Consider the following 450,566-nt stretch of genomic DNA (forward strand, 5'->3'; position numbering starts at 1 on the left):
CGTCCTCGCCGACGGGGCGACGGTCGGGGTCGACCGCGAACGGGACCTCGCCCGCGGGTTCACGGTCACGGAATCGGGGATCACGGTCGTCGGCAAGGGCGTGTTCATCGAGCGCTGAGGCGTCGAGCGGTGCCGAGCCCCGGACTCCGGTCGCTAGGCTCGATGGCGTGACCACCGCGCGATTCCTCGTCGTCCTCGATGCCGATTCCACGCTCATCCGGAACGAGGTGATCGAGCTCCTCGCGGAGGAAGCGGGTCGCCGCGCCGAGGTGCAGGCCGCCACCGAAGCCGCGATGCGCGGTGAGATCGACTTCGCGACCAGTCTCCGCTCCCGAGTGGCGGCTCTCGCGGGCGTACCCGTCGAGGCGTTCGCCCGGGTCCGCGCCCGCGTCGAGCCCACCCCCGGTGTCCGCGAGCTCACCGCCGCCGTCCACGCCCGGGGCGGGGTGGTCGGCGTGGTCTCGGGCGGGTTCCACGAGATCCTCGACGACGTCGCACCGGGGCTCGGTGTCGACCGCTGGCGTGCCAACCGTCTGTCGGTGGCCGACGGTGCATTGACGGGCGAGGTGGACGGCGACATCGTCGACGGGGCGGCCAAGGCCTTCTGGCTGCGCACCTGGGCGGAGGAGCTCGGCGTGGCACGGCACGCGACCATCGCGATCGGCGATGGGGCGAACGACCTCCCGATGATGGCGGTCGCCGGCCTGGGGCTCGCGTTCAACGCCAAGCCCGCCGTCCGGGAATCGGCGAGCCTGGTCATCGGCCCTGTCGACCTCGGAACGGTCATCCCTCTGCTCCCCTGACCCTCGACGATGTCCGTGGCCGGGTCTACCGTCGGGTCATGGACATCATCCTCATCCCCGGTCTCTGGCTCGACGCATCGAGCTGGGACGACGTCGTGCCCGCTCTCGAGAAGGCGGGACACCGCGCTCACCCGCTGACCATGCCCGGACTCGACGCCACCGCGGAGGCGGCAGCAGGCATCGGGATCGATGACTGGGTGGCGTCCGCGGTCGCCGCCGTGGACGCCGCGGAGGGCGACGTCGTGGTCGTCGGACACAGTGGCGGAGGCAATGTCGCCTGGGGCGTCGCCGACGCACGCCCGGACCGCGTGGCACGGGTCGTCTTCGTCGACACCGTCCCGCCGCCCCCGGGCTCCGGCATCAGCGAGTTCCCGGTGCAGGACGGCGTCGTCGCCTTCCCCGGGTGGGGCTTCTTCCCCGACGAGGACGTGCATGATCTGGACGACGAGACCAGGGCGCGGACGAGCGCCCTCACACACAGCATCCCCGCTCGGGTCCCGACCGACGAACTCGCGCTGCGCACGCCGCGCGACATGGGGTCCCGGTCTCCCTGCTGATGGGAGGGCTGGACCAGCCGTCGTTCGACGAGGTGATCAGTCAGTGGGGCCCGTACGCGACGGAGTACCGGGCGATCGACGATGCCGAGGTCGTCCGGATCGGGTCCGGCCACTGGCCGCAGTTCTCCGCGCCGGAACGTCTCGGCGAGCTCCTCGTGCGCGCGATCGACCGCTGACCGCGACGGCCGGGGTCAGTGCCCCATGCCGAGACCGCCGTCGACCGGGATGACGGCGCCGGAGATGTAGCCGGCGTCGTCGCTCGCCAGCCAGGTCACGACGCCCGCGACCTCGTCCGGCGTCGCGAACCGGCCGGCAGGGATGTTCGCCTTGTACTGCTTCTGTGTCTCCTCGGGGAGCTCCGCAGTCATGTCGGTCTCGATGAAGCCGGGGGCCACGACGTTGGCCGTGATTCCGCGTCCGCCGAGCTCGCGCGTGAGGGATCGGGCGAAGCCGACCAGCGCGCTCTTCGAAGCGGCATAGTTCGTCTGCCCCGCGGAACCGTAGAGGCCCACGACGCTGGAGATGAGGATCACGCGTCCGAACCGCGCACGCAGCATTCCCTTCGACGCACGCTTGACGACCCGGAACGTGCCGCCGAGGTTGGTCGCGATGACGCTGTCGAAGTCGTCCTCGCTCATGCGCATGAGCAGGGTGTCCTTGGTGATGCCGGCGTTGGCGACGACGATCTCCACCGGGCCGAGCTGCTGCTCCACCTCGGTGAAAGCCGCGTCGAGTGCGGCGGCGTCCGTGACATCCGCGCGCACCGTGAGGGTGCCCTCCGGACCCTCGCCGCTCCGGGCGGTGACCGCCACCCGGTATCCCTCCCTCACGAAGCGCTCGGCGATGGCGCGGCCGATGCCGCGGTTTCCTCCGGTGACGAGGACGACGCGCTCCGCGCTCATGGGACACTCCTGGGTCTGAGGTCGAGGCTCGGGATTCCGAGCCGTCATCGATCCTAGCGACGTTGCCGTGCCGGGTTCACGACGGCCGTTTGACAGACGCAGACCGTCCTGGAAGCCTGAGGGCGACGAAAGGCAGCAGCGTGAGCGATCCCCGTATCCCCGGTCCGTCGGGTGAGCCGCCGGCCATCCCGCCGGCTCCCGGCTCCTCCCCTGCGTATCCGGGATTCCCGCCGGCACCGCCGACCAACGTCGCACCGCAGCAGTACTCGCCGCCTCAGCAGTACTCGGCCCCGCAGCAGTTCACCACCCCGCAGCCGTACGGGGCCCCGCCCGCACGGCCGTCCAGCGGGCTCGCGATCACGTCGCTCGTCTGCGGCATCGCCGGTGTCGTGCTGTTCTGGGCGATCGTGCCGATGCTCGCCTCGATCGCGGCCGTGATCACCGGGCACATGGCACTCGGGCAGATCCGGCGCACTCCCGGTCTCGGCGGACGCGGCATGGCGATCGCCGGACTCATCCTCGGCTACCTGATGATCGGCGTGCTCGTCTTCACGATCGTCTCGACGCTCATCAGCCTCGTGGTGTTCGGCGCCTTCACCCTGCCCTTCGTCTTCGCGAACTGAGGCTCCTCGCGGGCATGCCGATGTCGCTGTGGCGGCGTAGGCTGGAACCATCGTGAAGAACGCACGTCGAGTACCGGCCGTCACCTCACTGCCGCAGTCCCCGCGGGATGAGGGTGACCACCGTGTGCGTCGATACGCCCTGACGATGACGATCCGCATCGTGTGCTTCGGGCTGATGTTCTTCGCGCAGCCGTTCGGCTGGTGGACATGGGTGTTCGCGCTCGCCGCCGCGGTCCTGCCTTACATCGCCGTGGTCTTCGCCAACGCCGGCAGCGACAGCACGGAGACGGCAGCCGAGTCGCCGATGCGCGAGATCGACGCACCGGCGCCCGCTCCGGCGCCCGCTCCGGAGATCGCCCCTGACGTCATCACCATCCGCGAAGGCCGCACGGAACGATGAGCGAACTCATCTGCTCGCGCGCCGGATGCCGGAGCGCGGCCACGAGGCAGGTCGTCTGGCGCAATCCGCGCATCCACACCGCCGACCGCGAGAAGATCTGGCTGGCGTGCGATGAGCACGTCGACTTCCTCCATGACTACCTGGCCGCGCGGGACTTCCCGGTTACGGTGCGAGACGGGGTGCCCTCATGAGCAACCGCCTGACCCGCTGGGGTGTGTACGTCCTCATCGCCATCGGCTTCGCGATCGCGTGCGTCTTCCTGTCGAACTGGCAGTTCGAGCGGAACGAGTCCCGGGCCGAGCAGATCGCGCTCGTGGAGCAGAACTACGATGCGCCCGCCGTCCCGCTCGCGGACGTCGTCGCCGAGGACGACCTCGACCCCGCAGACGAATGGCGGCCGGTCACGCTGCAGGGCGAGTACCTCGCCGACGAGCAGCTCCTGGTCCGCAACCGTCCGCACGGAGGCACGAGTGCGTTCGAGGTTCTGGTCCCATTCCGGGACGCGGACGGCCGTGTGCTCGTCGTCGACCGCGGCTGGGTGCCCCCGGGCGAGGGCGAGCTCCCGGACACGGTTCCCTCTCCGCCTTCTGGTGAGGTCACGGTGACCGTCCGGCTCCGCCCGGGCGAGCCGCTTCCCGCATCCGGGCGAGGGGCTCCGGAGGGCCAGGTGCCCACCATCCACCTCCCCTCCATCGGGGACCTCGTCGGAGACGACGTCATCACCGGCGCCTACGGGCGCCTGGTCGAGGAGCAGCCCGCCGCGGATGCGGCGCTGGGCGGTTTCGAGTCCCCGACCGACGACCCGGGGCCGCACCTGTCCTATGCGATCCAGTGGATCCTGTTCGCCATCATGGGCTTCATCTTCATCGGGTACATCATCCGGACCGAGATCGTGAAGCACCGCGAAGACGTCGAGGGGAAACCGGCACCGGTGAAGGTCACGAAGCGGCGCGACCGCGACGCAGACGTTGAAGACGAGCTGCTCGACGCCCGCTGACCTCGCCTGCGTTGTCAGCCCCGATGCCTCCGGCGCCGGGCCGTCATCGCCACGATCCCCGTGGCGACCAGGAGGGCCCCGAGGAGCAACGTGCCCCATGGGTCCCCTCCGGTGCGGGGAAGATGACCGCCACCAGGCTCCGTTCCGGAGCCGTTCGGAGGCGGCGTCGGCGCTGGCGGCGCGGGGGCATCCTCCCAGACGGCGTAGAGGACGAGGTCGCCGGTGAGCGCCGAGATGCTGAGCCGGTCGAACGCCGGATCGGCGACCGTCGCGTCCGCGGACGTCGACCATCCGAGGAACGTGGTCCCGGGCCCTCTGAAGAGCAAGTCGAATGCTCCGGGATAGGTGATCGACGCCTCCGGAGGCCCTTCCCAGGTGACGGTGCCGTCGTCCCCGCCGTTCTCACGGAAGGTCACGGCGAACGAGGGAGACGGATCGGCGTACACGGCGGTGAGCGTGATGTCCCGTCCGGCGAAGCGCACCGTGCGTCCGGCCTGGAAGAGTCCGTCGGCCGCTACGGGGCTCGTGATGATGCGCGCCACCGCGATCGTCGCGATGCGCCAGCCGACGAAGACCTCGTCGTCCCGGGTCAGTCCCGCTCCGTCCACGACGATCGCACTCGATCCGGCGTCGTAGCCGAGAGGATCCGTCGGTACGGTGCCGCCGGTGTTGCCGTCCCCGTCGTAGCGGAGGGTGAAGGGAGCGGCCTCCGGCTGCTGCCACCGGGCGTAGAGATCGAGGTCGGCGCCGACCGGCGTGTCGAAGTCATACGGTACGAAGAAGCCTGCTGTCGTCCGCTGATACCAGCCGAGGAACGTCTGGCCGTCCGGTTGCGGCGGCAACGGATCCGGAGTGGTCGCCATCCCCTGGTCCTCCACCGTCTGCGTCAGATCGTCGATGGGCTCCGGGCTGGACGGGTGGTCGTAGAACCGGACGGTGTGCGGATCCGTCAGCCACCGCGCGTAGAGCACGAGGTTGCTGGCGGGCATCGTCGCTCCGTCGAACGTGAACGGCACGTTGAACTGGGAGTCGGTGTACCAGCCGAGGAAGACGTCCCGCCCCCGCGTTGGATCGGCCGGCGCCGACGACCCCAGTGCGGTCTCGAACGGGATACCCGCGACGGCGGGGATCGTCGTGCCGCCGCCCGTCACGAAGCTGAGCGTGTAGGTGTTGCGGCTGTAGAACTGGTAGCGGTACCGGTCGTTGACGTTCCCGCTGTTGTTGAGCTGATACAGATGACCCGACGCCTGGTCGAGCTGGAAGTAGTTGCCCTGCGTGTTCGTCCCCGCGCCATAGCCCACGTACGACGTGAAGCCGTCGATGACGCTGGTGACCTGCCGATCGCCGTTCGAGGCCCAGTACCACGCGCTGCGGTACTGACCGAAGACCTGGTGACCGGCGGGGACGGACGCACGGACAGCGGTCTTGTTGTTGGCGTACAGCGTCTCCACCCGCAACGGATCGTTCGGTACGCCGTCCGGCCCGAGCACGGCGTCCGGAGCGGGCTGCCCCTGGTCCAGCTCTTCCGCGTACTCGAATCGTTGCGTGAGGTTCTGGGTGCGCGCGGCAGCCATCTTCCCGGTCATCGTCGTCGTGCGGTTCGCGAGATCGACGGAACCGGTGTCCGCCCCGGCACCGGTGTAGACCGCGGTGAAGATCAGAGGGGTGAACTGCTGCGGCCCCCAGCCGCGGAGGACGCAGCTCTGGTTCTCGGTCCCGGCGTCGTAGACGGTGATCAGGCCGGAGCCGTCCGTCTGCGACAACGGGACCGGCGCGACCCCCGCCGCCTGCATGTCGAAGCCGATCTTCTCCCGGACCGAGAACGTGCCGAGGAGCTGCGCGCCACCGGACACCGTCGAGGCGAAGTACGTGGCGCCGCCGACGTCCATGGTGATGTCGTAGGTGCCTGCCGCGGCGCACGCCGCGGGCACGTTCGCCGAGCTTCCCGGGGCGATGAGTCGGAAGTCCGTCCGCCACAGCGACCGCGTCAGGTAGACGTTCACCACCGTCGATCCGTCTCCCTGCACAGTGACATCCTGTTGGCTCACCGCCAGGTCGGCGAATGTCAGCGGATCCGACTGCACGACGGCGGGGTCGAGCTGCGCGCGCACGAGCTCCTTGATGGGCGTCGGGAGGTCGTCCTTCACCGTGGGGCCCCCGACGGCAGAACCCGCGGTCGCGGTCGACGCGATGTCGTCGAGGAAGAGGAAGTTCGCCGGATCCGCCAACTGCGCGTCGCTGAGCCTCCCGTCCGCGTCGGTCCACGCGGGCGGCGTCGCTCCCGCGGCCGTGAACACCGGCGCCGGGTAGGACTCCGGGACCACGTTCGGCTTCTCGAGCCAGTAGCTGACGTGGTACTCGACGTCCTGCCCCTGCCAGCCGGCATAGAGCGTCGCGGTATCCGTCAGCGGGAGATCGACGGGTTGCGTGCGCGCCGCATCCGCCCACCACTGGGTGAACGTGTACCCGGTCCTCGTCGGCGGCGGGATGGCCGCGAGATCCGCAGCTGTGAAGGCGGTGTCGGGCTCGACGACGAACTCGGGGGACACGGCAGTGCCGTCGGTCACGAACGACACCGCGAAGCCGGAGACGAGGATCGGCACCAGCCGGAAGTTCTCCGTGACAGGAGCAGCGAAATCGTAGGGCGTCCGGGTCGGGTCGTCCTCCCGGTACCACTCCCCCGTGAACACCTGCCCGTCCGGGACCTCGGCGACATCCGGTGCGATCTCCCCCAACGGCTCGCCGTCTCGCACCTCGTCGGCATCGATGATGCGGTCGGCGTCCTCTCCCGCGGGACCGGCGAGGAACTGCACGATCCGCGTGTCGGCGAACGTCGCCCGGACGACGAGGTCCGTCGTGATGACGGTGCTCTCGAACCGGAACGGCTCCTCGGCGCCGGGAGGTCCCGTGACCCAGCCGTCGAACGGTCCCTCCTCGGAGGTGGGCGCCGGCTGCCGAGGCGCCAGTCCTCCGGAGACGACGGCGACCTCAGCCACGGTGCTGCCGAGGGACTCGAATGTGACGGTGTGATACCCCCAGATGCCCGGGGTCGTCGGCCCGCCGACCGGGGCGGCCGCGAGAGCCGGAGCCGCCGTGACGACGGCGCCCCCGACTCCGAGGAGGACTGCCAGCGTGGCCGCGAGAGCCCGTCGTCGTGCCATGCGCATGTGTCGTCCCCCTCCGACGAGCAGATCGCTACAGTGTGCCACTCCGTTCCGCCCGGTTCCAGCCCCTCTCACCCCCGCCCTCACCCCGCCCTCTCACCCCGCCCCCTCTCCCCCGGCGAAGCTCGAAACCGCTCCTCCCCCCACGTTTCCAGGCACCTTTCCGATCCCGCACGGGTGTCCCCCGCTGCTACGGGATCGAAAACGGGCGTTCGTAAGCAACCGGAGGCGCGTTTTCGATCCCGCGCGAGACGACGGTGCGGGATCGAAAACGTGCCGTCCGAGTGATGGGGCGGAGCGTTATCGATCGCTGGAGCTGGGATCGGCGCCGGTGGCGGTGTGCTGCCATCGGCCCTCGACGCGACGGTAGACGATCCGGGTGTGGTTTCGATCCGGGGAGCCCTGCCAGAACTCGACTCGCGTCGGCACGACACGCCACAGCACCCAGTCCCCCGGCTGGAGACCGGCGCGTGCGTCCTCGGAGCGGGCAGCGAGGTCGGCGTCGCTCTCCGCCGGGGACGCCTCCTCCACGGTTCCCCGCACCCGCACCGCGCGTCGCTGCGGCTGCCACCAGAGATTCAGGGCCGCGGCCGGACGCGCCTCGAGCTGCGTGGCCTTCCGTGAGGACCGTGCTCCGGCGAACGCCCAGCCACGCGCGTCCACATCCTTGAGGATCAGCGTGCGCGCGTCCGGCAGGCCGTCCGCGTCGACGGTCGCGAGGGTCGCGGCGTGCGGTTCCGGAACGCCGTCTGCGGCCGCCGTGCGGAGCCAGTCGCGGAAGAGCGGCACCGGATCGTCGGGGAGGTCAGCGAGGCGCAGCGGTGGAGCCGTGCCGGTGAGGGCCGGCTGCGCGCGCAACCATACCGCGAGCTCCGAGGGAGGAAGGATCGACTGCTCGGCCATGCTCCGACTATGCCACGACCGGCTACGCGAGCTCGATGAGGTCCTGGTACTCCTGGCTCCAGATGTCCTCGACGCCGTCGGGCAGGATGAGGACCCGCTCCGGGTTCAGCGACTGCACCGCGCCGGGGTCGTGCGACACGAGCACCACGGCACCCTCGTAGTGGGCCAGAGCCCCGAGGATCTCCTCGCGCGAGGCCGGGTCGAGGTTGTTCGTGGGCTCGTCGAGCAGCAACAGGTTCGCGGACGACACGACGAGGGTCGCCAACGACAGTCGCGTCTTCTCACCGCCGGAGAGCACGCCGGCCGGCTTGAGGACGTCGTCGCCGGTGAACAGGAACGAGCCGAGGACCTTGCGCGCCTCGGTCTCGGTGATGTGCGGGGCCGCCGACACCATGTTCTCCAGCACCGAGCGGCTGACGTCGAGGTTCTCGTGCTCCTGCGCGTAGTACCCGACCTTGAGGCCGTGGCCGGGCTCGAGCTGGCCGGTGTCCGGCTGGTCGACGCCCGCGAGCATGCGCAGCAACGTCGTCTTTCCCGCACCGTTGAGTCCGAGCACGACGACCTTGGAGCCACGGTCGATCGCGAGGTCGACGTCGGTGAAGATCTCCAGCGAGCCGTACGACTTCGACAGTCCGGACGCCATGAGCGGGGTCTTGCCACAGGGCGCCGGCTTCGGGAACCGCAGCTTCGCGACGCGGTCCTCCTGACGCACGTCTTCCAGGCCCGACAGGAGCTTCTCCGCGCGGGCGAGCATCTGGTGCGCGGCCGCCGCCTTGGACGCCTTGGCTCCGAAGCGCGCCGCCTGCTGCTGGAGAGTGGTCGCCTTCTTCTCCGCGTTGGCCCGTTCCTTCTTGCGGCGCTCCTCATCCGCGGCGCGCTGGCGCAGGTAGTTCTTCCAGTTCATGTTGTAGATGTCGATGACCTGGCGGTTGGCGTCGAGGTAGAAGACGCGGTTGACGGTCTCGCCGACGAGCTCGACGTCGTGGCTGATGACGATCAACCCGCCCTTGTAGTTCTTGAGGAACTCGCGCAGCCACACGACGCTGTCCGCGTCGAGGTGGTTGGTCGGCTCGTCGAGGATCATCGTCTGGGCGTCGGAGAAGAGGATGCGCGCGAGCTCGATACGACGGCGCTGTCCACCGGAGAGGGTCGATAGCGGCTGGTCGAGGATGCGGTCCGGCAGCGAGAGGTTGTGCGCGATCGACGCCGCCTCGGCCTCGGCCGCGTAACCGCCCTGCGCCTCGAACTTCTCGGTGAGCGCCCCGTAGCGCTTCATCGCCTTCGCCGCGACCGCGGGGTCGTCCGAGCCCATCGCGAGCGAGGCCTCGGTCATGCCGAGGTTGAGTTGGCCGAGGCCGCGGGCGTCGAGGATGCGGGTACGGGCGAGGTCCTCCGGGTTGCCCGAACGCGGGTCCTGCGGCAGGTAGCCGAGTTCGCCGGAGCGGGTGACGGTACCACCGGAGGGCAGCACGTCGCCGGCGAGCACCTTGGTGAGTGTCGTCTTGCCCGCACCGTTGCGTCCGACGAGGCCGATCTTGTCGCCGTCGGACACACGGAACGAGACGTTCTCCATCAGCAGGCGCGCGCCAACGCGGATCTCGAGGTCGTGCACGGCAAGCACAGCGGACGTCCGTTCGTTCGGGAGGAGGGTGATGGCCGAGCGGCCAGCCTCCCAGTATATGCCGCTGCGACGGCGCTGATCGCCGACAAGATCCCTCTGCAGGGTGACCGAGGCGATACCGGGGAGTGATGACCCGCCTCGCACCCGCTGCCTACGGTGCTGGAGTGGACATCCTCAACGACCTCATCCTGCAGGCGATCGCCTCCCCGTGGCTGTACGCGGTGCTCTTCGCGGTGACCGTGATCGACGGGTTCTTCCCTCCGGTCCCGAGCGAGACGGTCCTCGTCGCCGCGGCGGCGGTCGCCGCGTCCACCGGCGACGGCAACATCCTGCTGCTCGGGGCGGTCGCCGCCCTGGGCGCCGCGATCGGCGACAACATCGCGTTCCTCATCGGTCGCCGGCTCGGCACCACGAGGTTCGCGTGGATGCGCCGCCCTCGCGTCGCCGCCGCGTTCGCCTACGCGCAGCGTGCTCTCGACCGCCGCAGCGCGACGCTGATCCTCGGCGCGCGATACATCCCGATCGGCCGGGTGGCCGTGAACATGTCCGCCGGAGCACTCGGGTTCCCGTGGCGGCGGTTCCTCCCGCTGAGCCTCATCGCCGGTGTCAGCTGGAGCGTGTTCAGCCTCGCGATCGGGTTGCTCGCCGGTGCCTGGCTGCACGACCAGCCCGTGCTCAGCGCCGCCATCGGCGTCGTCATCGCCCTGATCGTCGGCATCGTCATCGACCGGATCGCCGCGCTCCGCCGCCGCCGTACGGCGGTCCCGCACCTGGCAGGATGAGACGCATGGCACGCCGCCGAGAGCGCACCCCGCGCCCGTCACGGATCAGCCGTCGCACCGGCGCCCTCGTGGCGCTGACCGCGGCGGTCGTCGTGCTGTACGCGCTCCTCGTCCCGCTCCAGACGGTGCTCTCGGGCACGCCGCTGCCGCTGTCTTTCCTGCTCGGTGCCGCCGTGTGCGGGCCTCCCCTGCTCGTCCCCTCCCGTCCGCGGACCGCGATCGTCGTGTTCGCCGCCGGCGCCTTCCTGCTCCCTCTCCTCGTCGAGCCGGCGCGGGCGATCCAGTCCCCGTGGCCGTGGTCGGTACCGGCACTGCTCGCGTTCGTCCTCTTCGTGGGCGTGATGTCCTTCGTGGAGGGAGCCCGACTCGGCGCCCTCACCCTCGTGATCGGCGCACTCACCTCCCTGACGGCGCCCCTGCTGCGGCCGGACATGGTCGCGACGCCGGCGAGCTCCGGGAGCGTCACCGCCAACCTGATCGTGACGACCTCGGTCGCCGCCGCGATGTTCCTCATCGCCGTCCTCGTCGCCGGCCGCGTGCGGGTGGCGGCCGAGCTGACCAGGGAGAAGGAGCACAGCGCCCTGGAGGAGTCGCGGCGCGCCCTCGTGGAGGAGCGCACCCGTATCGCCAGGGAGCTGCACGACGTCGTGGCGCACAGCATGTCGGTGATCCAGGTGCAGGCGTCGACCGCGCGCTACCGGATCGCAGACCTCGATGCCGACGCGGCGGCCGAGTTCGACGACATCGCCGCCACCGCTCGCTCCTCGCTCACCGAGATGCGGCGCATGCTGGGGGTGCTCCGCACGGAGGACCAGCATGCCGAGCTCGCACCGCAGCAGGGACTGGACGACGTGCCGGCCCTCGTCGACACCATCCGACGCGCCGGCGTGGGGGTCGGTCTCGTGCTGGAGGGGATCGAGGCGGCCTCGGCCGCCGGACCCGGTGTGCAGATCGCCGCCTTCCGCATCGTGCAGGAGGCACTGAGCAACGCCGTCCGCCATGCCCCCGGAGCACGGGTCACCGTCCGCCTTCACGCCGATGCCGGCAGCCTGCACATCCGGGTGCGCAACGCGGCGCCGCCGCAGCCGGTCGAGAACCCCACCGGGGGTTACGGCCTCCGGGGAATGCGCGAGCGCGCAGAACTGCTGGGCGGGAGCCTCGCGGCCGGCCCGTCCGACGACGGGGGCTGGACGGTCGACGCCACCCTGCCCCTGTCCCCCGCAGCATCAGCCGCCGCCCCGACCGCCTCGGCGGAAGACAAGGAGAACTCGTGACGATCAGCGTGCTCATCGCCGACGATCAGGCGATGGTCCGCGCCGGCTTCGCCGCCCTGCTGGACGCCCATGAGGGCATCCGCGTGGTGGGCCAGGCCGCGGACGGCGCCGAAGCCGTCACGCTCGCCGCGCGAGTCGACCCCGACGTCATCCTCATGGACGTCCGCATGCCGGAACTCGACGGCATCGAGGCCACCCGGCGCATCCTGGGCCCGTCGTACCCGGCCGCGCACGTGCCACGGATCCTCATGCTCACCACGTTCGACATCGACGACTACGTCTACGACGCCCTCGCCGCCGGCGCCAGCGGCTTCCTCCTCAAGGACGCTCTCCCGGAGGAGCTCGTGCATGCCGTCCGCGTGGTGGCGGGGGGCGATGCGCTCCTCGCCCCGAGCGTGACGCGGCGGATGATCGAACAGTTCGCCGGACGGCGGCCGGCATCACGCAGGTCGGCGACCGCCCTCGCCGATCTCACCGACCGGGAGCGCGAGGTGCTCGTCCTCATCGGCAAGGGCCGCTCCAACACGGAGATCGCGGGCGACCTGTTCATCGCCGAGCAGACCGTGAAGACCCACGTCGGCAAAGTGCTCGCGAAGCTCGGTCTCCGCGACCGCGTGCACGCCGTCATCCTCGCCTACGACACCGGTCTGGTCGAACCCTCCGCCTGAGTCACCCCTGCGTAGGGGTCAGGACGGCACCACGGGGTGATGTCGTGCCGACCACCGCGTCCATAGCCTCCGAGGACACCGTTCCCAGGAGGACTCATGGTCATCGCCGCGGCTCCACGCCTCAGCACCCCCGCCCCCGCCGTATCCGCCCCCACCGGCCACCGTGACACCGGCATCGACGTCGTCCGGGCACTGTGCGTGCTCGGCGTCGTCCTGCTGCACGCCGTCATGGTGGGGGTCACGGTGTCCGAGTCCGGGCCGGTGTTCGAGAACGCGAGCGACGGCACGGGCTGGATCGCGCCGCTGAGCTGGCTGCTGCAGGTGATGCCGCTCTTCTTCGTGATCGGAGGGTTCTCCGGACTCCTCGCCTACCGCCGCCTCCGCGACCGCGGCGGGAGCGCCACCGCCTTCGTGGCCGGTCGGGTGCACCGGCTCCTGCGCCCGGCCCTGTTCACCATCGCCGCGGTCGGCATCGCTCTCGCCGTGCTCACCGTCGTCGGGGTCTCCCCGGATCTCATCGCGGTCGCGGGTTTCCGGTACGGGCAGCCCCTGTGGTTCCTCGGGGTCTTCCTGCTGTGCCAGGCCCTCCTCCCCGCCTTCGTCGCGCTGCACGACCGCGCGCCGCTGCGGACCATCGGTCTCCTCGCCGCTGCGGCCGTCGCGGTCGACGTGCTGCGCGCCACGACCGGGAACGACGCCCTGGGTTTCCTCAACCTCGCCTTCGTCTGGCTGACGATGCAGCAGCTCGGGTTCTTCCTCGCCGACGGACGCGTGGATGCACTGCGGCCCGGAGTCCGCGTGGCGATCGGCACCGGCTCTCTCGGGCTCCTCGTCGCACTCTTCCTCGGGGGCGTGTACTCCCCCGACCTCATCGCCAACATCAACCCGCCGACAGCCGCCCTCCTGCTGGTCGGGCTCTTCCACACGACCCTGTTCTCCCTGTACCGCGACCGGATCGGACGCTTCAGTCGGCACACCCCGGTGGCCGCGTTCACCGCGTTCGTGACCCGGCGCACGATGACCATCTACCTCTGGCACATGCCGGTGCTGTTGGTGATGGCCGGAGCGACAGCGCTGGCCGCGATCGTCGGGGGGCTCAGCCTGCCCGCACTCGACAGCGTGGAGTGGTGGGCAGCCCGCCCGCTGTGGCTGGTGACGGCACTCGTCCTCACCGCCCTGGTCGCCGTGCGCGTCGATCGCTTCGAGAACCACCCCTCGCCGAAGGCGACGGACTCGCGCCGCCGCCTGGTGCTGGGGACCGCCGTGGGACTCACGGCGGTGGTGCTGCTCCTCGTCCTCGGTACGACGGTCTCCACTGCGGCGCTCGCCGTGCTGCTGCTCGTGGCTGCGCTGCGGCTCGCCGGCCGCTCCGGCAGCGCCGTCCCCGCCCCCGCCGTCGTGGCGTGACCGTCAGCCGACCCCGCGGGCGGCGAGGGCATCACCGACCTGGTCCGCGTGGCGGAGCGTCATGACGAGCAGGGGCACCACGCCACGCACACCCAGTCGCACACCGCGGGCGCGCTCCGCATCGCGCACCCGCTGTGCGAAGCCCGCGACGACGGGCACCATCGTCAGGGTGAGCGACACCGCCATCGACACCGCCTCGGGGTCCACCCCGACACGGCGCAGCGGCCGCAGGGAGCGCTGCAGCACCTCCAGGAGGTCGGACATGCGGGTGGTCAGGGTGAGGAGCGCGGCGAGCAGCAGTAATGCAGAGACCCGCCCGGTGCTCACCCAGGCGGCCACGGGAGACACGAAGACGGCGAGGGTGATCGCGAGAACGAGCAGGACGGCGCGCAACCGCCACAGCTCGATCACGGCGGCGGAGAGCGGCACACCTCCGATCGGGTAGAGCGCGAGCACGGCCGCGAGGCAGACGGCGATGCTGACCGGCCCGTGCGGGAACAGGGTCATCGCGAGCGCAACGATGGCGAGGCCCGCCAGCTTCGGTCCGGCTGGCGCCCGGGACAGGAGCCCCGGCACGGGCGGCCGCGGCGGGATCACGCGCACAACCGGCGGTAGCGCGCGATGACCGTCTCGGGATCTCCCTGATCGACGACGCGCCCGCCGTCGAAGAGGACGGCCGTGTCGCAGCGCGCGGCGAGCTCGAGATCGTGGGTGACGATGAGCACCTGCGCGTCCTGCGCCAGGAGGAGGTCTCCGATCCGCCGCGCGTTGCGCAGATCGAGGAGCGTGGTGGGCTCGTCCGCCACGATCAGCGCCGGTTCTGCGAGAAGCACCGTGGCGAGGGCCAGCATCTGCTTCTGGCCTCCCGAGAGCGACGACGCCGGGATGTCGGCGTGGGCGCCGAGACCGTGCCGATCCAGCGTCTCCTGTACGCGGCGGGCGATCTCGTCACGGGGCCGCCCTCGGAGGGACAGCGCGAGGTCCTCGGCCGGGGTCGGCATCAGGATCTGCGCATCCGGATCGGTGAAGACGAAGCCCACGCGGCGGCGGACGGCGGTCCGCTCTCGCAGCACGTCGAGGCCGTGGATGCTGACCGTGCCCTCCGTCGGCGTCATGAGACCGTTCAGCAGCCGGGCGAACGTCGACTTCCCGGAGCCGTTCGCACCGATCACGGCGATGCGCGGCGCGGTGAGTTCCAGCGTCACGTCGTCGAGCAGAACGCGGCCGTCGACCGTCACGCCCACGCCGTCGAGACGTACCGTTCCCGGCTCCGCGAGCGTCGCGGCCGTCCCCGGCTTCCGCCTGCGCATTCATCCTCCTGAACACCGTTCACCTGAACGCCGTTCACTATAGTGGGGGCATGAGTCCCGAGACGAATCCCGCCCGTCACGACCGGGACAGCGTCTCGCGGACGGCCCTGGCCCTCCTCGACGAGGTGGGGCTGGCCGACCTCTCCATGCGCCGCATCGCGGCCCGGCTCGACGTGCAGCCCAGCGCTCTCTACTGGCACGTGGCGAACAAGCAGGAGCTCCTCGCCGACCTCGCCGACCGGATCACCGCCGGGGTTCCCGCCGGAGACGGCGGGGTCCTCGCGACTGCCCGCGCGCTCCGCGACGCGCTCTTCGCCTACCGGGACGGCGCGGAGCTGGTGCTCAGCACATACGCACTCCAGCTCGGCTCGGCCCACGCCCGCGAGGCTCTGGTCGCGGCTCTCCGCGCGGAGGGCGCTCAGGAGCCCGAGGACCGCGGGGCCGCGATCCTGCACTTCGTGCTCGGTCATGCGACCCTCGTCCAGCAGCGGATGCACGCCGACAGTCACGGCGCCCTCCCGTCCTCCAGCGAGGTCGACGTCACGGCGGGTCTGGACCGGGTGTTCGACCTCGGTGTGATCGCCCTGGCCGGTGAGCTCAGCGCACCGAAGACTCCGCGGCGTGCCCGAGCCTGAGCCCGGGGATCACCGCGAGCAGCACCAGCCCGACGCCGAGGACGAACACGACCGCGAACGCATCCGCCCGGCCACCCAGAGTGGCTACGGCGAGCCCCGCCAGCGCGATCGCGACCGCCGAACCCGTCGCGTCCGAGATCGAGAGCGCCGAGGAGTTGAATCCCTGGTTCGTCTCATCCGAGTAGGCGAGGGTCAGCACGGTGAGCCGCGGGTACAGCAGCCCCATGCCGCCCCCGGCGAACGCCCACCCGACGATCACGAAGATCGGGGAGGCGTCGAACGCCGCGGCGGCCAGCACGCAGAGCATCGCCACGAGCAACGCTCCCAGGCTGAGAGCCGTGATGCGGTGGTTGCCCAGCCGCTCACCGTAGCGACCCTGCGCGGCGGACGCACCGGCCCACGCGAAGGCGGCCAGCATGAGGGCGACCCCGGCCCAGGTGGCGGAGAAGTCGAACTTCCGCATGAGCAGGTACGGGATGTAGGCCTCCGCGGCGAAGAACGCGCCGGCCGCCACGCCGCGCATGAGCACGACGCTGGGAAGGCCGGCGCCGGCGCGCAGCGTGCGTCGCGGCAGAAGGGGCAGCACGGCGACACCGATCGCGAGCACGGCTCCCAGCGCGACCGGCCAGCCGATCGCCGGATCGAGCTCGGCGGACAGTCCGATCACCACCGCGAGCACCGCGACGACGACGGCGAGCGAGAGGCGCGTGAGCAGCGCCCGCCGGTCCTGCGGCTCCCCGCGGCCGAGGTCGACACCGCGCAAGCGGATCGCGATCATGGAGAACGCGATCGCGGTCAGCACCGCCACGCCCAGGAACGCCCATCGCCAATCGAGGTACTCCGCCACCGCTCCCGCGAGGAAGGGCCCGATCATCGACGGCACCACCCAGGCGGCCGCGAATGCCGCGAACACCCGCCCGTGCAGGTGCGGCGGATACAGCCGCGCGACGACGACGTACAGAGCGACGGTCTGGCCACCGGCACCGAGCCCCTGCACCAGTCGTCCGATCAGGAACTGGGGCATCGTCGCCGCGAACCCGGAGATCAGCAGGCCGAGGATGAAGAGGGTGACGGCGGCGTACAGCGCGCCGCGCGGACCGCGCGCGTCCGACCAGGAACCGGCCGCGACCATCCCGATCACGCTGGTCGCGAGCGTGCCCGCGAAGGCGACGGCGTACAGCGACTGGCCGTCCAGGGCATCGCTGACGATCGGCATGACCGTCGTCACCGCGAGGGCCTCGATCGCGGCGAGGAAGATCAGAGCGACAGCGCCCAGAGTCACCCAGACCCGGCTGCGGTCCCAGATCGTGGCGGTCGGCTCCGCAGCCGTCATCGCTCGACGAGCGCGGCGATGCGTTCGATCGCCTCGGTGAGGATCTCGGGGCTGGTGCCGAAGTTGAGCCGCACGTGTCCGGCCCCTTCCTCCCCGAAGGCCGGGCCGAAGTGCAGCGCGACCTTCGCCTCGCGGAGGATCTGCCGGGCGGGATTGTCGCCCCAGCCGAGTGCCGAGAGGTCGATCCACGCGAGGTACCCCGCGTCCGGAATGCGGTAGCGGGCGGCGGGCAGGTGGCGGGCGAGGAGATCTTCCAGCAGCACGCGGTTCTCGTCGAGGGTGCGCAGGAGGCCGTCGAGCCAGGCGTCGCTCTCCTCGGAGAATGCGGCGACGGCCGCGAGCAGACCGAACTGTCCCGTCCGCCACTCCACCTCGACCGGCAGGTCGCGAACGACCGCGGACGTCTCTTCCGCGGCGGTCACCATGAGCGCGCACTTCAGTCCCGCGAGATTGAACGCCTTGCTCGCGCTGACGACGGCATAGCCGACCCGGGCTGCCGCGTCGCTCGTGGCGAGGAAGGGCGTGAAGCCCGCGCCGGGCTGCGCGAGCGGTGCATGGATCTCGTCCGAGACGACCGTCGCGCCGAACTCCTCGGCCAGGTCAGCCAGCGCGGCCAGCGTCTCCCGATCGTGCACGGTACCCGTCGGGTTGTGCGGGTTGCAGAGGAGGATGGCCGTCGCGCCGTCCTCGAACGCGGCGCGGATCCCGTCGAGGTCGAGCTCCCACCGCGTCCCCGTGTCGCGCAGCGGCACCCGCTGCACCTCGGCTCCCGCCTCGGCGACGAGGTCGTAGAAGGGCGGGTAGACCGGAGGCGTCACGACGACGCGCTCCCCCGGCTGCGTGACGCGGCGGAGGATCTCGACGATGCCCATGCTCACGTCCGCCGTGCTGCGCATCCGTGCGGGGTCGGGACGCCAGCCGAAGCGGCGCTCCGCGAAACCCGCGTAGGCCTCCGCGAGCGGTGTCCGCGAGGCGATGTACCCGGTGTCCCCGAGGTCCAGCGCCCGCTGCAGAGCGGCGGTGATGGGCGGAGCGAGCGGGAAGTCCATCTCCGCGACGAAGAGGGGCAGCACGTCCTCGGGATACTCCCGCCACTTCTCGCTGGTGCGCTCGCGCAGCTCCGACAGCGGCAGGGCCTTGACCGACAGCATTCGTCCTCCGATTTCTCTCCGCGCCGATGCGGAGACGTCGAAGCGGGCGTGCCCGGCACGCCCGCTTCGTCTGGTGGTCAGGTGACCGGAACGCTCAGATCGCGAAGCCGAGCGCACGCATCATGTCGCGTCCGTCGTCCGTGATCCGCTCGGGTCCCCACGGCGGCATCCACACCCAGTTGATGCGGAAGCGGTCCACGACGTTGTCCAGGGCCTGCGCCGTCTGGTCTTCGAGGACATCCGTGAGCGGGCAGCCCGCACTGGTCAGCGTCATGTGGATGACGAGAGCGTCGTTCTCGTCATCCCAGGCGAGGTCGTAGATGAGCCCGAGGTCGACGACGTTGATCCCGAGCTCAGGATCCATCACGTCCTTGAGGGCCTCGGTGACCGCGTCGTACTTCTCGTCCGTCAGGGTCGCTGTCATGCGATCAGCCTACGCCTCGATGGGAGCGGAGGGGTCGAGGAACCGGTCGTAGCCCTCGTTCTCCAGACGGTCGGCGAGCTCGGGTCCGCCCTCCTCGACGATCTTGCCCGCGACGACCACGTGGACGTAGTCCGGGCGGATGTAGCGGAGGATCCGGGTGTAGTGCGTGATGAGCAGCACACCGAGACCGGTGGACTCCTTCGCGCGGTTGACACCCTCGGAGACGATCTTCAGCGCGTCCACGTCGAGGCCGGAGTCGGTCTCGTCGAGCACGGCGAACTTCGGCTTGAGCACCTCGAGCTGGAGGATCTCGTGGCGCTTCTTCTCGCCACCCGAGAAGCCCTCGTTGACGTTGCGCTGCGCGAACTTCGGGTCCATGCGGAGGTTGGCCATGGACTCCTTGACGTCCTTGGTCCACTGCCGGATCGAGGGCGCCTCGCCGTCGAGCGCGGTCTTCGCGGTGCGCAGGAAGTTCGTCACGGTCACGCCGGGGATCTCGACCGGGTACTGCATGGCCAGGAACAGGCCGGCGCGGGCGCGCTCGTCGACGCTCATCGCCAGGACGTCCTCACCGTCGAAGGTGATGGAGCCGGAGGTGACCGTGTACTTCGGGTGGCCGGCGATGGTGTAGGCCAGGGTGGACTTGCCGGAGCCGTTGGGGCCCATGATGGCGTGGGTCTCACCGGTGTTCATGGTGAGGGTGATTCCGTTGAGGATCGGGGTGGTCCCCGCCTCGGTCTCGACCGTCACATGCAGGTCGCGGATCTCGAGAACAGACATTCTTCAGACTTCCTTCGTCACAGCGGGATCGATGAGCACGTCGTCGCCGTCGATCTCGACGACGTAGACCGGAACGGGCTCATATGCGGGGAGATTCTGGGGCTTGCCGGTGATCAGGGAGAACGCCGAGCCATGAGCCCAGCACTCCACCGTGTCGCCTTCCACGAAGCCCTCGGACAGCGAGATGTCGCCGTGGGTGCAGGTGTCGCCGATGGCGTGGATGACGCCCTCGCCGTCCTTGATGACCGTGATCGGCACACCGTCCGGCTCGACGCGCAGCGGCGTGTCCTGCTCCAGTTCGGAGACGCCGCAGACGCGCTGCGCGGTCACGCGTTCACCTCGGCGAGCTCGGCCTCGATGGCGGCCAGCAGCTCCGACTCCAGGTCGGGGATGCCGAGGCGCAGCACGATGTCGGTGAGGAAGCCGAGAACCACCAGGCGGCGGGCCTCGTCCTCCGGGATGCCGCGAGCCTGGAGATAGAAGAGCTGCTCGTCGTCGAAGCGGCCGGTGGCACTCGCGTGCCCGGCGCCGACGATGTCGCCCGTCTCGATCTCGAGGTTCGGGATGGAGTCGGCGCGCGCGCCCTCCGTGAGCACCAGGTTGCGGTTGGCCTCGTAGGAGTCGGTGCCGGTGGCGTCCGCCCCGATCAGCACGTCGCCGATCCACACACTGTGGGCGCTCTCGCCCTGCAGCGCGCCCTTGTAGAGCACGTCGCCGGTCGTGTGCGGACCCTTGTGGTGCAGGTACACCTGGCTCTCCAGGTGCTGGCCGGAGTCGGCGTAGGACAGCCCGTACAGGTAGCCCTCGGAGCCGGCACCGGCGAGCTCGACGCTCGGGTTCACGCGCACCACGCCGCCGCCGAAGCTCACGACGAAGTGCTTGAGCGTGGCGTCGGCCGCGACTCGCGCCTGGTGGGCGGCCGCGTGCACGGCGTCATCGTCCCACTGCTGCACGGAGACGACCGTGAGCTTCGCCCCGTCACGGACGATGATCTCGACGTTCTGGGCGTACTGCGCCGAGCCCTTGTGCTGCAGCACCACCGTGGCGGAGCTGTGCTCGAGGGCCTCGATCACGATGTGGGCATCCGCCCGGCGGTCGGCTCCGGTGCCCGTGAGCGACACGAAGATCGGCGCCGCGACCTCCTCCTCGCGCGGGATGCGGATGTGCAGCGCCTCGGAGGCGCCCTGCCACGCGACGGCGGCGGTGATGTCCTCGGCGAGGAAGACCTCGCCACGCGGAGCGGTTCCCGCCGTGAGCGGTGCGGCGACGTACTGCTCGCCGGACGTGAAGGAGTACTGCACGCCCTCCTCGCCCTCCGCGGTGCGGAACAGCGGCGTGAGCGCGGCCACCGGCGTGTGCTTCCAGTTCACCTCGCGCCCGGTCGGCGTGCCGAAGTCGTCCGGGTCGAAGGAGTGCGGGCGCTCCGAGCGGGTCTGCACCGGGACGAATCCCGCGTCCGCCACCTGTGCGGCCGGGTCGATGTGCGCGTTCGTGTGCTGCGCCTCGCTGGGCGCTGTCGTCGAGGCCGCCATTTAGCCGACCGATCCTTCCATGCCCATCTCGATGAGCTTGTTCAGTTCCATCGCGTATTCCATGGGCAGCTCGCGCGCGATCGGCTCGATGAAGCCGCGCACGATCATCGCCATCGCCTCGTCCTCGGGCATGCCGCGGGACTGCAGGTAGAAGAGCTGCTCTTCGCTGACCTTCGAGACCGTGGCCTCGTGCCCGAGCTGCACGTCGTCGACACGGATGTCGATCGCCGGGTAGGTGTCGGAGCGCGACTTCGTGTCCACGAGCAGCGCGTCGCAGCGGACGGTGTTGGCGGAGTGGTGCGCAGCGGCGTCGACACGGACCTCGCCGCGGTAGCCGGCACGGCCACCGCCACGCGCGATCGACTTCGAGACGATCGACGACTGCGTGTACGGCGCCATGTGGATCATCTTCGCGCCGGCGTCCTGGTGCTGGCCGGGACCGGCGAACGCGACGGAGAGGGTCTCGCCCTTGGCGTGCTCGCCCATCAGGTAGATCGACGGGTACTTCATCGTCACCTTGGAGCCGATGTTTCCGTCGACCCACTCCATGGTCGCGCCCTCGTGCGCCACGGCGCGCTTGGTGACCAGGTTGTAGACGTTGTTCGACCAGTTCTGGATCGTCGTGTAGCGCACGCGGGCGTTCTTCTTCACGATGATCTCGACGACGGCCGAGTGCAGGGAGTCCGACTTGTAGATCGGGGCCGTGCAGCCCTCGATGTAGTGGACGTAGCTGTCCTCGTCGGCGATGATCAGGGTCCGCTCGAACTGGCCCATGTTCTCGGTGTTGATGCGGAAGTAGGCCTGCAGCGGGATCTCGACGTGCACGCCCTTGGGGACGTAGACGAACGATCCGCCCGACCAGACGGCGGTGTTCAGCGCGGCGAACTTGTTGTCGCCCGCCGGGATGACGGTGCCGAAGTACTCCTCGAAGAACTCGGGGTGCTCGCGGAGCGCCGTGTCGGTGTCCATGAAGATGACGCCCTGCTGCTCCAGGTCCTCGCGGATCTGGTGGTACACGACCTCGGACTCGTACTGCGCGGCGACGCCGGCGACGAGACGCTGCCGCTCGGCCTCGGGGATGCCCAGGCGCTCGTACGTCTCGCGGATCTCCTCGGGGAGGTCTTCCCAGCTCTGCGCCTGCTTCTCGGTGGAGCGGACGAAGTACTTGATGTTGTCGAAGTCGATATCGCTGAGGTCGGCGCCCCACGTCGGCATCGGCTTGCGGCCGAAGAGCTGATAGCCCTTGAGGCGGGTCTTCAGCATCCACTCCGGCTCGTTCTTGAGGGCCGAGATCCCGCGGACGACCTCTTCGGAGATCCCGCGTTTGGCGACGGCACCCGCGGCATCCTCATCGTGCCAGCCGAATTCGTACACCCCCAGACCATCGAGCTCCGGGCGGTCGATCAGCACATCCGACATGCAACACTCTCCTCACAGGTCCCAAACGGTGTCATCCGCCCCGACACACCTGATCCCCGTCGAGTCTGCGGGAGCGGGTGCCGTTGGTGGGCCCTCATCACGGGCGCTTCCATCGCGCCTAAACTGTTGACGATGCTTCAGCGCTGTCAGCGCTCATCGCAACAATCCGATTCTACAGGTTCCGCCTGACGGACGGGCCGTGCGCCACGTCTTCGACGGGCCGGAGGACTTATGCCCGAGACGACCATCCCCACCGCTTCGACGACGCGGGCGACCCCCTCCCCCCGCTCCGCCGTATGGGGTCGCGCGCTCACCGTCTTCGCCTGGCTGTCGTTCCTCAGCGAGACGATCATCATCGGCACCGGCGGTGCGGTGCGTCTGACGGGCTCCGGCCTCGGCTGCACCGAGTGGCCGCTGTGCACACCCGAGTCGCTCGTCCCGATCGTCGAGGTGCAGGGCATCCACGGGATGATCGAGTTCGGCAACCGGCTGATGACCGGCGTCGTCGGGATCATCGCGATCGCCGTCGTCCTGCTCGTCCTGCACACCATCAGCGGCCGCCGGGCGCTCATCAACGCCCTGTGGTTCGCTGTCGGCGGTCTCGCCGGGGCGGCGGTCGCCTTCGCCCTGGTCTCGCTCACCGACTTCCCGGCGTTCCCCGTCGCCTCCGCCGTGCTCCTGATCGCGGTGATCGCGGCCGCGGTCCACTCGGTCCGCACGACGCCCGCCCGGCGGGACCTCGTCCTCCTCGCCTGGCTCGTGCTGATCGGCGTCGTCGCGCAGGCCTTGGTCGGCGGCATCACCGTGCTCACGGGCCTGAACCCCTTCATCGTCGGGTTCCACTACACGTCGTCGCTCCTGCTCGTCTGCATCACCGCCGCGTTCCTCGTGCGGCTGGCGACTCCGGAAGGACCGCGCGAACGGGCCGTCCCCACCTGGTTCGCGATCGTGACGCACATCACCGGCCTCGCCCTGGCCGTGACCATCCTGTTCGGCGTGCTGACGACCGGATCGGGCCCGCACTCCGGCGACGCCGACGTGCTGCGCCGCGGCTTCGACGCCACGGTCCTCGCTCATGTCCACTCCTGGCCGGGTTACATCCTCGCCGCGCTCGTGCTCTTCCTGACGGTGGCGGCCTGGGTCCTTCGTCTCGAGCCCCGCCGGTGGCTGCTCGTGCTCGTCATCGCGATCCTCGTGCAGGTCGCCGTCGGCGTCTGGCAGGCGCGAGAAGGGCTTCCGCCCGTGCTCGTGGGCATCCACATGGTCCTGGCATCGCTCTCCGCCGCGACTTACACCGTCGTCGTGCTGCACCTCAAGCGCACCGCGTCCGTCGTACCCGCCCCTGCCGACTGACCTGCCGCACAGACGATCCATAGCGCGCGCACCGGGCGCTCATCACCGCATCGACCATCGTGGTCGACATGAACAAGACACTCACCCGCAGCGCCGGGTTCTGGCTCCTCATCGTCGTCTCCCTCGCCGCGGTCGGGGTCGGCGGCTGGATGATCGCCGGACAGGTCGGCACGATGACCACGACCCTGATGGACGGCACCGCCACCGGTGTCGAGGTGTACGTCGGTCAGTCGCTCGTCGTCGTCGGCGCCGTCGTCCTCGGCGCGGGCCTGGTGGGCCTGCTCCTGTCGCTCGTCCTCGTCGCCGCGCGCACGCTGGTCGCCACCCCCGTCACCGCCGCGCCAGCCGTCGAGCAGGAGGCGTCGATCATCCAGGACGAGACGGCCGAGACGGTCTCAGACCCGCGCGAGGAGCCCGCTCTCCCGACCGCCGCCGCAGAGTTCGCAGAGCCGCAGGCCGATGCGGAGCCGGCGTCCGCGGAGCCCCAGGCCGACGAGGGTCAGAAGGGCAGCAGCGGGTCGATCGCCACGGCGACGAACAGCAGCGTCAGGTAAGTGATCGAGGCGTGGAAGACCCGCATCGGCCGCGCCTCGGTCCCCCGCACCGCCTGGTTGTACAGGCGGTGCGATTCGTAGATGAACCAGCCGCCGAACACCAGGGCGGAGACGGTGTAGACGAGGCCCATGCCGGCGATCGGCACGAGCAGCAGCGAGCAGGCGACCGTGGCCCACGCGTACAGGATGACCTGCAGGCCGACCTGCGACGCGTTACGGGTGACGCCGAGCATGGGCACGTCGACGTCGTCGTAGTCGTCCTTGTACTTCATCGACAGCGGCCAGTAGTGCGGCGGCGTCCAGAGGAAGACGAGCAGGAACAGGACGAAGGCGGGCCAGTCGAGCGATCCGGTGACGGCGGACCAGCCGATGAGGACCGGGAAGCAGCCCGCGATGCCGCCCCAGATGATGTTCTGCTCGGTACGGCGCTTGAGGATCATCGTGTAGATCACGACGTAGAAGAAGATCGCGGAGGCCGACAGGACCGCCGTGAGCCAGTTCGTGGTGAACCAGAGCCACACGGTCGACACGATCGCGAGCGTCCACGAGAAGATCAGGGCACCGCGCGGGCTGACCTCGCCGGTCACGAGCGGGCGGTTCTCCGTACGGTGCATGTGCGCGTCGATGTCGCGATCGAGGTACATGTTGAACGCGCCGGCGGAACCGGCGCTCATGGACCCACCGATGACGGTCGCGAGGACCAGCCAGAGATCGGGCAGCCCACCCTGCGCGAGGAACATGACCGGAACGGTCGAGACGAGGAGGAGTTCGAGGACTCGGGGCTTCGTCAGAGTCACGTAGGCGCTCACCGTGCGACCGATGGACGACTTCCGTACGGTCTGATCAGACATCGTCGAGATCTCGATCGCCTCCTCCGCGCGCGTTACCGGACAACCTCTCCAGTGTATGACACGCCGTGACGCCTTCCGCGCCTTCCGGCCCCCGGCCGCCGGGACCGTCACCGCTATGCTGAGAGCACTCGCGCGCCCGGTGCTGCGCACACACCCGCCCGTCCCCGGACGATGCGGGATGCGCCAGGGAAGTTGCGGATGCGCCAGGGAATACCGGCGCCCTCGAAACTGTCGGAAAGGGCATGAACGTGTCGGAATTGCAGTGGGACGAGATCGATCGACGCGCGGTGGACACCGCCCGGATCCTGGCGGCCGATGCGGTCGAAAAGGTCGGCAACGGTCATCCCGGCACGGCGATGAGTCTGGCCCCCGCCGCCTATCTGCTGTACCAGCGTGTGCTGCGGCATGACCCGACCGACACCGACTGGCTCGGCCGCGACCGCTTCATCCTCTCGGTCGGCCACTCGTCGCTGACGCAGTATGTGCAGCTCTACCTCGGTGGGTTCGGCCTCGAGCTCGACGACCTCAAGGCGCTCCGCACGTGGGGTTCGAAGACGCCCGGCCATCCCGAGTACGGCCACACCAAGGGCGTCGAGATCACGACGGGTCCGCTGGGCCAGGGCCTCGCCTCCGCGGTGGGCTTCGCCTACGCCGCCCGCTACGAGCGCGGCCTCTTCGACCCGGAGGCCGCGGCGGGCACGAGCCCGTTCGACCACTTCGTCTACGTGATCGCAGGCGACGGCGACCTGCAGGAGGGCGTGACCAGCGAGGCCTCCTCGCTCGCCGGTCACCAGCAGCTCGGCAACCTCATCGCGATCTACGACTCCAACCAGATCTCGATCGAGGACGACACCAACGTCGCCTTCACCGAGGACGTGGCCGCCCGCTACGAGGCCTACGGCTGGCACGTGCAGACCGTGGACTGGAAGAAGACCGGCGAATACGTCGAGGACGTCGCCGAGCTCCACGCCGCGATCGAGGCCGCCAAGGGCGAGACCGACAAGCCGTCGCTCATCATCCTCAAGACCATCATCGGCTGGCCGGCACCCGGCAAGCAGAACAGCGGCAAGATCCACGGCTCGGCGCTCGGCGCCGACGAGCTCGCCGCCACCAAGAAGGTCCTCGGGTTCGACCCGGAGCAGACCTTCGTCGTCGCGGACGACGTGCTGGAGCGCACCCGCGGCCTCGCGGAGCGCGCCGCCGAGGCCCGCGCCGCCTGGCAGGAGTCGTTCGACGCCTGGGCCGCCGCCAACCCCGAGCGCAAGGCCCTGCTCGACCGCGTCGAGGCGCACGAGCTCCCCGCCGACATCGCGGAGGCCCTCCCGGTCTTCGAGGCCGGCAAGGACGTCTCCACCCGCGCCGCGTCCGGCCAGGTCATCAACGCGCTGGCCGCGCAGCTCCCCGAGCTCTGGGGCGGCTCGGCCGACCTCGCCGAGTCGAACCTCACCACGATCAAGGACGCGCCGTCGTTCATCCCCGCCGAGTGGTCGACGCACGAGTGGTCGGGCACGCCCTACGGCCGGGTGCTGCACTTCGGCATCCGCGAGCACGCGATGGGCGCGATCGTCAACGGCATCATGCTGCACGGCCCGACGCGCGCCTTCGGCGGCACGTTCCTCATCTTCAGCGACTACATGCGCCCGTCCGTGCGCCTGGCGGCGCTGATGAACGTGCCGAGCATCTTCGTCTGGACGCACGACTCGGTCGCCCTCGGCGAGGACGGTCCGACGCACCAGCCGATCGAGCAGCTCGCGACGCTGCGCGCCATCCCGAACCTGGCCGTCGTCCGTCCGGCGGACGCCAACGAGACCGCCGCCGTGTGGCTCGAGATCCTCCGGCGCCACGAGGGACCGGCCGGCATCGCGCTGACCCGCCAGAACATCCCGGTGTTCCCGCGCGGCGAGGGCGAGGCCTCTGGCGACACGTTCGCCTCCGCCGCCCAGGCCGTCAAGGGCGCCTATGTGCTCGCCGAGGCGCCCGGCGGCACGCCGGACGTCATCATCGTCGCGACCGGCTCCGAGGTGCAGCTCGCGGTGAACGCCCGCGAGGTGCTGGCCGGCGAGGGCGTGAACGTCCGCGTCGTCTCCGCCCCCTCGCTGGAGTGGTTCGCGGAGCAGGACGAGGCCTACCGCGAGAGCGTGCTGCCGTCGTCCGTCACCGCCCGCGTGTCGGTCGAGGCCGGTTCCGTGCTCACGTGGCGCGGCATCGTCGGCGACCGCGGTCGCTCGGTCGGCATCGACCACTTCGGCGCCTCCGCCGACTACAAGACCCTCTTCGAGAAGTTCGGCATCACCACCGAGGCCGTCGTCGCGGCCGCCCGCGAGACCATCAAGGAGAACGCATGAGCACCCCCACCGCCCAGCTCGCCGCCGCCGGCGTCAGCATCTGGCTCGACGACCTCTCGCGCACCCGCATCTCCTCCGGCAACCTCGCCGAGCTGATCGCGTCGCGCAACGTCGTGGGCGTCACCACGAACCCGACCATCTTCGCGAACGCGATCACGGACAAGAACGACACGTCCTACGACGCGCAGGTCACCGAGCTCGCCGCGTCCGGAGCTTCCGCCGAGGACGCCGTGTTCGCCGCGACGACCCAGGACGTCCGTGCCGCGCTCGACGTCTTCCGCCCGGTGTGGGAGGAGTCCGGCCACGTCGACGGTCGCGTCTCGATCGAGGTCTCCCCCGACCTCGCCCACGACACCGACGGCACCGTGGCGCAGGCCAAGGAGCTGTGGAAGACCGTCGACCGCCCCAACCTCCTGGTCAAGATCCCGGCCACGAAGGCGGGGCTCCCCGCGATCACCGAGGCGATCGCGAACGGCATCAGCGTCAATGTCACGCTCATCTTCAGCCTGGAGCGCTACGCCGAGGTCATCGACGCCTACCTGACGGGACTGGAGCGCGCGCACAGCGGCGACTTCGACCTGTCCAGCATCCATTCGGTCGCCTCGTTCTTCGTCTCGCGCGTCGACACCGAGACGGACAAGCGTCTGTCGGCGATCGGCTCCCCCGAGGCGGAGGCGCTCAAGAGCAAGGCCGGTCTCGCGAACGCGCGCCTCGCCTACGAGCTGTTCGAGCAGAAGTTCGCCGAGAAGCGCGCACAGGACCTCCTCGCGCTCGGTGCGAACCTCCAGCGTCCGCTGTGGGCCTCGACCGGCGTCAAGGACCCGAACCTCCCCGACACGCTGTATGTGACCGAACTGGTCGCAGACGGCGTCGTCAACACGATGCCGGAGAAGACCCTCGAGGCGACGTTCGACCACGCCGTCGTCACCGGAGACACCATCACCGGCGGCTACGAGGAGGCCCGCGAGGTCTTCGCCGGGCTCGCCGAGGTGGGCGTCGACTTCGACGCCGTGACCGAGGTGCTCGAGGAGGAGGGGGTCGCGAAGTTCATCGACTCCTGGCACGATCTGCTCGCGCAGGTCACCGAGGCTCTGGAGGCACAGCGATGACCTTCGCCATCCACGCATCGGGCGCGGCGCGCGTCGCCATCGACGAGACCGTGCCGGCCCTGGTCCACGACCTCGTCGCCTCCCGCATCACCGGTGGCGACGCCACGCTCTGGGGCCCGGCCGCCGAGGCCGAAGCCGCGGTGCGCCTGGGCTGGGTCGAGGCCGTGTCGGTCTCCCGCCCGCTCGTCGCCGAGATCGTCGCGCTGCGCGAGGAGCTCGCGGCGAAGGGCGTCACCCGCGTGGTCCTCGCCGGGATGGGCGGCTCCTCGCTCGCCCCCGAGGTCATCGCGCAGACCTCCGGCGTCCCGCTCACCATCCTCGACTCCACCGCCCCGGGTCAGGTGCTCGCCGCCCTCGACGAGGGTCTCGCGGAGACGGTCCTCGTCGTGTCGTCGAAGTCGGGCTCCACGGTCGAGACCGACTCGCAGCGCCGGACCTTCGAGGCCGCCTTCCGCGACCTCGGCATCGATCCCACCGAGCGGATCGTCGTGGTCACGGACCCCGGCTCCCCGCTCGACACCTCGGCACGCGAGGCCGGCTACCGGGTCTTCAACGCCGACCCGAACGTGGGCGGCCGCTACTCGGCGCTGACCGCCTTCGGCCTCGTCCCCTCGGGACTCGCCGGCGTCGACATCGACGAGCTCCTGGACGAGGCCGAGGCCTCGCTGCTCGAGGTCGCCGTGGACTCCGCCGACAACCCCGCACTCCGTCTCGGAGCCGCGATCGCCGCCACGAGCCCCCGCCGCGACAAGCTGGGTCTGATCACCGACGGCACGCACATCAAGGGGCTGCCGGACTGGATCGAGCAGCTGATCGCCGAGTCCACGGGCAAGGAGGGCACGGGCATCCTCCCGGTCGTCCTGCTCCCTGTCTCGCCGGAGCTCGACCCGGTCCCCGCCGACCTCCAGATCGTGCGTCTCGTCGACGACGCCAACGAGTTCCACCTGCACGAGCGGCACGAGGGCGAGATCCTCGTCAGCGGCACGCTCGGCGCGCAGTTCATCGTCTGGGAGTACGCCACGGCGATCGCCGGGCACCTCCTCGGGATCAATCCGTTCGACCAGCCCGACGTCGAGTCGGCCAAGGTCGCCGCCCGAGGTCTGCTCGACGCCCGCCCGGAGCCGACGGCTCCCGCGTTCGTCGAGAACGGTGTCGAGGTCCGGGTCTCCGACCCCGCCCTCGCCGCGTCGGGAACGGTCGAAGGCGTGCTGGACGCTCTCTGGGCGCAGCTCCCCGCCGACGGCTACGTGTCGATCCAGGCGTACGTCAACCGCCTCGAGGTGCCGCAGCTCCAGGGTCTGCGCGAACTCGTCGCCGCCGACTCGGGGCGCCCGACCACGTTCGGCTGGGGACCGCGCTTCCTGCACTCCACGGGCCAGTACCACAAGGGCGGCCCCGCCCAGGGCGTGTTCCTGCAGATCCTGGAGCGCACGGACGTGGACCTCGAGATCCCCGACCGCCCGTTCACGTTCGGGCAGCTCATCCAGGCGCAGGCAGCCGGCGACGCGGGTGTGCTCGCGGAGCACGGACGGCCCGTCGTCTCGCTGACGATCACCGAGTCCTCGGACGACGTGCTCGCCCTGTTCGAAGCCGCACAGAAGTAATCGCAGGAGAGCCCCCACCGATGTCTGTACCCATCTCGCGCGGGCACAACCCGCTGCGCGACCCCGACGATCGTCGTCTCAACAGGATCGCGGGGCCCAGCGCCCTCGTGATCTTCGGCGTGACGGGTGATCTGTCCCGCAAGAAGCTCATGCCGGCGGTCTACGATCTCGCGAACCGAGGACTGCTGCCGCCCGGCTTCGCGCTCGTGGGCTTCGCCCGCCGCGACTGGGAGGACCAGGACTTCGCCCAGGTCGTCTACGACGCGGTGAAGCAGCATGCCCGCACGCCGTTCCGCGAGGAGACCTGGACGCAGCTGCTCCAGGGCATCCGGTTCGTCTCCGGCGAGTTCGACAACCCCGACTCCTTCCGCAAGCTGCGGGAGACCGTCGAGAAGCTCGACGTGGAGCGCGGGACCATGGGCAACCACGCCTACTACCTCTCCATCCCGCCGAAGGACTTCCCGCTCGTCGCGAAGCAGCTCAAGGACTCGGGCCTCGTGGGCGAGGACGCGGACGACGACGAGCGCTGGCGGCGCGTCGTCATCGAGAAGCCGTTCGGGCACGACCTCGAGTCGGCCCGCGCTCTCAACGCCGCCCTCGAGGTCGCGTTCCCTGCGGACTCGATCTTCCGCATCGACCACTACCTCGGCAAGGAGACGGTGCAGAACATCCTCGCGCTGCGCTTCGCCAACGAGCTGTACGAGCCGATCTGGAACCGCAACTACGTCGATCACGTGCAGATCACGATGGCCGAGGACATCGGCGTCGGCGGTCGCGCCGGGTACTACGACGGGATCGGCGCCGCACGCGACGTCATCCAGAACCACCTGCTCCAGCTCCTCGCGCTCACGGCGATGGAGGAGCCCATCAGCCTCTCCGCCGAGCATCTGCGAGCAGAGAAGGAGAAGGTCCTCGCCGCGGTGCACGTGCCGGAGGATCTGTCCCTCGCCACCGCGCGCGGGCAGTACGCCGGAGGCTGGCAGGGCGGTGAGAAGGTCACCGGCTTCCTCGACGAGGACGGGATGGACCCCGAGTCGACGACCGAGACCTACGCGGCGATCAAGCTGGAGATCGACACCCGGCGCTGGGCCGGCGTGCCGTTCTATCTGCGGACGGGCAAGCGCCTGGGCCGACGCGTGACCGAGATCGCGGTGGTGTTCAACCGCGCACCGCAGCACCTGTTCGGCCGCGGCAACGCCTCGGAGCTCGGTCAGAATGCGCTCGTGATCCGCGTGCAGCCCGACGAAGGCGTCACGATCCGCTTCGGCTCGAAGGTGCCGGGCAACGGGACGAACGTCCGCGACGTGACGATGGACTTCGGCTACGGCCACGCGTTCACGGAGGCGAGCCCGGAGGCGTACGAGCGTCTGATCCTCGACGTCCTCCTGGGCGACCCGCCGCTGTTCCCGCGGCATGAGGAGGTCGAGCTCTCCTGGAAGATCCTCGACCCGGTGGAGAAGTACTGGGCCGCCCAGGGCGGTCCGGTGGAGCAGTACGCGCCCGGCTCGTGGGGACCGGCCTCGGCCGACGACCTGCTGGCCCGCGACGGACGAGTCTGGAGACGCCCGTGATCATCGACCTTCCCGACACGACCGTCAGCCAGGTCGCGAAGCAGCTCGTCAAGGTGCGCGAGGAGGGCGGCGCCGTCGCCCTCGGCCGCGTCCTCACCCTCGTCATCTCGGCCCGCAAGGGGGTCGCTGAGGCCGCCATCGATGCCGCGAACGATGCGTCGCGCGAGCACCCGATGCGCGTGATCGTGCTGACCACCGGCGACGGCGAGTCCCGACTGGACGCGCAGATCCGCGTGGGCGGCGACGCCGGTGCGAGCGAGGTCGTCGTGCTGCACGCGCACGGCGACGCCGCGAGCAACGAGGAGAGCCTCCTCACCGGTCTGCTCCTCCCCGACGCGCCGGTGGTGGCGTGGTGGCCGGATGAGGCTCCCACCGCTCCGGCGACGTCGCCTCTCGGCCGGATCGCCCAGCGCCGGATCACCGACGCCGCGACGTCCCCCGACGTCCGCGACCGGCTCGCGCTCCTCGGGCGCACGCACGCCCCGGGCGACACCGACCTGGCCTGGACGCGCCTGACGCACTGGCGCGAGCAGCTGGCCGCGGTGCTGGACCAGCCGCCGTACGAGACCATCACCGCCGTCGAGGTCCGCGGGGCGAGCGCCTCGCCGTCCACGGCGCTGCTCGCCGCCTGGCTGCAGATGGCACTCGACGTCCCGGTCCGGTGGTCGTACGAGGACCCGGAGCACTGGCAGGAGGGCATCAAGTCGGTGCGCCTCACGCGCGAGTCCGGCGACATCCTGCTCGAGCGGCCGTCGCCGGGCGTGGCCGTGCTCACCCAGCCCGACCAGCCTGACCACGACCTCCACCTGCCGCGGCGCACGCTGCGCGAGTGCCTTGCCGAGGAGCTGCGCCGGCTCGACCCCGACGTCCTGTACGGTCGAGTGATCACGGAGGGCTGGGAGAAACTCGGTCCGCCCGAGACAGGAGAGTGACCTCGATGCCGGGATCGTCCGCAGAGAAGCGGGTCGTGGTCGAATCCACCCCGACCACCCTCGCCCTCCGGGTCGCCGATCGCTTCCTCACCCGCGTCCGCGCGCGCACACGCAACGGCCGGCTGGCTCACATCGCCCTGACCGGCGGGTCGATGGGCGGCGCCGTGCTGCGCGCTGTACGGGAGAATCCGCGAGCCGCCGAGATCGACTGGTCGCTCGTCCACTTCTGGTGGGGCGACGAGCGGTACGTCCCTCGGGACGACGCGGATCGGAACGCGCTCCAGTCCCGAGAGGCGCTGCTCGACCACATCGACGTCCCGGCGGAGAACGTGCACGAGGTCGCCGGCTCCGACAGCGGACTCGACCTCGATCAAGCCGCCGCCGCGTATGCCGCCGAGCTCGCCCGTTTCGGCACCGAGGAGCACCCGTGGCCGTCGTTCGCGGTGTGCTTCCTCGGCGTCGGTCCCGACGGTCACATCGCCTCGCTCTTCCCGGACCGCGAGGAGGTCACCGTGACCGACGCCGCGGCCCTCCCGGTGCGGGACTCCCCCAAGCTTCCGCCCGAGCGGGTGACCCTCACCCGCCCTGTGCTGAATGCCTCCAAGCGCGTGTGGCTGGTCCTGACCGGTGCCGACAAGGCCTCCGCGCTGGGCCTCGCTCTCGCCGGCGCCAGCTACACGAGCGTTCCGGCAGCCGGGGCGAAGGGACGCAAGCGGACGGTGTTCTTCGTCGACGAGGCGGCGGCATCCGAGGTCTCACCCGACCTCATCGACCAGGCCTACTGAGCGTCGGGGTCGCGCGTCTCGCGCGGGTCCGACTGCTCCGGCGCGCCCGATGACGGCGCCGCAGGCGGGGCCACGGGATCACTCCCCCTGGTGATGCCGAGGTCCTGGCTCTCGCTGAGGACCTGCGGATGGAACCGGGCGAGCCCGACGACACCCCAGACGGCGATGCCGCCGGCGACTCCGAAGATGATGAAGACCCACCACGGCGCCGCCGCGGCCTCGCCGAGCACGAGCATGCCGATGAGCACGGCCACCATGGGGTCGACGACCGTCAGGCCCGCGATGACGAGGTCAGGGGGACCGGAGCTGTAGGCGGTCTGCACGAAGTACGCACCCACCGCGCCCGCCGAGAGCAGCGCGAGCAGGCAGACCGCGGTGATCCACTCGAACTGGCCCGCCTCGATCCGCTTGATGATGACCTTCGCGAGGGTGGCGACGAAACCGTAGAGGATGCCGGCGCCGATGATGTAGAACAGCGCCCGCATCCGGTGCCGGAGGATCAGCCAGCATGCCCCGAGCACGATGATCACGACGAGCAGGATCGCGAGGATGACGAACAGCTCGCGGTCCGTGACCTCCTTCTCCGTGGCGTAGATCGCGGCGAAGAACACGAAGAGGAAGATGCCGCCGACACAGGCGATGATCGCCGTGAGGGATTGCCGCGTGGGAGCGTGACCGGTGATGCGGGCGTTCAGCAGCGTCGTGATGACCAGCGCGATGGCACCGAGCGGCTGCACCACGATCAGCGGCGCCTTGACGAGGGCGGCGAGCTGGCAGACGATCGCGAGACCCAGCATGAGCGTCCCGACCACCCACGATGGTCGCGTGAAGAGCCGCTTGAGCTGATCGAAGCTGAGGCCGGCGGCGCCGTCGGAGCCACTGAGCCGCTCGACCTTCTCCACGCCCCGGTGCTGGTACTGCGCCCCGAGCGACATGAACACCGCGCCGGCGAGGGCCAGCGGGATGCCCAGGAGCAGGCCGGGGTTCTGGAACGCTCCGACCAGCTGGTCGCCGACGTCCTCGACCGTCCCCATCCACACCCCTGCGCTCACAGTACGACCCTACCCGGAGAGTGCCGCCGACTAGGGTTGTGACGTGGCTGTCCTTCCGATTCGCATCATGGGCGATCCCGTCCTGCACTCCCCCGCCTCCCCCGTCGAGGCCATCACCGACGAGATCCGCACCCTCGTCGCGGACATGTTCGAGACCATGGACGCCGCGCCCGGCGTCGGCCTCGCCGCTCCGCAGGTCGGGGTGCCTCTGCGGATCTACACGTACTCGTACGTCGACGACGACGACCAGCCCTGGCGCGGTGTCCTCATCAACCCGGAGCTGTGGATGACGCCTCCGGAGCCGGGCGCTCCCGACCCCGAGCTGGAGTCCGAGGGCTGCCTGTCCTTCCCCGGTGAGCGGTTCCCGTTGCGCCGGTCCGACCGCGTGCGCGTGACGGCGACGGACCTGGACGGTGGCCCCGTCACGCTCGAGGTGGACGGCTGGCGCGCCCGCATCATGCAGCACGAGTTCGACCACCTCGACGGCGTGCTCTACATCGATCGCCTCTCGGACTCCGACTGGAAGACCACGCAGAAGATCGCCCGCAAGCGCGGCTGGGGGCGACCGGGTGCCAGCTGGCTCCCCGGCGTCGACGACCTCGAGGGCTGATCGCATTCAGCCCACGCACAGCATCCTTCAAGTTGCGTCATAGACTCCGGGCACTATAGCGTGTTCGCGGCGGGGATATTCAGCATGCCCCGCGTCACGCTCTGAAGGGGAAATCCATGATGAAGTCGCGCACCCGTCGCGCACTCGTGCTCACCGGTTCGGCCGTCGCCGTCTCGCTCGCCCTCACCGGTTGCAGCGCGATCAACAGCATCCTCGGCGGCGGTCGCGCCGACGCTGACCGCGACGAGGAGACCGGCCAGGTCACCGAGAGCGCGAACATCGACGTCTTCTCGGTGAAGCTCGGCGACTGCATGCTCGAGACCGGCTCCGGAATGCTCACCGACGCGAACGTCGTGCCGTGCTCCGAGCCCCACGACGAAGAGGTCTTCTACGAGATCAAGATGGACGACGGCGACTACTCGGAGGACGCCATCAGCGCCGCCTCCGAGGGCTGCATCGGCGACGCGTACACCTCCTTCGTCGGCGTCTCCTACCAGGAGTCCGCGCTGGACGTGACCACGCTCACCCCCAGCAAGGACTCGTGGGAGCAGGCCAACGACCGCGTGATCCAGTGCATCATCATCGACCCGGCCGGCCAGGTCGAGGGATCGCTCAAGGGCGCCGCACGCTGATCCGACGGCATCTCCACGAAGGGCTCCGCCATCAGGCGGGGCCCTTCGTCGTCCGGGTCGTGGGTCAGTCGTCGGAGGCGCGCAGCGCGAGCCACGCCGCGACGCGGTCATCCGGATCGCTCAGGGAGAGTCCGATCAGATCCTCGATCCGTCTGACGCGGGTCGTCAGCGTCTGCCGGTGGATGCGGAGTCGCGCCGCACTCTCGCTCCAGGCTCCGTTCGTCGCGAGGAACACTCGGAGGGTGTCCAGCAGCTCGGCCGGCCTCTCGGCGGCGCGCAGCGGATCGAGCAGTCGGGCGAGGCGGCCGGTCTGATCGCTGTCCAGCGCCCCGAGCACGAACGACACCGTCGGGATGGCCTCGTAGCGGACCACGCGTTCGCCCCCGGTGCGCGCGGCTTCGCAGGCGTGCCGCGCCTCGTCGATGCTGCGCGCGAGAGCATCGGTGCCCGCCGGTCGGCCGAGGCCGAGATAGAGGGTCGAGGCGAACGCCCTGGCGCGATGCGCGATCTGGTCGGCATGGTCCTCGCGCACGACGCCCTGGACGATTCCCCGCTGCGACGTGAAGACGTGCTCCGCGCCCAGCTCGTCGAGCCAGAGGCCGAGCAGATGCTCGACGTCGACACCGCTGGTACGGGAGGCGAGGGCGAACCCCACCAGCACGCGCTCGTGCACGCCCCAGCGGCGGAGCAGACGAGTGGCCTCCTCCCCTCCCTCGCGCACGGTCTCGAACATCATCGAGCGGCCGAGGCGCTCCAGCTGACTGCTGTCCCTCGTGCGCATGAGCAGATCGAGCAGCGCCGCGGCCTGCGAGCTCAGTTCCCGACCGCGGCCGGAGCTGTCGTTACGCGGAGCGGTCACGAGCTGCGCGCTGATGTCCTGACCGGGACCGACCGGGTGCACCTGGAGGGCGCGATGCCGCACCCGCACCGGCCTGCCGACGGCGACCGCGATCGCGTCGTCGATGTGCAGGCTTCCGGCACCCGCCGTCGTGATGACCTCACCGTGCCGGTCCAGCAGCACCGCCCACCCGTCGATGCGGTGCGCGAGCTCGGCGATGACGCCGGTGATGCCGCTGCGTCGCGCCGCCAGTGTGAGCACCCGCATCGCCGATGTGATCGCTCGGGCCTCCGCCGCCTGATCGACCGCGAGGAGCGAGGTCAGCGTCGGGACCAGCAGCGACGGCGGCATCGGCACCCCGACGATCGCGGTGATCCCCGCGTCCCGCACGGCTTCGCGAAGACGGGGGCTGTCGTCGCTCGTGACCGCCACGGCCTCCCCCAGCGCGGCGCGCCGGTCGCCGGCGACGCCGAAGAGCGCGGTCTCTTCGGCCACGACGAGCGTCGCATGGAGCGGATCCACCGGTGGACCGAAGTCGTCGAGGGGCACGACCGCGTTGACGGGCCGCGCACCGGGAACGGCGCCGGGCAGCAGCTCCGCGCGGAGATATCGGGCCACCGAGGCGACGTCACGAGCCACCCTCCGATCATACAGATTGTCGAAGAGCAGCCGTTCTCTTCACATATCTGTCGGATGCCGAGGAGTTCCGCTCTCTCCTAGCATCGTGCGCATCCCCACTTCCCGAAGGATGTCATGAAAGCTGTTGTCTTCCGCGACCCCCAGTCGCCCATCGAGTTCGTCGACGTCGACCTCGCCCCGCCCCGCGCCGGTGAGGTGCGCGTGCGCATCGCCGCTGCCGGCGTCTGCCACTCCGACCTGCACGTCAAGCGCGGCGAGTGGGATGCGGCCGCTCCCCTGGTCATGGGCCATGAGGGCTCCGGCGTCGTCACCGAGCTCGGCGAAGGCGTCACCACCCTCGCTGTCGGCGACCACGTCGTGCTGAGCTGGGTGCCGCCGTGCGGCGAGTGCCGGTACTGCCGCGCCGGCCACGAGGCGCGGTGCCAGAAGGTCGCGACCGTGGTCGCGCCGCTGGGCGTCCTCTTCGACGGCACCTCCCGGCTGAGCCTCGACGGCGAGCAGCTGCACCACTACCTCGGTGTCTCGTCGTTCGCGGAAGAGGTCGTCGTCCCCGCGTCCGGAGCCGTGAAGGTCCGCGACGACGCGCCCCTCGACGTCATCGCCGTCGTCGGCTGCGCCGTCGCGACCGGTGTCGGCGCCGTTCTCAACACCGCCGCCGTCGAGCCGGGGTCGACCGTCGCCGTCATCGGCTGCGGCGGCGTCGGCCTCAACGTCGTCCAGGGAGCCCGTCTCGCCGGCGCCGAGCGTATCGTCGCGATCGACGTGCGCCCGGAGAAGACGCAGATGGCGCTGCAGTTCGGCGCCACGGATCGCATCGACGCCTCCCAGGGCGACGCGGTGGCCCAGTTGCGCGAGCTCATCCCGGACGGCGTCGACTACGCCTTCGACGCGATCGGGCGCACCTCCACGACCGAGCAGTCCATCCAGATGCTCGGACTCGGCGGCGCCGCCGTGATCGTCGGACTGCCGCCCACAGGGGCGCGTGCCTCGTTCGAGCCGCTCGTCCTCGCCGAGGCCGACCAGCGCATCCTCGGCTCGAACTACGGCTCGGTGCGACCGTCGATCGACGTCCCCGCACTCGTGGACCGCTACATGGACGGGCAGCTGAAGATCGACCCCCTGATCTCGGGCCGCCGACCGCTGTCCGAGGCCGCCGCCGCGCTGGACGACCTCGACGGCGGCTCGGCCCTCCGCACCCTCCTCATCCCCTGACCGCCGCGCGCGGCCCATCCCTGAAACCCGAATCCAGGAGAACCATGTCAGACACCGTCGTCGCCCCGCCCGGCGCCCCGCAGGATGCCGGGCTCCGCACCGGCGTCATGAGCGGACCCGAGCTCGCCGCCCAGGCCATCGCCAACATCGCCCCCAGCGCCGTCATCGCCTTCACGGCCGCCGCCATCTTCCTCGGCGCCGGGAACGGCACCATCTACGCCTTCGCCCTGGCCACGGTCGTGATCCTGTGCGTCGGCTATTGCGTGGTGGTGTTCGCCCGCAAGCACGCCTCCGCCGGCTCGCTCTACACCTACGTCTCCAAGGGTCTCGGGCCGTTCGGCGCCTTCCTCGCCGGCGTGACGCTGCTGATCGGCTGCTTCGGCATCGCGGCCGCCTCCCTCAGCGGCTCGGTCAGCTACATGGGCCAGTTCCTGAGCATGCTGGGCCTGCCCGCGCAGGGCCTGGGGTGGGATGTCGGCCTGGCGATCCTGCTCGGTGGCCTGGCGACCCTCTTCACGATCCGCGGCATCCGGCTCTCCGCCCGGGTCTCGCTCGTCCTCGAGCTCCTGTCGGTGGGCATCATCCTCGTGCTGCTGATCGCGGCGCTCGCGTGGGCGGGGCCCTCCGCCTGGGACCCCGCGCAGGTGCTCGCGACCGGCTCCTCGTTCCAGGGCATCGCGTCCGGCATGGTGCTCGGCATCCTGGGCTTCGTGGGCTTCTCCTCCGCGGACGCCCTGGGGCGCGAGGCCAAGGAGCCGTACAAGGCGATCCCCCGCGCGATCATGTGGAGCGCCCTCGGCGTCGGCGTGCTCTACGTCTTCGCCGCCTACACGCAGATCGCGGTGCTCGGCGACGACCTCGCCACCGCCGCGAGCCCGTTGGAGAGCATGTCCGCCCTCATCGGCATGCCGGGCTGGTTCGCGGCCGTGCTCACCTTCGGTGTGTCCGCGTCGTTCTTCGCCGTGGTCGTCGCCCCGCTCAACGTGATCGGTCGCATCGTCTACGTGATGGGCAAGGAAGGCGTCGTCGCCGAGCGCTTCGGCCGCACGCACGAGCAGCACCTCACGCCGCACCGCGTGCTCATCCTCGCCGGTGCTGCGGCGATCACGGTCGACATCGTGCTGCTGGTCGCGGGAGCCGCGACGGGCGACATCCTCGTCTGGGTCAACACCTGGGGCACTTACGGCTACATGGTCGCCTACGCCCTCGTCGCCATCGCCTGTGTGGTCTACACGCAGCGGGCGAAGATGCGGAACGGCCTCGTGAAGGTGTGCGCCACGGTCGCGGTCGTGACGATGGCGTACGTCTTCTTCGCGAACGTGTGGCCGGTGCCGGCCTTCCCGTACAACGTGATCCCGTACGTGTTCCTCGTCACCGTCGCCCTCGCGCTGACCCGGTACGCCTACCTCGCCCGTCGCCGCCCTGACGTGATCGCCCGGATCGGCAACACCGAGACGAGTGCCATGGAGGGCGTCGGCTGAACGACGCTCCCCGCAGAGAAGAGCCCCTCCGCGTGGAGGGGCTCTTTCTCTGCGTCCGGCGCGGTCGTGCGGTCCGGATACGAGAGAAGCCCCCTCCGTGGAGGGGGCTTCTCTCGTTGGCTCCCCGGCTTGGACTCGAACCAAGAACCTGCCGGTTAACAGCCGGCTGCTCTGCCAATTGAGCTACCGAGGAATGTGCGCCGCTGTGCGGGCAACTCGTCAAGCTTAGCAAACTCCGGACGCGGTTCGTGACACTGGGGCACCTTCCGCGGCCGTCGGGCGTGTCGCGCTCAGCGGCGTGAATCCGACTCCGCATTGGGCACCCACAGCAGGTCCTTCCCGACGCCGCGCGCGACGACATGGCCCCCACGCAGCATGAGCGTCTCGGCGTTGAGTTCCCGGATGAAGTCCGCGTCGTTGGTGACCAGGAGCGCAGCCATCCCCTCCTCCTTGCGACGCCGGGTGATGGCGTCGAAGACGACCGGTCGCACCTCCAGATCGAGGTTCGCGAGGATCTCGTCGGCGATGAGCACGCGCGGCTCCAGCACGAACGAGCGGGCGATCGCGACGCGCTGCCGCATCCCCGCGCTGAGCTCGTACGGGAACTTCGCCGCGGTCCCGAGCGGCAGGTGGAGCTCATCGAGGAGCGTCGCCACGCGGATCGAGAGCGCGCGGGTGTTGACGCGCTTCTCCCGGATGAGGATCGGCTCGGCGATGACCTCGTTGACCGTCAGCTGCGGCGGCAGGTCCGCCCCGGCGCCCTGGGGCACGAAGCCCGTGCGGTAGGTGAGGATGCGGTGCTTGCGGCCTGGGCGGCGGATGTCGATGCCGCAGACCTGTGCCCGGCCGCCGACGACGCGCACCGAGGGATCGGTCGAGCCCGCGAGCGCGGCGACGAGGGTCGACTTGCCCGAGCCGGTCGGTCCCGCGACGCAGATCAGCCCCCCGGGAGCGAGCGAGAACGTCACGCCGTCGACCGCGCGATTGGGCGCGCCGTGACCGATCCGGTCGATAACCAGATCGGAGCACTCGATCGCGTTCGAGGATTCGGGCGTGCGGGGCATATGTCCATCCTGCCGTCTCGTCCGGGACCGTTCCGGTTACGACTCGGCGAAGAAGCGTTGGCGCTCCACGTCGATGTCCCGCAGCCGCACCCGCAGCGCGCGCCCGCCGTCGGAGTCCGCAGGGACGCGCTGGACCGCGCCCAGCAGCTCCTGCTTCTCGTGCTCGAGCTGCCGCAGCACCAGGCGTCGCGCGAGATCGGTCGCGGAGGCCACCGCTCCGGCCTCATCCCGTGCCGGGAACGGCGTCATCAACAGCTCGCCGGCGAGGGAGCGGTAGGGCTCGCGCACACTGTTCACCGCGTCCGTCACCCACCCGGGGCGGCTGCGGTCGGGCGCGGCCGCGACCGCCTCGCGCACCGCGTCGAGGCCGGGTGTGCGGAACGGCTCGGCGAGAGCCCGGGTCAGCAGCGCCGCATCGACCTGGTGTCCGTACTGCAGAGCCCCCATGAGCGCGTCGCGCTCCACGGCGACGTCGGGTGAGCGGGGCAGGCTGGCCAGTGTGACCGCAGCGACCACGGGAGCGCCTGTGGACGGGTCGACCCGCGGCGTGCTCTCTCGACGCGTCTGGGGCGCGGCGGACTGCGCCCCACGGGCGGCACGCTCCACCTCCCCGTGCACCTCGGTCGGATCCATGCCGAGCCGGCGCGCCAGCACCCGCTCGTACCCGGGGCGCAGCAGCCGGTCGCGGATCTCCGCGACGATCGGGGCCGCGGCACGGAGAGCACCGACCCTGCCCTCGACGGTGGCGAGATCGAAGCCGGCGAGCTTGCGGTCGATCGCGAACTCGAACATGGGCTGCTTCGCGTCCATGAGGCCGCGTACCGCCGCGTCGCCGCGCTGCAGCCGGAGGTCGCACGGATCGAGGCCGTCGGGCGCGACCGCGACGAAGGTCTGGGCGTTGAACTTGTCGTCTTCCGTGAACGCCCGCAGTGCGGCCTTCTGTCCCGCCTCGTCGCCGTCGAACGTGAAGACGACCTCACCGGACGCGTTGTCATCGCCCATCACCCGCCGGAGCACCTTGATGTGCTCGGCGCCGAACGCCGTCCCACAGGTCGCGACCGCGGTCGTCAGGCCCGCGAGGTGACAGGCCATCACGTCGGTGTACCCCTCGACGACGACGACCCGGCGGGGGTCGCCGCGCGCGATGTCGCGCTTGGCGAGGTCGAGCCCGTAGAGGACCTGGGCCTTCTTGTAGATCGGTGTCTCGGGAGTGTTGAGGTACTTGGGGCCCTGATCGTCGTCGAAGAGCTTGCGGGCGCCGAAGCCGATCGTCTGCCCCGACACATCCCGGATCGGCCAGACCAGGCGCCCCCGGAACCGGTCGTACACGCCGCGCTGTCCCGTCGAGACGAGGCCCGCGGTGCTCAGCTCCTCCCGCGTGAATCCCTGGGAGGTCAGCGCCTTGAGCATGCCGTCCCAGCCCCGCGGGGCGAAGCCGACGCCGAAGTGCGCCGCCGCGCCCGCATCGAAACCGCGCTCCCCGAGGAATCGGCGGGCGGCCTCGGCATCGGGCGACAGCAGCTGGGAGCGGAAGAACTCCGCGGCGGCCGTGTTCGCCGCGTAGAGCCGGCTGCGGCCGCTCGTCTCCGGCGCCGCACCCCCGTCCTCATAGTGGAGCGTGTAGCCGATGCGGCCCGCGAGCCGCTCGACCGCCTCCGTGAAGCTGACGTGATCCATCGCTCGGAGGAAGGAGTAGACGTCGCCCGACTCCCCGCACCCGAAGCAGTGGTAGTAGCCGACCTGCTGCCGGACGTGGAAGCTGGGGCTCTTCTCGTCGTGGAACGGGCACAGGCCCTTGAGGGAGCCGACGCCCGCGGATTTGAGCGCGACCCGCTCCCCCACGATGTCGGCGATGTTGGTGCGGGCCTTGACCTCGTCGACGTCGGCCTGACGGATGCGGGGCATCAGCGCGCGCCTTCTGCGACGGGCCGCCTCTCGACACGCGTGCGCGCGCCGGGGCGCGCATGACGCGGCGTCCAGATGCCGACCTCCGCCGGGTCGATCTCCCCGACCAGCCGGTTGTGCCAGTCGATCGCGCTCTGATCGGTCAGGCTCGCGATCTGATCGACGACCACCCGCGCCCGCTCCGCATCGCTCTCCGCCGCGACGAAGTCGGCAGCGAAGGCCGGCTCCAGCACGTCGGCGCCGGCAGACCACAGGGTGTCGGTGGACCACAGGGCGTCGGCCAGCCGCTTGAGCACCCGCCGTTGCTCCTTGTAGACACCCTTCCTGGCGTCGATCGTGACGATCGCCTGACCCATGATCCCCTTGAGCACCGCGATCTCGACCTCGACCACGCGCGGCACGATGACATGCGCGTTGTAGCGGACCAGCCGCGTGCCTCCGAACGCCTCGCGCGTGGCGGAGACCGCCGCCCGTGCGAACCGGCCGATGAGGTCGCTGGTGAGGTTCTTGAGCCGCGCAAGATCCTGTCGGGAGCGGTCGAAGGACGCCAGCCACATCGGCTGCGAGGCGAGCCGGTAGAGCGCATCGGCGAGCTCATCACGCGTGAAGTCGTAACCGACCCACTGCTGGATCCGGCTGAGCAGGGCCTCGTGGGCAGCGGGATCGGCGAGCTGCGCGACGTCGACGTAGCCGTTGACGATCGCGTCCTCGAAGTCGTGCACCGAGTAGGCGATGTCGTCGGAGAGGTCCATGATCTCGGCCTCGATGCAGCGCAGCCGCCCCGGCGCTCCGTCGCGCATCCAGCGGAACACGGCCTCGTCCTCCGGGTACACGCCGAACTTGAGCCGGCCCCCCGGGTCGGGGACGGGACTGTCGACCGTCCACGGGTACTTGCAGGTCGCGTCGAGCGTCGCCCGCGTGAGGTTCAGACCGACGGAGGAGCCGCCCCCGTCGAGCACCTTCGCCTCCAGACGCGTGAGGATGCGCAGCGATTGGGCGTTGCCCTCGAAGCCGCCGATGGCCTCAGCCCATTCGTTCAGCGCCCGCTCGCCGTTGTGACCGAACGGCGGGTGACCGAGGTCGTGGCTCAGGCACGCGGTGTCGACCACGTCCGCCGAGACCCCGAGGGCGGCGGCGAGCTCCCGGCCGACCTGGGCGACCTCGAGCGAGTGCGTCAGGCGGTTGCGGGCGAAGTCGGCCGTGCTGGCGGGGCTGAGCACCTGGGTCTTCGCGGCGAGCCGTCGGAGCGCGGCCGAGTGCAGCACCCTGGCACGGTCGCGGGCGAAATCGTCCCGCTCCGAGCGATGGGTCTCCGCGAAGAAGCGCTCCGCGTCGCGCGCGTCATAGCCGTCGGCGCGTGCGCCGACCCGGGGGTCATCCGCCACTGTTCTCGATCTCCGCTCCACGCATCATTTCCGAGGCCGACGAGGCGAGCTCGCGCGACTCCAGCCACTTCTCCGGAAGAGCGGTCCTCTTCGGGTGCCCCGCGCGTCCGCGCTGCCCTTCGGCGTCCGCACCAGGGTACGGTGCCGCACGGTCGAGCCGTCCGAGGAGGTCGTCGATCTCCTGCAGGCTCGACGCAGTCGCCAGACCCGTCCGGATGTCGCCGCCGACCGGGTAGCCCTTGAAGTACCAGGAGACGTGCTTGCGGATGTCGCGGCAGCCGCGGTCCTCGTCCTCGAAGAACTCGACGAGCAGCTCCGCGTGCCGGCGGAAGGCGTCGGCGACGAAGCCGAGGGTCGCATCGACCGTCTTGCCGTCTCCGCCGAAGGCGAGGGCGAGCTGCCCGAACAGCCACGGCCGTCCGAGGCATCCGCGGCCGACGACCACGCCGTCGCAGTCGGTCTCCGCCATCATCCGCACGGCGTCCTCGGCCGACCAGATGTCGCCGTTGCCGAGCACGGGGATGCTGGTCACCGCCTGCTTGAGCTCGCCGATCGCACTCCAGTCGGCGTGTCCGGAGTAGAACTCGCTCGCGGTGCGCGCGTGCAGGGCGACGGCTGCGGCTCCCGCATCCTCTGCGGCGCGGCCGGCGTCGAGGAAGGTGAGGTGGTCGCGGTCGATGCCCTTGCGCATCTTCACCGTGAGCGGGATGTCGCCGGCGGCCTTCACCGCCTGATCGACGATGTCCGCGAAGAGCTTCGACTTCCACGGCAGGGCCGCCCCGCCGCCCTTCCTGGTCACCTTGGGGACCGGGCAGCCGAAGTTGAGGTCGATGTGGTCGGCGTGGTCTTCCGCGACGATGATGCGGACGGCCTCGGCGATGGTCTTCGGGTCGACGCCGTAGAGCTGGATCGAGCGCGGCGTCTCCGACTCGTGGTGCCGGATCAGCCGAATGGTGGTCTCGTTGCGCTCGACGAGGGCGCGCGACGTGATCATCTCGCTGACGTACAGGCCGGCCCCGTACTCCCGGCACAGGCGCCGGAACGCCGTGTTCGTGATCCCGGCCATCGGCGCGAGGACGACCGGCACGTCGAGGTCGATCGGGCCGATGCGGAGCGGGCGGGCGGGGGCGGTGGCGACAGTCATGGCGTGTCCATTCTCCCAGACCCGGAGCCGGTGGGGATGCGGCGACCTAAGCTGTGCATATGACCGATTCCGCGCTCCGTTCGATCCCCTTCACCGATGCCCAGGGGCAGGAGAAGACTCTGGACGATCTGGGTGCCGATGTGGTGCTCGTGGTGAACGTGGCCTCCAAGTGCGGCCTCACCCCGCAGTACGAGCAGCTGGAGGAGCTGCAGCGCCGATTCGGCGACCGCGGCTTCACGGTGGTGGGGTTCCCCTGCAACCAGTTCTTCGGCCAGGAGCCCGGTTCGGTCGACGAGATCCTCGAGTTCTGCTCCACGACCTACGGCGTCTCCTTCCCGGTGAACGACAAGGTCAAGGTCAACGGCAAGAACGCCGCGGAGCTCTACAAGGCACTCAAGGAGACGCCGGACGCGGGTGGCAAGGCCGGCCGCGTCGAGTGGAACTTCGAGAAGTTCCTCGTGCTGCCGGACGGCGACGTGCTGCGCTTCCGTCCCAAGCAGAAGCCCGATGCGCCGGAGATCGTCGAGGCGATCGAGGCCGCTCTCCCCCGCTGAGTCCCTCCGTTCACCTGCCGGCCTCCCCGTCGACATCTGACGTCCCTAGTCTCGCGGCGGCGATATCCGCCCGAAGACGAAGGAGACCACGCATGCCCGACCGACTGCCGATCAGCCGGCGAACCGTCCTCACCGCGGGAGCACTCGGTGCACTCGGCACCACCCTCCCCCTCGGCACCGCGCCCGCCGCAGCGGCGACGGTTCCCGCCTCGCCCGGCACCGGACAGCGGCGGAACCTGCGTTTCCGCGCCGACGGCACCTTCAAGGTCGTGCAGTTCAACGACACGCAGGACGACGAGCTCACCGACCGCCGCACCGTCGAGCTGATGGAGAAGGTGCTCGACCAGGAGAAGCCGGACTTCGTGGTCATCAACGGCGACGTGATCACCGGCGGGTGCGAGACGCGGCTGGCCGTGAAGCAGGCGATCAACAACGTCGTCATGCCGATGGAGTCCCGCCGCATCCCATGGGCGGTGACCTATGGCAACCACGACGAGGACTCGCTGCCGCAGTCCGGTGTCGATGAAGCGGGGATGCTGAAGATCTACCGCTCGTACGAGTACAACGTGAACGCCGAGAACACCCGCGGCGTGACGGGCACGAGCAACACGATCGTCACGATCGGCTCCGCTGCGAAGAAGAACCGGGAGGCGTTCGCGCTCTGGCTGATGGACTCGGGCCGGTACGCGCCGGATGCCATCGACGGCCAGGACTTCGCCGGCTACCCCGCGTGGGATTGGCTGCGCATGGACCAGGTGGCGTGGTACCGCGAGCAGTCACAGCGTCTGGAGCAGCGCCGCGGCCGCAAGGTCCCCGGGCTCATGTTCCTGCACATCGCGCTGTGGGAGCACCGCTTCATGTGGTGGGGTGGCGTCGACACCCGCACGGGGGCCGACGCCGCGCGCGGCAAGGCCCGTCACGGCATCGTCGGGGAGCGCAACGAGGACGAATGCCCCGGTCCGTTCAACTCGGGGATGTTCAACGCGATCCTCGAGCGCGGCGACGTGAAGGGCGTGTTCGTCGGACACGATCACATCAACGACTACGTCGGCGACTACTACGGCGTGATGCTCGGATACGCCCCGGGAACCGGCTTCGGCGCGTACGGCCTCTCCGGCGCCGAGCGCAACCGCATGCGTGGGGGCCGGGTCTTCGAGCTGAAGGAGACCGGCGAGGACGTCGCGATCACCACCAGGGTCGTCTACGCCAGGGACCTGGGCATCGACCTGACCGCGAACGATCAGCCGATGAAGCCGCTGCCCCTCGGCCCCCGCCAGCAGCGCATCTGAGGCCAGGCAGCGAAACGGCGGGGACCCCCGACCCGGGGTCCCCGCCGTCGCCTGCCGGAGCGGGTCAGGCCTCGACGGCAGCGCTCCGCTGCGCCCAGAGGTCGCGGATGACGTTCTCGAACGCCGCAGGCGGCTGCGCGCCGCTGATGCCGTACTGACCGTCGACCACGAAGAACGGCACGCCCTGGATCCCGTACGCGCGAGCCTGCGCCTGGTCCTGGCGGACATCGGCGAGGTACTGCTCGCTCTCGAGCGCGGCGCGGGCGCGATCGGCATCGAGGCCGACCTCGGCCGCGAGGGCCACGAGGTCGTCGATGCGCCCCACATGCTTGCCCTCGGTGAAGTACGCGGACATGAGCCGCTCCTCCATCTCGTGCTGGCGCCCCTCGGCCTTCGCGAAGTGCAGCAGCTCGTGCGCCTTCACGGTGTTCGTGTGCTGCAGCAGGTCGAACCGGTACTGCAGGCCCGCGTTCGCGGCGACGTTCGTGACGTTGGCCAGCATCTGCTCGACCTGCGTGCGCGGCATGCCCTTGTGACCGGAGAGGAAGTCGATCTCGTCGCCGTCGAAGTCGACGGGGGTGTCGGGCGAGAGCTCGAACGAGTGGAAGGTGACGGTGACCTGCGGAGCATCGTCATCGGCCGCGACGGCTTCGAGACCCTTCTCGAGGTTGCGCTTGCCGATGTAGCACCAGGGGCAGGCGATGTCGGACCAGATGTCGATGGAGATGGGTTCAGTCACACGATCATCAACCGCCCGCGCGTCCGACGTATTCCGTCAGTAGAATCCTCGGATGCTCTCCGCCGATGATCCGCTTCCCTTCCGGCCCGAGCGCGTGCTCGTCGCCGGTGTCACCGGCTCGGGGAAGACGACACTCTCCCGGCGACTCGCCGTGCTCTGGGAGCTGCGGCACGTGGAGATCGACGGCCTGTTCCACGGTCCGGAGTGGACCCCGCGGGCGGAGTTCCTCGACGACGTGCGCGCCTTCGCGGCGGACGCGCGCTGGGTGACCGAGTGGCAGTACACGAGCAAGGGCACCGACGAGATCCTGACTCCGAGGGCGCAGCTCGCGGTCTGGCTCGACTACCCGTACCGCGTGGTGCGGTCGCGTCTGCTCCGACGCACCCTCAGCCGCAGCATCCTCCGCACCCGGATGTGGAACGGGAACGTCGAAAAGCCGATCTGGCGGATGGTGGAGAGCACGCCGGAGGAGAGCATCCTGGCGTGGCAGACCGCGACGCTCCACAAATGGACCGAGCGCTTCCCCCAGGTGGAGGAGCGCTTCCCGCATCTCACGATCGTGCGGCTGACGCATCCGCGCGAGACGGAGCGCTGGCTGCGGGCTCAGGCCGACGTCGGGGTGTCCACCGCGCCGCCGAAGCGACGGTCGCGGGAGAGGTAGACCCCGATCGCACGCCAGAGCTCCTCGCGGGAGAAGTCCGGCCACAGCGTGTCGAGGAACACCATCTCGGCGTAGGCCGACTGCCACAGCAGGAAGTTCGAGGTGCGCTGCTCCCCCGAGCTGCGCAGGAACAGGTCCACGTCCGGCATGTCCGGCACGTACAGGTGCCGGCGGATCATCTTCTCGCTGATCGCGTTCGGCTTCACCCGCCCGGCCGCGACATCGGCCGCGATCGCTCGCATCGCGTCGACGAGCTCGATCCGTCCGCCGTAGTTGACGCACATGGTGAGGGTGAGCACGTCGTTGTGGCGGGTGAGCTGCTCGGCATACTGCAGCTCCTTGATGACGCTGCCCCACAGGCGCGGCTTGCGCCCGGCCCACCGGACCTGCACGCCCCACTCGTTGAGCTGATCGCGACGGCGGTGCAGCACATCGCGGTTGTAGCCCATGAGGAAGCGGACCTCCTCCGGCGAACGAGCCCAGTTCTCGGTGGAGAACGCATAGACGGAGAGGTGCTTCACGCCGGCCTGGATCGCGCCGGCGACGACGTCCAGCAGCACCTCCTCCCCTGCCTTGTGCCCCTCGATGCGGTTGAGCCCCCGGCGGTTCGCCCAGCGGCCGTTGCCGTCCATGACGATGGCGACGTGCTCCGGGACGGCGGGGAATGCGGGCGGATACACGCCCGTCCAGTCGATCGGCCGGTAGGGCACCGCGTCCTTGTGCGTGTAGGGCTTCGGGCTCACCGTGCTCCTTCTCCGGGGGTGGACGAGACGTGCGCGAGCGAGCGGATGCCGCGCTCCAGGTGCCACTGGGCATACGCCGCGACGAGGCCGGATGCAGCCGCCGTGTCGGCGTGCGGGGCGGCGTCGATGAGGTCCCAATCCCCGCGGATCAGCGCGAGCAGCAGCGTCAGGGTCTTCTCGGCGATCCGGGGGCTCCCGGCGGGCGCGTCGGCACGGCAGACCAGGCCGCCGAGCTGCGCGACGAAGACGGAGTGCGGCCCCGGGGCTCCACAGCGCGCGCAGTCCTCGAGGGACGGCGCCCACCCGGAGAGGGACATGACCCGCAGCAGGTACGAGTCGAGGATGCTGCGCGGGGCGTGCTCGCCGCGGGACAGTGCCCGCAGCCCGCCGACGAGCAGGAGGTACTGCTCCGGGGTGGCCTCGGCGTCGCTGAGCCGATCCGCCGTCTCGACCATGGCGTTCGCGGCGGTGAACCGGTCGTAATGGGCGGCGATGTCCGTGCCATAAGCCCCGAGCGACTCGGCCTGCTGCACGATGTCGAGCGAGCGGCCTTCGTAGAGCTGCACGTCCGCGACCATGAACGGCTCGAGGCGGGAGCCGAACTTCGACGAGGTGCGACGCACACCCTTCGCGACCGCGCGCACCTTTCCGTGCCGCCGGGACAGCATCGTGACGATGCGATCCGCCTCCCCCAGTTTGTGGGTGCGCAGGATCACCGCTTCGTCTCGGTAGGTGGGCACCCTTCGATTATCCTCCGTGCGCGACAATGGACGCGTGACCGAACCGCTCTTCACCATTCCGCTGTGGGCGGACCTCCTCGGCGTCGGCCTCGGCGGAGTGCAGGGCGCGATGTTCGCCGCCGGGTTCCAAGGGCAGCGTCGGCTCGACTGGCTGGGCGTCGCGATCATCGGGATCATGATCGGCATGGGTGGCGGTCTCATCCGCGACATCCTGCTCGGACAGACTCCCGCGACGCTGCAGAACCAGTGGTATCTGGTCACGGCCGCGGGTGCCGCGCTGCTCGGCATGCTGCTGGCCGGACTCTTCACGCGACTCAACACGGCGATCGTCGTGCTCGACGCCGTGGTGATCGGCATGTTCGGCGCCTTCGGAACGAGCAAGGCCCTCGCCTTCGGCATCCCCGAAGTACCCGCGGTCTTCATCGGCGTGTGCGCCGCGGTCGGCGGGAGCGTCCTCCGCGACATGCTCATGGGGCTGCCGACCGCCATCATGCACGTCGGCTCCCTGTACGCGGTGGCCGCCGCGGCCGGCTGCACGTTCATCGTCGTCGCGAACGCGGTCGGCATGCCGATCCCGCTCGCGGCGGTCATCGGCATCGTCGTGACGGCTGTGATCCGCATCCTCGCCGTGACGTTCGACGTCTCGCTTCCGGAGCAGCGCCGTCTGTACCGCCGCAAGGTCGCCGCGGAGACCGGCGCCATCGCGATCGTGAAGCCCCAGGACTGACTTCGAGTCGCGCGATTGGCTCCATCCCGCAGCCGGATACGATCAATCGCGCGATTCGAAGGAGGGTCAGGTGCCGGCGAGCCCGTCGATCACGCGCGCGAGACCGAAGTCCCAGGCTGCTCGAGCGTCGTAGGGGGCACCCATCGACTCCCCGGCAGCCTGACCCACTGACCGGGCGAGCGGCATCCCGTCACCGAGATAGGCCGCCAGACGCGGTGCGGCCTCTGCCCACGAGGCCGCGAACGAATCCGCGCTCTCCTCCTCCCGCATGCGTGCTGCCGCGGAGAGAGTGAAGTCGAGCACGAAGCTCAGCGCCGCATCACGATCCACGGCGGTGAAACCGAGGCCGTCGAAGGCGTGGAGTTCCCGGTCGTACTTGGCGATGGTTCCAGGGCCGAGCGCGACCCGCGGGTCGTGGATGTCGATGAGCCAGGGGTGAGCCCGGAGGAGGCGCAGGTTGTCCTCGGCGACCGCCCGGACCTCCGCGCGCCACCCGGACGCCTGCGCAGGCTCGGTGGGCATCCTGGCGTGCATCGCATCCGCCATCAGGACGAGCAGGTCGGCGCGGCTGTTGACGTGCGTGTAGATCGACATCGGAGTCAGCTCGAGACACTGCGCGAGAGACCGGATCGTCACCGCGCCGAGGCCCTCTGCGTCAGCCAGCGCCACGGCACGATCCACGACGTCATCCGTCGAGTGGCGCGCCTTCGGACCGCGCTGCCGAGTCACGGGAGCCGCGGGGCTGTGCCGCCAGAGCAGATCGACGAGATTCCTGGTCATCGGGAATAGCCTAGACCGCTCCAGACTTAACCCTGTACGCTGTACAGACTTTTGGAATGGAGCATCGTGAACATCACTCAGACCGCCCTCTCGCTCAACGTCCCCGACGTGGCGGCCTCCGCCGCCTTCGCCATGACGCATTTCGGCTTCGAGGAGGCGATGTCCGCGGAGGGCTTCGTCTCGTTGCAGCACCCGGGACCCGTCCCGAACGTCATCTTCCTCGAGACCGGGCTCACGACGTTCCGTCCGGAGGAGATCGCCGGATCCGCCGGTCAAGGCACCCTGATCGTCTTCGTCGTCGACGAGATCGACCGGGAGTTCGCCCGCATCGCCGCCGCGGGTGCGCGGGTGGTCACCGCTCCCGAGACCGAGCCGTGGGGCGAGCGCTACTGCCAGTTCGCCGATCCCAACGGCCTCATCTGGCAGCTGGTGCAGTGGATGGACTGACCCCCTACTTCGAATCGCGCGAATGGTCCCATCCGGCGGCCGGATACGACCAATCGCGCGATTCGAAGGAAGATCAGACGGCGGCCAGCTCCTGCTGACGGCTGCGGATCGAGCGGTTCACGCCGGACACGATCGCCTTGAGCGACGCGGTCGAGATGTCGCCGTCGATGCCGACTCCCCACAGGCGCTGGTCGCCGACCTGCAGCTCGACGTAGGCCGCGGCCTGCGCGTCGCCGCCGGCGCTGAGAGCGTGCTCGACGTAGTCATAGACCGTGATGTCGAACCCCTGACCCCGGAGCACCTCGACGAACGCCGCGACCGGACCGTTGCCGTTGCCGGAGACGGAGACCTCCTGGTCGTCGTCCCGCAGCACGACATCGAGCACCACGTCACCGGACATGTCGCTCCTGGTCTGCGTGGCGAGCAGCTCGAACCGCCCCCACTTGGCCTCGGTGTCGGCGGCGGGCAGGTATTCGTCCGTGAAGATCGACCAGATCTGCTCGCTGGTGACCTCTCCGCCCTCGGCATCCGTCTTGGCCTGCACGACCCCGGAGAACTCGATCTGGAGCTTGCGCGGCAGGTCGATCGCGTGATCGGACTTGAGCAGGTACGCGACCCCGCCCTTGCCCGACTGGGAGTTCACGCGGATGACGGCCTCGTACGAGCGGCCGAGGTCCTTCGGGTCGACGGGCAGGTACGGCACGGCCCACTCGATCTCGTCGACCGTCACGCCCTGCGCCTCGGCCTTGGCGGCCATGGCCTCGAAGCCCTTCTTGATGGCGTCCTGGTGCGAACCGCTGAACGCGGTGAAGACGAGGTCGCCGGCCCACGGGCTGCGCTCCGGCACCGGCAGCTGGTTGCAGTACTCGACCGTCCGCTTGACCTGATCGATGTCGCTGAAGTCGATCTGCGGGTCGATGCCCTGAGTGAACATGTTGATGCCCAGCGCGACGAGGTCGACGTTGCCGGTGCGCTCGCCGTTGCCGAACAGGCAGCCCTCGATACGGTCGGCGCCGGCCATGTAGCCCAGCTCCGCCGCGGCGATCGCGGTGCCGCGGTCGTTGTGCGGGTGCAGCGACAGGATGACGTTCTCGCGGTGGGCGAGGTGACGGCTCATCCACTCGATCGAGTCGGCGTAGATGTTCGGCGTCGCCATCTCCACCGTCGCGGGGAGGTTGATGATCACCTTGCGGTCCGGCGTGGGCTCGAAGATCTCGATGACCTGGTTGCAGACGTCGACCGCGAACTCCAGCTCGGTGCCGGTGTAGCTCTCCGGGGAGTACTCGTAGTACACCTGCGTGTCGGGGATGGTCTTCTCGAACTGGCGGCACAGCCGAGCGCCCTCGAGCGCGATGTCGATGATGCCCTGCTTGTCGGTGCGGAAGACCACCTCGCGCTGCAACACGCTCGTGGAGTTGTAGAGGTGCACGATGGCCTGCTTGGCTCCCGCGATCGCCTCGTAGGTGCGAGCGATCAGGTGCTCGCGCGCCTGCGTCAGGACCTGGATCGTGACGTCGTCCGGGATGACGTTCTCCTCGATGAGCTGGCGCACGAAGTCGAAGTCGGTCTGGCTCGCCGACGGGAAGCCGACCTCGATCTCCTTGTAGCCCATGCTCACGAGCAGCTCGAACATGACGCGCTTGCGCTCGGGTGACATCGGGTCGATGAGGGCCTGGTTGCCGTCGCGGAGGTCGACCGCGCACCAGCGGGGGGCCTCGGTGATGCGGGCGTCGGGCCACGTGCGATCAGGCAGGTGGACGGTGATCTGCTCGTGGAACGGCCGGTACTTGTGGATCGGCATCGCGGACGGGCGCTGAGTGTTCTGCATGATGGGGCTTCTTCTCTTCGTCAAGATGAACGGGCCAACACAAGCGCCGCGACGAGGAAGGCCCTAGCTTTAGGACTCGTCGCGGCAGCTAAGAAGAAGCAGACCGCCGAAAGGCATGTGGTCATGCTAGCAGGGAAGCCGCAGGTGTTTCGACGCCCCGAGACGATGCGAGTGCGCGCGACACTGGTCGGTATGAGCACCTTCCGCGACCGTCCCCTCCTCGCCGTCGGCGTCGTGTCGGCGCTGTTGCTGCTGGCCGGCTGCGCCGCGAGCCCAGGAGCATCGTCGCCGCCGACCAGCACGACGGTCCCGTCGGACTCCCGCCTGGAAGAGGCGGAGCCCGCGCCGCCGGAGGGGACCGTGGTCGCCACGGGAACGGTCCTCGACGAATCCGGGGAGGTCCGGCTGTGTCTCGGTGCGATCCGCGAGTCGTATCCGCCGCAGTGCGACGGAGTCGCGCTCGACGAGTGGAGCTGGGACGGTGTGGACGGCAGCGAGGCGTCCGGGGAGACGCGCTGGGGGGCGTACGCGGTCACCGGCACCTGGGACGGCGAGCGGTTCACGGTGACCGCACCGCCCGCCCTCCTCGCGCTCCACGATCCGATGGCTCCGGAGGATCCGACCGACGGCGCGGACGGCGCGAGCACGGCGGATGAGCTCGACCGCGTGCAGAACGACATCGCCGGACGCCTCGGCGCGGACGCGCTCGCCGTGTCGACGGACCGCGGCTACGTGTGGCTCCAGGTCGTCTGGGATGACGGGACGCTGCAGGACGCGGTCGACGCCGAGTACGGCGAGGACGTGGTCATCGTCACGTCCGCGCTCCGCGAGATCGACTAGGCGTCGGTGACCAGCGCGAGCTTGCCGCCCGGGTGCCCTGTGGCGAGGAGCCGGTGCGCGGCCGGCGCCTCGGTGAGCGGGAACGTGCGCGCGAGCGGAACCACCAGGTCGCCGTTCTGCGCCAGGGCGACGAGTTCGCTGCGCACCTCGTCGCGGAATCGTGCACTGTCCGGCATCGACCCCGCGATCGCGAGGAACCCGTCGGCCGATGCCCGCGCGAAGTTCGCGATCGTGACGATGCGGCGGCGATCGGACACCAGGGCGAGGGACACGTCGATCGCCTCGTCGGTGCCCACCGCATCCAGAGCCGCGGCGATCGGTCCGTCGGCCAGCGCTCGTACCCGATCAGCGAGGCCCCGTCCGTAGGCCACCGGGACCCCGCCGAAACGCCGCACCTCGTCGAAGCGTTCGGGGCTGGCGGTGCCGATGACCCGGACGTTCCGGAGCCGCGCCTGCTGCAGCACGCTGACACCGACCGCGCCCGACGCCCCGTGCAGCAAAACCGTCTCCCCCGGCGACGCCCCGGTGACGGCGAGCATCTCCGCGGCCGTCGTGCCGACGAGCAGAAGGTTGGCCGCTTCCGGGTGGGTGAGCGTGGACGGCTTCGCGAACACCTTCGCCGCGGGCACCGTAACCTCGGTCGCGTAACCGCCCCGCACGCGGAACGCCACGACCTCATCGCCGACCTCGGCCTCACCGGAACCGATGCGGGTCGCAGGGCCGATCGCCGCGAGCTCACCCGAGACCTCGTATCCGACGGGCACGGGGAACTCGAGCCCCGGTCGGGGGGCCGCGACATGCTTCGCGTCGGCCGGATTCACACCGGCGGCCCGGACGCGGATCGTGACCTCGCCCTTTCCCGGCGCTGCGGGCTCGTACTCCTCGAACTCCCACGACTCGGGAGACCCCGCCGCCGTCGCCACCCAGTGCGTCGCCATGATTCCACCCTTCATCCTCGCTTCCATCATGCGCCCGCGGGAGCATGACGGCGCGTTGCGTTCGGCACAGAACCTGCTCCGCCGCAGGGCTCAGTGGTCACCTCCCCGGAGTGGTCGACGTAAGAACCTTCAACGAGGGCCTCGACAGCAACGTCCTTGAACGACATCTCCGCGCGGTGGTCGGCCCCGGAGAGTATGACGTACACGGTGACGGGCCCTTCCAGACTCGACACGGGATACGCGTGGCTGCTGGTCACGGAGAAGTCGGGAAAGGTGTCGGGGAGAATCGGTTCAGCGGGCAGGACTTCCACCGCTCCTCCCTCATCGGCAGTCGCCGAGAAGAGCACGATCTCCTGTTCAACTCCCCATTCTTCACGGAGCGCTGTGGAGATGTAGTCGATCTCCCAGGGCTCGTCGAGGCAAAGCACCCACGCGAACTGGTCATCGACGACTGTCAGTGCCACCGGCTCCAGGAAGACGGGGCGTGTGGGCACGCACCCCGCCGACGCCGCCACACCCAGCACTGTCAGTCCGGTGGCCGCAGCGCGGAGAAAGCCCCGCTTCACTCGAACGGTCCTCCGTCGGCATCGGCTACATGCAGCACGCGACAGCAACGCGGCCACGACTCATCGACCTATCCCTCGATCCGACCTTCTCGCCCGCATCGCCGCTACGCACGCTCAGAGGAAGCAGCGGATGTTGGTCGCGGAACCGGAGACGTTGCTCCACGCGTTGGCGGAGACCGTCGCCAGGACCGAGCTGCCGTTCCGGACCTGCATGTAACCGGAGGTGCGGGCGTTCGCCGCCGACTTCGTCGCGAAGGACGACGGGATCGCGATGGTCGTGCAGCTCCCCCAGCTCAGCATGGCGCCGACGCGATTGAGCTCCCGGTATGCGCAGATGCGGCCGGTCGCACAGTTCCCGACTGCACGCGCCATCGTGCGGACGGTCCCGGTGTTCGAGGTGTACTCCATGTCGAGCTTCGGCCAGACGGCGCTGCCGGCGTCGATCACCACACCACCGGGCACCTCGTCGAGGATACGCACCATCAACGGGTCGAGCGTCGGCTCCTCAGCGGTGGCCGCGGCGACGGGACCGCCTGCTCCGGTCAGCACCAGCGCCAGTCCGACCACGACGGCGATGCGCAGCCGTGTCATCGCAGCATCTCCTCGTCGATGTCCCACATCCGGTAGTCGACGATCGCCCCCGCGGGGAACACCCCGTCGTCCTTGAGCACCGTCCGTTCGAGACCCACGATGCGGCCGGTGTCGAGCGATACGAGCACGTCGTCACGGACGACGCCGTCCGCGGAGATGACACGGATCCCGGCGACCGGGCGGCCGAGACGATCGGTCGTCGTCCCCAGAGCCTCCGCGCCCCCGGACTCCTCGATCAGAGTCAGCAACTCGGCGTGCTGCGCGTTCGTCAGCGTCCACTGCCCGAAGACGGAGGTGATCGCCGTGACCGCCTCGAACGCGGTCGGCTGCTCGGGCATGTCGAAGGCGACCAGCAGCGCCCGCACGTCCGCGGCGGAATCGCCCGGGACGTCGACGACAGGAGTGACGAACTCGCCCGGAGCGAGGACGACGCGGGATGCCACCTCGCCCGTGCTCTTCACCTCGGCCTGTCCGTTCGCCACCGCATCCGTCGGCGCATACGGCTCACCGTTGATGGCGACGGCCTCTCCCGAGAGGTCTTCCTCCCAGGTGAAGGTCGCGAACTGCGGAACGACCTCGGCCCGTTCGGTGTCGACCTCGACGTTGTACGACCAGAACGCCGTGCGCGTCGAGCGCTCGGGTTCCGCCGGTGGACTGAAGATCTCGAGGTCCGCCTCCGCCGCGGCCACCGTATCGCTCAGCGAGCCGGCCGCCTCGAACACGAGCGGAGACGGCGCTCCCGCGACGGCGGCTCCTTGCGGGAGGAGGACGCCGAAAGCCACCGCGGCGGACGCCGCGACGGCCGTGAGGCCCGCTGCCCAGCCGATCGTCCTCGCACGCCGCCGTCGCGGCGCACGAGCAGATCGGATGATGCGATCACGCGCGGCGATGGCGCGCGCGTCCGGAGGGGCGTCCCGCGGGGTGCGCGCGGGATCGGCCTCGACGAGCACGCGCTCGAGCAGAGCATTGTCACTCATCACGCATTCCCCGTCCCCTCCAGTCCCAGCGTCTCTCGCAGCCGATCCTCGGCACGAGCCAACGTCTTCCGTACCCGGGACTCAGAAGTGCGCAGCAGCTCCGCGATCTCCCCCACCGCGAGTCCATCCCAGTACGTGAGCATGATGATACGCCGTTGCAGCGGAGTGAGGACACCCAAAGCCCTGAGCACTTCGCGGCGTCCGAATCCGCCGAGGGTCTCGGGGCCGCCGGAGAGCCCTGAGTGCACGGCGTCGATCGCCCCGTGGGCGGTGGATGAGCGCCGGGACCGCGCGCGCAACCGACGGTCGGTCTCCCGGAGCAGCCAGACCCTCCCCGGGGGCCGCGTCGGTCGGAGTCGCGACCACGCCGCGAGGAAGACCTCCGACACGATCTCGCTCACCTCGTCGTCGTCGGGGACGACGCCCTCGATATGGTGGCGCACCGTCGCCCAGTGCTCGTCGAACACTCGTGTGAAGATCTGGTCCCGCAGCGAGCTCGGGTCTTCGCCGCGGCCGATCATGTCGGTGGGGTCGGCGGTCTGCCCGCCGCCTCCGACGTCCTGCGGGCCTGCATGTCAGAACCCGAGCCGGCCGAGCTGCTTGGGATCGCGCTGCCACTCCTTCGCGACCTTGACGTGGAGCCCGAGGAACACGCGGGTCCCGAGCAGCTCCTCGATCCCCGCGCGGGAGCGGGCACCCACGTCGCGGAGGCGCTTGCCCTTGTGGCCGATGATGATGGCCTTCTGGCTGTCCCGCTCGACCACGATGGAGGCGTGCACGTCGGTGAGGTCGCTGTCCTCGCGCGGGGCGATGTCGTCGACCACGACGGCGATCGAATGCGGGAGCTCATCGCGCACGCCGTCGAGGGCGACCTCGCGGATGATCTCGGCGATGCGATCCTCCGTCGACTCGTCCGTGGTGACCCCCTCGGGGTAGAGCGCGGGCCCCTCGGGCATGAGCTGCAGGATCTCGTCCGCCAGCACCTCGAGCTGATCGCGCGTCAGCGCCGACAGCGGGATCACGGCGGCCCAGTCCTCGCGGAGGGAGTCCACCTCCATCAGCCGCTCGGTGATCTCATCGCGCCCGGCCGCGTCGGTCTTCGTGACGATGGCGATCTTCTGCGCGCGCGGGTAGCCGTCCAGCGAAGCGGCGATGCGGCGATCGCCGGGGCCGACCTTCTCGGTCGCGGGCACGCAGAAGCCGATCACATCGACGTCGCCCAGCACCTGCTCGACGAGGTCGTTCAGCCGCTCGCCCAGGAGCGTGCGCGGCTTGTGGATGCCGGGGGTGTCGACGATGACGAGCTGTCCGTCCGGGCGGTTGAGGATGCCGCGGATCGCTCGACGCGTGGTCTGCGGCTTCTCGCTCGTGATGGCGATCTTCTCGCCGACGAGGGCGTTGGTGAGCGTCGACTTGCCCACGTTCGGCCGTCCGACGAAGGTCACGAACCCGCTCCGGGTGTCTTCAGTCATCGCGCCGTTCTCCTTCATCCTGCACATCTTCGGGCTCTGCTGCCCGCTCCACGAACACCGTCGCGATCCCTCGGCCCCGCCCGCGGGAAGCCCCGCCGGTGAGCACGAGGCCGTGGACGGTGGCCGTCGCACCGGGCTGCGGCACCTGGCCGAGCGTCTTGCCGAGCAGACCGCCGATGGAGTCGACGTCCTCGTCCTCGAGCTCCAGGCCGAACAGATCGCCCACGTCCTCCAGCGAGAGCCGGGAGCTCACGCGATAGCGGCCGTCGCCCAGGTCGACGAACTCGGCGGATACCTGATCGTACTCGTCCGAGATCTCCCCCACGAGCTCCTCGATGAGGTCCTCCAGCGTCACCAGGCCGGAGATGCCGCCGTGCTCGTCGATTACGAGACACACGTGCACCGCGTCGCGCTTCATCTGCTGCAGCAGCGTCTCCGCACGCATCGACTCGGGAACGAACGTGGCAGGCCGAGCGATCGGACGGATCGAGGCGGCGCGCCAGGCGCTGTCGTCGCGGTAGGCGAACTGCACGAGGTCCTTGAGGTAGAGCACCCCGACGACATCGTCGGCCTCATCGTCGACGACCGGCATCCGGGACACGCCGCGGTGCAGGAAGAGCGACATGGCCTCGTCGGTCGTCGCCTCCGCGCCCACGGTGACCATCTCGGTCCGCGGCACCATCACCGCGCGGACGAACTGGTCGGTGAAGTCGAACACCGAGTGGATGAGGTCGCGGTCGTCCTCCTCGATGAGGTCGTTCGAGGCGGCCTCGTCGACCATGCTCAGCAGCTGGTCCTCGCTCGAGAACGAGCTGCGTCCGGTCCCCGGGGTGACGCGGTTGCCCAAGACGACGAGGCCCTGGGCGATCGGCCCGAGAATGATGCGCAATCCCCGGACGACGTTCGCACTCCCCCGGATCATGCTCTCGGCGTGCTGATGCCCGAAGGTCCGCGGACTCGCCCCGACGAGGACGAAGGTGATGCCGGTCATCAGGATGGCGGCGGCGAGCATCGCCCACCAGATGTTCTCGAAGACGATCGTGAACGCCACGGTGACGAGCACGGCAGCCGTCACCTCCGCGAGGACGCGGATGAAGGCGACCGCGTTGACGTGCGCGTCGAGGTCGCCGGCGATCCGCTCCAGCGCCTTCGCACGGCGGCCCTCGGTCGCCATGTCGGCCAGGCCGGCACGGGAGGTCACGCCGTATGCCGCGTCGATCGCGGCCATGAGGCCGCCGAACGCCACCAGCAGCACGGCGGCGACGAGCAGCAGCAGCTCCGTCATCGCCGGCGACGCTCGGACGCGGCGAAGCCCTGGATGAGCTGCTTCTGCAGACCGAACATCTCCCGCTCCTCATCCGGCTCCGCGTGATCGAAGCCGAGAAGGTGCAGCAGTCCGTGCGTGGTGAGCAGGATGAGCTCGTCCATCAGCGTGTGGCCGGCGGCCTGCGCCTGCGTCTCCGCGACCTGCGGGCAGAGGACGATGTCGCCGAGCAGCCCGGGGGGCGTCGGCCGGTCCTCGGTACCGGGACGGAGCTCGTCCATCGGGAAGCTGAGGACGTCGGTCGGGCCCGGTTCGTCCATCCACTGCACGTGCAGCGCTTCCATCGCCCCCTCGTCGACGAGCACGATGGCGACCTCGGCGTCCGCGCTGACGTGGAGCTGCGCGAGGTTGAAGTCGGTCAGCCGCTGCAGCACGGTCTCGTCGACATCGATCGCCGACTCGTTGTTGATCTCGATCATGAGAGCCCTCGTTTCGGCATGCGATCGCGTGGTCCTGGTCGCTGGGCACCGCGTCGCTCGGCACGGTTGGCGAACTCGTGCGCCTGTTCGCGCTCGGTGCGCTGCGCCACGCGGCGCTCGTCGTACTCGCTGTACGCGTCGACGATGCGACCGACCAGCGAGTGCCGCACCACGTCGTCGCTGGTCAGGCGGGAGAAGTGGATGTCGTCGATGCCGTCGAGCACGCGGGTGACCAGGCGGAGACCGGAGGCTCCCTGCGGGAGGTCGACCTGGGTGATGTCGCCGGTGACGACCATCTTCGTCCCGAACCCGAGACGGGTGAGGAACATCTTCATCTGCTCGGGCGTGGTGTTCTGCGCCTCGTCCAGCACGACGAAGGAGTCGTTGAGCGTGCGCCCCCGCATGTACGCCAGCGGCGCGACCTCGATGGTCCCGGTCGCCATCAGGCGCGGCACGATCTCCGGGTCCATCATCTCGTTGAGCGCGTCGTAGAGCGGCCGCAGGTACGGATCGATCTTGTCGGTGAGCGTGCCGGGGAGGAACCCGAGGCGCTCCCCCGCCTCGACCGCCGGACGCGTGAGGATGATGCGCGTGACCTCCTTGCGCTGCAGCGCCTGGACGGCCTTCGCCATCGCCAGGTAGGTCTTGCCCGTTCCCGCCGGACCGATGCCGAACACGATCGTGTTCTCCTCGATCGCGTCGACGTACTCCTTCTGGCCGAGCGTCTTCGGCCGGATGACCTTGCCGCGCGTGGACAGGATCGCCTCGCCCAGCACCTCGCTGGGACGCGGGCCACCCTCCTGGCGGAGCATGCGCGCAGAGCTGGACACGTCGCTCGGGGCGAGGTCGTGGCCGGCCTTGGTCATCGCGAGCAGCTCGTCGACGAGGTTCTTGGCCTTGGCGACGGCCTCGCGCTCACCCGTGAGCGTGATCTCGTTGCCGCGGACGAGCACCTGCACGTCGCGGTGCTCCCGCTCCAGCATCCGCAGCAGCCGGTCCTGGGGACCGAGCAGCTGCACCATCGCGACACCGTCGGCGTAGAGCCTTTCGGTGACGGTTTCCTGATCGTCAGAAGCCAACGAGCTTGTTCTCCTCGAGGTTGCCGAGCACATGGGCGTGCACGTGGAAGACGGACTGCGCGACACTCGCGCCGTTGTTGAAGATGAGGCGGTACTCGCCGTTGGCGTGCTCCTCGGCGATGCGCTTGGCGGCGGCGACCATCTCCGCCAGCAGCTCGGGATCCCCGGCTGCGAGTGCGGTCACGTCGCGGTACTCCTCGGTCTTCGGGATGACGAGTACATGGAGCGGCGCCTGTGGATCGATGTCGCGGATCGCGAAGACGCGACCGGTGTCGAGCAGGATCTCCCCTGGGATGTCCCCGGTGAGGATGCGCGTGAAGATCGAGGGTTCGCTCATGCTCTCAGCTTACTGGGGGGACGCGGGCCGCGACCGGTCACCAGCGGCCGAGGGCCACCGAGAGCACGGCGATGGCGGCAGGTCCCGCAGTGGAGGTGCGCAACACGGTGTCGCCGAGCAGGACGCGCTCAGCGCCGGCCGCCGTGATCTTCTCGAGCTCCTCCGGAGCGATCCCGCCCTCCGGACCCACCACGAGCACGAGGTCACGGTCGTCGGGAACGAGCGTGGAGAGCCGGGCCGGAGCGGTCGGGTCGAGCAGCAGCACCCGCTGCGTCGCCGCGCGCGCCGCGAGCTGTGCGGTCGACTCGGGGGCGGCCACCTCGGGCACCCAGGTCCGGTGCGCCTGCTTGGCCGCCTCGCGGACGATCGTCGCCCAGCGCTCGCGTCCCTTCGCCGCCTTCGGACCCTCCCAGCGCGACACGCTCCGGCCTGCCTGCCAGGGCACGATCTCGTCGACCCCCAGCTCGCATGCCGCCTGCACCGCGAGCTCATCGCGGTCGCCCTTTGCGAGCGCCTGGACGAGCACGAGACGCGGGTTGGCCGGCTCGTGCTCGACGCGCTCGGCGATCCGCACATCGACGCGCGACGGCGACACCTCCTCGGCGACCCCCGCCAGCCAGACGCCTCGGCCGTCGCCGACGGTGACCGCCTCGCCGACGCGGAGACGCCGGACGACGGCCGCATGCTTGGCCTCGGCGCCCGTCAGCGACACGAGACCGCCCACCGCGGCGTCACCCGCGGACTCGACGAGGAAGTGCAGCGCCACGATCAGTGGGTACGGAACCGGTCGCGCAGCTTGGAGAACAGGCCCTGCTGGAACTGCGCGAGCTGCGGGCCCGGCGCCTTGTTCTTCTTCGCGAAGTCCTCGATGAGCTTGCGCTGCGCGGAATCGAGCTTGGTGGGGGTGACCACCTGCACACCGACGCGGAGATCGCCACGCTGGGTGCCGCGCAGCGGCGTGATGCCCCGTCCCTTGATGGTCAGCACGTCGCCGGACTGCACGCCCGCGCGGATCTCCAGGTCGACCTCACCGTCGAGCCCCTCGATCGAGGTCTCGGTGCCCAGGATGGCGTCGGTCATGGACACCTCGAGCGTGGCGAGCAGGTCGTCGCCGTCCCGACTGAACGCGGGGTGCGGGTTGACCGTCACCTCGACGTACAGGTCGCCGTTCGGGCCACCGGCGCGACCGACCTCGCCGGAACCCGGGAGCTGCAGCCGCAGGCCGGTCTCGACGCCCGCCGGGATGTCGAGGGACACCGTGCGGCGCGACCGGACGCGTCCCTGACCGCCGCAGGTGCCACAGGGGTACGGGATGGTCGTGCCGTAGCCCTCGCAGGTGCCGCAGGGCTGAGAGGTGACGACGTTGCCGAGCAGGCTGCGCACCTGACGCTGCACGTGGCCGGTGCCACCGCAGATGTCGCAGGTGACGGGCGACGTGCCCTCCTGGCAGCACGAGCCCTGACAGGTCTCGCAGAGCACAGCCGTGTCCACCTCGATGTCGCGGTGCGCACCGAAGACCACGTCCCCCAGGTCGAGGGTGACCCGGACCAGGGCATCCTGCCCGCGCTCCCGTCGTGACCGGGGACGAGCACCGCGCCCGCCGCCCTGGGACGCGCCGAAGAACGTCTCGAAGATGTCGCCGAAGCCGCCGAAGCCGCCGAAGTTGTTCGCGCCGTCACCGCCGCCCATGTCGTAGCGGCGGCGCGACTCCTCGTCGCTGAGCACGTCGTAGGCGTGCGTGACCAGCTTGAACTTCTCTGCGGCCTCCTCGCCCGGGTTCACGTCCGGGTGGAGCTGCCGTGCCAGGCGCCGATACGCCTTCTTGATCTCGTCGGTGGAAGCGTCCCGGGACACCCCGAGAACCTCGTAGTGGTCCGCCACAATCGCCTTTCTGCGCGTGTTTTCCGTGGGGCCGCCTCAGCGGCCGGCCTCGTCATCGTCGAGCATCCGCGACAGGTAGCGGGCGACCGCCCGTGCCGCTGCGAGGTTGCTCGGATAGTCCATCCGGGTCGGTCCCATGACACCGACCCGCGCGGTCCCTGAGGGTGCCGCGTAGTTGCTGGCCACGATCGACGCCTCGCCGAGCCCGAAGGAGGCGTTCTCGGTGCCGATGCTCGCCGCGAGGCCGTGCTCGTCCGGCACCATCTCGCTCATCAGCCGCAGCAGCGTGACCTGCTCCTCGATAGCCTCGAGGAGGGGGTGGATGCTGCCGCGGAAGTCCTGTTCCCGTCGCGCCAGGGTCGCCGCGCCCGCCATCACGAGCCGCTCCTGCCGGAAGCCGCCGAGCTCGTCGATCACGACTCCGGCGACGGCGCGGAGAACGCGGTCCTGGGGGGTCTCCTCCGTGGCGAGGAGTGCCTGCAGGCGGTCGGAAGCCGCCGCGATCGCCTGCCCGGTGACGAGGGCGGACAGTCGAGCGCGCAGCACCGCGAGGTCCGCTTCGTCGATCGTGTCCGGCAGCGCGGTGATCCGCTGTGATACCCCGCCGGCATCCGTGACCAGGACCGTGAGGAGCCGGTTGGGAGCGAGCGTCACGAGTTCGACGTGCGTCACGTGGGCCCGGGCGAACGACGGGTACTGGGCCAGCGCGACCTGTCCGGTGAGTTGCGTGAGCACGCGGACAGTACGGACCATCAGATCGTCGAGGTCGGCCGGATCGGCGAGGAACGACTCGATGGCCGAGCGCTGCGCGGTGGAGAGCGGTCGGAGCTGGGCGAGGTGATTCACGAACACCCGGTAGCCCTTGTCCGTGGGGACGCGCCCGGACGACGTGTGCGGAGCCGTGATCAGCTCTTCGTCCTCCAGCTGCGCCATGTCGTTGCGGATCGTCGCGGCCGAGACGCCGAAGGAATGGCGGTCGACGATGGAACGGCTGCCCACGGGCTCGTGCGTCTCGACGTAGTCCTGCACGATCGCGCGGAGAACCTGCAGCCCTCGCTCTGTGACCATGGGTTCCCCTTCCCGCCGACCGGATGCTGGCACTCTGCCGCCCTGAGTGCCAATCCTACCTCCTGCGATCGGGAGTTCTCCGAAGGCGGGACGGCCCGGGCGGCGTCGCTCAGTCCGTCAGCTCACGCACCACCGCGTCGGCGAGGAGACGTCCGCGCAGCGTGAGCTGCACGCGACCCCGGATCGCCGCCGGCGCATCGATCAGGCCGTCGGCGATGAGCCCGGCGACGCGGTCCCTGTTCCGCTCCGGGACGTCCGTCACCGCGATCCCTTCGCGGATGCGGCTGAGGAGGAGGATGCGCTCGAGCGTCTGCGCCTCCTGGTCGGGACGTTCGCGACCTGCCGCCGGCGAGGATGAGGCGGCCAGCCGCTGTGCGTAGGCCGCCGGGTGCTTGACGTTCCACCACCGGAGCCCGGCCACGTGGCTGTGCGCCCCGGGGCCGAAGCCCCACCAGTCGCTCCCCCGCCAGTATGCGAGGTTGTGCCGCGACCGCTGCCCTTCGCTGCGGGCCCAGTTGCTGACCTCGTACCACTCGAACCCGGCGGCGGCGAGGCGCTCGTCCGCCATCTCGTACATGTCCGCCTGCAGGTCGTCGTCCGGTGTCGGCACCTCGCCACGACGGATCTGCCGCGCGAGCTTCGTGCCGTCTTCGATGATGAGCGCGTACGCGGAGATGTGGTCGGACTCCAGGGCGAGCGCGGCGTCCAGGGATGCTTCCCAATCCGCGAGCGATTCCCCCGGCGCGCCGTAGATGAGGTCGACGCTGACGGCGAGGCCCGCGTCCTTCGCGGCGGCGACCGCGGTGCGCACGTTCTCGGGCCGATGCGTCCGATCGAGCGCGGCGAGCACGTGCGGGACGGCCGACTGCATGCCGACGGAGAGTCTCGTGACCCCCGCCTCTGCGAGGATGCGCGCGACCTCCGGCGTCACCGTGTCGGGATTGGCCTCGACCGTCACCTCGGCACCCGGAGCGAGCCCGAACGCCGCGGTGGCCGCTCCCAGCATCCGCGCCAGATCGCCTGCCGGCAGCAGCGTGGGTGTGCCGCCACCGAAGAACACCGTGTCCATCGGCCGCAGCGCTCCGGCGTCCTCCAGCACGGTGCGGGCGAGGGCGATCTCGCCGATGAGGGTGGACGCGTAGTCCTCCTGCTTCGCCCCGCGGAGCTCGCCGGACGTGTACGTGTTGAAGTCGCAGTAGCCGCAGCGCACCCGGCAGAACGGGATGTGGAGGTAGGCGGAGAACGGCGTCTCCGCGGAGATCGGGAGGTCGGCGGGGAGTCGCCCGTCCGGCGGCGCCGGATCCCCGAGCGGAAGCGGTCCCGCCATCACACCGGGGTCGCGTAGAGCGGGGAGATCGCGCGGAGGTAGCGCGCGAAGAGCTCGCGACGGCGGCGCTTCATGAGGGCGGGGACGAGGCGGTAGAGCAGCGTGTTCGGGGCGTCGAAGGCGCGGACGGTGAACCACACCTCGTCGTTGTCCTCACGCCAGTCCACATCGAACGACTCCTCGCCGCGGACCACGGATCCGCCCACCGTGCCCAGCACGAAGCCGATCCGGCGGGTCTCCTCGGTGACGGAGATCACCCGCAGTTCCGAATCGGCGCGCATGCCACCGACACGGCCGCGCAGGTGCAGCGTCATTCCCGCGCCCACGAAGGGCATCCCCTCCGCGTCGTACCGCGGCTCCACGTCGCGCTTGCTCGGCGCGATCGGGTTCCCTTCGGCGTCGAAGCTCACGCCCGCGTACGCCGGACCGGGAGCAGGACGGACGTCTTCCACGGAGAGCCCGGCGGCGCGCTGCGCGGTCCACGAGAGCAGGGCTTCCCCGGCCGTCTGGAAACGCTCCTCACCGCTGCCGATGCGCCAGGATTCCTCCGCCGGGATACTGCGCTCCGGCGGGTACTGCATCAGATCGGGGGCGTGGGTCGCACCCACGGCCGCATAGTCCACCGTGTCGTCTCGGAAAGTCCCGCGCCGCATGAGTTCCAGCCTACTTCGGGTTCCCTGAGCGAACACCCCCCGCGCCGCACGCCGTCACATCCCCCGGATGATGCTGGGTCCCTGAGCCTGTCGATGGGCTGGATCCCTGAGCGTGTCGAAGGGTGGGTCCCTGAGCCTGTCGAAGGGCTCCTCCACACCGCTGGGTCCCTGAGCTTGTCGAAGGGATCTCCGCACGCCCCGGCCAAGCCGCACGCACCTCCACCATGATGGCCCGATGCCATGGACCTACATCCTCGAATGCGCAGACGGCAGTTTCTACACGGGCATCACGAACGGTGACCTCGAAGCCCGCGTCTGGGAGCACAACCACGACGACGCCTTCTCCGCCAGTCATACGCGGCGCCGGAGACCGGTCTCACTTGTGTACGCGGAGCACTTCGACACCGTCGACGCTGCCTTCTTCCGGGAGAAGCAGATCCAGGGGTGGAGCCGTCGGAAGAAGATGGCGCTGATCGAGGGCCGGTGGGAGAACCTTCCGTCGTTGTCGACCTCGTACAGTGCGCTTCGACAAGCTCAGCGACCCAGCGTGGACCGCCCCTGAGAACCGCGCGCTTCGACGAGCTCAGCGACCCAGCGCGGGCGGCCCGGAAGAACCGAGGCTACTTATTGTCCTTGGTCTCGACGTCGCCGGAGAGAGCGGCGATGAACGCCTCCTGGGGGACCTCGACGCGGCCCACCATCTTCATGCGCTTCTTCCCCTCCTTCTGCTTCTCGAGGAGTTTGCGCTTACGGGTGATGTCACCGCCGTAGCACTTCGCGAGCACGTCCTTGCGGATCGCGCGGATCGTCTCGCGAGCGATGATGCGGGCACCGATCGCGGCCTGGATCGGCACCTCGAACTGCTGGCGAGGGATGAGCTTGCGCAGCCGCTCCGCCATCATCGTGCCGTAGGCGTACGCCTTGTCACGGTGCACGATCGAGCTGAACGCGTCGACCTTCTCGCCCTGGAGCAGGATGTCGACCTTGACGAGGTCGGCCTCCTGCTGCCCCGAGGGCTCGTAATCCAGGGAGGCGTAGCCCTGCGTCTTGGACTTGAGCTGGTCGAAGAAGTCGAACACGATCTCGCCGAGCGGCATGTTGTAGCGCAGCTCGACGCGCTCCTCGGAGAAGTACTCCATGCCGAGCAACGTGCCACGTCGCGACTGGCACAGCTCCATGACGGTGCCGACGTAGTCCTTGGGCAACAGGATGGCTGCCTTGACCATGGGCTCCGACACCGAGCCGATGCGCCCATCGGGGTACTCGCTCGGGTTCGTGACGGTGACGGTCTCGCCGGTGTCGCTCGTGAGCACCTCGTAGATCACGCTCGGCGCGGTGGTGATGAGGTCGAGGCCGAACTCCCGCGCGAGGCGCTCGGTCACGATCTCCAGGTGCAGCAGGCCGAGGAAGCCGCAGCGGAATCCGAACCCGAGAGCCACAGAGGTCTCCGGCTCGTACTGCAGCGAGGCGTCGGAGAGCTTCAGCTTGTCGAGCGCCTCGCGCAGTTCCGCGTAGTCGCTGCCGTCGATCGGGTAGATACCCGAGAAGACCATCGGCTTGGGGTCCGTGTAGCCGGGAAGAGCTTCCGCCGCGGGCTTGCGGGCGTTCGTGATCGTGTCGCCGACCTTCGACTGACGCACGTCCTTCACGCCGGTGATGAGGTAGCCCACCTCGCCGACGCCGAGACCCTTGGTGGGAGTGGGCTCCGGGCTCGACACGCCGACCTCGAGGGCCTCGTGGTTCGCGCCCGTGGACATCATCTGGATCCGCTCGCGGGGCGAGAGGCTGCCGTCGACCATCCGCACGTAGGTGACGACGCCGCGGTAGGCGTCGTAGACGGAGTCGAAGATCATCGCGCGGGCCGGGGCCTCCGCGTCGCCCACGGGCGCCGGGATCTCCTCGACGATCCGATCGAGCAGCTCCTCCACGCCCATACCGGTCTTCCCGGAGACCCGCAGCACATCCTCGGGCTTGCCGCCGATGAGCGAGGCGAGCTCCTTCGCGTACTTCTCGGGATCGGCGGCCGGGAGGTCGATCTTGTTGAGGACGGGGATGATGTGGAGGTCGTTCTCCAGCGCGAGGTAGAGGTTGGCGAGCGTCTGGGCCTCGATGCCCTGCGCCGCGTCGACGAGGAGGATGGCTCCCTCGCATGCCGCCAGCGACCGCGACACCTCATACGTGAAGTCCACGTGACCCGGTGTGTCGATCATGTTGAGCGCGAAGACCTCGTCGGCCCCCTGCGCCTGGGCGAGCGCCCAGGGCATCCGCACCGCCTGGCTCTTGATCGTGATGCCGCGCTCACGCTCGATGTCCATGCGGTCGAGGTACTGGGCACGCATGTCCCGCTCCGCGACCACGCCAGTGATCTGGAGCATGCGGTCGGCCAGGGTCGACTTGCCGTGGTCGATGTGGGCGATGATGCAGAAATTGCGGATCTGCGCAGCCGGCGTCGCGGCAGGCTGAAGAGGGGTGAGAGCGCGTGGGGACATGTCCCGTCGATTGTACGGTGAGGGCTCTCATAATCCCCATTCGGGCGTATCGGTGATAGTCTCCCGAAGTTGCCCGGGATCAATCCGTGACACCGGATCCCGTAAGCGATACGACTCCGTCACAGACTCCGTGAGGGCTGTCGCGTCGCGCGGAACGGCGGATGACACCCGATCATCCGCCCGGCTCAGCGTTGCGTCGGCAGACCCCGAGCGCGTCTGGAGAAGAGAAAGACAAATCCCCCTTGATCAAGTACCTCGCGCGCCGTGCCCTCGGCTGGCTGCTCATGATCGTGGTCGCGACGAACCTCACCTACTTCCTCGCGTGGGGCTTCCTCGATCCGCGCAGCAACTATGTGGGTCGTCGCCCTCCGCTCACCGAAGAGCAGATCGTGAACACCCTCGCTCCCCGCAACCTGAGCGACACCGTCCCGCTCATCGAGCGGTGGTGGACCTGGTTCACCGGCATCCTCCTCCGCTGGGACTGGGGCGTGAGCCCGACCGGCGGTTCCGTCAACGAGCAGGTCGCCTACCGCATGTGGGTCAGCGCAGAGCTCGTCCTCGGGGCGACGATCCTCACGACGGTCCTCGGCATCGCGCTCGGCGTCTACACCGCGTCTCGGCAGTACAAGCTCGCCGACCGCATCGGCCAGGCCACGAGCATCATCACGCTCAACATCCCGATCGTCGTCGCGGCCTTCGCGATCGTCCTCCTCGCGATCGGCCTGAACAACGCCACCGGCACCCGCATCTTCTACGTGACCGGCAACGCGAGCCAAGGCGTCGAGGGTTTCTTCCCCACGCTCATAGACGTGTTGCAACACCTGACGCTGCCGACGATCGCGCTGGTGCTCACCGGCTACGCCAGCATCCACTTCCTGCAGCGATCGCTCCTCCTGGACAACATCAACGCCGACTACGTCCGCACGGCCCGCGCGAAGGGCCTGACCAAGCAGCAGGCCATCCGGAAGCACGCACTTCGGACGTCGCTCATCCCCGTCGCCACGCAGGTCGCCTTCACGATCCCCGCGATCTTCACCGGAGCGGTGCTGACCGAGACGATCTTCGCGTGGAACGGCATGGGCCGGTACTTCATCGAGACCATCACCAAGAACGACATCCACGGAACCGTCGCGATCGCCGCCTTCGGTGCGGTCCTCACGGCGATCGGCGCCATCCTCGCCGACATCGCCGTCGTCGTCCTCGACCCGCGCGTGAGAGTGAGCTGACATGAGCACCGACATGCTCGACCCGACCATCCATCCCGAGCCGGAAACGGCCGGTCCCGAGACGACGCGCGTCGCGACCAAGCGGTTGTCGAAGTGGACGCTGTACTGGCGGCGCTTCTCCCGCAACCGCGGGGCCCTCATCGGCCTCGTGATCTTCGTGCTCCTGGTCCTCTTCGCCATCTTCGGGCCGCTCATCGCCCGGTACGACCACATCGAACTCGACTTCCTGAACCTCAGTTCTCCCCCGTCGGCGGAACACTGGTTCGGCACGAACAACGCCGGCAACGACCTCTTCGCCCAGGTCGCCGTCGGTCTGCAGCGGTCGCTCATGATCGCCATCACCGTCTCCGTCGGCGTCACGATCGTGTCGGCCCTCGTCGGGACGGCGGCGGCCTACTTCGGCGGCTGGACCGAGCGGATCTCCCTCCTCGTGATCCACTTCATGATGGTGATCCCGAGCTTCCTCATCCTCGCGATGATCTCCAACAAGGCCGGCGGCGACTGGCGCGTCATCGCGCTCATCATGATCTTCGTGATCGGGTGGTACTTCCCTGCCCGTGTCATCTGGACGATGGCCCTGTCGCTGCGGGAGCGCGAGTACGTCAGTGCCGCCCGCTACATGGGCGTCGGCGGCATGCGCATCGTGCTCCGCCACCTGCTGCCCAACATCGGCTCGCTCCTCGTCATCAACTTCACCCTCGGCGTCGTCAACGCCGTCGTGACGGAGACCGGCCTGTCCTTCCTCGGGTTCGGCGTCAAGATCCCCGACGTGTCGCTCGGTGCCCTCATCGGCGCCGGTTCGAGCTCGCTCACCACGTCGCCCTGGCTCTTCTACTTCCCGGCGGCGGCGCTGACCCTGCTCACCGTGTCGATGGCGCTGATCGCCGACGGCCTGCGCGACGCCCTCGACCCCACTTCGGCTGCAGGAGGCCGCGCATGACCAACGTCCTCTCCGTCCGTGACCTCAAGGTCAGCTTCGCCTCCGAGGCCGGCCGCGTCGACGCCGTCCGCGGTGTCTCCTTCGACCTCGAAGCCGGGAAGACCCTCGGCATCGTCGGCGAGTCCGGCTCCGGCAAGTCCGTGACGTCGCTCGCCATCATGGGCCTCCTCGACGAGAACGCCAAGGTCACCGGCTCGATCATGTATGACGGGAAGGAACTCGTCGGCATGAACGACAAGCAGTTGTCGGTCATCCGCGGCAACGGCATGTCGATGGTCTTCCAGGACCCGCTGACCTCGCTCACACCGGTCTACACCGTCGGCGACCAGCTCATCGAGGCCCTCACGGTCCATCGGGGACTGTCCAAGAAGGACGCCTGGGACCGGTCCGTCGAGCTGCTCAAGCTCGTCGGCATCACGGAGCCCGAGCGCCGGATGAAGTCCTTCCCGCACGAGTTCTCCGGCGGTATGCGCCAGCGCGTCGTCATCGCGATCGCGATGGCCAACGATCCCAAGCTCATCATCTGCGACGAGCCCACCACCGCACTCGACGTGACGATCCAGGCCCAGATCCTGGACCTCATCGAGAAGGCGCAGGACGAGACCGGCGCCGCCGTGATCATGATCACGCACGACATGGGCGTGGTCGCGCGCACCGCCGACGACGTGCTCGTCATGTATGCCGGCAAGCCCGTCGAGCACGCCCCGGTGCGCGAGCTGTTCCACAAGACCCGCATGCCGTACTCGATCGGTCTGCTCGGCGCCATCCCGCGCGTGGACAAGGCGGAGAAGGAACCGCTCACCCCGATCAAGGGCAACCCGCCGCTGCTCATCAACCTGCCGGATGCCTGCCCCTTCGCCGATCGGTGTCCGATCGTCATGGACGCCTGCCGCACCAAGGAGCCCGAGCTGCTCCCCGTGCCGACGGGCTCGGGCGACCTGCATCAGGCAGCCTGCATCCGCGCGCACGAGATCGAGGACGGCGGCCTCCTCGGCGGCCTGCCCGTGTACCCGGTCCGCCCGGTGCCGGAGAGCGACCTGACCCGGATGCCCCGCGAGGAGCGGCCGATCACGCTCGAGGTCAAGAACCTGCGCAAGACCTTCCCCCTGATCAAGGGCGCGTTCCTGAAGCGCAAGGTCGGCGAGGTCCAGGCGATCAAGGGCATCAGCTTCGACGTGCGCGAGGGCGAGACGATGGCCATCGTCGGCGAGTCGGGCTCCGGCAAGACGACGACGCTGCTGCAGATCATGGACATGGTCAAGCAGACCGAGGGCGACATCGTCATCGCCGGCACGAGCGTCAACGACATCCACAGCCGCAAGGTCGAGCGCGCGCTCCGTCGCGATATCCAGATCGTGTTCCAGGACCCGATGGGCGCCCTGGACCCGCGTATGACGGTCGCCGACATCATCTCGGAGCCGCTGTTCGCGATCGGCACTCCCAAGGAGGAGGCGCACCGGCGCGTGGACGAGCTCATGGACCTCGTCGGGCTCAATCCCGCCCACAGCGACCGGTTCCCGCAGGCGTTCTCGGGTGGACAGCGGCAGCGCATCGGCATCGCCCGCGCGCTGTCGACGAATCCGAAGATCGTCGTGCTCGACGAGCCGGTCTCCGCGCTCGACGTGTCGATCCAGGCCGGCGTGATCAACCTGCTCGACGAGCTCAAGACCAAGCTCGGCCTCTCCTACCTCTTCGTCGCGCACGACCTCTCGGTGGTGCGTCACATCGCGGACCGCGTGGCCGTGATGTATCTCGGTGAGTTCGTGGAGCACGGCGACGTCGATCAGGTCTTCGACGATCCGCAGCACCCCTACACCAAGGCGCTGCTCTCAGCGATCCCGGTGCCCGATCCCGACATCGAGCGCACGCGTCAGCGTGTCGTCTTCGACGCCGACACGATGTCGACGAAGCCCGCCACAGTCTGATCCGGTGGCAGCGTCCGCGTTCCTGGTCACCGTCCGATAACAGTTAGGCAGCATTCACCGCGGGGCGGTGTACCGGGATAAAGCGCGAACTAGTCTTCCCTTTATGAAACGCCGAAAGGCGAAAGGAGCACCATGAAGAACAAGAAGTTGCTGGGGGCGGTCGCTATCGGCGGCGTCCTCGCACTCGCCCTCGCGGGCTGCGCGAGCGGCTCCGGGAACAACGGCGGCGGGGACAACGGCGACAAGGTCGAGACCAAGACCGCCGACTACAACCCGCAGGACCGCAGCAACCTCCAGGAGGGTGGCGAGGTCAACTTCCCCATCAACGAGATCCCGGAGCAGCTGAACGCCTTCAACGGCGACGGCAGTGCCGACACGGTCCGCCTGTGGTCGTGGTACATGCCGCAGATCCTCCTGGTCTCGCCGGAGGGCGAGGTCACGAAGAACGACGCCTACCTCGACGCGTACGAGATCGGCGAGGAGGATGGCAACACCACCATCACCTTCACGTTCACGGACGAGGCGCACTTCAACGACGGCACGGACATGGACTGGACCGCTGTCGACGCGACGTGGAAGGCCAACCGCTCCTACGAAGAGGGCTTCACCCCCAACGCGACCGACGGCTACAAGCAGATCAAGTCCGTCGAGCAGGGTGACACGGCAAAGACCGCCGTCGTGACCTTCGACGGCGTCTACGCCTGGCCGTCCATGGCGTTCCTCACGGGCGGCGTGCTGCACCCGGCTGTCGCCGACCCGGCCGTCTTCAACGAGGGCTTCATCGGCAACATGCACCCGGAGTGGGGCGCCGGCCCGTACACCGTCGACACGTTCGACGCCAACGGCGGCTTCGTCTCGTTCAAGCCGAACCCCGAGTGGTGGGGCGACGCGCCGCTGCTCGACTCGGTGACCTTCACGGCCATGGAGCCGGACGCCGCGGTCAACGCCTTCAAGAACGGCGAGATCGACATGGTGGGCGCCAACACCAACGACCGCCTGAAGCAGGTTCAGGACGTCGAGGACACCACCGTCCGTCGCGCCCAGCAGACCGCCAAGACGATCCTCATGGTCGACGCCGACAAGCCGCAGTTCGAGGACATCGACGTGCGCAAGGCCTTCTTCCTGGGCGTGAACATCGACCAGCAGAAGCAGATCGCGTGGAACGGCCTCGGCTATGAGGAGCCGGTCGCCGGTTCGCTGAACCTGTACTCGTTCCAGGACGGCTACGAGGACTCGTTCGCCACCGCCGGTCTGAAGCACGACGTCGACGCGGCCAAGAAGCTGCTCGACGACGCCGGCTGGACCGAGGGCGAGGACGGCATCCGCGAGAAGGACGGCGAGAAGCTCTCCGTCACCTTCCCGGTCTTCGGCGAGGACCCGACGCTCGAGGCGCTCGCGAAGTCGCTGCAGGCGCAGCAGAAGGAGATCGGCATCGACCTCAAGATCGATGTCCGCGCTTCGGCCGACTTCTCCAACGACCTGACGTCGAAGAACTGGGACGCCGTGTCGCTGCGCTTCACGGACTCCGACCCGTTCGGTCCGGCGTGGTTCTGCCAGCTCTACTGCTCGGACAGCCAGCTGAACCTGTCGAGCACCGGCACCCCGGAGATCGACAAGCAGATCGCTGACGATGTCGAGAGCCAGAAGGACGCGGAGTCCTGGACCACCGCGGCGATGGAGCTCGAGCCGAAGATCGTCGAAGAGACCTGGGGCGTCATCCCGCTGTACAGCGGCCCCTCGATCTACGTGGTCAAGAACGGCCTGGCGAACCTCACGCCGGAGCCCTACGTCGGTCTCGACCTGTTCGGTGTCACGCCGGTCGAGAACGTCGGCTGGGAGAAGTAACATCCTCTGACACATCTCGTGTCGAAGCGGGGTCGGTGGTCCATCCACCGGCCCCGCTTTCCTTATGCTGAAAGCGTGACCGTCCACACCGTCCTCGTGCACGGCATCCGCACGTCCGCCACGATGTGGCGGTCGCAGGTCGAGTACCTGGAGGCGCACGGGCACCCCGTCACCGCCGTCGACCTCCCCGGCCACGGCAGCCGGATGGACGAGGACTTCACGCTCCACGAGGCGCTGCACACGATCGACGCGGCCGTCCGCGCCGCCGCGGAGAAGGGCCCCGTCCTGCTGGTCGGCCACTCGATGGGCGGGCTGCTCTCCCTCGCGTACACCGGCGGGGCCGAGCCTCCCCCTGTCGACGGACTCGTCGCCGCCGCGTGCACGTCGCTCCCCCGCGGCCCCGGGCTGCGTGCCTATCGGCTGTTCGCCCGGGCCGTCGACTCCCTGCCGGACCGCGGCATGTGGCTGACGCAGCGGATGCTCGCCGCGACGATCCCCGAGGAGAACCGTGGCGACTTCTCCGCCGGAGGATATGCGCTGGACGTCCAGGACCAGACGCTCCGCAGCCTCGCCGCCCTGGACGTCGCCGCCGCGGTCCCCCGCATCCAGGTGCCGCTCTGGTTCGTGAACGGCCAGTACGATCAGCTCCGGCTGAACGAGCCTCTGTTCCGGCGCCTGGCCCCGCAGGCGGAGCTCATGGTCGTGCCGCGGACCACGCACCTGCTCACCGCCATGCGTCCGCGGGTGTTCAACGCCGTCCTCGCCCTCGCGATCGCGACGATCGAGGAGCGCGCGGCGTCACGCTGAGGACACCCGCGGCCGCGCGGCAGCGGTCAGCGCTCCCCCGACGAGCGACAGGATGGCCGCCGCCAGGAAGACGAGCCAGAACCCGCCGGCCAGGGCGACGAGCCCCGCCCCGAGCACGGGCCCGATGAGTTGTCCGAGGGCGGCGGTCACGTTCACGATGCCGAGGTCGCGCGCGTGATCCTGCTCATCGGGCAGCAGATCGGCTGCGAACGCGAGGCCCACCGTCGAGAAGGCGCCGTAGCCGAGACCCATGAGCGCGGCGGCCACCATCGTCATCTCGAAGGTGGGCACGGCCACGATCACCACGCCCGACGCCGCCTGCACGACCGTGGCCCCCACGGCGAGCCGGCGCCGCTCCCCGGTGCGGTCGGAGACGATTCCGGTGATCACGGAGGCGAGCACCACGAAGACCGTGTAGACGACGATCAGCAGGAGGAGGTTGTCCTGTGCGGTCGTGCTCTCCTGTCCGAGGCCGTGGAGGAGGAAGAAGAGGAACAGCGCCGTGCCGAGGGCGTTGCCGATGTTGGTGACGAGTCGTCCGGAGAGCATCCAGGCGAAGTCGCGGTCGCGGAGCGACGCCAGGCGGGGCCGCCCGATGCGCTGAGGACGCAGCGCCTCCGTGCTCGGCGGGTCCGGCAGCAGCAGCGCCGCCGCGACCCCGACCACCGCGATGATGCCGGCGAGGAGCAGATACCCGGCGACGATGTCGAGGCCCAGCAGCACGACGAGCCCGACCCCCAGCACGATCCCGACCGCCTGGCTCGACCCGACCGCGGCGGACGCGGCACCGCGCTGCGTCGTCGGGAGCTGGTCGGCGATGAGCGCGGTGAACGCGGCGGAGGAGACGGCGACGCCGATCGAGACGCCGACCCAGCCGGCGCCGACTGCCCATGGGCCCTCGGCGAACCCGGTGAGGACGAGACAGACGGCCGTGAGCGCGACCCCTCCCAGAGCCCATGGCCGCCGCCGGTGCGCGCCGGCGCGGGCTCGATCCGAGAGCGCCCCGGCGAGCGGCCCGGCGACGACGCCGGCGAGACCACCCACTCCGAGCACGATCCCGGAGGAGACGACGCCGCGGATCCAGTCGTCCTCCGGAGTGTCGAGCTGCAGCGGGAGAAGGAGCTGGACCGGGGTGAGCTGGACGGTCCAGATGGCGAGCCAGGCGAGCGTGAACAGCGACATCCAGCGAAGACCGGCGCGGCGGGCGACGAGGCCCGGGGTACCGGTCATGCCCGTGCCGCCGCGGCGTCCCTGGCCTCACGAGCGCCGGCGACGAGGTCGCGGTACCACCCGTAGGAAGCCTTCGGAGCGCGCTCCCCCGACGAGAAGTCCACGTGCACGAGACCGAACCGCTGAGTGTAGCCGTCCGTCCATTCCCAGTTGTCGAGCAGGGACCAGACCGTGTACTCCTCGACCGGGACGCCGGCATCGAGGGCCTCGCCCACCGCGTCGATGTGCGCGGAGAGGTAGGCGATCCGGTCGGCATCCTCGACGGCACCGGCGAGGTCGGGTTCGGGGAAGGACGCTCCGTTCTCCCCGATGATGATCGGTGGCATGTCCGGGTGTCGTCGGTGCAGATCGATGAGGAGGTCGCGCAGGGCGGACGGCATGATCGGCCACTCCGGTCCGAACCCGGTGACGGGGACTCCGGGCGTGGGCACGATCTCGAACGGGATGTCGGCATCCGGAGTACCGGCGGTGACGGTCGTCGGGTTGTAGAAGTTCACCCCGTAGAAGTCGATCGATCCCGCGATGCGGGCGAGGTCGTCGCCGAGGATGGGCAGCGGCGGGAGTCCGAGTGCCTCCAGGTCCGGTGTCGTCCCGGACAGCAGAGGCTCGCTGAACAACCGGTTGTGCAGGAGGTCGTACACCGCGGCAGCGGTGCGATCCTCCTCGGTGTCCCGCAGCGGCAGGACCCAGGTGTGGTTGTTGACGAGACCGACGCTCGCCGCGCCTCTGGCATGCAGCGCCTCGGCGGCTCGGGAATGGGCGAGCAGCTGGTGGTGCACGGTCGGAAGCGCACCGAAGAGGACCTGTCTCCCCGGCGCGAGTGCCCCGACCGCGTAGCCCTGCAGCGTCGTCATGGCGGGCTCGTTCAGCGTGTACCACGAGGACACCCGGTCACCGAGACGGGCGGCGACGAGGGCGGCGTACTCGCCGAAGCGCTCGGCGGTGTCGCGGGCGAGCCAGCCACCGTCGGCCTCGACCGCGCTCGGCAGCTCCCAGTGATAGAGGGTCGGGAACGGGGTGACACCGGCCGCCAGCAGACCATCGACGACGCGGGCGTAGTGGTCCAGCGCTGGGACGTTCCCGGGTCCGTGACCGTCCGGCTGCACGCGCGCCCACGGGATCGAGAACCGGTAGCGATCGAGCCCGAGTCCGGCTGCCAGGGCGACGTCATCCTCCACACGGCGATAGCTGTCGCACGCCGGTTCCGCGGTCGAGCCGTCCCGGATGCGTCCGGGCTTGGCGATCTCGTCGTCCCAGATCGACCGTCCAGCGCCGTCGGCACGACGGGAACCCTCGATCTGGACGGACGAGGTGGCGGCGGACCAGCGCAGCCGCGCACGCGCGGTCGGGTCGGTGCTGAGGGGGGTCATCGGGCTCCTGACGTCGTCGTCGTTGTGGATGATTCTGCACCCGGTCCCGCCTTCCGCGCGACGGCGTCTCGCCTGGGCGATGTCGTTTCGCACGATCCCACCCGGTACTGGTAGACTCGACTCTTGGCTTGCGTGTGGGTTCTTCCCTCACGACCGCCGTGCAGCAGCCCTCTTCTGCTGCCGGCACTCCGAATAACTCCTGTACAGAAAGCGTCCACACGTGGCAAACATCAAGTCGCAGATCAAGCGCAACAAGACCAACGAGAAGGCTCACGAGCGCAACAAGGCCGTGAAGAGCGAGCTGAAGACTCTCGTCCGCCAGACCCGCGCGGCCGTCGCCGCCGGCGACAAGGCCGCCGCCGAGAAGAACCTGAAGAAGGCCTCGGTCAAGCTCGACAAGGCCGTCAGCAAGGGTGTCCTGCACAAGAACCAGGCGTCGAACCGCAAGTCGGCGATCGCCAAGCAGGTCTCCGCTCTCTGAGCTTCTGACTTCCGGAAAGCCCGTCTCCTCGTGAGGCGGGCTTTCTGCTTTCGCGCAGGGGCTTATCCCCCGAACGGCTCACGGGTGGCGATGACCGTCACCATCCGCTCGAGCGCGAAGATGGGGTCACGCGCCGCACCCTTGACCTCGGCGTCGGCGCGCGCGGTGGCCTGGATCGCCATCCCGAGGGAGCGCTCGTTCCAGCCCGCCAGGTCGCGACGCGCGCGGTCGACCTGCCAGTCCTTCATCCCGAGGCGCTGGGCGAGCTGCCTGCTGGGTTCACGGTTGCCGGCGACGCGTGCCATCGTGCGCAGCTTCATCGCGAACGCGGCGACCATCGGCACGGGGTCGGCACCGGAGGACAGCGCATGGCGGAGCGCCACGAGAGCCTCGCCGTAGCGACCGGCGATGGCGGTGTCGGCGACGACGAACGCCGACACCTCGACCCGGCCGCCGTAGTACTTGGTGACGACCTCTTCCGTGATGTCGCCCTCGACGTCGCCGATCAGCTGCTGGCAGGCGGCCGCGAGCTCGGTGAGGTCGTCGGCGAAGGCCGAGACGAGCGCCCGGAGCGCGGCCGGAGCGATGCGCTTCTGGGCCGCCTTGAACTCCCCCGCCGCGAAGTCGACCCGGTCGCCGTCGCGCTTGATGGCGGGGCAGGCGATCTCGATCCCGCCACCGGTCCCCGCACGCAGGGCGTCGAGGAGCTTCTTCCCACGGACACTGGCGCCCGTGTGCCGGAGCACGACCGTCGCACCCTCCTGCGGGTTCTCCAGGTACCCGATGGCCTCCTGAAGGAAGGCGTCGGAGCACTTCTCCACGCCGGATACGCGGACCAGTCGCGGCTCACCGAACAGGGACGGTGAGGTGAGGGAGAGCAGGGTGCCGGGAGCATAGTCGTCGGCACGGACGTCACTGACCTCGAGTGCCGGGTCCTCGGCACGGAGGTAGTCGCGCACCCCGGCGATCGCGCGCTCGGCGCAGACCTCCTCCGGGCCCGAGACGAGCACCAGCGGCGCGGGATGCGGCTCCCGCCAGGACACCTGCGGGATCTTCGTGGCCTTCGCGCCGCCACGGGAGGGAGGACGGGAAGCTGCCATGGGACCAGCCTACCGGCGGTGTCGGACACCCGACTCAGGGCGGCGCGACGTCGGTCCAGACGCGGAGGACATCGTCCTCGACGGCGAGCAGGGTGCGGCCGTCGCGATCGGTGCGGTAGACCTGCGTCCCGAGAGCCGACAGGAGATCCAGGGTCTCCCGACGCGGGTGCCCGTAGTCATTGTCGGCGCCGACCGTAATGAGCGCGACCCTCGGCTGCACAGCGTCGTAGAGGGCGGGTTCCTGGTCGGCGCTGCCGTGGTGGGCGACCTTCACCACGTCGTATCCCGTCAGCGGCATGCTCCGGAGCAGCGCGCGCTGCGGGGCAGCGGAGAGGTCACCCAGGAAGAGCGCACGGGGCACTCCTCCCCCGGCGAACTCCGTGACGACGCTCGCATCGTTCCCTGGCGGGAAGGCGGCACTGTGCGGCAACGGCCAGAGCACCCGCCATGCCGCTCCGCCCAGCGCGCCCCGGTCGCCGGCGTCGACCGGCCGGACGGCTCCGCCCGCTCGGGCCAGGCCGTCGAGCGCACGCGCATCGGCGGCATCGGCAGGTGGTCCATGCAGCACCGTGCCCACTTTGCCTTCGAGTGCCGTCGCGCCTCCGATGTGGTCCGCGTCGAAATGTGTGAGCACGAGGAGGTCGATGTGGTCGATGCTCAGCGAGCGCAGACAGGCGTCGAGCGCCGCCGGGTCCGGTCCCGTGTCGATGAGGGCCACGGCGTCCTGCGAACGCACCAGGACCGCATCGCCCTGGCCCACGTCGCACGCAGCGATCGCCCACCCGTGCGGCGTCACGAGCGAGGCGAGCGGACCGTCGATCAACGCACGGGAGGCGCCGACGGACGCGACGACGATGAGAACGCCGGCCGCCACGCGTCGAGCCGCGGGGAGCAGAGCGCCGGGCGTCCAGGCCCGTCCCGCGCGAACCGACGCCGTCACGACGTCGGTTCGCGCGACTTCCCGGACGCGCGGCCCTCCGCGGCAGCACACGACGGCGATCGCGACGCTCACCAGCGTGACCACCGCAGCGCTGCCGACGCCGGCCGGGAGGAGCACCTGAGCACCCGGGAGTCCGGCGGTGACCCGCGCGACCGTCGCGATCCACGCCGACGGCAACCAGGCGGACGCGGCGAGCAGATCCGCGACGACGGGGACAGGGGCAGCGAGACAGGCGAGGAGCCCGATCACCGTCGCGAGCGGCGCGGCCGGCTCGGCGAGGAGGTTCGCGACGACCGAGACGAGCGACTGCTGCTCCGCGAACAGCGCGATCACGGGCGCGCACGCGAGCTGCGCCGCCAGAGGCACCGCGATCGCGAGGGCGAGCGGACGGGGCAGCCAGCGCGCGATCCCGTTCGCCAGCGCCGGGGCGAGGAGGATGAGTGCCCCGGAGGCCACAGCGGACAGCGCGAATCCCGGCGTCGATGCGAGCCAGGGGTCGGCCACGAGGAGGGCGGTCACGCACAGGGCCAGGATTCCGGCACCTGCGCTCGGCCGCCCGACGAGGATCGACAGCATGCCCGCCGCGGCCATCGTGGCGGCCCGGATGACGCTCGGCTCCGGCGTCACGAGCACCACGAAGGCGGCCAGCGCCACGACGGCGAGAACGACCCGCAACGCCCGCGCCCCTCCGCACAACGCGACGATCCCGAAGACCGCAGCGACGACGATCGCGCAGTTCGCCCCGGACACTGTTTGTGTTGGAGGTGGGTGTCGGCCCAGCCAACTAGGCTGGTGGGATGACTACGGATCGCGCTAGCGGTGATCGACCCTCGGCCAATGCGGAGGCTGCTGTCGAACTGCAGGCATCACTCATTTCGCACGGCGCCCTGCCGTACCTGTTCATCGGAAGCGGTATCTCCCGACGCTATCTCGGTCTTCCCGATTGGGAGGGCCTGTTGCGCAAGTTCGCGTTGGAGGCCGGCGAGAACTTCGACTACCACCTGGCAACAGCCAATGGCGACCTACCGACGGCGGCGACCAGCATCGCTCAGACCTTCCACAAGCGTTGGTGGAACGACGACACCTACGCGCATCAGCGCGAGCAACACTCGGGCGTCGTTCGAGACGACGAAGGCGGACTCAAGGTAGCGATCGCAGAGTACGTTCGTACACATGACTCGCTTGTGGCGGGCGTCCCGGGTGTGGAGGACGCGACTCTGGCCGCTGAGGTGGCTCTTCTCGGGTCGGCCGTCGTCGATGGGGTGATCACCACGAACTACGACTCCCTCACCGACCAGCTGTTCCCCTCCTTCCAGCCTTATGTGGGCCAGGATGAGCTGATGATGAGCGATGCACAGTTCATCGCAGAGACGTACAAAATCCATGGCGCGGCCACACAGCCGCTTTCATTGATTCTGACAAAGGGCGACTACGACAGGTTCTCCAACCGGAACCACTACTTGGCCGCGAAGCTGCTGACGATCTTCGCAGAGCACCCCGTGATATTCGTCGGCTATAGCCTCAGCGACGAGTATCTGAACGAGATCTTGGACAACATCGCGACGGCTGTCGGTCCCAATCGGCTGGGCGAACTCGGCAAACGCATCTATTTCGTCGAATGGGACGCCGATGCCTCGTCAGCGACAGTTATCGAGCAGACGAGCATCCAGCGAGGAGGCTCACGCCTCCCCATCACGCGGATCGGAACGCACAGTTTCGAGTGGCTTTGGGAGGTGCTCACCCATCTGGAGCGCCCGTTCCCGGCGGCGATCCTTCGAGAATTGCGGAAGCACGTCTTCGACCTGGTCACTCATCCAGATCCGTCACAGACCCGCGAAGTAGTTCGGGCCATCCCGATCGACGCAGACGACGCGGACGAGTATCGCGTGGTCTTCGGCGTGGGTGCGTTTTCCGAGAAGGACCTGCAGAACCTCTCTACTATCGGACGCACGCTCCGTCGGGACGACGTCGAACAGGACGTCCTCGGCCTCCGCAAGCGCGGTTTGGATCCGGAAAATCTCCTGGCAACCGGCATTCGTGACGGGATTCGCGCAACGCACAGTTCCTACCTGCCCGTGCACAAGTATCTACTCGAAGCCGGACGCATCGCCTCTGACGGCACCATCAACTTCGGTGGCCTTCCGGACGTCGTCAAGCGACTCGCAGAACGATCGCTTACCTCATCGCCCGGGAGCCGGGCCCGCTTCGAGCGGGAAGTCAAAGGCGTTTTGACCACGCCCCGGCAAGTGGTCGACTCTGACTACACGACCTACTTCAAGCTCGAGTGCCTGGTCCTCCTGGATCCTGCTGGCTATAGCGCCGAGGACCTTCACGAGGTGCTGGTCGAACTGTACGGGAGCACCGAGGTCAGTTCACCATCCAACCTGGCGCTCTTCCGCCGTGTGGTGTGTTTGTACGACCGCCGTCGGGCACTCGAAGCGGCCGCAGTCGGAGACGTAGAGACGCGCGGAGAGGAGTCAGCAGCGTGACACAATCCGGTTATACCGACATCCCGGCCATGATTCGAGTCTGGGACGGAATGAAGCTATCGGCCTCGAGACAGACAAACGGTGCGGCGAAAGGTTTGCTTCGCGATGTTCAGACCAATGCTCTCGTGACACACGCCGAGATCTTCCTCCCCAGCAAGACAACGAGCATGCTGAAGTATCTGACTCCGAAGGATCGGGTTGTCCTTGGACTCGGGGCTTTCGCGGTTGTCGTCGCGACCGCCGCCACAGTCAAGGGCTTCGATCGGCTAATCAGGCGGCGAGCGGCGAAGACTCGGAAGAGCGGTTCTGACCTTCTGACCGGCGTCAAACTCCACGAGCAGAGTGAGGATGTCGACACAGGCAACGAGACGGACACGCTTGTCGTCCGGTCCGAGATCGACGTTAGCGAACCGCAGCTCGTCTTCACCATGAGCGCCGCGGATTGGCAACGGCTTCTGCAGAAAGCTGCGATTCTCAGCTCGCTCGAAGAGCGAATTTGGATGTTGCTGTCCAGCGTTCGCATTGAGGGTGGCGATGAGGATGTGCTTGCATGGCAGCGCCGGATAAGCGAACTCTCACCACGAGAAGCAGCGGACGAACTAAGGGAGCTTCTCGAAACGCATCCCGAGCTAAGCGACGACGAGGAGCTTGCCGACCTTATCCGGATGTTCATCGATGAACGCCGCGATGATGGAGATCCGCACCCTAAGCACCTCGATGGCGACTGACCCCGTGAGTTACGCGAGCTCCACTTCACGCGACGGAAGACCACGCCGCGAACCTCGCGAGCGCCACGCTCTCACTCGTCGATGAGCCTGACGACTGGACGGGCTCGATCCCTGGCTGTGCAAGCCGCGCGCTCTCGGCGCGATTTTCGGTCGTGAAGTGGACGGAATACTTCCCTCGAGTCAGCTTGCCGCCGCGAACATCTCCGAAGCCATGCCTTCGAGCAGAGCCCCAAACTCCACGTGAAGCGCCTCCGCAATCCTTACCAGCGACCGCACATTCATCATTGCGCGGCCAGCTTCTTACGAGCGGATAATCGTGGAGTCGATCAGGCTCGCGACTGCAGCTCATCCACCGCCATCGACAATGCCCTTCGCGCGTTAGCGATACTGTTGCCGATCCGCACGGCGGCGGGCGAAGAGTTGCGAGGCATGCTTTCCAGCATCGCGGATCGCACACCTCGGCTGCTGCAGCAGCGCGCCGTCAATTCCGATTCAGGCCCCAGCGGCGGGAGTCGAGCGCATTCTTGAAGTGGCTCTCCGCCGCGTCGATCTCGCGAGTCGGTGTCGCAGGGTCGAACACCCGCAGCAACGAGAACCGGAACGTAGACGCATCAAGACCGCGCAGCTCGACGTTGCCGCCGTGCCCGTTAGTCGCGTAGGCGTTCCAGCGCTGTCTGATGTTCTCGGCACCGTCGGCCTTGCCGACGTAATGGCGGCCGTCGCGGGTGTCCGTGATGAGGTAGACGCCGACCACCGAACCGAGCGCCGTACGCCAGGCCGCATACCGGTGCTCGCGCATCACCGCCTGGAGCTGCTGGTGGTCCAGGACGAGCCGGTCGAATCCGGGGAACGGCACCGGCTGGGCGTCGGCGATCTCCATCACCGGGTAGCCGGCGGCGGTTGGTCCGTTGAGCCTCCAGGTGCGCGGCGATCTCCAGCCGATCACGAGACGATTCCTGAGGTCCCCCATGTGGTCGGACACGACGAGATCGAAGGTCCTGAGCGCGCCATCGTTCGCGACCTCGCCGCGGTTCTCCACCACCGACCACAGGCGGGCACGGTCGCCGCCCTCACGGACGAACACCACCCAGATCGCCGGCGGCGTGGTCGGGAAGATCCGGGGGTTAGCGGACTGCTGGCTCGTGTATAGCAAGATCTCCTCGTCGGTGGAGTCGGCGTGGATGCCCTGCAGGCCGGTGTTCTCGTGCTCCTTGACGAAGGCGTGCCGGATTACCTGGGCTTCGAGCGGGTCGATCCCTGCACCGCGCAGGATCGGATCAAGCGTCAGCGTCATCGTCAGGGTGGCCCTCCCCCGGTGCCTGAAGCGCATCCGGTGCATCCAATTCCGTCAGCCCAACAAGGGGGCTCGTGGCGTCTACTCCGTCGGAGAAAGCGGCCTCAGTTCGTCGACTTGTTCGGCACGAGATAGTGCGGTCCGATCAATCCAACGTGGACCTTCTTCGTCGGCCCGCTCGTGTCATCGTGGAAGTAGACCCGGGGCGCGAGGTTGCCGCCGCCCTCTGAGATTTTGAGGTGCGAAAGCATCGTGACGACGCCGGTCGGATCGACTGCGGTGTCGATCTTGAAGTCGCGAGTCCCCTTGAACTTGCCGCCGTTCTGCACACCCTCGCTCTCGGTCATCGCCAGTTTCTTGGGTGTGGCCGGCCACCCGAGCACGGGGCCGGATGCGCACCACTCCCAGAACCCACCCTTGTCCCACCCCTCGGCTCGGTCCTTGGCGTATGCCGCGAGAGCGCGAAGACCGCGCCAAGACTTGTTGCCCCAGTTGTACGCCTCGGCCGCGGTGTCGATGTCGTCCAGCTCGCGGATCGCGGAGTCCGGCACCGAGAGCCAGTCAGAGAGGTACATCTGGGCGGCCAACGCGGCCTCCGAGGTGTACTGGACCTCATCAGGGGTGGACGCGGCCTCCGCATGCTGGGATCCCCAGAAGAGATCAGACAGCCCCTGGGCGAGCAGCGCGTCTTTGATTCGGGAGAGGTGACCGTTCGCACTTGCGAGCTCGCGCTCCACCGAGCTCTGCTCGTCGCGGGCCCCCTCGAGTTCGAATTCCCAGTGATCACGAGCTCCCGTGAGTTCCTTCGCTGGCACCATGCCGTCAAGTGCGTCGGCCGGCAGCCCGTTCTGCTGACCGAAGACGCGGAACGCGTCGGGTACGCGACGTCGCGTCGAGAGCTGCGCGACCGAGTAGACGATCCGGTCGATCGTGCTCCAGAGGAAATCCTCGAGTCGAGACCGGAGGTAGTAGCGGTGACGCCACCCGTCGGAGTGCTTGGTCACGACGCCCGGGGCGTAGATGCGGATGCCACCGTCCCAGATCGCGAGCTGCCTGAACTCATCCTTGAACGCCGCGACGGCGGCGTGGTCGAGAGTGACCACGGCCGCGATTCCCTCAGCTCGCGCGGCGATCGTCGAGGCCGTCTGCAGCCAGGAGCGGTCATGCCTGCCGTTGGGCTCCGCGCAGACGATGATCGGGAGAGTTCGCGCCGGATTAGCGAGCATGTCGGTCAATACTGCGACTCCGTTGGCCGGCAGTGCGAGGGGCTCCGTCAGCAGGCCGCTCCCGCCAAGATGGGGCTTCTCGACCGCCCCGAGCAAGTCGTGCACCAGTTTCGGCCGGCCGACGGAAACGCGCCGGGCGAGGTCCTCCGACGACATACTGAGCTCGACGAGCGTGTGGATGCCATCGTCGTCCGCCACGACACGAACGATCGTGACCCAGTCGGTCGGATCGCCGGGCACCTGGTCGGTGGCGGTGATTTCAAAGCCCTCTTCCCCGATGGACCGAAGCACGGCCTCTCGATACCTTCCCTGGGAGACCTCGAAGTCGCTCTCGCCTTCGGAAAGCGCCTCAGGTTCATCCGATTCCTGGGTCCAGGCTGCCACGCACCGCTTCAGCCGCTCAACCGCGAGAACGCGGTCGGTTGTCGATGTGTCCGACCAAACGGCCCTGTACAGAACGCTCATGCAGATCCCCCTCGAGTTTGAGTCGACTCTAGCGAGGGGATCGGACGTCACGGCGAGATTGTCCGCAGCTTGCGACCGTTCGCGGGTACGTCTGTCGTTATGCAGCACGCCGCCTGCCGTGTGGGACCGGTCCTGTGGCGTGACCGGCAACTTCTTTTACTCCCGCATGCGCGTTGAATGGAGGATTTCGCGCGCGTCCGGACTGCCCCGTTGCCATACACGATTCATGCACTGGCGCGAGCATCACAACGCTCATCGGGTGCGAGGCTAAGGAGCATGACAGATCCGTTCGCGCAACCCGGGGCTGCGAGCCCGAGACCTTGACCACCGACGAAGAGCTCAGGATCTCGTTCATCTGCCCCGTGCATGGGGCTCACACCGTCCTCGACCCCTTTGAGGGCAAGCACTGAGGCCGCCGGGGTCAGCCCAGGCGTCGGATCTCGACGACCGGGGAAGTCGCCTGCGTGGCGGAAGCAGGGCCGTCCGGGTCGTTGCCGACGATGAAGCAGACCGGTCTGCCGATCCGGATCGGAGGGCCGAGGAGCCCAAGCAGCGGCCCATCTGCCCGTCGCGGCGGAAAGGGTGCGTCCCGTCCGGATACGAATGCCCGTGTCGGCGGCGAGCGGCGCGATCTGCTCCCCCTCCCCATCGAGCAAAAGCTAGTAGTGCACACCCGAGTCGGTCGACACTGCCCAGGTGCCGCCCCGGTCGAGGTCGAGTCGCTCGCGGCGGTCGGTTCGAGTCATGGGCGGTTCTCCTCTGTTCCACGACTAACGTAGGCCGCGAGGTGTCGGGGTGAGAGGAAGCCCGTGGCCGATGACGGGGAATGATCTGGTGGCGGGGGCGCTATAGGCAATGGGCCCGAGGCCTTGGCCGACGGGATCGCGACGCATGTCGTCAGAGGACCTCTCCCGGCGTAGTCTTACGCACGGTGATGGTGAGTCGGCTCGCGGTGGGAGGATCAGTCCGCAGTGCGATGGATGTGACTGGTGGGTGGCGCGGCGGTGCACTCTGGCACCTCGATCGATCGCGGATACGCTCAGTGAAGACGAAAGGGTGAGTCGACCATGGCCACGAACAGCGGAATCGAGTGGACCGAGGTCACCTGGAACCCCGTCACCGGGTGCGATCGGGTCGCAGCGGGCTGCGACAACTGCTATGCACTGGCGTTGGCGAAACGCCTCAAGGCCATGGGGGCGGAGAAGTATCAGAACGACGGCGATCCCAGGACGTCCGGACCTGGCTTCGGGGTCACGATCCACCCTGCCGCATTGACGCAGCCTCTCCGGTGGCGCACACCGAAGGTCGTTTTCGTCAATTCGATGAGCGACCTGTTTCACGCCAAGGTCCCGCTCGACTTCATCCGGGACATCTTCGACGTCATCCGCGATACGCCACAGCACACGTACCAGGTGCTGACCAAGCGCGCTCATCGCATGGCGCGGGTCGCGAACAAGCTGGACTGGCCTGACAACCTCTGGATGGGCGTCTCGGTCGAGTCCTTCGACGTCGTTGACCGGATCGAACACCTCAGGGCAGTCCCCGCCGCGACCAGGTTCCTGTCGTGCGAGCCGCTCATCACCGCGCTGCCCGGGCTCGACCTCGACGGAATCGACTGGGTGATCGCCGGCGGCGAGTCCGGGCCGCGGGCTCGTCCCATGGAGCCAGCGTGGGTGGAGGACATCCGGGACCAGTGCGTCGAGGCCGGAGTGTCGTTCTTCTTCAAGCAGTGGGGCGGACGGACGCCCAAGGCGAACGGCCGCGAGCTCGGAGGTCGCACCTGGGACGACATGCCGGTGCTGGCCACTGCACTCTGATCAGCGGGGCTATTAGCTGCTCAGGGCCGGGAACTCGATCCAGGTGCCGTCGGGGAAGGTGTTCTTCCGCTTCTGATTCGGCGAGGAGATGCGCCCCGCCTCCTGCATGGGCTTGAGAGTCATCTTCTTGACCTGGCCGCTGTGGAAGGGCGTATTCGTGACGACGTAGTCGGTGACGTCCCTGATGAGCACCGTGCGGCCCGCGAAGTGGTGCGCCAGCTCGTCCTGGAGAGGGCCGGTGTTGGCCTCGTCTTCGAAGAGGACAGGACGCCCGGCGAGCCGGTCGTCGAACCTGTAACCACCGCCGGGAGCGAGCTTCCACATCGCTTCCTTCATCTTGTCGTACGCCTGATCGTCCCGGGTGCAGAAGAAGAGGTAGCTGCCCGTGTGCCCGCTCTGATTGATCATCTCGAAGCTGCAGATGTGGGCGAAGCCGCACTCCTGGCGCAGCTGCCGCTCGTACAGGTCGTGGATGTACTGCCCGCGCCCATTGTCTGAGGCAGGAGCGTTCTTGTAGTCATCGCACCCGAAGAGCGCTGTGAAGTGGGGGTCGACGATGCCGGCGTTCGCGAACCGGTTGACGCTGTTGAAGTCGAAGTAGATGAAGAGCTCGCACGACGAGTCGCTGACCAGGTCGCGGATCAGCGACATCGGTACGTCCTTGTAGCCGAACGGGTCGACGAACGCGAACGTGGGCGCTAGCTTCTTGCCTGCGGGGATGGAGTCGAGCAGCTCGCGAGCGAGGGCCTGAAAGTTCTGGTTGCGCTCCATGACCTTGACGTTCTGCGGCCACGGCGCACGGCTCGTCTTCATCTCGGCGAGGACGCCCTGCAGGGATGCGAACCGCTCGTCGTTCCACTCGTTGAAGACGAAGTTGAACGTGGTACCGCCGAAGGAGGCGAACGAACGGTGTTCCAGCAGCGTGCTGAGCGCCAGCACTGGCGAACCGGGCTCTCCGTCGTCGTAGCGCCCCGGGCCGGCGAAGCCGTCAAGCACGTTGACCCGCTCGTGGTACCTGCTCATACCGAAGATGCCGAACCACGCGCCGAGGTACCGCGTGAGGATGTCGTGCTTGGCCTTGGTGTGCGGCGGCCGCTCCCACACGGTCGGCAGGTTGTCACCCTTCGGCATCGTTGCCCCCTCACCCCGATGACGGGAGTTACTTGTTGCCCTTGGCGCGGTTGTGCGTTTGACAGAGCATCGTCAGGTTGGACAGGTCCGTCTCCCCACCCTTGGACCAGGCCGTCACATGGTCGGCGTCCATCTCGTTCGGCTTGTAGATCCGCGCCTTGTTGTTGTCGCCGCCGATGGCGCACAACGGGCAGTTGGACACCCCATCGGCCTTAGCCTTCTTGGTCTGCTGCTCGTAGGCAACGCGCTTGTCCTTGTCGTCGAACAGCCGGATCGCCAGCAGCTGAGGCTGCTTCTCGCCGCCGAGCAGGTACTCGTAGATGCCCTTGGCGTTGCGCACAGCGGTGTCGCCGCGCAGCTCGTTGACGCGGTCCTCGATCTTCGCGGGGCTGTAGGACGTGCCGTGGTGCTCCTCGTACAGCCGCCCCCACTCCAGTCCCCGCATCTCCTTGTCCGGAGGACGGGTGAAGACGCTGCCGACCCAATCGATGACCGAGGTGAAGTAGTTCTTGAGCTCGTTGATGTCGGGATCGTGCCTGTGCTGGGCGAGGTACGAGTCGACGCTCTTGCCCTGCGACGAGGCGACCCAGTCCAACGCGACCGCGAGGACCTCCTGGCGCTTGGGGTCGCCGTTGACGTAGGACTGCCACTTCTGCATATTCGCGTTGTTCGAGTTGCTGTACTCGGCCTTGGCCTTGGTGATAAAGGGGCCGGAGTAGATCGCGTTGAGCAGCTCCTGCTTGTTCAGCGGGATGCCGGCGATGTTGATTGTTTGAAACCAGGCCTTGATTTCGTCCTCGGTGCCGTCGCACTCGTAGATGTCGAGCCGCGTCTCCACGATCCTCGCCTGCAGGTCCTTGGGGAGCGACGAGAACGTCTGCTCCTTGCCGTTGACCTTGATGGCGAACTTGCCGGTCACGAAGCGGCCGACGCTGGTGATGCGCTGCTGGCCGTCGAGGACCTCCAGCATGGAGCCTTCGTCGTTGAAGTAGATCAGGCCGAGCGGGTACTCCTTGAGCAGCGAGTCGATGACGGCGACGTCACGCTTGCCGTCGTTGTAGATGTAGTTCCGCTGGTACTCAGGCTGGATGACGAGTCTGCCGCCGAGCCCGAACAACCCCTTGCCCTCGAGCTCGTTGTACACGAAGCCTTCGAGAATCTCCTCGACCGTGTAGTGCTTCAGCTGGGTCTTCACGACGACACGCCCCTTCTCCGGATCAGCACCCTCATGTATGGGACGACCGGACGCCCGGCGTTGTCGTAATAGCAGAGGTCCGGGTGGCCCACACTGATCTGCCCTGTCTGCCCGGACGCGTAGTAAGCGTCGACAAACTCCTTCGACATGCCTCGAGTCTTCGCGTACCTGCTGAGATCCACGATCTCGAACTGATCCGGGTTGAACTTGTCGAGAAACGTGATCGGGACGCCCATGACGCCGTCGAAGTCGCTCGGGATCGCGTCGGTGTGGGGCACCTCGATCGCATCGAAGTTGTCGTACTTCTGATAGCTCGCGCTGCCGCCGAGGCTCTTGATGAGCTTCTTGTTGAACTTGAGGTTGTCGGCCATGGTCATCAGTTGCATCGGCTCATGGCGGCGGCCGTGCTCGATGTTCGTGAACCAGCACGAGTTGCCGAGCCGTGTGTAGTCGTTCTTCTCGTCGGACGGGTAGCCCATCCGCTCGGCCTTGGCCCGGTCCGCTTCCTTCACGACAGCGCCCTTGGGGACCCCGAACACCATGTCGGTCGCGTTGGCCGTCGCGCCCTTCCACACTCGGTTCGCCTTGATCAGCGGGAAGACCTGGCTGTAGGTAACGGCATTCTGGTTTCCGATGATGGAGAACCTCTTGTGGCCCTCCATCAGCCAGGCGATGAATTCCCGGAACAGGCTGAACGGCGGGTTGGTGATGACGATGTCGGCCTCGTCGCGCAGCGCGGTCACCTCGGCGCTGCGGAAGTCGCCGTCCCCCTCGAGGTACTCCCACTGCAAATCGTCGATGTTGATCACGCCGTCGTCGTTGAGGTCCGTGCGCTCGAGGACGAACTTCTTCCCGTTGGCGTGGGTCTTGGTGGCGTCGAACTTCGGGTCGTCGAGCTCGAAGAGCGTGGGCTCGTAGGAGAAAAGGGCCGGATTGCTGTCCGGCGCGTAGGAGGTGGAGATGAGCTTCTTCAAGCCGAAGTCGGCGAAGTGGAGAGCGAAGAATTTCGCGAAGTTGCTCCACTCCGGGTCGTCGCACGGCAGGAGGACAACCTTGTCCCTGAAGACGTCGGGGTCGAACTCGAGGTACGCGTTCATCTCCCGCTCGATGTCGGCCCACTGCGTGTAGAACTCGTCGTTCTTCGCCGCCTTGGCCGCAGTGAGGCTCGAGGTGCGATTGGCGACGGTCGACATGTACTCCCCCAGGGACCCGGTGCACCACCGGGAGGCGGGGCGCTTCTTGGTGACATGCTATCGAAGGTGGACGACATTACCGGGCAGGCAAGGCACGTCACTGCGGCACCCGCCGTGCTGATGCCTCAACGCTTAGGCGGTCCAGTCGCCGCACTCAGTCCCGACTCGAGGCGCTCGCCCGATCCAATAGTGCCGAAGAAGCATTGCCCTGTCTCTCGGCAGGAGGGATCGCCGGCTGCCCACAACGCAATAGAGTCGTGTTGATGCCCGAACTTGAGACCGCCCGTGTTCGTGAGTACCTCCGCGTGTCGCTCGACCGTTCAGGCACGGGTAAGAGTCCTGACCAGCAACACGATGAGATTGTCGCCGAGGCCCAGGGTCGCGGATGGCAGGTCCACCCCTCCCCCTACCGCGATGACAACCGAAGCGCCAGCCGCTACGCGCGACGCCAACGGGAGGGGTTCGCCCAGTTGATCTCAGATCTTGAGGATGGCGCCTTCGACGCTGATCTCCTCGCGATATGGGAGTCAAGCCGCGGCTCTCGCCGTACCGGCGAGTGGATCGATCTCGTAGATCTCTGCCGCGAACGCGGCGTCAGCATCTGGGTCCTGACCCACAATCGCGTCTACGATCCGGCTAACGCTCGAGATCGCCGAAGCCTCCGCGAAGACGCCTCTGACGCCGAGTACGAGTCCGATAAGACGAGCGAAAGACTGAGGCGCGACATGCGGGCGGCGGCGAAGCGCGGTCGCCCCCATGGCAAGAACGTCTATGGCTACCAGCGGGTCTACTCCGTGACCGCCAACGGAACCAAAGTGCTAGACAAGATCATCGAGCATCCGGACCAAGCCTGGGTCGTCAAGGAAGCGGCGGCGATGGTTCTTGCCGGACGCTCGTACTACGACATCGCTGCGACGTTCAATGAACGTCAGATCCCGCCGCGACGTCCCGCGCGCTCGGAGCACCGACAGTCTCTGGGGTGGACCGCTCCGGCTGTGAAGCAAATGTTGACTATGCCTGTATACATGGGGCAGCGAGTTCACAATCCCCGCGAAGGTGAGGCTGCAACGTACGACGGCATCTGGCCGGCGCTGATCGAGCCCGACGACTGGCAGCGCCTTCAGGCAGCGATGACATCACGCGGATTCAAGTCGAACAACTGGCCCGCCACCCATCTGTTGTCCGGCATCGCTCTCTGCGGAATCTGCGGCGCTCGAATGCGGGCCGGAAAACAGAATGCCGGCTCACCAAAGGTCGACGAAGACGGCAACGCCCTCCCGCGGCCTCGCTACTACGCCTACAACTGCATCGGCACCCCGGGACGACCCGGCTTCCACGTCTCGATGCGCGAAGAACATCTCGACCTGCTGGTTACCGAGCTAGTCCTCGCTCGGCTCGAACGCCCCGACTTTCTCGCCACCCTCGGCGGGCAAGACGAAGAGATAGACGCTGAGCGGAAGTCAATCGTCGACGAGATCCGAGGTCACGAGCAATGGCTCGAGCAAGTCGCGATGGAGGCCGAGCGCCGCCGGGATCTACGTATGCTCACCGAACAGCGGGACCTCGTCGAACCGAAGATTGAGGCGGCACAGAAGCGGCTCGAGTCACTTGCTGGCGCTGATCCTCTCATCGTGGAACTCGTCCGATCGCGTCAGGTTCGAGAGACGTGGGCGGAATGGACAGACAAGGGCGACATCGTTCGTCAGCGTCACGTCATCCGCGAACTGATCGTGCCTCGGGTGCATCGAGTGCCGGCGGAGGCAGTAGGCAAGCGCGGTCTCAACGCAGAGCGAGTGACTTTCGACTGGCGCTGACTCGACCTGGGCGGCCGCATCGAGTCAGATCAGGTTCTCCGCTCGAGCTCGCGCAATCCAGTTGCTCGCCGTCCGCGATGGAAACTCGAATGCCTCGGCGACCGCTTTGGCGGGTGGGTAACGGACGATGCTGGCGAGTGAGTAGATGGTCGCGACGTCCGTCAGATCGACCGCCTGCCGCTTCTCAATGCCATCCGGATCGCGAACGTCTCGAAGTTCCGGCGCCACGAAGTTGACCACCGCCGCTGTGAGGGCCGAGTGGTTGAGTTCGAAAGTGCGTGGAAGGACCCATCGGAGCACTCCTAGCGGCGCGATTCCTCGAAGTAAGGTGCCGGTTACCTCGTCGCCGGCGGGCGCCTTCACAGAGATGCCTCGTAAGAGGTAGTGGCCGCGGTCCGGGTTGAACGATGCCTGCACCCGCAGCTCGAATCCCTCTTGTTGAGCTAATCCTCCAGGGGCCGACTTGAGCGGTCCCTGCGCGTCCACCGTCACGGGGATCGTCACCCCTGACTGCGCCTGGACCGACCCGGCCGTCTCCACAGTCCATCCGCGTTGCTCGACATCGGACTCTGGTGTGATCGGCATGAGACCTCCTGGCATAGCTTTGACATTACTCTGCCACGTATGTAATGTAACGGATACAACAGAAGAACGAACCGGCGGAGCCATCATCTAACTTCCATCGTGGCCGGAACACTCAGTCCCGTCGCGGCGGCCTCTTCGGGACACGTACTGACAAGGAGTGTTCCGTGGGATCCACCGATTCAACGACACCATCGCACGAAACTCTACTGAGCGCCTTCACCGTAGCTCAGGCGGAGGACATCACTGGCCGATCAGGCTTCGTCCTCCGGGCGGACATTCGCCTAGGCAAGCTCACCGCATACAAGTTCGCCGGGCTCTGGCGAATCTTGCCCGAGGACCTAGCGGCATACCGCTCGAAGCTTGTTACCCCGTCGCGGAGCGCACGTTGAGCGCGGGCGTGATGGAGCGCGTCCAAGAAAAGACGATCGCGCACAACACCGAGAGCATCCGCGTTTGGGCTCGGGACCGAGCAGCAGCAGCTCCCCCGCTGTCGCAACAACAATCGCTGCGTCTTCGGGGCCTGTTCTCGGGAGGTCGCAGCAAGTGACCACCAACGAGATCCGCCCCAGCGCGGAAAACACTGAGGCGGAAGAGACACTTGGCGGCGTCGCTTTCGATTCTATCGAGGAACCGGAGCAGGATTCGAGCGGCGACTCACGTCGTTCCGGACCTAAGCCCGCACGCGCATCGGTTGAGACTCTCACCGAACGTGCAGTCACGACCTACCTGGAATCGATTCAGCACCGTAGGTATGTCTCTCCGCAGAAACTGCGCGACAGTGCGCTGTCCCGGATTAACGCAGAGATCGCGCTCGAGAACATGGGGCGGAAGCGCTCATCTGCTCCGGCGCTTGCGCCCGTGCATCGGCTCGACGAGTACTCGGTGATCCAGATCCTTCTCTCCCGGCATCGCCTTGTGACGGTCGACCTCACTGGCGGACACGGTGATGAGGACAACGGAGTGCTGGCGATCTATGAGGACGATGGACCGCTCCGCGGTCTATACAACACGAGCGTGCCGAGACTGAAGAGGCTGGTCAGCGAGCTCCGTCCGTCCTTCACCGACGCCGGAGTCGAATCGACCCTCCGGAAGTTGCGCACGCACGCCCCTATCGTGATGCGCACCCAGGAACCTCGTCTAATTCCGGTAGCTAACGGCGTGTTCGATCACGCGACGCAGCAACTCCGAGAGTTCTCACCTGAGTGGGTCTTTCTGTCCAAGATCCAGCGTGACTACGACCCCACCGCGCAAAGTCCCCGTATCAAGCAGAGCGACGGAACGGAGTGGGAAGTCGAGGAGTGGTTCAATAGCCTGTCCGACGACGCGGGCATACCCGAGCTGCTGTGGCAGGTGGTGAGCGCGACTCTGCGCCCACACCATCCCTGGAACAAGTCCGTATTCCTCGTGGGCACTGACGGTAACGGCGGCAAGGGCACGCTGGTGAGCCTCCTCCGCAATCTTGTGGGCGAAGCCGCTTGCGCTTCCATCTCGTTGGCTCGATTCGGCGACAGGTTCGGGCTGGGCGACCTGATCACTCGGAGTGTCAATCTCGTCGATGAGAATCCGGTGGGCGCCTTCGCGTCGAGGACCGACGACTGGAAGGCCTGCGTAACTGGCGACGTCTTCCAGGTCGAGTTCAAAGGTAAAGACGTGATCCACATGCGCTGGAACGGCATCGAGGTGCATTGTCTCAATGAAACAAGCCCGCGTATCAAGGACAAATCAAAATCCGTGAAGCGCCGCATGCTTCTCGTGCCGATGACCAAGGACTTCAGCGGCTCGGAGAACGTCGACATCAAGTTGAAGTACCTGCGAGATCCCGAGGTGCTTGGTTACGTCCTGAAGCGCGCTCTCCAGATGACTCACATCGCCTTCGACGAGCCGATTGTGTCGAAGCAGGCAGTCGACCGCTGGTTCACAACCAACAACAAGGTCGTCGGCTGGTGGGAGGAACACGAGGATCAGTTCGTATGGGACCTCCTGCCATGGAGCTTCCTCTACGACGCCTACAAGGGCTGGTATAGCCGCGTCGAACCGAGTGGCACTGTCGAAGGACTCAATCAGTTCACGGAGACGCTCCGCGAGCATCTGAAGTCGTCAACTGCTTGGTCCCCCACTAACACCTCGGTCCGACCCGGCACACGGATGTCGTCGCCCGAGCCCCTGATCGATGACCTCAGGCTTACCGACTGGATGAACACGAACTACTCGGGCAGCGACCCCAACCGTCGTTGCTTGCCAACGCTCAAGACGAACTACAAGGGCCTTCTGCGTACCCAGAGTGCGGGCACGACCCCGGACGAAGACGACGGCTGAAGAGACCACCTCAGCATCTGGAGGTTTGGGTAGCGGCGCGGCCGATGCCACACCGCTACCCGAACCAGGAAAGGAAGACATGCAATCTGAACTCGCGCCAGCACCGCTCGAGACCGCACCCGGTGACTGGGCGGCATATTGTCGTCGAAGACATCGATCGCGACGTGAGCCGCGCAGTACGGAGCCGACCTTCGTGGACCGCACCTGCTCGGCCAGAACAAATCATGGAGCCTCAGACGGCTCAGCCCCGGGGCGGAGCTCACTCGCACCCCGCCCCCTCGTGTGCTTGTCGGTGCGCGTGCGGCGCAATCTCATCTCAAGAAAAGGTGTAGCCCCATACACTTTGGCGCGCGTTCTGCTCCTCCGAAGCACCAGGGACCCTGCGGGGCTTCGTCTCGGCCATCCAGACAGGAGCGAAGCATGAGCTACACAATGACCTATGACGTCTCCCACAAAGTGGGGCGCGGAGGGCACGCCAAGGCCTTCTTCCGACACATCGCGAGAGACGTCGATCAAGCAGCCGGATTCGACTTCCCCCAGGCGAACCCCAACATCGTGGCCGACCGCACCAAGCTGAACAGCACCTTTGTAAACGACGGAAACGGTGGCTACAGGCATCCCCAGTCGGTTGATGGCCGACCACCGAGCGACGAATTCGATGACTATCTTCAGCAGCGTCTCAGCACGGTCCAGCGCGCGCTGCGGAGGGATGCCGTGCTCATCCGAGGTGTGGTGCTCCAGCTTGATCCGAAGTGGTTCGAGCAGTACAACCCCGACTGGCGCGAGGAGGGGTTGAATCGTCGAGCAGCCGAGTACACGCATGCTGCGATCCGCTGGGCGCGTGGCGAGTTCGGAGAGGAGAACATCATTGGCATGTCGATGCACCTAGATGAGGTGAATCCCGGGCTGCAGCTCATGATCACCCCCATCACGCCTGACGGAAGGCTTGCCCAGAAGGAATTCTTCAAGGGGCCGGCGGACCTCAAACGGCAACACCGGGAGGTACGGGACGCCGTGGCCGCTGCAGGCTACGACGTCGAGTATCGAGTTACCGAACGATCACGAGAGCACCTCAGCAGCAGCGAGTTCCAGGCCAAGGCGGACCGGCTACGTGATGCAGCGAGTGCCCTCGAGTTCGAGCTCGACGCGAGCCTGCAGAGAAACAAGCGCCTCGCGAAGCGCTCCACCGTGCTGGATGAGCGAGAGAAGGAACTCGCCGAACGCGAGACGCACGTCGCCGAGCGCCATCGGGAAGCTGCTGCCGCGCGAGCAAGAGCGGCGGATGAAGCTGCGGCGGCGAGAACCTCATCATTGCGCGCACGCGAGGCGCACCTGAAGGCAGAACGCGCTCGCGAAGAAGCTGCGGCCGAGCGCGATCGTTTGGCATTGAACAATCAGCGTCTCGACAGCCTCCCGCCGTTCTTCGAGCGCTGGCTCGACAGGACAACAGTTGCAGGGAAGCCGATTCGCACGCGATTCGAAGCAGATCGGATCAAGATGCGTAGTGAGATCAAAGCGAAGCTCGGACCAGCTTCGACGCACGTCGAAAAGCCTCGAGACGCACTCGAACTCTAGAGCTTGCTTAGAGGAGGCGCCGCCAGATTGGGCTGCGTCTCCTCAACGTCCCCGGCCGCTTCTACGCTGGCCGCATGACCAGAGACGAATTCCGATCGAAAGCTACTGCACACCTGATGCCTCGCCCCTCGGAAGACGCGATGCGCGCGTTGGAGGATGCGATCGCCCGCCTCAATGGCGACGGTAACTACATCGCCCGGGCGCTGACCGAGTCGCTTCTTGCCGAACGCCCGATAGTCGACGAGCCGTCGTTATCCCCCGAGGAGATCGACTTCCTGATCACCTCCGGTGAGTTCACTCCCGAAGAATTCGACGACATCGAGCTACGAGTGCGTCGGGGCTCGTTACCCGCCATCGCCGCGAACACCCTCGTCGCGGGGCTGCATAGAAGCATGTCGGACGACGCCGTACGAGGCTTCTTGGATCTCAACAATCAGGAACTCGACGACCTGGTAACCGCGGGGAGACTCTACGCCGTCGATGTCGCGGGTCATCGCCGCTTCCCGTGGTGGCAGTTCAGCCTGTCGTCTCCCGGCAAAGTCTTGCCGCACCTGACCGAGGTCATCGCGCTCCTCGGGAAGAAGCACTGGATCTCGGTCTCTGGACTGATGTCTACGCCCCAGGACACGATGGTGATTGAGGGCAAGCACACACCGGTGGAGTGGTTCCGTGCTGGCGGCGGAATTGATGCGCTTGAGGCGATCCTCGAAGCACAGCGGTGGCGATGACGATTGCTTGTTTAAGAATCCAGTGTCGCGTATCGCTGCTAGCAACCTCTCCGTTCGCAAGTAGACCATCTGGGCTCTCCTCGGTCTCCAGCTGGCCTCGCAATGGCCTCACAGTGGACACCCGAATACAAGCAGGCCGCGGCGGTCTCTTCGCGGCTTCGAAAAGGCCTTTCCGTGGCCACCTCGAGACCTGGAAGAGGCCACTCCGGCTTGTCTGGCCAACAGCTGCGCCGAGTAGTGGACACCGGAAGGCCTCGTGAAGACCATGCGGGGGCCACCAGGAGACCATCAAATTCATGTGTGATGAGCCCTGCAATCAGCTCAGTACCGGAACTGCGTCCAGCCGACGAGCATGTCTGCAGTCGTCGCTAAATTCCGAGGATGAGTACAACCAGCAAGCCTCGCTTTCAAGCCCCGGACCCTGGCGATGATCTCACATTCGGAGTCATGGCATGAGTGTCCGCCAGATAGCTGGCCCGGACTCGCTTTGGAGACTCGCGACGAAAAGTCTCGAACCGCTCTGTCCCGTTGAGTTCAGGTACGAGATGGATCTCGAGGATATTGTCGAGGCGACACCAGGGCTGACCGGCGAGGACACCATGACCATCGGCCGACAAGTGAGAACGCCGGACGGTCACGTGCTCGACCTACTCAAGCTCAGGGCAACAGGCTCGACGATCACAACAGAGTGCAAGAGAGGCCGCGCGAAGGCTGATGCAGTCGGCCAGCTGGTGGCGTACGCGGCATGGGTCGACACCCTGGACCGCGTAGCGCTTGAGAGAATCTTCGAGGAGTACACGCGGAATCGTACGCGATCGCTGGGATCAGTGATGCCCACCCTCGGCGAAGCCTTCGAAGAGCATTTCGGCATCCCCATGCCCCTCACCGTGAATCAGACCCAGACGATGGAATTGGTCGCGGGGAGCGTCGATGTAGCCACCCTAAAGGCGGTGAGGCGACTGCGCGAGAACGACATCCCCATCAGCGTGCACGTCGTGAATAGCTACAGGAGCGCCGGCGAAACACTGGTGACTGTCGCCGAATGGATGGATGTCGAGTCTCCTTCAGAGCGCCCGATTAGCGTACGTGCCCAGCTACAGGAGCTTCACATCGCAACTGTGTCAGCAGTTGAGAACAGCACGAGCCGGCTTCTCAACCACATCGATCGCCAGAGACCTCGGCACGCTGGTCACGACGGTCCCTTTTTCACAAAGGGTGCGCACGCCGACATACTGTGCTTCGCACTGCTTTTCATGCCTCGCTTCACCACGTCTTACGTTCCATACTCGCTGCTCGAGGCGCTGTACGACGGGTGGGTCAACGAGCAAGCATCTCTCGGCGTCGAGCGATTGAAGCCCGCGCACGGCTTTGCTCAGCAACTGAAGCACGCCATCAAAATGGTCGGTGGCTGGCGCTGGGACAGGAAGTACTGGGACGAGGATCCCTCCCTGGAGAATGAACGACTTCGCCTGCTCGCAGGCCGTTGGCCGATGCCGAAGCGCGGCCAATACCTCAGCGGGTACGCGCGCAAGTGATGGTGGCGAGTTAGTTGCATGTAGCGGGCGGTAGCGCAAGAACACCTACGAGCTACCGCCCAGCTACGCGCAATTTGCCAGTTGAACCAGGGTTTTTGTGAACTGTAGCTGAGTAGCCCTGAAATGGGACTGTCCGACAGCCACAGTAACGATCAGCTGGAGACTCCCCCTCCTCGTTGAGGACGACTGCCTCGAGCGAGCTACACAGCTACAGCCATCATAAATCCCCGTTCCTGGGCCATTTCGGTCTTCAACTATGGCGCTACATCGCCGCTACCGCGTGGCTACGAATATCTCGACGGTGTTGATCGGCCGCTTTCTCAAGACCAGACTGTGCAGAACAGCCGTGCCCTTGGGATTCGCCTCAGACGCCACTCCAACAAGCCGCCAGAGGAAGAGGATGGATCATCAGCAGCCTTTAGGTTCATCAGAAGCCGCCCGTGCTCTTGCTCTTGTCAAGAAAGGACAACAGCTCGGAGGACACCAGCCCACCGCAGCGGATCTCGATCGTGCTCGGCGTATCCTCGTCGGCGAGCTATCGCCCGAGGACGCTCGAACCGAGATGCATGCTGCGCTTCAGGCCCTGGTTGAGGACGAACGCGCGAACTGATTATCCCGAGAAGGATTCATCCACCAGCGCCTGAGCGGCGCGGGCAACCTCGTTGAACCGACCCTCGCGGATCGCCGTTATCACGGTGTCATCGCCGCTGAGGAACGGGTTGCCGCCGATGAACCACAGTCTCGCTACCTGGTCACCTTCAGCGTCGCTGACGGTACGCCATACCGCATCGGCCCACTCGAGGCGACGCACCGCATCCGCGTCTGGACGTGCGCCGTCGTCTTCGCTCCATGCAAGCGCTGCTCTCGTATCGCGCGATCCAGCGAGCGTCGAGACGAGCGTCGGGCCGAGAACTGCGATGAGACGGCGGGCGAGATCGACTGGGTCCGGTGAGGTCACGAGCGCGATCCTACTTGTGCTCGACGACGTGGAGGTTTACGAAGAGCGCTCGGAACCGCCTCCGAACGGGGCGAGTGCAGTGCTTGGCGATTAACGCTGCACTCGGCGACACTTAGCGGTCCTCGCCACCTCGGGCGTAGGGTCGCTCACATGTGCGGCCGATTCGCGAACGACGCCAAGACCGACGAGCTGATCCGGGAGTACGTCGCCGATGGCGGCAAGCCCGAGGACTGGTGGAAGTCGTGGGCCGGTGCCTACTCGGTCGCTCGCACGCAGGATGCGCCGATCGTGCGCGATCGCGGCGAGGGGCGGATCCTGGAGCTCGTGCGCTGGGACTGGCAGAAGCCGGCGAACCGTCCCAAGGGCGGACCGATCGTCAACGCGCGGATGGAGAAGGTGTGTATACCGAACTAAGCCTCTCTCCTATCGGTTCTCAATGCGATGCTCGACTAGATGAGCGAGAGAACCCGTGTCGGCGCCGTACTGGCCCTCGATGACCCTCCCTTCTGGGCTGTCATCGATGGTGATGGCGCGGTTATCGCCGCAGTCTCGGACTTCATGCTCGACTTCTGGGCACGTGGGAACGCTGAATCGAGCTGCCGGTCGTACGCGTACGGCCTGCTGAGGTGGTTTCGTCACCTCGCGCTCGAGCGCGCGGACTGGGAGCGCGCAGCACGCGAGACAGTGCGCGACTTCGTGCTCGCCTGTCGCCAACCCTCAGCGCTGAGCCCTCGGCCGCTTTCGCCTCGGACGCTGAATCACAACCTCGCCGTGATCTCGGCCTTCTATGACTATCAGCTTGCGCAACAGCGCGGTCCGATCATCAATCCCGTACCGGCGCGCCGTGCCGATAGCGGCAGAGGGCTGAACGCTCACCACAACCCTGAACTGGCGTTCCGACGCGACCGTCGGGCCGACTTTCGTCAGAAGGTCCCGAAGACAGCACCTCGATTGATCGTTGAGTCGCGCGTCGCCGAGATCCTTCAGACTATCCGCAATACGCGGGATCGAGCCCTCGTCGAGTTCTACCTCTCCAGCGCGGCTCGCCCCTCAGAGCTGCTCGGCATGAATCTCGAAGACGTTGACCCAGGATCCCAGCGCATCACGGTAGAGCGGAAGGGCACTCGCGCGAAGCAGGCTCTGCCAGCCTCGTCCAACGCGTTCCTGTGGCTGCGGCTGTACCAAGAGTCGCTGCCGCCCGATTTACTCGCGAAGGGCAACCCGGTGTGGTGGACGAATCGACGCCCGTATCGGCCGTTCGGGTATGACGCTGCCAGAGCGATGTTCAACAGGGTCGGCCTCGAGATAGATGCGAAGGTGCGCCTTCACGGCCTTCGGCACACTGCAGCCGTGCGGATGTCCAACGACCCCGCTCTGACACTTAGCGACATCCAACGCATTCTCGGCCACCTGCATCTGTCCACGACCCAGGAGTACCTCCAACAGCATGACGACGACATCATCGAGCGCGTCGCTCAGCACCTTCGGGCGCGGTCAGAGCCTAGGCCCGCGCCGGAGGCTCCGGCGTTGACGTACGACAGCTCCGATCTTGACGAACTTGTGGGGGACGCATCATGGTGAAAGACCTCATCGAGACGGAAGACCCGATCGAAGCAGCGCCTACAGCGCCGCAACTCCGTCGACATCGCCGGCCGTCCCGAGGACGAGCGCGCCCCGGCGTGTTCCTCAACGCCGCGATTCCTCACACGCCGTACGACGATGGCATCCGAAACGACTATCGCCCGATCGTTCAGATCTTCATCGATACGCTGATGACCTTCCCCGGCGAGACCTGGCAACGGCGCTGGGACGCAAGCGGGGTCGAGAACATGCCGAGCCTGACCTGGCACGACGCCTTCCCTGGCCTCAACGAAGTCGCTCGCGAACTTGCCACGAGCCCCGGCATAGCCGTGTCGATCTTCATTCGCCTCGACGCTCTTCGGCCGAGTGCAGAGTTCCTCAACCGAGTGGGTCGCATCCGTCTCGACGGCTTCTCGCCGTGGTCGCTCGAAGGCTTCCCCACCGATGCCGCACGAGACACACTGCGAGCCATGCTGATCCTCCAGGTGGCGACCGGCAAACACCTCAGAGAGATCACGGCCGACGACGTCGTGGCCTCCGCTGCCGTCGCCCGCAAGCCCATCCGCCGCGGGCTCGCAGACGCGCTCGAGATCCTTAAACGGCTCGGCATCGTTCCGCCCGACCTCCCGCCTCTTCGCCAGCTCGCGAAGTCGCCGAGGCCGGATGCAGCCGCGATGGTCGCGAGGAACAAGATCGAACCGCCCGCCGTCGCAGAGATGTTCACGCGCTACCTCAGGTCGCGAGCACAGGGCGTGGACTACCCAACTCTGCAGGCGATGTCGACTGAACTGCTCCGGAACTTCTGGATGGAGATTCGCTCGCGCAATCCCGAGCAAGCCGACCTACGTGTCGCGCCGGAGGTGGCTGACTGGTGGAAGACGGAATCGGTCGGACGCCTGAAGAACCGCTATCGCACCCTCTTCGCGGTGCGCGCCATGTACCTCGACATCGCCGTGTGGGCCACGCACGACGCCTACTGGGCGTCGTGGTCGACTGCGAGCATCGTCTCCCAGATCGACACCGCCGGCCACCAGAAACACAGACGACGGGTGATCGCCGCCCACCATCAACGAGTCCGCAAGATCGCGCCTAGAGTCCCGAAGCTCCTCGCCGCCATCGACACAGACCTCGAGCATCAGGAGTCACTTCTGCGCGCGGCGACCACGACTCCTCTCGGAGAGCGATTCGAGTGGGCTGGGCGAGCGTACCTTCGTGAGACGGGTGCAGGCCCCGGTGTGTCGATGACCGCGGTCCCGATTCGAGACCTCGCGACAGGTGAGCGCACTTTCCAGGCACGGATCGCAGAACGAGCGTTCTGGTCCTGGGCCATCGTCCACGTCATGCACGAAACGGGCATGCGTCAGGAAGAAGTCGCGGAGCTCACAGCCACAGCATTATTCACCTATGAAGCGTCGACGGGTGAGAAGATGCTCTTGCTGCAGGTCGTCCCATCAAAATCGGATCGGGGACGCGTACTACTCGTCTCTCCCGAGCTCGCACATGTTCTCGCTCGTCTCCGCCAAAGAGCGCGCGGCGATGAACATCAGGTGCCCCTGGTGATCCGCTACGACTCACTCGAGCGAGATTTCTCCCCGCCACTGCCGTTCCTCTTCCAGTGGAAAGACGGCGACGTTCGCCGCGTGTTCTCCCCTGCCGCTTTCAAGAACTTCGTCGCTTATGCCGTGCAAGTGGCCGGCCTCGACACCCCTGAGACTCGTCTGACTGCGCACGACTTCAGGCGTCTGTTCGCGACGGACGCTCTGAGATCGGGGACTACCCGTGCACATCCTCGCCAAGGTGATGGGACACCTGAATCTCTCCACGACCCAGGGATACGCGGCAGTTTTCGATGAAGACGTCGCTCGACACTTCCGCCAGTTCGTTGATCGTCGATGAGCGTCGAGACCAGTAGAGGACTACCGCGATCCGTCGGCGACCGAGCTCGAGGAGTTCCACGCACACTTCTCCAAACGCAAGGTCGAACTCGGGTCCTGCTCACGCGGCTACGGAACGCCCTGCGAGCACGCGTGTATCCGCTGCCCGATGCTACGACCGGACCCGGCACAACGCCAGCGTTTCGAATCCATCCTGGCCAACCTCCACGAACGGCTTGCCGAGGCGAAGAGGATGGGCTGGCTTGGAGAAGTGGACGGCATCGAGATCAGCATCCGAGCGGCCGAGGAGAAGCTGGGGCAGATGACCCAGATCGTTCGGCTGACCCTCGAACGACGTCGTCCGAACGGTGAAAACCCCACGCCTTGACCCCTCGCGGTTCACGGACAGTACTTCGGTCGCAAACGGTACACCACCCGTTTCGGTGCGTTTGGGTTTCGGCAGGGGGTTACGGCGCGTCGATCCTCGGCGTGTCGCACTTGCGGCAGGCAACTTCCATCGGGCCACCGAAATCGATCGATTTCGGCGGGCGCTGAAGCCATCTTCGCGTGACCCATGCAGCGCGAGCGTCCCAGCACGGGGAGGAGATTCACGCGGACATGGCAAGCAGGTGACTACGGTAAAGACGAGATGAGTTTGCGGAGGTCAAGCACCAGGGGACTGTCCACGGGGAAGCTCCGGGCGGGGATACCGGATGATCTGAATGAGGCCCAGGCCCACGCCGATGCCGATGGAGATATCCGCGATGTTGCCAATGAAGAGGTTGCCGTAGGCGAGGAAATCGGTCACATGACCGATGCCAAACCCGGGCGGGGCAAGGAGTCGATCGATGAGGTTCCCCATCGCTCCGCCCCAGACGAATCCGATAGCCACCGCCCACGCGATCGACTTCGATCGCCACGCAACGTAGACCAGCGCGATCGTCGCTGCAACTCCGATCACAGTAAACACCCACGTGCTCCCCGACCCGAGCGACATGACTGTGCCGGGATTGAATGCAAGTTGGAGGCCCAGCAGATCACCAACTAGGGGAATGCGCTCGTTCTCGCTGAGCTGGGTCAGGGCTAAAGCCTTCGAACCCTGGTCGATCACGGTCATACTGAACGCGATCAGGAGCGCAACAACCAGCCTCCGACTTCGATTCCGCCTCACCATGTGCCGCTCGTGCGGGAGGGGCGGTGTGCGGCTGCTCGGTGGCCGGGCCCGGATATCGAAGTGTGCATGATGGAGATTCCTTGACGTCGAGCGCTGCACTAGCGGGTAGACCCAGGTAGTCGAGACGCTTCGGATCGCGCCTTGTCGGATGATCTGGCGCCGTAGCCGATCATACATCCAAGCGTGTATATTCATTGAGTGCTGACTATTACCACTCGCTTGGACGTGATGAATCGCCTCGGCCGCGCTATGGCCGACTCGACGCGATCACGCATTCTTATGTCGCTGCTTGACGGCCCGATCTATCCGGCGGCGCTCGCCCGCGAGCTGGGTCTGAGCCCATCGAACGTCTCCAACCATCTCACTTGCCTCCGTGACTGCGGCATCGTCGTGGCAGAGCCCGAGGGGCGGCGCACTCGATACGAGGTCGCAGATCCTCGGCTGACCACGGCGCTGACCGCTCTACTGGACACGACCCTGGCCGTGGATCACGAGGCCGAGTGCATCGACCCCACCTGCACAGTTGCGGACTGCTACACGACGGAGGTCAACGCATGATCTTCCTCTCCATCCTCCAAGCAGTTGGTCTGTTCCTGGTAACGAACATCGACGACATCATCGTGCTCTCGCTGTTCTTCGCCCGAGGGGCGGGCCAACGAGGTACAACGACCCGGATTCTGCTCGGACAGTATTTGGGGTTCGCTGGCATCCTCGGCGCCGCCGTACTCGTTGCTCTCGGCGCCGGAGCGTTCCTCCCTCCTGAAGTCATTCCCTACTTCGGCCTCATCCCCCTGGGTTTGGGTCTCTGGGCGGCATGGCAGGCGTGGCGCAATCGCGACGACGACGATGACGACGAGGGCAAGATCGAAGGAAAGAAGGTCGCGGTCTGGGCTGTGGCCGGGGTCACCTTCGCCAACGGCGGTGACAACATCGGCGTCTACGTCCCCGTGTTCCTCAGCGTGGGTCCCGCCGCGGTCGTCGCGTACTGCGTGGTGTTCCTGGCCCTCGTTGCGGTCCTGGTCGTTGTCGCAAAGTTCATCGCTACTCGTCGACCGATCGCGGAGATCCTGGAACGTTGGGAACACGTGCTGTTCCCGCTCGTTCTGATCGGTCTGGGCATCTTCATCCTGGTTAGCGGTGGCGCATTCGGGCTGCGATGAGTCGAGCACGAGTGACGCGGTTGCCTGACCCGGAGCAGGTGACCACCAGGGCGAGCAGCGGGGCACCTCCTGCTGCTCGCTCGCGTGCTGCGTGGGCGATGGTCGGTGTCGGCGTGTGCGTGATTGCGGCACTATTGCTGATCGAAATTTTCGCGCCGACGTTCTTCCCGGTCTCCCTCCCGACCCGCGCGCAGGACGGCCTCACACTCGCTGTCAGCGTCCTCATTGAGTCGATGCCATTCGTCACGCTCGGCGTGGTCTTGTCGATCATCGTGCAGGTGTGGATTCCCGCCGGAGTGCTCGAACGCTGGATGCCGCGACGAGCATGGCCGCGTCGGATGGTGCTCTCGCTCCTGGGCATGTTCGTCCCCGTCTGCGAATGCGGCAACGTGCCGTTTGCTCGGGGACTGCTGATGCGCGGCTTCACTGTCCCTGATGCGCTCACATTCTTGATCGCAGCCCCGATCGTCAACCCGATCGTCATTCTCACGACCCACCAAGCCTTCGGATTCGATGACGGCATCCTGATTGCGCGCCTTCTCGGCGGCTACGCGATCGCCAACCTCATCGGCTGGCTGTACAGCCGTCACCCCGATCCGGGAACTCTCCTCACTGACCAGTTCCGTGATACATGCGACAGAGCCGCCCACGACTCAGGCAGCCGTGGCCGCGGTCGGCGCAGCCTCACCCAGTTCGTCGTCGAGTTCCGCGCAGTCATGCCCGCACTCGTGATCGGCTGCGCCCTAGCCGGTGCCATTCAGGTGCTAATCCCCCGTGAGGTTCTCCTGTCTGTCGGATCCAATCCAGTCATGTCGATCGTGGCAATGATCTTGATCGCGATGGTCGTATCGATCTGTTCGAACGTGGATGCGTTCTTTGCCCTGTCGTTCGCGTCATTCTTCTCCGCAGGATCAGTCGTCGCCCTCCTCCTCGTCGGCCCCCTCGTCGACGTCAAAATGCTCGCTCTCCTGCGCACCACGTTTAGCACCCGGACTCTCGCGGGCATCGTGGCAATCGTGCTCCTCGCAGCCTTCACGATCGGGCTGGGACTCAACGTATTGGCGTAGCGGCGATGACGGGTTCCGAGTCGATGGATCGCCATTCGAGCCCTCGAGGCTCCGAGTGGATAATGCCCGATGGGGGGACAAGCCAGAAACGCCTGCCGAAAGCAGGTACCGGCGAGCACTAGCGGCAGGCGTCTAAGGACGTGGGATGCGAGCTCGCCGGAAACGATCGTTATCGGCGGATCCCAGAAGCGAGCTCGGGCTCACCCGATCGCGTCGGAACACATCCCAACAAGCGCAAAACAGTCAGCCGACCAACACGAAACACGAGGATGATTGACGTTATGAACATCGAGCTGCTGCACATTGCTGGTTGCCCTAGCTGGGTAGAGGCCGGCCGCCGTGTTTCCGAGGCGCTCCGAGAGGCCGGTCACGATGGAGCAGTGCTGCGTTATCGACTCATCCAAACCGAGGAAGATGCAGCGGCAGTACAGTTTGCGGGGTCCCCCACAATCACTCTGAACGGGAACGATCTTTTCCCGGGTTCGGATCGCAGCGACGACTTGGCTTGCCGCGTCTACAACACACCTGCTGGGCTAGCGGGGATGCCGACCGTTGAACAGATTCGAGAGGCGATCACCGCTTATGTCGACTGAACTTGATGTCGCCTGTTCGTGCTGCGGCCGGCACCTGCCGCGCAGAAGGCTGCACGCGCTCGGGGAGGATCGCGCTTTCATCTGCCGTCGATGCGGTTGGTGGGTAGCGCTTCGCCTACGCCGCGACCGCCCGTCTGCGTAGTCGTTCGACGGCTCGTGGATGACCGTCGTCTCGCAGCCGATTGAGGCGCAGCCGAAAGCCCCTGCCATAAGGGATTTCCGGACAGCGTTATCGGCAACTGCTCACGGTCGCAGAACGGGCACGCGCCGGAAACGATCGTTATCGGCGGATCCCAGAAGCGAGCTCGGGCTCACCCGATCGCGTCGGAACACATCCCAACAAGCGCAAAACAGTCAGCCGACCAACACGAAACACGAGGATGATTGACGTTATGAACATCGAGCTGCTGCACATTGCTGGTTGCCCTAGCTGGGTAGAGGCCGGCCGCCGTGTTTCCGAGGCGCTCCGAGAGGCCGGTCACGATGGAGCAGTGCTGCGTTATCGACTCATCCAAACCGAGGAAGATGCAGCGGCAGTACAGTTTGCGGGGTCCCCCACAATCACTCTGAACGGGAACGATCTTTTCCCGGGTTCGGATCGCAGCGACGACTTGGCTTGCCGCGTCTACAACACACCTGCTGGGCTAGCGGGGATGCCGACCGTTGAACAGATTCGAGAGGCGATCACCGCTTATGTCGACTGAACTTGATGTCGCCTGTTCGTGCTGCGGCCGGCACCTGCCGCGCAGAAGGCTGCACGCGCTCGGGGAGGATCGCGCTTTCATCTGCCGTCGATGCGGTTGGTGGGTAGCGCTTCGCCTACGCCGCGACCGCCCGTCTGCGTAGTCGTTCGACGGCTCGTGGATGACCGTCGTCTCGCAGCCGATTGAGGCGCAGCCGAAAGCCCCTGCCATAAGGGATTTCCGGACAGCGTTATCGGCAACTGCTCACGGTCGCAGAACGGGCACGCGCCGGAAACGATCGTTTCCGGCAGGCCTGTCGATTGCGATCTTGAGATCTCGGCGGGGCTAATCCGTCGCTCTAGAGTTGTCCGAGCAACTGCACGAACTCGTCGGCCATGGCGAGTTGCTCCGTGAGTTTCCGGCGACGCTGGTCGGCGCCGTCACGGATGTCGTCGATCCGGGCGCGCAGCGCGATGTCGTCCGGGTCGATGGTGAGGGCGTCGACGACGTCGAGGAGTTCGCGCATCTCGTCGAGGGTGTATCCCAACGGTTTCATTCTGCGGATGATGAGGATGCGTTCGACGTCTTTCTCCGTGTACAGCCGGAACCCGCCCTCCGTGCGTGCGGACGGCTGCACGAGCCCCACATCGTCCCAGTGTCGGAGCGATCGGAATGAGAGCGCCGTACGCTCGGCCACCTCGCCGATCCGCATCGTCTCGACGGTCACGTGTTCGTCTTCCACTGATTTACCCACAACACTCACGTTACGTTAGAGTCTAGATCGGCGCGGCTCTCGCGCCCGCTCCCTTATCTTCCCGTGTCGGCCTGACCGACGCCTGCGCGCCGCTGCGCTCCCATTCGTTTCCCGCGCTCTCAGGAGAGAGCCCAACACCCGGAGGGCACATGACTGCCGTCACTCCCACCAGCGACTCCGCGTCGCGCTACCGTATCGAACCCACCGTCATGCAGGCGCTGCGCAGCCCGCGCCTGCTCACCCGGGAAGTCCTCGCCGGCCTCGTCGTCGCACTCGCCCTGATCCCGGAGGCGATCGCGTTCTCGATCATCGCCGGCGTCGACCCCCGTGTCGGCCTGTTCTCATCCTTCATCATGGCCGTCGCGATCGCCTTCCTCGGCGGACGCCCTGCCATGATTACCGCGGCCACCGGAGCAATCGCACTCGTCATCGCACCGGTGGCCCGCGAGCATGGCATGGACTACTTCATCGCCACGGTGCTCCTCGGCGGTCTCATCCAGATCGTCCTCGCGTTGCTCGGTGTCGCCAAGCTCATGCGATTCATCCCGCGCTCGGTGATGGTCGGCTTCGTGAACGCCCTGGCAATCCTCATCTTCACCTCGCAATTCCCGCAGCTCATCGGCGTCCCTTGGCTGGTCTACCCGCTCGTCGCAGTCGGTCTGCTCGTGATGTACCTCATGCCGCTCATCACGAAGGTCATCCCTGCGCCGCTCGTCGCGATCGTGCTGCTCACAGCGGCCGTGGTCGTCTTCGCCTGGAACGTCCCAAACGTCGGCGACCAGGGTGAGCTCCCGCAGAGCCTTCCCGAGCTGTTCATCCCGAACGTGCCGCTCACGTTCGAGACACTGCAGATCATCGCCCCCTTCGCGCTGGCCATGGCCGTTGTCGGCCTGCTCGAGTCGCTGATGACCGCAAAACTCGTCGACGACATCACCGACACCCACTCCCGCAAGACCCGCGAAGCGCTCGGCCAGGGCGCCGCGAACGTACTCTCCGGCGCGTTCGGCGGCATGGGTGGCTGCGCGATGATCGGCCAGACCATGATCAACGTCAAAGCCTCCGGCGCACGCACCCGAATCTCGACGTTCCTCGCCGGTGTCTTCCTGCTGGTCCTCGTCCTCACGCTCGGCGACGTGGTGGCGATCATTCCCATGGCAGCGCTCGTCGCCGTCATGATCCTGGTCTCGATCGCGACCTTCGACTGGCACAGCATCCGCTGGGGCACTCTCAAGCGGATGCCGAAGAGCGAGACCGCGGTGATGCTCATCACGGTGATCGCGACCGTGTGGACGCACAACCTCGCCGTCGGCGTCATCCTCGGCGTGATCACCGCGATGATCATGTTCGCCCGCCGCGTTGCCCACTTCGTCAGCGTCACCCGCACTATTGACGATGACGCCTCGACAGCGCGCTACGCAGTCAATGGAGAACTGTTCTTTGCCTCCAGCAATGACCTCACGACCCAATTCGAGTACGCGGACGACCCCGACACCGTCGTAATCGATATGAGCCGATCGCACGTCTGGGATGCGTCCACCGTCGCCGCCCTCGACGCCATCGTTACCAAGTACGAGCACCATGGCAAGAGCGTCACCATCGAGGGCCTCAATGACACCGCGGCAGCATTCCACGATCGCCTGACTGGGAACCTCGGCAACGGTCACTGACCCACGTCAACTCAACTCTGGAAGTGATAGAGCGAACCGTGGGGCCGGGCGTCGGTCGATCAAACCCGTGGGGCAAGATGTAGAGGGGTCCCCTTCGCTCCTATGGTCAGATCAGGTCGCTCACCAGCTGTTCGATCCGGCCACGGATGTCGTCGCGAATGGGGCGCACCGAGTCGATGCCTTGCCCTGCCGGGTCGTCGAGCTTCCAGTCCTCGTAGCGCTTTCCGGGGAAGAATGGGCAGGCGTCGCCGCAGCCCATCGTGATGACGACATCGGAGGCCTGCACCGCTTCGGTGGTGAGCACCTTGGGCTGTTCGGCGGTGATGTCGATGCCCAGCTCGGCCATCGCGTCGACCGCGACGGGGTTGATCTGGTCGGCCGGCATAGATCCTGCCGAGCGCACCTCGATGCGGTCGCCGGCGATGTCGCGGAGAAAACCCGCCGCCATCTGAGAACGACCTGCGTTGTGGACGCACACGAATAGGACGGACGGCTTTGCAGTGGTATCAATCATGGTGACTCCAGGGAGTGGGTAGCGGTCAGTTGAGGAGATCGTCGACGAGGGTGCGCACGCGGGCGGTGATGTCATCGCGGATGGCTTCAACGCCTTCGCGCGACGCGAGGGCGGGGTCGCCGACGGCCCAGTCGTCGTAGCGGACGCCGGGGATAATCGGGCAGACATCACCGCAACCCATCGTGATGACGACATCCGCGGCCCTGACGGCGTCGTCAGTCAGCGGCTTCGGGAATCGCTCGGCGGCCGCGTCTCCCTCGATCTCGGCGAGCAGGGATCGCACGTGCGGGTGGATCACATCCGCTGGGCTGGATCCGGCTGAGCGCGCGACGATTTTGCCGCCTGCAAGTTGGTTGACGAGTGCGGCGGCGAGCTGCGAGCGGCCGGCATTGGCGACGCACACGAACAGCACCTGCGGGAGTGCCGTGTCGCGGTCGCGGACGAGGTCGCTCAATCGCTGCCTAGCGAACCGCTCAGTAAGCGGGACCAGTGCCGACGTCACGCGGGCGGTGCGGGCGAGGGCTGTATACGACTCCCTCACCACAGTGAGCACAGCGGCATGATCGAGTTCGGGAGTCTCAGTCGCCAGCTCTTCCGCGAGGCGCGTGATCCGCGCATCGAAGTCCGTGCGGAGCTGGGCTTCGGATGCTCCATCGGGTTCAGGGAGATCGACCGTGGCCGGTGCGAATGAGTCGAGCAGCGTGGTGACGGCGCGGCGGCGGTTCGGGTTGATCTTGTACCAGACCCAGGTGCCGCGGCGCTCGGATGTCAGCACATCAACGTCCTTGAGGACCTTGAGGTGGTGCGACACCGTCGGCTGCGACACTTCGGCGAGCTCGGCGAGATCGCAGACGCAGGACTCGCCGCGCGGGTCGGAGGCGATCGCAGAGAGCATGCGCAGGCGCAGAGGGTCCGAGAGCGCCTTGAGCGTGGACGCAACTGACGACGCGGCATCCTGCCCGATCGCGTGCGTGCTGGCTGGGCTGCATGTGTCGTCTGCAGTCAGGGTGACGTTCATGATGGCGTCCTTACCTCGTATGGATCGGTGTGGAACCAGCGCCTCGCCGCCCAGAGCGAGACGTAGACGAGGCTGACGAGCACGGGTACCTCGATCAGCGGGCCGACGACGCCTGCCAGGGCTTGACCGGAGGCTGCGCCGAACGTGCCGATGGCGACAGCGATTGCGAGCTCGAAGTTGTTGCCGGCCGCGGTGAATGCCAGGGTCGACGAACGTGCGTAGCCGAGGCCGAGCGCTTTGCCGGTGAAGAGCCCGATGAACCACATCAGGGCGAAGTACACCAGCAGCGGCAGTGCGATCCGCGCCACGTCGAGCGGGCGGGAGGTGACCTGTTCGCCTTGCAGGGCGAACAGCAGCACGATCGTGAACAGCAGCCCGTAGAGTGCCCACGGTCCGATCTTCGGAAGGAACTTCCCCTCGTACCAGTCACGACCCTTGCGACGTTCACCGATGAACCGGGATGCGAATCCTGCGAGCAGCGGAACGCCGAGGAAGATGAGCACGTTGAGGGCGATCGCCCCGACGGAGAAGTCCAGCCCTTGCGTGTCCAGTCCCAGCCATCCGGGCAGGACGCTGAGGTAGAACCAACCGAGCAGGGAGAAGGCCACGACCTGGAACACCGAATTGATCGCGACGAGCACGGCCGCCGCTTCCCGGTCACCGCAGGCGAGATCGTTCCAGATGACGACCATCGCGATGCATCGGGCGAGCCCGACGATGATGAGACCCGTCCGGTACTCGGGCAGATCGGGCAGGAACATCCAGGCCAGGGCGAACATCAGCGCGGGGCCGATCAGCCAGTTCAGCACGAGCGAGGAGATGAGCAGTCTCTTGTCGCCGGTGACCGCCGCGATCTTGTCATAACGGACCTTTGCGAGCACCGGATACATCATCACCAGTAGTCCGAGGGCGATCGGGATCGAGATCCCGCCGACCTCGAGGCTGGCCAGGAGGTCGGCGACTCCGGGGATGAAGCGGCCGATGAGGATGCCGCTGACCATGGCCAGACCGATCCAGAGTGGTAGCCACCGGTCGAGGGTCGACAGGCGACGTGCGGCAGGGGCGGTAGTGGGTACGGTTGCGATGCTCATGCGAGGAGCGCCTCCATCTTCTCTGCGATGCCGGCCTTCGGGTGAGCGCCGATGAGCATGTCGACCCGTTCGCCTCCCATATAGAAGCCGAGTGTGGGGATGGAAGTGACGCCGACTGCGGTCACGACCTCGGGGTTCTGGTCGGCGTCGAGCTTGACGATCTTCACGCGGCCGTCGTACTCGGTCGCCAGCTGGTCCAGGATGGGCGCGACCTGCTTGCAGGGCCCGCACCAACTGGCCCAGATATCGACGACCACGGGTATCTCCGATTCGAGGACCTCGGCCTGAAAAGTGGCATCGGTGACGGTGATGGGCGCGCTCACGCGAAGACCTCCTCGGTCTCGGTCGATACTGGTGCGGCCTCGCTACGCGCAGTGAGGAAGTGCTGAGCGTCCTGTGCTGCGGCGCATCCGGTGCCTGCTGCGGTGATCGCCTGACGGTAGGTGTGGTCGACGAGATCCCCGGCGGCGAAGACACCCGCGAAGTTCGTGCGGGTGGAGGGGTGCTCGACGAGCACGTAGCCGTCGGCATCCGTGTCGACGGCTCCGCTGACGATCTCGGACCGCGGGTCATGACCGATCGCCACGAAGACTCCCCTGGCCTGAAGCTCCCGCTCGACACCAGTGACAGTATCGCGCAGTGTGACCGCCTCCACCTTCTCGGCACCGACGAGACCCGCGACTTCACTGTTCCATGCGACTTCGATCTTGGGGTGGTCAAGCACCCGCTGCGCCATGATCTTCGAGGCTCGGAACTCACCGCGACGGTGCACCACGGTGACTTTCGACGCGAACCGGGTCAGGAACAGTGCCTCCTCCATCGCGGAGTCGCCGCCGCCGACCACGACGATCTCCTGCCCGCGGAAAAAGAACCCGTCGCAGGTGGCGCACCAGGAGACGCCGCGGCCGGTGAGGCGTTCCTCGTCGGGGATGCCGAGCTTGCGGTAGGCGGAGCCCATCGTCAGAATCACTGCGCGCGCGAGGAATGTCTCACCAGAGCCCGTCTCGATCGTCTTGACGGAACTCTCAAGGTCGACGCGGACGGCGTCGTCGAGGAAGATGCGGGCACCGAAGCGTTCGGCCTGCATGCGCATCGATTCCATGAGCTCGGACCCCCGGACGCCGTCGATGAAGCCGGGGAAGTTCTCGACTTCGGTCGTGGTCATTAGGGCGCCGCCAGCAGTGACCGAACCGGCAAGGACGACGGGCTCCAGCCCGGCGCGGGCTGCGTAGACTGCCGCGGTGTACCCCGCAGGACCGGAACCGATGATGACCAGCTCAACCTCTTGTATCGACACACTTCTATATTGAGGTAGCTCAATATAGAAGTGCAAGCCGAGACTCGATTGTTCACCAAGATCTCTTGCCAGCAATCGTCCCCACAGGTACCCGCGCATCACAGGTACCCGCATCGATCGGTCGCCGACACCGTCCGGAATCTCCTGCCAGAAACGTCCGCCGGATCCGCGTTCCGGTCGACTTTTGCGGCTGGACTTCTCGGCTCCACTTCGCAAACCCACCAGAAACGATCGTTTTCGGCGAGCGAACATGACCGCCCTGATGAGAGCAGCCAGAGGGAATGCAGGTTCGACATAGACGGTCTTCAGCTGCGACGAGCAGGCTGCTGCAACTCCGTCACCCAATCGGATTGGTTTTCCGAGATCGCCCGGACATAGAGTTCCCGACACGGCCCTGCGTGAACAAGCCCTCTAGCAAATATCTCAGCGTGGATCGCTTGCCAGCTTTCGGCGATGTGATCCATGGAACCGAGATGGATGCCACACACGGCCGCATCAGCAGCGGGCAGGTCGACAACTTCGAAGCCATCGCGGACGGGCCCGTTGTAGGCGTAGCCGGCGATGACCTGCAGACCGGCTTCAATCGTCTCGTACTGTGCGATCGGCGTCGTCAGAGACCCGCACTCATCGCCGATGATCTCGGAAACGGCATCGAACGCGGGACCCACCACGCTTGCGACCTCAGGTTGATCTGCGACGACTACCCGGCGGGCGGCCAGGCGGACAGCGGGCAGCGACTTCTCAACGATCTCTATCTGGGACATGTGGTTCTCCTTCTCGATAAGTTGGAGCCGCCGTTCCACGTCAACGAGTCGGTCAGCAGCGATGCGGTGTTCCTGCTCGACCTCAGCGCGTCGGATACGCAGCAGAGCGGCGATGCGATTCGCGTCGACTCCGCGCTCAAGAATCGACGAGATGTCGTCGAGACCGAAGCCCAGTTGCCGCAGTGCAACGATCCGATGCAGGCGCTCAAGTTGCGAGGGATCGTAGGAACGGTAGCCGCTGCACTCGTCGACGTGAGCTGGTACGAGCAGACCAGCGGTGTCCCAATGCCGCAGCATCCGGTGGGTCACCTGGCCGACCTGCGCGAAGGCTCCTATGGATAACATGTCTCAGTTCTCTCGCCTTCCACAGTGTCAGAGTCAAGTGTCGTCCTGGATTCCGCGGTTATCGTACGCATCACCGACGGACCCGACGGACGGGGCGATGCCCTCGTCGATGAGCCGGTCGGTGAACGAAATCGATGTGTAGACCGACCCGGCATCGGTGTGATGCGTGAGTCCGGCGAAGCCGGTGGCGCCTTCGCGCCGCCGAGTCCAGAGCGCCATCTCGAGGCAGTCCAGCACCAACGGGGTCGTCATGCTCGTCGCGGCCCGCCAGCCGAGGATGCGACGGGAGTGCGCGTCGAACACGAACGCGACGTACACCCACCCCGACCACGTCCACACGTAGGTGAAGTCGGCCACCCAGAGCTGATTCGTGCGGAACCGGGCGAAGTGCCGGTCGACGAGGTCGGCCGGCCTGCTTTCCCTCGGATCCGCGTCGACCGGGTTCTTGCGCCGCCCACGGACGACACCAGCGATCCCGAGCTCCCGCATGAGCCGCTCGACCGTGCAGCGGGCGATGTCATGCCCCTCACGTCGCAACCGCAACCAGAGCTTTCGAGCGCCGAGCAGCCGCCGTTGCTTGCGCCACGTGGCCAGGATGATCGGCTTCCACCGCTCGTCCGACACCTCCCGCGCCGACGGCTCCCGGCTCCGGGTGTCGTAGTAGCTCGATGGGGCGACCTTGCAACCGTGCTGGGTGAGCACGGCACAGATCGACTCGACACCCCACCGGAGCCCACCATCGGTGCGATCCTTGTGCTCGTCGATGAAGGCGACTATCGCAGGTGTGGCCGGTCGAGTTCGGCCGCGAAGAAAGCCGAGGCCGCCTTCAATATCTCGTTCGCACGCCGCAACTCAGCGTTCTCGCGCTTCAGCTTCTTGATCTCTGCCTGCGCGTCGCTCGCGACACCGGGCCGCTGCCCGCCATCGACCTGGACCCGGCGAATCCAGGTGCGGATCGTTTCGGGCGATCCGATCCCCAGCATGCCCGCGACCGCGGTGATCGCCGCGTACTCGCTCGGATACTCGGACCGCACCTCGGCGACCATACGGACAGCGCGCTCACGAAGCTCGCGCGGTATTTGCTGGGACGTGCCATGAGACAGATCCTTCCAAGGAATTCTGCCTCCGGACACACCGGGGCGACTCACTGCTCTCGCAGCGCGTTGTTGGTGGAATCGTGTATCAGCTCATCATGGATGAGCGCGAGAGGATCAAGTGCACCGTACTGCGGAGTTCCCACGATCCGTACGCAACCTGCTTCAGTGCTTCTTAACGACGGTCAGGAGGATGACTGAGTCCTCGATGGCGTCGAGTGAGTGGAGCCCGTCCGGGATGATGAGGAGGTCACCGGGAGATCCGTTCCACGACAGGTCTCCGAATCTGAGCAGGACGCGGCCCTCGAGGACTTGCAGGGTTGCCTCTCCGGAGCTTTCGTGCTCAGCCAGGCTTTCGCCGGCCTTGAGAGCAATAAGCGTTTGTCGGAGTTGATGCTCGTGTCCTCCGAAGACGGTCTTCGCGCTTCTACCACTGGACGCTTCCTTCGCCTGAGAGAGTTCGTGTCGCGCGAGGGCGATGAGTGAGGTCTTTTGCATAGCATTTCCGATGTTCGAATGTCATCGTGCGTGGGGTTGCTCGGCCTTACGGGAACCAAGCTGGCCGACACAGCTTGGCTCAAGCTCGTACCTATTATCTGTCCCCGTTCGGCTTACTCTCCGAGCCTGCCACTCGTTCAGCACGCTGGTCACCGAAAACGATCGTTTTCGGCGGGCGTCCTCTTAGCTCGGTGAAATTTCTGCCAGCGGCTTCTGGGCACCCGCTTTCTCCGCCGCCAGATGCATCGTTCGCATGCGTGTGGAGTTTGACGCTTTGTGGCGGCGTTCTGTGATCGCACGGTGTCGCAGACAGGGCACAGTGTTGGCCTGCCCGAGGAACCATGCGGCCTTGCCGACACTCTGACACGAGGCCCAGTCGAGGTCCTCGACATCCGTGATCGTCAGACCTACCAGCGTGAGGGGCGGGAGCGTGGCGCGCTGCCCGGGGTGGACCAAGACGATCCTCGTCCGCAACATCCTTACGGAGCGGTGACACAAGTAGACGTCAGTTGGCGTGCTCGTCCGGCGCGCTGTCCTCGGGCTGGACGGTCCATGCGGGAGGCTCGTCCTTACCGGTCGCTTCGTCTTGTTCTGCCTTGTCGCTGGTTCTCTGGGTGATGCCAGGTGCGTGGTGCACCGGGGCATAAATCGCGTAGAGGCGCAGCGGTTCGTCGCCAGTGTTGATCACGTCATGCCAGGTGCCGGCGGGGACCTGGACAGACCACCCATCCGAGACGTTTTGCTCGAAGTCGAGCCGGTCCTTGGCCGGGCCCATGACGGCCCTGCCCTGTCCGGCATCGAGGCGCAGGAACTGATCGGTGTTCTGGTGGACCTCCAGGCCGATGGACTCCCCGACCGGGATAGACATCAGCGTGACCTGCAAATACTTCCCGGTCCACGCCACGCTGCGGTAGTTCTCGTTCCGCCGGGTGGCCTCTTCGATGTCGAACGCGTTCGGGCGGGGCCCGATGTCGTTGATGGTCATTGTGTTCTCCTTTCGTGCTCGGACTTCGAGTCCAAGTCAGCATCATCTTTCGGGGGGAGTCAAGGGTGGGTGGGTTTCGGCGAACCTCGTGGAGGCGAGGAGAGCGAGTACGACGCCGGCCCCAGCGACGACGGGGACGCCGCTTAGTCCGGCTGCAGTGGCGCCCATGGTGGCGACCAGGGCACCGGCGAGCCCGGTGCCGATGGCGATGCCGGCCTGGTTGCCGAGCTCCATCTGCGATGAGGCGCGCCCGACCGTGCCAGCGGCATCATCGAGGACGGCGATGGAGTTGATCGTGAAACCGAGACCGGCGCCGAGCCCGGCGATGATCCAGCCCACGGCGGCGACGGGGACGGGGACGGTGGTGAGGATCACGGCACCGATCACCGTCAAACCCGCGATGACGAGAATCGCTCCGAGGCGCGCGATGCCCCCCTTGGTCATGCCCCACTTCAGGAGCCGGGCGGGGGCATAGGCGCCGGCGGTCCACCCGATGATGCCTGCGGTCAGGACGATCCCGGCGAGTGTAGCGCTGATCCCTCGCACGCTGGTAAGGGCGAGCGGAATGAACAGGTCTGCGGTGAAGAACGCCATGGACAAGGCGGCTGCGAACACCACATTCGCCGGGAGCCCTCGACGCGCGGTGAGCGTCCCGGCAGGCAGAACCCGCCGGACGTGCGTGCGCGCCCTGACCTCGAGCTCGCGGAGGTTGCGGCTGACGCGTTCGATACGTAATTCAGTACAGGCGTATCGAGGTGGCTGCACCACTGGGCGCCGATTTGTGGGCGCGAAAAAGCCCCCCGACGCAGGTCGCGTCGAGGGGCAGGTGAGTACGATCCGGTCGTGACTTCGTCTGATCTTCACGAGGCCTTTCCGACTGCTCGGTCTGCGGGCTGAGCTGCCGATACCGGAGGGCGCCCGGGAGGGTCACACGCCGACGCGCGGCGGGTGGTGAGACGGTCAGTGATGACTCAGTTGTAAAGTATGCCGCCGTCGACGAGAAGCACCTGGCCGGTGACGTAGTCCGAGTCGGGGCCGGCGAAGAACGACACGACCTTCGCGACGTCCTCGGGGGTCTCGATGCGGCCGAGCGCGATGCCCTCCACGTTTTCCTTGAGGTTCTGGCCGAGTGGCTTGCCGTTGATCTTGCTGAGCTCGGCGTCGATGAGTTCCCACATGCCGGTGCCGACGATGCCGGGCGCGTAAGCGTTCACCGTGATGCCCTTCGGAGCGAGCTCCTGCGCGGCCGCCTGGGTGAAGCCGCGAACGGCGAACTTCGAGGCCGAATACGCGCTGAGGATGGGGAACCCCTGGATCGACGCGATGGATGCCGCGGAGATGATCTTTCCACCGTGACCGAGCTGTTCGAACTTCGCTGCGGCCGCCTGGATGCCCCAGACCACGCTGTCGACGTTGATCCGGAAGATCTGATCGAGCTCTTCGGCGGTGATCTCGAGTACGGGCTTGATCTGGGCGATGCCGGCGTTGTTGACGATCACATCGAACCCGCCGAGCTGTTCGGCGGCTGCGTCGACAGCGGCAACGACCTGGTCGCGCTTCGACACGTCCGCAGCGACGAAGACCGCTTTTCGGCCCAGCTGCTCGATCTCGGCGACGACCGAATCACCCTTCTCGCGCTGCGGCTCGATGTCCGCGACGGCGATGTCAAAACCGTCGGCGGCGAGACGAAGCGCGATGCCGCGCCCGATCCCCTGCCCGGCTCCGGTGACCAATGCGACCTTATCCTGAATAGCCATTCTCGTACTCCTTCTCAAACGCGAACGGGCGCCCAGCAGATTCGATGTTCGCGGGCCTGGCGCGTCGTACAGTGCAGGGCCAGCAGAAGTGGCTGCCCGTCTCCCACTTCAACATGGCGAATCGATTGTATTCCCTGGCGCTCCTGACGTGCCAGGGTCACGCCATGAACGGCATGAGTTCGGGAGGCATGGTCACAAAGGGCCGCATCATATCGCGATCCTCGTGCTCGAGGATGTGGCAGTGGTACATGTAGCGGCCGCTGTAGGCGTGGAACCGGACGGCGATCTCGACGATTTCGTGGGGGTTGACGCGGACTGTGTCTTTGAGCCCGCGCTCGTTGGCGTCGATGACGTGGTCGAGCTCGTCGTCGGGGTCGCGACCGAGAGTGATCCGCGCGCTGAGGTCGAGATCGCCGATGCCGTCGTCGGGGATCTCCCAGCCGATGGGCCGGCGCGCGAGGACCTGGAAGGGATCGAGGTGGATGTGGATGGGGTGCGTGTCATCGGTGAGGTTGATGAGCTGCCAGATCTCGTACTGGCCGAGCATCGGGAAGAACGTGGCGGTGTCCTCGAAGTGGGCGGCAACCGCGCGGTAGCGCGTCGTGTGGTCGCCGTCGGTGAGGGTGATCAGCGGACCGGTCGTCTCGTCCTCGTCGTCGACAACGGCGAGCTCACGCATGGTCAGCATGTTGGGTACGTCCTCGAACTCGCGCTCGACAAGCGCGATGGCACGCCGCGGCGCCGCGTCCAGCTCCTCGGGTTTTGGCAGGGCGAAGTCGGTCGCCAGTTCGCGGGGCACCGGACGGTGCGCGACCGGGCCCGGGACGACACGGAAACGCATGACCTGGGGGTACGGCAGCAGCGCGTCGAGATCCGCGGCATCGGCGGCATCAGCGGCGGGAAAGGGCGCGCCATCGAACGGAGCGCCGGCGGTGTTGTAGAGCGTGAGCTCGGTGCCCGGTTGAAGGTCCGAGAAGTCGACGAGCAGGTCGGCGCGCTCGGCTGAGGCGAGGACCAGCCCGTCGGGTGGCAGCGCGACGGGCTCGCGGAGTAGGCCCGAGTCGGTGCCGATCTGAGTGATGCGATCGAATTCGGGCACGCCGTCTCGCAGCAGCACGAGCCGGAAGGTGCGGGCGTTGGAGCCGTTGAGCACGCGGAAGCGGTACGTGGCGGGCTGGACGTCGAGGATAGGCCAGACTTTGCCGTTGACGACCGTGAACGGCGCGAAGGCCTCCATCACCCCAGGGTCGGTCTTGTGCACCAGCTGGCCGGTCAGCCGACCGCCCTCGTCGAGTCCGAAGTTACGGTCCTGCAGCAGCAGCGGCACCTCGTACGGTGGTCCCTCGGGCAGCCCGAGGTCACGTTCGCGCTGGTCGCGGATGATCCACAGTCCCGCCAGCCCGGCGTATACGTCGAACCGAGTGACGCCCATCACGTGGTCGTGGTACCAGAGCAGCGTCGCGCGTTGGTCCATCGGGTAGTCAAATACGGCGAGCTGGCCGGGTGCGAAGAGGTTCTCGGTCCAGCCGTCGTACACGGCCGGTGTCAGGCCACCGTGCAGGTGCACGACCGAGTGTCCCGTCAGCGCCGCGGCGTGCGGGTCCGGCGTGCCGCCGCTCAGACCGGGACTGCACTGCACAGGCACACCGTCGGCGTCGACCTCGTCGCCGGCCATCGTTACGATGACGGGCAGCCCGCCGTCAAGCTCGTTGCGCCACTCGACGCGGACCGGGTGGCCGCGCTCAGCCTCGATCGTCGGGCCTGGGAGCGTGCCGTCGTAGCCCCACACACGCGACCGGGGCAGATCGCGATGGAAGCTGTGCGAGCCGGTACGGATCCGCACCGTCAGACGGCCGTTGTGATCGCGCGCGAGCAGGCGCTCGGGCAACGGCAGAACGTCGACGAACGGCGTCAGAGGCATGCGGTGCGCGGCGGCCATGCGCTACACGCTACCAGCCCGCCCGACGTGTCGTGGGACTATGCACACACGGGTATAACGGATGGAGTTCCGCGCGCAGACGCGAGCGTCGAACAGAGGTCTCGCGAATGTCGCGGGCGCGGTCTAGATTCCCGGGTATGAGCGCTGGGGAGCGGATCTACTCGGCGGTGTTGCACCGGGACAAGCGGGCCGAGCAGGAGCTCGATCCTGAGGTGCGACGCAATCTCGCGCCCAATGGACTTCGACTGGTGGCCGCCAACGCGCTCCAGTCCTCGGGCGATCAGATCGTCAACGCCTCGACCGTGCTGCCGTGGATGTTCAACGCCCTCGGCGTTCCCGTGGCGCTGACGGGCCTACTGGTGCCGATCCGCGAGTCGCTCTCGATGCTCCCGCAGGCGTTCCTCACGCCACTCATCGTCCGTGTGCGGTTCCGCAAGTGGGTGTTCATCTCCGGCGCTCTGGTGCAGGCCGCTTCGGCGGGAGTGATCGCCGGAACCGCCGCGCTCGGGGAGGGCCTGGTCGCCGGGGTCGTGATCCTGGTCGGGCTGGCGGCGTTCGCGCTGGGGCGGTGCCTGTGCTCGATCGCCTCCAAGGACGTCCAAGGGAGGACCATACCCAAGGGCGAACGCGGGCAGATCAACGGGCTGGCGACCACGGCGTCCGGAGTGGTGGCCATCACCCTGGGCCTGGGCATCCGGATTCTCGGCGGCGAGGACTTGGCGGCCGAACAGCTCGCGTGGCTGCTGGCGGCAGGTGCCGCACTCTGGGTGCTGGTGGCGGCAGTGTACGTCGGCATTCGCGAACCATCCGAAGAACCTGTCGGCGCCGGCCGCGTCGAGAAAGATGTTGGCCCCGGGCCGAACTGGTTCGCAGAGACCATCGCACTCTTGCGCGGCGACCGCGACTTCCGCCGCTTCGTCGGGGTGCGCAGTCTCCTGCTCGTCTCCTCACTCGCCCCGCCGTTCGTGGTGGCCCTGTCCATCGCCTCCGGAGCGGGCGGACTGTCGGGGCTCGGCGGGTTCATCCTGGCCTCCGGGGTCGCCGCCCTGATCGGCGGCAGGATCTTCGGCCGATGGGCCGACCGCTCCAGCAGGAACGTGATGACGTTCGGCGCTGCCGCGGCATCCGCGATCATCGTGGCGCTCGTGGTGCTCGTCGCGCTCCCCGTCTTCGCAGGAGCATCGCTGGCAGGCAATCTGGTCTTCGTCGCCGCCTACTTCCTGCTGACGCTGACACACACGGGCGTGCGCGTCGGTCGCAAGACCTATGTGATCGACATGGCCGAGGGCGACCAGCGCACCACCTACGTGGCGGTGTCGAACACCGCCATGGGGTTCGTCCTGCTCATCGTCGGCGCGATCAGCGCGCTGCTGGCGACCCTCGCCCTGCAGTGGGCGCTGCTGTTCCTGGCCGCGATGGGCGCGGTGGGGGTGGTCGCCTCTCGACGACTACCGGATGTCTCCAGGCGCTGACAATGGATACATGGTCCACTTCTCTGATCCCCTGCTCGAAGCCATGGCGACTCGGCGCTCACTGGGCAAAGTGGGGCCGGAGACGCCGACCGATGCGGAGCTCATGCACCTGCTCGCCGCAGCGACCCCGGTAGCCGACCACAAGTCCCTTCGCCCGTGGCGGCTCATCACACTCCGTGGCGAGGACCGCACCCGACTCGGCGAGGCACTGGACGCCGCCGGCAGCGTCGACCGCGAACCTGGGGAGCGCAACCCCAAGCCCTTCCGCGCGGAGCTGCTCATCGCCCTGGTCGCCAGCCCTCGAGAACACCCCGACGTGCCCGAATGGGAACAGCACGCCACCGCCGCCGGCGTCGGCCACCTGCTCCAACTGGCCCTCTGGCAGGCCGGCTGGGGCGTCAAATGGCGCACGGGACACCTGGCCAACTCGCCCGAAGTACGGGCCGCGCACGGGCTGGCCGATCACGAACTGCTGATGGGCTGGCTGTACGTCGGCAGCATCGACGACGCCCTGCGGGACCGCCTGACGAGCTCGTCGCGCCCGATCCTCGACCCCGGGCCTCACTTAGAGCCGTGACCGGGGTATCCGTGCGCGACGCATGAGAACTCCCTGAGCCAGAACCTACAGGATCGCGACTGCACGATGACAGTGAACCGGCGGCCCGCTGAGGGGTCGTCCACCGGTACAGGTGCGGACCATCCGGGTGAACGACCAGAACCCAGCAACTACCTAAGCCTTCGATTCCCGTAAGACTGTCCCGCAAAAATGCCCGGTGAAGGTGCCCTAAACGCTACAGTCGCCGCATGCTTGTCGGATACGCCCGCGTCTCAACCTCTGGGCAGGACCTCGCCGCGCAGCGGGACGGCCTCCACTCGCTCGGCGTCGATCCCGAGAACGTGCACGTCGACCACGGCATGACCGGAACGAACCGTGAACGCCCGGGGCTCCGCGAAGCGCTTGCCGCGGTCCGCAAAGGTGACGTCCTGGTCGTCACCAAGCTCGATCACCTCGCAAGATCACTCCCCGACGCTCGTGATATCGCCGACGAGCTGACGCGCAAGGGCGTGACGTTGAACCTCGGAGGTTCCGTCTACGACCCAACCGATCCCGTTGGGCGACTGCTGTTCAACGTCCTCGGGATGGTCGCGGAGTTCGAAGCCGACCTCATCCGTGCCCGCACGCGCGAGGGGATGGCGATCGCTAAGGCCGGGGGCAAGCTCCGCGGAAAGAAGCCCAAGCTCTCCGTCTCACAGGAGAAGCACCTGGTCGCGCTGCACCGTGCCGGCACGCACACCACGAGCGAAATCGCCGAGCTCTTCGGTGTCGCCCGCTCAACCGTGTACCGAGCGATCCAGCGCGGCGGAGCGAACCCACCCGCCGCCTGACGACACCGAGCGAAGCGAGAAGGACGACACCGAGCGAAGCTGCTCACATCGCTGGGCCCGAGCACGTCGCGGACAAAGGTGTCGGTGCTTCCCCGGGCTACCTCACCGCCGCACTGCACGCAGCCACCAACGTGACCCCATCGTGACGAGTGTGTCGCTGTGCGATCTGAACATCGCACAGCGACACACTCGACGAGATCGTAGTCTCAGGCGGGGAGCTTAGAGGCCAGGACGTCCAACTTCTCGATCGTGGGTTCGCTGAACAGTTTGCCGGCCAGAATCGCGGGTCACCCCCCCCGCGATTGGGAGACACGCCCTAGCCACCTAAGCCACGCCTCCGGTTCGAGTGCGAGCCTCCCGGACGGCTGCGCGAGTTTCAGTCGTCAGACTCGGGGCCGTCGTACGTCCAGTTCGCCGTACCGTCCCACTCACCCTCCACAGCTCCGAGGAGCAACGACCGCCAAGTGGTGCGGCCCGCCAAATAGCCGCGGGCTGCGCGGAGACGCCACGTTTCGGCCGAGAGTGTGAGCACGACCCCGATGGCCTCGTCCAGAGTCACGACCGATACCCCGGCCACACCGGCCTTCGAGACCAGGCGCAACAAATAGCGGTCACCCTCCTGCTTGATGCGTTCGGCGTCGGGAAGCAGCTCATCGTCGATGTCCGCGACGAGCAGATCGTGCATGAAGCGGTTGCGCTCGTCGTACGCCGCTGATGCGCTATCGATCGCCGCCCCGATCGCGGCATGAATTCTTCGATCCGCGACGGGTGCACAGGCTGACATCGTGCGGCACTGCCCGGCAAGGTTCGCCCAATTCTGGGGAGCAGCAAGGAGCGCCTCTCGCGTATCGAGCCCGCGAAGCTGCGCGTGCAGGCCCCTCAGGGCTGCATCAAGTTCAATCGACCCCTCGGCAATGCGACCTCTCACCACAGTCCATTGATCAGAGTGATCGAGGCTTTCGAGCTGGCTGAGTTCCATGCCATCAGCATCCCAGGTATGCCGCCGGTCGAGTCAGACGTACCGGAATAGCGGTTCCAATGCCCTCGCATTGTTCGTGGCGAGCTGCATTGCGAAACTGAGCTGATTGACTCTCTCCGATCGAAACAGCGTCTGAAACGGCACTGGTCGGAGCGCGAACTGCAGCCCCTCGATGGCCGCTGCAGGTGCCATCCAAATGAGTCCACCCGCAACGAGATTGCCGGCCCTCATCATCGATCCCGTGTCCTCGGATGGCACAATGCGAGTGCCCTCTCCCGCGGGCTTTCCTTCTCGAACACGACTGAGCCACTCGTTCGCTCGTTGAACGGTGGCGTGCACCGCTACGGGATCCGTAGGAATCTCACGTGACCCTGCCGACGACCTTTCGGGGATCGCGCGGGTATCCATCACGCTCATGGAGGTGCCTTCCAAGAGCATCTCAATTCGCTCGAGCGATCCTCGCGGACAGACCTCAGCGAGAAAACCGACTAGCGAGTGGATGGTGCCCGGCATCGAACCGACGCCGCTCCCAAGCATGAGATGGCCGTCACGGCTCTTAAACCGTCGAGCGAAGTGTCGCTTCCAGTCGGACGCAGTCTGCATCGTCTAGTTCTATCGCATCACATCACGCCTCCCGTCATCGTCTGTCCGTGCTACGAAGGTACAGCGCGCCCGAAACTGTCACATCAGGCATAGCGCATCGATTGCCCTGTCCGACGCGTCATGACTCGACGACTACTCAAGCTCCTCCGCGGCTGCCCTGGTCATGCGCGTGTATCCGCCTCGGTTGGACAGTGCCCATCTGCCGTCCATCCGCTACCTCGCGCCACTGGGTCTCTATCTGTCTGCTGTTCCAGATCGGTCGACGACCCTCTCTCACACGACAATCCGGGTGGCCATCTTGAGCGCAGGCGACCGCTGAAGTAGTAAGTTCTCGCTGTGGGATGCCGTCACTGGGGCGGTCTCGAAGGGGAGCATCGTGGGTGGAGCTGCAGCGGGCTGGTATGCGAATGGGCCGGCGTGGGAAACGTACTGGGACGGCACGCAGTGGCTTGATCAGCACCGACAGGTCGCATCTCCAGACAAGATCGACACAGGTCCCATCCACCAGCCGCCGACGACGACAACGGCAACGGCAACTACGCAGTCGATGGAGGCGCTCGTAGAACCGCAACCTCAACCAGAGGCCGAACTCTTCCCGTTCGCCGCATCCGGCGTAATCATCGATATTCGACCCGAGGGTATACACCTCGAGGGGACCACATGGCTTGGCCGCGGGCTCGTCGGCGATAAGCCGCGGGTTGTGCCGTGGGATGACATCTCGACGCTCGAAGTCATGACCACCGGAATCCGCATCCGCGAGGGTCGCAAAGCGATGCTAATCGGTGTGCCCTCCAAGTTGACTGCCCAATCCCCCCTCGTTGTAGAACGCCTCGCGCGGGAGTTCGAGACAGCCACCGGCCGGACCCTCTCGACAGGCAAAGTGACGCGCGCCGAAAAGACGGCAGCCGTAGAGGACGTATTCCGAAGGGCACTGTCTCGCAAGGTAGAAGCGATCGGAACAGTCATTGAGAGCGGCGATCACTCCGCAGAAGTCGCGATGTCGCATGCGCTATTGGTGTGGTCCAAAGCCCAGAAGATCAAGGGTGGCGTCGAGTTGGCGACTAGTGAGCTCGACAAACTGCGCCGATCGCTGGGAGCACACGTCCCCACAGTGGTCGGGATCGTCGTCTCCGCGAACTTCTTCCCGAATCTGACGGTGTTCGATGACCGCGTTCATCGGGGTGCGGAGGCGCGCCCGATCGACGCGTTCACGCAGGCGCAGGTGTTCCTCGACGGGCAGGTCCAGGTCACGTCGCGCCCATCGATGACAGCAGGTCTCCTCGGGTCGGTGCTCCCGGGCACCGCCCTCCTTCCCGCGTTGGCGTTCGGGAAGAAGGAGAAGACGGACACTCGACAAGCCGAGTTCCACGTCGGCTCGCGCGATTGGACTTTCTCAATGAGCATCCCGGTCCAGAGCGTTGGATCTGCTCGATCGATCGCTCAGCGGATCAATGCGATCGCGGACGGGATGGAGCGAGACGCTCGCTCGTCGCAGATCTCTTCGTCGCCCACGGTGACGCCATCGATGAGCGACGATGCCGACCTCACCAGTCAGATTGAGCGCATTGTGGCCCTAGAACGTTCAGGCGCAATCACGGCAGAACAGGCGACGGCGATGAAGGCACGAATAATCGGTCTATAGAGCGGCGTCCTCCGCCCTGGAAAGGCCCTGCGCCGCGACGGCGCCGCCCCGCGCCATCACTCCAAGAGAGGGCTTCTGTGCCCTCGATGGCTCGGCCCTCGTCTCACTTCAAGGTCTTGCCCCATAGGCCCCGATAACTTCAGTTATCCGGACTATCGGCGCGAACCCCGCCTTTTTGACAGCGGATCGTGACGTGCTCCCCACGGCCAGTTCCGAAACGCCCTCTCGCCCAGCGATGAACGGCGCGGCCAATGGACCTGGCTTAGATCTGAAGCCATCTTGCCGACCTGATCAACATGTTCGATCTCTGCTCGGCGCCGGCTAAGACTGGGGCCCAGTTGAAGCGGTCAAACCGCCCGACTACATGTCGGAGTCTTCTGTCGCAACACCATCGTCGATCGTGAGGATTTTGGTCTGGACACCCGACAAAGTAGAGATCGCTTCGGCCACAAGGCGCAGCCGGGCGGCAAAGATCTCGTCCACGGTCAGCTCCGAAGGGTTCGGCGGAACGAACTGAGACCGCCCTACCCCCTCCGTCAAGCTGTCCAAAGGAACGTAGCCTCCAGTCCTCGGGACTCGAGAGGTGGTGAGAACCATTCCCAGTGTGAGCAGATGGCCGGGCATGTCCCACACCCTTTCAGATCGCGGAATGAAGCTTACGACGGAAGCAAGATCAGCATCCTCGTCAACCCTGCGGAGTGGTTCGAACGGATCTAGGGGTTTGTTGCTCGCGTAGACGCACAAGAGTCCCCTGTGCAGGCCTCCATACTGACGCCTGTTCACCGAGAACATCGTCTCGGAATCCAGACCAATCTCCTTCGGAGCAACAGGAACTCGCTTCAACAACTGCGTGAAGTCTTCCACGGCACGCGTGTTCGACGCGACGTCGTATCGCCCTTGAAAGGTCGAGGTCCAGAACCAGGCATCGACGATCAGTTCATTGCCATACAAGGCGTCATTCATAGCCAGCGCCCCGAGGACGGTCAATTGAACCTTGCTGGGAAGCCAGTCTCTGTTGCGGACGTGAAGCCGCTCGCGGAGGTAAGTGACAGCGACGCGCAGAGCGTCTACCGCTCGCGACCAGTACTTCCTTACGTCGCCACCCTTGAGTTGCAGCACGTCCGCCTACCTGACGCTATTTCTCACCTGCAGTGCGATCACGTTCAGGATCGACAGCCCTCCGTCGGGGAGGTAGTCGACAAGCTGCTCTTCGCGCTCCTGAACTAGGTCCCACTCGTCCCGGAGATTGAGATTCTCGGCGAAGGATTTCGCCACCATGAGGTCGAATGTCGCCAACGGTCGGCCTAGCCGATTCACGCGCTCGAATATTCGAGCGACAGCTTCGGGATGCACTTCATCATCGATGACAACAGCTGGAATTTCGTACCGATCCAGACCGGATAGCGAGTCGACATAGATGTCGGTCAGATTCCGCCGGTCGGCGGTGCGGATCAGGTGAACACGACGGATCCACTCGCGTCCAGCGCTGATTGAGCCGTCATCGTTTACGCCGCCCTTGAACGCCGCCATCGGCTCCCGCGAGAAGTCGAGAGCGGTGGCTCCCCTTGGCTGAAGGCGCGCGAGAATAGCAGCCAACCGTCACCCACCTCTTAAACGAGCGATGTCTCCGGATACGGCGGTGAGGTGGCTGAGGCCGCTCGTGCGCATGTCGGCGTCGACCCCGTCGGGCACTGCGGTGGTGTCGCCCACGGCCAGCCCGGGAAGGAGCCCCGCACCGGGCTCCGGGAGTCGCGTCGCGCGCTCGACGAACGACCGTCGCAGGTCGGCAGCGATTCCGAAGACACCCGGCGCCGCCCGCTCCACGGTTCCCGCGGTGACGAAGACGACGAGCCCCGCCCGCTCCCCCGGATCCGTCGCCATACTCTCGCCGGTCACCCGCACGACCGCACCGAGGACGAACCCCTCAGCCTCCGCGATCCCGATACGCACCGGTCCGCCCGCCGGCCCCGCGGCACCCGGCGCACCGATGCCGCTCAGCTGCACGTCCATCCACAGGCGCCCGTCCCGCCCCACGGACGCCGATGACGACACTTCACCGACCGCTTCGACGACCCTGCCGTCCCACCCGTGCACGGCGTCACGGTCCGCAGACTGTACGAGCACGGTGAACGCCACGGCGGCCCCGGCCGCGAGGACCACGATCATCAGGCCGCTCCACGTCGCGGCTGCCGGACGCCGGAGCGCGAGCACGGCGCCGATGATCACCGCGGATGCCAGGCATCCACCCGCCAGCCACCCCGCCGTTCCCGGCACGAAAACGCAGATCAAGGCCACACCCCACGCACCGACCGCCACCGGCAGCAGGCGCAGATCACGGGTCACGCCGATCCCCGCTCGGACCCCGGGGACGATCGCTGCGGCTCATGCATCCGATCACCCTAGAGTCGCGCCGGTGCCCACTCCCCCCACTGCGACCGCCGCTGCACGAGCGGAGGACAACACCTCTCGAGGTCAGGACGTGGAGGAGCACTTCTCCGAGGACGGAGAGACAGTCGGCGTCGAGCGCGACCGTTCCATCAGCCTGACTGCGGCAGACAGGCGTAGCGTGGGGCTCACGACGACACCGCTATGCTTCGCGCATGACTGAATCTCTGGGGGATTCTCCGGACGAACTCCCTGTGGCCGAGCGCAAGCTCAGCCGTCGGGGATGGCTGATTGCGCTCTTCGCAGTGGGGTGGCTCGCAATGACAATCGGCGCAGCATTTCTTGTCACCGACCTCACCGGACGATGGATCCCTACCGTCTTCCTCGGACTCACGTTCGGCCTCGGTGTGCTCATCCCCGTGATTCGAGATCAAAAGCGGCGGAGACGGGAACTCTCCGATGCGGGCAGCGGTCCGGGGAAATAGATGGCTGCGCCTGACCCCGCACCGTCCCTGATCCAGCAGCGCCTCGCTCTCGGACGCTTGCGTCTGACCGCTCTCTTCATGATGATCGGCTGGGGCGCAGTCGCGGCACTCCGGGGCGTAGGCGTCCATGACGTCGCCGACGTTGTCAACTGGATCGCCTTCCTCCTACCGTTGGCGCTGGCGTCGTACGGAGTGAAGCTCTGGTTCGACTACCGCCGCAAGGTGCGTGCCTTCGAGGCTGCCCACGGACCGGACGCTGGCAAGCAGTCGTAGCACGACGCTCCTCTCTCGCCCCTGCGCACTCCGGGACCATGGCAGCGGCGCCCGAGGCGTGACGCTCGTCACACGCGTACCCCGTCGCGCAGCCCCTCCAAGACCTTCTCCCCGATCCCCGGTACCGCCAGGAGGTCGTCCACCGTGCGGAACCGACCATTCTCCTCGCGCCACGCGACGATGCGCTCGGCAAGCGCCGGCCCGATTCCCGGAAGCTCTTCCAGAGCTGCCTCATCCGCGGTGTTCAGGTCGACGGCGCCATCACCGGGAGGCCCGGCCGAGGGGTCGGCGACGACACCCACGACCGGCACGAGGATCTGCTCCCCGTCCTCGACCCGTCGGGCGAGGTTGACCCCCGCGAGGTCGGCGGCATCCGTCGACCCGCCGGCGGCCGCGAGAGCATCGACGACCCGGGAGTCGGTTCGCAACACGTACAGACCCGGGCGCTCGACCGCCCCGAGCACATGCACGTAGATCTCCGCGGGCGCGGACTCGACCGACGCCGAGCTCTCCGCGAGCGGAACGGCCTCGACGGACGACGGTCGGCCCTGCAACAGCCCGAGGCCGACGGCCGTGGAAAGCGCGATGATCGCCAGCACGACCGCCGCGCCGAGCCCGAGGCGGAGCCTCCGACGGGGCGGAGGAGGTGGAGGCGGCGACGAGGTCATCCGGTCACCCTAAGCTCCGCGCCCACCGCCTCCCGGCTCCGGACACAGCGACCGTGGAGAGACGCTCAGATGGGACTCGTCGTGGAGGACGGCCGTTCCCGGTCGCGACGTGATCCGGGCATCATCCCTTCGCGCCGGGGTAGGCGGAACCGCGGAGCACGCCGAGGACTCAGCCCTTGACGACGATGCTGACGATCTTCGGGGCCCGCACGACGACCTTGACGATCTCGCGATCACCGATCGACCGGATGACGCGCTCATCGGCTCGTGCCAGCGCCTCGAGCTCGGCCTCGCCGATGCGTGCCGGCACCTCGAGCTGCGCGCGTACCTTGCCGCCGATCTGCACGACCGCGGTGACGGTGTCCTCGACGAGGAGCGCCGGATCGGCGGAGCGCCACGACACGAGTCCGACGGACGGCTCGTGCCCGAGGATCTCCCACATCTCCTCTGCGGTGTGCGGGGCGATGAGGTCGAGCATGACGGCGATGGTCTCCGCCGCCTCACGGACGGCGGGGTCAGCAGCACCGGCAGCGCCGTCGATCGTCTTGCGGGTCACATTGACCAGTTCCATCAGGCGGGCGACGAGCACGTTGAACTTCGTCTGCTCGACCAACGCGGGCGCTTCGGCGAGCAGCTTGTGCGTCGCGCGGCGCAGCCCCGCGTCGCCGCCGTCGAAGACCACGTCGACCGGGCTGGCGACCTCGTGGGCGACACGCAGGGCGCGCGACAGGAACTTCTGCGCACCGGTCATCGAGACGTCGGCCCAGTCCTTGTCGTCCTCCACCGGACCGGCGAAGGCCAGCCCGACGCGCAGGGCGTCGGCGCCGTGGGCGTCGAGCTCCTCCTGGAACAGCACCAGGTTGCCCTTGCTCTTCGACATCTTCTGCCCGTCGAGCAGCACCATGCCCTGGTTGATCAGGTTGGAGAAGGGCTCCGTGAAGTCGATCAGCCCCATGTCGAAGAGGACCTTCGTGATGAAGCGGGCGTAGAGCAGATGCAGGATCGCGTGCTCGACGCCGCCGATGTACGAGTCCACCGGCGCCCAACGTGCCGCCTGGGCCGGGTCGAACGCCTCCGTGTCGCTGTTCGGGGACAGGAACCGCAGGAAGTACCAGGAGCTGTCGACGAAGGTGTCCATCGTGTCGGGGTCGCGCAGCACCGGGTCACCGGTCTCGGGATCGGTCGTGCGCACCCAGCTCTCCGCGCCGCCCAGCGGCGAGGTGCCCTTCGGCTTGAGGTCGAGGCCCTCCACGCTCGGCAGTTTCACGGGCAGTCGGTCCTCTGGCACGGGGATGATCCGGCCGTCTTCGGCGTGCAGCATGGGGATCGGGGTTCCCCAGAAACGCTGACGCGAGATCAGCCAGTCGCGCAGTCGGTAGTTCTTCGCCGCGCGACCGGTGCCGGATGCCTCCAGCTGCTCGATGGCGCGGGCGATCGCGTTGCGCTTGGACAGTCCGTTCAGCGGACCCGAGTTGATCATGCGTCCCTCGCCGGTGAGCGCGACGCCGGTCTTGGCCGGGTTCTGCTCGTCGAGCGCGGCATCGGCATCGATCGGGACGCCGTCCTCGTCCACCTCGATGACCGGCATGGCACCGGTGACCGGAGCGGTCGTGTCGACGACGACCTTCACCGGCAGGTCGAACGCGCGTGCGAAGTCGAGGTCACGCTGGTCGTGCGCCGGGACCGCCATGACGGCGCCGTGCCCGTAGTCGGCCAGCACGTAGTCGGCGGCCCAGATCGGGAGCTTCTCGCCGTTGACCGGGTTGATGGCGTAGCGGCCCAGGAACACGCCCGTCTTGGGGCGGTCGGTGGACTGACGGTCGATATCGGTGGTCTTCTGCACCTCGGCCAGGTACGCCTGGAAGCGCTCGCGCACCTCCGGCTCGGCGTCGGCGGCGAGCTCCGCGGCCAGGTCGCCATCCGGGGCCACGACGAAGAACGTCGCACCGTGCAAGGTGTCGGGGCGCGTCGAGAACACCGTCACCGGCTCCTCGCGCCCCTCGATGCGGAAGTCGACGTCGGCGCCGACCGAGCGGCCGATCCAGTTGCGCTGCATCTGCAGCACCTTGTGCGGCCAGAATCCCTCGAGCTGGTTCAGGTCGTCCAGCAGGCGGTCCGCGTAGTCGGTGATGCGGAAGTACCACTGGGTGAGCTTCTTCTTGACGACCTCGTAGCCGCAGCGCTCGCAGCGCCCATCGACGACCTGCTCGTTCGCCAGCACGGTCTGGTCGTTGGGGCACCAGTTCACCGGGCTCTTCTTGCGGTAGGCCAGGCCGCGCTCATACATCTTCAGGAACAGCCACTGGTTCCAGCGGTAGTACTCCGGGTCGGAGGTGTGCAGCACCCGGCTCCAGTCGAACGAGACACCGTACTGCTGGAAGCCGACCTTCTGCTGCGCGATGTTCTGGTACGTCCATTCGCGCGGATCGGCACCCTGACGGATCGCGGCGTTCTCCGCCGGCAGACCGAAGGAGTCCCATCCGATCGGGTTCAGGACGTTGTGACCGCGGTGACGCCAGAAGCGGGCGACGATGTCGGAGTAGAGGTAGTTCTCCGCGTGCCCCATGTGCAGGTCACCGGAGGGGTACGGGAACATGGCCAGCACGTAGCGCCGGGGCCGGGTGTCCTCGTCGCCGCCCGTGAGGAACGTCTCGTGCTCCGCCCAGTACTTCTGCCACTTGGCCTGGATGGCGTGCGGCGAGGAGAACTCCTCGTCGACGGGAGCGGTGGACATGTTCTCGGACAACGAACGCACGACCAATCTGAAGGAAAAAACGGGATCAGTTCAGGATATCGGAACGCCAGGTCGCGGGCATTTCCGCGCCCAGCGCCGCGAGGGGGGCCCTGGCCTTGGTGGCGACCTCACGCACCTCGGCCGCCGGCACCGAACCCCAGGTGATCCCCCCGCCCGCGCCGACGAACGCCGCATCCGCCTCAACCACGATGCTGCGGATGACCATCGCGAGATCGAGAGCCCCGTCCACGCCGATGTAGCCGAAGCAGCCGGCGTAGATGTCGCGAGGAGCGCCCTCGAGATCGTGCAGCTGCGTCATGGCCGACAGCTTCGGGGCCCCGGTCATGCTCCCGGCGGGGAACGCCGCCTCCAGCAGCACTCCGACGGTGATCCCCTCCGCGGCCGTGCCGCTGACCGTGCTCACGAGTTGATGCACGGCCGGATAGCTCTCGACTTCCCAGAGGCCTTCGACGCGGATCGACCCCGGAACGCAGACCCGGGAGAGGTCGTTGCGCATGAGATCGACGATCATGACGTTCTCGGCCCGCTCCTTCGGGTCCGCGGCGAGCTCTGCGGCGAGCGCGGCATCGGTCACGGCGTCGGTGCCCCGAGGACGAGTCCCCTTGATGGGACGGGTGCGGATGACCCCACCGCTGGCGTGAAGGAACTGTTCGGGGCTGGCGCTGAGGAGCGCACGTCCTCCGATGCGCAGGAAACCGCCATGGTGCGCCGGTGTGGCGGCCCGCAGCCGCTCGTACACGGCGACGGGGTCGTGGGTGCCTGGCACGGTGAACCGCGTCGTGAGGCAGAGCTGGTAGGCGATGCCCGCATGGATGAGGTCACGGCAGCGGTCGATGAGCCCCTGGTACGCGTCGGGGGTGTGTCGGCCCTCCGCGACCGGACGGGCCTCCGCCGCACGGACGGGAGCCTCCGCACGGGGCGCGGTCAGAAGGGACTGCAGCCAGCGCTCCCCCTCGTCGTCGGTCTCGCCCTCGGGGGACAGCAGCCACAGTCGGCGCGCGCCGTGATCGAACGCGAGAGCCCTGGTCACGCGCAGCCAGGTCCGAGCGTCCGGTTCCACCTCCCCGGCGACCGGCGCCCCCGCGAGAGCCGCACCGCTCTCGTAGTCGCGCCAGCCCACCCATCCCCCGCGTAACGGCGGCATCCCCGCTTCCACGGGATCGGTGTCGAGACGTACGTCCCCGGGCAGCGGTTCCGCGACGCCAGTGCCGAGGAAGCTCCATCCCTCGACGGCGTCAGCGCCCGCATCGAGCCAGAACACGTCCGCCTCCCGCTGCGCGAGCGCCGGGAACAGACGCTCCGACGCCACCCAGGACGGCAGCGGTCGGGGGCTCAGGCGGTCGGGCACCTTTCCAGCCTAGGACCGGGCCGCTCCCGTATCCTCATGGGGTGGACGACCTCCTGCTCTGGCTCCTCGACACCGTGCAGTCGATCGATCCGGTCACGCGCACACTGGTCGCCGGTGTCGCCGTCATGCTGGAGACGAGCATCCTCATCGGCCTCATCGTCCCGGGCGACACCATCGTCATCATCGCCTCGATGGGCGTCGCCACTCCCCTGGAGGGCATCGCGATGGGGGTGGCCGTCGTCGTCGGCGCCCTGATCGGGGAGAGCATCGGGTTCTGGCTCGGCCGCTGGCTGGGCCCCTACATCCGCGCCTCCTGGCTGGGTCGACGGATCGGCGAGCACAACTGGGTCCGCGCGGAGAACTACCTCGCCCGGCGCGGCGGCATCGCCATCTTCCTCTCCCGCTTCCTCCCGGTCCTGCACTCCCTCGTCCCTCTCACGGTGGGGATGAGCGAGTACCCCTACCGGCGCTTCCTGGCCTGGACGACCCCGGCCTGCATCATCTGGGCCTCGGCGTACGTGAGCGTCACCTCCCTGGCGGCCGGGAGCTTCCGCGAGCTCGTCGACCGCGTGCACTTCGCGGGCTACCTGTTCGTCGGAGTCATCGCCCTGTTCCTCGTCCTCGCCTATCTGGGCAAGAGGCTGCTGCACCGTCTCGAAGCCCGTCATCTGGAGGCCCCGGCGGCGGAGTCCGACGCCGACGTGAAAGACTGAGGCAATGGCCCCCGCACCCCCGGCGCCCAGGATCCACTGGTTCGCCCGACTCGAGCACCGTCTGCACGTGTGGCGCGAGGGACGAGCGCGCCGCCGCGGTCGCAACGCCACTGTCCTGCCCTTCCCCGGCTACGGAGGCCCCGGATGGGTGCGCGTGCTCGGCCGGGTGCTGATCGTCCCGCCGCAGCGAAACAACCGTGACGGCGAGCCGGCGAGCATCCGCGGCTGGCGCAGCTTCGTCGGCATCCCCGTGGGTTTCGCCTCGGTCAGCGTGCACCTCGGAGACGGCACTCATCAGGTCGTCGCCGACCGCGGCGGCGTGATCGACTCGGTCATCCGCGCCGAGCTGGAACCCGGCTGGCAGACCTTCACCATCACCGTCGAAGGGCAGGAGCCCATCGAGGCCCGCGCCTTCATCGTCGCGGAGAGCACCCGGTTCGGCGTCGTCTCCGACGTCGACGACACCGTCATGGTCACGGCGCTCCCTCGACCATTCATCGCCTTCTGGAACTCGTTCGTCGTCGACGAGCACGCGCGCATCCCGGTACCGGGCATGGCCGTGCTGCTCGACCAGCTCCTCCGGCAGCACCCCGGAGCGCCCATGATCTACCTCTCCACGGGTGCCTGGAACGTCGCACCCACACTCTCCCGGTTCCTCGGCCGGCATCTCTTCCCCGCCGGCTCGCTGCTGCTGACCGACTGGGGTCCCACGCACGATCGCTGGTTCCGGAGCGGGCGCGAGCACAAGCTCACCAACCTGCGCCGACTGGCCACCGAGTTCCCCGACGTGAAGTGGCTGCTCATCGGCGACGACGGCCAGCATGACGAGGCCATCTACACGCAGTTCCAGGAGGAGCACCCGGATTCCGTCGCGGGTGTCGCGATCCGTCGACTGCTGCCCGCGGAGGCGGTGCTCGCCGGCGGTCGTGCCGAGATGGAGTCCCATGATGCGGACGAGGCGCCGTGGGTGAGCGCAGAGGACGGCGCGGGCCTTCGCGACCAGCTCGGCGACGCCGGCATCCTGCAGTGACATGATCCTCACGCGTGATGACTGGCTGCGGCGGGAGGACGCGCATCGGCAACGGGCCGACGCGCTGACGGCGGCGCACCGGGAGCGCGTCGCGCGCGGCGAGAAGCACCCCGTGTGGGACTTCCTCTTTACCTACTACGGCTACAAGCCCGCGCAGCTCCGCCGCTGGCACCCCGGAGCGGGCGTGGAGCTGCAGGATGCGTCCGAACGGGCGGCGTGGCGCTGGTACGTCCCCGGGAACACACCCGACGGCGTCGTGCCCGATGCGGAGCGCTTCGCGGCCGAGAAGCCCGAGCTCGCTCGACTGGTGGCCCTCATGCTGCGCCGCACCGGCTCCCGTCCCGGGCAGTTCGGCTGCTTCGGGCTGCACGAGTGGGCGATGGTCTACAACGCCGCGGAGCATCGGCACGCCGTACCCCTTCGGCTTGGTCAGGCGGGCACGGATGCGGTGGTCGAGGCGCACGACCTCCGCTGCACGCATTTCGACGCCTTCCGGTTCTTCACCCCGGATGCGGCGCCCCTCAACCGCACGGCGTTGACGAGAGACGACCAGCCCCTGTTCGAACAGCCCGGCTGCTTGCACGCCGGCATGGATCTGTACAAGTGGGCGATGAAGCTCGGGCCGCTGATTCCCGGCGAACTGCTGCTGGACACGTTCGAGCTCGCGCGCGACATCCGGCTGCTCGACATGCAGGCGGCCCCCTACGATCTCTCGGCCTGGGACGTCGAACCGGTACGCATCGAGAACCCGGAGGGCAAGGCGGACTACGTCCGACGCCAGCGCGGCTTCGCGGAACGCGGTGCCGCTCTCCGCTCTTCCCTCCTCGCCGCCTGGCTCGCACCCGAGGGTCGCGCCGCGGCCTGAGGGTCAACCCGCAGGGGCGCAGTCGTCGCAGACACTCCACGACGACGTCGTATCGGAAAGCTGCAGGCGCAACGCGAGCACGCGCGTCGCAGCATCCGCGAGGCGATCGGCGGGCAGAGTGCCGGCATCGACCGCCGCGGCGATTCCCGCAGCCATCTCTCCCGCCGTCCGGGCATCGGAGCCCGCGATCATCAGCACCAGATCATTGCCGGCCGCCACCGCCGCGACGCCGTTCGCAACCGGATCGGCATACGCCGGGTCCCCGGAGGAGAGCAGCATGCCGAGGTCATCCGTGACGGACACCCCGTCGAAGCCGAGCTCGTCCCGAGCGATGCGATGCCACTCGGCGGACAGCGAGGCCGGCCGCGCGTCCACCGCCGTGTAGGCGAGATGGCCGTACATCAGCAACGAAGCACCGGCTTCGATGCCGGCGGCGAACGGGAGCCCGTCCGCTTCTCGCCACGCGGCCTTCGTCATCCCCGTGCTCGGGATCGCGTGATGCGAGTCGCCCGGCGCCGCTCCGTGCCCGGGGAAGTGCTTGAGCGTCGAAGCCACGACATGCTCCTGCCCCTTCGTCGCGGCGGCGGTGCGGTCGGCGGCACTCTGCGGATCGGTGCCGAGGGCCCGCCCGAAGATGAAGGAGCCGGGGTCGGCGGGGACGTCGGCCACCGTGCCGAAGTCGACCGTGATCCCCGCCCGAGCCACGAGCGCGCCACGGGCTGCGAAGGCCGCCGCGGTCTCGGCGACCGGGCGACTCTTCAGAGTCGGCGACGCCGGGTAGGTGTCCCAGGGCAGCCGCGAGACGATGCCCCCTTCCTGATCCACCGCGATCAGCGGGGGCAGAGCGGGATCGATCGTCAGCGCTGCCGTCAGCGCGCGGAGTTCCGACTCGGACTCCGGGATGTTGCCACCCATGAGGATGAAGCCGCCGAGCCCCGACTGCATGTAGGCGCGAAGCGCCGCGGGGTCGGTCCCGCCGATGTGACCCATCACGATGGACGAGGCCTGCTCCGCGGTGCTCATCTCCGCGACGAGGGCGGCGGCATGATCCCGCAGGCCGTCGCCGTCGGCCGCCTGCACGGTCACCACGCCTGCCGGCGGGCTGGACGGCGCCGCAGAGGACGAGGCGGCGGCCCCGACGCCCACGGCGGTGATCAGCGCGGTCAGGGCCGTCGCGGCACCGAAGCCCCGCCGCATGCGGCGCCCGAACGGACGAGCCGGGTTCATCGCTCTCAGCGCGCGAGCGCCTCGACGATCGGTACCGAGGTCTCCTCGTCGCCATTGCCGAAGCGGATCGTGCGCCCGATCGTTCCGGGGTCCTCCAGGGCCGCGACGATGACAGCCGCGACGTCGGCACGGGAGACCTCGCCGCGCCCCTCGGGGTCGATGCGGATCCGCCCGGTCGGGTCGTCGAAGGTCAGCGCGCCGGGGCCGAGGATCGTCCCGTCGAGGCCCGAGGCGCGGAGGTGCTCGTCGGCAGCCCACTTCGCGTCCGCGTACGGGAAGAAGGAGTCGTCCTCCGGGACGCCGTGGTCGGCCGTGGAGCCGATCCACGACACCATGACGTACCGCCGCACGCCGGCGCGCTCCGCCGCGTCCATCGTCCGCACCGCCGCGTCCCGGTCGACCGCGTAGGTGCGCTCGGGGCTGCCGCCGCCGGCGCCCGCGGACCACACCACGGCGTCGTGCCCGCGGATGATCTCGGCGAGGGCGTCGACGTCCATGGTCTCGATGTCGGCGACGAGCGCGATGGCTCCCCCGTCTTCCACCTCGGACACATGATCGGGATTCCGGATCACGCCCGTGACCTCATGTCCTCGAGCGACGAGGAGCGGGGCGAGCAGCAGAGCGATGCGGCCGTGGCCGCCGAAGACGAGGATGCGCGACATGTCTTCACCCTACGCGCCCCCGCTGACGTCAGCCCGGCGTCTGCGAGCTGTCGATGACGAAAGCCTGCGGATGCGACGGCAGATACCGCACGACGACAGGCGCGCCGGTCGGGATCCACGCGTCGCGATCGGGGTACACGGCAGGAGTGAAGAAATCGCTCTCCAGTGTGTACTCGGTGCCGTCCGCCGCCGTGAACGTCACCCAGTCCCCGTCGACGGTGCCCGTCGTCGGGCGGCCGTTCTCGAAGATGTACGCGCGGGTCACCGGGACACCGGTCAGACTCAGGATCCCGACGATGAGAGAGCCGAGCATCACGAAGGCCAGTACGCGGAAGACCACGCGGACCACGGTGCCGCCGACGTTCCCGCGGGATCGGCTCTCCGCGGGGAGCAGCCCCTCGCGTTCGCGGACGGCGCGCAGGGACCCGCCGCGCGTCGTTCCCCGCGCGGAGATCGCGAACAGCCCGAGGATCGAGAACGCCGCGATGAAGACCATCGCATAGCCGTGCGCGGCCGGGAAGTTCACCAGCCACATCAGCGTGTCCAGGGGGTTCATCGTGCCGCCTCCTTCTCGATGGTGACGGCGACCGTGTGCGGATCCTCCCGGCGGTAGAACGCCCAGACGGGAGCCCCCACCTGCAGCCGCGAGACGGCCTGCGGGTAGACGAACACGGTGGTGTCAGCCTCCCATGGCTCCGCGCCCTCCGGGGCCACCAGCACCTTCAGCGCGAGCTCGCTCTGCCCCTCGCGACGCCGCCCGGTCGGACGGACCTCGACGACGGAGGCGGGAACCTGGGTTCCCGTCGTGCGCGCGCGGGCCTGGGACGGGTCGATGAGGCCGCGGTCGATGCGCCACTGCAGCATCGCCTCACGGACGGTCGGGTCGCTGAGGTCGGCGAGCTCGACCGTGTCGGGGTCCTCGAGGCTGTAGCGGACCGGGACGGGCTGTCCGACCTGCAGCGCTCCGACGTCACCGGCATCGAGCAGCATGCGCAGCTGTCCGATGAAGTCATCGCCGACGCTCGGGCTGACCCGGATGAAGAGGTCGTACTGAGGCACATCGTTCACGGTCACGCCGGTGCGGGACATCTCGACGATGGTGCCGACGCCGATCTGCACCGGCCCGTGGACCCTCTTGCGCCGCGCCAGACCCGACATCGACCCGCCGAAGGTGAGCAGCAGGCCCCAGGCGACGCCGATCACGATCGGTCCACCCAGGCCGTCCTCACCCGCGAAGGGGAGGATCGACTCGCGCTGGTTCACCCCGAACAGGCCTTCACCCACCCACACCACGAGCCACGCGGACAGCAGCAGCCAGACGACGGTCAGGACGATGCGCAGCATGCCTCCCAGCGTATCCATAGGAGCCGCCCCCGGACGAACCGGTCAGGACGAGACCGGGGTCCCCACTCCCTCGAGGGCGCGGACGACGCCGGCCGCAGCGGCTCGCCCCGCCCGGTTCGCGCCGATGGTGCTCGCGGAGGGACCGTAGCCGACGAGCTGCACCCGGGGATCCGCCACCGCCGTCGTGCCTCGACCCCCGCGGTCGAGCTGGATCCCGCCGGCGGCACTGCGCAGGTGGAGCGGGGCGAGGTGACCGATCGCGGGTCGGAACCCCGTCGCCCACAGGATCACGTCCACGCGTTCGAACGATCCGTCGGCCCACCGCACACCATCGGGCTCGATGCGCTGGAAGAGCGGGCGACGGTCGGCATACACCCCGAGACGCTCCGCTTCCCGTTCCTGGGGGCGCAGCATGAGACCCGTCACACTGACCACGCTCTCCGGGGGCAGGCCGGCCGCCACACGCCTCTCGACGAGCGCGACGGCAGCAGCGCCGGCTTCCGGCGTGAAGTCGTCGTCGCGCCAGACGGGAGGGCGACGGGTGACCCACAGCGTCTCCGTGAGGGGGGCGAGGGCGCCGAGGAACTGCACCGCGGACGCACCGCCGCCGACGACCAGGACCCGCTTGCCCGGGAAGTGCTCCGGCCCCGGGTAGTCCACGGTGTGGAACTGCTCCCCGAGGAACGTCTCCATCCCCGGGTAGTGAGGGACGAAGGGTTGCGTCCAGGTGCCCGTCGCGTTGACGAGGGTGCGGGTGCGCCACTCCCCCTCGTCGGCCTCCACGACGAGGACCCCGTCGTCATCGTGGACTCGACGGACGTGCACCGGCCGCAGCACCGGCAGATCGTGGGCCTTCTCGTAGGCGGCGAAGTACTCCGGCACCGCGATGTTCGCCCGGCGCTCGTCCCGCGGGGGCGCGGTGTCTCCCGGGAGCTCGGCGACCCCGTGCACATCGCGCATCGTGAGGGCGTCCCACCGGTGCTGCCAGGCTCCCCCGGCCCGAGCATCGGCATCCAGCACGACGTGCTCGATCCCGCGGCGACGCAGATGGAAGGACGCGGACAGCCCGGCCTGGCCGGCGCCGATCACGAGGCTGTCGAGGATGCTCACGATGGATCGAACGCCGTTGCACCGCCGGATGTTCCGCGTGTCCCGACGCGCCCGGGCGGCCCGCGCCGATTGGTGCGGATGCGGATTCGTGTAGTAGTGTTTTCACGTTGCCCGGAGCACTTCGGAGCAGCGTCTGGGCCTGTGGCGCAGCTGGTAGCGCACCTGCATGGCATGCAGGGGGTCAGGGGTTCGAGTCCCCTCAGGTCCACGAAAAACCCTCGGTTCGCCGGGGGTTTTTGCGTTTCTGGAGCCCGTGACATGGCGCGAGATCAGGCCCTCGCGCCACATCAGGCGGTTGCGCCCCCTCCTGCCTGACCTCGCGCGATCGCCTGCCCGGGATCGAAACGTCGCCAGCGGGAGGGGCGGGCGAGATACCCCGGAGGTCGTAGCGTGTTACCTCTCGGGATGGATGTGGGCTGCCACCGAGGTGCGTAGCGTCCTAGACATGATCGAAACGAACAGAGGTGCAGGCCCGCACCGCACCACACAGCCCCGCCCCGGACGCACGACCAAGGCTCTCTCCGTCACAGCGCTCGGGATCGCTCTCGCCCTCGGCACCGCTGCCTTCGCCACGCAGACTGCGACGGCAGCCTCGGCGGCCGACACGGCACCGCCCCCGTCCACCACGACGACGAGTGACACGGCCCGGCTGGCGCCGACCGTCGAAGCGACACATGACAGCTGGACGATCTCGGTGTCGAAGTCGACGAACAGCGTGGAGACGACAGAGACGCTGGACGGCGATCCTGTCGTCTCCGGTTACGCACCATTGGTCGATGTCGCCGCGGGCGACGTCACTTCGTTGGGTCCATGGGTCGCAGGGAGTGATTTCGATTTCGCCGGAGTCGGCCGACTCAGCGCGATCGGACAGGCGGGGGCGGACATCACCGCGGTCTCCATCACGACGAGCACGGGACGAGTCGTTGAGGCGAAACTGAGTAACGGCATCTGGCTCGCCTCATGGAACGGGGATCTGGACGCGGAGGCGGGTGGCGGCACCGAACCCGACTCCGGGCGCTTCGCAATCGCGTATGTCACAAAGGATGGTCGACAGCACACCGTCAGCTCTGTCGACGTCTCGACGGACTGACGGCCGCGCCGAGGCGGCAGACGTTCGGCTGGAGCTTTCCAGCCGAACGTCTACCGGAACGTCGATGCTCACGGACATCGCGTTTCCGCCCGACGACGAATCCATCCGCTTTCTCTGATCGGGGGTGGTCATGTGCGACAAGCGGGATAGATTGACCCGGTGACCGAACAGGATGCCCTGCCCGCAGACTGGCGTTCGGTACGGGAGCGAGTACTCGCCCTGGGAAGGTCTGCTCACAGGCACCGCGTTTTCGGCGCCGTGGGGCACGAGTTCAGCCTTGACCAACCAGTAGCCGGCGACCTGCTCACTGAGGCGGAGGCGCAATGGGGAGTCGCACTTCCTGCCGATTACCGCGAGTTCCTCAGCACAGTCGGTGCAGGAGGCGCAGGGCCTTTCTACGGCCTCGTATCGCTGGAAAGCGATGGCACGAGATGGAGGTGGCAAACCCGCCCCATGGAAGTCTCGACGAACCTCCACCGCCTCAGCGATCCGTTCCCCGGGTCAGTGGATCCGGAGCGGCTCCGACAGGTACTGGCGCGCGAGCCTGATCAGGACTCATTCGACGACGAGGAGGCCTTCCATGCGGCACATGAGCGGTGGCGAGCCACTTTCGAGGCCTGGTATTTCTCTGACGACCGCACGGCCGGTGCGGTCTACGTCGCCCACCGGGGGTGCGCCTACTACGACTGGCTTATCGTCTCCGGGCCACACCGCGGGCAGGTCTGGACGGACAAGCGCACTGAGGACGGCACCATCGAACCAACCGCCACCTCCTTCACCGCCTGGTACCTCCGCTGGCTCGGCGAAGCGGAAGCCGCTGTCTCCCGTGCTGAGCGCTTGGGTATCGATACTCACGGGCACTGACCCGGGGCTTCCGGGCCGTCTTGACTGACCGCGTCGCGATCCCACGTCCCTGCTTGCGCAGGGTCGATCGTCACCGCGATCTCGTTTTCATACACTCACACAACATCGCGCTTCCTAACCTCGCGGACATGAAGTCACTCAGATTCATCATGTCCGCGCTCCTCGCTGTAGCGCTCCTCGTCGGAGGCACGGCGCCGGCGCTCGCCATCAGCGATGGCGAAGAGGCGCGCGAGCCCTATCCGTTCATGGGCGCCTTCAAGCCCGGCTATCCGGACCCGCCCGGCGCCGGGGGCAATGGATGCGGGGTTACACTCATCGACCCGCAATGGGGCGTCACGGCCGCGCATTGCTTGAAGAACAACCTCGCCCAGTACGACTCTCCGATCGGGTGGACCGTGCAGTTCGCATCGAATGACGTCACACAAGGGGGTGAAATCGCCGATGTCAGTCGCTTCTTCCGTGCATCCGCTCCTGGTGAGCTCTGGTGGGGCAAAGATGTGATGCTGCTGCGGTTCGACAAGCCCGTCTCTCAGACGCCGATCCCCATCGTCTCCGAGAAGCCGGCGCCGGGGACGCCTGCCCACCTCGTCGGCTGGGGAGACGCCTCGTCCGAGCCACCCGCCGTATACCCGAAGATGCTGCAGGAGGGAGACGTCAAGGTGCTCGAGCCGTCAGGATGCCCGAGCTATGGCGGCAAAACCACGATCTGTGTGGGCGGGAAGGCAAAGACCGGCAACGCGGACTCCGGAGGGCCGCTGCTCGTCCGCCAAGGTGACGGCTGGGCGATCGCCGGAGTGCTTTCCGGTCCCGATCCGGCGAACCCCGACTCCTCCGGGGTGTACACGGAGCTCACCGGGCACCTCGATTGGATCCGAACGATCATGGCTACGCACAAGTCGATCCCTGACGATGAGATCGACATGGGAACGGGTGGCTTCCCGGCGTTCCCAAACTGTGAGTCCTCGATCGTTCGCACCGCGGCGTCGCAGGACGACGATCCGGCGCTTCTACTCACGAACGGCCACTGCGTCCCGAACCTCGTTCCGACCATGGAGATGCCGGAACCTGGGTCGTCGATCGTGGATGAGAAGGTCGACTCCCGGATCACGTTCATCGATGCCGCCGGCTTCGGGACGAGTGAGGCGCGAATCAACCGCTTGCTGTTCGCCACGATGACGGGCACAGACCTCGCCCTCTACCGCCTTGATGCTTCGTACGCTCAACTGGAGCAGAAGGGTGTGCGCGTGCTGCGCGTCACCGGCACACCGCCGAAGACCGGTGACAAGGTGACGCTCATGGCGACCGATTTCCTCCTGGCCGGGCCGCGGGAATGCACGATCGAGGCTGTTGTGCCCACGCTGAGCGAGGGCGGCTGGGAACAGCACGACTCGCTGCGCATGGCCGAGGCCGAGAGGTGCAAGTCCCAAGGCGGCTACTCAGGGGCCGCGCTCCTCGCCGCGGACGGGAAGACCATCGTCGGGGTGAACAACACGAGCAACCACGACGGAAAGAAGTGCAAGCTCGACAACCCCTGCGAAGTGAGCGGGAGCGGCGAGAAGAAGATCTACCGCGAACGGCCCTATGGGCAGCAGATCGTCGAACTCAACGACTGCGTGGCCGCAGGATCGATGCTCGACCTGGACGCCGATGGCTGCAACCTCGCCACCAGCTCACGCCCGTCCTCGATCGAGCCGGTCTTCGTCGTCGGGGCGGTCGTCATCGCGCTCGCGCTCAGCGGCGCGGCGATCGTCCTGTTCGTCGGCGTACGGCGACGGAAGCGCCCACATCCAGCCTCCTCGGAAGAACCCGTGGACGCTGGATGAGTTGCCCGAGGGCGAAGGCCCCCTCTTCGCGGGGGGCCTTCTGCCTCTGGCTGACCGCCGCGCCATCCCGCTGAGAGTTCGAGCACGGTCATCCGCCCGGATGACCGTATAGCCAACCCTGGACGGATTCGCTCCCGCCATCTGGTATCTAACGTTTTAGATATGAATTCCTCCCGCATGGCAAAGTATCGGAGCCGAGCATCGTGGCGCTGGCTCTCCGACAGAGGTATGGGAGCGAGTGTCGTCGTCTCCACCCTCGCGTCCGCTTTCGGGGTGTACCTCGTCCTGCTCACCACGTACATCGGGGCGGTCCTGCGAGCGGACCCGGCTGTGGGCAATCGCGACACCCTGTACGTCGTGATCTCGGTGCTCGCACCGCTGCTAATCGCCGTGGCCCTCTACATCGCCGGGGTGGTGACGGCCAACACGTTCGCGGTCGTCGTCGAGGGGCGCGTGCGCCACATCGCCCTCCTGCGGTTGTTGGGAGCGACCGCCCGCTCGCAACGTGCGGCAGTCACCAGGCAGGGCCTCGGTGTGGGGGCGATCGGGAGCGCACTGGGCGCCCTCGTCGGCGTCGGCTGCCACGTCGCAACGATGCTGATCGGAGCGGGACTGGTCACGCACGCGCCCGAAGATGTGCCGGTTCTGCAGCTCGAGATCGTTGCTCCGATGATCGGGGTGACGGTGACGACGTGGCTGGCAGCTTACGTCGGTTCGCGCCGCGTCTTGGCCGTATCGCCGATGCAGGCGCTGGGGAGTTCCACGGAGCGGACGATCGATGACCTCCCGAGATCCGGTCGAAGGAACATCGCGGCGGTCGTGATGTTCTGCATCGGTCTTTTGGGCCTCGCCGCGGGTGTCGCCCTCGGAATGACAGGTCCGATGGGAATCGTCATCGCGTTCGTCGGCGGGGTGTTCTCCTTCACCGGGTTCTCGTTGGGGGCCACCCTCTTCATGCCCTTCGCTCTGCGAGCTGTCGGCCGCCTCCTCGGGCGCTCGACTCCCGCCCGGCTCGCCGCCCAGAACGCCGTTCGCTATCCGGAACGATCGAGCCGCGCCGCGATGGGGGTGGCGATGGGAATCGCCCTGGTGACGATGTTCGCCGTCGCCCTTTCCACCACGAGGACCATGATGACGCGGCAAGGGGCACCCGACGACTTCCTTCGGACCATCGACACCTTCGCGATCTTCATGTCCGCGCTCACAGCGATCTCCGCCGTGATCGCCGCCGTCGGCGCCGCCAACCTCCTCGGCCTCGGAATCGCCCAACGACGTCGAGAACTCGGCCTCATGAGGGTGATCGGTCTGGATGGCAGGCAGCTGCGCCGGATGATCCTTCTCGAAGGAGTCCATATCATCGCGACCGCGTCCTTCGTCGGCGCGACCCTTGGGGTGGGGTACGGCTGGGTCGGTGCGCAATCCGCGCTCGGCTACGTGCCGGTGCTCCCCGACTTCCAGCCAGCCGGGTTCGTCGCTCCGACGATCCCCTGGGCGGTGATCGGAGCCACAGTCCTCGGCGCCGCCGTCGTCGTCGTGCTCTCCGCTGTCGTCACGACACGACGCGTCTCGCGGGAGTCCGCCGTGGAGTCCCTGACCTGACGACCCACCGACCGACCCCTCCGACCTCGATGGTGCTGAACACCTCGACGGAGCAGCGGTCAGCGCTTGGAGATCTCTGATGACTCGAACGACCATTTCCCAGCCCGCTTCTGCGACAGCGCCTCGACCACGCATCATCGGCATCGACATCGCGCGCGCGGTCGCCGTGCTCGGCATGCTCGGCGCGCACATCCTGGGAGACACGGAGGTGACGGTTTCGCCTGATACGTGGCACGGGGTATTCAGCGGGCGCTCGACGATCCTCTTCTTCTTGCTCGCTGCCGTCGTCATCGCCCTGACGGCGGACGTCCGTGCCGCCACCTCGTTCGACAGCGCGGTGGCACGCCAGAGCAGCCTGGTCGCCAGAGGCGCGGTCGTCTTCGCGATCGGTCTCTGCCTGGTCGCCGCGCCGGTCAGCGACATCCTTCTCACACACGGCACTCTCATCGCCTTCACTGCTTTGGCGACCCGGTGGCGGGATCGGACGCTGATCACGATCGCGGTGACCGGCGCGATCCTGACGCTGCCCCTGCTGCAGTCCGTCGCGTTCTTCGCGGAGGCCCACGACACCCTTCCTCCCGAGGCAGCGGGAACGCTTTCCGCCGCGATCAGCGGAGCCCTCGCCCTCCCTGTCACGCTCGTGGGACTCATCGTCGGTCGAGCGATCCGCGACAATCGCGTCCGTCCGGCGACCCTCGCGGTGGTGGGAGCGGGCACGGCCGCTGTCGGATACATCGCGGCCGGCATCCTCTCGGAACTGGCTGGTCGAGACGAGAACCTGCGGGCCCTCCTCAGCGCATCCGCACACTCCGGCTCCACGTTGGAGCTGCTGGCAGGGACTGGCGTGGCTGCGGCGGTACTCGGCCTCGCCCTCCTCGTGCGCGGCCCCGGCGTGCGCGTGTTCGCCCCGCTCGCCGCTCTCGGAGCGATGCCGCTGACAATGTACGGCACGCATATCGGGCTTCTCCTCGTGTACCAGGAGAGCACCTTCGTCACGATGCCGTGGGCAGCGTTCGCCCTCTGCGCGGCGATCCTGGTCGCTCTGAGCGTCGCCTGGCTGCGATTCTTCCGCCGCGGCCCGCTGGAGGCTGCCGTCAGCGCGATCACACGTTGGCTCGTCTCTCCACCGACTTTGGTGGCGCAACCTCGCCGCCGGTAGCGTGTTACACATGCACGCTTCCCCGACCCGGTCTCGCGGTCGCCGCATCGTCTCCGTGATCCTCAGCATCCTCGCCGTCATCGCTCTCGGTATCGGCGGGGTGATCGCATGGCGCCTGCTCGCCCCGGCGCCATCGAACTGGGAAAGCCTCGATGCCACCGACAAGGAGATGCTCACGCAGCTGTCGGAGCAATACGACATCACGGCGACACACGCGGCGGAGATCTGGACGGATGCGTACCGGTACGAGGACCAGCCGCTGGTGCTGCTGCGCACGGACGGGGAGAAGAGCTCCTTCTGGTCGCACGCGATCCTCGTCAACATGAGCGGCGTCACGGACACGTCGGGCATGGCGAAGATCGACGTCCCCGGGGCCTCCCACCTCGATGACGTCCGCATCAGCCGGACGTTCGCCGTCGGGGAATGGCTGCTGTATGCCCCGTCGAACTTCGCTGTCATCGATGTGAGCGACCGCGACGTCCTCGCGTTCAAGTACAACCAGGCGATGCTCGACACCGAGACGACGACCTCTCAGGGCTTCCAGCGCTTCTCCCTGCATGAGAACTTCCACGTCACGAAGCAGGGGCTCGACCCGGAGGCTCCCGGTGCCTGGCCATGGGGAGCCGGTGGGCTCATCCCCGACTACCCGCACACCGAGGCGCAGTACGAGCTGCTGCGTGTCGAGGCGCGGATCTTCGACCGGGTGGAGACGGAGACGGACCCGCAGGCCTTGGCCGTCCTCGCGTCCGACCTCGCCACCGTTCGGATGGCGCGCTACACGACGTGGCCGACCCTGAAGGCGGAGATCGACCTGGAGGCGATCGAGGGGACCGCCACCTACGTGGAGCGGGCCTTCGACAGGGCGCGAGGACTCACCCCGGTGCAGCGGACCTTCACCGATGGCCTCGAAGGTCCGGTCTCCGATCCCGAGCAGCAGATCGTCCTGGAACGCGACTACTCGTACTTCACCGGTGCCCAGCTCGGACTGCTTCTCGACCGGATCGCCCCGGATTGGAAGACGCAGATCGAGCCCGCTCCCACCGGTTCGGCGTCGACTCCTTTCGCGACGCTGCAGCGCGTGACCGGGGTGACCACCGCGCCCGACGACGCAGAGCTCCGCGCGATCGTGGACCGCTACCTCCCTTAGCTCATGCCATCGCGCGACAACAGGCCCCCGGGGAGGGGACGCCTGTTGTCGCGCGAATGCCTGAGGCGATGCGGGCCGACAGGCTCAGTCGAGGACGGCGCGGCAGGTGACGGAGCCCGCCGTCGCGATCTCCTCGTCCGTGCGAAGGACCTCGAGGTTCGCGTCACCCGCGTCCTGCACGATCGCGCACGTCACGGTGGCTCCGGGGTTCTCGATGACGACAGCCGCCTCCTCCCCCTCGGTGACGATGGCCTCGATGGTCATGTCGCCGGCGCGGGCATCGACGACCGTCTCCTCCGTCTCCTTGGTCCCGAACACGAAGCCCTCGGCGAAGGCCGTGTCCTGGTAGCGGATCGTCTCGTCGCCACTCAGACCGTGGAGCTCGTACGTGATGCGGTAGTCGGTCGGCTGGTTGAACAGGTAGTAACCGGCGGCGCCCAGTCCTCCGATGATCGCCAGGCCGGCGGCGATGGAGACTCCCAGGACGATTGGTCTCTTCGTGCTCATACCTCCACGCTGTCACCGGCGCTCTCGTCGCGAATCGGTCGGTCGATGTATGCGCCCCCTCCGCGCGGATGAAGTCCTGGTCATCCGAAAAAACACGGTATGCCCGCACCTCATAGGATGCGCATCGACGGCGCAAAGAAACCCCATCGATCACCTTCCTAGCGTGGAGGGCATGAACACGACTCCCTCTCCCGTCACGAAACGCCTCGCCTGGCTCTCCGGCCTCGTCCTCGCGGGCGGCCTCGTCTTGAGCGGCTGCGCGGCGGCCACGACCGCCGAACCGACGATCTCCGCGTCATCCTCCGCCGCGACCTCAACGGCGGCGTCGACGGACGCCGGGTCGACCGCGGAGACGATCGCCGACACGTCCGCCGCCGCTGCGGCCTTCCTCGCCACGCTGAGCGACGAGCAGAAGAAGGCCGTGTCGTACGACTTCGACGACGAGACGAAGACGACGTCGTGGTCGAACTTCCCGGTGACCTTCGTGCAGAGAGCGGGTCTGAACCTCGCCGACCTGACGGAGGAGCAGCGGACCGCTGCCCTCGCCGTGATGGAGTCTCTCCTCAGCGACGAGGCCTACGCGACCGTCACCGGGATCATGGGCGGCGACGAGTACCTCGCCGAGAACAGCAGCAGTACCGAGGATTCCCTCGGCCAGTACTACATCGCCTTCTTCGGTGATCCCACGGCGACCGACAGCGCCTTCGAGGTGCAGTTCGGCGGACACCACCTCGGCATCAACGCCACGCTGGACGGCGACGCCGACGCGATCACCTTCGCTCCCACGCACCTCGGCGTCCAACCCGCTGTCTACACCGACGAGGACGGCGAGGAGGTGCAGCCGTTCGAGGGGATCTACACGGACGCGTTCGCGTTCTTCGACAGCCTCACCGCCGACCAGCAGGCTACGTTGGCCTCCGGCGATGTGAGCATGTGCGCACCGGGCGACACCTGCGACTTCGCCACCGGAGCCGGGCTGTCGGGGGGCGACCTCTCCGACGAGCAGCGGGATCTCCTTCTCCAGCTCATCGCCAACTGGGCCGGGATGAGCGACGAGGAGACCACCGCCGCGGCGCTGGCGGAGATCGACAAGACCCTGGACGACACCGTCATCGCCTGGTCCGGGGCGACGGTGTACGACATGACCTCCGGGAACGGCATCGACTTCTCCATCTCCGGGCCGAACATCTACATCGCCTTCCAGGCACAGCAGGGCTCGGCCGGCGCCGACGTCGACGGTGTGACGACATCGGGCTGGGGACATGTGCACACCATCTACCGCGATCCGACGAACGACTATGCCAACAGTGTCACCCAGCAAGCCTCTGCCGGGATGAGCGGCGGTCCCGGGGGCGGGAGCACTCCCCCCGCATCCTGACGCCCGACGCCCGTACCCGTCCAAGCCGCCACCCGTCAACGGCCTCCTCCACCATCGCGTACACGCGTAGACAGAGGGCATCCGACGAAAGGAGACGACATGTCCAACACGACTCCCCCGATCCCGCCCCTCCCGCCGATCGCCGACGGGGATGGGGACGCCGAAGAGCTCCCCACGCGTGAAGTCGACGGCGAAGAGGTGCTCGACGAGGATGCGGACGACGCCCAGGTCGACAGCGCAGAGGCCGACCGCGCCGCTGTCATCGGCGACGACGACTGACCGGGACGTGAGAAAGGGCACCCCTCCTCGCGGAGGGGTGCCCTTTCTCGTGCGGGTTCAGGTGGCCAGCAGCGGCGGGCGAGACGGGATCGCGATGGGGCGCGTGGCTCGGCTGGCGCCTTGCATCCGCTCGACCTCCTCCAGTACCTCGAACGCGGTGCCATACCGGATGGCGAGCGGAAGATCACGCAGCCACGTCACCTCGACCTCGGTGTCCGCGAGCTCGTACACGCAGGCGACGACATGGCGCGGATCGTTCTGGGGATAGCGCAGGTCGTTGATCACCCACTCCGACGGCGTGATGCGGTGAAGCACGAAACGGGGATCAGGAACTTCTGACATCAGTCGGCCCTCCAGGACTCTCTGATGACGAGCCTCCGATACCCCGCCGGGGAAGGGAAGGGCCTTGACACCCTCGTGAGGAGGTGCAGGAGAATGGTCAGATCGGCTTGTTCAGCCCTGGGGACGCACGGTGAGATCCGTGAGGTGCGCATCCCGCGGAAGATCGAGCGCGGCGAGGATCGTCGTCGCCACCGCTTCCGGCGTGATGAACCGGGCGGCGTCGTACTCCTGGCCTTCCTGCCGGTGCACGCGCTCCTGCATCGGCGTCGCCGTGCGTCCCGGATAGACCGAGGTCACGCGGACGCCGTGCTCGGCCTCCTCCTGCCGAAGCGCATCCGCGAGGGCCCGCAGGCCGTGCTTCGAGGCCGCGTAGGCCGACCACCCGGCGCTCGCCCGCAGCCCGGCTCCGGAGTTCACGAAGACGACGTGCCCGCGCGAGACGCGCAGGACGGGGAGCAGGAGCCGGGTGAGCTCCGCCGGGGCGACGAGGTTGACCGCGAGCTGCTGTTCCCAGAGCGCCGGGGTGAGGTCCCCCACCGATCCGAGGTCCACGATCCCTGCCGCGTGCACCAGGGAATCGATGCGATCGGGAAGGCTCTGCTTCGACAGGGCCCACGAGAGGCGGCCGGGCTGCGCGAGGTCACCGACCAGCGTCGAGACCCCGGGGAGGTCGTCGGCGATCTGCCTGGCCCGTCCCGCATCGCGCGCGAGCACCACGACGTCGTCGCCGCGCTCCACGAGTCGCCGCGCGAGGACGGCACCGATGCCGGAGCCCGCACCGGTCAGCAGGTGCGTGGCCATGTCAGCGGTTGTCGGCCGAGGTCTCGGCGACCTCGAGGGGGATCACCGGGCAGTCCTTCCACAGGCGCTCCAGGCCGTAGTAGACCCGTTCCTCCTGGTGGAAGACGTGGACGATGAGGTCGCCGAAGTCCAGCAGCACCCACCGCGCCTCGGCGCGCCCCTCCCGGCGCACGCGCTTGTGCCCGGACTCGACGAGACGGTCCTCGATCTCATCGGCGATGGCGGCGACGTTCCGCTCGCTGTTACCGGTCACGAGCAGGAAGATGTCCACGAGCGGCAGCGGCTCGGAGACGTTCAGCGCGACGAGGTCCTCACCACCCTTGGCCACGGCGGCTTCGGCGGCGATGCGCAGCATCTCTTCGGCGGTTTCGGGTGATTGCATCAGAAGACGTTTCCTGTGAAGGCGATGACCAGGGCAGTGCCCAGGCCCAGCGCGAGGGCGCCCGCGACGATGGCGGCGATCAGCATGAGCCGGTTGCCCTTCTCAGGGGCCGGCGGACGGATCACCTCGCCGGCGGGCTTGATGGTGCTGACCGCGGAGCTCGCGGCGATGGGGGTGGGCGAGGACGCCGGAGGAAGCTCACCGTCGATGAGCACAGCGTCGACCTCCTTGCCGTCCGTGGTGCCGTGGGCATGGCCCTGCGAGCCGAGGCCCTTCGGCAGCTCGTACGACCCCGTGACGAGGATCTCGCCCGTGGAGGCGACCGGTCCGGAGAGGGAGCCCTCGCCGGGCGACGGCGTGAAGATCAGCGCATTGGGCGCCGAGTGCTGGGTGCCGCCGGAGTCGTTCGACGTGAGCAGCTCATCGAAGGAGGGGCGGAAAGGCGCCGGCTCGGCAGGAGCCTCCTCCTGCAGCACGCCCTGCCCGAACGTCGGGCTCACGGTCGGGCGCTCAACCTCGTCGACGTCGCGCTCGTCGAGATCGCCGTCGTCGTCGCTGTCGAGGAGGTCCTCGCCACCCGGGCCGTCCTGCTCGGAGACGCCGAGCACGACGGAGATGTCCTCGGGCTCGGACTCCGGCGCCTCCACGGGCTCTTCGACGAGCGGCACGTCTCCGACCGTGTCGGCGACGTCGACCGCGCGGACGGGCTCCGCAGCGACCTCGTCGTCGACGACGTCGTCGTCGTCGTCGGACCCATCGGGCTGTGCCACCACAGCCTCATCGGTCGTGTCGTCCGCCTCCGCGCCGACGGCCGGGACCGCGGCGGTCTTGATCTTCTCCTGCTCGCGTGCCTGACGCCGCGTCAGCGGCGCGGCGTCAGGATCGACGGACGTGTCAGCGACAGGCGCCGAGGGAAGGACGACGGGCTCGGCGGCACGAGGCAGCGGCGGTGCGGGCGTCGCGGCCTCCGCCGCGGCGGCGCTCGCCTGCTCCTCGCTGATGATCGGGGTGGATCCCGTCAACCGGATCTCCCGCAGCTGCTTCCGCGTCAGCGGACCTCGCTGATCCGATGTGCTCATGCCTTGCTCCGATACAGATGATGCTTCGCGATGTACTGGACGACCCCGTCGGGGACGAGGTACCAGACCGGTTGATCGTCACGGACGCGGTCACGACAGTCCGTCGACGAGATCGACAGCGCCGGCACCTCGAGCTGGCTGACATCGTCGCTCGGGAGGCCGTCGATGCTCAGAACGTGTCCTGGGCGGGAGACCGCGACGAAGTGGGCCAGTTCCCACAGTTCATCATGGTCTCTCCAACTGAGAATTTGCGCCACGGCGTCCGCGCCGCTGATGAAGAACAGCTCGGCGTCCGGCCGCTGCTCCTTGAGGTCGCGGAGGGTGTCGATCGTGTACGTCGGTCCCGCGCGGTCGATGTCCACCCGACTCACCGTGAACTGCGGATTGGACGCCGTCGCGATCACGGTCATCAGATAGCGGTGCTCGCTGGGCGTGACGTCGGCCTTCTGCCACGGACGACCCGTCGGGACGAACACCACCTCGTCGAGATCGAACGAGTGCGCGACCTCGCTGGCGGCGACCAGGTGGCCGTGGTGGATCGGATCGAAGGTTCCGCCCATCACGCCGATGCGCGGTGCGCGCGTGGTCGCGGTGCTCATGAGGGCCTAGTGGCCGTGTCCCGCCTCGTGGTCCTTGCCGTGCTTCGCCGCCCAGGCTTCTGCCTTGGCGGAGTGGCGGTTCGCGACGTTCTTGTACGACAGCGTCACGAAGCCGAGAGCGGCGAACACGATCGCGGCGATGACTCCGAAGATCAGGGTCTCGAGAGCCACGTTGCCGTGGTGCTCGGTCTCTGCGGCGGCCATCGCGATCTGTGCGACGAGGTTCATCCTGACTCCGTTCGTGGCGTGCTGTCTCGGGGGTCCTGTAGGGATACAGCGTCCCCCAGTCTAGCCCTCAGCCGCGCGTCTGACCCGCCCCACGCGCAAGCCACTTCGTACTGGTCAGCTCGGAGAGCCCCATCGGACCGCGCGCGTGCAGCTTCTGCGTCGAGATCCCGACCTCGGCACCGAAGCCGAACTCGGCCCCGTCGGTGAACCGAGTGGACGCGTTCGCCATCACCACCGCCGAATCCACCTCGGCCAGGAACCGCTCCGCGCTGCGGGAATCGGTGGTGACGATGGATTCCGTGTGCCCCGTGCTGTAGCGACGGATGTGGTCGAGCGCGTCGTCGAGGCTGTCGACGACCTTCATCGCGACGTCCAGGCTCAGGTACTCCGTCGCCCAGTCCTCCTCCGTGGCCGGGATGATGTTCGCCACGAGCCCGGCGACCACGTCGTCGCCGTGGATCGCCACCCCCTCGCTCATGAGGGCGCTCGCGACGAGCGGGATCAGGCGCGGCGCCGCCTGCCGGTGGACGAGAATCGTCTCGACCGCATTGCACACGCTGGGGCGCTGCACCTTGGCGTTCACGACGATGTCGCAGGCCCAGTCGTCGGGGGCGCTCTCGTCGAGCAGGATGTGCACGTTCCCGGCGCCCGTCTCGATAACGGGCACGGTCGACTCGGTCACCACCGTCTCGATGAGCCCGGCGCTGCCGCGCGGGACGAGCACGTCGATGAAGCCGCGGCCGTGCATGAGCGCCTTCGCCCCGTCGCGCCCGAAGTCGTCCACGGTCTGGATCGCCTCGGGCGTCACCCCGGCGTCGCCGAGGGCAGAACGCATGACGTCGACGAGCACGGTGTTGGAATGGAGCGCCGCGCTGCCTCCCCGCAGGACGACCGCATTCCCCGAACGCAGCGCGAGGGCGGCGATGTCGACCGTGACGTTGGGACGCGCCTCGTAGATCGCCCCGACCACCCCGAAGGGGACGCGCACCTGCTCCAGAGCCACGCCGTTCGGCATGCGGTGTCCGCCGACCACGCGACCCACCGGATCGGGCAGGGCCGCCACGTCGCGGACGGCCGCGGCGAGGGCGGAGACCCGCTTCTCGTCGAGGCGGAGGCGGTCGATGAGCGACTCGCCGATGCCGTCGTCCCGACCGCGCGCGACGTCACGCTGATTGGCCTCGATGATGCGGGCGGCGTTCTCCTCGAGGGCGACGGCGATGGCGTCGAGCGCCCGCGCCTTGTCGTCGCTCGTGAGGGCGGCGGTCGCCCGCGAGGCCTCTTTGGCCCGCTCCAGGCGCGTCTGAGGGGTGAGGTCGGTCATCCGCCCAGTCTAGGAGGTGGCGGGCTCGAACCAGGTCCCGATGTCGGCGCCTGCAAGGGCCTGCGCCACGAGGTCGGCGCTGGTGACCAGCACCCCGATGCCCGAGGCCGCCGCGAGTCGGGCAGCGGAGACCTTCGTGGCCGCTCCCCCGGTGCCGACGCTGTTGACCACGGTCGCACCGAACTCCAGCCCGGAGAGGTCCGCATCGGGGGCGACGACGTCGATGGGCTCGGCGCCGGGATCGCTCGGAGGCCGCGTGTAGAGGGACTCGATGTCGCTGAGCAGGACGAGGGCGTCCGCCTCGATGAGCTGGGCCACGAGGGCGCCGAGCCGGTCGTTGTCGCCGAAGCGGATCTCCTGTGTCGCGACCGTGTCGTTCTCGTTCACGATCGGCAGCGTGCGCAGCCCCAGGAGGCGCTCCATGGCCCGCCGCGCGTTCGAGCGCGACGTCGGGTTCTCCAGGTCTCCGGTCGTGAGCAGCACCTGGCCGGCGACGATGTCGAAGGGGCGCAGAGCCTCCTGGTACCGGTAGACGAGGATGTTCTGGCCGACCGCGGCCGCGGCCTGCTGCGTGGCGAGATCGGTGGGCCGCGCATCCAGACGGAGGAACGGGATGCCGGAGGCGATCGCTCCCGACGACACGAGCACGACCTCGGCCCCGCGGGCGTGCGCCGCCGCCAGCGCCTCGACGATCACCGGGATGCGCCAGGACGACTCGCCGCTGATGGACGACGAGCCCACCTTCACGACGATCCGCGTCGCCGTCGCGAGATCGGCGCGCGTGCGTGCGGTCACGCCTCGTCCTCGCGGTACGTGGCGAGGCGCTCCGCCTCCAACTCCGCGCGCGCCTGCGCCTTGGCGTCCATGCGCTCGTAGTACTTCTCGCGACGCTCGGACGTGGTCCGGCGGGCGTTCGGAGCCAGACGCGGGTCGGTGCCGCGGGGCGCCGACATGAGCTCGGCGGCGGAGCTCATCGTGGGCTCCCAGTCGAAGACGATGCTGTCGCCCTCGCCGATGACGACGGTCGAACCCTGGACGGCGCCGAGGCGGAAGAGCTCGTCCTCGACGCCCAGCTTCTCCAGACGGTCGGCGAGGTAGCCCACGGCCTCCTCGTTCTGGAAGTCGGTCTGCTGCACCCAGCGCACCGGCTTCTCACCGAGGATGCGGTAGACGTTGCCGTACGTGCCGCCCTCGACGCGGATCGTGAACGGCTTCACGGCGCCCTTCGGGCGGATGACGACGCGCTCGCGCGGGGCCTCGACCGCGGTCTCCTTGCGGTGCTTCTCGACGAGCTCGCCGAGGGCGAGGGTGAGCGGGCGCAGCCCCTCGTGCGAGACCGTGGAGATCTCGAAGACCCGGAATCCGCGGGCCTCCAGATCAGGACGCACGAGATCGGCGAGGTCACGGGCCTCCGGCACGTCGACCTTGTTCAGCGCCACGAACTGCGGGCGCTCCAGCAGGGGCGTCTGCCCCTCCGGCACCTCGTACGCGGCGAGCTCGGCGAGGATGACCTCGAGGTCGGAGATCGGGTCGCGGTTCGGCTCCAGCGTCGCGCAGTCGAGCACGTGCAGCAGCGCGGAGCAGCGCTCCACGTGCCGCAGGAACTCGAGCCCGAGGCCGCGGCCCTCGCTCGCACCTTCGATGAGGCCCGGCACGTCGGCGACGGTGTAGCGGAAGTCCTCCACCTGGACGACGCCGAGGTTCGGGTGCAGCGTCGTGAACGGGTAGTCGGCGATCTTCGGCCGCGCGGCCGAGATCGCGCCGATGAGGCTCGACTTCCCGGCGGACGGGTAGCCGACGAGCGCCACGTCCGCGACCGTCTTGAGCTCGAGGACGACATCGCCCTCGAAGCCGGGGGTGCCGAGCAGGGCGAAGCCGGGAGCCTTGCGCTTCGGAGTCGCCAGGGCCGCATTGCCCAGGCCGCCCTGGCCGCCCGCCGCCACGACGAAGCGCTCACCGGGCTCGATCATGTCGATCAGGACGTCGCCGCTCGGGCTCTTGACCACGGTGCCGACCGGGACGGGCAGCTCCAGTGTCTCGCCGTCGAAACCGGAGCGGTGGTCCCCCATGCCCGGTCCGCCGTTGCCAGAGGACCGGTGCGGCGAGTGGTGGTAGGACAGCAGCGTGCCGGTCTGCGTGTCGGCGACGAGCACGATGTCGCCGCCGTCGCCGCCGTTGCCGCCGTCGGGGCCACCGAGGGGCTTGAACTTCTCGCGGTGCACCGAGACGCAGCCGTTGCCGCCCTTGCCTGCACGCAGGTGCAGTGTGACGGTGTCGACGAACGTGACCATGTGCGAGTCCTTCGGTGTGCTCGGGGTGCCTGACGGCAGATACGCGGACGGGGCGAGCCGAAGCCCGCCCCGAACCGGATGTTTAGCGTGGTGCTGTGATCACTCAGCAGCGGCGACGATGTTGACGACCTTGCGGCCGCCCTTCGCGCCGAACTCGACCGCACCGGCGGCCAGAGCGAACAGCGTGTCGTCGCCCCCACGGCCGACGTTGGCGCCGGGGTGGAAGTGCGTGCCGCGCTGGCGGACGATGATCTCGCCGGCGAGGACCTGCTGACCGCCGAAGCGCTTCACGCCGAGGCGCTGTGCGTTGGAGTCACGACCGTTACGGGTGGAGCTTGCGCCCTTTTTGTGTGCCATGTCCTGGTCTCCTCGGTCTTACTTGATGCCGGTGATCTTGACGCGCGTGAGCTCCTGGCGGTGGCCCTGACGCTTCTTGTAGCCGGTCTTGTTCTTGTACTTCTGGATGACGATCTTCGGGCCGCGGAGGTTGCCGACGACCTCAGCCGTGACGGTGACCTTCGCCAGCGCGTCGGCGTCGGTGGTCACCGTGGAGCCATCGACGAGCAGCACGGCGGGCAGCTGGATCTCGTCGCCCTGGGCAGCCTGAACACGGTCGAGCTGAACGATGGTGCCGACCTCGACCTTCTCCTGCCGGCCACCGGCGCGCACTACTGCGTAAACCACTTCATACCTGTTTCGTTGGGGAGCACGCGGCTCCGAGAATCTCACGGGAAGACTGTTGCTTGCATGCGTCGCTGGTACGACGGGCGCGAATGCAAGACTCTCCGCTTCGGCCGTCGAGGACGACGCGGCATGCGCACCAAGGGACTACTTTACCGGATGCCGGCTGACCTCGCAAAGTGAGCCGGGTGACGGGGCCGGTCGTAGGCTGACGGAGTGACCGTACTCGTCGACGACCCCCGCTGGCCCGCCCATGGACGCCTGTGGGCGCACCTGGTCAGCGACGACAACCTCGACGAGCTGCACGCCTTCGCGCGCACACACGGGATCCCCGCCCGGGCCTTCGACCTCGACCACTACGACGTCCCCGGGGACGCCGTCCCCCGGCTCATCGCCGGTGGTGCGCAGCACGTCCCCGGCAAGGAGCTGGTCCGGCGCCTGATCTCCTCAGGCCTCCGGGTCCGCGGACGCGACCGGCGGCGCTGACGCCTCCGAGTTCACCGACACCGGCGTGCCGGAGAGGGCGGCGGTGGTGACCCGGCGCCGTCCACGACCCTGGCCGGGCGCCTTGGGCTCCGGAAGCGCATCCAGCACCGAGTCGAGCAGTTCCTCGGTGGGCGTCTTCGGCCCCTTCCGGTCACCGCGCTTCTTCCGGGCCTTCTTCGGGCGCTCGGAGGCGGGGACGGGCGCGGACTCGGCCGCCGGTGCCTCGGCGGCCGGTTCGCCGGACGGCACGATCGTGGAGGCGGCGATCTGCGCGAGGGCCGACTTCGCCCCCTCGGTGATGCTGTGGGTCACCGGCGGCGCGGCAGGTGCGGAGTTGTTGTTGCCACCGCCGTTGCCGTTGTTGCTGCCGCCGTTCCCGCGCTGACGGCGTCCGCCGTTGCCGTTACCGCCGTTGTTGCCGTTGTTGCTGCCGTTCGCACGGTGCTTCACGACCGGGTCGTGGTGCACGATCACGCCGCGACCGGCACACACCTCGCACGCCTCGCTGAAGGTCTCCAGCAGCCCGAGACCGAGCTTCTTGCGTGTCATCTGCACGAGACCGAGCGAGGTGACCTCGGCCACCTGGTGCTTCGTGCGGTCGCGGCTCAGGCACTCGATGAGTCGGCGCAGCACGAGGTCGCGGTTGGACTCCAGCACCATGTCGATGAAGTCGACCACGATGATGCCGCCGATGTCGCGCAGACGCAGCTGGCGGACGATCTCCTCGGCGGCCTCGAGGTTGTTCTTCGTGACCGTCTCCTCGAGGTTGCCGCCGGAGCCGACGAACTTGCCGGTGTTGACGTCGACGACCGTCATGGCCTCGGTGCGGTCGATCACGAGCGAACCGCCGGAGGGCAGCCAGACCTTGCGGTCCAGTGCCTTCTCGATCTGCTCCGTGATGCGGAACGCGTCGAACGGATCGACGTCGTCCTCGTACGCCTCGACACGCTCGAGCAGGTCGGGGGCGACGCTCTCCAGGTACGCCCGGATGGTGCGCTGCGACTCCTCGCCCTGGATGAGCATCTTCGTGAAGTCCTCGTTGAAGACGTCACGGACGATCTTCACGAGCAGATCGGGCTCGGCGTGCAGGAGCGCCGGAGCCTGCTGGCTCTCGACCTGCTTCTGGATGTGCTCCCACTGGGAGGTGAGGCGCTGCACGTCGCGGGTCAGCTGATCCTCGGTCGCGCCCTCCGCGGCCGTGCGCACGATCACGCCGGACGACTCGGGCAGCACCTCCTTGAGGATGCGCTTGAGGCGAGCGCGCTCGTTGTCGGGCAGCTTGCGGCTGATGCCGTTCATGGAACCGCCGGGCACGTACACCAGGTAGCGGCCGGGCAGCGAGATCTGGCTCGTGAGGCGGGCGCCCTTGTGACCCACCGGGTCCTTCGTGACCTGGACGAGCACGCGATCGCCCGGCTTCAGAGCGAGCTCGATGCGGCGGGGCTGGTTGCCGGTCTCGACGCCGTCCCAGTCCACCTCGCCCGAGTAGAGCACGGCGTTCCGGCCGCGGCCGATGTCGACGAACGCGGCCTCCATGCTGGGAAGCACGTTCTGCACGCGACCGAGGTAGACGTTGCCGATCAGCGAGGCGTCCTGGTTGCGGGCGACGTAGTGCTCCACGAGCACGCCGTCCTCCAGCACACCGATCTGCGTGCGGCCGTTCTTGGAGCGCACGACCATCTTGCGGTCGACCGACTCGCGGCGCGCGAGGAACTCGGCCTCGGTCACGACCGGACGACGACGGCCGGCGTCACGTCCGTCACGACGGCGCTGCTTCTTGGCCTCGAGGCGCGTCGAGCCCTTGATGGCCTTCGGCTCGGTGATGTACTCGACGACCCGCTGACGCTGCCGCGGCTCTTCCCGCTGCTCGTCGCCCTCGGATCCGCCGCGGCGGCGACGACCGCGGCGACCGGCACCGGGCTCGTCCTGGTCGCGCTCCGGCGCACGGTCGTCACGACCGGGGCGCGCAGGCAGCGGAACGACCTCCGGCGCGTAGAAGTGCAGCTGCGTCGACACCTGCGACACGAACACCTCGGGCAGCAGACCGAGCGACACGGCGGTGACGGCCGCGGGCTTCTCGGGCTCGGCGGGGGTCTTGTCCGCAGGCGCCGCCTCAGCGGAAGCCACGTCCGCGGGGGCTTCGTCCGCGGGAGTTTCCTCGGCGGGAGCCTCCTCCGCGGCAGCCTCCTCGGCAGGGGCCGGCTCAACGGGTCCCTGCTCCGCAGGGGCCTCCTCGACCTGAGCCGCCGCGTCGATCGCGCCTGCGGCGGCCTCGTCTGCGGCAGCAGCGTCCTCGACAGCGGCCGCAGCCGCATCGTCCGCCGCCGCAGCGGCGTCATCGGCCGCCGCGTTCTCGGCAGCGCGGTCGTCCGCCGCGGCCTCCGCCGCCGCGTCGTCCGCGTCCTCCTGATCCCGCGAGGTGTCCTCCGACTCCTCCGCGGCGAGAGCGGTGGGCGCCGTCAGCGGCTCCGCGGCGTCAGCCGGGGCGTCGAGGGCGGGGGCGTTGTTGTCATTGTTCTCATCGGCCATCTCTGGCGTGCTCCCTGGCACGGTCCACTGCGTGTCCCGTGAAATCTCATGCGGCACCCGCGGGTGCCGCGAACTCAATCGGCCTGCGACCGGCTCATGGCTCTGGTCGCGTGGGGCATGGGCCCCGAAGTCTGCTCGACGCGTGTCGCGGCAACGCCGTTCATCGCATCACAGGTCATTATCGCACCACATCGGTCCGATCGCGGCATCCCCTCGGTCCGCGACCGTTTTCTCCGGGCGGTTCTCGCCCTTTCCATAGCCGTCGCTGGGATAATCCTGAGCATGAGCGAGCAGCGCACCCGCCCCGTCGTCTATGCCGTGTGGTTGATCATCGCGAGCGTCATCGGCTGGTACGCCGCCTTCCAGCTCACCGTGGAGAAGTTCGCACTGCTGGAGCATCCGAAGGAAGCGCTCGGCTGCGATCTCAGTCCCTTCATCCAGTGCAGCACCAACCTGCAGTCGTGGCAGGGATCGGTGTTCGGCTTCCCGAACCCGATCATCGGTCTCACCGGCTGGATGGCGCCGCTCGTCGTCGGCGTCGCGATCCTCGCCGGGGCGCGATTCCCCCGGTGGTTCTGGGCGGCGTTCGGGGTGGGCATCACCTTCGCGTTCGGCCTCGTGTGCTGGCTGATCGCCCAGAGCCTCTACGACCTCTTCGTGCTGTGCCCCTGGTGCATGGTCACCTGGGCGATGACGATCCCCACCTTCTTCGCGACCATGGTCCACCTCGCCCGCAACGGCACCTTCACGGGCAACGCGAAGGTCCGCGCCGCGGCGGACAAGCTCATGCCGTGGGTGCCTCTGGCGACCGTGATCGCGTACGCGCTGATCATCTTCCTGGCGCAGCTGCAGGGCCTCGACTTCCTCGGCGAGATGGCGAAGATCCTCTTCTGAGCGCCTCTCCTCGAACGACGAAGCCCGTCCGCCATTCCGGCGGACGGGCTTCGTCGTGAAGATGGGGTCAGTCGAACCAGATGCCCAGCTCTCGGGCCGCCGACTCGGGGCTGTCCGAGCCGTGCACGAGGTTCTGCTGCACCTTGAGGCCCCAGTCGCGGCCGAAGTCGCCACGGATGGTGCCGGGCGCGGCGGTCGTGGGGTCGGTCGTGCCGGCGAGGGAGCGGAACCCTTCGATGACGCGGTTGCCCGCGAGGCGGATCGCCACCGAGGGACCGGACATCATGAACTCGAGAAGGGGCTCGTAGAACGGCTTGCCCTCGTGCTCGGCGTAATGGGCGGCGAGGAGGTCGCGGTCGGGCTCGACGAGGCGGATGTCGACGAGCGCGTAGCCCTTCGCCTCGATGCGGGCGAGGATCGTGCCGGTGAGGCCGCGGGCGACACCGTCCGGCTTGACGAGGACGAGGGTTTCTTCGGTGGCCATGTCATTCACTCTCTGTGTCTGCGTTCTGCGCGGTCGGAGCCCCGCTCGGGCGTCGTGCGTCCAGGCGGGCCCCCATGATGGTCGCATACGCCCACATGCCGCCGAAAATCAGGACGACGAGGAGCACGGCGGGGACCGCGATGGCCGAGAGGGCCACGACGATCTGCACGATCCAGCCGGCGGCGATCGCCCACGGCTTCGTGATCATGCCGGCGATGACGACGCAGGCCACCGCGACGACGGCACCGCCCACGATCCCCCACCACTGCTCGATGCCCGCCGGAAGCGTCTTCAAGCCGAAGATGGTGAGGCCGACGAGGAAGACGACGATCGCCTCGAAGCCGAGCACCACCGGGGCGAGCTTCTGGACGAGGGTGCGGGGGGCTCGGGGCCGACGCGGGGCAGCGGAGGCGCTCACGCGCGCCACCCCGACTTCCAGTCCTCCTCCTCGGAGAGCGCGATCGCCTCTCCGGCGAGGACGACGGAGCCGGCGATGACCACGGCCCGACGATCCGACGAGGCCGCCCACTCCCGCGCCGCGTCCGCGGCATCCGCGAGCGACGGGTGCACGGTGGCGCGCTGTCCGGCCTGTTCGACGAGGTCGGCGATGAGGTCGGCATCGCTGGCGCGGTCGGACTCCGGCGCGGTCGCGAACACGTGCGCGGCGGCGGGCGCGAGGCGCGCGACGATGCCTGCGGCGTCCTTGTCCGCGAGGACGCCGAGCACGAGTCCCCACTCGTCGAAGTCGAAGCTGTCCTCCAGCGCCTGGGCGAGCGCTGCGGCGCCGTGCGGATTGTGCGCGGCGTCGACGATGACGGTGGGCGCGATGCCGAGGAGCTGCAGACGGCCGGGAGACGTGCTGCCCTGCAGGCCGTCCGAGATCACTCCGCCCGCGATGGCCTGGCCGGCCCCGCCGATCAGCGACTCGACGGCGGCGACGGCGAGGGCCGCATTGTGACCCTGGTGCGCGCCGTACAGCGGCAGGTACTCCTCCTCATACTGCCCGGCGAGGCCGCGGATGGTGAGGAGCTGACCGCCGACGGCGAGCTTCTGCTCGGAGAGCCCGAAGTCCTCGCCCTCGAAGGCGATGGTGGCATGACGCTCCGCGGCCACGCGACGCAGGACCTCGGCGGCTTCAGCCGGCTGCTGGGCGGAGACGACGGCAGCGCCTTCTTTGATGATGCCGGCCTTGACCTGGGCGATCTCCGCGATCGTGCTTCCCAGGCGGTCCGCGTGGTCGATGTCGATCGGAGCGAACACCGCCACGTCACCGTCCGCGGTGTTCGTGGAGTCCCACTCCCCTCCCATGCCGACCTCGAGCACGAGCACGTCGACGGGGGCATCGGCGACGGCGACGAAGGCGAGGACCGTGAGCAGCTCGAAGAACGTCAGCGGGGACTCCCCCGCCGCCTCGAGCTCGGCGTCGACGATCGCCACGAACGGCTCGATCTCGTCCCAGGCGTCGGCCACGGCCTCGTCGGCGATCGGCTCACCGTCGATCATGATGCGCTCGGTGAAGCGCTCCAGGTGCGGACTCGTGAACAGCCCGGTGCGCAGGTCATGGGCGCGCAGCAGGCTCTCGATCATGCGCGCGGTCGACGTCTTGCCGTTGGTGCCGGTGATGTGGATGACGCGGTAGGTGCGCTGCGGGTCGTCGAGGTACTCGAGGATGCGGGCCGTGCGCTCCTTGCGCGGCTGCACCCAGCGTTCCCCGGCACGGCTCAGCAGCGTCTCATAGACGGCGTCGGCCCGGTCTCTCGCACTCATGCGCCCACCTTCTCCAGGTTCGTGTCGATCGTGACGAGGAGCGGTGCCTTCCCGGCCCCGAGGGCCTTCGCCCCGCTCCGATGCACGCCGTCTCCGGGGCTCGTGACCTCGTCGACGAGCCGGTCGAGGTCATCGGTCGGCTGCACGGCGAAGGCCACGGCGAGCGTCTCGGCGGCGATGAGGTCGGCGTGGGTCTCCAGCGCCGCCGCCTCCGCGGGGGCGGCGTTGAGCGCCAGCACGATCCGGTCGCTGACGTCGAGGCCCGCGTTCTTGCGCGCCTCCTGCACGACGCGGATGGCGTCGCGGGCGATGCCCTCGGCCTCCAGCTCGGGCGTCGTGTCGGTGTCGAGCAGGACGAACCCGCCGGACGGGACGATGGCCAGGGCCTCCCCCTCGGGGCGACCCGTGGTCTCCAGCACGAGATCGTACTCCGCGGGCTCCAGCGCGATGCCGCCGGCGGTGACGACGCCGTCGGTCTCGGACCAGTCACCCGAGCGCGCGGCCTGGATGGCCTTCTGCACGTCCTTGCCGAGGCGCGGACCCGCCGCGCGGGCGTTCACGCTCAGCCGGTGGCTGATGCCGTACTCCCCTGCCGCCTCGTCGGTCAGCGGGACGAGCTCGACGGTCTTCACGTTGAGCTCCTCGCGGAGGATGTCCTCGAACTGGCCGAGGTCGGCCGCGAGCGGAGAGACCACCGTGAGCCGTGCGAGCGGCAGGCGCACGCGCAGCTTCTCCTTCTTGCGCAGCGCGTTGCCGACGCTCGACAGCTCACGGACGGCGTCCATGGCGTCGCGGATCTCATCGGCCGCCGGGAACTGCTCCGCATCCGGCCAGTCCTGCAGGTGCACGCTGCGCCCGCCGGTGAGGCCCTGCCACACGCGCTCGCTGATGAGCGGGACGAGCGGCGCGGCCACGCGGCACAGCGTCTCCAGCACGGTGTAGAGCGTGTCGAAGGCCTCGCGGCTCTTCGGGTCGTCCGTCACGCCCACCCAGAACCGGTCGCGCGAACGACGGATGTACCAGTTCGTCAGCACCTCGGCGAAGTCCCGGAGCCGCGCGGACGCGGTGGTCGAGTCCAGACCCTCCAGGTCGGCGCGGACCTCGCGGACGAGATCGCCCAGTCGCGCGAGGATGTACCGGTCGAGGACATCCGTCGAGTCGGTGCGCCACGACGCCTCGTACCCGCCTCCCTGGGTTGCTGAGCCTGTCGAAGCATTCGCGTACGTCGCGAAGAAGTACCACGAGTTCCACAGCGGCAGCAGGAACTCGCGCACGCCGGAACGGATGCCCTCCTCGGTGACGATGAGGTTCCCGCCGCGGAGCACCGCGCTGGACATGAGGAACCAGCGCATGGCGTCGGACCCGTCGCGGTCCAGCACCTCGGACACATCCGGGTAGTTCCGCAGCGACTTCGACATCTTGTAGCCGTCGCTGCCGAGCACGATGCCGTGGCAGCTGACGCCCGTGAACGCCGGGCGGTTGAACAGCGCCGTCGAGAGCACGTGCATGACGTAGAACCAGCCGCGGGTCTGACCGATGTACTCCACGATGAAGTCCGCCGGAGAGTGCGAGTCGAACCACTCCTGGTTCTCGAACGGATAGTGCACCTGGGCGTAGGGCATCGATCCGGAGTCGAACCACACGTCGAAGACGTCGCCGATGCGCCGCATCGTGCTCTTGCCGGTGGGGTCGTCAGGATTGGGCCTCGTCAGGTCGTCGATGTACGGGCGGTGCAGGTCCACCTCGCCCTCGGGGTTTCGGGGCAGCGTGCCGAAGTCACGCTCCAACTCCTCCAGCGAGCCGTAGGCGTCGACGCGCGGGTACTCCGGGTCGTCGCTCTTCCAGATCGGGATGGGCGAGCCCCAGTACCGGTTGCGGCTGATCGACCAGTCGCGGGCACCCTCGAGCCACTTGCCGAACTGCCCCTCCTTCACGTTCTCCGGCACCCAGGTGATCTGCTCGTTGTTCGCGAGGAGGTCGTCCTTGATGTCGGTGACCCGGATGAACCAGCTCGACACCGCCTTGTAGATCAGGGGGTTCCGGCAGCGCCAGCAGTGCGGGTAGGAGTGCTCGTAGCTCTGCAGCCGGACCAGGCGGCCGTTGTCGCGGATGATGCGCACGAGCGGCGTGTTCGCGTCCATCCACAGCTCGCCAGCGACATCGGTGACGTTCGGGAGGAAGCGGCCGCCGTCGTCGAGGGACAGGATCGTGGGGATGCCGGCCGCTCCGGCGACGCGCTGGTCGTCCTCACCGTAGGCGGGTGCCTGGTGGACGATGCCGGTGCCGTCGGTCGTGGTGACGTAGTCGTCGACGAGGATGCGCCAGGCGTTCCCGGTGCCGTAGGTCTCCTCGTCCGCGTAGTAGTCGAACAGACGGTCGTAGGTGACGTCGGCAAGATCTGCGCCGCGGAGCGTGGCGTCGACCGCGGCGAGCGCGTCCTCCGGGCTCTCGTAGCCGAGATCCTTGGCATAGCCGCCGAGCAGGTCCTTCGCGAGCAGGTAGCGGTGCGCGGAGGCCTCAACCGCGAGCTGGTCTGCCGACGGAGCGGCACGGCCCTGGTGCACGTCGGAGGCGCCGGCGGGACCGGCGGGCAGCACGACGTACTCGATGTCCGGGCCCACGGCGAGCGCGAGGTTGGTCGGCAGGGTCCACGGGGTCGTCGTCCAGGCGAGGGCACGCACCCCGGTGAGGCCCAGCGCCTCGGCCTTCGCGCCGGTGAGCGGGAAGGTGACCGTGACCGACGGGTCCTGTCGCATCTGGTAGACGTCGTCGTCCATGCGGAGCTCGTGGGCGGACAGCGGCGTCTCATCGCGCCAGCAGTACGGGAGGACGCGGTAGCCCTCGTAGGCGAGTCCCTTGTCGTACAGGGTCTTGAAGGCCCACAGCACGCTCTCCATGTAGCCGAGGTCGAGCGTCTTGTAGCCGCGCTCGAAGTCCACCCACCGGGCCTGGCGGGTGACGTAGTCCTCCCACTCCCGCGTGTACTTCAGGACCGAGGAGCGTGCCTTCTCGTTGAAGACGTCGATCCCCATCTCCTCGATCTCGCTCTTCTCGGTGATCCCGAGCTGCTTCATCGCCTCCAGCTCGGCCGGAAGCCCGTGCGTGTCCCACCCGAAGACGCGGTCGACCTTGTGGCCGATCATGGTCTGGAAGCGCGGGAACACGTCCTTCGCGTAGCCCGTCAGGAGGTGGCCGTAGTGCGGCAGACCGTTCGCGAACGGAGGGCCGTCGTAGAACACCCACTCGGCGGCACCCTCGCGCTGCTCGATGGAGGCGCGGAAGGTGTCATCGGTCTTCCAGAAGTCGAGCACCTCCTCCTCGATCTGCGGGAAGCGGGGGCTCGGCGCCACAGACCCCTGGGTACCTGAGCTGGTCGAAGGGTCGGCAGCGGGGCCGAAGGAGGAGCGCGGGTAGGTCATGGTCTCTCGCAGTGGTCGTCGTGGCGGATGCTGCTGCGAGGACGATCCTCGCGGACCGCGGTACCACCTCGCGTGCCCCTGCGTCCCCTCGACAAGCTCAGAGACCCACGGACCACTCTCACTGCGGCTGTGACGGGCCTGCCCCGCTCGGTTCTACTGAGTCCGTCGCCGGACCGTTCTTCCGAGAGCTCCCCGGTGATGGCCGGATCGATGCTCGTGTGCCCATTGTACGCGTGCTCCTCCCCCCGCGGATGCTCTTCGACGTCGCAGGAAGCGGAGCCATCCCTGCGACCAGGGGCGGAATCTGCGACATCACGCCGTGCGGGCACGATGCAGTCCCTGGGCGACGGCGCGCATGATGAGGTCCTGCACCGCGGGCCACTCGTCCATCACCTGGTGATAGCCGAGACGGATGACGTGGAAGCCGCGCAGCTTCAGCTCCGCATCGTGACGGTTGTCCTGGTCGCGCTGGGCTCCGACATGGGTGCCGCCGTCGATCTGCAGCACGAGCCGCTCGCCGATCAGGGCGTCCACCCGATGCCCGGCGATCCACGTCTGGAAGCGCAGCGGGAGACGGAGCCAGCGCAGTCGCACGCGCAGGTAGGTCTCGAGTCCCGCATCCGCGAACGGCAGCGCCTCGGCCAGGAGCCGCCGCCCGCGCGGTCCCCAGCGGAGGCGGAGCAGCCTCTCTCGATCGACGAGCCCCTTGTTCAATGCCGACTCCCAGGTCGCGAGCGCCTGTTCGTACGGCTCGCACGTGGACACCAGGCTCAGCACGTTCTCGATCGGGTCCTCCAGGACATCAGGATGTCGCGGGACCAGGGGCCGAGCCCAGTGCACGCGCGCCTCCGGTGGCTTCCCGCCCCTGCTGCCCGGGCTGGCGGCCAGGTGAAGGCGCGGTCTCTCGTCGTGCACCCAGATCCCGAGGCGCCGCGCCTGCGTCACGCATGTCATCAGAACACCGTGCTGCGCCGCGGTCACCCGAAGCGGATCCGCATCGGGCAGCGCCACCCACCCGACCCGCACCCGGTGGATGATCCGCTCCGCCACCGCCGTCTCGAGGTCGTACCGGCTGACCCCGCGTTCCCGGAGCCGCTCGACCCTCGCGACTCCGTCGACCTCGCGCATCGCCTGCAGCAGCCGCGCCCGCCTCATCCCGTTCATGCCCCTGATACTGCTTCCGTCCCCCTCCCTCGTTCCCTGCCTCGGCCAGCTCCTCCCATGCCCTGTGCACAACTCCCCCACTCCCCCTCCTGTGCAGCCTGAGTCCCTCTCCTCCCCGGCGCCACCCGACGTCGCAGATTCGCGCCCATGTCGGACGTTCCCGCGGAGAACCTGCGACACAGCGCGGATCAGCGAGCTCCTACAGGGCGAGTCCCAGAGCCCCGGAGCCGAGGCAGGGGCGAGGCAAGGCCGGGGTGAGGTCGCAGATCGGGACTCCCGTCGCAGGGGCTGCGAGGGAGAGTGCGAGGCAGCGAGGATCTGCGACCTCGCACCGGAGCGGGAGCACGGAGGAGCGGGGGTGTCGGAGGGAGGACATAGCCTCGGAGGATGCCGAAGTCCCCGACTGCACCCCGAGTCTCCGCGCCCGACCTGCCACTGGTGCTGGAGCCGCGCGTGGCCGCCCGCCGCGCCGATCTCCTCGCCGCCGCGCTGGAGCTGACCGGCACCGTCGATCTCTCCTACGCCACGCTCGAGCAGTGCGTGGTCCAGGCGGACGCCGACAGCATCGACCTCACCGGGGCGACGCTCCTCGACGTCGACCTCCCCGACCCGCGTATCGTGTCGCTCCGGTTGCGGAACGCGAGCATCCGTCGGCTCCGGATCACGGGCGGCCGCATCGGGACCCTCGACCTCAGCGACGCCCGCGTCGCGGAGCTCGAACTGCGGGACGTGCGCATCGACTATCTCAACCTGGGTGCCGCCCGCGCCGAGGACGTCGATGTCGTGGGATGCGCCGTCCGCACGATCGACATCCCGCAGTCGGAACTCACGCGCGTCCGGTTCCAGGCCACGCGCAGCGACGAGGTCGACCCCCGGGGCCTGCGCGCGAAAGACCTCGATCTCCGCGGCCTCGACGCGCTCTCCTACCTCGACGTCCAGAGCCTCCGCGGCGCGACCCTCTCGTCCCTGCAGGTGCAGCAGCTCGCACCGGTGATGGCGGCGGGGCTGGGCATCGTCGTCACGGACTGACGGTGCCGCTCGCGGCGAGCAGCTCCCGGGTGAACGGATGCTGCGGGGCGGCGAACACCTCAGCCGTGGGCCCCTGCTCCACGATCCGGCCGTCCTGCATGACCACCACGTCGTCCGCGACCGCGCCGACGACATCGAGGTCGTGCGAGACGAAGACCATCGTGAGCCGCCGTTCCTCCTGCACTCGCGCGAGGAGTCGGAGCACCCGCTCCCGCACCGACGGGTCGAGGGCGGAGACGGGCTCGTCCAGCACCAGGACGTCCGGGTCGGCGGCCAGGGCTCGGGCCAGAGCCGCCCGCTGCCGCTGCCCGCCCGACAGCGCCGCCGGTCGTCGTCCCGCCAGACTCTCCTCGAGCCCGACCTCGGCGAGCAGCGCACGCACCCGTGATCGACGCGCGCCGCGCGGCACGCCTCCCGCCTCCAGCGCCTCCTCCAGCGACCGCCCGACCGTCCACCGCGGGTCGAACGCCCCGAGCGGGTTCTGATGCACGAGCTGCACCCGCGGCGCCCCGGCCCAGCGCAGCTCTCCGGAGGTCGGCGTCTCGACGCCCACCATCATCCGTGCAAGGGTCGTCTTGCCCGACCCGGACTCGCCGACGATGCCCAGCGTGCGCCCGGTGGGTACCGTGAACGACGCGTCGACGACGGCCGGCACCCCGCCGAACGCCTTGGACACGCCCTCCGCGACGAGTACGGCCTCGGAGGGCGCCGCACGCTCCTCCCGTGGCTCGTGCATCGTCGCCGCGATGAGCTGCTGCGTGTAGGGGTGCTGCGGGGCAGCGAGCACCTCCGTGACCGGCCCGGATTCCACGATCCGGCCGTCCTTCATCACGAGCACCCGGTCCGCCACCCGCCGCACGGCGGCGAAATCGTGACTGATGAAGACCACGGCGGTGCCGTCGTCGACGATCTCCCGCAGGAGCACGAGGATGCGGGCCTGCACCGTCGCATCCAGGGCCGTGGTGGGTTCATCCGCGACGAGCACGGCGGGGTTCCCGGCCAGCGCCGAGGCGATGAGTGCGCGCTGCCGCAAGCCTCCGGAGAGCTCCTGCGGACGCTGCCGTGCACGGCGGTCGGGGTCGGGCATCCAGACCCGCGCGAGGAGGTCCCGGACGCGCGCGGCGACGACCGCCCGGCCGCGCGCGAGGCGGTGCAGCCGCAGCGGCTCCGCGATCTCGTCCGCGATCCGCCGCAGCGGGTCCAGCGACACCAGCGCGTCCTGGGAGACGAGGCCGATCCCGGTCCCTCGTATCCGCCGCCAGCCGCGCTCGGTCAGGGCGGCGGCGTCCACCCCGTCGATGCGGAGTCGGTCGACGGCGACATCGGCTGCCGGCGGAGTGAGGCCGAGCAGAGCGCGGGCCGAGAGCGACTTCCCGGCCCCCGACTCCCCCACGATCGCGACGCACTCGCCGGCCTCCACAGCGAACGACACGCCCTCCACGACGGGAGTCCCCGCGAAGGCGATCCGCAGCTCCTCGACCTCCAGCGCCGCACTCATGCGTCCCTCCCGTCCGCCCGAGCCCGGAGGATCCGTCCGATCACGGTCGCACACACCACCGTCAGTGTGATCGCGAGACCGGGGAAGACCGACACCCACCACGCCTGTCCGAGCACATTGCGACCGCCGGCGAGCATGAGGCCCCACTCCGGGGTCGGCTCGGACGGCCCGAGGCCCAGGAAGCTCAGTCCGGCGGCGGCGAGGATGCTCGATCCGATGCCGATGGTCGCCAGCACGCTCAGCGATCCCAGCACCCCGGGCACGACGTGGCGGCGGAACGCCCGCAGCGGCGGGACGCCCAGGATGCGGGCGGCCTCGACGTGCTCGGCCACGCGCAGCGTCCTGGTCTGCACGCGGGCGAGCCGCACGTACACGGGCGCGGCCGCCAGGGTGACCGCGATCGCGATGTTCACCGGCCCCGGTCCCAGCACGGCCACCACGACGAGCGCCACCAGGAACTCGGGGAACGCCATGAGGACGTCGTTGATGCGCATGAGCGTGACGTCGACACCGCGCGGAGACATGCCGGCGAGCGCCCCCACGAGCAGGCCGGCGGCGAGGGCGATGGCGGTGGCGAGAAGTCCGATCCCGACCGAGCGCCCCGCGCCGAACACCACGCGGGAGTACACGTCGCGGCCGCTCTGGTCGGTACCGAAGAGATGCTCGGCACTCGGCGGCAGGAGCGCGGCCCGCACCTCGGTCTGCAACGGATCGTGCGTGGCGAGCAGTCCCGGCCACAGGGCGGCGACGGCGATCACGGCCAGCACGGCTGCGGCGGACCCGAGCAGGAGCCGCTGGCCCCGACTCATACGGCGCCTCCCGACCGGGGCGCGGCGACGCGCGGGTCGATCAGCGGGTGCACGAGCTCCACCACCACGTTGATGACGACGAAGACCAGAGCGCTCAGCAGGATGATCCCGGTGAGGACCGGGAGATCCCGGTCGTTGATGGCGGCGAGGGTCACCCGCCCCAGGCCGGGGCGGGCGAACACGGTCTCGACGAGGACCGCGCCGCCGAGCACCGAGCCGGTGAGATAGGCCGCGAGGGTGACCGCCGACGCGGCGCCGTGCCGCACCCCGTGCCGCAGCGTGAACCAAGTCGGCCCCGCGCCACGCGCGCGGACCGTCTCCGCGAACGGCATCCGCTCCGCCTGCATCAACCCGTCGCGCAGCACCTGGCTCAGCAGCGCCGCCACCGGGAGGGCGAGCGTGATCGCCGGCAGCACGATGGTCGCCGGGTTGCGGGTGCCCGAGACGGGGAACCACCCCAGTCCGAACGCGAAGACGCTGAGCAGCAGCAACCCGATCCAGAACACCGGCGAGGAGAGCACCACGAGCTCGACGCCGGCGGCGATGGTGCGCCCGACACGGCCCCGCACGAAGAGGGCGACCGCGAGAGCGAGCACGACGGCGATCACCAGGGCGAGGGTGGACAGCTGCACGGTCGCCCCGAGCTGCCGTCCGATGACCTCCGACACCGGAAGCCGCAGCTGGTACGACTCGCCGAGGTCGCCGCGGGCGAGCTGCCCGATGAAGCCGACATACTGCTCCAACGGCGGACGGTCGAGGCCGAGGTCGGCGCGGATGCCGTCCTTGACGGCCTCACTCACCTGCGCCTGCGGGCCCAGCATCACCGAGACCGGGTCGCCGGGGATCACCCGGAAGGCCAGGAATGCGACGGTCGCGGCCCCCCACAGCACGATGACCACCGAGGCCACGAGCCCGAGGGCGCGGCCGAGCACCGCCTTCACGGTTCGATCACTCCGCCCGCTCCCTCGAAACGACGGCCGCCGGATGTCAGCCGAGGCTCACATCGTAGAAGAGCGGCCGCCCGTAGAGGTCGTAGTCCAGACCCTGCACGCGCTCGCCGACCGCCGTGATCGCCGAGGGGCTGTAGAGCGGGACGATGGCCGTGTACTCCGCGTTCCACTGCTGCAGCCGCGTGTAGAGCTCGTTGCGGGCGTCCTGATCACTCGACGCGACGGCCTCTTCCAGGAGCGCGTCGATCTCCGGATCGCTCACCTGCGAGGCGTTCTGGAAGCCGTCGGTGTGCAGGTGCGCACGGAGGAAGTCGGCGTCCACGCCGGAGAAGCCCCAGTCGGTGAGGTCGAACGTCTTCGGCTCGTACTGGGCGTTATAGGCGCCGGGCTCCAGCTCCTCGCGCTCCACCTCGAAGCCGATGGCCTTGAGGTCCGACTGGATCGCATTGGCCAGCGCCGCGCGGTCATCCGGGACCGGGGTCCAGGCGATCCACCGCACGGACAGGCGCTCGCCGTCCTTCATGCGGATGCCGTCCGCGTCGCGCTCCGTCCAGCCGGCCTCGTCGAGCAGGGCGTTCGCGGCATCCTGATCGAACGGCCAGGAGTCCTCCAGCGACGCGTCGTAGCCCGGGGTCGTGCTGCCGAGGACGCTCCACGCCCGCGGGAACTGCCCGAAGTAGATCTCCTCGACCGCCGCGTCGACGTCGATGCCGCGGGCGAACGCCTGCCGCACCTTCTCGTCGGCGAAGACGCCGTACTTCTCGTTCAGGTAGAGCGAGTAGGGCAGTCCCGGGTACTCCACCGAGTCGACCGTGACGCCGGCGTCGTCGAGACCGGCGACCTGGTTCGGCGGGATGTTGCTGGCGAGGTCGGCTTCGCCGCTCTCGATCACTCCGGTGCGGACCGACGCCTCCGGCTGGATCTGCACGCGTAGCGTCTCGAACGCCGGCGCCTTCGTCTCGTGCGGGCCCCAGGCGTAGTCATCGTTGCGCGTGTAGACGATCTCCTGGTCGGCGGTGTACTCGGTGAGCACGAACGGCCCGGTGCCGACCGTGACGTCGGGGCCGCCCGCCTTGAGCTTATCGGCCGACTCGGCGAGCACGGCCGGCGAGTAGAAGCCGAGCTGCGGGGTGCTGGCCGCCTGGAGGAACGGCGCATACGGCTGCGTGAACGAGACCTTGACCGTGTGGTCGTCGACGACCTCGGTGCCGGCGTAGAAGTCTGCACCGAGCATGCTCGATGCCTGCGCCGACGCCGTCTCCGGGTCGACGATGCGGTCGAAGTTCGCCTTGACGGCCTCCGCATCGAACGGCTCGCCGTCCGTGAAGGTCACGTCGTCGCGCAGCGTGAAGGTGTACTCCGTGCTGTCCGGCGAGACGTCCCAGCTCGTCGCGAGCCACGGGCTGAACGTGCCGTCGTCCTCCTGGAACACCAGGGAGTCGAGCACCGCGCGCTGCACCATGCCGGAGACGTCGAGCTGGCTCACCTGCGGGTCCATGTGCCCCGCGGACAGGTTCGCGCCCTCGATCGACCAGACGAGCTCACCGCCGTCGCTCTCCGTGGACGGGCCGGCGCACGCGGTCAGCACCAGGGCGGTGGCGGCGGCGAGCGCGGCGAGGGGAAGGAGGCGACGCACAGGGGTGGCGGGCATGAGGATTCCTCAGAACGGACGGGTCGGGATGCCTCCATCCTAGGGCGGTTTATTGGACCCGGTCGATCTGTGCAGGTCGCGGTATCAGAGCGACGGCAGGACGACCAGGTGCCGCTCGGTCGCTTCGGCTCGCTCCCCCTCGACCCGTGTCTGCCCTGGCGCGACGACCGCCGCGCTGAGCCCCTGCACGCGAGGTTCCGGCAGCCCGACCAGCCGCACGTCGACGAGGAGGTCGCCACACCTCCCCGCGATCCGCCAGCGCAGCTCGGCCTCCGTCGCGGCACTCACCACGCGATCGACGAACGGTTCCTGTTCCGGGCGGAATCCGCCGATCTCCTCGACCTGCGCAGCCAGCCGGGCATCACGGACGTCCGCCGGGACGTCGTCGAGCACGTGGTCGGCGAGGAACGGGTACTCCGCGGCGGGCCGAGCGGAGCGGAGCGCGACGTCGAGCGCGTGCGCTGCGGCGGCTGTCTCCTCCCACGGGTGCAGCACAGCCGAGGGGGCGTCGGTCCGTTCGAGCAGGTGCTGGAGCGCGGCCCCCGCGATCCGCCGGGCACCGAACTCGTCGGAGTTCCCGAAGGCCACGACGCCGACGCCGGTGGCCGCATGCCAGCGCATGTGCGCCGAGAAGCCGGGGAGGCCGCCGGAGTGCTGCACGACGCGGCCGAACCGCCGATCGTCCTCGACGAAGAGGCCGTAGCCGTACCCGGCCCCCGCGAGATCACGTCCGTCGAACATCGCCGAGGGTACCGGGATCGGAGTGCGGGCCTGCTGCAGCTCCCGTCGCGACGCCGGCGCCAGCACGTCCGGGGCGAGCGGGTCATCGGTGAAGGCGGAGCCGAGGAACCACATCCATGTCGCGATGTCGTCGACGGTGCTGAACATGCTGCCGATACAGCCCAGCGCCCCGGATCCGACGAACGGCTCGGGGCGGAACGTGGCGCCGTCGTCGAACGTCCGGAACCCGCCGGCCAGGGTCTCCGGCGCGAAGCCGTCCGGGACGTGTGCCGTGCGGCGCAGCCCGAGCGGCTCCAGCATGCTCTCCCGGATCACGTCCTCCACCGTCCGCCCGGTCACCGCTTCCACGACGCGGCCGAGCAGCGACTGTCCGAGGTTGGAGTACTGGTAGACGGTTCCCGGCGCGGCCGCGAGACGCACCCCACCCGCGAACAGGGCGGCGATCTCGGCCCGGGAGGCGCCGAGGTGCCGATCCACCCAGGCGTTGTCCTCCCCCAGACCCGAGCGGTTGGAGAGCAGCAGGTCGCCCGTGACGACGGCGTCCGCACGGCGGTGCCGCAGGCGGACATCCGGCAGGTAGGTGCGGATCGGCGCGTGGAGGTCGAGCAGACCGCGGTCGCGCAACGAGAGCACGGTGGCGGCGAGGAAGCTCTTGGACATCGACGCGATGCGGAAGACGGTGTCCCGCGTCGTCGGGGCCTCATCGGCGCGGGGATGGCCGCGGGTGAGCACTGCGCGGACGCGCCCCCGTTCGGCCACCGCGGCGATGGCGGCCGGGGCGGCACGACGTGCGCGCTCGTCGAGGCCGTGCTGGAGAGCTTCCGCGGCGGTCTCCGTCGTGACGAGGAGACCCGCATCCGCAGGCGTCACGCCGGGACCTCGGCGCGCACCTCGTCGGCGAAGGCCTCGATGAGCGCGCGGCTGGCCGCGGTGTTGTGGTCGTGCACGCGCTCGGCGGCGGCGATGAGCGCGGGAAGCGAGCGTCCCTCTCCTCGCAGCGCCGCGTCGTCCCATCGCGCGAGGTCGGCGGCGGAGGCCTCGGGGTGGAACTGCACGCCGCGCACCCGCGCGCCCAGACGGAAGGCCTGGTTCTCGACGGCCGCGCTCGACGCCAGCAGCACCGCCGCGGGAGGGAGCCGCGTGATCATGTCCTGATGGTTCTCGATCATCGGAGCCTCGTCACCCAGCGCCGCGAACACGGCGTCCGTGCGTCCGGCCGCGGTCGGACGGATGGGGGTCGCGCCGCGCTCGATCGGTCCGGTCTTCTCGGCGACCTCGCCGCCGGCCACGTAGGCGAGCAGCTGACCTCCCAGACAGATGCCGAGCGTGGGGAGGTCGCGGGCGATGGCCTCCGCGGCGAGCGCGCGCTCGGCGGCGAGCCACGGTGCACGGTCATCGTCGTCGGGCATGAGCCCGCCGCCCAGCAGGGCGAGTCCGGCGTAGCCGTCCAGGGACGTCGGCAGCGACTGCTCGGCTCCGACGATCTCGTCGACGTCGATCCCCTTCTCCCGCAGCCAGGTGCCGAGGCGACGCGGGCCGGAGCTCGCCGAGTTCACGATCACGAGGACGCGCGGGTTCACAGCGCTCCCTCCCGCTTCGTCGTGTCGGCCGCCGGCGCGAGTGCGGCGTCGGTCGGCTCTCCCGCGCGGCCGTCCAGGAAAGCCTCGTGATCCGAGTCGGAGGCCTCCAGCACGCGGAGGACGTTCTCGTGGGCCACTGCCTGGAGGTCGTCCTCCGACCAGCCCCGGCGCCGCAGCTCCGCGAACAGCGCCGGGTATCCGGAGACGTCGCCGAGACCGTCCGGCATCGCATCGGAGCCGTCGTAGTCGGCACCGATCCCGACCGCATGCGCGCCGGCCACGCGCCGCACATGATCGAGGTGATCGGCGACGTCGCGGACACCGACGCGCGGTGCCTCCCCTTCTCCCCCGCCCTCCCACCAGTCGCGGCGGGCCTGCGAGACGAACGTGGGCACGAACGGCACCATGACCACGCCGCCCTGCGCGCCGATCGCGGCGAGCACGTCGTCCGGCACGTTGCGGGGGTGGTCGCACAGGGCGAAGGCGCCGGAGTGGCTGACCATCACCGGGCGCGTCGTGACCTCGAGCGCGTGCCGCATCGTCGTCGGAGCGACGTGCGAGAGGTCGACGAGCACACCGATGCGATTCATCTCGCGCACCACCTCGCGTCCGAAGTCCGTCAGACCGCCGTGGCGCGCCTCGTCGGTCGCGGAGTCCGCCCAGGCGATCGTGCGCGACCAGGTGAGGGTGAGATACCGAGCGCCGAGGCGCGCGAACTGCCGCAGCACGGCCAGCGATCCGCCGAGCTGGTCGCCGCCCTCGATGCCGATGAGCGAGGCGATCCGCCCCTCGGCCATCGCCGCACGCACGTCGGCCGCCGTCCGAGCGATCGCGAAGCGCTGCGGGTGTGCGTCGACGAGCCGGTGCACGAAGTCGATCTGTTCGAGCGTGGCCACGACCTGCTCCGCCCCCTCCAGCACGGGATCGACCCAGACCGACCAGAACTGGCCGGCGACCCCGCCGGCGACCAGTCGCGGCAGGTCGGTCTGCGTGGCCGCCACCGACCCGGCGAGCTCCGCGACCCGGTAGCCGAGCAGCGTCCTGCTCGCCCAGGCGAGATCGTTGTGGCCGTCGATCACCCGATCGATCGGCAGGTCCTCGTCGACCATCTCAGTCCTCTCGTCCATCCAGCACCGCGTTCATCCGCGCGGTGAGAGCGGGGTCCACGCGGCGCGCGACTCCGTCCAGCTCCCGCACGGGAACGGCGCCGCGCGTGCTGGAGCAGAGCCACAGCGTCTCCGCCCGCTCCAGATCGTCCCGCACCATCGGACCGATGCGGGAGGGCATGTCGGCGAGTCCTGCGAAGACGTCGGCCTGGGTCGTCCCGGGGAGCACCCCGTGCTCGGGCGGTGGCGTGACCAGCGTCCCGTCGAGCAGCGCGATCAGCGTCGACCGCGGCCCTTCGAGCACGAAACCGTCGGCGCTGACGAAGATGACATCGTCCGCGCCCCGGCTCCGCGCCTCCCGCAACGCCGCCTGGTTCACCGCGTACGCGAGGGATTTCGCTCCCTGCAGCAGCCAGGGCGCCGTCGCCATGACGTCGTGCCTATATCCGCGGTCGAGGACCACCGCGGAGACGCCCCGCGCGCGGACGGCCTCCGGGTCCTCGCCCGCGAAGCCCAGCACCCACCCCGTCGGCCCGGCCGGGTCGATCTCGTCCCCGCGGGTCATCGCGAACTTGATGGAGGCGATCTCCCCGTCGCGGAGCACTCCGGGGCGGGAGACCTCGGCGGCTGCGCGGCGCACCGCCCGTGCCCACCGCTCGCGGCGTGGCGCGGGCAGCCCCAGGAGCTGCGCCGAGCGCTCCAGTCGTGCGAGGTGCGACTCCAGGGCCTGCGGCCTGGCCCGACGCACGACAGCGGTCTCGAACACGCCGTCGCCGCGGGTCACGCCGAGGTCGGTCGCCCGGATGATCGGCTCGCGCGGGTCGACGGGATGGATCCCGTCCTCCGCGGCTTCGACGGCGAGATCGAGCCGGTACAGCAGCAGTGCACGCATGGGATTCCGCTCTCGCAGGGGTCGGAGGCCGGTCAGCCCGCGGTCAGGGCGGCCTCGGGGGCCTCGGCCGCGGAGGAGTCAAAGACACGGGACGCGTCACGGGCGATGCGCTCGGCGAGCACCTCGTGTCCGATCCCCGGTCCGGTGGGGACGGTGACCCGGCCCGCGACGGCCGTCACCGGAGGGGTGATGATGTCGGATTCGTAGTACTTGTCCGAACCCGAGACGTCCGACGGGAGCAGGAAGCCCGGGAGCGAGGACAGCGCGACGTTCGCGGCCCGCCCGACGCCGAACTCGTGCATCCCCCCGCACCACACCGGGATGCCCGCATCGCGTGCCATGTCGTGCGCGGCGCGGGCGACGGTCAGCCCGCCCATCCGCGACACCTTGATGTTGAGGACCCGCCCTGCACCCAGCCGGATCACGGTCCGCAGGTCGCCGAGGTCGACGACCGACTCGTCCAGGCACACGTCCGTGTCGAGCCGCGCCTGCAGATCGGCGTGGGCCACGAGATCCCGCGGCGCGAAGGGCTGCTCGATCATGGTGAGCGCCTCACGGTCCAGGCGCCTGAACACCTCGGCCGCCCGGTCGTCATCCGCGTAGGCTCCGTTCGCATCCACGTGGAGGTCGAGGTCGGGGAAGGCACCGCGCACCGCGCGCACGGGTTCCACATCCCACCCCGGAGCGATCTTGAGCTTGACGCGCGGGTAGCCGGCCGCGCGCTGCAGCTCGACCTGGGCGAGCAGCTCGTCGAGCGACGGCTCGATCCCCAGCGACACCCCGGCGACGACCTCGTCGCGCGTCCCGCCCAGGGCCGCGGCGAGCGCGATTCCGCGCATCCGGGAGGACAGGTCCCACACCGCTCCGGAGAACCCGGCCTTCGCGAACTCATGCCCGCGGACGCGTGCCCACGACGCCTCCAGAGCCGCCGGCTCGTCCCCGTCCGCACGGAGCAGCGCGGGCACGAGGTAGCGCGTGGCGATCTCCCACGCGGTGACCGTGGTCTCCGCGCCGTAGAACGGATCGCTCGGCGACGCGATCTCCCCCCAGCCGGTCTGCCCGTCGGCATCGGTGACCTCGACGAGCACGTGCTCGATGCCGGACTTGCGGTGCGAACTCGTCTCGAAGCTGTGACGCAGCGGCTGTCGCAGGGCGAACAGGCGGACGCGGACGACCCTCACGCGTCCTCCTCGGTGCGGGGGCGCGGCGTCTCGGGGCCGTAGAGACCCAGCCGTGCCACCAGCCGGTCCCGTTCGGCCAGCCGCCTCCGCGCGCCCTTCGCGCTCGCCGTGGTGAGCGCACTGAGCAGGTGGCACACCGCCGCGACCGGGGTCGGGGAGTCGGCGTACGACGCCGATCCGGTGCGCACCCGGATGAGCGAGGTCGCGATCGATGCGAGCGGGGCGTCCTCACTGTCCGTGATGACGACGAGCTGGCCCCCGGCTTCATGGAAGAGCCGCCCGAGCCGCACGGTCTCCTCGCGGTAGCGCCGCAGGGAGAACGCGATGAGCACGTCGCTGGCCCGGACGTCGGTGAGCACAGTGAGCGGCTGCAGCGCGTGCCCGTCGACGAGGAACACGTTCGACAGCGTCGCCGAGAGATCCGCATTGAGCAGTTGCGCGTACGCCGCCGCCTTGCCCTCGCCTGCCACATACCGTCGTCGGGCGCCGAGCAGCAGCGCGGCGGCCTGCGGGACCTGGGCCGAACGGCTGAGCTCCTCGAAGGTCTGGGCGAGCGTGCGCTGCTCGGTCTCGATGATCCGCGCCTGGATGCTCTCGGCGGAGAGGTTGGTACGGATGCGCTCGCCGTAGCGGTCCCGCGGAGAGACGAGGTCGCGATCCTCCTGGTCGTGGTCGTGGTCGTTCATGCCGTGCCCTCCCCGGGTGTCGCGCGGTAGACCGCCGTGTGGTCGTCGAGGCGCACGGCCCCGACGAGGACGTCCCCGCGGCGGAACGCCGCAGACATCGTCCGCTCCAGATCCCGCCGCAGCACCGCACGATCCTCGGCGTCGAGCTCGCCGGGGCGGGTCGGGATCGCGATCCAGGTGCCGCCGTCCGCCGCCACGGCTCGCCCCCAGTCGTCCGGCCCGAGCTCAGGCGGGACCGGGAGGGTGCGGCGGGTCGGGTGATCGGCGGCGTCCAGATCCCAGGAGACCACCAGGCGGTCGGTGTCGGGACGGGCGTAGTAGTCCCGTTCGTACGCGATGCCGACGGCGCCGAGCGAGCTCAGGTTGAAATGGGCGTTGCGCGAGAGCAGCGGATCGAACGTCCACCGCATCGTCCGCTGCCCCCAGCGCAGAGCCACCGCGCGCTGCGCGAACTTGAGTGCCTGGCCGACGCCCCGCCCCTGGTGCGCGGCGTCGACGGCCGCCGCCTGTGAATAGTGGAACGACGCACCGGCGGTGTCGCAGCCGGCGAAGCCGTAGGCGAATCCGATCAGCGTTCCGTCGTCGGCGAAGGCGCCGACCGCGGAACCACCGTTGCGGGCGAGGGCGGTGAGCAGGTTGGCGTTGAGCGCGTACTCGTTCTCCGTGTAGGCGAAGACGCGGGCGTACAGCGCGGCGGCCTCACGGAACTCGGCGTACTGGGTGAGTTCGCGGCAGCCGTGGGCGACACCGGCGGCCACCGAAGAAAGAGGCACGATACGTTTCCTAAGATCGAGAAGTCCTGCTGCTCTGAGCGATGCTATCGGCGGGTTGCGGGGTGATCAAGGGGCAAGATACGGTTCGTAACCGTGACGACTCCTTCGGCAGTGCGCGACGCGGACCATCCTTCCGACGACATCATCGCACTCGTGCGCGAACTCGTGCTGCTCGAGACGCCGAGCCGCGACGTCGAGGCGAGCGGCCGTATCGCCGACCTGCTGTCCGCGTGGTTCGCCGGCGTCGGCGGCACCGTCCAGCGGGTCCCGCACGAGCTCGGGACAGACCTCGTCATCGACGTCCCCGGCACCGGAGACCCGGTGCTCCTCATCGGCCACACCGACACCGTGTGGCCGGTCGGCACGCTGGCGGACGACCTGCCATGGAGCGAGGAGGGCGATGTCGTGCGCGGCCCCGGCTCCTACGACATGAAAGCCGGCATCGTCGTGATGCTGGAGACGCTGCGCCGCCTGCAGCCCCTGCCGCTCGCACAGCGGCGCGCGGTGCGGATCGTGCTGGTCGCGGACGAGGAGATCGGCTCGCCGGTCTCGGGCCCCCTGCTCGCGGAGCGGGCTCGAGGTGCGGCCTGCGCCATCGGGTTCGAGTCCCCGCATCCCGACGGCGCCCTCAAGGTCGGCCGCCGCGGCAGTGCCCGGGTGCGCATCGCCGTCACCGGACGTGCGGCCCACGCCGCGCTCGACCCGGAGCACGGCGTCTCGGCGATCGACGAACTCGTTGACCAGCTCCTGCGGGTCCGCGCGATCGTCGCCGACCCGGATCTGCCGAGCCCGGTGCTCTGCAACGTCGGGGTCATCGACGGCGGGGCGCGCACCAACGTGGTGCCGGCGCAGGCCGCGGCCGAGATAGGACTCCGCTTCCTCGACCCGGACTCCGAGGAGCGCGTCCTCGCCGCTCTCCGCGGTCTGACCCCCGTGCGCCCTGGCGCCCACGTCGAGGTCGCCGTGCTCAGCGCCCGACCCGCCTGGCGTGCCTCCGCGGCGGACGCCACCTTCCTCGCGCGGATCGCCGAGGAAGGTGCCGCGCTCGGCCAGCACGTCGACGGCCGCCCCGCGGCCGGCGCGGGCGACACCAACCTCCTCGGCGGCCGCGGGCTCCCGACGGTCGACGGCTTCGGCCCGCGGGGTGGCGGCGCGCACGCGGTGGACGAGCACTTCCTGCGTTCCTCCCTGCACGAACGCATCGCGCTCCTGCGCGCCGTGCTCACCATCCCGACGGAGTGACGATACGATTCCGGTTCCCGCGCCCGAGCGGAACCGACCCGGGATACGTTCCGGATGTCTGGGACGTGTGACCACCGTCCGCCTCGGCGATCTCTCCCGGCGCATCCTGGCATCCGCGTGTTTCCGCCGTGTTACACCCCCTCGACGGCCGGCGATCTTTCCGGGTGTCGGCACTTTTCTTCCGCGATACGCATCGAATGTCTTGACCGCGCGGCCGTCTTCCGCTTGCATGGTCAGCACCGACCCGGCTTCACTGTGGATCCGGGCGGCGCCCGAAGGGACCTTCCATGCGTCTTGCCCCCCGCTCCAGAACCGTGCGAAGTCTGACCGCCGCCGCGATCGCCTCCGCGCTCCTCATCGCCGCTCCGGTCGGTGCCGCCCAGGCACAGTCCGTCAGCGCGGCCACCGAGTCCCCGGCGTCCGAGACGACGCTCCGGATCGCCACCTCCGGATTCGTGGACACGTTCAACCCGTTCATCTCGATCTACCTGACGCCGACAAACATCATCCGGTACGTCTACGAGTCGCTCGTGCAGAACGACGCCGAGGACGGCTCCCCCACGAAGGGCCTCGCGGACTCCTGGGAGGCGACGGACGGCGGCCAGACGTGGACCTTCACCCTCCAGGACGACCTCGTCTGGTCGGACGGTGAGCCCATCACCTCCGCCGATGTGAAGTACACGTACGACCAGATGATGACGGTCCCCGCCCTCGGCACCGCCAACGGCAACCTCGTCTCGAACTTCGACACCGTCGAGACCCCCGACGACAAGACCGTCGTGATCACCCTGAAGACGCCGCAGGCCCCGAACCCCGGCTCGGAGATCCCGATCGTCCCGAAGCACATCTGGGAGGCGGTCGACGACCCCACCACCTTCACCAACGACGCCGACGTCGTCGGCTCCGGTCCGTTCGTCCTCGACAGCTACTCGGCCAACCAGTCCATCGTGCTGAAGGCGAATGAGAACTTCTGGCGCGGCGCCCCCAAGATCGACGCGATCCAGTACGTGTACTACACGAACTCCGACGCCCAGGTGCAGGCGCTCAAGGCGGGCGACGTCGACCTCGTCACCGGCCTCACCCCGACGCAGTTCTCGGCGCTCGACGGCGTCGACGGCGTCACCACGCACTCCGGCGAGGGCCGCCGCTACCACTCGATCAGCATCAACGTCGGTCAGCAGACGCGCGACAACGTGCCCTACGGCACCGGCAACGCCGCGCTGAAGGAGCTCGAGGTCCGCCAGGCCATCCGCCTCGGCACCGACACGGCCACCCTGCTCGACAAGGTGCTGGACGGCGAGGGCACGCTCGCCACGAGCTTCATCCCGGCGTCCTTCCCGAAGTGGCACCTCTCCGACGACGACGACGTGATCGTCGGCTTCGACCCCGAGGCCGCACAGGCGAAGCTCGACGAGGCCGGCTGGGTTCCCGGCGCGGACGGCATCCGCGAGAAGGACGGTCAGCGCCTGAGCCTGCGCCTGCTGACGGATGCGGACGATGCCAACGAGCAGTCCATCTCCGACTTCTTCGTCCCGTGGATGAAGGACATCGGGATCGAGATCACGGTCGAGTCCACCGACTCCGACACAATCAGCGCGAAGGCCACGTCCGGCGACTACGACCTGTACTTCAGCGGCTGGTCGGTCAATCCCGACCCCGACTACCAGCTGGGCATCAACACCTGCATGAATCTGCCGACCGCGACCGACGGCACCGGCGGCACCACGCAGGACGGGTACTGCAACCCGGAGTTCGACGAGATGTACGCCGCGCAGCGCTCCGAGATCGACCCGGAGAAGCGCCAGGAGATCGTGCACGACATGCTCGCGCTGAACTACACCGACACCGCGCAGGTCGCGACCTGGTACGCCAACTCGCTGGAGGCCTACCGCTCCGACCGCTTCACGGGCTTCACCCTGCAGCCGAAGGACGGCGGCATCATCGCCAACCAGGCCGGCTACTGGGGCTACCTGACCGTCGAGCCCGTCGAGGGGGCGACCGCCGGCGGCACCGGCACGAACACCGGACTCATCATCGGAGGCGTCGTGGTGGGGGTGGTCCTGATCGGAGGACTCATCTTCTTCCTGATCCGTCGCCGCAACATCGCCGACGTCGAATGAGTCCGGCGAGACGCCGCGGGTGGCGGGCTTCCGCCCCCGCGGCGTCTCCCGGTCCGCTGTAAGGAGACCCCCATGTCCAACGCGGTTCCCCCGTCCACCTCCGCCATCGCGACAAGCGCCGCGGCCGAGGAGCAGCCGAAGGGCGTCGGCGCCCTTCGCTACTTCCTGGTCAAGCTCGGCGGCGCGGCCATCAGCCTGGCGATGGTGATCCTCCTCGGATTCTTCGCCTTCAAGATCCTGCCGGGCGATCCAGTCGCCTCGATCGCCCGTGAGCGCGGCATGAGCGCCGAGCAGGCCGACCAGCTACGCGAGCAGCTCGGCCTGAACAAGCCCCTGTGGCAGCAGTTCGTCGACTACCTCGGCAACGTGTTCACCCTGAACTTCGGCACGAGCTACGTCTACCGCACCTCCGTGTCCGAGCTCATCGGCCAGTACTTCTGGAACACGATCCTCCTCACCGGCACGGCGGCGATCATCGCGATCGCGCTCGGTCTCTGGCTCGGGCAGAAGGCGGCCTGGAAGCACGGCTCCACCTTCGACCGCATCGTCTCCGGCACCTCGCTCGTGTTCTGGTCGGTACCGACCTTCTGGCTGGCGCTGCTGCTCCTGATGATCTTCGGCGGCACGCTGCACTGGTTCCCTACCGGAGGCATGGTCTCCCCCAACCCGCCCACCGATCCGGTCGGCGCGGTCCTGGACGTGATCTCGCACATGGTGCTCCCGGTCATCACGATGGTCGCGGTCGTCTACGCGCAGTACCTGATGGTGATGCGCAGCTCGCTCCTCGAGGAGATGGGCGCCGACTACCTCACGACCGCGCGGGCCAAGGGCCTCAGGGAAGACCTCGTCCGCCGTCGGCACGCCGTCCCCAACGCCCTGCTGCCGACCGTGACGCTCGTCTTCATGCACATCGGCGGCCTCATCGCCGGGGCGGTCACGGTGGAGACGGTGTTCTCCTGGCCCGGGCTCGGGAAGCTGACCTTCGAGGCCATCTCCGGACCCGACCTCCCGCTCCTGCAGGGCACCTTCGTGGTGTTCTCCACGATCATCATCGCGATGAACCTCATCGCGGACCTCATCTACCGTCAGCTCGACCCGAGGGTGAGGCGCGCATGACCACGGCATCCCCGACCATCCGTTCACCCCGTGCTCTGGCGTGGCACCGCCGCGGCACCGCGTTCGTCGACTTCTGCCGGCAGTTCGCCCAGCACCGGGCGGGCATGGTGGGCCTCGTCTTCCTCGTGATCGTCGCGCTCATCGCGATCTTCGCCCCCGTGATCGCCCCCGCCAGCATGCTCGACGTCACGAAGCTCGTCGACGTGCAGCGCTTCGCCTCGCCGTCCTGGGAGCATCCCCTCGGCACCGACCATCAGGGTCGCGAGATCTGGGTCCGCATGGTGTGGGGCGCCAGGGTGTCCCTGCTCGTCGGCCTCGCCGCCACGGCGATGTCGATGATCATCGGCACCCTCGTCGGCCTCTCGGCGGGCCACTTCACCGGCTTCTTCGGCGGGCTGATGATGCGCATCATCGACTTCTTCCTCGTGCTGCCGTCGCTGATCCTCGCGATCGTGCTGTCGTCGGTGCTGAGCCGCGGCGTCTGGACGATCATCATCGCGATCGGCCTGACCTCGTGGGCCGGCACCGCCCGCGTCGTCCGCGCGCAGACCCTCTCCGTGGAGTCGCGCGACTACATCGAACGCTCGCGGGCCCTCGGCGCCGGGCACTGGCACATCATCATGAAGCACCTCCTCCCCGGGGTGCTGCCGCTCGTGCTCGCCAACACGACGCTCACGGTCGGCTCGGCGATCATCTCCGAATCCACCCTGGCGTTCCTCGGCCTCGGCGACACCACGCTGCAGTCCTGGGGCTCGATCCTGAAGAACGCGATGGACGTCTCCGCGGCGACCAGCGGCTACTGGTGGTACGTGCTCGTGCCGGGCATCGCCATCGTCCTCGTCGTGCTGTCGTTCACCCTGATGGGCCGCGCCGTCGAGAACATCACCAACCCGACGCTGAGGAGCCGCTGAGATGCCCGACATGATCTTCGACGACGTCTCCATCACGTACCGCACCTCCGGGCGGTCCGGTCGGGACGAGGTGGCGGCCGTGCGCAACGTCTCGCTCACCCTCCCGGCAGGGCAGACCCTCGGCATCGCCGGCGAGTCCGGGTCCGGGAAGTCCACGCTCGCCATGAGCGTTCTCCGGCTCCTGCCGCGCAACGCCCGTCTCAGCGGCCGTGTGCTGCTGGGCGACGAGGATGTCGCCTCGTTGTCCTTCGGGCAGCTGCGCGCCGTGCGCTGGGCGCAGACGTCCATCGTGTTCCAGGGCGCGATGCACTCGCTCAACCCGGTGCGCACCGTCGGCTGGCAGCTCCTGGAGGCGCTCGAGCTGCACGCCTCGGAGCGTTGGAAGGGCGAGAAGGCACGCAGAGAACGCGTGCGCGAACTGCTCGACATCGTCGACCTGCCGCAGCAGAAGAGCGAGTCGTACCCGCATGAGCTCTCCGGCGGCCAGAAGCAGCGCGTGATGATCGCGATGGCCCTCGCCTGCGATCCCGAGGTCATCATCGCGGACGAGCCGACCACCGCGCTCGACGTGATCGTGCAGAAGCAGATCCTCGACATGATCTCCCGGCTCGTGGCCGAGCGCGGCATCTCGATGCTCATGATCAGCCACGACCTGTCGGTGCTCGCCACGGCCTGCGACCGGATCGCCATCATGCGCGACGGGGAGCTGGTCGAGGTCGGCGAGAGCTACGCCGTCTGCACCACCCCGCAGGAGGCGTACACGCGTCAGCTCGCCGACGCCTTCCCCACGATCGGCGACCCGGCCTCGCGGATGGCCCCGGTGACCCGGCACGGTCGTGGCGCGGACGAGGTGCCGGAGATCACGCACGGCGACGAGGTGCTGCTGGAGGCCCGCGGCGTCAACGTCACCTACCGCTCCGGCGGACGCCCCGTGCACGCGGTCCGCGATGTCGACCTCTCCGTGCGTAAAGGCGAGATCGTCGCGCTCGTCGGCCAGTCCGGCTCCGGCAAGTCGACCCTCGCCCGCGCGCTGATGGGCTTGCAGCCTGCCGACCCGGAGTCGCAGATCCGCTTCGACGGCGCACCCCTTCCGTCGAAAGGACGCGACCTCGCGCGATTCCGCTCGCAGGTGCAGCTCGTGCTGCAGGACCCGTGGGCCGCGCTGAACCCGAAGCACAGCGTGTACGAGTCCGTCGCCGAGGGGCTGCGTGTGCAGCGCTTCCCCGGCGACGAGCGCGAACGCGTGGCGCAGAGCCTCGCCGACGCGGAACTCACCCCGCCGGAGCGCTACTTCGGCGCCATTCCGCAGGAGCTCAGCGGCGGACAGAGGCAGCGCGTCGTCATCGCGGGGGCCCTCGCCGTGCAGCCGCAGATGCTCATCGCGGACGAGCCCGTCGCCTCGCTCGACGCGTCCGTGCGCGGGGAGATCCTCGGACTCCTGCTCGAGCTGCGCCGCCGCCTCGGGCTCTCCGCCCTCGTCATCACGCACGACCTCGGTCTCGCCTGGAACATCGCCCACACCGTCGCGGTGATGTACCACGGGCAGATCGTCGAGCACGGCCCCACCGAAGAGGTGCTGCTGAACCCGCAGCACGAGTACACCAGGCACCTGCTATCCGCGGCGCCGCGCATCGAGGAGAAGACGGCATGAGCGTCACGACGGAGGCCGGGGTCTCGCCCTATCTCGACACAGCGCCCCTGCAGCCCGGCGACACCGTGGCGATCGTCTCGCCGTCCGGTCCCGGCAACGAGGAGAACACCCAGCGCGCCGTCGGCTACTACGAGTCCTGGGGCCTGAAGGTCCGGGTGGGAGAGCACGTCCTCACGCCGCACCCGCGCGCGTCGTACCTCGCGGGGCCCGACGACCTCCGCCGCGCCGACCTCGTCGACGCCTGGCTCGACCCCGAGGTGGACGCCGTCGTCACGGCCCGGGGCGGCTACGGGGCCCTGCGCCTCCTCGACGGCATCGACTGGGCCGACATGCGCCGAGGGGCGCTGCGCAAGGACGGACGACCGAAGCTGCTCACGGGCTCGTCCGATGTGACCGCCCTGCACGAGACGTGGCGCGCGCACCTCGACGTCGCGACGCTCTTCTGCCCGATGGCGGGGAACAACGTCTTCCGCGACTCGGAGCAGGTGCGCGACGACGTGCAGCGCTGGCTCTTCGAACCCTGGCGCGGACGCGAGCTCATCGGCCCGAAGACCGAGATCATGACGCCGGGTCGCGCCGAGGGACGCTTCACGGGCGGCAACCTCAGTCTGCTCGCCGCCGGACTCGGCGCCCCGGAGGCGGACGTGCCCGCCCCCGGCATCCTTTTCCTGGAGGACATCACGGAGGAGCCGTACCGCCTCGACGGCTTCGTCACGCAGCTGCGTCGGGCAGGCCGTCTGGCGCAGGCGACGGGCATCGTGCTCGGCTCCTGGCATGAGTGCGGCGACCTCGACCTGGTCCACGCGCTCATGCGGGACGAGTTCCAGGACGCCGGCGTCCCGGTGCTGTGGGAGCAGGGCTTCGGCCACGACCCGCACGCCCTCACCATCCCGCTCGGTGTGGACGGGGTGCTGGACGCGACGGGCGACGAGCCGCGCCTGACGGTGGGGCGGCCATGATCGCTCTTCCGCCCCTCGACCCCCGTGTCACCTGGTCGATCCGGCTCGTCGACGCCGGCACCGCGGAGACCCTGGCCGAGCACGAGCCGCACACGCAGTGCGAGACCGCGAGCATCGGCAAGATCTTCCTGCTCCTCGAGGTCGCGCGCCGGCTGGAGGCGGGCACGCTCGCCGCGGACGACCGGATCGAGATCCCGGACGAGCACCGCGTCGAGGACTCCGGCCTTCTGTACCGCATGCACGATCAGCGCGTCACGGTTCACGACGCAGCCCTCCTCGTCGGCGCGGTGAGCGACAACCTCGCCACGAACGCGCTGATCCACCTCTGCGGACTGGAGGAGGTGCGGGCCGTCGCCCCGGCGCTCGGGTACCGCGACACCGCGCTGCACGACTACATCCGCACCGAGCGCACCCCCGACCTGCCCTGGACGCCGTCGTTCGGCACCGCGGCCGAGCTGTCCGACGTGATGCGCCGTCTCGGCGCCGGCGAGGCGTTCTCGCCTGGCGTGAGCGCCCGGGTGCTGGACTGGCTCGCCGCCGACACCGACACGTCGATGACCGCCGATGCCTTCCTCCTCGATCCGCTCGCCCACGTCGAGGCCGAGTATCAGGGGATGATCCTGCGCCACAAGACCGGCAGCGTGGGCTTCGCCCGCGTGGACGTCGGGCTGCTGCGGGGCCCGGAGGCCGCCGTCGCGTATGCGGTGGCGGCGAACTGGAAGGACTCCGCGGCCGACCTCCGGGCGCCCGTGCTCGACGACATGCGCGCCGTCGGCGAGCTCATCCGTGCGCACGTGACCGGGCGTGCACGGGACGAGGAGGACGCATGAGCGCTATCGACGTGGAGCTCCCCGACGAGAACGGCACCGTGTGGTCGGTGCTCGTCCAGGACATCGACTCGGGCGAGGTGCTGCTGCGCCATGACCCTGAGACGGTGCAGGACACCGCGAGCGTCGGCAAGATCTTCCTCCTGCACCGGCTCCTCACCGAGGTCGACGCGGGCACGCGCGCCCTCGAGGACCGGGTGACCCGACGGCCGGTCGAGGCCATCGAGGACTCCGGTCTCTGGTACCTGCTCCAGGCATCCGAGCTGTCGCTGTACGACGTGGCTGCTCTCATCGGAGCGGTGAGCGACAACGCCGCGACCAACACGCTGGGTCGCGTCATCGGCATCCCGACCGTGCAGGAGCACACCCGCGCGCTCGGCTACACCGCCTCCTCCCTCGACGACATCGTGCGGTGGCCGATCCCGCCCGGTGCACCCCGCACGCTGTCGCACGCGAACGCCGCGGAGCTCGTGCGCTTCATGTCGCGGCTCGCCGACGGCACCGACCTCTCCCCCGCCTCGGCCGACACGCTGCGCCGCTGGCTGGGCGCGGGCATGGACCTGTCGATGGTCGCCTCGGCGTTCGACCTCGACCCGCTCGCGCACTGGGGCTTCGACCGCGGCGTCTGGCTGCTGAACAAGACCGGCACGATCTCCCGCGTCCGCGCCGACACCGGGATCGTGATGTCCCCCAGCCGCCGGATCGCCTACGCCGTGCTGGCCAACTGGGACAGAGGAGCCGACGGACGCGGCCCGGTGCTGGCCGCGATGCGTCGCATCGGCGAGGGCATCCACGCCGCGCTCGCCGACTGACCACGGTTCACAACTCAGGACATTCGGCGGCGGTCGGTACGACTCGCCGCTCCCGCGGCGCCGCCGACCCGGTTTCTCCTGAGTTGTGAACGCGGGTCAGACGGCCCCGGCACGAGTCAGACGGTCCCGCACCCGGTCGATCGGCACCGCGTGCGCCGTCCGCCCCTCGGGGCCCACGGTGGTCTCCGCGGCGAGCACCGAGTTGATCAGCGCCTCCTCGACAGCGTCCATCGTCGCGGCGAAGAGCGGCGAGAGGTCGTCATCCGCCGCAGGACCGCCCGACGCCGGGTCGTGCACGGAAAAGGCGATCGCGTAGTCGCCGCTGCCCTGTGCGTAGTCGGCGCCCACGCCCCGCATCGCGAACACGGCGCGGTGGGCCACCCGGCCGAGCTGCCGACCGTCGACGGGCGCATCCGTCGCGACGACGATCATGCATGAGTTGCCGACGGGCTGTGCCGGCTCCTCGGCGAGCAGCTCCTCCGCGGGCAGTGGCACCCCCGCGATCCGCAACGTGCCGCTGAAATTCGTCTGCACGAGAGCCCCGACCGTGGACGTGCTCCCTGCGACATCGACCAGACGGGACGCCGTGCCGAGGCCGCCCTTGTAGCCGAGGGCGACGGTTCCGGCGCCGGCACCGACGCACCCCTCCGCGACCGGACCCGCTGCCGCCGCGGCCAGGGCCGCCGTCACCTGCTCCTCGCCCACGGCGCGCCGGCGGATGTCGGAGAGGAACCCGTCATTCGTCTCGCCCACCACCGGGTTCAGGGTGGTCGTCCGTGCGTGCGCCGGCGTCGCCAGCAGATGCCCGAGCAGCGCATCCGCGACACGGAACACGGACAGCGTCGAGGTCAGCAGGATCGGCGTCTCCAGAGCCCCGAGCTCGCGGAGCTGCGTGGCACCCACGAGCTTGCCATAGCCGTTGCCGACCGAGAGGTTCGCGGGAAGGCTGCGGCGCTCGGCGGTGAGGGCGTCGGGGACGATGGCCGTCACTCCCGTGTGCAGACCGTCGCCGTGCAGCGTGGCGTGCCCCACCCGCACGCCGCGGACATCGGTGATGGCGTTCGCCGGGCCGCGCGCGAAGGCGCCGGACGGGACCCCGAGGTCGGCGAGACGGGGACGGGAGGACGAGGACGACGGCGGTGTCATGCTCCGATCCTCCCAGCGTCGGAGGGGCCGGCGCAGCGCCGCGCCGGGCGCTCCCCCGGGTCGAGCGCCGGAGCCTGCACCCTCGGTAGACTGGGCGGCACCACCCACACTCAGGCACGCTCACACAGTGCCGCATACATCGCTCGAGGAGACCTCCATGTCCGCCATTCCCGACAAGCCCGCACTCGAAGGTCTCGAAGCGAAGTGGGACGCCGCCTGGGCGGAGCAGGGTACGTACCTGTTCGACCGTCTGCGCGCCGCCGAGCTCGGCCGTGAGGGCGTCTACTCGATCGACACCCCGCCGCCCACTGCCTCCGGCAGCCTCCACATCGGTCACGTGTTCTCCTACACGCACACCGACGTCAAGGCGCGGTACGAGCGCATGCGCGGCAAGACCGTGTTCTACCCGATGGGCTGGGACGACAACGGCCTTCCCACCGAGCGCCGTGTGCAGAACTACTACGGTGTGCGCTGCGACCCGTCGCTCCCCTACGACGCCGACTTCACCCCGCCGTTCGAGGGCGGCGACAACAAGTCGAGCCGCGCCGCGGACCAGCAGCCGATCAGCCGCCGCAACTTCATCGAGCTGTGCGAGCGCCTCACGATCGAGGACGAGAAGCAGTTCGAGGCGCTGTTCCGTCAGCTCGGACTGAGCGTGGACTGGACGCAGACGTACCGCACCATCTCCGACGACACGATCCGGCAGAGCCAGCTCGCCTTCCTCCGCAACATCGAGCGCGGCGAGGCCTATCAGGCCCTGGCGCCGACGCTGTGGGACATCGACTTCCGCTCCGCGATCGCGCAGGCCGAACTCGAGGACCGCGACCAGCAGGCGGCGTACCACACGATCGAGTTCCCCTTCGCGGACGGTTCCGGCTCCATCGCGATCGACACCACGCGCCCGGAGCTCCTCCCCGCGTGCATCGCGATCGTGACCCACCCCGAGGGACCGCACAAGCACCTCATCGGCACGAAGGTCCGTACGCCCTACTTCGGCGCCGAGATCGAGGTCCACGGCCACCACCTCGCCCAGCCCGACAAGGGCACCGGCGCCGCCATGGTCTGCACCTTCGGCGACGTGACCGACATCATCTGGTGGCGCGAGCTGCGCACCACTGCCGGCGAGTCCCTGCCGAACATGACGACGATCGGTCTCGACGGCCGCTTCCTCCCCGAGGCCCCGTCGATCGTGGCCGACGCCGACGCCCGCGCCTGGTACGCGGAGAACGTGGCCGGCAAGACCGTCTTCAGCGCCCGCAAGGCGATCGTCGAGAAGCTGCAGGAGACCGGCGACATGACCGCCGTCGGCAAGCCCTTCCAGCACGCCGTGAAGTTCTTCGAGAAGGGTGACCGCCCGCTCGAGATCGTCTCGACCCGGCAGTGGTACATCCGCAACGGCGCCCGCGACGGCGAGCTGCGCGAGCAGCTCCTCGCGCACGGCACCGAGCTGGCGTGGCACCCCGACTTCATGCGGGTCCGCTACGAGAACTGGGTCGGCGGCCTCACCGGCGACTGGCTCGTGTCCCGGCAGCGCTTCTTCGGTGTGCCGATCCCGCTCTGGTACGCGCTGGACGAGAACGGCGAGCGCGACTACGACCGCGTGCTCACCCCGGACGCGGCCGCGCTGCCCATCGACCCGACCACGGACGTCCCCGCGGGCTACACCGAGGCCCAGCGCGGCGTGCCGGGCGGGTTCGACGCCGAGGCCGACATCCTCGACACCTGGGCGACATCCTCCCTGACCCCGCAGCTCGCGGGCGGCTGGCAGCGCGACGAGGAGCTGTGGCAGCTCACCGCGCCGTTCGACCTGCGCCCGCAGGGACAGGACATCATCCGCACCTGGCTCTTCTCGACCATGCTGCGCTCCACGCTCGAAGACGGCCGCGCCCCGTGGAAGAACGCCGCCATCTCCGGCTTCATCGTCGACCCCGACCGCAAGAAGATGTCGAAGTCGAAGGGCAACGTGGTCACCCCTGCCGACGTGCTCGACGCCCACGGCTCGGACGCGGTGCGGTACTGGGCGGCTTCCAGCCGCCTCGGCATGGACGCGGCCTTCGACCCGCAGAACCCGACCCAGGTGAAGATCGGTCGGCGTCTGGCGATCAAGGTGCTCAACGCCGCGAAGTTCGTGCTGTCGTTCCCGGTGCCCGAGGGCGCGCAGGTGACCCACGCGCTCGACGCCTCGATGCTCACGGCGCTCGATGGCGTGGTGGCGGAGGCGACCGCGGCCTTCGACCGGTATGACGCCGCCAGAGCGCTGGAGCTGACCGAGGCGTTCTTCTGGACGTTCTGCGACGACTACCTGGAGCTCGTGAAGGAGCGCGCCTACAACCAGAACGACGTGGGCCAGGCCTCGGCCGCCCTCGCGCTGCGTCTGGCGCTGTCCACGCTGCTCCGCCTGCTCGCCCCGGTGCTCTCCTTCGCCACGGAGGAGGCCTGGTCGTGGTTCGAGGAGGGCTCCGTGCACACGGCTGCGTGGCCCGAGAAGCTCGGCATCGAGGGCGATGCGGCCGTGCTGGCCGTCGCCAGCGAGGCGCTCATCGGCATCCGGCGTGCGAAGACCGAGGCGAAGGCGTCGCAGAAGACCCCGGTCTCCCGTGCCGCCATCGCCGCTCCCGCCGCGAAGGTCGAGGCCTTGCGCGCCGCGGCGGATGACCTCCGCGCTGTCGGCCGCATCGCCGAGCTCGAGATCTCCGAGGCGGAGGAGTTCGCGGTCACCGCGATCGAGCTCGCCCCGGTCGAGGCTTCCTGATGCAGCTCGGCACGCGCTGGGCCACGGGGGCGCAGCCCCCCGCGTCCGTCCCCGAGGCGCTGCGCCCCGCGATCGCCGAGGTCGAGTCCCAGGGCCTCACCGGCCACTGGACCCTCACCTGGCTCGAGGGCCGCGCGATCGCGGAGCTCGACGCCGGCTGGGAGGTCCTCCAGACCTCCTCCGGCGAGGTCATCGCCCGCCCCTTCTGATCGCCGAGACCCCGCTTCATCGTCGAGACCCCCTCCTTTCCACGTGGAGAGGAGGGGGTCTCGACGCGTATCCGGGGTCTCGGCGTCAGCGGCGCGGGGCTCCGAGCTGCGCGAGGAGATGGTCGACGGCGTGCGGGTCATGCCGGCGGGCCTGCTGTTCGCGGAGGAGGTCGAGGGCGAGGACCCGCCGCTGTGCGCGACGCTCGATCCGGTGCTCGATCATGGCGGTGACCCGGTCGGCGAGGTGCAGCAGGCCGCGCTCCGTCCGCGTGGGACTGACGAGGTGCAGGGTGGCGGCGGTCATGATGCGTCCGTCGTCTCGGCCGTGGCGGCGCCGCCAGGCCTGGGGAGGTCGAAGATCTCGGCACGGAGGGAGACACGGCGCACGTCCGGGCCCTCCTGACCGCGGTACTGCGCGATCGCCTTCTCCACGACGGCCTCCAACTCCGCCCGGAGGGCCATCGCCTGCGCGGCCGTCATGTCGAGGTGCGTGGTGATGGTCAGACCCACGTCACGCCACCCCTCGGGGATGTCGGCATCCGAGCGGTTGAGGTACTGCATCAGCGTCTCGTGCCGGAGCCGGAAGAACTCCGATGTCACGATCTGGGCCGCGGCACGGTTGGCCGGCGACATCTGCTCGTCCGGTCCCGGCACGTCGATGCGGCCCTTCGGGCGCTCCCACCACCGCTCCCGCGCCGTGCCACGACCTTCCACTTCACGGATGAGATCGTGGGCGGCGAGGGCGCGGAGGTGGTAGCTGGTGGATCCCGAGGTCTCCCCGACGAGGGCCGCGAGAGAGCTGGCCGTCTGAGGACCACGAGAGGCGAGCAGATCGAAGATCTTGACCCGCAGCGGATGCGCCAGCGCCTTGAGCGCTCCCGCATCCAGCGTCCGTACCTGCGTCTCGTTCGTCATGCATGCAAAGGTACGCTTGCAAACAAATCTTTGCAAGCTTTTCTTTGCAACGCGGTCAGCTCACCGCATCCCGCGCCGCGACGAAGGCCGTCACACAGCGCTCGACCTGCTCGGCGGAGTGCGCGGCGGAGAGCTGCACCCGGATGCGCGCCTTCCCCCGCGGCACCACCGGGAAGCTGAACGCCGTCACGTAGACGCCCTGGTCCTGCATCGCCGCGGCGATCCGGGCTGTGAGCGCGGCATCACCGAACATGACCGGCACGATCGGGTGCTCTCCGGGAAGCAGATCGAAGCCTTCCTCCGCCATCCGGGTGCGGAACAGGGCTGCGTTGTCCCGCAGCCGCGCCCGCAGGTCCGCCGATCCCTCGACGAGGTCGAGTGCGGTCAGGGTACCGGCCACGATGGCCGGAGCGAGGGTGTTCGAGAACAGGTACGGACGGGAACGCTGACGCAGCAGCGCGACGATCTCCGCGTGGGAGGCGACGTACCCCCCGGAGGCGCCGCCCAACGCCTTGCCGAAGGTGCCGGTGTAGATGTCGACACGATCTGCGACGCCGCACAGCTCCGGCGTCCCCCGCCCGTTCTCCCCGACGAAGCCGACCGCGTGCGAGTCGTCCACGAAGACGAGGGCGTCGTACCGCTCGGCGAGGTCGCAGATCTCAGCGAGCGGGGCGATGTAGCCGTCCATCGAGAAGACGCCGTCGGTCACGATCACGCGGAACCGGGCATCGGCGGCCGCCCGCAACTGCTCCTCCAGATCCGCCATGTCGCGGTTGCGGTACCGGAGTCGGCGCGCCTTCGAGAGGCGGATGCCGTCGATGATGGACGCGTGGTTCAACTCGTCCGAGATGATCGCGTCCTCCGCGGAGAACAGCGTCTCGAAGACACCGCCGTTGGCGTCGAAGCAGGACGAGTAGAGGATCGCGTCGTCGGTGCCGAGGAAGTCCGCCAGCCGACGCTCGAGTTCGAGGTGCTGCTCCTGCGTTCCGCAGATGAAGCGCACGCTCGCGAGCCCGTACCCCCACTCGTCCAGGGCCGTCCGGGCCGCAGCGAGGATGCGGGGGTCGTCGGCGAGCCCGAGGTAGTTGTTCGCGCAGAAGTTGAGCACCTCGGCGCCGTCGGCCGTGATCTCCGCCCGCTGCGGACCGCGGATGCCGCGCTCATGCTTGGTGAGCCCGGCCTCCTCGATCCCCGCCAGCTCCCGCGCCACATGGTCCTTGAAGGTCGCGTACATCACAGCTCCGTCCAGTCGAGGATGATCTTGCCCGTGCCGGCGGACTCCGCCGCCGCGAATCCGCGCTCCCAGTCGCGCGCCGGCACGACCTCGGCGATCACGCGGCCGATGGCCGCCCGCAGTGTCGCACTCGTCTGCAGCATCGCCCCCATGGCGTTCCAGGTCTCGAACATCTCGCGACCATAGATGCCGGTGATGGTGAGCATATGCGTGACGAGCTTGCCCCAGTCGATGTCGAACCCCGTCGACGGCAGCCCGAGCATGGCGATCCGTCCGCCGTGGTTCATGTTGTCGATCATCGCCGGGAGCGCCGATGCCGCGCCGCTCATCTCGAAGCCGATGTCGAACCCCTCGCGCATGCCGAGCGCCCGCTGCGCGTCGCGGATCTCCTGGCGGGAGACGTCGACGACGTCGTCTGCTCCCATCCCTCGTGCCATCTCCAGGCGCGGGCCGCTCACGTCGGTCCCCACGATGAAGCGGGCACCGGCATGCCGGGCGACGGCGATCGCCATCAGGCCGATCGGGCCGCATCCGGTGACGAGCACGTCCTCGCCGACCAGAGGGAAGCGGAGGGCGGTGTGCACGGCGTTGCCGAGCGGGTCGAAGATCGCGCCGAGCTCCGGAGCCACCTCGGCGTGGTGGACCCACACGTTGGTCGCCGGCAGCGAGAGGTATTCGGCGAAGGCACCGTCGCGCTGCAGACCGAGCCCGATGGTGCGGATGCACATCTGCCGGCGTCCGGCACGACAGTTCCGGCAGGTGCCGCAGACGATGTGTCCTTCGCCGGAGACCCGGTCGCCGACGGCGATGTCATGGACGAGCGATCCGACCTCGACGACCTCGCCGTAGAACTCATGTCCCGGGATGAGGGGCGCGGAGATCGCGGAGGCCGCCCAGTCGTCCCATCGCCGGATGTGCAGATCGGTCCCGCAGATGCCGGTGCGGAGGACGCGGATGACGACCTCGCCGGGGCCGGCGGTGGGATCGGGGCGCTCCACGAGCGCGAGGCCGGCGCCGGGTTCCTCCTTGAACAGAGCCTTCATGCTCCGATCTCATCGCATACGTCCCTGTAGAACAATCGGCAGCTTCTGCATCGTCTCTATAGCCAGGTCTAAACTATATACGTGGAACTCCATCAGCTCCAGATCCTCCGCGAACTCGGAGCCTTAGGCAGCGTGACGGCTGTCGCCGACACGCTCCGGGTCACCCCGTCCGCCGTCTCGCAGCAGCTCGCCGCGCTGCAGCGCTCCTTCCCCGCCCCGCTCACCCGTCGCCAGGGCCGCACGCTCGTGCTGACCTCTGCCGGCGAGGTCCTCGCGGCGGCCGGCGCCGAGGCCATCGATGCCATGGCCGCAGCGCGGCACGCGCTGGACGACTTCGAGGGCGCGGCGACCGGAGAGGTGAGCATCAGCGGGTTCCACAGCGTCGGTCAGGCGCTCTTCGGCCCGCTCGTGCGGGAGCTCTCCGGGAAGGAGCACGCGCCGACGGTACGCCTGACGGACGAAGACGTCGCGCAGAGCGAGTTCCCCGGGCTCACCGCGCGGTACGACCTCGTCCTCGCGCATCGGATGGAGCACTCCGCGCCGTGGCCGACCGCAGGCATCCGCGCTGTCGGTCTCGTCCGCGAGCCCCTGGACGTCGCGGTCGCCGCCGCACATCCTCTCGCCGGTCGCCGCACCCTCTCGCCGGACGAGGTCGCCGACGAGCACTGGGTGACGAGCCGCGTGGGGTACTCCCCCGACGACGTGCTCCGTGCCGTCGCCGCCGTCGCCCGCCGCCCGGTCGAGGTCCGCCACCGCATCAACGACTACGGCGCGGTGTCGGCGGTTGTCGCGGCCGGCGGCGTCCTGGGAATGCTCCCCCGGTTCACCTCGCGCAGCGTCGACGATCGCGACATCGTACGCATCCCCCTGCGCGGCGTGAGCACGCACCGCATGATCGACGTCCTCGCGCGCCCGGAGAACCTGCGCCGCCGCTCGGTCCGTGTCGTCGTCGACGCCCTGCGAGAGGTGATGACCCGTCTGAGCACGGAACGTTCCGGGGATGGCGGTGGCTAGGCTCGGAGGATGAGCGACGCCACGAATCCGCTGCTGCAGCCGTCGACCCTTCCCTTCGGGCTCCCGGACTATCAGGCCATCCGCCCGGAGCACTACCTTCCCGCCTTCCGAGCCGGTTTCGCGGAGCAGCTCGCGGAGGTCGCGAACATCACCCGCGTGCGGTCGATGCCGACGTTCGAGAACACGCTCGAGGCGCTGGAGCGGTCGGGCGATCTCCTCGATCGGGTGGCGCACGCCTTCTACACGGTGAGCTCTGCCGACGCCACGCCGGAGATCCAGGCGATCGATGAAGAGCTCGCTCCGCTCATGGCCGCCCATGAGGACGCGATCACGCTGGATGCGGCGCTCTACGCCCGCGTGGCCCACGTGTACGACCAGCGTGAGGCGCTCGGCCTCGATTCCGAGCAGCGGTATCTCGTGGAGCGCTACCACCGCGAGATGACGCATGCCGGCGCCGGGCTCGACGACGACGCGAAGGCGCAGCTCACGGGTCTGAACCAGAAGCTGTCCGTGCTCACGAACACGTTCGAGCGGAACCTGCTGAGCGATACGAACGACCTCGCCGTGGTCTTCGACTCCGCCGCCGAGCTGGAGGGCCTGAGTGCGGGCGAGCTCTCGTCCGCGGCGCGCGCCGCGGCCGACCGTGGGCTCGACGGCCGCTACCTCCTCACCCTGCCGCTGTTCACCGGCCATCCGGCCCTCGCCCGGCTCGCGGTGCGGGAATCCCGTCGCCGGATCATGGCGGCGTCGCGCGCGCGGGGCTCGCGCGACAACGGCAACGACAACCGCCCGGTGCTGCGCGAGATCGTGCGCCTCCGCGCCGAGCGCGCGCGCCTCCTCGGGTATCCGTCGCATGCCGCGTACATCACCGCCGACGAGACGGCGGGCTCCCCTGAGGCCGTCGAGCGGATGCTGCGCCGGCTGGCTGCGCCGTCCGCCCGGAACGCCCGCGCCGAACGGGACGCGCTCCAGGCGATCGTCGACGAGACCGAGCCGGAGCCCTTCCCCGTGGAGGCCCACGACTGGGCGTTCTACACCGAGCGCGTGCGCACTGCCCGCTACGACATCGACACCGCCGCCCTGCGTCCCTGGTTCGAGGCGGAGCGCGTGCTGCAGGACGGCGTGTTCTTCGCGGCGACCCGCCTGTACGGGGTGACGTTCCACGAGCGGCACGACCTCGCGGCCTATCACCCGCAGGCCCGCGTGTTCGAGGTGCGCAACGCCGACGATTCTCCCCTGGGCCTCTACGTGCTCGATCTCTACACCCGCGACTCCAAGCGCGGCGGGGCATGGATGAACGCGATCGTCAGCCAGTCCCGGCTGCGCGGCAGCGCCCCGGTCGTGGTGAACAACCTCAACGTCCCGCAGCCCGGGGACCGCGAGCCCACGCTGCTGACGCTCGACGAGGTGACGACGCTGTTCCACGAGTTCGGGCACGCCCTGCACGGCCTCTTCGCCACGGTGACGTATCCGCACTTCGCCGGGACCAACGTGTTCCGCGACTTCGTCGAGTTCCCCAGTCAGGTGAACGAGATGTGGATCCTCTGGCCGGAGGTCCTGGACCACTACGCCCGGCACCACGAGACCGGCGAGCCGCTGGATCCCGCCATCGTGCAGCGGCTGCGGGCGACGGCGACGTTCGATCAAGGGCACGCGACCAGCGAGTACCTCGCCGCAGCGTGGCTGGATCAGGCGTGGCACCGGCTCTCCACCGAGGACGCGGTGGAGGATGTCGCCGCGTTCGAGGCCGCAGCGCTGGCCGACATCGGGCTGGATGACCCCGCCGTGCCGACCCGGTATTCCTCCACGTACTTCGCGCACGTCTTCTCCGGCGGTTACAGCGCGGGGTACTACTCGTACATCTGGAGCGAGGTGCTCGACGCCGACACCGTCGAGTGGTTCCGAGAGAACGGCGGGCTCACCAGGGCCAATGGGGACCGTTTCCGCGACCGGCTGCTCGGGGTCGGCGGCTCGAAGGACCCGCTGGCCGCCTACCGCGACTTCCGCGGGCGGGACGCCGACATCGAGCCGCTCCTGAAACGCCGTGGACTGGATTCCTGAGTCGTGAGACCCTGAGCGCATGGACGCATTCCCCGACGCTCCCTTCGGCCCGGCGGACAGCCTGGAGCTGGACGCCGTTCCCCTCGCCGTCATCCGGCACAAGGGTATCCGCCTCGCCGACCTCCGTGACGCTTTCGACACCGGCTACGGGGCGATCGCCGCGGCCTTCGCCGCCGGCAGGCTGATCCCCACCGGCCCGGCGCTCGCGATCTATCACGGCGACCCGATGGGCGTGTTCGATCTGGAGCTCGGCTTCCCGGTGCAGGCCGCACCGTCCGACCCGATCGCCACCGGCGACGGAACCGCCATCGTGGCGTCGGCCCTGCCGACCGGGCAGGCCGTCGCGACCACCGTCTTCGGCTCCTACGACGGTCTCGGCACCGGATGGGCCGGGCTGGTCGCACGCGCGGCGGAGGCCGGGCTGCACCCACGCGGCCTCTGGATCGAGGTGTACGTCTCGGACCCCGGCATCGATCCGGACGAGCTCCGCACGGACCTGCTCATGCCGGTGGCGTGAGCAGGCACGCCTGCGATCTGCTCACCGCGTCCGCGGGGGGTGTCTGACCCGCCGGGGCCCGGCGCTCAGGCGCTCTTGCGCTTGCGCTCCATCACGATGGTGGGCGGGGCACCCTCGTCGACGGCGGCGCGGGTGATGATCACCTTCGCGACGTCCTCCGCAGACGGGATCTCGAACATCACCGGACCGAGCACGTCCTCCAGGATGGCACGGAGACCACGGGCACCCGTCTTGCGCTCGACCGCCAGATCCGCGATCGACCGCAGCGCGTCCTCCTCGAACTCCAGCTGGACGCCGTCGAGCTCGAACATGCGCTGATACTGCTTCACGAGCGCGTTGCGCGGCCCCGTGAGGATGTCGATGAGGGCGGCCTGGTCGAGCGGCGACACGTTGGTGACGACGGGCAGGCGACCGATGAACTCCGGGATGAGCCCGAACTTGTGGAGGTCTTCCGGGAGCACCTCGCTGAAGAGATCGAGGTCCTTGCCCTTGTCGTGCAGCGGAGCGCCGAAGCCGACGCCGTGCTTGCCGACGCGCGCCGAGACGATGTCCTCCAGCCCGGCGAAGGCACCGGCCACGATGAAGAGCACGTTCGAGGTGTCGATCTGCAGGAACTCCTGGTGCGGGTGCTTGCGACCGCCCTGCGGCGGCACCGAGGCGACCGTGCCCTCGATGATCTTCAGCAGCGCCTGCTGCACACCCTCGCCCGACACATCGCGGGTGATCGACGGGTTCTCGGCCTTGCGGGCGATCTTGTCGACCTCGTCGATGTAGATGATGCCCTGCTCGGCGCGCTTCACGTCATAGTCCGCGGCCTGGATGAGCTTGAGGAGGATGTTCTCGACGTCTTCGCCGACGTAGCCGGCCTCCGTCAGCGCGGTCGCGTCGGCGACGGCGAACGGCACGTTGAGCCGCTTGGCGAGCGTCTGCGCCAGATAGGTCTTACCGCAGCCCGTCGGGCCGATGAGCAGGATGTTGCTCTTCGCGATCTCGATCTCTTCGGCCTTCTGCTCGGCCGGCTGCAGCGTGCCGTGGGCGCGGACGCGCTTGTAGTGGTTGTAGACGGCGACGGAGAGGGCGCGCTTCGCGGGCTCCTGTCCGACGACGTACTCCTCGAGGAACGTGAAGATCTCGCGGGGCTTCGGAAGCTCGAACTCGGCGACGCCCTCAGCGGACGACTCCGCCATGCGCTCTTCGATGATCTCGTTGCAGAGCTCGACGCACTCGTCGCAGATGTACACGCCGGGTCCGGCGATGAGCTGCTGCACCTGCTTCTGGCTCTTTCCGCAGAACGAGCACTTGAACAGGTCAGCGCTTTCACCGATGCGGGCCATGCGCGTCCTCCTCGGGGGGATCAGGATCGTTCTTCGAGCCTAACCGCTGCATACGACACCGGGCCGCATTGGCGACGAGTCGTTCGGCGGGTCCGGCGGATGACGGTGTCTCCGCCGTCATTCCGCGGGGAGGCAGCCGCCGTCCATGATGTATCCCCCGACCTCGATGTGCACCTCGTCCGGACGCACCTCCCCGAAGACGCAGCCGCCCTCGGGACCGTCGGCACCGAACGCCACCGCGCGCGCATCTCCCCGGGCGACGTGATGGACGAGGCCGACCTCGCGCAAGGCGTCCTCGACGGAGGTCACAGAGATCGTGCTCTCCGCGCGCAGTGCTTCGAGACGCACGCGGAGGTCCGCCACCGGCTGCTCGGCGGCCGCCCGCGCCTCGGCCGACGTCTCCATCCGCTCACGATGCCGGTCGTTCTGTTCCATCGCGTGTTCCGGGTCGTACGGCGCACACTCCGGCGGAAGCTCGGCGCCGTCCACCTGCGCGCAGGCGACGGTCGGGGTCACGGTCGGCGTCGGCTCTCCGGCGGTGACGTCGGCCGGCGCCGCTGCGCAACCGCCGAGAAGCAGGATCGCCGCCAGCACGAGCGTCACTCGCCCGGGGCGGGCGCGGACGCCGGAGGTCGCCATCATGCCGCCATGAAACCACAGCACCGGCGTCACGCGCACGCCGCTCGAACGACGAGGGCCCCGCCGCGCGGTACGCGACAGGGCCTTCGGTCCTCCTGACTGGAAGTCAGACCATGCTCTTCGTGTGCCAGACCGTCTTGACCTCGGTGAAGGCGGCGATCCGCTCCGGCGACGCGACCACGTCACCGGGGGCGAGCACGCGCTTCAGCGTGTCCGCTGCGGCGATCTGCATGTCGACCCACTCCAGCGCACCGGCGCCGGCGAGGTCGAGGGCGTTCACGTCCTGGTGCGAGGCGAGCCAGGGGGCGATCTCGGCCGGCGAACCGGTGAGCACGTTCACCACGCCGCCGGGGACGTCGCTGGTCGCGAGCACCTCGGCGAGACTGATCGCGGAGAGCGGGTACTGCTCGCTCGCGACCACGACGACGGTGTTCCCGGCGACGAGGGCCGGGGCGACGACAGAGACCAGGCCGAGCAGCGCCGAGTCCTGCGGCGCCACGATCGCGACCACACCGGTGGGCTCTGGCACCGAGATGTTGAAGTACGGACCGGAGACGGGGTTCGCGTTGCCCGCCACCTGGGCGTACTTGTCGCACCACCCGGCGTACCAGACCCAGAGATCGATCGCCTCGTCGACCTGCGCCGTGGCCGCCGAGGACGAGATGCCCTCCTGCGCCACGATCTCGTCGACGAACTGTGCGCGACGTCCCTCGAGCACCTCGGCGACGCGGTAGAGCACCTGGCCGCGGTTGTAGGCCGTCGCCCCCGACCAGCCCTTGACGGCGGCGCGCGCGGCAACGACCGCATCACGGGCGTCCTTGCGGGAGGCCTTGGCGGCGTTGGCGAGGAAGGCGCCCTTGCGGGAGACGACCTCGTACGTGCGTCCGGACTCGCTGCGGGGGAAGGCCCCGCCGATGGCGAGCTTGTAGGTCTTCGGAACGGTCAGTCGCTTGCTCATGCTGCGGCTCCCTTGAGGTAGGCGGTGAGCCCCTGGCGACCGCCCTCGCGGCCGAATCCGGACTCCTTGTAGCCGCCGAACGGGCTCGACGGGTCGAAACGGTTGAACGTGTTGGCCCACACGACGCCCGCACGCAGCCGATCCGCGACTGCGAGGATGCGCGAGCCCTTGTCCGACCAGATGCCCGCCGAGAGGCCGTACGGCGTGTTGTTGGCCTTCGCGATCGCCTCGGCGGGCGTCCGGAAGGTGAGGACCGACAGCACCGGGCCGAAGACCTCGTCGCGGGCGATGCGGTGCGAGGCCTCGACCCCGGTGAAGATCGTCGGGGCGAACCAGAAGCCCTGCTCCGGGATCGCGCAGTCGGCGGTCCAGCGCTCCGCGCCCTCGGCCTCGCCGATGTCGCTCAGCTCGCGGATGCGGGCGAGCTGCGCCGCGGAGTTGATCGCGCCGATGTCCGTGTTCTTGTCGAGCGGGTCGCCGAGACGCAGCGTCGACAGCCGGTTCTTCAGCCGGTCGACGACCTCGTCGTGGACCGACTCCTGCACGAGCAGACGACTCCCGGCGCAGCACACGTGGCCCTGGTTGAAGAAGATGCCGTTGACGATGCCCTCGACCGCCTGGTCGATCGGCGCGTCGTCGAAGACGATGTTCGCGGCCTTGCCGCCCAGCTCCAGGGTCAGCTTCTTGTTCGTCCCCGCGACGGCCCGGGCGATGTCGCGACCGACACCCGTCGAGCCGGTGAACGCGACCTTGTCGACGTCGGGGTGACGGACGAGGGCGGCACCGGTCGGCCCGGCCCCCGTGACGATGTTCACGACACCGGCGGGGAGATCGGCCTGCTGCAGGATCTCGGCGAAGATCAGTGCCGTCAGCGGCGTGGTCTCGGCCGGCTTGAGCACGACCGTGTTCCCGGCCGCCAGCGCGGGCGCCAGCTTCCACGCGAGCATCAGCAGCGGGAAGTTCCAGGGGATGACCTGACCGGCGACGCCCAGAGCACGGGGGTTCGCACCCAGTCCGGCGTAGTCGAGCTTGTCGGCCCAGCCCGCGTAGTAGAAGAACCAGGACGCGACGAGGGGCACGTCCACATCGCGGCTCTCCTTGATGGGCTTGCCGTTGTCGAGGCTCTCGGCGACGGCCAGCTCACGGGCACGCTCCTGCACGAGGCGGGCGATGCGGAACAGGTACTTGCCCCTGTCGCGGCCGCTCATCCGCGACCAGACCTTGTCATAGGCGCGACGTGCCGCGGCGACGGCGCGGTCGATGTCCGCGTCGTCGGCGGAGGCGATCTCGGCGATCTCCTTCTCCGTCGCCGGGGAGATGGTGCGGAAGGGGGTGCCGGAGCCGTCGACGAACTCGCCGTCGATGAACAGCCCGTAGCTGTCCTTGAGGTTCAGCACCGCCGTGGACTCCGGAGCCGGAGCGTATTCCAGGAAGTTCATTTCAATCCCTTGGGTTGCTGCCCTTCGACCGGCTCAGGGACCGGCCGAAGAAGTCAGTCGATCGTGACGTAGTCGGGGCCGGAGTAGTGGCCGGTGGCGAGCTTCTGACGCTGCAGGAGCACGTCGTTGAGCAGGCTCGAGGCGCCGAAGCGGAACAGGTGCGGCTGGAGCCACTCCTCCCCCACGGTCTCGGCGACGGTCACCAGGTACTTGACCGCGTCCTTGGACGAGCGGATGCCGCCCGCGGGCTTCACGCCGATGCGCTCCCCCGTGCCGCGGTACCAGTCGCGCACCGTCTCCAGCATCAGCAGCGTGGTCGGCAGCGTCGCCGCCGGCTGCACCTTGCCCGTCGAGGTCTTGATGAAGTCGCCGCCGGCGAGGATGCCGAGCCAGGAGGCGCGCTTGATGTTGTCGTACGTGTTCAGCTCGCCGGTCTCGAGGATCACCTTGAGCGAGGCGTACGAGCCGTCCTCGCGGCGGCACGCCTCCTTGACCTGGGCGATCTGGTCGAACACCAGCCCGTAGCGGCCGGACAGGAACGCGCCCCGGTCGATGACCATGTCGATCTCGTCCGCACCGGCCGCGACCGCCTCCGCGGTGTCGGCGAGCTTGATCGCGAGGGAGGACCGGCCGCTCGGGAAGGCGGTGGCCACGGCGGCGACCGAGATGAGGCCGTCGTCGGGGTCGCCGTGCAGGCTGCCGAGGGCCTCGACCGCGCCGGCGACCATGTCGCCGTAGACGCAGACCGCGGCGACGCGGGGCGTCGAGGGGTCGGCGGCGTCGGGGTTCTTCGCCTTGGCGACGAGGGACCGTACCTTGCCGGGGGTGTCCGCGCCCTCCAGGGTGGTCAGGTCGATCAGCTTGATGATCGTGTCCAGCGCCCACGCCTTCGACGTCGTCTTGATGGAGCGGGTGCCGAGGCCGGCAGCGCGCTGCTCCAGCCCGACGGCGTCCACACCGGGGAGGCCGTGCAGGAAGCGACGGAGGGTCGCGTCGTCCGGCTCACCGCCGAGGACGTCCACCGCCGTCCTGCGGCTGAGTTCTGTCGTCGTCACTGTTCCTCCAACAATGCTCGTGCTGTGGTCTCATCGGTCACCAGGACCCCGCACAGGCCGCTGGTCACGACCGTGCGCGCGATGTCGTGCTTGGCGGGGCCCGCCGTCACGAAGATGGCCCGCGCGGCACCGCGCAGGCGGTCGAGCGAGACGCCGACCGTGCGGGCGTCCAACTGCGGGTCGACGATGTTGCCCTCGGCGTCGACGTAGCGCCCGAGGACGTCGCCGACGGCGCCGCGGCGCGCGAGCTCCTCCACATCGTCGGCGGTGAGATAGCCGTTCTCGACGTGGGCGGAGGTCGCATCGCAGGGGCCGGCGGTGAACAGGAACGCCTGGGCGTCCGCGGCCTCCTCCAGCACGGCCGCGACGGTGCGGTCCCCTTCGATCGCCTGCTTCGTCTCGACGTGCTCCAGGATCGCGGGGCTCGGCAGCAGGGAGACCTGGCCGGAGGCGCGCTGGGCGATGGTCACCGCGAGTCCCGCGGCCCCGCCCGAGCGCCGGTTCAGGCTGACGCCGCCGTTGAGCTGCACGACCGTGACACCGTTCGCCCAGCCGTCGGGCAGGGCCTCGGCCACGGCGCGGAGCGTCTTGCCCCAGCTCACCCCGAGGGTGCGCGGAACAGGGCGGAGGGCGGTCAGGAAGTCCGCTGCCGCCTGGGCGACGCGTTCCAGAGTGCCCTCGTCGCCTTCGGGCGAGGGGACGACCACGGCATCGGTGAGGCCGAAGCGCTCCACGAGCTCGCGCTCGAGGCCGAGCCGACGGGCGCGCGGGTGGACGATCTCGATGCGGACGATGCCGCGCTGCCGCGCCTGCGTGAGGAGGCGCCCGACCTTCCACCGGGAGATCTTCAGGAGACCACCGATCTCGTCCTGCGTCTTGTCCTCGTCGTAGTACAGCTCGGCGACCCGGACCATGAGCAGATCTTCTTCCACGGTGTCCTCCTTCCTCCTCCAGGGTAGGCCGGATTCAGCGTTCGCGCACCCATCTGCTCATATGCGCATCTGCGCCATCCTCCCGCGCGCATCCGCCGGAAACGCGAAGAGGACGCCCGTCGATCGACGGGCGTCCTCTTCTGCGGGTGCGGACTACGCGCGCTTGCGCGAGGTGAGCACCTGGTCGACGATGCCGTACTCCAGCGCCTCGTTGGCCGAGAGGATCTTGTCGCGATCGATGTCGCGGTTGACCTGCTCGACCGGCTTGCCGGTGTGACGGGCCATGGTCTCCTCCAGCCAGGTGCGCATGCGGAGGATCTCCGCCGCCTGGATCTCGATGTCCGAGGCCTGACCGTGTCCGGCCTCTCCCATCGCCGGCTGGTGCATCAGCACGCGGGCGTTCGGCAGCGCGAGACGCTTGCCGGGGGCACCCGCCGCGAGCAGCACGGAGGCGGCCGAGGCCGCCTGGCCGAGCACGACGGTCTGGATCTGCGGCGCGACGTACTGCATCGTGTCGTAGATCGCCGTCATCGCGGTGAAGGAGCCACCGGGCGAGTTGATGTACATGGTGATGTCGCGCTCGGAATCCTGGCTCTCCAGGACGAGGAGCTGCGCCATGACATCGTCGGCCGATGCGTCGTCGACCTGCACGCCGAGGAAGATCACGCGGTCTTCGAACAGCTTGTTGTACGGGTCCTGGCGCTTGAAGCCGTAGGCGGTGCGCTCTTCGAACTGCGGCAGCACATAACGGCTGGAGGGCAGGTTTCCGGCGGACTGGAACGTGGGTGTGTACATGGTGTCCTCTCGAATCCTTACTCGACGCCCGTGCCGCCGCCGCCGGTGACGTCGCTGGCGTGCTCGCGGATGTGGTCGACGAAGCCGTACTCGAGGGCCTCCTCCGCCGTGAACCAGCGGTCGCGGTCACCGTCGGCGTTGATCTGCTCGACGGGCTTGCCGGTCTGCGACGCGGTGATCTCGGCGAGGCGCTTCTTCATCGACAGGATGAGCTGCGCCTGGGTCTGGATGTCGCTCGCGGTGCCGCCGAAGCCGCCGTGCGGCTGGTGCAGCAGCACGCGGGCGTTCGGCGTGATGTAGCGCTTGCCCTTGGTGCCGCTCGTCAGCAGCAGCTGGCCCATGGACGCGGCCATGCCGATGCCGACCGTGACGATGTCGTTCGGCACGAACTGCATCGTGTCGTAGATCGCCATGCCCGCGGTGATCGAGCCGCCGGGCGAGTTGATGTAGAGGTAGATGTCCTTCTCGGAGTCTTCGGCGGCGAGAAGGAGGATCTTCGCGCAGATCTCGTTGGCGTTGTCGTCTCGCACCTCCGAGCCGAGCCAGATGATGCGGTCCTTCAGCAACCTGTCGAAGACGCTTGTCGCGACGAGGGGTTCAGCCATGTCAGCTCCTGCTTCCGTGTTTCAGTGATTCGAATCTACCGGCGCGCGCACAGCCCCTAGGTCGTGTTCGCCGTCGGCATATCAGGTGTCGCTGCCGGCGATCTCCTGCGCATACGCCGTCATGGATCGGTGGTAGCGCGGCAGGTGCGGGACGAGCGCGAGGATGGCCACCGACAGGCCCTGCGCGGGCCGGCCGGCACTGGCGAGGATGAGGGCGTGCACCACCGCGACCGCGTCGCGATACGGTCCTCCCGCCGCGATCTCCTCCTCGGCGCGGATGACGCGCAGCGCCTCGTCGTAGTCGCCGAGGTTGCGCAGCGAGCTCGCGAGCTGGATCACGCACTGCGGGCGATGCTCCTCGTCGAGGCCGAGCGCCAGCGCGCGACGGTAGAGCTCCACGGCCTCTGCCGGGCGTCCGGCGGAATCGCGGGCACCGGCGCGCTCGAACTCGGCCCGGGCGTCGTCCGCGCCCCGTTCCGCGGCAAGGGCGTCGATGCGCGCGATCGTCTCGTCGCCGACCTCTTCTCCCGAGGCGTCCGCCCACACCTGATCGATGCGGTCGTCCCAGCTCGTCATCCTGTCGTCCTTCCCTCGATGAGAAAGAGGGCGGATGCCGCAGCACCCGCCCTCTTCACTCGACCGTGCCGATCACTCGGCGGTGTCGGCGTCCTTCTTGGCCGGAGCCTTCTTCGCAGCCGGCTTCTTGGCGGCGGGCTTCTTCGCCGCGGCGGGCTTCTGGTCCGCGTCGGCGTCCTTCTTGGCGGCCGCCTTCTTGGCCGGAGCCTTCTTCTTCGCGGCGGGCTTCTCCTCGGCCTCGGCGGCCTTCTCGCCCTCGGCCTCGGCCTCGTCGTCGGTCACGACGAAGTCGGAGAGGTCGACGGCCTTGCCGTTGGTGTCCACGACCTTGACCTTGCCCAGGGCGATCGCGAGTGCCTTGTTACGGGCGACCTCGCCGACCAGGGCCGGGAGCTGGTTCGAGGACTGCAGCGCCTCGACGAACTCCTGCGGCGCCATGCCGTACTGCGCGGCGGACTGGATGAGGTACTGCGAGAGCTCCTCCTGCGAGACCTGCACGTCGGCCTGCTCGGCGATCGTGTCGAGCAGCACCTGCGTGCGGAACTGCTTCTCGCTGGCCTCGGTCACCTCGGCGCGGTGCACGTCGTCCTCGAGACGACCCTCGCCCTCGAGGTGGTTGTGCACCTCGTCCTCGATGAGCTGCGGCGGGACCGGGATCTCGATCTGCGCGAGCAGCGTCTCGACGAGCTTGTCGCGGGCGGCGGAGCCCTGCGTGAAGACGCCCTGCTGCTCGACGCGCTCGCGCAGGCTGTCGCGCAGCTCCGCGATGGTGTCGAACTCGCTCGCGATCTGCGCGAACTCGTCGTCGGCCTCGGGAAGCTCGCGCTCCTTGACAGCCTTGACGGTGACGGAGACCTCCGCCTCCTTGCCGGCGTGGTCGCCGCCGACGAGGGCGGAGCGGAAGGTGGTGTCCTCACCGGCGGTGAGCGACTCGATCGCGTCGTCGATGCCCTCGAGGAGCTCGCCGGAGCCGATCTCGTAGGAGACGCCCTCGGCGCGGTCGATCTCGGCGCCGTCGATGGTGGCGACGAGGTCCAGCTCGACGAAATCGCCCTTGGCCGCAGGACGGTCGACGGGGATGAGCGTGCCGAAGCGGGCGCGCATGTTCTCCAGCTCGGCGTCGAGGGCGGCCTCGTCGGCCTCCACGGCGTCGACCTCGAGGGTGATGCCCGCGTAGTCGGGGAGCTCGATCTCCGGGCGCACGTCGACCTCGACGTCGACGAGCAGGTCGCCGGAGAAGTCCTTCTCGTTCGGCCACTGCGTGATCTCGGCCGACGGACGGCCGACGATGCGGAGCTTGTGCTCGGCGGTCGCCTCGCGGAAGAACTTGTCCAGGCCCTCGTTGACGGCGTGCTCGATGACGGCGCCGCGGCCGATGCGCTGGTCGATGATCGGAGCCGGCACCTTGCCCTTGCGGAAGCCGGGGATCTGGACGTCCTGCGCGATGTGCTCGTAGGCGTGCGCGATGCTCGGCTTGAGGTCGTCCGGGGTGACCGTGATGGTGAGCTTGACCCGGGTCGGGGTCAGCTTCTCGACGGTGCTGTTCGCCATGCTGGTGTGTTCTCCTTGTGGTTTCCGCGCAGAACGCGGCTGGAAGGTCGTGGGGTCGAGTCGGGGCGACAGGAGTTGAACCTGCGACCTCCCGCTCCCAAAGCGGGCGCTCTACCAAGCTGAGCTACGCCCCGGGGAATCCGCACGCAGATTCAGCCCCATCGAGTCTAACGGACAGGAGCACGCCCGACCGTCCGCTATGATCGATGGAGTCCGGACTCCGGTTCCGGGGGTGTAGCTCAATGGTAGAGTCTCAGTCTTCCAAACTGATTGCGCGGGTTCGATTCCCGTCACCCCCTCCACGTCGTCACCTCGGTCGAATACGCTGACAGGATCAGCTCCCGACCGGAAGGCCTGCCGAGATGAGCGCCTCGTGACCGCCCCTCCGCCGTCGGTTGCCGCGACCGCCACGGGGCCGGCTCCGGGTGGGCATCGTCTCCCGCCCGTCCTCTCCTCCGCGTCCGGCGTCTCCCGGCCGCCGCGCGACCGGCGAAGGCTGAAGGGCATCCTCGCCGGCGCCATCGGCACGGTCGTGGTGTTGACCGGTCTCGGCATCACGCAACTCGTGGCGAACCAGGGATACGACGAGGCCGCCAGCGGGGTCGAGGACGCCACCCGATCGGTGACCGCCCAGCAGACGGAACTCCGACAGCGGACCGCCGATCTGATCGCGGCGACGGACGCCGGGCATGTCATCATCGACACCGGCGCGCCCGCCCTCGCCGTTCCCGAGGACCTCTGGGCGGCCCTGGACTCCGCCGTGGCGGAGGGCGAGACCACGGGCGGCGAGGCCGAGGACGTCCTCGCGACGCGGCTCCCGGCCGACGAGACGAAACCCGGCTGGTTCTGGGACCTCTTCGCCGCGACGAGCCGTCTCGCCGAGGACCAGAGCATCCTGCGCGACGTCGCCGAGTCGATGGACAGCGCCTCCACGTCCGCCGCCGCGAGCGTGGACGCGGTCCGGACGAACGGCGTGGCCGTGCTCACCACCGCGGCCGAGGCCGCCGGCGCCTTCGAGAGCGCGCATCCGTCGACCCGCAACGCCGCCGTGATCGCCCTGCGCGGAGCCGCCGCGGATGCTCTCGCCGTCACCGAGGTCGACGACGCGGCTGCGGCCGCCTACGTCGCCCTGCAGAAGGCGGCCACCGATGTCGTCGCGGCCGAGGACGCGGAGCTCGCGGAGAAGGCGGGCCCACTGCGGAACGCCCGGCTCGAGATCGAGACCTTCGCCCGCTCGCTCGCGCCCGGCGTCCTGTTGGAGTTCGACTGGGCACCCGTCGTCAACGGCGCCGGGTACAACGGCAGCATGGGCGGCTACACCACCTGGTGGTGGGACGAGCCGGGACGCGCGGTCATCGAGCTGTCGAACTCGGTCGCGGAGCAGTGGCCCGCAGAGCGCAGCAGAGCGCTCGTCGCCCACGAGGTGGGTCATGCCATCAGCGTGAAGTGTCAGGACATGTACGACTCGTCCACGCAGGACAGCATCGAGAAGTGGGCGACGGCCTGGGCCATCAGCATGGGCTTCGCGGACGACGCCAACGGCGTGTGGGCCTACGGGTATCCCCCGCAGAACTACATCGACGCCGCGGCCGGCTGCCGCTGAGACGGAAGAAGCCGCCGTGATCACCACGGCGGCTTCTCCTCTCGCTCAGTCGGCGGTCACTGACCCCGACGCTCGCGCAGCTGAGTGAGGGCATCCTCCAGGAGCTGGACGGCCTCCTCGTCCGTGCGACGCTCCTTCACGTATGCCAGGTGCGTCTTGTACGGCTCGGCCTTCGCGACGGCGGGAGGGTTCTCCTTGTCGCGCCCGGCCGGGAGACCCGACTGCGGGTGGTCGATGATCTCCGGGATCTCCTCCTCGGGGAGGCCGGCGGCGAAGTAGCGCACCGTCTCGTTGCCGAGGCCGTCCCAGTACGACACCGCGATGCGGTCGGCGTGATAGCCGTGGTCCTGCTCCCCCATGGGACCGGAACCGACACGGGTACCGCGGATCGCGTTTCCACCGGTAGCCATCAGATCACCTCGAACTTCGTGATGAGGCCGAGCGCCACGATGGCGATGAACCACGTGAGCGCCAGGACGACGGTGAAGCGGTTCAGGTTCCGCTCCGCGAGACCGGAGGAGCCGACCGCAGTGGTCATGCCGCCGCCGAACATGTCGGACAGGCCGCCACCGCGACCCTTGTGCAAGAGGATGAGAAGAGTCAGCAGGACGCTGGTGATGCCCAGCACGACCTGCAGGACGAACTCGAGAATTGCCACGGAAAGAGCCTTTCGCTGGGGCCGGAGCGCCCCCGTAACGGTCAAGTATACGGTGCAGCGGGGCCGGGGCCCCGCCGCACTCACACGCCGACGTGCTTCTCGAAACGGATGATCGCCGCGAACTCGTCGACGACGAGGCTCGCGCCGCCGACCAGAGCGCCGTCCACGTCGGGCTCGCGCATGAAGCTGGCGATGTTCGCTGCCTTGACGGAGCCGCCGTAGAGGATGCGGGTGCGCGCAGCCGCCTCGTCGCCGAGGACCTTCGCGATCACGCCGCGGAGTGCGGCGCACACGTCCTGCGCCTGCTGCGGCGTGGCCGCCTGACCCGACCCGATGGCCCAGACCGGCTCATACGCGACGACGATGTCGGCCGAGGGCGAGACGCCCTGCAGCGCGGCCTCGAGCTGTCCGGCCGGAACCGCGCTGGCGCCGAACTTCTCCAGGTCCGCCGCCGTCTCACCGACGCAGATCACCGGGGAGAGGCCGTGCTTGAGAGCAGCCTTCACCTTGCCGGCCACGATCTCGTCGGACTCGGCGTGGTACTCGCGACGCTCGGAGTGCCCGATGATGACGTACTTCGCGTCGAGCTTCGCCAGGAACGCGCCGGAGATCTCGCCGGTGTACGCCCCGGAGTCGTGCGCCGAGACGTCCTGCGCACCGAACGCGAACGGGATCTTGTCCGCGTCGATCAGCGTCTGCACGCTGCGGATGTCGGTGAAGGGCGGGAAGACCGCCACCTCCACGGATCCGTCCTCGTGCTTGGCCTCCTTCAGCGTCCAGTGCAGCTTCTGCACGAACGCCACCGCCTGCAGGTGATCCAGGTTCATCTTCCAGTTGCCCGCGATCAGCGGGGTACGGGAGCTCACGCCCATCCGAGGACCTCCAGCCCAGGTAGTTTCTTGCCCTCGAGGAATTCGAGGCTCGCGCCGCCGCCGGTCGAGATGTGCCCGAACTGGTCGTCGGTGAATCCGAGCTGACGGACGGCTGCGGCGGAGTCGCCGCCACCGACGACGCTGAGGCCGTCGACCTCGGTCAGCGCCTGCGCGACCGCCTTGGTGCCCGCGGCGAAGGCCGGGAACTCGAACACGCCCATCGGGCCGTTCCAGAACACGGTCTTCGATCCGCGGATGACCTCGGCGAAGCGCGCCGCGGTCTCCGGACCGATGTCGAGGCCGATGCCCGACGAGCCGAACGCGGTCTCCTCGATCGCGTCTGCGGGAGCCACCTCGTGGTCCGCGTCCGCGCCGAACGAGGCGGCCACGACCACGTCGGTGGGGAGCACGAGCTCGACGCCGCGCTCCGCGGCCTCGGCGATGTATCCGCGCACGGTGTCGAGCTGGTCCTCTTCGAGGAGGCTCGACGCGACGGCATGCCCCTGTGCCTTCAGGAAGGTGAAGAGCATGCCGCCGCCGACCAGGATGCGGTCGACCCGCGGCAGCAGGTGCGAGATGACTCCGAGCTTGTCGCTCACCTTGGACCCGCCGAGCACGACCGCGTACGGACGCTCCGGGTTCTCCGTCAGGCGGTCGAGCACATCGAGCTCGGTCGCGATCAGGAGGCCGGCCGCCGAGGGCAGCAGCTTCGCGAGGTCGTAGACGCTCGCCTGCTTGCGGTGCACGACGCCGAAGCCGTCGGACACGAGCACGTCGCCCAGCTCCGCGAGCTGGGCCGCGAAGGCACCACGCTCTGCCTCGTCCTTCGAGGTCTCCCCCGGGTTGAACCGGAGGTTCTCGATCACGACGACCTGGCCGTTCTCGAGGGACGCCACGGCGTCCTTCGCGGCTTCGCCGACCGTGTCGCCCGCGAAGGCGACCGGTGCGCCGAGCAGCTCGGACAGTCGCTGCGCGACCGGCTCCAGGCTGAACTGCGGATCGGGTGCGCCGTCGGGGCGTCCCAGGTGCGAGCAGACGACGACGCGGGCGCCCGCGTCGATGAGGGTCTTCAGGGTCGGCAGCGAGGCGCGGACACGGCCAGCGTCCGTGATGATCCCGTCCCGCAGGGGGACGTTCAGATCACAACGGACGATGACGCGCTTGCCCTCGAGCGAACCCAGTGAGTCCAGGGTGCGCAGAGTCATGTGTCGGAGCTCAGATGCGCTCGGCGACGTACTCGGTCAGGTCGACGAGACGGTTGGAGTAGCCCCACTCGTTGTCGTACCAGCTCGACACCTTGATCAGGTTGCCGCTGACGTTGGTGAGCGTGGAGTCGAAGATCGACGAGTGCGGGTTGTGCACGATGTCGCTCGACACGATCGGGTCCTCGTTGTACTGCAGGTACCCGGCCAGACGACCCTCGGCCGCAGCCTTCTTGTAGGCCTCGTTGACCTCGTCCACCGTCAGGTTCTCGCGGTCCGTGATGAGCGTCAGGTCGACGATCGAGCCCGTGGGAACCGGCACGCGGTAGGACGAGCCGCTGAGCTTGCCGTTCAGCTCGGGCAGCACGAGGCCGATGGCCTTCGCAGCCCCCGTCGAGGCCGGCGTGATGTTGATCGCGGCGGCGCGGGCACGACGGAGGTCCTTGTGCGGGCCGTCCTGCAGGTTCTGGTCCGCGGTGTACGCGTGCGCCGTCATCATGAAGCCGCGGTCGATGCCGAAGGCGTCGTTGAACACCTTGGCCAGCGGCGCGAGGCAGTTCGTGGTGCAGGAGGCGTTGGAGATGATGTGGTCCGTCTCCGGGTTGTAGGTCTCCTCGTTCACACCCATGACGATGGTGCGGTCGTCACCGGTGGCCGGAGCCGAGATGAGGACCTTCTTCGCACCGGCGTCGATGTGCTTGCGCGCGGCGTCGGCGTTGGTGAAGAAGCCGGTGGACTCGATGACGATGTCCACGCCCAGCTCGCCCCACGGGAGGTTGGCGGGGTCGCGCTCTGCGAAAGCCTTGATCTCCTTGCCGTCGACGGTGATGCTGTCGTCGTCGTACGTGATCTCGGCGTCGAGGACGCCACTGACCGAGTCGTACTTCAGCAGGTGCGCCAGGGTCTTGTTGTCGGTGAGGTCGTTGACCGCGACGATCTCAAGGTCTGCTCCCTGCGCGAGAGCTGCGCGGAAGTAGTTGCGTCCGATGCGGCCGAAGCCGTTGATACCGATCTTGACAGACACTCAGGTCTCCCTGTTTCTCATGCGCCGAGCGCCGCCGTCGAGCGTGCGCCATGCGCGGGTTTTTTGGCTGAGATGGCGCCCCGACGAGCCGTGGGCCCGCCGGGACGCGACCCGATTACGACAGTACCAGCAGGCCGTTCGTCTGCTGACGGGCGACCTCGAGACGCTGGGCGACGTTCTCCCAGTTGGCGATGTTCCACGCGGCCTTGACGTAGTCGGCCTTCACGTTGAGGTAGTCGAGGTAGAAGGCGTGCTCCCACATGTCCAGCTGGAACAGCGGGATGGTGCCCTGCGCGGTGTTCGACTGCTGGTCGAACAGCTGCTGGATGATCAGGCGCGAGCCGATCGAGTCCCAGCTCAGCACGGCCCAGCCGGAACCCTGGATACCGGTGGCGGCGGCGGTGAAGTGCGCCTGGAACTTCTCGAAGGAGCCGAAGTACTCGTCGATGGCTGCCTTGAGCTCGCCCTCGGGCTGGCCGCCGCCGTTCGGCGAGAGGTTGGTCCAGAAGATCGAGTGGTTGACGTGCCCGCCGAGGTTGAAGGCGAGGTCCTTCTCGAGCTTGTTCACGTTCGCGAGGTTGCCGCTCTCACGGGCCTCGGCGAGCTGCTCCAGGGCCGTGTTGGCGCCCGCGACGTAGGTCGCGTGGTGCTTGTCGTGATGCAGCTCCATGATCTTGCCGCTGATGTGCGGCTCGAGAGCGGCGAAGTCGTAGGGAAGGTCGGGGAGCGTGTAGGTTGCCATATCGCATTCATCCAATCCGCGCCGCGCCGCGGCGCTTGCCGATGCTCCGCGTCGCCGATGTGCGACGGAGAGCGGACGACTTTCATCCTACTGACGACAACGCACCGGGTGTCCGGATCCTTCCGGGGGTTGACACGCCGTCCGGGAGACGGTGGCAGCCGGGTCAGACGTCGAGCCCCGCGGGGACGGCGGCCTCGGTCCCCGGGATGCCCTCCTGCTGCGCGCGCTTGTCGGCCATCGCCAGCAGGCGGCGGATGCGGCCGGCCACGGCGTCCTTCGTGAGCGGAGGGTCGGCGTGGTGGCCGAGCTCGTCGAGGCTGGCGTCGCGGTGCGCGAGGCGGAGCTCGCCGGCCACACGGAGGTGATCGGGCACCTCGTCGGCCAGGATCTCGAGGGCGCGCTCGACCCGGGCGCATGCCGCCACGGCGGCCTGCGCGGAACGGCGGAGGTTCGCGTCATCGAAGTTGACGAGACGGTTCACACCGGCGCGCACCTCACGGCGCTGCCGCAGCTCCTCCCACGCGAGAGCGGTGCGCTGGGCACCCATCTCGCTGAGGATGGTGCGGATGGCCTCCCCCTCGCGCACGACGACGCGAGGAAGCCCGCGGACCTCACGCGCCTTCGCGGCGACACCGAGGCGGTGAGCCGCGCCCACGAGTGCCATGGCCGCCTCGGACGACGGGCAGGCGACCTCGAGCATGGCGGAGCGGCCCGGCTCGCTGAGCGAGCCGGCGGCGAGGAAGGCACCGCGCCAGAGTCCGGCGACCTCGGCTCGGGAACCCGTGGTGAGGCGGTTCGGGAGCCCGCGGACCGGGCGGCGTCGCTGGTCGAGAAGCCCCGTCTGGCGGGCCAGCGTCTCCCCCTGCGCGATGACGCGGACGGCCCACCGGGCGCCGTCGTTGGCGGTGCTCGACTGCACCTGGGCGATCTCCGGACGGACGCCATAGATCTCGGCGAGGTCTCGGGCCACACGACGGGCGAGGGTCTCGGCATCCACCTCCGCCTCCACCGCCACCCGGCCGGCGATGGAGTGCAGGCCACCGGCGAACCGGAGGATGGCCGTCACCTCAGCGACGCGCACCGTGGGGGGTGCATTGCGGATGCTGACGAGCTCAGCCTTGACGTCGGTGGTTAGTGCCACGAGACTCCTTCACGTTCACGCGCCGGGTCGCGACGCAAACCTCCAGCTTACTCGGTCGGGGGCCTATTCCCTGCCGAGGTCACGGTGGCGGACGTTGACCGCGACGCCCGGGATTCCCGCCAGTCGACGGGCGAGCTCCTCGGACATGGCGACCGAACGGTGCTTGCCGCCCGTGCACCCAATGGCGATCGTGGAGTGGCTCTTGTTCTCGCGCTGATACCCCTCGAGGACCGGCACGAGGGCCTTCGCGTAGGCGTCGAGGAACTCCTCCGCGCCGTCGCGGGAGAGCACGTACTCCCGCACCGTCTCATCCTGTCCGGTGAGACCGCGCAGGTCCTCGTTCCAGTACGGATTCGGCAGGAAGCGCATGTCCGCCACGACGTCCACATCGGTGGGAAGCCCGTATTTGAACCCGAAGCTGAGAAGCGTGACGCGGTGCCGGGCCTCGCCCTCCTCGGAGAAGATGTCGGACACCTTCGTCGCCAACTGATGGATGTTCAACGCCGTCGTGTCGATCACGAGGTCTGCGGCCTCGCGGATCGGCGCCAGCCGGGTGCGCTCGATGCGGATGCCGTCGAGAAGCGTCCCGTCGCCCTGCAGGGGGTGCGGACGACGCACCGCCTCGAAGCGTCGGACGAGCACGTCGTCGGAGGCGTCGAGGAAGAGCACGCGGATCGATCCACGGGTGCGCAGCACTCGCGCCACGCCGGGGAAGTCGTCGAAGAGGTTGCGACCGCGGACATCGACGACCGCGGCGACCTTCGGCAGTGAATCCCCGCCCATGCCGGTGAGGTCGAGCAGCGGCCGGAGGATCTGCGGCGGCAGGTTGTCCACGACGTACCAGCCGAGATCCTCCAGCGCGTTCGCGACCGTGGTGCGACCGGCGCCGGACATCCCGGTGACGATGAGGAACTCGCCCTTCTCCCCGTCAGACATCACTCACTGCTCCTTCTCCCCCTCGGCCTCCCAGCCTAGCGAGTGGACAGGTGCGTATGGATGTTCTGAGCCAGCACCGGGCCGATCCCCTGGACCTCCTGGATCTGGTGGGGTTCGGCGGCGCGCAGCGCGGTGACCGAGCCGAAGTGCTTGAGGAGGACCTTGATCCGTGAGGCCCCGAGACCGGGGACCTCGGCGAGCACCGTCGTGATGTCCTTCTTGCGCTTCTTCCGCTGATGGACGATGGCGAAGCGGTGGGCCTCGTCACGAAGCCGCTGAAGCAGGTAGAGCGATTCGCTGGTCCGCGGAAGGATGACGGGGAAGTCGTCGCCGGGGAGCCAGATCTCCTCCAGGCGCTTGGCGATGCCGCACACGGCGATCTCGGTGTGCCCGGCGTCGCGGAGGGCCCGCGCAGCGGCCTCGACCTGGGGCTGCCCGCCGTCCACGAGCAGCAGCTGCGGCGGATAGGCGAAGCGAGGCTTGCGGCGCACCCCCGCCTCGCCGACGTCTTCCGCGACCACCTCGTCGGTGGTGGGATCGACGGTCTCCTGCTCTTCCGGGCGGTCGAGGTAGGCGAGCCGACGACGCAGCACCTGGTACATGGAGTCGGTGTCGTCGGTCGTCTCCGCGATGTTGAAGGTGCGGTACTGGTCCTTCCGCGGAAGACCATCTTCGAACACGACCATGGACGCCACGACATTCGTGCCGCCGAGGTGCGAGATGTCGAAGCACTCGATCCGGAGCGGCGCCTCCTCCATACCCAGCGCCTCCTGCAGATCGGTCAGCGCCTGGGTACGGGCGACGTAGTCGCTGGTACGCCGGGTCTTGTGCCGGATCAGCGCCTGCTGGGCGTTCAGCGTGGCCGTGCGCATGAGATCAGCACGCTGACCACGATGCGCCACCGCGATCTCGACCTTCCGGCCTCGGCGTTCCCGCAGCCACACCTCGAGCTCGGACGCATCGTCGGGGAGCACGGGCACCAGGATGCGACGCGGCACGTCCTGCGCTTCCCCGTACGCCTGCTGGAGAACCTGCTCCACGAGCTCTCCGCCCGTGATGTCGATCTCCTTCTCGATCGTCAGAGCACGCACGCCGCGGACACGACCTCCGCGGATGACGAAATGCTGCACGGCGGCCGCGAGTTCGTCCTCGGCGATACCGAACAGGTCCGCGTCCTCGTCCGCGGGCAGCACGAGAGCGCTCTTGCCGAGCACGGCCTCGATCGCCGAGAGCTTGTCGCGGTACTTCGCCGCCGCCTCGTAGTCCATGGCGGCCGACGCGGCGAGCATGCGCTGGGTGAGTTCCCGGGTGAACCGCTCGTCGCCACCCGCCATGAAGGCGACGAAGTCGTCGACCATGGCCCGGTGCTCCTCGATCGACACCGTCATCGAACACGGCCCGCCGCACTTGCCGATCTGCCCCGGGAAGCACGGGCGTCCCGTCTGCATCGCCCGCTTGTAGCTCGCGTCGCTGCACGTGCGGATCGGGAACGCCTTGATCATCAGGTCGATGGTCTCGTGCACCGCCCAGACCTTCGGGTACGGGCCGAAGTAGCGGGCGCCGGGGATCTTCCGGTTCCGGGTCACGAGCACGCGCGGCGCCTCGTCCCCCATCGTCACGGCCATGAACGGGTACGACTTGTCGTCCCGGTACTTGACGTTGAACGGCGGATCGAACTCCTTGATCCACATGTACTCGAGCTGCAGCGAGTCGACGTCCGTGGGTACGACCGTCCACTCCACCGACGCCGCCGTCGTCACCATCCGGCGCGTGCGCTCGTGCAGCGTCCGCAGCGGAGCGAAGTAGTTCGACAGCCGCTGACGGAGGTTCTTCGCCTTGCCGACGTACAGCACGCGGCCGTTGGCGTCACGGAACCGGTACACCCCCGGGTCGGTCGGTATCTCGCCGGCCCGGGGTTTGTACGGCAGGACGTCGGCCATCAGCTGGCCTTCCGCGCAGAGCGCCCCTCACCCAGGATCTCGGCGAGGAACTGGCCGGTGTGGCTCTCCTCGACCCGCGCGATCTGCTCCGGCGTGCCAGTGGCGAGGATCGTGCCGCCGCCGGAGCCGCCCTCGGGACCGAGGTCGATCACCCAGTCGGCGGACTTGATCACGTCGAGGTTGTGCTCGATGACGATGACCGTGTTGCCCTTGTCGACCAGACCGTTCAGCACCTCGAGGAGCTTGCGCACGTCTTCGAAGTGCAGACCCGTCGTCGGCTCGTCGAGCACGTAGATGCTCCGACCGTTGCTGCGGCGCTGGAGCTCGGTCGCGAGCTTCACGCGCTGCGCCTCACCGCCGGAGAGCGTGGTCGCCGACTGCCCGAGGCGGACATATCCCAGCCCCACATCGACCAGGGTCTTCATGTAGCGGTGGATGGCCTGGATCGGCTCGAAGAACTCGGCTGCCTCCTCGATCGGCATCTCCAGCACCTCGGCGATGTTCTTGCCCTTGTAGTGCACAGCAAGGGTGTCGCGGTTGTACCTCTTGCCGTGACACACCTCGCAGTCCACGTACACGTCCGGGAGGAAGTTCATCTCGATCTTGATCGTGCCGTCACCGGAGCAGGCCTCGCAGCGTCCGCCCTTGACGTTGAAGCTGAAGCGCCCGGGCTGGTAGCCGCGGACCTTCGCCTCGGGCGTCTCGCTGAAGAGCGTGCGGATGCGATCGAAGACGCCGGTGTAGGTCGCCGGGTTCGAGCGCGGGGTGCGGCCGATCGGCGCCTGGTCGACGTGCACGACCTTGTCGAGGTTGTCGAGCCCGGTCACGCGCGTGTGCTTGCCCGGCACCGTCCGCGCCCCGTTGAGTCGCGAGGCGAGCACCTGGTACAGGATGTCGTTCACGAGGGACGACTTCCCGGATCCGCTGACGCCCGTGACCGCCGTGAGCACGCCGAGCGGGAAGTCGGCCGTGACGTTGCGGAGGTTGTTGGCGCGTGCGCCCACGACGCTCAGCATGCGCTTCTTGTCGATCTTCCGGCGCTTCGCCGGCATCGGGATCTCCCGACGGCCGGAGAGGTAGTCGCCGGTCATGGAGTAGGTGTCGGCGAGCAGCGCGGAGTAGGGCCCGGAGTGGACCACGGCGCCGCCGTTCACGCCGGCGCCCGGACCGATGTCGACCACCCAGTCCGCCGCCTCGATCGTCTCCTCGTCGTGCTCGACGACGATCAGGGTGTTCCCCAGGTCGCGCAGAGTGAGCAGTGTCTCGATGAGTCGACGGTTGTCGCGCTGATGAAGGCCGATGGAGGGCTCGTCCAGCACGTAGAGCACCCCGGTCAGGCCGGAGCCGATCTGCGTCGCGAGCCGGATGCGCTGCGCCTCACCACCCGACAGGGAGCCTGCGGAGCGGCTCAGGTTGAGGTACGACAGCCCCACCTGGAGGAGGAAGTCGAGACGCAGGCGGATCTCACGGAGCACCTGGGCGGCGATCTTGGCCTCGCGCTCGGTGAGCTGCAGCTTCTCCATGAACGCCCGGGCGTCGGCGAGACTGAGGTGCGAGACCTCGGCGATGGAGTGACCGTGCACCTGCACGGCCAGCACCTCGGGCTTCAGCCGGTCGCCGTTGCACACGGGGCACGGGACCTCGCGGAGGTACTCGCCCCACCGGCTGCGCTGCGTGTCGGATTCGGCCTGCAGGTACTGGCGCTCGATGTAGGGCACCACGCCCTCGAAGCCGGACGCGTACCGCATCTCACGGCCGTAGCGGTTCTTCCATTTGACGGTGACCTTGTAGTTCTCTCCGCGCAGCACCGCTTCCTTGACGTCGGAGTGCAGGTCCCGCCACGGGGTGTCGAGGGAGAAGTCGAGGTCTCGCGAGAGTCCTTCGAGCAGCCGCTCGTAGTACTGGAAGAGCCCCTTGCCCTGGGTGGTCCAGGGGATGATGACGCCTTCGCGGATCGAGAGGTCCTCGTCACCGAGCATCAGGTCCACGTCGACGGACATGCGCGTGCCGAGGCCCGAGCATGCGGGGCAGGCGCCGAACGGCGCGTTGAAGGAGAACGTGCGCGGCTCGATCTCGGTGAGGGTGAGCGCGTGTCCGTTGGGGCACGCCAGCTTCTCCGAGAAGGTCTGCCACGCGTCGTCGCCCTCGCCGTCCACGTAGTTGATCTGCACGACGCCGCCGGCGAGCCCGAGGGCGGTCTCCACGGAGTCGGTGACGCGCCCGAGGATGTCCGGCGAGGCGACGAGACGGTCGACGACCACAGCGATGTCGTGCTTGTAGCTCTTCTTGAGCGTCGGCGGCTCGGCCAGCTGGATGAGCTCGCCGTCGACGATCGCGCGCGAGTAGCCCTTCGCCCCCAGCTCGCGGAAGAGGTCGACGAACTCGCCCTTCTTCTGCGAGACGATCGGCGCCACGACCTGGTACCGGGTGCGTTCCGGAAGCTCCATGAGCTGGTCGGCGATCTGCTGCACCGTCTGGCGCTGGATCTTCTCGCCGCAGACCGGGCAGTGCGGCACGCCGATACGCGCCCAGAGCAGGCGCATGTAGTCGTAGATCTCGGTGATGGTGCCGACCGTCGACCGCGGGTTGCGGTTCGTCGACTTCTGATCGATCGACACCGCCGGGCTCAGCCCCTCGATGAAGTCGACGTCCGGCCGGTCGACCTGGCCGAGGAACTGCCGGGCGTAGGCGCTCAACGACTCGACGTACCGGCGCTGCCCCTCGGCGAAGATCGTGTCGAAGGCGAGGCTGGACTTCCCCGATCCGGAGAGGCCGGTGAAGACCACCAGCGAGTCGCGGGGGATGTCGATGTCGACGTTCTTGAGATTATGTACGCGGGCGCCGCGGACACTGAGTTTTCCTGGGGAAGCAACGGGGACGATGGGCACCGAACAAGTCTACGAGGGGCCACGGACATCGGCTCCGAGAACGCCGTACGCGCCTGGTGCGGACGCCGCCGCGCCCGCCCGTCTCGCCGCACGGTGGGCGACTAGGATCCCGCCGAGCAGCGCCGCCGCGGCGAACGGAGCCAGGATCACGACCTCGGGGGTGTCCGGCCGCTCGGCGAGCAGCCAGACGCCGAACGCCAGCGGCTGCGCGATCAGCTGAACGGCGAGGAAGCGGCCGGCACTCGGAAGCAGGACGGACAGGGCCACGCGCGAGGAGAGCGGCACCACGAGGCTCAGCGACGCGCAGACATGCAGGGCGTGCACGAACAGCAGAGCCAGCGCGGTCCGGGAGGGATCCGGTTCCGAGAGGATCACGCCGAACGGGAGGCCGGCCAGCGCCACCCAGGCGGCGAGACTGCGGGGGATCGCGACGGCGACGGCAGCGGCGAGCACCGCGATGCCCTGCCACAGCGGGAAGGGGATCAGGAGCAGTGCTCCCCCGGCGGCCAGGGCGACCACTGCCAGCCGGAGGACGGCCCCCGGGACCGCGACACCGGCGCGGAAAGAGCGGACGGCGCGAGTCATCGGCGCCCCTTCCCGCGACGCGCAAGACGGCGGGCGGCACGGCGCATCGCGGCATCGACACCACCGGACCACGGCACCACCTCGATGCCGGCATGTCTCAGCTCGGCCAGGACGTCGGTGCGCTCGGCGAGCAGAGTGCGCAGGGCGATCCGCTGCTCGCGACTGAGGCGGCTCTCCTCGGGAGTCGGAAGCACATCGACGGCGATGACGGCGTGGCCGGCGGCGCGCCAGCTGGTCGCCAGCCGTGCCGCCACCCCGTCGACGAACGTCGAGAGCACGAAGACGATCGACCCTGGCGGCACGGCCGGGGACCGCCGATAGGACGGATCGGTGCCGATGCCGGTCGCGGCGATCGCGCGGCGCACACGGGCGAGGTGCCGGGCGCCACCGCCGGAGGGCAGCGAGAGGCCGTCCGGAGAGAGCGCGTGATAGGCCACGCGGTCGCCCACGCCGATCGCCGCGGTGGCGATGGCGAGGGCCGTTTCCCGGGCGAGATCGAGTGAGGTCACTCCGGAGCGATCGGGGTCGCCGCTCCCCCATGCGGCCACGGCGGCACCGAGATCTTCGGCGGTGTCGATCGCGAGCACGACCGACGAGTCGCTCAGCGCGTCGTCCCTGCGCACCAGGAGATCTCCTGGTCGACGTGCGGCGCGGGCGGTCGCGCGCCAGTCGACCCGACGGAGCTCGTCTCCGGGGACGAAGGGCTGGATGTCCCGGAAGTCGCCACCCTGCCCCGGGCGGGAACCCGGATGCGACCCGTGCAGTCCGGTGAGCCGCAGCGCCACCGGGAGGCTGCCGATCCGCACCGCGCGCGGCGGCGCGTTCCAGGCGAGCGCCGTCCGAGGGACGACATCGGAGACCCACGCGCCGTCGAGACTCGACCCCCGCAGGGTCACGGCGAGCGGCTCACTCGGACCCGAATGCTGCAGCACACCGCGCGCCGTGAGACAGGCCGTTCCCGGTCGGACATCCACGAGACCGGTTCGCCGCCCGTCCTGATCCACGGCGATCTGCACCGCATCCGCCGCCAGCACCACATCCGCGGCGGTCTGCACTTCCGGGCGATCGACGCTGCCGGCGGCGTGCGCGCGCAGAGCGATTCGCGCTTCTCCGGGGCTCGGGCGGCGGAGGAGCGCCCACGCGGCGGCCAGCGCCAGCGGCAGGCCGATGGCGACGACATCCGGACGGGAGAAGGCGAGCCCCACCGCGGCGATGATCGCCGCGCCGCCGATGCCGAGAGCGATGACCGGCGTCCGCCGCCAGGCGACCGCGGTCGCCGTCTGCACCGCCGCCTCGTCCGTCACGGGGCCGCCGCGACGGTCGGAGGCACGGCCGTCCGCGCCAGGGCCGCGTCGACGACCGTCCGCGGGTCCACTCCCTGTGCCCAGGCCTGCGGCGTCAGGGTCAATCGATGCGCGAGGACCGGCACCGCGACGCGCTTGAGGTCGTCCGGCCGTACATATGCCCGACCGTCCAGCGCGGCGAGCGCGCGTCCGAGGAGGACGAGCGCCTGCGAACCACGCGGGGAGGCGCCGACGGCCACCGTCGCCGCCTCGCGTGTCGCCCGCGTGAGCTCGACGCCGTATCGCACGACATCGCGGTCGACGTGGATGCCCTCGACCGCTGCTTGGATCCGCCGCAGGCCGTCGGCGTCCACCACGGGCTCGACCTCGATATCCGGGCTCTGCCGCTCCATACGGTCGAGGATGATCCGCGCTTCCTCCTCCGGCTGCGGGTACCCCACCGCGAGCCGCACCATGAAGCGATCGAGCTGCGCCTCCGGCAACGCGTACGTCCCCTCGTACTCGATCGGGTTCGATGTGGCGATCACGTGGAACGGACGCGGGAGCGGAAACCTGTTGCCCTCCACCGTCACCTGGTGCTCGGCCATCGCCTCGAGCATCGCCGACTGTGTCTTCGGCGTCGTCCGGTTGATCTCGTCCGCAAGCAGCAGTCCTGTGAAGATCGGACCGGGGCGGAAGGCGAAGTCCCCGGTGGAAGGCGCGTAGACGTACGAACCGGTGACATCGCCCGGCAACATGTCGGGTGTGCACTGCAGCCGACGGAAGTCCAGCCCGAGCGCACCCGCGAGGCTGCGCGCGGCGAGCGTCTTGCCGAGGCCGGGAACGTCCTCGAAGAGCACGTGGCCGCCCGCCAGGATCGCAGCCAGCGCGATCGTCAGGGGCTCGTCCATCCCGACGACGGCCGTCTTGACGCCCGCGAGCACGCGGCGTCCGACATCGGCGATCTGCGTGGTTTCGTCGGTGGTCATGTTGTCTCCTCCGTGTCGATGGGGATGCGGTCGAGGGCGTCGAGGACACGCTCGAGGTCCACGCGTTGCACTTCTCGCGCATGCAGGGAGGCGCGGACACCGTCTCCCAGCACCGCGTCGATACGCGGGTGGTCCTGAAGGTCATCGAGGTCGAGGCCGCGATGCGCGAGGCGCCGACGGACCACGCCCTGCACGCGTCGAACGACGACATGGCCCGCGACGCCGGTGCGGGTGTTGATCGCCCACGCCAACCGCGACACGTCCGAGCCACGGCCCTCCGCTCGGGGCGCCTCCGGCGGCCACACGACCACCTCGTCGACGAAGGCCTGGCGGGTGGCCGCGACGATCGCGAGCAGGATGAGGGTCCATGCGACGGCGAAGGGGGCGGGCACTCCGAAGATGAGCATCACGACGAGAAGACCAGCGGCGATGAGGGCGCTGAGGAGAGCCAGGACGATCCTCCCTCTCATCGCCACCCCGCCTTGATGCCGCGAAGCGCGTCGGCGGCGCTCCGCCGGTCGCCTTCGTCTGCGATCAGCCCGCCGAAGCGCACCCGCTCATAGAGGCGTTGCAGGACCGCGACGTCCGCGGCGATGCCGTGGCGCCCGCCGATCACCCTGGCGGTGAATTCTGCCGGCGTCTCCGTCGGAGCGCGCCCCTGACCGGCGTCCGCGGCGGATTCCTCCAAGCCGATCCACGCCGCGACGATCGCGTCACCGGGTACTGGTCGTTCGATGACCGTGCGAAGCGCATCGGAGACCCCGCGGCGGATGGTCACTTCGTCAGGGAGGATATCCGGCGACGTGGGGCTGGCACCCGGCCCGGCAGCCGCGGCGTCGCGGCGTGCGAGCGGACGGTCCCGCCACAGCCGCACGAGGAATCGGATGAGCTGGCGAACGACCACGACGACGAGCGCGAGGACGGCCAGCCCCAGCACGAGACCGAAGACCATGCCGAGCACCTGCGCGAGAACCGGATCCTCCCATGATTCCGGAGGCAGCGGTGTCTCCGTCGCCGTCGGGGCGGGGAGCACGACGTTCTCCTGGGGCGGCGATGTGCTCTCGGCCTCCGTCGACGCGAACTGCGGGGTGCCCTGCACGGCCGCGGCGAACATGAGGAGACCGAACAGTCCGGCGACGGCGGCGAGGCCGAGGAGCAGCGGCGGCCCCGGTCGACGCACGCGCTCCGGCGCGGGGACCGGAGGCTCGGGGCGCGACATGCCTCCCACCCTAGGGGTGCGCAGGCGAGCACCAGCGCTTCATATCGGGATGCCGCGGAACGGTCAGGGGTGGGCGGGGCGGGGCCCCGCGAAGGCGCCCAGTCCGTCCCGCAGTGCTGCCACCTCGTCGATGTCCATCCCCACGGCGGCCATCACCTGCCGCGGCACGTCCACCGCCCTGGCACGCAGGGCGGCACCGGCGTCCGTGAGCGTGATCTCGAGTCGGCGTTCGTCCTCGCTGCTGCGCTGGCGGGCCACCAGGCCGTCGGCTTCGAGTCGCTTGACGAGGGGCGACGCCGTCGCGGGCTCCAGCGCGAGGTCGGCGGCGAGGTCGTTGAGGGTTCGCGGAGCCCGCTCCCAGAGGGCGAGCATCACCAGGTACTGCGGATGGGTCAGCCCGAGCGGCTCGAGGATCGGCCGGTAGATCGCCACCACGTTCCGCGCCGCCGTGACCACGGCGAAGCAGAGCTGGTTCTCGAGGCGGAGCAGATCATCGGTGTCGGTCACGATCCCGACTATACATCTGCACGAATCATTAGTACACTAATCAACATGTCACGCGACTCCAGCCGGCCCCCTCTTCGCACCCGCATCCGCGAAGCGGGGGGCCTCTATGCCTGGGTGAACACCAACCTCGTGCGCCTGGCGGGCCCTGCCTCCGTCGGGCCCTACGAGAAGACGCCGCCGCCGAGTGCCGCGGAACGCGCCGAACGCGCCTGCCCGCTCTGCGGAGCGCCGATGACGGAACACGAGATCGACCGCTCCGGGCCGAAGACCCTGGTGCACTGCCCGTAAACCGCTCGGGGTCAGTCGCCGTCCGCGGTGGCGGCCCCCACTGACTCTCGGGCCATGTCGATCCACATCATCAGCGCCGCATCATCGGTGATCGCGGACGCGGCGACGTCGATCCAGCCCGACCCCATGGTGCGCGACCCCATCACGGCCCGCGCAGCACCCGGCTGGGTCACGGCGACGGCCCCGTTCTCCTCATCCACGCGGACGAGGAGCGTGCCGTCCTTCCGTGCTCCGACGAGGATGCGGCCCTCGTCGAGGAATGCCCTGGTTCCGAACATCCGCCTCTCCTCGATCGAGGGGTCAGCGCCGAGCAGCGCCCGGACTCGGTCCGCGAGTTCCTCTCCTGCCGCGTCCATCTGGTCTCCGTCTACGCGTGCCCGGCCCGCTCCATCGAGCGGAGCTCCTTCTTCATATCCTGCACCTCGTCACGCAGGCGCCCGGCGAGCTCGAACTTCAGCTCCGCGGCAGCGGCGAGCATCTGATCGGTGAGGTCCTGGATCGTGGCTTCGAGCTGCTGCGCTCCCTCGGCAGCGATGCCGATGCGCCGAAGGTTCGGCGTGGGCGACTTGCCCTTGCCCGACGCACGGCCTCGCCCGGACATCAGCTCCGCCGTGTCCTGCCCCTCGCGCGCCAGCACCTCGGTGATGTCGGCGATGCGCTTGCGCAGCGGCTGCGGATCGATCCCGTGCTCTTTGTTGTACGCGATCTGCTTCTCGCGCCGACGGTCGGTCTCCTCGATGGCTTTGGCCATGGAGTCGGTCATGTTGTCCGCGTACATGTGCACTTCGCCCGAGACGTTACGCGCTGCCCGGCCGATGGTCTGGATGAGTGAGGTCCCGGAGCGGAGGAACCCTTCCTTGTCGGCGTCGAGGATCGCGACGAGCGACACCTCCGGGAGGTCGAGTCCCTCTCGGAGCAGGTTGATACCCACCAGGACGTCGTACACACCGGCGCGCAGCTCGCTGAGCAGTTCGACGCGGCGCAGGGTGTCGACGTCGGAATGCAGGTAGCGCACTCGCACGCCGTGTTCCCCGAGGAAGTCGGTCAACTCCTCGGCCATCTTCTTTGTGAGGGTCGTGACGAGGACGCGCTCGTCCCGCTCCACGCGAAGCCTGATCTCCTCGAGCAGATCGTCGATCTGTCCCTTCGACGGCTTGACGATGATCTCCGGGTCGACCAGTCCCGTCGGGCGGATGATCTGCTCCACCACACCGTCGGCGATGCCCATCTCGTACTTGCCCGGGGTCGCCGACAGGTAGACGGTCTGCCCCACTCGGTTCTTGAACTCGTCCCAGCGCAGCGGTCGGTTGTCCATCGCGCTCGGCAGACGGAAGCCGTGGTCGACGAGCGTGCGCTTGCGGGAGGCGTCGCCCTCGTACATGGCACCGATCTGCGGCACCGTCACGTGCGACTCGTCGATGACGAGCAGGAAGTCGTCGGGGAAGAAGTCCAGGAGCGTGTGCGGGGGCTCCCCCGGCATGCGCCCGTCCATGTGGCGCGAGTAGTTCTCGATACCGGAGCAGAAACCGAGCTGCTGCAGCATCTCCAGGTCGAACGTCGTCCGCATCCGGAGGCGCTGCGCCTCGAGGAGCTTGCCCTGTCGCTCGAATTCCTTGAGCCGCTCCTCCAGCTCGTGCTCGATCGTGCCGATCGAGCGCTGGATGACGTCGGTGCCCGCCACGTAGTGCGAGGCGGGGAAGATCGGCACGGCGTCGAGCTTCTCGATGACCTCGCCCGTCAGCGGATGCAGCGAGTACAGCGCCTCGATCTCGTCGCCGAAGAGCTCGATGCGGATGGCGTGCTCCTCGTACACCGGGATGATCTCGATGGTGTCGCCGCGGACCCGGAAGTTGCCGCGCGAGAAGTCGACGTCGTTGCGGTTGTACTGCATCGCGATGAACTGACGGATCAGGGCGTCGCGGTCGTACCGCTCCCCCACCTGGAGCGCGACCATGGCGCGCAGATACTCCTCCGGCGCGCCCAGGCCGTAGATGCAGGACACGGTCGACACCACGACCACATCGCGGCGGCTCAGCAGTGAGTTCGTCGTCGAGTGGCGAAGGCGCTCGACCTCCGCGTTGATCGAGGAGTCCTTCTCGATGAAGGTGTCCGTCTGCGGAACGTAGGCCTCGGGCTGGTAGTAGTCGTAGTAGGAGACGAAGTACTCGACGGCGTTGTTCGGCATGAGCTCACGGAACTCGTTGGCGAGCTGAGCGGCGAGGGTCTTGTTGTGCGCCAGCACGAGCGTGGGGCGCTGCACCTGCTCAACGAGCCAGGCCGTGGTCGCGGACTTGCCTGTTCCGGTGGCGCCGAGCAGCACGATGTCGGTCTCGCCCGCGTTGATGCGGGAAGCCAGATCGGCGATCGCCTGCGGCTGGTCACCGGCAGGGGTGTACTCGCTGATGACCTCGAAAGGGCGGACACTGCGGGTGGGCTGCATACCTCAAGCGTATGCCGCCCCTCCGACATCGGGGCCGGCGGGGTCGGAAGCCTCCGGTGGGCGGCTGTCCTTCAGCGCGCGCGGAGCCGGTCCCAGAGCGCGTCCGTCTGAACCAGGGTGTGCTCGATCGACCCCGAGGTGTCGATCACGACGTCGGCGATCGCGAGCCGCCGTTCGTCGGAGACCTGGGCGGCGATCCGGTCGCGCGCGGCTTCGGGGGTCATGCCGCGCAGACCGACGAGCCTCTCGAGACGGACGTCCTCCGGCGCATGCGCGACGACGATCTCATCCCAGGGGTCATCGACACGAGCCTCCACCAGGAGCGGAACGTCGTACACGACGACGGCGTCCGGGTCGGCGGCGAACGCCGCGTCGAAACGGCGCTGGGACTCGGCCCGTACCGCAGGGTGCACGATGGCGTTCAACTGTGCGAGCCGGTCCGGGTCGGCGAACACGGTCGATCCGAGGGCAGCCCGGTCGAGGGATCCGTCCTCGGCGATGACGGCGTCTCCGAACGTCCGTGCGATCATCCGGAGCACCTCGGATCCGGGCGCTTGGACCTCGCGCACGATCTGATCCGCGTCGACGACGACCGCGCCGAGCTCGGTGAGCCGGTTCGCGATGGTGGACTTCCCCGACGCGATGCCTCCGGTGAGAGCGATGAGCGGCATCCGACCATCCTGCCACGCTCCGGGCCCGGGGCCGCACGACGCGGAAACGGAACAATCGGGAAAGCTTCGGCCCCTCTTGAGGAAGACTTGACAGTCCCCTGAGGTGTGCTGCGTAACGTCGAAACCATGACGAACACGGATGCCTCCACACGCCCTGACCGCACCGAGCGACGCTCCCGGCGACGCCCGATCATGGCGTTCGCGCTGGCCGTGCTCGCGACCGGCGGCATCGGCGCGGCGCTCACCAGCGCCGCGTGGACGGACAACACCTTCTTCAGCGCCCCCGCCGCGGGAGCCACCTTCAACCTCCAGGGTTCCGTCGACGGAACCACCTGGAAGGAGTCGGCGGCCAAGAACAGCATCGAGCTCGTCGTCCCCGCCGAGAAGCTGGCGAACCTGCTTCCCGGCGAGACCCGCACCATCAAGCTCTGGGTGAAGAACGTCAGTTCCGTCAACGCCGCGCTCACCTCCACCGTCGAGTACGCCCCCGGCACCACGGCGACCGACTTCACGGTCAAGCCGACCGCCACGATCACCGGACTCGCGGCGTCGCTGACCTCCTCGGGGTCCACCGCCGCCGATGAGTTCGAGCTCGTCGTCACCACTCCGGCGGACTGGGCGACCAGCAACCAGGGCAAGACCGGCACGATCCTCGTCACGGTCTCCGCGACCGCGACCAACTGACCACCCACCGCCGCAGCCGAGACGAAGGACGAATCGTGGTGCAGCTCCTCCGCCGGCTCGCCCTGCCCGTTCTCTGGACGCTGGCCGTCATGGGGGTGGGCTGCGGCGTCGTCTGGGGCGCCACGGCCATCGGAGTCATCCAGCCGCTCGTCGTGATCTCGGGCTCGATGGAGCCCGAGATCATGACGGGCGATCTCCTCATCGCCACGAAGGTCCCCGCCGACTCTCTGGAGGTGGGTGACGTCGTCAGTTTGCCGAGCGCGCTGACCGACTCCCTGGTCACCCATCGCATCACCGCCATCGAAGCCGCCGATGGCGCGCGCACCATCACCATGAAGGGCGACGCCAACGAGTTCTCCGACGCTCTCGACTATCCGGTGACCGGCGACGTGTGGAAGCCGGCGGTGCAGCTTCCCGGGTGGGGAACCGCGATCATGCGGATGACGACGCCCGCTGTCGCCCTCCCGTTGCTCCTCGGGCTCCTGGGGCTGCTCGGTCTCAGCATGATGAGCCCCGTGGAGCACCCGGCGCGGAAGCCCCTGACGACGTGACCCCGGCGCGACGACTGGTGGTCCCGCTGGGCGGCTTCGCCTTCGCGGTGGTGGTCGTCTTCGTGTCGCTCGCACAGGCGAGCGTTCCCACCACCAGCGCGGCGTGGACGGACCGCGCGGTCGTCAAGGGAACGGTGACGGCGGCATCCGCCTGGTTGTCCCCGTTCACGGGGAACACGTGCAAGGCGTACAGCAGCCCCACGGCCGCCCCCACCACCTGCGCGATCACGGCGATCCGCTACGAGGAGATCAGCGACACCTCCGGCCACTTCTACATCAGCACGAACGCCCCGGGCGGGTCGCACCACGTCGACGTCGACGTGGATCTGAAGAAGGCGACGGGCCTTCCCCGGACGTGGACCTCGTGGAACGCCGCGGGGGTGCTCCCGGGCAGTCACGTCACGCCGGACCCCGCGTGGACGTGCTCCTCGTTGCCCCGGCTCACCGGACGCAGCCTCGACTGGCACCTCACCGACCTTCAGGTTCCCGTGACGCTGCACCGCACCTCGGCGGACACGATCTGCACCTGAGCCTCCCGGGCGCGGCGCAGCCCCCTCAGCGCGCGAGCAGCTGCCGTCGGGAGCTGATCACGCCGGTGTCGAAGCCGGCGAGATGCAGTCCGCCGTGGAAGCGGGCGTGCTCGATCTTGATGCAGCGGTCCATGACGACCGAGAGGCCCGCCGCCTCGGCGAGCGCAGCGGCCTCCTCGTTCCGGGAGCCGAGCTGGAGCCACAGGGTCTTCGCCCCGCTGTCGATGGCCTCCTGCGCGACCCCCGGGAGGTCGTCGTGACGACGGAACACGTCCACGATGTCAGGCTGCACGGGCAGGGCGCTCAACGACGGGTAGACCGGCTGTCCGAGGATCTCGGTCTCCCTCGGGTTCACGAGATAGACGTCGTAGTCCGTGCTGGACAGCAGGTAGGTCGCGACGAAGTACGAGGCCCGTGACGGATTCCCGGAGGCACCGACGATCGCGATGGATCGTGCCCGGCGCAGCAGCCCGAACCGCTGCGGCTGCGAGGGTCCGGTCCACGTGCGGCCCGGTTCGACGGTGACGGGAAGCGCGCAGCTGGTCGCGTCCGTGGTCGCAGGAAGGGTGCAGGCGTCGCCGGCGGAGGTCGTGCTCATCGGTGGGCTCCCGTCGCGAGGGTGAGGGCCTGATCGAGGTCCCAGATGATGTCCTCCGCGTCCTCCAGGCCGACGGAGATGCGGATCAGGTCGGGGCGCACGCCGGCGGCGACGAGCTGTTCCTCGGTGAGCTGGCGATGCGTCGTGGAGGCCGGGTGGATGACCAGGGTGCGGGCATCGCCGATGTTGGCGAGATGGGACGCGAGCTGCAGGTTCTCGATGAACGCCTCCCCCGCAGCGCGGCCGTCCTCGGCGGCGACCCCGAACGCGAACACGGATCCCGGTCCCAGCGGCAGGTACCGGGCGGCACGCTCATGATGCGGATGGCCTTCGAGCCCTGCCCAGGTGACGTAGGACACGCGGGGGTCTGCCGCCAGCCACTTGGCGACGACCCGGGCGTTGGCGAGGTGAGCGTCGATGCGCTGGGGCAGGGTCTCCACGCCCTGCAGGAGCGTGAACGCCGACTGCGGGCTCAGCGCCGGGCCGATGTCGCGCAGCTGCTCGGAGCGCAGCTTGGTGAGGAACCCGTACTCCCCGAAGTTGCCCCACCAGGAGATGCCGCCGTAGGAGGCCACCGGTTCGGTCATCTGGGGGAACTTGCCGTTGCCCCAGTCGAAGGTGCCCTTCTCGATGACCACTCCGCCGAGGGTCGTCCCGTGACCGCCGAGGAACTTCGTGACCGAGTGGATGACGATGTCCGCCCCGTGCTCCAGCGGACGCGCGAGGTACGGGGTGGCCAGGGTGGCGTCCACGACGAGCGGCACGCCTGCCTCGTGGGCGACAGCGGCGAGACCCTCGATGTCGGCGATCTCGCCCGAGGGGTTTCCGATCATCTCGACGTAGACGACCTTGGTCTCGGGACGGACGGCCGCGGCGAAGTCCGCCGGGTCGGAGGAGCGGACAAAGGTCGTCTCCACGCCGAAGCGACGCAGTGTCACGTCGAGCTGCGTGACCGTGCCCCCGTAGAGCTGCGCGGCGGCGACGACGTGATCACCCGCGCCCACGAGGGCGGCGAACGTGATGAACTCCGCGCTCATGCCGGAGGCGGTCGCGACCGCACCGATGCCGCCCTCCAGCGAAGCCAGGCGCTCCTCCAGGGCGGCGACCGTGGGATTGCCGATACGCGAGTAGATGTTGCCGTACTTCTGCAGCGCGAAGAGGTTTCCGGCGTCGGCTGCATCGTCGAAGACGAACGACGTCGTCTGATAGATCGGCACCGCCCTCGCCCCGGTGGCTGCGTCCGGGGTGCCCCCGGCGTGAAGGGCGCGGGTGCGGAACCCGAAGCGATGGTCGTCGGTCATGATGTCCTCGATTCTGCGGCGAGAGCGCCGGCGATGTCGTCGACGGCCCAGGGGTTCTGCAGTGACGTCGTGTCGCCGAGCGCCTGCGGGGTCCGTCCCGCCCGCCGATCCTGTTCCGCGTCCCAGAGCTGCGCGAGGAGGCGGCGCATGATCTTCCCCGAGCGCGTTTTGGGCAGATCGGGCACGACGACGATGTGCTTCGGCTTCGCGACAGGACCGATCGAGCGGGCGACCTCAGCGCGCAGCGCGTGCGCGTCGATCTCCGCCCGGCCGGACGGGGTGACGAACGCCACGACCGCCTGCCCGGTGACCGGGTCCGCCACACCGGCGGACCCGGCTTCGCCGACCGTCTCGTGCGCCACGAGCGCCGACTCGATCTCGATCGTCGAGAGGCGATGACCGGAGACGTTCACGACGTCGTCGAGCCGCCCCAGGATCCAGATGAAGCCATCGGCGTCGCGGGTCGCTCCGTCTCCCGCGACGTAGTAGCCGCCGTGCGCCCCCACTCCGGCGTACGCGGACCAGTACGCGTCCCGGTAGCGCTCCGGGTTCCCCCAGACGGTCCGTGCCATCCCCGGCCACGGGCGCCGCACCACCAGCGTTCCCGATCGTCCTGGCGCCACCTCGTCGCCGCGCTCGTCCACGACCGCGACGTCGATACCGGGAAGAGGGATCGACGCGGAGCCCGGTTTCAGAGGCGTGACACCGGGCAAGGGGGCGATCATCGCGGCACCGGTCTCCGACTGCCACCATGTGTCGATGACGGGGAGCTCATCCCGCCCGAAGTTCCGGCGAAACCACACCCAGGCCTCCGGGTTGATCGCCTCACCCACCGTGCCGAGCAGCCGCAAGCTCGACAGGTCGTGTCCGCCCGGCAGTTCGTCGCCGAACCAGGTCATGAACGTCCGGATGAGCGTCGGCGCCGTGTAGTAGACCGTCACGCCGTAGCGCTCGATGATCTCCAGGTGCCGCTCGCGACGCGGAGTGTCCGGCGTGCCCTCGTAGATGACCTGGGTGAGCCCGTTCGACAGCGGTCCGTAGATCTCGTACGTGTGCGCGGTGACCCAGGCGAGGTCGGCCGTGCACCAGTGCACGTCATCCGGTTTGGCGTCGAAGTGCGCCCAATGCGCCCAGCTCGCGTGCGTCAGGTAGCCACCGGAGGTGTGCACGAGCCCCTTCGGCTTCCCTGTCGTGCCGGAGGTGTAGATGATGAACAGCGGGTGCTCGGCGTCGAAAGCCTCAGCCTGATGCGCGGTGGGTGCTGTGTCGACGACGTCGTGCCACCACACGTCCCGACCGTCGGTCCACGGGACGGCCTGTCCGGTACGACGGAGCACGAGGACGTGTTCGAGGTCCGGCAGTCCCGCAGCGGCGGCATCGGCGGCGGACTTGACCTCGGTCGCCGTCCCCCGCCGGAACTGGCCGTCGCTGGTCACGAGCAGCTTCGCCCCGGTGTCCTCGAGCCGGAACCGCACGGCCTCCGCCGAGAACCCTCCGAAGACGAGCGAGTGGACGGCTCCGATCCGCGCGCACGCGAGCGTGATGACGACGGTCTCCACGAGCACGGGGAGGTAGATCACGACGCGATCGCCCGGTCGGATGCCGAGGTCTTCGAGCGCGTGCGCCGCCTGGGCCACACGACGCTGCAGGTCGGCGTAGGTCACCGAGATCCGGTCGCCCGGCTCCCCCTCGAAGTGGAGGGCGACCTTGTCTCCGCGTCCTGCATCGACATGCCGATCGACGCAGTTCACCGCGACGTTGAGCCGCCCGCCGAGAAACCATCGCGCCGCGGGGACCGCACCGTCGAGAGGCGGCTCCCAGTCGTGCACGAGGCGCCACGGCTCGACCCAGTCCAGCCGGCGGGCCGCATCTTCCCAGAAGGCCACAGGATCAGCGGCCGCGCGAGCATAGGCTTCTGCGGTCACGTTGGCATCGGGGAACGCGGGCGACGGAGGATAGACCCGTTCCTCCAGCAGCCGAGCCTCGGTCATCGTCACGTCCATCGCCGCAACAGGTACTTCTCCAGCAGTGCGAGCACGCCGTTGGTGATCGTGCCGAGCAGCGCCAGCAGCACGATGGAGAGCAGGATACGGTCGACACGCCCGGTGCTCTGCGAGTCCGTCAACAGGAACCCGAGCCCCATGGACGACGCGATGAGCTCGGCGGCCACGAGGAACAGCCATGCCTGCGCGAGCGCGAGACGCAGCCCCGCGACGACGGAGGGCACGACGGCCGGGAGCTGGACCGTGCGGAACAGCGACCAGCCGTGCAGGCTGAACGAGCGTCCCGCCTCGACGAGCTGCGGGTCCACGTGACGCAGTGCCGAGGCGACCGTCGTGTAGACCGGGAAGAACGCGCCGATCGCGATGAGGGTCACCTTGGACTCCTCGCCGATCTGCATCCACAGGATCAGCAGCGGCACCCAGGCGAGCGACGGGACGGCGCGAACGGCGGCGAGGGTGGGACTGAGCAGAACGTCACCCCACCGCGAGAGTCCGACGATGCCGGCCGCGGCGAGCCCGATGACCGAGCCGATCGCGAAACCGAGCAGCACCCGCTGGACCGAGATGGCGATGTGGGTCCAGAGCTGACCTGTCTCGGCGAGTTCCACTCCGGCCTGGAAGACCGATCCGGGCGTCGGGAGTCGGTACGGCTCGATGAGCCCGGCCGTCGTGACCACCTGCCAGGCGATGAGGATCACGGCGGGGAGCAGGAAGCCCCCGAGGATCCGCACGATAGGCGGCAGGCCACGCCGTGCTCCCCCGGGCCTCCCGCGGGGAGCACCCTTCGCGAACTCGAGCGCGTCCCGCGATTCCGCCGGGACGACCACCCGCTCCTCGAAACCGGTCACTCGCTTGCGCCCGCCTTCGTCGCGAAGGTGTCGTTGATGATGCTGGAGAGCGCCTTGTCGACCGATGCCTGACCGCCCTGCACATCGCCGGACTCGACGAGCACCGGCGCGATCTTCTCGAGAACGGCGAGCTGGTCGTCACCGGGGACGCCGCTCACGTCGAGGTTCGACCGCTCCTGGATCACCGTTGTCGCGACCTCGAGGTCGATGCCAGCGACGTCGGCGAGCAGGGCGGCCGTCTCCTCCGGGTGCTCGAGCGCCCAGACGCGCGCCTCCTCGTAGGCGTCGACGACGGCCTGTGCGAGATCCGGGTGGTTGTCGATGAAGTCCTCGGTCGCGTTGAGGAAACCGTAGGTGTTGAAGTCGACGTTGCGGTAGATGAGCGTGTCGCCCGACTCCTGCTCCGCAGCGGCCATGATGGGGTCGAGACCCGCCCACGCGTCGACGGACCCGCCGTCGAGCGCGGCCCGCCCGTCCGCGTGCTGGAGGTTCTGCACCTCGACGTCCGCGAGCGACAGCCCACCCTCCTCCAGCGCCTGGAGGAGGAAGAAGTACGGGTCGGTGCCCTTGGTGGCCGCGACGGACGCGCCCTTGAGGTCCTCCACCGACGTGATGTCGCTGTCGGGACCGACGACGATGGCCGACCACTCGGGCTGGGAGTAGATGTCGATGACCTGGATGGGGGAACCGTTGGCGCGAGCGAGCAGCGCGGCCGAGCCCGCCGTCGAACCCACGTCGACCGACCCGGAACGCAGCAGCTCGTTGGCCTTGTTGGACCCGGCGGACTGCACCCATTCGACGGTCACGTCGTCGCCGAGGATGTCCTCGAGGATGCCCTGGTCGCGGATCACGAGGCTGAGCGGGTTGTAGGTCGCGAAGTCGATGGACAGCGTGTCGGCGGACCACTCGCCGCTCCCGGCGGGCGTGGACTCGGCGCCGGCCGTCGCGTTCTCGCCGGCGACGCAGCCGGTGGCGACGAGCATCATCGTCCCGGCGACGGCGATCGCAGGGATGATGCGGCGGGTGATGGTGCTCATCGGTTCTCCTCGGGGGTGTGGTGGTGCGTGTCGACGCCGAGCCCTTCGAGGAGCTCGGCGCGCAGGTCGGCGAGGCCGCGGTCGGCGCGGTCTCGGGGGCGGACGCCGGGGACGTCGACCGTCCGCGCGACGGACGACTCGTCGTCTCCCGCGCCGACGGTGCGCAGCAGCAGCACGCGGTCGGCGAGGTAGAGAGCCTCCTCCACGTCGTGGGTCACGAGCAGCACCGTGGTGGGCTCGGCGGCGTGGATCTTGAGCAGCAGGTCGTGCATGCGCAGACGGGTGAGGGCGTCGAGCGCGCCGAACGGCTCGTCCAGCAGCAGCACCCCGGGGTTGCGGGCGAGAGCGCGGGCGAGCGAGGCGCGCTGGGCCATGCCGCCGGAGACTTCACGAGGGCGCTGGTCGGCGGCGTGCTCCAGTCCGACGAGCTGCAGCAGCTCACGCACACGTGTCCGTCCGGCGACCCGGCCGGTGCCGCGCGGCAGTCCCAGTTCGACATTCTGGGCGAGCGTGCGCCATGGAAGCAGCCGCGGCTCCTGGAACGCGACAGCGGTGCGCTCGTCCACGTCGGCGACGCTCGAACCGTCGAGCCGGATCGTGCCCGTGGTGGGAGCGTCGAGGCCTCCGATGAGGCGCAGCAACGTGGACTTCCCACACCCCGACGGACCGACGACGGCGACGATCTCCCCGGCGGCGATGTCGAGGTCGATGCCGCGGAGCACCTCTCGCCGGCCCTGCGCGAGCGGGAACGAGCGCGCGATGCCGTCGAGGCGGACGGGCTGCGCGGAACCCGACCCCTTCGGGGCCTCGGCAGTGCGCGACGCAGCGGGCAGGAGGGCGGTCATGTCCCCATCGTGTCGGAGGCGCTGGATTGTTACGAATGCGGCCGTAACGTTGCGTCACGCAGCGGTTTCCCGGGGTTCCGGGCATGCGAAAAGGGCCGTCACACCCGCCGTGAAGCGGGGTGACGACCCTTTTCGGAGTGTTACTTAGGAGTTGCCGCCCGAAAGCTTCTCGCGCAGAGCCGCGAGAGCCTCGTCGTCGGCGAGCGTGCCGGCGCCGGCCGTCTCGCTCGAGAAGGACTGGCCGCCGAAGTCGTCGCCGGCCGCAGCCTCGGCCTCGGCCGCCTTCGCGACCTGAGCCTTGTGCGCCTCCCAGCGAGCCTGGGCCGCAGCGTACTCCTGCTCCCATGCCTCGCGCTGGGCGTCGAAGCCTTCCTTCCACGCACCGGTCTCGGCGTCGAAGCCCTCCGGGTACTTGTACTCGCCGTTCTCGTCGTACTCGGCGAGCATGCCGTACAGAGCCGGGTCGAACTCGGTGCCGTTGGGGTCGACCGACTCGTTGGCCTGCTTCAGCGACAGCGAGATGCGACGACGCTCGAGGTCGATGTCGATGACCTTGACGAAGACCTCTTCGCCGACCGACACGACCTGCTCGGCCAGCTCGACGTGCTTGCTGGAGAGCTCGGAGATGTGGACGAGGCCCTCGATGCCGTCTGCGACGCGGACGAACGCACCGAACGGAACGAGCTTGGTGACCTTACCCGGCGTGACCTGACCGATCGCGTGGGTGCGGGCGAAGACCTGCCACGGGTCCTCCTGCGTCGCCTTCAGCGACAGGGAGACGCGCTCGCGGTCGAGGTCGACCTCGAGGATCTCGACGGTGACCTCCTGGCCCACCTCGACGACCTCGGAGGCGTGCTCGATGTGCTTCCAGGACAGCTCGGAGACGTGCACGAGGCCGTCCACGCCGCCCAGGTCGACGAACGCACCGAAGTTGACGATCGACGACACGACACCCTTGCGGACCTGACCCTTGTGCAGGTTGTTCAGGAACGTGGTGCGCGACTCCGACTGCGTCTGCTCGAGGAGCGCACGGCGGCTGAGGACGACGTTGTTGCGGTTCTTGTCGAGCTCGAGGATCTTCGCCTCGATCTCCTGGCCGAGGTACGGCGTGAGGTCGCGGACGCGGCGCAGCTCGATGAGCGAGGCCGGGAGGAAGCCACGGAGGCCGATGTCGACGATGAGTCCACCCTTGACGACCTCGATGACCGTACCGGTGACGACGCCGTCGTTCTCCTTGATCTTCTCGACGTCTCCCCAGGCGCGCTCGTACTGCGCACGCTTCTTGGAGAGGATCAGGCGGCCTTCCTTGTCCTCCTTCTGGAGGACGAGGGCCTCGACCTCGTCGCCGACCTTGACGACCTCGTTGGGGTCGACGTCGTGCTTGATCGAGAGCTCGCGCGAGGGGATGACACCCTCGGTCTTGTAGCCGACATCGAGCAGGACCTCATCGCGGTCGATCTTGACGATCGTGCCTTCGATGATGTCGCCGTCGTTGAAGAACTTCAGGGTCTTCTCGACCGCGGCCAGGAAGTCCTCAGCAGATCCGATGTCGTTGATGGCGACCTGCTTGGTGGCCGGGGCGGTCGTTGCGGTAGTCATGTAGTGGGTTGTCCTTGTGAATGGATACTCGGGCTGCGGAGCATGACCGCGCACGGTCGGGATGTGCTTCGCAGCAGGTGGATTGTGGTGTGTTCGTCACCTGGGCATGCGTGTACACGCCACGAGTGACAGTTCAGGCTACCAGAAGTTGCCGCCCTATGAAGGAGCCGATTCCTCGCAGCCGCTCTGTGGATAACGTCGGCAGCGAGCTCGGCATTCCGCATACGGTGGCCCGGTGATCTCGCCCACCGCTTTCCGCCTGCTCGCCACGCTGGCAGTCGGCGTCTCGATGCTCTCCGGGTGCACCCCCACTCCGGAGCCCACGCCGACTCCCTCCCCCGCGTTCTCGTCCGAAGAAGAGGCCTTCGCCGCCGCCGAGGCCACCTTCTCCGAATACATCGACGCCCTCAATCGCGTCGACACCCGAGACCCATCGACGTTCGAGCCGTTGTTTGAGCTGTCCAGTGGCGGGGTGGAGGCATCGGATCGAAAGAACTTCTCGCGGATGCACGCGGAAGGGCAAGTACTGGCGGGGAAGACAAGCATCATCTTCTTTGAGGGGGAAGAAAGCGAGCCCCCGTTCGAACGCATCCGCGCATCTGCATGCCTAGATGTGTCGAAGGTCCGAATCACAAACCAAGACGGCACCTCTGGCGTTTCTCCCGACCGTCCCAGTGCCTACGCTCTGGAGCTCTTGTTGCTGGCGCATCCGCACGGAGTTCTCACTGTCGACACTGCAAACCGGATTGAGGATGCTTCGTGCCCAGGTTCGTAGTCGTGATCATGCTCTTAGTGCAGTTCGCTTCTGGGGCCGATTCGCCGGGATTCTCAGATTTCCTAGCGGGGACGGACGGTTCGACCGTGAGCGTCTCCGCCGCGACTCACCCTTCCGATCCATGGACGCATTCGAACCGTAGGTCCCCTGCGGTCCCCGAGGCGGAAAGCAAGGCGTGCCGGACCGACACGGTGCTGAGCCGATCGTGCGGGATGTACGCGGTGCGGGTGACGGAGGAGTCCGGGACGCCGCTCACGATCGAGGATGTCGCGCAGTTCGCACCCACCCCCGTGACCACGACGGCCGAGCCGGGCAACGTGGGCGTCGTGGGGATGCCGACCAACTTCGTGGCGACCGTCGCCGCACACACGGCGACCGGCACACTCCTCGACCGGCCCGTGACGGTGCGTTTCACGCCCGTTCGCGTCGTCTTCGACCACGGCGACGGCACGACGGCGGTGACGCCCGACGGCGGTCGCACTTGGTCGATGCTCGGGCAGGCGCCGTTCACGCCGACCGAGACGAGCTATACCTATGCGCGACGGGGCACCTATTCGACGAGGACCACGGTCGCGTACACGGCGCAGGTCGACGTCGGCGGCGGCTGGTTCGCGGTTCCCGGTGAGCTGTCGATAGAGGGAGCGTCCCAGGACATCCGCATCTACGAGGCGACCACCGCGCTCGTGGCGCGGACGTGTGAGGAACGACCCGCGGCGGCCGGCTGCTGAGCGCCCGATGGGACACGCTCTACCCTGAATCCATGACCCGCGCCGAACGCCTCATGCTGCTCGACACCGCCAGCCTCTACTTCCGCGCGTTCTACGGGGTGCCCGACAAGGTCACAGCCCCGGACGGGTCCCCGATCAACGCCGCACGCGGCCTGCTGGACATGATCGCCAAGCTGGTGACGACCTACCAGCCGACCCACGTCGTGGCGTGCTGGGATGACGACTGGCGTCCGCAGTGGAGGGTCGACCTCATCCCCAGCTACAAGACGCACCGCGTGGTCGAGGTCGTCACCGGTGCGCCGGACGTCGAGGAGGTCCCCGACCCGCTGGAGGCGCAGATCCCCTTGATCCGGGAGACGCTCGCCGCCATCGGCATCCCCATCGTCGGCGTCGCCGAGCATGAGGCGGACGATGTGATCGGCACCCTCGCGACGAACGCGACGATGCCGGTCGACATCGTGACCGGCGATCGCGACCTCTTCCAGCTCGTCGACGATGCCCGGGACGTCCGGGTGATCTACACGGCCCGCGGCATGAGCAATCTCGAACTCGTCACGGACGCGACGGTCGTCACGAAGTACGGTGTCCTGCCGACGCAGTACGCGGACTTCGCGACGATGCGCGGGGACGCGTCGGATGGGCTCCCCGGTGTCGCCGGCATCGGCGAGAAGACGGCCGCCACGCTCCTGCAGAAGCACGGCGATCTGCTCGGTATCCGCGAGGCCGCGGACGCGGGTGAGGGCATGAGCGCGGGCATCCGCGCGAAGATCCTCGACGCGCAGGCCTACCTGGACGTCGCTCCGACCGTCGTCGCCGTCGCCACGTCGCTCCCGATCACCGCCCCGGGTGTCGCCCTGCATGCCCTCACGCCGGACGAGGCCGAGGCGGCCACGGCCCTCGCCGAGCGCTGGAACCTCGGCAGCTCCATGGCCCGCGCCGTCACCGCGGTCACCGAGGCGGCGAAGGCGGTCGCGGACGCCTGACGAGGGCGCCCGTCACTCCGCCCAGGCGAGCAGACGCGACAGGCCCCACGTGGTGACGATGCGTGATGCCGGCACCCCGGCACGCTCCGCCCGCTCGGCTCCGTGGTCCAGGAGCGACAACTGGCCGGGGGCGTGTGCGTCGGAATCGATGGAGAACAGGCACCCGGCGTCGAGCGCGATCGCGATGAGCTCGTCCGGCGGATCCTGACGCTCGGGACGGGAGTTGATCTCCACGGCGACCCCGTTCTCCGCACAGGCCGCGAAGACGGCCGCGGCGTCGAAGGCCGAAGGCGGGCGCGTGCCACGGTCCCCCTGCACGAGACGACCCGTGCAATGCCCGAGGACGTTCACCCGCGGATGCGACACCGCGGCGATCATCCGCTTCGTCATCGCCCGGCCGTCCATGCGCAGCTTCGAGTGCACGGAGGCGACGACCACATCCAGCTCAGCGAGCACGGCGTCGTCCTGATCGAGGGCGCCGTCTTCGAGGATGTCCACCTCGATGCCGGCGAGCAACGTGAATCCGTCCCCCGACTGCGCCCGCACCTGCGGGATCTGCTCACGCAGCCGTTCCACCGAGAGACCTCGGGCCACGCGGAGGCGCGGCGAATGATCCGTGATGGCCTGGTACTCATGCCCCTGCGCGCGGGCTGCGGCGGCCATCACCTCGATGGAGGTCGTCCCGTCTGACCACTCGGTGTGAGCGTGCAGGTCCCCGCGCAGCTTTCCACGGAGCGCAGACACCCGCTCAGGCTCGACGTCCCCGCGCAGTTCGATCAGATACTCCGGCACGTCACCGGCCTGAGCCTGCCGGATGACGGCGAAGGTCGACTCGCCGATGCCCTTGGCCGCCCGAAGACGGGTCGGGTCGTCCTGCACATCGGCAGGGAGGTCCTGGAATGTCGCGGCCGCCTGACGGAAGGCCTTGGCCCGGTAGCGTGACGCCCGCTCCCGCTCCAGCAGCGAGGCGATCTCGAGCAGCGCGTCGACCGGATCCATGGTCACTCCTGAGGGGCGGCCAGCTCGCGGCTCACGCCGATCCACTGGTCGAGCTTGGCCAGTGCACTCCCGTCGTCCACGGCAGCGGATGCACGGGCGAGCCCGTCGCGGAGGCGCTCGAGGATCGGCCGCTGCACCTGGGTCGCGTCCTGGGAGAGCTCGAAGGCGACGATCCCGGCGGCGGCGTTCAGGAGCACGATGTCCCGGACGGGCCCCTGCTCCCCCGCGAGCGTCCGCCGGAGCACGTCCGCGTTGTGGGCGGGAGACCCGCCGATGAGGTCGGACAGGTCGGCGAGGGGGATGCCCAGGTCGCGCGGGTCGAGATCGTGTTCATGGATGTCCCCGCGGGTGACCTCCCAGATCCTGCTGTGCCCTGTGGTCGTCAGCTCGTCCAGGCCGTCGTCGCCGCGGAACACCAGCGCCGTGGCCCCCCGCGTGCGGAAGACGCCGGTGATCAGCGGCACTCGCTCCATCTGTGCCACGCCGACCGCGTTCGCCTCCGCGCGCGCCGGGTTGCACAGCGGACCGAGCATGTTGAACACGGTCGGCACGCCGAGCTGCGACCGGACGGCACCCGCGTGCTTGAACCCGGGATGGAAGGCCCCGGCCCAGGCGAAGGTGATGCCTGTCCGGTCGAGGATCGAGGCGACGGCCGCCGGGTCGAGCGAGAGCTCGAGGCCGAGCGCACCGAGGACGTCGGAGGAGCCGGAGGCGGAACTCGCCGCCCGATTCCCGTGCTTGACCACCGGGATGCCGGTCGCGCCGATGATCACGGCCGCCGTCGTCGAGACGTTCACCGTACCCACGCGGTCCCCACCCGTGCCGACGATGTCCAGCACATTCGGGGAGACCGGAAGCGGCACGGCCGCTTCGAGGATGGCGTCACGGAAGCCGACGATCTCGTCGATCGTCTCGCCCTTCGCGCGCAGCGCCACGAGGAACCCCGCGAGCTGCGCCTCGGAGACCCCACCCTGCATGATCTGCCGCATGGCCCAGGTGGACTCCCAGACGCTGAGGTCGCGACGCTCCAGGAGAGAAGTGAGCACGTCGGACCAGGTCAGGGAATCAGCCATGTGTGCGATCCTATCGGCGCGGAGAAAACGTGCAGTGCGATCCGGGCGGGCGCGCAGACACCGAACGTGCGGCGTTTCCCGCGTATTCACCGGGTATTCGCAGTGTTTTCTTAGGGTCCCCTAAGTCATCGACGGGCGAATCGAGGGGCGGGGGTGCAAGAATCACGCTCGCGGATCGGCCATAATGGAGGGGTGACGACCTCAGCGACGTATGCCCCGGCGGCGAGAACCATCAAGCGGCCCAACCCGGTAGCTGTCGGCACCATTGTGTGGCTCGGCAGCGAGGTGATGTTCTTCGCGGGACTCTTCGCGATCTACTTCACCCTCCGCAGCACCTCACCCGAGCTGTGGGCCGACCGTACCGAGCTCCTGAACGTCCCCTTCGCGGCAGTGAACACGGCGATCCTCGTGCTCTCCTCGTTCACCTGCCAGATGGGTGTGTTCGCGGCGGAGGACCTGCAGCCGTACAAGATCGGCAAGGGACAGAAGAACGGCGCCGGCCGCCGTCGCCTGTTCGGCTGGGGCATGGTCGAGTGGTTCTTCCTCACCTTCGCCCTGGGCGCGATCTTCGTCTCCGGCCAGGTCTGGGAGTACGCACAGCTGGTCGCGGAGGGCATGCCCATCCAGGCTGACGCCTACGCCTCGGCCTTCTACCTGACCACCGGCTTCCACGCCCTCCACGTCACCGGCGGACTCGTCGCGTTCCTCCTGGTGATCGGCCGCGCGTACGCCGTCAAGAACTTCCGGCACAAGGAGGCGACCTCCTCGATCGTGGTGTCCTACTACTGGCACTTCGTCGACGTCGTCTGGATCGTGCTGTTCTTCGTTATCTACTTCCTGAAATAAGAGCGGAGCTGATCCCCGAGATGGCACGAGAGAAGAAGCGCCGTTCGAGCGGTCGTCGCAGCCCACTGGCGGCGGCCGCGCTCATCGGAGCAGGCCTCATGATCACCGGCGCTGTGTACGCGGGTGCGACCGCGGCATTCGCCGCCAACGACGCGCCCACGGCATCGACGCAGCTGACGGTCGAGGACGGCGAGAAGCTGTTCACGGCCAACTGCGCCACCTGCCACGGCCTCGACCTGGAGGGCACCCCCAACGGCCCGAGCCTCTACGGCGTCGGCGAGCTCGCGGTCGAGTTCCAGGTGTCGACCGGCCGCATGCCGCTGCAGATGCAGGGACCGCAGGCCCCCCAGAAGGAGCCGCAGTTCACCGAGGAGCAGATCCTCGCGATGGCGGCCTACGTGCAGTCCGAGGCCCCCGGACCGGAGTTCCCCTCCGAGAAGATCCTCGACGGCGAGGGCGACGTGGCGCACGGCGCCGAGCTCTTCCGCGTCAACTGCGCGATGTGCCACAACGTGGCCGCCGCCGGTGGCGCACTGACCGAGGGCAAGTACGCTCCGGCGATCACCGAGACCAGCGCGCTGCACATCTACGCCGCCATGGTCACCGGCCCGCAGAACATGCCGGTCTTCGGCGACATGAACCTGTCCGACGAGGACAAGCGCGACATCATCTCGGCTCTGCTCTTCCAGCAGCAGTCCGTCCAGATCGGCGGCTTCTCCCTCGGCTCGCTCGGACCGGTCTCCGAGGGCCTGTTCGTGTGGATCTTCGGTATCGGCGCTCTGGTCGCCATCACCGTGTGGATCACGGCGAAGTCCAACTGACGCTTATTCATCGAAGAGGAACGTACGAGGAGCACCATGGCACACGACGACGACTCGCAGGCTCTTGACAGGGCCTACCAGCCCTCTCCGGGGCTGGGTGTCGCAGTCAGCGATCCCGTGCAGAACCCGGGTCTTCCGCCGCACCGTGAGCGGATGACCGACAAGGACCCGCGCGCCGAGAAGACCGCGGTCCGCACCGTCTACACGCTGTTCTACCTGTCCCTCGCCGGGAGCATCTGGGCGGTCGCCGCCTACATGCTGTTCCCGATCGAGAGTGGCGCGCTCATCGACATCCGTCAGAACAACCTCTTCATCGGTCTCGGCATCGCGCTCGCGCTGCTGGCCCTCGGAATCGGTGCCATCCACTGGTCCAAGGCGCTGATGTCCGACAAGGAGTTCATCGAGCACCGCCACCCCACCCGGGGCAAGGACTCCACGCGTGAGGCCGCCATCAAGGCGTTCTCCGACGCGAACGAGGAGTCCGGGTTCGGACGCCGCACGATGATCCGCAACTCGCTGTTCGCCGCGATCGTGGCGTCGATCATCCCCGGCGTGACGCTGTTCCGCGGCCTCGCTCCGCACTCGACGCCGGACGACCCCACCGCGGGCGACCCGGTCGCGCTGCTGAAGCACACGATGTGGGACGAGGGCATGCGCCTGGTGCGCGACCCGGACGGCACCCCCATCCGCGCAGCGGACGTGACGCTCGGCTCCGCCTTCCACGTCATCCCCGAGGACCTCGCGGAGCTCGGGCACGACGAGGGCTACCTCGAGGAGAAGGCCAAGGCCATCGTGCTGATGATGCGCCTCCGCCCTGAGCAGCTCATCGAGGCCGAGGACCGCAAGGACTGGTCCTACGACGGCATCGTCGCCTACTCCAAGGTCTGCACGCACGTCGGCTGCCCCGTCGCGCTGTACGAGCAGCAGACCCACCACCTGCTGTGCCCGTGCCACCAGTCGCAGTTCGACGTCACGGACCACGCGAAGGTCATCTTCGGCCCGGCCGCCCGGCCGCTGCCCCAGCTGCCCATCACCGTGGACGACGAGGGCTACCTCATCGCACGCAGCGACTTCACCGAACCCGTCGGCCCGAGCTTCTGGGAGCGCCATTGAGCACCGCAACGCTGTCCAAGGACGAGAAGGACACCAAGGCGCCTCTCGGCGGCCGTTTCGTCGGCGCCGCGTCGAACTACATCGATGAGCGCACCAGCCTCTCGGGCTTCGTCAAGGAGCTCGGTCGCAAGATCTTCCCCGACCACTGGTCGTTCATGCTCGGTGAGATCGCGCTCTGGAGCTTCGTCGTCGTGTTCCTCTCCGGAACCTTCCTGACGTTCTTCTTCCAGGCCTCCATGGTGGAGACCCACTACACCGGCGCGTACGCCCCCATGCGCGGCATCGCGATGTCCTCGGCCCTCGAGTCGACGCTGCACATCTCGTTCGACCTCCGCGGCGGTCTGCTGGTCCGCCAGATCCACCACTGGGCCGCGCTGGTGTTCATCGCCGGCATCGGTGTGCACATGCTCCGCGTGTTCTTCACGGGTGCGTTCCGCAAGCCGCGCGAGCTCAACTGGGTGATCGGCTTCGTGCTGTTCATCCTCGCGATGGCGGAGGGCTTCACCGGCTACTCACTCCCCGACGACCTGCTCTCGGGTAACGGCCTCCGGATCATCGACGGCATGATCAAGGGTCTCCCGCTGATCGGCACCTGGACCTCGTTCCTCCTCTTCGGCGGCGAGTTCCCCGGTACCGACATCGTCGGACGCCTGTACACCCTGCACATCCTGCTGCTGCCGATGCTGGTCATCGCCTTCATCGCCGTGCACCTGATGCTCATGATCATCAACAAGCACACGCAGTTCGCCGGCCCCGGCCGCACGAACGACAACGTCGTGGGCTACCCGATGATGCCGGTCTACATGTCCAAGATGGGCGGCTACCTGTTCATCGTCTTCGGCACCATCGTGCTGATCGCGACGTTCTTCCAGATCAACCCGATCTGGAACTACGGACCGTACGACCCCTCCCCCGTCTCGGCGGGTACGCAGCCCGACTGGTACATCGGCTTCGCGGACGGCGCGCTCCGTCTGGCGCCGTCGAACTGGGACATCGTGTTCCTCGACCACACCTGGTCGTTCGGCATCCTGGCCCCGGTCGCCGTGCTCGGCCTGTTCATCGTCATCGTCGCGATCTACCCCTTCATCGAGGCGTGGGTAACCGGTGACAAGCGTGAGCACCACATCGCCCAGCGCCCGCGCAACGCGGCCACCCGCACCGCGATCGGCGTCGCCGGCGTCATCTTCTACGCGGTCCTGTGGGCGGCGGCCTCGTCCGACCTCATCGCGACGCACTTCATGCTCACCATGGAGGGCGTGATCCACACGCTGCAGGCGCTGCTGTTCCTCGGCCCGATCATCGGCTACTTCGTCACGAAGCGCATCTGCATCGCGCTCCAGAAGAAGGACCGCGAGATCGTCCTGCACGGCTTCGAGTCGGGCCGCATCGTGCGTCTCCCCGGCGGCGAGTTCATCGAGGTGCACCAGCCGGTCGACAAGTACGACCGCTGGAAGCTCATCGACGTCGACGGTTACGAGCCGCTCGTCGTCCGTCCGAACGCGAAGGGCCGCATCCCGTGGACGGAGAACCTCCGCTCCGCGATGTCGCGCTGGTTCTTCGAGGATCGCCTCGCCCCGCTCACGCAGGCCGAGATCGATGCCGCGGACGCTCACCAGCACCACGTCACCGAGGGCAACGAGGCGGCGGAGGTCGCAGAGATCCAGGGCGCTCATGAGCGTGCCGGCTTCCCCGACGCCCCGCTCACTGTCGACGAGACGCACGTCGACGAGACTCCGAACACGCCCAGCACGGTGATCTCCACCGAGCCGGTCAAGAAGCCTCGGAAGAAGAAGTCGGAGGACGACGAGTAATCGTCACTCCCCCTCGCGAAGGCCCCGTCCGCTCGGACGGGGCCTTCGTCGTTCGCCCCGATGAGAGGATCGAATCATGTCATCCGTCGTCCGTCTCCTCCACGCACCCCAGCTCGCCGATGCCCCCTACGCCTATGCAGCCACCGCACCCGCGGACGCCCGTCTCGTCTTCCTCGCCGGAGCCTGCCCCCTCGAGGACGACGGCACGACCATGGCTCCGGGCGACTACGCGGCGCAAGCCGCACGATGCGTGGAGACCCTGGAGCAGGCTCTCCAGGCCGCCGGTGCCACCCTGACGGATGTCATCAGTACGCGGGTCCTGGTGGCCTCCTCCGCGCAGCAGGACCTCGTCACGGCCTGGGACGTCATCCATGCGGCCTTCGGCGCTCACGAGGTCCCCAGCACGCTCCTCGGCGTGACGGTGCTGGGCTACGACGAGCAGCTCGTCGAGATCGAGGCGATCGCGGCACTCCCGGCAGACCGCGCATGAGGCCGCTCATCCGCTTCGCGACCGCCGCCGACCACGTCGTTCTCGAAGAGCTCGAGCGCGCCGCCGACCTCATCCTGATCGAGCGTTTCGGGGCGCGGTCGTGGCCACCCCCCACCTCGAACGAGGAACGCCAGGATGCCCCGGGGTTCGTCCTGGTGGCGGCCCTCCCCTCCCCCGCCGACGAGCAGGCCGACCATCCCTCGACGCCCGTCGGATTCGCGCACGTCCTCGAGGTGGACGGGGAGGCGCACCTGGAGCAGCTCTCCGTGCGCCCGGAGCACGCCCGCCGCGGCGTCGGCCGCGCGCTGGTGGTGGCCGCTCAGGAGGAGGCACGACGTCGAGGCCATCGGCGCCTCACCCTGCGCACCTACGCGGACGTGCCATGGAACGCCCCCTTCTACGCCCGGTGCGGCTTCGAGGAGTCCGCGCCGGACACCGACTTCCTGCGCGCACTCGTCGGCGTCGAAGAACGGCTGAACCTCTCCGTCCACGGCCGTCGGATCCAGATGACCGCAACGCTCTGAGGAGGATCGGCAGGATTCGTGCGATGCGCGACGGGAACACTCATCCGTGCGGCGCCCACGTTCCGTAATCTGAACTCATGATCGACCGTACCGACTACTTCGCTGCCCGCCTCGCCTATGAGACCGACCCGAGCGACGTCCATGCTGATCGCGCCGCTGGCCGCCCCCTCGTCGTGGTCGACGTGCGCTCGACCGAAGCATGGGCTCAGGGGCGCGTCGCCGGAGCCGTCCACATGCACCACAGCGAGATCGCGGACCGGGCGCCGCGAGAGATCCCCCGCGACGCCGACGTGGTCGTGTACTGCTGGAGCCCGGGGTGCAACGGTGGTGTGCGCGGTGCGCTCGAGTTCGCGCGCCTCGGCTATCGCGTGCGCGAGATGATCGGCGGCTTCGAGTACTGGGTCCGCGAGGGGTACCCCGTCGAAGACGCCGACGGCGTGCACCATCGCCCGATCGACCCGCTCACCGGCATCCCCCGGATCCGTACCCGGGCTTGACCACGGCGCCCAAACGAGGAAGGCCCCCGGAGTGATCCGGGGGCCTTCCTCGTGTGCGGGGACTCAGCGGGCGAAGTTACCGCGGTAGTACTCGTAGACCCAGCCGACGATGGCGACCACGAAGATGGCCAGACCGATCGGGAGGAGGAAGTGCCCGACCGCGAGGCCCACGACGAACACGCCGGCCGATGCCGCGAGGACCAGCGGCCACCAGGACCACGGGCTGAACTCGCCGAGCTCGGGGTCGCCGTCGTCGATGTCCGACGTGAGGATGTCCTCAGGCAGCTCGCCGTTCTGCGCCTTGTGCGTCCGGTCGAGGTAGAACGCGACCATGGCGCCCATGAAGGCCGAGAAGAACAGTGCGACCGTGCCGACCCACTCGATCTGGTTCACGAGCGGAAGGCCGGGGTGAGCCAGGATGTTCCAGCCGGTGTAGACGACGCCGACGAGGGCGAAGAACGCGGTCAGGACCCACCAGATGATGACGTTGTCGCGCATGACTCAGTGGCCCTCTCGCTCGCCGGGTGCGGTGGTCGCGAACTCCGCGGCCTCCGGGTGGTTCAGGTCGAAGGCCGGACGCTCGCTACGGATGCGCGGGATCGACGTGAAGTTGTGCCGCGGCGGCGGGCACGAGGTGGCCCACTCGAGCGAGGCGCCGTAACCCCACGGGTCGTTCACCGTGACCTTGGGCGCCTTGCGTGCCGTGATCCAGACGTTCAGGAAGAACGGCAGCATCGAGGCACCCAGGATGATCGCGCCGATCGTGGAGACCTGGTTCTGCCAGGTCCAACCGTCCGCCGCGGAGTAATCCGCGTAGCGCCGGACCATGCCGTCGACACCGAGCCAGTGCTGGATGAGGAAGGTCATGTGGAAGCCCACGAATAGCATCCAGAAGTGCACGTAGCCGAGACGCTCGTTGAGCATGCGGCCCGTCCACTTCGGCCACCAGAAGTAGAAGCCGGCGAACATGGCGAACACCACCGTGCCGAACACCACGTAGTGGAAGTGCGCCACGACGAAGTACGAGTCGCTGAGGTGGAAGTCCAGCGGCGGGGCCGCGAGGATCACACCGGTGAGACCACCGAAGACGAACGAGACGAGGAAGCCCAGTGCGAACACCATCGGCGTCTCGAAAGTCACCGAACCTCGCCAGAGCGTGCCGATCCAGTTGAAGATCTTCACACCCGTCGGCACCGCGATGAGCATCGTCATCAGGGCGAAGAACGGCAGGAGCACCGAGCCGGTGACGTACATGTGGTGCGCCCACACGGCCACGGACAGCGCGGCGATGGCGATCGTCGCGTAGACGAGGGTCTTGTATCCGAAGATCGGCTTGCGGCTGAACACCGGGAAGATCTCGGAGACGATGCCGAAGAACGGCAGCGCGATGATGTAGACCTCGGGGTGGCCGAAGAACCAGAACAGGTGCTGCCAGAGCAGGACTCCGCCGTTCTGCGGATCGTAGATGTGGGCACCGAGCACACGGTCGGCGGCGGCGGCGAAGATCGCCGCGGCCAGGACCGGGAAGGCCATCAGGATCAGCAGGCTGGTGATGAGCGTGTTCCAGCTGAAGATCGGCATGCGCCACATCGTCATACCCGGAGCCCGCATCGTGATGATCGTCGTGATGAAGTTCACCGCACCGAGGATCGTGCCGAAGCCCGAGATGCCGAGACCGAGCATCCACAGGTTTCCGCCCGCTCCTGGCGAGAACGACGCGTTGGCCAACGGCTGATAGGCGAACCAGCCGAACGAGGCCGCACCCTGCGGGGTGAGGAAGCCGGCGACCGCGATGGTCGAGCCGAACAGGAACAGCCAGAACGCGAAGGCGTTCAGACGCGGGAAGGCGACGTCCGGAGCACCGATCTGCAGCGGCAGGATCGCGTTGGCGAAGCCGGCGAACAGCGGCGTCGCGAACATCAGCAGCATGATCGTGCCGTGCATCGTGAACAGCTGGTTGTACTGCTCCTTCGTCGGGACGATCTGCATCCCCGGCGCGAACAGCTCAGCACGGATGACAAGCGCCATCACGCCACCGAGGAGGAAGAACATCACCGAGGCGATGAGGTACATGTACCCGATCGTCTTGTGGTCCGTGGAAGTGATCCACTTGACGACGATGTTGCCCTTCTGCTCCACTCGCGAGGAGCTCATCAGAGCGGCCTGGCGCGCGGGCAGGGTGGTGGGACGGGAGCGGGGTGCCTCGTCGGTGCGAGGAGCTTCAGTGGTCGACATGGCTTACTCCTCTCCTTCCTCGGTTTCGGTCTTCCCGGAGGTGCCGGGGAGGTTCGAGAGACGGTCGTACGCGTCGGTGATGTCCCCGGTGTTGCCCTCTTCCTCGAGGGACTCGAGGTAGGCGTCGTACTCGTCCTGCGAGACGACCTTCACGTTGAAGAGCATCATCGAGTGGTACTCGCCGCAGAGCTCGGCGCACTTGCCGGCGTACTCGCCCTCGCGGGTGGGGATGAAGGACCAGGAGTTGTCCTTCCCGATGAACATGTCCTTCTTGTAGAGGAAGTCGATGATCCAGAAGGAGTGGATGACATCGCGCGACTGGAGGTTGATCGTGACCTTCTGGTCGACCGGGAGCACCAGCGTCGGCAGCTCGGACTGGTCGATGTTGCCTGCCGCGTCCGGCTGGGCCTGGATGCCCATCGTCCAGACGGTGTCCTCTTCGGTCTCACCGTTGTACTGGAAGTCCCACGCCCACTGCTTGGCGATCGCGGTGATCTCGACGTCGGGGTCATCCCACTTCGTCTCGATCTCGGTCTGATCGCGAGCCGTGAAGAAGAACATGCCCAGCACGAGGATGAGCGGCACGATCGTGTAGAAGATCTCGATCGGCATGTTGTAGCGCATCTGCACCGGGAGGCCGGTCTGGCCCTTGCGCCGGCGGTACGCGATCGCAGCCCAGGCCATGAGGCTCCAGGTGACGACGCCGACCGCGAGGAGAACGATCCAGGAGTTCACCCAGAGGGACGACACGCGCTCCGTCTGGTTGGTTGCTGCCGGACCACCGTCCACGAAGCCCGGAAGAAAGCCGTTCAGCTCGGTGGGAGTACATCCCGCCAGAGCCACAGCTGCCACAACTCCCACAGGGAGTGCGGCCCAACGAAGGCGGCGTTTCGAGGGCACGATGCACCTTTCAGATCGCGGACAAGGCATGTTCAAGTCTAGAGCAACCTCACACCTGATTCATGCCAACCATGCAGGTTGAGAAGCGGAACGGCCGCCGTCACGCGAGGTGACGACGGCCGTTCGCGGGAAGAACGTGTCAGTGGAAGCTGTCGCCGCAGGCGCAGCTGCCCGCCGCGTTCGGGTTGTCGATCGTGAAGCCCTGCTCCGAGATGGTGTCCTTGAAGTCGATCGAGGCGCCGTCGAGGTAGGGAACGCTCATGTTGTCGACGATGACCTCGACGCCGTCGAAGTCGACCGTCTCGTCACCCTCGAGGAATCGCTCGTCGAAGTAGAGCTGGTAGATCAGGCCCGAGCAGCCGCCGGGCTGCACGGCGACGCGCAGACGCAGGTCGTCGCGGCCCTCCTGCTCCAGGAGGTTCTTCACCTTCGTGGCGGCGGCGTCCGTCAGCTTGACGCCGTGTGCGCTGGTGGTCTCTGCGGACAGGATGGTGTCGCTCATGTCGCTCCTCATGACGGGCCGGGTACGGGCTCTTGGACGATTCTACCGCCGGTGGGGACGGAAGGCTCAGATCTCACGCGCGTTCATACGGGCGAGCAGCAGCGCCTCGGTCGCCACGGCGTGCCGGAAGGTGTCCAGATGCAGCGACTCGTTGGGGCTGTGCGCGCGGGAGTGCGGATCCTCCACGCCGGTGACGAGGATCTGCGCCTCGGGGAACTCCCGCACGAGATCCGCGATGAACGGGATCGACCCGCCGACACCGAGGTCCACCGGGGGCACACCGTACCCGTCCCGCATGGCATCCCTGGTGAGCGCGACGGCCCACCCGCTCGTGTCCACGAGGAAGGGGTTGCCGAGGTCCACGTCGGAGAAGGTCAGCTCGGCGCCGAAGGGCGCGTGTGCGCGGAGGTGACGCTCGAGAGCCTCGTACGCGTCCTGGCCGGACTGGCCGGGGGCCACACGGGCGCTGATGACCACGGACACCTCAGGGAGCAGCGTGTTCGAGGCCGCGGCGACGCTCGTCGCATCGATGCCGATGACCGTGACGGAGGGCTTGTTCCAGATGCGGCTGAGGATCGTGCCGTCGCCGATGGGCGTGGTCCCCGGCAGGAGCCCGGCTTCGTCGCGCAGCGTCTCCTCGGTGTACTCAGGGGTCTCGGCGTCTCGCGCCGTCATCCCCTCGACGGCGACGGAGCCGTCCTCGTGCCACAGTGTGGCGAGGAGCCGCACGGTCGCCATCATGGCGTCGGGCACCGCTCCGCCGAACATCCCGGAGTGCGAGGCGTGGTCGAGCGTGCGCACCTTCATGGTGAAGCGCGCGTTGCCACGGAGCGAGACGGTCAGGCCGGGCGTGACCGAGTCCCAGTTGCCGGAGTCCGCGACCACGATCGCGTCGGCGCGGAGGGCGTCCTTGTTGTCGGAGAGGAACTGGGCGAAGGACCGCGAACCGTACTCCTCCTCCCCCTCGATGAACATCGCGATGCCGAGGTCGAGGTCGTCACCGAGCACCTCCGCGACCGCGCGGATCGCCCCGATGTGCGCCATGATCCCCGCCTTGTCGTCTGCGGCGCCGCGGCCGTACAGGCGGCCGTCCCGCACGGTGGGCTCGAACGGCGGCGTCTCCCACAGGGCGTCGTCCCCCGGGGGCTGCACGTCGTGGTGGGCGTAGAGGAGGATCGTCGGCTTGCCGTTCCGTGCCGCGCGCGTCGCGAGCACCGCGGGCTGACCCTGCTCGTCGGTGCCGGGGATGTCCGCGCGGAGCACGGTCACCTCGTCGAAGACGCCGGTGCCACGCGCGAGGGTGGCGACGGCGTCGGCGCTGCGCTCCAGCTGCGTCTGATCGAAGGCAGGCCAGGCCATGCCGGGGATGCGCACGAGGTTCCCGAGGTCCGACAGCGCGGAGGGGATACCGGTGGCGACGGCTTCGAGGACGGCGGCGTCGGACTCGCTGGGAAGAGCAGGTGAGGTCATGCGAGTAATCTTAAGGCGACCCACCCCAGCGAACCGAGGAACCTCGTGGCCACTACCCCCGCCTCCCCTTCGACGAACGACGACGCCCCCCAGACGCCTGCCGTCGGCAAGGGACGCGCGACGCCGACCCGCGCCGAGCAGGAGGCCGCCCGTCGCCGCCCCCTCGTGGCGAACACCAAGGAGGCCAAGGCCGCGGCCCGCGCCGAGCTCAACGAGCGCCGCGCGAAGGCGCAGGCGGGCATGGCCGCAGGCGAGGAGAAGTACCTCCCCGCGCGCGACAAGGGCCCGCAGCGTCGGTGGGTGCGCGACTACGTGGACGCCGGCTGGCACCCCGCCGAGTTCGTCATGGGGGTCATGGTGCTCGTCATCCTGGCCTCGCTGCTGCCGACGAACATGATGATCTCGTTCTACGCGTACCTGTTCATGATGGCGTACCTCGTCATCGCGATCGGCGGCATGATCCTCCTCGGCATGCGGGTCAAGCGCAAGGCGGCCGCGAAGTTCGGCAAGGACCGCGTCGAGAAGGGCCTCGGCTGGTACGCGGGTATGCGCGCCCTGCAGATGCGCTTCATGCGTCTGCCGAAGCCGCAGGTCAAGCGCGGGCAGTACCCGGACTGACCAGTCCCCGGTTGATCTCGCGGCCCCAGAACGGTCCGCGGTAGAGGAACGCCGTGTAGCCCTGGACCAGGGTGGCCCCGGCATCCAGACGCTCCTGCACATCCGCCGCCGTCTCGACACCGCCCACCGCGATCACGCAGAAGTCCTCGGGGACCGCGGTGCGGACGACCCGGAGGACCTCGAGCGACCGCTTCTTGAGCGGAGCACCGGAGAGACCGCCCGCGCCGGCCGCCTCGACAGCGGCCGCATCGGTGCGGAGCCCGTCCCGGCTGATCGTCGTGTTGTGCGCGATGATGCCCGCGAGCCCCTCCTCGACGGCGAGGCGCGCGATCGCGGCGATCTCGTCATCCGGCAGATCGGGGGCGATCTTCACGAGCAGCGGGGTCGCTCCGGCTGCCTCGCGGACGGCCCGCAGCAACGGCGCCAGCGTCTCGACGGCCTGCAGACCGCGAAGTCCAGGGGTGTTCGGCGACGAGACGTTGACGGCGAGGTAGTCGGCGAGCGGGGCCAGTCGGGTGGCCGACGCGACATAGTCCGCCACGGCGTCCTCGACGTCCACCACACGGCTCTTGCCGATGTTGACGCCGATCACCGTGTCGGGCGCGCCACGACGAAGCCGTGCGAGACGACGGGCTGCGGCATCCGCACCACGGTTGTTGAAGCCCATGCGGTTGATCACCGCGCGGTCCTCGACCAGTCGGAACAGCCGGGGCTTCGGATTGCCCTCCTGCGGGACGGCCGTGACCGTTCCGACCTCGACGTGCCCGAAGCCGAGCGCTGCCAGGCCACGGACGCCGACGGCGTTCTTGTCGAACCCGGCCGCGACGCCGAACGGCGAAGGGAACGTCAGCCCCAGCGCCTCGACCCGCAGGGAGGGGTCGGGCCGGGTCATCGCGCGCGTGGCCCACGAGAACGGCGGCACACCGAGCACGCGGATCACCGCCATACCGGCGTGATGGGCGAACTCGGGATCGAAGCGCGAGAGGACGGCGCGGAAGAGCAGCGGATACATCCCTGCCAGATTACCGGTCCGCCGCCTCCGCCTTGGCGTGGTCGGCCCGGAGGTCGCCGATGGCGGACTCGAAGTCCTCGAGCGAGTCGAACGCCTGATAGACGCTCGCGAAGCGGAGGAACGCGACCTCGTCGAGCTCCCGGAGCGGTCCGAGGATCGCGAGGCCGATCTCGTTCGTGTCGAGCTGGGAGACACCGGTCTGCCGGACCGCCTCCTCCACGCGCTGCGCGAGGATCGCGAGGTCTGCCTCGGTCACTGGGCGCCCCTGACAGGCCTTCCGCACTCCGGAGATGACCTTCTCCCTGCTGAACGGCTCCATGACGCCCGAGCGCTTGATGACGTTCAGGCTCGCGGTCTCCGTCGTCGAGAAACGTCCCCCGCATTCCGGACACTGGCGACGACGACGGATGGAGAGCCCGTCGTCGCTGGTGCGCGAGTCGATGACCCGGGAATCGGGGTGACGGCAGAAGGGGCAGTGCATCTGACAGATCCTACGCGGTGAAACGGGCCTCGATCGCCTCGCCGTGGGCGGGGAGCACCTCGGTGTCGGCCAGCGCGACGACGCCGTCCCGGACGGCGGCGAGGGCGTCGCGGTCGTACGACACGACCTGCTGCGGGCGGAGGAACGTGTACGCACCGAGGCCCGGGGCGTAGCGCGCCTGACCGCCCGTCGGCAGAACGTGGTTGCTGCCGGCCATGTAGTCGCCGAGACTGACCGGCGTCTGATCGCCGACGAACACGGCACCCGCGCTCGTGAAGACGGCGGCCGCCTCCTCCGCGTCGGCGAGGTGCAGTTCCAGGTGCTCCGGGGCGTAGGCATTGCTGAACGCGATCGCCGCCGCCCTGTCGTCCACGAGCACGATCGCCGACTGCGGCCCGGACAACGCCGCCGCGACGCGCTCGCTGTGCCGGGTGCGCGCAGCCTGCCGTTCGACCTCGGCTCTGACCTGCTCGGCGATCTCCACCGCGTCGGTCACGAGGACGGCCGATGCCTGCTCGTCGTGCTCGGCCTGGCTGACGAGGTCGGCGGCGATGAGACGGGGGTCGGACGCGGCGTCCGCGACGACGAGGATCTCGGTCGCGCCGGCCTCGGAGTCCGTGCCGACGACCCCGGCCACGGCACGCTTTGCCGACGCGACGTAGTTGTTGCCCGGTCCGGATACCACGTCGACCGGATCGAGTCCCAGGCTCGCGACGCCGTGGGCGAGTGCTCCGATGGCTCCGGCCCCGCCCATCGCATAGACCTCGGAGACGCCGAGCAGCGCCGCCGCGGCGAGGATCGTCGGGTGGACACGGCCGTCCTGATCCGCCTGCGGCGGCGAGGCGAGGGCGATCTGCTGCACCCCGGCGACCTGCGCGGGGACGACGTTCATGACCACGCTGGACGGGTAGACGGCTTTGCCCCCGGGGATGTACACCCCGACGCGAGACACCGGCTGCCACCGCTGCGTGATGGTCGCTCCCCCGCCGATCCGCGTCACCTGCGGGGCGGGGACCTGCGCGGCCGAGGCGAGACGCACACGGCGGATGGCCTCCTCGAGCGCTGCGCGGACCGTGGGAGTGAGATCCGACAGGGCTTCCGCGAGGTGGGCCTCCGGAACACGAACCGCGTGACCGACGACGCGGTCGAAGCGCTCCGCCTGCTCCCGCAGCGCGTCCTCGCCGCGTTCCCGCACGTCGTCCACGAGGCGCGCCGCGGTGTCGAGCGCCTCGGCCCGAGCCTGGGTCGCGCGCGGGACGGCGGCGAGCATGTCAGCGGGCGAGAGCTCGCGCCCCCGCAGATCGATCGTGCGCATGTCAGCCCTTCGTGATGCCGGCGATGTCGTGGAGGTAGCCGATACGGCCGTCGTCGTGACGCACGACGAAGGCGCCGCCCCGGTCCTCGATCACGAGTGCCCAGGCGGTCGGGCCGATGCGGAAGATCGGCTCTCCGCGTTCGTCGTGCACGTCGCGCTCCGTCGGGGCGAGTATCCAGAAGGGCTGCGCCTCAACAGCACTCTGTCGCGGAGCGGCAGCCTGCGGATCGGCGTGGTCGCTGATCACCGGGTGCACAGCGGTCGCGTCGTCCGGTGTCGGCTCCTGGGCGGCGGCGAGCTCCTCCTCGGAGAGTGCCTTGGCGCCGAGCAGCGACTCGATGCTGCCGGTGTCGGACACGATCTCGGGCTGCTCCCCGCGGGAACGCCGCGAGTAGACCGGGGTGTACTCGGGTTCCGACGTGACAGGGACGGTTCCGGTCCCCCCACCCGAGGCGTGTGCGGTGAGCGGAACGCGATCCGCGTCGTCCACGGAGGCGCCGCGGTCGGCGGTGGCCGTCTCACGGACGTCGACGGCGTCGTCCTGGTCCGCGGGGGTCGGCTCGAGGTCGGCATCGGCGATCACGGCCGTCTCATCCGCGGCAGGAGAGCTCTGGGGGACGGCGTCCGCAGACGCCTCGACAGCCGCCTCGGCCACCGATCCACTCGGCGTCGCCTCGGGGCGCGGGCGTGCGATCACCGGGCGCACGGGGTTCGCGTTGCGGTGGGCGAGCGTGACGAGCCGCCCCTGGAAATCCTCCTTGAGCCCCGGGATGAGAGGCGCGAAGACGGTGAGGACGACGAGGGCGGTGGAGGTGATGACCTGCACGACCGCGTTCCAGGGCAGCCCCCAGTTACCCGTGGAGATGACCGCCGAGAGGGCGAGCCACAGGTTGCCGGCCCACACGCAGGCCGCGACCGAGAACGCCACGGAGGCGAACTGGTCGATGCCGAGCGAACCGACGCGACGGATGCCGTCCGGCGAGAAGCGCCGGAGGACGAGGAGGAAGACGGCCACCGTGGGCACGCCGATCGGCAGGATCCACTGGATGCCGATGCCCCACAGGGAGATGCCGCCGCTGAGCGGGAAGAAGGAGACGAGGAAGGAGACCAGCCAGATGCCCACGATCAACAGCTCGCGCAGCGTGAAGCCGAGGATGCCGTACTCCGGCGTGACCTCGTCGTCGTAGAGGACGCCGTCCTCATCGCTGAACACCGCTTCGGCGTCCGGCTCGGGAAGATCCGTGCTCATAGTCGTCCTTTCCTCGTCGGCGCACCACGACTCTCCGGTGCTCTCGACGGCTCCCGATCCTACCCGCTCACCCCAGACAGGTTGGTCCGAGCAGAGACTTGAGGTCACCGAAGAGGTCGGCCGAGACCTTCACCGGCATGGGCACCTCGAACACCTTCGCCGTGCCCGCGCGGTGCACGCGGAGCAGCACCTCGGTGTCCCCGCTGTGCCGCCGGAGGACCTCGGCCAGCTCCGTCATGACCCGCTCGGTGGCGCGCTGCTCGGCGAGGACGAGCGACAGCGGGCCTGCAGCGTCGAAGGAGCCGACGTCGGGTGCGAACGCGGACTGCGCATGCAGGTTCAGCCCGTCGTCACGGCGCGAGACGCGTCCACGCACCGCGAGGATGGCGTCCTGCTGCAGGGTGTGCTGGAACTCGAGGTAGGTCTTGCCCATGAACATCACGGTGACCTCACCGTTGAAGTCCTCCACGGTGATCATGCCGTACGGGTTCCCACTCGCCTTCGCCACACGATGCTGCACGCTGGTGACGAGGCCGGCCACGGTGACCTGATCACCGTCCTGCAGATCCTCGGAGTTGTTGAGGTCGTGGATGGAGATCGAGGCGTGCTTCGCGAGCGGCACCTCGAGACCGGCGAGCGGATGATCCGAGACGTAGAGGCCGAGCATCTCGCGCTCGAACGCGAGCTTGTCCTTCTTGATCCATTCCGGACGTGGGGGCACCTTCGCGGGCGCCGCCTCCTCCATACCGTCGTAGAGACTGTCGAAATCGAAGCCGATGGCGCCCTGCGCCTCGTTCCGCTTCCTGTCGACCGCCGCCTCCACGGCGTCTTCATGGATCTCGAGGAGCGCCCGGCGGGTGTCCCCCATCGAGTCGAAGGCACCGGCCTTGATGAGCGATTCGACCGTGCGCTTGTTGGCGACGTGCAGGGGAACCTTGTCGAGGAAGTGATGGAAGGACGTGAACCGCTCGTCCTTGCGGGACTGCACGATGCCGTCGACGACGTTCGTGCCGACGTTGCGGACCGCGCCGAGACCGAAGCGGATGTCGTCGCCGACGGCCGCGAAGAAGTTGATCGACTCGGAGACGTCCGGCGGCAGCACCTTGATGCCCATCCGGCGGCACTCGTTCAGGTAGAGCGCCATCTTGTCCTTCGAGTCGCCGACGCTCGTCAGGAGCGCGGCCATGTACTCGGCCGGGTAGTGCGCCTTGAGGTACGCGGTCCAGTACGACACGAGACCGTACGCAGCGGAGTGCGCTTTGTTGAAGGCGTAGTCGGAGAACGGCAGGAGGATGTCCCAGAGCGCCTTGACCGCCCCCTCGCCGAAGCCGCGTTCGGTCATTCCGGCCGCGAACCCCGCGTACTGCTTGTCCAGCTCGGACTTCTTCTTCTTGCCCATCGCGCGGCGCAGGATGTCGGCTTGACCGAGGCTGAATCCGGCGACCTTCTGCGCGATCGCCATGACCTGCTCCTGGTAGATGATGAGTCCGTAGGACTCCTCCAGGATCTCCGCGAGCGGTTCCGCCAGTTCGGGATGGATCGGGGAGATCTCCTGCTGACCGTTCTTGCGCAGCGCGTAGTTGGTGTGGGAGTTCGCTCCCATCGGTCCAGGACGGTACAGCGCGATGAGGGCCGAGATGTCGCCGAAGTTGTCCGGCTTCATGAGTCGCATGAGCGAGCGCAGCGGCGGGCTGTCGAGCTGGAACACGCCGAGGGTGTCGCCACGGGCCAGCAGTTCGTAGACGGCGGGGTCATCGAGCCCGAGGTGCTCCAGATCGAGCTCCTCGCCGCGGTTCATCCGGATGTTGTCCAGCGCGTCCGAGATGATCGTCAGGTTCCGGAGGCCCAGGAAGTCCATCTTGATGAGGCCGAGGGACTCGCACGACGGGTAGTCGAACTGCGTGACGATCTGGCCGTCCTGCTCCCGGCGCATGATCGGGATGATGTCGAGCAGGGGCTCGGACGACATGATGACGCCGGCGGCATGCACGCCCCACTGCCGCTTCAGCCCCTCGAGCCCGAGAGCCCGGTCGAAGACGGTCTTCGCCTCCGGATCGGTCTCGATGAGGGCGCGGAACTCGCTGGCCTCCTTGTAGCGGGGGTGCGCGGAATCGAACATGCCGTCCAGCGGCATGTCCTTGCCCATCACCGCCGGGGGCATCGCCTTGGTGAGCCGCTCCCCCATGCTGAACGGGAACCCGAGCACGCGACCGGCGTCCTTGAGGGCCTGCTTCGACTTGATCGTGCCGTAGGTGACGATCTGCGCGACGCGCTCGGAGCCGTACTTCCGGGTCACGTACTCGATGACCTCGCCGCGGCGACGATCGTCGAAGTCGACGTCGAAGTCGGGCATCGAGACGCGGTCGGGGTTGAGGAAGCGCTCGAAGATCAGACCGTGCTCGAGGGGATCGAGATCCGTGATCTTCATCGCGTAGGCGACCATCGAGCCGGCACCGGAGCCACGACCCGGGCCGACGCGGATGCCGTTGTCCTTCGCCCAGTTGATGAAGTCGGCGACGACGAGGAAGTAGCCGGGGAAGCCCATCTGCAGGATGATCCCGGTCTCGTACTCGGCCTGCTTGCGCACCTTGTCCGGGATGCCGCTGGGGTACCGGTAGTGGAGGCCCTTCTCGACCTCCTTGATCAGCCAGCTGTCCTCGGTCTCGCCGTCCGGGACCGGGAACCGCGGCATGTAGTTCGCCGAGGTGTTGAACTCGACCTCGCAGCGCTCGGCGATCAGGAGCGTGTTGTCGCAGGCCTCCGGGTGGTCCCGGAAGAGCTGCCGCATCTCGGCGGCGGTCTTGATGTAGTAGCCGTCGCCGTCGAACTTGAAGCGGTTCGGATCGTCGAGCGTGGAGCCGGACTGCACGCACAGCAGGGCCGCGTGGGCGTCGGCTTCGTGCTGGTGGGTGTAGTGCGAGTCGTTGGTGGCCACGAGCGGGATGCCGAGGTCTTTCGCGAGCCGCAGCAGATCGGTCATGACACGGCGCTCGATGGAGAGACCGTGGTCCATGATCTCGGCGAAGTAGTTCTCCTTGCCGAAGATGTCCTGGAACTCCGCCGCCGCGGCCCTGGCGGCGTCGTACTGGCCGAGCCGGAGCCGGGTCTGCACCTCCCCCGACGGGCACCCCGTCGTGGCGATGAGACCCTTGCCGTAGGTCTGGAGCAGCTCGCGGTCCATGCGGGGCTTGAAGTAGTAGCCCTCCATGCTCGACAGCGAGCTCAGCCGGAAGAGGTTGTGCATGCCCTCGGTGCTCTGGCTCCACATGGTCATGTGGGTGTAGGCGCCCGAACCCGAGACGTCGTCGCTGCGCTGGTCCGCCGAGCCCCACTGCACCCGGGTCTTGTCGCTGCGGTGCGTGCCCGGGGTGACGTAGGCCTCGAGACCGACGATGGGCTTGATGCCGGCGTTGCGTGCGGCGTTGTAGAACTCGAACGCCGCGAAGGTGTTCCCGTGGTCCGTCACCGCGATCGCCGGCATGCCGTAATCGGCGGCCGCCTGGGTCATCGCGTTGATCTTCGCGGCCCCGTCGAGCATCGAGTACTCGCTGTGCACGTGCAGGTGGACGAAGGAGTCGGATGCCATGCTTCGAGTCTACGTTCGGCCCCGGACACCGGCATGCGTCGCGCTCCCCCAGCGAGCGCGCCGCGGAACCCGGTTCACGCGTCCTCGCGGAGGTCCAGCCGCATGAGCACGCGGGGGAACCCGTCGAGCACCGAGCCCGTGTCCGCGACCTTGCGGAATCCCGCGCTCTCGAAGAGACGCCGCGTGCCCACGTACGCCATCGTCAGGTTCACCTTCGCCCCGGCGTTGTCGACCGGGTACCCCTCGACGGCGGGGGCGCCGCGCTCTCTGGCGTAGGCGACGGCTCCCTCGATGAGCGCATGCGACACGCCCTGCTTGCGGTGCCCCGGCCGGACTCGGAAGCACCACAGCGACCACACGTCGAGGTCGTCGACGTGCGGGATGAGGCGGTTGCGCGCGAAGCTCGTGTCGCGCCGAGGATGCAGCGCCGCCCAGCCGACCGGCTCGTCGTCGAGGTAGGCGAGCACACCGGGAGGAGGGTCCTGGTGGCAGAGCTCGCGCACCCGGTCGGCACGCGCGGGACCGCGCAGGGAGACGTTCTCCTTGTTGCCGATCCGGTAGCTCAGACAGAAGCAGACGTTCGACGTCGGCTTCTTCGGTCCCACCACCGCCGCGACGTCGTCGAAGACCGTCGCCGGACGCACCACGATGCTCATGCGGTCAGTGTGGCGGAGACCACCGACACCGCGGAAGCGACGCTCCGCGGGACCTATTCTCCGCGGAGCACGTCCAGTGCGTGCTGGAAGTCGTCCGGATAGGGCGAGGTGAACTGCACCCAGTCCCCCGTCGTCGGATGCGCGAAGGCGAGCTGATGCGCGTGCAGCCACTGCCGGGTGAGACCGAGCCGGGCGGACAGCGTCGGGTCGGCACCGTACAGCGGATCGCCGACACACGGGTGGCGGTGCGCGGCCATGTGCACGCGGATCTGGTGGGTGCGGCCCGTCTCCAGGTGGATCTCGAGCAGGGAGGCACCGGGGAACGCCTCGAGGGTCTCGTAGTGCGTCACGGAGGGCTTGCCGTCAGGGACGACCGCGAACTTCCAGGAGTGGTTCGGGTGCCGACCGATCGGGGCGTCGATCGTACCCACGAGCGGGTCCGGATGCCCCTGCACCACCGCGTGATAGATCTTCTCGACCGTGCGCTCCTTGAACGCCCTCTTCAGAGCGGTGTAGGCGGCCTCGCTCTTGGCGACGACCATGAGCCCGCTCGTCCCCACGTCCAGCCGGTGCACGACGCCTTGACGCTCCGGCGCGCCGCTCGTGGCGACGCGGAACCCGGCGGCGGCGAGAGCACCGACGACCGTGGGACCCTCCCACCCGAGCGAGGGATGGGCGGCGACGCCGGTCGGCTTGTCGACGACGACGATGTCGTCGTCGTCGTACACGATGCCCAGCTCGGGCACCGCGATCGGCACGATCTTCGGCCCCTCCTTCGGCTCCCACTCGACGTCGAGCCAGGCACCGCCACGCAGGCGGTCCGACTTGTCGAGGGTGACGCCGTCCAGGCGCACGCCGCCGGAAGCCGCCACATCCGCCGCGAAGGTGCGCGAGAACCCGAGGAGCTTGGCGAGGGCGGCGTCGACGCGCGTGCCGTCGAGCCCGTCCGGGACGGGCAGCGACCGGGACTCCACGCTCAGCGCCCCTCGGACGCGGCGGCCGCCTCGGCGTCCTCGTCGGTCTCGACCGGGGCGTGGTCCTTCTCCCGCGTGCCGTCGAAGCGCAGTCCGAACACGACGAGCAAGGCGACCGAGATCATCCCGGTGACGATGAAGATGTCGGCGACGTTGAAGATGGCCGGCATCATCCACGGCATCGAGATCATGTCGACCACGTGGCCGACGGGGAAACCGGGGTCGCGGAACAGTCGGTCCGACAGATTGCCCAACACGCCCCCGAGCAGGCAGCCGAGGACGACAGCCCAGAGGCGCGAACGCAGCCCGAACGCCTTCCAGACGATGACACCCGCCACCACGGCGAGAGCGATCGTGAAGATCCAGGTCACGCCGGAACCGAGGGAGAACGCCGCGCCGGGATTGCGCACGTAGTAGAGCTGCAGGAACTCCCCGAGAACCGGGACCGCCTCGTGCAGCGGCAGGTTCTCGATCGTGAGGTACTTCACAAACTGATCGGCGGCCAGCACGACCGCTGCGAGAATCGCAACGATCGCACCGGCCGCCGACCGACGAAGGGGACGACGTCCTGACAAGAGGGCGCCTTACAGGCCGATCGCGGAGACCGGGGTGGAGTCCGTGGACGCCGACTTCTCGTCGAGCTCGCGGAGCTGGCCCTCGATGTAGCCGCGGAGCTGCGAGCGGTAGTCGCGCTCGAAGTTGCGCAGCTCGGTGATGCGGGCCTCCAGCGTGTTGCGCTCGCGCTCGAGACGTGCGGTCTCCTCGCGCTGCTTCGCCTCGGCCTCCGTGCGGATGCGGGCGACCTCGGCCTCGGCCTCGGAGATGAGCTGGTTGCGCTTCGCCTCACCCTCGGCGACGTGCTCGTCGTGCAGACGCTGCGCGAGCTCGATGATGCCGGCGGTGGCGGTCGCGGAGCCGGTCGGTGCGGCGTCGGCGGCGGGTGCCTCGACCGCGGGGGCCGGAGCGGGAGTGGCGGCAGCCGGCTCGGCAGCGGCGGGAGCGGGGGTGGAACCCGACTCGTACGCGGCGAGCTTCGCCTTCAGCTCGGCGTTCTCCTCGAGGGCCTTGCGCCACTCGATGACGATCTCGTCGAGGAAGTCGTCGACCTCGTCCGGGTCGAAGCCGTCCTTGAAGCGGACGTGCTGGAACTGCTTGGTGACGACGTCATCCGGGGTAAGTGCCATGGGTGGCTCCTCTTTCGATGAGTTCGATTGCCAGTACCGATGTATGGCGTGTTCGTGATGTGGCGCGAACCCGGGGCGCGCACCTGGGTGCCAGCATAGCCCCCGAGCCTTGGCGTCGCGATGCCACGACACCCAGGCTCGGACAACTCGCGGCGGTTCCCCGGTGCGACACGCGGGGTGGTCAGCGGATGAACAACCGGACGATGTTCATCAGGATCAGCACGACCAGCAGGGTCAGCGCGAAGCCGAAATCCAGCGACAGCTGGCCGATGCGCAGCGGAGGGATGATCCGCCGGAAGAACCGGATGGGCGGATCCGTGACGGTGTAGACCGCTTCAGCGGCCACGAGGCCGAAACCCTTCGGACGCCACTCCCGATTGAACATCGGGATGTAGTCGAGGATCAGCCGCGCGAAGAGCACGAGGATGTACACCAGCAGCATCAGATGGACGATGCTGGCGAGGACCGAGACCAGCTGCACGGTCTAGGAGTGGTCGAAGCCCGCAGACTCGGCGTCTGCGTGCGCGATGCCCCCGTGACCCGACACCGCGATGTTCTCCGGCGACAGCAGGAAGACCTTCGAGGTCACCCGCTCGATGCGACCGTAGAGGCCGAGGGAGAGACCGCTCGCGAAGTCGATGAGGCGGCGCGCATCGGCGTCGCTCATCTGGGAGAGGTTGATGATGACCGGGACGCCCTCGCGGAAGCTCTCCGCGATCAGCTGGGCGTCGCGGTACTGCTTCGGGTGGACGGTGAGGATCTCGTTCACGGCTCCTGCTGCGGGCTGGCGGACGGCGACGGGACGACGGAGCGGCGTGACGGGAGCCGGAGCCGGCTCTTCGCGGTCACGCTCACGCTCGCGCTGGGCACGAGCGGGCGCCGGCGTCTCCTCCTCGTAGACCTCTTCCTCATCGGCGAGGCCGAGATACACCATGGTCTTCTTCAGCGGGTTACCCATCGTGTCCTCCGGTTCGAACGTTTCGGGCTGGTCTTGTCACAGGTTAGCCCCGGGCGGGGCGCGGGCCCGTGATTGCGGAACCGATCCGCAGGTGTGTCGCGCCGGCGGCGATCGCCTCGGCGAAATCGCCGGTCATCCCGGCGGAGATCCAGGTCGCCTCGGGGGCGACCGATCGCACGTCGTCGGCGATCCGCCGCAGGCGGTCGAAGGCGGCCGTGGGCTCCTCATCGAGAGGAGCCACCGCCATGACGCCGCGGAGGCGCAGTGAGGGCAGGGTGAGCACGTGCTCGGCCATCGCCACCGCGGAGGCCGGGGCGACGCCTCCGCGCCCTTCGTCCTCCGTCAGATTCACCTGCACGAGCACGTCGAGCACGTCGTCGTCCACGGCGGCTCGGTGGAGGGCGTCGGCGAAGCGGTCACGGTCGACGGAGTGGACCACGTCGGCACTCCGCCTGATCGCGGAGGCCTTGTTCGTCTGGCCCTGCCCGATGAAGTGCCACTCGAGGTCGAGACCGGCGAGCTCGGTCTCCTTGGCGGTGAGCTCCTGCTGTCGGTTCTCCCCCACCGCGTGCACTCCGAGGGCGTGCAGATCGCGCACCAGGGAGGCGGGGTGGAACTTCGTGACGACGATCCGGGTGATCTCCGCCGGCGAACGGCCGGCGGCCCGCGCGGCGTCGGCGATCCTCTCGTCGATCGCCGACAGCCGCGCGGCCAGGTCCGATGGCGCCGAAGCGCCGACCGGCATCGTCACTTCAGGAATTCGGGGATGTCGATGTCGTCGTCGGCGAAGGCCGGCTCGATGCTCGTCGCGGGGGTGCGAGGCGCCGACGGCGCCGCGGTGGGCTCCGGCGCGCTCTTCTCCGTCGCGGGCTCGGTGGTCTCCGACAGCGCCACCTCGGGAAGCGACGCGGTCGAAGGACGCGAGACGACCATCGGGTCCAGCCGCAGCGAGGGCTCGCCGCCATCGAAGCCGGCGGCGATGACCGTCACCCGGACCTCGTCGCCCAGCGTGTCGTCGATCACGGTACCGAAGATGATGTTGGCCTCCGGGTGCGCAGCCTCCTTGACGAGGTCAGCCGCATCGTGGATCTCGAAGATGCCGAGGTTCGAGCCACCCTGGATCGACAGCAGCACACCGTGCGCACCCTCGATCGAGGCCTCGAGCAGCGGCGACTCGACGGCGAGCTCGGCGGCCTTGATCGCGCGGTCGGCGCCGCGCGCCGACCCGATGCCCATCAGCGCGGACCCTGCTCCCTGCATGACCGACTTCACGTCGGCGAAGTCAAGGTTGATGAGACCAGGGGTCGTGATGAGGTCCGTGATGCCCTGCACACCGGCGAGGAGCACCTGGTCGGCGGTCGCGAACGCCTCGATCATCGAGATGCCGCGGTCGCTGATCTCGAGCAGACGGTCGTTCGGGACGACGATGAGGGTGTCGACCTCTTCCTTCAGCTTCGCGACGCCTGCCTCGGCCTGGCTCTGGCGGCGGCGACCTTCGAAGGAGAACGGCTTCGTGACGACACCGATGGTCAGGGCACCGATCGACTTCGCGATACGGGCGACCACCGGCGCACCGCCGGTTCCCGTGCCGCCGCCCTCACCCGCGGTGACGAAGACCATGTCGGCGCCGGTCAGCGCCTGCTCGATCTCCTCCGCGTGGTCCTCGGCCGCACGGCGACCCACCTCCGGGTCCGCTCCGGCGCCGAGGCCGCGGGTGAGCTCACGGCCCACGTCGAGCTTGACGTCGGCGTCGCTCATGAGCAGCGCCTGGGCGTCGGTGTTGACGGCGATGAACTCGACTCCGCGGAGACCGAGCTCGATCATGCGGTTGACGGCGTTGACGCCGCCACCGCCGACGCCGACGACCTTGATCACGGCGAGGTAGTTCTGGTTCTGGCTCATGGCCGGCCTCCGATTAGTAGAGCCTGGAAGGGGTGAACCTTAAACCTCAACTAGAGGTGTAAAGTATTTCCCGGTATTGCGTTCTCTCAGATCGAAGGTAAGCGCCGCCTGCCCCTGCGCGCGCAGCGACATGGGCGTGTCGCGCCATTCCCGTCGAAACAGATCAGCCGACCACCGCGACGTCGGGTGAGGTGACGTCGATCGACGAGGCATCGGGGTTCTTCACGAGCGCGGCGGAGAGCGCGAGCGCCTTCAACCCGGAGTCCTCCTGGCTCCCCCACACGACCGTGAGGCCCGAGTCGAGGGTCAAGGTCACGTCGTCCGCCGTCGAGGCGCGGACGCCGGTGAGCGCACTGCGGATGTCGGCAGGGAGAGCGCGGACCACGAGACCCGCGCTGCGCAACGCCGGCGAGTCCATTCCCCCCTCGACCTCCACCAGCGGCTGCCCTGCCGGGCGCTCCGCCGTCGTCGAGAGGGCGACACCTGCGGCATCCACGAGAGTGAAGCCGGCACCCGACTCGACGACCCCGATCGGCGTGCGCTCCACGATGCGCACGGTCAGATCGTGCGGCGGTCGAGCCTCCAGGGCGTAGGTCTCGATGAGCGGGAACGTCAGCAGCGCCGCCTTGACCTCGCTCGTGTCGACCAGGGCGAGGGGCGTCCCGAGCTGATCCGCGAGGGCCCCCTCGATCACCGCGGGATCGATCGTCGTGGTGCCGGTGACCGTGATGCGCTGCACGGCGAAGAGCGGGCTGTAAGCGGCAGCGACACTCCCCCCGATCAGGAGCACGACGGCCCCCACAGCGCTCAGCCAGACGATGCGGCGCCGCCGCGATCGGTGGGTGAACCGACGGATCTCCGCCCTGAGCGCCTTGCGGCGGGCGCGTGCCGCGCGCCAGACGTCCATCGAGGAACGAGGGCCCGCTTCCTCCTCCGCCTCCGCCTCGTCGGGCTCGACGGGCGCGGCGACGGCACCCTCGTCCGGAGCCGCCTGAGGCGCGGGACGCCGGCGGAGGATCCGCTCGGAGGCGACGTCCGTCTCCCCCGGAGTGTCCGGAGCGCTCGGGAGCGGGGGCGGCCGGCGCATGGGCTACGCCCCGTCGGTCCGGCGCAGCGACTCCAGCACCTGCGGGATGATCTGGTAGACGTTGCCGCAGCCGAGAGTCACGACGAAGTCGCCGTCCTTCGCGACAGACGCCGTGTAGTCGGCCGCTTCCTGCCAGTCGGCGACGAAGTGCACTCGGGACGGGTCATCGAACGCCCCGCTCACCAGCTCGCCGGTCACGCCGGGCACCGGGTCCTCCCTGGCACCGTAGACGTCCAGCATCACGGTGTGGTCGGCGAGCTCCTCCAGGACGTCTGCGAACTCCTGGTACATGTGCTGCGTCCGCGAATACGTGTGCGGCTGCTGGATGGCGATCAGCCGGCCGGACCCGGCGATGCTGCGCATGGCCTCGAGCGCCGCACGCACCTCGGTCGGGTGGTGCGAGTAGTCGTCGTAGACGGTGACCCCGCGCTCCTCGCCGTGGCGCTCGAGACGACGGATCGTCCCCGCGAAGCCCTCGACGGCACGTACGGCGTCGCGGAGCGAATAGCCGAGCGCGAGGAGGACGGCGACGGCGCCGGTCGCGTTGATCGCGTTGTGCACGCCGGGGACCGCGAGCTGCATGCGCTCGGTCTCGCCGCCGTGCGAGACGGCGGCGGCGACGGGGCCCGAGGTGACGATCTCGCTGACGCGGACGTCGGCGTCCTCGGCCTGCCCGAACGTGAGGATGCGCGGGTGCGACAACCCGGCCAGCACGCGGAGTGCGCCGGGGTCGTCGCTGGAGATGACGACCGCCTCGGATGCCGCGTCCGCGAAGCGCACGAAGGCCTCGTGGAAGGCCTCATCGGAGCCGTAGTGATCGAGATGATCGGGGTCGACGTTCGTGATGAGCGCGACCGCGGTGTCGTAGAGGAGGAAGGTCCCGTCCGACTCGTCGGCCTCGATGACGAAGAGGTCGCCGTTCCCGGTCGCGCTGGAGGTGCCGAGCTGCTCGATCACCCCGCCGTTGACGAAGTGCGGATCGGCGCCGAGCGCGCGCAGAGCCGTGACGATCATGCCCGTCGAGGTGGTCTTGCCGTGGGCGCCGGCCACCGAGACGAGGCGTCGGGTGCCGATCAGCCAGTGCAGGGCCTGAGAGCGGTGGATGACATGGAGGCCGCGCTCCTTGGCGGTGACGAACTCGGGGTTCTCCGGCCAGATGGCACCGGTGTGCACGACCGTGTCGGCGTCGCCGAGGTGGGCGACGTCATGACCGACGTGGACGGTCGCCCCCGCGGCGGCCAGCGCCCGTAGGTTGTCGCTGTCGGCGCGGTCGCTGCCGGAGACGCGGATGCCCGCGTCGAGGAACATCTTCGCGAGTCCGCTCATCCCGGATCCACCGATGCCGATGAAGTGCGCGGAGGTGATCGTGTCGGGGATGGGGAGGGAGAGGTCGGGTCTGATCATGTCCGCTTCAGTCTACTTTTCGTTCTCGTCCGGACGGCGGCGTCACGCCGCACCGAGGGCACGGTCGATCATCGCGACGACGTTCTCGGTGCCGGTGCGGGTGCCCGCGGTCTCCGCCGCCTCCGCCATCCGCCGGATGCGGTCACGGTCGCCGAGCAGCGGCACCACGATACGTCGGACCGCATCGCCGTCGAAGGTCGCGTCATCGAGGAGCTGAGCGGCACCGGCGGCCACGGCGGATCCTGCGTTCAACCGCTGCTCTCCGTTGCCCACCGAGTACGGCACGTACAGCGCGGGAATCCCGAGCGCGCTGATCTCGCTCACGGTGGCCGACCCCGAACGCGACACGATGAGATCGGCCAGCGCGAACGCGAGGTCCATGCGGTCGATGTACCGGCGGAGGACGTACCCGGGCACTCCGGGATCCGGCAGGTCGCTGCGCTCCCCGGTGACATGCAGCAGCTGCCAACCGGCGGCGAGGATGTCGCACCAGGAGTCCGCCAGGGCGTCGTTCAACCGCTGCGCTCCGAGCGAGCCGCCGAAGACGAGAAGGACAGGACGATCGGCGTCGAGCCCGAAGTACTCGGCGGCCTCGGCGCGTCGAGCCGCCCGGTCGAGCGTGATGACCTCGCGCCGCAGCGGCATGCCGACCACCTCGCTCCCGCGGAGCGGCGTCCCGGAGAACGCGACTCCCACACCCGCGGCCGCACGGGCACCGAGCACGTTCGCCAGCCCGGGCTTCGCATTGGCCTCGTGGACGACGAAGGGCACGCGCTCGCGACGCGCGGCGACGTAGGCGGGTGCGGAGGCGTAGCCGCCGAAGCCCACCACGATGTCGATCCCGTGCTGCCGGATGTGCGCACGCACCTGGGCGATCGCCCGGCGGAACCGCGCGGGGAACGCGGCGGCCTGCGCGTTCGGGCGCCGCGGGAACGGCACCTTGTCGACGATGAGCAGCTCGTAACCACGCTCGGGGACGAGACGGGACTCCAGGCCCTCCGCCGTGCCGAGCACGAGGATCGTCGCCGACGGGTCACGCTCACGCAGCGCATCGGCGACCGCGAGCAACGGATTGACATGGCCGGCGGTGCCACCGCCGGCGAGGAGGTACGAAGTCACCTCGCGACCCTACCCCGCTCGGCTGACTGCTTCTCGGCGACCGGGATGGTCCGCGCGAAGGCCAGCAGGACGCCGCAGGCGACGAGCACGGCGAAGAGTGCCGTTCCGCCCTGGGACATGAACGGCAGGGGCACACCCATCACTGGGAACACGCCGATGACGACGCCGACGTTCAGGACGGCCTGACCGACGATCCAGACCGTGATCCCACCCGCGGCGACGCGGATGAAGGGGTCCGACGTCTTGCGGATCACATGGAACGCACCGACCGTGAAGAACGTGAACAGGGCGAGGACGACGATGCAGCCGATCAGCCCGAGCTCCTCGCCGACGATCGCGAAGATGAAGTCGTTGCCCGCGGCGGGGAGCCAGCCGTACTTCTCCTGGGAGTTGCCGAGGCCGAGTCCGAAGATCCCGCCGGAGGCCATGCCCCAGATGCCATGGATCGACTGGTAGCAGTCGGTGTAGTACAGCGCCATGTCATCGCACGTCGCGGTGATGCGACGCATGCGGTCCTCGCTGGAGAGCGCGTAGGCGAGCACCGCGACCACGCCCAGGATCATCGGGATGATGAAGAGGCGCAGCTTCACACCCGAGAAGAAGAGACAGCCGAGCAGGATGAGGACCATCACCATCGCGGTCCCGAGGTCCTTGCCGGCGAGGACGGTGCCGATGGCCAGCGCGCCGACCGGGATCACGGGGATGAAGACGTGATGCCAGGTCCCGAGCATGGTCTGCTTGCGCAGCAGGACCGCGGCGATCCACAGGGCGAGGGCCAGTTTGAGGAACTCGGACGGCTGCATCTGGAAACCCGCCACCTGGATCCAGTTCCGGTTTCCGCCGTCGGCGATGCCGAGCGGTGTGAACACGAGGAGCTGGAGGGCGATGGCTCCGAACAGCGCCGGCCAGGCCATGCGCTTGAGGAACGCCACAGGGAAGCGGCTGATGAGGAACATCATCGGGATACCGAGCAGGGCGAACACACCTTGCCGGAGAGCGCCGTCCAACGGGTTCTGCGCCTTGGCCACCGCCGTCGCGCTCGTCGCGGACAGCACCATCACGAGACCGAAGATCGTCAGGAGCAGGGCGGTCGACGCGATCAGCAGGAACTCGGTCGACACCGGGGTGAACCGGCGTCCGAGCGAGACCCGCGCGGCGAGGCCACCCGACTCAGACCGCGGAGGGCGAGCCACCTGCGTCATCGGCGCTCCCCCGATCGATCCACTCCCGCACCGCTTCGGCGAAGCGGTGGCCGCGATCCGCATAGCTGGAGAACTGGTCGAAGGACGCGGCGGCGGGAGCGAGGAGCACAGTGCCCTCCCCGTCGACGATCCCCGCCGCGATCTCCACGACGCGGTTCATGACCTGTCCAGTGTCGCCAGCTTCGACCTCGAAGACCGGCACCGTCGGCGCGTGTCGCTCGAATGCCGCGACGACGGCTGTGCGGTCCGCTCCGATGACGACCGCCGCGCGCGCGGTGGAGCCCGCGTCCGCGACGAGATCGGCGATGTCGACGCCCTTGAGATCACCGCCGACGACCCACACCGCACCGGGGTACGCGCGCAGTGACGACGCGGCCGCGTGCGGGTTCGTCGCCTTGGAGTCGTCGACCCAGGTGATGCCGGCGTGGCGCGCGACCACCTCGATGCGGTGCGCGTCCAGGCGGAAGGTCTGCAGCGCCCCGTGGATGGCCTCGGGCTCGACCCCGAGAGAACGGGCGAGGGCACTGGCGGCCAGGATGTTCTGAACGATGTGCGGTGCCGACAGCCCTGCGGCCTCCAGGTCGGCGACCGTGGTCAGTTCCAGGGCGCTGCGGGCTCGATCGTCGAGGAACGCCCGGTCGACGAGCAGCCCCTCCACGACGCCGAGATCGCTCGGGCCGGGGATGCCGAGATCGAAGCCGATGGCGCGGGCGCCCTCGACGACGTCGGCCTCCTCGACCATCCGGCGCGTCGCCTCGTCGGCCTTGTTGTAGACGCAGGCGACCCGCGTGTTGCGGTACACCAGCGCCTTCGCGTCCCGGTAAGCCTGAGCGCTGCCGTGCCAGACGAGATGATCGTCGGCGAGGTTCAGGCAGACTGCGGCGTGCGGGAACAGCTCCCCCTCCGAACGCGACAGTCCGAGGTACCAGAGCTGGTGGCTGGAGAGCTCGACGACGAGCACGTCGAAGCCGGCGGGGTCGCGGACCGCGTCGAGCACGGGGACGCCGATGTTGCCGCACGGCGCGGCGCGCAGGCCACCGGCGACGAGCAGCGTCGCCGTGAGCTGGGTCGTCGTCGTCTTGCCGTTGGTCCCGGTGATGAGCACCCAGTCCGCCGGCGTGCCGTCCGCGCGGAGGACCTTGTCGCGCACCCGCCAGGCGAGCTCGACGTCACCCCAGAGCGCAATGCCCTCGTCCTGAACCCAACGGATGACCGGGTGCGCCGGGGCGAAGCCAGGGGACGCGATGACGACCTCGGGCCCGAACGCCCTCAGCGCCTCGGGCACGGCGTCCAGCGGACCGAGCTCCAACCGGGCACCGATGACGGGGAGCAGGCGGGCGTACTCCTCCTCCGCGGACTCGCTGAGCACGAGGACGTCGGCACCGAGCTCGGCGAGGGTGTCGGCCACGGAGAAGCCGGTCATGGAGAGGCCGAGGACGGCGACGCGCAGGCCGCTCCAGTCTGCGTGCCAGCTCGTCAGCCCGGCCAGACGCTCAGCCGACACGGGTCAGCCATTCGACGTAGAAGAGCCCGACGGCCGACACCGCGAGAAGACCCGCGATGATCCACATGCGCACCACGATGGTGACCTCCGACCAGCCCCGCATCTCGAGGTGGTGGTGGAACGGGCTCATCAGGAACAGCCGCTTGCCGCGGGTGATCTTGAAGTAGGCGCGCTGCAGGATCACGGATCCGGAGGCGAGCACGAAGACGCCGGCGATGATGAGGAGCAGCAGTTCGGTGCGGGTCATGACCGCCATCGCGGTGATGACGCCACCGATGGCCATCGAGCCCACGTCTCCCATGAACACCTTCGCTTTGGGCGCGTTCCACCACAGGAACCCGATGAGGCTGGCGGCGAAAGAGGCCGAGATGATGGCGAGGTTGAACGGGTCGCGCACCTCGTAACAGCCGCCGAGCGAGCCCGGATCACCGCCGATGCAGGGCTGCTTGAACTGCCAGAACGCGATGAGGCTGTAGGCGCCGACGACGATCACGCCCGCGCCGGCGGCGAGGCCGTCGAGGCCGTCGGTGAGGTTGACGCTGTTGGAGGTCGCGACCCCGATGATCGAGATCCAGGCGAGGTAGAGGATCCAGCCCAGGATGACGCCGAACGCGAAGAGGTTCAGCCAGGTGATGTCCCGGAAGAGGGAGATCGACGCACTGGCCGGCGTCTGCCCCCACTTGTTCGGGAAGTTCAGTGCCACGATGCCGAAGGGGATCACGACGATGAGCTGACCGATCACCTTCCGCCACCCCGACAGCCCGAGGCTGCGCTGGCTGCGCACCTTCATGTAGTCGTCGATGAATCCGACCACACCGAAGCCGACCATGAGCCAGATCACCAGGATGGCGGACAGCGCCGGCGTCTCGCCGCTGACGAGGACCCCGGTGAAGTAGCCCACGATCGAGCCGAGGATGAAGATGACACCACCCATGGTCGGGGTGCCGCGCTTCGCCTCGTGGCTCGGGTTGCCCGCAGCCTCCGGGGTACGGATGACCTGCCCCCAGCCCCACTTGCGGAAGAGCCGGAGGAAGACGGGAGTCAGGAAGAGAGTGAAGGCGAGCGAGATGGCCGCCGCCATGATGAGGGACCTCACGAGAACAATTCTCCCAGACGATCGCCGAGATGCCGGAGGCCCACGGAGTTGGACGACTTCACCAGGACCCGGTCTCCGTCACGCAGCTCGGTACGGAGGTACTCGAACGCAGCGTCCTGGTCAGGCAGATGCACGGCTTCGCTGTCCCATGACCCCTCGCCGACGGCGGCGAGGTAGAGCCGCCGTGCCTCCGGGCCGACGACGACGATGCGCCGGATGTTGAGACGCACGGCGAGGAGGCCGATGCGATCGTGCTCCTCCCCTGCGCTCTCGCCGAGCTCGCTCATCGCGCCGAGGACGGCGACCGTGCGCTCGTCGGGGCCGGTGATCTGGGCGAGGGTCCGCAGGGCGGCCGCCATCGAGTCGGGACTGGCGTTGTACGCGTCGTTGATGATGCGGACGCGGTCGTTGCCCAGCGGCTGCATCCGCCACCGCTCGGCGATCTCGACGGTCTCCAACCGGGAGACGGCATCGGCCGGGGCCACGCCGAGCTCGACGGCGGCGGTGATCGCGGCGAGGGCGTTGCTGACGTGGTGGGCGCCTAGGACGCGCAGGCGCAGCGGCAGCCGCTCCCCTGCGACCTCGATCACGCACTGCGTGCCGGAGGCCGAGACCTCGATCTCCCGCGCGTGCACGACAGCCGCAGCCGACTGGCCGAAGCCGACGACCCGGAGGCCGCGGCTCTCCGCGAGCTCGCGCATCGCCCACACCCGGGCGTCGTCCGCGTTGAGCACGGCGATGCCGGGCACGCGGGCCGCGGCGACGAGCTCGGACTTGGCCTTCGCCGTGGCCTCGATGCCGCCGAAGCCGCCCGCGTGCGCCATGCCGACCATCAGCACGACCACCAGGTCCGGCTCGACGAGACCGGCGAGCCGCGCGATGCTGCCCGGCGCGGCAGCCCCGAACTCGCTCACCAGGAAGCGGGTGTCGTGCGTGACGCGGAGCATCGTCACCGGGGCGCCGACCTCGTTGTTGAAGGACTTCACCGGGGCGACGGTCTCGCCCTCGTCCTCGAGGATGCGGGCGAGGAAGTTCTTGGTCGTCGTCTTGCCGTTCGAGCCGGTGATGCCGACGATGCGCAGGTTCCCGCCGGCGCGCACGCGCGCCACGACCTCGCGCGCCAGCTCGCCGAGGGCGACCACGGCATCGGACACGACGATCTGCGAGACATCGACGTCGACGGGGTGCTCGACGATCGCCAGGACCGCACCGGCTTCGGCGGCGACACCGACGAAGCGGTGCCCGTCGGTCTCGGCGCCGGGCTTGGCGACGAAGATCGACCCCGCCTCCATGGTGCGCGAATCGGTGTCGACGATCCCGTCGACCACCGTCTCCGGCGTGTGCTCTCCGGCCACGCGCAGTTCACCACCGATGGCGGCGGCGATCTCAGCGAGCGTCAGGGCGATCATGTCATCTCCATGCGCGGCTCTCGCCGGCTATCCGAACTTGGGGAGGAGCGCGTCCATCGGGACAGAGGACGGCATCACGCGATAGGTCTTCATCACCTGCGTCATCGCCTTCTGGAAGGCGGAAGCGGTGGCCGCGGACGATACAACCTTAGTCGGCTCGTCGAGGGTGACCACGACGACGTACTGCGGGTCGTCGACGGGCGCGAAGCCCACCATGCTCGTGTAGTACACGCCTGCCTTGTAGCCGCCCTTGCCGTCCGAGACCTGCGCGGTACCGGTCTTGCTGGTCACCCGGTATCCGGGAACCTGGATGCGATCGGCGTTCCCGCCCTGCACGGCGACGTTCTCGAGCATGCGGGTCAGATCGGCGGCGGTCTGCTCCTTCACGATCTGCTCGTGCTTCGGCTTCGGCGTCTCCGTGACCGTTCCGTCGGGCGCCGTGCAGGACTCCACCATCGACAGGTCGATCTTCTCCCCGCCGTTGGCGATGGCCTGGTACGCGCCGGCGAGCTGCGGGGCCGTCACCGTGAAGTACTGGCCGAACGTCGTCGTGTAGAGGGACTGGCTGTCCCAGTCGCTCACCGGGTGCAGGATGCCTCCCACTTCGGAGGGGAAGTCCAGGGTCTTCTGCCCGACCCCGAAGCGCTGCAGGTAGTCGTAGCGGACCTCGGGGGCGACCATCGTGCCGAACTTCGACAGCGCCGTGTTGGAGGAGTCGATCAGTCCGCCCGCGAGCGTGTAGTTGTAGGCCGGGTGGCTGAACGCGTCGTTGACCACGGCGCCGTTCGGGAAGGTCTCGCGCGAGGAGGCCGTCACGGTGCTGAGCGGGGTGAGGCCCGCACCCTCCATCGCCGCCGCCGCGGTGATCGCCTTGAACGTCGAACCGGGCTCGAAGTCGCGGTGGAAGATCTGGCTGTAGCGGGTCTCCGGAGTCGAGGAGTCCAGGTCGTTCGGGTCCATGGCCGGCCATTCGGCCGCGGCGCGGATCTTGCCGGTGCCCACCTCGACGACCGTGACGGTTCCGCCCTTCGCGCCCTGCTTCTGGGCCTCCTCGCCGATCATCTGCTGGAGGTACCACTGCAGGTCGCTGTTGATCGTGAGCTGCACGGTGCCGCCGTCGACGGCGTCGGTGACCGACTCGCTCCCCGGGATCACGACGCCGTCCTTGCCCTTGCGATACGTCTTCTCCCCATCGATCGGCGCGAGGCACGATTCCTCGAGCTGCTCGACGCCGGCCTTGGCCTCCCCGGTGTTGTCGAGGAAGCCCAGCACGTTCCCGGCGACCGCGCCGTTGGGATAGACCCGGGTCTCGCGCGGCGTCAGGGCGAGGTACGACCCCAGGCCGAGGTCGCGGAGCGCGATGAACTGCTCGGTGTTGAGCCCCGTCTTCAGGGGTGCGTACTGGCTGTTCGGGTTCTCGGCCAGGGCATCGGAGACGCGTTTGCGGATCTCGTCTCCCGGTACCCCCGTGATCGCGGCGATCTTCTCGGAGGCCTCGGCCCAGGGCAGCGCAGGATCCTTCTCCTCCGTGAGCCTGATGACCTGAGGACTGAGCTGCGCGTCGTAGACCATCACGCTCGACGCGAGGACTGTGCCCTCGGCGTCGACGATGGATCCCCGCTGTCCGGGGATCGTCGAGCCGTCGCCGATGTGCTCGAGGGATTGGTTGACGTGCTCGTCGGCGCTCACTACCTGGATGTCGATCAGGCGGACGACGAACGCCACCAGGATCGAAAGGATGACCGCCAGTGCGACGACGGTGCGTCGCCGCGGTCCGCGCGTGGCTCGTGTCGTCATGGGATCTCTCCGTCGATCGGGGATGGTCAGTGCGTCGTGGGGCTGGGCAGGCCGTCGGTGATGGCGGGCGGCAGGTCCTGCGCGGGCGGTGTACCGCCGGACGCGTCGTCCCCGGCGTTCTCCGCCGGCGGGGTCTCCTCCGTGACGAGGACGTTGCCGACGGCCGCCTTCCCGTTGGGATCGATCGTGGAGACCCCTTCCGCCCCGGCGCCCGTCCCGAAGACGGCGCCGTCGCTGAGACGGAGGTAGGACGGGGCGCCCGCCACGACCATGCCGAGGTCGGCGGCGCTGCTCGCGAGCACCTGCGGGGAACTCAGCCCCGTCAGCTCCTCCTGCAGCGCGTCGGTCCGGAGGTCGAGTTCGCGCTGCTGGGACGTGAGCCCGGCGAGGGTGAACGAGTCCTGGGTGATGGCCAGCGAGAGCCCGACCTGCCCCGCACCGATGGCCAGGGCGCCGCCCAGCGCGACGAGCGCGTAGGCGAGCTTCGGCTTGCGGCGCCGTGCGGGCGCCGTCACCGGTCGCAGGCGCCGCTCGGGCGTCGTCTCCGGAGCGACCGGCTGCAGCGGCAGGATCGGCTTGCGGACTGCGTTCATGCTCATGCGCTCTCCCGCACCTTCTCGGCGGCGCGCAGGCGCACCGGTATCGCACGCGGGTTGCGTGCGCGCTCTTCGTCATCGGCGAGTTCCGCACCCTTGGTGAGGATGCGGAATCGGGGGGCGTGCTCCGGCAGCTCGACCGGCAGCCCGGCGGGCGCCGTCGAGGAGGAGGCGGCCGCGAAGGCCTGCTTGACCAGCCGGTCCTCGAGGGACTGGTACGACATCACGACGATGCGGCCTCCGACCGCGAGTGCGTCCATCGCGGCGGGGATCGCGTCCGCGAGGACGTTCAGCTCGGCGTTGACCTCGATCCGGAGGGCCTGGAACACGCGCTTCGCCGGGTGCCCGGATCGCTGCGCGGCCGCGGGGGTGGCGGCCACGAGGATGTCGACGAGTTCGCCCGATCGCGTGATCGGCTGCTTCTGACGGGCGTCGATGATGAAGCGCGCATACCGTCCGGAGAGCTTCTCCTCTCCGTACCGCTCGAAGATGCGCCGCAGGTTGCCCTCGCTGTAGGTGGCGATGACCTCGGCGGCGGTGATGCCCTTCGTCTGGTCCATCCGCATGTCGAGCGGAGCGTCCTTGGAGTATGCGAAGCCACGTTCGGCCTCATCGAGCTGCAGCGACGAGACACCCAGGTCGAAGAGGATCCCGGCGGCGCCCTGGGCGTGCAGGCCGATCTCGTCGTAGACGGTGTGGACGAGGGTCACCCGATCCCGGAACCGGGCGAGCCGCTCCCCCGCGATCTTGAGCGCGTCGGTGTCACGGTCGAGACCGATCAGACGGATGCCGGGGAACCGCTCGAGCAGCGCCTCCGAGTGCCCGCCCATCCCGAGCGTGGCGTCGACGAGCACGGCGCCGTCCTCCTGGAGGGCAGGTGCGAGGAGCTCGACGCAGCGGTCGAGCAGGACGGGGGTGTGGATGTCGCGGAGGTTCATGATCTCTCTCGGGTCCGACCTTCGGCTCTGATCCCCCTCCGCATCTCGACCCGGCACCGGGGAAGTGTGTCGGGGCGGGAGCGGCGGGGCATCACAGCCGTGGTCAGAACAGTCCCGGAATCACCTCCTGCTCCAGCTCGGCGTAGGACTCCTCGCCGGCGGCGAGGTACGCGTTCCAGCTCTCCGCGTCCCAGATCTCGGCGTGGGCGCCGACTCCGGTCACGATGAGCTCCTTCTGAAGACCCGCGTACTGACGCAGGTGGGCGGGGATGGTGATGCGGTTCTGGCTGTCGGGCATCTCCGCACTGGCACCGGAGAGGAACATGCGCATGAAGTCACGCGCCTGCTTGTTGGCGAGCGGAGCCTGACGGATCCGCTCGTGCATCGCCTCGAACTCGGCCGTGCTGAAGACGTAGAGGCAGCGCTCCTGGCCCCGGGTGACGACGATGCCGCCGCCCAGGTCCTCGCGGAACTTCGCGGGAAGGATGACCCGTCCCTTGTCGTCCAGCTTCGGTGAGTGCGTGCCCAGCAGCATCGGCCATCACCCCCTCTCCGTCCGGCCAACTCGAGGTGCGCCCCACTTTACTCCACTTTCCTCCACATTCCTACGACGAATCCAGGGTATCGTCCCTGTGCTTCCGCGGGCCTCGCCCTACTTCCGCGACATTCCGCGGTGGAGCGAGGTGGAGCGCCAGTGGAGGGCCGGTGGAGCGCCGGTGGGGACCGGATGCCCAGCAGGCACGAAAAAGCCCGGATGCTCAGCATCCGGGCTTCGTGGTGGAGAGGAAGGGAGGAGGTCAGTGGCCGTCCTGGCGCCGATCCCATCGATCGTTCATGCGGTCCATGAAGGAGGAGGAGTCCTGCCGCTTCGGAGCGGTGCGGGTCCGGGGCTCTGCCGGTCCGGACCGTCGGACAGGGGTGACGGCCAGCATGACGCCGCCGAGCATGGCCGCGAAACCGATGACCCCGACGACGATGCCCCAGATGTCTCCGAGGATGACACCGACGACCAGTCCGCCGACGCCGGCCAGCAGGAGCAGAGCACCGTAGACGAGATTGCGATAGCTGAGCGTGCGATCGCCCGACGGCGCGCTCACGACGTCGGCGTCATTGTGCAGGAGATGGCGTTCCATCTCGTCGAGCAGACGTTGCTCCTGTTCGGAGAGTGGCATCTCGTCCCCCTCGGGTATGGTGCCCTCCAGTCTACGCGCGACCGGCGTCCGGGGCTAGCGGTTCGGGCGTCTCATCCTTTACGTATGCTGGGAGTCGTGCCGTCCCCCTCCCCCTCCGTCGCCGACGCCGTGGCCGCGCGACTGGACCTGTTCCTCGACCGCATGCGAGCAGAGTCGGCGGGGTACGGCGACGACGCCGCCGCCTTCCTCGATGCGGCGTCCGACACCCTCTCCGGAGGGAAGAGGCTGCGCGCCCGCTTCTGCCACGCAGGGTGGCGCGCCGTCTCCCGGTTCCGTGACCGTCTCGCCGTCGAGGACGACGCCCTGTGGGACCTCTGCGCGGCGCTGGAGATCTTCCAGTCCGCCGCTCTCGTGCACGACGACCTGATCGACAACTCCGACACCCGCCGGGGCCGTCCCGCGGCGCACCGGGCGCTCGAGGCCTCCCACCGCTCCGCCGGATGGTGGGGCGACGCCGCTGCCTTCGGGCGCGCCGGTTCCGTGCTGCTCGGCGATCTCCTCGTGGCGTGGAGCGACGACCTCCTGGAGTCGGCGCTCGACGGTCACGGCGCGGCACGGACCGTGCGCGCCGAGTACGCGCGCATGCGTCGCGATGTCACGACCGGACAGTTCCTCGACATCGCCGAGGAGTCGGCGTGGAGCGTCAGCGATGACCGCGAGCATGCGGAGCGCGCGCTGCGCGTGGCCTCGCTGAAGTCGGCGCGCTACAGCATCGAGCAGCCGCTCATCCTGGGAGCGAGCCTCGCCGGCGCCGACGCCGGGCAGACCGAGGCGCTGCGCCGCTTCGGGCACCCTCTCGGCCTCGCCTTCCAGTTGCGTGACGACGTGCTCGGCGTGTTCGGCGATGCGGCCGTCACCGGCAAGCCCGCGGGCGACGACCTCCGAGAGGGCAAGCGGACCGTTCTCATCGCGCTCACCAGGGAGAAGCTGGACGCACCCGCCCGGCGCGTGCTCGACGAGATGCTCGGCGACCCCGACCTGACGGCGTCGCAGGTCTCGTTCCTGCAGGAGACGATCGCCGGGACCGGAGCCCTCGAACGGGTCGAGACGATGATCGCCGACTACGCCGGAGAGGCCGATCGCGCGCTCTCCGGAGCCCGGCTCGAGGACGCCGCGGTCGGCGAGCTCCGCGATCTCGGCCGAGCGGCGACCGTGCGCTCCTCCTGAGCGGGTCGCTCAGGCGAGGGTGCGCGCGAGCCGACGGACCTCGCTCTTGTGCCCGGCGAGCAGAGAGGCGATCGGGGAACGCCCGAGGGTCTCGTCCTCGGCGAGCAGCCAGTCGATCAGTTCGTCATCGGAGAAGCCGGCATCCTGCAGGACGATGATCGTCCCGCGCAGGGAGCTCAGCGGCTCGCCGTCCACGATGAACACCGCAGGAACGGCGAAGACGCCGCTGCGCCGCGAGCCGACGAGGTAGTGCTCGTCGATCAGACGACGCACGCGGCCGAGGGGCTCGCCGAGCACCTCGACGAGGTCGGGCATGGTCAGCCACTCGAGGGCGGCGTCAGGGGTTGCAGCGACGTTCTCAGACACGTTGCCACTATCTCACCTCGGCCGCCGACACGCCTATTCATCGCTTCCGTCACATTCGTCACACCTGTCACTTCTGTTGACATCTCTATACATCCGTGTCAGCGTGAAGTGCTCGAAAAGGGGGCTGACGTGATCTTCCAGACAGCCGTGGCCGGCGCCCTCGCCGCCACTCTGACGGCGACACCCGCCGCCGCGCCCGCACCGCCGGTCGCGCCGCACGAACGGCATCGGATCGCTCCGGTGCGCGTCGCACCGACGCAGAACATCCCGCCCTCGCACGTCGTGCAGCCGGGGGACACGGTCGCCGGCATCGCCGGTCGTCACGGACTGCGCACCGCCGACGTCCTCGGCTGGAACGGCCTCACCTGGCGCTCGGTCATCTATCCGGGGCAGACCCTGCATCTGCGCGCCCCGGCCTCGGCACCCGCGCCGGCGCCCACGCCGGTGGCTGCGGCGACGAAGACCCACACGGTCGTGGCGGGCGACACCGTCTTCGGCATCGCCCGGAAGTACGACACCTCGGTCGGCGCGATCCTCGCCGCCAACGGCCTTCCCGACGGCGCCATCATCTACCCGGGACAGAAGATCGTCATATCCGGAGGCGCGGCTTCCGCTTCCCCTCCCGCACGCGCGGCGGCACCCGCGACGCCCCCGCGGACCGGCGGCAGCGCCCATACCGTCGCCGCGGGCGAGACGCTGTTCTCGATCGCTCAGCGGTACGGGACCACCACGCAGTCCCTCTTCGCCTGGAACGGCCTCGGCCCGTCGTCGATCATCTACCCGGGTCAGCGCCTCGCCGTGCAGGCGCCTGCTCCGAAGCCCGCCGCCGAGCCGACCGGACAGCGCAGCGCCACCCTGACGGCCGAGCAGGCTGCCAACGCCGCGCTCATCATCCGCGTGGGCCGCGAACTCGGAGTCTCCGACCGCGGGATCGCCATCGCCCTCGCCACCGGCATGGTGGAGTCGGATCTCCGCAACCTGGACTGGGGGGATCGCGACTCGCTCGGGATCTTCCAGCAGCGCCCGAGCACCGGCTGGGGCACCCCGGCGCAGATCATGGACGCGGAGCGGAGCACGCGAGTCTTCTACGGCGGCACGGGCGACCCGAACGGGCACACCACCCGCGGACTGCTCGACATCGCGGGCTGGGAGTCGCTGCCCTTCACCGACGCGGCGCAGGCCGTGCAGATCTCCGCCTACCCCGATCGCTACGGGCAGTGGGAGGCCCAGGCGTACGCATGGCTCGCCCAGCACGGGTGAGGCCGCCGGAAATCCGGATGACCCGAGGGGTGAGGCGTTCCCGGGGCTTTCAGCCATTCGTCCATAGACTTCTGTCGTGACGACCAATCATCAGGCCGACCCCCTCATCGGGCGGCTTGTCGACGGTCGGTACCGCGTACGTGCGCGGATCGCCCGCGGCGGCATGGCCACGGTCTACGTCGCCACCGACCTCCGCCTGGAGCGCCGCATCGCCTTGAAGGTCATGCACGCGCACCTCAGCGACGACTCCGCGTTCCAGAGCCGGTTCATCCAGGAGGCGCGCGCCGCAGCCCGCCTCGCCGACCCGCACGTGGTCAACGTCTTCGATCAGGGCCAGGACGGCGAACTCGCCTACCTCGTCATGGAGTATCTGCCAGGGATCACTCTGCGTGAGCTCCTCCGAGAGCAGAAGCGCCTCACGGTCGCTCAGACGATCACGATCATGGATGCCGTTCTCGCCGGGCTGTCCGCCGCGCATCGCGCGGGCATCGTCCACCGCGACGTCAAGCCGGAGAACGTCCTGCTCGCGGAGGACGGCCGTATCAAGATCGGCGACTTCGGACTCGCGAGAGCCACCACCGCGAACACCGCCACCGGGCAGCAGCTCCTCGGGACGATCGCGTACCTCGCGCCGGAGCTCGTCACCCGCGGTACCGCCGACGCCCGCAGCGACATCTACGCGCTCGGCATCATGCTCTACGAGATGCTCGTCGGCGAGCAGCCCTACAAGGGCGAGCAGCCGATGCAGATCGCGTTCCAGCACGCCACCGAGTCGGTCCCCCGACCCAGCGTCCGCAATCCGTCGGTGCCCGAGCAGCTCGACGAGCTCGTGCTGTGGGCCACCGAGAAGTCCCCGGACGAGCGTCCGGACGACGCTCAGCAGATGCTGGAGCGCCTGCGGGAGATCGAGCGCGAGATCGGTGTCGCCCCCGCCGTGACCCGGACCACCGGCGCCTCCCGGGATCAGGCCGACTCCGGCGACCTCACCAAGGTCATGCCGGGCACCATGCTCCTGCCGGAACCGGCGACGGCCACCTCCCCCGGGATCGACAACGCCACCATCCTCCGGCGGCGGGCCGCCAAGCGCCGCGCCCGTGGCACCTTCCTCCTCTCCCTCGTCCTCCTGCTCGCCGTCCTCGCCGGCGGCGTGGGCTGGTGGTTCGGCTCCGGTCCCGGCTCGCTGATCGCGGTGCCCGCCGTGGCGGGCCAGACGTACGACGAGGCGGCGGCAGACCTCACGGAAGCCGGCTTCGAACCCGCCCAACGCGACGAGTTCTCCGTCGACGTCGAGAAGGGCATCGTCATCGAGACGGATCCCGGCGAGGGAACCAGGATCGACAAGGGCACCACCGTCGCCGTCGTCGTGTCCGCCGGCCCCGCCTCCCACGACCTCGCCCCTGTGGCCGGACAGCCGGCCGAGGACGTCCGGGCCGCGTTGCAGGCGGCGAACCTCGAGATCACCGACGACGAGGAGTACTTCACCGACGCCGCGGCCGGATCGGTCATCAACGTCCGCATCACTCCCCGTGACGGCGGCGATGCCTTCGGCTGCGATGAGGGCTGCACCGTCCACGAGAAGGACACCGCCACGATCCAGGTGTCGCGCGGGCCGGTGCCCGACGTCACGGACATGACCGTCAAGCAGGCGACCGAGACGCTCACCGGCAAAGGCCTCAAGGTGGCGGAGGAGAACATCTACCGCCCGAGCGATTCCATCGGCAAGGACCGGGTCATCGGGTACGCGGACCGCACCGAGGAAGGATCCTGGCGTCCTGGCGAGACGATCCAGCTGATCGTCTCGCAGGGCCCGCCGCTGTTCGATGTGCCGGATGTCTCCGGGATGACGCGCGACGAGGCCACCGGCGCCTTGCGAGACGCCGGATTCACCTGGAGCTACACGAGCAGCACCGGTCTGCCGGACTCCGTGTGGGACCTCCTCGCGAACGAGAACACGCGCGTGGAGTCGTACAGCCCATCCGAACCGCAGCGGAAGGGCGCGAGCATCACGCTCACCATGAGCTTCGCCGGCTGACGCCGACACGACGAAGGGGCCGGAACATCGTTCCGGCCCCTTCGTGCATCCGCCCGTGGCTCAGCGCTTCTCGAGCTCCTCGGCCACGAGGAACGCCAGCTCCAGGGACTGCATGTGGTTCAGGCGCGGGTCGCACAGGCTCTCGTAGCGGGTCCCCAGGGCCGCCTCGTCGATCTGCTCCGATCCGCCCAGGCACTCGGTGACGTCGTCGCCGGTCAGTTCGACGTGGATGCCGCCGGGGAACGTGCCGACCGCCCGGTGCGCCTCGAAGAAGCCGCGGACCTCGTCGACGACGTCGTCGAAACGACGCGTCTTGTACCCGGTCGGCGTCGTGATGCCGTTGCCGTGCATGGGGTCGGTGACCCAGAGCGGCTGGGCACCCGACTCGCGGACCGCCTCCAGCAGCGGGGGCAGCGCATCGCGGATGCGGCCGGCGCCCATACGCGTGATGAAGGTCAGCCGGCCGGGCTCGCGCTCCGGGTCGAGCTTGTCGATGAGTGCCAGTGCCGTCTCCGGCGTGGTGGTGGGGCCCAGCTTCACGCCGATCGGGTTCCGGATCTTCGAGAAGTAGTCGACGTGCGCGCCGTCGAGCTCGCGGGTGCGCTCCCCGATCCACAGGAAGTGGGCGGAGGTGTTGTACGGGGTGTCCGTCCGCGAGTCGATCCGCGTCATCGGGCGCTCGTAGTCCATGAGCAGACCCTCGTGACCGGTGAAGAACTCGACGCGCTTGAGCTCGTCGAAGTCGGCGCCGGCGGCCTCCATGAACTTGATCGCACGATCGATCTCGGCGGCCATGCGCTCGTACCGCTGGTTCGCCGGGTTCTGCGCGAAGCCCTTGTTCCAGGAGTGCACCTCGCGGAGGTCCGCGAAGCCACCCTGCGTGAACGCCCGGATGAGGTTCAGCGTGGAAGCGGCGGTGTGGTAGCCCTGCAGCAGTCGACCGGGGTCGGCCTGACGGGAGCCCTCGGTGAAGTCGTAGCCGTTCACGATGTCGCCGCGGTACGCCGGCAGGGTGACCTCGCCGCGCGTCTCGGTGTCGCTGGAGCGCGGCTTGGCGAACTGCCCGGCCATGCGCCCCATCTTGACGACCGGCATGGACGCGCCGTAGGTGAGCACGACGGCCATCTGCAGCACCGTCTTGATGCGGTTGCGGATCTGCTCGGCCGTGGCCCCGGCGAAGGTCTCGGCGCAGTCGCCGCCCTGCAGCAGGAAGGCCTCCCCGGAGGCCGCCCTGGCGAGACGGTCGCGGAGGTTGTCGACCTCACCGGCGAAGACCAGCGGCGGAAGGCTCGAGATCTGCCGGGAGACGTCGGCGACGCGGTCGGCGTCTGGCCACTGCGGCTGCTGCTTGATGGGAAGCGAGCGCCAGGCATCAAGGGCGTCGATGTGGTGCGGAAGCATGCGTCCAGCCTAGTGGGCGGCACCACCGCCGAGACGCGCCGGGGGCCTATGTGACGCGTGTCGGAAGACGGTCCTTGACCGTGGACGCGTAGACGTCTTCGTACTCCTGCTGACCGAGGCGCTGGAGGGCCACCATGATCTCGTCCGTGACGGACCGGAGGATGTAGCGGTCGTTCTCCATGCCCGCATAGCGGGAGAAGTCCAGCGGCTCGCCGATGACGATCCCGACCCGCATGACCCGCGGGATACGGCGGCCGATGGGCATGGCGGTGTCGGTGTCGACCATGATGACCGGGATGACCGGGACCTTGGCTTCGAGCGCCATTCGGGCGATGCCGGTGCGGCCGCGATAGAGCTTGCCGTCGGGGCTGCGCGTGCCCTCGGGGTAGATGCCCAGCAGGTCGCCGCCACCGAGCACCTGCAGGCCGGTGTTGAGGGAGGCCTCGGACGCCTTGCCGCCGGAGCGGTCGATGGGGATCTGACCCGTCGCCTTCATGAAGAAGCGGGTGGACCAGCCCTTGAGGCCTCGTCCGGTGAAGTAGTCGCTCTTCGCGAGGAACGACATCGACCGATCGATCACGAGCGGAAGGAAGATCGAGTCCGCGAAGGAGAGGTGGTTGCTGGCGAGGATCGCCGCCCCGGTCGCGGGCACGTTCTTCCGCCCCACGATCCAGGGACGGAACACGGCCTTGACCACGGGGCCGATCACGACGTACTTCATCAGCCAGTAGAACATCGAGGTGAAGTCTAGCGCCGCGACGCGGATCGCCCTCATGTTCCTCGTCGGGCGACCCGCAAAGCGACTGAGTTCCACCCTGACCGCGACCGGGTGCCATGCCCTAGACTCGGACCAACGCCCGTGCCCGACCGGTACCGAAGGAGCTGCCGTGGTCCAGTTTGAAGTCCCCGCGATCGTCCCCGCCGATCCCGACGCGAACGTCGCCGACCTGCTTGCGAAGCGCGTGGAGGCGACTCCCGACCGGGCGCTGTTCTCCGTCCCGCAGGGCGACGGATGGCGCGACATCACCGCCGCCGACTTCGAGACCGCGGTCATCGCGCTCGCGAAGGGGTTCGCCGCTGCCGGCATCCAGCCCGGCGAGAAGGTGGGCTTCCTCGCCCGCACCACGTACGAGTGGAGCCTGGTCGACTTCGCGCTCTTCTATGCCGGTGCCGTGATGGTGCCGATCTACGAGACGAGCTCGCCGTCGCAGATCCAGTGGATCCTCGAGGACTCGGGCGCGATCGCCCTCCTCGTCGAGTCACCGGAGCACTTCGCCCGCGTCGACGAGGTGCGCGGCGACCTTCCGCTCCTCCGAGAGGTCTGGCAGCTGCACCTGGGCGCGATCGACACGCTCACCGCGCAGGGGGCATCCGTCTCGGATGAGGAGATCCAGCGTCGCCGCGGCCTCGCCGTCGGCTCCGACATCGCGACCCTCATCTACACCTCGGGCTCCACCGGACGACCGAAGGGCTGCGTGCTCACCCACAGCAACTTCGTCGAGCTGTCCCGCAACTCCGCCAAGGCGCTCGACGAGGTCGTGCAGACGCCCGGCTCGTCCACGCTGCTGTTCATCACGACCGCGCACGTGTTCGCCCGCTTCATCTCCATCCTCAACGTGCACGCGGGGGTGCGCACCGGCCACCAGCCCGACACGCGTCAGCTGCTCCCTGCCCTCGGCTCGTTCAAGCCCACCTTCCTCCTCGCGGTCCCCCGCGTGTTCGAGAAGGTCTACAACTCCGCCGAGCAGAAGGCCGAGGCGGGCGGCAAGGGCAAGATCTTCCGCGCCGCCGCCGATGTGGCGATCGAGCACTCCCGGCTGCTCGAGGAGGGCAAGAAGATCCCGTTCGGGACGAAGCTCAAGTTCGCGCTCTTCAACAAGCTCGTCTACTCCAAGCTCCGCGAGGCCATGGGCGGCAACGTCGTCTACGCGGTGTCGGGCTCCGCTCCCCTCGGCGCGCGCCTCGGCCACTTCTTCCACAGCCTCGGCGTGGTGATCCTCGAGGGCTACGGCCTGACCGAGACCACGGCGCCCGCGACGGTGAACCTCGCCTCGAAGTCGAAGATCGGCACGGTCGGCCCCGCCCTTCCCGGGGTCGGGGTGCGTCTGGCCGACGACGGCGAGATCGAGGTGCGCGGCATCAACGTCTTCAAGGAGTACTGGAACAACCCGGAGGCCACCGCCGAGGCGTTCAGCGACGGCGGCTGGTTCCACACCGGCGACATCGGCAGCTTCGACGCCGACGGCTTCCTCACGATCACGGGGCGCAAGAAGGAGATCATCGTCACGGCGGGTGGCAAGAACGTCGCTCCGGCCGCACTCGAGGACCCGATCCGCGCGAACCCCATCGTCGGGCAGGTCGTCGTCGTCGGGGACCAGCGCCCGTTCATCTCGGCCCTCGTCACCCTCGACCCCGAGATGCTGCCGACCTGGCTCGCGAACAACGGCCTCGACGAGAAGATGACCCTCGCGGAGGCCTCGACGAACGCGCAGGTCCGTGCCGAGGTGCAGCGTGCGGTGGACGCGGCGAACGAGCGGGTGTCGCGCGCCGAGTCCATCCGCAAGTTCACGATCCTGGACTCGGAGTGGACGGAGGCCTCCGGCCACCTCACCCCCAAGCTGTCGATCAAGCGGAACATCATCATGAACGACTTCGCCGACGAGATCTCCGCAATCTACGACGAGCCGGTCGCCACGACCAACGTCGCCATCGGCGGCTGACCCGCGCGTCGACCCACCTCCTTCTGACCGAACCGGCCCCTTGCGCTCGTGCGCAAGGGGCCGGTTCGTACGTGAAGGGGTGGGTCGGCGGCTAGAACCAGGAACTCTCGCGAACCTCGCGCATCGCGACCTTCCGGGTCTCCGGGTCGAGCCGGGAGAGGAAGAGCGTGCCGTCGAGGTGATCGGTCTCGTGCTGGAGCGCCTGCGCGAGCAGCCCGTCCCCCTCGAGCACCACGGGCTGTCCGTCGAGGTCGATTCCCTCGACCCGGGCCCAGGGATGGCGCTGGGCGTCGTGCCAGAGTCCCGGCACCGACAGGCAGCCCTCGCCCGTCGGCTCGGGCTCGCCGCGGACCTCGGTCAGCACGGGGTTCAGCACGTAGCCGATCTCGCCGTCGACGTTGTAGCTGAAGGCGCGGAGCGCGACGCCGATCTGCGGCGCGGCCACGCCGGCCCGGCCCGGGAGCTCGACGGTCTCCAGGAGATCCGTGACGAGCGCACGCACGCCGTCGTCGATCTCCTCGATGGGTGCGCACACCGTCCGCAGGACCGGGTCGCCGAAGATGCGGATCTCGCGAACCGTCATCAGGCGACCTTCGCCCGGAGGCCCTCGACGAGGAGCGCCGCGAGTTCCCTCGCCGCCTTCCGCGTCTCGGGGAGGAGGTTCGCGAAGACGATCGTCCCGCCCGCCGCGATCTGCGGGTCGTACGGCACCCGTACGACGCTGCGGGCCCGCGTGGCGAAGTGCGCCTGGAGCTCCCCCAGTCGCACGAGCGGCGTCCCGGGCGTGGACTGGTTGAGCACCACGATGGCGTCGCGCGCCTGCTGCGCGTACCCGTTGGACTCCAGCCACGTGAGGGTCTCGGACGCCAGCCGCGCCTCGTCGACGCTGAGTCCGGAGACGATGACGATCTGGTCGGCGAGGTCGAGGGTCGCCGACATCACCGAGTGGACGATCCCCGTGCCGGTGTCGGTGAGGACGAGGGAGTAGTAGTGCGCGGCCACATCGGCCACGTCGCGATAGTCGTCGTCGCTGAAGGCCTCGGCGACACGCGGGTCGGCGTCCGAGGCGAGCACGTCGAGGCGCGTCGCATCCCGTGCCACGATCGCGGAGATGTCGTGGAACCCGCGCACGTCGTCCCGGATGCGGACGAGGTCGCGCACGGACTTGCCATGCTGCGCGCGCTGCACCCGGTCGGCGAGCGTTCCGCGGTCGGGGTTCGCGTCCACGGCGATGACGCGGTCCTCCCTCGCGTCAGCGAGGGCCATGCCGAGGAGCGCGGTGACCGTGGTCTTGCCCACGCCGCCCTTCCGCGAGAGCACCGGCACGAACCGGGCACCGCCGGCGAGCGGGGCGGCGATCCGCGCCGTGAGCTCCTTGCGCTCGCGCGCGCGACGGCCGTCGCCGATGTTCAACCGGCGTCCGGACAGCGTGTAGAGCAGGTGACTCCACCCGCCCTCGGGTTCCGGCTTGGCGACGCGGTGCGGGTCGAGGAGCCGATCGGAGGTGAGGAGATCTGCGGACTCGCGGGCGGACTCGCCCAGCTCCCCCAGACGCTTCGCGGTGAGGGTCACGTCGGTCCGGGGCGCCGGACGTGCGGGCGCGGATGCGACGGGCTTGTCGTCGGCTTCGGGCATCGTGGTCTCCTTCTGCACGGGCGCCTGTGGGGCACGCGCCGGTTTCGCGGCCGGGACCTCCGCACGGTCGGCTCCAGCCTTCGCGAGGAAGCGGGCGGCCGCCTCCTCCTCCGCGACCAGGTCAGCCGCGGGCTCGGCAGCCGGCACGGGCTCCTCCGGCACGGAATCCGCCACCACGGGCTCCTCCACCACGACGGCGTCGATCACGTCGTCGAGTCGCGGAGCATCGAGGACGGGCTTCGGCGCCGCGGGGAGGGAGAGGTCGTCGACGATGAGGTCGATGCCGACCTCCCCGTCCACGACACCGTCGTCGGCGAGGTCGTCATCCTCCTCCGCCGGCAGGGTCACCCGCACCTGCGCGGTTCCGCCGAGGATGCCGATGCCGGCGGTGTCGACGGATGCGGCGTCGTCGAGCACCCCCAGCGGACTGTCCTCGGGGTCGGCGTTGTTCTTCGCGGTCACGTGTCACTCCCAACCTGTGCGGGCCTCGGGATGCGCCCAGGGTGCGCGGCCTCGCCCGCACAAGATTAGTGCGCCGGTCGGATCACGACCAAAAGATCGCCCGCGTCCACCTGCTGCGTCTCGGAGATGGCGTGCCGCTCCACGACCCCGTCCACGGGGGCGGTGATGGCGGCCTCCATCTTCATCGCCTCGATCGACGCGACCGGCTCGCCCGCGCGCACCGTCGCTCCCACCTCGGCCTTGAGGGTGACCACGCCGGAGAACGGCGCCGCCACCTGGCCGGGGACGGACGTGTCGGCTTTCTCGACCTCGTGCGCATCGACCGAGATGGAGCGGTCCCGCACGAACACCGGGCGGAGCTGACCGTTCAGCGTGGTCATCACCGTCCGCATGCCCTTGTCGTCGGCCTCGCCGATCGCCTCGAGCCCGACGTAGAGCTGGACGCCGCGATCGATCTCGATGAGGTGCTCCTGGCCGGGGACCAGCCCGTACAGGTAGTCGCCGGTGTCCAGCACGGACAGGTCGCCGTACTGCTCCCGTCGTTCGGCGAACTCGGCCGCCGGAGCCGGGAAGAGCAGAGTGTTCAGGCGGGAGCGTCGTTGCGCGCTCGTCCCCGCCAGCTCGGCCTCGTCCTGGTCGGTGAGAGCCGTGAGCCCGGTCCGCACGGAACGACCGGCGAGCACCTTGGACCGGAACGGCTCGGGCCAGCCTCCGGGGAGGTCGCCGAGCTCACCCGCCATGAAGCCGACCACGGAGTCGGGCACGTCGTACTTCTCCGGGTTCGCCTCGAAGTCCGCAGGGTCGGCCTTCACGGCGGCGAGATGCAGGGCGAGATCGCCCACCACCTTCGACGACGGGGTGACCTTCGGCACGCGTCCGAGGATGCGGTCGGCCGCGGCGTACATGTCCTCGATGAGCTCGAAGTCGTCGGCGAGCCCGAGGGCCTTGGCCTGCTGTCGGAGGTTCGACAGCTGCCCGCCCGGAATCTCGTGGTGGTACACGCGGCCGGTGGGCCCCGGGAGCCCGGACTCGAACGGCGCGTACTGGCGACGCACCGCCTCCCAGTAGGGCTCCAGATCCGAGACGGCCGCGAGCGAGATCCCGCTGTCCCGCTCCGTGTGGGCGAGGGCGGCGACGAGTGACGACAGCGACGGCTGACTGGTCGTGCCCGACAGCGGCGCCGAGGCGGCGTCCACCGCATCCACGCCGGCGGCGCTGGCGGCGAGCAGGGTCGCGAGCTGCCCGCCGGGGGTGTCATGGGTGTGCAGGTGCACGGGCAGGTCGAAGCGCTCACGGAGCGCCGAGACGAGCTTCGCGGCCGCGGCGGGGCGGAGCAGGCCCGCCATGTCCTTGATCGCGAGGATGTGCGCGCCGGCCGCGACGATCTGATCCGCCAGCTTCAGGTAGTAGTCGAGGGTGTAGAGCTCCTCTGCCGGGTCCAGCAGGTCTCCGGTGTAGCAGAGCGCCACCTCGGCGACGGCGGTCCCCGTGGCGCGGACCGCCTCGATCGCCGGCCGCATCTGCTCCACGTCGTTCAGCGCGTCGAAGATCCGGAAGATGTCGACGCCGCTTGCCGCCGCCTCCGCCACGAAGGCCTCGGTCACCGCGGTCGGGTACGGCGTGTAGCCGACCGTGTTCCGGCCGCGCAGGAGCATCTGGATGGCGACGTTCGGGAGGGCGGCACGCAGCTTGTCGAGCCGCTCCCACGGGTCCTCGCCGAGGAAGCGCAGCGCGACATCGTACGTGGCGCCGCCCCAGGCCTCGACCGACAGCAGCTCCGGGGTGAGACGGGCGAGGTACGGGGCGGCGGCGACGAGGTCCTTCGTGCGGACCCTGGTCGCGAGCAGCGACTGGTGCGCGTCGCGGAAGGTCGTGTCGGTGATCGCGAGGGCGGTCTGCGCGCGGAGGCCGCGGGCGAACTCCTCGGGGCCCACCTCGAGCAGCCGCTGCCGGGAGCCGGGCGCCGGTTCCGTGCTGAGGTCGATCGGCGGGAGCTTGGTCGCGGGGTCGATGACGCCGGGGTGCGCGCCGTGCGGCTTGTTCACCGTCACGTCCACGAGCCAGTTGAGGATCTTCGTGCCGCGGTCCTTCGAGGCGCGACCGCGGAGCAACTCCGGGCGCTCGTCGATGAAGGACGTGCTGACGTCGCCGCGGATGAAGGCCTCGTCATCGAGCAGCGCCTGGAGGAAGGGGATGTTCGTGGAGACGCCGCGGATGCGGAACTCGGCGAGGGCACGGCGCGCGCGGGCCACGGCGGCCGGGAAGTCGCGGCCGCGGCAGGTCAGCTTCGCGAGCATCGAGTCGAAGTGCGGGCTGATCTGGGCACCCTGGTGCACGGTGCCGCCGTCGAGCCGGATCCCGGCACCGCCGGGCGAGCGGTAGGTGGTGATCTTCCCGGTGTCGGGACGGAAGCCCTGCGTCGGGTCCTCCGTGGTGATGCGGCACTGCAGCGCGGCACCCCGCAGGTGCAGGTTCTCCTGCTGCAACCCGAGATCGGCGAGGGTCTGCCCCGCGGCGATGCGCATCTGGCTCTGCACGAGATCGACGTCGGTGACCTCCTCGGTCACCGTGTGCTCGACCTGGATGCGGGGGTTCATCTCGATGAAGACGACCTCTCCCGCGCGCTCCCCCGCCGTCTCCAGCAGGAACTCGACGGTGCCGGCGTTCTCGTAGCCGATGGAGCGGGCGAAGGCGACGGCATATCCGTGCAGGGCCCGGCGCACGTCGTCATCGAGGTTGGGGGCGGGAGCGATCTCGACGACCTTCTGATGCCGCCGCTGCACGGAGCAATCCCGCTCGAACAGGTGCACCGTCTCACCGGTCTTGTCCGCGAGGATCTGCACCTCGATGTGCCGCGGGCGCACGACGGCCTGCTCCAGGAACATCCGGGGGTCGCCGAAGGCGCTGCCGGCCTCCCGCATCGCCTCGGCGAGGGCCGGTCCGAGGTCGCCGAGCGTCTCGACGCGTCGCATGCCGCGGCCGCCACCACCGGCGACGGCCTTGGCGAAGAGGGGGAAGCCGATCTCCTCCGCCTGGGCGACGAGCGCGTCGACGTCGTCGGAGGCCTCGGTCGAGCGGAGCACGGGGACGCCCGCCTCGACCGCGTGCCGCTTGGCCTCGACCTTGTTGCCGGCCATCTCCAGCACCTTCGCGGGAGGACCGATGAAGACGATGCCGTGGGCGGCGGCCTTCTCCGCGAGCTCCGGGTTCTCCGAGAGGAAGCCGTAGCCGGGGTAGATCGCGTCGGCACCCGACTCGGTGGCCACGCGGATGATCTCGTCGACGTCCAGGTAGGCGCGGACGGGATGGCCCCGCTCGCCGATCTCGTACGCCTCGTCGGCCTTGAGCCGGTGGACCGAGCCGCGGTCCTCGTGCGGGAAGACGGCGACGGTGCGCGCCCCCACCTCCACGGCCGCTCGGAATGCCCGGATCGCGATCTCGCCACGATTCGCCACAAGGATCTTCTGGAACATGCACACCTCTGAGAGCTCGATGCACGGCCGAGGCACGCACATGGGGCGGGGCTGAGTGTTCCCCCAGCCTAGGGGAAGGTAACGTGGAGTCCGTGCACGTACTCAGCGTCAGCTCTCTCAAGGGGGGCGTCGGCAAGACGACCGTGACACTCGGGCTGGCCTCCGCGGCTTTCGCCCGGGGTGTCCGGACGCTCGTCGTCGACCTCGACCCGCAGTCCGACGTCTCCACCGGGATGGACATCCAGGTCGCGGGACGACTCAACATCGCCGATGTGCTGGCGAACCCGAAGGAGAAGACCGTCCGCCAGGCGATCACCTCCAGCGGCTGGGCGAAGGTCCACCCCGGCACGATCGACGTGCTGATCGGAAGCCCGTCCGCCATCAACTTCGACGGCCCGCACCCGAGCGTCCGCGATGTGTGGAAGCTCGAGGAGGCGCTCGCAGCGGTCGAGGCGGACTACGACCTCGTGCTCATCGACTGCGCGCCGTCGCTGAACGCCCTCACCCGCACCGCGTGGGCCGCGAGCGACCGCGTCATGGTCGTCACCGAGCCCGGCCTCTTCTCCGTGGCCGCCGCGGACCGTGCCCTGCGCGCGATCGAGGAGATCCGCCGCGGTCTCTCACCGCGCCTCCAGCCGCTGGGCATCGTGGTCAACCGCGTGCGCCCGCAGTCGATCGAGCACCAGTTCCGCATCAAGGAGCTGCGAGACATGTTCGGCCCCCTCGTGCTCTCGCCGCAGCTTCCGGAGCGCACCTCGCTGCAGCAGGCGCAGGGCGCCGCGAAGCCGCTGCACATCTGGCCCGGCGACTCCGCTCAGGAGCTCGCCGCGGACTTCGACCAGCTCCTCGACCGCATCGTCCGCACGGGTCGCGTCCCCGTTCCGGAGAACGGACCGCAGAGCTGACACCGCGGAACGACGAAACGGCCATCCTCTTCGAGGGTGGCCGTTCTTCGTGAAGCGGGGAGGGAGCGTCAGGCGGAGCGCTTGGCGCGACGGGCGGAGAGCTCGTCGACGGGGTCCGGCGCGGAGGCATCGAAGGCGACGAGCGTCGACTCCACCTCGCGCAGCACCTTGCCGACCGCGATCCCGAAGACGCCCTGACCGCGGCTGACCAGGTCGATCACCTCGTCGTTCGAGGTGCAGAGGTAGACGGACGCGCCATCGCTCATGAGGGTCGTCCCCGCGAGATCGCGGATGCCGGCGCGACGGAGCTCGTCCACCGCGGTGCGGATCTGCTGCAGGGAGATGCCCGTGTCGAGCAGGCTCTTGACGAGCTTCAGGACGAGGATGTCGCGGAAGCCGTAGAGACGCTGCGAGCCGGAGCCGTTCGCGCCGCGCACCGTGGGCTCGACGAGCTCGGTGCGGGCCCAGTAGTCCAGCTGGCGGTAGGTGATGCCGGCCGCACGGGCTGCCACGGCGCCGCGATAGCCGACCTCGTCGTCCATCGCGGGCAGACCGTCGGTGAAGAGGAGTTCGGTCACGAACCGCGGGTCGCCTGCGAGCTCATCCGCATTCATCTGAAATCCTCCCTGGAACGGTTATCTCCACGGTAGAGCAGGGTCCCGGCACCGGCAACGACATCCGTGCGACGCCGAAGGTGTGTCGCAATCAGTTCGTTACGAAAGGATCCGCGTGAGCGCATCCTTCACGAACAACGTCCGGACGTCGTCGATGCGCGTGGCCAGCTCCGGTGCGAGTTCGTTGGCGCGCGCCCGCGAGGTGGCGTCGGTGCGACGCAGCAGCGTGGACAGCGCCGACTCGATGAGCGAGACCTCCCGCTCCGCGCCCTGCCGCAGGGAACGGAGATGACGCGGCTCGATACCGTGCCGGTCGAGGGCCACGAGCCCGCGGAGCAGCGCGACCGTGGACTCCGAATAGGTCTCCTGTGCGGTGATGACCCCGGTGCTGATCGCGTCGTTGAGGAGCTGCGGTCCGGCGCCGGCAGCGGCCAGGAGCTCGTCGCGACGATAGCGCCGCGGCGCCGGGGCGATCGAGGGCGGCGGGGCGAGCGCGGCCGTCTCGCCCGAGGCCTCCGCCTCGTCGAGCTGCTCGCGGATCACACTGAGGGGAAGGTAGTGATCCCGCTGCAGGGTCAGTCCCAGACGGAGGCGCTCGATGTCCGAGGAGGAGAACTTCCGGTAGCCGGACTCGGTGCGGGAGGGACGCACGATGCCCTGCACCTCGAGGAACCGCAGCTTGCTGGAGGTCAGGTCGGGGAACTCCGGGGTGAGACGTGCGAGCACCTGACCGATACTCAGCAGGCCCGCGGACGCCGAGCGTTCGCGGGCGGGAGTTGCCGCCATCAGGCGTTCGCCGCGCGGTCGAGCGGGGACGCGAAGAAGTTCAGACGGAACTTGCCGACGCGCAGCTCGGAGCCGTCCGCCAGGGGGCTGCGGTCCACGCGCTCGCCGTTCACGTAGGTGCCGTTGAGGGAGCGCTGATCGATGATCTCGAACGTCGTCCCGTTGCGGGTGATCTCCGCGTGACGGCGGGACACCGTGACGTCGTCGAAGAAGATGTCGGCCTCCGGGTGACGACCGACCGTGGTCACGTCGGTGTCGAGGAGGTACCGCGCACCGGCGAGCGCACCGGAACGGACGAGCAGCAGAGCCGAGCCCGAGGGCAGCGCCGCGATGGCCGACTGCTCGACATCGGTCAACTCCACGCCGAACGGCACGAACGACAGATCGGAATCGTGTCCGAACGTCTGCGTCACGTCGTGTCTCGGCTCGCCGGAGCGATGGATGGCGGCTTCACCGGCCGGTCGGCTGTCGCTGTCTGTCACTGTGCCCTCCTGGCTGTCCAGACTATCCGATCCGGAGGGGTGCGCGGGAGGCCGCTTTCACACTCAGCGGTCCCATACCGGGGATTCATAGGCTGGACTCGTGAAGACCACAGCTCTGCGCCGCCCGGCGGCCCCGATCGCCCTCGCAGCCACCCTCCTCGCCGCATTCCTCGTCCTCCTCTCCCCGCTCTCCGCGTCCGCCCATGACGCGCTCGTGTCGTCCTCGCCTGCGGCGGACAGCTCCGTGGAGACGCTGCCCTCCGAGCTCACCCTCACCTTCAGCGCGAAGCTCATCGACGGAGAAGGAGCGACGGAGCTGACCGTCACGGATCCGGCCGGTCAGTCCGTCATCGACGGCACTCCCACGGTCGAGGGCGCCATCGTGACGCAGCCCCTGGTCGGCTCCGGGCCCGCCGGTGAGTACCACGTCGTCTGGAAGGTCGTCTCGAGCGACGGCCACCCGACCTCCGGCGAGTTCTCCTTCACCGTAACGGTCGGCGACGAGGCCACGCCGTCGGACGAGCCCACCACCGCTCCCCCGACGGCGGCGCCGACGACGGAGCAGACCGCCGCCCCCGAGGCGACCGCGACGACGGCACCGGACGCGGGAGACGACGCGGGAGCCCCTTCGGTGTGGATCTGGGTGCTCGCGATCCTCGTGCTCGCCGCGCTGGCCCTTGTCGTCTGGCTCGTCCTGCGCCGCCGCCGGGGACCGGCTCCGACCGATTCCGCTACCCCCTCGGAGCGATAGGCTTAAGGCATGCCACACTACGACGTCGTCATCCTTGGTGCAGGTCCTGGCGGATACGTCGCTGCGGTTCGCAGCGCGCAGCTCGGTCTGTCCACCGCCATCATCGAGGAGAAGTACTGGGGTGGTGTCTGCCTCAACGTCGGCTGCATCCCTTCCAAGGCGCTCCTGAAGAACGCGGAGATCGCGCACACGCTGAACCACAAGGCCGACTTCTTCGGGATCTCCGGAGAGTTCACGATCGACTACGGCAAGGCGTTCGACCGCAGCCGCGTCGTCGCCGATGGCCGGGTCAAGGGCATCCACTTCCTCATGAAGAAGAACAAGGTGACCGAGTACGACGGCCGCGGCACCTTCACGGGCCCGAAGGCCATCTCGGTGGCGAAGGCGGACGGCTCCACCGAGGAGGTCACCTTCGACAACGCGATCATCGCCACGGGCTCGAAGGTCCGCCTGCTCCCCGGCGTGCAGCTCAGCGACAACGTCGTGACCTACGAGGAGCAGATCCTCTCCCGTGAGCTGCCGAAGTCCATCGTCATCGTCGGCGCCGGCGCGATCGGCATGGAGTTCGCCTACGTGATGACGAACTACGGCGTCAAGGTCACGATCATCGAGTTCCTCGACCGCGCCCTCCCCAACGAGGACGCCGACGTGTCGAAGGAGATCACGAAGCAGTACAAGAACTACGGCGTCGACATCCTCACCTCCACCAAGGTCGAGTCGGTCGTCGACAACGGCTCCTCCGTGACCGTCTCCTACACGGGCAAGGACGGCCAGCAGGCGTCGATCGAGGCCGACAAGGTGCTCATGTCGGTCGGGTTCGCGCCGAACGTCGAGGGCTTCGGGCTCGACAAGACGGGCGTGAAGCTCACCGAGCGCGGCGCGATCGACATCGACGACCACATGCGCACCAACGTCGAGGGCATCTACGCCATCGGCGACGTGACCGCCAAGCTGCAGCTCGCGCACGTCGCGGAGGCACAGGGTGTCGTCGCGGCCGAGACCATCGGCGGCGCCGAGACCATGACGCTGGGCGACTACCGCATGATGCCGCGGGCGACCTTCTGCTCGCCGCAGGTGGCGTCCTTCGGGCTCACCGAGCAGCAGGCGAAGGACGAAGGACGCGAGATCAAGGTCGCGACCTTCCCCTTCATGGCCAACGGCAAGGCGCACGGCCTCGGCGAGCCGGTCGGCTTCGTCAAGCTCATCGCCGACGCCGAGCACCTGGAGCTCATCGGCGCGCACATGATCGGCCCCGACGTGTCGGAGCTGCTGCCCGAGCTCACCCTCGCGCAGAAGTGGGACCTCACGGCCCTCGAGCTGGCTCGCAACGTGCACACCCACCCGACCCTGTCGGAGGCGCTGCAGGAGGGCTTCCACGGCCTGGCCGGCCACATGATCAACTTCTGATCCCCGCCTCGAGAAGGCCCGGTCCGCGCTGGCGGACCGGGCCTTCTCGCGTCAGAGGCCGCGCATGGTGATGAGACCGGTCGTCCACGAGCGCAGCGTGGAGGAACCGAGCGTACGCACCAGCCCCTCCCGCACGGCGACGACCGGGGCGACCGCCGGAGCCCCCATCGCCGTGAAGAACGCGGAGCGATGATGCGCCTTCCGCGCCGCCCGCTGGACCTCCCGGGCGAAGCCGTCGAGGACGGGGGCGGCGCCGCGGTCGGTCCGGCGCAGCGCCGCGACCAGCCGGAGCGCATCCGCCCAGCCGAGGTTCATGCCCTGGCCGCCGATCGGGCTCACCTCGTGAGCGGCGTCGCCGAGCAGGACGATCCGTCCGCGGTGCAGCCGTCGAGCCGCGTGCTGGGCCGCGCGGAACGAGGAGACAGGCGCGGTGGGGTCGACCTCGAGCCTCTCCCCGGTCCGGTGACCGACGATGTCCGCCAGCTCGGCGGCTGTGGACACCGTCCGGCCGCGGTCTTCGCGCACCACCCAGCGGCGCCGCCCGCCTGGCAAGGGGAACGACTCGACGAGGCCGTCCGGTTCGAAGTACAGCACGGCGCGATCGTCGGCCGGCGGATCATCGACGTCGAGCATCGCGTAGCCTGCGGTTCCGGTGCGCGCCAGCCACCCCGCACCGAACGCCTCCCGCAGGGGACTCCGGACGCCCTCGGCGACGACGACGATCGACGCCGTCTCCTCCCGACGTCCGTACTCGCCGTCGATCCCGACCCGCACGAACGGCCCCTCGTCGCGGACCGAGCGGACGACGGAGCCGGACTGCAGCGCATCCGGTTGCAGCGTCCGGAGACGGTCTCGCAGCAGCTCCTCGGTGCGGGGCTGCGCGAGCGTCAGGATCGGACGCTCGGTGGTGAAGGTCAGGGCGGCGAGTCGCCGGCCGCGGCTGCGGACCTCGCCGCCGGACAGGCGGAGCGCCTCGGAGCGCACGCCGGTACCCACTCCCGCGGCGTCGAGGGCATCGAGCCCCGGACGGTGGATCCCGATCGCCCGCGTCTGCGTGCCCGGCTCGGGGCGACGCTCGCACACCCGCACCCGGCGACCGTCCTGCCCCACGAGGCAGGCGAGGAGCAGCCCGACCGGACCGCCGCCGACCACGAGGACATCATGGTCGACCATCGCCATCCTCCCAGCGCAGTTCGAGCCGAGCGGGCAGGTGCGACCGGACCTCCCAGCCCGGCGGCGCGACGGCCGCGAGCTCCCGCGGGGTATAGGAGCGGCGGATGCTCAGGAGGCCGTCGACTCGGATGAAGGAGCCCGCGAGAAGGTTTCCCGCGAACGGCCGGGTGCCCACGGCGAACGCCCCGTAGGCGAGGCGGCTGCGGGCGATGTCGTGGTGGGAGACGAGTCCGCGATCACCGACCAGGGCGCGGGAGTCGTCGAGCACCGCGTGCAGCGCTGCGGCGTCGAGGTGATGGAGGACGTGGTTGGAGAGCACGACGTCATAGGTGTCGCCCGCCGCCACGAGGTCCCCGGAGAACGCGTGGCGATAGCGGATCCCTGCACCGTCGTCGTGTGCCGAGGCCCAGCGGATCGCACGCTCGTCGGCGTCCAGGGCGGTGACATCGGCGCGGAGGCCGTCGCGACGCAGTCTCCGGACCAGATCGCGGCACAGGTCGCCACCACCGGCGCCGATGTCGAGGATGCGCAGCACACGCCCGGCCGCCGCCCGGGGACGGATGTCCCGCCGATACAGCCGTCCGGGGCGCGAGACGACCGCGTTGACGGCGCTGAAGCGCCGATACGTGCGACCGAGCGCCTCCTCATCCGCGTCGGGGTCGTCCATGAGCTCGACGAGGTCGATGGCACGCGCCGACAGGTCCAGGCTCACGGTGCGGGCGCGACCACGGTCAGCAGCGCGCTCTCGGCGGTGAGCCCCGGGCCGAAGGCCATCGCCGCCACGCGGTCACCGGGATCCGCGCCCTCCTGCTCGAGGATGCGCTTCAGCACGAACAGCACGGTCGCACTCGACATGTTCCCGTACTCCCGGAGCGTCTCGCGCGCGGGTCGCAACTGCACGTCGCTCAGGGCCATCCGCTCCTGCACCCGGTCGAGGATGCTGCGCCCGCCGGGGTGGATCGCCCAGTGGCGCACCCGCTCGCCCACCCGCCCGGCGGCGAAGGCCTCCGCCAGGTCGTCCTCACGACCGTAGAGCGGCGTGAGCGCCCTGATGATCGACTCCCCGATGATCTGTGGGACGGCGGTCGAGAGGATCATCTCGAAGCCCGAGTCGCCGATCGTCCAGGCCATGTCGTCCACGCCCTCCGGCACGATCGCCGTGTGGAAGCCGTCCAGCCGGAGCGCGGGGACGGCGGTGGGCAGGTCCCGTGCCGTCACGATTCCGGCGGCAGCCCCGTCCGCGAACAGGGAGGAGGCCACGATGGTGTCCGGATCCTCGGAAGAGCGCAGATGCAGCGTGCACAGCTCGACGCTGACGACGAGGACGACCGCGTTCTCATCGGCCGCGCAGAACTGTGCGGCCGCGCGGAGGGCCGGCATCGAGGCGTAGCACCCCATGAAGCCGAGGTGATAGCGCTGGACGGCATCGGACAGGCCGAGCCCTCGCACGATCTCGTACTCGGGGCCCGGGGCATGGAAGCCGGTGCAGGAGACCGTGATGACGTGCGTCACGTCCGCCGGGTCCAGGTCGGGGTCCGCCTCGAGGGCGCGGCGCGCGACATCGACGAAGAGACGGGAGGCCACACGCGTGTAGACGTCGTTGCGCGCCTTCGTTCCCGGCGCCAGCAGCTGTCCGGAGGCGCGATCGTAGAACAAGGGCTCATCCTGGTCGGCGTCATCGGCCAGCTCCGCGATGACGGTGTGCCGCGTGTCGATGCCGGAGACGTTGAACGACGTCGCCACGATGCGCTGCGCCAGCCGTCCCAGATCGGGCTGGGCGGCGAAGACGTCGCGTACCTGCTCCTGCACGAGGACGGTCTCGGGGACGATCGTCTGCAGCGATCGGAGCACGGGCGGTCGACTCATGTCGTCACTCAACCACCCCGGAGCCGGACGCGGAAAGGGGTTGCATCCGGAGAGTCCGCGGCCTAGAAGCCGAGGGCGCGGGCGAGCTTCGAGTCGGAGCTCGCCTCTCGGCCGCCGACCGCGCGCACGGCGCTTTCGATCGCCGCGAAGAACGCCGAGCGGCCGGCGTCGTCTGAGGGGCCTGCGGGCCCGAGTTCGACCTCCCACTCCCGCCACGCACGTCGCGCCCCGGTGCGCAGGTCGGTCGCCTGGACGTGGTCGTCGACGAACTCCGCCACGACGCCGTCCTGTCCGGTGAGGAGGTACGCCGTCCGGTCGTTCTCGATGCGGGCGAGAGGCTCCAGCGGCGCGGTCGTCCAGACGGCGATCGCCTCGCGCACCGCCGTCGGGATCTCCTCGTCACCGAGGGGCCAGCCCTGCTCGACCCGGCCGTCACCCTGCCGCGGACCCTTGATGTGCCACCCCTCGTCCGGTCCGCCGGAGCGACGACGCAGGGCGACACCGGCACGGGCCAGCGCGCCGTCTGCGGTGTCCAGATAGCGGGCGTCGAGGGCACGGTGCTCGGCAGACGAGACGGCATCGACGCCGGGGATCGCCGCCCAGTCCGGCAGCGGAGTCCCCTCGTCGACGTCGTACTTGCGCTCGACCTCGACGGTGCGAGAGGGCTCAGTCATCCTCGAGCGTGAGGTCCTCGAGGGCCTCCTCGAACCAGTAGTCGACCTCGGTGGGGCCGTCGCCCTCGCCTGTGTTCTGCGGCTCGCCGCGGCGGTTGTAGACCACCTGCGTCTCGCTGTAGGGGACGATCAGCTTGTCGTCCGCGTCGTCGTCGAGGGGGATGATCTGCCCGTCCAGCGGGCCGCCGTGAAGTCGTGCGAGTGCCATGTGCCCAGGGTAGCGCCGCCCTCCCCCATTCGGTGCGACCTGCACGGTCAGCCCCCGAGGACACCGAGGACGGCCCCCGCGATCATCCACGGCCCGAAGGCGATGCGCGTCCTCCGGTCGACCCGTCCCGCGGCGAGGAGCACGAGCGCGAAGACCGCCCCGAGCACGAAGGCGGACGACGCGCCCAGGAGGAACGCGCCCCAGCCGTGCCACGCCAGGAGGAGTCCGATCACGAGGGCGAGCTTCACGTCCCCTCCTCCCATGCCCGCGTGGCTGATCATCCGCAGCACGGCGTAGAAGCCACCGAGCACGAGGGAGCCGAGCAGGCCCCGGCCGAGCGGCGCCGCGTCTGCGGTGATGACGGCGTCGACGGAGACCGCCACGACCAGCAGGGCCAGGGTGGGCAGCACGATGCGGTTCGGCAGTCGGTGCGTGCGGACGTCGATCACGGTGAGCAGGATCCCGATCCCGAGGAGGGCGCCGTGCACGAGACCGAGGAGGGCGAGACGGATGTCCATCCCGGCAGGGTAGGGAGATCCGGGACGGCGCGGAGCGCCCTGTGGACAACCAGGCGGCGATGTCGGATGTACGAACTAGCGTCAGTCTCATCACTTGCTTTATTCGTACATATCTTCGAGGATGGATACATGGGGATCGGGCTCGATGCGATGACCGCGCTCTCTCCGACCAGCGACACCCGCGCCGGAGAGGTGCTGCGACTGCGCCGCGAGATCAGCCGGATGCAGCGACGGCGCAGCGAGCACACGCTCCTCCCCCTCGATCCCGCCTTCGCGGCGCTGCTGCCGGAGGAAGGGCTGCAGACGGGCACCTCGTACACCGTCTCCCCCTCGCCCGCCCTCGTGCTCGCGCTGCTCAGCGCCTCCTCCGGTCGGGGCCACTGGTGCGCGGTGATCGGCATGCCCACCCTCGGGGTCGAGGCCGCCGCCGCCTACGGCATCGATCTGAGCCGGCTGATCCTCGTCCCCGACCCGGGAGACCGCTGGCTCGCGGCGGCGTCCGCATTGGCCGAGGTGGTGCCCCTGATCGTCGTGCAGCCGACGACGAGGGCACGGGACGCCGATGTCTCCCGGTTGAGTGCCCGCCTGCGCGACCGCGGGGCCACACTGCTCGTGGCGGAGGAACCGGGCGCCGGCCGCTGGGCGCAGAGCGAGGGGACCATCCGACTGCACGATCCTGATTGGCACGGGCTCGGCGAGGGGTGGGGGCTGCTCTCGGACTGCACGGTGACGGTCACCGCGCGGACCAGGCACAGCCCCCGCGCCTCGAGCGTGCGCGTGCGACTTCCCGGCGGACACGGAGCCGTGGAGACCGCGGCCGCGGAGCTGACCGCCCTGCCGCCGCTCGCTTCCTCCCCGACGGACAGCGCTGCGTCCGCGTCCTCCGACCTCCTCTTCTGGGCGGAGGCGGGATGAACGCTCCTCTCCGCGTCCTCGTGCTCTGGTTCCCCGACTGGCCACTGCGGGCGGTGCTGGGCGGAGGGCCGCATCCGCCGACGGCCCTGGTGCAGGCGAACACGGTCGTCGCCTGCACCGCCTCGGCGCGGGCGCACGGCGTCCGCATCGGGCAGCGCCGCCGCGTCGCCCAGGGCCTGCTCTCCTCGCTGCAGGTCCTCCCCCACGACGCCGAGAAGGACGAGCGCGCCTTCGTCCCGGTGCTGCAGCTCATCGAGAAGCACGCCCCCGGCGTCACGCTCCTGCGCCCCGGCCTCGCGATCCTGCGCGCCCGCGGCATCGCCCGCTATCACGGCGGAGAGGCCGAAGCGGCAGCGGCGCTGTCCGCGGTCCTCGCTGCGGCCGGCTTCCCCGAGGTGCGTGTCGGCGTCGCCGACGGCCCCTTCACCGCCGAGATCGCGGCCCGCGGCGCCGCCGCCTGCACCGTCGTCCCGCCCGGCGGATCCCGCGAGTTCCTGGCCCCCTATCCCGTGCAGGTACTCCGCGACGAGCAGATCAGCGATCTCCTCCTCCGCCTCGGCGTGCGGACCCTCGGCGAGTTCACCGCGCTCGCCCCTCTCGACGTCCGCGACCGCTTCGGCGAGCACGGCGCCCGCCTGCAGGCTCTCGCCGCCGGCGCCGATTCCCGCCCGCTGGCCCCTCGGCCGCCGGATCCCGAACTGGCCAGGACCATCGAGTTCGAGTCCCCTCTCGGCGGCACCGACCAGGTGGCCTTCGCCGTACGGCAGACCGCCGATGCCGTGATGCTCGCCCTGGCGGATGCATCCCTCGTGTGCACCGAGGTGCGGATCGACCTGACCGACGACGACGGCGTCGTCCACTCCCGCACCTGGCTGCATCCGACGAGCTTCGACGCCGCCGACCTCGTGGACCGCGTGCGCTGGCAGCTGGAGGCGCTGGCCGCCCTGACCGCCCGCGAACCCGTCGACGAGGCGAGGGCGTTCGGGGGCATCGTGGCCGCCCGCCTCCTCCCCGTCGCCGTGGACGACGCCGCCCACCACCAACCGGGGCTCTTCGGCTCGGGTACCGATGAGCGGCTGCATCACGCGGTCTCGCGGGTGCAGACCATGCTGGGGCATCAGGGCGTGGTCACCGCCGCCCTCTCCGGAGGGCGCTGGCTCGCCGACCGCCAGGTGCTCACGCCATGGGGCGAGCGTCCGGTGCCTCCGCGTGATCCGCGGTCCCCCTGGCCGGGGAGCCTCCCGGATCCCCTCCCCTCCGAGGTGTTCCGGCCCCCGCGTCCCATCGGCGTCGTCGCGGCGGACGGGAGCACGATCGACGTCGATGACCGCGGCGCCCTCACGCACGATCCCGCCCGCATCGACGGGGCGACCGTGCAGGCCTGGGCCGGCCCGTGGCCCGTGCACGAACGGCGCTGGAGCACGGGGGGCGGCAAACGAGGACACCGGCTCCAGATCGTCGACGACCGCGACCGCGCCTGGCTGGTCTTCCTGGCCGGCGAGCGCTGGTGGGCCGAGGGGAGGTATCGCTGATGGGCTGGCACAATCCGCCGTTGACCTGGGATCAGCTCGAACGCACTCTCAGCGGGGAGCCCATCCCCGAAGCGGCCTCCGCGCCCCCGGGACTCCGACCGGATCCCGGGCCGGTGAGTCGCCCGCGGAAGCTCGTCCCCCCACCCCTACCGGAGCGTCCAGAGGAGGCGGTGCCCTATGCCGAGCTGCACGCGCACTCGTCCTACTCGTTCCTCGACGGGGCGTCCTCCCCCGACGATCTGCTCGCGGAGGCCGAACGTCTCGGCCTGAGCGCGCTCGCCCTCACCGACCACGACGGGTTCTACGGTGCCGCCCGCTTCGCCGAGCTGGCGGAGCTCATGGAGCTGCGCCTGCAGACCGTCTACGGCGCCGAACTCTCCCTCGACCTCCCCTCCGCTCCGCAGGGGGCCGCCGATCCGCCGGGCACGCATCTGCTCGTGCTCGCCCGGGGCCTCGAGGGATACCACCGCCTGTCGGGAGCGATCACCGCGGCCCAGCTGCGCGGCGGAGAGAAGGGGCGCCCGGTCTACGACCTCGACGAGCTGGCCGCGACCGCCGACGGGCACTGGACGATCCTCACCGGCTGCCGCAAAGGGGCGGTACGGCAGGGGCTGGAGGCCGGAGACGCCGCTGCGCCGCTGCGTCACCTCGTCGACCTCTTCGGGCGCGACAACATCGCCGTCGAGCTCTTCGACCACGGCGATCCGCTGGACACCCGGCGCAACGACACCCTCGCCGAGCTCGCCCGTCGGATGCGGCTGCCCGTCGTGGCGACCAACAACGTGCACTACGCCCGACCGGACCAAGCCCCTCTCGCCGAAGCGGTGGCCGCGGTCCGCGCGGTCCGGAGCATGGACGAGCTCGACGGCTGGCTGCCGGCCCACGGGGGTGCGCATCTGCGCAGCGGGGCGGAGATGACCGCCCGCTTCCGACGGTACCCCGGCGCGATCTCGCACGGTCTAGAGCTGGCCGCGGCCTCGGCCTTCCCGCTCCGGATGGCGCGTCCCGCCCTCCCCCGCCAGGACGTGCCGTCGGGGCACACCCCGATGAGCTGGCTGCGGCACCTGGTCTGGGATGCCGTCCCGTCGAAGTATCCGCGGCTGGACGAAGACGGCCGTCGGCGCATCGCCCGTGAACTCGACGTGATCGAGGAGAAGGACTTCCCCGGGTACTTCCTCATCGTGCACGGCATCGTGGCGGAAGCACGGCGACGCGGCATCCTCTGCCAGGGCCGGGGTTCCGCTGCGGCGAGCGCGGTCTGCTATCTGCTGGGCATCACCGCGGTCGACCCGATCCTCTACCGCCTCCCCTTCGAGCGCTTCCTCGCCACCACCCGCACGGAGGAGCCGGACATCGACGTGGACTTCGACTCGCGGCGGCGGGAGGAGATCATCCAGTGGGTATACCGGGAGTACGGCAGGGAGCGGGCGGCTCAGGTGGCGAACGTCATCCAGTACCGGCCGAAGAACGCGGTCCGCGACATGGCCAGAGCCCTGGGGCACTCGCCGGGGCAGCAGGACTCCTGGTCGCGGCAGGTGGACGGCTGGGGGTCGGGACTCGAACCCGTCGAGGGACACGACATCCCCGACACCGTGCTCGACTACGCGGCCGAGCTGCTGAAGGCTCCGCGGCACCTGGGGATCCACTCGGGCGGCATGGTGCTCACCGCCCGGCCGGTCGGTGAGGTGGTGCCGGTCGAGCACGCCCGCATGGAGGACCGCACCGTCATCCAGTGGGACAAGGACGACGCCGCCTTCATGGGGCTGGTGAAGTTCGATCTCCTCGGCCTGGGCATGCTCGCGGCACTGCAGCACTGCTTCGACCTGGTCCGGGAGGCGACGGGCGAGGAGTGGACGCTGGAGACCCTGCCGAAGGAGGAGGCCGGCGTCTACGACATGCTCTGCCGGGCCGATTCGATCGGCGTCTTCCAGGTGGAGTCCCGCGCGCAGATCGGGCTGCTCCCCCGACTGCAGCCGCGACGCTTCTACGACCTCGCCATCCAGATCGCCCTCATCCGTCCCGGGCCCATCCAGGGCGGCGCCGTGCACCCGTTCGTCCGGCGCAAGATGGCGAAGGACAGGGTGGACGAGGCGAACCGGGAGCGGGAGGCCAGGGGCGAGCCCCCGGAGGACTTCCCCATCCCGTACCCGCACAGCGACCTCGAGGACATCCTCGCGCGGACTCTGGGCATCCCCATCTTCCAGGAGCAGCTCATCCAGATGGCCACGGCCGTCGGCGACTGCACCGCCGATGAGGCCGACCTGCTGCGCCGCGCGATGGGGTCGAAGCGAGGTCTGGAGAAGATCGAGAAGGTCAGGGACAAGCTGTACGCGGGGATGGCCCGCCGCGGGCTCGTCGACGAGGCCGCCGACCGGATCTATGCGCAGATCCAGGCGTTCTCGAACTTCGGCTTCGCCGAGTCCCATTCGCTGTCCTTCGCCCTGCTCGTCTACGCGAGCTCGTGGTTGAAGCTGCACTACCCGGCGGCCTTCCTCGCGGGTCTGCTGCGGTCGCAGCCGATGGGCTTCTACTCCCCTGCGACCCTCACGGCGGATGCCCGTCGGCACGGCGTGGAGGTCCGCCGCCCGGATCTGCATCTCTCCGGCGCCATCGAGACCCTCGAACCCCTCACCCCGGACGCGGCGGGCACGACCGGGAGGGCCGACTGCCTGGCCGACCCGCAGCCGCCCGTGCACCGCTTCGACAGGAACGCACCGGACGAGTCCGCGACGCACCGCCGGGACGGACGGTTCGCGGTGCGTCTGGGCCTCAGCGGCATCCGCGGGATCGGGGTGCCGATGGCGGAGCGCATCGTCGCCGAACGGGTGGCTCACGGTCCCTACCGCGATCTGCACGACCTCGTGCGTCGCACCGATGCCACGGCCGCGCAGGTGGAGGCCCTCGCCACCGCCGGAGCCTTCGCATGCCTCGGGCTGGAGCGCCGGGAGGCCATCTGGCTCGCCGGGGCCGCCGCGGAAGACCGCGCCCGGTTCCTCCCGGGGACCACGGTGGCGGTGCAGCCGCCGCTGTTCGCCGACCAGACCAGCTACGAGCGCCTCTCGGCCGATCTCTGGGCCACGGGCATCTCGACCGACGACCACCCGATGACGCACTTCCGTGACGACCTCCGGGCTCGCGGCGTCCTGACCGCCGCGGACCTGCAGCGCCACGAGACCGGACGACGCGTCGAGGTGGCCGGTCTCGTCACCCATCGACAGCGACCCGCCACCGCCGCCGGCGTCACGTTCGTCAACCTCGAGGACGAGAGCGGGTTGGTGAACGTGATCTGCTCGACGGGGGTCTGGGGACGGTTCGGTCGCATCGCCCGAGAGTCCCCCGCGCTCATCATCCGCGGCATCCTCGAGCGCTCACCGGAGGGGGTCGTCAATGTGCTCGCCGACGCCTTCGAAGACCTCCGCACGGGGGTCATGCACCGCTCGCGGGACTTCCGATGACCCCGGTGCGCGAGGGGCCCCGGCTTCCGGCCGTCACCAGAAGCGTTCGGGCTCCTCCGGCGGGGGCCGATCCGATCCACCCCAGCGATCAGCCTCGGCCTTGGCCGCGTTGACTGCCGCGTCCGCGCCCCGCAGAGCGATGCCCGCGCCGCTGGCTGAGGGCCCGATGGGGTCGAGGAGCAGCGACGTTCGCGGAGCGACGCCCACCGCCACCGTGCAGTCGAGGACGCGACCGATCCAGTGCGTCACCTCGGCCCGCGGCTCCTCGGCGCGACGGTAGCGGATACCGGTATCGAGGTCGAGCAGCGAGAGGACGACCGGCTCCTCCGTCTGCGGGTCGACGAGTTCGGAGACCTCGACCCGGTGCCCGACCGGGAGCGCGACCTGACCGGCGAAGACGAGCATCCTGTCCATGCCCCCACCCTACGGAACGGCTGGCATCGGCGACAGGGATCGGAGCCGCGCAGAATTTTCGAAGAAATCTTTGTCCCCCAAATGGCGGACAAGGAGATTAAGGGATATCCTGCTCTCGTAGCGGGGGCTACCGGCTGAATCTCTGGGGGATCAGCCGTAGAGACAGCGAGACTTCGCCGCCTCCCCAACCGTCCGGGTAGGACGGTGAGCCCTCTCGGCAGCACCGAGTTGGGGCGGTCCCGTCGAGAGGGCATACCCCGCGGCTAGCCGCCGTCCCGCCGAGCGTCAACCCCGGCGAACGCGCGCGCCCGCCGGACTACGGTCGTGCACCATGACGCCTCTCCGCAGTCTCCGACGCCACTCCGGCGCGCACACCGCCGGAGGCGGTCAGTCGTCGGCGGGCTCGTCGAGGCCGTCCTCGTCCAGGGGCACCTCGATCCGCTGCTCCGCGGCATCCGCGGGATCCGCCTCGATGGGGTGCGGCTCCGGTGCCGAGGGGGTCGGCGCTTCCGGGTCCTCGGGAGTCTCCGCGGCGAGGCGCTCCTGCTCCTGCAGGTCGGCTTCGGGCTTCACATCGTCGATCGGATGGTCATTCAGGGACATGGCTTCTCCTCCTTCGGTGTGGATGTCTCCAGCTTGCCGACGCCGGATGACAGCGGCAAGGGGCTTGACCCGAGGGAGGCGGCGATGACGCGGACGGGCGGTGGAGGCCGGGTCCGCATCGGCGTCTCCGGATGGCGGTACGCCCGGTGGCGCGGCGACTTCTACCCGCGCGGCCTGCCGCAGCGACGAGAGCTCGAACACATCGGATCGCTGTTCCCCACGGTGGAGCTCAACGGCTCGTTCTACTCCCTGCAGCGGCCGGACAGCTACCGGCGGTGGGCGGCGAGCGTTCCCGAGGACTTCGTGTTCGCGGTCAAGGGCTCGCGCTACGTCAGCCACATGCTCCGGCTGCGGAACGTCGAGCAGGCGCTGGCGAACTTCTTCGCGTCGGGGGTCCTCGCCCTCGGTCCCCGCCTCGGCCCGATCCTCTGGCAGCTCCCCGAGCGCCAGCGCTTCGACGCCGAGCTCCTGGAGTCGTTCCTCGACACCCTTCCCCGGACGACGGCGGAGGCCCTCGCGCTCGCTCGACGTCATGACGAGCGGCTGCAGGACCGGGCGTGGCTGGAGATCGATGCCGACCGCCCACTCCGGTACGCCCTCGAACCGCGTTCCGACTCGTTCGCCGATCCGTCGAGCCTGCGTCTTCTGCAGGAGCACGGCACCTCCCTCGTCGTCGCCGACACCGCCGGGAAGTGGCCTCGCTTCGACGCCCTCACCGCGGACCTCGTCTACATCCGTCTCCACGGTGCGCAGATGCTCTATCACAGCGGGTACACGGACGCGGAGCTGCGGGAGTGGGCGGCCCTCATCCGCGGATGGGCGGACGGCTCAGGAGCCGACGACGGGAAGCCGCGCGACGTCTACGTGTACTTCGACAACGACGCCCGCGGGCACGCGCCCCATGACGCCGTGGCCTTGAGCGCCCTCGTCGCGGATATGCCCTCCTGACGCGGCGAGCGCGGCCTACCGATCGCCGACGTGACCCGGCGCGGTGAGCGACAGGACCCGCTCGACGAATGCCGCGTACTCCTCCATGTAGTGCGCGAGGAACTTCTCGGTGTCGGCGTCGTGCACCGTGCCGTCGGCACCGAACACCTCGGGCCGGAACGCGATGTACGCCTCAGGGGCGTTCAGCTGCGGCGCGTTGAGGAAGCTCAGCACGCTCCGCATCGACGACTGCATGACAGCGGTGCCGATCGCCCCGGTCGAGGCGCCGATGATGCCGGTGGGCTTCCGCGCGAAGGAGTTGTGCCCCCACGGCCGCGAACCCCAGTCGATGGCGTTCTTCAGCGCACCGGGGATGGAGCGATTGTACTCCGGCGACACGAGCAGCAGACCGTCCGCCCCCTCGACGGCACTCTTGAACGCGGTGACCGCGGCGACGGGTTCGAGCTCGTCGTCGCGGTTGTAGAGCGGGAGGTCCCGGATGGGAATCTCCACGAGCTCGAGGTCCGGCGGGGCGAGCCGCACGAGCGCCGTGGCGAGGACGCGGTTGATCGAGTCCGATGCGAGGCTGCCGATGAGGTAGCCGATCCGATGGGTCATGATGAGGTCCCCTCGTCTCCCTGCACTTCCAGGATATCGCCGGGGTGGGGGCTTGCCACAAGGCCCCCCTCGCGAGGCAGAATCGACGGCTCGTGTGCCCCCGCCCGCTCTCGCGAAGGAGACCTCCGGTGCTCGACCCCTTCACCCTGCCCGACGACCACGCGGCGAAATCCGCGGATACCCTCATCGCCGTCGATCGTGCCCACCTCCGGCGTCTCGGCGCCGCGCTGTCCCGGGAGCGGGATGCCCTGACCGCTCGTCTCGCCCTCGTCCGTCGGCAGGCCGCGGACGCGGGTGTGACGGCGGTCGACCGCGACCTCGAGATCCGACGGCTCAGTGCGACCCTGCGCCTGCGGGAGCGCTTCGACATCGACATGTGCCTCGGGCGGATGACCCCTGCGGAGGGCCCGCCCGTGTACATCGGGCGCGCCGGGGTGTCCGACGCGGACGGCACCCGTCTGCTGGTCGACTGGCGGGCTCCGGCAGCCGAACCGTACTTCGCGGCGACCTGGGAGGACCCCCGGGGGCTCATCTCGCGGCGACGGTACCGATGGAACGCAGGCCGGATCACGGACTACTGGGACGAGGCCCTGTCGCCGGAGGGTCTCGACGGTGCGGCATCCCTCGACGATCAGTCCGCGTTCCTCGCGAGCCTGGAGGCGCACCGCACCGGGCGGATGCGGGACGTGCTGGCGACGATCCAGGCGGATCAGGACGCCATCGTTCGCGCCCCCTCCCCCGGCGCTCTCGTGGTGGACGGCGGGCCCGGCACCGGGAAGACGGTGGTCGCGCTGCACCGGGCGGCGCACCTCCTGTACGCCGAGCCGCGGCTGACGAACGGCGCCGGCGGCATGCTCCTCGTGGGTCCGAACCCGCAGTACCTCGGCTATGTGGAGGACGTGCTGCCGAGTCTCGGCGAGGACACGGTGCGGTTGTGCACCCTGCGCGACCTCACACCCGAGGGCGCGGGCGCGGTCGCAGAGCAGGACCCCCGCGTGGCCGAGCTGAAGCAGGGCCTCGACCCGGACCAGGTGATCGAGGCGGCGGTCGCCGTCCTGACCCGGCCGCCGAGGCACGCGCTCCGCATCGAGACGCCGTGGGCCGATCTGTGGATCAGCCGAGACGACTGGGGCGAGCTGTTCGCCGCGGCCGATCCCGCCTCCCCGCTCAACGAGGCCCGCGACGAGGTGTGGGAGGAGCTGCTGGAACTGCTCGTCGACCAGGTGCGCGACGAGGATGTCCCGGAGTCCTCGATCCGCCGGTGGCTGCGGCAGGACGACGAGCTCACCGGGACCTTCGTACGGGCGTGGCCGCTGCTGGCGCCGGAAGCGGTGGTCGCCGCGCTCTGGGCGTCCCCGACGTTGCTCGCGCAGTGCGCCCCCGACCTCGCGCCCGAGGAACTCGCCCTGCTGCACCGTGACGAGGGGGCGCCCTGGACGGATCCCGACCTTCCCCTCCTCGATGCCGCGCACCGCCGGATCGGCGATCCCGAGGTCGTCCGCGAGCAGCACCGCCGGCAGGGCGCGGCGGCCGCGGCGCAGGAGCAGATGTCGGCGGTGGTCGAGCACCTCGTCGCGAGCGACGACAGCGAGATGAAGGTGATGTCGATCCTGCGAGGTCAGGATGCGCGCAACGTTCTCGCCGGAGCGGACGTGCCTCCCCCGCTCCCGCCGGACGAACTCGCCGGCCCCTTCGGTCACATCGTCGTCGACGAGGCCCAGGAGCTGACCGATGCGCAGTGGCGCATGCTGATCGCACGGTGCCCCTCCCGCAGCTTCACCGTCGTCGGCGACAGGGCCCAGGCGCGGAGGGAGTTCACGGAGTCGTGGTCCGCCCGCCTCGAACGTCTCGGCCTGCGGAACGTGCGGGTCTCCTCGCTCCGGGTGAACTACCGCACTCCAGCCGAGGTCATGGCGCTGGCCGCACCGACGATCCGCGAGGCTCTGCCCGACGCGAACGTCCCGACCTCCGTACGGGAGAGCGGCATACCGGTCCGCTACGGCGCGGTGGCCGAGCGCGACGCGGTGCTGGACACGTGGGCAGCGGCGAACCCGGAGGGTGTCGCCGCCGTCATCGGCGACGAGAGCGCCGTGCCGCGGCCCCGAGTCCGCACGCTGACGCCGGAGGGGGCGAAAGGGCTGGAGTTCGACCTCGTGGTCCTCGTGCGCCCGGAGGCCTTCGGCTCCGGGCGCACGGGGGCGGTCGACCGCTATGTGGCGATGACCCGCACGACGCGCGAGCTCGTCATCCTCCGCTGAGGGACCGTCCGGTATCAGGCGTCGTCCGGGTCGCCACCGTCGGTGATCGTGCCGGTCGGCTCGCTCTCCTCGATCTCATGGCGGGCGCCGTGCTCGGAGGCGAGCGCTTCACCCTCCTCGATCGCCTCGTCGCGGCTGGTGTAGCTGCGGGAGAGCTCCGGCGCGCCTTCCACCTCGTTGACCCACTGGCCGTTCTTCGAGCGGGTGACGATCGACGTGATGGCCATCAGACGTCCCCCGGCCCCAGGTCGCCCTGGCCTTCTTCGCCGAGATCGGCGAGGACCGGATCCTCCCCCTGGCTCTCCGGCTGCGGTGCGGAACCCGGCAGGTCCGCCGCCGGCACCTGGTCGTCGGGGTCCGGGATCTCATCCGGATCACGGCCCGTCGCGGTGGTCGCGTCCAGCTCCTCCGGCGTCGCGCCCTCGTCGAGGGCTTCCGTGCGCTCCCATTCCGCCTGAGCGGGATCGTTGCTCGGGTCGGCCTCGGTGGTCGCGTCGCCGTCGCGCAGCGGCTGACCGCCGACGTCGTCGGGTGTCGATTCCATGTCTCCTCCTTCGATCGGGCTGGCCCCAGTCTTCCTGCCGGAGCCGCAGTCATCGAGGGGCTTGAGGAGACCTCGCCGAGCAGCTAGGTTCCCGGAGCGTCGGGAGAGGGCGGGTTCAGTTGCGCCCGGCCATCACGCCGCCGTCCGCGTCCCAGACCGCTCCGGTCACCCAGCCGGCCCGGTCGGACAGCAGGAACGCGGCGACCTCGGCGATGTCCTCCGGGGTCCCCACGCGGCCCAGCGGGTGGAAGGCGTCGAAGCTCGACACCACCTCGTCGACCTCGTCCTTCGGGATGAAGCCTTCGTAGATGGGGGTGCGCACGACCGCCGGGGCGATCGCGTTCACGCGGATGCCGTGCGACGCCAGCTCCATCCCCAGGTGCTGTGTGAGCGAGTGCAGGCCGGCCTTGGCCATCGAGTACGCCGACGACGGCGTCGCGGAGATGGCCTGGTGCGCCCACATGGAACCGAGGGTGACGACGGCTCCGCCGCGGCCCTGCGCGACCATGCCGGAGACCACCGTCTGGGTGACGAAGAAGGTCGCCCGGTTGAGGTCCAGATATGCGTCGTAGTCGGCTTCGGTGTGCTCGAGGAACGGCTTCGGCGCGAAGACGCCCGCCGCGTTGACGAGGAGATCGGCGTCGGCGTGCTCCGCGGCGAGGCGGGCGCGGAGCGCCGCCACACTCGCGGGGTCCGTCAGGTCCGCCTGCACAGTGATGGCGTCGATGCCGTGGCTGACGAGAGACGCCCGCGCCGCCTCCAGCTTCTCCCCGCGCCGGCCGACGAGGACGACGGTCGCGCCCTCCCGTCCGATCCGCTCGGCGATGGCGAGACCCATCCCGCTCGTGCCCCCGATCACGATCGCGGTGCGTCCGGTGAATTCCCTGTCGAGCTCGGCCATTGTGCGGCTCCTCTCCGTCATGGACGGCGGGTGCCGTCTCGTCTCCACGCTACGAAGCGAGAGCCCGCCGCAGTAGACGAGCGCGCATGATGGAGTGATAACGACTCCTTATGACCGGACGGCGGCGGGATCCAGCGAGAGCGCGGCGGTGAGCTCGGCCAGGTCGTCGGCGAGCGGGGAGGAGGGATCCCAGACGGCCTCGTAGAAGATCTCCACGTCCATGCCGCGTTCACGCAGCGTGCGGTGCGGCGCGTCCGGGGACGCGAGCTTCGATCGCGGGATCACCGCCGTGCCGAGGCCGAGCTTGGCCCACTCCTCGAGCACACGGTAGGTCGCGGCCTCGCCGTCGTAGGCGCTCAGCGGAACGTCGTTCGCAGCGAAGAGATCGGTGGTGAAGGTCGTCAGCCCGCACGTGTCCGGCATCAGGATCAGGGGTGCGTCCGTCAGGTCGCTGAGCTCCACGGGGCCGTCCGGCGACGGCTCCTGGTCGACGACGACCACGGGCTCCGCGTCGACGATACGGTGCCGGAACCGCGGCATGGGGGCGACGGACGGGACGAGGATGAGGTCGAGCTCCCCGGCGGAGAGCTCGCGCCGCAGGTCGGCGACGTTCGCCTCGCGGAGGACGAGCTGCCGCGGCGCCGGAGAAGCGGGAAGTGCACACACGGCCGTGTAGGCACGAGCGACGATGGCCGGGTTCATGAGCGGGGAGACGCCGACCCGCACCCGTGCGTCGGCCGACCGGTTCCAGCGCGCGGCCTCGGCGGCCACCTGGTCCACGGCGAGGAGCGCGCGGTCGATAACCGGGAGCAGATGCGCACCGAACGCCGTCGGGACGACTCCGCGGGGCGAGCGCTCGAACAGGCGCTCTCCCAGACGGTCCTCCAGCTTGGAGATGCCCGTCGAGAGAGCGGGCTGCGTCACGCCGTAGGCACGCGCGGCGGCACCGAAGGAGTGCGTCTCGGAGACGGCCTGGGCATAGCGGAGGGCTTCGACGCTCACGCGGTCACTCATAACCCGACGTTATCACCGCGCGACGGGCGGTCGGGCCGTTCGCGGCAACCCGCGCCCGGTCAGGCGTAGCCGAGGTCTGGAGCGCCGACCCAGAAGAGGCCCTCCCGCGCGTCCGCGGGGAGGAGGCCTTCGATCCACTCGGCGACGACGACGAGGACGGCTTCCTCCAGGCGATCCCGCGTCCACCGGCGCGGGCGCGAGGGCACCGCGGGCTCCCAGCCGTCCGCGGTCCATTCGACCCCGAACAGATGGCGCTGCTCGTCGAGACGTCGGTCCAGCGCGAAGGCGTCAGCCCCCTCGAACCGGGCCCAGACGTCGAACGGGCCCTCGCCGTCCTGGTCGACGAAGACGTCGATAAGGATCGCCTCCACGCCGTTCTCCGCCTCGACGGCGGCGCGGTGCAGGTCCCCCAGTGCGGCGGCGACGCGCTCGCTCTCCGTGTCGAGCACGGTGCGCAGGGCACGGGCGTACGATTCCGCATCATCCACGCGCGCTCTGGGCTCTGCAGCGCTCATCGCTCCGGCTCCGTCCCGGTTTCGAGGTCCCTGCCCACGGCGATCTCGCGGATCGCCGACGCGAGCGCGTCCCTGGACCGTCCGTGCGGGAAGGGGCCGGCTGCGAAGTCCAGCAAGCTGCGGCCGTCGGGGAGAGCCGGCGTCGCGGGATCGACGTCGCCGTGCACGAGGAGGGTCCGCACCAGTGGCGCCAGCGCGGTCTCCTCCATGTCGCGATCCAGCAGCTGCACGAACGGATGACCCTCCGGGAGCGTCGCGACGGGTGTCGGGCCCGGGATCGCGCCCTTCTCGAGGAGGCGTCGCAGTACCGGCTCGTCCTCCGCGTCCAGCGTGGGGTTGGCGAAGAGGACGTTGACCGGGCTCAGGAACGACAGGGAGGAGGACGCGTCGAGGCGCTGGTCCAAGAGCCAGAGCGCGAGCTCGCGGCGGCGCTCCGGGTGCGGGTTACTGAGCGCGGCGTCGAGGAGGAACCGGTATCCCGGAGCATCGACGACGACGTCGAGGAGATCGTTGAGCGTGCCCGTGAGTGCGAGATCGGGGAACACCCCGAGGCCCGCGTAGACCTGCTCGATCTCCTCCCGCTCGGGCACCCGATCGAAGACGAAGCTCGCGTACGGCGCATCCAGCAGGGTCGGCGGCCCCATGCGGTCCCCCATCCGCAGCGCCCACTGGAGCTGCGGCACCCCCAGGGCTTCGGCGTAGATGGTCTCCAGGGGGTTCGTCGTGTCCACGTCGTCCGGGTCGAGGGCAGAGCGCACCCGTCGCAACATCCCTTCCGAGGCGCGCCAGTCGACGTCATCCCGCCAGAACACGGCGTGCACGGCGGGCAGGGTCGTCGCGCCGGGGAGGAGGCCGCCGGTCTCAGCGGGGCCAGGGGCCGAAGCCTCGCGATGCACGACCGGGAAGAACCCTCCCGGGTCTCGGTCCACCACGAGCGACAGCAGGTCGTCGGGCACCCCGCCGAACAGGGCGAGCTGTTCCTCGAAGGTGGGCTCGGGTCGCGCGGCGGCGTCGGGACCCGTCGGATGCGACAGGAGGAGGCCGCGCCCGTCGTGGGTGAAGTGCCACGTCCAGAAGTGGTCGCCGGTGCGGAAGCCGCCGCGCATCGCATCGGGGACGAGGGATGCGCCCGCGAGCGGCGGGCCGTTCCACGGCACGGGTTCGGACGCGGGGGCGCCGCCCACGAGGGCGGAGACGTCGGAGATGATCCGGGAGCGGATGCGGAGCTCCCAGGGACTGCTCCCCCGCGCGAGGTCGAGCACGGCGTCCGGTCGCGCGATGACGATGATGACTTCGGGGTCGTCGCCGTACGAGGGGTCGGGTGTCCCGGCGACGACAGCCACCGCGTGGCCGTTCACCCACCAGAGCGGCGCGGTGAGCAGTCCGGTGGCGCGCATGACACGGGTGAGCGGGCTGCGGCGATCGATTCCGGTCTTCTCGTTGCGGGCGTGGATCTCCCCCGCCGCTCCCCACCGTTCGCCCATGATGCGGATGAGGTCGTCTGCCCAGGCCTGGAGCGCATCGACCGTCCAACGCTCCCCCGAGGCGAGCACGACGCGGAGCGCCCGACCGTGGTCGTCGCGGAGCCCGCGTCCGCCGATCTCGAACGTCCGATCCGCCCAGTCGGCGTCCTCCGGCGAGCGCTCCCACCACGCTCTGGTGACGCGCTCGATGTCCGCCACGAGGTCGTGATGGTCGCCGCTCGTCGGTACCGCGTAGCCGAGGCGGTCCGTGTCGGACGGGCGGTCCTGCTTCGGGTACGGGCACGCGGCGAAGACCTGCTCGAACCAGGCGCGCCGCTCGTCGCCCTCCCGGGACATCTCGTCGAGGGTGAGCGCGCCCCCGAGGCGATACGGCTGCCGCACCGCGGCGCCGAAACCGAAGTCGTCCATGCCGAAGTCGTTGCGGCGGCCGATTTCCATGAGCGAGGGCGAGACGCACCAGTGCGCTCCGTCGAACCACACCGCGCCGGTGATGACCGGCACGGGTTCGTCGCCGAGCATGCGGAACTCCAGGTCGTGCTCCGCGACCGCGCCGCGGGCGTCCTCGCCACGGGCGGCGATGAGGGAACGGAGGTCGTCCGGCACCCTGTCGAGCATGCGAGCGGCCAGGATCAGCCAGGCCTCCGCCAGGTCCGCCTCCCGTTCGGACGAGTCCACGACGTCCGCCGCCTCGCCACCGTGCTGCTGCGCCACCTCGGCGAGGAACTGCGCCGGCGCTTCGTCCGCGAACGTCGACGTCGGGTCCTGGATGAGGACGAGGATGCGGCCGTCGTCCGTGAACGTCCAGACCGTCGTCACCCCGCTGCGCGACTGCAGGCTGAAGCGGGACGCCGGGACGTCGACATCGCGCAGCCGCACCTCCCCGGCGCCGAACAGCGTGCTCAGCAGCCAGGCGCGGCGTCGGAGCTCGAGCGGATGCTCGCCGTTCATGAGGAGGTCGTTGTGCATGTCCTCCTCGGGCAGGAGCGCGCTGAGGCTGCCGACGGCGTACTCCCGCGGCAGCACGACCATCGCCTGGCGCAGCATGCTCTGCCGCGGTTCGGCGTCCCAGTTCGTGACCAGCACGCAGTACAGATCGCCGCGGTCCCACATCTCCGCCTCCGGGATGCCGACCGAGACGAGGACGACGTCGAGGATGCCCTCCGGGTCCTGGTTCTCCCCCACGAGCGACGGCTTCCGGACCATCGGCGCGCCCCACGCTTCGTGCAGCGTCCGGCGCACGCCCTCCGTCCACTCCTCCGCGTAGGCGGCGAATCCGCCCTCGGGGACCACGAGGTCCGCGGGCGGGTTCGGCTGCAGCGACTCGTCGGCGTCGGGGTCGTAGCCGCCGAGCGGGAGCAGCCAGACTCCCTGCGACTCCTCGACCTCCACCCCCTCGAACGTGAAGGCCTCCCGCGTCTCTCCCGCGAGCAGGTGGGCGACAAGCCGGTCGAGGAACCCCGGGACCTCTTCCCTGCCGAACGGCGGTGTGTAGTACGGGAGGTCCTCCTCCGTCTCGTCGCTCGTGTCTGCGTCGTCCCTGCCGGTGTCGTCGACCATGCCCCACCCCGTCGTCATCGAAACAGCCTTGGGACGAGCATACGGACGCGTGGCGTCAGGCGTCCTCGGAGTCGATGAGCTCGAGGAGCTTCCGCAGCTCGTCCCTGACCTCCGTGTGGTCGTACTGCCCGGCGCGGCTCTCACCCGAGATCACGCCGGAGCGACGCACCTTCTGGAAGTCGCCGAAGGGAAAGCTGTACGCCTTCTTCGTCTCGGGGTTCTCGCTCTTGTCGATGCCGAGGTGCCAGTGGGCGAACTCCGTCCATCCGCGCTCGTCGATGAAGCGGTTCTCGTCTTCTGCGCTGGGCGCCGCCTCGGACCAGTCGTCGCGTTCGTCCCGCACGACCTTGCCGTCGCGGACGAGGGAGCGCGCGAGCTTCAGCGCCGGTCGGTTCAGTTCGATAGCCATGGGGGGAACGGTAGGACGCGGAGGGACGGTGCCGTACCCCCTTGACGGGGGATGCAGAAGGCCCGGAGACTCGTGCGGGTTTCCGGGCCTTCTCGGTTGGGCTGATGGCACAACGTGATCTGGCGCGGGTGGCCGAAGAGAGCACCCGCGGAGGCCCCCGGTCTCAGCCGCCGATCTGCGTGCGCACCGTCCGTCCTGCGAGCACGGCGTACAGGCCGATCGAGACCAGGAGTCCGATCGGCACCGAGAGGTCGAGCCCGCCCAGCGCCGCGCCGAGCGGGCCGGTCCACACCGTCGTCGACAGGAACATCGCGGTGGCGAAGCCACCGGCGACCACGGAGACGAGACCCGGGATGCCGAAGCCGCGGGTATACCAGAACCTACCGCCGGAACGTTCGTCGAACAGGTCGGTCCCGGAGTAGCGGTTGCGGCGCAGGACGATGTCGGCGACGTAGACGCCCATCGTGGGCACGGAGATGATCAGCAGGAACTGCAGCATCAGGTTGACGGCGCTGATCAGGTCGGATGCGACGACGAGCACGATCGTGAACGCGCAGCCGAGCGCACCGATGAGGATCGCGGAGGGGATGCGGCGGATCGGCACGCCGATCGACTGCAGTGCCATGCTGGCCGTGTAGGTCGTCATGCCGTTGAGCGAGATGCAGTTCACCAGGACGCCGAGCACGAACAGCGGGGCGAGCCAGACCGGCAGCTTCTCGAGCAGGGAGTACTCGATGCCGTTCGCGAGACTGTCTGGCCCGATGGAACCGCCCAGCACGACGCCGAAGGCGGTGATGAGCACCGCGGGGAAGAGCTGTCCCAGCGCGGTCGCGCCGATGATGCCGGACGCTGTGGTGTCGCGTGGCAGATAACGGGCCATGTCGGCGCTGTTGCTGAACGACAGCGGCGACGATGCCATCAGCGCGAACGCGATCGTGACGCTCACCCACAGCGGCAGCCCGCTGAGCGGCTCGGGCTGCGCGAACCCCCAATCCAGCGCGGGGGCGATGAAGCCGATGACGAGTGCGAAGATCACGAACAGCCCGATCGAGATCGCCAGGTAGGCCTTCAGGATGAGGGCGTGACCGTACACGGCGACGATCACGGTGATCGTCGAGACCACGACCGCCACCAGGATCGATGCCGCGATCGGATCGGGGAAGCCCCACCGCACGAGCAGTTCGCCGCCGATGAACGACGCCGCCACCCAGTTCAGCGCGAGGAAGACCCCCGAGATGAACCAGCCGTAGAACGCGATGACGATCTTGTTGCCGTGGATGCCGTAGATCGCACGCTGGACCACTGAGCCGGACGTGCCGGCTGCCGGTCCGGAGATGGCGACGATGCCCGGCAGCAGAGCGAGCACGCTCGACGCCAGAATCACGAGCAGCGCCTGCCAGATCTCCAGGCCGAGCACGAGCGTCATCGACGCGCCGACCGTGATGTTCAGCACGCTGACGCCCGGTGCGCTCCAGACGAAGAACAGATCGCGCGCTCTCCCGTGCCGTTGGGCGTCGTCGATGAGTTCGATGCCTCGGGTCTCGGGGGTGTTCGCGGAGTCGATGAACTCGGACTCGGATCCGGGCGCGACGGCACCAGGAGCGGGGATGGCGGATGTGTCGGACATGACGGTCCTTCCAGGACGGGCACCCACCTGCGTCAGTGCAGGGGGCGTTCGGGATTCAGGAGCGGAAGCTCATGGGCGCCGGTAGGCGACCTCGCCGTGCACGAGGGTGAGCAGCACGGCGCCGGTGAGCAGGTCGTCGGTCGGCGCGGACAGCGGGTCGATGTCCAGCACGGCGACGTTCGCGAAGAAACCGGGCGCGATCCGGCCGTAGGCGTCGTCGATCGCGCCGACGTAGGCCGCGCCGGACGTCGCCGCCGCGACTGCCTGCGCGGCGGTGAACGCGCGCTCGGGGTGGTACGGCGGCAGCGTGCGGTCGATCGAGGATCGCCCGGACATCGCGATGAACAGGTTGTGCAGCGCCTCGTGGGGTGCGGTGGGGGCGTCGGTGCCCAGCGCGACGGGAACGTCGACGTCGCGGAACCAGTTCCACGGGAAGCCGTCGTGAGCGCGCTGATCACCGAGCATCGCCATCCAGTTGTCCAGGATGGCGGGGTCGCAGTGCACCGGCTGCATGGAGGCGGCGATGCCGTGCGCGCGCATCCGTGCGACCGTCTCGGGCGCGACCGACTCCAGATGCTCGATGCGCGGCCGGCGGCCGGTGCCGGTGCCGTTCTCGCGCTCACAGGCCTCGACGAGGTCGACGGCGAGTGCGCTCGCCGCGTCTCCGATCGCGTGCATCGCGAGCTGCAGGCTGGCGCGGTCGGCGGCGATCGCGACCGGCGTCGCAGCCTCGCGGCTCCAGATCGGGTCGGCGTTCGAGCCGTCGGCATACGGACGCACCATCGCGGCGGTGCACGCGTCGATCACGCCGTCGAGGATGAACTTCACCCCGACGACCTTCAGCCACGGCGTGCCCGTGGCTGAAGGTCGTCGCGCAGCTGCACCGCACGCTCGACCTGCGCGAGATCGGCGGCCGGGTCGCCGGTGGAGCTCAGCCACCAGTGCGCGGTGACCGGGAACGGCAGCCGACCGTCGCGGTCGAGCCGACGCCGCAGCGCCGCGATCGACTGCTCTGTCATCCCCATGTCGGCGGCGCCGGTCACGCCGGCCGCCAGGTACGCGCTGAAGGCGAGGTCGAGGTGGCGGTCGACCTCCTCCTCGGTCCGGATGCCGTCGAGATACTCCGCCAGCAGATCCATGGCCGCGGTCTCGAGCAGGAACCCGGTCGCCTCTCCGTCCTCGTCCCGCACGACCTGGCCGCCGATCGGGTCGACGGTATCGCGGTCGATGCCTGCTGCGCGCAGCGCGGCTGTGTTCACCCAGGTGCTGTGCAGGTCGTTCGCATCGAGGAAGACCGGGATGTCGTCGATCACTTCGTCGATCATCGCCGCGGTCGGCTGGGTGACGCCATCAGGCAGCGCGTCGAACAGCCAGCTGACACCCTCGATGATCGTCGCGTCCGGGTTCATCGCCCGTGCCTCGAGCAGCCGCTGCTGGATCTGTGCCACCGAGGTGCAGTCGCGGAGTTGCACCTTGCCCTGCGCGTGGCCGAACATCGCCAGGTGCGCGTGCGCCTCGATGACACCGGGCATCACGAAGGCCCCGTCAAGGTCCACGACCGCGGCACCCTCTCCTGCCGCGGAGCGGACCTCCGTCTCCGTGCCGACAGCGAGGATGCGATCGCCGCGCACGGCGAACGCGGACTGCACCGGAGCATCCGCGAGCCCGTCGAAGACGATGGCGTTGCGATAGACGGTGGCGGTGTCGGTCATGGTGGTCCCTTCGATCGGGTCAGAGCGCGAGCGTCAGATGCGGGCGGGTGGCGGTTTCAGCCGGAGTGCCGTCGAGCACGTCGGCCCGACGACCGACGGGGTCGAGCACGACAGTGGCCAGGCTGGCCCACCGCTGTCCCATCGGAAGCGCGAGGTCGGGTAGGCAGGTCACCGGAGGCTCGCCGTCGCCGGTCACGAGCATCGTGCGCAGCTGCTCGGCATCCGTCGGTGCGCCGGCCGACAGCAGTCGGCCCCGCAGGAAGTCCCAGCGCTGACCGGAGTCGGGCTGGTACAGCCAGGTCTTCTCGTGCGCCGCTGGTTCTTCGGTGAGGAAGTGATTCGTGCGCAGCCAGGTGCCCTCGGTGATGGCGGGCGCGGAGAACACGCCTTCGGGGCTGATGTCGAGCAGCACGGCGTCGCCCGCGGCGTCGAAGAGCGCGAACGAGCCGGAGCTCGTGACCGGCGCCTCGCGCACCAGTTCGACGGCGTGCGCGACACTGGAGGCCTCCTCGAGCACGAGAGCGGCGAGCACGTGCATCGGGATGCCCTCGGGCCGGTCGGACCGATGCCCCAGGATGTTGAAGTGCAGCGCGACGCCGGCGCTGTTCACGCCGATCTTGCCGAGGATGCCGCATTCGGTGAGCCCGGCATAGTCGTGGACACCGCCGCGAGAGATGATCGTGTGCCAGTACGGCGCGATCTCCATGTGCCAGTCCCACGTCTGCACGCCGAGGGTGCGCGCGCGGCCGTCCGCATCGCGGATCGAGCGCACGATGGTCGAGCACTCTCCTGGCGGTACGGCGACGCTGCGGGACAGGATCTCCGTGCGGCCGTTCAATGCTGCGACGCGCCAGATCTCGACGTCCGCACCGGCGGCGATGCCCTCGATCTGCGCGCGCAGCGCCGGACGGTGGGCGTCGACCGCGTCGAGCAGCCGCTCGGCGTCGTCGCGCACGGTCTTCTCGTCGACGGCGCCGAGGCGGAAGAGCCGATCATACGCGGCGATCGTGCCGGGCAGAGCCGCGCGCAGCTGCATGCCTCGCTCGGCGCCGCGCCGGAGCGGATCCGCGGCATCGGCCGTGATCTGCAGGCGCCGCTCCGGGCGCGGGAAGGGCGACGTCACGAGAGTTCCTCTCCGGGAAGAGCGGGAGTGCGCGGCGGCGCGGTGCGGCGATCGCCGGTCGCCTCGAACGCGGCGGCGAGGCGCAGCAGGGCGGTGTCGTCCCAGCCGCGGCCCGCGATGGTCAGACCCACCGGCATCCCGATGTCTGCCATCGTGCCCATCGGCACCGTGACGGTCGGGATGCCGAGATGACGGATCGCGAGATTGCCGTTCGCGACCCACACGCCGTTGCGCCACCCCGCGTCGGCGGATGCCGGGTTCACGTCCATGTCGGCGGGGCCGACATCGGCGACGGCAGGGAAGATCACGGCGTCGAGGCCGAGCGCGTCCATCCACTCCTCGAGGTCGACGCGGCGGGTCTCCTCGAGCCCGCGCACACCCTCCTCGAGATGCGGGATGTCGGTGAATGAGGCGTACGGGCGCTCGCGGACGAGGGCCGGATACCCGGCGATCTCGTCATCGAAGCCGGTGTAGCGATCCGGGAGGGCACCTCCCGGATGCGGGAAGATGCGCGCGCCGTCGACGAGTTCGAGCCGATCGAGCGCGGGGTCGCCGTTCGCGCGCAGGAAGTCGTCCCACGCCCAGGCGGAGAGATCCTCGATCTCGGAGCGCAGGAACCGCTCGGACACCAGTCCCCTGGTGCTCACGGTCGGCGCCCCGGCGCGGTCGCCCTCGTAGTTGGTGACGACCGGGAAGTCGACGTCGACCACGTGGGCGCCGGCGTCTTCGAGGTCTCGGCGCGCCTGCTCCCAGAGGTCGATGACGGACGCCCGGGTCACGATGCCCTGCCCGGTCGCGCCTCCGATGGTGGTGCCGGTGCCGGCATCCGGATCGGCATTGACGTACATGCGCGGCACACCGAAGCGGCGGCCGGCGAGAACGGAACGAGGGTCGGCCGCGGCGAGGTCTCGGTACGACGACGGACGCACCTCGGAGGCCGCAGGAACACGCACCCACGGCTGGGCGCGCCAGAAGTCGCCGCGGACGTCGGCGTCGTCGGCGACGATCACGTCGAGCACCTCGAAGAGATCGGCCATCGTACGGGTATGCGGCACCACGACGTCCATCGTGGGCACCAGCGGCCAGTTGCCGCGCACCGAGATGACGCCGCGGCTGGGCGTGTATGCGCAGAGGGCGTTGTTCGACGCCGGTGCCCGACCGCTCGACCAGGTCTCCTCGCCGAGTCCGAAGGCAGCGAAGCTCGCGGCGGTCGCGGTGCCCGATCCGTTCGAGGAGCCGGATCCGAATGCGCTGGTCAGCCAGTCGGCGCTGTACGGACTCTCCGCCCGTCCGTACACACCGCGCTGCATCCCGCCGTTCGCCATCGGCGGCATGTTGGTCAGGCCGAGGCAGATCGCCCCGCCGGCCCTGAGCCGTTCGATCGTGAACGCGTCCCGCTGCGCGACCAGATCCGCGAACACCGGGGAACCGCATGCCGCGGTGAGCCCTGCGACGAGGTAGCTGTCCTTCGCCGTGTACGGGATGCCGTCCAGCGGGCCGAGCGAGTGCCGGGCCGCCCTGCGGGCATCGGACGCCGCGGCTTCGGCGAGGGCGTCGGGGTTGCGGACGACGACCGCGTTGAGCGCGGTCTCGGTGCCGGGTGCGTCGTACGCGTCGATACGGGTGAGATAAGCCTGCACCAGCGCGACGCTGGTAGCCGCACCGGTCTCGAGTGCTCGTCGCAGGTCCGCGATGGATGCTTCGACCACGTCGATCATGCGGGCGCCTCGCCCGTTGCCGGCTGCTGCTGGGTGATGCAGTGGATGCCGCCGCCGCGCGCGAAGATCGGGCGTGCGTCGACGGTCACGGTCCGTCGCCCGGGGTACGCGGCTCCGAGGATGTCCCGCGCACGGGCATCGGCGGCGTCCTCGCCGAACCCGCAGACGATCACGGCGTCGTTCACCACGAGGTGGTTGATGTAGCTCCAGTCCACGTAGCCCTCGTCGTCGCGGAGGGTCTCGGGGGCCGGGACGTCGATGATCTCGAGCGGGCGGCCCGCGGCATCCGTCTGGTCCTGCAGGAACGCCTTCAGCTCCCGCGTGACGACGTGGTCGGGGTGTCCCGCGTCGTCCTGACGGTGCAGCAGAACCCGGCCCGGAGCGGCGAACGCGGCGACGATGTCGACGTGTCCGTTGGTGCCGAACTCGTCGTAGTCGCGCGTGAGGCCTCGCGGCAGCCAGATGGCAGTGGTCGCGCCGATCGTGCGTGCGAGTTCGGCTTCGACGCGGCCTCTGTCGGCGTAGGGGTTGCGGTTCGGGTCGAGCTGCACGGTCTCGGTGAGCAGCACCGTGCCCTCGCCGTCGACGTGGATGCCGCCGCCCTCGTTCACGAGCACCGAACTGATGTGCTCGGCTCCGACGTGTGCGGCGACGATGCGCGCGACGCCGGCCGACACCTGCCACTCGGCCCATGCGGGCGCACCCCAGCCGTTGAAGATCCAGTCGACCGCGCCGAGGGAGCCCGGCCGGTCGTCGTCGAGGACGAAGGTCGGGCCGAAATCGCGCATCCAGAACTCGTCCAGCGGCGACTCGACGATCTCAACGGCCGAGCCGAGCATGTCCCGCGCCCGCGCCATCTCGGTCGGGTCCACGACCATCGTGACCGGTTCGAACTCGGCGATCGCCAGCGCGACGTCGGTCCACGCGCGGTACGCCGTGTCGCGCCAGGCAGCACCGTCGCCCAGGGTGACGCCCACGCGCGGAAACGCCATCCAGGTGCGTTCGTGCCGTTCGCCCTCGTGCGGCATCCGCCAGCCCATGTCATCTCCTTTGCCGACAACGGCTTGTTGGTCGCATGACCAATACAGGAATGTTCCTACACTGGAGGCACCATGTCAACACCCGATACGCGTCCCCGAACCAGGAAAACGCCGGAGCAGCGCGCCGGCGAGATCTACGACGCCGCGATCGCGATCGCCAGGGAGAAGGGACTGTCCGCGCTGACGCTGCGGGCGGTCGCCGGCAGGGCAGGGGTGGCGCCGGGGCTCGTCTCGCACTACGCATCGAGCATGGACGAGTTGGTCGCGCGCACCTTCCGCGAGCTGACGGCATCCGAACTGGACGACGTCCGCACCCAGGCCGAGACCGAGAGCGAGCCGGCGGCACGGATGGCACGGATGATCTCCACGGTCCTCAGCAGCGGCCACGACGACATCACGCTCGTGTGGGTGGACGCCTGGTCCCTCGGCCGCGGCAGCGCAGCGCTGTCGGTGACCATCGACGAGCAGATGAGCGCCTGGCAGTCGTTCATCGCGCAGCTCATCGAGGAGGGCCGGCGCTCCGGCGTGTTCCGCACGGATGACACGGATGCCGTGGCCTGGCAGATCCTCGCGATGATCGACGGCATCGCAGCGCATGCGCTGACGCGCCGTACCGACGCCGCGCTGTTCGCCGCCCGGTTGGCACAGGCCTGCGAGACTCTGGTCGGCGCGCCCCAGGGGACGATCGCGGAGCTCCTTCCCACGCGCTGACGGCCGCGGAGGGCCGCATAAGGCGTGCCCTCTTCGTGCCCTCGGCGATCCCGGGAAGGCAGAAGGGCCGGAACCTCTTGCGAGATTCCGACCCTCAAATGGTCGGGCTGACAGGATTTGAACCTGCGACCCCTTGACCCCCAGTCAAGTGCGCTACCAAGCTGCGCCACAGCCCGTTGTTCTGCACTCTCGCGCAGGCAACTCCCCTATCTTAGCCGCACCGGAGGCCTCTCGCGAACCGAGGCGTTGCGGGGTGTCGGAAGCTGCTTGTACCGTCGCCTGCATGTCGACGATCACGACCGCGCTGGCGACGACCGCCCGCTGGGATGACGTGCAGCACGCGCTCACCGGCGGCGGTGACGGGGCGAGCTGCCAGTGCATCTGGCCGGTGCTGCCGAACAAGGACTGGAATCAGACCACCACGCCTCAGCGCACCGAGATGTTCCGCGCCGAGATCGACGAGGGTCCCCCTCCGGGACTGGTCGCGTACGTCGACGGCGAGGCCGCGGGCTGGATCCGGATCGGACCGCGCACCCGTCAGGCCCGGATCCCCCGCACCCGCATGATCGCCGCGTCGAGCACCGAGCCGTTCGACGACGAGTCCGTGTGGGCGGTCACCTGCTTCGTCGTCCGCAGGGAGCATCGGGGCACCGGGCTCAACGCGGAGCTTCTTGATGCCGCGATCGCCTTCGCGCGGGAGTCCGGCGCCCGCCTCATCGAGGGCTATCCTGTCGATACCCGCGGCGAGAAGAAGCGCGCGAACGATCTGTACCACGGCACACTCGGGACGTTTCTCCGCGCCGGCTTCGAGGAGAAGGCGGTGATGAAGCCGGGGCGCGTGCTCGTCGCCCTGGAAATCACACCGAACGAGAGCGATAGCGTGAAGGCATGAGCGCCGCGAACTCCTCTCTCGATGATCCCGACCTCGGACCGCTCCACCGGGCGACCTCCGAACTCGACGACGGTTCCGTCCTCACCCACGACTGGTTCGTCGGCGGCGTCGAGGTCGAGGGCAGCACCTACGAGCTGATGGTCGAGGGCGCGTCGCCGGACGAGGTCGCGCCGCTGCTCCCCCGGCTGCGCACGGTCGTCGCCGCGCTCCCGGGACTGCGCCGGGTCGCCTCGGACGCCGTGGTCACGACGTTCAGCACCGGAGACCCCGGCCCCGCCGAGCTCGACGAGGCGGCCGACGACCTGGAGCTCGAGACCATCGAGGCCGGAGCCGACGGCACCGTCGTCCTCCACTTCACGGACACCTGCGGCGAGCACTTCCCGGAGGGCTACTGGCCCGCCGTGCACCTCGATGGCGAGGGCGCCGTGGCCACGGTCACCGTCGAGTCCTGAGTCGGCCCGGTCCGATCGACCGCCTTCGAGACGACATGCCCCTCCGGTCATACGATGGAGGGATGCAGCGCCGCACCCTCCCTCCCGCGATCGTGTGGGCGTTCGTGCCGTACGTCGTGGTCTCTCTCCTGCACGTTGTGCTTCTCGCGCTCGGCCACGACCTCGCGGGGCCGACGAAGCTGCTGCTCATGCCGCTGCTCGCGGTGCCGGTCCTCGTGGCGGCGCGACGGATCCACCCGCCCGTCACGGTGGCCCTCCTCCTCATCGCCCTGCTCTTCTCCTGGCTGGGTGACGGCGCGGGCGCGCTGTTCCCCGCGGCCCCCGAGCTTCCGCTCATGCTGGGCTTCTTCGGTCTCGCGCACATCGCCTACATCGTCCTCTTCGCCCGCCACTTGGCGCGCCGCCGCCTGCCGTGGTGGACAGCGATCTATGCCGCCTGGTGGCTCGCGATGATCCTCCTTCTCGGCCCGCACACGGGCCCGCTCCTCATCGGGGTCGCGCTGTACGGCCTGCTCCTCGCGGGCACCGCCGCGTTCGCCGCACGATGCCATCCGCTCGTCGTGACGGGCGGCGCGTTCTTCCTGGCGAGCGACACGATCCTCGCTTTCCGACTCTTCCTCCCCGACGCCCTCCCGGCCTGGAGCAGCCCCGCCGTGATGCTGACATACACGCTCGGCCAGGGGCTGATCGTCGCGGGCGCGCTCGTCTCCCTGCAGCGGAGGGCCGCCTGATGGTCGACAGCGCGCGGGTGGACAGTTGGCTCTGGGCGGTGCGCGTCTACAAGACCCGGTCAGCGGCGACCACCGCATGCCGCGCGGGGCATGTGCGCGTCAACGGCGACAAGGCGAAGGCCGCGCAGGCAGTTCGCGTGGGCGACGAGCTCCGCATCCGCATCGCGGGCTTCGATCGAATCCTGATCGTGCGCCAGATCCTCGTCAAGCGTGTGGGCGCGCCGCTGGCCGCCCTCGCGTACGAAGACCGAACGCCGGAACGCGAGCCGCAGGCAGCCCTCGGCGTCCGGGACCGCGGCGCCGGACGACCTACGAAGCGGGAACGTCGAGACATCGATCGCCTTCGCGGACGAGGCGATATACAACAGGACTGAACCCTTCCTTGATTCGAACATAGGTTCTAAAATCGAAGTATGACGAACCTCACGACCGCACCCCTCGACCTGGAGGAGCGGCGACGCGTGCGAGACGCCTGGGCGGAGACCCGCCGGCGCATCGCGGCGCTGGAGGCAGAGGCCGCGGAGCTGTTGGTCGCGCAGATCGCTTTCCACGACGAAGACGTCGCGTCAGCCCCGCACCACCGTGACGCCATCCACCGCTCGATGGTCGCCGAGTTCGCCGCGGCGGGGCGCGTTTCCACCGGCACCATGGAGTTCGCGTTCGCCGACGCTCTTGCGCTGAGCACGGCGCTCCCCCGCGTGCGGCAGGCCTTCCACGAGGGAACTTTGAGCTCCGCACACGTCCGGGAGGTCGCACGGGCGAGCGCCATCGTGGACGAGGCCATCCGCAACCGCGTCGTCGCGCCGGAGACGATGGCGCTGTTCGAGACGGCGGTGCTCGTCGTCGCCGAAGCCGAGACCGCGGCGCGCACGCGGGTGCATGCCCGCCGCGTCGCCTCCGCTCTCGTCGGCGAGACCATCACGGAGCGACACCGCCGAGCGGCGGACGAGCGCTGCGTCACAGTGCGATCGGTCGACGACGGCCTCGCGGTCCTGACGGCGATCCTCCCGGAGTGGGCGGCGGTGGCGATCGCCGACCGGCTGAGTCAGCTCACCCGCACGGTGCTCCGGGCGCGCGCTGCGGTTCCCGCGCCTGATGCGGGGTCGGACGAAGCGACGCATCCCCTGGCTCCTGCGAACCACGAACTACTGACTGCTCACAGCGTCGAAACGGATCGCCCGTGCGATGACACCCGGGCGGGGACTACGATCCCGAGCGCCGACGGCGACACGTACGCCCTCGACCCCGAGGCGGAATCGGCCCCCTCAGACACCCGCACCTGGAGCCAGGTGCAGGCCGACCTGCTGACCGATCTGCTCCTCACCGCCGATCCGAGCGCCGTCGAGGGCGAGGGCCTCGCCGGCGTACGCGGGCGCCTGCAGGTGACCGTGGCGGCGACGACCCTCGCGGGTCTCGACGACCGTCCGGCCGAACTGGACGGACACGGCGCCCTGCACCCGGACATCGCCCGCGCTCTGGCCGGACGTGACGGGGGGTGGACGCGCTTGTTCCTCGATCCGCACGGCCAGGTTGTCGAGACGGACGCGTACAGCCCGACCGAGAGCATGCGCCGACTGCTCCGAGCCCGCGATCAGCACTGCAGGTTCCCCGGATGCCGGCAGCCGGTACACCGTTGCGACATCGACCACACCTGGGATCACGCGAAAGGCGGCCCGACTCGGGTCGACAACCTCGCGCACCTCTGCCGCGGACACCACATGCTGAAACACCCCGATATCCCGGAGCCTCAGCGCTGGACGGTACGACAGCGCCCCGGTGGGGTTCTCGAATGGCGAAGTCCCCTCGGCGCGATCCACACCGATCACGCCCCGCGTCGGGTCGCGTTCGTCTGAGTTTCTCGGGTCGCTTCGACTGCCCGCGCAGCGCAAGCGTCGACAGTACAGCGCCCCATGCCTCGCGTCCGCGCGGACCCCCAGAGCCAACCGAGACAGACCCCGACGGCGAACGAACACACACCAGAGCCGATCGAGACGGACCCACGGCCGAACGAGCACACCCCAGAGTCGATCGAGACAGACCCGGACGGCCGAACGAGCAGACCCCCCCCCCCCCCCGAGCCGATCGGGGTGAGTCCCCGAACAGCCCGCCGCGGGCTAAGCGTCGAGGAGGCGGAGGAGCCAGCCGCTCGATCGCACCTGCGCCCCGGCGGCCTCGACGCGGGACTGCAGCTCCCGGTCGCTGGTCACGGCGAGAACCGGCCGCGCGCTCGCGACCCGGCGTTCGACCTCGGCCACGATCGCGTCGTCACCGGCGCCCTCCGCGCGCACGACGTGCAGGGCCGAGCTCGCGACGCCGGCTTCCGCGGCTGCAACGTCAGCGGACGATCCGTCGGCAGAAACCTCCGCGATGTCCCGCGCGCGACCTTCCACGACGAGCGAGACCTCCGGGAACCAGTCATCCCCCGCGAGTCCGAGGTCGTCCGCGGGCACGGAGAGTCCCGTCAGGCGGTCGCGCAGTCGTGCGGCCGCTCCGGCGCGATCCTTCCACCAGCCGTCCGGGACAGACCCCACGACGTTGGCGGCGTCGACCACGACCACCGGATGCGCCGACAGTTGAGCTCGCAGCATCGGCCACGCCGCACCGAAACCGGGGTGCAGGGGCAGCCCCTCCACGTCCTCGACGGGCACCCACGACAGCGCGACGCTCTCCGGGTCGCTGATCACGGGGTCGAACGGCGTCCGCACATCGGCGACGACGGTGGTGTACGACCAGATGCCGAGATCGAGCACACTCGTGAAGCGGGGCCGCACCGCACCATCCGGCACTCCCGCCTCCTCCTGCGCCTCGCGCACGGCACCGACGATGGCCGCCTCACCCTCGTGCAGCGCTCCCCCGGGCAGACCCCAGGTGCCGCCGAAGTGGCTCCACGCCACGCGATGCTGCAGCAGGATCCCGCGCTCCGCGTCGACGGCGAGGAGACCCGCGGCGCCGAAGCGGCCCCAGTACCGCTCGCCCGTGTCGGCGACCACCCAGGCATCGCCGGGATCGCGAGGCCCCTCGGGGCGACGCGGTTCACCGGCGGCGGGAGGTACGACAGTCACCCCCTCAGCTTTTCACAGCATCGGGGCTCCGGCGCCACCGCCGCGACATGCGCGGCAACGAGTCAGCGCTGACGCTTCTCGCGCACCCGCATGTTGATCACGATCGGCGTGCCCTCGAACGAATACAGCTCCCGCAGGCGGCGCTGGATGAACCGGCGGTAGCCCGGGTCGAGGAAACCTGTCGTGAACAGCACGAACGTCGGCGGACGGGTCGAGGCCTGGGTCCCGAAGAGGATGCGCGGCTGCTTCCCGCCGCGCACCGGGTGCGGGTGCTCGGCGACGAGCTCGGCGAGGAACGCGTTGAACTTGCCGGTGGGAATCCGGCGATCCCAGTTCTCCAGCGCCGTCTCCAGCGCCGGGACGAGCTTGTCGAGGTGACGGCCGGTCTTCGCCGAGATGTTCACGCGGGGGGCCCACGCGACATGCGCGAGGTCCTGCTCGATCTCGCGCTCCAGGTAGCGGCGGCGGTCGGCGTTCTCCAGGTCGTCGTCGTTGAGGCGATCCCACTTGTTGAACGCGAGGACGAGCGCGCGGCCCGACTCGAGAACGAGGTCGATGATCCGCACGTCCTGCTCGCTGATCGTCTCGGAGACGTCGAGCACCACGACGGCCACTTCGGCCTTCTCCAGGGCGGCGGAGGTGCGCAGCGAGGCATAGAAGTCGGCGCCCTGGGCCATGTGCACGCGGCGACGGATGCCGGCCGTGTCGACCAGGCGCCACATCTTGCCGCCGAGCTCCACGACCTCGTCCACCGGATCACGGGTCGTGCCGGCGAGGTCGTTGACGACCACGCGCTCCTCCCCCGCGGCCTTGTTCAGCAGCGAGGACTTGCCGACGTTCGGGCGCCCCAGGATCGCGACACGGCGCGGGCCGCCGATCTCCTGCTTCGCGACGGCGGAGACCTCCGGCAGCTTCTTCAGCACGTCGTCGAGCAGGTCCGCGACACCGCGACCGTGGATCGCGGAGACCGGGTGCGGCTCCCCGAGACCCAGGTTCCACAGGGCGGCCGCTTCCGGCTCCTGACGCGCGTCGTCGATCTTGTTGGCGACGAGGAAGACCGGCTTGCCGCTCTTGCGCAACAGCTTCACGACGTGCTCGTCGGTCGAGGTGGCGCCCACCATGGCGTCCACGACGAACAGCACGACATCGGACAGGTCGATCGCGACCTCGGCCTGTGCCGCGACCGAACGGTCGATGCCCCGGGCGTCGGGTTCCCAGCCGCCGGTGTCGACGACCGTGAAGCGACGATCGTTCCACTCGGCCTTGTACGTGACGCGGTCGCGGGTGACACCGGGGGTGTCCTCCACGACGGCCTCACGACGGCCGAGGATGCGGTTCACGAGCGCGGACTTGCCGACGTTCGGCCGCCCGACGATCGCCACCACGGGCAGCGCGGGGCTGTACTGGATGCCGTCCTCGCCGAGGGTGATGCCCGCGAGGAGCTCCGCGTCCTCGTCGTCCAGCTCGTAGTCGGCGAGGCCGGCGCGCAGGGTCTCCGCGCGCTGCTCGGCCAGCTGCTCGTCGAGCTGGTCCATCTTCTCGGCGAGCTGGTCGGGACCGCCTTCGTATTCGTCGTCAGTCACGGTGTGCTCCTCGGAGTCGTTCGATCGCCGAGAGGACGGCGTCGATGGTCTGGGGGAAATCGAGTGCGGTCGAGTCGACGACCTCCACGCCTTCCGCGGCGTTGAGGAAGTCGACGACCGCGCTGTCGGAGGCGTCGCGCTTGTGCAGGGCGTCCGCGACGGCGGCGGCGTTCTCGCCTGCGAGCTCACCCGCGCGGCGGGCGGCACGCACCTCCGGTGCGGCGGTCAGCAGGATGCGGACAGGCGCATCGGGTGCCACGACGGTCGTGATGTCGCGGCCTTCGACCACCACTGCCGGGTACGGCGCCTCAGCGACCAGTGCCCGGAAGAGCTCGTTGACCTGGGTGCGCACCTCGGGCACCCGCGCCACGCCGCTCACCGCGCCGGACACGCGGGGCTCGCGGATCGCCTCCGTCACGTCCACGTCGCCGACACGTACCGTGCGGTCATCCGGGTCGAGCCCGAGGCGGACCGGGAAGTCGGCGGCCGCGGCGCGCACGGCCTCCGCGTCGTCGGTGTCCGCGCCGCGATCGAGCACGTGCCAGGCGAGAGCGCGGTAGGCCGACCCGGTGTCGAGGTAGCCGAAGCCCTCGCGACGCGCGATCGCCTTGGACACGCTCGACTTGCCGGACCCGGCGGGACCGTCGATGGCGATGAACTTCGTGGCGGAGACGGTGGAGGTGTCAGTCATTGGTGTTCCCTGCGATGCGCCAGCCGCGTTCCTGGAGCCCGGTGATCGCGCCGTGCAGCGCCGCGGGGTCGACACTGATCTCGGCGAGGCCGAACTGCGCGCCGGGAGAATGCTCCAGCCGCAGGTCCTCGACGTTGACGCCCAGCTCGCCGAGCTCGCCGAACAGGCGCCCCAGCTGACCGGCGGTGTCGTCGACCATGACGACCAGTGTCTCGAAGCGTCGGTTCTGTCCGTGCTTGCCGGGGAGGCGCTCGACGCCGTCGTTGCCCTGGCGGATGGTCTCCGCGAGCACGCGTCGGGCTCCGGGGGCCGCGGGAGCGCGCAGCGCATCGGCGACCTCGCTCAGGTCCGTCGCGAGGGCGTCGAGGATTTCGACCACGGGACCGGCGTTGGCGCCGAGGATCTGCACCCACAGCTCCGGAGCGGACGCGGCGATGCGCGTCGTGTCCCGCACGCCCTGCCCTGCCAGGCGGAGCGCGCCCTCCTCGGCCCCGGCGAGACGCCCGGCGAGGAGACTCGCGACGACCTGCGGCACGTGCGAGGTGAGGGCGACGGAGCGATCGTGCTCCTCCGGGGTCATCTCCAGCGGCATCGCACCGACATCGAGAGCCAGCGCCTCGACCAGCGCGAGGTCCCGCGCGGTGGTGTCCTCGTCGCGGCACACGACCCACGGCCGTCCGATGAACAGATCGGCTCGCGCCGAGATCGCCCCGCCGCGCTCCCGGCCGGCGAGCGGGTGGGAGCCGATGTAGCGGGCGAGGTTCACGCCGCGGTCACGGAGCGTGCGGAACGGCTCCAGCTTCACGCTCGCGACATCCGTCACGACGGCGTCGGGGTAGCGCTCGAGCTCGGCCTGGATCACGTCGGCGGTCACATCCGGCGGCACGGCCACGACGACGAGCACCGGGGCGTCGTCATCCTGCGGAAGGCGTCCGGCGCCGTAGTCGACGGCGAGGCGCAGCTGCGCGGGGGACGCATCCGTGAGGACCACGTCGATGCCCTTCGCGCGGAGCGCGTGGCCGACGCTGGCACCGAGCAGCCCGGCGCCGACGATGCGCACGGTGCCGGACAGGCGCGGCGCGACGGCACCGGCCTTCCGCGCCGCGGGCGCACTCGTCGTCTGGGTCATTCGCTCTCCTGCTCGCCTGGCGCCTCGGCGACACCGGATTCCCGGCGCGCGAGGGTCAACAGCGCGCCGAGTTCGATTTTACTCAGTTCCCGCGTCCGGCCCGCCGGGAGGGTTCCCAGGTGCAGCGGACCGAACTGCCGCCGCACCAGTTCCGTGACCGGATGACCGACCGCGGCCATCATGCGACGCACGATCCGGTTGCGTCCCGAGTGCAGCGTGAGCTCGACGAGGCTCGAGCCCGCCGATGTGTCCAGCAGGCGGGCCCTGTCGGCGGCGATGGGGCCGTCCTCCAGCTCGATGCCCTTCGTGAGCTTCGAGATGGTCTGCGCCGTCACCGTCCCTTCCACCTTCGCGATGTAGACCTTGGTGACGCCGAAGGACGGGTGCGCGAGGACGTGCGCGAGCTCGCCGTCGTTGGTGAGCAGCAGCAGGCCGCTGGTCTCGGCGTCCAGGCGCCCGACGTTGTAGAGCCGCTCCTCGTAGTCCTTCGTGAAGCGCCGGAGATCCGGACGGCCGCTCTCGTCGCGCATGCTGCTGACCACGCCCGTCGGCTTGTTCAGCATCACGTAGCGCTTGGACACGTCGAGCTGCACCGCGGTGCCGTCGACGTCGACGAGGTCGCGCTCCGGGTCGATGCGGCGGCCGAGCTCGGTGACCACCTGGCCGTTCACGCGGATACGCCCCTCGACGATGTACTGCTCGACGACCCGACGGGACGCGACGCCGGCGGCTGCCAGCACCTTCTGCAGTCGGACGCCCTCGGGGGCTGCGGAATCGTGGGCGTCGGTGGTCATCGGACCGTCCCTTCGTCGAAGCCGTCGGCGCCGTCATCGAGGAGCGGCGAGATCGGCGGAAGCTCATCCAGAGAGTTGATGCCGAGATGCTGGAGGAGCGCATCGGTCGTGCCGTAGTTGATCGCCCCGGTCTCGGAGTCGGCGAAGAGCTCGATGATCAGGCCTCGTGCGAGGAGCGTGCGGACCACGGAGTCGACGTTGACCGCGCGGATCGAGGCGACCTGGCTGCGGGTGACGGGCTGCTTGTAGGCGATCACCGCGAGCGTCTCCAACGCGGCCTGCGAGAGCCGGGCCGGAGCCTGGCCGCCGACGAACTCCGCCACGACCGGATCCAGGTCTTCGCGGACGTAGAGCCGCCACCCGCCGCCGACCTCCCGCAGCTCGAAGCCGCGCCGCGGACCCGCGCCCCGGCCGTCGTAGTCCTCGACCAGCGACTCGACCGTCTGCCGGACGGCGGGCACCGGCGCGCCGACCGCCGCGGCGAGAGCCACCAGGCCGATCGGCTCGTCGACGATGAAGAGGATCGCCTCCACGCGCTCGCTGAGGGGCAACTCGGCACCCGTCACGGCGTCGGGCTCCTCGCGGAGCCCGGTTTCCGTCTCGGTCATGTCATCGGTCATAGTCGGCCCCCAGGGTCGCGAGTGTCTCGTCCGACCAGGAGTCGGCGGCCCAACGGAGCGTCAGCTCCCCGAGCGGTTCCAGTTGTTCGAAGGACAGCGCCGCGTGCCGGTACAGCTCCAGCACCGAGATGAAGCGGGCCACGACGATGCCCGGCTCGGTGACGCCGGCGACGAGTTCGCGGAAGCTCAGCGACTCGGTGCCGCGCAGCAGCGTGACGACGATCGCGGCCTGCTCGCGGATGCTGACCAGGGGCGCGTGCAGGTGGTCGAGCCCGACGTGCGGGATCTCCTTCGGTGCGAAGGCCAGCAGTGCCAGAGCCGCGAAGTCGTCGGTCGTGAGCGACCAGACGAGCTCGGGTGTCTGCTTCCGGTGCTTCTCCTCCAGCGGCACCGCGCGCACGTGGCGACGGTCCTCCCGCTGCAGGCACCGTGCGAACCACGCGGAGACCTCCTTGAACGCGCGGTACTGCAGCAGACGGGCGAAGAGCAGGTCGCGCGCTTCGAGCAGCGCGACGGCCTCGGCGTCGACGAGCTCGCCCTGCGGCAGCAGGCCCGCCACCTTCATGTCGAGCAGGGTCGCCGCGACGACGAGGAACTCCGACGCCTGGTCCAGCTCCTCCTCGTCCTCGAGGTCGGCCAGGTACGCGATGAACTCGTTGGTGACGGCACTCAGCGACACCTCGGTGATGTCCATCTCGTGTTTCGAGATGAGGGTCAGCAGGAGGTCGAAGGGGCCGTCGAAGTTCGACAGCGAGACCCGGAAACCGGCGTCGTCGGCGGAGGAAGCCTCCGCAGCGTCGACGGCGTCGGCGAGTGCCGGGACCTCAGCGGTTCCGAGCTCGTCAGGCGACGGCGCCACGGGCGACCAGCTCCCTGGCCAGCCGCAGGTATGCCTGTGCGGCCGCGTGCTCCGGAGCGAACTCGGTGATCGGGACCCCCGAGACCGACGCATCCGGGAACTTCACGGTGCGGCCGATCACGGTCTCCAGCACGTCGTCGCCGAACGCCTCCACGACGCGTTCGAGCACCTCGCGCGAGTGCAGCGTGCGCGGGTCGTACATGGTCGCCAGCAGCCCGTCCATCTCGATGGAGGGGTTCAGGCGATCGCGCACCTTGTCGATGGTCTCGATGAGGAGCGCGACACCGCGCAGCGCGAAGAACTCGCACTCGAGAGGGATGATGACGCCGTGCGCCGCCGTCAGCGCGTTCACGGTCAGCAGGCCCAGGGACGGCTGGCAGTCGATGAGGATGACGTCGTACTCCCCCGCCACCTGCCGGAGCACGCGGGCGAGGATCGTCTCGCGGGCGACCTCGTTGACGAGGTGCACCTCCGCGGCCGAGAGGTCGATGTTCGCGGGGAGGACGTCGAGACCGGGCACGTTCGAGTGCACGATCGCGTCGTGGGCGTCGCGCTTCGTGTCGAGCAGGAGGTCGTAGACCGTCGGCACGTCATGCGTCTGGATGCCGAGACCGGCGGACAGGGCGCCTTGCGGGTCGAAGTCCACCGCGAGCACCTTGCGACCGTACTCCGCGAGGGCGGCGGCGAGGTTGATGGACGTCGTCGTCTTGCCGACGCCGCCCTTCTGGTTGCAGAGGGCGATGATGCGAGCGGGGCCGTGCGACTTCAGAGGCGCCGGGATCGGGAAGCCCTGATACGGACGGCCGGTGGGTCCCATGGGAGTGTCGTCGGCCTTCTGTGCCTTCGCCCTGGACTTCGCCGCTTTCTCAGCCACCGGTTCTCCTGCTCCTTCGTGCTTGCTCGATTGTAGCGGCCATGCGTTCCCCGGCCGTCCCGGCGCGCGGCGGGCCGCCTCGGGAGGAGGCGCGGATCCGCGCGGGATCAGCGTGCCCGGGGGTGCGAGGTCGCGTAGATGTCGCGGAGGGCGTCCACCGAGACGTGTGTGTAGATCTGCGTCGTCGCGACCGAGGAGTGCCCCAGCAGCTCCTGCACCACGCGCACGTCGGCGCCGCCCTGCAGGAGGTGGGTCGCGAAGGAATGCCGCAGCGTGTGCGGGGAGACCTCGGCGGTGAGCTGCGCGCGCTCCGCGGCGGAACGGATCACCAGCCAGGCGCTCTGCCGCGAGAGCGGAGCGCCTCGCGCGCCGAGGAAGAGCCGGGCCGACGCACGTCCCTTCGCCGCGAGGCCCGGGCGGACCCGGGTGAGATACGCGTCGACCGCGGCGCGGGCATACGACCCCACGGGGACGATGCGCTCCTTCGAGCCCTTTCCCCGCAGGCGCAGCACCTCGCCGTGCGCCATGTCGTCGACGTCGAGCCCGACCGCCTCCGACACCCGGGCACCCGTCGCGTAGAGAAGCTCCAGCAGCGCCCTGTCGCGGATGCCGAGCGGCTCCTCGGCCGACGGCGCGGCGAGCAGCCGCTCCACTTGGTCGATCGTGAGGGCCTTGGGCAGCCGGCGCGGGGTCTTCGGCGGGCGGAGGCGTCCGGTCGGATCGTCCGCCTCGATGCCCTCCCGGGCGAGGAACCGGTGCCAGCCGCGCACCGAGGACTGCAGGCGCGCCAGGCTCGTCGCCGCGGGCGGCGGCTCCGCCGAGGCACGGTCGGCGACGAAACGGTCGACCACCACGGACGTGATGTCCGCGGTGTCGTCGATCCCCTCCGCCGTGAGCCAGTCCCGGTAGCCCTCGAGGTCCCGCCGGTAGGCGCCGACCGTATGCGCGCTGAGCCCGCGCTCGATCGTCACGTGACGCAGGTACGCGTCGAGGGCGCGATCGAGCAGCATCCTCAGCCTCGGTCGCGCAGCCTCTGCGCCGCGGCCAGCACGCCGATGGAGAGGATGCCGTTGCGCAGGCGTCCGGCCATCACTCCCGCGACGGCGTCTTCCAGCGGCACCCAGGCGAGCCGGATGTCCGCCTCCTCGTCCTCGCGGTCGTGCGCGGTCTCCGCGGCCGAGAGCCCGGTCGCGAGGAACACCCGGATGAGCTCGTCGTTGCCTCCGGGCGTCGTCCACGAGGACACCAGCGGCTCCCAGTGGGCGGCGACGAGGTCGGCCTCCTCCGCGAGCTCGCGACGGGCGGCCGCCATCGGCTCCTCCCCCGCGATGTCGAGGAGGCCCGCCGGCAGCTCCCAGTCGCGGTGGCGGATCGGGTGACGGTACTGCTGGATGAGCAGCACCCGCCCCTCGTCGTCCAGCGCGAGGATCGCGACGGCGCCGGGATGGGCGACGTACTGCCGCACGATCTCGCCGTCGCCGTACCGGACCCGGTCGGAGCGCACGTCCCAGACGTAGCCCTCGTAGACGAGGTCGCTGCTCAGGACCTCCGGCTCGAAGGACTCGTCGCGCAGCGACTCGTCCGCCGCGCCCATCCCCTGCTCACTCATCGACGGGCACGTCGAACAGCTCGCTCGCGCGGTGCCGGGCGATGGCCGCGCCGACGAGACCGCGGAACAGCGGGTGCGGGGCGGTCGGACGCGAACGCAGCTCCGGGTGCGCCTGGGTGGCGATGTAGTACGGGTGCACGTCGCGCGGCAGCTCGACGTACTCGACGAGGTCCAGCTCCGGATTCAGGCCCGAGAACACCAGCCCGGCCTCCGACAGGCGATCGCGGTAGGCGTTGTTCACCTCGTAGCGGTGACGGTGACGCTCGGACACCTCGGCGGCGCCGTAGACCTCGCGCGCCAGCGAGCCCTCCGCGAGAGCGGCCTGGTAGAGACCGAGGCGCATGGTGCCGCCCAGGTCGCCGCCGTCGAGGATCTCGATCTGCTCGGCCATGGTCGCGATGACGGGCTCCGCGGTGTCCGGATCGAACTCGCTGGACGAGGCTCCGGCGATACCGGCCACGTCGCGGGCGTACTCGATGACCATGCACTGCAGGCCGAGGCACAGGCCGAGGGTCGGGATCCCCTGCTCGCGGGCGAACTTCAGTGCGCCCAGCTTGCCCTCGATGCCGCGGATGCCGAAGCCGCCGGGCACGCAGATGCCGTCGAGCTCGGCCAGCTGCTCCTGTGCACCCTCGGGCGTCTCGCAGAGGTCGGACGGGATCCAGCGGATGTTGACCTTGGTCTCCTGCGCGAAGCCGCCCGCCTTGAGGGCCTCCGTGACGGACAGGTAGGCGTCCGGGAGGTCGATGTACTTGCCGACGAGACCGATCATGACCTCGTGCTTGGGGTTGTGCACCGCGTGCAGCACCTTGTTCCAGCGCGTCCAGTCGACGTCGTCGGCCTTCTGGTCGAGACCGAGGCGGCGCACGATGTAGGAGTCCAGGCCCTGCTCGTTGAGGGTGGAGGGGATGTCGTAGATGCTCGGCAGGTCGACGGTGTTGATGACACCCTCGACATCGACGTCGCACATCAGCGCGATCTTGTTGCGGTTGCTCGCGCTCACCGGGCGGTCGCTGCGGAGCACGAGCGCATCCGGCTGGATGCCGACCTGACGGAGCGCGGCGACCGAGTGCTGGGTCGGCTTGGTCTTCTGCTCGCCGGACGCCCCCATGAACGGCACGAGCGAGACGTGCACGAAGAACACGCTGTCGCGGCCGAGCTCGTGACGCAGCTGGCGGGCCGACTCGAGGAACGGCTGCGACTCGATGTCGCCGACCGTGCCGCCGACCTCGGTGATGATCACGTCGGGACGCGGGTCCTCGGTCGCCTGCAGCCGCATGCGGCGCTTGATCTCGTCGGTGATGTGCGGGATGACCTGCACGGTGTCGCCCAGGTACTCGCCGCGGCGCTCCCGCGCGATCACCTGCGAGTAGATCTGACCGGTCGTGACGTTGGCCGCCTCGGACAGGTTGATGTCGAGGAAGCGCTCGTAGTGGCCGATGTCGAGGTCGGTCTCCGCACCGTCGTCGGTCACGAAGACCTCGCCGTGCTGGAACGGGTTCATGGTGCCCGGATCGACGTTCAGATACGGGTCGAGCTTCTGCATGACCACGCGGAGTCCGCGGGCGGTCAGGAGGTTGCCCAGGCTGGCCGCGGTGAGCCCCTTGCCCAAAGACGAAACGACACCACCAGTCACGAAGATGTGCTTGGTCGTGTCGTTCTTGGGCCCCGCAGAAGAAGAGTTCATCACGGGCTTCTATCCTAACAGTTCGTTCAGACGCCGAGGCTGAGAAGCTCACGAGCGTGGGTGAGTGCGGCATCGGAATCCGCGAGTCCGGAGAGCAGACGGGCCATCTCGGCCTCGCGCTCCTCCCCGTCGAGCCGCCGCACGCTGGAGGCGGTGACGGCGCCGTCGTTCGATTTCACGACGGTCAGGTGGTTGTTCGCGAAGGCGGCGACCTGGGCGAGATGGGTGACGGCGATCACCTGCGACTTCTCGGCGAGTCGGGCGAGTCGCCGACCGACCTCGATGGCCGCGGCACCGCCGATGCCGGCGTCGACCTCGTCGAACACGAAGGTGGGAACCGGGTCGGTCGCCGCGATGACGACCTCGATCGCGAGCATCACGCGCGACAGCTCGCCGCCGGACGCGCCCTTGGCGACGGAGCGGGGTTCGGCACCGGGATGCGGCGCGAGCAGGATGGCGACGTCGTCGCGCCCGTGGGTGCTCTCGGCGCCAGGCGCCACGGACACCTCCAGGCGTGCGTCCGGCATCGCCAGCGCGTGGAGCTCGGCGGTCACGGCCGCGCCGAGCCGGACGGCGGCCTCGCTCCGGGCGGCGGTGAGGGCGTCCGCGCGGGCGTCGAGCTCCGCCCTGGCCGCGTCGCGCTCGGCGGTGAGGCGTTCCAGACGCTCCCCGTCGTCGTCGAGCTCGGCCAGCCGTGCGGAACCGGTCTGCCACAGTGCCAGCGCTTCCGTCAGCGAACCGTGCTGACGGATGAGGACGCCGAGCGCGGCCCGGCGTTCCTCGACGGCTGCGAGCTCGTGCGGGCCGGACTCGTCGAGGTCGGCGAGGAAGCCGGAGAGCACGCCGGCGGCGTCGGCGATCCGGTAGCCGATGTCGGCCAGGGTCTCGGCGACCTCCGCCAGCTTCGGGTCCGACACGCGCTCGATCGCTCGGCGTGCCTCCGCGACCAGCGCCGACGCATCGGGCTCGCCCTCCTCGTTCGAGAGGGAGCCGTGGGCCAGGGCGGCCGCGAGCCGCAGCTCCTCCGCGTTCGCGAGGCGTTCGGCGCGGGCCGTCAGCTCCTCATCCTCACCCTCTTCGGGAGCGGTGGCCTCGATCAGGGCCAGGTCCTCCCGCAGCCGGGCGGCCTCCTCGGCGCGCCGGTCGCGGTTCGCGGTGATGTCGACGATCTCGGCGTCGAGCGTGCGCCAGTGCTCGAACGCGGCCTGATACTCCTCCAGCGCCCGGGCGATGGCCTCGCCGCCGAAGCGATCGAGGGCGTCGCGCTGCGCGGCCGCCGATCGCAGCCGCAGCTGCTCGGACTGTCCGTGCACCACGATGAGCTCGTCGGCGAGCGAGGACAGCACACCCGCCGGTGCGGCGCGGCCGCCGACGCTCGCGCGACTGCGGCCTTCGGCGCTGAGGGTGCGCGAGACGTACAGCTCCGCAGTCCCGGCGCCGGCCGGCTCCAGCTCTCCCCCGGCCTCGGCGACGATGTCGGCGACCTCACCGGTCTCCGGCACGATCCACACACCGGCCACCGACGCCTGCGCCGCGCCCTTGCGCACGGCGCCGGAGTCGGCGCGCTGTCCGAGAAGCAGGCCGAGACCGGTGACCACCATGGTCTTGCCCGCTCCGGTCTCGCCGGTGATGGCCGTGAAGCCGGGCCCGAGCGGCAGGACGGCATCGGCGATCACGCCGAGCCCCTGCATGCGCATCTCCTCGATCATGCCTCGCTCCTCCGTTCCTGTCCGCGCCATCCCTCGACGGGCAGCTGGAACTTGCGGACGAGACGATTCGTGAACGCGGTGGGGTGCAGTCGCGCGAGGCGGACCGGGCGCGACGAACGACGGACGACGACGCGGGCACCCGGCGGAAGGTCGTGGGAACGACGGCCGTCGCACCAGAGGATGCCGGAGCCGTCCGTCCGCTCCAGCATCTCGATCGCCACGGCCGCGTCGGGGCTCACCACGAGCGGCTTGGCGAAGAGGGCATGGGCCGACAGCGGGACGACGGCGATGGCCTCGACCGTCGGCCAGATGACCGGGCCGCCGGCGGAGAAGTTGTAGGCGGTCGAGCCGGTCGGGGTGGAGACGACCATGCCGTCGCAGCCGAAACTCGACAGGGGGCGCCCGTCGATCTCGAGCACCACCTCGATCATGCGCTCCCGGCTCGCCTTCTCGACGGTCGCCTCGTTCAGAGCCCAGGTCTCGAAGACGACGTCGCCCGAGGCGTCCTTCACGCGCACCGACAGTGCCAGGCGCTCCTCGACCTCGTAGTCGCGGGCGATGACGCGGCGCATCGCGTCGTCCATGTCGTCCCGGTCGATCTCCGCGAGGAAGCCGACGTGGCCCATGTTGATGCCGAGCACCGGGGCGCCGCTGTCGCGGACGAGTTCCGCCGCACGGAGGATCGTGCCGTCGCCGCCGAGCACGATCGCGAGCTCGAGGGACGCCGGACCGGCGGAGGCATCCAGCACCTCGACGTCCGCGAAGAACGCATCGACCGCGGAGAGCTCCGCGTGGTCGTCGGCCGCCAGGACGGGGCGCACTCCCGCGCCCCGGAGGGCATCGACCACCCGGCGGGCGGCCGCGACGGTGTCGACGCGACCCGCGTGGGCGACGACCAGGATCCTGCGCTCGTTCATCGTCCCCCTGCCAGCTGGTTGATGGTGTCCATCCATTCTGTCGGATTGCTGCCGCCGCCCGGCACGAGGTGCACGAGATACTCCGCATTGCCGTGGGTTCCGAGGATCGGGGAGGAGACGATCCCGGCCATCCCCATCCCCGCGTCCCACGCGCTCCACGCCACGCGGGCGACGGCATCGGCACGGGTGGCGGGGTCGGTGACGAGACCGCCGCGCACCGCCGTCCGGCCGACCTCGAATTGCGGTTTGACGAGCAGCAGGACATCGGAACCCGGCGCCGCGACGGCGACCACCGCGGGGAGCACGAGCTCGAGCGAGATGAAGGAGAGGTCGCCCACCACCAGGTCGGGCGAGGCGGACTCCCCCGTCGCCGCGGCGAGACTGTCACGGGTCATGTGCCGCACGTTGAAGCCCTCGACCGCGGTGACACCGGGGTCTGCCGCGATCGACGGGGCGAGCTGGCCGTGACCGACGTCCACAGCCAGCACGCGCCGCGCGCCGCGCTCCCGCAGCACCTGCGTGAAGCCGCCGGTCGAGGCTCCCATGTCGAGCACGAGGCGCCCCTGCACGGGAATGGTGAAGCCGTCGAGCCCGGCGATGAGCTTGTGCGCGCCGCGGCTGACATAGTGGTCGGCGCCGGCCACCGTGATCGTGTTCTCCTCGCCGACCGCAGTCGAGGCTTTGACGACCGGGCGACCGTCGACGCTCACGAGACCGTCGGCGATGAGGGTGGCGGCGTGCGTGCGCGAACGGGCGAGTCCTCGGGAGGCGAGGGCGGCGTCGAGTCGCGTCATCGTGGTCCCGGAGTCTCCCGCTGTTCCAGCCGGGATCCGCTCTCGAGCCGCCGAGAGAGTTCGTCGTGCAGGGCCGAGTACAAGTCCGCGCGTGCGGAGAGCGGCTGACCTTCGATCAGGCGCAGACGACTCCACAGGCCGTCCGTCGGCGCGCTGGTCGTCGTCTCGTCACTCACGCTTCCACTGTACGCGGCGCCGCCGACGGCCGACGGCGCCACGCGTGGCTCAGGGGCGGTGGAACGGGTCGGCGTACAGCCGTTCGGGAACCCGCAGCACGAACACCGGCGTACCGGACGCCCAGATGGCCGCGGCGCCGGCGCGGAGGAGGTCGAGCTGCTCGCCGGACTCGGCGACGATCTCGACGTCCGCTCCGTGGACGCGGACGGCGGCACCGTTCACGTCGAACACGCCGTCGGTCACGACGGGCTCGGGATACGGCTCATGCAGGCCGCGCAGATCACCGAGGATGTAGGTCGGGCGTGAACCTTCCGGCGCGGCGAGGACGTGCTTGGGACGGTCGATGCCGGTCAGCACGAGCGCGGACTCGATTCCGGCGCGGCTGGCGCCCATGATGTCGGTGTCCAGGCGGTCGCCGATGAACAGAGCCTTCGCGGCACCGAAGCGGGCGAGCGCCTCCTCGAAGATCGGGGTCTCCGGCTTGCCCGCCACCGTCGCCAGGCGACCGATCGCGGTGTGCACGGCGGAGACGAGGGTGCCGTTGCCGGGGGCGACGCCGCGCTCGCGCGGGATCGTCCAGTCCGTGTTCGTGGCGATCCAGGGGATGCCGCCCTCGTCCTCAGGGACCTTCAGCGCGAACGCCGCCTCGGCGAGGTCCGTCCAGGCCACCTCGGGCGCGAACCCCTGGACCACGGCCTGCGGAGCGTCCTCGGCGCTGCGCGTCACCGTGTACCCGGCCTTCTGCACCTCGTCGACGAGCCCGTCGCCGCCGACGACGAGGATGGTCGCCGGCGCGGGAACGATCCCGGACAGCAGACGCATCGCGGCCTGCGGGCTCGTGACGACGTCCTGCGGAGCGACGTCGAGCCCGAGACTGGTCAGATGCGCGGCCACGGAGGCGTCCGTGCGCGAAGCGTTGTTGGTGATGTAGCCGAGACGCACCGCGTGCGCCGCGGCGTTCAGGCTCTCGACCGCGTGCGGCAGAGCCCCGGGACCGGCGTAGACGACGCCGTCGAGATCGGCGAGGACGGTGTCCACGCCCTCGAGAGGCGTCCGTCCCGCTCGAGACCTCCGTGCCTTGGGTGTGAAGAGCCCCACTACGCCTCCGGCTTCTCGGACGCGGAGGGCGAGTCGTCCTCCGTCTCGTCGTCCTCGCCGAGCAGTTCGCGCACCTCGTCTTCGATGGACGGCTCGGCGGGCTCGGGGGTCTCGTTCGTGTCGGAGGAGGACGAGTCGTCTCCGGTCTCCGCGTCGGAAGCCTCTTCTTCCTCGGAGTCGGAGTCGGTGTCGGTGTCGGAGTCGGTGTCGTCGGCGGAGTACTCCTCCTTGTCGGACACAACATCCTCGACGGAGACAGCGTGCTCCTCGGAGAACTCGTCCTCGACGAGACCGTCTTCGACGTAGAGCTCCTCGTCGCCGGCCTCATCGACACCGAGAGCCTCCGCGGCGACCTCGGCGCGGTGCGCCCAGAACTCCGCCTCGTCCGTGCGGCCGAGATCTTCCAGGACGGCAGCGCGCGCGGCGAAGAGCGCGGGGCTCCACTCGAACGCGCGATCCGGATCGAGCTCCGGGATCTCGAGCTCCCCGAGGGCCAGCTCCAGGTCGCCCTGGTCCAGCCGGGCACCCGACATCGCGATCGCGAGAGCCACGCGCACGGGGGTGGTCAGAGCCGATCGGTCCACGGCGCGGCCGGTCTCGAGGGCGCGGTCGGGACGTCCGATGCCTCGCTCGCTGTCGACCATGAGGGCGATCTGGTCGTCCTTGCCGGAGATCCGGCGATAGGTGCGCAGTTCCCGCAGGGCCAGGGCGAAGTCACCCGTCGCGTAGGCGGTGATGCCCAGGGTCTCCCGGACGATCGCGATGCGCCCTGCACGACGCGACGCTGCGAGTGCGTGCTCGTGCGCCAGAGTCGGGTCCTCGTCGATCAGCCGAGAAGCCATCGCCAGATGCCGAGCGACGAACTCCGCGTTCTCCTTGCTGAGCGTCTTCAGCTCGTTGCGCGCGGAGGGGTGCAGGTCGCGCGCCGTGACATCCTCCGGGACGCGGGGCTCGTCGAACCGAGGACGCTCGCTCGCCGCGTTGGCAGGACGCTCCCGCCCCGCGCCGCCGCGCTGCGGGAAGGACCGGGACCGGTCACTCCGCCGCTCCCGGTCGAATCCGCCCTCGCGGCGCGGTGCGCTGTCACGATTGTTGTACCCGCCTTCGCGACGGGGGGCACCACCATCGCGGTTGTACCCACCTTCACGACGGGGCGCACCACCGTCACGGTTGTACCCGCCTTCGCGACGCGGGGCACCACCATCGCGGTTGTACCCACCTTCACGACGCGGGGCACCACCGTCACGGTTGTAACCGCCTTCACGACGCGGGGCACCACCGTCACGGTTGTAGCCACCTTCACGACGCGGGGCACCACCGTCACGGTTGTAGCCACCTTCGCGACGCGGGGCGCCACCGTCACGGTTGTAGCCGCCCTCGCGACGCGGGGCACCATCACGGTTGTTGTAACCGCCTTCGCGACGAGGGGCACCACCATCACGGTTGTAGCCGCCCTCGCGACGGGGCGCACCATCACGGTTGTTGTAACCGCCTTCGCGACGAGGGGCACCACCATCACGGTTGTAGCCGCCCTCGCGACGCGGGGCACCATCCCGGTTGTTGTAACCGCCTTCGCGACGAGGGGCACCACCATCACGGTTGTAGCCACCTTCGCGACGGGGCGCACCATCCCGGTTGTTGAAACCGCCTTCGCGACGAGGGGCACCACCATCACGGTTGTAACCACCTTCACGACGCGGCGCGCTGTCGCGGTTGTAACCACCTTCACGACGGGGCGCACCATCGCGGTTGTTGTAACCACCTTCACGACGCGGGGCACCACCATCGCGGTTGTAACCACCTTCACGACGCGGAGCGCTGTCGCGGTTGTAACCACCTTCACGACGAGGGGCACCGTCACGGTTGTTGTAACCACCCTCACGACGCGGGGCACCACCATCACGGTTGTAACCACCTTCACGCCGAGGGCTTCGGTCGCCGGAGCCGGCACGAGAACCGCCGTCGCGGTATACGGGGCGACCTCCGGAAGGACGTTCGTTGCGCTGGTTCCCGTCGTTGCGACGCGGACGGCGCTCTTCCTCTTCCGGCATGGTGCTCCCTGTTCTCTGTTCTCTTCGCTCGTAAACGCAAAATGGCCACCCAACGATGGGTGGCCATTTCGACTAAAAGGAGTCCGGCGGTGTCCTACTCTCCCACAGGGTCCCCCCTGCAGTACCATCGGCGCTGTGAGGCTTAGCTTCCGGGTTCGGAATGTGACCGGGCGTTTCCCTCACGCTATGGCCGCCGAAACACTATTGATGTTTCAATCAAACCTAAAGCAATGATGAATCATTGTTGAAGGTAGTTCTCGACCGTACATCGAGAACCACTCAGTGGACGCAAGCACCAACAAACGGTGTGTTATCAAGTCATCGGCTTATTAGTACCAGTCAGCTGCACACGTTACCGTGCTTCCACATCTGGCCTATCAACCCAGTAGTCTGGCTGGGAGCCTCTCACCCGAAGGTATGGAAGTCTCATCTTGAGGCCGGCTTCCCGCTTAGATGCTTTCAGCGGTTATCCATCCCGAACGTAGCTAATCAGCGGTGCTCCTGGCGGAACAACTGACACACCAGAGGTTCGTCCAACCCGGTCCTCTCGTACTAGGGTCAGATCCTCTCAAACTTCCTACGCGCGCAGCGGATAGGGACCGAACTGTCTCACGACGTTCTAAACCCAGCTCGCGTACCGCTTTAATGGGCGAACAGCCCAACCCTTGGGACCTACTCCAGCCCCAGGATGCGACGAGCCGACATCGAGGTGCCAAACCATGCCGTCGATATGGACTCTTGGGCAAGATCAGCCTGTTATCCCCGAGGTACCTTTTATCCGTTGAGCGACAGCGCTTCCACAAGCCACTGCCGGATCACTAGTCCCGACTTTCGTCCCTGCTCGACCTGTCAGTCTCACAGTCAAGCTCCCTTGTGCACTTACACTCGCCACCTGATTGCCAACCAGGTTGAGGGAACCTTTGGGCGCCTCCGTTACTTTTTGGGAGGCAACCGCCCCAGTTAAACTACCCACCAGGCACTGTCCCTGAACCGGATTACGGTTCGAAGTTAGATATCCAGAGTGACCAGAGTGGTATTTCAACAATGACTCCACGGTAACTGGCGTCACCGCTTCAAAGTCTCCCACCTATCCTACACAAGCCACACCGAACACCAATACCAAGCTGTAGTAAAGGTCACGGGGTCTTTCCGTCCTGCTGCGCGTAACGAGCATCTTTACTCGTAATGCAATTTCGCCGAGTTCGCGGTTGAGACAGTTGGGAAGTCGTTACGCCATTCGTGCAGGTCGGAACTTACCCGACAAGGAATTTCGCTACCTTAGGATGGTTATAGTTACCACCGCCGTTTACTGGGGCTTAAATTCTCAGCTTCGCCTTGCGGCTAACCGGTCCTCTTAACCTTCCAGCACCGGGCAGGCGTCAGTCCGTATACATCGTCTTGCGACTTGGCACGGACCTGTGTTTTTAGTAAACAGTCGCTACCCACTAGTCTCTGCGGCCTCCAAACGCTTTCGGAGCAAGTCCTAATACGTCGAAGGCCCCCCTTCTCCCGAAGTTACGGGGGCATTTTGCCGAGTTCCTTAACCACGATTCTCTCGATCTCCTTGGTATTCTCTACCTGACCACCTGAGTCGGTTTGGGGTACGGGCGGCTAGAACCTCGCGTCGATGCTTTTCTCGGCAGCATAGGATCATCCACTTTTTATCCGCATCGTGTCTCAGCCTGTATGAGTCGCGGATTTGCCTACGACTCGGCCTACGCACTTGCACCAGGACAACCATCGCCTGGCTTGGACTACCTTCCTGCGTCACACCTGTTAATACGCTAACCGCACCAGCATGGGGTCACGTGCTCCCCTCCACGGTGTCACCCGAAGGTGACGATGTGAAGGCTCGGACGTTTAGCACCACTGGATTAGCTTGGGCGGTTCTTCGCCGGTACGGGAATATCAACCCGTTGTCCATCGACTACGCCTGTCGGCCTCGCCTTAGGTCCCGACTTACCCAGGGAAGATTAGCTTGACCCTGGAACCCTTGGTCTTTCGGAGGACGTGTTTCTCACACGTCATTCGCTACTCATGCCTGCATTCTCACTCGTGTAGCCTCCACGGCTGGTTTCCACCGCCGCTTCGCTGGCCACACGACGCTCTCCTACCCATCAACACGGCTGGACCACGAAGGCCTACCAATAATGTCAATGCCACAACTTCGGTGGCGTGCTTGAGCCCCGTTACATTGTCGGCGCGGAATCACTTGACCAGTGAGCTATTACGCACTCTTTCAAGGGTGGCTGCTTCTAAGCCAACCTCCTGGTTGTCAGAGCAACTCCACATCCTTTCCCACTTAGCACGCGCTTTGGGACCTTAGTTGGTGGTCTGGGTTGTTTCCCTCTCGACTATGAAGCTTATCCCCCACAGTCTCACTGCTGCGCTCTCACTTACCGGCATTCGGAGTTTGGCTGACGTCAGTAACCTTGTAGGGCCCATCGGCCATCCAGTAGCTCTACCTCCGGCAAGAAACACGCAACGCTGCACCTAAATGCATTTCGGAGAGAACCAGCTATCACGAAGTTTGATTGGCCTTTCACCCCTATCCACAGCTCATCCCCTCAGTTTTCAACCTAAGTGGGTTCGGTCCTCCACGACGTCTTACCGTCGCTTCAACCTGGCCATGGATAGATCACTTCGCTTCGGGTCTAGGACATGCGACTGAATCGCCCTATTCAGACTCGCTTTCGCTACGGCTACCCCACACGGGTTAACCTCGCCACATATCGCTAACTCGCAGGCTCATTCTTCAAAAGGCACGCTGTCACACCTACCAGGGGTGCTCCAACGGTTTGTAAGCAAACGGTTTCAGGTACTATTTCACTCCCCTCCCGGGGTACTTTTCACCTTTCCCTCACGGTACTTGTCCGCTATCGGTCATCTGGGAGTATTTAGGCTTATCAGGTGGTCCTGACAGATTCACACGGGATTTCACGGGCCCCGTGCTACTTGGGATACTCTCCACGCCAGAACACGCATTTCGACTACGGGGTTGGCACCCTCTATGACCGGCCTTTCAAGACCGTTCGTCTATACGCTTCTGTAACGTCGCCAGCTCGGCAGAACTGACTGGTGAGTCCCACAACCCCGAATATGCAACTCCTGCCGGATATCACACACACTCGGTTTAGCCTGATCCGGTTTCGCTCGCCACTACTAACGGAATCGCGGTTGCTTTCTCTTCCTGTGGGTACTGAGATGTTTCACTTCCCCACGTTCCCTCTACCCGCCCTATATATTCAGGCGGGAGTCACTAGGTCGGCACGCCGCCCAGCGGGGTTTCCCCATTCGGACACCCTCGGATCAAAACTTGCTTATCAGTTCCCCGAGGCTTATCGCAGATTGCTACGTCCTTCTTCGGCTCCAGATGCCAAGGCATCCACCGTTTGCTCTTAAAGACTTGAAATCACATGAGTTTGAATCAAAAACTCGACCCCATCCGAAGATGGAATCAGAAATTGACTAATGATCTTTAAGATCATCTTGTGCAACCAGCTCGAAAGCCGGCTGCAAGATGCTCGCGTCCACTGTGTAGTTCTCAAAGTACGGGCGGAACCCCCATCCACCTGCCCCCACAGGGACAAACAGAAAGAGGTCCAGAGGTTCAGACCAGACCCCGAAGGATCCGCATCCGGTCCCTCAGGACCCAACAGCGTGCAGGCACCGGTCCCCTCACCCAGAACCTTCCAACCACCGAAGCGGCGTACTAGTCCCGAGATCAGATCTCGATGCCATGTCAAATGTTCCACCCATGAGCTCCCAGCGAAGAACGTATGCCTTCGATCTGGGTTCTGGACGCCGAAGCGTCAGATGCTCCTTAGAAAGGAGGTGATCCAGCCGCACCTTCCGGTACGGCTACCTTGTTACGACTTAGTCCTAATTACCGATCCCACCTTCGACGGCTCCCTCCACAAGGGTTAGGCCACCGGCTTCAGGTGTTACCGACTTTCATGACTTGACGGGCGGTGTGTACAAGACCCGGGAACGTATTCACCGCAGCGTTGCTGATCTGCGATTACTAGCGACTCCGACTTCATGAGGTCGAGTTGCAGACCTCAATCCGAACTGGGACCGGCTTTTTGGGATTCGCTCCACCTCACGGTATTGCAGCCCTTTGTACCGGCCATTGTAGCATGCGTGAAGCCCAAGACATAAGGGGCATGATGATTTGACGTCATCCCCACCTTCCTCCGAGTTGACCCCGGCAGTATCCCATGAGTTCCCACCATTACGTGCTGGCAACATAGAACGAGGGTTGCGCTCGTTGCGGGACTTAACCCAACATCTCACGACACGAGCTGACGACAACCATGCACCACCTGTTTACGAGTGTCCAAAGAGTTGACCATTTCTGGCCCGTTCTCGTATATGTCAAGCCTTGGTAAGGTTCTTCGCGTTGCATCGAATTAATCCGCATGCTCCGCCGCTTGTGCGGGTCCCCGTCAATTCCTTTGAGTTTTAGCCTTGCGGCCGTACTCCCCAGGCGGGGAACTTAATGCGTTAGCTGCGTCACGGAATCCGTGGAATGGACCCCACAACTAGTTCCCAACGTTTACGGGGTGGACTACCAGGGTATCTAAGCCTGTTTGCTCCCCACCCTTTCGCTCCTCAGCGTCAGTTACGGCCCAGAGATCTGCCTTCGCCATCGGTGTTCCTCCTGATATCTGCGCATTCCACCGCTACACCAGGAATTCCAATCTCCCCTACCGCACTCTAGTCTGCCCGTACCCACTGCAGGCCCGAGGTTGAGCCTCGGGATTTCACAGCAGACGCGACAAACCGCCTACGAGCTCTTTACGCCCAATAATTCCGGATAACGCTTGCGCCCTACGTATTACCGCGGCTGCTGGCACGTAGTTAGCCGGCGCTTTTTCTGCAGGTACCGTCACTTTCGCTTCTTCCCTGCTAAAAGAGGTTTACAACCCGAAGGCCGTCATCCCTCACGCGGCGTTGCTGCATCAGGCTTTCGCCCATTGTGCAATATTCCCCACTGCTGCCTCCCGTAGGAGTCTGGGCCGTGTCTCAGTCCCAGTGTGGCCGGTCACCCTCTCAGGCCGGCTACCCGTCGACGCCTTGGTGAGCCATTACCTCACCAACAAGCTGATAGGCCGCGAGCCCATCCCCAACCGAAAAATCTTTCCAAACGCAGACCATGCGGTCACGTCACATATCCAGTATTAGACGCCGTTTCCAGCGCTTATCCCAGAGTCAGGGGCAGGTTGCTCACGTGTTACTCACCCGTTCGCCACTGATCCCACAGAGCAAGCTCCGTGTTCACCGTTCGACTTGCATGTGTTAAGCACGCCGCCAGCGTTCATCCTGAGCCAGGATCAAACTCTCCGTAAAAAGAAATTGCATACGAACCGGGGAAAAACCGGAACGCAGCGAGTTTGATGCTGACCAAAGAGACAAATTCATTGCTGACTTCATCCATTGCCAGCCCCCGGAAGGGCTGGTCTTTGATCCAAAGGAATTCTCACCCAGCCGAAGCTAGACGAGGATAATTTGGCATTTGACAAGTGCACGCTGTTGAGTTCTCAAGGATCGGATGCTCCCACGACCCAGCCATCACGACCAGGCCCGCAGGGCAACTTCTCTATCTTAGCCATCCCGACCCGCTTGTCAAATCGGCGCGCCGTGCGGATCTCGGATCCGCTGCGCAGCCGGTGACAGCCGCAGAAGGGGTGGATCTCCCATCCTAGACGCAAGCGTCTGATCTCTCAAGTGAGAGAGGATTGGGAGTGGTTCTCCGCTTGAGGGGGGTGAAGCTCTGGGCTTCTCCGCTTCCCTGTGGGGCGAACAAGTAATAAGTTACGTGGATTCCGGGGGTCTGGCAAATCGGGCGCACACCCCCGGGCGTGTCGCAGGCCCTCATGCTCCTGATTCCCCCGGATCAGCCAGGGTTTCCGGCCACTTCGCCGCCGGGAGTAGCATCTCGCCATGGTCCCCGGTCGTCGCACCTCCGCCGCTGAGCTGCTCGCCCGCGTCGTGATCGAGGCGGGCGGGGACGCGTCGCAGGCCCCGGCGGACTCCGGCCTCCGTGCCCTCGGGGGCGTCCCGCTCTCTTCGCGCACGGCGACCGGCGATCTCGCTCTCGTCAGCGTCGCAGCAGTGGCCCTCGCCGCGGGTATCGATCTCACGCGCGTCGACCCCGTCCGCGTCGCCGTCGCCTACCGGAGCGACAGGTATCTGGAGGTGGGCGGCACTCCCCCTCCCGTGTGGGCGCCCCTCTCCGGGTTCTGGGCGAGCGCGGATGGATGGGTCCGGACACACGGCAACTACCCGCACCACGCCCGCGCGCTTCGCACCGCGCTGGACCTGGACGACAGGGCAGGAGCGGAGGCCGTGGCCCGCACGCTGGAGACGCTGCACACCGCGGAGGCCGTCCGCCGGATCTCCGAAGCCGGAGGTCTCGCCGTGGCCGTCCGCCCTGAGGACCGCGCGGCCGATGAGGCTCTGCGACGGACGCCCGTCGTGGACGTCGCGGTCACGGAGGCGATCGGCCGACGACGGGGGAAGGACCGACGTCTGGTGTCGCCCGGTGCGGCGGGACGCGCTCCCCTCGCCGGCGTCCGCGTCCTCGACCTCACGCGGGTGATCGCCGGTCCGGTGTGCACCCGGACCCTCGCGCTCCTCGGCGCGGACGTGCTCCGCATCGACCCGCCGCACCTCCCCGAGCTTCCGTGGCAGCATCTCGACACCGGTCACGGCAAGCGCACCGCGCTGCTCGATGCCCGAGGCCCTGCCCTGCACGACCTCCTCGAGACCGCCGACGCCGTCGTCCTCGGGTACCGGCCCGCCGCCCTCGAGCGCCTGGGCCTCTCCCCCGACGCGCTCGCCGAACGGCATCCGGGCCTGCTCGTCGCCCAGCTCAGCGCCTGGGGCACGTCCCACCCCGAGCGCGCCGGCTTCGACAGCCTGGTCCAGGCGGAGAGCGGCATCGCACTGATCGAGGGCGACGGCGGTCGGCCGGGCGCTCTTCCGGCTCAGGCATTGGACCACAGCGCCGGCTACCTCCTGGCCGCCGCCCTCACGCAACTGCTCCGCCACCGCGACGGGCACTCGCGAGTCGTGCGGACCGCCTTGCGTCGTATCGCTGCCGAGTTGCTCGGGATGCCGCGGACGCCCCACGCGTCGGCGCTCCCCGAGGTGGACGCATCCGGCCACCTGGCCCGCTTCGACGTCGACGGGGAAACGATCGTGACGGCCGCGCCGGCGCTCCCCGGCCTGGCGTTCGATGCCCCGCACGGGTGGGGCACGGACGCGCCGCGCTGGTGAGGCGCGGGATCAGACCGCAGCGCGCGGCCGCCGCACCGCCAGTACGACGCAGAGGACCAGGGTCAGCACGCCCCACACCGCGCAGGCGGGTGGCAACACCCGATACGCCAGATGCTGCACCGTGAACTCGGCGGACAGCGGACCGAACGCGAGCAGACCGCCGACCCACGCGATCACGAGGATCACCGGCAGCGAGAGCCACCAGGCGACCCGCACGAACGTCGGAAGGACTCGGGGCGCGTCCGCTCGAGGCGTCGCGCGGCGCAGCCGCAGTGCAGCCCAGATCGCCAGGCCCAGCAGTCCGAGCGCGCTCGAGCCGTACTGGAGCCACTTGTAGCCGTCGAAGGGACCCCAGGAGTCCGCGAGCGCGGGCAGCAGATCCACGCCCCACCGTGACTCATGCGTGAACGCATCCCAGAGGATGTGCGAGAGCACGCCCAGCATCGTCGAGAACACGAGCAGGAACGGATACAGCGGTCGCCAGCCCGCGTACCGCGGGCGGTCATCGCGACTCAGCGCCTCGATCGCCGCCCGGTATCCGGTCGCCCCCCAGCCGGCGGGCAGCCGCACGGACACCCATCCCGGCAGCAGCTCCAGGGTCGCCGGGCGCAGCAGGACACGCCAGAGGAGGAACAGCGCGAGAGCGAGCAGCGTCGTCCACACGAGGTTGACCGGATCGTGCAGGAAGCCGTAGTTGAGGCCGACGTTGCGCAGGAACAGCGAGATGTCCGGCGTCATCGCTCCGATCGCGATCGCCGCGGGGACGAGCGGCGTGCGCACGAACGGCAGCGCGACGATCGCGTGGCTCGGAGTGAACGGCATACGAGGCCGGGGTCAGCCCAGGAAGACGCCGGCGAGGGTCTTCTTCCCGCGACGCAGCACCGAGACACCGCCGGGCAGGGTGCCCTGCACGGTCGCGGAGTCGTCCTCCACCCGCTCCCCATCGAGGGAGACGCCGCCCTGCGCGATGGCGCGGCGCGCCTCCGACAGGCTCGACACGAGACCGGTGGCGACGAGGGCGTCGACGACCGGAGTTCCGGCTGCGACCGTCGCATGCGGAAGCTCGTCGAGCGCCGTGCGCAAGGTCGCCGGGTCGAGAGTCGTCAGGTCGCCCTGCCCGAACAGCGCCTCGGACGCCGCGATCACGGCCGCCGTCGCCTCGACGCCGTGCACCGTCGCGACGACCTCGAGCGCGAGGCGCTTCTGGGCGGCACGGCGGAACGGCTCGGTCGCCACGAGCTCCGCGTACTCCTCGATCTCGGCCCTGGTCAGGAACGTGAACACCTTGAGGCGCTCGATCACGTCGGCATCCGCCGTGCTGAGCCAGAACTGGTAGAACGCGTACGGGCTCGTGAGCTCCGCGTCGATCCAGATCGCGTTGCCCTCGCTCTTGCCGAACTTGGTGCCGTCGCTGTTGGTGATCAGCGGGGTGCCGATCGCGTGGACGGACGCCCCTTCGACCCGGTGGATGAGGTCGGTGCCGCTGGTGAGGTTGCCCCACTGATCGGAGCCGCCCGTCTGCAGCACGCAGTCGTACTGCCGGTAGAGCTCGAGGAAGTCGAGCCCCTGGAGGATCTGGTAGCTGAACTCGGTGTAGCTGATGCCGGCGTCGGAGTTCAGGCGCGCGGCCACCGCGTCCTTCTTCAGCATGGTGCCGACGCGGTAGTGCTTGCCGATCTCGCGGAGGAAGTCGATCGCGGAGAGCGGCGCCGTCCAGTCGAGGTTGTTCACCATGCGGGCGGCGTTCTCGCCCTCGAAGCTGAGGTAGCGCTCGACCTGTCCGCGCAGACGGTCGACCCATTCCGCCACCGTCTCGCGGGTGTTGAGCGTGCGCTCCGCGGTGGGCCGGGGGTCGCCGATGAGACCGGTGGACCCACCGACGAGACCGAGCGGCTTGTGCCCGGCGAGCTGGAGGCGGCGGAGCAGGAGCAGCTGGACGAGATGCCCGAGGTGCAGGCTGGGCGCCGTCGGGTCGAAGCCGCAGTAATACGTGACGGGATCTCCCGCGAGCAGGGCGCGCAGCGCCTCCTGGTCGGTGGACACGTGGACGAGGCCACGCCACACGATCTCGTCCCACACGTTCTCGAACGTGGGGTCGATCGCCTGCGGCGCGGTCGTCAGAGCGGGAGTTGACACGCGCTCCAGGCTAGCAGCGGACGACCGCCCCGCTGCGTCGCGCGGAGGGGTGTCAGCTGTGCGCGGCCCACCACACGAGGAACGCGGCGCCGAGGCCGATCACCCAGCTCACCAGGCTGCCGACGAGGAAGTACTCCGCGCGGGCCCCGGTCTCCCCGTCGCGGGAGATCTCCGGGAAGCGGACGATGCCCTTGGCGGCGAGCATGGCCGCAAGCACGGGGTACGCCGCGGCCAGGGTGAGGATCATCACGAGGACACGTTCGAGCGGGCCGATGAGCCGCCCGCCCTTGAAGCCGTGGCGCGGATCGGCGGGGATCACGGCGGACACCGCAGGGGCATCGGCCGCAGGCTGGTCGGTCGGTGCGGATGCGATGACCGGAGGCACCGGCTCCGCCACCTCCGCGGGGCGCCAGGTGTGCTCGCCGTCCAGAGCCGCGCGGACGACGAGGTTGGCGGATTCGAGCAGGAAGACACCGGCGCCGAGAGCGAGCACGGCCAGATCGAACGGCACCTCGCCGAACGGCGAGCGGAGCGTCCAGAGCTCGCCGATGAGACCGGCGGCATTCCTCGATCCGCCCCAGACCACGGCGCCGATGCTGAGGGCCGCCAGCGCGACGGCCGGCCAGAACCCGGCACGGGACGGCCCCTCGTCCGGGATGCTCCAGGCCCACAGCGCTCCGGCACCGAGTCCGAGGAGGGCCGGCAGCAGCGCGTCCCCGCCGATACCGAGGAGGAGGACCACAGCCGCGGCCATGACGTAGCCGATCCACCGCCGAGGCACGAACTGGCGGACGAGGTCGGTCGCGCCGACGGCCAGGAGGACGAAGCCCGCGAGGATCATGCGGTCTCCCCCCGGAGCGCGGCCACACCCTCGATGACAGCGGCGGCTCCCGCGCTCCGCAGCGATTTGGACACGCTCGGCTGGGAGATGCCCTCCTGGGCGGCGAGCTCCTGCTGGGACCGGCCGACCAGGCGCCCGTACGTGAGGTGGCGCTCACGCGCGCTCATCGCCCCGACGAGCTCGTCGCGCGCGAGGACATACGCGTTGGACGCGGCGATCACGGTCTCCATGACCTCATCCTGGCCCGGGGCTCCGACAATCCAGGTGCGCGTGCGCGGCACGGCGCGCTGTTCGCGGGCGTGCACGGTCTCGATCGCGGCGCGCGCCGCATACCACCCAGGGCCGTCGGCCAGCTCACCGTGCACAGACGCCACCGGTCGGACCTCGCCGATGCCGACGCCGAAGCGGAACGCGAGGCCCTCAGGGAGCCGGAGCTGGACCATGAGGAGGGAGAGGAGCGCGTCGGGAAGCTCGCGGTAGACGCCCTGCTGCTCGTCCCCTACCGTGGGCGTGAGCGGCTGGACCGCCAGCGGACGGTCGCGTTCGACCTGCGCGATGGTCTCGTCGAGTGCACGCTGTGCGGCGCTCCGGTCCCCGAGCTCTCGGGAACCCACGATGTCGGCGATCACGGCGATGACCATGGGATAACCGTAACATGAATATTCGAGATTTATGCCTCATATGGCTATAGATAGGAAATATGCCTGATTCACGCATCATCGATTGGACCGATGGCAACTGGACCCACGCCCCCGCGCTGACGCGCATCGACGGGCATCTCGACGCCACCGCGATCGAGGGCAGCGATGCCTGGCGTCACACCGCGTACGGCTTCGTGCACGACTCCGAACATGCACTGCTCGCCCCGCTGGAGGTCGGTGAAGCGATCGAGGTCGCCTTCCGCGCGCCGTGGGAGGGGCAGTTCGACCAGGCGGGCCTCTTCGTCCGCGCCGATGACGAGCACTGGATCAAGGCGGGAGTCGAGTTCGCCGACGGCCACCTCGGCCTGGGCGCCGTCGTGACCGCCGGCCGCTCGGACTGGTCGGTCGGCTACGTCGACGACTGGCGCGAGAGCGAGATCACCGTCCGGGTCAGCCGCTGGGCGGACGCGATGATCGTGCGGGCCCGCGCGGACGACGGACCGTGGCGACTCGTCAGGGTGGCTCCCTTCGCCGGTGACACGGCCGTCTCCGCAGGACCGTTCCTCGCAGCACCCACCCGGGCGGGCCTGACCGTCCGGTTCACCCGGTGGGAGCGCTCGGCCGCCGACGGCGACCTGCACTGAGGCGCGGTCGCCGCCGGAACGACTACAGGCCGAGCGCGTGCGCGGCGGCCTGCGCGCGGGCGACGAGCTCCGCGCGCTGCTCGGCCACCCGCTCGGGCGCGGTGCCGCCGACGCCCGTGCGCGACGCGACGGATCCCTCGATCGTGAGCACCTCGCGCACCGCGGGGACGAGGTGGGGCGACACCGACAGCAGCAGCTCGTCGGAGGCGTCCTCCAGCCCGATCCCCCGTTCCTCGCAGGCGCGCACGAGTGCTCCGGAGATCTCGTGGGCATCGCGGAACGGCACCCGCCGCTTCACCAGCCACTCGGCGACGTCGGTCGCCAGCGAGAACCCCTGGGGGGCGAGCTCGGCCATGCGCTCCGTGTGGAAGCGCAGCGTCGCGACCATCCCCGCGAACGCCGGCAGCACGACCTCGAGCGTCTGCACGGAGTCGAAGACCGGCTCCTTGTCCTCCTGCAGATCGCGGTTGTAGGCGAGCGGCAGCCCCTTGAGCGTCGCCAGCAGGCCGGACAGGTTGCCGATGAGACGCCCGGACTTGCCGCGCGCGAGCTCGGCGATGTCCGGGTTCTTCTTCTGCGGCATGATGCTGGATCCGGTGGAGTAGCCGTCGTCGAGGGTGACGAAGCCGAACTCGCGGGTGTTCCAGAGGATGATCTCCTCGGAGAGTCGGGAGAGGTCGACGCCCGTCATCGCCGCGATGAACGCGAACTCCGCGACGACGTCCCGCGCGGCGGTCCCGTCGAGGGAGTTCTCCGCCGGCCGGTCGAGACCGAGCTCCGTCGCCACGAGAGCGGGGTCGAGGCCCAGCGTCGATCCCGCCAGCGCTCCCCCGCCGTACGGGGAGACACCGGCACGCCGGCGCCAGTCGACGAGACGTTCGAGCTCGCGCACCAGCGGCCACGCGTGAGCCTGGAGGTGATGGGCGAGCAGCACCGGCTGCGCGTGCTGAAGGTGCGTGCGTCCGGGCAGGATCGCGTCGGGGTGCGCCTCGGCCTGCGCCACGAGCGCATCGATCACGCGCAGCAGGTCACGGGCGATCACCCGGGCGTGATCGATCAGGTACATCCGCACGAGAGTGGCGATCTGGTCGTTCCGGCTGCGTCCGGCGCGGAGGCGTCCGCCCAGCTCCGGACCGAGCTCGGCGATCAGCGCCTGCTCGAGCGCACCGTGCACGTCCTCGTCGGTGGGCAGCGGCTGCAGGGTGCCGTCGGCGACCTTGCGCGCCACGGCGTCGAGGCCCTCGTGCATGCGGGCGGCTTCATCCGGTTCGAGGTACCCCGCCGCGGCCAGCGCCGTGGCATGCGCGTGGGAACCCGCGATGTCGTACGGCGCGAGGATCCAGTCGAAGTGCGTCGAACGGCTCAGCTCGACGAGCTCCGGCGACGGACCGGTGGCGAACCGCGCGCCCCAGAGCGCGCCCTCGTTGGTGCCTTCGTGCGAGCCGGCCATCACGCGTCCTTCTTCCCGAGGAGCCAGACCAGCAGGGCCTTCTGGGCGTGCAGGCGGTTCTCCGCCTCGTCCCAGACCACGCTCTGCGGACCGTCGATGACGGCGGAGTCGACCTCGTAGCCGCGGTCGGCGGGGAGGCAGTGGATGAAGATCGCGTCGTCGTGCGCGAGCTCCATCGTCTCCGGCGTGACCTTGTAGCCGCCGAGGTCGCGGATCCGCGCGAGCTTCTCCTCCTCCTTGCCCATCGACACCCAGGTGTCGGTGACGACGACGTCAGCGCCCGCGGCCGCCTCGACCGGATCGGTGAAGAGCGTGATCGATCCGCCGGTCTCCCCGGCGCGGCGGTCGGCCGCCTCGATCACGTCGGCGCGCGGCGCGTAGTCCTCCGGAGAGGCGATGCGCACGTGCATGCCCGCCGTGACGCCGGCGAGCGCGTAGGAGTGCGCCATGTTGCTCTGGCCATCGCCGAAGAACGTCAGCGTGAGGCCCTTCAGATCGCCCTTGTGCTCGCGGATCGTCAGCAGGTCGGCGAGGAGCTGGCACGGGTGGAAGTCGTCGGACAGTGCGTTGACCACGGGGACCCGCGTGCCGGCGGCCATCTCCTCCAGGCCCGATTGCGCGTACGTGCGCCACACGATCGCCGCGACCTGGCGCTCGAGGACGCGCGCCGTGTCGGACGGCGTCTCCTTCCCGCCGAGCTGGCTGCTCGCGGTGGAGATGATGAGCGGGGTGCCACCGAGGTCGGCGATCCCCACGGCGAACGAGACGCGCGTCCGGGTGGACGACTTGTCGAAGATCACGGCGACGGTCTGCGGGCCGGCGAGGCTCTTGTCCGCCCAGCGGTCCTTCTTGAGCTCGAGGGCGAGATCGAGGATCTCCGCCTGCTCGGCGGGCGTCAGATCGTCGTCGCGCAGCAGGTGGCGGGTCATGCGGGGACCTTTCCGGTGGCGGAGGAGTGGACGTCGGAGAGAGCGGCGGTGAACAGCTCGCGGAACTCCGCCAGCTCCGCGTCGCCGATGGTGAGTGCCGGCGCGACGCGCACCGTCTCGGGGTTGGCGGCGTTGACGATGAGACCGCGGTCCTGGGCGGCGGCGACCACCGTACCCGCCACGGGCTGGGTGAGCGCGACGCCGACGAGGAGTCCGCGGCCGCGGACGCCCTCGATCAGCGGGGAGTCGATGCCCAGGATGATCTCCCGCAGCTGGGCTCCGCGGCGCGCGGCATTGTCGACGAGGTCGGCGCGCTCGATCTCGGCCAGCACCGCGTCCGCCACGGCCGTCGCGAGCGGGTTCCCGCCGAAGGTGGAGCCGTGCGAGCCGGGCGTGAACAGGGCGCTCGCGGCGCCGTAGGTGACGAGGGCGCCGATCGGGAACCCGCCGCCGATGCCCTTCGCGAGCGTGATGGCGTCGGGCGTGATGCCCTCGTGGCTGAACCCGAACCAGGCGCCGGTCCGTCCTGCCCCTGTCTGGATCTCGTCGACGATGAGCAGGGCTCCGTGTGCGAGGGTCAGCGAGCGCGCGGCGGCGAGGTAGCCCTCGGGGAGCTCGACGACGCCGGCCTCACCCTGGATCGGCTCCACGATGACAGCGGCGACCCGGTCATCCATCGCGGCCTCCAGCGCATCGATCGTGGCCGGGATGTGCTCGACCCCTCCGGGCATCGGAGCGAACGGCGCGCGCATGGACTCCTTGGCCGTGAGCGCGAGCGAGCCCATCGTGCGGCCGTGGAAGCCGTTCTCCAGCGCCAGGATGCGGGGACGCTCCGCGCCGCCGTGCAGACGGGCGAGCTTGAACGCGGCCTCGTTGGCTTCGGCACCCGAGTTCGAGAAGAAGACCCGACCGTCGATCCCCGCGCCGGCGAGGCGCTTGAGCCGGGCCGCGAGCGCGAGCTGCGGCGGGGTCGCGAAGTAGTTGGAGACGTGCGCGAGGGTGGCGGCCTGCCGCGACACCGCATCGACGAACACCGGGTGCGCGTGCCCGAGCGAGGTCACCGCGATGCCGGCGAGGAAGTCGAGGTAGCGTCGGTCTTCGGCGTCCCACAGGTACGAGCCCTCACCGCGGGTCAGCAGCGCGAGGCGCTCCCCCGCGTTGAGCACGAGATCACGTGCCGCGTCGTCCTGCCAGACGGTCATGCCGTCGCCCCTTTCTCTCCCAGGACCACTTCGGTCCCGATTCCCTTGCTGGTGAACAGTTCGACGAGCACCGAGTGCGGGACCCGTCCGTCGATGATCGCGGCCGCGTCGACGCCGCCCTCGACCGCATCGAGGCATGCGCGCATCTTCGGGATCATCCCCGACTCCAGGCGCGGCAGCATCTCGACGAGCGCGCCGGAGGTGAGGTGCGACACGAGCGAGTCCCGGTTGGGCCAGTCGGCGTACAGCCCTGGCACGTCGGTGAGGATGACGAGCTTGCGCGCCCCCAGCGCCACGGCCAGGGCGGCGGCGGCGGCATCTGCGTTGACGTTGAGCGACTGACCCGGGTGGTCGAGGTCGGGCGCGATGCTCGACACCACGGGGATCCGCCCCGCCGCGAGATGATCGAGCACCGGTGTCGGGTCGACCTGGACCACGTCGCCCACGCGGCCGAGGTCCACCTCCTCGCCGTCGATCATGACACCGCGGCGGCGGCCGCCGAAGAGCCCGGCGTCCTCACCGCTGAGGCCGGTGGCGATGGGGCCGTGCGAGTTGATCTTCGACACGAGCTGCGGGTTCACCTGGCCCGTGAGCACCATCCGCACGACGCCGATGGCCTCGGTGTTGGTGACGCGGTACCCGCCCTTGAACTCGCTGGGGATCTCCAGCCGCTGGAGCATGTCGGAGATCTGCGGCCCACCGCCGTGCACGACCACCGGCTGCACGCCGACGTAGCGGAGGTACGCGATGTCCTGGGCGAAGGCTTCCTGCAGCTCGTCCGAGACCATGGCGTTGCCGCCGTACTTGACGACGACGATCTGGTCGCGGAACTTCCTCAGCCACGGCAGCGACTCGATGAGGGTGGTCGCCTTCTGGGCCGCGATGTCCGGCGTGGTGTCCTGGATGTCGGTCATGAGGCGTAGGCGCTGTTCTCGTGCACGTAGTCGTGGGTGAGGTCGTTCGTGAGGACCGTGGCGGTGGCCTCCCCGACCTTGAGGTCGATCATCAGGTGCGTCGCTCGCGGCGTCAGGTCGACCTCCTCGCGCGGCCGGTCCGGGCCACCGGCGGTGCACACGCGGACGCCGTTCATCCACACGTCGACGTCGTACGGGTCGAACTGCGCGGTCGTGGTGCCGATCGCCGCGAGCACGCGTCCCCAGTTCGGGTCGTTGCCGAAGATGGCGGCCTTGAACAGGTTGTTGCGGGCCACCGAGCGGCCGACCTCGACGGCATCCTGCTCGGAGACGGCGTGCTGCACCTCGATCGTGATGTCGTGGCTCGCGCCCTCCGCGTCGCCCTGCAGCTTGACCGCGAGCTCCTGGCAGAGCGTGGTGAGCGCCTCGGCGAAGTCGTCGAGATCGGGGGCGACCTCGGAGGCGCCGTTGGCGAGCAGCGTCACCTGGTCGTTGGTCGACATGCAGCCGTCCGAGTCGAGGCGGTCGAACGTGCGTCCCGTCGCCCGACGCAGCGCCTCGTCGGCCTGGAGCGGTTCGAGCACGGCGTCGGTGGTGAGCACCACGAGCATCGTCGCCAGACCGGGGGCGAGCATGCCCGCGCCCTTCGCCATGCCGCCGATCGTCCAGCCGTCGCGGGTCACCACAGCGGTCTTCGCAACCGTGTCCGTGGTCATGATGGCGTGCGCGGCGCTCTCCCCGCCGTCCGAGCTCAGCTCGGTGATCGCCTGCGCGGTGCCGGCGAGGACCTTCTCGCGGAAGACCTCGTCGCCCGTCCCGATGAGCCCCGTGGAGCAGACGAGCACGTCGCCCGCGCTGATGCCGAGCATCTCGGCCGCCTTCTCCGCGGTCTGGTGGGTCGTCTGGAACCCGAAGCTGCCGGTGAAGCAGTTCGCCCCGCCGGAGTTGAGGACGATGGCCTCGACCACGCGGTCCGCGACGGCCTGCTGGGACCAGATGATGGGGTTGGCCTTGGCGCGGTTGCTCGTGAAGACGGCAGCGCCGACCTTACGGGGGCCGCGGTTGACCACGACGGCGACATCGGGCTTGCCTGTGGACTTGAGTCCGGCGGCGACTCCGGCCGCCTCGAATCCTGCGGGGGCGGTGACGCTCACGGGGCGACTCCGTTCACTGAGAGGGCGCGGGTCTCGGGAAGCCCCAGCGCGATGTTCATGGACTGGACGGCAGCTCCGGCGGTGCCCTTGACGAGGTTGTCGACGGCGGTGACCACCGTCACGCGGTTCGCGGCGCGGTCGATCGCGAGGCCGACGAGGGCTGTGTTCGCCCCGAGCACGTCGGCGGTGCGGGGGAAGCTGCCCTCGGGGAGCAGCTGCACGAAGGTCTCGTCGCCGTAGGCGCTCTCCCACGCCTGGCGGATCTCGGCGTCGCTCACGCCGTCGACGATCGGCGCCGTGGAGGTGGCGAGGATGCCGCGCGACATCGGGACGAGGACCGGGGTGAACGAGATCCGGATGTCCTGGGTCCCTGAGCCTGTCGAAGGGCCTGAGCCTGTCGAAGGGCCTGTGCCTGTCGAAGGGCGGGCGGCGGCGAGCGCCTGTCGGATCTCCGGGATGTGGCGGTGCGTGCCGCCCACCGCATACGGGTTCGCGGAGCCGAGGATCTCGGAGGCGAGGAGGTTCGTCTTCAGGCTCTTGCCCGCCCCGGACGGGCCGACGGCCAGGACGGAGACGATGTCGCCCGGGTCGATCACGCCGGCCGCGACACCGGGGGCCAGGCTGAGGCTCACCGTGGAGGCGTTGCAGCCGGGTGCGGCGATCCGGGTCGCGCCGCGGAGCGCCTCACGCTGCTTGCCCCCTCCGACGAGGAGCTCGGGCACGCCGTACGTCCAGGGCTCGTGGAACGCCCCGCCGTAGAAGGCGTCCCACTCCGTCGAGGAGGTGAGCCGGTGGTCGGCCCCCGCGTCGATCACGAGCGGGGTGTCGCCGAGGGCGTCCGTGTACTGTCCGGACTGGCCGTGCGGGAGGGCGAGGAACACGATGTCGTGTCCGGCGAGGATCTCCGGCGTGGTGTCCTGCAGCGTGAGGTGGGCGAGCGAGCGGAGGTGCGGCTGATGGGCGACGAGGGGCTGTCCGGCGTTCGAGTGCGCCGTGACGGTGCGGATCTCGACGTCGGGATGTGCGGCCAGGAGGCGCAGGATCTCTCCGCCTGCGTAGCCGGAGGCGCCGGAGACGGCGACGGAATACGTCATGCTTCTACCTTAACGGTCGGGTCCTCGACGATCTCGGGACCGGGGGCGGGGCCGGAGGCGGCGACACCGGCACTCGACCGCCGCGCGGACGCAGGCAGAAGGGCGGGGTCGCCTAGAATCGGCGGCCGCGACGTCGGCGCACGGCGATGACGCTCGGGACGAGCGTCGAAGGAGCGGTGGCGACCGAAGGCATGCGGCGACGATAGCGCGGGCGCGTCCGGCACCGCAAATCCCGGGCGTCACACGACAGCGCGCGCGACCGGTGCGGCGAAGAAGGCGCGTTCGTGTGCGCTCGAGGTGAGGAAGGCGCGCCGCATCCGTTCCCGGCCGATGTCGTCGGTCCTCGCGGCCGCAGCGGCGACATGCGCGATGGCCTGCCGCGTGGCCTCCGCGAAGGCCGGATCCGCGTAGGTCGCGAGCCACGACGCGTAGGGATGCCGGGGGTCGCGGGGCGCCGCGCCGAACGCTCCGGCATGGAGTCGCTCCCCCAGGTCGGTGTAGAGCCAGAAGCACGGCAGCACGGCCGCGATCAGTGCGACGTAGTCGCCGCCGAACGCGACCGCGCGCAGATGGTCGAGGTAGGCAATCGTCGCCGGGGCGGGCTCGGTGGCGAAGGTGGCGCCGCTCACCCCGGTCTCCGGTGTCAGCCACGACGCGTGCAGCTCCAGCTCGCCGCGGATCGCACCGTGCGCGGCCTCGGCCCAGAACGCCTGCTCGTCGGGGGTCGGGGCGAGGCGCGACGCCTCCGCGAGCACCCTGGCGTACTCGCGGAGGTACAGGGCGTCCTGCGCGAGGTAGAAGACGAAGGCGTCGCGGTCGAGCGTCCCGTCGGCGAGCGCACGCACAAAGGGCAGCGCATCGATGTCGCGGCGGATCGCGGCAGTCTCATCCCACCAGGCCACGGCCACCTCCTCCGGCGTCGACCGGGTCTCGACCCCACCGCGTGCCCAGAGTCCCGCGAAGTGGTGGATCGGGCCGTGCCCTCGCCCGACGTCCAGGTCGTCGGCCGCGCGGAGGGACTCCCGGAGCCAGGCGCGCGCGGCGCGGACCGCGGTCGCGGGATCGTCGCCCCGCGCCAGTCGTGTGGCCAGAGCCGCGGACAGCGAGCAGCCGGTGCCGTGGGTGTTCTCCGTCTGGATGCGCGCCCCGGGGAACTCCGCGTGCGTACCGGCTGCCGTGTCGATCAGGGCGTCCGGTGCCTCGTCCCCGGGCAGATGCCCGCCCTTCACCAGCACCGCGGTCCCCGTATCGGCCGACAGCTCTCGCGCCGCGGCGAGCGCGTCCGCCCAGCCCGCCACCTCGCGACCGGCGAGGACGGCGAGTTCGGCGAGGTTCGGGGTGACCACGGTCGCCAGGGAGAGCAGGCCCCGCAGCTCGCGCTCTGCGTCGGGGTCGAGCAGTCGGTCTCCCGAGGTGGCGATCATGACGGGGTCCAGCACGACGATCGGGGGCTGCGTCGTCCGGAGCCAGGCGGCGACCGTGCGGATCACCTCCCCGTCCGCGAGCATGCCGATCTTCACGGCGTCGATGCGGATGTCGTCGGCGACAGCGTCGAGCTGCGCCCGCAGGAACTCCGCGGGAGGGACATGCACGGCGCGGACGCCCTGCGTGTTCTGCGCGGTCAGGGCTGTGAGGGCTGCCATGCCGTAGCCCCCGTTCGCGGCGATCGCCTTGAGATCGGCCTGGATGCCCGCACCTCCGGACGGATCGCTGCCGGCGATGCTGAGCACGTGCGGCACCGCCCGTGCGAACCAGTGTCGCCGGAAGGCCCCGGCCGCGGCCCGGGGGTCCTCTGCCGCGCACAGCGCCGAGACCACCGCGATCCCGGACGCGCCGGCCTCACGCAACGCCGCCGCGTCCTCCAGGTCCACCCCACCGATCGCGACGCACGGCAGCGGACTGCGCGCGACGAATGCGGCGAAGCCGTCGATGCCGAGCGGCACCGGATGGTCGGGCTTCGTGCGCGTGGGGCGGATGACGCCGACCCCGAGGTAGTCGACCGTGCCCGGCGGCAGGGCGGCGACCTCGTCGAGGTGCGCGGAGGTGTTCGCCGTGAGCCCGATCAACGCCTCCGGGCCGAGAAGCTCGCGCGCGCGGAGCACCGAGGCATCCGCCTGGCCGAGGTGCACCCCGTCCACCCTGGCACCGCGACGACGGGCCTCGACGGCCGCATCGAGGCGATCGTTCACGACGAGCAGCGCGCGACCGTCGATGGCTTCGGACAGGGCGAGGAGTTGCGCGACGGTCTCCTCGTCCGTTGCCTGCTTGTCGCGCAGCTGCACGATCCGGACGCCGCCGGCGACGGCCTCTCGCACGGTCTCGACCACTCCGCGCACGCCGCACAGCGACCGATCGGTGACGAGGTACAGGGACAGGTCGACGGTCATCGGGCCTCCTCCTCGACGCGGGCGCGGGCGCGGAGGTCCGCCGGAGTCACGGCGGACAGGGCGTCGAGCAGTGCGACGGCGAAGCTGCCCGGTCCGCGGGAGATCTCGGCTGCCTGCTCGGCTGCGACCGTGTAGACGAGGGTCGCCGCGGCCACCGCCGTCAGCGCATCTGTCGCGGAGCCACGGGCCGCCCCGAGGAACGCCGCCATCACGGCGCCCAGGGCACACCCGCCGCCGGTCACCCGTGTGAGGAGCTCATGCCCGTTGGCGATGCGGATCACCCGCTCCCCGTCGGTGAGGAGGTCGACAGGGCCCGAGACGGCGACCACGGAACCGTACCGGTGGGCGAGCTCGCGGGCCGCCGCAGCCGCCGCCTCGGTCCCGTCCGTCGCGTCGACACCGCGGCCGCCACTGCTGTGTCCGGCCAGCGCGAGGATCTCCGACGCGTTGCCGCGGATGGCGGTGGGGCGCAGCGCGGCGAGCTCGTGCGCGAGCGCCGTCCGCACCGGGAGGGTGCCGATCGCAACGGGATCGAGTACCCACGGCGTGCCGGCGACGAGCGCTCCCGCCACGGCCTCCCTGCTCGCCTCCCGCTGCTCCGGGGTCGGCGTCCCGAGGTTGATGAGAAGCCCCGAGGCGGCAGCGGCGAACGGCTCGGCCTCGCCGACGATGTCGACCATGGCCGGCGCCGCCCCGAGCGCCAGCAGCACGTTGGCGGTGAACCCCGTCACGACGGCGTTCGTGATGCAGTGCGTCAACGGCGGCGTGGCCCGGACCTCCTCCCGCAGCCTTCCCGCCGTGACGGCGAGGTCGAGGACGGATTGCGGACGCACAGGATCGCTCATCGGCGACATCCCTTCGCTAGTACGAACTAGATCAGGTTCGACGGGTGTGATCTCAGCCGCGGATGCGGCACCCCGTGTCACTGCCTCGCAGTCTAGCGAGCGAGGGCGTCGAGCAGCGCCCGCTCCTCCGTCCGCGTGAGTCCGGCGCGGCGCTCGCGGTCCACGCCCCGTTCGCGCTCGTCCGCGACGACATGCTCCACCGTCTCGTCGAGGGGGCGGAGCGAGCCCCCGCTGCGCCGGTACCGCGCATTCGAGCGGGTCATGAATCCGCGCATGTCGGGCGGCAGCCACAGCGGCAGCGAGCGCGGCCCCGCCCAGTACGCGACACCTTCGGCGACGAGGCGCTCCTCCGTGCCGACGACGACCGGCCCGGCGTGCCCCGTGGCCGCGCGCACCGTCCGCAGCACGTCCTCCAGGTCGCGCACGTCGCCGATCGCGTTCACGGCACCGGTGACGGTGGCGGACACGACGAACGCGGCGACGTCCTCGACGTCGATGACCTGCGTCGTGCGCCCTTCGAGCGGTGGAAGCAGCACCGGCTCATCCAGGGCCCGGAGGAACGCCGCCGCCCAGTAGCCGAAGCGATCGCTCGGGTCGCCGTCGCCGACGATGAGGCCGGGGCGGACGAGGAGTGCGCGATCGCCGACGCCGGCCTGCACGGCATCCTCCGCCGCGACCTTCTGTCGCGCGTAGTCGTCGTCCTCACCGGCCTGCGCCGCCGGGTGCCGCGATGCCGACTCGTCGGTCCCGACCGTCTCGTCGTCGCGGTACACCGACATCGACGAGATGTACGTCCACCGAGCGGCACGGTCGCCGAGCGCACGGACCGCCCCGGAGACATGATCGGCGCGGGAGGAGACGTCGACGACGTGGTCCCAGTCCGTGCGCGACACGACGTCGTAGGCGGCCTCCTCATCGCGGTCCGCGAGAACGAGGGTCGCTCCCGGCGGCGCCGGGCGTCCGCCGCGGGCCAGGCAGGTCACGGTCGCCCCCGCCCCGAGCGCATGCGCGGCGATGCGCCCCGACAGCCATCCGGTTCCCCCGAGGATCAGAACATCCGTCATGTGCCCATGTCATCAGGATCGACGACTCGGGGGAAGGGCCTCCGCTCAGAGCGGAGCGGCAGGACAGGCCTCAACGCGAGTACAGGCCATGACGCGAGCACAGGCCACCGCGCAAGCACAGGCCACCACGCGAGCACAGGCCACCACGCAAGCACAGGCCACCGCGCAAGCACAGGCCACCGGCACTGCTGTCGCCTGATGCCGCGCGAACGCCTGATCCCGCGCGGCCTCGGCGCCGTAGCGGAGGGCGGCCCCGAAGCGGTTAGGGGACGACGATCTCGTCGAGGCCGTCCAACACCGGGATGCTCCAGGACGGGTCCGGTCGCCAGTCGATCCACTCCCGATCGAACGGCCAGTCGCCGGCATGGAAAGACGCGATGGCCGCGACCGCGTGCCGCTCGATCTGCGCCGCCTGCGCGGCGGTCAGCCGTCCCTGGTCGACGGCGGCGACCAGCTCGTCCTCGTCCTTCATCGCCACGCGCCCGTCCTGTGCGATCTCGACGTCGAGGACGTGATCGGAGGTGTAGGTGGCACTGTCGGTGCGCAGGTGCGCGTTCTCGAGGTTGACGTACCAGCCGGCGAAGTCCCACGTCGTCCCGGTGGCCGCGCTCCAGAACAGCCAGACCGACCACGGCACTCCCGCGGGCGCGATGCGCAGGATGCCGTTGCCCCACCACTCCTCGACGATCCGGCGCCGGGGCTCCCGCCACCGCCGATCGAGCGGGACGGTCCGGATGCGCTCCCCGTCCCACGTGCCCTGGCCTTCCTGCTGCGTCCCGGCGGCAAGCCACGCGACGAGACCGCGCTCATCGTCACGGACGACGCGCATGGGGGTGACGGTCGCTGCCTCCCCCGTGGTCCACCCCGGCTTGCGGTAGTGCCAGTCGAGCTGCGCACCCGGCGAGAGGAACGGCCCCTCCCCGAGCGATCGCGCTCCGGCGGGGACCGAGGGTGGCGTGGGCTGCAGGAGGAGGCTCGTCATCCGGCCACGCTATCGCGAGAGCGCACGGCTCCCCGGAAAGGGCCGTGCGCTCTCCCGATCAGTCGCGGAGGGCGGCGCCGAAGCGCTCCGCGGCCACGGCGACGCCCGCCATCTTCGCCGCGGAGGCCTCCGCGGCGGTCAGCGTGCGGTCGTCGGCGCGGAAGCGCAGGGCGAACGTCAGCGACTTCGATCCCTCGGGCACGCCCTCGCCGCGGTAGTCGTCCACGAGCCGGACGGACTCCAGCAGTGCACCCGCGCCCTCCGCGAGAGCCGCGCGGACCTCGCCCGCCGGCACCTCGGCCGGGAGCGTGAGCGAGACGTCCTGCGTCGCGGCCGGGAACGTGGAGAGCGATGCCGCCACGATGCGTCCGCCGGCGAGCGTGAGCAGCCGGTCGAGGTCGAGCTCCAGCACGGTGGCGCGACCCGGCAGGTCAGCCTCCTCGGCGACGGCGGGATGCAGCTCGCCGACGTAGCCGACCTCCTCGCCGGCGGCGACGAGCGCACCGGTGCGTCCGGGGTGGAGCGCGGCGCGCTGCGTCTGCACGACGTTGAGCTCGATGCCCGCGGCGGCCCCGATCACGCGGACCGCGTCGAGCGCCTCGACGAGTCCGGCGGCCTCGGCGGCACGACCCGGCTGGCGCGGCGACACGTTGCCGGTCAGCAGCACCGCGACGTGGCGCTCCTGCGGCGGGATGGAGGCGTCGAGCGCGGCGAGCACCTCATCCGACGGCCGGACGCCGAGCGGCGGGACCTCGGCGGTGCCGTACTCCACGCCGGGCTCCGGAACGAACACGGCTCCGGTCTCGAACAGCGCCAGATCCGTGAGCCCGCGCGAGATGTTGCGGTGCGCGGTCTGCAGGAGACCGGGGATGAGCGAGCGCCGCAGGAACGGCACCTGCCCGTCGAGCGGGTTCGCGAGGCGGATGCTGGGCAGATGGTCGCCGGACGCCGACCCATGCAGATCGTTCTGCGCCTCGGTCGTGAACGGGAACGCCGGGGTCTCGACGAATCCTGCGGCGGCGAGAGCGTTCACCACGCGGCGACGCCCCTGCTGATGTGCCGTGAGACCGCGGCCGGACGGCGGCGTCGGCAGCACCGAGGGGATGCGGTCGAGCCCGTGGATGCGGGCGACCTCCTCGGCGAGCGTCCACTTGTCGGTGAGGTCGGGGCGCCAGGTGGGCGGGATGACCGTCCACCCGGAGTCACCCTGGGTCCCTGCGCCTTCGGCCTGGGTCCCTGAGCCTGTCGAAGGGCTGACCTCGGCCCCGATCGTCGTCAGCGCGCCGGTGATCTCGTCGTCGGTGTAGTTGACGCCGATCAGCCCCTGCACGAAGCCGCGCGGGAGCTCGATCTCGGCGACGAACACCTCGGCGAAGAGCGCTCCGCCCTCCTCCGTGAGCGTGCCGCCGGCGAGCTCGACCATGAGGTCGGCTGCGCGGCGGGCCGCGACGAAGGGGATCAGCGGGTCGACGCCGCGCTCGAAGCGCTTGGACGCCTCGCTCGGGAGCTTGTGCCGACGGGCCGTGCGGGCGATGGTCGTCGCGTCGAAGGTCGCCGCCTCGATGAGAACGTTCCGCGTGGTGTCGCTCATCTCGGTGGTGCCGCCGCCCATGACGCCGGCGAGGCCGATGGGACCGGAGTCGTCGGTGATGAGGAGGTCTTCGACGTGCAGCTTCCGCTCCACGCCGTCGAGCGTGGTCATCTTCTCCCCCGGCGTCGCGCGCCGGACGGTGAGGCCGCCCGTGAGCTTGTCCAGGTCGTAGCCGTGCAGCGGCTGCCCGAGCTCGAGCATGACGTAGTTCGTGATGTCGATGAGCACACCCAGCGACCGCATGCCGGCGAGGCTCAGGCGCGCGATCATCCACGGCGGAGTCGGCCGAGACGGATCGACGTCGCGCACGACCCGGGTGACGAACTCGCTCGCACCGACCTGGCCCCGCACCGGCGCCTGGTCGTCCACCACGGCCGTGTGTCCGGAGCCGGGCTGCAGCTCGGCGAAGTCGCGCTCGGCGGGATCGCGGAAGGCCGCCCCCGTGGCGTGGGAGTACTCACGGGCGACACCGCGCACCGAGAACGCGTAGCCGCGGTCCGGCGTGACGTTGATCTCCACCGCGACGTCGTCGAGGCCCAGCAGCGCGATCGCGTCGGTGCCGACGGGCGCATCGATGCCGAGGTCGCTCAGCACGAGGATGCCGTTGTGCTCGTCGCCGAGACCCAGCTCGCGCGCGGAGGCGATCATGCCGTCGGACACGTGGCCGTAGGTCTTGCGGGCGGCGATGGGGAACGGGCCGGGGAGGACAGCGCCGGGCAGGGTAACGACGACCTTGTCTCCGACGACGAAGTTGTGCGCGCCGCAGACGATCCCACGGACGCCGCCGTGCTCGGAGCCGACGTCCACCTGGCACCAGTTGATCGTCTTGCCGTTCGACTGGGGTTCCGGCTCGAGGGAGACGACCTGGCCGACCACCACGGGACCCGTGATGTCGAACCGGTGCACGTCCTCCTCTTCGAAGCCGACGGTCACCAGTGCCGCGAGGACGTCCTCGGGCGTGGCATCCGCTGCCAGATCGACGTACTCACGCAGCCACGAAAGCGGGACGCGCATCACACCACCATCCCGAACTGCTCGCTGAAACGGACATCGCCCTCGGCCATGTCGCGCATGTCCTGCACATCGCTGCGGAACATCAGGCCCCGCTCGATGCCCATGCCGAACGCGAAGCCGCTGTACACCTCCGGGTCGATCCCGGCCGCGCGCAGCACGTTCGGGTTGACCATGCCGCAGCCGCCCCACTCGATCCAGCGCGCGCCACCCTTGAAGGTCGGGTGCCACAGGTCGAGCTCGGCGGAGGGCTCGGTGAAGGGGAAGTAGTTCGTGCGGAAGCGGGTCTTGGCCTCCGGGCCGAAGAGCTGCTTCGCGAAGTGGTCGAGCGTGCCCTTGAGGTGCGCCATCGTGATGCCCTTGTCGACGACCAGGCCCTCGAACTGCGTGAAGACCGGGAGGTGCGTGGCGTCGAACTCGTCGGTGCGGTACACGCGGCCCGGGCACAGCACGTAGATGGGGACCTCGCGGTCGAGCATGGATCGAACCTGCACGGGGCTCGTGTGCGTACGCATGACGAGGTGGCGCGACGTCGGGTCGACGTAGAAGGTGTCCTGCTCCTGACGGGCGGGGTGATCGACGTCGAAGTTCAGGGCGTCGAAGTTGAACCACTCGTGCTCGAGCTCCGGCCCCTCCGCGATCTCCCATCCCATGCCGACGAAGATGTCCTCGACGTGGTCCTGCAGGAGGGGCAGCGGGTGGCGGGCGCCCACGCGCGTCCGCGACGGGACGGCGGTGATGTCGACGCGCTCGGCCTCCAGGCGCGCGGCGACCTCGGCGGCGGCCAGCTCGGCCTCCTTCGCCGCGAGCGCCTGGTTCACACGACCGCGGCCCTGACCGACGAGCTTGCCGAACGCGGCCTTGTTCTCGGGGGCGACCTGGCGCATCGAGGCGTTCAGGACCGCGAGCGGCGATCCCTCCGCGACGTGCGCCGCACGGGCGGCTTTCAGCGCGGCGGTGTCGGCGGCCGCCTCGATCGCCGCGAGGGCGTCGGCGACAGCGGCTTCGACCGCTTCGGGTGTGATTTCCGGAGACTCTGACACGGGAGTCGAGTCTACCGGCGCGGGACGGGCGTCCCGCGCCGGTCGTGGCTCACACCGCCAGTCCGCCGGAGTTGTTGCTGTCGTGCTTACCGAGACCCCGCTGCATCACGATGAGCGACGTGTTCGTCTCGCCGTCGTGCTGGCGGGGGTCCGGCTCCACGGGACCGGCCTTGGCCGAGCGCTTGGCCCGGCGCTGCAGGCGGTAGGCCACGTAGGAGAGCACGAGACAGACCGCGACGTACATCGAGCCGCCGACCATCGCGGCGGGGATCAGCGGCGACCCGTAGGGCGCCTGGTTGCCGATCTGGTTGATGACGTAGAGCAGCTCCTGGTACGTGATGATGAAGCCGAGCGCGGTGTCCTTCAGGGCCACCACGAGCTGCGCGATGATCACGGGCATCATCGCCCGGACGGCCTGCGGGATGAGGATGAAGTACATGACCCCCGTCTTGCGCAGGCCGATCGCGTAGCCGGCTTCCTTCTGCCCGCGCGGCAGCGACTCGATCCCGGCGCGGAGCACCTCCGCCAGCACGGAGCCGTTGTAGACGATGAGCGCGATGACGACCGCGTAGTACGGGGGCATCCGGATACCGATCACCGGGAGGCCGTAGTACAGCAGCATCATGAGGATCAGGACGGGGATCGCCCGCATGATCTCGATGATCCACCGCACCGGTTCCCGCACCCAGGCGTGCTCGGAGAGGCGGCCGATGCCGAGGACGAAGCCCAGCACGATCGAACCGACACCGGCGACCGCGAAGGCGGAGAGCGTGCTGAGCAGCCCCTCCCCGAAGCGCACCCAGACCGCCGAGTACGTGAAGATGTTCCACTTCTCCGCGGAGAACTGGCCGGTGGCGTACAGGCGCCAGACCACCCAGCCGAGCACGGCGAGGACGACGAGGATCGTGACGGCGCCGATGATCCGGTTGCGGGCGACGGCGCGAGGCCCGGGGACGTCGAACAGGACGGAACTCATCGCGCGATCCTCCACTTGTTCTCGAGTACGCGCTGCACCCAGCTCAGGAGCAGCACGAGCACGACGAAGATGACCATGACCCAGAGCAGCACGACGAGGGCGTTCTCGCCCCGCTCGCTGAGTGCCGCTCGGATCGTGCCGAGGTTGACCACCGAGAAGCCGGCGGCCACCGTGGTGTTCTTCATGAGGGCGATGAGCACGCTCATGAGCGGCGGGACCACGGACCGCGTGGCCTGGGGCAGCACGACGAAGCGCATGACCTGGCCGAAGTTGAGGCCGATGGCCCGTGCCGCCTCCGCCTGTCCGACCGGCACCGTGTTGATGCCGGCGCGGATCGCCTCAGCGACGTAGGTGGCGGTGTAGATGCCGAGCGCGATCGTGGCGAGCAGCAGGGAGTTGACCCGCTCCCCGAGCAGGATCGGAAGGCAGAACGCGAAGAAGAACATCACCAGCGTGAGCGGGGTGTTCCGGATCCAGTTCACGTACACGGCGCCGACGCCGCGCGCGATCGGGACCGGGGACACGCGGGCCGCTCCGACGATGAGTCCGAGCACCACGGCGATGAGGCCACCGCCGAGGAACAGCGCGATGGTTCCCCACAGCGCTTCACCCCAGAGGTCGAGGTGGTCCGAGATCACTCCCACTGCTGTGCCTTTCGGTTCGTTTCCGCGTCAGGTCGACGCCGAGGAGGACGGGGGCGGCCGGCTGGACCGACCGCCCCCGGGGAGATCAATCGACCGGGTCGACCTCGGGCTGCTCGGCCTTCACACCGGAGGCGCCGAGGTTGTTGTCGAAGATCTGCTGCCAGATGTCACCACCGTCGGTGAGCTGGGTGTTGAAGTACTCGACGAGCGCGTCGTCGCCCTTCGCCACACCGATGCCGTAGCGCTCCTCGCTGAACGGCTCGCCGACGACCTTGAGGTTGTCGGGGTCCTGGGCCGCGTAGCCGATGAGGATCGCCTCGTCGGTCGTGACGGCGTCGACCTGGCCGTTCTTGAGGTCCTCGACGCACTTGGAGTACGTGTCGTACTCCTTCGTCTTCACCTCGGGGTAGTTCTCCTTGATGTTCTGGATCGGCGTCGAACCCGTCGCCGAGCAGACCGTCGTGGAGGAGTCGAGGTCGTCGACGCTCGCGATGTCGCTGTCGGCCGCGACGAGGAGGCCCTGGCCGGTGACGAAGTAGGGACCGGCGAAGGCGATCTGCTCCTTGCGCTTGTCCGTGATCGAGTAGGTGCCGACGTAGTAGTCGATGTCGCCGTTGACGATGGCCTGCTCGCGGTTCGCGGAGGCGATCGCCTGGAACTCGATCTTCTCCGGGTCGACACCGAGGGATGCCGCCATCCAGCGGGCGATGTCGACGTCGAAGCCGGTGCGCTCGCCCGTCACGGGGTCGAGGTAGCCGAGACCGGGCTGGTCCTCCTTGACGCCCACCTTGACGGTGCCCGACGAGGAGATGCGGTCGAACGTGGGGCTCCCCTCGATCGTGACGTCCTCCTCGATGGTCCAGGGCGTGCTGCTCGAGGTGTCGCCCTCGTCGCTCCCCGACATGCCGGTGCTCGACGGCGTGCCGCTGTTGCAGGCCGTGAGCGCGAGCAGCGCCACCGTGGCGATCCCGAATCCGGCCAGTGTCCGTGTGCGTCGCATGTGCGTCTCCTTCGTGTGCTGTGCTGTGGGTGCTGGGTCTGGGAAGTCAGTGCGTGAGGAGCTTCGAGAGGAAGTCCTTGGCGCGGTCGCTCTTCGGGTTCGTGAAGAACTCCTCGGGCGTGGCCTCCTCGACGATCCGGCCGTCCGCCATGAAGACGACGCGGTCGGCCGCCTTGCGGGCGAAGCCCATCTCGTGGGTGACGACGATCATCGTCATGCCCTCCTGGGCGAGCTCGACCATGACGTCGAGGACCTCGTTGATCATCTCGGGGTCGAGCGCGCTGGTGGGCTCGTCGAAGAGCATGACCTTCGGCTGCATGGCCAGGGCCCGTGCGATCGCGACGCGCTGCTGCTGGCCGCCGGAGAGCTGCGCGGGGAGCTTGTTCGCCTGCTGCGCGACGCCCACGCGCTTGAGCAGCAGCATCGCCTCGGCCTCGGCGTCGGACTTCTTCAGGCCACGGACCTTGATCGGGCCGAGCGTCACGTTCTCGAGGATCGTGAGGTGCGCGAAGAGGTTGAAGGACTGGAAGACCATGCCGACGTCGGCCCGCAGGTGCGCGAGAGCCTTGCCCTCCGCGGGCAGCTCCTTGCCGTCGATGCGGATGGAGCCGCTGGTGATGGTCTCCAGGCGGTTGATCGTGCGGCAGAGCGTCGACTTGCCCGAGCCGGAGGGGCCGATCACGACGACGACCTCCCCCGCGTTGACGGTCAGGTCGATGTCGCTGAGCGCCTGGAACTCGCCGTAGTGCTTCTGGACGTTCTCGACGACGACGAGCGGGGTTTCAGAGGTCATCATTTCTCCAAACTAGCCACGCGATGCGCGCGGTTCCAGGCACCACGGTGAGGTTTACACGTTCGTAATCACCTGATCGCGGCGCCAATGCATCCTCGCAGGGGCGCCCCACGGCCCGCCCCCTCGGGCCGCGGGATCGCCCTGCTGCCACGCTCCCAGCGACAGCAGGCAGCAGGTGTCCGATCGTGTGCGATCGACCTCACCCTGGCAGAGCGCGCCGACGCCTGTCAGGGATCTTGAGGATTTCTTGAGGGGACGCCCGTCACCGGCGCAGGCCGCGGTAGTACTCCTCCGCACCGGGGTGCAGGGGCACCGGCCCGGTGAAGATCGCGGACCGCCGGTCCAGCAACGCTGCCGCCGGGACGTCGGCGGCCAACGTGGTGCGCGCCGCGAACAGGCCCCCGACGAGATCATGGACGACGCCGGGCGGGGTGCTTCCGGCGGTGACGAGGTAGTTCGGCACCGCCAACGTCATCACGGAGGCGTCGAGGCCGTAGGTGCCCGCGGGCACGTCGGCGGGCCGATACGCATGGGAGTACCGCTCGTTGACCGCATTGACCCAGTCCTGCTCGACCGGGAGCAGACGGACGTCGACCGTCTCCGCGAGGTCCGCGATGCCGGGCGTCGGCAGCCCGCCCACCCAGAAGAAGCCGTCGATCTCGCCGCGCTCCATGGCGGCGATGGACCCGCCGAGGTCGAGCTGCGGATCGTCGATCGTATCCGCGGCCACGCCGGCGGCGTGCAGCACCCGGGTCGCGATCACGTTCACCCCCGAGTTCTCGGCCCCGAGGGAGATCGTCCCCCCGGCGAGATCCGCGAGATCGTCCAGGGCCGAGTCGTCGCGCACGACGATCTGCAGGTACTCGTCGTACAGCCGGGCGACCGCCTGCACGTCCAGCGGCTCGGCGAAGGCTCCCGTTCCGGCCACGGCGTCGGCCGCGGCATCGCCCTGCGCGAAGCCGAGGAGCGCCTCCCCCGCACTCACCCGCAACAGGTTGTCGACCGATCCGGCGGTCTCCTCCGCCGTGAGATCGACGTCCAGCTCGCGCGACAGCTCGACCGCCAGGCGACTGCCGTAGTCGTGGTAGACCCCGGTGGGGCTTCCCGCGGCGATCACGGCGACGGTGTCCGTCCATCCCTCGGAACGCGGACTGCACGCGCTCAACGCGACGGCCGTCACGAGCGCGAGCATCCCGGCCACGACACGCCGTCCCCGCCCGCTCATGCCGCCGCCTCCGCGGGGAGGACGAGGGCCACGAGGAGCCCGCCGCCATCGGCGCCGCGCACCCGCAGCTCGCCCCCGACCGTCGCGAGGAGGTCGGTCGCGATCGCGAGCCCGAGCCCGGTCCCCGGCATGTCGCCGCTGTCCGCGCTCCGCCAGAAGCGGTCCGTCGCCGACGAGGCGTCCTCCGGAGACAGACCAGGGCCGTGGTCGCGCACGGTGAGGTGGCATTCGCCGCCCACGCGCCGCGCGCCGACCTCGATGGACGAGCCCTCCGGCGAGTACTTCACCGCGTTGTCGATCGCGGCATCGAGCGCGCTCTCCACGATGGTGCGGTCGGTGATCGTCATGACCGACGGCTCCCCCGTGGGGCGCAGCCCGATGGCCCGCTGCGCCGCCACCTCCTGCCAGGCCTCCACCCGGCGGGCTGCGACAGCGGCCAGATCGACCGCGGACATCGTGGAGTCGGTGCGACCGCCGCGGGCGAGTCCGAGGAGGGTCTCCAGGATGCGGGTCATCCGTCGGCCCTCCTCCCTCGTCTCCTCGACGTCGTGGTCCCACTCGCGTCCCAGGCCCGTCGCGAGGTGCTCGACGCGCAGCAGCAACGCGTTGAGCGGATTCCGCAGCTCGTGCGAGGCGTTCAGCGCGAACTCCTGCTGCCGGGTCATGACGCGCTCGATCTCATCGGCCATGCCGTTGAACACCCGCGTCATGCGCCGCAGCTCGGGCGGCCCGGTGCCCTCGGCCACCCGGGCGTCCATCTCCCCGCGCTCGATCGCCGCCATCGTCTCGTCGAGGCGGCGCACCGGGGAGAGCACCCAGCGCGCCAGACCGGCGACCAGGAGGATGCCGAGCGCGCACAGCAGCACGACGATCACGCCGAGCACGAGCGTCTGGCGCAGGATGACGGTCTGCGGCGTCTCCGTTCCTCCGCTCACGAGCACGGCGCCGATCACGTCGCCGTCGTCGAACACCGGCTCCACGAGCGCCGCGTCGGACACGACCCATGCGGAGGAGGTCGGCTGTTCGGCGCGGCGTCCGGAGAGCGCCAGCCGTACCCGCTGCGCGTCCTCCTCCGACAGGACCGTGTCGCCGTGATCCCCCGCCGCCCACGGGCTGCCGGTGAGATCGAACACGGTCACCTCGATCCCGTACACCTCCTGGAAGCGGCGGACCTCGGCGTCCATCACCGCCGGGCTCCCGGAGCGGAGCGCCTGCCTGGCGCTCGTCGCGAAGTAGCCGAGGTCGCCGAGCTGCTCCGCGTAGAACGACTGCTGGACGCTGCGCGCCGCGCTCCACCCGGTCACGCCGCCCAGCGCGACGAGCACGACGATCAGCGGCACGAGGAAGACCACGGTCAGGCGGCGGCGCACGCGTCAGGACCCCGCGAGCCGATAGCCGACGCCGCGCACCGTCTCGATGAACGCGCGGTCCCCGCTCTTCTTCCGGATGGCCGCCACGTGCACCTCGAGCGAGTGGCCGAAGCCGCGCCAATCGGTGTTCCAGACCTCGCGGATGAGGCGCTCCTTCGGCACCGCCACACCCGGATACCGGGCGAGCACGCCCACGATGTCGAACTCCTTGCGGGTGAGCGCCAGCGGCACCCCGCCGACCTGCACCTCCCGCGCCACGAGGTCGATCTGCACCGCCCCGTCGTGCAGCAGCACCCGGGTGTCCGGTTCCGTGCGCAGCGGCCGTGATCGCCGGGTGACCGCCTCGATCCGCGCCAGGAGTTCGTGCACGTCGTACGGCTTCACCACGAAGTCATCGGCCCCGGCGCGCAGCCCCTTGATGCGCTCGGCGACCTGGTTGCGCGCGGTGACGATCACGATCGGGACGTCGGACCGCCCCCGGATGCGACGGCAGAGGTCGATCCCGTCGACGTCCGGCAGCCCGAGGTCCAGCAGCACCACCTCGGTGTCGGCGTCGAGGTGCTCCAGCGCGGTCGCCCCGTCGGCGGCGTGCACGGTGGCATAGCCCGAGCGCGCGAGGAAGGCCTGCAAGGCCCCCGCCACCCGCTCGTCGTCCTCGACGATGAGAATCCGCATCCTGCGTCCCGTCCGTCGCCGGTCAGCCGGTGGCGGCGGCGCGTTGGGCGAACGCGCTCTCGTACAGGCACACGCTCGCCGCGGTGGCCAGGTTGAGCGACTCCGCGCGTCCGAAGATCGGCAGCCGCAGGACCCGGTCGGCCCGTGTCAGCGCATCGTCCTCGAGTCCGCGCGCCTCGTTGCCGAACAGCCAGGCGGTCGGCTCGCCGAGCACACCGTCGGCGCGGGCTGCGAGGAGGTCATCCCCCTTCACGTCGGCCGCGAGGATCTGCAGGCCCGCATCGTGCGCACGTCGCACGACCTCGTCAAGGTCCCCACCGACGGAGACCGGAAGGTGGAAGAGCGAGCCCGTCGTCGCCCGCACGACCTTGGGGTTGTAGGGATCGACCGTGCGGCCCGTGAGCACGACGGCGTCGGCGCCGGCGGCGTCGGCGGCCCGGATGATGGTACCGAGGTTGCCGGGGTCGCGCACCTCCTCGCAGATGGCGACCAGACGCGGTGCGCCATCGAAGATGTCGCGCACGGAGGTCGGCGTCTGCCGGACGACGGCGACCAGCCCCTGCGGCGTCACCGTGTCGGCCATCGCGTTGAGCACGTCCTCGCTCACGTACTCGACCTCGACGTCCGCCTCCGCCGCCGCGGCACGGATGTCCGCGTGCCTCTCCCACCCGTGCGGGGTCGCGAACAGCTCGATGATCGCCTCCGGACGGTACGTCAGCGCCTCACGGACGGACTGCGGACCTTCCAACAGGAACAGCCCGGTCTCGGTACGCGCGCTGCGCTTGGTCAGCTTGGCGACGGCACGGACTCGGGGGGAACGGGGGTTCTCCAGCACGGACTCAGTCTACGGTCAGCCCGCCACCGCCCGGATACGCGGAACGGGCGCCTTCCCGGAGGAAGACGCCCGTTCGGAAGCGAGATGCTTACGCGACCGACTTCGGCGCGTTGACGTCGGAGGGCAGAGCCTTCTTCGCCGTCTCGACCAGCGTCGTGAACGTCGCGGCATCGTTCACCGCGAGGTCGGCGAGCATGCGACGGTCGACCGTGACACCCGCGAGGTTGAGACCCTGGATGAAGCGGTTGTACGTCATGCCGTTCTGGCGGGCAGCCGCGTTGATGCGCTGGATCCAGAGACGACGGAAGTCGCCCTTGCGCTTGCGACGGTCCCGGTACGAGTAGACCAGGGAGTGGATGACCTGCTCCTTGGCCTTCCGGTAGAGGCGCGAACGCTGACCGCGGTAGCCGGAGGCGCGCTCGAGGATGACCCGACGCTTCTTGTGGGCGTTGACCGCCCGCTTGACTCTTGCCATTTTCCTGTGTTCCTATCGTGCGTTCGGCGCGTCAGCGACCGAGAAGCTTCTTCGCGACCTTGAAGTCCGCCTTCGCGAGCACCTGGTCCTGGTTCAGACGGCGGGTGCGACGGCTCGACTTGTGCTCGAGGTTGTGGCGCATCCCGGCCTGCTGCTTCTTCAGCTTGCCGCTGCCGGTGATCTTGAAGCGCTTCTTAGCACCCGAGTGGGTCTTCTGCTTCGGCATCTTCTCTTCCTTCGTATGGCGCCTTCTCAGGCGACGGTGTCAACCCGCGGTGCGGGAGTTCTGGGGGCGGATCTACTCCGCCGGGGCGTCCGCGGAAGCGTCCGCGTCGTTCTTCGCATCGCGCGCGGCCTGCTTGTTCGCGGCGCGCACGGCGTTCTGCTCCTGCTTCGCCTCGGACTTGCTCTTGTGCGGCGCGACGACCATGACCATGTTGCGGCCGTCGATGGTCGGGTTCGACTCGACGGTGCCGAACTCGGCGACGTCTTCGGCGAACTTGCGCAGCAGACGCACACCCTGCTCGGGACGCGACTGCTCGCGACCGCGGAAGAGGATCATGGCCTTGACCTTGTCACCGGCCTTGAGGAAGCCCTCGGCGCGCTTGAGCTTCGTGGTGTAGTCGTGCGCCTCGATCTTCAGACGGAAGCGGACTTCCTTGAGGATCGTGTTCGCCTGGTTGCGACGCGCTTCCTTTTCCTTCTGCGCGGCCTCGTACTTGAACTTGCCGTAGTCCATGATCTTGACGACGGGCGGCTTCGAGTTCGGGGCGACCTCGACGAGGTCGAGATCGGCTTCCTGTGCGAGACGCAGCGCTGCCTCGATGCGGACAACGCCGATCTGCTCACCCGCGGGGCCGACGAGGCGGACCTCGGGGACGCGGATGCGCTCATTGGTACGGGGATCGCTGATGCGGAGCTCCTTAGACGATGTGATTCGGCCACCGTGATGCTGTCTGCATCTCGGGCGAAATCGGAGTCGTCCCCCACCCGCCGGCTCTCAGACGCCGGCTCCGCACCCTGTCTACCGGTCCCCTCGTGACGAGCGGAGCCGGCGGAGCGCAAGACCCGGTAGCCTGGAACGGCAAGCGCGGGTGGGAAGTGAATCCTCTTTCGTTCCGGAGCATGACGCTCCGGAGCCCGCCAAAGTCTAACAGAAAGCAAGGCGAAGTGACGAACCAGGCATCGGACGAGGCGGCCCGCGAGCGCGAGGAGCGATGGGCTCGGCAGGAAGAAGCGGCCTCCTCGGCCGTCCGCGACATCGCCGACGTCCCGGCCGTCGAGGTGATCACCACCGCCGCCGTGCACCTCATGAGTGCTGCCGCCGTCAAGCTCGGCCTGGCGGACGACCCGGAGGCCGCGGCTCAGCTCGACCTGGACGAGGCGCGCAAGCTCATCAACGCGCTGGCGGGACTCATCACCGCCGGCGCCCCCGAGATCAGCGACATGCACGCCCGCTCGTTGCGTGACGGCCTCCGTTCGCTGCAGCTCGCCTTCCGCGAGGCCTCGACCATCCCGGACCCGATCGGCAAGGGCCCCGGCGAGAAGTGGACCGGCCCCGTCACCTGATCCGGTCGGCGCCCCCTCAGACGCTGCGGCGGAGCTTGACCGTCAGCGAGTCGGCGAGGACGGCGATGCGGTCATCCGCCGCCCACCGCTGGGCGAGGCGCGCGAGCACCGCATCCAGGACCTCGCGCTCCAGGCCGTCGACGAGCTCCAGCACCACGATGAGCTCCGGCCCGCGCAGCCGCGCATCCGGGTCACCGGGCGCGACCGCGACGTCGATCACGGCGAGTTCATGGGCGATGCTCTCCCGGAGCGCGGTGACCACCTCGGGCGAGAGGAAGCTCGGTTCCCACGCGTGCCCCTGCGCCACGGCCCAGACGGCGGGTCGCCGGATCACGAACTCCGTGTCCGAGGTCGGGTCGAGCACGATGAGGTCGGTGTCCTCCGACGATGCGGCCAGCGCGGCGCGGACGGCCTCGACAGGGATGGGTCGCGCCGACGGGTCCCAGCGCTGCATCGTCTCGACCGACGAGAACACCGGCTGGACGCGGCGCCCGTCCGGTGCGGCGACGGTGACGATCGACAGCTCCTGCGTCTTGTCCACCGCGAGGCCGCTGGGGGCCACACCCTCCTCACCCTTCTCGGCGATCAGCGGGATGAGCACCCGCGCGGAGCGGAACGCGTCGACGACCTCCGTCTGGCTCCCCTCCCCCGCGCGGAAGCGGAGCAGGGCGGCGAGAAGAGCAGGGTCCGCCGAGCCGTCGTCCGCGGCGTGCGGATTCGACTCGAAGCTGCGCCCCTCCCAAGGGACCCCGGCCGAGTCGGCCCGGTTGTGCGACTCCGGCCCGCAGGCGTGGGGGTCAGTCTCCGGCGACATCCAGAGCCTCCGCCAGCGTGAAGGCGCCCGCGTACAGCGCCTTGCCGACGATGGCGCCCTCGACGCCCAGCGGCACGAGGTCGCGCAGGGCGGCGATGTCGTCGAGGTTCGAGATGCCGCCCGACGCGACGACCGGCTTCGGCGTGCGCGAGGTGACCTCACGCAGGAGCTCCAGGTTCGGACCGCGCAGCGTGCCGTCCTTGGTCACGTCGGTGACGACGTAGCGGCTGCAGCCGGCGTCCTCGAGGCGCTCGAGCACCTCCCAGAGGTCACCGCCCTCCTTCGTCCAGCCCCGCGCCGCGAGCGTCGTGCCGCGCACGTCGAGGCCGACGGCGATCGCCTCGCCGAAGCGGCTGATCACGTCGGCGGCCCACTCCGGGTTCTCCAGGGCGGCGGTGCCGAGGTTGATGCGGGCGGCGCCGCTCTCCAGAGCCGCCTCCAGGCTCGCGTCGTCCCGGATGCCGCCGGAGAGCTCGACGTTGACGTTCTTGAACTGCTTGATGACCTTGCGCAGGATCGGGGCGTTGCTGCCGCGTCCGAACGCCGCGTCGAGGTCGACGAGGTGGATCCAGGAGGCCCCCTGCGAGACCCACTCCCCCGCGGCGTCGAGCGGGTCGCCGTAGCTCGTCTCCGTGCCCGCCTCCCCCTGGGTCAGACGGACCGCCTTGCCGCCGGCGACGTCGACCGCGGGGAGGAGCGTGAGCGAGGGGGACTGCGCGAAGTCGTTCATGGGGTCCTTGGTTCGGGTGGGTCTGCGGCCCGAGAGGGCACGAGAGACGAGGGTAGTCCGCCGCGGGGCGCGGGACAAACCGCATGACGCCCGGCGCCGACGCGGCTCCGGATCAGAGGCTCTGCACCCAGTTCCGGAGCAGCTGGATGCCGGCGTCTCCGGACTTCTCGGGGTGGAACTGCGTCGCCGAGAGCGGGCCGTTCTCCACGGCCGCGAGGAAGGGACCGCCGTAGGTCGCCCAGGTGAGCACGGGCTGGGGGAACGGCGGGATCACATCGAGCTCCCAGGACTGCGCCGCATAGGAGTGCACGAAGTAGAAGCGTTCCTGCTCGATCCCGCGGAACAGGACGGTGTCCTCCCCCGGCTCCACGGTGTTCCAGCCCATGTGCGGCAGGACAGGGGCGTTGAGCTCCGTCACGGCGCCCGGCCACTCGCCGAGGCCCGCGGTGTCGTGCCCGCGCTCGACGCCGTGCTCGAAGAGCACCTGCATGCCGACGCAGATACCCAGCACCGGTCGACCGCCCGCGAGACGACGGCCGATGATCTCGTCGCCGCCGTGAGCCTGCAGGGCGTCCCGCACGGCCTGGAAGGCTCCGACGCCGGGCACGACGAACCCGTCGGCCTCGAGAGCCTCGGTGCGGTCGCGCGTGAGGACGGCGTCGGCTCCCGCGGCGACGAGCGCCTTGACCGCGGAGTGGACGTTGCCGGATTCGTAGTCGAAGACGGCGACCCGGGGCGCGGCGCTCACAAGGCTCCCTTGGTGGACGGGATGCCGTCGACGAGGGGATCCAGCGCCTTCGCCTGACGGAACGCCCGCGCGAACGCCTTGAACTCGGCCTCGGCGATGTGGTGCGGGTCGCGCCCGCCCAGGACCCGGACGTGCACGGTGAGGGCGGCGTTGAAGGTGATGGCTTCGAAGACGTGCCGGACGAGCGATCCGGTGAAGTGCCCGCCGATCAGGTGGTGCTCGAAGCCCGCGGGTTCACCCTCGTGCACGAGGTACGGGCGACCGGAGATGTCGACGACCGCCTGCGCGAGCGCCTCGTCCAGGGGGACGAGGGCGTCGCCGTAGCGGGAGATGCCGGACTTGTCCCCGAGCGCGGCGAGGATCGCCTGACCGAGCACGATCGAGACGTCTTCCACGGTGTGGTGCGCGTCGATGTGGGTGTCGCCGGACGCCCGCACGGTGAGATCCGTCAGCGAGTGCTTCGCGAACGCCGTGAGCATGTGGTCGAAGAACGGCACCGAGGTGTCGATGCGGCTCGCGCCGGTACCGTCCAGGTTGAGCTCGACCTCGACGGTGGACTCCGACGTGCTGCGCACGCGGCTCGCGGTGCGTGCGGTGGGCGCGGGGATGGTCATGATGCCGATCCTATCGAGGCCAGGGCGTCCAGGAACGCCGTGGTCTCCGCCTCCGTACCGGCACTCACCCGCAGGTGACCGGGGATGCCGACGTCACGGACGAGCACGCCGCGATCGTAGAGCTGCTGCCAGGTGGCCTGCGGGTCCGCGACGCCGCCGAACAGCACGAAGTTGGACCACGAGAGGTGGGGCGTGTAGCCGAGGGCCTCCAGCGTGGCCGTGATCCGGTCGCGCTGCTCCACGATCTCCTGCACCATCCCGAGCATGACGTCGGCATTGCGGAGCGCGGCGACGGCCGCCGCCTGCGTCAGGGCGCTCAGGTGGTAGGGCAGGCGCACCAGACGCAGCGCGTCGATGAACGCGGGGTCGGCGGCGAGGTAGCCGACGCGGGCACCGGCGAAGGCGAAGGCCTTGCTCATGGTGCGGGAGACCGCCAGCCGCGGCCGGCCCTCCAGCAGAGTCAGTGCAGACGGGGCATCGCGCGGCGCGAACTCCTGATAGGCCTCGTCGACGATCACCACGCCACGGGCGGCGTCGTAGACGGCCTCCACCACGTCGAGCCCCAGCGGCGTGCCCGTCGGATTGTTCGGCGAGCAGAGGATCACGATGTCCGGGTCGGCCGCACGGACCTGCTCCGCCGCCTCCTCCGCGGTGACGGTGTAGTCCGGCTGCCGGGTGCCGGCGATCCACGACGCCCCTGTGCCCTTCGCGATGAGCGGGTACATCGAGTACGTCGGGCCGAAGCCGAATGCCGTGCGGCCCGGACCGCCGAAAGCCTGGAAGATGTGCTGCAGCACCTCGTTGGAGCCGTTTCCCGCCCAGATCTGCTCCGGCGTGAGGCCGTGACCCAGGTAGTCGGCGAAGGCCTCCCGCAGCGTCGTGAACTCACGATCCGGGTACCGGTTCACGTCCCGGATCGCCACGGCGATGTCATCGAGGATGTCGCTCGCGACCTCGTCGGGAACGGGATGCGTGTTCTCGTTCACGTTCAGAGCCACCGGCAGCGGGGCCTGGGGCGCGCCGTACGGGGTGAGTCCGCGCAGATCGTCGCGGAGCGGGAGATCGTTGAGGGAGAAGGTCACCCTTCCCATCTTAAGAGGAGCACGGAGAGCCGAGGTCATCGTGACGACCGGATCGGAAGACTCGGGCTCCGCGTCAGTCGGTGTAGCGGGCCGGGAGCGCGAGCTCCTGACCGACCTGCAGCTCGCCGCCGCGGAGGAGGTTCATACGGCTGATCTCACCGATGACCTCGCGGGGGTCGGCCTCGGGGGCGATGCTGCTCGCGATCGACCAGAGGGTATCGCCGGGCATGACCGTGACGGTCTCGACGGAGACGGCCGGTGCGTCCGCGCCGGAGGCGATCGCACTGCCCCCGCTGATGGCGGCGAAGGCGATGCCCGCTGCGAGCGGGACCGAGGCGAGCGCGAGCAGAGCGCGGCGGCCGCGTGCCGTGATCCGCAGCCGGGTGGCCGGACGGGCCGATGCCGGGAAGGCGGTCGCGGTGCTGAGGCTGATGCTGCTCATGTCTGCTCCTTACTGTCCCGGCGCCGGAGCCCGGGGAGGTTGGCGTAGCTTTCGCATCCGCGCCTCGGCCGGGAGCCGTGGATGCGAAGCTACGTTCCGAAGATATCTTCGAGTTCGAACATCTGTCAAGCTGTCTTCGAAACCGCGGCCCGCGAATCGCCCGACACGCTCGAACAGATCTTCCAGATCCGCGCTTTTCTCGGATACGGTTTCGATAAGGACACCCCACCACGGGCCACCGACATTCGAAGCGGCACGTCGGATCACGCAGTGAAGGAGCACCATGAGCGACACCTCAGCCCTCGAGTCCGAGGCGCCGCGCACCCGCCGTCGCAAGAGTCTCAGCCCGAAGCAGATGGCGATCCTCGAGGTCATCCAGGCCTCCATCGCACAGAACGGCTACCCGCCGAGCATGCGCGAGATCGGCGATGCCGTCGGACTCAAGTCGCTGTCCAGCGTCACGCACCAGCTCGGTCAGCTCGAGCTCAGCGGCTACCTGCGGCGCGACCCGGGCAAGACGCGCGCCATGGAGGTCCTCATCGACCTTCCCGGCACCGGTGCGGAGAACCCCGCGGATGTGGCGACCCCGGTCGGCGACGCCGCCCTGGTCCCGCTGGTCGGCCGCATCGCCGCCGGCGTGCCCATCACCGCCGATCAGCAGGTGGAGGAGATCTTCCCGCTCCCCCGGCAGCTCGTCGGCAAGGGCGACCTCTTCATGCTCAAGGTCTCCGGCGAGTCGATGATCGACGCCGCGATCTGCGACGGGGACTGGGTCGTGGTCCGGTCGCAGAACACCGCGGAGAACGGCGAGATCGTCGCCGCCATGCTCGACGGCGAGGCCACCGTCAAGGTACTTCGTCGTCGCGACGGCCACACCTGGCTGCTCCCCCGCAACTCCGCGTTCGAGCCGATCCTGGGCGACGAAGCCGTCGTGCTCGGCAAGGTCGTCGCGGTCATGCGCGCCGTCTGAGACACACGACGAAGGCCCTCCCGGTGCACCGGGAGGGCCTTCGTCGTCTCGCTGAGCAGGAGTGTCAGGCGGTGACCACCACGTCCTCGCGCACCCGGCGGGTGGCCTCGACGATGTTCCGCAGCGATGCGGTGGTCTCGGCGTAGCCGCGGGTCTTCAGGCCGCAGTCCGGGTTCACCCAGAGCTGACGGAGCGGGATCTCCTCGACCGCGCGACGCAGCAGGGACTCGACCTCCTCGACCGTCGGCACACGCGGCGAGTGGATGTCGTAGACACCGGGGCCGATGCCGTGGTCGAAGCCGACCTCGGCGATGTCCGCGACGACCTCCATGCGGCTGCGGGCCGCCTCGATCGACGTCACGTCGGCGTCGAGCGCACGGATCGCGTCGATCACGACGCCGAACTCCGAGTAACAGAGGTGGGTGTGCACCTGCGTGGCCGCCGCGGCACCGCCCGTCGCCAGACGGAACGAGGCGACGGACCAGTCCAGGTACGCGGGCTGGTCGGTCTGCTTCAGCGGCAGCAGCTCGCGTAGCGCCGGCTCGTCGACCTGGATCACCTGGATGCCCGCGGCCTCCAGATCGGCGATCTCGTCGCGGAGGGCGAGCGCGACCTGGTTCGCGGTCTCCCCCAGAGGCTGGTCGTCGCGGACGAAGGACCACGCGAGGATGGTGACCGGCCCCGTGAGCATGCCCTTCATGTGCTTCGCGGTGAGCGACTGGGCGTATGCCGACCAGGCGACCGTGATGGGCGCCGGGCGGGAGACATCGCCCCAGAGGATCGACGGACGCGTGGCTCGCGAGCCGTACGACTGCACCCAGCCGTGCTGCGTGACCGCGAAGCCGTCGAGGTGCTCTGCGAAGTACTGCACCATGTCGTTCCGCTCGGGTTCGCCGTGCACGAGGACGTCGAGGCCGAGGTCCTCCTGCAGGGAGACGACCGCGGCGACCTCACGGCGGAGGAACTCCTCGTAGTCGTCCTCGGGGATCTCGCCGCGGAGGAACTGCGCGCGTGCGCGGCGGATGTCGCCGGTCTGCGGGAAGGAGCCGATCGTCGTCAGGGGCAGCACCGGCAGGCCGAGGACATTCTGCGCCTCTTCCCGCTCCGCGTACGGAGCACGGGCGAAGTCGGCGTCGGTCAGCGCACGGGAACGCACCGCACCGTCGCGCACGCCGGGAGCGCTCAGGCGATCCTGCAGCGCAGCGGTCGCGGCGTCCAGCTCGGTCGCGATCGCCGTGCGCCCTTCGGACAGACCGCGGGCGAGGCTCACGACCTGCTGCACCTTCTGGTCCGCGAACGCGAGCCAGGAGACCAGGCGCTCGTCGAGCGCGGTCTCGTCCTGCACGTCGTGCGGCACGTGCAGCAGCGAGGTCGAGGTGGCCGCGGACACCGGAGCACCGAGCGCGCGGAGCGCCTCCAGGGAGTCGAGCGCCGCGGAGAGGTCGCCACGCCAGATGTTGTGACCGTCGATCACACCGCCGACGAGGGTCTTGCCCTCGAGGCCAGGCACCGCTTCCGGGACGGCACCGCGCACGAGGTCGACGGCGATCGCCTCGATGGGGGCCGCGGCCACGGTCCCGAACGTCTCGCCGAGGCTCGCATACGGGGCCGCGACGAGGATCGAGGGACGTTCCTCGGCGCTGCCCAGCACCGCGAGCGCGCGCTCCGCCGCCGAGGCGAGCTGCGCGGTCGTGGCCGGCAGCGACTCGCTGACGAGCGCGGGCTCGTCGAGCTGCACCCACTCGGCACCCGCGGCACGCAGGCGGGCGAGCAGATCGACGTAGACCGGCAGCACGTCCTCCAGACGCGAGAGCGGCTCGAAGCCCTCCGGCGCGTCGTCCGACGCCTTCGCGAGCGCCAGCAGCGTGACCGGTCCGACGACCACGGGACGCGTGACGAATCCGGCGGCCGCGGCCTCGGCGACCTCGCGCACCAGCCGGTCGCTGGCGAGGGAGAACACCGTCTCCGGACCGATCTCCGGCACGAGGTAGTGGTAGTTCGAGTCGAACCACTTCGTCATCTCCAGCGGCGCGCGCTCCCCCTCGCCGCGTGCGACGGTGAACAGTGCGGAGAGTCCGATCGTCCCGTCCGCCTCCCGCAGGTCGTCGAAGCGCGCGGGGATGGCGCCGACCGTGGCGGCGGCGTCGAGGACCTGGTCGTAGAACGAGAAGGACTCCGGGATCGACGAGTCCGTGCGACCGAGACCGAGCGCGGCCAGGCGTTCACGGGTCGCCGCGCGCAGGTCCGCTGCCGTCCGCTCCAGCTCCTGCTCGTCGATGCGGCCCGCCCAGAATGCCTCGACGGCCTTCTTGAGCTCGCGGCGGCGGCCGATGCGGGGATAGCCGAGGATGGTGCCCTCGGGGAATGCGGTCATGGTGTTTCCTTTCGGCGGGGACTAGTGCCGGAGCGCCGGGATGATGCCGGCTTCGGCGAGGACGGTCAGGACGGTCTCGTGCTGGTTGAAGGCGTACAGGTGGACGCCGGGGGCGCCGCCGGCGACGACGTCGGCGGCGAGGCGGGCGGCCCACGAGATCCCGATCTCCCGGCGCCCCTCGGCCGTGGGCTCGACGTCGAGGGCGACCGAGAGCTCGCTCGGCAGGTCCTCCCCCGTGAGCTCCAGCACCCGGGCCAGCCGGGCAGGTGAGGTGATCGGCATGATGCCGGGGAGGATCGGGATGGTGACGCCGCCCGCTCGGGCACGCTCCACGAAGGCGAGGTAGTCGTCCGGGTGGAAGAAGAGCTGGGTGATGGCGAAGGTCGCCCCTGCCGCCTGCTTGGCGAGCAGAGCCTCCACGTCCTGGGTGCGGTGCGTGGCCCGCGGGTGCCCCTTCGGGAAGGCCGCGACCGCGATGTCGACCTTCTGACGGGGCGCCACCAGCGCGGCTCCGGGAAGGCCGGGGACAGGGGACTCCTGGTACGGAGCACGTTCGGCCTGGACGCGATCGATGAGCTGCACGAGCTGAGCTGCGCTCTCCAGGTCGCCGAGGAAGGGCTCGGTCCGGCCCGCGGGCGGATCGCCGCGGAGGGCGAGGAAGCGGAGGATCCCGGCGTCGAGGAACTCCCGGATGAGCGCCGTGGCCCCGGCATAGGTGTTGCCGACGCACGTGAGATGGGCGAGGGGCTCGACGTCGGTGTGCTCGCGGATGAACCGCAGCACGTCGAGCGAGCGTCCCCCGGTCGAGCCGCCGGCGCCGTACGTCACCGAGAGGAACGCGGGCCCCGCCGCGGCGAGGTGACGGACGGTCTCGTGCAGCGCCTCCTGGCTCGACTCCGAGCGGGGCGGATACAGCTCGAAGGAGAACGGCACGCGGGAGGCGCGGGAGGCGTCGAACGGGGAAGACATCTTCTCTCCAGGGGACAGGGGCCGGGGTCCGCGCACGACGAACAGCACGTCGTTCGCGGGCGGGTGCCGGGCTCGGCTGTCGCTCCACGTCCGGGATCAACCGGGCGTTTCCAGAAACCTAGAACACGCCCTCGGCCCGCCGCACGAGTGTGACGTCGTGTGTCACCGCCCGTAGGCTCGACGCATGTCCTCACCGTTCGGCTCCTGGTCCTCCCCCTTCACCGCCGCCGCCGTCGCCGGAGCAGCTCCCCGCATCGACGGAGCACGCTTCGTCGGCGATGAGGTGTGGTGGGCCGAGTCCGTGCCCGCCGAGGGCGGACGCGTCACGGTGCGCAGCTCGACGGGGGCGGAGATCCTCCCGGCACCCTGGAACGCCCGCTCCCGCGTGCACGAGTACGGGGGCGGTGCCTGGACCGTCGACGGCGACACCCTGTACTTCGTCTCCGGCGCCGACCAGCGTGTGCACCGCATGGACCGCGGCGCGGAGCCGCGCCCCCTCACCGCCGCCGGCCCGTCGTACGGCGGGCTGCGCGTGCAGAGCGGCCGCCTGCTGGCGGTCCGCGAAGACCTCTCGGCCGCCCCGCACCGCCGCGCGATCGTGGAGATCCCCGTGGACGGCTCGGCCGCCGACGAAGCGGCTGCGGTGCGCGTGATCGCGGAGGGCACCGGGTTCTTCGCCCACCCCGCTCTCTCGCCGGACGGCAGCCGGGTGGCCTGGGTCGAGTGGCAGGCGGACAGCATGCCGTGGGAGAGTGCCGTCCTCGCCATCGGGGCGGTGGACGGCGGGACCGTCACCTGCGTCCCCACCTCCGCGGCCCTGCAGCCGGAGTGGAGCGGCGACGACGCGCTCGTGTTCGCCGACGACGCTTCAGGGCGCTGGCAGCTCCAGCACCTCGCACTGGACGGCCTCCGGCTCGGCGCCTCGCGCGCGCTGACCTCGTCGGACGCGGATACCGGATACGGCCTCTGGGTGCTCGGCAACCGCTGGTTCCAGGTCCTGGCCGACGGGCGCCTCGTGGCGGTGCGCACGAATGGACGCGACGAGGTGCAGCTCGTGTCCGCGGACGGCGAGACCCGGGCGATCACGGTGCCGGGCGACGGGCACCTCAGCGTGGACGACGTCGCCGGCTCCCGCGTGCTGCTCAGCGGAGACGGCTCGCGCGTGACCTCAGGCATCTGGTGCGTCGATGTCGACAGTGGGACCGTCGAGACCATCACCGGTGGCGCTCCGGTCGACGAGGACTGGATGCCGGGGGCGCAGCAGATCGTCGTGGAAGGGGCACACGGCCCCGTGCACGCGTTCGCTTATCCGCCCGCCGCGCCCGGAGACCCCCGCGGCGCCGACGGGGAGCTGCCGCCCTACATCGTGCTCGTGCACGGCGGTCCGACCGCCCATGTCACCGGTGCGGCCTCCGCCTCCATCGCGTTCTTCACGAGCCGGGGCATCGGGGTCCTCGACGTCAACTACGGCGGATCGACGGGATATGGACGCGCCTACCGCGACCGTCTGCAGGGACAGTGGGGCATCGTCGACGTGGACGACGTGATCGCGGCGGCCCGCGGCCTCGCGGACGCCGGGCTGGCAGACTCCACCCGCATCGCCATCCGCGGGGGCTCGGCCGGCGGCTGGACGGTGCTCTCCGCACTCGTCCGGGGCGGCACGTTCGCGGCCGGCATCAGCCGCTACGGTGTCGCGGATCTCCGGCTGCTCGCCGCCGAGACCCACGACTTCGAGGCGTCGTACCTCGACGGCCTCGTGGGTCCGCTCCCCGCGGCCGAGGACGTCTACATCGAGCGCTCGCCCCTGACGCACGCCGACCGCATCGACGTTCCGGTGCTGCTGCTGCAAGGCGGGGAGGACCGCGTCGTGCCGCCGTCCCAGTCCGAGGCCATCCGCGACGCTCTGGCGGCGAACGGCATCGACCACGAGTACGTGCTGTACCCGGGCGAGGGCCACGGGTTCCGCAGCGCGGAGACCATCGTCGACGCGCTGGAGCGGGAGCTCGCCTTCCTCGGCCGGGTGTTCGGCTTCACGCCGAGCCTCTGAGCCGGCTCGGGCTACTCGCCGACCCGGTTGCGCAGGCGCATCGCGCGCTCGGCCTCGCGGGTGTCCTGACGCTCGCGGAGGGTCTGGCGCTTGTCGTACTCGCGCTTGCCCTTCGCGAGGGCGATCTCGACCTTGGCGCGACCGTCCGAAAAGTACAGCTTGAGCGGGATGAGCGTGTATCCGCCCGCGGAGACGGCGTGAGCGAGCTTCGCGATCTCCTCCCGGTGCAGGAGCAGCTTGCGGATGCGCTTGGCCGAGTGGTTCGTCCAGTGCCCCTGCGAGTACTCCGGGATGTGCACGGCATCGAGGAAGACCTCGTTGCCCTTCACGAACGCGTACCCGTCGCTGAGGTTCGCGCGCCCCTGACGGAGCGACTTCACCTCGGTGCCGGTGAGCACCATCCCCGCCTCGTACGACTTCTCGATGTTGTAGTCGTGACGCGCGCGACGATTGGTCGCGATGACCTTCTCCCCGCGTTCCCTGGGCATGATGATCTCCTGTGCTGTCGTGCTGTGGACGGCTCGACAGCGGATCGGTCGAGCAGCCTTTCAGGGTATCAGGTGCGCAGCCAACGCCGGATCGCGAAGCCGGCCGAGAGCGCCGCGAGCACGACGCCGATCCCGACGAGGACCGGGACCACGAGGATCGCGTCCTGCATGGTCACCCACGTCGTGATGAACGGCACCCGTCCGCGGAGATAGCCGTTCACGCCGAAGTGCATGCCGGCGACGACCGCCGCGCTCGCGAGAGCCGAGCCCAGCAACGCGGCGAAGACGCCCTCCAGCACGAACGGCGTCTGGATGAAGCGGTTCGAGGCGCCGACCAGGCGCATGATCCCGATCTCCTTCCGTCGCGCATAGGCGGACAAGCGGATGGTGGTGGCGATCAGAAGCGTCGCGGCGATGAGCATGAGGACGGCGATGCCGACGGCGATGTAGGTCGCCACGGTGAGCGCGGAGAACAGCGGTTCGAGGTATTGGAGCTGGTCCTGGACCTGTTCCACTCCGGCTTGGCCGTTGAAGGCCTCGGCGAGGACCTGCGACTGGCCCGGGTCCTTCATCGTGACGAAGAAGACCTCGAACGCCTGATCGGGCGAGAGCACGCTGGCCTGCTCCTCCCCGACCTGCTCGACGAGCTTGGCGTAGGTCTCCTCCTTCGTGTCGAAGGTCATGGAGCTGATGAGCGGCGACAACGCGTCGCCCTCGAGCTGGGCGCGCACGGCGGCGACCTGCTCCTCGCTCGCCGCGCCGTCGACGCAGGTGTCCGACTCCGACACCGCGGAGCACATGTAGACGGCCACCTGGGCGCGCTCGGCCCAGTAGCCGCGCATGACGCCGATCTGGGACTGCATGAGGATCGCGGCGCCGACGAACGTCAGCGACACGAAGGTGACGAGCACGACGGAGATGACCATCGAGATGTTGCGCCGCAGGCCGACGAGGGCCTCGGTCAGGATCAGGCCGATTCTCATGAGGTCGGGCCCACTTCCTCGTCGTCCTGGTCGGACAGCCCGAGGCGGTCGGCGACGCCGAGCTCGGCGACGTCCACCTCCGGGATCACGATCGGATGCGTGCGCGGACCTGCGGGCGCGGGACGCTCGGCAGCGGGCTGCGGCGCGGCCGGTGGCTGCACGACGTCCGGCGGTTCGACCACGCCGGGCTCCCGCGAGGGCTCCGGCGGCTCGACCACCTGCGGAGCGGGTTCGGCGGCGGGCTTGGTGACCGCGGGAGACGCGGCGGCGGCACGGCGCTGGGCGTCCAGCTCCTCCGCCAGGGCCGCGCGGACCACGGAGAGGTCGGCGGTCTGGCGTTGCACCTCCTGCACGGCCGTGAGGGCTGCGGCGGCCGCGGCACCGCGGACCTCCTCCGGCACCAGGCGCGGGATGTTCGAGGTGTCGCCGTATCCGCCGTGCACCTCGTCGCGGACCATCTCGCCGTCGCGGAGCTCGATCACGCGGCGGCGCATCTGGTCGACGAACCCGGCCTCGTGGGTGGCCATGAGCACCGTCGTGCCACCCGCGTTGATCCGGGCGAGCAGCTGCATGATGTCGACGGAGGTCGCCGGGTCGAGGTTTCCGGTGGGCTCGTCGGCGAGCAGCACCTGAGGACGGTTGACGAGCGCCCTGGCGATCGCGACGCGCTGCTGCTCGCCGCCGGAGAGCTCGTGCGGCATGCGCTTCTCCTTGCCGTCGAGCCCGACGAGGGCGAGCGCCTCGGGAACCGCCTGCTGGATGAAGCCCCGGGACGAGCCGGTGACCTGCAGCGTGAAGGCGACGTTCTGATGGACGGTCTTGGACGGGAGCAGGCGGAAGTCCTGGAACACCGAGCCGATGTGCCGACGGAAGTAGGGCACCTTCCGGTTCGCCAGAGCCCGCAGGTCGCGGCCGAGGACGGCGACACGGCCCGTCGTCGGCACGTCCTCGCGGAGGATGAGGCGCAGACAGGAGGACTTGCCGGACCCGGAGGCACCGACCAGGAAGACGAACTCCCCGCGCTGCACCTCGAAGTCGACACCGGACAGGGCGGGCTTCGACGTCCCGCGGTAGCGTTTCGTGACGTTCTCGAACCGAATCATGGCGATTCGAGCCTAAGCGCGGCACGGGCGTCGCCCCGGCACGACACCCCGCCGCGCGGCACGCCGTGCCGCTCTTCCTCCTCCCCCGTCGGCCCACCGAGGTCCGCGCCCGCTGCTATACATGGAGTGTCGATTCGCGTCCACCACGCGAGCGCACACACGGAGGGGACCCCCATGACGACACCTGCCGGCTGGTACGACGACGGTTCCGGGCGCCTGCGCTGGTGGGACGGCCAGCAGTGGACCGAACACTTCGCGCCGGAGACCACCGCGACGCCCGAGGACACCACCGCTGCGGCGGCTGAGGACGCGGGCGCGGACAGCACTTCCGCGGAGAGCGCCTCCGCGGCGACTTCCGACGGCGCTCCCCCGGCGGAGGAACCGACCGCCGCAGCGGAGCCCTCCACACCCGAACCCGTCGCCGCCGAACGGGAGATCGCTCCGGACGAGCCCGCGACCGACTTCATCGTCGCTCCCGAGCCCGCGCAGGACTGGACGGCGCCCGCCAGCGGCGCGCACGATCTCCCCGGCGCGGCACCGATCGTCCCTCCGGTCGGTACCGACGGCGGCACGGCGGCCTATCCCCCCGCGGCACCGTTCCCCCCCGACCAGAACGCGTATCAGGGCCAGGGCGGATACCCGGCGCAGGGTGCGTACCCGGGCTCGCAGAGTGGCGGCGGCTACCCGGGACAGGTACCGGGCGGACAGGGCGCGTACCCCGGGCAGGGCGCGTACCCCGGACAGGCCGCCTATCCGGGCCAGGCACCGGCCACCGACGGCCCGAAGAAGATGTCGGTGCTCGGCCTCGTCGGTCTCGGGATCGCCGCGCTCGGCCTCATCCTCGCGTTCATCCCTCTGACGCTCCCGTTCGCCTGGTTCCTCCTGGCGGCCGGGTTCATCGTCTCGCTCATCTCCCTGTTCCTGAAGGGCACCAAGTGGCCGGGGATCACCGGCCTCGGGGTCTCGGTGCTCGGCGGGATCGTCGCGATCGTCGTGAGCATCATCTTCGTGGTGTCCGTCGCGAACACCGTGCGCCCTGTCACGCTTCCCGACTACGACGAGGGCACGAGCCAGAGCCCAGCACCGGAGACCGATGACACCGGCGACGCGGGCACGGGCGAGGTCGCCGAGGGCACGCTCGGCGAGCCGGTCACCGTGCCGCAGCTGGAGGGCACCGCCGAGGTCACGATCCGCTCGGCCACGTTCGGCCCGACCAACGGCTCGGACTTCGAGGCCAGCAACGGCGGTTACCTCGTGATCGACCTCGCCTGGGAGACGCTCGACGGGACGACCTACGTCAACCCGCTCTACTTCTCCGTGGAGACGGCCGACGGCGCCGAGGGCGACTACGACATCTTCGGCGATGCGACGCTCGAGTCCAGCGAGCAGGAAGCCGGTTCGACGGTGGAGGGCACGGTGTCGTTCGACGTCGCCGAGAGCCCGTCCTACGTGGTCGTCATCACGGACGAGATGCTGCAGGAGGTCGCCCGCGTGACCGTCGAGGCGTCGGCACGCTGACCCTTCCGCACCGCACGACGAAGGCCCCGGGAGCTCCCGGGGCCTTCGTCGTCGTGCAGGTCAGTCCTCGTCTTTGCGCTTGCGCCAGCGGATGCCCGCGGAGATGAAGTCATCGAGGTCGCCGTCGAACACGGCGGCCGGGTTGCCGGACTCCTGGCCCGTGCGCAGGTCCTTGACGAGCTGCTGGCCGTAGAGGAAGTAGGAGCGCATCTGGTCGCCCCAGCTCGCGGTGATGTTGCCCGCGAGCTCCTTCTTCTTGGCGGCCTCCTGCTCCTTCTGCAGCAGGAGGAGGCGGTTCTGCAGCACCCGCATGGCCGCAGCACGGTTCTGGATCTGCGACTTCTCGTTCTGCATCGACACGACGATGCCGGTCGGCAGGTGGGTGATGCGCACGGCGGAGTCGGTCGTGTTGACGGACTGGCCGCCGGGGCCGGAGGAGCGGAAGACGTCGACCCGGATGTCGTTCTCGGGGATGTCGACCTCGGTCGCCTCCTCCATGAGCGGGATGACCTCGACGGCGGCGAACGACGTCTGGCGCTTGTCGGCCGAGCCGAACGGGCTGATGCGCGCGAGGCGGTGCGTGCCGGCCTCGACGGAGATGGTGCCGAAGGCGTAGGGCGCGTCGATCTCGAAGGTCGCCGACTTGATGCCGGCCCCCTCCGCGTAGGAGGTGTCCATGACCTTCACGGGGTACTTGTGGCGCTCCGCCCAGCGCAGGTACATGCGCATGAGCATCTCGGCGAAGTCGGTGGCGTCGTCGCCGCCGGCGCCGGAGCGGATGGTGACGATCGCGCTGCGCTCGTCGTACTCTCCGTCGAGCAGCGTCTGCACCTCGAGCTGGTTGATGAGGTCGGTGAGCGTCTGCAGCTCCTTGCGCGCCTCGATCGCCGACTCCTCGTCGCCCATCTCGTTCGCGAGGTCGACGAGGACCTCGAGGTCGTCGAGCCGCTGGGCGATGCCGGTGATACGGGCCAGCTCCGACTGGCGGTGGCTCAGGGCGCTGGTGACCTTCTGGGCGTTCTCGGTGTCGTCCCAGAGGTCGGGCGCGCCGGCCTCCTCGCTGAGACGCGCGATGTCCTCGCGGAGACGGTTGACATCGACGACCTCGCTGATGTCGCCGAAGGTGTGCCTGAGCGCCTGGATTTCGGCGGAGAGATCTAGTTCGAGCATGACACCTCAGCCTAACGTGCCGCCCGCGCGCGCGGGGACGGGCGTGTCCGGCCCTTCGCGCCGACCGGAGTACCGTGAGGGACGTGAGCAGTGCATCCACGGTCCTCCGCCAGTTCGGCCCGATGGTGTACCTGCCGACCGTCCTCTTCTCCCTCGGCGAAGGTGCGGTCATCCCGCTCATCCCGGTCATCGCCGCGTCGATGGGTGCCGACGTCGCCTTCGCGGCCCTCGTCGCCTCGGCGCTCGTGGTCGGCCAGCTCTGCGGGAACCTCCCGGCCGGGTGGGCCGTAGGGCGCATCGGCGAGCGCTTCACGATGGTGATCGCGGGCGTCATCGCCATCCTCGCTGCCGTCGGCATGGTCTTCGCGCCGTCACTCGGGGTCCTCGCGGCGTCGGTGTTCCTCCTCGGCCTGTGCGCAGCCGCCTTCGGGCTGGCCCGGCACGCGTTCATGACCACGCGGGTGCCGCTGACGTTCCGCGCCCGCTCGCTCTCCCTGCTGGGCGGCAGCTTCCGCCTGGGCATCTTCATCGGCCCGTTCGTCTCCGCAGGTCTCCTGCAGCTCTTCGGCACGGAGGCTGCGGCGATCTGGTTTTTCCTCGGTTGCCTCGTGGTGATGGTCGTGCTCGTGCTCTTCGGACCGGATCCGGAGAAGACCGTCGCCCCGCTGCGGACGACCGTCCGGTTCGCAGAGGACAGCGGCGAGGCCGTGAGCGGGTCGATCCCGACCATCGAGCGGGTCGGGATCTTCCAGACGATGTGGCGCCAGCGCGGAGTGCTCGGGCGGCTCGGACTCGCCGCGGCCTCGCTCTCGGCGGTGCGGTCGGCGCGACAGGTCGTCCTCCCGCTGTGGGGACTCTCGCTGGGCCTCGACGCCTCGACCATCGCCCTCGTCGTCGGCGTTTCCGGAGCCATCGACTTCGCCCTCTTCTACGCCAGCGGCCAGGTGATGGACCGCTTCGGCCGGCTCTGGGCGGCCATGCCCGCGATGGTGCTGATGGGTGCCGGGTTCCTCGCCCTGTCGGTCACGCACGACGTCGACTCCGCGGTGCTCTGGTTCGGTATGTTCGCCGCGGTCCTCGGCGTCGGCAACGGGCTGTCCAGCGGCATCCTCCTCACCCTCGGCGCGGATGTCGCCCCGAAGCACGACCCCGCCGCGTTCCTCGGGTCGTGGCGCACGCTGACCGACGCCGGCGGCGCGGTCGCCCCGCTCCTCGTCTCGGGCATCACCGCGGTCGCCTCCCTGTCGTTCGCGGCCGGGGCCATGGGTCTGATCGGACTCGTCGGCGCCGCCGGGTTCCTCCGCTGGATCCCCCGGTTCGTCCCCCGGACGCCGCCGAGCACGCCGGACCCGTCCGAGGACTGACCGCCCGGTCGCTAGCGCAGCGCCGTGCGGCTCGTCGCGGACGCCTGCAGCGGCACCCCGTCGGGCACGAACGGCGAGAGCAGCGGCGGATGCCAGATCGCTGCGACGGTGACGCGCGCGCTCACGCCGTCCGGGGTGCCCGCGCCGACGACGGTCGCCTCGAACCCCGCGTCACGGACGAGCGGCCCCGCCTGCTCGGCCACCCTCGCGTCGGTGAGCGTCGCACGCGGCACCTCCCCCTCCACCTGCAGCGTGAAGCCGTCCGCTCCGGCGAGCGCCGCCGCATCCGCGAGCCCGTCCAGGCGCTTCTGGGTGAGGTAGAGGTCGGTGGCGCAGACACACACGGACAGCACGGCGAGCGCGAGGATCAGGTAGCCGAGGACGAGGAGCAGCACGCTCCCCTCGTCGTCGCCCCTTCCGTCCTTGTCCGCGTCGCGCGTGCGCCGGCTCATCCGCCGCTCCAGCGTCGGGAGACCTTCTGCACCGACACGGCTTCCACGGGGACGGACGTCGCCTGGTCGAGTCCGAGCACTCCCGGCACGAGCGGCAGCGGCACGCGCGTCGAGACCGTGACGACCACCGTCGCTCCCGCCGCCGGACAGGCCGATGCCCGGGGGCGACACGACACCGCGACGTCGACCGCTCCGCGATCGATGCCGTACTCCGCGACGATCCCGTCCAGCACCTGCTCCCCGCGGGCTGCGGCCCCTGCGACGTCGGGTGCCGAGGCGATGGCACGTGCGGCCTGCCGCGCCGCGGCCTCGACGCCGAGCGACTGCTCCTGCACCGAACCCACGGCGATCACGAGGTACAGCAGCGGCACGAGCAGGATCACCCCGACAGTGATGAACTCCAGCGAGCTCGATCCCGCGTCATCGCGCATCGAACGACTCCGCCGGTGCGGAGGCTTCGACCTGCAGGGCCGCCGGGACACCGATGAGGCCGAACACCGGGAGGGTCGTCCGGATGCGGACCTCGACGGTCTCCTGTCCCTCTCGCCGCGCCGAGGCGACCGTGATGTCGTCGGCGTAGGAGGGGCCGATCGCGCGACGGATGACCTCGCGCGCCCGCTCCTCCCCCTCCTTAGCGGTCGTGTCGGCGAGCGCCGCGTAGTACGCGCCTTCGACGGCCGCATCGTGGACGACGTTGCGCACGTAGATCGCGAACGCCAGCTGCAGCACAGCGAGGGTCAGCGCGGTGAGAAGGGTGCCGACGAGCAGGAACTCCACCGGGTTCGATCCGCGGTCATCCGTCATCCCCGCAGGCGCACGCATGTCAGAGCCCCGACACCCGCTGGATGGCCTGCTCGAAGAGGGAGGTGAGCGCGGGCCCGGCGACCGCCCAGATGAGCACAACGAGGCCCGCGGTCATCAGGGTGACGAGCACCCAGCCCGGGACGTCTCCCCGTTCGTCGTCGTGGAAGGCACGGAGCATCGAGCGCGCACGAGAGATCATGCGGCCAGTGTGCATCGAAGACCTGCCGCGGCGCGGACGTTATCCACAGGGCTGTGCGAGTGGCTCGGCCCTCACGCGGCGACACCAGTGCGAGGCGGTCTTTGTCCGAGCCGGAGCCGGCCTGCCAGATCGTGCCAGAAGTCACCAAGCGAATCCGTGTTATTCACGTGCACCTCGCGCCATGCCGAAGCCCGTCTAGCCACGGAGGGACCACACGTCCGCAGCCGGACGCGATGACGTGCTCGCCGACAGATCCTCATGGACTGCCACCTACTGTGGCTCATCTTGTGTCTTGTGTCCCCCAAAAAGGGGACAGACACCTGATCACTCCGAGGTTACTGTGACGCTGGCCCGCAGGTGCGAGCCATTTAGCGATGATGGGGGTTCGGAAATGTGTGAATGGCGTGCAGGGATGGCGTTAGTTGCTATCGTTGCGATGCTGGGAACAGGAGTCGCGCCGGCAGCGGCTCAAGCACCCGACGAGTCCGAGCGGACGACGATCACTACATTTGGCTTCGTGCCGACAGACAGCGCTGGCACGGCCGCGCAAACCGACGTAGAAGCCCAGATCGCCGAGGTGGAATCCCTCGAGGCTTCGGACGCTCCATTGGCTGCCCCTTACGACTCGAGCAAGATGCCGAGTGGGTCGCCAAAAGACCGCGCAGCGATGGCCGCGGGTGACACGGCCTATCGGATCGTCTCGACGTGGACCGATAACATTGCAAAGCCGATCGTTGCTCGCGCGGGCAATGGAACCACATGGGGTCTCACCAAGGTTCAGAACAAGCATCATGTCAACCTCAACATGATCAAGAAAACGACAAAGTTCCCGAGGCCGACCGGCGGCCGCGTCACTCAAGGCACCTCCACCATTTACTTGACGGACGCGATCGAATGGGAGTGCTGGATCGGTTCCTGCAAGCCGAAGCGCTCGATGACGGTGAAGGTGGTGATCGAGAACGCGCGCATGAGCGACGGCAAGCAAAAGGGACTTATCACGGCATACTGTATGGGCGTCACGGTGTGCCCCCAGTGGGTCATTAACGTTGCGGGATGAAGGGCACATTACGCATGTGTAGCGACGTGAATGCAGAGACCTTTCTCTCAGCGGTCCGCGAAGAATGGGATAAGGCGCACGGGACGATCGTGGTGCCGGCGGAACTCGAGTTGACGCGTCTGGAAGCCGACGGCGAGTCGTTGACATTGCAGGTTACAGACTCCGCTGGGTCGCGCTTCGGTTGGCGTACGCCACTTCCGGCCCATATGCGCAGTAATAACAAGACACCAGGAGAAACGGGAACACCACAGCATTGGGCGCTCTGGGAAGTCCTCATTCCCCTGGTAGAAGAGCTCGAGACGAACGCTGCAACTCGGTTGCCGCCCGACATCGACGGGGTGAGGTGGATCTCGAGGTAAGGCCGCTCACGCCGAGACCGTGCATCCGGGCGGACTGCGTCACTGCCTATCGGAAACCGCCGAGAACGCAATAGGCTCCTGCCTCATGGAGCCCAACCCCCTGCTGCCGTCGATTCCGGTGCTGATCGCGATCGTCGTCGGCGTGGTGGTCCTCGTCGCCGTCATCGTCATCGTCATCGGCGCGCGGAGGGCGAAGCGGCGAGACCCTGTACTCCCGTCACGCGAATCGCACAACCCCGGGTCCGGTCGTCCCGACGAGGGATAGCCTGTCACGCATGCGCCCTGGACCTGACGATGAGATGCGGGCCAGAGTCGAGATCGACGGGCTCACCTATCCCCTGCCTCGCGGCACCGATGTCGCCGCCCTCCGAGAGAGGATCGAGGCCGCCGCGCGCGCTGAACCCACCTTCGTCTCGTTCGCCACGTCGGACGGCCTGGCGAGCGTGCTCGTCCACCCGACCTCGCGGGTTTTCCTCTTCCAGGTCAAGGCCTCCGACGAGGGGAGCCTCGCCGCAGACCTCGGCGGACTGCCGGATTGGGACGTCTGAGCGCCGCGGAGAGCCGCCGTGGGATCAGGAGGTGAACTCGTCGATGACGAGCTCACCGCGGGCGTTCAGCCGCTCCATCATGTGACTGACCCGGGCCGGATCGATCGCCGGCGGCGGCTCGGCGTCGAACTCGAGCACCAGCGGGATCGCCGGGTGCATCCACGCGGACAGTCGGCCAGGGCTCTTCTTCCCCGACGGCCACGTCATCATGAAGCTCTCCTGGCGACGGAGCTTCGTGGAGATCACGATCTTCAGATGCGCCAGCACGGTGTCGTCGACCTCGATCGGCGGACGAGAGCTGTTGTACTCGAGACTTCCCATAGACAAAAGGTAAGCCCCCACGGCTTCCCCCGACGACCACTCATCCGATGCCGAGCCGCAGGATGAACAGGCCCGGGTAGATCGCGAACACGACGGACAACGGCAGGATGAGGAAGACCAACGGCAGGAGCATGAAGATCTCCTTCCGTCCGGCCTGCTCGATGAGCGTGCGCTTGGCCTCCTCCCTGGTGTCATCGGCCTGCGCGCGCAGCACCGCGGCGAGGGGTGCGCCGTGCTCGAGCGCGGCGACGATCTGGTCCGCGGCTCGGGTCAGCCCCGGAAGCTCCAGCCGACCCGCCATGGCGGCCAGCGCGTCGGCGAGGGACGACCCCGTCCCGACCTCCACGATCACGCGACGCAGCTCGACCGTGAGCTCCCCCGACCCCACGCCGGCCACGCGCTTCACGGCGTCGAGGAAGCCCTCGCCCGCAGAGAGGCAGAGGGCCAGGAACTCCAGGGTCGTCGGCAACTCCTCGGTGAGGCGCACCTTCCGTGCCCGCACCCGCGCCGAGAGTCGCATGTCGTAGCCGACGGCGCCCGCCGCTCCCGCCAGGAGCGGGATGGCACCGACGGGAACGGACCACCGACCGATCAGCACGAGGACGATGACGGCGAGCGCTCCGCAGACGAGCGCGACCACACCTGAGGCGAGCTGGCGTCCACGGAAGGCGACGGGATCGAGGGGCGAGCCCGCCTGCGTGAGTCGTCGTCGGAGTCCCTCGCTCCCGCCGAGGACGCGGTCGATCATCTCCCCACCGAGGGTTCCCAGGCGGAATCCACCGGCAGGCAACGCGCCGGCCCGGGGAAGAGCCTCCCGCGGCAGCACGTCATCGTCGACGACGTCGCGGATGTACGGCGCGATCCGTGAAGCGAGGGACGCAGCGCGCCACCGCGGCAGGCCGGAGAGAAGCGCCAGGACCCCCGCCGCGAAGCCGCCGCCGAGCAGCACGGCCACGGCCAGCGCGGAGAGCCCGCTCACCCGAACCACCGACGGGGCTCGGGCAGCCGACCGATCCGGATCATGAGGCGGAACGCGACGACCGACACGACCGCGCCCACGACGATCACGACGATGCCCTCCGGTGTGCTGTACGCCTTCGCCCCCTCCGGACGGAGGATCAGGAGGGTGAGGATGACCCACGGCGCCACGGCTCCGAGGACGGCGGCTCCCCGGATCCACGACTGCCGCGCCTCGACCTCGCCGCGGAGCGCCGCGTCAGCACGGACGGATGAGGACAACGCCCGCAGCACGCCGATGAGCTCGGTGCCGCCGACCTGCCGCGCCATCCGCAGCGTCTCGATGATCCGATCCCCGAGCGGATCGGCGAGGACGACCTTCAACCGGTCGAGACTCGCGTCGAACCGTCCGCTGCTCCGCAGGTCTCGGGCGAACACGCCGAATGCGGGGCGGAGCGCCGGGGGCGCCGACTCGGCGAGGGTGGCCACCGCATCCGGAAGCGACAGGCCGACGCGGATCGCGGCGATCAGCAGGTCACAGACATCGGGCCAGAGTTGCCGGCGCAGACGCCGCAGCCGCAGTCGTCGGCCGCGCAGGTAGGCGATCGGCGCAGTCCCGCCGGCGATCCCGGCGAGGACCGCGAGCGCGGCACTCGCCGTGACGAGCCAGACGAGGGACGCCGCACCGAGGGCGGCGCCGGCGATGCCGATCACGAGGGAGCGGGTCTGCAGGGACGGGAACCCCGCCTCACCCGCCAGACGCACCAGGCGTCCGCGGTGCGGCGTGGAGGTGGAGCGCTCTCCCGTCGGCCACAGCCATGGCGACAGGGTCAGGAGCACGCCGGCCGCAAGCGTCGCGCCGAGGAGGATCGTCATGCGAGGACCCCCGAACCGACCGAGGTCGACCGCGGCGGCCGGTGTGCGGCGGCGCCGAAGACCGGAGTGCTGAGCACCCGTCCCTGGACCACTTCACCCGTCGGGGCGACGATCTCCTCGACGTATCGTCGGCCTGCCGCATCCCGCGCACAGTGGACGACGAGATCGACCGACGACGCGATCGCCGGAGCGACGAAGCCGCGGTCGATGTTCCGCCCGGCGAGGAGCGGCAGCAGGCACAGCTTGTCGAGCGCCTCCGCAGCGGAGTTGGCGTGGACAGTGCAGGCGCCGGGGACGCCGGTGTTGAGTGCCAGCATGAGGTCGAGGGCCTCCGCATCGCGCACCTCTCCCACCACGAGGCGATCCGGTCGCATCCGCAAGGCTTCCTTCACCAATCGTCGCAGCGTGATCTCACCCGTGCCTTCGAGGCTGGGCTGGCGCCCCTGCAGCGCGACCACATCAGGACCGTCCACCGCGAGCTCGAATGTCTCCTCGACCGTGATGATGCGCTGGTCCGCCGCGCAGGCGGCCAGCAACGCCCCGAGCATGGTCGTCTTTCCCGCATGGGTCGCCCCGGACACGATCACGGACGCACCTGCCCGCATCGCCTCACCCAGGGCATGCGCGGCATCAGGAGTCAGCGCGCCCTGCGCCGTCAGCGCGTCGAGCGAGCGGTGCCCGGGAAGGAACTTGCGGATGTTGACCACCCACGACCCGCGGACGACATCGGCGATCGCCACGTGCAGCCGCGAACCGTCCGGCAGCGAGGCATCGACGAACGGCTGCCCTATGTCCACGCGCCGCCCCGTCGCCTGCAGCATCCGCTCCACCAGATCCCGCACGGTCGCCTCGTCGAGCCGTAGCGCCGTCCTCTCCGCGATGCCACCCCGCGCCGTATGCACGGCCCCGTCTCCGTTGATCCACACCTCCTCGATGCCGGGGTCGTCGAGCAGGGGCTGCAGAGCGCCGAATCCACTCACCGCCGCGAGCACGTCCCGCACGCACGCCGCCTCGTCCTCAACGAGCACGCCGCCCCGCGCGAGAGCCCGATCGTCGTGGCGCCGCACCTCCGCCCTTGTAACCTCCCGCGCCCGCTCTGGGTCGATCGCCGGATCCACACCCTCGGTCCGCAGCCGACGCCGAACGAGGTCGGCGATGATCGACGCGGGCTGCTCCATCCCTGCATCCTCGCAACGATCAGCTCCCGGCCCGCGGAGTTATCCACACCCCGTGCGCGGCCTCCGAACGGAGGCGGTCCGGCACCCGATACGGTGCAGGCATGAAGCGGTTCACTGTCTCGTTCGGGCTCCTCGGCGTTCTCCTCCTGTCCGGCTGCACCAATGGTCCCGATCTCCTGCAGTGCCAGAGCGTGGCCGCCGTCGACACGGAGTTCGAGGCCTTCTTCGACCAGGACACGGTGGGCGGCACGCCGAGCCCGGAGCAGACCGAGCGCCTGAAGGAGCTCGCCGACGAGTACGCCGATCTCGACGTCGACGGCGAGGTGCAGGAAGCAGCGACGGCGGTGAGCGACGACCTGCGCGCGCTCTACGACTACCGCGTCGGCGTCCAGAACGGCGACACCGCGGACCCCGACCGCGAGCAGGCACTCCGCCGGACTGCGATCGACACGTTCGTCGAGGGGCAGGCCGTCTGCATCGATGGCTCGTCCTGACGCCGCCGTAGCGAGCCGCCGGCCCCGGTGTCAACCGGTACGTCGCCCGTCGTCGCGCTCCCTAGGCTGAGGAGCAGACCTGCGAGGAGACGACGTGCACCGCGCCACACCGGCCGCCCCCGAACCGACCCTGAGCGTGGTCATCCCGGTCAAGGACGATGCGGCGGAACTGCGGCGGTGCCTCCGCGCCCTCGCCCGGCAGACACTCCCGCCCGACGAGATCATCGTCGTGGACAACGCCTCGACCGACGATTCGGCCGCGGTGGCCGCCCGGCACGGCGCGCGGGTCGTGCGGTGCGACACCCCGGGCATCCCCGCGGCGAGCGCGACCGGCTACGACGCGGCGACGGGCGACGTGATCCTGCGGCTCGACGCTGACGGGGTACCGGGGCCGCGGTGGGTCGAGACGATGGCGACCGCGTGCACACGCGATCCGCGGGTCGGCGCCTGGACGGGCGGGGCGCACTTCGTCGACGGCCCCCGGTTCCTGCGGAGGCCCCTCGCGGCGGCCTACCTCCTTTCCTACGTCGTCGTGTGCGGCTCCGCCCTGGGCCACGCGCCGCTGTTCGGATCGAATCTCGCCCTGCGCCGCTCGGCCTGGCTCTCCGTCCGGGACCGGGTGCACCGCGATGACGCCGAGCTCCACGACGACCTCGACCTCGCCTTCCATGTCGGCGAGCGCCACCGCATCCGCTGGCTCCTGCACACCGACATGGGCATCTCCATGCGCCCGTTCGGCAGCGGACGCTCCTTCGCCCGCCGCTCCTGGATCGGCGCTCGCACCGTCCTCGTGCACTGGCCCGAGGACTTCCCTCCGGTGCGCTGGGTGCGGCTCGCGCTGCGCCGGGTGCTGCACCGCCTCGGAGTCCCCGCGCCGGGAGCCCGCCGATGACCGCGCCGCTCCTCGGATCGCCGTCCACCACCGAGCTGCACGTCATGACCCTCAACATCCGCCGCGACCTCGGCGCGCTCGCCTGGCCGCCCGCCGACCGCTGGTCGGTTCGACGTCCCCGGCTCACCGCGCTCCTCCGCGCGGAGCGGCCGGACATCCTCGGCGTACAGGAGGCCCTGCCCGCGCAGGCTGCCGAGGTCTCCGCCGCGCTCGGCCCGTCGTTCCACCGCGTCGGCCACGGCCGCCTCGCCGGACCCCGCAGCGAGGGTTGTCCGCTCTTCTACGACGCCGACCGACTGGAACTGGGCGGCTGGCGACAGGTCGCGCTCTCCCGCACCCCCGACCGCCCCGGTTCCCGCTCCTGGCTGAGCGTCTCCCCGCGGGTGGTGGTGGAGGCGTCCTTCCGCGACCGCCGCACCGGCGCCGCCCTCACCGTGCTCAACACCCACCTCGACGCGTTCTCGCCGTGGGCCCGGCTCCGTCAAGCGCAGGCGGTGCACGATGTCGCCGCCGCAGCGGAGAGCCCCGTCGTCCTCCTCGGGGATTTCAACGCCGCCGCCGGCACGGCACCGTGGCGCGCCCTCGAAGCCGACGACGTCCTCCGCGACTCGTGGACGGCGGCCGTCTCCCGCCGCACACCGGCCTGGCGCACATTCGCCGGCTACCGTCCGCCCCGGCGCGGACGGCGCATCGACGGCATCCTCACCTCCCCCGCGCTGCCCGTGCGCCGGGCGGGCACCAACGCCCGGCAGTATGGAGGGGGCTGGCCGTCGGATCATCTCCCCGTGCAGGCCCTGATCGACCTCGCCCCCGCCGTCATCCCACCCGAGGAGACCGCATGAAGGAGGACTTCCTCCGCCCACCGCACTCCATCGCGGAGTACGGTGCCGACGCCGTTCGGGTGATCGGCGTCCTCAGCGTCCTCGTCGCGGCGATCTGGTCGACCCCGACCGACGCGGGCATCCTCGCACTCGCCCTCCCCGCCCTCATGCTCCCCCGCGTCCTCGGCATGCGCGGCGGCATCGATCTCGCCATCGGCCTGATCGTTCTCGTCGCCGCCGCGAGCAACGTGTTCGACCTGTACCGCACGCTCACCGGGTGGGACCTCGTCGTGCACTTCGTCTGCACGGGAGCCCTCGCCGCCACCGGCTACCTCGTGCTCTCCCGCCTCGACATCGTCACGGCGCAGGAGTCCACGGCGTTCCGCGCCCGCATCCCCCTCGTGCTCTGCACCGTGATCGGGCTCGCGGCGAGCGCCCTGTGGGAGATGATCGAGTGGGCGGGCCGCACCTTCGTCACCGACGAGATCTTCGTCACCTACGAAGACACCATCGGCGACATGGCCATGGGAGGACTCGGGGCTCTTGCGGCCGGAGTCCTCGTCGCCGTCGTCCGGGCTGGAGCGTCGCCGCTCGGCGTGACGGCGCGGAACTGCGGGACGATCCCCAGGGTCGAACGGGGCGCGGGTCAGTAGACTGAAGCCACCGCGCGGGAGTGGTGGAATTGGCAGACACGCAGGATTTAGGTTCCTGTGCCCCCAGGGCGTGTGGGTTCAAGTCCCACCTTCCGCACGACGGGTGCTTCGGCGCCCGCATCGCTCCACCGCCGACACCTCACGACCGACGGGAATCCCGCCAGTGCTCGAAAGCATGCTGCACGTCCCTACCGCGCTCATCCCGTGGCTCGATCCGCAGACGATCATCGGGGCGGCGGGTCCGTGGGCGCTCCTCGTGGTCTGCTTCATCATCTTCGCCGAGACGGGTCTGCTGGTCGGCTTCCTCCTCCCCGGTGACACTCTGCTCATCATCGCGGGCCTGCTGACCCACACGAGCAACGTCTTCGGCGTGAACATCTGGGTCGTCTCGCTCCTCATCGCGCTCTCCGCGTTCATCGGCGGCGAGGTCGGCTACGTCATCGGCCACAAGGGTGGTCCTGCCGTGTTCGAACGCAAGGAGTCCGGCCTCTTCAGCCGCAAGAACGTCGAGCGCACCAACGCGTTCTTCGAGCGCTTCGGCGGCCTCACCGTGATCCTCGCGCGCTTCGTGCCGATCGTGCGCACGTTCGCCCCGGTCGCGGCGGGTGTTGGCCACATGCCGTGGCGGCGCTACTCGCTCTACAACTTCATCGGGGCGATGATCTGGGGCTTCGGACTCACGATGGTCGGCTACCTCATCGCCTACATCCCGTGGATCCGCCACCTCGTCGTCGAGTACATCGACATCATCCTGCTCATCGCCGTCGGCGGCACCGCGCTCGTCACCCTGTGGCATTACTTCTCCGAGCGCCACAAGGCCAAGAAGGCCGCGGCCGCAGGAGAGGACGTCGTGACCGATCACGAGGAGGCCGAGGAGCTCGTCCTCGACGCCGACGTGTTCGATCGCGCCCCCGACCTGGACGGCGACGGGAAGCACTGACCCGGCCGCGGATCAGCCCGCGTTCTTGGAGCGCTTCTCCTTGGAGCGGGCGACGCTGGCGCGCAGCGCCTCCATCAGGTCGATGACCTCGCCGCCGTCGGCCGCCTTCTCGGCATCGCCGCCGAAAGTCTCCGCCACGTCGAACGTCTCCCCGGCCTCGATCTTCGCGTCGATGAGGGTACGGAGCTCCTTCTGGTACTCGTCGACGAACTCCTCGGGGTCGAAGTCGGCCGAGTAGCTGTCCACGAGCGACGAGGACAACTCCAGCTCCTTCTTCGAGATCCGCACGTCCTCGTCGAGCGACGGGAACTCCGCCTCTCGGACCTCGTCCGACCAGAGCAGTGTCTGCAGCACGAGGACCTTGCCCCGCACGCGCAGCGCGGCGAGCCGTGTCTTCTGACGCAGCGTGAACCGCACGATCGCGGTGCGGTCGGTCTGCTCGAGGGTCTTGCGCAGCAGCACGTACGCCTTGGGAGACTTCGAGTCCGGCTCCAGGTAGTACGGCTTGTCGAGGGTGAGCGGATCGACCTGGTCGGAGGGCACGAACTCCACGACATCGATCTCGCGGCTCTTCTCCGCCGGCAGCGCCGCGAGGTCGTCCTTGGTGAGCACGACGGTCTGCCCGTCGTCGACGTAGGCGCGATCGATGTCGGAGTAGGCCACCGTCTCGCCGCACACCTCGCACGTGCGCTGGTAGCGGATGCGACCGCCGTCCTTCTCATGCACCTGATGCAGCGGCACATCGTGGTCCTCGGTCGCCGAGTACACCTTGACCGGCACGTTCACCAGCCCGAACGTCAGGGCGCCCTTCCAGATCGTCCTCATCACACCAGTAGACACCAGCCACACCCGTCACGACCACCCCTTGACTACGCTGGCTCCATGGTGGGAGAGGCGCAGGTCGTGCAGGTCGATGGCCGACGGCTGCGGGTGACCAACCTCGACAAGGTCGTCTACCCGGAGACGGGCACGACCAAGGGCGAGGTCATCGCCTACTACACCACCATCGCTCCGCTCCTCCTCCCGCTCCTCGACGGCCGCCCGGTCACCCGCAAGCGCTGGGTCGAGGGGGTCGGCACCGCCGCCGCTCCCGAGGACTCCTTCTTCACGAAGCAGCTCGAGCCCGGCGCCCCGGACTGGATCCCCCGACAGGACATCCAGCACTCCGACGGCCCCAAGGCGTACCCACTGGTGGAGGACGTGCCCACGCTCGTCTGGCTCGCGCAGGTCGCGGCGATCGAGCTGCACGTGCCGCAGTGGCGGTTCACCCCGGAGGGGCTTCCCGGCCGTCCCGACCGTCTCGTGCTCGATCTCGACCCCGGACCCGGCGCCGACCTCGCGCAGTGCGCCGAGGTCGCCCGGATCGCTCGGACGCTCCTCACCGGGATGGGGCTCGACCCTCTGCCCGTGACCAGCGGCAGCAAGGGCATCCACCTCTACGCGGCCCTGCCCGGCGAGCAGACCAGCGACGAGGTCTCCGCCGTGGTCAAAGAGCTGGCGCGCATCATCGAGAACGAGCACCCGGACCTCGCCACGAGCGTCATGTCAAAGGCCGTGCGCGGGGGCAAGGTGTTCCTCGACTGGAGCCAGAACAACGGCAAGAAGACGACGATCTCCCCGTACTCCCTGCGGGGGCGCGCCCGCCCCGGCGTCGCGGCGCCGCGCACCTGGGAGGAGCTCGACGACCCGGACCTCGCTCACCTGGAGCTGGACGAGGTGCTCGCGCGCGCCGCCGCCGGATTCGATCCGCTCTCGTCCCTCCGCCCCGACACTCCTGCTCTGCCGGCGAACGCGCACGCCGCGACACCGGCTCGAGCTCCCGCGATCCGGGCGGCGGCGCCCTCCCCCGCCCGTCGCGGCCGGCCGCTCGCCGAGCAGACGGCGTCCCCCACCGGGACCACTCTCCCGTCCCTCGCGCCGATGCTCGCCGAGAACGGCACCCCCGCGATCGCCCGAAGCCTCAGCTCGCCGTCGTGGGTGGAGGTGAAGTGGGACGGCATCCGTGCGATCGGCACCTGGCGCGACGGGCACATGTCGCTGCACGCCCGTCGCGGCACCGACATCACCGCGCGCTATCCCGAGCTGACGGCCGACGGTGCCCCGTTCCTCCCGGTCGACGAGGCGATCGTCGACGGGGAGATCGTCGCCTTCGACAGCGCCGCCCGGCCGAGCTTCTCCCTGCTGCAGAACCGCATGCACCTCACCCGACCCCGGGAGATCGAGCGCGAGGTGGTGCGCACACCGGTCGTGTACATGCTGTTCGACCTGCTCCGTCTCGACGGCCACGATCTCACCGGGATGCCGCTCCGCGAGCGCCGCACTCTGCTCGGCGACATCGTGGCGGGGGTCGACGCGCCCATCCAGGTCCCTCCCGTCTTCGACGACGTGGACGCGGCGCTGGCCGCCAGCGAGGAGTTCGGGCTGGAAGGCGTCGTCGTGAAGGATCCCGCCTCCCGGTACCGTGCCGGCCAGCGCTCCCCGTCCTGGCTCAAGCTCAAGAACACCCGCATGCAGGAGGTGGTGATCGTCGGCATCCGCCCGGGGAAGGGCGAGCGCGAGGGCACTCTCGGCTCTCTCCTCCTCGCGATCCCGGAGGGTGGCGACCTCCGCTACATCGGCCGGGTGGGCACCGGCTTCACGGACCGCATCCTCCGCGACCTCCTGGCCCGCATGGAGCCGCTGCGGGTGCCAGGCGCACCGCTCGACGGCGTCCCCCGCCCGGACGCCTCGGACGCCCTGTGGGTGCGCCCCGAACTCGTGGGCGAGGTGGAGTTCGCGAACTGGACGCCGGACGGCATCCTCCGGCACGCCCGCTGGCGAGGTCTGCGCCCGGACAAGACCGTCGACGAGATCACCGTCGAGGCGTGAGCGGCTCCCTCAGGCGTGGTGCGGTTCGCAGTCGCTCTGCTCGGCCGGTTCGATCTGGAACGTGGAGTGCGCGACATCGAAGTGATCCGCGAGGCACGCCTGCATCTCCGACAGCAGCGCCGCCGAGCGGCCGTCCGCCAGCAGGTCCGGGCGCACGCTGACGTGCGCGGTGAAGACGGGGGCTCCGCGGGTGAGCTGCCACACGTGCACATCGTGGACCCCGACGACGCCGTCATAGCCGAGCAGGTGGGTGCGGATCTCCCCGACGGCCATGCCCTTCGGCGCCGATTCGGCGAGGACGGAGAACACCTCCTTGAGCAGGACGAATGCCCGGGGGATGATCATCGCCGCGATGAACAGCGAGGCGAGGGCGTCGGCCGGCATCCAGCCCGTCACGAGGATCACACCGGCGGCGATGATGACCATCAGCGAGCCGAGCAAGTCACCCATCACCTCGAGGTAGGCGCCGCGCACGTTGAGGTTCGTCCGCTGGGCCCGGCTGAGCAGCCACATCGACACCGCGTTCGCGACGAGGCCAACGACGGCGACGACGAGCATCAGCCCGCCCGCGACCTCGACCTCGGAGGGGTTCAGCAGCCGCTGCACGCCCTGCACGGCGACGACCGTGGCGAGGGCGATGAGGATGACCGCGTTGATGAGCGCGCCGAAGACCTCGGCCCGCTGATAGCCGAACGTCCGGCGGTCGTCCGCGGGGCGCGCCGCCACGGTCGCGGCGATCAGTGCGATCACGAGCGCCGAGGCGTCCGTGAACATGTGCGCAGCGTCCGCGAGCAGCGCCAGCGAGCCGGTGAGGAGGGCGCCGACGACCTGCACGATCATCACGGTGGCCGTGAGGGTCAGGGAGATCGCGAGCAGGCGGCGGCTGCTCGCCGAACGGAGACCGCCGGGCGCGGGCGCGTGATCGTGCATGCCCCCAGGCTAGCCCGGCGACGGGTGCAGGGAGGCCGTTCCTGGCTAGTCGGGAACAGTAACGATTCTCACCGTCAGCAGGGGTTCTTCTCTTCGACGATCAGAGCGCGACGAGCAGCGGCACGAGCGCCGTGAAGGCGCGGGCGCGATGCGACTGCGCCTGCTTCTCCTCCGCCGTGAACTCCCCCACGGTGCGCTCCGCGCCGGCCGGCTGACCGTCCGGGATGAAGACCGGGTCGTAGCCGAAGCCCCCGGCTCCGGAGGCTTCGTGGGCGAGGCGTCCTGGCCAGATCCCCTCCACGACGTGCTCGCGACCGTCCGGGAGGACGAGCGCGATGGTCGAGGTGAAGTGCGCGGAGCGATGAGGGTCGGCGATGTCGCGCAGCTGATCGAGCAGCAGCTCCAGGTTCGCCGCGGCGTCCTTCTTCTGACCGGCCCAGTACGCCGAGAACACTCCGGGCGACCCGCCCAGCACGTCCACGCAGATGCCGGAGTCGTCGGCGAGCGCCGCGAGGCCGGTGTGTGCGGCGGCCGCTCGCGCCTTGAGGAGCGCGTTCTCAGCGAACGTCACGCCGTCCTCGACCGGCTCGGGGCCGTCGTAGCCGACGACCTCCAGGTCGGGCCGTGTCTGCTGCACGATCTGCTGGAACTCCGCCACCTTGTGCGGGTTGTGGGTCGCGAGGACGACGCGCATGCTCAGGCTCCTGCCAGCGCGGCGAGCTGCCGGTCCTTCAGGTCCGCGCAGCCGGCGACGCCGAGGTCGAGGAGCGCGTCGAGCTCACGCTTGTCGAACGGGGCCCCCTCGGCCGTGCCCTGCACCTCGACGAACAGGCCGCGGCCGGTCACGACGACGTTCATGTCGGTCTCGGCGCGGACATCCTCGACGTAGGCGAGGTCGAGCATCGGCTCCCCGTCCACGATGCCGACGGACACCGCGGAGACGGAGTCGAGCAGCGGCGTCGAGTTCTTGCCGATGAACTTCTTCTCCCGGCCCCACTCGATCGCGTCGGCCAGGGCGACATAGGCGCCGGTGATCGCCGCGGTGCGGGTGCCACCGTCGGCCTGGAGCACGTCGCAGTCGATGACGATGGTGTTCTCGCCGAGCGCCTTGGTGTCGACGACGGCGCGCAGCGCGCGGCCGATGAGTCGGGAGATCTCGTGCGTCCGACCGCCGATGCGGCCCTTCACGCTCTCCCGGTCGTTGCGGCTGTTCGTCGCTCGCGGGAGCATCGCATACTCGGCCGTGACCCAGCCCTTGCCCTTGCCGGTGAGCCACCGGGGCACGCCGTTCGTGAACGAGGCGGTGCACAGCACCTTCGTGCCGCCGAAGCTGATGAGGGCCGACCCCTCGGCCTGCGCGCTCCAGCCGCGCTCGATGGTGATCTCGCGCAGCTGCGAGGTGGAACGGCCGTCGGCGCGGACGATGTCGGTCATGAGCTTCTCTCGGTCGGGGATGGAGCGACGGGCTCAGCGCGCGTCGAGGGCGGAATCGGGAAGCGTGATGACGCCGGTCTGGACGAGCTGCACGTCGCGCACCTCGCGGCCCATGAGGCGGTTGGCGAGCGCCGTGAAGTCGTCGGCGGAGTCGCCCGTGGCCTCGTAGACGTAGGTGGCGGTGGCATCGGCCGGCGCCAGCAGATCGCCGCGGACGAGCTGGCGGTAGACGTCGCCCGCGGTCTCGTCGTCGCTGGAGACCAGTGTCACGCCCTCCCCCATGACGTAGCTGATGGCGCCGCGGAGGAACGGATAGTGCGTGCACCCGAGGACGAGCGTGTCCACGTCGGCCTCGCGCAGTGGCGCGAGGTACTCCTCGGCGACGGCCAGCACCTCGGGGGTGCCGGTGACACCGGCCTCGACGAACTCGACGAACCGGGGGCACGCGGCGGTGAACACCTGCAGGCGCTCGTTCACCTCGAGCATGTCCTGGTAGGCCCGCGAACCGATCGTGCCGACCGTGCCGATCACACCGACACGGCCGTTCCTCGTGGTCGACACCGCGCGGCGCACGGCGGGGCCGATCACCTCGACCACCGGCACGTCGTAGCGCTCGCGTGCGTCGCGCAGCATCGCCGCCGACGCCGTGTTGCAGGCGATGACCAGCATCTTCACGCCCTGGTCGACCAGGGTGTCGAGCACCTCGAGCGCATAGCGCCGGACGTCGGCGATGGGCTTGGGGCCGTACGGCGAGTGGGCGGTGTCACCGATGTAGACGAACGATTCGCGGGGCAGCTGGGCGCGGATGGCCCTGGCCACCGTGAGCCCGCCGACACCGGAGTCGAAGATCCCGATGGGCGCGTCGTTCATGACTCCCCAGCCTACCCGCGTGCGCGCCGCCTCGTGCATCACGGCCTCACTAAGCTGAGCGCATGACCACGTCGACGGCGCTGCTCACCGACCGTTACGAGCTCACGATGCTCGCCGCCTCGCTCCGGGACGGCACCGCCTCCCGCCCGAGTGTCTTCGAGCTCTTCTCCCGACGCCTGTCCGGCGGACGCCGCTTCGGCGTCGTCGCCGGAACCGGACGACTGCTCGGCCTGCTGCGCGACTTCCGTTTCGGCGACGACGAGCTGCGCTTCCTCCGCGACGAGCGGGTCGTCGACGCCGACACCCTCGCCTCCCTCGAGCGCTATCGCTTCACCGGCACGATCCGGGGTTACCGCGAGGGCGAGCTCTACTTCCCCGGGTCGCCCATCCTCACGGTCGAGGGATCGTTCGCGGACGCCGTCGTCCTGGAGACGCTCGCCCTGAGCGTCCTCAACCACGACTCCGCGGTCGCCACGGCCGCGGCCCGCATGAGCATCGCCGCCGGCGAGCGTCCTCTCGCCGAGATGGGCTCCCGGCGGGCAGCCGAGCGCTCCGCTGTCGCCGCAGCACGGGCGGCGTACATCGCCGGGTTCAGCGCCACGAGCAACCTCGAGGCCGGCCGCGCCTGGGGAATCCCGACCATGGGCACCGCTGCGCACTCGTGGACGCTGCTGCACGACAGCGAGGAGGACGCCTTCCGTGCTCAAGTCGAGAGCATGGGCGTGGACACGACGCTCCTCGTCGACACCTACGACATCCGCACCGGCGTCGAGACGGCGATCCGGGTGGCCGGGACCGGGCTCGGCGGCGTCCGCATCGACTCCGGTGACCTGCCGACCGTCGCCGCCGAGGTCCGAGCGCAACTGGACGAGCTCGGCGCCACCGAGACCCGCATCACGGTCACGAGCGACCTCGACGAGTACGCGATCGCCGCGCTGGCGGCCTCCCCCGTGGACGCGTACGGCGTCGGCACCTCCGTCGTGACCGGTTCCGGATACCCCACGGCGAGCATGGTCTACAAGCTCGTCGCCCGGCAGGACGCCGACGGCTCGTGGGTCGGGGTCGCCAAGGCGTCCGCGGACAAGGCGTCGTTCGGTGGCCGCAAGGCGGCGTTCCGTACGCTCAGCGACGGGGTCGCCGCGGCGGAGACGGTCGTCGTCTCGGACGGGTTCGAGGCGCTGGACACGCCTGCCGAGCACCCGGACGGCCGACCGCTCCAGGTCACCCTCGTCGAGGGCGGAGAGATCGAGACCGCCTTCGAGGGCGCCGCAGGGACGGCAGCCGCCCGCGCGCATCACCTGCGTGTCCGTGAAGAGCTGCCGGTGCGTGCGTTGGCACTCAGCAAGTCCGATCCGGCGATCCCGACGGTCTACGTCGAGGCGGACTGAAGCGGGGCCGAGCGACGGCGGTCAGCCGACCATCGACTCGTAGATCTCCTTGCACGTCGGGCAGATCGGGAACTTCTCCGGATCACGGCCCGGCGTCCACTTCTTGCCGCAGAGCGCGCGGACGGGCTTGCCTGTGATCGCCGACTCGAGGATCTTGTCCTTCTTGACGTAGTGCGAGAAGCGCTCGTGGTCGCCCGGTTCGATGTTCTCCTCGCGGAGGAGCTCTTCCAGTTCGCGATCAAGCGTTGCCACGCCGCCCTGATCGGGGCTGTCCAGCGGAGTACTCATCCCGCGATTCTAGCCGCGTCTCCGCCTCGGCGGGGCGGTCTCACGCGGTCTCGACGAACTCCATCAGACGTTCGCCGCTGTGCTCGAAGATGCGTCCGCCGATCACGGCTCCTCCGATGAAGGCGACGATGCCGGTGGCGATGCCGACCCAGAAAGCCGCCGGCGCGAAGCCCGGATCGGCGACGATGCTCGCACCGAACAGCCAGATGGTGGGCACGCTCAGGACGATCGCACCGAGGAACGCCGCCGCCGGGCCGTAGATCCCTCGGGAGGTCGGGCGCTGCGGCTGCTGGAACGGGCTGTCCCCCGGACGGGAGACCGCGTACGGCGCCACCACCGACACCACGCTGGAGATGCCGAGGGCGGAGAACAGCAGGCTCGCACCGAGGCCGACGAGCGGGAGGAGAAGACTCCAGCGCCCGGCCAGCAGGAGCGAGAGCGGTACGGCGATCGCCAGCACCGGCACGGCGACCAGGAGCACCGGCACCAGGCGTCCGAGACGGTCCGGAACCCCGCGGACACCGCTCGCGACGTGCGTCCAGAGGGCCGTCGAGTCGTAGGCGACGTCGTTGTGGGGCAGCCATCCGAAGAAGAGGGCCATGACGGGCACGGGGACGAGGGCGGCGATCTCGACCGGCACGCCCGCGACGATCAGCGGGAACACCGTCAGCACGCCCGCCACGGGCACGACGATGATGTTCATGATGTACCGGCGGTCGCGCAGCCAGTACACGAGGCTTCGCGACGCGATGGCGCCGAAGGCGTTGGAGGGCAGCAGGCCGAACCAGCCGAGTCCGCTGCGCTCGCGCGCCGCCACCGGACGCTCGGTCGTCGTCAGCAGGCGCCGTACGAACCAGGTCCAGGCGAACCACAGCAGCGCGAGGGTGACGGCAGCCACCAGTCCGCTTCCCCACGCCGCAGCCGTCTCGCCTTCGGCCGCCGCGAACATCGCCGCCGGCGAGGCGGCGAGCGGGGTGAAGCCGATCACCGAGGTCAGGGTCGCCAGTGACGCCGGCACCTCACCGTCCCAGCGGAGGGAGCCGAGGAACACGGCGACCGGGAACGCGATGACGATCAGGGCCAGGGCGAACAGCGCGGTGAGTTCCCGGGAACGACGCTCCGGGAGCAGGAGCGCATTGAGCGCCATCCCGACCCGGGAGAGGAGGATGGTCGACAGCAGCCCGATCACCGCCAGGAGGACGGCCGGCACCCACGGCGCGCCGGCGCGGATCGCGACGACCGTCACGCTGATGTAGACCGCGAGGAGCGCGAGACTCGGCACGCTGACCAGCGACGCGAGCGCCAGCACCCCTGGCATCTTCCGCTCGTCGACGCCGAACACCGCGAAGCGCCGCGGGTCGAGCTGATCGACGGCTCCCACGAGCAGCGGCCCCACGAGGAAGCCGAGCAGAAGGGCAGCGCCACCGAGCACCGTCACGGCCTGGGAGACCGGCACCGGCGCGTCGCCGAGGCTGAAGACCGCCACGCAGACCACCACGGTGACCGCGACGACCGCGCCGAAGGAGAGCAGGGTGCGCGCCCGGTGTTCCCCGCGCAGGGCGCCCAGGAGAAGCGCGAACCTCAGTCGGAGAACGTGTGCAGCCACTCGAGCCCCTCCACCTCTCCGCTGGAACCTGCGAGCTCCACGAAGCGCGATTCGAGCGTCTGTCCCGCGCGCACCTCGTCGATCGTGCCCTCGGCCAGCACCTCACCGTTGACGATGATGGCCACCCGGGAGCACACGCGCTCGACGAGATCCATCCCGTGGCTCGACAGGATCACCGTGCCGCCGTGCGAGACGTAGGCGCGGAGGATGTCGAGGATCACGGCGGAGGAGACCGGATCGACGGATTCGAACGGTTCGTCGAGAACGAGGACGCGCGGAGAGTGGATCATCGCGCCGGCGAGCATGATCTTCTTCGTCATGCCCGCGGAATAGTCCGACACGACCCGATTCAGGGCGTCGCCGAGGTCGAAGGCCCTGGCGAGGTCGCCGGTGCGCTTCTCGATGACGTCGGCGGAGAGCCCACGCAGCAGCCCGTAGTAATACAGCAGCTGTCGGCCGGTGAGCCGGTCGAAGGTGCGCAGCCGGTCGGGCAGGACGCCCATGACGCGCTTCGCCGCCAGGGGCTCGGCCGCCTGGTCGATGCCGCAGATGAGGACGCTGCCCTCGTCCGCGCGCAGGAGACCCGCGACGATCGAGAGGGTCGTGGTCTTGCCGGCGCCGTTGGGGCCGACGATGCCGTAGAAGGAGGCCGCGGGCACGGTGAGGTCGATGCCGTCGACCGCGCGGTTCTCGCCGAACTGCTTCACGAGACCGCGGATGCGGATCGCCTCGGTGGCGGGCTCGGCTGCCGCCGAGTCATCGGCCTCGGTCGGGGGCTCCTCGGCGATCACCGCTTCGACGACCTCGACGGTCTCCACCTCCGCGACGCGCCGGTCATCGGGCGCGGGCTCCTTGGTCACCGGCAGCGCGGTGTCCGACACCTCCACCACGGACTCCGCCGCAGCAGGCTCCTCGACCGGCGTCGCTTCCTCGGCGGTGTCTCGGGCCGGTGTCGCCGTCTCGACGGACGAGGTGCCGGCCTCGTCCGTCTCGACGGTCTCTGCGGCCACGGTCTGCGCCTGCACCGCGCCGGACTCCTCCGGCTGCGTCTCGGCCGTGCTCACCTCTGCGGCTGCGGACTCGACGGTCCCGACCTCAGCCGCCTGGGCCTCCGCGGCCTCGGCCTTCACGGCCTCGTCTTCGGCGGCCTTCGCTGCCTCGTCTTCGGCGGCCTTCGCCGCGGCCGCCTTCGCCGCGGCTGCCTTCGCCGCAGCGGTCTTGGCGGCGGTGGTCTTGGCCGTCGTCTTGGCCGCCGAGGCCTTCGCGGCAGCGGTCTTCGCCGCGGCGGCCTTGGCCGCAGCCGTCTTGGCCGCCGATGTGCTCGCCGCCTTCGTCGACGTCGCGGCCGGACGCTTCGAGCCGGTCGAGCGTGCAGCCGTGTTCTTCGCGGCAGCCGCGCGGGCGGCGGACGCCGTGCGAGCGCCTGCTGGAGCGGTCGCGGGATCGACACTCGCCGCGGGGGTGGGCTCGACCACGACCTCAGCCGTGGGCGCGGCCTTCTCGGCTGCCGCCTTGGTCGGTGCGGGCCTCGCCGTCCGCGCGGCGGTCGGCTTCTTCGCCGCGGCAGTCCTCGTCGAAGTGGAGGACTTCGCCGCGGTGGACTTCGCGGCCGTGGTCTTCGCGGCGGAGGGTGTGGCGGCCGTCGTCTTCGCAGCTGCCGACTTCGGAGCCGCGGTCTTCGCGGCCGTGGTCTTCGCCGCAGCAGACTTCGCCGCGGTGCTCTTCGCAGCCGTGGTCTTCGCCGCAGCAGACTTCGCCGCGGTGCTCTTCGCGGCCGCGGGCTTCTTCGCAGCCGGCTTGTCCGCTGCGGCCGTCTGCGCCTTGGCCGAGGCCGAGGTCGACTTCTTCGCGGCGGTGGACGCGGCAGGTCTCTTGGCGGCCGGTTTCCGAGCGGGCGCGGAGGCCTCGGTCGGAGTCTCGGCTCCCTCTGCCTGGGGGGTGGGGTCATCAGGGGAGGAAGTCACCGTCCTACGGTATCAACGGGTGGCTGAGAGCCAAGGCCCCACGCGACATTCCGCAACCGGATCCCTCCCCGGCGCTTTCCGCAAGGGGGTTGTCGTCCCTGTGCGTTGCGTGTGTACTCGATCACGAAATGGCAACGGGGCCCGCCTGGCCCCGGGGTTCTCAGGGGGAATCGCTAGCATGATCCCCGGCACGACGAAGTGTCTGGTCGGTGAACCGACCGTGAACACAACTTCCTTAGGAGTATTCGTGAGTCTTCAGACCGTCATCCTCGCAGCCGGCATGGGCTCTCGCCTCGGCCGCGCGCTGCCCAAGCCGCTCACCGAGCTCAACGACGGCCGCACGATCATGGGCCAGCAGCACGACAACATCCGCGCCGCTTTCGGCTCCGACGCACGCATCACCACGGTGGTGGGCTACCGCGCCGAGACCATCATCGAGGCCTTCCCCTCGGTGAACTACGTCCACAACGAGCGCTACGACGAGACGAACACGTCGAAGAGCCTGCTGCGCGCCCTGGGCGCCACCGGCAAGAGCGGCGTGCTGTGGATGAACGGCGATGTCGTCTTCGACCCGATGATCCTCGGCCGCGCCGCCGCATACATCGAGCGCGACCAGTCGTTCGTCACCGTCAACACCGCCAAGGTCAGCGATGAAGAGGTGAAGTACACCGTCACCGCGGAGGGCTTCATCAAGGAGCTGTCCAAGTCGGTCAAGGGCGGCCTGGGCGAGGCCGTCGGCATCAACTACATCTCGTCGGGCTTCAAGAAGGCGTTCATGCGCCAGCTGCAGCGCGTCGAGGACCAGGACTACTTCGAGCGCGGCCTCGAGCTGGCGATCGCCGAGGACGGCCTGCTGCTCGAGCCGATGGACGTCTCCGACCTGTACGCGGTCGAGGTCGACTTCGCAGAGGACCTGGAGCGCGCGAACCTCTTCGTGTGACGCTCCCCTCCGAGAGCCCCGTTCCGCCACGGACCGGGGCTCTCGGTGTTTTCGCGGACGGGCTCCATAGGATCGGCGCATGGCCCCCAAGGTGCACAAGATCCACTCCCTGCCGGACGACGCCCCGTGGGACAAGGCCGTACCCCCGGTCGGCTCCCCCGAGCACCCCATGATGGTGCGCGGGCTCGATCGGGTCCTGTCGATCCAGCGGCCGCTGGTGCTCGCCCACATCCGCAGCATCCGGCTCCGCAACCCCCACGCGACGCCCGACGAGATCATCCGGATCCTGGAGCGGCGCTACCTCGCGGCCGTCACGACGGGTGGGGCCGCGGTGGGGGCGACCGCCGTCGTGCCCGGCATCGGCACCGGGATCACGCTCGCGCTCTCCGGCGTCGAGACCGTGGGATTCGTGGAGTCCACGGCCCTCTTCGCGCAGTCGGTGGCCGAGGTGCACGGCATCGCGGTCGGCAACCCCGACCGCGCACGCGCTCTCGTCATGACGCTCATGCTCGGCAAGGAGGGCGTCGACCTCGTCGGCCAGCTCGCCCGGCAGGTGGCGGGGCGCGGGGGCAGCCGCTCGGCGTACTGGGGCGAGATGGTGACGAAGTCGCTGCCCCGCGCCGCGGTGGGACCCCTGGTGGACCAGCTCAAGGGGATGTTCGTGAAGCAGTTCGCGGCCAGGGGCGGTGCCTCGTTCATCGGCAAGGCGATGCCCTTCGGGATCGGCGCGGCCATCGGCGGGGCGGGCAACCACATCCTCGGCCGCCGGGTGCTCACCACGTCCCACCGCGCGTTCGGCGCCGCGCCGCTCACCCTCCCCGCCGAGCTGGAGCCCGTGCCCGGCGCCGAGAAGGTGGAGCTGCGGATGCTCCGGGGGGCGCGCTACGCCGGCACCGCCGTCGCGGGAGCCGCCGGCACCGTGGCGCGCGGAGCGGGGTGGGTCGGTCATCGGGTGGGTGAGATCGCCGGACGCCGGCGTGAGCATGCGGCGGACGAGATCGAGGCGGGCGATAGCGACGGCGACCACGATCTGCCGCCGCGCCCGGGTTCCGACGCGACCGGGACGTGAGGGGTCGCGCACCTCGCCAAAGGATCCGCCGGCCCGTTGTGCCGATCATCCAACAGACGGCGCGGACCCGACGCTAGGGTGGAATCCGTGACGGACAAGCCCGACCCCTTTACCACCGCCGGCAAGATCGCGGACCTGCGCGCTCGCTACACCGAGGCCGTCGTCGACGCCGAGGCGAAGGCGAAGGAGAAGCAGCACGCGAAGGGCAAGATGACCGCCCGCGAGCGCATCGAACTCCTCGTCGACCCCGGCAGCTTCGTCGAGTTCGACGAGTACGTGCGCCACCGCACCACCGCGTTCGGGATGGACCGCTCGCGCCCCTACGGCGACTCCGTCGTCACCGGCGTCGGCACCATCCACGGCCGCACCGTGGCGGTGTACTCGCAGGACTTCTCGACCTTCGGCGGGTCGCTCGGCGAGGTCGCCGGCGAGAAGATCGTCAAGGTCATGGAGTTCGCCCTGGCCGGCGGCATGCCCTGCATCGGCATCCTCGACTCCGGCGGGGCGCGCATCCAGGAGGGTGTGGTCGCGCTCGGCAAGTACGGCGAGATCTTCCGTCTGAACACCCGCGCCTCCGGCGTGATCCCGCAGATCTCGATCATCATGGGCCCGGCCGCCGGCGGCGCCGTCTACTCGCCCGCCCTCACCGACTTCGTCATCATGGTCGACAAGACCAGCCAGATGTTCGTCACCGGGCCCGACGTGATCAAGACGGTCACCGGCGAGGACGTCGGCATGGAAGAGCTCGGCGGCGCCTACACGCACAACACGCGCTCCGGTGTCGCCCACTACCTCGCGGAGGACGAGGACGACGCGATCGACTATGCCCGCACGCTCCTCGGATTCCTGCCGGACAACAACATGGCGGAGCTGCCGTCCTACGAGAGCGCGTTCGAGTTCGAGACGACCGACGCCGACCGCACGCTCAACACGCTCATCCCGGATTCCCCGAACCAGCCGTACGACATCCACACGGTGATCGAGCATGTCGTCGACGACGGCGACTTCCTCGAGGTGCAGCCGCTGTTCGCTCCCAACATCGTCATCGGCTTCGGCCGCATCGAGGGCCGCTCGGTCGGCATCATCGCCAACCAGCCGTCCCAGATGGCGGGCACGCTCAACATCGAGGCCGGCGAGAAGGCGAGCCGGTTCGTGCGGTTCTGCGACGCATTCTCGCTGCCGATCGTGACCCTCGTCGACGTGCCGGGATACCTGCCAGGCACCGACCAGGAGTGGACAGGCGTCATCCGCCGCGGCGCCAAGCTCCTCTACGCGTACGCGGAGGCCACCGTGCCGCTCGTGACGGTGATCCTGCGCAAGGCGTACGGCGGCGCGTACATCGTCATGGGGTCGAAGCAGCTCGGCGCCGACGTGAACCTCGCCTGGCCCACCGCGGAGATCGCCGTGATGGGCGGCCAGGGCGCCGTCAACATCCTCTATCGCGGCGAGATCCGCAAGGCGGAGGAAGCCGGCGAGGACGTGGCGGCGGTCCGCACGCGTCTGGCCAACGAGTACACCTACAACGTCGCCTCGCCCTTCCTCGCGGCCGAGCGCGGCGAGCTCGACGGCATCATCGAACCGGCGAACACACGCGTCGCGATCGCGAAGGCGCTGCGCGCGCTCCGCGGCAAGCGCGCAGAGCTGCCGCCGAAGAAGCACGGGAACATCCCGCTGTGAGCGCGCAGGAATCCGCCGTCGACGGGACGGCCCCCGCGCCGCTCCTTCTGGAGATCACGCGCGGCGCCGCCACGGAGGAGGAACTCGCGGCCCTCATCGCGGTGCTCGGCGACGCCTACGAGACCGAGCAGGCGGAGGCGACGGTCGAGGAGCCGCGGGTGTCGGCGTGGACGCGCACGCAGCGCCCGCTGCGCCGACCGCTGCGTCGCGACATCCCCTGGGGACGCTTCGCCGGCTGAATCGGGTCGTCGTGTTTTGTCCCCCAAAATACCTACAGACAACCGTTGCACGACCCCGCAGACTGAAGGGGACGCTTCGCGTTCGGCTGGTCTCTCTGTCCCAGGGTAGACAGACGCTGACCGGCCACCAGCGGACGGTTTTCGGGTAACTGTCCGCACGGCGAGGGGCAGGCGGATTCGCCGCCCCTCGCCCACTCTCACTTCCGTGCGTCGGAGGCGGTCTCACGCCGCTGTCTGGCGATCTCGTGCCACAGGTCCACGGAGTCGTCGTCCGAGGCCCGCAGGCCCGCGCGGCCGACGACGGTCACCGCGACGAGCGGATCCCGTGCGGAGCGGATGATGATCCGGCCGGTACCCGCGCTGCGCAGGACCGCCGCGAGTTCGTCCCGGATCTCCATGCGCCGCCCCTCGTCCACGCCGTCGAGCCCACCCTCGTCGAACACGGTCACCGAGGCACCGTGGCGGCGCGCGGCGTCGATCGCATTGCGGACGTCGTCGTTCAACAGGTCCGCGCCGCGCAGCTCGTCGCGCAGACGTCCCTCAGCGAGCCGGGCTTCCAGGCGCTCGTCGTCGTCGAGCAGCCCGCGTGAGGCCACCACCCTGCTGAGGATCGGGCCGGCGACCGCGAGGGCGAACTGCGTCCGCAGCCGACGCTCGCGCTGGCGGACGCGCTGCGTCGCATGCCAGGCCGACACGGCCTGCTGGATCTCGGACAGGCGCTCCGTGTCGCTGACGGCGCGATCCCAGAACATCACCAGCAGCTGGGCGACCGCCACCCACATGATCGAGCCCACCACGCCGAGGTTCATCGCCACGCCCATGCCCAGCGCGAGCGACGCGGAGACGACGAGCACGGCGAGCGTCGTCCAGCCCACCCAGGGCCGGCGCCGGACCACGCACACCACGCCGAGCAGCCCGAGAGCGCCGATGTACCAGGTGGCGAACGGCGCCGTGCGATCGTCCGGTTCCAGCGAGAGGGTCACGAGCGCGGGGATCACCGCGCTCACGGCCAGCGCGAGGAGCGCCGACCACAGCGGCATCCGGACCGTGGCCGGGCTGCCGAGGATCGCGATGTTCACCACGACGAGGTACGCGGCGATCGCGAGGACCATGAGCAGCGGTGCCGTCGGCTGCTCGATCCACCAGATCCCGCGGGCGACGAAGTACAGCGCGAACCCGACGGCGAGCGAGGTCGCGACACTCCGCACGGTCCGGTTCATGAGCGCTCCCAGCCCAGGGTGACGACGGTGCCGCCCTCGTCGGAGGAGATCCGCGCGGTGCCGGCGACACCGGCCATACGGGCGAGGATGGAGGCGCGGATGCCGAGCCGATCCGGACCGATCGTGTCGACGTCGAACCCGTTCCCGGTGTCGGAGACCGTCACGGCGATGCCCTCGTCGCCGTGACCGACCACGAGGATGTGCAGGCCGCGCCCGTGGGCGTGTGCGACCGCGTTGCCGATCGCCTGCCGCGCCGCGAGCACGAGAGCCCTCGCTGCGCGCCCCGGGATGAGGCCGCTCCCGCCACGCTCCTCCACGATCGCGTCCGCGCCGAGCTCGGAGAGGGCCCGTCGCAGCTCCACGACGATCTGCGCGGCGCCCACCGGCTCATCGCTGCCCTCCTCCGCGACCGCCGCCTCCGTGTTCGCGAGCCGCGTGAGCGCCTCCCGCGCCATCGCCACGGCGAGCTCTCTCGCCCGCTCGCCCTCCGCGCGTTCGGCGGCGATGAGTGCGGCCAGCACGCTGTCGTGCATGAGCGCCGACATCGCCACACGCTCCTCCTCCGCCGCCGCGGCGGCCGCCGCCGTCGCATACGACGCCACCGCCGTGCCCCGCGCCTCGTCCACGCCCGCGGCGACCGAGCGGAACATCCAGCCGAGCGAGACGATCACGACGCCGAGGATGAGCGTGAAGGAGACGTCGAACGCCGTGGTCACCCAGAACTCCCGCGAGAAGTCGCCCTGCACCAGACGCACGTACCCGTAGACGAACGGCACCCCGACCGCCCACGCGAACTGCAGCCGCACGGGGAAGGCCAGCATCGCCGCCACGACCCCGACGTTCACGAGGAAGAAGATCCACGGCTGGTCCCCCGCCACCTTGTCGGTGGGATCGACGACGACCGGCCATGCCGCGAGCGCGAGGACGTACACGACGGCGAAGACCCCCGCGGCCAGGCGCACGCCGCGTCCGACCAGGCAGGCCACGAGCATCGCCGCCAACGGCACGAACACGGCGATGAGCATCGCGATGTGCGGCACGTCCGCGCGGGACATCGTGTGCACGGCCGCGATCAGCGCCTGCGCCCCGAGCACGGCGGAGCCCAGGGCGACGACGATCGCGAGGATGCGCTCCATCCGCTTCCCGGTGAACCGCTCGAAGCCGTTCTCCGCGCTGCCGGGAGACGGGATCTTGCTCCAGGCGTCGCGGACGCTCAGCGGCTCAGCGGGCACTCGGCGCCCCATCGGCCGTCACGATGCCGTCCTCCATCGCGCGCCGCAGCAGATCGACCTTGGTGGGCGCCGGCCGACCGACCTCGACGTACTTCACCCGGATCCGGGTGATGTTCTCCTTCGCCGTGGAGTACGCGACGCCCAGGCGCTCGGCCACGGCCTTCAGGGGCAGGCCGGTCGCGTACAGGCGGAGCACCTCCCGCTCCCGGGTGGACAGCTGGGCGTCGGCGAACGCGCGGTCGCCGTCGACCGCGCTGGCCCATTCGACGTTGTTCAGAGCCTCACCCTGCGCCACGGTGCGGATCGCATCCAGCACGTCGTCGAGGGCGGAGGACTTGCTGACGACTCCGGCCGCGCCGGCCGCCAGCGCCTCGCGGACGGCTGCCGGACGGTCGGCGACGCTGTGGATCACCACGCTGGCGCCGTCGGCGACGAGGGACACGACGTTCTCCGTGACCGTCGTCCCGTCCCCCAGCGTGAGGTCGAGCACGACGACGTCTGCGGGCGGAGCGCCCGTGGACGAGCGCCACACGAGGTAGGAGCCGACCGTGCTCCCGGTGAACACGACGGTCTGCCCGTCCCTGGCGCACGCGGCCTCGAGGCCGAGGCGGACGGACTCGTGGTCGTCGATGAGGGCGACGGTGCTCATGCCCACAGCCTAGTGAGTCGCGGACCCGGGGTCGGGAATGCGCTCACCGGGTGAGCAGGGCGACGACCTCGAAGTGATGCGAGTGCGGGAACAGATCGAAGCCGCGGAGGGCACCGACCTCCCACCCCAGGCCGCGGAAGGTGCCGAGGTCGCGGGCGAGGGCCACCGGGTCGCAGGCGACGTAGGCGATCGCGGACGGACTCAGCGCATGCACGCCCTCCACGACCGCCCGCCCGGCCCCCGACCGCGGCGGATCGAGCACGACGGCTCCCGTGACGCCTCCGCGTCGAGGCTGCTGCAGGAAGCGGTCGACGCGAGCCGTGACCGCCGTCACGTCGAGCGGGGCGAGGTTCGCGGCGGCGTGCTGCGTCGCCCGGCGGCTGGACTCCACCGTGACGACATCGGTGCCGCCGAGATCCGCGAGGGTCCGCGCGAAGAGGCCGACGCCGCCGTACAGGTCGTAGTGCGTCGCGTCCGGCTCCACATGCCCGTCGAGCAGCCCGTACACGGCACCGTCGAGGACGGAGGCGGCACGGGGGTGCACCTGCCAGAACCCTCCGGCGTCGACGTCGAACGTGCGGTCACCGACGCGTTCCTGCATGACCTCGGGTGTCGGCCGAGGACGACGATCCCGCGGTGAGCGCCGCTCGGCCTCGGGGTGGCGGAGGATGCGCACCCGGCCGTCCGCGGGCTCCACGAGCTCGATGCGTCCGGCCTGCTCGCCCTGCAGGTCCAGGGCGAGCTCGGCGATCGCGGGGCGGGCGAGCGGGTGCGTCGACACCGGGACGACGCGGTGGCTGCGGGCCGCGAAGGGGCCGATCCGTCCCTCGTCGTCCACATGCAGGGTCACCCGCGTGCGCCACCCCGTCCCATCCCCGGACTCCACGGCCTCGATCTCCGGCGCCTCGAGACCGGGTCCGGCGAAGCGGTCGAACGCCTCCGCCAGCACCTGACGCTTGAGCACGCGCTGCTGCTCGAGGTCGATGTGCCCCAGGTCGGCGCCCCCGGGCCGCTGGGCGGGGTCGTGCGCGACGTCCGCCTCCGGCCAGATATGCGGCCGCCGATGCGGAGAGGCCTCGAGGACCTCGATCGTCTCGGCGCGCCAGAAGCTGCGGGTGTCGGGCTCGCCGGCGCCGGCGGACGGATCCAGCAGGCGGGCACGGACGCGCTCCCCCGGGATCGCATCGGAGACGAAGACCACGCGACCGTCGTGACGGGCGATGAAGGTGCCTCCGTGGGCGATGCCGGTGATGTCGAGATCGAGCACGTCGGCTGCGGAGGAAGTCATCCTTCGAGGATACGGTGGTCTCCATGCGCGTCTGCCTCGCCTCGACATCCCCCGCCCGGCTCATGCTGCTGCGTCAGGCCGGCATCGAACCCCTCACGCTGTCGCCGGAGGTGGACGAGGACGCCCTGGCCGCCGCCGCGGAGGAGCGCATGGGCCCCGTCGCACCCGCCGACCTCGTGCTGCTGCTCGCTCGCGCCAAGGCCGCCGCCGTCGCCGAGCGGCTGGCCGCCGAGGGCGTGTTCGACGGCATCGTGATCGGCGGGGACTCCATGTTCGCGCTCGGGGACCGGGTCTACGGCAAGCCCTACACGCCGGAGGAGGCCACGCGCCGGTGGCAGGAGATGCGCGGCGCCACCGGCGTGCTGCACTCCGGGCACTCCGTGTTCCGCGTCTCCCCCGGCGCCGAGCCCGTCGAGGCGACCGCTGTCGCGGAGGCCGCCGTGACGTTCGCCGAGGACATCAGCGATGAGGAGATCGCCGCGTACGTGGCATCGGGGGAACCGCTGCACGTCGCCGGAGCCTTCACCGTGGACAGCCTCGGCGGCGCCTTCATCACCCGGGTCGAGGGCGATCCCTCCACCGTCGTGGGGATGTCACTCTCCACCGTGCGCCGTCTCGCTGCCGATCTCGGAGTGCGGTGGACGGATCTGTGGTCGTAGACTCCCCTCCACGTTTTTCCCTCTTTCTTGTCGAGAGTCGTCAAAAGTATCGGGATGCTACTCGCTAGGCTGACAACCATGCCTGAAATCGCGAAGGTGCTCGTCGCCAACCGCGGCGAGATCGCCGTCCGCATCGTCCGTGCCGCTCGTGACTCCGGGATCGCCTCGGTCGCCGTCTACGCCGACCAGGATCGGGACGCGCTGCACGTGCGCCTCGCTGACGAGGCGTATGCGCTCGGTGGCGCGACCAGCGCCGAGACCTATCTCCAGATCGAGAAGATCCTCTCCGTCGCCCGCCGCGCCGGCGCCGACGCCGTGCACCCGGGCTACGGATTCCTCGCGGAGAACGCCGAGTTCGCGCGCGCCGTGATCGACGCCGGGATGATCTGGATCGGCCCCTCGCCGGAGGCCATCGAGGCGCTCGGCGACAAGGTCACCGCCCGCCACGTGGCCGAGAAGGTCGGCGCGCCCCTCGCGCCCGGCACCCCCGGCCCGGTCTCCGGTGCCGACGAGGTCGTCGCCTTCGCGCAGGAGTACGGTCTGCCGATCGCGATCAAGGCGGCCTACGGCGGCGGCGGTCGCGGCCTCAAGGTCGCCCGTGAGCTCGACGAGGTCGAGGAGCTGTTCGAGTCCGCCACGCGCGAGGCGGTCGCCGCGTTCGGCCGCGGCGAGTGCTTCGTGGAGAAGTACCTCGACAAGCCCCGGCACGTCGAGACCCAGTGCCTCGCCGATGCCGAGGGCAACGTCGTCATCATCTCGACCCGCGACTGCTCGCTGCAGCGTCGACACCAGAAGCTCGTCGAAGAGGCACCCGCCCCGTTCCTCACGCCCGAGCAGAACGAGAAGCTCTACTCGGCGTCCAAGGCCATCCTCAAGGAGGTCGGCTACGTCGGTGCGGGCACGTGCGAGTTCCTCATCGGCGCCGACGGCACGGTCTCCTTCCTCGAGGTGAACACCCGCCTCCAGGTCGAGCACCCCGTGTCCGAGGAGGTCACCGGCATCGACCTCGTCCGCGAGCAGTTCCGCATCGCCGCCGGCGGCACGATCGACTACGACGACCCCCAGCCGCAGGGCCACTCCATCGAGTTCCGCATCAACGGCGAGGACCCTGGTCGTGGATTCCTCCCCCAGCCCGGCCCCATCCACGTCTTCAAGACCTTCGGCGGCCCCGGCATCCGACTCGACTCCGGTGTCACCGCCGGGGACGCGGTCTCCGGCGCGTTCGACTCGCTGCTCGCGAAGATCATCGTCACCGGCAAGGACCGCGCCGAGGCCCTGGAGCGCTCGCGCCGGGCCCTCGACGAGTTCGAGGTCGCAGGCCTTCCCACTGTCATCCCCTTCCACCGCAAGGTCGTCCGCGACCCCGCCTTCACGGCCGAGGACGGGACGTTCGGCGTCTATACGCGGTGGATCGAGACCGAGTTCGACAACGACATCCCCGCGTGGGACGGCGAGCTCGAGGCTCCGGCCCCCGCGAACGCCCGGCACACCGTGGTCGTCGAGGTCGGCGGCAAGCGGCTCGAGGTCAGCCTGCCCGATCGTGTCGCCGTCGCCCCCGGCACCGCGGGACGCCCTGCGGCGGTGCCACCGTCGCGTCGCAGCCACGCCACGGTCGCCAACGCCGGGGCCTCCGGCGACGCGGTGAAGTCGCCGATGCAGGCCACGGTCGTCAAGGTCGCCGTCGAGGAAGGGCAGCAGGTCGTCAAGGGCGACCTCGTCGTCGTCCTCGAGGCGATGAAGATGGAGCAGCCGCTGCAGGCGCACAAGGACGGCGTCGTCGGCAGCATCGACGCCGCCGCTGGCACCACGGTGTCCGCCGGCCACCAGCTCCTCACGATCTCCTGACACGATCTCCTGACACGCGAGACCCCGCTTTCACGCCGAGACCCCGGGCTGCAGATGTCTGCAGCCCGGGGTCTCGGCGATTGCGCGGGGTCTCGGGTCAGGAGATGTTCACGAGGTGCATCGCGCGGCTCGCGTCGGTGATGCTGCTCGACAGCGAGGGGTACGCGGCGAAGACCCGGGAGACCTGGTCGACGGTGAGGCGACGTTCGACCGCGATCGCGATGGGGTAGATGAGTTCGGAGGCCTTCGGTGCCACGATCACGCCGCCGATCACGGTGCCGGAGCCCTTGCGCGCGATGAGCTTGACGAAGCCGTCCTTGATGCCCATCATCTTCGCGCGCGGGTTGGCGGCGAGCGGGAGCTTGTAGACCATGCCGTCCGCGAGGCCGTCCTCCACGTCCTTGACGCCGTAGCCGACGGTCGCGATCTCCGGCGCGGTGAAGATGTTGGAGGTGATCTTGATGAGCTCGAGCGGGATGACGATGTCGCCCAGCGCGTGGAACACCGCCGTGCGACCCTGCATCGAGGCCACCGAGGCCAGGGGGAAGAAGTTCGTGCAGTCCCCGACCGCGTACACGTTCGGCACCGAGGTGCGCGCGACGCGGTTCACCCGGACATGGCCCGAGTCGTCGAGCTCGACGCCGGCCTCCTCCAGGCCGATGCCGGCCGTGTTCGGGATGGAGCCGACGGCCATGAGGCAGTGGCTGCCCTCGACAGTGCGACCGTCGGACAGGGTCACCGTGACGCCGTCTCCGGTGACCTCGACCTTCTCGGCACGCGACTTGGACAGCACCTGCATGCCGCCGCGCTTGAACACCTTCTCGAGCACGCGCGCCGCATCCTGGTCCTCGCCGGGGAGGACCTGCTCGCGGCTGGAGACGAGCGTGACCTTCGCACCGAGGTTCATGTAGGCGGAGGCGAACTCGGCACCGGTCACGCCGGAGCCGACGACGATGAGGTGCTCGGGCAGCGCCTTCATGTCGTAGAGCTGGGTCCACGTGAGGATGCGCTTGCCGTCGGGCTTGGCGGAGTCGAGTTCGCGCGGCGAGGCGCCGACCGCGACGACGATGGTGTCGGCCTCGACGCGGTCGAAGTCGGTGCCCCGCTCGCCCGTGGAGACGACGATGGCGTTCGGACCCTCCAGACGGCCGTGACCGGAGAGGATGCGCACGCCTGCGTCGAGGAGGGTGGTGCGCATGTCCTCGGACTGCTGACCGGCCAGCGCCACGAGGCGCTTGTTCACCGCCGCGAGGTTGATGGCGATCTCCGGCTTCAGGGGCTTGCCGTTCTCGCCCTTGGCGTAGAAGTTCACGCCGAGGTCGCTGGCCTCGGAGATGGCGACCGCGGCGTCCGCCGTCGCGATGA

At 69.1% G+C, this 450,566-nt stretch carries 435 protein-coding genes, 6 tRNA genes, 3 rRNA genes, 2 pseudogenes and 1 riboswitch (2 of these 447 cut by a window edge); of the genes and pseudogenes, 150 read left to right on the plus strand and 296 right to left on the minus strand.

The annotated features are described in order from the left end of the window. The 4 genes in view from RI211_RS09490 to RI211_RS09505 are tightly spaced (at most 49 nt apart) and all read left to right on the plus strand, a layout consistent with a single transcriptional unit that may run on beyond the window. Positions 1–118: the 3' portion of a glucose-1-phosphate adenylyltransferase gene (locus tag RI211_RS09490; RefSeq protein ID WP_062634342.1), read on the plus strand. 1,124 nt of this gene lie to the left of the window's left edge; only the last 118 of its 1,242 coding nucleotides appear in the window; its start codon lies beyond the left edge, outside the window; the stop codon is at positions 116–118. Positions 119–167: 49 nt separating this feature from the next. Beyond that, positions 168–803: a phosphoserine phosphatase SerB gene (gene serB, locus RI211_RS09495; protein WP_187661615.1), complete on the plus strand. Its 636-nt coding sequence runs from the start codon at positions 168–170 to the stop codon at positions 801–803. Between the two features lie 38 nt (positions 804–841). Beyond that, entirely contained in the window at positions 842–1,360 is a 519-nt protein-coding gene (locus RI211_RS09500; protein WP_315637690.1) for an alpha/beta fold hydrolase, read from the plus strand. Next, on the plus strand, positions 1,360–1,536 hold the full coding sequence (locus RI211_RS09505) for an alpha/beta fold hydrolase (protein ID WP_315637689.1): 177 nt from the start codon (positions 1,360–1,362) through the stop codon (positions 1,534–1,536). The genes RI211_RS09500 and RI211_RS09505 overlap by 1 nt, the downstream gene beginning before the upstream one ends. A 15-nt stretch (positions 1,537–1,551) precedes the next feature. Here the strand turns inward: RI211_RS09505 and RI211_RS09510 are convergent, their stop codons facing one another. Further along, complete coding sequence (locus RI211_RS09510) at positions 1,552–2,262, minus strand: beta-ketoacyl-ACP reductase (protein WP_187661617.1); 711 nt, start codon at positions 2,260–2,262, stop codon at positions 1,552–1,554. 140 nt (positions 2,263–2,402) lie between these two features. Between RI211_RS09510 and RI211_RS09515 the strand changes: the two genes are divergently transcribed. Genes RI211_RS09515 through RI211_RS09530 form a run of 4 tightly spaced genes read left to right on the plus strand, consistent with a single transcriptional unit; the run spans position 2,403 to position 4,282 of the window. Further along, a complete protein-coding gene (locus RI211_RS09515; protein ID WP_315637688.1) occupies positions 2,403–2,885 on the plus strand; it encodes a DUF4190 domain-containing protein in 483 nt (160 codons plus the stop codon). 52 nt (positions 2,886–2,937) lie between these two features. Further along, complete coding sequence (locus RI211_RS09520; RefSeq protein ID WP_315637687.1) at positions 2,938–3,285, plus strand: DUF3099 domain-containing protein; 348 nt, start codon at positions 2,938–2,940, stop codon at positions 3,283–3,285. Further along, positions 3,282–3,476 carry a hypothetical protein gene (locus RI211_RS09525; protein WP_187661619.1) on the plus strand — a complete coding sequence of 65 codons (195 nt, stop codon included), beginning with the start codon at positions 3,282–3,284 and terminating at the stop codon, positions 3,474–3,476. Before RI211_RS09520 ends, RI211_RS09525 begins: the two co-directional genes overlap by 4 nt. Next, complete coding sequence (locus RI211_RS09530) at positions 3,473–4,282, plus strand: SURF1 family cytochrome oxidase biogenesis protein (RefSeq protein ID WP_315637686.1); 810 nt, start codon at positions 3,473–3,475, stop codon at positions 4,280–4,282. Before RI211_RS09525 ends, RI211_RS09530 begins: the two co-directional genes overlap by 4 nt. A 14-nt stretch (positions 4,283–4,296) precedes the next feature. On the opposite strand, the gene RI211_RS09535 is transcribed toward RI211_RS09530, so the two are convergent. From RI211_RS09535 to RI211_RS09545, 3 genes are all read right to left on the minus strand, one after another. Next, on the minus strand, positions 4,297–7,443 hold the full coding sequence (locus RI211_RS09535; protein WP_315647684.1) for an InlB B-repeat-containing protein: 3,147 nt from the start codon (positions 7,441–7,443) through the stop codon (positions 4,297–4,299). Positions 7,444–7,746: 303 nt separating this feature from the next. Next, entirely contained in the window at positions 7,747–8,349 is a 603-nt protein-coding gene (locus RI211_RS09540) for a pyridoxine/pyridoxamine 5'-phosphate oxidase (RefSeq protein WP_259952267.1), read from the minus strand. 22 nt (positions 8,350–8,371) lie between these two features. Continuing rightward, positions 8,372–9,970: an ABC-F family ATP-binding cassette domain-containing protein gene (locus RI211_RS09545; RefSeq protein WP_210677646.1), complete on the minus strand. Its 1,599-nt coding sequence runs from the start codon at positions 9,968–9,970 to the stop codon at positions 8,372–8,374. Between the two features lie 164 nt (positions 9,971–10,134). Here RI211_RS09545 and RI211_RS09550 point away from each other — a divergent pair, with 164 nt between their 5' ends. The 4 genes from RI211_RS09550 to RI211_RS09565 all read left to right on the plus strand — a co-directional run bounded on the left by RI211_RS09550 (position 10,135) and on the right by RI211_RS09565 (position 14,101). Next, complete coding sequence (locus tag RI211_RS09550; protein WP_396654930.1) at positions 10,135–10,752, plus strand: DedA family protein; 618 nt, start codon at positions 10,135–10,137, stop codon at positions 10,750–10,752. A 5-nt stretch (positions 10,753–10,757) separates the two neighbouring features. Further along, positions 10,758–12,026 carry a sensor histidine kinase gene (locus tag RI211_RS09555; protein ID WP_315637683.1) on the plus strand — a complete coding sequence of 423 codons (1,269 nt, stop codon included), beginning with the start codon at positions 10,758–10,760 and terminating at the stop codon, positions 12,024–12,026. After that, positions 12,023–12,694 carry a response regulator gene (locus tag RI211_RS09560; RefSeq protein WP_315637682.1) on the plus strand — a complete coding sequence of 224 codons (672 nt, stop codon included), beginning with the start codon at positions 12,023–12,025 and terminating at the stop codon, positions 12,692–12,694. The genes RI211_RS09555 and RI211_RS09560 overlap by 4 nt, the downstream gene beginning before the upstream one ends. 96 nt (positions 12,695–12,790) lie before the next feature. Further along, complete coding sequence (locus RI211_RS09565) at positions 12,791–14,101, plus strand: acyltransferase family protein (protein ID WP_315637681.1); 1,311 nt, start codon at positions 12,791–12,793, stop codon at positions 14,099–14,101. A gap of 3 nt (positions 14,102–14,104) precedes the next feature. On the opposite strand, the gene RI211_RS09570 is transcribed toward RI211_RS09565, so the two are convergent. Both RI211_RS09570 and RI211_RS09575 read right to left on the minus strand, forming a co-directional pair. Next, positions 14,105–14,698 carry a CbiQ family ECF transporter T component gene (locus RI211_RS09570; RefSeq protein ID WP_315637680.1) on the minus strand — a complete coding sequence of 198 codons (594 nt, stop codon included), beginning with the start codon at positions 14,696–14,698 and terminating at the stop codon, positions 14,105–14,107. Beyond that, positions 14,695–15,411: an energy-coupling factor ABC transporter ATP-binding protein gene (locus RI211_RS09575; RefSeq protein ID WP_315637679.1), complete on the minus strand. Its 717-nt coding sequence runs from the start codon at positions 15,409–15,411 to the stop codon at positions 14,695–14,697. The genes RI211_RS09570 and RI211_RS09575 overlap by 4 nt, the downstream gene beginning before the upstream one ends. Positions 15,412–15,461: 50 nt before the next feature. Here RI211_RS09575 and RI211_RS09580 point away from each other — a divergent pair, with 50 nt between their 5' ends. Next, complete coding sequence (locus RI211_RS09580; RefSeq protein WP_315637678.1) at positions 15,462–16,046, plus strand: TetR family transcriptional regulator; 585 nt, start codon at positions 15,462–15,464, stop codon at positions 16,044–16,046. Here the strand turns inward: RI211_RS09580 and RI211_RS09585 are convergent. The 7 genes from RI211_RS09585 to sufB all read right to left on the minus strand — a co-directional run bounded on the left by RI211_RS09585 (position 16,009) and on the right by sufB (position 22,685). After that, positions 16,009–17,379: an MFS transporter gene (locus tag RI211_RS09585; RefSeq protein ID WP_315637677.1), complete on the minus strand. Its 1,371-nt coding sequence runs from the start codon at positions 17,377–17,379 to the stop codon at positions 16,009–16,011. The two genes, RI211_RS09580 and RI211_RS09585, sit on opposite strands and share 38 nt — an antisense overlap. Continuing rightward, on the minus strand, positions 17,376–18,530 hold the full coding sequence (locus RI211_RS09590) for a MalY/PatB family protein (RefSeq protein WP_268776214.1): 1,155 nt from the start codon (positions 18,528–18,530) through the stop codon (positions 17,376–17,378). Before RI211_RS09590 ends, RI211_RS09585 begins: the two co-directional genes overlap by 4 nt. Before the next feature lie 94 nt (positions 18,531–18,624). Continuing rightward, positions 18,625–18,954, minus strand: coding sequence for a metal-sulfur cluster assembly factor (locus RI211_RS09595; RefSeq protein WP_017202280.1), 330 nt, complete (start codon positions 18,952–18,954; stop codon positions 18,625–18,627). A 9-nt stretch (positions 18,955–18,963) separates the two neighbouring features. Next, a complete protein-coding gene (gene sufC, locus RI211_RS09600) occupies positions 18,964–19,734 on the minus strand; it encodes a Fe-S cluster assembly ATPase SufC (protein WP_025103648.1) in 771 nt (256 codons plus the stop codon). Positions 19,735–19,737: 3 nt separating this feature from the next. Next, the gene (locus RI211_RS09605; protein WP_025103649.1) at positions 19,738–20,064 is read right to left on the minus strand and encodes a non-heme iron oxygenase ferredoxin subunit; all 327 of its coding nucleotides are present in this window, start codon (positions 20,062–20,064) and stop codon (positions 19,738–19,740) included. Then, a complete protein-coding gene (sufD, locus tag RI211_RS09610) occupies positions 20,061–21,266 on the minus strand; it encodes a Fe-S cluster assembly protein SufD (protein ID WP_187661631.1) in 1,206 nt (401 codons plus the stop codon). Before sufD ends, RI211_RS09605 begins: the two co-directional genes overlap by 4 nt. Next, positions 21,267–22,685 carry a Fe-S cluster assembly protein SufB gene (gene sufB / locus RI211_RS09615; RefSeq protein ID WP_136052486.1) on the minus strand — a complete coding sequence of 473 codons (1,419 nt, stop codon included), beginning with the start codon at positions 22,683–22,685 and terminating at the stop codon, positions 21,267–21,269. Between the two features lie 231 nt (positions 22,686–22,916). Between sufB and RI211_RS09620 the strand changes: the two genes are divergently transcribed. Both RI211_RS09620 and RI211_RS09625 read left to right on the plus strand, forming a co-directional pair. Continuing rightward, positions 22,917–24,038 carry a COX15/CtaA family protein gene (locus RI211_RS09620; RefSeq protein WP_292793707.1) on the plus strand — a complete coding sequence of 374 codons (1,122 nt, stop codon included), beginning with the start codon at positions 22,917–22,919 and terminating at the stop codon, positions 24,036–24,038. 68 nt (positions 24,039–24,106) lie between these two features. After that, positions 24,107–24,592, plus strand: a complete 486-nt coding sequence (locus tag RI211_RS09625; protein ID WP_315637676.1) for a hypothetical protein — start codon at positions 24,107–24,109, stop codon at positions 24,590–24,592. Here the strand turns inward: RI211_RS09625 and RI211_RS09630 are convergent. Further along, positions 24,538–25,443 (minus strand): heme o synthase, encoded by a 906-nt coding sequence (locus tag RI211_RS09630; RefSeq protein ID WP_315637675.1) that lies wholly within the window; start codon positions 25,441–25,443, stop codon positions 24,538–24,540. The two genes, RI211_RS09625 and RI211_RS09630, sit on opposite strands and share 55 nt — an antisense overlap. Before the next feature lie 248 nt (positions 25,444–25,691). On the opposite strand from RI211_RS09630, the gene tkt reads away from it, so the two are divergent. The 6 genes from tkt to pgl are packed head-to-tail and all read left to right on the plus strand — an operon-like array spanning position 25,692 to position 33,789. Then, a complete protein-coding gene (tkt, locus tag RI211_RS09635) occupies positions 25,692–27,788 on the plus strand; it encodes a transketolase (RefSeq protein WP_315637769.1) in 2,097 nt (698 codons plus the stop codon). Next, positions 27,785–28,897 (plus strand): transaldolase, encoded by a 1,113-nt coding sequence (gene tal / locus RI211_RS09640; protein ID WP_187661636.1) that lies wholly within the window; start codon positions 27,785–27,787, stop codon positions 28,895–28,897. The genes tkt and tal overlap by 4 nt, the downstream gene beginning before the upstream one ends. Continuing rightward, positions 28,894–30,501: a glucose-6-phosphate isomerase gene (locus tag RI211_RS09645; RefSeq protein WP_315637674.1), complete on the plus strand. Its 1,608-nt coding sequence runs from the start codon at positions 28,894–28,896 to the stop codon at positions 30,499–30,501. The genes tal and RI211_RS09645 overlap by 4 nt, the downstream gene beginning before the upstream one ends. 20 nt (positions 30,502–30,521) lie before the next feature. Next, positions 30,522–32,072 (plus strand): glucose-6-phosphate dehydrogenase, encoded by a 1,551-nt coding sequence (zwf, locus tag RI211_RS09650; protein ID WP_187661638.1) that lies wholly within the window; start codon positions 30,522–30,524, stop codon positions 32,070–32,072. Then, complete coding sequence (locus tag RI211_RS09655; RefSeq protein WP_187661639.1) at positions 32,069–33,004, plus strand: glucose-6-phosphate dehydrogenase assembly protein OpcA; 936 nt, start codon at positions 32,069–32,071, stop codon at positions 33,002–33,004. Before zwf ends, RI211_RS09655 begins: the two co-directional genes overlap by 4 nt. Before the next feature lie 5 nt (positions 33,005–33,009). Then, the gene (pgl, locus tag RI211_RS09660; RefSeq protein ID WP_315637673.1) at positions 33,010–33,789 is read left to right on the plus strand and encodes a 6-phosphogluconolactonase; all 780 of its coding nucleotides are present in this window, start codon (positions 33,010–33,012) and stop codon (positions 33,787–33,789) included. Here pgl and RI211_RS09665 read toward each other — a convergent pair. Next, positions 33,783–34,823 (minus strand): DMT family transporter, encoded by a 1,041-nt coding sequence (locus RI211_RS09665; protein ID WP_280564430.1) that lies wholly within the window; start codon positions 34,821–34,823, stop codon positions 33,783–33,785. The genes pgl and RI211_RS09665 overlap by 7 nt on opposite strands. A gap of 61 nt (positions 34,824–34,884) precedes the next feature. Here RI211_RS09665 and def (RI211_RS09670) point away from each other — a divergent pair, with 61 nt between their 5' ends. Further along, positions 34,885–35,451, plus strand: coding sequence for a peptide deformylase (def, locus tag RI211_RS09670; protein WP_025103662.1), 567 nt, complete (start codon positions 34,885–34,887; stop codon positions 35,449–35,451). Positions 35,452–35,567: 116 nt separating this feature from the next. Beyond that, a complete protein-coding gene (locus tag RI211_RS09675; protein WP_071329492.1) occupies positions 35,568–36,083 on the plus strand; it encodes a hypothetical protein in 516 nt (171 codons plus the stop codon). A 64-nt stretch (positions 36,084–36,147) separates the two neighbouring features. Here the strand turns inward: RI211_RS09675 and RI211_RS09680 are convergent, their stop codons facing one another. Continuing rightward, a complete protein-coding gene (locus RI211_RS09680) occupies positions 36,148–37,560 on the minus strand; it encodes a PucR family transcriptional regulator (protein WP_315637672.1) in 1,413 nt (470 codons plus the stop codon). A gap of 114 nt (positions 37,561–37,674) precedes the next feature. Here RI211_RS09680 and RI211_RS09685 point away from each other — a divergent pair, with 114 nt between their 5' ends. Continuing rightward, the gene (locus RI211_RS09685; protein WP_187661643.1) at positions 37,675–38,772 is read left to right on the plus strand and encodes an alcohol dehydrogenase catalytic domain-containing protein; all 1,098 of its coding nucleotides are present in this window, start codon (positions 37,675–37,677) and stop codon (positions 38,770–38,772) included. 44 nt (positions 38,773–38,816) lie between these two features. Continuing rightward, complete coding sequence (locus RI211_RS09690) at positions 38,817–40,253, plus strand: APC family permease (RefSeq protein WP_315637671.1); 1,437 nt, start codon at positions 38,817–38,819, stop codon at positions 40,251–40,253. A gap of 117 nt (positions 40,254–40,370) precedes the next feature. Here the strand turns inward: RI211_RS09690 and RI211_RS09695 are convergent. The 5 genes from RI211_RS09695 to dusB form a co-directional block, all read right to left on the minus strand. Beyond that, positions 40,371–40,446, minus strand: a tRNA-Asn gene (locus RI211_RS09695). Positions 40,447–40,543: 97 nt separating this feature from the next. Next, complete coding sequence (locus RI211_RS09700) at positions 40,544–41,317, minus strand: ATP-binding cassette domain-containing protein (RefSeq protein WP_187661645.1); 774 nt, start codon at positions 41,315–41,317, stop codon at positions 40,544–40,546. 36 nt (positions 41,318–41,353) lie between these two features. Next, positions 41,354–43,222 (minus strand): DNA primase, encoded by a 1,869-nt coding sequence (gene dnaG, locus RI211_RS09705; protein WP_187661646.1) that lies wholly within the window; start codon positions 43,220–43,222, stop codon positions 41,354–41,356. Beyond that, positions 43,222–44,607, minus strand: coding sequence for a deoxyguanosinetriphosphate triphosphohydrolase (locus RI211_RS09710; protein ID WP_315637670.1), 1,386 nt, complete (start codon positions 44,605–44,607; stop codon positions 43,222–43,224). The genes dnaG and RI211_RS09710 overlap by 1 nt, the downstream gene beginning before the upstream one ends. Beyond that, entirely contained in the window at positions 44,597–45,751 is a 1,155-nt protein-coding gene (dusB, locus tag RI211_RS09715) for a tRNA dihydrouridine synthase DusB (RefSeq protein ID WP_315637669.1), read from the minus strand. Before dusB ends, RI211_RS09710 begins: the two co-directional genes overlap by 11 nt. 59 nt (positions 45,752–45,810) lie before the next feature. Between dusB and RI211_RS09720 the strand changes: the two genes are divergently transcribed. After that, positions 45,811–46,305 carry a glutathione peroxidase gene (locus tag RI211_RS09720; protein WP_187661649.1) on the plus strand — a complete coding sequence of 165 codons (495 nt, stop codon included), beginning with the start codon at positions 45,811–45,813 and terminating at the stop codon, positions 46,303–46,305. A 92-nt stretch (positions 46,306–46,397) separates the two neighbouring features. Beyond that, complete coding sequence (locus RI211_RS09725) at positions 46,398–47,594, plus strand: metallophosphoesterase family protein (RefSeq protein ID WP_315637668.1); 1,197 nt, start codon at positions 46,398–46,400, stop codon at positions 47,592–47,594. Between the two features lie 64 nt (positions 47,595–47,658). Here the strand turns inward: RI211_RS09725 and RI211_RS09730 are convergent, their stop codons facing one another. Further along, positions 47,659–48,333 (minus strand): DsbA family oxidoreductase, encoded by a 675-nt coding sequence (locus tag RI211_RS09730; protein WP_259952229.1) that lies wholly within the window; start codon positions 48,331–48,333, stop codon positions 47,659–47,661. Between the two features lie 52 nt (positions 48,334–48,385). Here RI211_RS09730 and RI211_RS09735 point away from each other — a divergent pair, with 52 nt between their 5' ends. Further along, the gene (locus tag RI211_RS09735) at positions 48,386–48,994 is read left to right on the plus strand and encodes an AAA family ATPase (protein ID WP_315637667.1); all 609 of its coding nucleotides are present in this window, start codon (positions 48,386–48,388) and stop codon (positions 48,992–48,994) included. Here RI211_RS09735 and RI211_RS09740 read toward each other — a convergent pair. Next, the gene (locus tag RI211_RS09740) at positions 48,937–49,737 is read right to left on the minus strand and encodes an isoprenyl transferase (protein ID WP_315637666.1); all 801 of its coding nucleotides are present in this window, start codon (positions 49,735–49,737) and stop codon (positions 48,937–48,939) included. The genes RI211_RS09735 and RI211_RS09740 overlap by 58 nt on opposite strands. After that, on the minus strand, positions 49,734–50,477 hold the full coding sequence (gene recO, locus RI211_RS09745) for a DNA repair protein RecO (protein WP_315637665.1): 744 nt from the start codon (positions 50,475–50,477) through the stop codon (positions 49,734–49,736). The genes RI211_RS09740 and recO overlap by 4 nt, the downstream gene beginning before the upstream one ends. A gap of 34 nt (positions 50,478–50,511) precedes the next feature. On the opposite strand from recO, the gene RI211_RS09750 reads away from it, so the two are divergent. After that, positions 50,512–51,204, plus strand: coding sequence for a trimeric intracellular cation channel family protein (locus RI211_RS09750; protein WP_101845374.1), 693 nt, complete (start codon positions 50,512–50,514; stop codon positions 51,202–51,204). A 66-nt stretch (positions 51,205–51,270) separates the two neighbouring features. Here RI211_RS09750 and RI211_RS09755 read toward each other — a convergent pair whose 3' ends face one another. Then, a complete protein-coding gene (locus tag RI211_RS09755; protein ID WP_315637664.1) occupies positions 51,271–51,984 on the minus strand; it encodes a TetR/AcrR family transcriptional regulator in 714 nt (237 codons plus the stop codon). A 66-nt stretch (positions 51,985–52,050) separates the two neighbouring features. On the opposite strand from RI211_RS09755, the gene RI211_RS09760 reads away from it, so the two are divergent. Then, positions 52,051–52,431 carry a VOC family protein gene (locus RI211_RS09760; RefSeq protein ID WP_315637663.1) on the plus strand — a complete coding sequence of 127 codons (381 nt, stop codon included), beginning with the start codon at positions 52,051–52,053 and terminating at the stop codon, positions 52,429–52,431. A gap of 73 nt (positions 52,432–52,504) precedes the next feature. Here the strand turns inward: RI211_RS09760 and leuA are convergent, their stop codons facing one another. Continuing rightward, positions 52,505–54,259 carry a 2-isopropylmalate synthase gene (gene leuA, locus RI211_RS09765; RefSeq protein WP_268776204.1) on the minus strand — a complete coding sequence of 585 codons (1,755 nt, stop codon included), beginning with the start codon at positions 54,257–54,259 and terminating at the stop codon, positions 52,505–52,507. A 192-nt stretch (positions 54,260–54,451) separates the two neighbouring features. Here leuA and RI211_RS09770 point away from each other — a divergent pair, with 192 nt between their 5' ends. Then, entirely contained in the window at positions 54,452–55,099 is a 648-nt protein-coding gene (locus RI211_RS09770; RefSeq protein ID WP_232089032.1) for a hypothetical protein, read from the plus strand. Here RI211_RS09770 and RI211_RS09775 read toward each other — a convergent pair. The 15 genes from RI211_RS09775 to RI211_RS09845 form a co-directional block, all read right to left on the minus strand. Then, positions 55,096–56,037 (minus strand): quinone oxidoreductase family protein, encoded by a 942-nt coding sequence (locus tag RI211_RS09775; RefSeq protein WP_187661658.1) that lies wholly within the window; start codon positions 56,035–56,037, stop codon positions 55,096–55,098. The two genes, RI211_RS09770 and RI211_RS09775, sit on opposite strands and share 4 nt — an antisense overlap. Positions 56,038–56,063: 26 nt before the next feature. Next, positions 56,064–56,531: a hypothetical protein gene (locus tag RI211_RS09780; protein ID WP_315637662.1), complete on the minus strand. Its 468-nt coding sequence runs from the start codon at positions 56,529–56,531 to the stop codon at positions 56,064–56,066. 186 nt (positions 56,532–56,717) lie between these two features. Continuing rightward, positions 56,718–57,194, minus strand: coding sequence for a hypothetical protein (locus RI211_RS09785; RefSeq protein ID WP_187661660.1), 477 nt, complete (start codon positions 57,192–57,194; stop codon positions 56,718–56,720). Next, positions 57,191–58,171 (minus strand): hypothetical protein, encoded by a 981-nt coding sequence (locus RI211_RS09790; protein ID WP_187661661.1) that lies wholly within the window; start codon positions 58,169–58,171, stop codon positions 57,191–57,193. The genes RI211_RS09785 and RI211_RS09790 overlap by 4 nt, the downstream gene beginning before the upstream one ends. Beyond that, entirely contained in the window at positions 58,171–58,692 is a 522-nt protein-coding gene (locus RI211_RS09795) for an RNA polymerase sigma factor (RefSeq protein WP_259952214.1), read from the minus strand. The genes RI211_RS09790 and RI211_RS09795 overlap by 1 nt, the downstream gene beginning before the upstream one ends. Before the next feature lie 54 nt (positions 58,693–58,746). Then, on the minus strand, positions 58,747–59,643 hold the full coding sequence (era, locus tag RI211_RS09800) for a GTPase Era (protein ID WP_315637661.1): 897 nt from the start codon (positions 59,641–59,643) through the stop codon (positions 58,747–58,749). Further along, entirely contained in the window at positions 59,636–60,928 is a 1,293-nt protein-coding gene (locus tag RI211_RS09805; protein WP_259952213.1) for a hemolysin family protein, read from the minus strand. Before RI211_RS09805 ends, era begins: the two co-directional genes overlap by 8 nt. Next, positions 60,925–61,386, minus strand: a complete 462-nt coding sequence (ybeY, locus tag RI211_RS09810; protein ID WP_025103688.1) for an rRNA maturation RNase YbeY — start codon at positions 61,384–61,386, stop codon at positions 60,925–60,927. Before ybeY ends, RI211_RS09805 begins: the two co-directional genes overlap by 4 nt. Beyond that, positions 61,383–62,408: a PhoH family protein gene (locus tag RI211_RS09815; RefSeq protein WP_232089241.1), complete on the minus strand. Its 1,026-nt coding sequence runs from the start codon at positions 62,406–62,408 to the stop codon at positions 61,383–61,385. Before RI211_RS09815 ends, ybeY begins: the two co-directional genes overlap by 4 nt. Before the next feature lie 46 nt (positions 62,409–62,454). Beyond that, on the minus strand, positions 62,455–62,802 hold the full coding sequence (locus tag RI211_RS09820; RefSeq protein WP_101845350.1) for an HIT domain-containing protein: 348 nt from the start codon (positions 62,800–62,802) through the stop codon (positions 62,455–62,457). A gap of 37 nt (positions 62,803–62,839) precedes the next feature. Continuing rightward, the gene (locus RI211_RS09825) at positions 62,840–63,568 is read right to left on the minus strand and encodes a 16S rRNA (uracil(1498)-N(3))-methyltransferase (protein ID WP_315637660.1); all 729 of its coding nucleotides are present in this window, start codon (positions 63,566–63,568) and stop codon (positions 62,840–62,842) included. 2 nt (positions 63,569–63,570) lie between these two features. Continuing rightward, the gene (gene dnaJ, locus RI211_RS09830) at positions 63,571–64,683 is read right to left on the minus strand and encodes a molecular chaperone DnaJ (RefSeq protein ID WP_060922189.1); all 1,113 of its coding nucleotides are present in this window, start codon (positions 64,681–64,683) and stop codon (positions 63,571–63,573) included. Between the two features lie 36 nt (positions 64,684–64,719). Then, positions 64,720–65,751 carry a heat-inducible transcriptional repressor HrcA gene (gene hrcA / locus RI211_RS09835; RefSeq protein ID WP_315637659.1) on the minus strand — a complete coding sequence of 344 codons (1,032 nt, stop codon included), beginning with the start codon at positions 65,749–65,751 and terminating at the stop codon, positions 64,720–64,722. Between the two features lie 109 nt (positions 65,752–65,860). After that, a complete protein-coding gene (gene hemW / locus RI211_RS09840) occupies positions 65,861–67,078 on the minus strand; it encodes a radical SAM family heme chaperone HemW (RefSeq protein ID WP_315637658.1) in 1,218 nt (405 codons plus the stop codon). Further along, entirely contained in the window at positions 67,078–67,731 is a 654-nt protein-coding gene (locus tag RI211_RS09845) for a DUF1990 domain-containing protein (protein ID WP_187661669.1), read from the minus strand. The genes hemW and RI211_RS09845 overlap by 1 nt, the downstream gene beginning before the upstream one ends. Positions 67,732–67,966: 235 nt before the next feature. On the opposite strand from RI211_RS09845, the gene RI211_RS09850 reads away from it, so the two are divergent. Then, entirely contained in the window at positions 67,967–68,293 is a 327-nt protein-coding gene (locus RI211_RS09850) for a GIY-YIG nuclease family protein (RefSeq protein WP_315637657.1), read from the plus strand. Positions 68,294–68,351: 58 nt separating this feature from the next. Here the strand turns inward: RI211_RS09850 and lepA are convergent, their stop codons facing one another. Beyond that, positions 68,352–70,220 (minus strand): translation elongation factor 4, encoded by a 1,869-nt coding sequence (lepA, locus tag RI211_RS09855; protein WP_315637656.1) that lies wholly within the window; start codon positions 70,218–70,220, stop codon positions 68,352–68,354. Positions 70,221–70,462: 242 nt separating this feature from the next. Between lepA and RI211_RS09860 the strand changes: the two genes are divergently transcribed. The 5 genes from RI211_RS09860 to RI211_RS09880 all read left to right on the plus strand — a co-directional run bounded on the left by RI211_RS09860 (position 70,463) and on the right by RI211_RS09880 (position 76,963). Beyond that, positions 70,463–71,446 carry an ABC transporter permease gene (locus RI211_RS09860; RefSeq protein ID WP_101845332.1) on the plus strand — a complete coding sequence of 328 codons (984 nt, stop codon included), beginning with the start codon at positions 70,463–70,465 and terminating at the stop codon, positions 71,444–71,446. A gap of 1 nt (position 71,447) precedes the next feature. After that, on the plus strand, positions 71,448–72,386 hold the full coding sequence (locus tag RI211_RS09865; protein WP_315637655.1) for an ABC transporter permease: 939 nt from the start codon (positions 71,448–71,450) through the stop codon (positions 72,384–72,386). Further along, positions 72,383–74,311, plus strand: a complete 1,929-nt coding sequence (locus RI211_RS09870; protein ID WP_315637654.1) for an ABC transporter ATP-binding protein — start codon at positions 72,383–72,385, stop codon at positions 74,309–74,311. Before RI211_RS09865 ends, RI211_RS09870 begins: the two co-directional genes overlap by 4 nt. A 132-nt stretch (positions 74,312–74,443) precedes the next feature. After that, positions 74,444–76,156 (plus strand): ABC transporter family substrate-binding protein, encoded by a 1,713-nt coding sequence (locus RI211_RS09875; RefSeq protein ID WP_315637653.1) that lies wholly within the window; start codon positions 74,444–74,446, stop codon positions 76,154–76,156. Between the two features lie 75 nt (positions 76,157–76,231). Beyond that, complete coding sequence (locus RI211_RS09880) at positions 76,232–76,963, plus strand: alpha/beta fold hydrolase (RefSeq protein ID WP_315637652.1); 732 nt, start codon at positions 76,232–76,234, stop codon at positions 76,961–76,963. Here the strand turns inward: RI211_RS09880 and RI211_RS09885 are convergent. Both RI211_RS09885 and RI211_RS09890 read right to left on the minus strand, forming a co-directional pair. Beyond that, positions 76,955–78,193, minus strand: a complete 1,239-nt coding sequence (locus tag RI211_RS09885) for an MFS transporter (RefSeq protein WP_315637651.1) — start codon at positions 78,191–78,193, stop codon at positions 76,955–76,957. The two genes, RI211_RS09880 and RI211_RS09885, sit on opposite strands and share 9 nt — an antisense overlap. Next, positions 78,190–79,563 carry a glycoside hydrolase family 1 protein gene (locus tag RI211_RS09890; protein WP_315637650.1) on the minus strand — a complete coding sequence of 458 codons (1,374 nt, stop codon included), beginning with the start codon at positions 79,561–79,563 and terminating at the stop codon, positions 78,190–78,192. Before RI211_RS09890 ends, RI211_RS09885 begins: the two co-directional genes overlap by 4 nt. 220 nt (positions 79,564–79,783) lie before the next feature. Between RI211_RS09890 and rpsT the strand changes: the two genes are divergently transcribed. Then, the gene (gene rpsT, locus RI211_RS09895; protein ID WP_187661676.1) at positions 79,784–80,044 is read left to right on the plus strand and encodes a 30S ribosomal protein S20; all 261 of its coding nucleotides are present in this window, start codon (positions 79,784–79,786) and stop codon (positions 80,042–80,044) included. 62 nt (positions 80,045–80,106) lie between these two features. On the opposite strand, the gene holA is transcribed toward rpsT, so the two are convergent. After that, on the minus strand, positions 80,107–81,144 hold the full coding sequence (gene holA / locus RI211_RS09900) for a DNA polymerase III subunit delta (RefSeq protein WP_315637649.1): 1,038 nt from the start codon (positions 81,142–81,144) through the stop codon (positions 80,107–80,109). A 34-nt stretch (positions 81,145–81,178) separates the two neighbouring features. Then, positions 81,179–82,834 carry a ComEC/Rec2 family competence protein gene (locus tag RI211_RS09905; RefSeq protein WP_315637648.1) on the minus strand — a complete coding sequence of 552 codons (1,656 nt, stop codon included), beginning with the start codon at positions 82,832–82,834 and terminating at the stop codon, positions 81,179–81,181. A gap of 47 nt (positions 82,835–82,881) precedes the next feature. Here RI211_RS09905 and RI211_RS09910 point away from each other — a divergent pair, with 47 nt between their 5' ends. Together RI211_RS09910 and RI211_RS09915 are read left to right on the plus strand one after the other, a co-directional pair. Next, positions 82,882–84,573, plus strand: a complete 1,692-nt coding sequence (locus RI211_RS09910; RefSeq protein WP_025103706.1) for an SIR2 family protein — start codon at positions 82,882–82,884, stop codon at positions 84,571–84,573. Continuing rightward, positions 84,570–85,301: a hypothetical protein gene (locus RI211_RS09915; RefSeq protein ID WP_268776199.1), complete on the plus strand. Its 732-nt coding sequence runs from the start codon at positions 84,570–84,572 to the stop codon at positions 85,299–85,301. Before RI211_RS09910 ends, RI211_RS09915 begins: the two co-directional genes overlap by 4 nt. A gap of 481 nt (positions 85,302–85,782) precedes the next feature. Here the strand turns inward: RI211_RS09915 and RI211_RS09920 are convergent, their stop codons facing one another. Together RI211_RS09920 and RI211_RS09925 are read right to left on the minus strand one after the other, a co-directional pair. Next, the gene (locus RI211_RS09920; RefSeq protein ID WP_025103708.1) at positions 85,783–86,595 is read right to left on the minus strand and encodes a GIY-YIG nuclease family protein; all 813 of its coding nucleotides are present in this window, start codon (positions 86,593–86,595) and stop codon (positions 85,783–85,785) included. Between the two features lie 104 nt (positions 86,596–86,699). Further along, on the minus strand, positions 86,700–88,286 hold the full coding sequence (locus RI211_RS09925) for a hypothetical protein (RefSeq protein ID WP_240183560.1): 1,587 nt from the start codon (positions 88,284–88,286) through the stop codon (positions 86,700–86,702). Positions 88,287–89,353: 1,067 nt separating this feature from the next. Here RI211_RS09925 and RI211_RS09930 point away from each other — a divergent pair. Further along, positions 89,354–90,103, plus strand: a complete 750-nt coding sequence (locus tag RI211_RS09930; RefSeq protein WP_025103710.1) for a DUF5131 family protein — start codon at positions 89,354–89,356, stop codon at positions 90,101–90,103. A gap of 12 nt (positions 90,104–90,115) precedes the next feature. Here RI211_RS09930 and RI211_RS09935 read toward each other — a convergent pair whose 3' ends face one another. The 3 genes from RI211_RS09935 to RI211_RS09945 are packed head-to-tail and all read right to left on the minus strand — an operon-like array spanning position 90,116 to position 93,622. Then, positions 90,116–91,234 carry a three-Cys-motif partner protein TcmP gene (locus tag RI211_RS09935; RefSeq protein ID WP_268776198.1) on the minus strand — a complete coding sequence of 373 codons (1,119 nt, stop codon included), beginning with the start codon at positions 91,232–91,234 and terminating at the stop codon, positions 90,116–90,118. Between the two features lie 28 nt (positions 91,235–91,262). Next, positions 91,263–92,429 (minus strand): HNH endonuclease family protein, encoded by a 1,167-nt coding sequence (locus RI211_RS09940; RefSeq protein WP_025103712.1) that lies wholly within the window; start codon positions 92,427–92,429, stop codon positions 91,263–91,265. Beyond that, positions 92,426–93,622, minus strand: coding sequence for an adenine-specific methyltransferase EcoRI family protein (locus tag RI211_RS09945; RefSeq protein ID WP_025103713.1), 1,197 nt, complete (start codon positions 93,620–93,622; stop codon positions 92,426–92,428). The genes RI211_RS09940 and RI211_RS09945 overlap by 4 nt, the downstream gene beginning before the upstream one ends. Positions 93,623–93,885: 263 nt before the next feature. On the opposite strand from RI211_RS09945, the gene RI211_RS09950 reads away from it, so the two are divergent. Further along, positions 93,886–95,436 carry a recombinase family protein gene (locus RI211_RS09950; protein WP_162817541.1) on the plus strand — a complete coding sequence of 517 codons (1,551 nt, stop codon included), beginning with the start codon at positions 93,886–93,888 and terminating at the stop codon, positions 95,434–95,436. A gap of 24 nt (positions 95,437–95,460) precedes the next feature. Here RI211_RS09950 and RI211_RS09955 read toward each other — a convergent pair whose 3' ends face one another. Continuing rightward, positions 95,461–96,021 (minus strand): hypothetical protein, encoded by a 561-nt coding sequence (locus RI211_RS09955; RefSeq protein WP_025103715.1) that lies wholly within the window; start codon positions 96,019–96,021, stop codon positions 95,461–95,463. Positions 96,022–96,564: 543 nt separating this feature from the next. On the opposite strand from RI211_RS09955, the gene RI211_RS09960 reads away from it, so the two are divergent. The 5 genes from RI211_RS09960 to RI211_RS09980 all read left to right on the plus strand — a co-directional run bounded on the left by RI211_RS09960 (position 96,565) and on the right by RI211_RS09980 (position 102,785). Next, positions 96,565–98,337: a DNA primase family protein gene (locus RI211_RS09960; RefSeq protein WP_280564238.1), complete on the plus strand. Its 1,773-nt coding sequence runs from the start codon at positions 96,565–96,567 to the stop codon at positions 98,335–98,337. A 420-nt stretch (positions 98,338–98,757) separates the two neighbouring features. Continuing rightward, entirely contained in the window at positions 98,758–99,912 is a 1,155-nt protein-coding gene (locus RI211_RS09965) for a plasmid recombination protein (RefSeq protein ID WP_025103717.1), read from the plus strand. A 74-nt stretch (positions 99,913–99,986) separates the two neighbouring features. After that, entirely contained in the window at positions 99,987–100,640 is a 654-nt protein-coding gene (locus RI211_RS09970) for a hypothetical protein (RefSeq protein ID WP_162817543.1), read from the plus strand. A gap of 452 nt (positions 100,641–101,092) precedes the next feature. After that, complete coding sequence (locus RI211_RS09975; protein ID WP_025103719.1) at positions 101,093–102,175, plus strand: PDDEXK family nuclease; 1,083 nt, start codon at positions 101,093–101,095, stop codon at positions 102,173–102,175. Between the two features lie 400 nt (positions 102,176–102,575). After that, on the plus strand, positions 102,576–102,785 hold the full coding sequence (locus RI211_RS09980; protein WP_115642549.1) for a hypothetical protein: 210 nt from the start codon (positions 102,576–102,578) through the stop codon (positions 102,783–102,785). Here RI211_RS09980 and RI211_RS09985 read toward each other — a convergent pair whose 3' ends face one another. Next, entirely contained in the window at positions 102,786–103,133 is a 348-nt protein-coding gene (locus tag RI211_RS09985; RefSeq protein WP_025103720.1) for a hypothetical protein, read from the minus strand. Between the two features lie 150 nt (positions 103,134–103,283). Between RI211_RS09985 and RI211_RS09990 the strand changes: the two genes are divergently transcribed. The 4 genes from RI211_RS09990 to RI211_RS10005 all read left to right on the plus strand — a co-directional run bounded on the left by RI211_RS09990 (position 103,284) and on the right by RI211_RS10005 (position 106,976). Next, entirely contained in the window at positions 103,284–103,547 is a 264-nt protein-coding gene (locus tag RI211_RS09990) for an SOS response-associated peptidase family protein (RefSeq protein WP_025103721.1), read from the plus strand. 39 nt (positions 103,548–103,586) lie between these two features. Then, a complete protein-coding gene (locus tag RI211_RS09995) occupies positions 103,587–104,714 on the plus strand; it encodes a tyrosine-type recombinase/integrase (RefSeq protein ID WP_025103722.1) in 1,128 nt (375 codons plus the stop codon). Then, entirely contained in the window at positions 104,708–106,567 is a 1,860-nt protein-coding gene (locus RI211_RS10000) for a site-specific integrase (RefSeq protein ID WP_081811563.1), read from the plus strand. The genes RI211_RS09995 and RI211_RS10000 overlap by 7 nt, the downstream gene beginning before the upstream one ends. 190 nt (positions 106,568–106,757) lie before the next feature. Further along, complete coding sequence (locus RI211_RS10005; protein ID WP_146008274.1) at positions 106,758–106,976, plus strand: hypothetical protein; 219 nt, start codon at positions 106,758–106,760, stop codon at positions 106,974–106,976. Between the two features lie 276 nt (positions 106,977–107,252). Here the strand turns inward: RI211_RS10005 and RI211_RS10010 are convergent, their stop codons facing one another. Further along, positions 107,253–107,705 carry a signal peptidase II gene (locus tag RI211_RS10010; protein WP_227751423.1) on the minus strand — a complete coding sequence of 151 codons (453 nt, stop codon included), beginning with the start codon at positions 107,703–107,705 and terminating at the stop codon, positions 107,253–107,255. Between the two features lie 255 nt (positions 107,706–107,960). On the opposite strand from RI211_RS10010, the gene cmtR reads away from it, so the two are divergent. From cmtR to RI211_RS10035, 5 genes are all read left to right on the plus strand, one after another. Next, complete coding sequence (cmtR, locus tag RI211_RS10015) at positions 107,961–108,320, plus strand: Cd(II)/Pb(II)-sensing metalloregulatory transcriptional regulator CmtR (protein WP_025103725.1); 360 nt, start codon at positions 107,961–107,963, stop codon at positions 108,318–108,320. Next, positions 108,317–108,922 carry a cadmium resistance transporter gene (locus RI211_RS10020; RefSeq protein WP_025103726.1) on the plus strand — a complete coding sequence of 202 codons (606 nt, stop codon included), beginning with the start codon at positions 108,317–108,319 and terminating at the stop codon, positions 108,920–108,922. Before cmtR ends, RI211_RS10020 begins: the two co-directional genes overlap by 4 nt. Before the next feature lie 98 nt (positions 108,923–109,020). Continuing rightward, a complete protein-coding gene (locus tag RI211_RS10025) occupies positions 109,021–109,989 on the plus strand; it encodes a permease (RefSeq protein ID WP_240183561.1) in 969 nt (322 codons plus the stop codon). 281 nt (positions 109,990–110,270) lie between these two features. Further along, on the plus strand, positions 110,271–110,582 hold the full coding sequence (locus RI211_RS10030) for a DF family (seleno)protein (protein ID WP_081811662.1): 312 nt from the start codon (positions 110,271–110,273) through the stop codon (positions 110,580–110,582). Between the two features lie 392 nt (positions 110,583–110,974). Then, positions 110,975–111,286: a DF family (seleno)protein gene (locus RI211_RS10035; protein WP_081811662.1), complete on the plus strand. Its 312-nt coding sequence runs from the start codon at positions 110,975–110,977 to the stop codon at positions 111,284–111,286. Between the two features lie 337 nt (positions 111,287–111,623). Here RI211_RS10035 and RI211_RS10040 read toward each other — a convergent pair whose 3' ends face one another. Then, positions 111,624–111,992, minus strand: coding sequence for a MerR family transcriptional regulator (locus RI211_RS10040; protein WP_025104926.1), 369 nt, complete (start codon positions 111,990–111,992; stop codon positions 111,624–111,626). A gap of 176 nt (positions 111,993–112,168) precedes the next feature. Between RI211_RS10040 and RI211_RS10045 the strand changes: the two genes are divergently transcribed. After that, the gene (locus RI211_RS10045; protein WP_025104927.1) at positions 112,169–113,686 is read left to right on the plus strand and encodes a SulP family inorganic anion transporter; all 1,518 of its coding nucleotides are present in this window, start codon (positions 112,169–112,171) and stop codon (positions 113,684–113,686) included. A 106-nt stretch (positions 113,687–113,792) separates the two neighbouring features. Here the strand turns inward: RI211_RS10045 and RI211_RS10050 are convergent, their stop codons facing one another. The 13 genes and pseudogenes from RI211_RS10050 to RI211_RS10110 form a co-directional block, all read right to left on the minus strand. Continuing rightward, positions 113,793–114,200: an arsenate reductase ArsC gene (locus tag RI211_RS10050; protein ID WP_025104928.1), complete on the minus strand. Its 408-nt coding sequence runs from the start codon at positions 114,198–114,200 to the stop codon at positions 113,793–113,795. A 25-nt stretch (positions 114,201–114,225) separates the two neighbouring features. After that, on the minus strand, positions 114,226–115,218 hold the full coding sequence (locus tag RI211_RS10055; RefSeq protein ID WP_025104929.1) for a metalloregulator ArsR/SmtB family transcription factor: 993 nt from the start codon (positions 115,216–115,218) through the stop codon (positions 114,226–114,228). Next, a complete protein-coding gene (arsB, locus tag RI211_RS10060; RefSeq protein WP_025104930.1) occupies positions 115,215–116,309 on the minus strand; it encodes an ACR3 family arsenite efflux transporter in 1,095 nt (364 codons plus the stop codon). The genes RI211_RS10055 and arsB overlap by 4 nt, the downstream gene beginning before the upstream one ends. Then, positions 116,306–116,632, minus strand: a complete 327-nt coding sequence (gene trxA / locus RI211_RS10065) for a thioredoxin (RefSeq protein ID WP_025104931.1) — start codon at positions 116,630–116,632, stop codon at positions 116,306–116,308. Before trxA ends, arsB begins: the two co-directional genes overlap by 4 nt. Continuing rightward, positions 116,629–117,606 (minus strand): thioredoxin-disulfide reductase, encoded by a 978-nt coding sequence (gene trxB, locus RI211_RS10070; RefSeq protein ID WP_025104932.1) that lies wholly within the window; start codon positions 117,604–117,606, stop codon positions 116,629–116,631. The genes trxA and trxB overlap by 4 nt, the downstream gene beginning before the upstream one ends. Positions 117,607–117,911: 305 nt before the next feature. Next, the gene (locus RI211_RS10075; RefSeq protein ID WP_025104933.1) at positions 117,912–118,715 is read right to left on the minus strand and encodes a MerR family transcriptional regulator; all 804 of its coding nucleotides are present in this window, start codon (positions 118,713–118,715) and stop codon (positions 117,912–117,914) included. A gap of 57 nt (positions 118,716–118,772) precedes the next feature. Then, a pseudogene (locus RI211_RS10080) lies at positions 118,773–119,480 on the minus strand (IS3 family transposase); the annotation flags it as partial. Next, positions 119,463–119,761 (minus strand): annotated as a pseudogene (locus tag RI211_RS10085) (IS3-like element ISMyma3 family transposase); the annotation flags it as partial. The pseudogenes RI211_RS10080 and RI211_RS10085, both read right to left, overlap by 18 nt. A 213-nt stretch (positions 119,762–119,974) precedes the next feature. Further along, complete coding sequence (locus RI211_RS10090; RefSeq protein WP_058631432.1) at positions 119,975–120,307, minus strand: cupin domain-containing protein; 333 nt, start codon at positions 120,305–120,307, stop codon at positions 119,975–119,977. Between the two features lie 505 nt (positions 120,308–120,812). Beyond that, positions 120,813–121,292, minus strand: coding sequence for a cupin domain-containing protein (locus RI211_RS10095; protein ID WP_025104937.1), 480 nt, complete (start codon positions 121,290–121,292; stop codon positions 120,813–120,815). 42 nt (positions 121,293–121,334) lie between these two features. After that, on the minus strand, positions 121,335–121,886 hold the full coding sequence (locus RI211_RS10100) for an MFS transporter (RefSeq protein ID WP_162817579.1): 552 nt from the start codon (positions 121,884–121,886) through the stop codon (positions 121,335–121,337). A 377-nt stretch (positions 121,887–122,263) separates the two neighbouring features. Next, positions 122,264–123,049 carry an acetoin reductase gene (locus RI211_RS10105; protein ID WP_315637647.1) on the minus strand — a complete coding sequence of 262 codons (786 nt, stop codon included), beginning with the start codon at positions 123,047–123,049 and terminating at the stop codon, positions 122,264–122,266. A 157-nt stretch (positions 123,050–123,206) separates the two neighbouring features. After that, positions 123,207–124,988: a multicopper oxidase family protein gene (locus tag RI211_RS10110; RefSeq protein ID WP_025104940.1), complete on the minus strand. Its 1,782-nt coding sequence runs from the start codon at positions 124,986–124,988 to the stop codon at positions 123,207–123,209. A 137-nt stretch (positions 124,989–125,125) separates the two neighbouring features. Here RI211_RS10110 and RI211_RS10115 point away from each other — a divergent pair, with 137 nt between their 5' ends. The 3 genes from RI211_RS10115 to RI211_RS10125 all read left to right on the plus strand — a co-directional run bounded on the left by RI211_RS10115 (position 125,126) and on the right by RI211_RS10125 (position 127,846). Then, entirely contained in the window at positions 125,126–126,460 is a 1,335-nt protein-coding gene (locus RI211_RS10115) for an MFS transporter (RefSeq protein WP_025104941.1), read from the plus strand. A 10-nt stretch (positions 126,461–126,470) separates the two neighbouring features. Beyond that, positions 126,471–127,037, plus strand: coding sequence for a nitroreductase family protein (locus tag RI211_RS10120; RefSeq protein WP_025104942.1), 567 nt, complete (start codon positions 126,471–126,473; stop codon positions 127,035–127,037). 227 nt (positions 127,038–127,264) lie between these two features. Then, a complete protein-coding gene (locus tag RI211_RS10125; RefSeq protein ID WP_268777392.1) occupies positions 127,265–127,846 on the plus strand; it encodes a recombinase family protein in 582 nt (193 codons plus the stop codon). Positions 127,847–128,222: 376 nt separating this feature from the next. On the opposite strand, the gene RI211_RS10130 is transcribed toward RI211_RS10125, so the two are convergent. Then, positions 128,223–128,825 (minus strand): hypothetical protein, encoded by a 603-nt coding sequence (locus tag RI211_RS10130; protein WP_029989822.1) that lies wholly within the window; start codon positions 128,823–128,825, stop codon positions 128,223–128,225. A 979-nt stretch (positions 128,826–129,804) separates the two neighbouring features. On the opposite strand from RI211_RS10130, the gene RI211_RS10135 reads away from it, so the two are divergent. Further along, a complete protein-coding gene (locus RI211_RS10135; protein WP_162817580.1) occupies positions 129,805–131,070 on the plus strand; it encodes a DUF2510 domain-containing protein in 1,266 nt (421 codons plus the stop codon). Positions 131,071–131,430: 360 nt separating this feature from the next. Here RI211_RS10135 and RI211_RS10140 read toward each other — a convergent pair whose 3' ends face one another. The 3 genes from RI211_RS10140 to RI211_RS10150 all read right to left on the minus strand — a co-directional run bounded on the left by RI211_RS10140 (position 131,431) and on the right by RI211_RS10150 (position 133,413). Then, positions 131,431–132,189 (minus strand): hypothetical protein, encoded by a 759-nt coding sequence (locus RI211_RS10140; protein ID WP_025104946.1) that lies wholly within the window; start codon positions 132,187–132,189, stop codon positions 131,431–131,433. 6 nt (positions 132,190–132,195) lie between these two features. Beyond that, positions 132,196–132,600, minus strand: a complete 405-nt coding sequence (locus tag RI211_RS10145; protein ID WP_025104947.1) for a hypothetical protein — start codon at positions 132,598–132,600, stop codon at positions 132,196–132,198. A gap of 69 nt (positions 132,601–132,669) precedes the next feature. Then, on the minus strand, positions 132,670–133,413 hold the full coding sequence (locus RI211_RS10150) for a hypothetical protein (RefSeq protein WP_315637646.1): 744 nt from the start codon (positions 133,411–133,413) through the stop codon (positions 132,670–132,672). Positions 133,414–133,670: 257 nt separating this feature from the next. Between RI211_RS10150 and RI211_RS10155 the strand changes: the two genes are divergently transcribed. Further along, on the plus strand, positions 133,671–133,940 hold the full coding sequence (locus RI211_RS10155; protein WP_315637645.1) for a hypothetical protein: 270 nt from the start codon (positions 133,671–133,673) through the stop codon (positions 133,938–133,940). Next, positions 133,941–134,213, plus strand: a complete 273-nt coding sequence (locus RI211_RS10160) for a hypothetical protein (RefSeq protein WP_315637644.1) — start codon at positions 133,941–133,943, stop codon at positions 134,211–134,213. A gap of 68 nt (positions 134,214–134,281) precedes the next feature. Here RI211_RS10160 and RI211_RS10165 read toward each other — a convergent pair whose 3' ends face one another. The 3 genes from RI211_RS10165 to RI211_RS10175 all read right to left on the minus strand — a co-directional run bounded on the left by RI211_RS10165 (position 134,282) and on the right by RI211_RS10175 (position 138,984). Further along, positions 134,282–134,881, minus strand: a complete 600-nt coding sequence (locus RI211_RS10165; RefSeq protein WP_315637643.1) for a helix-hairpin-helix domain-containing protein — start codon at positions 134,879–134,881, stop codon at positions 134,282–134,284. Positions 134,882–135,050: 169 nt separating this feature from the next. Next, positions 135,051–137,615: a leucine--tRNA ligase gene (gene leuS, locus RI211_RS10170; protein WP_315637642.1), complete on the minus strand. Its 2,565-nt coding sequence runs from the start codon at positions 137,613–137,615 to the stop codon at positions 135,051–135,053. Positions 137,616–137,661: 46 nt separating this feature from the next. After that, on the minus strand, positions 137,662–138,984 hold the full coding sequence (locus RI211_RS10175; protein WP_315637641.1) for an anthranilate synthase component I family protein: 1,323 nt from the start codon (positions 138,982–138,984) through the stop codon (positions 137,662–137,664). A 41-nt stretch (positions 138,985–139,025) separates the two neighbouring features. Here RI211_RS10175 and RI211_RS10180 point away from each other — a divergent pair, with 41 nt between their 5' ends. From RI211_RS10180 to RI211_RS10190, 3 genes are read left to right on the plus strand one after another with little or no spacing between them, the layout of a single operon-like run. Next, positions 139,026–139,697, plus strand: coding sequence for a DedA family protein (locus tag RI211_RS10180; protein WP_315637640.1), 672 nt, complete (start codon positions 139,026–139,028; stop codon positions 139,695–139,697). A 4-nt stretch (positions 139,698–139,701) separates the two neighbouring features. Then, a complete protein-coding gene (locus tag RI211_RS10185) occupies positions 139,702–140,727 on the plus strand; it encodes an App1 family protein phosphatidate phosphatase (RefSeq protein WP_187661683.1) in 1,026 nt (341 codons plus the stop codon). A gap of 1 nt (position 140,728) precedes the next feature. Further along, on the plus strand, positions 140,729–141,592 hold the full coding sequence (locus tag RI211_RS10190; protein WP_315637639.1) for a 3-methyladenine DNA glycosylase: 864 nt from the start codon (positions 140,729–140,731) through the stop codon (positions 141,590–141,592). Between the two features lie 3 nt (positions 141,593–141,595). Here the strand turns inward: RI211_RS10190 and RI211_RS10195 are convergent, their stop codons facing one another. The 5 genes from RI211_RS10195 to RI211_RS10215 are packed head-to-tail and all read right to left on the minus strand — an operon-like array spanning position 141,596 to position 145,935. After that, complete coding sequence (locus tag RI211_RS10195; protein WP_315637638.1) at positions 141,596–142,819, minus strand: glycoside hydrolase family 3 N-terminal domain-containing protein; 1,224 nt, start codon at positions 142,817–142,819, stop codon at positions 141,596–141,598. A gap of 5 nt (positions 142,820–142,824) precedes the next feature. After that, the gene (locus RI211_RS10200) at positions 142,825–143,481 is read right to left on the minus strand and encodes an SDR family oxidoreductase (RefSeq protein ID WP_187661685.1); all 657 of its coding nucleotides are present in this window, start codon (positions 143,479–143,481) and stop codon (positions 142,825–142,827) included. Between the two features lie 28 nt (positions 143,482–143,509). Beyond that, a complete protein-coding gene (locus tag RI211_RS10205; RefSeq protein WP_315637637.1) occupies positions 143,510–144,037 on the minus strand; it encodes a DUF3592 domain-containing protein in 528 nt (175 codons plus the stop codon). Then, complete coding sequence (locus RI211_RS10210) at positions 144,034–144,825, minus strand: hypothetical protein (RefSeq protein WP_315637636.1); 792 nt, start codon at positions 144,823–144,825, stop codon at positions 144,034–144,036. Before RI211_RS10210 ends, RI211_RS10205 begins: the two co-directional genes overlap by 4 nt. A gap of 42 nt (positions 144,826–144,867) precedes the next feature. Next, positions 144,868–145,935 (minus strand): flavin-containing monooxygenase, encoded by a 1,068-nt coding sequence (locus tag RI211_RS10215; RefSeq protein ID WP_315637635.1) that lies wholly within the window; start codon positions 145,933–145,935, stop codon positions 144,868–144,870. A gap of 135 nt (positions 145,936–146,070) precedes the next feature. Here RI211_RS10215 and RI211_RS10220 point away from each other — a divergent pair. From RI211_RS10220 to RI211_RS10250, 7 genes are all read left to right on the plus strand, one after another. Continuing rightward, positions 146,071–146,143 (plus strand) — tRNA-Ala (locus RI211_RS10220). 237 nt (positions 146,144–146,380) lie between these two features. Next, positions 146,381–147,025: a hypothetical protein gene (locus tag RI211_RS10225; protein ID WP_315637634.1), complete on the plus strand. Its 645-nt coding sequence runs from the start codon at positions 146,381–146,383 to the stop codon at positions 147,023–147,025. A gap of 159 nt (positions 147,026–147,184) precedes the next feature. Continuing rightward, positions 147,185–147,889: an SMI1/KNR4 family protein gene (locus RI211_RS10230; protein ID WP_315637633.1), complete on the plus strand. Its 705-nt coding sequence runs from the start codon at positions 147,185–147,187 to the stop codon at positions 147,887–147,889. A gap of 149 nt (positions 147,890–148,038) precedes the next feature. Then, positions 148,039–149,712: a S1 family peptidase gene (locus tag RI211_RS10235; protein WP_315637632.1), complete on the plus strand. Its 1,674-nt coding sequence runs from the start codon at positions 148,039–148,041 to the stop codon at positions 149,710–149,712. Positions 149,713–149,940: 228 nt separating this feature from the next. Beyond that, positions 149,941–151,311, plus strand: coding sequence for an FtsX-like permease family protein (locus RI211_RS10240; protein WP_315637631.1), 1,371 nt, complete (start codon positions 149,941–149,943; stop codon positions 151,309–151,311). A 79-nt stretch (positions 151,312–151,390) separates the two neighbouring features. Further along, the gene (locus tag RI211_RS10245) at positions 151,391–152,470 is read left to right on the plus strand and encodes a DUF418 domain-containing protein (RefSeq protein ID WP_315637630.1); all 1,080 of its coding nucleotides are present in this window, start codon (positions 151,391–151,393) and stop codon (positions 152,468–152,470) included. Positions 152,471–152,480: 10 nt separating this feature from the next. Beyond that, entirely contained in the window at positions 152,481–153,617 is a 1,137-nt protein-coding gene (locus RI211_RS10250; protein ID WP_315637629.1) for a hypothetical protein, read from the plus strand. An 84-nt stretch (positions 153,618–153,701) separates the two neighbouring features. Here RI211_RS10250 and RI211_RS10255 read toward each other — a convergent pair whose 3' ends face one another. Continuing rightward, the gene (locus tag RI211_RS10255) at positions 153,702–154,124 is read right to left on the minus strand and encodes a hypothetical protein (protein WP_315637628.1); all 423 of its coding nucleotides are present in this window, start codon (positions 154,122–154,124) and stop codon (positions 153,702–153,704) included. A 172-nt stretch (positions 154,125–154,296) separates the two neighbouring features. Between RI211_RS10255 and RI211_RS10260 the strand changes: the two genes are divergently transcribed. Together RI211_RS10260 and RI211_RS10265 are read left to right on the plus strand one after the other, a co-directional pair. Beyond that, a complete protein-coding gene (locus RI211_RS10260; RefSeq protein WP_315637627.1) occupies positions 154,297–155,502 on the plus strand; it encodes a DUF3500 domain-containing protein in 1,206 nt (401 codons plus the stop codon). A gap of 99 nt (positions 155,503–155,601) precedes the next feature. Further along, complete coding sequence (locus tag RI211_RS10265) at positions 155,602–155,781, plus strand: hypothetical protein (protein ID WP_315637626.1); 180 nt, start codon at positions 155,602–155,604, stop codon at positions 155,779–155,781. A 57-nt stretch (positions 155,782–155,838) separates the two neighbouring features. On the opposite strand, the gene RI211_RS10270 is transcribed toward RI211_RS10265, so the two are convergent. The 11 genes from RI211_RS10270 to rplU form a co-directional block, all read right to left on the minus strand. Beyond that, the gene (locus RI211_RS10270; RefSeq protein ID WP_231919629.1) at positions 155,839–156,096 is read right to left on the minus strand and encodes a hypothetical protein; all 258 of its coding nucleotides are present in this window, start codon (positions 156,094–156,096) and stop codon (positions 155,839–155,841) included. A gap of 138 nt (positions 156,097–156,234) precedes the next feature. After that, the gene (locus RI211_RS10275; protein ID WP_315637625.1) at positions 156,235–156,924 is read right to left on the minus strand and encodes an SDR family oxidoreductase; all 690 of its coding nucleotides are present in this window, start codon (positions 156,922–156,924) and stop codon (positions 156,235–156,237) included. A 1-nt stretch (position 156,925) separates the two neighbouring features. Then, the gene (rsfS, locus tag RI211_RS10280; RefSeq protein WP_101845246.1) at positions 156,926–157,306 is read right to left on the minus strand and encodes a ribosome silencing factor; all 381 of its coding nucleotides are present in this window, start codon (positions 157,304–157,306) and stop codon (positions 156,926–156,928) included. Further along, on the minus strand, positions 157,306–158,385 hold the full coding sequence (locus tag RI211_RS10285; protein ID WP_315637624.1) for a hypothetical protein: 1,080 nt from the start codon (positions 158,383–158,385) through the stop codon (positions 157,306–157,308). The genes rsfS and RI211_RS10285 overlap by 1 nt, the downstream gene beginning before the upstream one ends. Then, complete coding sequence (nadD, locus tag RI211_RS10290) at positions 158,382–158,984, minus strand: nicotinate-nucleotide adenylyltransferase (protein ID WP_082749995.1); 603 nt, start codon at positions 158,982–158,984, stop codon at positions 158,382–158,384. The genes RI211_RS10285 and nadD overlap by 4 nt, the downstream gene beginning before the upstream one ends. A 6-nt stretch (positions 158,985–158,990) precedes the next feature. Further along, a complete protein-coding gene (locus tag RI211_RS10295) occupies positions 158,991–159,212 on the minus strand; it encodes a hypothetical protein (protein WP_187661697.1) in 222 nt (73 codons plus the stop codon). A gap of 67 nt (positions 159,213–159,279) precedes the next feature. Further along, positions 159,280–160,533 carry a glutamate-5-semialdehyde dehydrogenase gene (locus RI211_RS10300; RefSeq protein WP_315637623.1) on the minus strand — a complete coding sequence of 418 codons (1,254 nt, stop codon included), beginning with the start codon at positions 160,531–160,533 and terminating at the stop codon, positions 159,280–159,282. A 9-nt stretch (positions 160,534–160,542) separates the two neighbouring features. After that, entirely contained in the window at positions 160,543–161,328 is a 786-nt protein-coding gene (gene proB / locus RI211_RS10305; RefSeq protein ID WP_187661699.1) for a glutamate 5-kinase, read from the minus strand. Continuing rightward, the gene (gene obgE / locus RI211_RS10310) at positions 161,325–162,824 is read right to left on the minus strand and encodes a GTPase ObgE (protein WP_315637622.1); all 1,500 of its coding nucleotides are present in this window, start codon (positions 162,822–162,824) and stop codon (positions 161,325–161,327) included. The genes proB and obgE overlap by 4 nt, the downstream gene beginning before the upstream one ends. 99 nt (positions 162,825–162,923) lie before the next feature. Beyond that, the gene (gene rpmA, locus RI211_RS10315) at positions 162,924–163,181 is read right to left on the minus strand and encodes a 50S ribosomal protein L27 (RefSeq protein ID WP_025104972.1); all 258 of its coding nucleotides are present in this window, start codon (positions 163,179–163,181) and stop codon (positions 162,924–162,926) included. Between the two features lie 18 nt (positions 163,182–163,199). Further along, on the minus strand, positions 163,200–163,508 hold the full coding sequence (rplU, locus tag RI211_RS10320) for a 50S ribosomal protein L21 (RefSeq protein ID WP_187661701.1): 309 nt from the start codon (positions 163,506–163,508) through the stop codon (positions 163,200–163,202). A gap of 213 nt (positions 163,509–163,721) precedes the next feature. On the opposite strand from rplU, the gene RI211_RS10325 reads away from it, so the two are divergent. Further along, positions 163,722–163,991, plus strand: coding sequence for a DUF4031 domain-containing protein (locus RI211_RS10325; RefSeq protein ID WP_315637621.1), 270 nt, complete (start codon positions 163,722–163,724; stop codon positions 163,989–163,991). Here RI211_RS10325 and RI211_RS10330 read toward each other — a convergent pair. Beyond that, a complete protein-coding gene (locus RI211_RS10330; RefSeq protein ID WP_315637620.1) occupies positions 163,953–166,520 on the minus strand; it encodes an Rne/Rng family ribonuclease in 2,568 nt (855 codons plus the stop codon). The genes RI211_RS10325 and RI211_RS10330 overlap by 39 nt on opposite strands. A 282-nt stretch (positions 166,521–166,802) precedes the next feature. On the opposite strand from RI211_RS10330, the gene RI211_RS10335 reads away from it, so the two are divergent. Next, complete coding sequence (locus RI211_RS10335) at positions 166,803–167,414, plus strand: vitamin K epoxide reductase family protein (protein WP_315637619.1); 612 nt, start codon at positions 166,803–166,805, stop codon at positions 167,412–167,414. Positions 167,415–167,481: 67 nt separating this feature from the next. On the opposite strand, the gene ndk is transcribed toward RI211_RS10335, so the two are convergent. The 5 genes from ndk to RI211_RS10360 form a co-directional block, all read right to left on the minus strand. Continuing rightward, positions 167,482–167,898, minus strand: coding sequence for a nucleoside-diphosphate kinase (gene ndk, locus RI211_RS10340; protein ID WP_071329548.1), 417 nt, complete (start codon positions 167,896–167,898; stop codon positions 167,482–167,484). Position 167,899: 1 nt separating this feature from the next. Continuing rightward, on the minus strand, positions 167,900–168,316 hold the full coding sequence (locus RI211_RS10345; RefSeq protein ID WP_315637618.1) for a DUF4233 domain-containing protein: 417 nt from the start codon (positions 168,314–168,316) through the stop codon (positions 167,900–167,902). Continuing rightward, on the minus strand, positions 168,313–169,665 hold the full coding sequence (locus tag RI211_RS10350; protein WP_315637617.1) for a bifunctional folylpolyglutamate synthase/dihydrofolate synthase: 1,353 nt from the start codon (positions 169,663–169,665) through the stop codon (positions 168,313–168,315). Before RI211_RS10350 ends, RI211_RS10345 begins: the two co-directional genes overlap by 4 nt. Further along, entirely contained in the window at positions 169,662–173,084 is a 3,423-nt protein-coding gene (gene ileS / locus RI211_RS10355) for an isoleucine--tRNA ligase (RefSeq protein ID WP_315637616.1), read from the minus strand. The genes RI211_RS10350 and ileS overlap by 4 nt, the downstream gene beginning before the upstream one ends. Before the next feature lie 312 nt (positions 173,085–173,396). Beyond that, positions 173,397–174,248, minus strand: coding sequence for an endonuclease domain-containing protein (locus RI211_RS10360; protein ID WP_315637615.1), 852 nt, complete (start codon positions 174,246–174,248; stop codon positions 173,397–173,399). Between the two features lie 387 nt (positions 174,249–174,635). On the opposite strand from RI211_RS10360, the gene RI211_RS10365 reads away from it, so the two are divergent. Beyond that, entirely contained in the window at positions 174,636–175,277 is a 642-nt protein-coding gene (locus RI211_RS10365) for a pentapeptide repeat-containing protein (RefSeq protein WP_315637614.1), read from the plus strand. Here RI211_RS10365 and RI211_RS10370 read toward each other — a convergent pair. The 11 genes from RI211_RS10370 to RI211_RS10420 all read right to left on the minus strand — a co-directional run bounded on the left by RI211_RS10370 (position 175,267) and on the right by RI211_RS10420 (position 187,144). Beyond that, on the minus strand, positions 175,267–176,775 hold the full coding sequence (locus RI211_RS10370) for an ATP-binding cassette domain-containing protein (protein WP_315637613.1): 1,509 nt from the start codon (positions 176,773–176,775) through the stop codon (positions 175,267–175,269). The two genes, RI211_RS10365 and RI211_RS10370, sit on opposite strands and share 11 nt — an antisense overlap. Next, the gene (locus RI211_RS10375) at positions 176,772–177,584 is read right to left on the minus strand and encodes an ABC transporter permease (RefSeq protein WP_187661710.1); all 813 of its coding nucleotides are present in this window, start codon (positions 177,582–177,584) and stop codon (positions 176,772–176,774) included. Before RI211_RS10375 ends, RI211_RS10370 begins: the two co-directional genes overlap by 4 nt. Beyond that, positions 177,581–178,525 (minus strand): ABC transporter permease, encoded by a 945-nt coding sequence (locus RI211_RS10380; protein WP_315637612.1) that lies wholly within the window; start codon positions 178,523–178,525, stop codon positions 177,581–177,583. The genes RI211_RS10375 and RI211_RS10380 overlap by 4 nt, the downstream gene beginning before the upstream one ends. A gap of 46 nt (positions 178,526–178,571) precedes the next feature. Beyond that, positions 178,572–180,185 (minus strand): ABC transporter substrate-binding protein, encoded by a 1,614-nt coding sequence (locus tag RI211_RS10385; protein WP_315637611.1) that lies wholly within the window; start codon positions 180,183–180,185, stop codon positions 178,572–178,574. Between the two features lie 84 nt (positions 180,186–180,269). Further along, a complete protein-coding gene (locus RI211_RS10390; protein ID WP_315637610.1) occupies positions 180,270–181,796 on the minus strand; it encodes a serine hydrolase domain-containing protein in 1,527 nt (508 codons plus the stop codon). Beyond that, entirely contained in the window at positions 181,793–182,506 is a 714-nt protein-coding gene (locus RI211_RS10395; RefSeq protein ID WP_315637609.1) for a type 1 glutamine amidotransferase, read from the minus strand. Before RI211_RS10395 ends, RI211_RS10390 begins: the two co-directional genes overlap by 4 nt. Beyond that, the gene (locus RI211_RS10400) at positions 182,503–183,633 is read right to left on the minus strand and encodes a dipeptidase (protein ID WP_315637608.1); all 1,131 of its coding nucleotides are present in this window, start codon (positions 183,631–183,633) and stop codon (positions 182,503–182,505) included. The genes RI211_RS10395 and RI211_RS10400 overlap by 4 nt, the downstream gene beginning before the upstream one ends. Further along, complete coding sequence (locus RI211_RS10405) at positions 183,617–184,504, minus strand: aminotransferase class IV (protein WP_315637607.1); 888 nt, start codon at positions 184,502–184,504, stop codon at positions 183,617–183,619. The genes RI211_RS10400 and RI211_RS10405 overlap by 17 nt, the downstream gene beginning before the upstream one ends. Before the next feature lie 32 nt (positions 184,505–184,536). Beyond that, positions 184,537–185,685 (minus strand): o-succinylbenzoate synthase, encoded by a 1,149-nt coding sequence (menC, locus tag RI211_RS10410; protein WP_315637606.1) that lies wholly within the window; start codon positions 185,683–185,685, stop codon positions 184,537–184,539. Next, positions 185,682–186,371 (minus strand): MurR/RpiR family transcriptional regulator, encoded by a 690-nt coding sequence (locus RI211_RS10415; protein WP_259954571.1) that lies wholly within the window; start codon positions 186,369–186,371, stop codon positions 185,682–185,684. The genes menC and RI211_RS10415 overlap by 4 nt, the downstream gene beginning before the upstream one ends. Beyond that, a complete protein-coding gene (locus RI211_RS10420) occupies positions 186,368–187,144 on the minus strand; it encodes a hypothetical protein (protein WP_315637605.1) in 777 nt (258 codons plus the stop codon). Before RI211_RS10420 ends, RI211_RS10415 begins: the two co-directional genes overlap by 4 nt. Before the next feature lie 93 nt (positions 187,145–187,237). On the opposite strand from RI211_RS10420, the gene RI211_RS10425 reads away from it, so the two are divergent. The 8 genes from RI211_RS10425 (at position 187,238) to RI211_RS10460 (ending at position 196,782) form a co-directional block, all read left to right on the plus strand. Next, positions 187,238–188,386 carry a M20 family metallopeptidase gene (locus RI211_RS10425; protein ID WP_187661719.1) on the plus strand — a complete coding sequence of 383 codons (1,149 nt, stop codon included), beginning with the start codon at positions 187,238–187,240 and terminating at the stop codon, positions 188,384–188,386. Positions 188,387–188,673: 287 nt separating this feature from the next. After that, the gene (locus tag RI211_RS10430) at positions 188,674–190,506 is read left to right on the plus strand and encodes an ABC transporter substrate-binding protein (protein WP_315714110.1); all 1,833 of its coding nucleotides are present in this window, start codon (positions 188,674–188,676) and stop codon (positions 190,504–190,506) included. Positions 190,507–190,578: 72 nt separating this feature from the next. Continuing rightward, positions 190,579–191,622: an ABC transporter permease gene (locus tag RI211_RS10435; RefSeq protein ID WP_101845193.1), complete on the plus strand. Its 1,044-nt coding sequence runs from the start codon at positions 190,579–190,581 to the stop codon at positions 191,620–191,622. Continuing rightward, positions 191,619–192,533: an ABC transporter permease gene (locus RI211_RS10440; protein ID WP_315637604.1), complete on the plus strand. Its 915-nt coding sequence runs from the start codon at positions 191,619–191,621 to the stop codon at positions 192,531–192,533. Before RI211_RS10435 ends, RI211_RS10440 begins: the two co-directional genes overlap by 4 nt. A 1-nt stretch (position 192,534) precedes the next feature. Further along, complete coding sequence (locus RI211_RS10445; RefSeq protein WP_315637603.1) at positions 192,535–194,184, plus strand: ATP-binding cassette domain-containing protein; 1,650 nt, start codon at positions 192,535–192,537, stop codon at positions 194,182–194,184. Further along, positions 194,181–195,143, plus strand: a complete 963-nt coding sequence (locus tag RI211_RS10450) for a S66 peptidase family protein (RefSeq protein ID WP_315637602.1) — start codon at positions 194,181–194,183, stop codon at positions 195,141–195,143. The genes RI211_RS10445 and RI211_RS10450 overlap by 4 nt, the downstream gene beginning before the upstream one ends. Further along, on the plus strand, positions 195,140–195,973 hold the full coding sequence (locus RI211_RS10455) for a serine hydrolase (RefSeq protein ID WP_315637601.1): 834 nt from the start codon (positions 195,140–195,142) through the stop codon (positions 195,971–195,973). Before RI211_RS10450 ends, RI211_RS10455 begins: the two co-directional genes overlap by 4 nt. Beyond that, a complete protein-coding gene (locus RI211_RS10460; protein ID WP_315637600.1) occupies positions 195,970–196,782 on the plus strand; it encodes a serine hydrolase in 813 nt (270 codons plus the stop codon). Before RI211_RS10455 ends, RI211_RS10460 begins: the two co-directional genes overlap by 4 nt. Before the next feature lie 96 nt (positions 196,783–196,878). Here the strand turns inward: RI211_RS10460 and RI211_RS10465 are convergent, their stop codons facing one another. Next, positions 196,879–197,928 carry a P1 family peptidase gene (locus RI211_RS10465; RefSeq protein WP_315637599.1) on the minus strand — a complete coding sequence of 350 codons (1,050 nt, stop codon included), beginning with the start codon at positions 197,926–197,928 and terminating at the stop codon, positions 196,879–196,881. Positions 197,929–198,085: 157 nt separating this feature from the next. Between RI211_RS10465 and valS the strand changes: the two genes are divergently transcribed. Then, positions 198,086–200,680 (plus strand): valine--tRNA ligase, encoded by a 2,595-nt coding sequence (gene valS, locus RI211_RS10470; protein ID WP_315637598.1) that lies wholly within the window; start codon positions 198,086–198,088, stop codon positions 200,678–200,680. Further along, positions 200,680–200,889 carry a hypothetical protein gene (locus RI211_RS10475; protein WP_292796368.1) on the plus strand — a complete coding sequence of 70 codons (210 nt, stop codon included), beginning with the start codon at positions 200,680–200,682 and terminating at the stop codon, positions 200,887–200,889. The genes valS and RI211_RS10475 overlap by 1 nt, the downstream gene beginning before the upstream one ends. A gap of 85 nt (positions 200,890–200,974) precedes the next feature. Here RI211_RS10475 and RI211_RS10480 read toward each other — a convergent pair whose 3' ends face one another. The 4 genes from RI211_RS10480 to tdh are packed head-to-tail and all read right to left on the minus strand — an operon-like array spanning position 200,975 to position 204,081. Beyond that, entirely contained in the window at positions 200,975–201,193 is a 219-nt protein-coding gene (locus RI211_RS10480; protein WP_187661727.1) for a hypothetical protein, read from the minus strand. After that, the gene (locus RI211_RS10485; protein ID WP_315637597.1) at positions 201,190–201,804 is read right to left on the minus strand and encodes an ArsR/SmtB family transcription factor; all 615 of its coding nucleotides are present in this window, start codon (positions 201,802–201,804) and stop codon (positions 201,190–201,192) included. Before RI211_RS10485 ends, RI211_RS10480 begins: the two co-directional genes overlap by 4 nt. 55 nt (positions 201,805–201,859) lie before the next feature. Continuing rightward, positions 201,860–203,038, minus strand: a complete 1,179-nt coding sequence (locus RI211_RS10490) for a glycine C-acetyltransferase (protein ID WP_292796601.1) — start codon at positions 203,036–203,038, stop codon at positions 201,860–201,862. Then, positions 203,038–204,081, minus strand: coding sequence for an L-threonine 3-dehydrogenase (gene tdh / locus RI211_RS10495; RefSeq protein ID WP_187661729.1), 1,044 nt, complete (start codon positions 204,079–204,081; stop codon positions 203,038–203,040). Before tdh ends, RI211_RS10490 begins: the two co-directional genes overlap by 1 nt. An 81-nt stretch (positions 204,082–204,162) precedes the next feature. Here tdh and RI211_RS10500 point away from each other — a divergent pair, with 81 nt between their 5' ends. Genes RI211_RS10500 through RI211_RS10510 form a run of 3 tightly spaced genes read left to right on the plus strand, consistent with a single transcriptional unit; the run spans position 204,163 to position 207,673 of the window. Next, the gene (locus tag RI211_RS10500) at positions 204,163–205,095 is read left to right on the plus strand and encodes a LysR family transcriptional regulator (RefSeq protein ID WP_187661730.1); all 933 of its coding nucleotides are present in this window, start codon (positions 204,163–204,165) and stop codon (positions 205,093–205,095) included. Between the two features lie 9 nt (positions 205,096–205,104). After that, positions 205,105–207,156 carry a M3 family metallopeptidase gene (locus RI211_RS10505; RefSeq protein ID WP_315637596.1) on the plus strand — a complete coding sequence of 684 codons (2,052 nt, stop codon included), beginning with the start codon at positions 205,105–205,107 and terminating at the stop codon, positions 207,154–207,156. A 19-nt stretch (positions 207,157–207,175) separates the two neighbouring features. Continuing rightward, positions 207,176–207,673: a GyrI-like domain-containing protein gene (locus RI211_RS10510; RefSeq protein WP_315637595.1), complete on the plus strand. Its 498-nt coding sequence runs from the start codon at positions 207,176–207,178 to the stop codon at positions 207,671–207,673. 65 nt (positions 207,674–207,738) lie between these two features. Here the strand turns inward: RI211_RS10510 and clpX are convergent, their stop codons facing one another. The 11 genes from clpX to RI211_RS10565 all read right to left on the minus strand — a co-directional run bounded on the left by clpX (position 207,739) and on the right by RI211_RS10565 (position 217,691). Beyond that, on the minus strand, positions 207,739–209,007 hold the full coding sequence (clpX, locus tag RI211_RS10515; protein WP_187661733.1) for an ATP-dependent Clp protease ATP-binding subunit ClpX: 1,269 nt from the start codon (positions 209,005–209,007) through the stop codon (positions 207,739–207,741). Between the two features lie 117 nt (positions 209,008–209,124). Continuing rightward, positions 209,125–209,649, minus strand: a complete 525-nt coding sequence (locus tag RI211_RS10520; protein WP_315637594.1) for a hypothetical protein — start codon at positions 209,647–209,649, stop codon at positions 209,125–209,127. A 103-nt stretch (positions 209,650–209,752) separates the two neighbouring features. Continuing rightward, a complete protein-coding gene (locus RI211_RS10525) occupies positions 209,753–210,604 on the minus strand; it encodes an aldehyde dehydrogenase family protein (RefSeq protein ID WP_259954546.1) in 852 nt (283 codons plus the stop codon). Further along, positions 210,601–212,043, minus strand: coding sequence for an aldehyde dehydrogenase family protein (locus RI211_RS10530; protein WP_315637593.1), 1,443 nt, complete (start codon positions 212,041–212,043; stop codon positions 210,601–210,603). Before RI211_RS10530 ends, RI211_RS10525 begins: the two co-directional genes overlap by 4 nt. A gap of 53 nt (positions 212,044–212,096) precedes the next feature. Further along, positions 212,097–213,098 carry a deoxyribose-phosphate aldolase gene (gene deoC / locus RI211_RS10535; RefSeq protein ID WP_187661737.1) on the minus strand — a complete coding sequence of 334 codons (1,002 nt, stop codon included), beginning with the start codon at positions 213,096–213,098 and terminating at the stop codon, positions 212,097–212,099. Further along, entirely contained in the window at positions 213,095–214,030 is a 936-nt protein-coding gene (locus RI211_RS10540) for a sugar-binding transcriptional regulator (protein WP_187661738.1), read from the minus strand. The genes deoC and RI211_RS10540 overlap by 4 nt, the downstream gene beginning before the upstream one ends. A gap of 153 nt (positions 214,031–214,183) precedes the next feature. Next, a complete protein-coding gene (locus tag RI211_RS10545) occupies positions 214,184–214,825 on the minus strand; it encodes an ATP-dependent Clp protease proteolytic subunit (protein WP_025105017.1) in 642 nt (213 codons plus the stop codon). Between the two features lie 17 nt (positions 214,826–214,842). Then, on the minus strand, positions 214,843–215,430 hold the full coding sequence (locus RI211_RS10550) for an ATP-dependent Clp protease proteolytic subunit (RefSeq protein WP_025105018.1): 588 nt from the start codon (positions 215,428–215,430) through the stop codon (positions 214,843–214,845). Between the two features lie 81 nt (positions 215,431–215,511). Further along, entirely contained in the window at positions 215,512–216,006 is a 495-nt protein-coding gene (locus RI211_RS10555) for a tetratricopeptide repeat protein (protein WP_315637592.1), read from the minus strand. A gap of 72 nt (positions 216,007–216,078) precedes the next feature. After that, positions 216,079–217,557 carry a trigger factor gene (gene tig, locus RI211_RS10560; RefSeq protein WP_315637591.1) on the minus strand — a complete coding sequence of 493 codons (1,479 nt, stop codon included), beginning with the start codon at positions 217,555–217,557 and terminating at the stop codon, positions 216,079–216,081. 60 nt (positions 217,558–217,617) lie between these two features. After that, positions 217,618–217,691 (minus strand) — tRNA-Pro (locus RI211_RS10565). Between the two features lie 94 nt (positions 217,692–217,785). Between RI211_RS10565 and RI211_RS10570 the strand changes: the two genes are divergently transcribed. Together RI211_RS10570 and RI211_RS10575 are read left to right on the plus strand one after the other, a co-directional pair. After that, positions 217,786–217,859, plus strand: a tRNA-Gly gene (locus RI211_RS10570). Positions 217,860–217,930: 71 nt separating this feature from the next. Next, positions 217,931–219,160, plus strand: a complete 1,230-nt coding sequence (locus tag RI211_RS10575) for a hypothetical protein (RefSeq protein WP_315637590.1) — start codon at positions 217,931–217,933, stop codon at positions 219,158–219,160. Between the two features lie 56 nt (positions 219,161–219,216). Here RI211_RS10575 and RI211_RS10580 read toward each other — a convergent pair whose 3' ends face one another. The 16 genes from RI211_RS10580 to RI211_RS10655 all read right to left on the minus strand — a co-directional run bounded on the left by RI211_RS10580 (position 219,217) and on the right by RI211_RS10655 (position 235,146). After that, complete coding sequence (locus tag RI211_RS10580; protein ID WP_025105022.1) at positions 219,217–219,570, minus strand: RNA polymerase-binding protein RbpA; 354 nt, start codon at positions 219,568–219,570, stop codon at positions 219,217–219,219. Next, positions 219,570–219,818 (minus strand): preprotein translocase subunit SecG, encoded by a 249-nt coding sequence (gene secG / locus RI211_RS10585; RefSeq protein ID WP_025105023.1) that lies wholly within the window; start codon positions 219,816–219,818, stop codon positions 219,570–219,572. The genes RI211_RS10580 and secG overlap by 1 nt, the downstream gene beginning before the upstream one ends. 80 nt (positions 219,819–219,898) lie before the next feature. After that, positions 219,899–220,690, minus strand: a complete 792-nt coding sequence (gene tpiA, locus RI211_RS10590) for a triose-phosphate isomerase (protein WP_315637589.1) — start codon at positions 220,688–220,690, stop codon at positions 219,899–219,901. Further along, a complete protein-coding gene (locus RI211_RS10595; RefSeq protein ID WP_315637588.1) occupies positions 220,681–221,895 on the minus strand; it encodes a phosphoglycerate kinase in 1,215 nt (404 codons plus the stop codon). Before RI211_RS10595 ends, tpiA begins: the two co-directional genes overlap by 10 nt. A gap of 10 nt (positions 221,896–221,905) precedes the next feature. Continuing rightward, positions 221,906–222,916 carry a type I glyceraldehyde-3-phosphate dehydrogenase gene (gene gap / locus RI211_RS10600; protein WP_025105026.1) on the minus strand — a complete coding sequence of 337 codons (1,011 nt, stop codon included), beginning with the start codon at positions 222,914–222,916 and terminating at the stop codon, positions 221,906–221,908. Between the two features lie 115 nt (positions 222,917–223,031). Further along, on the minus strand, positions 223,032–223,658 hold the full coding sequence (locus RI211_RS10605) for a superoxide dismutase (protein ID WP_025105027.1): 627 nt from the start codon (positions 223,656–223,658) through the stop codon (positions 223,032–223,034). 163 nt (positions 223,659–223,821) lie between these two features. Beyond that, entirely contained in the window at positions 223,822–224,799 is a 978-nt protein-coding gene (gene whiA / locus RI211_RS10610; protein ID WP_187661744.1) for a DNA-binding protein WhiA, read from the minus strand. A 63-nt stretch (positions 224,800–224,862) separates the two neighbouring features. Beyond that, positions 224,863–225,735 carry an RNase adapter RapZ gene (gene rapZ, locus RI211_RS10615; protein WP_187661745.1) on the minus strand — a complete coding sequence of 291 codons (873 nt, stop codon included), beginning with the start codon at positions 225,733–225,735 and terminating at the stop codon, positions 224,863–224,865. A 35-nt stretch (positions 225,736–225,770) separates the two neighbouring features. After that, positions 225,771–227,675: an excinuclease ABC subunit UvrC gene (gene uvrC, locus RI211_RS10620; RefSeq protein ID WP_187661746.1), complete on the minus strand. Its 1,905-nt coding sequence runs from the start codon at positions 227,673–227,675 to the stop codon at positions 225,771–225,773. Beyond that, positions 227,675–230,563: an excinuclease ABC subunit UvrA gene (uvrA, locus tag RI211_RS10625; RefSeq protein ID WP_315637587.1), complete on the minus strand. Its 2,889-nt coding sequence runs from the start codon at positions 230,561–230,563 to the stop codon at positions 227,675–227,677. Before uvrA ends, uvrC begins: the two co-directional genes overlap by 1 nt. Before the next feature lie 9 nt (positions 230,564–230,572). Further along, positions 230,573–231,148, minus strand: a complete 576-nt coding sequence (locus tag RI211_RS10630) for a hypothetical protein (protein ID WP_315637586.1) — start codon at positions 231,146–231,148, stop codon at positions 230,573–230,575. Then, positions 231,145–232,452, minus strand: coding sequence for a DUF58 domain-containing protein (locus RI211_RS10635; RefSeq protein ID WP_315637585.1), 1,308 nt, complete (start codon positions 232,450–232,452; stop codon positions 231,145–231,147). Before RI211_RS10635 ends, RI211_RS10630 begins: the two co-directional genes overlap by 4 nt. After that, the gene (locus tag RI211_RS10640; RefSeq protein ID WP_315637584.1) at positions 232,449–233,420 is read right to left on the minus strand and encodes an AAA family ATPase; all 972 of its coding nucleotides are present in this window, start codon (positions 233,418–233,420) and stop codon (positions 232,449–232,451) included. Before RI211_RS10640 ends, RI211_RS10635 begins: the two co-directional genes overlap by 4 nt. Then, the gene (locus RI211_RS10645; protein WP_315637583.1) at positions 233,417–233,890 is read right to left on the minus strand and encodes a hypothetical protein; all 474 of its coding nucleotides are present in this window, start codon (positions 233,888–233,890) and stop codon (positions 233,417–233,419) included. The genes RI211_RS10640 and RI211_RS10645 overlap by 4 nt, the downstream gene beginning before the upstream one ends. Beyond that, positions 233,887–234,639: a DUF4129 domain-containing protein gene (locus RI211_RS10650; protein ID WP_315637582.1), complete on the minus strand. Its 753-nt coding sequence runs from the start codon at positions 234,637–234,639 to the stop codon at positions 233,887–233,889. Before RI211_RS10650 ends, RI211_RS10645 begins: the two co-directional genes overlap by 4 nt. 63 nt (positions 234,640–234,702) lie before the next feature. Next, positions 234,703–235,146, minus strand: coding sequence for a MarR family winged helix-turn-helix transcriptional regulator (locus RI211_RS10655; RefSeq protein ID WP_187661752.1), 444 nt, complete (start codon positions 235,144–235,146; stop codon positions 234,703–234,705). 45 nt (positions 235,147–235,191) lie between these two features. Here RI211_RS10655 and RI211_RS10660 point away from each other — a divergent pair, with 45 nt between their 5' ends. Further along, the gene (locus RI211_RS10660) at positions 235,192–235,434 is read left to right on the plus strand and encodes a hypothetical protein (protein WP_187661753.1); all 243 of its coding nucleotides are present in this window, start codon (positions 235,192–235,194) and stop codon (positions 235,432–235,434) included. A gap of 11 nt (positions 235,435–235,445) precedes the next feature. Here the strand turns inward: RI211_RS10660 and RI211_RS10665 are convergent, their stop codons facing one another. The 3 genes from RI211_RS10665 to coaE all read right to left on the minus strand — a co-directional run bounded on the left by RI211_RS10665 (position 235,446) and on the right by coaE (position 238,545). Then, positions 235,446–235,790 carry a TfoX/Sxy family protein gene (locus tag RI211_RS10665; protein WP_315637581.1) on the minus strand — a complete coding sequence of 115 codons (345 nt, stop codon included), beginning with the start codon at positions 235,788–235,790 and terminating at the stop codon, positions 235,446–235,448. Between the two features lie 11 nt (positions 235,791–235,801). Continuing rightward, positions 235,802–237,874, minus strand: a complete 2,073-nt coding sequence (uvrB, locus tag RI211_RS10670) for an excinuclease ABC subunit UvrB (protein WP_315637580.1) — start codon at positions 237,872–237,874, stop codon at positions 235,802–235,804. 71 nt (positions 237,875–237,945) lie between these two features. Beyond that, positions 237,946–238,545 (minus strand): dephospho-CoA kinase, encoded by a 600-nt coding sequence (coaE, locus tag RI211_RS10675; protein ID WP_315637579.1) that lies wholly within the window; start codon positions 238,543–238,545, stop codon positions 237,946–237,948. A gap of 126 nt (positions 238,546–238,671) precedes the next feature. On the opposite strand from coaE, the gene RI211_RS10680 reads away from it, so the two are divergent. From RI211_RS10680 to RI211_RS10690, 3 genes are read left to right on the plus strand one after another with little or no spacing between them, the layout of a single operon-like run. Continuing rightward, positions 238,672–239,229, plus strand: coding sequence for a hypothetical protein (locus RI211_RS10680; RefSeq protein WP_315637578.1), 558 nt, complete (start codon positions 238,672–238,674; stop codon positions 239,227–239,229). Between the two features lie 35 nt (positions 239,230–239,264). Next, complete coding sequence (locus tag RI211_RS10685) at positions 239,265–239,780, plus strand: signal peptidase I (RefSeq protein ID WP_315637577.1); 516 nt, start codon at positions 239,265–239,267, stop codon at positions 239,778–239,780. Further along, positions 239,777–240,310, plus strand: a complete 534-nt coding sequence (locus tag RI211_RS10690) for a hypothetical protein (RefSeq protein ID WP_315637576.1) — start codon at positions 239,777–239,779, stop codon at positions 240,308–240,310. The genes RI211_RS10685 and RI211_RS10690 overlap by 4 nt, the downstream gene beginning before the upstream one ends. 25 nt (positions 240,311–240,335) lie before the next feature. Here the strand turns inward: RI211_RS10690 and RI211_RS10695 are convergent, their stop codons facing one another. The 7 genes from RI211_RS10695 to rpsA form a co-directional block, all read right to left on the minus strand. Continuing rightward, positions 240,336–240,908: a CoA-binding protein gene (locus tag RI211_RS10695; RefSeq protein WP_315637575.1), complete on the minus strand. Its 573-nt coding sequence runs from the start codon at positions 240,906–240,908 to the stop codon at positions 240,336–240,338. Further along, a complete protein-coding gene (locus RI211_RS10700; RefSeq protein WP_315637574.1) occupies positions 240,905–242,209 on the minus strand; it encodes an O-acetylhomoserine aminocarboxypropyltransferase/cysteine synthase family protein in 1,305 nt (434 codons plus the stop codon). The genes RI211_RS10695 and RI211_RS10700 overlap by 4 nt, the downstream gene beginning before the upstream one ends. Continuing rightward, complete coding sequence (gene acs, locus RI211_RS10705) at positions 242,206–244,212, minus strand: acetate--CoA ligase (protein WP_396654909.1); 2,007 nt, start codon at positions 244,210–244,212, stop codon at positions 242,206–242,208. Before acs ends, RI211_RS10700 begins: the two co-directional genes overlap by 4 nt. Further along, entirely contained in the window at positions 244,203–245,060 is an 858-nt protein-coding gene (locus RI211_RS10710; protein WP_315637572.1) for an ABC transporter permease, read from the minus strand. Before RI211_RS10710 ends, acs begins: the two co-directional genes overlap by 10 nt. Then, a complete protein-coding gene (locus RI211_RS10715; RefSeq protein WP_315637571.1) occupies positions 245,057–246,097 on the minus strand; it encodes an aliphatic sulfonate ABC transporter substrate-binding protein in 1,041 nt (346 codons plus the stop codon). Before RI211_RS10715 ends, RI211_RS10710 begins: the two co-directional genes overlap by 4 nt. Beyond that, on the minus strand, positions 246,094–246,942 hold the full coding sequence (locus RI211_RS10720; protein ID WP_315637570.1) for an ABC transporter ATP-binding protein: 849 nt from the start codon (positions 246,940–246,942) through the stop codon (positions 246,094–246,096). Before RI211_RS10720 ends, RI211_RS10715 begins: the two co-directional genes overlap by 4 nt. 144 nt (positions 246,943–247,086) lie before the next feature. Beyond that, positions 247,087–248,541, minus strand: a complete 1,455-nt coding sequence (rpsA, locus tag RI211_RS10725; protein ID WP_187661766.1) for a 30S ribosomal protein S1 — start codon at positions 248,539–248,541, stop codon at positions 247,087–247,089. Between the two features lie 235 nt (positions 248,542–248,776). On the opposite strand from rpsA, the gene RI211_RS10730 reads away from it, so the two are divergent. The 3 genes from RI211_RS10730 (at position 248,777) to RI211_RS10740 (ending at position 251,027) form a co-directional block, all read left to right on the plus strand. Further along, the gene (locus RI211_RS10730; RefSeq protein WP_315637569.1) at positions 248,777–249,316 is read left to right on the plus strand and encodes a hypothetical protein; all 540 of its coding nucleotides are present in this window, start codon (positions 248,777–248,779) and stop codon (positions 249,314–249,316) included. 227 nt (positions 249,317–249,543) lie between these two features. Continuing rightward, on the plus strand, positions 249,544–250,044 hold the full coding sequence (locus RI211_RS10735; protein ID WP_315637568.1) for a hypothetical protein: 501 nt from the start codon (positions 249,544–249,546) through the stop codon (positions 250,042–250,044). Positions 250,045–250,076: 32 nt separating this feature from the next. Next, on the plus strand, positions 250,077–251,027 hold the full coding sequence (locus RI211_RS10740) for a 5'-3' exonuclease (RefSeq protein WP_259954715.1): 951 nt from the start codon (positions 250,077–250,079) through the stop codon (positions 251,025–251,027). A gap of 12 nt (positions 251,028–251,039) precedes the next feature. On the opposite strand, the gene RI211_RS10745 is transcribed toward RI211_RS10740, so the two are convergent. Beyond that, complete coding sequence (locus RI211_RS10745) at positions 251,040–252,026, minus strand: PHP domain-containing protein (protein ID WP_187661769.1); 987 nt, start codon at positions 252,024–252,026, stop codon at positions 251,040–251,042. 2 nt (positions 252,027–252,028) lie between these two features. Next, a complete protein-coding gene (trpD, locus tag RI211_RS10750) occupies positions 252,029–253,099 on the minus strand; it encodes an anthranilate phosphoribosyltransferase (protein ID WP_187661770.1) in 1,071 nt (356 codons plus the stop codon). A 192-nt stretch (positions 253,100–253,291) separates the two neighbouring features. On the opposite strand from trpD, the gene ctaE reads away from it, so the two are divergent. The 7 genes from ctaE to RI211_RS10785 all read left to right on the plus strand — a co-directional run bounded on the left by ctaE (position 253,292) and on the right by RI211_RS10785 (position 259,201). Beyond that, complete coding sequence (gene ctaE / locus RI211_RS10755) at positions 253,292–253,945, plus strand: aa3-type cytochrome oxidase subunit III (protein ID WP_101845082.1); 654 nt, start codon at positions 253,292–253,294, stop codon at positions 253,943–253,945. Between the two features lie 20 nt (positions 253,946–253,965). After that, positions 253,966–254,766, plus strand: a complete 801-nt coding sequence (gene qcrC / locus RI211_RS10760) for a cytochrome bc1 complex diheme cytochrome c subunit (protein ID WP_187661771.1) — start codon at positions 253,966–253,968, stop codon at positions 254,764–254,766. A gap of 36 nt (positions 254,767–254,802) precedes the next feature. Beyond that, entirely contained in the window at positions 254,803–255,879 is a 1,077-nt protein-coding gene (qcrA, locus tag RI211_RS10765; RefSeq protein ID WP_315637567.1) for a cytochrome bc1 complex Rieske iron-sulfur subunit, read from the plus strand. After that, positions 255,876–257,690, plus strand: coding sequence for a cytochrome bc1 complex cytochrome b subunit (gene qcrB / locus RI211_RS10770; protein WP_315637566.1), 1,815 nt, complete (start codon positions 255,876–255,878; stop codon positions 257,688–257,690). Before qcrA ends, qcrB begins: the two co-directional genes overlap by 4 nt. 76 nt (positions 257,691–257,766) lie before the next feature. Then, positions 257,767–258,180: a RidA family protein gene (locus RI211_RS10775; protein ID WP_315637565.1), complete on the plus strand. Its 414-nt coding sequence runs from the start codon at positions 257,767–257,769 to the stop codon at positions 258,178–258,180. After that, complete coding sequence (locus RI211_RS10780) at positions 258,177–258,704, plus strand: GNAT family N-acetyltransferase (protein WP_315637564.1); 528 nt, start codon at positions 258,177–258,179, stop codon at positions 258,702–258,704. The genes RI211_RS10775 and RI211_RS10780 overlap by 4 nt, the downstream gene beginning before the upstream one ends. Positions 258,705–258,781: 77 nt before the next feature. Beyond that, complete coding sequence (locus tag RI211_RS10785; protein WP_315637563.1) at positions 258,782–259,201, plus strand: rhodanese-like domain-containing protein; 420 nt, start codon at positions 258,782–258,784, stop codon at positions 259,199–259,201. A gap of 63 nt (positions 259,202–259,264) precedes the next feature. On the opposite strand, the gene RI211_RS10790 is transcribed toward RI211_RS10785, so the two are convergent. The 5 genes from RI211_RS10790 to RI211_RS10810 all read right to left on the minus strand — a co-directional run bounded on the left by RI211_RS10790 (position 259,265) and on the right by RI211_RS10810 (position 264,308). Beyond that, complete coding sequence (locus RI211_RS10790) at positions 259,265–259,699, minus strand: cytochrome c oxidase subunit 4 (RefSeq protein ID WP_025105064.1); 435 nt, start codon at positions 259,697–259,699, stop codon at positions 259,265–259,267. Positions 259,700–259,702: 3 nt separating this feature from the next. Continuing rightward, on the minus strand, positions 259,703–261,436 hold the full coding sequence (gene ctaD, locus RI211_RS10795; protein ID WP_187661777.1) for an aa3-type cytochrome oxidase subunit I: 1,734 nt from the start codon (positions 261,434–261,436) through the stop codon (positions 259,703–259,705). Between the two features lie 3 nt (positions 261,437–261,439). Continuing rightward, positions 261,440–262,336: an aa3-type cytochrome oxidase subunit II gene (gene ctaC / locus RI211_RS10800; RefSeq protein WP_187661778.1), complete on the minus strand. Its 897-nt coding sequence runs from the start codon at positions 262,334–262,336 to the stop codon at positions 261,440–261,442. Positions 262,337–262,475: 139 nt separating this feature from the next. Next, positions 262,476–262,838: an iron-sulfur cluster insertion protein ErpA gene (gene erpA, locus RI211_RS10805; RefSeq protein ID WP_187661779.1), complete on the minus strand. Its 363-nt coding sequence runs from the start codon at positions 262,836–262,838 to the stop codon at positions 262,476–262,478. 66 nt (positions 262,839–262,904) lie between these two features. Next, positions 262,905–264,308 (minus strand): dipeptidase, encoded by a 1,404-nt coding sequence (locus RI211_RS10810; protein ID WP_315637562.1) that lies wholly within the window; start codon positions 264,306–264,308, stop codon positions 262,905–262,907. A 45-nt stretch (positions 264,309–264,353) separates the two neighbouring features. On the opposite strand from RI211_RS10810, the gene RI211_RS10815 reads away from it, so the two are divergent. After that, positions 264,354–264,926, plus strand: a complete 573-nt coding sequence (locus tag RI211_RS10815) for a DUF3043 domain-containing protein (RefSeq protein WP_060921218.1) — start codon at positions 264,354–264,356, stop codon at positions 264,924–264,926. On the opposite strand, the gene RI211_RS10820 is transcribed toward RI211_RS10815, so the two are convergent. The 25 genes from RI211_RS10820 to RI211_RS10940 all read right to left on the minus strand — a co-directional run bounded on the left by RI211_RS10820 (position 264,901) and on the right by RI211_RS10940 (position 291,567). Further along, a complete protein-coding gene (locus RI211_RS10820; protein WP_259954722.1) occupies positions 264,901–265,938 on the minus strand; it encodes a quinone-dependent dihydroorotate dehydrogenase in 1,038 nt (345 codons plus the stop codon). The genes RI211_RS10815 and RI211_RS10820 overlap by 26 nt on opposite strands. A 10-nt stretch (positions 265,939–265,948) precedes the next feature. Next, entirely contained in the window at positions 265,949–266,419 is a 471-nt protein-coding gene (gene nrdR / locus RI211_RS10825; protein WP_187661782.1) for a transcriptional regulator NrdR, read from the minus strand. Between the two features lie 10 nt (positions 266,420–266,429). Then, positions 266,430–267,734, minus strand: coding sequence for a histidinol dehydrogenase (hisD, locus tag RI211_RS10830; RefSeq protein WP_315637561.1), 1,305 nt, complete (start codon positions 267,732–267,734; stop codon positions 266,430–266,432). A 1-nt stretch (position 267,735) separates the two neighbouring features. After that, positions 267,736–268,983, minus strand: a complete 1,248-nt coding sequence (locus tag RI211_RS10835; protein WP_315637560.1) for a hypothetical protein — start codon at positions 268,981–268,983, stop codon at positions 267,736–267,738. Between the two features lie 67 nt (positions 268,984–269,050). Beyond that, positions 269,051–272,569, minus strand: a complete 3,519-nt coding sequence (gene dnaE, locus RI211_RS10840; protein WP_187661785.1) for a DNA polymerase III subunit alpha — start codon at positions 272,567–272,569, stop codon at positions 269,051–269,053. Positions 272,570–272,643: 74 nt separating this feature from the next. Then, positions 272,644–273,225 (minus strand): GNAT family N-acetyltransferase, encoded by a 582-nt coding sequence (locus RI211_RS10845; RefSeq protein ID WP_259954728.1) that lies wholly within the window; start codon positions 273,223–273,225, stop codon positions 272,644–272,646. Positions 273,226–273,278: 53 nt separating this feature from the next. Next, complete coding sequence (locus RI211_RS10850; protein ID WP_315637559.1) at positions 273,279–274,199, minus strand: RluA family pseudouridine synthase; 921 nt, start codon at positions 274,197–274,199, stop codon at positions 273,279–273,281. A 2-nt stretch (positions 274,200–274,201) separates the two neighbouring features. Next, positions 274,202–274,774, minus strand: a complete 573-nt coding sequence (gene lspA / locus RI211_RS10855) for a signal peptidase II (RefSeq protein ID WP_315647682.1) — start codon at positions 274,772–274,774, stop codon at positions 274,202–274,204. Positions 274,775–274,783: 9 nt separating this feature from the next. Continuing rightward, positions 274,784–275,383, minus strand: a complete 600-nt coding sequence (locus tag RI211_RS10860; RefSeq protein ID WP_187661788.1) for a DivIVA domain-containing protein — start codon at positions 275,381–275,383, stop codon at positions 274,784–274,786. Between the two features lie 181 nt (positions 275,384–275,564). Then, positions 275,565–275,864 carry a YggT family protein gene (locus tag RI211_RS10865; RefSeq protein ID WP_187661789.1) on the minus strand — a complete coding sequence of 100 codons (300 nt, stop codon included), beginning with the start codon at positions 275,862–275,864 and terminating at the stop codon, positions 275,565–275,567. A gap of 3 nt (positions 275,865–275,867) precedes the next feature. Then, entirely contained in the window at positions 275,868–276,341 is a 474-nt protein-coding gene (locus tag RI211_RS10870) for a cell division protein SepF (protein WP_187661790.1), read from the minus strand. A gap of 43 nt (positions 276,342–276,384) precedes the next feature. Next, a complete protein-coding gene (locus RI211_RS10875) occupies positions 276,385–277,086 on the minus strand; it encodes a YggS family pyridoxal phosphate-dependent enzyme (RefSeq protein WP_315637767.1) in 702 nt (233 codons plus the stop codon). Positions 277,087–277,088: 2 nt separating this feature from the next. Next, the gene (ftsZ, locus tag RI211_RS10880; protein ID WP_187661791.1) at positions 277,089–278,243 is read right to left on the minus strand and encodes a cell division protein FtsZ; all 1,155 of its coding nucleotides are present in this window, start codon (positions 278,241–278,243) and stop codon (positions 277,089–277,091) included. Between the two features lie 163 nt (positions 278,244–278,406). After that, complete coding sequence (locus RI211_RS10885) at positions 278,407–279,330, minus strand: cell division protein FtsQ/DivIB (protein ID WP_315637558.1); 924 nt, start codon at positions 279,328–279,330, stop codon at positions 278,407–278,409. 3 nt (positions 279,331–279,333) lie between these two features. After that, entirely contained in the window at positions 279,334–280,734 is a 1,401-nt protein-coding gene (murC, locus tag RI211_RS10890; protein WP_315637557.1) for a UDP-N-acetylmuramate--L-alanine ligase, read from the minus strand. 42 nt (positions 280,735–280,776) lie between these two features. Then, positions 280,777–281,853, minus strand: a complete 1,077-nt coding sequence (locus RI211_RS10895; RefSeq protein ID WP_315637556.1) for a UDP-N-acetylglucosamine--N-acetylmuramyl-(pentapeptide) pyrophosphoryl-undecaprenol N-acetylglucosamine transferase — start codon at positions 281,851–281,853, stop codon at positions 280,777–280,779. Next, a complete protein-coding gene (gene ftsW / locus RI211_RS10900; protein WP_187661795.1) occupies positions 281,850–283,055 on the minus strand; it encodes a putative lipid II flippase FtsW in 1,206 nt (401 codons plus the stop codon). Before ftsW ends, RI211_RS10895 begins: the two co-directional genes overlap by 4 nt. Continuing rightward, the gene (gene murD, locus RI211_RS10905) at positions 283,024–284,559 is read right to left on the minus strand and encodes a UDP-N-acetylmuramoyl-L-alanine--D-glutamate ligase (RefSeq protein WP_187661796.1); all 1,536 of its coding nucleotides are present in this window, start codon (positions 284,557–284,559) and stop codon (positions 283,024–283,026) included. Before murD ends, ftsW begins: the two co-directional genes overlap by 32 nt. Next, on the minus strand, positions 284,549–285,655 hold the full coding sequence (gene mraY / locus RI211_RS10910; RefSeq protein ID WP_025105090.1) for a phospho-N-acetylmuramoyl-pentapeptide-transferase: 1,107 nt from the start codon (positions 285,653–285,655) through the stop codon (positions 284,549–284,551). Before mraY ends, murD begins: the two co-directional genes overlap by 11 nt. Further along, positions 285,652–287,064, minus strand: coding sequence for a UDP-N-acetylmuramoyl-tripeptide--D-alanyl-D-alanine ligase (locus tag RI211_RS10915; protein WP_315637555.1), 1,413 nt, complete (start codon positions 287,062–287,064; stop codon positions 285,652–285,654). The genes mraY and RI211_RS10915 overlap by 4 nt, the downstream gene beginning before the upstream one ends. 27 nt (positions 287,065–287,091) lie before the next feature. After that, positions 287,092–288,861, minus strand: a complete 1,770-nt coding sequence (locus RI211_RS10920; RefSeq protein WP_259955145.1) for a peptidoglycan D,D-transpeptidase FtsI family protein — start codon at positions 288,859–288,861, stop codon at positions 287,092–287,094. A 26-nt stretch (positions 288,862–288,887) separates the two neighbouring features. Beyond that, positions 288,888–289,460, minus strand: a complete 573-nt coding sequence (gene ftsL / locus RI211_RS10925) for a cell division protein FtsL (protein ID WP_315637554.1) — start codon at positions 289,458–289,460, stop codon at positions 288,888–288,890. Then, entirely contained in the window at positions 289,457–290,395 is a 939-nt protein-coding gene (rsmH, locus tag RI211_RS10930) for a 16S rRNA (cytosine(1402)-N(4))-methyltransferase RsmH (RefSeq protein WP_315637553.1), read from the minus strand. Before rsmH ends, ftsL begins: the two co-directional genes overlap by 4 nt. A gap of 103 nt (positions 290,396–290,498) precedes the next feature. Then, positions 290,499–290,930 (minus strand): division/cell wall cluster transcriptional repressor MraZ, encoded by a 432-nt coding sequence (mraZ, locus tag RI211_RS10935; protein WP_025105095.1) that lies wholly within the window; start codon positions 290,928–290,930, stop codon positions 290,499–290,501. Between the two features lie 262 nt (positions 290,931–291,192). Further along, the gene (locus RI211_RS10940; RefSeq protein ID WP_187661800.1) at positions 291,193–291,567 is read right to left on the minus strand and encodes an SCO2097 family morphological protein; all 375 of its coding nucleotides are present in this window, start codon (positions 291,565–291,567) and stop codon (positions 291,193–291,195) included. A gap of 162 nt (positions 291,568–291,729) precedes the next feature. Here RI211_RS10940 and RI211_RS10945 point away from each other — a divergent pair, with 162 nt between their 5' ends. Next, the gene (locus RI211_RS10945) at positions 291,730–292,755 is read left to right on the plus strand and encodes a polyprenyl synthetase family protein (protein WP_315637766.1); all 1,026 of its coding nucleotides are present in this window, start codon (positions 291,730–291,732) and stop codon (positions 292,753–292,755) included. Positions 292,756–292,764: 9 nt separating this feature from the next. On the opposite strand, the gene RI211_RS10950 is transcribed toward RI211_RS10945, so the two are convergent. After that, positions 292,765–293,121: an Rv2175c family DNA-binding protein gene (locus tag RI211_RS10950; protein ID WP_327036728.1), complete on the minus strand. Its 357-nt coding sequence runs from the start codon at positions 293,119–293,121 to the stop codon at positions 292,765–292,767. A 129-nt stretch (positions 293,122–293,250) separates the two neighbouring features. On the opposite strand from RI211_RS10950, the gene RI211_RS10955 reads away from it, so the two are divergent. Next, complete coding sequence (locus tag RI211_RS10955) at positions 293,251–294,381, plus strand: LysM peptidoglycan-binding domain-containing protein (RefSeq protein WP_315637552.1); 1,131 nt, start codon at positions 293,251–293,253, stop codon at positions 294,379–294,381. A gap of 76 nt (positions 294,382–294,457) precedes the next feature. After that, positions 294,458–296,413 (plus strand): Stk1 family PASTA domain-containing Ser/Thr kinase, encoded by a 1,956-nt coding sequence (gene pknB / locus RI211_RS10960; protein WP_187661803.1) that lies wholly within the window; start codon positions 294,458–294,460, stop codon positions 296,411–296,413. A 60-nt stretch (positions 296,414–296,473) separates the two neighbouring features. Here the strand turns inward: pknB and RI211_RS10965 are convergent, their stop codons facing one another. Next, entirely contained in the window at positions 296,474–297,814 is a 1,341-nt protein-coding gene (locus RI211_RS10965; RefSeq protein ID WP_187661804.1) for a class II 3-deoxy-7-phosphoheptulonate synthase, read from the minus strand. Between the two features lie 46 nt (positions 297,815–297,860). Beyond that, complete coding sequence (locus tag RI211_RS10970) at positions 297,861–298,550, minus strand: lysophospholipid acyltransferase family protein (protein WP_187664181.1); 690 nt, start codon at positions 298,548–298,550, stop codon at positions 297,861–297,863. Positions 298,551–298,701: 151 nt separating this feature from the next. On the opposite strand from RI211_RS10970, the gene RI211_RS10975 reads away from it, so the two are divergent. Continuing rightward, entirely contained in the window at positions 298,702–300,534 is a 1,833-nt protein-coding gene (locus tag RI211_RS10975; protein WP_187661805.1) for an AMP-dependent synthetase/ligase, read from the plus strand. A 91-nt stretch (positions 300,535–300,625) separates the two neighbouring features. Here the strand turns inward: RI211_RS10975 and def (RI211_RS10980) are convergent, their stop codons facing one another. The 3 genes from def (RI211_RS10980) to RI211_RS10990 all read right to left on the minus strand — a co-directional run bounded on the left by def (RI211_RS10980) (position 300,626) and on the right by RI211_RS10990 (position 306,104). After that, positions 300,626–301,117 (minus strand): peptide deformylase, encoded by a 492-nt coding sequence (gene def, locus RI211_RS10980; RefSeq protein WP_025105102.1) that lies wholly within the window; start codon positions 301,115–301,117, stop codon positions 300,626–300,628. After that, entirely contained in the window at positions 301,117–302,631 is a 1,515-nt protein-coding gene (locus RI211_RS10985) for a MinD/ParA family ATP-binding protein (protein WP_315637551.1), read from the minus strand. Before RI211_RS10985 ends, def (RI211_RS10980) begins: the two co-directional genes overlap by 1 nt. A gap of 65 nt (positions 302,632–302,696) precedes the next feature. Then, positions 302,697–306,104 (minus strand): pyruvate carboxylase, encoded by a 3,408-nt coding sequence (locus RI211_RS10990; protein ID WP_280564181.1) that lies wholly within the window; start codon positions 306,102–306,104, stop codon positions 302,697–302,699. A gap of 92 nt (positions 306,105–306,196) precedes the next feature. On the opposite strand from RI211_RS10990, the gene RI211_RS10995 reads away from it, so the two are divergent. Beyond that, positions 306,197–307,009: a ParA family protein gene (locus tag RI211_RS10995; protein WP_315637550.1), complete on the plus strand. Its 813-nt coding sequence runs from the start codon at positions 306,197–306,199 to the stop codon at positions 307,007–307,009. Positions 307,010–307,077: 68 nt separating this feature from the next. On the opposite strand, the gene RI211_RS11000 is transcribed toward RI211_RS10995, so the two are convergent. The 3 genes from RI211_RS11000 to RI211_RS11010 form a co-directional block, all read right to left on the minus strand. Continuing rightward, positions 307,078–307,623: a MerR family transcriptional regulator gene (locus RI211_RS11000; protein ID WP_060921155.1), complete on the minus strand. Its 546-nt coding sequence runs from the start codon at positions 307,621–307,623 to the stop codon at positions 307,078–307,080. A 99-nt stretch (positions 307,624–307,722) separates the two neighbouring features. Beyond that, on the minus strand, positions 307,723–308,409 hold the full coding sequence (ftsR, locus tag RI211_RS11005) for a transcriptional regulator FtsR (protein WP_280564186.1): 687 nt from the start codon (positions 308,407–308,409) through the stop codon (positions 307,723–307,725). Next, positions 308,409–308,891, minus strand: a complete 483-nt coding sequence (locus RI211_RS11010) for an FHA domain-containing protein (RefSeq protein WP_187661811.1) — start codon at positions 308,889–308,891, stop codon at positions 308,409–308,411. Before RI211_RS11010 ends, ftsR begins: the two co-directional genes overlap by 1 nt. Positions 308,892–308,991: 100 nt before the next feature. On the opposite strand from RI211_RS11010, the gene RI211_RS11015 reads away from it, so the two are divergent. Then, on the plus strand, positions 308,992–309,642 hold the full coding sequence (locus RI211_RS11015; RefSeq protein WP_315637549.1) for a copper resistance CopC family protein: 651 nt from the start codon (positions 308,992–308,994) through the stop codon (positions 309,640–309,642). Positions 309,643–309,651: 9 nt separating this feature from the next. Continuing rightward, on the plus strand, positions 309,652–311,049 hold the full coding sequence (lpdA, locus tag RI211_RS11020; protein ID WP_060921151.1) for a dihydrolipoyl dehydrogenase: 1,398 nt from the start codon (positions 309,652–309,654) through the stop codon (positions 311,047–311,049). Positions 311,050–311,100: 51 nt separating this feature from the next. Here lpdA and RI211_RS11025 read toward each other — a convergent pair whose 3' ends face one another. From RI211_RS11025 to RI211_RS11050, 6 genes are all read right to left on the minus strand, one after another. Next, complete coding sequence (locus tag RI211_RS11025) at positions 311,101–312,222, minus strand: FAD-dependent oxidoreductase (RefSeq protein ID WP_315637548.1); 1,122 nt, start codon at positions 312,220–312,222, stop codon at positions 311,101–311,103. Further along, positions 312,209–312,934 (minus strand): methyltransferase domain-containing protein, encoded by a 726-nt coding sequence (locus tag RI211_RS11030; RefSeq protein ID WP_315637547.1) that lies wholly within the window; start codon positions 312,932–312,934, stop codon positions 312,209–312,211. The genes RI211_RS11025 and RI211_RS11030 overlap by 14 nt, the downstream gene beginning before the upstream one ends. After that, entirely contained in the window at positions 312,931–314,088 is a 1,158-nt protein-coding gene (locus RI211_RS11035) for a type III polyketide synthase (RefSeq protein WP_315637546.1), read from the minus strand. The genes RI211_RS11030 and RI211_RS11035 overlap by 4 nt, the downstream gene beginning before the upstream one ends. Positions 314,089–314,150: 62 nt before the next feature. Continuing rightward, positions 314,151–314,762 (minus strand): CYTH domain-containing protein, encoded by a 612-nt coding sequence (locus RI211_RS11040; RefSeq protein WP_315637545.1) that lies wholly within the window; start codon positions 314,760–314,762, stop codon positions 314,151–314,153. Further along, entirely contained in the window at positions 314,755–314,970 is a 216-nt protein-coding gene (locus tag RI211_RS11045; protein WP_187661817.1) for a response regulator, read from the minus strand. The genes RI211_RS11040 and RI211_RS11045 overlap by 8 nt, the downstream gene beginning before the upstream one ends. Before the next feature lie 47 nt (positions 314,971–315,017). Next, positions 315,018–315,488, minus strand: coding sequence for a prepilin peptidase (locus tag RI211_RS11050; RefSeq protein WP_315637544.1), 471 nt, complete (start codon positions 315,486–315,488; stop codon positions 315,018–315,020). Positions 315,489–315,617: 129 nt separating this feature from the next. Here RI211_RS11050 and RI211_RS11055 point away from each other — a divergent pair, with 129 nt between their 5' ends. The 3 genes from RI211_RS11055 to RI211_RS11065 are packed head-to-tail and all read left to right on the plus strand — an operon-like array spanning position 315,618 to position 321,390. Beyond that, positions 315,618–316,403 (plus strand): DnaE2-dependent mutagenesis accessory factor ImuA', encoded by a 786-nt coding sequence (locus tag RI211_RS11055; protein ID WP_280564197.1) that lies wholly within the window; start codon positions 315,618–315,620, stop codon positions 316,401–316,403. Then, positions 316,400–317,935, plus strand: coding sequence for a Y-family DNA polymerase (locus tag RI211_RS11060; protein WP_187661820.1), 1,536 nt, complete (start codon positions 316,400–316,402; stop codon positions 317,933–317,935). Before RI211_RS11055 ends, RI211_RS11060 begins: the two co-directional genes overlap by 4 nt. Further along, positions 317,935–321,390: an error-prone DNA polymerase gene (locus tag RI211_RS11065; protein ID WP_315637543.1), complete on the plus strand. Its 3,456-nt coding sequence runs from the start codon at positions 317,935–317,937 to the stop codon at positions 321,388–321,390. The genes RI211_RS11060 and RI211_RS11065 overlap by 1 nt, the downstream gene beginning before the upstream one ends. Positions 321,391–321,423: 33 nt before the next feature. Here RI211_RS11065 and RI211_RS11070 read toward each other — a convergent pair whose 3' ends face one another. Together RI211_RS11070 and RI211_RS11075 are read right to left on the minus strand one after the other, a co-directional pair. Then, positions 321,424–321,804: a hypothetical protein gene (locus tag RI211_RS11070; RefSeq protein WP_268777345.1), complete on the minus strand. Its 381-nt coding sequence runs from the start codon at positions 321,802–321,804 to the stop codon at positions 321,424–321,426. Positions 321,805–322,191: 387 nt separating this feature from the next. Beyond that, a complete protein-coding gene (locus RI211_RS11075) occupies positions 322,192–322,407 on the minus strand; it encodes an Rv3202a family protein (protein WP_187661823.1) in 216 nt (71 codons plus the stop codon). Between the two features lie 84 nt (positions 322,408–322,491). Here RI211_RS11075 and RI211_RS11080 point away from each other — a divergent pair, with 84 nt between their 5' ends. After that, positions 322,492–323,355 (plus strand): DUF72 domain-containing protein, encoded by an 864-nt coding sequence (locus RI211_RS11080; protein WP_315637542.1) that lies wholly within the window; start codon positions 322,492–322,494, stop codon positions 323,353–323,355. 15 nt (positions 323,356–323,370) lie between these two features. Here RI211_RS11080 and RI211_RS11085 read toward each other — a convergent pair whose 3' ends face one another. After that, a complete protein-coding gene (locus RI211_RS11085) occupies positions 323,371–323,955 on the minus strand; it encodes an NADPH-dependent FMN reductase (protein WP_187664183.1) in 585 nt (194 codons plus the stop codon). 125 nt (positions 323,956–324,080) lie between these two features. Here RI211_RS11085 and helR point away from each other — a divergent pair, with 125 nt between their 5' ends. After that, the gene (helR, locus tag RI211_RS11090; protein WP_315637541.1) at positions 324,081–326,210 is read left to right on the plus strand and encodes an RNA polymerase recycling motor ATPase HelR; all 2,130 of its coding nucleotides are present in this window, start codon (positions 324,081–324,083) and stop codon (positions 326,208–326,210) included. A gap of 14 nt (positions 326,211–326,224) precedes the next feature. On the opposite strand, the gene RI211_RS11095 is transcribed toward helR, so the two are convergent. The 13 genes from RI211_RS11095 to RI211_RS11155 all read right to left on the minus strand — a co-directional run bounded on the left by RI211_RS11095 (position 326,225) and on the right by RI211_RS11155 (position 339,854). Then, positions 326,225–326,437 carry a DUF2188 domain-containing protein gene (locus RI211_RS11095; protein WP_315637540.1) on the minus strand — a complete coding sequence of 71 codons (213 nt, stop codon included), beginning with the start codon at positions 326,435–326,437 and terminating at the stop codon, positions 326,225–326,227. Then, entirely contained in the window at positions 326,437–326,754 is a 318-nt protein-coding gene (locus RI211_RS11100; protein WP_187661827.1) for a sugar ABC transporter ATPase, read from the minus strand. The genes RI211_RS11095 and RI211_RS11100 overlap by 1 nt, the downstream gene beginning before the upstream one ends. A 115-nt stretch (positions 326,755–326,869) precedes the next feature. Then, positions 326,870–327,655 carry an SDR family NAD(P)-dependent oxidoreductase gene (locus tag RI211_RS11105; RefSeq protein ID WP_315637539.1) on the minus strand — a complete coding sequence of 262 codons (786 nt, stop codon included), beginning with the start codon at positions 327,653–327,655 and terminating at the stop codon, positions 326,870–326,872. 108 nt (positions 327,656–327,763) lie between these two features. Next, positions 327,764–328,669, minus strand: coding sequence for a LysR family transcriptional regulator (locus tag RI211_RS11110; protein ID WP_187661829.1), 906 nt, complete (start codon positions 328,667–328,669; stop codon positions 327,764–327,766). Positions 328,670–328,728: 59 nt separating this feature from the next. Beyond that, the gene (locus RI211_RS11115) at positions 328,729–329,184 is read right to left on the minus strand and encodes a DUF6389 family protein (protein ID WP_315637538.1); all 456 of its coding nucleotides are present in this window, start codon (positions 329,182–329,184) and stop codon (positions 328,729–328,731) included. Beyond that, positions 329,181–332,243 (minus strand): hypothetical protein, encoded by a 3,063-nt coding sequence (locus RI211_RS11120; protein WP_315637537.1) that lies wholly within the window; start codon positions 332,241–332,243, stop codon positions 329,181–329,183. The genes RI211_RS11115 and RI211_RS11120 overlap by 4 nt, the downstream gene beginning before the upstream one ends. A gap of 37 nt (positions 332,244–332,280) precedes the next feature. After that, positions 332,281–332,634 carry a hypothetical protein gene (locus tag RI211_RS11125; protein WP_315637536.1) on the minus strand — a complete coding sequence of 118 codons (354 nt, stop codon included), beginning with the start codon at positions 332,632–332,634 and terminating at the stop codon, positions 332,281–332,283. Between the two features lie 163 nt (positions 332,635–332,797). Next, positions 332,798–334,261, minus strand: coding sequence for a purine-cytosine permease family protein (locus RI211_RS11130; RefSeq protein ID WP_187661833.1), 1,464 nt, complete (start codon positions 334,259–334,261; stop codon positions 332,798–332,800). Positions 334,262–334,330: 69 nt separating this feature from the next. Further along, positions 334,331–335,089 (minus strand): amidohydrolase family protein, encoded by a 759-nt coding sequence (locus tag RI211_RS11135; protein ID WP_315637535.1) that lies wholly within the window; start codon positions 335,087–335,089, stop codon positions 334,331–334,333. An 11-nt stretch (positions 335,090–335,100) separates the two neighbouring features. Then, positions 335,101–335,973 (minus strand): amidohydrolase family protein, encoded by an 873-nt coding sequence (locus RI211_RS11140; protein WP_315637534.1) that lies wholly within the window; start codon positions 335,971–335,973, stop codon positions 335,101–335,103. A 19-nt stretch (positions 335,974–335,992) separates the two neighbouring features. Then, complete coding sequence (locus RI211_RS11145) at positions 335,993–337,096, minus strand: C45 family autoproteolytic acyltransferase/hydrolase (RefSeq protein ID WP_315637533.1); 1,104 nt, start codon at positions 337,094–337,096, stop codon at positions 335,993–335,995. Continuing rightward, positions 337,093–338,814 (minus strand): amidase, encoded by a 1,722-nt coding sequence (locus tag RI211_RS11150; RefSeq protein ID WP_268777336.1) that lies wholly within the window; start codon positions 338,812–338,814, stop codon positions 337,093–337,095. The genes RI211_RS11145 and RI211_RS11150 overlap by 4 nt, the downstream gene beginning before the upstream one ends. After that, positions 338,811–339,854: an agmatine deiminase family protein gene (locus RI211_RS11155; RefSeq protein WP_315637532.1), complete on the minus strand. Its 1,044-nt coding sequence runs from the start codon at positions 339,852–339,854 to the stop codon at positions 338,811–338,813. Before RI211_RS11155 ends, RI211_RS11150 begins: the two co-directional genes overlap by 4 nt. Before the next feature lie 72 nt (positions 339,855–339,926). Between RI211_RS11155 and RI211_RS11160 the strand changes: the two genes are divergently transcribed. After that, entirely contained in the window at positions 339,927–340,565 is a 639-nt protein-coding gene (locus RI211_RS11160) for a TetR/AcrR family transcriptional regulator (protein WP_268777334.1), read from the plus strand. A 99-nt stretch (positions 340,566–340,664) separates the two neighbouring features. Here the strand turns inward: RI211_RS11160 and RI211_RS11165 are convergent. Further along, positions 340,665–340,741, minus strand: a tRNA-Pro gene (locus RI211_RS11165). A 107-nt stretch (positions 340,742–340,848) separates the two neighbouring features. Between RI211_RS11165 and RI211_RS11170 the strand changes: the two genes are divergently transcribed. From RI211_RS11170 to RI211_RS11190, 5 genes are all read left to right on the plus strand, one after another. Then, entirely contained in the window at positions 340,849–341,457 is a 609-nt protein-coding gene (locus RI211_RS11170; RefSeq protein WP_259954761.1) for a GNAT family N-acetyltransferase, read from the plus strand. Then, entirely contained in the window at positions 341,454–341,909 is a 456-nt protein-coding gene (locus tag RI211_RS11175) for a hypothetical protein (RefSeq protein WP_315637531.1), read from the plus strand. Before RI211_RS11170 ends, RI211_RS11175 begins: the two co-directional genes overlap by 4 nt. A 62-nt stretch (positions 341,910–341,971) precedes the next feature. Beyond that, entirely contained in the window at positions 341,972–342,640 is a 669-nt protein-coding gene (locus RI211_RS11180; RefSeq protein WP_259954758.1) for a lysoplasmalogenase family protein, read from the plus strand. Further along, positions 342,640–343,014, plus strand: a complete 375-nt coding sequence (locus RI211_RS11185) for an Hsp15 family ribosome-associated heat shock protein (protein ID WP_187661841.1) — start codon at positions 342,640–342,642, stop codon at positions 343,012–343,014. The genes RI211_RS11180 and RI211_RS11185 overlap by 1 nt, the downstream gene beginning before the upstream one ends. Positions 343,015–343,053: 39 nt before the next feature. Next, on the plus strand, positions 343,054–344,493 hold the full coding sequence (locus RI211_RS11190) for an HNH endonuclease signature motif containing protein (RefSeq protein ID WP_315637530.1): 1,440 nt from the start codon (positions 343,054–343,056) through the stop codon (positions 344,491–344,493). 261 nt (positions 344,494–344,754) lie between these two features. On the opposite strand, the gene RI211_RS11195 is transcribed toward RI211_RS11190, so the two are convergent. The 21 genes from RI211_RS11195 to RI211_RS11295 all read right to left on the minus strand — a co-directional run bounded on the left by RI211_RS11195 (position 344,755) and on the right by RI211_RS11295 (position 367,646). Then, positions 344,755–345,702, minus strand: a complete 948-nt coding sequence (locus tag RI211_RS11195; protein WP_315637529.1) for an NUDIX domain-containing protein — start codon at positions 345,700–345,702, stop codon at positions 344,755–344,757. A gap of 62 nt (positions 345,703–345,764) precedes the next feature. Further along, positions 345,765–347,237 carry a ribosome biogenesis GTPase Der gene (gene der / locus RI211_RS11200; protein WP_315637765.1) on the minus strand — a complete coding sequence of 491 codons (1,473 nt, stop codon included), beginning with the start codon at positions 347,235–347,237 and terminating at the stop codon, positions 345,765–345,767. A 40-nt stretch (positions 347,238–347,277) separates the two neighbouring features. Beyond that, positions 347,278–347,976: a (d)CMP kinase gene (gene cmk / locus RI211_RS11205; RefSeq protein ID WP_315637528.1), complete on the minus strand. Its 699-nt coding sequence runs from the start codon at positions 347,974–347,976 to the stop codon at positions 347,278–347,280. Continuing rightward, on the minus strand, positions 347,969–349,105 hold the full coding sequence (locus RI211_RS11210) for a prephenate dehydrogenase (RefSeq protein WP_315637527.1): 1,137 nt from the start codon (positions 349,103–349,105) through the stop codon (positions 347,969–347,971). The genes cmk and RI211_RS11210 overlap by 8 nt, the downstream gene beginning before the upstream one ends. Then, a complete protein-coding gene (locus RI211_RS11215) occupies positions 349,102–349,899 on the minus strand; it encodes a pseudouridine synthase (protein WP_187661847.1) in 798 nt (265 codons plus the stop codon). The genes RI211_RS11210 and RI211_RS11215 overlap by 4 nt, the downstream gene beginning before the upstream one ends. Then, on the minus strand, positions 349,896–350,519 hold the full coding sequence (scpB, locus tag RI211_RS11220; RefSeq protein WP_396654908.1) for an SMC-Scp complex subunit ScpB: 624 nt from the start codon (positions 350,517–350,519) through the stop codon (positions 349,896–349,898). The genes RI211_RS11215 and scpB overlap by 4 nt, the downstream gene beginning before the upstream one ends. Then, positions 350,509–351,378 (minus strand): segregation and condensation protein A, encoded by an 870-nt coding sequence (locus RI211_RS11225; protein WP_268777289.1) that lies wholly within the window; start codon positions 351,376–351,378, stop codon positions 350,509–350,511. The genes scpB and RI211_RS11225 overlap by 11 nt, the downstream gene beginning before the upstream one ends. After that, positions 351,362–352,195 carry a ParA family protein gene (locus RI211_RS11230; protein ID WP_164498181.1) on the minus strand — a complete coding sequence of 278 codons (834 nt, stop codon included), beginning with the start codon at positions 352,193–352,195 and terminating at the stop codon, positions 351,362–351,364. Before RI211_RS11230 ends, RI211_RS11225 begins: the two co-directional genes overlap by 17 nt. Before the next feature lie 164 nt (positions 352,196–352,359). After that, complete coding sequence (gene xerD / locus RI211_RS11235) at positions 352,360–353,262, minus strand: site-specific tyrosine recombinase XerD (RefSeq protein ID WP_187661850.1); 903 nt, start codon at positions 353,260–353,262, stop codon at positions 352,360–352,362. A gap of 2 nt (positions 353,263–353,264) precedes the next feature. Further along, the gene (locus tag RI211_RS11240) at positions 353,265–353,861 is read right to left on the minus strand and encodes an NUDIX domain-containing protein (RefSeq protein ID WP_315637525.1); all 597 of its coding nucleotides are present in this window, start codon (positions 353,859–353,861) and stop codon (positions 353,265–353,267) included. After that, on the minus strand, positions 353,854–355,548 hold the full coding sequence (gene pyrG / locus RI211_RS11245) for a CTP synthase (protein WP_315637524.1): 1,695 nt from the start codon (positions 355,546–355,548) through the stop codon (positions 353,854–353,856). The genes RI211_RS11240 and pyrG overlap by 8 nt, the downstream gene beginning before the upstream one ends. A gap of 26 nt (positions 355,549–355,574) precedes the next feature. Continuing rightward, a complete protein-coding gene (gene recN / locus RI211_RS11250; protein WP_315637523.1) occupies positions 355,575–357,257 on the minus strand; it encodes a DNA repair protein RecN in 1,683 nt (560 codons plus the stop codon). Further along, positions 357,254–358,174, minus strand: coding sequence for an NAD kinase (locus RI211_RS11255; protein WP_315637522.1), 921 nt, complete (start codon positions 358,172–358,174; stop codon positions 357,254–357,256). Before RI211_RS11255 ends, recN begins: the two co-directional genes overlap by 4 nt. Beyond that, positions 358,171–358,968 (minus strand): TlyA family RNA methyltransferase, encoded by a 798-nt coding sequence (locus RI211_RS11260; protein WP_315637521.1) that lies wholly within the window; start codon positions 358,966–358,968, stop codon positions 358,171–358,173. The genes RI211_RS11255 and RI211_RS11260 overlap by 4 nt, the downstream gene beginning before the upstream one ends. Beyond that, complete coding sequence (locus RI211_RS11265) at positions 358,965–359,144, minus strand: hypothetical protein (protein WP_187661855.1); 180 nt, start codon at positions 359,142–359,144, stop codon at positions 358,965–358,967. Before RI211_RS11265 ends, RI211_RS11260 begins: the two co-directional genes overlap by 4 nt. A gap of 49 nt (positions 359,145–359,193) precedes the next feature. Beyond that, the gene (locus RI211_RS11270) at positions 359,194–360,243 is read right to left on the minus strand and encodes an HAD-IIA family hydrolase (protein ID WP_396654907.1); all 1,050 of its coding nucleotides are present in this window, start codon (positions 360,241–360,243) and stop codon (positions 359,194–359,196) included. Continuing rightward, the gene (locus RI211_RS11275) at positions 360,243–361,085 is read right to left on the minus strand and encodes a tetratricopeptide repeat protein (protein WP_315637520.1); all 843 of its coding nucleotides are present in this window, start codon (positions 361,083–361,085) and stop codon (positions 360,243–360,245) included. Before RI211_RS11275 ends, RI211_RS11270 begins: the two co-directional genes overlap by 1 nt. A 47-nt stretch (positions 361,086–361,132) precedes the next feature. Beyond that, positions 361,133–362,347: a hypothetical protein gene (locus tag RI211_RS11280; protein WP_315714153.1), complete on the minus strand. Its 1,215-nt coding sequence runs from the start codon at positions 362,345–362,347 to the stop codon at positions 361,133–361,135. A gap of 28 nt (positions 362,348–362,375) precedes the next feature. After that, positions 362,376–362,492 (minus strand): 5S ribosomal RNA (gene rrf, locus RI211_RS11285). Positions 362,493–362,603: 111 nt separating this feature from the next. Continuing rightward, positions 362,604–365,706: ribosomal RNA gene (locus RI211_RS11290) — 23S ribosomal RNA — on the minus strand. A 415-nt stretch (positions 365,707–366,121) separates the two neighbouring features. Continuing rightward, positions 366,122–367,646 (minus strand): 16S ribosomal RNA (locus RI211_RS11295). Together the 16S, 23S and 5S rRNA genes form the textbook arrangement of a ribosomal RNA operon. A 594-nt stretch (positions 367,647–368,240) precedes the next feature. On the opposite strand from RI211_RS11295, the gene RI211_RS11300 reads away from it, so the two are divergent. After that, the gene (locus RI211_RS11300; protein WP_315638022.1) at positions 368,241–369,578 is read left to right on the plus strand and encodes a CoA transferase; all 1,338 of its coding nucleotides are present in this window, start codon (positions 368,241–368,243) and stop codon (positions 369,576–369,578) included. Positions 369,579–369,587: 9 nt separating this feature from the next. On the opposite strand, the gene RI211_RS11305 is transcribed toward RI211_RS11300, so the two are convergent. From RI211_RS11305 to RI211_RS11320, 4 genes are read right to left on the minus strand one after another with little or no spacing between them, the layout of a single operon-like run. Then, positions 369,588–370,400 (minus strand): DUF4184 family protein, encoded by an 813-nt coding sequence (locus RI211_RS11305; protein ID WP_315638021.1) that lies wholly within the window; start codon positions 370,398–370,400, stop codon positions 369,588–369,590. Positions 370,401–370,412: 12 nt separating this feature from the next. Continuing rightward, a complete protein-coding gene (gene tyrS, locus RI211_RS11310; RefSeq protein ID WP_187661860.1) occupies positions 370,413–371,714 on the minus strand; it encodes a tyrosine--tRNA ligase in 1,302 nt (433 codons plus the stop codon). A gap of 52 nt (positions 371,715–371,766) precedes the next feature. Then, positions 371,767–372,555 (minus strand): hypothetical protein, encoded by a 789-nt coding sequence (locus RI211_RS11315; protein ID WP_315638020.1) that lies wholly within the window; start codon positions 372,553–372,555, stop codon positions 371,767–371,769. Beyond that, entirely contained in the window at positions 372,552–373,196 is a 645-nt protein-coding gene (locus tag RI211_RS11320) for a SatD family protein (protein ID WP_315638019.1), read from the minus strand. The genes RI211_RS11315 and RI211_RS11320 overlap by 4 nt, the downstream gene beginning before the upstream one ends. Positions 373,197–373,255: 59 nt before the next feature. Between RI211_RS11320 and RI211_RS11325 the strand changes: the two genes are divergently transcribed. After that, on the plus strand, positions 373,256–373,840 hold the full coding sequence (locus tag RI211_RS11325) for a DUF1349 domain-containing protein (protein WP_315638018.1): 585 nt from the start codon (positions 373,256–373,258) through the stop codon (positions 373,838–373,840). Positions 373,841–373,862: 22 nt separating this feature from the next. Here RI211_RS11325 and argH read toward each other — a convergent pair whose 3' ends face one another. The 23 genes from argH to infC all read right to left on the minus strand — a co-directional run bounded on the left by argH (position 373,863) and on the right by infC (position 398,436). After that, positions 373,863–375,290 (minus strand): argininosuccinate lyase, encoded by a 1,428-nt coding sequence (gene argH / locus RI211_RS11330; RefSeq protein WP_315638017.1) that lies wholly within the window; start codon positions 375,288–375,290, stop codon positions 373,863–373,865. Further along, positions 375,290–376,219 carry an ornithine carbamoyltransferase gene (gene argF, locus RI211_RS11335; protein WP_187661865.1) on the minus strand — a complete coding sequence of 310 codons (930 nt, stop codon included), beginning with the start codon at positions 376,217–376,219 and terminating at the stop codon, positions 375,290–375,292. The genes argH and argF overlap by 1 nt, the downstream gene beginning before the upstream one ends. After that, positions 376,216–377,421 (minus strand): acetylornithine transaminase, encoded by a 1,206-nt coding sequence (locus RI211_RS11340; RefSeq protein WP_315638016.1) that lies wholly within the window; start codon positions 377,419–377,421, stop codon positions 376,216–376,218. The genes argF and RI211_RS11340 overlap by 4 nt, the downstream gene beginning before the upstream one ends. Further along, positions 377,418–378,335, minus strand: a complete 918-nt coding sequence (gene argB / locus RI211_RS11345; protein ID WP_268776873.1) for an acetylglutamate kinase — start codon at positions 378,333–378,335, stop codon at positions 377,418–377,420. Before argB ends, RI211_RS11340 begins: the two co-directional genes overlap by 4 nt. Next, the gene (argJ, locus tag RI211_RS11350) at positions 378,332–379,489 is read right to left on the minus strand and encodes a bifunctional glutamate N-acetyltransferase/amino-acid acetyltransferase ArgJ (protein WP_315638015.1); all 1,158 of its coding nucleotides are present in this window, start codon (positions 379,487–379,489) and stop codon (positions 378,332–378,334) included. Before argJ ends, argB begins: the two co-directional genes overlap by 4 nt. Then, positions 379,486–380,583: an N-acetyl-gamma-glutamyl-phosphate reductase gene (argC, locus tag RI211_RS11355; RefSeq protein ID WP_315638014.1), complete on the minus strand. Its 1,098-nt coding sequence runs from the start codon at positions 380,581–380,583 to the stop codon at positions 379,486–379,488. The genes argJ and argC overlap by 4 nt, the downstream gene beginning before the upstream one ends. A 239-nt stretch (positions 380,584–380,822) precedes the next feature. Next, on the minus strand, positions 380,823–382,970 hold the full coding sequence (locus tag RI211_RS11360) for a bifunctional hydroxymethylpyrimidine kinase/phosphomethylpyrimidine kinase (protein WP_315638013.1): 2,148 nt from the start codon (positions 382,968–382,970) through the stop codon (positions 380,823–380,825). After that, a complete protein-coding gene (gene thiM / locus RI211_RS11365) occupies positions 382,967–383,815 on the minus strand; it encodes a hydroxyethylthiazole kinase (RefSeq protein WP_315638012.1) in 849 nt (282 codons plus the stop codon). The genes RI211_RS11360 and thiM overlap by 4 nt, the downstream gene beginning before the upstream one ends. Beyond that, a riboswitch (TPP riboswitch) is annotated at positions 383,807–383,900 on the minus strand. (Overlaps the previous gene by 9 nt.) Before the next feature lie 7 nt (positions 383,901–383,907). Beyond that, complete coding sequence (locus tag RI211_RS11370; RefSeq protein ID WP_315638011.1) at positions 383,908–384,879, minus strand: NAD-dependent epimerase/dehydratase family protein; 972 nt, start codon at positions 384,877–384,879, stop codon at positions 383,908–383,910. Between the two features lie 262 nt (positions 384,880–385,141). Then, entirely contained in the window at positions 385,142–385,861 is a 720-nt protein-coding gene (locus tag RI211_RS11375; RefSeq protein ID WP_315638010.1) for a DUF402 domain-containing protein, read from the minus strand. Positions 385,862–385,919: 58 nt separating this feature from the next. Next, positions 385,920–388,466, minus strand: a complete 2,547-nt coding sequence (gene pheT, locus RI211_RS11380; RefSeq protein WP_315638009.1) for a phenylalanine--tRNA ligase subunit beta — start codon at positions 388,464–388,466, stop codon at positions 385,920–385,922. Next, positions 388,466–389,506 (minus strand): phenylalanine--tRNA ligase subunit alpha, encoded by a 1,041-nt coding sequence (gene pheS / locus RI211_RS11385; RefSeq protein ID WP_315638008.1) that lies wholly within the window; start codon positions 389,504–389,506, stop codon positions 388,466–388,468. Before pheS ends, pheT begins: the two co-directional genes overlap by 1 nt. A 49-nt stretch (positions 389,507–389,555) precedes the next feature. Beyond that, positions 389,556–390,482 carry an amino acid ABC transporter permease gene (locus RI211_RS11390; protein WP_187661876.1) on the minus strand — a complete coding sequence of 309 codons (927 nt, stop codon included), beginning with the start codon at positions 390,480–390,482 and terminating at the stop codon, positions 389,556–389,558. Next, entirely contained in the window at positions 390,479–391,126 is a 648-nt protein-coding gene (locus RI211_RS11395; protein WP_062636670.1) for an amino acid ABC transporter permease, read from the minus strand. Before RI211_RS11395 ends, RI211_RS11390 begins: the two co-directional genes overlap by 4 nt. Before the next feature lie 85 nt (positions 391,127–391,211). Further along, a complete protein-coding gene (locus RI211_RS11400) occupies positions 391,212–392,126 on the minus strand; it encodes a glutamate ABC transporter substrate-binding protein (RefSeq protein ID WP_315638007.1) in 915 nt (304 codons plus the stop codon). 46 nt (positions 392,127–392,172) lie between these two features. Beyond that, positions 392,173–392,919 carry an amino acid ABC transporter ATP-binding protein gene (locus RI211_RS11405; RefSeq protein WP_315638025.1) on the minus strand — a complete coding sequence of 249 codons (747 nt, stop codon included), beginning with the start codon at positions 392,917–392,919 and terminating at the stop codon, positions 392,173–392,175. Between the two features lie 262 nt (positions 392,920–393,181). Then, positions 393,182–394,144: a TAXI family TRAP transporter solute-binding subunit gene (locus tag RI211_RS11410; protein ID WP_315638006.1), complete on the minus strand. Its 963-nt coding sequence runs from the start codon at positions 394,142–394,144 to the stop codon at positions 393,182–393,184. Then, positions 394,141–395,514 (minus strand): sensor histidine kinase, encoded by a 1,374-nt coding sequence (locus tag RI211_RS11415; RefSeq protein ID WP_315638005.1) that lies wholly within the window; start codon positions 395,512–395,514, stop codon positions 394,141–394,143. The genes RI211_RS11410 and RI211_RS11415 overlap by 4 nt, the downstream gene beginning before the upstream one ends. Positions 395,515–395,517: 3 nt before the next feature. Beyond that, positions 395,518–396,189 (minus strand): response regulator transcription factor, encoded by a 672-nt coding sequence (locus RI211_RS11420; RefSeq protein ID WP_268776862.1) that lies wholly within the window; start codon positions 396,187–396,189, stop codon positions 395,518–395,520. A 22-nt stretch (positions 396,190–396,211) separates the two neighbouring features. Beyond that, positions 396,212–397,024, minus strand: a complete 813-nt coding sequence (locus tag RI211_RS11425; RefSeq protein WP_315638004.1) for a TrmH family RNA methyltransferase — start codon at positions 397,022–397,024, stop codon at positions 396,212–396,214. 88 nt (positions 397,025–397,112) lie between these two features. Further along, positions 397,113–397,499, minus strand: a complete 387-nt coding sequence (rplT, locus tag RI211_RS11430; RefSeq protein ID WP_187661881.1) for a 50S ribosomal protein L20 — start codon at positions 397,497–397,499, stop codon at positions 397,113–397,115. Between the two features lie 31 nt (positions 397,500–397,530). Beyond that, positions 397,531–397,725 carry a 50S ribosomal protein L35 gene (gene rpmI / locus RI211_RS11435; RefSeq protein ID WP_025105280.1) on the minus strand — a complete coding sequence of 65 codons (195 nt, stop codon included), beginning with the start codon at positions 397,723–397,725 and terminating at the stop codon, positions 397,531–397,533. Positions 397,726–397,797: 72 nt separating this feature from the next. Further along, the gene (gene infC / locus RI211_RS11440; RefSeq protein WP_370428515.1) at positions 397,798–398,436 is read right to left on the minus strand and encodes a translation initiation factor IF-3; all 639 of its coding nucleotides are present in this window, start codon (positions 398,434–398,436) and stop codon (positions 397,798–397,800) included. 233 nt (positions 398,437–398,669) lie between these two features. Between infC and RI211_RS11445 the strand changes: the two genes are divergently transcribed. Continuing rightward, on the plus strand, positions 398,670–399,068 hold the full coding sequence (locus RI211_RS11445; protein ID WP_060922526.1) for a DUF1844 domain-containing protein: 399 nt from the start codon (positions 398,670–398,672) through the stop codon (positions 399,066–399,068). 16 nt (positions 399,069–399,084) lie between these two features. Here the strand turns inward: RI211_RS11445 and RI211_RS11450 are convergent, their stop codons facing one another. The 6 genes from RI211_RS11450 to RI211_RS11475 form a co-directional block, all read right to left on the minus strand. After that, positions 399,085–399,882, minus strand: a complete 798-nt coding sequence (locus RI211_RS11450) for an SseB family protein (protein WP_292795600.1) — start codon at positions 399,880–399,882, stop codon at positions 399,085–399,087. Then, positions 399,866–400,612, minus strand: a complete 747-nt coding sequence (priA, locus tag RI211_RS11455) for a bifunctional 1-(5-phosphoribosyl)-5-((5-phosphoribosylamino)methylideneamino)imidazole-4-carboxamide isomerase/phosphoribosylanthranilate isomerase PriA (protein WP_025105284.1) — start codon at positions 400,610–400,612, stop codon at positions 399,866–399,868. Before priA ends, RI211_RS11450 begins: the two co-directional genes overlap by 17 nt. Positions 400,613–400,724: 112 nt before the next feature. Continuing rightward, the gene (hisH, locus tag RI211_RS11460) at positions 400,725–401,360 is read right to left on the minus strand and encodes an imidazole glycerol phosphate synthase subunit HisH (RefSeq protein WP_268776860.1); all 636 of its coding nucleotides are present in this window, start codon (positions 401,358–401,360) and stop codon (positions 400,725–400,727) included. Next, on the minus strand, positions 401,357–401,974 hold the full coding sequence (hisB, locus tag RI211_RS11465) for an imidazoleglycerol-phosphate dehydratase HisB (RefSeq protein WP_060922523.1): 618 nt from the start codon (positions 401,972–401,974) through the stop codon (positions 401,357–401,359). Before hisB ends, hisH begins: the two co-directional genes overlap by 4 nt. Next, the gene (locus RI211_RS11470; RefSeq protein WP_187661885.1) at positions 401,971–403,065 is read right to left on the minus strand and encodes a histidinol-phosphate transaminase; all 1,095 of its coding nucleotides are present in this window, start codon (positions 403,063–403,065) and stop codon (positions 401,971–401,973) included. Before RI211_RS11470 ends, hisB begins: the two co-directional genes overlap by 4 nt. Positions 403,066–403,129: 64 nt before the next feature. Then, positions 403,130–403,498, minus strand: coding sequence for a LysM peptidoglycan-binding domain-containing protein (locus RI211_RS11475; protein ID WP_187661886.1), 369 nt, complete (start codon positions 403,496–403,498; stop codon positions 403,130–403,132). A 283-nt stretch (positions 403,499–403,781) separates the two neighbouring features. On the opposite strand from RI211_RS11475, the gene lexA reads away from it, so the two are divergent. Then, a complete protein-coding gene (lexA, locus tag RI211_RS11480) occupies positions 403,782–404,468 on the plus strand; it encodes a transcriptional repressor LexA (RefSeq protein WP_025105289.1) in 687 nt (228 codons plus the stop codon). A 64-nt stretch (positions 404,469–404,532) separates the two neighbouring features. Here lexA and metE read toward each other — a convergent pair whose 3' ends face one another. Together metE and RI211_RS11490 are read right to left on the minus strand one after the other, a co-directional pair. Then, positions 404,533–406,842, minus strand: coding sequence for a 5-methyltetrahydropteroyltriglutamate--homocysteine S-methyltransferase (gene metE / locus RI211_RS11485; protein WP_315638003.1), 2,310 nt, complete (start codon positions 406,840–406,842; stop codon positions 404,533–404,535). A 21-nt stretch (positions 406,843–406,863) separates the two neighbouring features. Then, positions 406,864–407,811 carry a methylenetetrahydrofolate reductase gene (locus RI211_RS11490; RefSeq protein ID WP_315638002.1) on the minus strand — a complete coding sequence of 316 codons (948 nt, stop codon included), beginning with the start codon at positions 407,809–407,811 and terminating at the stop codon, positions 406,864–406,866. A gap of 184 nt (positions 407,812–407,995) precedes the next feature. Here RI211_RS11490 and RI211_RS11495 point away from each other — a divergent pair, with 184 nt between their 5' ends. Beyond that, positions 407,996–409,858 (plus strand): S9 family peptidase, encoded by a 1,863-nt coding sequence (locus RI211_RS11495; protein ID WP_315638001.1) that lies wholly within the window; start codon positions 407,996–407,998, stop codon positions 409,856–409,858. An 11-nt stretch (positions 409,859–409,869) separates the two neighbouring features. Here RI211_RS11495 and smpB read toward each other — a convergent pair whose 3' ends face one another. From smpB to ftsE, 3 genes are all read right to left on the minus strand, one after another. Further along, the gene (gene smpB / locus RI211_RS11500; RefSeq protein WP_050722832.1) at positions 409,870–410,346 is read right to left on the minus strand and encodes an SsrA-binding protein SmpB; all 477 of its coding nucleotides are present in this window, start codon (positions 410,344–410,346) and stop codon (positions 409,870–409,872) included. Positions 410,347–410,414: 68 nt separating this feature from the next. Further along, on the minus strand, positions 410,415–411,329 hold the full coding sequence (gene ftsX, locus RI211_RS11505) for a permease-like cell division protein FtsX (protein ID WP_187661891.1): 915 nt from the start codon (positions 411,327–411,329) through the stop codon (positions 410,415–410,417). Continuing rightward, positions 411,326–412,432: a cell division ATP-binding protein FtsE gene (gene ftsE, locus RI211_RS11510; RefSeq protein ID WP_280571718.1), complete on the minus strand. Its 1,107-nt coding sequence runs from the start codon at positions 412,430–412,432 to the stop codon at positions 411,326–411,328. The genes ftsX and ftsE overlap by 4 nt, the downstream gene beginning before the upstream one ends. 174 nt (positions 412,433–412,606) lie before the next feature. On the opposite strand from ftsE, the gene RI211_RS11515 reads away from it, so the two are divergent. Continuing rightward, a complete protein-coding gene (locus tag RI211_RS11515; RefSeq protein ID WP_315638000.1) occupies positions 412,607–413,950 on the plus strand; it encodes a DUF2510 domain-containing protein in 1,344 nt (447 codons plus the stop codon). Positions 413,951–414,010: 60 nt separating this feature from the next. On the opposite strand, the gene prfB is transcribed toward RI211_RS11515, so the two are convergent. Continuing rightward, positions 414,011–415,120, minus strand: coding sequence for a peptide chain release factor 2 (gene prfB, locus RI211_RS11520; RefSeq protein ID WP_187661893.1), 1,110 nt, complete (start codon positions 415,118–415,120; stop codon positions 414,011–414,013). Between the two features lie 122 nt (positions 415,121–415,242). On the opposite strand from prfB, the gene RI211_RS11525 reads away from it, so the two are divergent. Then, on the plus strand, positions 415,243–416,484 hold the full coding sequence (locus RI211_RS11525; protein ID WP_315638024.1) for an MFS transporter: 1,242 nt from the start codon (positions 415,243–415,245) through the stop codon (positions 416,482–416,484). 11 nt (positions 416,485–416,495) lie between these two features. Here the strand turns inward: RI211_RS11525 and RI211_RS11530 are convergent, their stop codons facing one another. The 4 genes from RI211_RS11530 to RI211_RS11545 are packed head-to-tail and all read right to left on the minus strand — an operon-like array spanning position 416,496 to position 417,939. Further along, positions 416,496–416,936 (minus strand): pilus assembly protein TadG-related protein, encoded by a 441-nt coding sequence (locus RI211_RS11530; RefSeq protein WP_268776854.1) that lies wholly within the window; start codon positions 416,934–416,936, stop codon positions 416,496–416,498. Further along, a complete protein-coding gene (locus RI211_RS11535) occupies positions 416,933–417,367 on the minus strand; it encodes a TadE family protein (protein WP_268776853.1) in 435 nt (144 codons plus the stop codon). Before RI211_RS11535 ends, RI211_RS11530 begins: the two co-directional genes overlap by 4 nt. Continuing rightward, a complete protein-coding gene (locus RI211_RS11540; RefSeq protein WP_315637999.1) occupies positions 417,357–417,740 on the minus strand; it encodes a TadE/TadG family type IV pilus assembly protein in 384 nt (127 codons plus the stop codon). Before RI211_RS11540 ends, RI211_RS11535 begins: the two co-directional genes overlap by 11 nt. Positions 417,741–417,759: 19 nt before the next feature. Next, positions 417,760–417,939, minus strand: coding sequence for a hypothetical protein (locus tag RI211_RS11545; RefSeq protein WP_075245484.1), 180 nt, complete (start codon positions 417,937–417,939; stop codon positions 417,760–417,762). A 412-nt stretch (positions 417,940–418,351) separates the two neighbouring features. Between RI211_RS11545 and RI211_RS11550 the strand changes: the two genes are divergently transcribed. The 3 genes from RI211_RS11550 to RI211_RS11560 all read left to right on the plus strand — a co-directional run bounded on the left by RI211_RS11550 (position 418,352) and on the right by RI211_RS11560 (position 419,903). Beyond that, positions 418,352–418,996: a hypothetical protein gene (locus tag RI211_RS11550; protein WP_315637998.1), complete on the plus strand. Its 645-nt coding sequence runs from the start codon at positions 418,352–418,354 to the stop codon at positions 418,994–418,996. Positions 418,997–419,440: 444 nt separating this feature from the next. After that, on the plus strand, positions 419,441–419,620 hold the full coding sequence (locus RI211_RS11555; protein WP_315637997.1) for a hypothetical protein: 180 nt from the start codon (positions 419,441–419,443) through the stop codon (positions 419,618–419,620). Positions 419,621–419,630: 10 nt separating this feature from the next. Further along, positions 419,631–419,903 carry a hypothetical protein gene (locus RI211_RS11560; protein WP_315637996.1) on the plus strand — a complete coding sequence of 91 codons (273 nt, stop codon included), beginning with the start codon at positions 419,631–419,633 and terminating at the stop codon, positions 419,901–419,903. A 24-nt stretch (positions 419,904–419,927) separates the two neighbouring features. Here the strand turns inward: RI211_RS11560 and RI211_RS11565 are convergent, their stop codons facing one another. The 4 genes from RI211_RS11565 to RI211_RS11580 are packed head-to-tail and all read right to left on the minus strand — an operon-like array spanning position 419,928 to position 423,235. Then, positions 419,928–420,224: a DUF7882 family protein gene (locus tag RI211_RS11565; RefSeq protein WP_187661902.1), complete on the minus strand. Its 297-nt coding sequence runs from the start codon at positions 420,222–420,224 to the stop codon at positions 419,928–419,930. A 40-nt stretch (positions 420,225–420,264) separates the two neighbouring features. Further along, on the minus strand, positions 420,265–421,203 hold the full coding sequence (locus RI211_RS11570) for a type II secretion system F family protein (RefSeq protein ID WP_315637995.1): 939 nt from the start codon (positions 421,201–421,203) through the stop codon (positions 420,265–420,267). Continuing rightward, positions 421,200–422,057: a type II secretion system F family protein gene (locus tag RI211_RS11575; protein WP_259954194.1), complete on the minus strand. Its 858-nt coding sequence runs from the start codon at positions 422,055–422,057 to the stop codon at positions 421,200–421,202. The genes RI211_RS11570 and RI211_RS11575 overlap by 4 nt, the downstream gene beginning before the upstream one ends. Further along, entirely contained in the window at positions 422,054–423,235 is a 1,182-nt protein-coding gene (locus tag RI211_RS11580) for a TadA family conjugal transfer-associated ATPase (RefSeq protein WP_315637994.1), read from the minus strand. Before RI211_RS11580 ends, RI211_RS11575 begins: the two co-directional genes overlap by 4 nt. A 101-nt stretch (positions 423,236–423,336) precedes the next feature. Here RI211_RS11580 and RI211_RS11585 point away from each other — a divergent pair, with 101 nt between their 5' ends. The 6 genes from RI211_RS11585 (at position 423,337) to RI211_RS11610 (ending at position 427,035) form a co-directional block, all read left to right on the plus strand. Then, positions 423,337–423,729: a hypothetical protein gene (locus RI211_RS11585; RefSeq protein ID WP_315637993.1), complete on the plus strand. Its 393-nt coding sequence runs from the start codon at positions 423,337–423,339 to the stop codon at positions 423,727–423,729. Between the two features lie 94 nt (positions 423,730–423,823). Then, on the plus strand, positions 423,824–424,621 hold the full coding sequence (locus RI211_RS11590) for a glycosyltransferase family 2 protein (protein ID WP_315637992.1): 798 nt from the start codon (positions 423,824–423,826) through the stop codon (positions 424,619–424,621). Beyond that, entirely contained in the window at positions 424,618–425,463 is an 846-nt protein-coding gene (locus RI211_RS11595; RefSeq protein WP_315637991.1) for an endonuclease/exonuclease/phosphatase family protein, read from the plus strand. Before RI211_RS11590 ends, RI211_RS11595 begins: the two co-directional genes overlap by 4 nt. Beyond that, positions 425,460–426,095: a DUF2238 domain-containing protein gene (locus tag RI211_RS11600; RefSeq protein ID WP_315637990.1), complete on the plus strand. Its 636-nt coding sequence runs from the start codon at positions 425,460–425,462 to the stop codon at positions 426,093–426,095. Before RI211_RS11595 ends, RI211_RS11600 begins: the two co-directional genes overlap by 4 nt. Positions 426,096–426,109: 14 nt before the next feature. Next, positions 426,110–426,192, plus strand: a tRNA-Leu gene (locus RI211_RS11605). Between the two features lie 78 nt (positions 426,193–426,270). Continuing rightward, complete coding sequence (locus RI211_RS11610) at positions 426,271–427,035, plus strand: DedA family protein (protein WP_315637989.1); 765 nt, start codon at positions 426,271–426,273, stop codon at positions 427,033–427,035. 12 nt (positions 427,036–427,047) lie between these two features. On the opposite strand, the gene ku is transcribed toward RI211_RS11610, so the two are convergent. Continuing rightward, positions 427,048–427,860, minus strand: a complete 813-nt coding sequence (ku, locus tag RI211_RS11615; RefSeq protein ID WP_187661912.1) for a non-homologous end joining protein Ku — start codon at positions 427,858–427,860, stop codon at positions 427,048–427,050. Positions 427,861–427,917: 57 nt separating this feature from the next. On the opposite strand from ku, the gene ligD reads away from it, so the two are divergent. Then, positions 427,918–429,903 carry a non-homologous end-joining DNA ligase gene (gene ligD, locus RI211_RS11620; RefSeq protein WP_315637988.1) on the plus strand — a complete coding sequence of 662 codons (1,986 nt, stop codon included), beginning with the start codon at positions 427,918–427,920 and terminating at the stop codon, positions 429,901–429,903. Positions 429,904–429,912: 9 nt separating this feature from the next. Here the strand turns inward: ligD and RI211_RS11625 are convergent, their stop codons facing one another. The 4 genes from RI211_RS11625 to murI all read right to left on the minus strand — a co-directional run bounded on the left by RI211_RS11625 (position 429,913) and on the right by murI (position 433,137). Next, positions 429,913–430,833 (minus strand): cation diffusion facilitator family transporter, encoded by a 921-nt coding sequence (locus RI211_RS11625; protein WP_025105315.1) that lies wholly within the window; start codon positions 430,831–430,833, stop codon positions 429,913–429,915. A 100-nt stretch (positions 430,834–430,933) separates the two neighbouring features. Beyond that, positions 430,934–431,527: an RdgB/HAM1 family non-canonical purine NTP pyrophosphatase gene (gene rdgB, locus RI211_RS11630; protein WP_315637987.1), complete on the minus strand. Its 594-nt coding sequence runs from the start codon at positions 431,525–431,527 to the stop codon at positions 430,934–430,936. A gap of 2 nt (positions 431,528–431,529) precedes the next feature. After that, a complete protein-coding gene (rph, locus tag RI211_RS11635) occupies positions 431,530–432,267 on the minus strand; it encodes a ribonuclease PH (RefSeq protein WP_259954222.1) in 738 nt (245 codons plus the stop codon). A 33-nt stretch (positions 432,268–432,300) separates the two neighbouring features. Continuing rightward, on the minus strand, positions 432,301–433,137 hold the full coding sequence (murI, locus tag RI211_RS11640; RefSeq protein ID WP_187661916.1) for a glutamate racemase: 837 nt from the start codon (positions 433,135–433,137) through the stop codon (positions 432,301–432,303). Between the two features lie 62 nt (positions 433,138–433,199). Between murI and RI211_RS11645 the strand changes: the two genes are divergently transcribed. Further along, positions 433,200–434,525 carry a nicotinate phosphoribosyltransferase gene (locus RI211_RS11645; protein WP_315637986.1) on the plus strand — a complete coding sequence of 442 codons (1,326 nt, stop codon included), beginning with the start codon at positions 433,200–433,202 and terminating at the stop codon, positions 434,523–434,525. Between the two features lie 21 nt (positions 434,526–434,546). Here RI211_RS11645 and RI211_RS11650 read toward each other — a convergent pair whose 3' ends face one another. Genes RI211_RS11650 through RI211_RS11660 form a run of 3 tightly spaced genes read right to left on the minus strand, consistent with a single transcriptional unit; the run spans position 434,547 to position 438,383 of the window. Next, positions 434,547–434,813 (minus strand): DUF3039 domain-containing protein, encoded by a 267-nt coding sequence (locus RI211_RS11650; RefSeq protein ID WP_060923586.1) that lies wholly within the window; start codon positions 434,811–434,813, stop codon positions 434,547–434,549. Between the two features lie 40 nt (positions 434,814–434,853). Further along, on the minus strand, positions 434,854–436,419 hold the full coding sequence (locus RI211_RS11655; protein ID WP_187661918.1) for a phosphatidylglycerol lysyltransferase domain-containing protein: 1,566 nt from the start codon (positions 436,417–436,419) through the stop codon (positions 434,854–434,856). Next, positions 436,395–438,383, minus strand: a complete 1,989-nt coding sequence (locus tag RI211_RS11660; protein ID WP_315637985.1) for an ABC transporter ATP-binding protein — start codon at positions 438,381–438,383, stop codon at positions 436,395–436,397. Before RI211_RS11660 ends, RI211_RS11655 begins: the two co-directional genes overlap by 25 nt. Before the next feature lie 247 nt (positions 438,384–438,630). On the opposite strand from RI211_RS11660, the gene RI211_RS11665 reads away from it, so the two are divergent. The 4 genes from RI211_RS11665 (at position 438,631) to RI211_RS11680 (ending at position 442,308) form a co-directional block, all read left to right on the plus strand. Beyond that, the gene (locus RI211_RS11665; protein ID WP_315637984.1) at positions 438,631–439,323 is read left to right on the plus strand and encodes a phosphocholine cytidylyltransferase family protein; all 693 of its coding nucleotides are present in this window, start codon (positions 438,631–438,633) and stop codon (positions 439,321–439,323) included. Between the two features lie 79 nt (positions 439,324–439,402). Then, on the plus strand, positions 439,403–440,392 hold the full coding sequence (locus tag RI211_RS11670) for a hypothetical protein (protein ID WP_315637983.1): 990 nt from the start codon (positions 439,403–439,405) through the stop codon (positions 440,390–440,392). Between the two features lie 87 nt (positions 440,393–440,479). Then, the gene (locus tag RI211_RS11675) at positions 440,480–442,069 is read left to right on the plus strand and encodes an acyl-CoA carboxylase subunit beta (protein ID WP_370428473.1); all 1,590 of its coding nucleotides are present in this window, start codon (positions 440,480–440,482) and stop codon (positions 442,067–442,069) included. Then, a complete protein-coding gene (locus RI211_RS11680; protein ID WP_187661921.1) occupies positions 442,066–442,308 on the plus strand; it encodes an acyl-CoA carboxylase subunit epsilon in 243 nt (80 codons plus the stop codon). The genes RI211_RS11675 and RI211_RS11680 overlap by 4 nt, the downstream gene beginning before the upstream one ends. Positions 442,309–442,505: 197 nt before the next feature. Here RI211_RS11680 and RI211_RS11685 read toward each other — a convergent pair whose 3' ends face one another. From RI211_RS11685 to RI211_RS11700, 4 genes are read right to left on the minus strand one after another with little or no spacing between them, the layout of a single operon-like run. Further along, positions 442,506–443,528 (minus strand): hypothetical protein, encoded by a 1,023-nt coding sequence (locus RI211_RS11685; RefSeq protein WP_268776837.1) that lies wholly within the window; start codon positions 443,526–443,528, stop codon positions 442,506–442,508. Continuing rightward, positions 443,525–444,760: a sensor histidine kinase gene (locus RI211_RS11690; protein ID WP_187661923.1), complete on the minus strand. Its 1,236-nt coding sequence runs from the start codon at positions 444,758–444,760 to the stop codon at positions 443,525–443,527. Before RI211_RS11690 ends, RI211_RS11685 begins: the two co-directional genes overlap by 4 nt. Continuing rightward, positions 444,750–445,409 (minus strand): response regulator transcription factor, encoded by a 660-nt coding sequence (locus RI211_RS11695; RefSeq protein ID WP_071329676.1) that lies wholly within the window; start codon positions 445,407–445,409, stop codon positions 444,750–444,752. The genes RI211_RS11690 and RI211_RS11695 overlap by 11 nt, the downstream gene beginning before the upstream one ends. 43 nt (positions 445,410–445,452) lie before the next feature. Continuing rightward, a complete protein-coding gene (locus RI211_RS11700; RefSeq protein ID WP_315637982.1) occupies positions 445,453–446,697 on the minus strand; it encodes a class I SAM-dependent RNA methyltransferase in 1,245 nt (414 codons plus the stop codon). Between the two features lie 23 nt (positions 446,698–446,720). On the opposite strand from RI211_RS11700, the gene RI211_RS11705 reads away from it, so the two are divergent. Then, the gene (locus tag RI211_RS11705; protein WP_268776835.1) at positions 446,721–447,356 is read left to right on the plus strand and encodes a Maf family protein; all 636 of its coding nucleotides are present in this window, start codon (positions 446,721–446,723) and stop codon (positions 447,354–447,356) included. 78 nt (positions 447,357–447,434) lie between these two features. Further along, entirely contained in the window at positions 447,435–449,201 is a 1,767-nt protein-coding gene (locus tag RI211_RS11710) for an ATP-binding protein (RefSeq protein ID WP_315637981.1), read from the plus strand. 97 nt (positions 449,202–449,298) lie between these two features. Here the strand turns inward: RI211_RS11710 and RI211_RS11715 are convergent, their stop codons facing one another. After that, positions 449,299–450,566, minus strand: partial view of an NAD(P)H-quinone dehydrogenase gene (locus RI211_RS11715; RefSeq protein ID WP_025105680.1) — the 3' portion only. It continues 181 nt past the right edge of the window; 1,268 of the gene's 1,449 nt are visible here — the last part of the coding sequence; its start codon lies beyond the right edge, outside the window — the gene reads right to left on this strand; it ends in the stop codon at positions 449,299–449,301.

The organism is Microbacterium meiriae (genome assembly GCF_032364335.1).
GTDB lineage: Bacteria > Actinomycetota > Actinomycetes > Actinomycetales > Microbacteriaceae > Microbacterium > Microbacterium meiriae.

What these genes read in the sequence shown, in the direction of transcription:
- RI211_RS09500 (WP_315637690.1), top strand. Translation starts at nt 842, where the DNA reads ATGGACATCATCCTCATCCCCGGTCTCTGGCTCGACGCATCGAGCTGG.
- RI211_RS09505 (WP_315637689.1), top strand. Translation starts at nt 1,360, where the DNA reads ATGGGAGGGCTGGACCAGCCGTCGTTCGACGAGGTGATCAGTCAGTGG.
- RI211_RS09510 (WP_187661617.1), bottom strand. Translation starts at nt 2,262, where the DNA reads ATGAGCGCGGAGCGCGTCGTCCTCGTCACCGGAGGAAACCGCGGCATC.
- RI211_RS09525 (WP_187661619.1), top strand. Translation starts at nt 3,282, where the DNA reads ATGAGCGAACTCATCTGCTCGCGCGCCGGATGCCGGAGCGCGGCCACG.
- RI211_RS09530 (WP_315637686.1), top strand. Translation starts at nt 3,473, where the DNA reads ATGAGCAACCGCCTGACCCGCTGGGGTGTGTACGTCCTCATCGCCATC.
- RI211_RS09535 (WP_315647684.1), bottom strand. Translation starts at nt 7,443, where the DNA reads ATGGCACGACGACGGGCTCTCGCGGCCACGCTGGCAGTCCTCCTCGGA.
- RI211_RS09540 (WP_259952267.1), bottom strand. Translation starts at nt 8,349, where the DNA reads ATGGCCGAGCAGTCGATCCTTCCTCCCTCGGAGCTCGCGGTATGGTTG.
- RI211_RS09555 (WP_315637683.1), top strand. Translation starts at nt 10,758, where the DNA reads ATGGCACGCCGCCGAGAGCGCACCCCGCGCCCGTCACGGATCAGCCGT.
- RI211_RS09565 (WP_315637681.1), top strand. Translation starts at nt 12,791, where the DNA reads ATGGTCATCGCCGCGGCTCCACGCCTCAGCACCCCCGCCCCCGCCGTA.
- RI211_RS09575 (WP_315637679.1), bottom strand. Translation starts at nt 15,411, where the DNA reads ATGCGCAGGCGGAAGCCGGGGACGGCCGCGACGCTCGCGGAGCCGGGA.
- RI211_RS09580 (WP_315637678.1), top strand. Translation starts at nt 15,462, where the DNA reads ATGAGTCCCGAGACGAATCCCGCCCGTCACGACCGGGACAGCGTCTCG.
- RI211_RS09585 (WP_315637677.1), bottom strand. Translation starts at nt 17,379, where the DNA reads ATGACGGCTGCGGAGCCGACCGCCACGATCTGGGACCGCAGCCGGGTC.
- RI211_RS09590 (WP_268776214.1), bottom strand. Translation starts at nt 18,530, where the DNA reads ATGCTGTCGGTCAAGGCCCTGCCGCTGTCGGAGCTGCGCGAGCGCACC.
- RI211_RS09595 (WP_017202280.1), bottom strand. Translation starts at nt 18,954, where the DNA reads ATGACAGCGACCCTGACGGACGAGAAGTACGACGCGGTCACCGAGGCC.
- sufC (WP_025103648.1), bottom strand. Translation starts at nt 19,734, where the DNA reads ATGTCTGTTCTCGAGATCCGCGACCTGCATGTGACGGTCGAGACCGAG.
- sufD (WP_187661631.1), bottom strand. Translation starts at nt 21,266, where the DNA reads ATGGCGGCCTCGACGACAGCGCCCAGCGAGGCGCAGCACACGAACGCG.
- sufB (WP_136052486.1), bottom strand. Translation starts at nt 22,685, where the DNA reads ATGTCGGATGTGCTGATCGACCGCCCGGAGCTCGATGGTCTGGGGGTG.
- RI211_RS09620 (WP_292793707.1), top strand. Translation starts at nt 22,917, where the DNA reads ATGCCCGAGACGACCATCCCCACCGCTTCGACGACGCGGGCGACCCCC.
- RI211_RS09625 (WP_315637676.1), top strand. Translation starts at nt 24,107, where the DNA reads ATGAACAAGACACTCACCCGCAGCGCCGGGTTCTGGCTCCTCATCGTC.
- RI211_RS09630 (WP_315637675.1), bottom strand. Translation starts at nt 25,443, where the DNA reads ATGTCTGATCAGACCGTACGGAAGTCGTCCATCGGTCGCACGGTGAGC.
- tal (WP_187661636.1), top strand. Translation starts at nt 27,785, where the DNA reads ATGAGCACCCCCACCGCCCAGCTCGCCGCCGCCGGCGTCAGCATCTGG.
- RI211_RS09645 (WP_315637674.1), top strand. Translation starts at nt 28,894, where the DNA reads ATGACCTTCGCCATCCACGCATCGGGCGCGGCGCGCGTCGCCATCGAC.
- zwf (WP_187661638.1), top strand. Translation starts at nt 30,522, where the DNA reads ATGTCTGTACCCATCTCGCGCGGGCACAACCCGCTGCGCGACCCCGAC.
- pgl (WP_315637673.1), top strand. Translation starts at nt 33,010, where the DNA reads ATGCCGGGATCGTCCGCAGAGAAGCGGGTCGTGGTCGAATCCACCCCG.
- RI211_RS09665 (WP_280564430.1), bottom strand. Translation starts at nt 34,823, where the DNA reads ATGGGGACGGTCGAGGACGTCGGCGACCAGCTGGTCGGAGCGTTCCAG.
- RI211_RS09675 (WP_071329492.1), top strand. Translation starts at nt 35,568, where the DNA reads ATGATGAAGTCGCGCACCCGTCGCGCACTCGTGCTCACCGGTTCGGCC.
- RI211_RS09685 (WP_187661643.1), top strand. Translation starts at nt 37,675, where the DNA reads ATGAAAGCTGTTGTCTTCCGCGACCCCCAGTCGCCCATCGAGTTCGTC.
- RI211_RS09690 (WP_315637671.1), top strand. Translation starts at nt 38,817, where the DNA reads ATGTCAGACACCGTCGTCGCCCCGCCCGGCGCCCCGCAGGATGCCGGG.
- RI211_RS09700 (WP_187661645.1), bottom strand. Translation starts at nt 41,317, where the DNA reads ATGCCCCGCACGCCCGAATCCTCGAACGCGATCGAGTGCTCCGATCTG.
- dnaG (WP_187661646.1), bottom strand. Translation starts at nt 43,222, where the DNA reads ATGCCCCGCATCCGTCAGGCCGACGTCGACGAGGTCAAGGCCCGCACC.
- dusB (WP_315637669.1), bottom strand. Translation starts at nt 45,751, where the DNA reads ATGACTGTCGCCACCGCCCCCGCCCGCCCGCTCCGCATCGGCCCGATC.
- RI211_RS09720 (WP_187661649.1), top strand. Translation starts at nt 45,811, where the DNA reads ATGACCGATTCCGCGCTCCGTTCGATCCCCTTCACCGATGCCCAGGGG.
- RI211_RS09725 (WP_315637668.1), top strand. Translation starts at nt 46,398, where the DNA reads ATGCCCGACCGACTGCCGATCAGCCGGCGAACCGTCCTCACCGCGGGA.
- RI211_RS09735 (WP_315637667.1), top strand. Translation starts at nt 48,386, where the DNA reads ATGCTCTCCGCCGATGATCCGCTTCCCTTCCGGCCCGAGCGCGTGCTC.
- RI211_RS09755 (WP_315637664.1), bottom strand. Translation starts at nt 51,984, where the DNA reads ATGACCAGGAATCTCGTCGATCTGCTCTGGCGGCACAGCCCCGCGGCT.
- leuA (WP_268776204.1), bottom strand. Translation starts at nt 54,259, where the DNA reads ATGCAGAACACTCAGCGCCCGTCCGCGATGCCGATCCACAAGTACCGG.
- RI211_RS09770 (WP_232089032.1), top strand. Translation starts at nt 54,452, where the DNA reads ATGAGCACCTTCCGCGACCGTCCCCTCCTCGCCGTCGGCGTCGTGTCG.
- RI211_RS09775 (WP_187661658.1), bottom strand. Translation starts at nt 56,037, where the DNA reads ATGGCGACGCACTGGGTGGCGACGGCGGCGGGGTCTCCCGAGTCGTGG.
- RI211_RS09785 (WP_187661660.1), bottom strand. Translation starts at nt 57,194, where the DNA reads ATGACACGGCTGCGCATCGCCGTCGTGGTCGGACTGGCGCTGGTGCTG.
- RI211_RS09790 (WP_187661661.1), bottom strand. Translation starts at nt 58,171, where the DNA reads ATGAGTGACAATGCTCTGCTCGAGCGCGTGCTCGTCGAGGCCGATCCC.
- RI211_RS09795 (WP_259952214.1), bottom strand. Translation starts at nt 58,692, where the DNA reads ATGATCGGCCGCGGCGAAGACCCGAGCTCGCTGCGGGACCAGATCTTC.
- era (WP_315637661.1), bottom strand. Translation starts at nt 59,643, where the DNA reads ATGACTGAAGACACCCGGAGCGGGTTCGTGACCTTCGTCGGACGGCCG.
- RI211_RS09805 (WP_259952213.1), bottom strand. Translation starts at nt 60,928, where the DNA reads ATGACGGAGCTGCTGCTGCTCGTCGCCGCCGTGCTGCTGGTGGCGTTC.
- ybeY (WP_025103688.1), bottom strand. Translation starts at nt 61,386, where the DNA reads ATGATCGAGATCAACAACGAGTCGGCGATCGATGTCGACGAGACCGTG.
- RI211_RS09815 (WP_232089241.1), bottom strand. Translation starts at nt 62,408, where the DNA reads ATGGTGCAGCTGCTCGGTCCCCAGGACCGGCTGCTGCGGATGCTGGAG.
- RI211_RS09820 (WP_101845350.1), bottom strand. Translation starts at nt 62,802, where the DNA reads ATGAGCGAACCCTCGATCTTCACGCGCATCCTCACCGGGGACATCCCA.
- hrcA (WP_315637659.1), bottom strand. Translation starts at nt 65,751, where the DNA reads ATGGTCACAGAGCGAGGGCTGCAGGTTCTCCGCGCGATCGTGCAGGAC.
- hemW (WP_315637658.1), bottom strand. Translation starts at nt 67,078, where the DNA reads ATGGCGGGACCGCTTCCGCTCGGGGATCCGGCGCCGCCGGACGGGCGA.
- RI211_RS09845 (WP_187661669.1), bottom strand. Translation starts at nt 67,731, where the DNA reads ATGCGGCGCGGGACTTTCCGAGACGACACGGTGGACTATGCGGCCGTG.
- RI211_RS09850 (WP_315637657.1), top strand. Translation starts at nt 67,967, where the DNA reads ATGCCATGGACCTACATCCTCGAATGCGCAGACGGCAGTTTCTACACG.
- lepA (WP_315637656.1), bottom strand. Translation starts at nt 70,220, where the DNA reads ATGTCCCCACGCGCTCTCACCCCTCTTCAGCCTGCCGCGACGCCGGCT.
- RI211_RS09865 (WP_315637655.1), top strand. Translation starts at nt 71,448, where the DNA reads ATGAGCACCGACATGCTCGACCCGACCATCCATCCCGAGCCGGAAACG.
- RI211_RS09870 (WP_315637654.1), top strand. Translation starts at nt 72,383, where the DNA reads ATGACCAACGTCCTCTCCGTCCGTGACCTCAAGGTCAGCTTCGCCTCC.
- RI211_RS09875 (WP_315637653.1), top strand. Translation starts at nt 74,444, where the DNA reads ATGAAGAACAAGAAGTTGCTGGGGGCGGTCGCTATCGGCGGCGTCCTC.
- RI211_RS09885 (WP_315637651.1), bottom strand. Translation starts at nt 78,193, where the DNA reads ATGACCGGTACCCCGGGCCTCGTCGCCCGCCGCGCCGGTCTTCGCTGG.
- RI211_RS09890 (WP_315637650.1), bottom strand. Translation starts at nt 79,563, where the DNA reads ATGACCCCCCTCAGCACCGACCCGACCGCGCGTGCGCGGCTGCGCTGG.
- holA (WP_315637649.1), bottom strand. Translation starts at nt 81,144, where the DNA reads ATGGCAGCTTCCCGTCCTCCCTCCCGTGGCGGCGCGAAGGCCACGAAG.
- RI211_RS09910 (WP_025103706.1), top strand. Translation starts at nt 82,882, where the DNA reads ATGACTACGGATCGCGCTAGCGGTGATCGACCCTCGGCCAATGCGGAG.
- RI211_RS09920 (WP_025103708.1), bottom strand. Translation starts at nt 86,595, where the DNA reads ATGACGCTGACGCTTGATCCGATCCTGCGCGGTGCAGGGATCGACCCG.
- RI211_RS09925 (WP_240183560.1), bottom strand. Translation starts at nt 88,286, where the DNA reads ATGAGCGTTCTGTACAGGGCCGTTTGGTCGGACACATCGACAACCGAC.
- RI211_RS09930 (WP_025103710.1), top strand. Translation starts at nt 89,354, where the DNA reads ATGGCCACGAACAGCGGAATCGAGTGGACCGAGGTCACCTGGAACCCC.
- RI211_RS09935 (WP_268776198.1), bottom strand. Translation starts at nt 91,234, where the DNA reads ATGCCGAAGGGTGACAACCTGCCGACCGTGTGGGAGCGGCCGCCGCAC.
- RI211_RS09945 (WP_025103713.1), bottom strand. Translation starts at nt 93,622, where the DNA reads ATGTCGACCGTCGCCAATCGCACCTCGAGCCTCACTGCGGCCAAGGCG.
- RI211_RS09950 (WP_162817541.1), top strand. Translation starts at nt 93,886, where the DNA reads ATGCCCGAACTTGAGACCGCCCGTGTTCGTGAGTACCTCCGCGTGTCG.
- RI211_RS09955 (WP_025103715.1), bottom strand. Translation starts at nt 96,021, where the DNA reads ATGCCGATCACACCAGAGTCCGATGTCGAGCAACGCGGATGGACTGTG.
- RI211_RS09965 (WP_025103717.1), top strand. Translation starts at nt 98,758, where the DNA reads ATGAGCTACACAATGACCTATGACGTCTCCCACAAAGTGGGGCGCGGA.
- RI211_RS09970 (WP_162817543.1), top strand. Translation starts at nt 99,987, where the DNA reads ATGACCAGAGACGAATTCCGATCGAAAGCTACTGCACACCTGATGCCT.
- RI211_RS09975 (WP_025103719.1), top strand. Translation starts at nt 101,093, where the DNA reads ATGAGTGTCCGCCAGATAGCTGGCCCGGACTCGCTTTGGAGACTCGCG.
- RI211_RS09980 (WP_115642549.1), top strand. Translation starts at nt 102,576, where the DNA reads ATGGATCATCAGCAGCCTTTAGGTTCATCAGAAGCCGCCCGTGCTCTT.
- RI211_RS09990 (WP_025103721.1), top strand. Translation starts at nt 103,284, where the DNA reads ATGTGCGGCCGATTCGCGAACGACGCCAAGACCGACGAGCTGATCCGG.
- RI211_RS09995 (WP_025103722.1), top strand. Translation starts at nt 103,587, where the DNA reads ATGAGCGAGAGAACCCGTGTCGGCGCCGTACTGGCCCTCGATGACCCT.
- RI211_RS10000 (WP_081811563.1), top strand. Translation starts at nt 104,708, where the DNA reads ATGGTGAAAGACCTCATCGAGACGGAAGACCCGATCGAAGCAGCGCCT.
- RI211_RS10005 (WP_146008274.1), top strand. Translation starts at nt 106,758, where the DNA reads ATGCTACGACCGGACCCGGCACAACGCCAGCGTTTCGAATCCATCCTG.
- RI211_RS10010 (WP_227751423.1), bottom strand. Translation starts at nt 107,705, where the DNA reads ATGACCGTGATCGACCAGGGTTCGAAGGCTTTAGCCCTGACCCAGCTC.
- RI211_RS10020 (WP_025103726.1), top strand. Translation starts at nt 108,317, where the DNA reads ATGATCTTCCTCTCCATCCTCCAAGCAGTTGGTCTGTTCCTGGTAACG.
- RI211_RS10025 (WP_240183561.1), top strand. Translation starts at nt 109,021, where the DNA reads ATGGTCGGTGTCGGCGTGTGCGTGATTGCGGCACTATTGCTGATCGAA.
- RI211_RS10030 (WP_081811662.1), top strand. Translation starts at nt 110,271, where the DNA reads ATGAACATCGAGCTGCTGCACATTGCTGGTTGCCCTAGCTGGGTAGAG.
- RI211_RS10035 (WP_081811662.1), top strand. Translation starts at nt 110,975, where the DNA reads ATGAACATCGAGCTGCTGCACATTGCTGGTTGCCCTAGCTGGGTAGAG.
- RI211_RS10045 (WP_025104927.1), top strand. Translation starts at nt 112,169, where the DNA reads ATGACTGCCGTCACTCCCACCAGCGACTCCGCGTCGCGCTACCGTATC.
- RI211_RS10050 (WP_025104928.1), bottom strand. Translation starts at nt 114,200, where the DNA reads ATGATTGATACCACTGCAAAGCCGTCCGTCCTATTCGTGTGCGTCCAC.
- RI211_RS10055 (WP_025104929.1), bottom strand. Translation starts at nt 115,218, where the DNA reads ATGAACGTCACCCTGACTGCAGACGACACATGCAGCCCAGCCAGCACG.
- arsB (WP_025104930.1), bottom strand. Translation starts at nt 116,309, where the DNA reads ATGAGCATCGCAACCGTACCCACTACCGCCCCTGCCGCACGTCGCCTG.
- RI211_RS10075 (WP_025104933.1), bottom strand. Translation starts at nt 118,715, where the DNA reads ATGTTATCCATAGGAGCCTTCGCGCAGGTCGGCCAGGTGACCCACCGG.
- RI211_RS10090 (WP_058631432.1), bottom strand. Translation starts at nt 120,307, where the DNA reads ATGCAAAAGACCTCACTCATCGCCCTCGCGCGACACGAACTCTCTCAG.
- RI211_RS10095 (WP_025104937.1), bottom strand. Translation starts at nt 121,292, where the DNA reads ATGACCATCAACGACATCGGGCCCCGCCCGAACGCGTTCGACATCGAA.
- RI211_RS10100 (WP_162817579.1), bottom strand. Translation starts at nt 121,886, where the DNA reads ATGGCGTTCTTCACCGCAGACCTGTTCATTCCGCTCGCCCTTACCAGC.
- RI211_RS10105 (WP_315637647.1), bottom strand. Translation starts at nt 123,049, where the DNA reads ATGGCTATTCAGGATAAGGTCGCATTGGTCACCGGAGCCGGGCAGGGG.
- RI211_RS10110 (WP_025104940.1), bottom strand. Translation starts at nt 124,988, where the DNA reads ATGGCCGCCGCGCACCGCATGCCTCTGACGCCGTTCGTCGACGTTCTG.
- RI211_RS10115 (WP_025104941.1), top strand. Translation starts at nt 125,126, where the DNA reads ATGAGCGCTGGGGAGCGGATCTACTCGGCGGTGTTGCACCGGGACAAG.
- RI211_RS10120 (WP_025104942.1), top strand. Translation starts at nt 126,471, where the DNA reads ATGGTCCACTTCTCTGATCCCCTGCTCGAAGCCATGGCGACTCGGCGC.
- RI211_RS10125 (WP_268777392.1), top strand. Translation starts at nt 127,265, where the DNA reads ATGCTTGTCGGATACGCCCGCGTCTCAACCTCTGGGCAGGACCTCGCC.
- RI211_RS10130 (WP_029989822.1), bottom strand. Translation starts at nt 128,825, where the DNA reads ATGGAACTCAGCCAGCTCGAAAGCCTCGATCACTCTGATCAATGGACT.
- RI211_RS10145 (WP_025104947.1), bottom strand. Translation starts at nt 132,600, where the DNA reads ATGGCGGCGTTCAAGGGCGGCGTAAACGATGACGGCTCAATCAGCGCT.
- RI211_RS10155 (WP_315637645.1), top strand. Translation starts at nt 133,671, where the DNA reads ATGACTGAATCTCTGGGGGATTCTCCGGACGAACTCCCTGTGGCCGAG.
- RI211_RS10160 (WP_315637644.1), top strand. Translation starts at nt 133,941, where the DNA reads ATGGCTGCGCCTGACCCCGCACCGTCCCTGATCCAGCAGCGCCTCGCT.
- RI211_RS10165 (WP_315637643.1), bottom strand. Translation starts at nt 134,881, where the DNA reads ATGACCTCGTCGCCGCCTCCACCTCCTCCGCCCCGTCGGAGGCTCCGC.
- leuS (WP_315637642.1), bottom strand. Translation starts at nt 137,615, where the DNA reads ATGTCCACCGCTCCCGTCGACGAGGAGTTCTCCTCGCCGCACGCCATC.
- RI211_RS10185 (WP_187661683.1), top strand. Translation starts at nt 139,702, where the DNA reads ATGGCCCCCGCACCCCCGGCGCCCAGGATCCACTGGTTCGCCCGACTC.
- RI211_RS10190 (WP_315637639.1), top strand. Translation starts at nt 140,729, where the DNA reads ATGATCCTCACGCGTGATGACTGGCTGCGGCGGGAGGACGCGCATCGG.
- RI211_RS10195 (WP_315637638.1), bottom strand. Translation starts at nt 142,819, where the DNA reads ATGAACCCGGCTCGTCCGTTCGGGCGCCGCATGCGGCGGGGCTTCGGT.
- RI211_RS10200 (WP_187661685.1), bottom strand. Translation starts at nt 143,481, where the DNA reads ATGTCGCGCATCCTCGTCTTCGGCGGCCACGGCCGCATCGCTCTGCTG.
- RI211_RS10205 (WP_315637637.1), bottom strand. Translation starts at nt 144,037, where the DNA reads ATGAACCCCCTGGACACGCTGATGTGGCTGGTGAACTTCCCGGCCGCG.
- RI211_RS10210 (WP_315637636.1), bottom strand. Translation starts at nt 144,825, where the DNA reads ATGCTGCGCATCGTCCTGACCGTCGTCTGGCTGCTGCTGTCCGCGTGG.
- RI211_RS10225 (WP_315637634.1), top strand. Translation starts at nt 146,381, where the DNA reads ATGATCGAAACGAACAGAGGTGCAGGCCCGCACCGCACCACACAGCCC.
- RI211_RS10235 (WP_315637632.1), top strand. Translation starts at nt 148,039, where the DNA reads ATGTCCGCGCTCCTCGCTGTAGCGCTCCTCGTCGGAGGCACGGCGCCG.
- RI211_RS10240 (WP_315637631.1), top strand. Translation starts at nt 149,941, where the DNA reads ATGGGAGCGAGTGTCGTCGTCTCCACCCTCGCGTCCGCTTTCGGGGTG.
- RI211_RS10245 (WP_315637630.1), top strand. Translation starts at nt 151,391, where the DNA reads ATGACTCGAACGACCATTTCCCAGCCCGCTTCTGCGACAGCGCCTCGA.
- RI211_RS10250 (WP_315637629.1), top strand. Translation starts at nt 152,481, where the DNA reads ATGCACGCTTCCCCGACCCGGTCTCGCGGTCGCCGCATCGTCTCCGTG.
- RI211_RS10255 (WP_315637628.1), bottom strand. Translation starts at nt 154,124, where the DNA reads ATGAGCACGAAGAGACCAATCGTCCTGGGAGTCTCCATCGCCGCCGGC.
- RI211_RS10260 (WP_315637627.1), top strand. Translation starts at nt 154,297, where the DNA reads ATGAACACGACTCCCTCTCCCGTCACGAAACGCCTCGCCTGGCTCTCC.
- RI211_RS10265 (WP_315637626.1), top strand. Translation starts at nt 155,602, where the DNA reads ATGTCCAACACGACTCCCCCGATCCCGCCCCTCCCGCCGATCGCCGAC.
- RI211_RS10275 (WP_315637625.1), bottom strand. Translation starts at nt 156,924, where the DNA reads ATGGCCACGCACCTGCTGACCGGTGCGGGCTCCGGCATCGGTGCCGTC.
- rsfS (WP_101845246.1), bottom strand. Translation starts at nt 157,306, where the DNA reads ATGCAATCACCCGAAACCGCCGAAGAGATGCTGCGCATCGCCGCCGAA.
- RI211_RS10285 (WP_315637624.1), bottom strand. Translation starts at nt 158,385, where the DNA reads ATGAGCACATCGGATCAGCGAGGTCCGCTGACGCGGAAGCAGCTGCGG.
- nadD (WP_082749995.1), bottom strand. Translation starts at nt 158,984, where the DNA reads ATGAGCACCGCGACCACGCGCGCACCGCGCATCGGCGTGATGGGCGGA.
- RI211_RS10295 (WP_187661697.1), bottom strand. Translation starts at nt 159,212, where the DNA reads ATGAACCTCGTCGCACAGATCGCGATGGCCGCCGCAGAGACCGAGCAC.
- RI211_RS10300 (WP_315637623.1), bottom strand. Translation starts at nt 160,533, where the DNA reads ATGACCGACCTCACCCCTCAGACGCGCCTGGAGCGGGCCAAAGAGGCC.
- obgE (WP_315637622.1), bottom strand. Translation starts at nt 162,824, where the DNA reads ATGGTCACGTTCGTCGACACCGTCACACTGCACCTGCGTGCAGGCAAG.
- rpmA (WP_025104972.1), bottom strand. Translation starts at nt 163,181, where the DNA reads ATGGCACACAAAAAGGGCGCAAGCTCCACCCGTAACGGTCGTGACTCC.
- RI211_RS10330 (WP_315637620.1), bottom strand. Translation starts at nt 166,520, where the DNA reads ATGGCCGATGAGAACAATGACAACAACGCCCCCGCCCTCGACGCCCCG.
- RI211_RS10335 (WP_315637619.1), top strand. Translation starts at nt 166,803, where the DNA reads ATGAGCGAGCAGCGCACCCGCCCCGTCGTCTATGCCGTGTGGTTGATC.
- ndk (WP_071329548.1), bottom strand. Translation starts at nt 167,898, where the DNA reads ATGGCCACCGAAGAAACCCTCGTCCTCGTCAAGCCGGACGGTGTCGCC.
- RI211_RS10350 (WP_315637617.1), bottom strand. Translation starts at nt 169,665, where the DNA reads ATGAGTGCGAGAGACCGGGCCGACGCCGTCTATGAGACGCTGCTGAGC.
- ileS (WP_315637616.1), bottom strand. Translation starts at nt 173,084, where the DNA reads ATGACCTACCCGCGCTCCTCCTTCGGCCCCGCTGCCGACCCTTCGACC.
- RI211_RS10360 (WP_315637615.1), bottom strand. Translation starts at nt 174,248, where the DNA reads ATGAACGGGATGAGGCGGGCGCGGCTGCTGCAGGCGATGCGCGAGGTC.
- RI211_RS10365 (WP_315637614.1), top strand. Translation starts at nt 174,636, where the DNA reads ATGCCGAAGTCCCCGACTGCACCCCGAGTCTCCGCGCCCGACCTGCCA.
- RI211_RS10370 (WP_315637613.1), bottom strand. Translation starts at nt 176,775, where the DNA reads ATGAGTGCGGCGCTGGAGGTCGAGGAGCTGCGGATCGCCTTCGCGGGG.
- RI211_RS10375 (WP_187661710.1), bottom strand. Translation starts at nt 177,584, where the DNA reads ATGAGTCGGGGCCAGCGGCTCCTGCTCGGGTCCGCCGCAGCCGTGCTG.
- RI211_RS10385 (WP_315637611.1), bottom strand. Translation starts at nt 180,185, where the DNA reads ATGCCCGCCACCCCTGTGCGTCGCCTCCTTCCCCTCGCCGCGCTCGCC.
- RI211_RS10400 (WP_315637608.1), bottom strand. Translation starts at nt 183,633, where the DNA reads ATGGACGAGAGGACTGAGATGGTCGACGAGGACCTGCCGATCGATCGG.
- RI211_RS10405 (WP_315637607.1), bottom strand. Translation starts at nt 184,504, where the DNA reads ATGCGTGCACTGCTGCTGTACCGGCTCGATCTCGCCGTCGAAGCCGCG.
- RI211_RS10415 (WP_259954571.1), bottom strand. Translation starts at nt 186,371, where the DNA reads ATGAACGACCACGACCACGACCAGGAGGATCGCGACCTCGTCTCTCCG.
- RI211_RS10430 (WP_315714110.1), top strand. Translation starts at nt 188,674, where the DNA reads ATGCGTCTTGCCCCCCGCTCCAGAACCGTGCGAAGTCTGACCGCCGCC.
- RI211_RS10435 (WP_101845193.1), top strand. Translation starts at nt 190,579, where the DNA reads ATGTCCAACGCGGTTCCCCCGTCCACCTCCGCCATCGCGACAAGCGCC.
- RI211_RS10440 (WP_315637604.1), top strand. Translation starts at nt 191,619, where the DNA reads ATGACCACGGCATCCCCGACCATCCGTTCACCCCGTGCTCTGGCGTGG.
- RI211_RS10445 (WP_315637603.1), top strand. Translation starts at nt 192,535, where the DNA reads ATGCCCGACATGATCTTCGACGACGTCTCCATCACGTACCGCACCTCC.
- RI211_RS10450 (WP_315637602.1), top strand. Translation starts at nt 194,181, where the DNA reads ATGAGCGTCACGACGGAGGCCGGGGTCTCGCCCTATCTCGACACAGCG.
- RI211_RS10455 (WP_315637601.1), top strand. Translation starts at nt 195,140, where the DNA reads ATGATCGCTCTTCCGCCCCTCGACCCCCGTGTCACCTGGTCGATCCGG.
- RI211_RS10460 (WP_315637600.1), top strand. Translation starts at nt 195,970, where the DNA reads ATGAGCGCTATCGACGTGGAGCTCCCCGACGAGAACGGCACCGTGTGG.
- RI211_RS10465 (WP_315637599.1), bottom strand. Translation starts at nt 197,928, where the DNA reads ATGACACCGCCGTCGTCCTCGTCCTCCCGTCCCCGTCTCGCCGACCTC.
- valS (WP_315637598.1), top strand. Translation starts at nt 198,086, where the DNA reads ATGTCCGCCATTCCCGACAAGCCCGCACTCGAAGGTCTCGAAGCGAAG.
- RI211_RS10475 (WP_292796368.1), top strand. Translation starts at nt 200,680, where the DNA reads ATGCAGCTCGGCACGCGCTGGGCCACGGGGGCGCAGCCCCCCGCGTCC.
- RI211_RS10480 (WP_187661727.1), bottom strand. Translation starts at nt 201,193, where the DNA reads ATGACCGCCGCCACCCTGCACCTCGTCAGTCCCACGCGGACGGAGCGC.
- RI211_RS10485 (WP_315637597.1), bottom strand. Translation starts at nt 201,804, where the DNA reads ATGACGAACGAGACGCAGGTACGGACGCTGGATGCGGGAGCGCTCAAG.
- RI211_RS10490 (WP_292796601.1), bottom strand. Translation starts at nt 203,038, where the DNA reads ATGTACGCGACCTTCAAGGACCATGTGGCGCGGGAGCTGGCGGGGATC.
- tdh (WP_187661729.1), bottom strand. Translation starts at nt 204,081, where the DNA reads ATGAAGGCTCTGTTCAAGGAGGAACCCGGCGCCGGCCTCGCGCTCGTG.
- RI211_RS10505 (WP_315637596.1), top strand. Translation starts at nt 205,105, where the DNA reads ATGAGCGACGCCACGAATCCGCTGCTGCAGCCGTCGACCCTTCCCTTC.
- RI211_RS10510 (WP_315637595.1), top strand. Translation starts at nt 207,176, where the DNA reads ATGGACGCATTCCCCGACGCTCCCTTCGGCCCGGCGGACAGCCTGGAG.
- clpX (WP_187661733.1), bottom strand. Translation starts at nt 209,007, where the DNA reads ATGGCCCGCATCGGTGAAAGCGCTGACCTGTTCAAGTGCTCGTTCTGC.
- RI211_RS10520 (WP_315637594.1), bottom strand. Translation starts at nt 209,649, where the DNA reads ATGATGGCGACCTCCGGCGTCCGCGCCCGCCCCGGGCGAGTGACGCTC.
- RI211_RS10525 (WP_259954546.1), bottom strand. Translation starts at nt 210,604, where the DNA reads ATGAGCAAGCGACTGACCGTTCCGAAGACCTACAAGCTCGCCATCGGC.
- RI211_RS10530 (WP_315637593.1), bottom strand. Translation starts at nt 212,043, where the DNA reads ATGAACTTCCTGGAATACGCTCCGGCTCCGGAGTCCACGGCGGTGCTG.
- RI211_RS10545 (WP_025105017.1), bottom strand. Translation starts at nt 214,825, where the DNA reads ATGTACACACCCACGTTCCAGTCCGCCGGAAACCTGCCCTCCAGCCGT.
- RI211_RS10550 (WP_025105018.1), bottom strand. Translation starts at nt 215,430, where the DNA reads ATGGCTGAACCCCTCGTCGCGACAAGCGTCTTCGACAGGTTGCTGAAG.
- RI211_RS10555 (WP_315637592.1), bottom strand. Translation starts at nt 216,006, where the DNA reads ATGACGAGCTGGGACGACCGCATCGATCAGGTGTGGGCGGACGCCTCG.
- tig (WP_315637591.1), bottom strand. Translation starts at nt 217,557, where the DNA reads ATGGCGAACAGCACCGTCGAGAAGCTGACCCCGACCCGGGTCAAGCTC.
- RI211_RS10580 (WP_025105022.1), bottom strand. Translation starts at nt 219,570, where the DNA reads ATGGCTACCGGTGGAAACGCGATCCGCGGTACCCGTGTCGGTTCCGGT.
- tpiA (WP_315637589.1), bottom strand. Translation starts at nt 220,690, where the DNA reads ATGGGCGTGAGCTCCCGTACCCCGCTGATCGCGGGCAACTGGAAGATG.
- RI211_RS10595 (WP_315637588.1), bottom strand. Translation starts at nt 221,895, where the DNA reads ATGACTCTGCGCACCCTGGACTCACTGGGTTCGCTCGAGGGCAAGCGC.
- RI211_RS10605 (WP_025105027.1), bottom strand. Translation starts at nt 223,658, where the DNA reads ATGGCAACCTACACGCTCCCCGACCTTCCCTACGACTTCGCCGCTCTC.
- rapZ (WP_187661745.1), bottom strand. Translation starts at nt 225,735, where the DNA reads ATGTCTGACGGGGAGAAGGGCGAGTTCCTCATCGTCACCGGGATGTCC.
- uvrC (WP_187661746.1), bottom strand. Translation starts at nt 227,675, where the DNA reads ATGGCCGACGTCCTGCCGTACAAACCCCGGGCCGGCGAGATACCGACC.
- RI211_RS10630 (WP_315637586.1), bottom strand. Translation starts at nt 231,148, where the DNA reads ATGACTCGCGCCGTCCGCTCTTTCCGCGCCGGTGTCGCGGTCCCGGGG.
- RI211_RS10640 (WP_315637584.1), bottom strand. Translation starts at nt 233,420, where the DNA reads ATGACCACCGACGAAACCACGCAGATCGCCGATGTCGGACGCCGCGTG.
- RI211_RS10645 (WP_315637583.1), bottom strand. Translation starts at nt 233,890, where the DNA reads ATGAGAGGGAGGATCGTCCTGGCTCTCCTCAGCGCCCTCATCGCCGCT.
- RI211_RS10650 (WP_315637582.1), bottom strand. Translation starts at nt 234,639, where the DNA reads ATGTCGCGCCCCGAGCCTCCGGTCCCCGCGCCGGAGCGCGTGCGTCGA.
- RI211_RS10660 (WP_187661753.1), top strand. Translation starts at nt 235,192, where the DNA reads ATGTCACGCGACTCCAGCCGGCCCCCTCTTCGCACCCGCATCCGCGAA.
- RI211_RS10665 (WP_315637581.1), bottom strand. Translation starts at nt 235,790, where the DNA reads ATGGACGCGGCAGGAGAGGAACTCGCGGACCGAGTCCGGGCGCTGCTC.
- uvrB (WP_315637580.1), bottom strand. Translation starts at nt 237,874, where the DNA reads ATGCAGCCCACCCGCAGTGTCCGCCCTTTCGAGGTCATCAGCGAGTAC.
- coaE (WP_315637579.1), bottom strand. Translation starts at nt 238,545, where the DNA reads ATGCCGCTCATCGCTCTCACCGGAGGCATCGCGTCGGGGAAGTCCACC.
- RI211_RS10680 (WP_315637578.1), top strand. Translation starts at nt 238,672, where the DNA reads ATGACGAACACGGATGCCTCCACACGCCCTGACCGCACCGAGCGACGC.
- RI211_RS10695 (WP_315637575.1), bottom strand. Translation starts at nt 240,908, where the DNA reads ATGAGCACGACCTCCGCCGGCGACGCCTGCACCCTTCCTGCGACCACG.
- RI211_RS10700 (WP_315637574.1), bottom strand. Translation starts at nt 242,209, where the DNA reads ATGACCGACGACCATCGCTTCGGGTTCCGCACCCGCGCCCTTCACGCC.
- acs (WP_396654909.1), bottom strand. Translation starts at nt 244,212, where the DNA reads ATGGACGTGACGATGACCGAGGCTCGGCTGCTGGAGGAACGGGTCTAT.
- RI211_RS10715 (WP_315637571.1), bottom strand. Translation starts at nt 246,097, where the DNA reads ATGAGCACCATCACCCGCCGCATCATCCCTGCGATCGCCGTCGCCGGG.
- RI211_RS10720 (WP_315637570.1), bottom strand. Translation starts at nt 246,942, where the DNA reads ATGACCGCCCTCCTGCCCGCTGCGTCGCGCACTGCCGAGGCCCCGAAG.
- rpsA (WP_187661766.1), bottom strand. Translation starts at nt 248,541, where the DNA reads ATGACTACCGCAACGACCGCCCCGGCCACCAAGCAGGTCGCCATCAAC.
- RI211_RS10740 (WP_259954715.1), top strand. Translation starts at nt 250,077, where the DNA reads ATGACCCGCGCCGAACGCCTCATGCTGCTCGACACCGCCAGCCTCTAC.
- RI211_RS10745 (WP_187661769.1), bottom strand. Translation starts at nt 252,026, where the DNA reads ATGGATCCGGTCGACGCGCTGCTCGAGATCGCCTCGCTGCTGGAGCGG.
- trpD (WP_187661770.1), bottom strand. Translation starts at nt 253,099, where the DNA reads ATGGCTGATTCCCTGACCTGGTCCGACGTGCTCACTTCTCTCCTGGAG.
- qcrC (WP_187661771.1), top strand. Translation starts at nt 253,966, where the DNA reads ATGGCACGAGAGAAGAAGCGCCGTTCGAGCGGTCGTCGCAGCCCACTG.
- qcrA (WP_315637567.1), top strand. Translation starts at nt 254,803, where the DNA reads ATGGCACACGACGACGACTCGCAGGCTCTTGACAGGGCCTACCAGCCC.
- RI211_RS10775 (WP_315637565.1), top strand. Translation starts at nt 257,767, where the DNA reads ATGTCATCCGTCGTCCGTCTCCTCCACGCACCCCAGCTCGCCGATGCC.
- RI211_RS10780 (WP_315637564.1), top strand. Translation starts at nt 258,177, where the DNA reads ATGAGGCCGCTCATCCGCTTCGCGACCGCCGCCGACCACGTCGTTCTC.
- RI211_RS10785 (WP_315637563.1), top strand. Translation starts at nt 258,782, where the DNA reads ATGATCGACCGTACCGACTACTTCGCTGCCCGCCTCGCCTATGAGACC.
- RI211_RS10790 (WP_025105064.1), bottom strand. Translation starts at nt 259,699, where the DNA reads ATGCGCGACAACGTCATCATCTGGTGGGTCCTGACCGCGTTCTTCGCC.
- ctaD (WP_187661777.1), bottom strand. Translation starts at nt 261,436, where the DNA reads ATGTCGACCACTGAAGCTCCTCGCACCGACGAGGCACCCCGCTCCCGT.
- erpA (WP_187661779.1), bottom strand. Translation starts at nt 262,838, where the DNA reads ATGAGCGACACCATCCTGTCCGCAGAGACCACCAGCGCACACGGCGTC.
- RI211_RS10810 (WP_315637562.1), bottom strand. Translation starts at nt 264,308, where the DNA reads ATGACCTCACCTGCTCTTCCCAGCGAGTCCGACGCCGCCGTCCTCGAA.
- RI211_RS10820 (WP_259954722.1), bottom strand. Translation starts at nt 265,938, where the DNA reads ATGTATCCGCTGCTCTTCCGCGCCGTCCTCTCGCGCTTCGATCCCGAG.
- nrdR (WP_187661782.1), bottom strand. Translation starts at nt 266,419, where the DNA reads ATGCACTGCCCCTTCTGCCGTCACCCCGATTCCCGGGTCATCGACTCG.
- hisD (WP_315637561.1), bottom strand. Translation starts at nt 267,734, where the DNA reads ATGCGCACGATCGATCTGCGGGGGCGCGAGCTCTCGCCCGCTGACATG.
- RI211_RS10835 (WP_315637560.1), bottom strand. Translation starts at nt 268,983, where the DNA reads ATGAGCACGGATCTTCCCGAGCCGGACGCCGAAGCGGTGTTCAGCGAT.
- dnaE (WP_187661785.1), bottom strand. Translation starts at nt 272,569, where the DNA reads ATGGCATCCGACTCCTTCGTCCACCTGCACGTGCACAGCGAGTACTCG.
- RI211_RS10845 (WP_259954728.1), bottom strand. Translation starts at nt 273,225, where the DNA reads ATGAGCATCGTGGTGCGTCCGGCGACGGTCTTCGACGACGTCGCGGCG.
- RI211_RS10860 (WP_187661788.1), bottom strand. Translation starts at nt 275,383, where the DNA reads ATGGCACTTACCCCGGATGACGTCGTCACCAAGCAGTTCCAGCACGTC.
- RI211_RS10870 (WP_187661790.1), bottom strand. Translation starts at nt 276,341, where the DNA reads ATGGGTAACCCGCTGAAGAAGACCATGGTGTATCTCGGCCTCGCCGAT.
- RI211_RS10875 (WP_315637767.1), bottom strand. Translation starts at nt 277,086, where the DNA reads ATGCCGGTCGGCGCTTCGGCGCCATCGGACCTGGCCGCGCGGCTGTCG.
- ftsZ (WP_187661791.1), bottom strand. Translation starts at nt 278,243, where the DNA reads ATGAGCCAGAACCAGAACTACCTCGCCGTGATCAAGGTCGTCGGCGTC.
- RI211_RS10885 (WP_315637558.1), bottom strand. Translation starts at nt 279,330, where the DNA reads ATGCGCCGGCCGCCCCCGCTCCCGAGCGCTCCGGACACTCCGGGGGAG.
- murC (WP_315637557.1), bottom strand. Translation starts at nt 280,734, where the DNA reads ATGATCAGACCCGACCTCTCCCTCCCCATCCCCGACACGATCACCTCC.
- ftsW (WP_187661795.1), bottom strand. Translation starts at nt 283,055, where the DNA reads ATGACGCAGGTGGCTCGCCCTCCGCGGTCTGAGTCGGGTGGCCTCGCC.
- RI211_RS10915 (WP_315637555.1), bottom strand. Translation starts at nt 287,064, where the DNA reads ATGATCGCCCTGACGCTCGCTGAGATCGCCGCCGCCATCGGTGGTGAA.
- RI211_RS10920 (WP_259955145.1), bottom strand. Translation starts at nt 288,861, where the DNA reads ATGACGACACGAGCCACGCGCGGACCGCGGCGACGCACCGTCGTCGCA.
- ftsL (WP_315637554.1), bottom strand. Translation starts at nt 289,460, where the DNA reads ATGAGCATGAACGCAGTCCGCAAGCCGATCCTGCCGCTGCAGCCGGTC.
- rsmH (WP_315637553.1), bottom strand. Translation starts at nt 290,395, where the DNA reads ATGAACCTCCGCGACATCCACACCCCCGTCCTGCTCGACCGCTGCGTC.
- mraZ (WP_025105095.1), bottom strand. Translation starts at nt 290,930, where the DNA reads ATGCTGCTGGGCACGCACTCACCGAAGCTGGACGACAAGGGACGGGTC.
- RI211_RS10940 (WP_187661800.1), bottom strand. Translation starts at nt 291,567, where the DNA reads ATGCCACTCTCCGAACAGGAGCAACGTCTGCTCGACGAGATGGAACGC.
- RI211_RS10945 (WP_315637766.1), top strand. Translation starts at nt 291,730, where the DNA reads ATGCGAGCAGAGTCGGCGGGGTACGGCGACGACGCCGCCGCCTTCCTC.
- RI211_RS10965 (WP_187661804.1), bottom strand. Translation starts at nt 297,814, where the DNA reads ATGCTTCCGCACCACATCGACGCCCTTGATGCCTGGCGCTCGCTTCCC.
- RI211_RS10970 (WP_187664181.1), bottom strand. Translation starts at nt 298,550, where the DNA reads ATGTTCTACTGGCTGATGAAGTACGTCGTGATCGGCCCCGTGGTCAAG.
- def (WP_025105102.1), bottom strand. Translation starts at nt 301,117, where the DNA reads ATGACGGTTCGCGAGATCCGCATCTTCGGCGACCCGGTCCTGCGGACG.
- RI211_RS10990 (WP_280564181.1), bottom strand. Translation starts at nt 306,104, where the DNA reads ATGTTCCAGAAGATCCTTGTGGCGAATCGTGGCGAGATCGCGATCCGG.
- RI211_RS11000 (WP_060921155.1), bottom strand. Translation starts at nt 307,623, where the DNA reads ATGAATGCGGATGAGCTCGCAGGCGACCCGCGGTTCGTGACCGAACTC.
- ftsR (WP_280564186.1), bottom strand. Translation starts at nt 308,409, where the DNA reads ATGGCGGCAACTCCCGCCCGCGAACGCTCGGCGTCCGCGGGCCTGCTG.
- lpdA (WP_060921151.1), top strand. Translation starts at nt 309,652, where the DNA reads ATGCCACACTACGACGTCGTCATCCTTGGTGCAGGTCCTGGCGGATAC.
- RI211_RS11025 (WP_315637548.1), bottom strand. Translation starts at nt 312,222, where the DNA reads ATGGTCGACCATGATGTCCTCGTGGTCGGCGGCGGTCCGGTCGGGCTG.
- RI211_RS11035 (WP_315637546.1), bottom strand. Translation starts at nt 314,088, where the DNA reads ATGAGTCGACCGCCCGTGCTCCGATCGCTGCAGACGATCGTCCCCGAG.
- RI211_RS11040 (WP_315637545.1), bottom strand. Translation starts at nt 314,762, where the DNA reads ATGACTGAGCCCTCTCGCACCGTCGAGGTCGAGCGCAAGTACGACGTC.
- RI211_RS11045 (WP_187661817.1), bottom strand. Translation starts at nt 314,970, where the DNA reads ATGGCACTCGCACGACTTCACGGCGGCCCGCTGGACGGGCAGATCATC.
- RI211_RS11050 (WP_315637544.1), bottom strand. Translation starts at nt 315,488, where the DNA reads ATGGACATCCGTCTCGCCCTCCTCGGTCTCGTGCACGGCGCCCTCCTC.
- RI211_RS11055 (WP_280564197.1), top strand. Translation starts at nt 315,618, where the DNA reads ATGGGGATCGGGCTCGATGCGATGACCGCGCTCTCTCCGACCAGCGAC.
- RI211_RS11060 (WP_187661820.1), top strand. Translation starts at nt 316,400, where the DNA reads ATGAACGCTCCTCTCCGCGTCCTCGTGCTCTGGTTCCCCGACTGGCCA.
- RI211_RS11065 (WP_315637543.1), top strand. Translation starts at nt 317,935, where the DNA reads ATGGGCTGGCACAATCCGCCGTTGACCTGGGATCAGCTCGAACGCACT.
- RI211_RS11070 (WP_268777345.1), bottom strand. Translation starts at nt 321,804, where the DNA reads ATGGACAGGATGCTCGTCTTCGCCGGTCAGGTCGCGCTCCCGGTCGGG.
- RI211_RS11075 (WP_187661823.1), bottom strand. Translation starts at nt 322,407, where the DNA reads ATGTCCCTGAATGACCATCCGATCGACGATGTGAAGCCCGAAGCCGAC.
- RI211_RS11080 (WP_315637542.1), top strand. Translation starts at nt 322,492, where the DNA reads ATGACGCGGACGGGCGGTGGAGGCCGGGTCCGCATCGGCGTCTCCGGA.
- RI211_RS11095 (WP_315637540.1), bottom strand. Translation starts at nt 326,437, where the DNA reads ATGGCCATCACGTCGATCGTCACCCGCTCGAAGAACGGCCAGTGGGTC.
- RI211_RS11100 (WP_187661827.1), bottom strand. Translation starts at nt 326,754, where the DNA reads ATGGAATCGACACCCGACGACGTCGGCGGTCAGCCGCTGCGCGACGGC.
- RI211_RS11105 (WP_315637539.1), bottom strand. Translation starts at nt 327,655, where the DNA reads ATGGCCGAGCTCGACAGGGAATTCACCGGACGCACCGCGATCGTGATC.
- RI211_RS11110 (WP_187661829.1), bottom strand. Translation starts at nt 328,669, where the DNA reads ATGAGTGACCGCGTGAGCGTCGAAGCCCTCCGCTATGCCCAGGCCGTC.
- RI211_RS11115 (WP_315637538.1), bottom strand. Translation starts at nt 329,184, where the DNA reads ATGAGCGCTGCAGAGCCCAGAGCGCGCGTGGATGATGCGGAATCGTAC.
- RI211_RS11120 (WP_315637537.1), bottom strand. Translation starts at nt 332,243, where the DNA reads ATGACGACGGGGTGGGGCATGGTCGACGACACCGGCAGGGACGACGCA.
- RI211_RS11125 (WP_315637536.1), bottom strand. Translation starts at nt 332,634, where the DNA reads ATGGCTATCGAACTGAACCGACCGGCGCTGAAGCTCGCGCGCTCCCTC.
- RI211_RS11130 (WP_187661833.1), bottom strand. Translation starts at nt 334,261, where the DNA reads ATGTCCGACACATCCGCCATCCCCGCTCCTGGTGCCGTCGCGCCCGGA.
- RI211_RS11140 (WP_315637534.1), bottom strand. Translation starts at nt 335,973, where the DNA reads ATGACCGACACCGCCACCGTCTATCGCAACGCCATCGTCTTCGACGGG.
- RI211_RS11150 (WP_268777336.1), bottom strand. Translation starts at nt 338,814, where the DNA reads ATGATCGACGTGGTCGAAGCATCCATCGCGGACCTGCGACGAGCACTC.
- RI211_RS11155 (WP_315637532.1), bottom strand. Translation starts at nt 339,854, where the DNA reads ATGGGCTGGCGGATGCCGCACGAGGGCGAACGGCACGAACGCACCTGG.
- RI211_RS11160 (WP_268777334.1), top strand. Translation starts at nt 339,927, where the DNA reads ATGTCAACACCCGATACGCGTCCCCGAACCAGGAAAACGCCGGAGCAG.
- RI211_RS11170 (WP_259954761.1), top strand. Translation starts at nt 340,849, where the DNA reads ATGTCGACGATCACGACCGCGCTGGCGACGACCGCCCGCTGGGATGAC.
- RI211_RS11175 (WP_315637531.1), top strand. Translation starts at nt 341,454, where the DNA reads ATGAGCGCCGCGAACTCCTCTCTCGATGATCCCGACCTCGGACCGCTC.
- RI211_RS11180 (WP_259954758.1), top strand. Translation starts at nt 341,972, where the DNA reads ATGCAGCGCCGCACCCTCCCTCCCGCGATCGTGTGGGCGTTCGTGCCG.
- RI211_RS11185 (WP_187661841.1), top strand. Translation starts at nt 342,640, where the DNA reads ATGGTCGACAGCGCGCGGGTGGACAGTTGGCTCTGGGCGGTGCGCGTC.
- RI211_RS11190 (WP_315637530.1), top strand. Translation starts at nt 343,054, where the DNA reads ATGACGAACCTCACGACCGCACCCCTCGACCTGGAGGAGCGGCGACGC.
- der (WP_315637765.1), bottom strand. Translation starts at nt 347,237, where the DNA reads ATGGACCAGCTCGACGAGCAGCTGGCCGAGCAGCGCGCGGAGACCCTG.
- cmk (WP_315637528.1), bottom strand. Translation starts at nt 347,976, where the DNA reads ATGACTGACACCTCCACCGTCTCCGCCACGAAGTTCATCGCCATCGAC.
- RI211_RS11210 (WP_315637527.1), bottom strand. Translation starts at nt 349,105, where the DNA reads ATGACCCAGACGACGAGTGCGCCCGCGGCGCGGAAGGCCGGTGCCGTC.
- RI211_RS11215 (WP_187661847.1), bottom strand. Translation starts at nt 349,899, where the DNA reads ATGACCACCGACGCCCACGATTCCGCAGCCCCCGAGGGCGTCCGACTG.
- scpB (WP_396654908.1), bottom strand. Translation starts at nt 350,519, where the DNA reads ATGACCGATGACATGACCGAGACGGAAACCGGGCTCCGCGAGGAGCCC.
- RI211_RS11230 (WP_164498181.1), bottom strand. Translation starts at nt 352,195, where the DNA reads ATGGGACCCACCGGCCGTCCGTATCAGGGCTTCCCGATCCCGGCGCCT.
- xerD (WP_187661850.1), bottom strand. Translation starts at nt 353,262, where the DNA reads ATGCTGCTCGATCGCGCCCTCGACGCGTACCTGCGTCACGTGACGATC.
- RI211_RS11240 (WP_315637525.1), bottom strand. Translation starts at nt 353,861, where the DNA reads ATGAGTGAGCAGGGGATGGGCGCGGCGGACGAGTCGCTGCGCGACGAG.
- pyrG (WP_315637524.1), bottom strand. Translation starts at nt 355,548, where the DNA reads ATGAACTCTTCTTCTGCGGGGCCCAAGAACGACACGACCAAGCACATC.
- recN (WP_315637523.1), bottom strand. Translation starts at nt 357,257, where the DNA reads ATGATCGAGGAGATGCGCATGCAGGGGCTCGGCGTGATCGCCGATGCC.
- RI211_RS11255 (WP_315637522.1), bottom strand. Translation starts at nt 358,174, where the DNA reads ATGAACGAGCGCAGGATCCTGGTCGTCGCCCACGCGGGTCGCGTCGAC.
- RI211_RS11260 (WP_315637521.1), bottom strand. Translation starts at nt 358,968, where the DNA reads ATGACGCGACTCGACGCCGCCCTCGCCTCCCGAGGACTCGCCCGTTCG.
- RI211_RS11275 (WP_315637520.1), bottom strand. Translation starts at nt 361,085, where the DNA reads ATGGCTTCTCGGCTGATCGACGAGGACCCGACTCTGGCGCACGAGCAC.
- RI211_RS11300 (WP_315638022.1), top strand. Translation starts at nt 368,241, where the DNA reads ATGGTCCCCGGTCGTCGCACCTCCGCCGCTGAGCTGCTCGCCCGCGTC.
- RI211_RS11305 (WP_315638021.1), bottom strand. Translation starts at nt 370,400, where the DNA reads ATGCCGTTCACTCCGAGCCACGCGATCGTCGCGCTGCCGTTCGTGCGC.
- RI211_RS11315 (WP_315638020.1), bottom strand. Translation starts at nt 372,555, where the DNA reads ATGATCCTCGCGGGCTTCGTCCTCCTGGCCGTCGGCGCGACCGACCTC.
- RI211_RS11320 (WP_315638019.1), bottom strand. Translation starts at nt 373,196, where the DNA reads ATGGTCATCGCCGTGATCGCCGACATCGTGGGTTCCCGAGAGCTCGGG.
- RI211_RS11325 (WP_315638018.1), top strand. Translation starts at nt 373,256, where the DNA reads ATGCCTGATTCACGCATCATCGATTGGACCGATGGCAACTGGACCCAC.
- argH (WP_315638017.1), bottom strand. Translation starts at nt 375,290, where the DNA reads ATGGCCGGCTCGCACGAAGGCACCAACGAGGGCGCGCTCTGGGGCGCG.
- argF (WP_187661865.1), bottom strand. Translation starts at nt 376,219, where the DNA reads ATGACCCGCCACCTGCTGCGCGACGACGATCTGACGCCCGCCGAGCAG.
- RI211_RS11340 (WP_315638016.1), bottom strand. Translation starts at nt 377,421, where the DNA reads ATGACCGTCTGGCAGGACGACGCGGCACGTGATCTCGTGCTCAACGCG.
- argB (WP_268776873.1), bottom strand. Translation starts at nt 378,335, where the DNA reads ATGACCGACATCCAGGACACCACGCCGGACATCGCGGCCCAGAAGGCG.
- argC (WP_315638014.1), bottom strand. Translation starts at nt 380,583, where the DNA reads ATGACGTATTCCGTCGCCGTCTCCGGCGCCTCCGGCTACGCAGGCGGA.
- RI211_RS11360 (WP_315638013.1), bottom strand. Translation starts at nt 382,970, where the DNA reads ATGACCGTCGACCTGTCCCTGTACCTCGTCACCGATCGGTCGCTGTGC.
- thiM (WP_315638012.1), bottom strand. Translation starts at nt 383,815, where the DNA reads ATGAGCGATCCTGTGCGTCCGCAATCCGTCCTCGACCTCGCCGTCACG.
- RI211_RS11370 (WP_315638011.1), bottom strand. Translation starts at nt 384,879, where the DNA reads ATGACGGATGTTCTGATCCTCGGGGGAACCGGATGGCTGTCGGGGCGC.
- RI211_RS11375 (WP_315638010.1), bottom strand. Translation starts at nt 385,861, where the DNA reads ATGACGAGCCTCCTCCTGCAGCCCACGCCACCCTCGGTCCCCGCCGGA.
- pheT (WP_315638009.1), bottom strand. Translation starts at nt 388,466, where the DNA reads ATGCGCGTCCCGCTTTCGTGGCTGCGTGAGTACGTCGATCTGGCAGCG.
- RI211_RS11390 (WP_187661876.1), bottom strand. Translation starts at nt 390,482, where the DNA reads ATGAGTTCCGTCCTGTTCGACGTCCCCGGGCCTCGCGCCGTCGCCCGC.
- RI211_RS11400 (WP_315638007.1), bottom strand. Translation starts at nt 392,126, where the DNA reads ATGCGACGCACACGGACACTGGCCGGATTCGGGATCGCCACGGTGGCG.
- RI211_RS11405 (WP_315638025.1), bottom strand. Translation starts at nt 392,919, where the DNA reads ATGACCTCTGAAACCCCGCTCGTCGTCGTCGAGAACGTCCAGAAGCAC.
- RI211_RS11410 (WP_315638006.1), bottom strand. Translation starts at nt 394,144, where the DNA reads ATGAGCGGGCGGGGACGGCGTGTCGTGGCCGGGATGCTCGCGCTCGTG.
- RI211_RS11420 (WP_268776862.1), bottom strand. Translation starts at nt 396,189, where the DNA reads ATGCGGATTCTCATCGTCGAGGACGACGAGCGGGTGGCGGGGGCCTTG.
- rplT (WP_187661881.1), bottom strand. Translation starts at nt 397,499, where the DNA reads ATGGCAAGAGTCAAGCGGGCGGTCAACGCCCACAAGAAGCGTCGGGTC.
- rpmI (WP_025105280.1), bottom strand. Translation starts at nt 397,725, where the DNA reads ATGCCGAAGCAGAAGACCCACTCGGGTGCTAAGAAGCGCTTCAAGATC.
- RI211_RS11450 (WP_292795600.1), bottom strand. Translation starts at nt 399,882, where the DNA reads ATGTCGCCGGAGACTGACCCCCACGCCTGCGGGCCGGAGTCGCACAAC.
- priA (WP_025105284.1), bottom strand. Translation starts at nt 400,612, where the DNA reads ATGAACGACTTCGCGCAGTCCCCCTCGCTCACGCTCCTCCCCGCGGTC.
- hisB (WP_060922523.1), bottom strand. Translation starts at nt 401,974, where the DNA reads ATGACCATCCCCGCGCCCACCGCACGCACCGCGAGCCGCGTGCGCAGC.
- RI211_RS11470 (WP_187661885.1), bottom strand. Translation starts at nt 403,065, where the DNA reads ATGGGAAGGGTGACCTTCTCCCTCAACGATCTCCCGCTCCGCGACGAT.
- RI211_RS11475 (WP_187661886.1), bottom strand. Translation starts at nt 403,498, where the DNA reads ATGAGCAGCATCAGCCTCAGCACCGCGACCGCCTTCCCGGCATCGGCC.
- lexA (WP_025105289.1), top strand. Translation starts at nt 403,782, where the DNA reads ATGAGCGACACCTCAGCCCTCGAGTCCGAGGCGCCGCGCACCCGCCGT.
- metE (WP_315638003.1), bottom strand. Translation starts at nt 406,842, where the DNA reads ATGACCGCATTCCCCGAGGGCACCATCCTCGGCTATCCCCGCATCGGC.
- RI211_RS11490 (WP_315638002.1), bottom strand. Translation starts at nt 407,811, where the DNA reads ATGTCTTCCCCGTTCGACGCCTCCCGCGCCTCCCGCGTGCCGTTCTCC.
- RI211_RS11495 (WP_315638001.1), top strand. Translation starts at nt 407,996, where the DNA reads ATGTCCTCACCGTTCGGCTCCTGGTCCTCCCCCTTCACCGCCGCCGCC.
- smpB (WP_050722832.1), bottom strand. Translation starts at nt 410,346, where the DNA reads ATGCCCAGGGAACGCGGGGAGAAGGTCATCGCGACCAATCGTCGCGCG.
- ftsX (WP_187661891.1), bottom strand. Translation starts at nt 411,329, where the DNA reads ATGAGAATCGGCCTGATCCTGACCGAGGCCCTCGTCGGCCTGCGGCGC.
- ftsE (WP_280571718.1), bottom strand. Translation starts at nt 412,432, where the DNA reads ATGATTCGGTTCGAGAACGTCACGAAACGCTACCGCGGGACGTCGAAG.
- RI211_RS11515 (WP_315638000.1), top strand. Translation starts at nt 412,607, where the DNA reads ATGACGACACCTGCCGGCTGGTACGACGACGGTTCCGGGCGCCTGCGC.
- prfB (WP_187661893.1), bottom strand. Translation starts at nt 415,120, where the DNA reads ATGCTCGAACTAGATCTCTCCGCCGAAATCCAGGCGCTCAGGCACACC.
- RI211_RS11525 (WP_315638024.1), top strand. Translation starts at nt 415,243, where the DNA reads ATGGTGTACCTGCCGACCGTCCTCTTCTCCCTCGGCGAAGGTGCGGTC.
- RI211_RS11530 (WP_268776854.1), bottom strand. Translation starts at nt 416,936, where the DNA reads ATGAGCCGGCGCACGCGCGACGCGGACAAGGACGGAAGGGGCGACGAC.
- RI211_RS11535 (WP_268776853.1), bottom strand. Translation starts at nt 417,367, where the DNA reads ATGCGCGATGACGCGGGATCGAGCTCGCTGGAGTTCATCACTGTCGGG.
- RI211_RS11540 (WP_315637999.1), bottom strand. Translation starts at nt 417,740, where the DNA reads ATGACGGATGACCGCGGATCGAACCCGGTGGAGTTCCTGCTCGTCGGC.
- RI211_RS11545 (WP_075245484.1), bottom strand. Translation starts at nt 417,939, where the DNA reads ATGATCTCTCGTGCGCGCTCGATGCTCCGTGCCTTCCACGACGACGAA.
- RI211_RS11550 (WP_315637998.1), top strand. Translation starts at nt 418,352, where the DNA reads ATGGCGTTAGTTGCTATCGTTGCGATGCTGGGAACAGGAGTCGCGCCG.
- RI211_RS11555 (WP_315637997.1), top strand. Translation starts at nt 419,441, where the DNA reads ATGGAGCCCAACCCCCTGCTGCCGTCGATTCCGGTGCTGATCGCGATC.
- RI211_RS11560 (WP_315637996.1), top strand. Translation starts at nt 419,631, where the DNA reads ATGCGCCCTGGACCTGACGATGAGATGCGGGCCAGAGTCGAGATCGAC.
- RI211_RS11565 (WP_187661902.1), bottom strand. Translation starts at nt 420,224, where the DNA reads ATGGGAAGTCTCGAGTACAACAGCTCTCGTCCGCCGATCGAGGTCGAC.
- RI211_RS11575 (WP_259954194.1), bottom strand. Translation starts at nt 422,057, where the DNA reads ATGACGATCCTCCTCGGCGCGACGCTTGCGGCCGGCGTGCTCCTGACC.
- RI211_RS11580 (WP_315637994.1), bottom strand. Translation starts at nt 423,235, where the DNA reads ATGGAGCAGCCCGCGTCGATCATCGCCGACCTCGTTCGGCGTCGGCTG.
- RI211_RS11585 (WP_315637993.1), top strand. Translation starts at nt 423,337, where the DNA reads ATGAAGCGGTTCACTGTCTCGTTCGGGCTCCTCGGCGTTCTCCTCCTG.
- RI211_RS11595 (WP_315637991.1), top strand. Translation starts at nt 424,618, where the DNA reads ATGACCGCGCCGCTCCTCGGATCGCCGTCCACCACCGAGCTGCACGTC.
- RI211_RS11600 (WP_315637990.1), top strand. Translation starts at nt 425,460, where the DNA reads ATGAAGGAGGACTTCCTCCGCCCACCGCACTCCATCGCGGAGTACGGT.
- RI211_RS11610 (WP_315637989.1), top strand. Translation starts at nt 426,271, where the DNA reads ATGCTGCACGTCCCTACCGCGCTCATCCCGTGGCTCGATCCGCAGACG.
- ku (WP_187661912.1), bottom strand. Translation starts at nt 427,860, where the DNA reads ATGAGGACGATCTGGAAGGGCGCCCTGACGTTCGGGCTGGTGAACGTG.
- ligD (WP_315637988.1), top strand. Translation starts at nt 427,918, where the DNA reads ATGGTGGGAGAGGCGCAGGTCGTGCAGGTCGATGGCCGACGGCTGCGG.
- RI211_RS11625 (WP_025105315.1), bottom strand. Translation starts at nt 430,833, where the DNA reads ATGCACGATCACGCGCCCGCGCCCGGCGGTCTCCGTTCGGCGAGCAGC.
- rdgB (WP_315637987.1), bottom strand. Translation starts at nt 431,527, where the DNA reads ATGCGCGTCGTCCTCGCGACCCACAACCCGCACAAGGTGGCGGAGTTC.
- rph (WP_259954222.1), bottom strand. Translation starts at nt 432,267, where the DNA reads ATGACCGACATCGTCCGCGCCGACGGCCGTTCCACCTCGCAGCTGCGC.
- murI (WP_187661916.1), bottom strand. Translation starts at nt 433,137, where the DNA reads ATGAACGACGCGCCCATCGGGATCTTCGACTCCGGTGTCGGCGGGCTC.
- RI211_RS11645 (WP_315637986.1), top strand. Translation starts at nt 433,200, where the DNA reads ATGACCACGTCGACGGCGCTGCTCACCGACCGTTACGAGCTCACGATG.
- RI211_RS11650 (WP_060923586.1), bottom strand. Translation starts at nt 434,813, where the DNA reads ATGAGTACTCCGCTGGACAGCCCCGATCAGGGCGGCGTGGCAACGCTT.
- RI211_RS11670 (WP_315637983.1), top strand. Translation starts at nt 439,403, where the DNA reads ATGGCCCCCAAGGTGCACAAGATCCACTCCCTGCCGGACGACGCCCCG.
- RI211_RS11685 (WP_268776837.1), bottom strand. Translation starts at nt 443,528, where the DNA reads ATGAACCGGACCGTGCGGAGTGTCGCGACCTCGCTCGCCGTCGGGTTC.
- RI211_RS11695 (WP_071329676.1), bottom strand. Translation starts at nt 445,409, where the DNA reads ATGAGCACCGTCGCCCTCATCGACGACCACGAGTCCGTCCGCCTCGGC.
- RI211_RS11700 (WP_315637982.1), bottom strand. Translation starts at nt 446,697, where the DNA reads ATGACTTCCTCCGCAGCCGACGTGCTCGATCTCGACATCACCGGCATC.
- RI211_RS11705 (WP_268776835.1), top strand. Translation starts at nt 446,721, where the DNA reads ATGCGCGTCTGCCTCGCCTCGACATCCCCCGCCCGGCTCATGCTGCTG.
- RI211_RS11710 (WP_315637981.1), top strand. Translation starts at nt 447,435, where the DNA reads ATGCCTGAAATCGCGAAGGTGCTCGTCGCCAACCGCGGCGAGATCGCC.